The organism is Sinomonas notoginsengisoli (assembly GCF_021554725.1).
GTDB classification, from domain to species: Bacteria; Actinomycetota; Actinomycetes; order Actinomycetales; family Micrococcaceae; genus Sinomonas; species Sinomonas notoginsengisoli.
Genome location: NZ_JAIZDP010000001.1, coordinates 57672 through 519044 on the forward strand (window position 1 = coordinate 57672; position 461373 = coordinate 519044).

Below are 461373 nucleotides of genomic sequence, written 5' to 3' on the forward strand. Positions count from 1 at the left end.
GCCGCGGTGGGGTCAGCAGCCGAAGTAGAGCTCCTTGAGGGTATTTGGCTCGGGAGCGGAGTCGCTGAGACGCAGGGCACCTCCCCGAGACCAAGGGAGACGGCGCGACGCGGAGTAGTCTTCAGACGCCTTCCCTGCTGAGCGCCATTCGGGCTGCGCCTGAGGCTGCCGTTTCCGGGCCGAGTTGGACCACGTCCACCTTGCATCCATCCTGTAGATCGCTGAAGCTGTAGTCCGCCACGGCAGCCTCAAATTCGGCCTGAAACAATTCGTTAGCCGAGGGCCAGTCAACCTCGGAGAAATAGGGTCCAGGGCCTCCTACCAAGATTCTTTCCGGATTCAGGAGATTCACGAGAACGGCTAAGCCTTGCCCGAAATTTCTTCCCGCGCGTCGAAAAGCCGTCTGCGCGACAACAACTCCTCCCTCCACCAGCGATGCGGCTTCTGCCATGGTGGAGACGCCGTGCCTACCTCCCCAATTAATTTCTCGTGCAAGAGTCTCAACCGACAGAAGGGCTTCTAGGCATCCTCTCGACCCGCAACGACATCTAGCTCCGGCTGGTTGTATCGTGACATGTCCGAATTCGCCAGCTCCACCGGACGATCCCCGCACAATCTCGCCACCCGCCACCAAGGCGCTTCCAAGGCCGTGGCCCTCCTCGGCGATGTAAATCACGACGAGGTCGTTGACGCCTGCGAGACCTTCCGTGGTCAGCAGATCGGAGACCATACAGTTCACGTCGTTATCGACATAGTTTGGTAATCCAGTGCGATCTTGGAGCTGCGAGCTCACGTCAACGTTCTTCCAATGCCTCCCGTGGGGTGCCAGGTCCGGTGCATACCTAACGAGGCCCTTCGCATGTTCAACATGGCCCCCCACTGATACGCCGATTGCGGAAGGGCTGTCGTCGAACGAGGAGGTCACGTGGTCCGCGATCATATCGACAATCTGGTCCGGAGTCTGAAGATCGCCGGGAATCTTCAGTCGTTCTTTAGCCTTCAGAAGACCGTCAGGCATGACAGAACTGACGTAAAGGTATTCATGCGTTACGGCATACCCGACGGCGAGGGTGTCACGCTTCAATGTCATCCTTCCCGTCGCTGCTAATTTGTGTGTCTCGTACCGCCATAATCATGCCCTCCACCCAATGCACGACGTGACCAAGGTAATACACGCCAAACTCCGCGCCCCTGTAATCCCATTGCCAAGGCCCTCGAACCGGGTCCATCGTTTCACGGGACCGTTCAAAATGACGGTGAGTCAGGTTGTCGACCATCTCCTGCAAGGCTGTTGTCACTTGAATCTCGACTTCGCTCGTACGTAGTTCAGGGCCGACGTAATCCAGATCGAGCCCCTTGAATTCTTGGGGAACCCTAACGTGCATCGCATAGTAGCCCGTATCCTTAGCCTTGGTTTCCACCTGCACCTGTAGGCCGAGCGATTTAGCGTGCCTTTCAATTCGTTCTACGAGGAACGAAACGCCATCTAGGTAGTTGACGGTGAATCTGGTCCGGATAATGTCCCAGAACTTTTCAAACCATGTGTCGGGGAGGACCCATCCTGAATTTGGGGCATCCGGCCAATTTGCGTTGTTTTTCACGTTTTCACGCCAGGTCTTGTTGAGAAAGGACTTCCAAGGCTTCAGATTGAGCGGTGCCGGGTTGGTGCCCGAGAAGAGTCTGTGATGGTTCTCCTGTGCGTAGTCTTGCTCCCACATGGGCAAGCTGCGTTGGACGCCGAGCCAAAACTCGGACTGCTCGAACTCGGATTTGAGGTCCGCTTGATGATGAAGGAAACGCCCCGGCCTCAACTCCCGCTTGTCGCCATGCCATGTCTGGTCAAGCCAATCATCGTAGTTTTCGAAACTGGGCCGATCTACTCGCTCGACGTCAGCAATGCGAACAACCTTCATTGTTTCCTCGCCCCTCTAGATCGCAGATTTGCCTAATCGAACGGGATTCTCGCGAGATGATCGCGTGATATAGGACCAGAATTTGAGTGCCTGAACATACATGGACTCGCGGTCGTGCCGGCAAGATCTCCCCCGCGGGGCCGAAGTGATTACAGTGTGCAGACTAGGAGCCCGAGAGGAATATGACAAGGCCCGGGTCACGAGGGAACTGCACGACGCGAGCTCGCTCGGGCTCGGCTTACCAGAACGGTGGCGGTCGTAAGTGAGGCCTTTGCACGAGTTCAACGCTTAAGGAATGAGGGTTTGGGCCTAATGAGCGGTCCCGAAGAGATTGGTTCGAACGTCCTTCCGAGGAGGGCCTTGGAGCGTTCCTTCACCGGTCAGGGGTGGTGATACTCCTTCGATCACCCCCCAGGTGTCCTAGGCGTTCACAACGGCGCCTTGACACCACGCGGGGTCCACTGGCAGTTGACCAGCCATATGCCAGTCAATCCGTATGCGCTTCATGACGATCGGTGGTCTGACAGCCCTTCCAGTCAGGGGCGCATCTCGTCTTGAACCGCTCCGACTCGGTGCCCGGGTGCTCGTCGCGTCGCATCGGGGCGTTGCACCCCTCGGCAGCCCGGTGCTTCTCATATTCGGTGATCTCCGGCCGCAAGGGCGTTAGCCAGACAATCAGGCCGCCCTCACCCGTCATCGAGCTCAGGGGTGCTAGAGCACCGCCTTCCGAAGGCCCCTGATCAGTGATCTCTGCCGTCCTGTGATGGATCATTTGGATGGGGTGGATCAGCATACGTGACCCGACACAGAAGAGTCCGCGCGAGCAGCCGTCCAGTCGGTTCTGGCTGCTCGCGCGGACTCTGTGCGGACTGAGGCCGCTACTTCCCTGCAATCCCCCTAGCAGCCGAAGTAGAGCTCGAACTCGTAGGGGTTCGGGCGCAGCGAGAGCGGCATGATCTCCTTCTCACGCTTGTATGCGACCCAGGTGTCAATCAGGTCCTGTGTGAAGACGCCGCCAGCCTGGAGGAACTCGTTGTCCGCCTCGAGGGCCTCAAGGGCTTCCTCGAGCGACCCCGGGGCCTTCGGGATGTCGCGGGCCTCCTCGACGGGGAGCTCGTAGAGGTCCTTGTCGATCGGGGCCGGCGGCTCGATGCGGTTGCGGATGCCGTCGATCCCGGCCATGAGCTGGGCCGCGAACGCGAGGTACGGGTTGGACGAGGGGTCCGGGGCGCGGAACTCGATGCGCTTGGCCTTCGGGTTCGAGCCGGTGATCGGGATACGGATTCCGGCGGAGCGGTTGCCCTGCGAGTACACCATGTTGACAGGGGCCTCGAAGCCCTTGACGAGGCGCTTATAGGAGTTCACGGTCGGGTTCGTGAACGCGAGGACGGCCGAGGCGTGCTTGAGGAGGCCACCGATGTACCAGCGGGCGAGGTCGGAGAGGTTCGCGTAGCCCTTCTCGTCGTAGAAGAGCGGCTCCCCGCCGTTCCACAGCGACTGGTGGCAGTGCATGCCCGAGCCGTTGTCGCCGAAGACCGGCTTCGGCATGAAGGTCACGGCCTTGCCCCACTCGAGCGCCGTGTTCTTGATGATGTACTTGAACTTCTGCAGGTCGTCCGCTGCGCGCACGAGGGTCGAGAATCGGTAGTTGATCTCGGCCTGGCCCGCGGCGCCGACCTCGTGGTGGGAACGCTCGACCTCAAGGCCGGCCGCGTCCAGGGCGAGGCACATTGCGTCGCGGAGGTCGGCCTGGTGGTCGACCGGGGCCACGGGGAAGTAGCCGCTCTTGAACGGGGTCTTGTTGCCGAGGTTCCCGCCCTCCTCCTCGCGGCCCGAGTTCCACGGCGCCTCGATCGAGTCGACCTTGTAGAAGGATCCCTGCGGCGAGGACTCGAACTGGACGTTGTCGAAGACGAAGAACTCGGCCTCGGGGGCGAAGAACGCCGTGTCAGCGATGCCGGTGGAGGCCAGATACGCCTCGGCACGCTCTGCGACGCCGCGGGGATCGCGGTGATACGGCTCGCCGGTGCGCGGGTTCACGATGGAGAAGTTCAGGGCGAGGGTCTTCTCGACGCGGAACGGGTCGAGGAAGGCGGTCGTGACGTCGGGGATGAGCTGCATGTCCGACTCGGCGATGCCCTGGAAGCCGCGGATCGACGAGCCGTCGAAGAGTTGGCCGTTGACGAAGAAGTCTTCGTCAACCGTCTTGGCAGGGATGTTGAAGTGCTGCTGGACGCCAGGCAGGTCAGTGAAGCGGATATCGACGAACTTGACGTCTTCGTCCTTGATGTATTTGAGGACCTCGTCCGCAGACTTGAACATCTGTACTCCTTTACGCAGGGTGGAAAGCAGTCGGGCCAGCGTGGCGCGTGCATGAGGTGCGCGGCGCCGTTCGCCTCGTACGCAACTGGTACCACACTACGAACAGGGGGTTTCCCGTCCATGTCAGTATTGTTTCGGCGAGGTTACACGGCCCGCCCCCGTGTAAACGCTAGCGGCCTGCGAGCTTGAGGGCCAGTGCGGGTCATTGACCGGAACGCGGGCGCGCCGGCTCTCCTAGAATGGATAGGTGATCGACCGCAGAGACCTCGGATCCTGGATTAGCGGCCCCCAGCTCGCGGAGGGCGACTTCCCGGGACGGCGGCTTGGAATGCCCCGCACGGGCCAAGGCTCCGTAGGCCGGCCCGGCCGCAGGGTATTGGGCCTGTGCATCGACTGGGCCGTGTCCTACCTGATCGCCGCGGCGTTCTTGGGCGGCAGCCAGATGGACATCCTGCTGGTCTTCGCGGTCGAGCAGATCCTGCTGGTGGGCTTCGCCGGGTTCGGCCTCGGGCACCGGATCGCGGGGCTCAAGGTGCGCCGCCTCGACGGTGGGCCCGTCGGCATCCCTCGCGCGGCCCTGCGGACCCTCCTGCTGTGCCTGGTGATCCCCGCCGTCATCTTCGATGCGGACCAGCGCGGCCTTCACGACAAGGCCGCCGGAACGGTCGTCACGCGCTTGTGAAACGGCCCAGCAGCGGAGACGGGCCCAGCGGGTGCCCCAAGGGTGCGAACGTACGCGAAGGGGGCCCCGGCAGTGAATGCCAGGGCCCCCTTCGAGTACGTACTCGGCTCGCGCCAAAGGCCGTCAGCGGCCGCGCATCGCACGGCGATCGGGACGGATCCGGGTAGGGTCGATGCCCTTCGGGATCGGGAGGCGCGTACCGAGCGAGCCGATCCGCTTGGACACCGTCGCAACCTCGACCTTGGTCAGCTGAGGCTTGAGCTTGTTCATCTTGCCCGCGACGCTTCGCAGCGGAGTCTGGCTCTCCTCGCGTCCGGTCTCGATCACGTGGATCGGAACGTTGGGAAGGATGCGAGCGAGCCGTTTGCGTTCGCCCTCGATGAGCTGGCGGACCCGGGCGCTCGGGCCCTCGGACACGAGCACGACGCCGGGACGGCCGATCGCGCGGAACACGACGTCCTGAGTGCGCGGGTTCACGGCGACGGGCTGTTCCTCGACGATCCAGCCCCGGCGGAGCGAGTTGAGCGCGGCGCCCGCGGCACCCGGCTGCCCCTCGATCTGCGCATAGGCTGCACGCTCGGCGCGCCGGCTCAGGATGAACACAGCCCCGAGGACGCCTAGGAGGATGCCGATGATCAGGCCGGTGATCCAGTTGTCGAGGAGGAAGCCGATCAGCAGGCTCACTGCGGTGATTCCGAGGAACACCAGCAGCATGAGCCACACGGCGTTGGGATCGGTCTTCCGGGTCATCTGGAAGACTTGGAGGAACTGCTGGAAGCCGTTGGGCTTCTTCGCCTTCTTCGGAGCCTTGTCCGAGGGCGTGGTGTCGGTGCTCTTGGCCATAGTGCCTCAATTCTAAGCCACCCGGCGGGAGGCAGGGCTTCGTCGGAGCACGGGTGGCAGCAGAGGGGAGGCGCTGCCCGTTCCCACAGGCCTCGCCTCCGGTCTGCTACCGGGTCGTCAGCCCTGCCGGGCGGCGATCAGGGATGCGGCCTCCTGCCGCGTGGAGCCGGAGGATTCGATGTGTGCGAGCTGTGGTGGGATCTCCCAGCCCTTCTTGCGCATGGCGGTGGCCCATAGGCGACCGGCCCGATAGGAGGACCGCACGAGGGGGCCGCTCATCACGCCGAGGAAGCCGATCTCCTCGGCCTCCTGGGAGAGCTCGACGAACTCCTCGGGCTTGACCCAGCGCTCCACGGGGTGGTGCCGCTCAGAGGGGCGGAGGTACTGGGTGATCGTGATGAGGTCGCAGCCGGCGTCGTGCAGGTCGCGCAGAGCCTGGGAGACCTCCTCGCGGGTTTCGCCCATGCCGAGGATGAGGTTGGACTTCGTCACCATGCCCTGGCTACGGCCCTGGGTGATGACATCGAGGGAGCGCTCATAGCGGAACGCCGGACGGATGCTCTTGAAAAGGCGGGGGACTGTCTCGACATTGTGCGCGAACACCTCGGGCCTCGCCTCGCAGATCGCCGTGATGTGCTCGGGCTTGCCGGAGAAGTCGGGGATGAGGATCTCGACTCCGGTGCCCGGGTTGAGCTCGTGGATCTTCCGCACGGTCTCGGCGTACAGCCAGACGCCCTCGTCCTCGAGGTCGTCGCGGGCCACGCCGGTGACGGTTGCGTAGCGGAGCGACATGGACTGTACGGAGCGGGCCACCTTGGTCGGCTCGAACCGATCGAGAGGGGAGGGCTTGCCCGTGTCGATCTGGCAGAAGTCGCAGCGCCGGGTGCACTCGGAGCCGCCGATGAGGAAGGTGGCCTCCTTGTCCTCCCAGCACTCGAAGATATTGGGGCAGCCGGCCTCTTCGCAGACGGTGTGGAGGCCTTCCTTCTTCACCTGGTTCTTGAGGTTGACGAATTCGGGGCCCATGTGGACCTTGGCCTTGATCCAGTCCGGCTTGCGCTCAACCGGAACGGCGGAATTGCGCTGTTCGATCCGCAGCATGCGGCGGCCTTCAGGGGCGAGGGTCACGCGAGGACTCCTTCTGTCTGGGCGACGAATTCGCCGGCCCGCAGTGAGAGCTCCTGGGTGATCCGGTCGATGATGTCGAGCGGGCCGACCTTGCGGCCGCACTCCGCGGAGATGGTGGTGGTGCCTGCGTCGGTGATGCCACACGCAATGATCTGACTGTACGGCTCCAAAGCGTTGCTGCAGTTGATGGCGAAGCCGTGGCCCGTGACGCCTTCATGGACGCTGATGCCGATTGCGGCGATCTTCCGGTCCCCGCCGCGCTCATCGGCGCGGACCCAGACGCCGGAACGCCCGTCAACGTGCTCGGCCTTGATCCCGTACTCGGAGATCACCGTGATCATGACGTCCTCGAGGAGCTCCACATAGGCGCGGATCGCGCGAGGCTCGGCGAGCTTGATGATGGGGTAGCCGACGAGTTGGCCCGGACCGTGCCATGTGAGCTTGCCGCCGCGGTCGACGGGCACTACTGGGGTGCCGTCCAAGGGACGCTCGTGGTCCTCGGTACGCTTGCCAGCGGTGTAAACCGGGGCGTGCTCGAGGAGGAGGACAGTGCTGGGGGCGGTTCCCGCCGCCACGTCCTCGTGGAGCTTGCGCTGGGCTGCCAGACCGTCGAGGTAGTCGACGTAGTCGGGCGCGAATCCCAGCCGGGTGAACGCAAGAGTCATGCGGACTAGCTTAGCCCTCGGCCGCGAACCGCTTGGAAGAGTGTGATGAGGGTCGCATCCGACGGGCCCTGTGGATAACTTCTGCGGTGCCTGCGTGATCTGCGGTAGACATGGGGCATGGACGCCCTCAGCCCCCGCCTCACCGGGACAGCGCATGCACTGGACGAGGCGGCTGCCACCGCCTCCGGGGAGGCGCCGCCGGTGCTGACCGGATACGAGAGCGTGCGCCCCCTCGGCGCCGGGAGCGCGGGCACAGTATGGCTCGTGCGAGAAGAGTCGACCGGGCGCCTCTTCGCGGCGAAGTTCCTGCTGCCGGATTCCAGCGCGGGCGCGATGGAGACGCTTGAGCAGGCCCGCCGGGAAGTGCGCGTTGCCCAGACCCGGTCGCACCAGCACGTCCTCGCGGTCCATCAGGCGGTCGCCGCCGAGGGCTCGTCGGCGGGGGCTGTGGCGATCCTGAGCGACTATGCGCCGGGCGGGTCACTCGGCCACCTTGTGCACGTGCGCGGGCACCTCTCCGTAGGCGAGTGCGTCACGGTCGTGGCGCCGATCGCCCAGGCCCTGGCCTCGCTCCACCAGGACGGCACGGCCCACGGCGACGTTTCTCCCGGGAACATCCTCTTCACCGCGGAGGGTATGCCGCTTCTCGGGGATTTCGGCCTCGGGCGGATGGTTGGCGAAGCGGGTACCGTCCCCGGCGGGACTCCGGGCTTCTCTGACCCGGCCGCCGTCGGCTCGCACGTTCCGCTCGCTCCTTCCCGTGCGGAGCCGGGCACGTCTGCGCACGGCGCCGCGGGGCCGGGCTCGCGGCGTCGGCTGGGATCCGGGTCACTCGCTGCTGCGGCGGATGTGTTCGCCCTCGGGGCGGTCGCGTGGTTCATCCTCACGGGGGAGCCCCCAGCGCCCACCCGTCAGCGGCCGCCGCTGTCGCTCCTCGTCGAGGGTGTACCCGCGGAGCTCACCGCAGCGATCGAGGCCGCCCTGCGCGATGATCCCCGACTGCGGCCCTCTGCCGACGAACTCGCCCGGTCTGTCTTCCGCAGCGCCCGCCCTGCCAGTGTCGACCTCGCCCCGGCGGTCGACGCGAGTGTCATCCCGGAGCTTCTCACGCGACGCCGGGAGCCCGCGTCCCGGCCCCGCCTCCTGAGAGGCCGCCGCGCTCCGGGCTCGGGGCGTCGTCGCTCGATTGGCACAGGAAACGGTCGGGCAGGCGGAAGACGGTCCGGGTTGCCTCCGTGGATGCTGTTCACCGCGGCCGGGGTCCTGATGCTGGCAACAGCGGCGGCAGCCGCATGGTGGATCGGAGCGTTGGGCCGACCGGGCCAGGGGCAGGACCCTGCAGTCGGCGCGGCCCAGCAAGGGCAGCATGCACCAGCCATCGGCGCCCGTGCCGGCTTGCCGGAGTCCCTGCGCCGTGGCGCGGACTCGGCAGACCCCGTGCAGGCGGTGCAGGCCCTCTCCGAGATCAGGGCGCGTGCCATCGGCGCCCGGGACCGCGACCTGCTCGAGTCGGTCAGTGCAGTGGGATCGGAGGCGGCTGCTACGGACGCGGCCCTCCTTGACCGCTTGGTCGCGGACGGGCAACGGCTGGAGGGCTTCAGTGCCCGCGTCCTCTCCGCAGACCTTGAACCGGGGGCGACTCCGACGCTCGGTGGGCCGGCGTCGCAGGGAGCGGAGACCGCCGTCGTGCGGGTGCGGATCGTCACGAGCGGGTACGCGGTGAAGGACAACGCGGGTGCCGCGGTGGGGGAGCGCCCGACGGGCCTGGACCAAGAGCTCAGAATCGTGCTCCAGCGGGACGGCGAGCGCTGGAAGGTGGCACGGATTGCCGCAGCCTAGAACCCGGTCACTGCCCCGGCGAAGCGGTATGCGTCACACTTGCCGGAGCGGCGCGTGGAGGCCCATGGACACGGCCCAGCCCTGCCTATGATCAAAGGATGACTGGCTCCAGCTACTTCCGCTATCCCCACGTGCACGGGGACCTCGTGGCGTTCGTCGCCGAGGACGACGTCTGGCTCGCCCCGGTGGCCGGTGGCCGCGCCTGGCGGCTGTCCTCGCTCGGGCTGCCGGCGCGCAATCCGCGCTTCACCCCCGATGGCGGCAAGGTCGTGTGGACAGTGGTCCAGGGGAGTGCGCCCGAGGTCGTCTCAGCGGATGTGGACGGCGGAGGCTTCCGCCAGCTGAGCTGGTTCGGGCACTCCACGACTCGAGTGAAGGGATTCGCGCCGGACGCCCGGGTCATCGTCACGAGCGCACACAACCAGCCTGACGGCCGGCACACGCATGCCTACACGATCCCTCTGGACGGCGGTTGGCTTGAGGAACTGCCATACGGGCCCGTCGATTCCGTGGCGTTCGGCCCGAGCGTGGGCGACGACCGGCCAGTCATCGTGGGAAGTGTTTTGACGCGCGATCCTGCCCATTGGAAGCGCTACCGCGGCGGCGCGGCAGGGAAGTTGTGGCTCGATCCGGACGGCGGGGGCGGGTTCCACCAGCTGGTGCCCGAGCTCGGCGGCAACCTCGCGGATCCGATGTGGGTGGAGGGAAGGATCGCTTTCCTGTCCGACCATGAGGGTGTCGGGAACCTCTATTCGGTCGACCGGTCCGGGGACAACCTGCGGCGACACACCGACTCGGACCGGTTCTACGTCCGACATGCGAGCAGCGACGGTCGGCGGATCGTCTTCGATAGCGCGGGGGAACTGTGGATCCTCGAGGGGCTCGATGACGAGGCGCGCCGGCTCGACGTTGCCCTCGCCTCCGCATCGACTTCCCGCCGAACCGTTCCGCTCGCCGTCGGCCGCCACCTCGGCGAGGTGGTGCCGACGTGGGACGGGCAGGCGAGCGTGGTCGAATCCCACGGCACCGTGCACTGGCTCACGCATCAGGACGGGCCGTCCCGCGTCATCGAAGCCGCGCCCGGAGTGCGGGCCCGTCTGGCACGGCCCCTCGGCTGCGACTCCGTGGCCTTCATTGCCGACCACGACGGCGAGGAGGGCTTGTTCATCCGGCGGCTCGGCGGCGCTGACGCGGCGACTGCCTCGGACCCCGCCAGCGGCCAACCCGGCGTCACAGATGGCGGCGTCCACCGAAGCTCGGCGCTGGGCCTCGCCGACCTTCCGCGCCCCGTCTCCGCTGCGGGAGTGATCGGCTTCGCTCCTGAGGCGACGGACGCGGCGCACAAGGAGGGTGAGGACCGCGCTGGGGGCTCCTCCTCTGCCGGGGACGCTGACGGCATGGCACGTGGGCTGCGCTCCTACGCAGTGCCTGGGCGGACTGCTGTGTCGATGGCCCCGGACGAGGCCGATGCGCTCCCGAGCCTGCGCCGCATCGCGCTCCCTTCGCAGCACCGCGCCGCGGAGCTCCTGCCGAGCCCTGACGCGAGGTTCATCGCTGTCGGGACATCGTTCGGCGACGTGCACCTCGTGGATGTGGAACATGAGACCGCGATGACTCTGAGCACGGTCTCCGAGGGAACGATCGAGCAGCTCGCTTGGAGCCCCGACTCACGGTGGCTCGCGTGGAGCGAGCCGGTGACGGCGTTCGGTGCGCGGTCCAAGGTGCGCCTCGCCGAGCGCGCGACGGGCCGAGTGGCGGACGTCACTGACGGGCGGTTCTGGGATGCCTCGCCGGCATTCACCCCGGACGGAAAGTACCTTGCGTTCCTCTCGGGACGCAGCTTCGATCCCGTCTACGACGGGCACTCGTTTGACCTGTCCTTCCCGAGCCCGATCAAGCCCTACATCGTGCCCCTCGCCGCGACGACCTCGAGTCCGTTCGGTCCGCGGGTGGCTGCGTTCAGCGCAGAGGCAAGGTCTGTGGAAAGTGTCGAGGACGCCGCGGGCGGGGAGGGGGATGCCGCGTCCGACGCCGACTCCGCGGTCGGGGAGTCCACCTCGCCGCACGCTGTGGACGCCCCCGGCGGTGGGGAGGCGCTCGCTGTCGACCTCGAGGGAATCCAGCACCGCATCACCGCCCTTCCCGTGCGCCAGGGCAACTACTCACGGCTCACCGCCGCCCCGGATGCGCTCCTGTGGATGTCCCAGGACCTCACCGGCGCGACCGGGGACGGCAAGGCCAAGCCAGCTGACAAGGACACCGCCCCGACTCTCCACCGGCTTGATCTGGCCACGGGGGTTGAGACTACGATTGTCAGCGCCCTGGACCGGTCCAGGCTCAGCGGCGACGGCACCCGGGTCGTGTACGTGCATGAACGCACCGTCCACAGCGCCCCGAGTGACAAGCCGGCCGAGGAAGGCCACGCCGAGCACGTGAGCGTGGATCTCGAGCGCATTCGAGTCCGGCTCGACCCCGTAGCCGTGTGGGCCCAGGCCTTCGAGGAGGCGTGGCGGCTCCAGCGCGACTTCTTCTGGACGCCGGACATGGCCGGCGCGGACTGGGAGGAGGTCCGCGACCGCTATCGCCCGCTCGTGGCGCGGCTCGGCTCGCATGACGACCTCGTGGACCTCCTGTGGGAGATGCACGGTGAGCTGGGCACCTCCCACGCATACGTCACGCCGACCCTCGTGACCGAACCGGGCGCGGGCGGCCAGGGGCGGCTCGGCGGCGAATTCGACTTCGACGGCGGCTGGGTGGTCCGCCGCGTGCTCGCGAACGAGTCCTCGGATCCGCTGGCTTCCTCGCCGCTAGCCTCGCCCGGCGCGGGCGTCCGGGCGGGGGACCGGCTCCTCGAGGTCGACGGCGTCCAGCTCACCCCGGACTTCGGGCCGGCCATCGCCCTCGCTGGCGCCGCAGGAAAGGTAGTCGAGCTGACGATGCTCAATGGCCCCCAGCACGGCGCTGCAGTGGGGAAGCGCCGCCGGATCGCCGTCGTGCCCATCCGCGACGAGGAGCGCCTTCGCTATCAGGACTGGGTACAGGCCAATCGCCGGCTCGTGCGCGACGCGTCCGAGGGCCGCTTCGGGTACCTGCATGTGCCGGACATGGCTGCACGGGGATGGGCGCAGCTCCACCGCGACCTGGATACCGAGACCGCACTCGACGCGCTCATCGTGGACGTGCGCCGCAACCGTGGCGGTCACACCTCACAGCTCGTGGCCGAGCTCATCGGCCGCAGGGTCATCGGTTGGAGCATGCCGCGGGGCGAGCAGCCGCGGACGTACCCCCGGCATGCGCCTCGTGGGCCGGTGGTGATCCTCGCCGATGAGTTCGCGGGCTCGGACGGGGACATCATCACCCAAGTCAGCAAGCTGCGCGGGATCGGCCCGGTGGTGGGAACGCGCACCTGGGGCGGCGTTGTCGGCATCGACAACCGCTTCAAGCTCGCCGACGGTACGGCAGTGAGCCAGCCTCGGTACGCGACGTGGTTCGAGGGCGGCATCGGCTGGGGCGTCGAGAACTTCGGTGTTGAGCCGGACATCGAGGTGCCCTACCCCCCACACGCCTACGCCGCGGGGATTGATCCACAGCTCGAGCACGGCATCGGTGTGCTCAAGGAGATGCTGGTTGAGATCCCCACCCAGCGGCCGCCGGCGCGCGAGGGGTACCGCTCCGTGCGTCCTGCGCCGCTCCCCCCACGGCCCCAGGACCTGGCGGACGCTGGGGTAGCCCCGGCGTACGAGGGCTGAGCCGCAACCGCTGCGTCCTTCAGACTGAACTGGACCCCGCAAGGGCCCCCTTCCCGCTGATCTTGGGAAGGGGGCCCTTGCTGGCACGGCATGGGGTACTCCACGCCGCGCGTCTTCTTGGTGCTACGCCTCGAGCGTTGCCTCGAGCGTGATGGTGATGCCGGCGAGGGCCTGGCTGACGGGGCACCCGACCTTGGCCTTCTCAGCGATCTGCTGGAATTCGTCCTGGGAGATTCCGGGGACCTTCGCCGTGACGGTGAGCTTGCTGCCCGTCACGCCCTTGCCGGGCTGGAAGCCGACCTCGGACGTCGTCTCGATGCGCTCGGCCTTGTAGCCGGCGCCGTCGAGCTCATTGCTGAACGCCATGGAGAAGCACGCGGAGTGCGCGGCCGCGAGGAGCTCCTCGGGGCTCGTGGTGCCGCGGGCATCCTCGGTCCGGGCCTTCCATGTGATGGGGTACGTGCCGATGCCCGAGTAGTCGAAGGTAGTCTCGCCGGAACCTTCGAAGAGGTTCCCCTGCCAGACGCTGTGCGCGTTGCGGATGGTAGCCATGCGTGCTCCTTGCGTACGTTGTCGGTGTGCCGCGGCGCAGGCGGTTGGATGCGCCGTCCCTCCCCATCCTAGGCACAAAAAGGGCCCCTCCGCCGGGTGCTGTTCCCTGGGCGTGGGGCCCTACCAGCGGCGTGAAGCGGCCTAATGCCAGATCGTCGCGATGGCGATGTTCACGAGTGCGAGCCCGCCGACTCCGTGGGCGAGCCCGGGCGCAACAGGCTCGCCGGCTTTGCGCCGGCGGTTGCCCACGAATGCCAGGGCACCCACGACGACGGCAATGATGAACTTGACCGTGAGCTTGATGTAGAGGTTCGTATCCAGAGGCTGGACTCCGCTGTCCGCCTGCTTCGAGAGGATGGTGATGAGCCCTACGAGGATGACGCCCGTGATGAGCTGAGTCATGGCACCGTCGAACTGGCGCGCACCGACGGTGGGCTTCTTCATGTTGGCGATCCAAGGGCCAACGATCATGGCGGCACCGACGATATGCAGGAAGACGACAATGCTCAGGACGAGAGTCATGGTGCCGAGTCTAATGGTGAGGCAAAGGCCATCCTGACCGATGGGCGGGGCGTGCGAGTCCCAAGTGGATAACAAAACGCACGACGGCGCCCGCCCCCGGCGGGGAGCGGGCGCCGTCGTGCTCTGGCTTGCCAGTGGTAGGCGTTACAGGCCCAGGTCGGCCTCGAACGCGCCTTCCTCGAGACGGGTACGGAGCGTCTGCAGGAAGCGTCCGGCATCTGCACCGTCGACGAGGCGGTGGTCATACGTGAGCGAGAGGTACATCATCGAGCGGACCGAGATCACATCGTCGCCCTCGGCATTCTGCGAGACCCATGGACGCTTGACGATTGCCCCGGTGCCGAGGATCGCCACCTGCGGCTGGTTGATGATCGGCGTGTCGAAGAGAGCGCCGACCGAACCGATGTTCGTGATGCTGAACGTACCGCCCGAGAGCTCGTCGGGACCGATCTTGTTGCTGCGGGTGCGCGCAGCAACGTCTGCGATGCGGCCCGCGAGGCCCGCGAGGTTGAGGTCGCCCGCGTTGTTGATCACCGGGACGAGGAGGCCCTTGTCCGTGTCCACGGCGATCGCGAGGTGCTCCGCGTTGTGATACGTGATCTGCTGGCTTTCCTCGTCGTACTCGGCATTCAGCTTCGGGTGCTGCTTGAGCGCCTCCGCGACGGCCTTCGCGATGAACGGCAGGAACGTGAGCTTCGCGCCATTCTGGGCCTGGAAGTTCGCCTTGGCGCGATCGCGGAGCTTGGCGATCTTCGTCATGTCGACCTCGTGCACCTGCGTGAGCTGTGTCGAGATGTCGAGAGACTCGCGCATCCGACGGGCAATGACCTGACGGATTCGCGGTGCCTTCTCCGTGGTGCCTCGCAGCGAGGACGCAGCTGCTGCCGGGGCTGCGGAGGGCGCAGCTGGTGCAGCGGAGGGGGCGGCAGCGGGTGCGGGCGCCTTCTGCGCTTCGACAGCGGCGAGCACGTCCTGCTTGCGGATCCGGCCGCCGACGCCCGTGCCGGTGAGGGTAGTGACGTCGATGCCGTGCTGGTTGGCCAGCTTTCGCACGAGCGGGGTCACATAGCCCGCCTCCGCACCCTGGCCGGCGGGTGCGGCGGATTCCGCAGCGGGGGCAGCGGGTGCGGGGGATTCCGCAGGTGCCTCGGCAGCGGGTGTGGGGGATTCCGCAGGCGCCTCGGCAGCGGGTGTGGGGGATTCCGCAGGCGCCTCGGCAGCGGGTGCGGGGGATTCCGCAGGCGCCTCGGCAGCCGGTGCGGCGGATTCCGCAGGTGCCTCGGAAGCGGGCGCAGCCTCCTGGGCAGGGGCGCCAGAGCCGATAACGGCGAGCACGGCGCCGACCTCCGCGGTCTCGTCCTCGGAGACACGGATCTCAAGGAGTGTCCCGGCAACTGGAGACGGGACCTCGGTGTCAACCTTGTCGGTGGAGACCTCGAGCAACGGTTCGTCGACTTCGACCGTGTCACCGACGGCCTTGAGCCAGCGCGTGACTGTGCCCTCGGTGACGCTCTCGCCCAAAGCCGGGAGCTTGACCTCATGGCCCTCGCCCGCGGCGTCTCCCGACTGGGAGGGCGCTGCGGCTGGCTCGGGGGCTGCGGCTGGCTCGGAGGCGGCGGCCTTGGGCGTTGCGGCGGGCTCGGCTGCGGCGGGCTCGGCTGCGGCCTCGGCCGCGGGGGCCGCGGGGGCATCGGACTCAGCGGCGCCGTCTCCGATCACCGCCAGCGGGGCCCCGACTTCGGCGGTCTCGTCCTCGGCGACGAGGATCTGCTCGAGGATGCCGGCGACAGGAGAGGGGATCTCGGTGTCCACCTTGTCGGTGGAGACCTCGACGAGGGGATCGTCGATCTCGACGCGGTCCCCGACCTGCTTCAGCCAGCGGGTGACGGTGCCTTCGGTGACGCTTTCACCGAGGGCGGGAAGGTTGACGGATTCAGACATGGGTCCCCGTGCTCCTTGATTCTTCTGCGTGCGAATGGTGTCGGGGCTCAGCCGTGCAGCGGCTTGCCGGCCAGGGCCAGGTGGGCCTCGCCGAGGGCCTCGTTCTGCGTCGGGTGGGCGTGGATGAACTGCGCCACGTCCTCCGGGTAGGCCTCCCAGTTGACGATGAGCTGGGCCTCGCCGACCTGTTCGCCCATGCGGGCGCCGATCATGTGGACGCCGACGACCGGGCCCTCCTTCTGGCGCACGACCTTGATGAGGCCCGTGGTGCCGAGGATCGAGCTCCTGCCGTTGCCGGCAAGGTTGTACTCCTGGGTCTGCACCTGGTCCTCGCCGAACTTTTCCTTGGCCGCCTTCTCCGAGTAGCCGACGGTGGCGATCTCCGGGTCGCAGTACGTGACCTTCGGGATGTTCACATCCTCGACCACCACGGGGTTGAGGCCCGCGATCTCCTCGGCGACGAAGATGCCCTGCTGGAAGCCGCGGTGCGCGAGCTGGACGCCGGGGACGATGTCGCCGACCGCGTAGATGCTCCCGACACCGGTGTGCAGCCGCTCGTTCGTGATAACGAAGCCGCGGTCGATGGTGATGCCCTGCTCCTCGTAGCCGAGGTTGGCGGTCGACGGACCGCGGCCGACGGCGACGAGCAGGAGGTCCGCCTCGAAGGTCTTCCCGTCCACGAGGGTGACCTTGACGCCGTTCTCGTCCTGCTCGACACCCTGGAAGAAGGTCCCGGTGCTGAACTTGATGCCGCGCTTCTTGAAGGCACGCTCGAGCTGCTTGACGATCGCGGCGTCCTCGTTCGGGACGAGTGAGGGGAGGCCTTCCACGATGGTGACGTCGACGCCGAAGGACTTCCAGACCGAGGCGAACTCGACGCCGATTACACCGCCGCCGAGGACGATCACGCTGTTGGGCACGTAGTCGAGCTCGAGTGCCTGATCCGACGTGATGACCCGGCCGCCGATCTCGAGGCCGGGGAGGCTGCGGGAGTACGAGCCCGTGGCGAGGATGATGTTCTTCCCGGTGTACTCCGTGCCGCCCACCGTGACGGTGCTGGGTCCGGTCAGGCGGCCCTCACCCTCGATGACGGTGATGCCCTTGGACTTGATGAGACCGCTGAGGCCCTTGAACTTGCCCGCGATGATGCCGCTCTTGTAAGCGTTGACAGCGTTCATGTCGATGCTGTCGAGAGTGACGTTCACGCCATACTTGGCTGCGTCCCGCGCATGGTCGGCAAGCTCGGCCGAGTGCAGGAGCGCCTTGGTCGGGATGCAGCCGTTGTGCAGGCACGTGCCGCCGAGCTTGGCCTTCTCGACGAGGCCCACCGTGAAGCCGAGCGTCGAGGCTCGCAGCGCCGCGGCGTATCCGCCGCTTCCGCCGCCGAGGATCAAGATGTCGAATTCATGCGCAGTTGCCGTTTCGGCCACGTGTACGCTCCCTCGCCTTGAGGACGGCCTGTTTCGCCGTCGGATATAACAGTTGGCCTGCGGCGGTGGCGCGCAGGCCCGGTATCAGGGAAACCCTATCTCCCCGACCGACTATGCTCCACCTTCCCGGAACGAAAGTCTCAGCCTTGTGTCCAGAGTCACGGGAACCTTATCACTCTCACTCAGCGGATTTTTCATTTCACATCGTGAGAAGACCTATGGCCTCTGGGTGTTTCGCGGGCCGGGTGGAGTCTTCGGTCGGGATCAGGCCCTGCCGAAGCCCTCCAGATAGCTGACGAGCGTGCGGACCGTGGACCCGGTTCCCTGCTTCGGCGTATGTCCGTATGCCGAGCCTGTGTTGAAGGCGGGGCCGGCGATGTCGATATGGGCCCACGGGACGGGACTGCCGTCAGAACGCACGCCCACGAACTCCTTGAGGAAGATCGCCGCTGTGAGCATGCCGCCGGGCCGATCGCCGACGTTGGCGATGTCCGCCGTCGACGAGTCGAGGCCGGCCCGCAGTTCCTCGGGCAGCGGCATCGGCCATGCCGCCTCGCCCGCGTCCGCGGCGGCATCGAGCAGCGGGCGAGTCACCGCGTCGTCGCCCATCACCCCGGCCGTGCGGGTTCCGAGTGCGATGAGGGCGGCGCCGGTGAGGGTTGCGACATCGATGAGCGCGTCGGGGCTCTCCTCGCTCGCAGCGGCGAGGCCGTCCGCCATGACAAGGCGGCCCTCGGCGTCGGTGTTGAGGACTTCAACCGTGCGGCCGCCGCGGAGAGTGATCACGTCAGCTGGGCGCTGGGCGCTGCCGGAGGGCATGTTCTCGGCAATGCACAGCCATGCCGTGACCTTGACCGGAAGGGCCAGGCGCGCGGCGGCGAGCGCGGCATTCAGGACGGTCGCCGCGCCCGCCATGTCGCTCTTCATCTGGTCCATGTTCGCGGCGGGCTTGATGGAGATCCCGCCGGAATCGAAGGTGATGCCCTTGCCGACCAAGTGCACGCTCGGCGCGCCGGGGACCTTAGCGGGGACGTATTCGACCTTGACCAGTCGCGGCGGGCGCGTGGAACCCTGGCCGACGGCGAGGATGCCGCCGAAGCCATCCTTGGCGAGCCGCTTCTCGTCGAACACGGTGACCCTGACAGGCAGGCCCTTGGCCAGATCCCTGGCCGTCTCGGCAAACGTCTCGGGGTAGAGCTGGCTCGGCGGCATGTTCACAAGCGTGCGGGTCGAGTTCACCGCCGTGCCCAGCACTGCGGCGCGGGCGAGCGCCCCGTCAGCCTCCGGTGTGCCCGCCGCAGGAGTGAAGATGAGGGCAGTGGTGACGTTGCGCTTGGCGCCGTCGGACGTCTCTGACTTGTGTTCTGTGTATGCGTAGGCGCCGAGCGCCGCGCCCTCGGCGATGGCGGCGACGGCCGCGGCGGTTGGCGCGGGAAGGGCCAGGACGACCGTCTCGTTCCCTGCGAGTTGACGAATGGCCGAGCCCGCGGCGCGCCGCAGCTGCTCGGCGCTCGGCGCGGCACCGCCGTCGAGCTTCCCGATCCCGACCAGGGCCAGCACGTGCGTGGCGAGTTCGGGCAGGCCGGGGAGCCGGTGCAGCTGGTCTGCGGCGCCAGTGACACCCAGGGCGGACAGCGTCGAACCGACGGCCTCGGCATTGCGCGCGTTGAGGGGATTGTCGAGGAGGACCGGGCCGTCCGGGCCTTGGGCAACGCCGACGACGAGGACGTCGCTAGGCGTCTTGCGCAGGTCCTTGGACACTGCGCGGAGGGCGACTTCGCTGTTGCTGAACACTTGGGCCCCTATTCTGCACGGTTTTCTGCACGGTTGGCCCGCAGCGGGCACATTCGGCGGGTATGCGGGTATGGTGCGGTTGCTTCACGTCCTCCCGATGGTAGCCGTCCACTCTGCGCCGTCGACGAGACCGCTCACACTGGAATGAAGGAGTGGCGCGAAGCGTTGTATGCAAGCAGAGAGACGAGAGGATCTTCTGACGTGATAGACCCCGTGTCCGGGCCCCTGCAGGATCCCGCTGGCCTGTACACAGCGGCCCTCGGACTCAGCCGCGACGAGAGCCTGCACGGACTGCCCCTCATCATGGGCTTCACCGGGTTCGCCGACGCCGGCCATGCTGTGCGCCAGATCGTCGACGAGCTCATCAGCGTGCAGGCCGACGGCGCGCTGGTCGCCTTTGACGTGGACCAGCTCCTGGACTACAGGTCTCGCCGGCCGCGCATCCGGTTCGTGGAGGACCACCTCGAGGACTACGACACGCCCAGGCTCGCCCTTTACCGGCTTCAGGACGGCCTCGGGCGCCCCTACCTGCTCCTCGCCGGCCCCGAACCCGACCTGCAGTGGGAGCGGTTCGCGCGCGCCGTCGTCGGCCTCGTCGAGCAGTTGGCGGTCCGCCACACGCTCTGGGTGCACGCCATCCCGATGCCGGTCCCGCACACGCGGCCGCTCGGCGTCACAGTCCATGGGAATAGGCCGGAGCTCGTCGAGGGCATCTCCCGGTGGAAGCCGGTGGTCGAATTCCCCGGGGCGATCGGACATCTCATCGAGCTCCGGCTGATCGACGCAGGGCATGACGTCACAGGGTTCGTCGTCCACGTTCCCCACTATCTTGCCGAGGCAGAGTATCCGGCCGCGGCCGTGACGGGCCTCGAGCACCTCGGGGCGGCCGCATCCCTCATGCTCCCCAGCGACCGCCTTCGCGAGTCCGCGCGCGAGGTCGAGCGTCAGGTGGCTGAGCAGGTTGCAGCGTCAGCGGACATCCGCGAGGTCGTCGCGGGGCTCGAGGAACGCTTCGACGACCGCACGGCCGAGGTCCCGCGCAGGTCCCTCTTGGCCGGCCCCGCCGACGAGCTCCCCACCGCTGAGGACCTCGGCGCTGCTGTTGAGGCATACCTCGCGTCCCACGGCGATTCGGATTCCGTCCAGGATACGGCGACGGACGACGGCGCGGAGTCGCCCGAGGACGGAATCGCACCATCGCGCCCCGACGACGACAGGGGAGCAGAGGGCGGCATGCCGCCCCACTAGGATCGTGGGGTGAACAGCTGGCGCGCCTGTGCGGTGTGGGGAATCGGTGTCTTCGCCTATCTAGTGGCGGTGCTCCAGCGCACCTCGTTCGGCGTCGTCGGCCTCGAAGCCGCTGACAGGTTCCACGCTGGTGGGGCCGTCCTCTCGGCCTTCACGGTGCTCCAGCTCGTGGTCTATGCTTCCCTCCAAATTCCGGTCGGGATCCTCGTCGATCGGTTCGGAAGCAGGATCATGGTCTCGGCCGGCGCCGTGTTCATGGCGCTGGGGCAGCTCCAGATCGCGGTCGCTGAATCGGTGGTGACCGGCGTCATCGGCCGGATGCTCGTGGGCATGGGCGACGCGATGACGTTCGTCTCAGTGCTGAGGCTCGTCCCGCTGTGGTTCGACGTCCGCAAGGCGCCGCTGATGAGCCAGCTCACGGGTGTCATCGGCCAGCTCGGCCAGCTCGTGAGCGTCATCCCATTCCTTGCGCTGCTTCAGGTGGCAGGCTGGTCGAAGGCCTTCATGAGCCTCGCCGCCCTCTCCGTGCTTGTGATCGTGCTCGTGCTGGCACTCCTGCGGAATGCCCCGCCCGGGATGGCCGTGGAGCACAATGGCGCACCGGAAGGCAGCCGCGAGGTGCTCGCTGCGGCGTGGCGCCAACCGGGGACCCGTCTGGGGATGTGGAGCCACTTCACCGTGCAGTTCAGCGGCAACGTCTTCGCCCTCATGTGGGGCTTCCCGTTCATGGTGGCCGGTCAGGGGTATGACCAGTCGGCAGCAGCCGCCCTCATGTCATTCTTCGTCCTGGTCGCCATCCTCGCGGGGCCACCGATGGGCAGGTTCGTCGCGCGCCACCCTCTTCGCAGGTCCACACTCGTGCTCGCCATCACCGCCCTTACAGCCGCGGTCTGGATCGCGGTATTGCTCGTTCCTGGGCGCGCGCCGCTGTGGCTCATGGCTGTGCTTGTCGCGGTCTTGGCGTTGGGCGGCCCGAGTTCCATGATTGGCTTCGACTTCGCCAGGACGTTCAACCCGTCCCATCGGCTAGGAACCGCGACGGGGATTGTGAACATTGGCGGCTTCGTCGCGGCGCTGATGACGATGTTCCTGGTCGGCTATCTGCTGGATGTCCAGCACGCGCTCGGGCTCTCGCCACAGGGCGTGTACAGCCTCGACGCGTTCCGGGTGGCCCTGGCCGTACAGCTGCTGGTGCTCGGCGGCGGCGCGCTTGCGCTCGTCGGGGTTCGCCGGAAGGTCCGGCGAGACTTGGCGGTCCGAGACGTCCACGTGCCCCCGCTCCGCGAAGCCTGGGCTGAGTACTGGGCCGAACGCCGAAGCCGCTGACTCCTCCTCACCAGTGCCGGTTCCCGCGGCTTGTCCACATAGAGTCCTGATCAGCTATCCAGCCGCAGGTCCGCCGACGAAGACTAGCGGCATGGACGACACCCAGCACCCTTCCCACTCGCGGGCGGACTCGGACCGCACTGATGATCTCGGCCTTCCGCCGCCGGATCCCGAGTCACTGGCCATCCGCACGGCCGAGGACATCCTCGCGTACCTGCCACATGCCCTCGGTGAATGGCCGCATGAGAGTCTGGTGGCAGTGTCGCTCGCCGCAGGGCACCTCGGGCCCACGCTGAGGATCGACCTTCCCGCGCGCCGTGGGCGGTCCTCGCTGGAGCGCTTCGCGGAGACCGTGGCGGACTACATGGCGCACGGCGCGCCGGTCGGAGCGGTGCTCGCCGTCTACACGCACGCGGAATGGCAGGATCCCGGCCGTCCACCTCATCGGGCCGCGGTGGATGCCGTCGTATCCCGGCTTGCTGAGGCTGGCATCCCCGTCCTCGAAGTATGGATTGTTGGCCGGGAGCACTGGCGCACCGCGTCCTGCACGGACCCATCGTGCTGTCCGTGGCCCGGCGCAAGCATCGAGTCCCTCCGGGCCAGCCGCATTGAGGCCGAGATGGTCTATCGGGGAAGCACGTACGGCCACCGGGATCTGGGTGAGGATCATGAGGTGGAGTTGCCGCCTGCGCACGTCGCTGCGGCACTCGAGGCATATGTTCAGCACCCGGAGCGATGGTGGGACCCGTTGGCGTTCTCGGCAGCCTTGGCGGCCTGGGACGAGGTGCTGACAGGTCCCGATTCCGCCGACCCAGGGCGTCTGGGCCTGCTCGCAGCGACGCTCATGCGCCCTGCGCTGAGGGACGCGGTCCTCGTCGCCTCGGCGGCGGATGCCGCGACGGCGTGGCGCGGGAGTGCCGCGACGGCGCAGCTGCGCGACACGCGGCATGACGGTGTTCCTCCCACCTTGCCCGGGGGAGTGCCTCGGGCAGAGGCAGCCGCCGCGCTCGACTTCTGGGGCGAATGCGCTGCGGCGCATACGGGCGGACCGTCCGAGACGAGCTCGGCCCTCGAATTCGGGCTCGTGCTCATGGGATGCACAACCTCACCGCCAGCATGGGGTCGCATCGCAAGGCTCGAGCGCGTGGCGATGAGCCTGGCCCGAATGGAGGAACCCGAGGTGCGGGCCCCCGCACTGTCCATCCTCGGCTGGATACAGTGGGCGCGCGGACGGGGCGGCAGAAGCCTGAAGTACCTTGAGCGAGCACTCTCGGCCGATCCCGAGTATCGCTTGGCGCGTCTGCTCCGACGCCTCGTGGAGCACGGCGAGCTGTCCGAGTGGGCCCGGAACAAGGAGACGGCGTGGAATCGCGAGGCTGAGGCTGCGTAGCGCAGACCGCTGCCGGGCATGCCGGATGTCTCAAGCGGCATCAGTCCGTGAGAGAATGGACGCCAGACCCGGTCGGGTCCGAGCCTCCGGAAATTGTTTTTTGTTCACCGTATGGGGAACCAAATCAGTGGCAGAAGGGTTGTACACCTACAGACCCTTCGGACCGGAGCGGCTGCGTGAGCAGCCATTCGGACTTGACAGGGTCATAGTGGTGTTGCCCACAAGGCAATCACCGGCACTGCGGCAGGAAGGTAATCGTGACGCCCCCCACGGAGAATGAGACCGCCCGAACGGCACTCTCGGAGAGCACTGAGAATGTCTCGGCGCAGAGCGCTCCTGCGCGCCCTGCGGCAAAGCGGTCCACGGCCAAGACGGCCGCGTCGAAGGCGAAGGCGCCGGCACGCAAGACGGGCGCGAAGGCCGCCCCGAAGGGCAAGGCAAGTGCTAAGTCGGCCGATCCGAAGGCGGCCGACACCAAGACGGCCGATACCAAGACGGCCACAGCCGTGACGGATGAGGAGGCCCGCGAGGACGACCTCGAGTCGGTGACCCCCGACGAGGGTGAGATTGCCGCCGAAAGCGAGGCGGCCGAGGCAGACGAGAAGGCCTCCGGCTCGGCGATCGTGATCTCGGACGCCGATGAAGATGACGCCCCCGTACAGCAGGTCACGAGCGCCGGGGCGACAGCCGATCCGGTCAAGGACTACCTCAAGCAGATCGGCAAGGTAGCCCTCCTCAACGCCGAGCAGGAGGTGGATCTCGCGCTGCGCATCGAGGCAGGCCTGTTCGCCAAGCACAAGCTCGACGAGGAGAGCGAGTCCTACGACCCGCAGTTCCGTCATGATCTCGAGCGCATTGTGCACGATGGGGAGCGGGCAAAGAACCACCTCCTCGAGGCGAACCTCCGCCTCGTCGTCTCGCTGGCCAAGCGCTACACCGGCCGCGGAATGCTCTTCCTGGACCTTATCCAGGAGGGCAACCTTGGCCTCATCCGTGCGGTCGAGAAGTTCGACTACACGAAGGGCTTCAAGTTCTCGACCTACGCGACGTGGTGGATTCGTCAGGCCATCACCCGCGCCATGGCGGATCAGGCGCGGACGATCCGCATCCCCGTCCACATGGTCGAGGTCATCAACAAGCTCGCCCGCGTCCAGCGGCAGATGCTGCAGGACTTGGGCCGCGAGCCCACCCCGGAGGAACTCGCCAAGGAACTCGACATGACCCCCGAGAAGGTCGTGGAGGTCCAGAAGTATGGCCGCGAGCCCATCTCCCTCCACACGCCGCTCGGCGAGGATGGGGACTCGGAGTTCGGCGACCTCATCGAGGATTCGGAGGCAGTGGTCCCGGCGGACGCGGTGAGCTTCACCCTTCTCCAGGAGCAGCTCCACTCAGTCCTCGACACGCTCTCCGAGCGCGAGGCCGGCGTCGTTGCGATGAGATTCGGCCTCACGGACGGCCAGCCCAAGACACTCGACGAGATCGGCAAGGTCTACGGCGTCACGCGCGAGCGGATCCGTCAGATCGAGTCCAAGACGATGTCGAAGCTTCGTCACCCGTCGCGCTCCCAGGTGCTGCGCGACTACCTCGACTGAGGCCGCGATGCTCGGGCCGCCCGGTGACGGTCGGCACGTGAGAGGGCCCGGACACCTATCTGCGGGTGTCCGGGCCCTCTTCTCGCGATCGTTCCCGCCGAACTTCATTCCGGCAGGACGGAAATCAGTTATCTGCCAGCGCAGCCTTCTCCGTCAGTCGGCTCGTCTCGTCATGCCACACCGCGGCGAGCGGACGGAGCGTCGGCTCCACCGCGCGGGCGTGGTGCCCACAGAACTGGAGCGCGCCGCCTGACGCCTCTAGGACCACTCGCACGTAGGCCTGGGCGCCACAGCGGTCGCAGCGGTCGACAGCGGTCAGAGTGGGGTCCGCAAGTGCTGCAGTCATCTCAGCCTCCTTAGCATTCACCGGGTGGTCTTGCGCGGTCATTACATCTAACACCGGCAAGGCCCGGAATTCTGCCAAGAAAGCGCAACTTTCGCTCGGGGCGTATTGCAGTTCGGCAACGTCGCCCCCCATCCGACAACGGTTTGGGCCCCAACCGGGCGCCGCGCGCGCCGACAGTGTGAAAGGCGACTAGCCTTGGGCTGTACCTTGCCGTCGGTGCCTTGGCCCCGCGCCTAGGCCGCAGACACCACCCTCAGCAGCATCCGAAGGAGTCCCGCGCGCGTGACACCGAGTTCTGAATACACCGCCCGGCACCTGTCCGTCCTCGAAGGACTCGAGGCCGTCCGCAAGCGACCGGGCATGTACATCGGGTCGACGGACTCGCGCGGACTGATGCATTGTCTGTGGGAGATCATCGACAACTCGGTCGATGAGACGCTGGCCGGGTTCGGGCATGAGATCGCAGTGATCCTCCATGCTGACGGCTCGGTCGAGGTCCACGATGACGGGCGGGGCATTCCCGTGGACGTCGAACCGAAGACTGGGCTGAGCGGCGTCGAGGTCGTCTTCACCAAGCTCCACGCGGGCGGCAAATTCGGGGGTGGCTCGTATACGGCATCGGGCGGTCTCCACGGCGTGGGAGCATCGGTGGTCAACGCGCTCTCGTCCCGCCTCGACGTGCAGGTTGACCGGGGCAGCAAGACCTACCAGATGTCCTTCCGCCGCGGCGAGCCGGGTCGCTTCCGGGACGTGGGGAAGCCGGCCCCCACCTCGCCGTTCGAGCCGTTCGTCGACGACTCCGTGCTCGATGTGGTGGGCAAGGCCAAGCGCGGCGTGACGGGAACGCGCATCCGCTACTGGGCAGACAACCAGATCTTCACTCGGGACGCGAAGTTTTCCTACGACGAGCTCGCGACCCGGGCGCGCCAGACCTCGTTCCTCGTCCCAGGCCTGCGCATCACGGTGCGCGACGACCGCCGCCTTCCCGGCACCCCCGGTGAGGATGGTCCGCATGAGGAGGTCTTCCACCATGACGGCGGGATCGCCGAGTTCGTGGAGTATCTCGCCATCGATGCACCGGTGACCGACGTCTGGCGCCTCCACGGAGCCGGGACGTTCTCAGAGACCGTCCCTGTCCTCGACGCGCACGGGCATTCGCGGATCGCCGAGGTCGAGCGGTCGTGCGAGGTCGACTTAGCACTGCGCTGGGGGGTGGGGTACGACACGACGCTGCGGACCTTCGTCAACATCATCGCCACCCCGAAGGGCGGCACGCACCAGTCCGGCTTTGAAGCCGCGATCCTGAAGGTGTTCCGCAAGGCCGTCGAGGCCAACGCCCGCAAGCTCAAGGTCGGCAACGACAAGTTGGAGAAGGATGATGTCCTCGCTGGCATGACGGCGGTCCTCACCGTGCGGCTCGCCGAGCCGCAGTTCGAGGGCCAGACGAAGGAGATCCTCGGCACGCCCGCCGTGCGCCAGATCGTCTCGCGCGTGGTGGAGAAGGAACTCGGCGCAAAGCTGAGCTCGACCGCCCGTGGCGACAAGAACCAGAGCTCTGTGCTCTTGGAGAAGGTTGCCAACGAGATGAAGTCGCGCATCACGGCGCGCGTCCACAAGGAGACCCAGCGCCGCAAGACCGCGCTCGAGAGCTCGACGCTCCCGGCCAAGCTCATTGACTGCCGCACCGACGACACGACGCGGTCCGAGCTCTTCATCGTCGAGGGCGATTCAGCACTCGGAACGGCCAGGCACGCGCGCTCCTCCGAGTTCCAGGCGCTCCTGCCGATCCGCGGGAAGATCCTCAACGTCCAGAAGGCCTCGGTGGGGGACATGCTCTCCAATGCCGAGTGCGCGGCCCTCATCCAGGTAGTCGGCGCGGGGTCCGGGCGCAGCTTCGACATCGATGCCGCCCGCTATGGTCGGGTGATCCTCATGACCGACGCGGACGTCGACGGCGCGCACATCCGCACACTCCTGCTGACCCTCTTCTTCCGGTACATGCGGCCCATGGTCGAGGCCGGGCGCGTGTTCGCCGCCGTTCCGCCGCTGCACCGGGTCGAGGTCATCAACCCCGGCTCGAAGCCGAACGAGATGGTCTACACCTACTCTGACGCCGAGCTGCACCGCGTGCTCGCGCGTCTCGAGGCCGAGGGCCGCAAGCACAAGGAGCCCCCGCAGCGCTACAAGGGCCTGGGAGAGATGGACGCGGACCAGCTGGCGGAGACCACGATGGATCCACGGCACCGCACGCTTCGTCGCGTGACGATCGAGAGCGCGCAGCGCGCCGAGGAGGTGTTCGAGCTGCTCATGGGCTCGGACGTTGCCCCGCGCAAGGACTTCATCGTGACGGGGAGCGCGCAGCTGGACCGTGAGCAGATCGACGCGTAGCGCCCGGAGCTGGGGCTAGACGAGCCCCGGAGCGATGAGCAGGACAGTCGGAAGCGCGATGAGCAGAACGCTCACGAAGAGGACGAGGCCCGTCGGGCCGCGGCCGAGCGGAGGCTGGGGCGAGAGCAGCCGGCTCAGACGCCCAGCGATGTCGACGCCCTCGGAGTCGAAGCCGGCCGATGGAAGGTCAGCGCCAGACCCAGCGGGTGCGGAGCGGGCCCTCAGCGCCGGCACCGCGGCGTCGTCCGTACTCCTCATCGGATCGGTGGGGTCTCCGACGGCTACAAGGGCGATGGCTCGGACGAGCACCTCATCGCGGGCGTGGCGACGCGCGACGTCGTCTGCGAGCATCTCGACGAGCGAGTTGACGGCCTGACGCGCAAGCCGGCTCGTGGGCAGCCAGGGAAGGGCCGAGCGCCATGCCTCGAAGGCCCACAGCAGCAGGTGGTGGCGTTGGGTGAGGTGAGCCTTCTCGTGGCTCACGACGGCGTCGAGCTCCTCGGGTGCGAGCGTTTCCATGAGCCCGTCCGAGAGCACCGTGACCGAGCGTGACCCACCGGGCAGGCAATAGGCGACGGGGGCCGGGTGGCTGATGACCCATGTGTGCTCAAGGGCCCCGGACGGCGAGCTCAGCAGCGCGAGGAGCTCGCGGTGGCGGCGCCGTTGCCTGACAACGCGCGCATACGTGAGCAGGAGCGTGAACACGAGGTGGGTGCTCAGGAGCGCTGCGGCGCTCAGGGCGAAGAGGTGCCAGAAGCGCAGCTCGCCGGCCGAGGCGTTGCCCAGCACGATGGTGAGCGCCCGGCGTATGGCGCCGACGAGGCTGTCCCCCAGTGGAGAGAGCCCATACACGAGCATCGCGCCGATCATGGACAGCCCGCCCGCGAGGGCGATCGACTGCCACAGGACCATGGCTGTGAACGGGGAGCGGGCTGGCCAGTGGGCGCGGGAGAGCGCCACCGGCACGGGCCACGCGAGCAGCAGTGCCAGCAGCGCGAGGAGGTAGGAGGTTATGAGCACCTGCGCGCTGGGGTGATGCAGGTCAGCTGCGGGCCAAGAGCTTGCGCAGGGTGGCTGCCTCGGCCTCGGTCACGGAGCCGATGAAGCGTGCGAGGACAGCCTCGCGGTCCGGGGCTGTTCCGAGGGCCTCGTGCATGAGGCGCGCGGTGTGGTCCTCGCGGGTGGATACGGCGCGGTAGCGGTGCGGCCTGGTGCCGCGCTCGCGCTCTACGAGGCCCTTCTTCTCGAGCCTCGATAGGACGGTCAGGACCGTGGTCACGGCGAGATCCTTGCTCTCCTGGCCACCCGCCAGACGGTCACGCAGATCGTTCGCGGTGGAGGCCTCGTGGGCTGACCAGAGGAGGTCCATCACAGAACGCTCGAGTTCACCCAGACTTGCCATTGTGTGTCAGTCCTCACGTCCAGATCTAAGCGCCAGCCCCTGACGCTCCCTTACATTCTACGCACGGTAGAACAAAATCGGCCACACGGCGCGCGGGCACGTTCGCTCTGAGCATTACCCGGGGTGCCCAAGCGGGAACGGATGCGGCCAACGTGTTCTACACTATGTAGAAGTCAAGATTTCTACAGAAAGTAGAAGTCGCTGCGCAGAACCGGGAGCATGCGTGGACGTTTTGGAGATAGCACGGTGGCAGTTCGGGGTCACGACTGTCTACCACTTCATGATGGTGCCGCTGACCATCGGGCTCGGCCTCGTCGTGGCCGTGATGCAGACGGTGTGGTACCGCACGGGCAAGGTCGAGTTCCTGCGGATGACCAAGTTCTGGGGCAAGCTCTTCCTGATCAACTTCATCATGGGCGTGGCCACGGGGATCGTCCAGGAGTTCCAGTTCGGCATGGCCTGGAGCGAGTACAGCCGGTTTGTCGGCGACGTCTTCGGCGCCCCGCTGGCCATGGAGGCCCTGCTCGCGTTCTTCGTCGAGTCGACATTCCTCGGCCTGTGGATCTTCGGGTGGAAGCAGCTGCGCCCGGGCCTGCACCTCACCGCTCTGTGGTGCGCGGTGATCGGCTCCGTGGTCTCGGCCTACTTCATCATCGTCGCAAACAGCTGGATGCAGCACCCAGTGGGTGTCACGGTCGTGGACGGCCGCCCCGTCATGACGGACGCGTGGGCCGTGTTCACGAACAACACAGCCCTTGTTGCCGTTCCCCACACGATCATGGGGGCGCTCGGCGTGGCCGGCGCCTTCCTCCTCGGCATCGCCTGGTACCATCTCTGGCGCCGTCGGCACGACGGCATCGACACCGTGGCGATCGCCCAGGTGGGCAAGGCGCGCGGCAAGGAGCGGGTCGTGGTCGGCGAGGCGCCCGGGGTGCCCGGGCGTGACCGCACCGACCACGCCGTGTGGCTCAAGTCCCTGCGGATCGGCGCCGTTGTCGCGATGATCTCCTTTGCAGGAACAGCCATCACCGGGGACTTCCAGGGCAAGCTCATGTTCGAGCAGCAGCCCATGAAAATGGCCGCAGCAGAGGCGGCCTGCCACGACGGCACCGGATTCTCCGTCCTCTCCGTGGGCAACGTCGGTTCGCGGGACTGCAACGACGTCGCCGCCGTCATCGAGGTCCCAGGCCTACTGTCCTTCCTCGCCAAGGGGGACTTCACCACCCAGGTCAAGGGCGTCAACACACTCATTCCCGAGTACGAGCAGGCCTACGGCAGACATCTTCCGGACAACCCGCTGTACGGCGACCGCGCCGGCAAGGAGATCCAGTACGTCCCCGTCATGGAGGTCACCTACTGGGGCTTCCGGGCGATGATCGGCTTCGGTGGCCTCGCCGCACTCGCGGCGCTTATCGCCCTCATCGCCGTCCGCACGGGCACGGTCCCGCAATCGCGCTGGCTCATGCGCTTGGCCGTATTCGGCATCCTCGCCCCGTTCGATGCGAACGCGGCAGGCTGGATCTTCACCGAGATGGGCCGCCAGCCCTTCGTGGTCGCGCCCAACCCGGCCATGGCCGGAAGTTTCGACCAGGTCTTCATGTTCACGGCAGCCGCCGTCTCGCCGGGCGTGAGCGCCGGTGAGATCCTCACCTCGCTCATCGTCCTCACCCTGATCTATGCCGCGCTCATGGTCGTAGAGGTCCGGCTGCTGATCACCTACACCCGCGGCGGCGTTGCCTCCGCAATGCCCGAGCTTGCCTATGCCGCGCGGAATCAGGACGACGACGCCTCGCATGACGAGGAATCGGGCGTCGGCGGCCCTCAGCCCGCCGATGACGTCCTGGCCTTCGCCTACTAGGAGCAGCGCATATGGAAACCGTCCCCGTTCTCCCAACCGTCTGGTTCTGCGCCATCGCCGTCCTCTGGGTCGGCTACCTCTTCCTCGAGGGCTTCGACCTCGGCGTCGGGATGCACATGAAGCTCTTCGCCCGCGGCGAGCGCGAGAGGCGCGTGCTCCTGAACACCATCGGCCCCGTGTGGGATGGCAACGAGGTGTGGCTGCTCACCGCGGGCGGCGCGACGTTCGCCGCGTTCCCGCGCTGGTACGCCTCGCTCTTCTCGGCGCTCTACCTGCCGCTGACCATCGCCCTCGTGGCACTCATCTTCCGTGCCGTCGCCATCGAGTACCGCGGCAAGGTCCACTCGGACCGCTGGCGTGCGTCGTGGGACTGGGCGCTCGCCCTAGGCTCCGGGGTGGCAGCCTTCTGCATCGGAGCCATGCTCTCCCTCACCACCACCGGACTGCCGCTGAACGCGAACGGTGACCGTGTGGGCGGTCCGTTCGTGTGGCTGAACTGGTATGCCGTCCTCGGCGGCGCAGCCGTCGTCGCCTTTGCCCTCGTGCACGCGCTGGCATTCATCGCCCTCAAGACTGACGGCGAGATCCGCACCCGCGCCCACGCGGCGTTCGTCCGGTGGCTGCCGCTGGCGGTCCTGCCGCTGGTCGTCTGGGTCCTCGCGGTCCAGATCCGCGCAGGCGCGTGGTGGAGCTGGACTCTCACGCTCATCGCCGCGGGCGCCGCCCTCACAGCATGGAGACTGGGACGGCGCGGCTCGGAGGGCCGGGCGTTCATCGGCCTCGCCGTGTTCCTCGCAGCCGGCGCAGCTGCCATCTTCTCGGCCGTGTTCCCCGTGGTGCTGCCCTCCACGCTCGGCGCAGCGAACAACCTCACTGTCGTCAACGCGTCGTCCTCCGACTACACGCTCGGACTCATGACCGTTGTCGCGCTCATCGGCCTGCCGCTGGTCCTCGTCTACCAGACGTGGACCTACTCAGTGTTCCGTCGGCGCCTCAGCGTGGACAGCATCCCGACGGCCCATTCCGTGGTGCCGGCCACGGTGATGCGTCTCGTCACGGGCCGTCAGGCGTAGGGCGCCCCGCGGGAGGAACAGCACTCGATGAAACCGGACATCCCCCTGGGCCCGACGACCCGGCGCGCACTCCTTGGCCTCGGCCTCCTCGCCGTGGCCAAGGCAGTGGGCCTGGTGCTCATGGCGCAGGGAGTCGCCTCGGGCCTTGCGGCGCTCGCCAGCATCGGAGGATTCGCCGATGTCCGTGCCGCGACAGTGTGGGCGGCAGGCGGAATCTTCGTCCGGGCGGCAGCACACTGGGGAATGTCCGCCGTGGGTAGGTGGGCTGCCGTCGGGGTCAAGGAGGGGCTCCGCTCCGAGCTGCTGGCGGCCGGCCTCGCCTCACCTGCGGGATCGGATCCGGCGGACGACGGCGCCACCCGCGTCGCGTCGTCGGCCGCCGCGACCGCTGTGCTCGCCGGCAGGGGCCTCGACGGCCTCGACTCCCTCTACACACAGTACCTTCCGGCTGTGGTCCAGACCGCCGCCGTGCCGGTGCTGGTCGGGGCCCGCATCCTGGGCGCCGACTGGGTCAGCGCCCTCATCCTCGTGCTGACGCTCCCGCTCGTGCCACTCTTCATGGTCCTCATCGGGCGCCATACGGTCGGCGCGGTGTCCGAGGCGCAGCAGTCGCTCCTGCGGCTCGGATCGCACCTGGTCGAGTTGGCCCAGGGGCTGCCTGTGCTGGTCGGGCTGGGGCGGGCAGGGGAGCAGCGCGAGGCGCTCGCGGAGCTCTCGCGCGCCTACAAGGCCCGCACGATGGCAACACTCAAGGTCGCCTTCCTGTCCGCGCTCGCGCTCGAGCTCATCACAACGATCTCGGTCGCGGTCGTGGCTGTCTTCATCGGCATCCGCCTCGTGTACGGGGACATGACGCTCGAGGCTGGGATCCTCGCGCTCATCCTCGCCCCAGAGTGCTTCCAGCCCCTCCGCGACCTCGGCACCGCGCACCATGCGAGCGAGGACGGCTCCGAGGCCCTCCGCCGCACCAGGGCGCGCCTCGTCGTGTCCAGGGGCCCAGCCCTCCTTGAGCCGCCCGCGGCGGGCACCGCCGGTGAGCGCTCCTTGCCGTGCCTCCGCGCGGACGCGCTCACGGTGCGATACGGCTCGACCCCATACGACGCCGTCGGGCCGCTGAGCTTCACAGCCAGCGCGGGGAAGATCACCGTGCTCTCAGGTCCGAGCGGATCGGGCAAGACGACGGTCCTCGCCGCCATCGCCGGGCTTGTCCGGGACGGCGTTGGGGCATCCGTCACGGGCACGGTACAGGGGGCCGATCCCGGGCGGATCGCCTGGGTCCCCCAGCACCCTCAGTTCACGGGGCGCAGCGTGGCCGCTGAGCTCGCCCTCTACGCGGGGACGGCGGGGGAGTGCGACGAGGCCCTCGCCCCCTCGTTCCTCGCCCGGCTCGGCCTCGAAGGCCTTGCCGATGCCGATCCGGCCGAACTGAGCCCGGGCCAGCAGCGCCGCCTCGCAGTGGCCCGCGGACTCGCCAGAGTCGCGGACGGCGCCGACCTCGTGCTGCTCGACGAGCCCACGGCACACCTCGACGAGGCCTCTGCGCGCCTTGTCGAGGACGCCATTGAGTCCCTCAAGAACAGGGCGACCGTCCTGCTCGTCTCACACGAGCCCCGCACGGCAGCCCTCGCCGACCACGTGGTCGAGCTGGCGCCGTCGTCCGCGGCGGCCTCGGAGCGGTTCGGCGCCGACGTGGCAGACACCGCCGCGCCCCCGAGCCGGGGTCCAGCGATGGAGCCCGCGGCCCACGGGGGCGCGTGGCTGCGCGCGCTCGCCGCGCTCGTGCGCCCCGACGCCGGCACCTATGTGCGCGCAGCCCTCGCCGGCCTCGGCGCCGCCTCCGCGGCCGTCGCGCTCTCGGCCCTCTCCGGGTGGCTCATCGTGCGGGCCAGCGAGCAGCCGCCCATTCTGTACCTCCTCACGGCCATCACGGGAGTCCGATTCTTCGGGGTGGCCCGGGCAGCGCTCCGGTACCGCGAGCGGCTCCTGGTGCACTCAGCAGTGCTGTCGACCCTGACCGTGCTGCGCGACCGGCTGTGGGGCGCCCTGTCTGCCCGCGGCCTCTCGGCGCGCCGGCTGCTCGTCCCCGGCGCCGCGCTCGAGGCGCTGGTCGGGGATGTCGAGGCCGTCCGCGACCAGCTTCCGCGCGTCCTCCACCCAATCGCCACCGCCATCCTGGTGGGCGCAGGCGCGCTCACGGCGGTGGGGCTCCTCCTGCCGGCGCAGCTGCCCGTGCTCGCCGCCGCGCTCGGGGTGTCCCTCGTGGCCGCTCCCGCGCTCGCCCTGGCTGCCGACAGCCGCTCCGCAATGCGGCTCCAGACGGGGCGGTCGCGGTTCATGGCGCGCATCGGGCAGGCGCTCGCGGCGGCCGGAGACCTCGGCGCCAACGCGCGGACTGGTGCCGTGCTCGCGGCACTCCGGAGCGAGGACTCCGCACTCTCACGGCTGGAACGGCGGGGCGCGGCGGCGGAGGGCCTCGCGCAGGGCGTCGTGATCGCCGCGACCGGAGCCGCTGCCGCATTCACCCTCGTCGCCGCTCAGGGAGCCGGGGTCCAGACCACCACCGCCGCCGCAGTCCTCCTGCTCCAGCTTGCCCTCGCGGAGCCGCTCGCCGCGGCGAGCACTGCCGTGCAGCAGGTCCCGGCACTGCGCTCGGCGCTCATGCGCATCGCGTCGGAGCAGACCCCACGCACGGCGCCGCGATCGTTCCCGTCCGCCGCACCAAGCCCTGGGTCCTCTCGGGAGGGCGGCGTCCACCTGCGAGAGGTGAGCGCAGGCTGGCCCGGGGGGCCAGATGTGGTGTCCGGCCTCACGCTCGGGGCGCACCCTGGGGACTGGGTCGTCGTCGCCGGGCCGTCGGGGAGCGGAAAGTCGACGATGCTAGCCCTCCTCACCGGTTTCCTGCAGCCCCGCACTGGGAGTGCGGACGTGGCAGGCCGCGTGGCCTGGTGTCCCCAGGAGTCGCACCTGTTCGACTCGACCGTGCGGGGAAACCTCGCCATCGCCCGCGACCGCGACCACGCGCCGTCGGACGCGGAGCTCGAGGACGCTCTCGATCGCGTCGGGCTGCTCGAGCACATTCGATCGCTGCCCGGTGGGCTCGATGCCCGTATCGGCAGCCGTGGATCGTTCCTCTCCGGCGGCCAGCGTCAGCGTCTCGCCGTTGCTCGGACGCTGCTCGCCGGCGCGGACGTGGTGCTCCTGGACGAGCCGACCGCGCACCTCGACCCAGAGTCCGGGCTCGAGCTCGTCGAAGCCCTGCACACTGCGCTCGCCCACAGGACTGTGATCATGGTGACCCACCACGCGACCGAGCTCCTGCCCGGGGACGTGCTCGTACGGATGGACGGGAAAGGCACCCCGACGGCGCGCGACGCCGCCCGGCCGGCTCAGGTCGTCGGCTGACACCGGGGCGGCGGGCAACCTCGCCCCGGGCGCCCAGGGGGATCAGCCCGCGACGTCGTGAAGGTGATGCACTGCGTCGTGCAGGAAGTACCGGGCGAGTGTCATCACCGTGAACTCGCTGCCGTTGCTCCGCACCCCTCGGCGGCCGAAGGCCTCCTCGGGCACGGCGGCGAAGGCGTCGCGGGTCCTGGCACCCTCCTTGGCGAGCTCGGCCCGCACGGTCTCGGCGGCTGCGTGCACGTAGTCCTTCTCGACAGCCGTCGCGTCCTGATTCCAGTCCGCGAATCGGGCACCGTCCTGGGCGAGCATGAGCCCCAGACGGTCCCGGAAGAGGGTGAAGACATCCCGGACGTGGCAGGCGTACTCGAGGGGCGACCAGGTTGAGTCGTCGGGACGCGCCTCCACTTCGTGGCGCTGGAGGACCTCGTCCCAGCGGGGCAGCATCGCGTCGAGACGCGCGGCCACCTGGTGCGGCGTGAGGGAATCGGCGTCGAATCCGCACTCCGGGCAGGGGCGGGAGAGGACCCAGGTCCAGTCCTTGGAGTCGGGGATGATGGGCATGGCCGCAGTCTAGTCCCGGGGCCCTGCGAAGCTCGGACCGATCTCGTCCACGGCCTGCGCAAGGGGCACTCCCGAACCGTCGCGGCGGCCGAACTCCGTGGGCAGCGAGCGCGCCACGCCGCTCGCGGACGAGGCCCGAGCAGGCCCCTGTCCCGCCCAGGCCAGGCTGAGCCGGTCCTCGCCCTTCAGGAAACGGTGCGCCCGTACGCCGCCCGTCGCCCGGCCCTTGGCCGGGTACTCGGCGAACGGCGTCACCTTGACCGTCCCGGTGCTCGTCCCGGGCAGTGCATCGCTTGCGCCGGCGATCGTGACCACGACGGCGTCGGCCTCCGCATCGTCTGCGGCGACCACGCCGAAGAAGACCGCCGAATCGTCCTCCGCCAGCTTGATCCCCGCCATGCCGCCCGCGGTGCGGCCCTGGGCGCGGACTGCCGAGCCTTCGAAGCGCAGGAGCTGCGCCTGCGCGGAGACGAAGACGAGCGTGTCGGAGTCCGAGGCGGGAGCCGCCCCGATCACGGCGTCGCCCTCCTTGAGGGCGATCACCTCCCAATCCTCGCGGTTGAGCGGATAGTCGGGGGAGACCCGCTTCACGATGCCCAGAGTCGTGCCCATCGCGACCACGGCATCCAGCGGGACGAGCGCAACGAGCGTCTCGCCCTTCGCTATCGCCATGAAATCCTTCGCGGGCATGCCGCCGGCCATGTTGGGCAGGCCGGAGGATGGCGCGAGGAGTGGCAGGTCGACGACTTGGAGCCGCAGCATGCGCCCGCCCGAGGTCAGCGCGCCAACCTCGCCACGCGCCGTCGTGCGTACCACCGAGCGGAACACGTCGTGGCGCACGCGTGGACCCGACTCGGCCAGCGGCTCGGCATGCGCAGTGCGGGCTACCAGGCCCGAGGCGGAGAGGATGGCCCAGCAGGGCTCGTCGGCGATCTCGAGCGGCAGGGGCACGGGCTTCCCCTTCGCCGCCGCCGGGCCGCCGGACACGGCGCTGGCCGAGGCCTTGCTCCCGAGGGGAGGGGCGTCGTCGTGCTCGAGGAGCACCGTGCGCCGTGGGGTGCCGTAGGTCGCGGCGACCTCGCCGAGCTCCCGGGAGACGAGTTCGCGCAGGAGCGAGTCCGAGCCGAGGATCGCCTCGAGGTCGGCGATCTCGCGGCGGAGCTCGTCCTGCTCCTTCTCGAGCTCGATGCGCGAGTACTTGGTCAGCTGCCGCAGGCGCAGCTCGAGGATGTAGCTCGCCTGAACCTCGGTGAGGTCATAGATCGACATGAGCCGCTCGCGCGCGGCCGAGGCCTCGTCCGAGGTGCGGATGATCTGGATGACCTCGTCGATGTCCATGATGGCCACGAGGAGGCCTTCGACGAGGTGGAGGCGGTCCTTGCGCTTGCCCAGCCGGAACGCGGTCCGCCGCCGCACCACATCGAGCCGGTGGTCAACGTACACGTGCAGGAGCGGCAGGAGCCCCAGGGTCTGAGGCTGTCCATCGACGAGCGTGACGTTGTTGATCCCGAACGAGTCCTCGAGCGGCGTATAGCGGTAGAGCTGCGCCAGGACGGCCTGGGGGTTGAACCCGTTCTTCACCTCGATCACGAGCCGCAGGCCGTGCTTGCGGTCAGTGAGGTCGGTGACATCGCTGATCCCGGCGAGCTTCTTGGAGTTGACCGCGTCCTTGATCTTCTCGATGACCTTCTCGGGGCCCACCACATAGGGCAGCTCGGTGACCACGAGACCCGTTCGGCGGGCCGAGATCTGCTCGATCGCGACCCGTGCGCGCGTCTTGAACGATCCGCGCCCAGTCCGGTAGGCGTCGCGGATGCCATCGAGGCCGACGATCTGGCCGCCCGAGGGCAGATCCGGGCCCGGAACGAGCTCCATGACCTCCTCGAGCGTCGCCTCCGGGTTGCCGACGACCAGCTGCGCCGCCGCGATGACCTCGCCGAGGTTGTGCGGGGCCATGTTGGTGGCCATGCCTACCGCGATGCCGCTGGCACCGTTCACGAGGAGGTTCGGGAAGGCCGCGGGGAGCACCTCGGGCTGGGTCAGCTGGCCGTCGTAGTTCGGGACGAAATCGACGACGTCCTCGTCCAGGTCGCCGGTGAGCGCGAGCGAGGCGGCGGCCATCCGCGCCTCGGTGTAGCGCGGAGCCGCCGGGCCGTCGTCGAGGGAGCCGAAGTTGCCGTGGCCGTCGATGAGCGGAAGCCGCAGCGAAAAGCCTTGGGCCATTCGGACCATCGCGTCGTAGATGGCCGCGTCGCCGTGCGGATGCAGCTTGCCCATGACCTCGCCGACCACACGCGCGCTCTTGACATGAGCGCGGTCCGGGCGCAAGCCCATGTCGCTCATCATGTACAGGATGCGGCGCTGGACGGGCTTGAGGCCGTCTCGGGCGTCCGGGAGGGCGCGCGAGTAGATGACCGAATAGGCGTACTCGAGGAAGGAAGTCTCCATCTCCTCGGCGACGTCGATGTCGGTGATGTTCTCCGCGAAATCGTCCGTCCCGGGGAGAGTGTCCCCGCCGGAGCGGGCTCCTGCGCTGCTGCGCGGATTCTGTCGACGTGCCAAGACTGGGTGGATCCTTCATTTGTGCTGCGGGGGCCTGAACTAGGCTAAGCCTATGGCGGAACCGGTTATGGCCAGCGCATATCCACACCACTGGGAAGCGGACGTCGTACTCCGTGATGGGGGGACGGCCCACCTCAGGCCCATCCGCCCCGAGGATGCCGAGGCGCTGCAGGAGTTCCACGTCCACCAGTCCGAGGGATCGATCTACCTCAGGTTCTTCAGCTACAAGGCGCGCCTGACCGCTGCGGAGCTCAAGCGCTTCACAGAGGTCGACTACCGTGACCGGGTCGCATTTGTCATCACCATCGGGGACGAGATCATTGGCGTGGGCCGGTACGACCGCCTCACCGATCCGACCGAGGCCGAGGTTGCCTTCAACATCGCCGACCGGCACCAGGGCCGCGGCATAGGCTCGATCCTCCTCGAGCACCTCGCCGCTGCCGCGCGGGAGAACCACATCCGCCGCTTCACCGCCGAGGTGCTGCCCGAGAACCGCAAGATGCTCATGGTCTTCGCCGAAGCGGGATACGCGGTCAACCGCCACTTCGACGATGGCGTGGTGAGCGTCGAGTTCGAGATCGATCCGACCGAGAAGTCCCGCGCCGTCATGGAGTCGCGGGAGCATCGAGCCGAGGCGCGAAGCGTGCTGGGCCTTCTCGCGCCCGAGTCGGTCGCCGTGATCGGCGCGAGCCGCACGTGGGGAACCCTCGGCTACCAGCTGCTCGAGCACATCGTCGAAGGCGGCTTTGCGGGCCGCTTGTATGCCATCAACCCGGAGGCCCTCGAGCTGGGCGGGATGATGGCCTACGGGCGCATCGGCGAGGTACCGGAGCCGGTCGACCTCGCGGTCGTCGCTGTGCCCTATGAGGAAGTTGCGGGCGTGGTCGCCGAGTGTGCCGCAGCAGGCGTCAAGGGCGTGGTCATCGCGTCCGGTGGCTTTGCTGAGCGCGGCGAGGATGGCCTCATTCGGCAGCGGGACATTGTCCGGCATGCCCGCGCCCACGGCATGCGCGTCGTCGGGCCCGAGTCCCTCGGCATCGCGAACACCGATCCGGAGGTCAAGCTCAACGCATCGCTCGCGCCCAAGCTCCCACGCCAGGGAAGCCTCGGGGTGTTCAGCCAGTCGGCGTCGATCGGGATTGCGCTCTATGCTGCAGCCGAGCGGCGTTTCCTCGGGTTCTCGTCGATTGTCTCTGCCGGCAACCGCGCGGATGTGTCCGGCAATGACCTCATGCAGTACTGGGAGGATGACGTCGCGACGAACGCCGTGGGCCTCTACCTCGAATCATTCGGAAATCCGCGCAAGTTCTCGCGCATCTCGCGCAGACTCGCGCGCAGCAAACCCGTCATCGTCGCCAAGAGCGAGCTCACCGGCCTCCGCCTTCCGCCGGGCCACTCGGTCCGGACAACCCAGGCACCCCAAGGGGCGCTCGACGCGGTGCTCCGGCAGTCGGGCGTCATCCGCGTCAGTACAGTAGAGCAGCTCATCGACGTTGCCCAGATCGCCGTCGGCACCCTGCCCGCGGGGCCGAACATCGCAGTCTTGAGCAACTCGCTGCCCCTGGCCCGGGTCGTCTCGGACAGTGCCGAGGGGGAGGGGCTCAACGTCATCGCGACGGTGGGGGACCTCGACCTGTCCCAAGGGCAGTCGCTGGCCCCGGTCGAGCTCCGGCGCCGACTCGCCGAACTCGGCTCGCGCGAGGACGTCCATTCGGTCGTCGTCGCGCTGCTGCCCGCCGCCGGGGTGCGCGTCCCTGCGATCGCGCAGGCCCTTGCCGAGGGGGCCGGGGCACTCCGCAAGACGGTCGTCGCGGCGTTCCCCGGCGTGCTGGACCGTCACGTGGACACCGCGGGACTCCTGCCGGTCCCTGATGACGGGCCCGCGGACGATGTTCCCCGGCCCGCGGCGGTGCCGAGCTATTCGAGCGCGGGAGACGCCGTGTCGGCCCTGGCGGCGGTGGCCCGGTACAGCGATTGGCTGGCCCATGATCAGGGGACGCTGTTCGAGGCGGAGTTCGACGACGATGCGGCCGAGGCGATCATCGGTTCCGCGCTCGAGGGGGTCGAGGGCACCGACCTGGTCCGGCTTGACGCGGAGGTCGCCGCGCGGCTCCTGGCTTGCTACGGGATCCCCGTGCTCCCCGCACGTCCGGTGGCCACTGCTCAGGAGGCCGTCGCTGCGGCCGACGAGCTGGGATGGCCGGTAGCCATCAAGTCCGCCGCGGACAATCTCCGCGCACGCCTGGACCTGGGTGCCGTGCGGCTCGACGTGCGCGGTGCAGCGGACCTGCGCGCCGAGTTCGACCAGATGCGGCACTCCCTCGCGCCCTATGGAGGAGCCCACTTCGAGGTGCAGAGCATGGCCCCCTTGGGCCAGGCCTGTGTGATCAGGGCGATCGAGGACCCGCTTCTCGGCCCGGTCCTGTCGTTCGGGCTTGCAGGCGACGCCGTGTCCCTCCTCGACGACTGGGCGCATCGGATCACGCCGCTCACCACAGGGGATGTGACTGAGCTGGTCCGCTCGCCGCGGACTTCCGTGAAGCTCTTCGGCCACGAGGGCCTCCCCGCCCTCGACGTGCCGGCGCTCGAGGACCTCGTGGGCCGGGTGTCGCTTCTGAAGGACAGGCATCCCGAGGTGTCACTCCTCGAGCTCAAGCCCGTCGTCGTGAGCGCGGAGGGCCTCACGGTGCTCGCCGCGGAGGTCTGGGTGGGGAACGCGGCCCAACGCATGGACAGTGCGCGGCGTGCCATGATCGCGCAGTGACGTCGGGTTTTGGGGTGCCCAGCCGCAGTCTGGGACAATGGCGCCCATGAGCCACAACGCGTCCGGGGCATCCACAGGCCAGCAGCGCAGCTCAGGCACAGGGGAGACCCTGACTGCAGCGCTCGAGAGGACGGGCTTCTACCCATTGCTCGTCGGGGATGTCGTCGCCGACGCGCTCGACGGCGACGCCCCGCTCGCGCACCTGACCCACCTCGAGACCCACTTCGAGCGGTCCGAGGTGCGGCGCCATGTGACGGTCCTCGCGCTCACCGAGGACATGCTCGTGGTCACCCATGTCGACGAGGCGCCGCTGGACGAGGCGGGGAGCAGCATGGCGGCCCAAGTGTCCACCGAGTCTGTCCCGGTCGCGCAGATTGCCACCGTGGTGCTCTCCTACGTCTATGCCCAGCCTGCCGACTACCGCCCAGGCGATCCTGTCCGTGAGGTGACTTTGGCCATTGCCTGGAGCGGCGGGCAGCGCCTCGACATCCTGCCTGCCGGATGCGCCGATCCGCACTGCGAGGCCGACCACGGATACACGGGCACCGTGGCTCAGGAGGATCTCGTCCTGAGGATCAGTGCCGAGGCGGACGGACCCCGGGCGGTCGACGACGCCAAGTACTTCGCGCGCCTCCTGCGCTCGGTGAGCATTCGGTCGCATCCGCTTCCCCCCGCCGCGCCCAGGCCGAGGCTCGGAGGCCTCACGTCCCGCACGGTCCGCGGCCACGGCGGGCGCTAGATGGCCGCATCGCACGAGACCGCGCCGGGCACTCCGCCGCTTCCGCCACCTCCGGCGTTCGGCTCGCGGTCCGTGGCGGACATCCTGCCGTCGTGCGCCGCTGCCCTGGGCGCCGAAGGCTTCGCCAACCCTCTCGGGATCCCGGACGCCGTACGCATCTGCCTTGTGATGGTGGACGGCCTCGGCCAGAACCTCCTGGCCAAGAGAACGGCTCACACGCCGTTCCTGCGCCAGAAGGCTGCCGAGGGCCAGAAGTCCATTCCGGCTACCCTCGACGCGGCTTTTCCGAGCACCACGGCGGCGTCTCTCGCGAGCCTTGGCACGGGCGTTCCGCCGGGACAGCACGGCATGGTCGGGTACGACGTCTACGCGCCCCACCTCGACCGCGTGGTCAACCAGCTGAACGGCTGGGACCCGGACGTGGACCCTAGGAAGTGGCAGCCGTGGCCCACTGTCTTCGAACGCATCCACCCCGACATCCACGTGGCCACCATCAGCCTGCCGCAGTTCGAGGGTTCGGCCATGACGCGCGCGGCATTGCGCGGGGGCGAGTTCATTGGCGCGCTCGGCCTCCATGCACGCACGACGGCGGCCTCCGAGGCCATGGCGGCACACCCCCGCATGCTGGCCTACTTCTACCTCAACGAGCTCGACAAGGCAGGTCACCAGTACGGCTGGGCCTCCCGGGAGTGGGAGGACGCGCTCGAGGAAGTCGATTCCTGCCTGCGCCGTCTCGATGCACAGCTTCCCAAGGACACCCTTGTGCTCGTGGTGGGGGACCACGGGATGGTCGACATTGAGGCCTCCCGCCGCCTCGACATCGGCGCCGACCCGTACCTCACGGAAGGCGTCCGGCACACTGCGGGAGAACCTCGCATGGTGCACCTCCACGTCGAGGGAGCACGCGTAGCGACTGACAACGGGCGCGATGCCGTCGTCGCAGGCGTCGCCGCGCGCTGGCGCGAGCGCTTCGGGAACCAGGCCTGGATTCTCACGCGCCGGGAGGCGATCGACCACGGCCTCTTCGGGCCCGTGGTTACCGAGAGCGTGCACGCAAGGATCGGCGACCTTATGGTTGCGGTCCATGGAGATGTGGCGCTCTACGACGGTCGGCGGGCGAGACCGCAGGCGTTCCAGATGGTGGGTCAGCACGGCTCGTGGACCAAGGCCGAACGCCAGGTGCCATTGATCGCCTTCCGCGCCCGGGGCAAGACTCAGGGGAAGCGAGGCAGGCGTGGCTGAACAACTCCTGCCCTTCGGGGACTAGGGCAGTTCTAGGGTGAGGGGTACGTTCGTCGCGCACTCAATCGCCCTTGGTGCCGAACACGATCTCATCCCAACTCGGCACCGAGGAACGCTTGGCCCGCGAGGACCGTGGCCGCGCCTCCGCGTCGCTGTCCGAGCTGCCAGCAGCATCCCGGACCGCACGTCCCGGCTCGCCCGGGCCCGCGGCCGTCTCCGGCGCCGACGCTTGAGTGGACGAGCCCGCCGGAGGTTCATGGTCGCTTGAGGGAGCGCGGTCGTCGCTGTGGTCGGCATTGTCACGGCCTGTATCGCCACGGTGGGCGTCGCCACGGTCGGTATCGCCACGGCGGGGTGCTGGGACCACGGTGATCTCCCGGGTTGCGGTGCTCATGCCGGAATGGAGGCCGAGGGGACCTTCGTCGCCGCCGTGCGTGCGCGCGTTGAGGCGGGAGAGCAGGGACGTGATCCCGCCGCGCTGCAGTGGGCCGGGTGCAGCGTGGTCGCCATCGGGGCCGGAACGGTCCTCGGCCCCGTCGGAACCGTCGGATCGGTCCACGGTGCTGGGCCCCGCCACATCCTCTCTGCGCTGGCCGGCGGGATGGGCCGTCGGCTTGTCGACGGTATCCTCTACGGTCTCAGGCCGGGGATGTGCGGCGGGAATTCCGTGGGTGAGGAGCAGGGCGAGGGCATCGTCAGCCTCCTCGTCGACTCCCAGACGCTGCCCCCGGCGCGCGCGCAGTACATCCAGGAGCTCGGCCTCTCGGTCTATGGGTGCCGCGCCAGGCACGCCGCTGCGGTGAGGGAGTTCTGGGGCCTCCACGTCGAAGGGCCGGTCGGAGACGGCGGCGAGGCGCCTGCGCGGGGATGGCCCGTCCAGCGGCTCGAGTTCGCTGAGCTGCTGGGCCCACCGGTTCGCATTCGCGATGGTCCTATGGACGGGATGATACGTCCACGTCGCTGGCGGCTCTTCGCCGATGGATGATGGCGAGCCCCCCGGTAGGGCGAAGCGCGCCACGACGGTCCACTGCCCGTCCGGGCGCCGCCACGAGTCCCATTCGACGCTGTCTGGGGCCACCCCATGCAGTGAGAGCCTGTACGCGACCATCTCGCCGAGCGTAGTGGGCCGGTCCGCCAGTGGGCCGCGGAGCCCCTCTTGGGTGGGGATCCTGCCCGGGACCTCGACGGCCTGCGCACGGCGGGCCATGTGCTCTCGCTCGGCCAGTACGGGGCCCTCGAAGCGCTGGACGCGGGCCAACGGGGTGCCTGAGCTGGCCGCGACCTCCTCAGCTGTCGCACCGCCCCGGATCTCGGCTTGGATCTGGCGCGGGCTCATGGCCGCCCCATCACTCCCATTCGGCGCAGGGCGCTGGGGTGCCGGGCGGGACACAGCTCGGCGGAGCGCCTCGTCGAGCGGGAGCCGGAAAACATCCCCGTTCGCGGCGCTCACGAGGAGGTGTGCGCCGTCCTCGTGGACGCCCACGAGCCGCAGCTCCTGCGCTTGATTGTGCGCTAGCTCCCGCATTGACGCCTCCAGCTTGCTCTAGGTCTGAGTAGAACTGTGCCATCCATAGGGCACGTTGGTGGGCTAGGCGGACGGTGTGCCGCGAATTTTCGCGCCTCGGCGGCGTTGTGCGTCGAGCGGGAGGGACCCTCTGGGGAGCACGCGCCGGGAATGTTCCGGCGCAAAGTGGCGTTTTCGCCCGGCATCGGGAACAATCTCCCCGTCACTGGGCACAAAATGGGGGCCGAGTGCGTTGGAGTGGACTACGTGGGATGCCACGTGACATGGCTAGCTTTACGGAGCGTGAACGAAGAACTATGGCGACCGACTACGATGCGCCGCGCAAGAACGAGGAAGAGCTCAACGAGGATTCCATCGAGGAGCTGAAGTCCCGCCGCACCGACAAGCAGTCTGCTGCGGTGGACGAAGACGAGGCCGAGGCCGCGGACAGCTATGAGCTGCCCGGCGCCGACCTCTCAGGCGAGGAACTCCTGGTGCGCGTGCTGCCGGCCCAGGCCGATGAATTCACCTGCGCCTCGTGTTTCCTCGTCCGCCACCGTTCGCAGATCGCTCGGGAGAAGAACGGGCTGCTCTACTGCAAGGAGTGCGAGGGCTGAGCGAGGTCGGCCCTGTCAGAGGCGAGACGGCGGCCTGGGCGCAGAAGCGCCTTGGCCGCCGCGCTTTGTCCGGCGGCGGAGCTTCGGCCAAGGCGGCTGCCTCTGATGGCCGTCAGGCGGCTGGGGCTCGTTCATTCAAGGCAGCAACGAGTTTGGCCGGGTGCCGGCTGGAGACCAGCCAATACGGCGTGCGGTCCTCGGGGTCCGTGAGTTCGACCCGGACGACCGACGGGATCCAGCCGCGGATGCAGAGGTAGGCGAGCCCGTTGAGTCGCGGGCCCCGCTCGGCTGTGGCCTCGTCGCCGCTGAACCCCTCGGCGCTGCCGGTGAACTTCAGCGGAACGGTCGCGCGCCCGGCGCGGAGCGAACTCGCAGTGACGACGACAGCCGGGGTGGAGGCGATCAGTGCGCCACCGAGAATGACGAGGAGCACCACGGCGCCTGTGTATCCGGCCGCCATGCTGATTGGCGCGAACACGAGGATGCCCGCGGCCGAGATCCCCGCAACGACTACCCACACCCACCATGCGGGCCACAATTTCTCCGAATACACAACGGGATCGGTGGAGCGCGCCGCTGGGGCGGGCGTCGTTGCGTCAGGCATGACTCCAGCTTTCCACTGGGGGTGCCCCTGCGGCAAAACCCGCCAGCGGTGCAGGGCCCTGACCGCTGCCGCTAGAGTTGACCGGGTGAGCGAGCCGCATACCGTACCCGCCCAGATGTCCGCGTGGGAGCCCACCCTCGATGTCGGGCTGAAGATGCTCGACGGCGGGCTCGAGCCGCCGTCGTACGCGCACCCCGGCGACGCGGGCGCAGACCTGCGGGCCAGGGTTGACGTCACGCTGGGCCCAGGCGAGCGCGCCTTGGTGCCCACGGGTGTGAGCATCGCGCTGCCGTTCGGCTACGTGGCCCTCATCCATCCTCGCTCGGGCCTCGCGACCAGGCATGGGCTCACTGTGGTCAACGCACCCGGCACCGTGGACGCCGGGTACCGGGGAGAGATCGCTGTGACCCTCTTGAACACGGACGTCGCCGAGCCGCTCACCCTCCGGCGCGGCGATAGAATTGCCCAGATGGTCATCCAGCGCGTCGAGTACGCGCGATTCCTCCCCGTTGGGGAACTGTCCGAATCCGCGCGCGGCTCGGGGGGCTTCGGGTCGACCGGCGGGTTCGCTGCCCAGTAGCGCAGCGCCGTCGTGCGGCAGCGCCCGATGGGCCACCGCTGCCGGCCCGGACCGGCGAGACTAAGGAGTTTGTGTGGCACTGTTCGGACGCGGCAAGAACGCGAAGCTGACATCCGAGGATCCCTCGGTGCTGAGTCAGCAGGCCCGGAATCGCCCCGAGCCCGACAAGAGCGGCTATGGGCGTGCCCAGAGGGGACCGTTCGACGCAAGCGAGGCGAGCACCGAGAGCGGCTATGTCGATCTGGGCTCGATCCTCGTGCGCCCCACCGACGGCCTCCAGCTGCGCCTCGAACTCGAGGAGGCCACGCAGCGCGTCGTGGCAGTCACGATGGATCTCGCAGGCTCCAGCCTTCAGCTCCAGGCTTTTGCAGCCCCCCGTTCTGAGGGCCTGTGGGGAGAGATCCGTGCCCAGATCGCCCAGTCGGTCGCCAGCCAGGGCGGAACCGTCGAGGAGACCGAGGGCAGCTTCGGTCCCGAGCTGCTCGCCCGGCTTCCCGCGGACGCCTCGGGCGAACGCCGCAGCTACCGTGCGGCACGCTTCATGGGTGTGGACGGTCCGCGATGGTTCCTGCGCGGGGTCATCGGCGGCCCCGCCGCGGAGAGCAGGGACGCCTCCGCAGAGCTCGAGGACCTCTTCCGACACGTGGTCATTGACCGCGGCGAGTCGCCCCTGCCGCCACGCGAGCTCCTCCCGCTGCGTATCCCAGTCGAGGCAGCACCACACGAGAACGGCCGGAGCCAGACCGGTGAGCAGGCGCCCCACGCGCCGGAGCGAGGACCGGAGATCACTCATCTTGGCTGAACGGACGGGCCCCGTACGGCTCGAGGGCTTCGGAGGCCTGCCGGAGCGCGGCCTCGTGGCCGGCGAGGGCGTGGTCCGTTCGCTCACCTTCGTCCCCAGGGACGAGGCACCGCGGCTGACCGCGGTCGTCGAGGACGACACTGCACTGCCCGGCCGTGGTCCAGCACTATGCCTCGTGTGGCTCGGACGCCGCCGGGTCAGCGGGGTCAACGCCGGCACCCGGCTGCGCTTCTCGGGCATGCTGGCCCATTTCCATGGAGTGCCGACCATCTACAACCCCCGCTACGAGATCTTGGCCCAGGAGGACTGACGTGACGGCATCTGACGGTTCCCAAAAGCCTGCCCGCGGACGCCCCGAGGGTGGGGGAGCGGCCCCCGGAGCCGCGGAGGGCGAACGGAGCCTGAGCGCCGCAGAGCTTGCCGGAGCCTATGCCGCGAGGGCCGGGCTGCACCGCCACGACGACGGCCGCATCGATGCGCTGCGAAGCGCGGGAGGCGTCCGCGGTCTGCTGGAGAGTGTCCTTCCAGGCCTCGTCTTCCTGGTGTGCTTCACCATCTCCCAGAACCTGCTCCTCTCAGGCGTGCTCGCCCTCGCCGTCGCGGCGGTCTTCGTCGTTCTGCGCGTGGTGGGCCGGACTCCGCCGACTCAGGCGTTCGCTGGAATCATCGGCATCGTCATCTCCGCTGCACTGGCGCTCTTCACGGGACGCGCCGAGAACTTTTACCTCTGGGGCTTCGTGACGAATGCCCTCTACATCGTGGCCCTGGCCACCTCGGTCCTGGTGAAGTGGCCGCTCATGGGAGTCATCTTCGGGTTCCTCCGCAACGAAGGCCTGCATTGGCGTCAGGACCCGCTGCGGGCGCGGCAGTACCGACTCGGCACGTGGATCATGGTCGTGGTCCTGGGGCTGCGTCTTGTGGTGCAGGTGCCGCTGTACTTCATGGGCGACGCCGGTCTAGTCGCCCTGGGCGCGACGCGCCTGATCATGGGCGTGCCGCTGTACGCGCTGGGGATTTGGGTCGCGTGGCTGGTGACACGGCCCATGGTGAGTGACGAGGCACCCGCCGGAGACTGACGAGACCCTCGCGGCCGCGGTGCCGGCAGGGGGTCCGAGGCCTACCGCCGACTCTGGGAGTTTCGGCAGCGTAGGCGACCACGCGGCGTCGTGCGCCCCTCCGTCAGCCGTCGAAGGCGTCGTCCTCGTCCTCGGCGCGCGCCAGCAGCTCCCGCTCCGGTGCCTCGGTCTGCGGTGCGAGGAGGGCCCTGAGCTCGTCCTCGCCGGCGATCGTGGAGATGAAGAAAAGCTCGTCCCGGTGGTCGACCACGTCGTCACGGCTCGGGGGAATGGGCTTCTGGTCGCGCACGATCGCCACGAGCGTGCAGTCGGCGGGCCAGTCGACCTGGCCCACCGTCTTGCCCACCATCGGAGAGTCGGCGGGCACCGTGAACTCGACGAGGGATGCGACGCCCGTCTGGAGGGTCATGAGGCGCACCACGTCCCCAATCTCGACAGCCTCCTCGACGAGGGCCGTCATGAGGCGGGGCGTGTTGACCGCGACGTCGACGCCCCACGCGCCGTCGAACATCCAGTCATTCTTGGGGTTGTTGACCCGTCCGACCGTACGGCCGACGCCGAACTCCGTCTTGGCCAGGAGCGAGACGACGAGGTTGACCTTGTCGTCGCCAGTGGCCGACACGACGACGTCGGCATCGTCGACGCGGGCCTCTTTGAGCGTCGAGAGCTCGCACGCATCGCCGATGAGCCACTTGGCGCCGCGCAGCCCGCTGCGCCCGATCACCTCCGGCTTGGGGTCGATGAGGAGGACCTCGTGGCGGTGGGCGAGGAGCTCCCTCGCGATCGAGCTACCGACGCTCCCGGCCCCTGCGATGATGACCTTCACTTACGACTCCTTGACGGGGGGCGCGGACAGGATGCGAGAGACCTCGGCGGCGTCGGAGACATCCATCATGACGTGCACGGTATCGCTCTCCTGGTACGCGGTCGCGGTCGTCGGCAGCATCCCCTCGCCGAACCGCGTGACGTAGGCAACACGCACCCGCGCAGCGCGTTCGATGGCCGTGATCGGGTGCCCGAGCCATGCGGGGTCCAGCGCGACCTCGGTGAGCACCAGTCGGCCTGACGGTTCTCGGTAGTCGCCCGCGACACCCGACTCGGGCAGGAGGCGCCGCAGCACCTGGTCGGCGCTCCACCTCACGGCGGCGACCGTGGGGATGCCAAGCCGCTGGTAGATCTCGGCGCGCCCCGGATCGTAGATGCGCGCCACGACGTGCGGGACGTGGAAGGTCTCTCGTGCCACCCGGGTGGCGAGAATGTTCGAGTTGTCGCCGCTCGAGACCGCCGCGAAGGCATACGCCTCCTCGATCCCGGCCTGCCTCATGGTGTCGCGGTCGAAGCCGATGCCCGTGACTTTGCGGCCCGAGAAGGTCCTGCGCAGGCGGCGGAAGGCGCGGTCATCCTGATCGATGATGGCAACGGAGTGGCCCGAGTCCTCAAGGGTGTGGGCCAAGGTGACGCCGACGCGTCCGCAGCCCATGATCACGTAGTGCGCCATGGCCCCCAATGTACCCCGCCATGACATGTGGGCAGTTGTCGCATAACGTGTCAGGGTGCTGACGATTCTGAATTCGGCCAAGCGCGTGATCGTGGGCCGTGCCCTGCGCAATGACCGGCTCGCGCACACGCTCCTGCCAAAGCGGATCGCGCTGCCGATCTTCGCGTCGGACGCGCTCTCCTCGGTGGCATACGCACCGGACGAGATCTTCCTCACCCTCGCCCTCGCAGGCGTGTCCGCGATCGAGTTCTCGCCCTGGGTCGGGCTCGCCGTCATGCTCGTCCTCGTCACTGTCGTCGCCTCGTACCGGCAGAACGTGCACGCCTATCCGTCAGGAGGGGGAGACTACGAGATCGCCACCGAGAACCTCGGCAGATTCGCCGGCCTCACGGTGGCGAGCGCCCTCCTCGTCGACTACGTCCTCACAGTCGCGGTGTCGATCTCCTCGGCCGCCACCTACCTGACCACGGCGGTCCCGTCGCTGCACGGGACGCAGACCGTGATCGCCGTGGTCGCCGTCGTGGTCCTCGCGCTGGTGAACCTGCGCGGTATCCGCGAGGCGGGCACGGTCTTCGCCGTGCCGACCTACCTCTTCATGCTCTCCATCCTTGGGATGACCGCCGTTGGCGTGGTGCAGTGGCTCACCGGCACGCTGACCCCGTCCCAGAGCGCCGGCCTCACGATCGTCCCCACACCGGAGTTCGACCAGGGCCTCGTGGGCCTGGCCGGCGGGTTCCTCCTCCTACGTGCCTTCTCCTCCGGCGCGGCGGCACTCACCGGCGTCGAGGCCATCAGCAACGGTGTGCCCAACTTCCGCCCGCCCAAGAGCAAGAACGCGGCAACGACGCTGCTCTTGCTCGGCGCGGTCGCTGCGTCGATGCTGGCCGGCATCATCTTCCTCGCGAACGCCACCCGTGTTCACCTCGTCCAGGACCCCGCGACGGAGCTCCTCAAGGACGGCCAGCCCCTCACGGGCGACTACATCCAGACCCCCGTCATCGGCCAGATCGCCGACTCGGTCTTCGGTGGGGGAAGCATCCCCTTCTATATCGTGGTCGCTGCCACGGGTGTGATTCTCGTCTTCGCGTCCAACACCGCCTTCAACGGCTTCCCGGTCCTCGGCTCGATTCTCGCCCAGCACGGCTACCTCCCGCGCCAGCTGCGCACGAGGGGCGACCGACTAGCCTTCAGCAACGGCGTGCTCGCACTCGCTGCCGGAGCGATCGTCCTCATCGTCGCCTTCGATGCCGACGTCACCCGGCTCATCCAGCTGTACATCGTCGGAGTGTTCGTCTCGTTCACCATGAGCCAGCTCGGCATGATCCGGCACTGGACGCGCGAGCTCAGGCGGGTCAAGGACCGCGGAGTCCGCGTGCGGATGAAGCGCTCGCGCGTGATCAACACGATCGGCTTCGCCATGACAGGCACGGTACTGGTCATCGTCCTCATCACGAAGTTCGAGCACGGTGCCTGGATTGCGCTGCTCGCCATGTTCGCGATCTTCCTCATCATGTGGAGCATTCAGGCGCACTACACGAACGTCGCCCGCGAGCTGGCCGTGGGCGACGACCCTTCTGCCCGGGCCCTGCCGAGCCGGGTCCACGCCGTCCTGCTTGTCTCGCACGTGCGTAAGCCAGTGTTGCGCGCGCTCGCCTATGCGCGCGCTTCGCGCCCCTCGAGGCTTGACGCGGTCACCGTGGACATCAGCCCGGAGGAGACGGCCCAGACGGTGGCCGACTGGGAGAAGCTGGAGATCCCCGTTCCTCTGACCGTTCTGGCGAGCCCCTACCGCGAGACCGTCACCCCGCTGATGGAATACATCCGCAGCACGCGACGCGACTCCCCACGCGACCTGATCGTCGTGTACATCCCCGAGTATGTGGTGGGCAAGTGGTGGGAGCAGCTCGTGCACAACCAGACGGCGCTGCGGATCAAGACCCGCCTCCACTTCGAGCCTGGCGTCATGGTGGCATCGGTGCCGTGGCAGCTGAAGTCGAGTGAGGAAGCCAGGAGGCTCCAGGAACTGTGAGCGCATCGCGAGAGACGCCCCTGCCCGAGGACGGTCGCCCGCAGGATCGCGTCGTCGAGCTGCACCTTGGGCCGGTGGCCCACGGCGGGCATGTGGTGGCACGCCACGAGGGCCGCGTCGTGTTCGTCCGCCACGGCATACCGGGCGAGGTGGTACGCGCGGAACTGACCGACGCGGAGCCGGACGCCAAGTTCTGGCGGGCGGACGTCGTCGAGGTCCTCGAGCCCTCCCCGCACCGGCGCGAGCACGTGTGGAATCTCGCCGACTCGTTGCTCGCCCATGCCCACGGGCGGCTGCCCGTGGGGGGCGCCGAGTTCGGCCACATCGCGCTGGCCGAGCAGCGGCACCTCAAAGAGGCGGTGATCCGCGAGCAGCTCCTGAGGCTCGCAGGCCTCGAGCGGGACGTCGAGGTCGAGCCCGTATCTCTCAGCGAGGACGCGGACGACGCCGGCGGGCTGGCGTGGCGGACGCGCTGCAGCTTCGCCGTCACGGGGGACGGGCGGCTCGCGATGCATGCCCACCGTTCGGAGACGCTCATCCCAGTGCAGCGCATGCCTCTCGCAACGCAGGAGATCAACGACCTCCGGCTTTGGGAGCTCGACCTGCGCGGCGTCGAGCGGCTCGAGGTCGCCGCCCCTGCCTCGGGGTCGGCGCCGCTGATCGTGTTCACGCTCGCCGACGGGGTGGCACCCTCGGCGCTCACGGACGTCCTCGCCCGTCTCGACCCCTCCGTCTCCGCCAGCGCGGCCGGAGCCGGCAGTGCCACGTCTCCGCTGACGGTGCGTGGGCGCGGGTCAGTCTCCGAGCACGTGCTCGGCCACCGGTACACGGTGAGAGGGGAGGGATTCTGGCAGATCCACCGCCGCGCGCCCGAGACGCTCGTCACGGCAGCGCTGGAGGCCCTTGACGGCACCCTCACGCCGGGCGCCCAAGTCGCCGACCTCTACGCGGGGGCCGGGCTCTTCACCGCCCCGCTAGCCTCGGCGGTGGGGCCTGGCGGCCATGTGCTCTCGGTCGAGGGAGCTCCGGGGACGAGCCGCGACGCGCGCCGTACGTTCAAGCGTCAGCCCGAGGTCGCCGTCGTCCAGGGGCGCGTGGAACGGGTTCTCCGCCAGCACGGCGGCGAGGGTTCCTTCGACGCTGTCGTCCTGGATCCACCGCGAGCCGGGGCCGGCCGCCAGGTCGTGCACCAGCTCGTCGACGCAGCACCGCGTGCCGTTGCCTACGTCGCGTGCGATCCGGCCTCCTTCGCGCGGGACATGGGTTGGTTCCGCAAGGCTGGCTGGCGCCTCGAGAGCCTGAGGGCCTTCGACCTCTACCCCATGACCCATCATGTCGAGACTGTTGCGCTCCTCCGGCCGCCCGTCTGAGGTCATTCGGGTCTAGGATGGGCGGCGATGAGCACGGCCTCGCAGCCGGGACGCACAGCGGTTAGGCATGCCTAACTAGCACCGTCCAGAGGCCGGGACAAAGATGGCAGTGTTGCGAGAGGAGTCCTGCATTGAGCACTGTGGACAGCTTCGGAGCCAAAGGCGTCCTGAACGTCGGCGGAACCGATTACGAAATTTTCCGGCTGAACTCTGTGGAAGGCGCCAATAGCGTCCCCTTCAGCCTCAAGGTCCTGCTGGAGAACCTGCTCCGCACCGAGGATGGTGCGAACATCACCGCAGACCACATCCGCGCGGTCGCGGACTGGGACCCGAAGGCGCAGCCGAGCACGGAGATCCAGTTCACTCCGGCACGCGTGATCATGCAGGACTTCACCGGTGTCCCCTGCGTAGTCGACCTCGCGACGATGCGCGAGGCCGTCAAGGAGCTTGGCGGCGATCCGACGCGCGTGAACCCGCTCGCCCCGGCGGAGCTCGTGATCGACCACTCCGTGCAGATCGATGTGTTCGGCAACGCCGGCGCCATCGAGCGGAACATGGAGATCGAGTACCAGCGCAATGGGGAGCGGTACCAGTTCCTGCGCTGGGGGCAGACCGCGTTCGAGGACTTCAAGGTCGTTCCCCCGGGAATGGGCATCGTGCACCAGGTCAATATCGAGTACCTGGCCCGCACTGTGATGACGCGTGAGGTTGAGGGCAAGCTCCGCGCCTACCCCGACACCCTCGTCGGCACCGACTCCCACACCACCATGGTGAACGGGCTCGGCGTCCTCGGCTGGGGCGTCGGCGGCATTGAGGCTGAGGCGGCCATGCTCGGCCAGCCCGTCTCGATGCTCATTCCGCGTGTGGTCGGGTTCAAGCTCTCCGGCGAGATCCCCGCTGGCGCCACTGCGACCGACGTCGTGCTCACCATCACGGAGATGCTCCGCAAGCACGGCGTAGTGGGCAAGTTCGTCGAGTTCTACGGCGAGGGCGTTGCGGCCGTGCCGCTCGCTAACCGCGCGACGATCGGCAACATGAGTCCCGAGTTCGGCTCAACCGCGGCGATGTTCCCGATTGACGACGTCACCCTCGACTACCTGCGCCTGACCGGCCGTCCGGCCGAGAACGTCGCCCTCGTGGAGGCGTACGCCAAGGAGCAGGGCCTTTGGCACGATCCGTCCCGGGAACTCCGCTTCTCGGAGTACCTCGAGCTCGACCTCGGAACCGTGGTCCCCTCGATCTCCGGCCCGAAGCGCCCGCAGGACCGCATCGAACTGACTGAGGCCAAGGAGCAGTTCCGCAAGGACCTGCACAACTACGTCCCGGTCGGCAACGGCCGCCCGGAGGCCGGCACGGTCGACGAGACGATCGACGAGTCGTTCCCCGCGTCGGACTCCCCGACGACGACCGAGGCCGACAGCCACGTCCACGAGACGGCCCGTCTGGCCAACCCGGTCGAGTCTGCGGCATCGGGTGCCTTCGGCCGCCCCTCGTCGCCGACGCACGTGACGATGGGCGACGGCCGTGAGTTCGAGCTCGACCACGGCGCTGTCTCGATCGCCTCCATCACCTCGTGCACGAACACGTCCAACCCTTCGGTCATGCTCGCCGCCGCCGTGCTCGCCCGCAACGCCGTGGACAAGGGCCTCACGTCCAAGCCGTGGGTCAAGACCTCGGTCGCCCCGGGTTCCAAGGTCGTGACGGACTACTACGAGAAGTCGGGTCTCGTCCCGTACCTCGAGAAGCTCGGCTTCTTCACGGTGGGCTACGGCTGCACGACCTGCATCGGCAACTCGGGCCCGCTCGAGGCCGAAATCTCCGAGGCGGTCCAGTCGAACGACCTCTCGGTGACTGCGGTCCTCTCCGGCAACCGCAACTTCGAGGGCCGCATCAACCCGGACGTGAAGATGAACTACCTCGCGTCCCCGCCGCTCGTCATTGCCTACGCACTCGCGGGCACCATGGACTTCGACTTCGACGCCGATCCGCTGGGCCAGGACCAGAACGGCAACGACGTCTTCCTCAAGGACATCTGGCCGAACCCGTCCGAGGTCCAGCAGGTCATGGACGCCTCGATCGACAAGGAGATGTTCGTCGACTCGTACGCGACGATCTTCGACGGCGACGAGCGCTGGCAGTCCCTGCCCACCCCGACGGGTAACACGTTCGAGTGGAACGAGAAGTCCACCTACGTGCGCAAGCCCCCGTACTTCGAGGGCATGAAGGCGCAGCCGGACCCCGTCTCGGACATCTCCGGGGCGCGGGTGCTGCTCAAGCTGGGCGACTCGGTCACGACCGACCACATCTCGCCGGCCGGCTCGTTCAAGTCGGACACCCCCGCGGGCCAGTACCTCCTGGCCAACGGCGTCGAGCGCAAGGACTTCAACTCCTACGGCTCCCGCCGCGGCAACCACGAGGTCATGATCCGCGGCACCTTCGCGAACATCCGCATCAAGAACCAGCTCCTGGACGGTGTCGAGGGCGGCTTCACGAAGGACTTCACGCAGGACGGCGCCCCGCAGTCGTACGTCTACGACGCGGCGGTGAACTACGAGAAGGCGGGCACTCCGCTCGTGGTCATCGCCGGCAAGGAGTACGGCTCAGGCTCGTCCCGCGATTGGGCTGCCAAGGGTACCGCCCTCCTGGGCGTCAAGGCCGTCATCGCCGAGAGCTACGAGCGTATCCACCGCTCGAACCTCATCGGCATGGGCGTCCTTCCGCTGCAGTTCGCCGAGGGCGAGTCCGCGGCGACACTTGGTCTCACGGGCACCGAGGTGTACTCCGTGGAGGGCATCACTGCACTCAACGAGGGCACGACCCCGGCCACGGTCAAGGTGACCGCCGCGGGCGAGGACGGCGCCCAGAAGTCGTTCGACGCCGTCGTGCGCATCGACACCCCCGGTGAGGCAGACTACTACCGCAACGGCGGCATCCTGCAGTATGTCCTGCGCCAGATCTCCGCGCACTGACGCAGTAACGTGTTAGCGCCGAAGGGCCCTACCGGAAGGTAGGGCCCTTCGGCGTCTATGCGTCCGGAGGCGTTACAGTGGTTCGTGCACGTTTCGAACAAGGAGTCGCCCTTGGGCATTTTGGAGTCCATCGAGGGTCCGAAGGACCTCGCCAGTCTCAGCGCTGGGGAGCTCGAGGCCTTGGCCGAGGAGATTCGGCAGTTCCTGATCCGCAATGTCGCCCAGACCGGCGGCCATCTCGGCCCGAACCTGGGCGTTGTCGAGCTGACGCTCGCGCTCCACCGCACCTTCGAGTCTCCTCGGGACAGCATCCTGTTCGACACCGGGCACCAGTCGTACGTGCACAAGCTCCTCACCGGCCGCAAGGACTTCTCCACCCTGCGGCAGCAGGGGGGCATGTCCGGCTACCCGTCGCGCGCCGAGAGCGAACACGACATCCTCGAGTCCTCCCACGCCTCCTCGTCCCTCTCCTGGGCGGACGGGATCTCACGTGCCCGCAGGCTCACCGGCCAGGGGGACCGGTACACGGTCGTCGTGGTGGGCGACGGTGCCCTCACCGGCGGCATGGCGTGGGAAGCCCTGAACAACATTGCGTCGGACAAGGACCGCCGCGTGGTGATCGTGGTCAACGACAACGGCCGCTCCTACGCCCCGACGGTGGGCGGCCTCGCGGACTACCTCGCTTCCCTGCGCACAGCGATCGACAAGGTGCGGACCACACCCGCGTACGAGGGCATGCTGGACCTTGCGAAGAAGCGCCTGCAGAACGGCGGACCCTTCGGACAGTTCGTCTACAGGGGACTGCATGCCACCAAGAAGGGCATCAAGGACTGGTGGGCGCCCCAGGGCATGTTCGAGGACCTCGGACTCAAATACGTGGGGCCTGTCGACGGGCACGACCAGCGCGCCCTCGAGGAGGCCCTCGCGACGGCGAAGAACTTCGCCGGGCCGGTGATCGTGCACGCGATCACGGAGAAGGGCCACGGTTACGCGCCGGCGCGCAACCACGAGGCGGACCAGTTCCATGCGGTCGGTGTCATCGACCCGGAGACTGGCCAGCCCGCGGCTGCCGGCGGGGGGACCTCGTGGACGTCGGTGTTCGCGGATGAGATCGCGAAGATCGCCGACGAGCGCGACGACGTCGTGGGCATCACCGGGGCCATGCTCATCCCCGTGGGCCTCAACACGTTCGCCGAGCGTCATCCGGACCGGGTCATCGATGTCGGCATCGCGGAGCAGCACGCGGTCGCAAGCGCCGCAGGCCTCGCGTTCGGCGGGCTCCACCCGGTGGTCGCTGTCTACGCGACGTTCCTCAACCGCGCCTACGACCAGCTCCTCATGGACGTCGCCCTCCACAAGGCCGGCGTGACCCTCGTGCTGGACCGTGCGGGAGTCACCGGGCCGGACGGCGCGAGCCATCACGGCCAGTGGGACATGGCGCTCGTCCAGAACGTGCCGGGGCTGCACCTGGCCGCGCCACGCGACGCGACACGGCTGCGCGAGGAGCTCCGCGAGGCGATTGCGGTCGACGACGCCCCGACGGTCGTGCGGTTCTCGAAGGGGACCGTCGGTCCCGAGACGGAGGCCGTTGAACGCCTCGACGACGGCGTGGACGTGCTCGCGCGCACTGGCCACCCCACGGGTCGGGAGACGCCGGACACGGGCCCGGACGTCCTGCTCGTCGCGGTCGGCGCGATGAGCGATCTCGCGCTCGACGTCGCCCGTCGGCTCGACCACCAGGGCATCAGCTCGACCGTCGTGGATCCGCGCTGGGTCCTGCCTGTCCCGCGGAGCATCATCCGCCTCGCAGCGGAGCACCGGATCGTGGTGTGCCTCGAGGACGGCGTGCGTGCGGGCGGGGTCGGCTCGCGGATCCGCCAGGAGATGCGCGCGGCCGGGGTAGACACGGCCCTGAACGAGGTGGGACTCCCGGTCGAGTTCCTCGACCACGGGACCCGAGCGCAGGTGCTGGCCCGCGTGGGCCTGACGGCGCAGCAGGTGGCCCACGACATCGTGGCCCAGGTGCTCGGCACGAAGGTCCCCTTCGCGCGGCCGCTGCCCGGCCAGGCGACTCCTACCACCGGCACGATCCCGCAGCTCTGACCATGGCCCCCGTGGACATGGGGCAGGGTGGAGCCCAAGGGCAGCCCGCGTGGCCGATCCTGCCCACGGCCGCCGGCGAGACGCCGCGTCCCGGGGAGCTCGTCGTCGCCCGGAACCGCAAATGGGACGGTACCGGGCACTGGGTCGTTCCCGGCTTCCACGTGGGCGAGGACGAGTACGGCTGGTGGGTGTACCAGGGCCGCGGCGAGTTCATCTCGCGGCCCGGCGCGGCCCTGCACACGCGCTCGGACGCCGTCCTGCTGATTCCCCGCGCGGGCGGATTCGCCGCGACCTTCTACGACGAGAGCAACCCGGGGGATTTCCGTGTCTACGTGGACCTCGCGTGGGACCTCTCGTGGCACCGGATTGGCGAACCTGCAGGGCCGGCTCATCCTGGGGTGGTCGAATTCCACATGGTCGACATGGACCTGGACGTGATCCGGTCCGCGCGCCGCGGGGTCTTCGTGGACGACGAGGACGAGTTTGCCGAGCACGCCGCATCGATGGCGTACCCGGGAGAACTCATGGACGCGGTCCGTGCCGAGTGTGGCCGCCTCGAGGCAGCTGTGCTCGCCGGTACGGGCCCATTCAACGGAGTCTCTGACGCCTGGATGGCGCTGGGACGGAAGGAGCACACATGAGCTACGCGCGCCTGTATCGCCGCCACGAGGACGGTACCCTCGAGTTCCGGGAGGCCTGGCACGATGTGGAGGCGGGTCAGTTCGTGGTCAACCACGGCACCGTCGGCCATCAGTCCTCAACCGAGGAGACGGACGACGTCGATGCTTCCACCGCCGAGGGCCTGCTGGCAGCCTTCGAGGAGCAGTGCGCCGAGGACGGGTACGGGCCCATTCCGGAGGCCGAACTCTGGCGTGTTGTGGCACAGTTTGCGCTCAAGACCACGGATGGGACGGACCGTGACCGCTCGCTCGAGCGCCAGGCCGTCCAGGCGCTCTCGGCCCACCTCGCATGGCGGGGGCTTGGAACGGTCGAGCGCAGCTCGATCGGCGGCGGCCGGCTCACCATTTTCATGACATGCGTCGACGCGAACAAGGCCGTGGCGGCCGTGAAGACGTGTCTGCGGGAGGCCACCAGCGACTTCACCAAGCTCTCGATTGCCGTCGCGCCGGCCACCGATCCCGAGGCGTTCAAGCTCAAGCACGCACCCGCCGGTGTGCGCGCATTCTCGCTCTGAAATCCCTAGCCATGGAGCGGGAGGCCGCGGGTTAGGCTGGCACCATGACTGACTACCGCCGTCTCGGCCATTCCGGCCTGACCGTCTCGACCGTCGGCCTCGGCTGCAACAACCTTGGCCGGGCGAACACCCCTACAGAGACGCAGGAGGGGACGGACGCCGTGGTGCGCGCGGCGCTCGATGCGGGGATCACGCTGTTCGATGTCGCCGACACCTACGGCAAGACGCCCGGGCTGAGCGAGGAGATGCTCGGGAAGGCGTTGGCCGGCCGGCGTGACGATGTGGTGATCGCCACCAAATTCGGCATGGACATGCACGGCGCCAACGGCCATGACTTCGGCGCCCGAGGGTCCCGCCGCTACATCCGTAAGGCCATCGAAGCCTCCCTGCGCAGGCTCGGCACGGACTGGGTCGACCTCTACCAATTCCATACCCCGGATCCGCAGACCCCGATCGAGGAGACCCTCTCGGCGCTCGATGACCTCGTCCACGAGGGCAAGGTCCGCTACATCGGCCACTCGAACCGCTCGGGATGGCAGATCGCCGAGGCCGAGTTCGTGGCGCGCATCGGCGGGTACACCCCGTTCATCTCCAGCCAGAACCATTACAACCTGCTCGACAGGCGGGCCGAGCTTGAGGTGACCGAGGCCGCCGAGGCCTATGGGCTCGGCGTCCTGCCGTATTTCCCGCTCGCGAACGGCCTGCTCACGGGCAAGTACTCGCGGGGGACGGCACCGGAAGGCTCGCGCCTCTCCCACACCCGCACCAACCTCGTGTACGACGCCGACTGGGACCAGCTCGATAAGTTCTCCGCGTTCTCCGAGGAGCGCGGCCTCACAGAGCTCGAGGTGGCCTTCTCCTGGCTCGCCGCGCAGCCCTCGGTGGCCAGCGTGATCGCGGGCGCCACCATGCCGGAGCAGATCCGCGAGAATGCCGAGGCGACGTCCTGGGACCCGAGCGAGGAGGACCTCGCCGAGCTCGACGACATCTTCCCCCAAACACCGCGTATCGCACTCTTCTGAACGGCCCACGCGATGCACGACGCCGCCCGTCCAGTGCCGCACGAACCCCATCGCGACCCGGTGGCGATCCTCATGGACTGCGACACCGGGATCGACGACGCTCTCGCGCTGCTCTACCTGTGCAGCCAGCCTCACGTTGAGCTTGTCGCCGTCACGAGCACGCCGGGCAACGTCGATGCGGACCATGTGGCAGCGAACAATCTGGCGCTCCTCCAGCTGTGTGGCCGCGGAGACGTTCCCGTAGCGATCGGGGCGCGGTCGCCGCTCGAGATCCCCCTCGTCACGACGCCCGAGACCCATGGGCCCCAGGGAATCGGCTATGCCGAGCTGCCGCTGGCGCGCCGCGCGCCCGAGCCGTGTGACGCCGTCGAGATCTGGATCGAGGCCGCGCGCGCCCGCCCGGGGGAGCTGACCGCGCTCGTCACGGCCCCGCTGACGAACTTCGCCCTCGCACTGCGGGCGGAGCCCCGCCTGCCCGAGCTGCTCGGCGGCGTCGTGATCATGGGCGGCGCCTACTTCTACCAGGGAAATACGACCCCCACTGCCGAGTGGAACACGCATGTGGATCCGCACGCCGCTGCCGAGGTGTTCGCGGCCTTCGCAGGCCAGCCCGAGGAGCGTCTGCCGACCGTGTGCGCGCTTGAGACCACCGAGCGGATCGAGATGCATCCGGAGCACCTCGCGGCGCTCGCCGAGGTGGCCGGGTGCTCCGAGCCGGAGCTGGTCCTGCCCGAGCAGCCCGAGGGACTGCGCAGTAGGGCCTCGAACCGCCTCGTGCGGCAGGTCAGCGATATGCTGCGGTTCTACTTCGAGTTCCACCGGCACTACGACCAGGGCTACGTGGCCCACGTGCACGACTACTTCGCCGCGAGCGTCGCCGCGGGCACTGCTCGGTACGCTGCCCGGACGGCCACCGTGCACGTCGAGACGCACGCCCCCCGGCTTATGGGCACCACTGTGGCCGACTACCGCGGGCTGTGGGACGAGCCGGCCAACGCGCGGATCGTGAGCGAGAACCATCCGGACGAGGCGTTCGCAGAACTCGTCTCCTCGCTCGGGTCCCTCGCGCACCGGGTGGACTAGACTCTCCTGTGCGCCCGGCGGTCCGGGCATCCGCCGAGGTGACATAGGCGGCACGGCAGATTCTGCCCACCCGAGAAGAACCTGAAAGCACTCGCAAAGGACGTGCCCTGGCCATGTCGCATCCCCTGACAGAAGACTCACCGCGCCGCTCGCCCGCAAGGACAGCGCTCATCCTCCTCGGTGCGGCGGCCATCGTCGCCACGTTCGCCTACCTCGTCATCACGTCCCCGGCGGAGCCGGTCGACGTCCCATCCGCCTCGGCGGCCCTCGTGGCGCTGACGGGTTATGGCCTCGCGACGGTGCTCCTCTTCGCCGGCATCCTCCCGACGCTGCCGACGGCCACGCTCGCCCTCATTCCGGTGGCTCTGGTCCTCAACATCGTCCTCGGCCAGTTTGTCGGCACGACACTTGTGCCGATCTACCTCGACTCGATCGGGACCGTGCTCGTCGCCTTCCTCGCGGGCCCGGCCGCCGGCGCGGCGACCGGCCTGCTGAGCACGATCGTGTGGAGCTTCTTCAATCCGACCCTCATCCCGTTTGCTGCCGGGGCCGCCGTGATCGGCGCTCTCGCGGGCCTCGCCGCCCGCATCGGAGCTGTGCGCCGCTTCTGGTGGGTCCCGGTCGCGGGCCTCGTCACGGGCGCGGTGGCCGCTGTGATCGGATCGACGGTGGCGGTGGCGGTGTTCGGTGGCACATCCACTGGCGCCACCGGCGCCGTGATCGCCGTCTTCCGGGCCACCGGCGATTCCCTCGTCGACTCCGTCGTCAAAGGTGCCATCGTCTCAGACCTCACTGACAAGGTCGTGACTTTCGTGGTCGCGGCCGTCATCGCCTACGCCCTTCCGCGCCGAGCCACCCACCGGTTCGAGTTCGTGCGGCGGCACCGCGTCCTCGCCGTTAAGGACCGGCACGCCGAGGCGGCCCCTGCTGCGTGAGACGCCCGTCCCGATCGGCGCCGCTGCCGCGCGGCGGCTCAACCCCCTGACCGGCCTCGCCCTCGCCGCCTCCGGCGTCGTGGCGTGCCTCGCGTGGGCGCAGTGGACGGTGTGGTTCGCTGCGATCGGGTGCGCCACGGTGGCAGCGGTCCGGGGCGGAACTCTCCGTCGCGTTGCCGCCGCATCAGGGGTCGTCGTGGCGCCGTTTGCGCTGTGGGCCTTCCTGATCCACGGTCTCTTCTTCCCGGAAGGCACCACCGTGCTCGCATCGTGGGGTCCCGCTCGCGTCACCGCGGAGGGACTCGCCTACGCGAGCGGCTTCGTGCTTCGGACGGCCGCTCTCGTCACCGTGATGCTCGCCTTCTCGGTCTGGGCGGACATTGCCGTCCTCCGTGCAGCCCTCCTCCGCCGTGGGGTCCCCGCACCCCTGGGATACGTCATCGCCTCGGCGCTCGGCCTCGCGGCGGTGGTGGGGGAGCGGATGCGGCTTATCCGCCAGGCACAGGAGGCCCGCGGCCTTGTGGTCCGGGCTGGGCCAGGTGGACGTCTGCTCGCAGCGCGTCTCCAAGTCCTTCCGCTGGTCTTCGCCCTTGTCGACGAGGCAGGGGAGCGGGCCGCCGCCCTCGAGGCCAGGGGGCAGCGGCTGCCCGGCACGCGGACCTCGTACGTCGACGAGCCCGATTCGCTCGCCCAGAAGGCCCTGCGCTGGGCGCTCATGGCAGCGTGCGTGGGGATCGTTGGATCTGTCGTCGTGCCCGCCCTCGCCGCACCGTTCTCAGGGGGTGCCGGATGAGCGCGCGCGGGCCCGCGCTCGCGGTCCATGTCCGGCGCTTTGCGTATGAGGCTGGGCCGTCCATACTGCGTGACATCAGCCTCGAGCTCGCGCGCGGGTCGCTCACAGCAGTGCTCGGGGGCTCCGGGAGCGGCACCTCGACCTTCGCGAGGATCCTTGCCGGGTGGGCGCTGGCGGGCGGCCATGCGACCTTCGAAGGGCAGCTCGAGCTCGGCCCTCCGCCCCAGGCTGCGCCCACCGCGGAGGGGCTCCGCACCCAGCTGGTGTTCCGAGGCGAGGTCGATGATCCGCGCCTCAGACTTGGTGCCTGGGGCGAGCACGTCGCCCTGGTCCCGCAGCGGGCGCAGGACCTCTTCACGGGCGCATCGGCCACGGTCGGCGAAGAGCTCGCCTTCACCCTCGAACAGCGCGGCGTCCCTCGCGCTCGCATGCACGCTCTCGTCGCGGAGGCCGCGCGCGCCGTCGGTCTCGGGGACGGGGGCCAGAGTGTCCTGCACCGGCACCCGATGAGCCTGTCCGGAGGCGAGCAGCGGCGCCTCGCCCTCGCATGCGCCATCGTCGCTGGGCCCGCAGTCCTCGTCCTCGACGATCCGACGGCGTCCCTCGATGCGTCGGGGAGGGAAGCCCTGGCACGGTTGGTGGAGACGCAGAGGTCCGCAGGAACCGCGGTTGTCGTGACGGCGCCCTGCGCGGACGCCCTCGCGCGCAGCGCAGGGCACTGGGTCCTCCTGGAGGGCGGAACGGCGGCAGCCACGGGCCGTCCCGAGGACGTCCTCGCGACGCAGGCCTTCGCCCGCTCCGGGGTCCTCCCGCACGACCCTGCCGATGCGGATGGACCAGCCCTTTCGCACCTGCTCGGCGATTCGGACGCCCCCACTCCGGAGGTCTCGGGCACGAGATATCCCATTGGTGCTGCGCTGGCAGCACCCAAGACTCTCGGACTCGGCAGGGAGCTCGCCGCGCTCGAGGCAGTCACCTTTGCATACCGGGGCCGTCGGCGACCGGTGCTGGACCACGCGGACCTCGGACTCCGTGCCGGGGAGGTGCTCGCGATCACCGGGCCCAACGGAGCGGGGAAGTCCACCGCACTGCGGCACCTCGCAGGACTGGCGAGACCTGGCACCGGCCGCGTGCGCGTGGACGGGCGGGACATCGCCGGCCTCGCCGCCGGTGAAGTGGCCCAGACCGTGGGAACCCTGTTCCAGGATCCGAGGGACTCGCTCTTCGAGCGGACAGCTCTGCGCGAGGTGGCCTTCGGGCTCCGCGCTGGTGTGCCACGACGGTCCCGACTGGCCCGCGACGTCGACGCCCGTGCGCGCGAGGCCCTGCGCGCCGTCGGCCTCGCCGAAAAGGCGGACGCCCATCCCTACGATCTATCCGCCTCGGGCCAGCGGCTCCTCGCCCTCGCCGCCGCTCTGGCCCGTCGACCCCGAGTGCTCCTCCTCGACGAGCCGACCGTGGGCCTGGACCGGCACGGCCTGGCCCGGCTCGAGGCGGTGGTGAGGGGGGCAGCCGAGGCGGGGGCCGGCGTCGTGCTCTCCACCCATGCCCTTGCGTGGGCAACGCGCCATGCCCATCGCGTCGTCGCGCTCTCCGACGGGCGCTTCGTCGCCGTTTGAGGGCACTGCGATTCGGAAGTGGAGGTGACCGCTTCCGGTAATGTCTTGCGCTGGGGCTCTTCGACCGGCCTCGTGAGCATGAGGAGGGCCCGTGCAGGCTGCGTGGGAGCGGTGGGAAGGCCCAACTCGCGGACTCCGCCCATCCCGCCACCGCCTATCGGTGCATCGACGAGTCTGCCCCGGACGGTCTGCCCGCCCGGCCGAGATCCGCCGGCGGGCTGCAGAGCCGGTGGACCTCCCCGATGGCCGCACCGTGAGGGCCGAGCGCTTCGAGGTGACTGCCGGTGGACTACGCGTCGCGAGCTACTGGACGCATCGCGGCGCCGTTGTACGCAGTGCCTGGTGCGGCGCGCTGTGCTTCGCGAGCGCCTCGGACGGGGAAGCGCTTGATGGTATCGACGAGCGGGTTGGGGCCTTCCTGTGCGAGGGCTTCCCGCACGACTGACGTGTGCGGCGCCCTGGGCGCGAACAGGGCAGCGACCCCGCAACTCCCTTCGTGGGTTGCGGGGTCGCTGGCGCCGGGTCGTCGGGTCTCAGGCCTCGGGATGGAACTTCTTCCCGTTGATCCTTTCCGAGGCGCCGACACGGTCGAGGTACGGCGTGATCCCGCCCAAGTGCATGGGCCAGCCCGCGCCGAGGATCATGCACAGGTCCACGTCCTCGGGGCCCGCCACAACGCCCTCGGCAAGGAGCAGGCCGATCTCCTCCGCGAGTGCGTTCTGGCATCGGGTGAGGACCTGCTCTGACGTGGACGGCGTGTCACCGAACCGCAGGATGGCCAGCGTTTCGGCAGGGATCTCGTGTCCGCCATCCGACGTCGGAGCCCAGAGCCCCTTGATGCCGGCCTCGACGAGGGCCTGCTGGTTGGTTGAGACGTGGAAGCGATCGCCGAATGCCGTGTGGAGAGACTCCGCGACGTGCTGTGCGACGGGCAGCCCCACCATGGAGGCGAGGGTGAACGGCGTTATGGGAAGGCCCATCGGCGCAAGCGCCGTGTCCGCCACATCAGCAGGGGTGCCCTCGTCGAACGCGGCCGTGACCTCGCCCATGAGGCGCAGCAGAACCCGGTTCACCACGAATGCGGCGGCGTCCTTGACCAGAACCGCGGTCTTCTTGAGAGCCTTGGCGAGGATGAAGGCCGTCGCGAGTACCGCGTCATCGGTGGTGGGCGCGCGCACGATCTCGACGAGCGGCATCACCGCCACGGGATTGAAGAAGTGGAAGCCCACAACGCGCTCGGGATGCGCCAAGTCCTCGGCCATTGCCGTCACGGAGAGCGAAGAGGTGTTGGTGGCGAGGATGCATTCTGGCTTGACCACGGACTCGATCTCGGCGAAGACCTGCTTCTTGACCGAAAGCTCCTCGAACACGGCCTCGATCACGAAGTCCGCGTCTGCGAACTCGGCCTTGGAGACGGAGCCGGTCACGAGGGCTTTGATGCGGTTCGCCGCGTCCGCTGAGAGTCGCCCTTTGGAGAGAAGCTTCTCTACCTCGGCATGGACATGGCCCACGCCCTTGTCGACGCGGGCCTGGTCGATGTCCGTCATGACGACAGGGACCTTGAGCTGGCGCGCGAACACTAGCGCGAGTTGGCCTGCCATGAGGCCGGCGCCCACCACCCCGATCTTCGTGACAGGCCTCGCCAGCTTCGGATCCGGCGCGCCTGCCGGCCGCTTCGCACGCTTCTGGACCAGGTCGAGGAAGGCATAGACCGTGTCCCTGAACTGTGGGGTCTGCATGAGTCCTGTGAGGGCAGCGACTTCCAGCTCGGCCGACTCTGCCTGGCTGGCGGTGGCGCCGGCCTCGAACACGTCGAGTACCTTGCCCGGGGCGGGGGCGGCATTGGATGTCTTCGCGGCGACGAACGCCCTCGCGGCAGCGGCGGCCGCTGCCCAGCGCTTCGTCACTGCTGGATCCTCGCGGGGCTCGACGGCGTGCGGCCGCTCTACCACGATCTCCCCTGCGAGCACCGATGCGGCCCATCCGAGCGAGCGCTCGAGGAAGTCGGCAGGCTCGAACAGTGCATCGGCGATGCCGAGCGCGAAGGCCTCCTTGCCGCCAATTGTTCGGTTGTTGTCCAGCGGGTTCTCGATCATGACCTTCAGCCCAGCCTCCGGGCCCGTGAGGCGAGGGAGACGCCAGACGCCGCCCCAGCCGGGCACGAGGCCTATGAAGGCTTCTGGCAGACCGATGCCCTGCGCGGCGGCCGAAACAGTCCTGTACGTGCAGGCGAGCGCGATCTCAAGGCCTCCGCCGAGCGCCACACCGTTGATGAAGGCGAAGGTTGGCACTCCCAGGCCGCCGGCAAGCAGGTCGTAGGCGGCATGCCCGAGGCGAGCCATCTGCTCGCCCGCGGACGGGTCACGCAGCGTCTTGACCGTCGAGAGATCGGCGCCGGCGACGAGGAAGTAGGGCTTCCCTGTCACGGCGACCGCATCGATCTCCCCGAGGATGGCCCGTTCGCGCAGGTTCTCGAGGGCCCGGCCGAGTTCGATCAGGGTATTGGGTCCGAGCGTGGTGGGCTTCGTGTGGTCGAGGCCGTTGTCTAGCGTGAGGAGGGCGATCTTCGTCGGCCGCGTGGAGCTGCGGCCGGCGGTGCCGGGGAGGACCACGTCCTTGACGAGGGAATGCGTGACGATCTCGTGCGGGACCTGCGCGGCAAGCGGGGCGAAGGCCTCGAAGAGGGAATCGGACGTCATGGCGGCGTTCACTCGCCCTTTCCGTAGTCCGGGTGGTTGGGATTTTCCCAGATGACCGTGCCGCCCATGCCCAGGCCTATGCACATCGTGGTCATCCCGTACCGGACGGTCGAGTCCTCGGCGAACTGGTGCGCGAGCTGCGTCATGAGGCGCACGCCGGACGAGGCGAGCGGGTGTCCGACAGCGATCGCGCCGCCATAGCGGTTCACACGCGGGTCGTCGTCGGCGATCCCGAAGTGGTCCAGGAAGCTCAGGACCTGAACGGCGAATGCCTCGTTGATCTCGAAGAGCCCGATGTCCTCGATGGCCAGACCAGCCTTCGTGAGGGCCTTCTCGGTGGCAGGAACTGGCCCAATGCCCATGATCTCGGGCTCGACGCCGGCGAAGGCGAACGAGACGAGGCGCATCTTGGGGACGAGACCGAGTTCCTCGGCCGTCTCGGCCGAAGCGAGCAGGCACGCGGTCGCGCCGTCGTTCAGACCCGCGGCGTTGCCAGCGCTCACGCGGCCGTGGGGGCGGAACGGCGTGCGCAGGCTCCCGAGGTCTTCCATCGTGGTGCCGCGCCGCGGAGGCTCGTCGACCGTCGCGAGGCCGAAGCCCTCGTCCGGCCGACGGGTCGCGACCGGGACGAGGTCCGGCTGGATCTTGCCGCCTTCATAGGCGGCGGCGAGCTTCGCCTGGGACGCGACGGCGTAGGCGTCGGCACGCTCCTTCGTGATCGCGGGGAAGCGGTCGTGGAGGTTCTCGGCGGTGTTGCCCATGGTGAGGGCCGCGGGGTCGACGAGCCGCTCGGACATGAAGCGCGGGTTGGGGTCGGCGCCCTGGCCCATGGGATGGCTGCCCATGTGCTCGACACCGCCAGCGATCACGACGTCGTACGCACCCACGCCGATGCCGCTCGCCGTCGTCGTCACAGCGGTCATCGCGCCGGCGCACATGCGGTCGATCGCGAACCCGGGGACGCTGCGGGGGATGCCCGCGAGGAGAGCCGCGGTGCGTCCGATCGTGAGCCCCTGGTCGCCGGTCTGGGTCGTCGCGGCGATGGAGACCTCGTCGACGCGCTCCGCAGGCAACGATGGATTGCGGCGTAGCAGCTCGCGGATGGTCTTGACGACGAGGTCATCGGCGCGGGTGCCGTGATAGATCCCCTTCTCGCCGGCCTTGCCGAAAGGGGTGCGGACGCCGTCGACGAAGACGGCGTCCCGGACATGCCTGCTGGACATGGGCAGCTCCTTGGAGGTCTATCGGGCGCTCACCGCCCTACAGCCTCATGTTACTGGCGAGTAACTTGAAGTGCAACGGCTTCCAGGAACACGGTGTTCATTGATCCGCGGAAGCACTCCTGGGCTCCCTGACCTTGGCGGCGCCGGGATGCTGGAAGGCGTCGACAAGAGTGCTGACCACATGGCTGATCTGCCACTCGCGCGCTCCGAGGTCCCTCAGGGCGTCAGTCAAGGAGTCGTTCGTGACTGGCTCGGGCGGCCGCCAGGCAATCCGGCGCAGGTGGTCCGGAGTGAGCAGGTTCTCGGACGGCATGCCGAGCGAATCCGCCAGCGCCGCGATCCGCGGGCGGGCCGTCTTGAGGCGGGCCGCGGCGTCGGGATCGCGGTCGTCCCACACGCGAGGCGGAGGGGGGCCGGAGCTCGGTACATGGAGTGGGGGCAGCTCCTCGAGCCGGCGCGCCTCCGACACGGCTCGCAGCCACCGCGGCGCCTCGCGCTGTGCGGCGCGTCCATGGAATCCCTTGGTGGTGAGCAGCTGGGGGACCGTGCTCGGCATCGCGCGTGCGACGGCGACGAGCGCGGAGTCGGGGATGAGCTTGCCGGGCGCGATGTCCCGCTTCTGGGCGAGGGCGTCCCTCTCGAGCCAGAGTTCCCGCACGGCCGCGAGCTGGCGCCGGTCGCGGATCTGATGGACACCGGACGTACGGCGCCACGGCTCGGGTTTGGGAGCGGGCACCCCCGCTGCAAGGATCGCCGCGAATTCCTCTTCCGCGAAGCCAAGCTTCCCCTGAGTACGGAGAAGGTCGGCCAGCTCGTCCCGGAGCTCGATGAGGACCTCGACGTCGAGCGCCGCATAGCGCAGCCACGGCTCGGGCAATGGCCTTGTCGACCAGTCTGCGGCTGAGTGCTCCTTCGCGAGGCTGAAGCCGAGCAGTTGCTCGACGACGGCGGCCAGGCCCACGCGGGGAAGGCCTGCCAGACGTGCCGCAAGCTCCGTGTCGAAGAGCTTCTCAGGCCACATTCCAAGCTCGGCGAGGCAGGGCAGGTCCTGTGTTGAGGCGTGGATGACCCATTCGACGCCTGCGAGGGCATCGTTGACGACCTTCAGATTCTCGAAGGGCTCTGGGTCAATGAGCCATGTTCCGGAGCCTTCGCGTCGGATCTGGACGAGGAAGGCGCGCTGGCCGTAGCGGAATCCGGAAGCCCTTTCGGCGTCGACTCCAGCGGGTCCGGTGCCAGTGGCCAGCGCGGCGGCTGCCCGTGCGAGCCCCTCCTGAGTTGAGATGACGAGGGGGACCCCGTCGCGCGGCTCAGCGAGCTCGACAACGGTAGGAACTGGACCGAAGCCCTCGACGACGATGCTGTCCGAGGTGGCGGCTGCCGTCGGCTCTGGGTCACCGGGTGGGAGGTCCGGTGTGGCGTCGGGGCCCTCCGTGGGTCCGCTGCCTGGTCCCTGTCCGTTGGCGTCGTGGGGCTCTGCGGTCATGATTTCGCCAGTCTATCGCCGCAGCAGCAGTCAGCCGTTCAGTGGGACTCTGCTCGGCGGCCATGGCGGGGGAGGGCCGAGACCCCATCAGGAAGCGGTGGCACTCCCGCGAAGGTCGAGACCATGTCGCACCAGGCCTCGAGGTGGTCGCGGAGCTCGGGGCCGCTCGGAGTCCACGAGGCACGGAGTTCGATGTCGATCGTGTCGTTGCGGTCCGCGAGCGTCCCATAGCTCTCTGACAGGACGCGCGTGGCCGTTCCGCCCGCCGCAGTGTACGGTGCGTGGTGCTTCTCGAGGGATTCGACGAGCCACGTCCAGGCAACCGAGCCGAGGAGGGCGTCGTTGCCCATGTCCTGTTCGAGCTGTGCCCTGATATAGGTCACGACACGGAAGGTGCCCTGCCACACGGGCGGCGGCTCAGGGTCGTGCAGGAGGATGAAGCGTCCCGTCGCCAACTCTTCGTCCTCTTCTCGGACGTCAGCCTGCAGGGCCACGGCGTAGGGGGCCAGCCGTGCGGGTGCCGGGATCTCTTCGAGGCGTAGGCCCCCGGTTCGTCGCTCACCCGTGGCACTTCGCATCGAGCGGAGGGCTGTCAAGAAGTCCGCAGGCAGGTGTGCTAGTGCGGTCACCTTCCCAGCGTACGCTGGCGCCGTGCGCACGGCCGGAACGGCACGCCGCCGTGGCCTCCTAGCGGCCGAGCTCCTCGCGCAGTGCCGCCGCGAATGCGTCGACGTCATCCTCTGTCGTGTCGAAGGAGCACATCCAGCGCACTTCACGGCGTGCAGGATCCCAGTCGTAGAACCGGAATCGCTGGCGAAGGCGGTCCGCAACGCCCTCAGGCAGGATCGCGAAGACCCCGTTGGATTCGGTGGGCTGAGTCAGCTCGACGCCGTCCAGCCCCTCCACGGCCTCCCTCAGACGGGCAGCCATGGCGTTCGCGTGGGCGGCCGAGCGCAGCCAGAGGCCGTCCTCGAGCAGTGCCAGGAACTGCGCCGAGATGAAGCGCATCTTCGAGGCCAGCTGCATGTCCATTTTCCGCAGGTACCTCAGGGCGCCTGCGGCCTCCTGGTCGAGCGCCACGACCGTCTCCCCGAACATGAGGCCGTTCTTGGTACCGCCGAACGTGAGGATGTCGATCCCCGCGTCCGTGGTGAAGTCGCGCGGTGGGATCCCAAGCCCCGCTGCCGCATTGGCGAGGCGTGCGCCGTCCATGTGGGCCTTCATGCCGAGTGCGTGCGCGTGCTCCGTGATGGCCTTCAGCTCGGCGACCGAGTACCGCGTGCCCAGCTCGGTGGTCTGTGTGATGGAGACGGCGAGCGGCTGTGCGCGGTGCTCGTCGCCCCACCCCCAGGCCTCGCGGTCGATGAGCTCCGGCGTGAGCTTGCCGTCCTCGGTGGGAACCGAGAGGAGCTTGAGGCCGCCGACCCGCTCGGGGGCGCCGTTCTCGTCGACGTTGATGTGGGCCGTGCTGGCGCAGATGACGGCGCCCCAGCGGGGCGCGAGCGACTGGAGGGAAACGACGTTCGCGCCGGTGCCGTTGAAGACGGGGAAGGACTCGGCTGCGTCGCCGAAGAGGGCCTTGATGGCCGAGGCGAGGCGGAGCGTGTACTCGTCCTCTCCGTAGGAGACCTGATGGCCTCCGTTCGCGGCGCTTAGTGCGGCGAGGACCTCCGAATGGACCCCCGAGTAGTTGTCGGACGCGAAGCCGCGCACCGAGCTGTCGTGGAGTGGCCAGCCAGCCGGGATTGCGGCGAAGGCGGCAGAGGGGGATGAAGTCACGGTCACAGTATTGCCTAAGGGGTCGGTCGGGTGGAGTGCGTGAGAGGTCAGGGGTGCCTCAGAGCGTGAGGTCGATGCGGGCGCCGTTGAGCTTGGCGGCGTCGTCGGCGAACAGCGCCACGGCACGCGCCGCGAGGACATCCACGTGCGTGTATCCGGGGAATTTCCGCTCGGGGTTCGCCGTCCGCATCGCGTCGTCGAGCAGGGATTTCACCGCGAGCACGACGGCGGCACTCGTCTGCGGGAGGGGACCCGCCTTGCGCGCGGACTGGCGCAGGGCCAGCCCCTGTGCCATCGATCGCGTCCATGCCTCCGCGGCGGCCTTGGCAGCCTGGTAGTTGGCGTTTGCCGCGCTCGGCTTGGCGAGCGTGGTCGAGGAGACCATGGCGAATCGCCCACGGGGCGAGGTGGCGACGTCCTCGAAGAACGCGCGCGAGGTGTTGCGGAGGGTTGTGATGACGCCGTGGGCGAGGAAGTCCCAGTCCTCGTCGCTCTGGTCACTGAACGTCCCACCACCACGCCATCCGCCGACGAGATGGATGACCCCGTCCACAGTCCCGAACGTCTCGCGCAGCTCGGTTGCGAGCGAGTGGACTGCGGCGAGGTCGGCGAGGTCGCACTCGCGCTGAGGCACGCCGTCGTCCTCTGCCGTGCTTTGCGCTGTGCCGTTCGACGCGGTGGCGGAGAAGGCCGACGCGAGCCGCTCCGCATTGGAGCCCACGGCGATGGCCGTAGCGCCGGAGGCGCGCAGCATGCGGATGGTCGCACGTCCGGAGGCGGAAGTGGCCCCTGCGACGACGACGACGGCGCCCCGCGCGCCTTGGCCGCGGACCGTGTCCGTGCTCACGCCGCGGTATCCGGCCGGTGGTTGAGAGCGGTCTCGCCCGTGATCCCGGCGGTGGACTGGATGACTGCTCGCATCTTCTTCTCCAGGGCCTCGTAGAACATCGACAGCGGGAACTCGTCGTCAAGCACCTGGTCTGTGACCTCGCGGGGAGTGCCGGCCAGGGGCAGGGCGTTGGGGCCCTTGGACCAGGCTGAGGCGGGGTGCGGCGTCACGGTGTTCGAGACGAGCTCATATGCTGCGAGCCAGTGTGCCACCTTGGGACGGTCGATGGAACGCCAGTAGAGTTCGTCGATGGCGTCGCCGAGCGCGCTCACCACGTCGGGCACACGTGTCCAGTTGATCGTCAGCCTCGTGTCCGTCCAGTGCAGGACGTGGTGCTGGTGCATCCACGCGAAGAGGAGCTGGCCTCCCAGCCCGTCATAGTTGCGGACACGGCCGCCGGTGATGGCGAAGCGGAAGATCCGGTCGAAGACGACGGCGTACTGGACGAGTTTCGCGTGCCTGCGGGTCTCGGGGGTTGCCTTCGGGTCGGCCTCGATCTTCACGGACTCGCGGAACGCGGTCAGGTCACAGCGCAGCTCCTCGAGCGCGTAGAGGAAGAACGGCATGCGCTGCTTGATCATGAAGGGGTCGAACGGCAGGTCTCCGCGCATGTGGGTGCGGTCGTGGATGAGGTCCCACATTACGAACGTTTCCTGGGCCAACTTCTGGTCCGCTGCGAGCTCCGCGGCGTCCGCGGGGAGCTCGAGGTTCGTGACCTTCGCTGCGGCGTCGAGCACCCGCCGGAAGCGTGCGGCCTCGCGGTCGGCGAAGATTGCGCCCCACGTGAACGTGGGGATCTCGCGCATCGAGACGGTCTCGGGGAAGAGGACGGCCGAGTTGGTGGCGTACCCGGGGGTGAAGTCGAGGAAGCGGATCGGCACGAACAGCCTGTTGCTGTACTCGCCGGCCTCGAGGTCGGCGACGAACTCGGGCCATACGACCTCGACGAGGACGGCTTCGACGAAGCGGTTGCGGCTGCCGTTCTGGGTGTACATCGGGAAGACAACGAGGTGCTGGAGCCCATCGGAGCGGTCGCGCTGGGGCTGGAAGGCAACGAGGGAGTCCAGGAAGTCCGGGACGCCGAATCCCGTGCCCGCCCATGCGTGGAAGTCGGCTTGGAGGAGGCGGAGGTACTCGGCGTCGTGCGGGAAGCGCGGGGCGAGCTCGGCGATCGCGGAGGTGATCGTCTCGGCCAGTGCTGAGGCGCGCTCCCGGTCCGCTGCCTCGGGCACGGAGCCATCCTGGGCCTGCAGGTCCTGGAGCTCGATCGCAGCCTCCTTGAGGGCGAGCCACGCAGGGTCGCTTGGGGCGGGCAGCTGCGGATCCGATGCGATGGGGGCCGCGACGGCGTTGGCGGACATGTCACTCTCGCTTTCTTCTGGCGTGGGCCGCGCACGGGGGCTCACGGGGCGTCTGCTCCGAGAGTAGCGAGATAGGCAGACCTCTTCGCCTCAAAGGGTCCGAGCATCAGAAAGACTCATGCTCAAGCCGACGCACGAGGGCGGAGCCCGGCCGTGCACTGATCCTCGCCAGTGCGCGGCGCGCCTCCCTGAGAACCTGGGGCCTCAGTCCTCGTCTGGGACGAGCGTGAGGGAGATCGAGTTGATGCAGTAGCGCTGGTCAGTGGGCGTGTCGTAGCCCTCGCCCTCGAACACGTGCCCGAGGTGCGAATCGCAGGCCGCGCAGCGGACCTCGATCCGTTCCATGCCGAGCGCCCGATCCCGCAGGTACACGACCGCGTCGTCCGCGAGCGGCGCCCAGAATGACGGCCACCCACAGTGGGAGTCGAACTTCTCCCGGCTCGTGAAGAGCTCCGCACCGCAGGCACGACACCTGTACGAGCCCTTGGTGTGTGTGTCCCAGTATTCGCCCGTGAAGGCCCGTTCGGTGCTGGCCTCGCGCAGCACCCGGTACTCGTCGGGGCTGAGCTGGTCGCGCCACTCGGCATCGGACCTGCGGACCTTCTCGCGGGCAGAGTCTGGGGTGGGGGTTGGTGTGGTGTCCATACTCAGTCCAACGCTCAGGAGTCCCCGATGAATCCCGTTCCCGCATACAGATGCAGCACCGGGATGCCGAGCTTGCGCTGGGCCTGATTCGCCCAATCAGTGTGGAAGGTGTCCTCGACGGCGTGGGGGAGCGTGACGACCACCGCCTGTTCGGCCCCTATTGAGGCCGCCCTGTCCGCGAGGGCCTGGACGGGATCGCCCTCCACAATGTTCCCGGTGACCTCTGCGCCGAGGCCTTCGAGTGCGGCAATCGAGGTGTTCAGCGCTGTCTGTGCGATCGAACGGGCAGCCTGCGGATCCGGGCCCTTGTCAGAAAGCCCCTCGACGGCTTTGCCGAACTCGAGCATCGAAAGGTGGTCGAGGAAGTCGATGACGAGGCGGCGCTTGCGGCCACTCGGCACGAGCACTTCGAGCTCCGGCCCCCCACCGCTCAACAGGCCCTCGACGGCCTTCCGCTCGCTCGGGCCAAGTGCGACTTCGGTCAGGATGAGGATCGGCGCGCTCATGAACACAGACTAGGCCAGCCCGCGCCCAGCGTGGGAGAGGAGCGTCCGGCGCGGGGCGCGAGCCGCGGGACCGCTGCGACGACGTGTTTGCCACAATGGGTGCATGCCCCACCGAGTGAGCCACGCGCCGTCGTCCGTACCGGTGCAGTCCGATCCGCAGCAGCCGTTGCCCCGCGCGGTCTGGGCCCTCGCCGGTGCCGGCGGAGCTCTCGCGCTGGCCTCGGCCGTCGCCGCCTCGAGCTCTGCCCTCGCGGCCTACTTCGCCCGCCGCATCGTCACGCCCGAGCGCGTGAAGGTCGAGGACCAGGAGGTGCTTGCCGTCCAGGGGGAAGGCAGCACGCGCCGGGTCATTCTCCGCGCCACCGAGGAGACGCGGGTCGACGGCGAATACAGCCTCTTCTTCAACCGCGGCGCGGGGCACGTGAGGCTCGGGCCGCTCGAGGACTATTCGCCCGAGGAAATGACCGTGACCCGGCCGGTCCTCGCCGAGTACTCGGGAGACATGACGACGGCCGTGCGTGCCCGTTGGAGCGGCTTCGTCTACAGCACCCCGGCGGACCTGGGGCTCGGGTTCGAGGACGTCACCCTCGCCCTCGACGTGGGATCAGCGCCGGCCTGGTACGTGCCGGCCGGTGATCCCGGCGGCACATGGGCCATCATGGTCCACGGCCGCGGCGCCACCCGCGGTGAGGGGCTGCGGGCAGTCCCCACCGCACACGCGCTGGGGATGCCCTGCCTCCTCCTCTCGTACCGGAACGACGGCGAGGCACCGGCAACTCCGGACGGTCGGTACGGGCTGGGGACAACCGAATGGCGCGACGTCGAGATCGCCATCCAGTATGCACTCGATTCCGGTGCGCGCGACGTCGTGCTCTTCGGCTGGTCCATGGGCGGCGCCATCAGCCTCAGGACCGCGGATTCCTCGACCTTGCGCGAGCATGTCCGCGCCCTTGTCCTCGATGCGCCCGTGGTGGACTGGGTCGATGTCCTCGCCTATCAGGCCCGTCTCAACCGCATCCCCTCCCGTGTCGGCCGACTGGGCCAGATGCTCCTCGCACATCCCTGGGGGCGGCGCCTCACCGGCCTCGCGGCCCCGCTCGACTTCCGAGCCATGGACTGGGTAACCCGCGCCGTCGAGCTGCGCACCCCAACACTCATCCTGCACAGCGTCGACGACGACTTCGTCCCGGTGGGGCCCTCCCTCGAACTCGCGCGGCGCAACCCCGAGATGGTCACCCTCGAGACGTTCCGGCATGCCCTGCACACCAAGGAGTGGAACGTCGATCCTGAACGGTGGGAGAGGACCGTGCGGTCCTGGCTCGCCGACGAGCTCGCTCCGCGCCGGGTGCCGCCCGGGACGGCCTGAGCAGCGTCAGCCGCGCGGCTCGGGTCGGCGGTTGGACATCCGAAGGCGCGGCTCAGCCCACCGCGCGCAGCGGCGCAACGATGGCGTCCGTGAGCCGCACCAGGTCCTTGGGTGCGAGTTCGATGTCGAAGCCCCGGCGTCCGCCGGAGACAAGCACCGTCTCATGGTCGAGTGCCGAAATGTCGACCGCAGTGGGCGAGGGCAGGCGCTGCCCGAGCGGGGAGATCCCGCCCCTCACGTAACCGCTCCGGCGCTCGGCAGCCGCCAGATCCGCCATGGCCGCCTTCTTCACCCCGAATGCGGCGGCGGCGGCCTTCAGGTCCAGGCTTCCCGCGACAGGCACGACGGCGACGCACAGCTGGCTGCTCGCGCCCGCGGGGATCTCCACCATGAGCGTCTTGAAAACGCGCTCGGGGTCGACGCCGAGGGCCTGCGCTGCCTCCAGCCCATAGCTCGAAGACGAGGGGTCGTGCACGTACGCGCGAGCCGTGTAGGCGACACCGGCGGCGTCGAGGGCCGTGGTCGCTGGAGTACCGGGTCCGTGGGAGCCGACTCGGGCATCCTTGGACTTCTTGGCCACCTCAGGCGCCCAGCGGGCACTCTCCGCGGACCTTGCGCTTGATCCGCCCGAGCATCGCGCTCATGCCCCGCATGCGCAGAGGGCTCACGAGTCGGGTCAGGCCCAGCTCTTCGGGCATGTCATCGGGAACCGCGAGGATCTCGGCGGCTGTCAGCCCGTCAAGGCCCTCGTGGAGCACCGACGCGAAGCCTCGCGTCGTGGGAGCCTCCGGCGGGGCCGAGAAGTACAGCCGCACCACTGGGCCAGCCGATGCCGGAGTTCCTTCGGGCGCCTGCTCCGTCTCGATGGTGATGAACAGCGGCGATTGGCACTCGACCACCTGCTCGAGCATCTCGGGGTGGTCCCGGTAGTGCTCGGGAAGCTCCGGCAGCGCCTGCGAGAACTCGAGCAGGAGCTGGAGCCGCTCGCGCTCTTCAACGGCATGGAAGTCATCGACGATCTCCGCCAAGGCGGCGGGCATGGTGTTCGTGCTCATCCCCTCCAGCGTACGCGCAAGGCCCTGCCCAGCGGCACGTGTTCGCCGTGGGCAGGACCTTGTGTGACTCCCGGTTGCGCTGACGTCAGCTCAGCGGCCACGTGCCGCGGTCTTCCCCCTTCACAATCGGCACCCGCACCGCGTTGCCCCACTCGGTCCATGAGCCGTCGTAGTTGCGGACGGTGTCGAAGCCGAGGAGGTACTTGAGGGCGAACCACGTGTGGCTCGACCGCTCGCCGATGCGGCAGTACGCCACGACGTCATCGCCCTTTTCCAGCCCGGCCTCGCCGAAGTAGAGGTCCTCGAGCTCCTGGCGGGACTTGTACGTGCCATCCTCGGCGGCGGCGCGCGCCCACGGGATCGACGCAGCGGTCGGGATGTGGCCCCCGCGGAGCGCACCTTCCTCGGGGTACGCCGGCATGTGCGTGCGCTTGCCCGAGTACTCCTCGGGGGAGCGGACGTCGATCAGGGGCTTGCCGAGGTGCGCGAGGACATCCTCCTTGAAGGCGCGGAAGGGGGTGTCATCACGCTCGACGACGGGGTACTCGCCCCGCGCAGGGGCCGGAACCTCTGTGGTCAGCTCGCGGCCTTCGGCGATCCACTTGTCGCGGCCACCGTCGAGGAGGCGGACGTCCTCGTGGCCGAACAGTGTGAAGACCCACAGGGCGTACGCGGCCCACCAGTTGGACTTGTCGCCGTAGATCACCACGGTGGTGTCCCGGGAAATCCCCTTGGACGCGACAAGCTCGGCGAACGCGGGTCCCTCGACGTAGTCACGCGTGACCTCGTCGTTCAGGTCCGTGTGCCAGTCGATCTTCACGGCGCCGGGAATGTGGCCGGTCTCGTAGAGAAGCACGTCCTCGTCGGATTCGACGACGGCGAGCTTTCCGCTCGCGAGGGCGCCGCTGGCGAGCTGCTCGGCGAGCCACTCGGTGGAGACGAGGCGCTCGGGGTGTGCATATGCGGCGAACTTCTCGCTGCTGTCGACTGGATAGCTCATGGTGTGCCTTTCGCTCGGCTGAGCCAGGGCGCGCGGTCGCCGGACGGTGGGCGGACACCACGCTCCTGAGTGGTCCCTTCCAGCGTAGCCACGGGCGACGGCCTGTGGTGCGGACACCTCTGCGACGTGTCATGCAGCGCAACATGGCGCGCTTCTCATCCGGGTGTGCCGTTGGGCACAGATCCCTCCCCCACCAGCCGCGCCACGATATGCTGACAGACGGCCCTGCCGACCCCCTGACCCCGGACGGAATCTTTGCCGACTGTCGAACACCTCACCACCCGCACGCCCAGAGTGTCCGTCGAGGAGCTCCTGACCGGCCTACACCCGTCGCCCCGCTTCGGTGCGGTCTCCTTCTCGAGCTACCGCCCGGACCCCGCACAGCCCAGCCAGGCGCACGCCGTCAAAGCCCTTGAGGCGTTCAGCGATGGGATCGGCGCATCCAGTGGCGGCCTTTTCTCCAAGCTCTTCGGGTCCAAGCCGAAATCCCGGGCGGGGGTGTACCTCGACGGCGGCTTCGGCGTCGGCAAGACCCACCTCCTGGCCTCCCTGTGGCATTCGGCCCCTGGCCCGAAGGCATTCGGCACCTTCGTCGAGTACACGAACCTGGTGGGCGCCCTCTCGTTCCGCAAGACGGTCGACGCGCTGAGCTCCTACAAGCTGGTGTGCATTGACGAGTTCGAGCTCGACGACCCTGGGGACACCGTCCTCATGTCCAGGCTCATGCGGGAACTGGCCGATGCAGGCGTGAAGCTGGCCGCCACATCCAACACCCTCCCGGGTTCGCTCGGCGAGGGCCGATTCGCGGCGGTTGACTTCCAGCGGGAAATCCAGGTCCTGGCCGATCAGTTCGATGTCATCCGCATCGACGGCGAAGACTACCGGCACCGCGGCCTGCCCGCAGCTCCGGCCCCACTCACCAACGCAGAGCTCGACGCCCGCATGAATGCCGAGTTCGACGGCGGCCTCGTCGCCATCGACGACTTCGGAGCCCTCCTGAAACACCTCGCCGGGGTGCACCCAAGCCGCTACCGGCAGCTCATCCACGGCATTGACGGGATCGTGTGGAAGGATGTTCGCCCGATCGAGTCCCAGGCAACGGCCCTGCGCTTCGTGGTCCTAGCAGACCGGCTCTACGACAAGGATGTTCCGATTCTGGCCTCCGGCGTGCCGTTCGACTCGCTCTTCACCCCCGAGATGATGGCCGGCGGGTACATGAAGAAGTACTTCCGTGCCGTCTCACGCCTTACAGCCCTGGCCCGCGAGGGCCAGAGCCACGAGCCTTCCTAAGCGCTGGCCTTCCTAAGCGCTGGCCTTCCTGAAGCGCTGGCCTTCCTGAAGCGCTGGCCTTCCTGAAGCGCTGACGAGCTGCCCCTCACGGCACAGGGCTGTACGGCGACGCGGCGAATCCAGCAAACACACGCCGAGTGCCGGTCCCGCCTCGCGGCAGTACCGGCACTCAGTGACGATGCTCGGGTGGCTCAGGCTCCTTCGGCAGCGGCCCCTCTGGTGGAAGCGTTGCTCATGAGTTCCTCAGCCTTGCCCTTCTTGTCGTCTAGAAAAGACACGGCCACCTCCCTTCACATCATCGGGGCCAGAGCGCCCCTTGTGTGGTCGATACTAGCTATGCGCTGACGTCGATTCCAACCGTTTTGGCCGGCAGCGGATTGCGCTCTGAGCGGACGCCGAACGGTCGGCGGGGAATACGCGGGAAATTCTGCGGAGCGACAATGAACGCGGAGGCGACAATGAACAAGGCGCCCCGAGGGGCGCCTCGATGTGGGCGATACTGGGATCGAACCAGTGACCTCTTCCGTGTCAGGGAAGCGCGCTACCGCTGCGCCAATCGCCCGTGTTCAGTTGTTGCGCTGCCTGCGCGCCTCATAGAGGAGGGAGCGGACGACGAGACTCGAACTCGCGACATCCACCTTGGCAAGGTGGTGCTCTACCAACTGAGCTACGTCCGCAGGGGGAGCATGGCTCCTCCGTGGGCGATACTGGGATCGAACCAGTGACCTCTTCCGTGTCAGGGAAGCGCGCTACCGCTGCGCCAATCGCCCTCACTCCCGCCAGGGAGCAGGTGTCCACCGAGGTGGGGACGGGATTCGAACCCGCGTATACGGCTTTGCAGGCCGCTGCCTCGCCTCTCGGCCACCCCACCGTGTTGGCATCCCGAGGATGCTTCGACAGTGTCCTGCGAGCGGACGACGAGACTCGAACTCGCGACATCCACCTTGGCAAGGTGGTGCTCTACCAACTGAGCTACGTCCGCGGGGTGTTCCGCAGCACCCTAGCCGACCGAGCGATCCCATGACGGGTATCGCTTTGCGGCGCCGGGGCGCGCTTCAACGAGTAACGACTTTATAGGACCGGGGGGCAATGCACAAATCCGGGATGCTGCCCGAAGTCGCCCCCTCCCGGGCCACGTTTGCCCCCTTGTGTCCGCGCTAGAACCCGCGCGCACGCGCACGCCCACACACGGGCACAGACACACCCACAGACAGGCCCACAGACACGCCCCAGACAGCCCACAGACTGGCTCGGGCAAGACGTGGAAGGGAGCGGCCACGGCGAGCTGGGGATTTGGCGCTCGGCCGCCCTCTGGGCTAGAGTCGTAGAGCGCTGCGGGCCGGAATATTGCCCGCGCGGCCCAGGGGCGATTGGCGCAGTGGTAGCGCGCTTCGTTCACACCGAAGAGGTCACTGGTTCGAACCCAGTATCGCCCACAGTGAGGGCCCCCGGACTGTTGTCTGGGGGCCCTTGTCTGTTGTCCAACGCCAAAGCCAGACGCACGGGGCGCAGGAGTGTCGGACCGTCGTGAAAGGGTGGGCCCATGACAGCCCCGGAACTCGCAGTAGCATCGCCGGACGGGTTCGGACGCATGTACCGGCGTTCGTTCACCGAGCCGCCTTCCGTGCCGTCGATCACCACGGTCATCGCCCAGCAGCCCGTCGAGCTCGACGGGTGGCGGAGCTATATGGCCGCCAAGCACGTCGCGGACCATCCCGATCTGAGGGACGTGCTCGCAAGCCCCGCACAGATGCGCGAGCTCGTGCGGACGGCTGTGGACGCCTCAGAGACCTATGCACGCTCTGCCGCCGCGCGCGGAGACCGGGTCCACTCGTACGCGGAACACGTTGCCCGACGTGCACTCGGCGCCCCGCACCGACTCGAGGAGGCCCTTGAGTCGTTGAAGGAGAACGGCGAAGAGGCATTCGCCGTCAGTGTGGACCGCTGGTGGGAGACCTTCGGGGTCGAGCCCATCGCTGCCGAGCTCACGGTCTGGAACCACACGCTCGGCTACGCTGGCACCCTCGATCTCGTGGCCCGCATCAACGGTCGTGTCTGTCTCGTCGACTACAAGACCAAGGGAACGGCCCGCGACGGACGAGTCAAGGCGCTCGATAACAAGGTGGCCATGCAGCTCGTCGCCGGCATGAAGGCCGAGGAGAGCCTGATGGATGCCGAGTCGGGCACGTGGGAGCCGTGGGCATACGGCGAGGATCCCCTGCTCATTGCCGTTGCCGTGGGTGAAACTGAATACGCGGCCGTACGGGTCAATCCCGACGTCCGCCGCAACCACTGGCTCACGTTCTGCCAACTGAGGCGGGTCTGGGGCGCCAGGGTGGAGGCCGCTGCTGCAGGCCGCACTTTGCTGCCGTTGCCGCCGCCCCCGGGCCAGCAGGTCACAACGGCCGACCACGCCTAGACTTGAGGGGCACCTCTGAGCCCCGGCGCGGGGTCCCAAACCCCCCGTCCTCCCCGTGAACCAGAGAGAAAGGCACCGAACATGGCCGTCTTGCCCATCAGGATCATCGGCGACCCTGTGTTGCGCACGGTCGCAGAACCGGTGACGGACTTCGGTGCGGGGCTCACGCGCCTCGTGGAAGACATGCTCGAGACGATGGAAGACGTCGATGGCGCCGGACTCGCGGCGCCCCAAGTGGGCGTCGGGCAGCGGGTCTTCACGTACCAGATCGATGGAGAACGGGGCTACGTCGTCAACCCTGTCCTCGAGCTCTCCGAGGACTTCCAGGACGATGCGATCGAGGGCTGCCTCAGCATTCCCGGCGTCGCGTTCCCCGTCCGCCGCCGGGCGCGTGCGCGAGTGACCGGACTCGATGCCGACGGCAACCCGGTCGCGTTCGACGCCGAGGGCCTCCTCGCGCGCATCGCCCAGCATGAGACCGATCATCTGGATGGGATCCTCTTCCCGGATCGCCTGGACGGCGAGGACCGCAGGGCGGCACTGCGGGCGATCCGCGCGATCGACTATCACTCGCGCGTCGATGCCACGCTGAGCAAACGGTCGGCGCACATCGAGTCTGCCTTCGGCGGCGGCCACGCAGCGATAGGAAGCTTCGGGCAGGGCGTCCGCGCATGAAGGTCCTCTTCGCCGGAACCCCGCAGTTGGCAGTACCGTCCCTCGACCGGCTCGTCGAGGCAGGATTCGAGCTCGTGGGGGTACTGACACGCCCGGACGCTCCTGTGGGCCGCAAGCGGGTGTTCGCGCCGTCGCCGGTCGCCGCCCGTGCGGAAGAGCTCGGGCTTCCAATCGTGAAGGCCAGCCGCATTACGGACGAGGTGGTGTCCCAGCTTGCGGACTGGGCTCCCGATGCGGCGGCCATCGTCGCCTACGGTGGCATCGTCCCGCCGAAGGCGCTAGACGTGCCGGTGCACGGCTGGATCAACCTGCACTTCTCGCTGCTGCCCGCGTGGCGCGGGGCGGCACCGCTGCAGTACTCCGTGATCCATGGCGACGACGTCATCGGAGCGTCGACGTTCCGCCTCGAAGAGGGTCTGGACACGGGACCCGTCTATGGCACGCTCACACTCGCTCCCGGGCCGGAAGCGACAAGCGGTGAACTCCTCGATGAGCTCTCCGTGAGCGGGGCGGAACTGCTGGCGCAGACTCTCACGGGCATGGCCGCAGGACGGCTCGAGCCCCGTCCGCAGGCCGGAGAGCCGACGTTCGCGCCGAAGCTCACGCTCGAGGACGGCCGACTCGACTGGTCGCTGCCCGCCGTCGCGCTCCACCGCCGTGCACGCGGTGTCACCCCGGAGCCCGGTGCATGGACCTTGCTCGGAGGGCAGCGACTCAAGCTGGAGCCCCCACGCCTGCGCCCGGACATTGAGGACATCCCAGCCGGGCATCTCGCCTGGGCCGGAAAGGCGGTCATGGTCGGCACGGGTACCCATGCACTCGAGCTCACGCGCGTCCAGCCCGCCGGCAAGAAGATGATGCCCGCTTCAGACTGGGCCAGAGGCGCCGGGAACATCGAAGGGACGGTGCTCGGATGAGCGAGCGTGAGGGGTCCGGCCGCAGCAGCAGTTCCCGAGGCGACGGCGGGCGGCGTCGTGAGCCTCGGCGCGACGCCCAGGGCCGCGAGAGGAACCGCGGTGACCGGGCGTCACGCCACTTCAGCCAGCAGTCTCCGAGCCAGCGGTCGCGTGCCGCGGACCCGGCGCGGCTCGTCGCGTTCGAGGTGCTTCGGGCCGTGTCCCGCGACGACGCGTATGCAAACCTCGTGCTTCCTCAGCGCATTCGGCACCACCGTCTCGACCGGCGGGACGCGGCCTTCGCCACGGAGCTTGCCTACGGCACCCTGAGGTCGCAGGGAACCTATGACGCGGTCCTGGCGCTCAATGTGGACCGCCCGCTGTCCCAGCTCGATCCCGCCATCCTCGACGCGCTGCGGCTCGGCGCGCACCAACTCCTGGCCATGCGGGTGCCGGCCCACGCCGCACTCAATCAGACAGTGGCCCTCACGCGCGCCGTGGTCGGCGCCGGGCCCGCCTCCCTGGTGAACGCTGTACTGCGCCGCGTGAGCGAGAAGGGCATGGACGAGTGGCTTGCGGGACTCGTGGCCGCACAGCCCGACTCCACCGAGCGGGAGGCGCTCCGGTACGCCCATCCTGCATGGATCGTGCGGGCCCTGAGGCAGTCTCTCGTGACCCATGGACGCAGCGCCGACGAGATCAACGACCTGCTCGAGGCGGACAACGCCGCGCCCGTGGTCAACCTCGTCGCGCTGCCCGGTCTGGGGAAGCTGGACGAAGCCTTCGAAGCGGGCGCCCAGGCTGGCGAGCTCGTCGAAGGATCCGCGCTTTCGGGCGGCGGCGACCTCGGTCGCTGGTCCTCGGTGCGCGATGGGACCCTGCGCGTCCAGGACGTCGGCTCCCAGCTCGTGGCCCGGGCCGTCGCCGCGGTGCCACTGGCGCGTGCCGCACAGCCGCCCAGCGGACCCGGAAGGCCGGCTCGTGAGCGCTGGCTCGACCTGTGCGCGGGCCCGGGAGGAAAGGCTGCGCTCCTCGGTGCGCTCGCTGCCGAGCGTGCATCGACCCTGGTGGCCAATGAAGTCGCGCCGCACCGTACCGAGCTCGTGCGCAAGGCGCTCAAGCCCGTTCCCGACCGCATCTGGGAGGTCTGCACCGGGGATGGCCGCGCCATCGGGCGTGAGCATCCGGGCGAGTTCGACCGTGTCATCGCCGACGTCCCCTGCACTGGCCTCGGCGCGCTCCGTAGGCGCCCCGAATCCCGGTGGCGAAGGTCCGCCAACGACCTCGCCGAGCTGGGGCCGCTCCAGCGTGCCCTCCTGGACTCGGCGATCGACGCTACAGCCCCGGGCGGCGTGGTCGGATACATCACGTGCTCCCCGCATCCCGCCGAGACGACTGTGGTGGTCGCGGACGCTCTGCGGCGCCGGGACGACGTTGAGCTCCTCGACGCGGGCGCCGCGCTCGACGCCGTGGCCCTCCGCCCGCTGGCCGCCGGCCACGACGGCACGGCGCAGCTGTGGCCGCACGTCCACTCGACGGACGCGATGTTCCTCGCCCTGTTCCGCAAGCTGCCCGCCGCCACGGCCTCGACGAAGGAGCCCTAAGTGACCTGCCGCATCCATCCGAGCATCCTCTCCGCCGACTTCGTCAACCTCGAAGCCGAGCTAGCGCGGATCGGGAGCGCGGACGCCGTGCACGTCGACGTCATGGACAACCACTTCGTGCCCAATCTCACGCTCGGCCTGCCGGTGGTCGAGCGGATCCAGACGGTCAGCCCCCTTCCCCTGGACGTTCACCTCATGATTGCCGACGCCGACCGCTGGGCGCCGCTGTACGCGGGTGCGGGACTCGCATCAGTCACCTTCCACGCCGAGGCGGCGACTGCGCCGATCAAGCTCGCGCGTGAACTGCGCGCTCGGGGATCGAAGGCAGGCATGGCGCTGCGCCCAGTCACCCCGGTCGAGCCCTACCTCGATATGCTCGGCGAGCTCGACATGCTCCTCCTCATGACCGTGGAGCCGGGGTTCGGGGGACAGGCGTTCCTCGATGTCACGCTGCCGAAGATCCGGCGCGCGCGCGCAGCTGTTGACCGAAGCGGCGCGCGAGTCGCCATTCAGGTGGACGGCGGCATTTCGGCCTCGACGATCGAGCGCGCAGCGGAGGCGGGAGCCGATGTCTTCGTCGCCGGTTCTGCGGTCTACGGGGCTCACGACCCAGAGGCTGCCGTCGAGCGGCTTCGGGCCTTGGCACAGGCGGCAACGCGGGTCTGAGGGGGACCTGTGCAGGGATTGTGACACTGCACCCCGGGAATGGTTGGCGGTGTGGCAGAATGGTCCCAGCGGTTTGGTTGAACCGTCATCAAACGTCTTTCCGGTACGAGAACGGGCGGACTTGACGGGACAGCCAAACGGCTGAATCAATGAACAACGTGCTCCGGGGTCGGTGAAAGTCCGAACCGGCGGTGATAGTCCGCGACCCGGCCGCCCGCTCTACATGAGTGGGGGTGCTGGTTGAGCCGGTGAAATTCCGGCACCGACAGTCAAAGTCTGGATGGGAGAAGCACGTGCAGTCTGCGGTGTGCTGCGTCTGGCAGCGCATTGCATCTGTCGCAACCCCGGAGCCGCTGCGGTGAAGGGAAGGATGGTTGCGATGGACTTCATGCAGTGGCTCTTGACGGCGCAGGTCCCCGTGGCGGGATCGGCGCTCCTTCTCCGCGAGGTGGTAGGCAATGCCTTCGGCCTCGCGAGCGCCCTCGGCGGGATGACCCGCCGCGTGTGGGCATGGCCCGCTGGAATCGCGGGCAATCTCATTCTCCTGACTGTCTTCGCCGGCGCCGCGGTAGGCCTCGCGCCGGAGTCCGGTGTCGGGTCAGTGACCCTGTACGGCCAGGCGGGACGGCAGATCATGTTCTTGGCTGTCTCCGGATATGGCTGGGTCCAGTGGCGGCGGGCTCGCAGTCAAGCGCTTGCGCACGACGCCGGGAGCTCGCCGTCCGCCGAGAGCGGCGCCATCGCGCCGAGGTGGGCTGGGGGACAGGCACGCCTCGGACTCGTCGTAGCCATGGCAGCGGGGACTGCGGCCCTCACACCACTCTTCTCGGTGCTGGGCTCCTACCCGCCCGTGTGGGCCGACGCATGGACCTTCATGGGCTCCCTGCTGGCTACCTATGGCATGGCCCGCGGCTGGACGGAGTTCTGGCTCATCTGGGTCGCTGTTGACCTCGTGGGCGTGCCGCTCCTGTTCAGCGCCGGGTATGTCGCCAGCGCGGTGATGTACGCCTTCTACGGTGCCTTCACTCTTGCGGGCTTCTTCGTGTGGCTGCGTGCCCAACGCAGGGCCGCTGCCGGAATGACCCCCGCCGCGGAGGCCCTGACGAGCGGGGCTGGGACGAGCGGGGCTGTGGCGGGATGACGGCGCAGAACACGAGGTCTGCCGTCTCGGCGTCGGATCTTGCCTTCATGGACGAGGCTTTGTCCCTCGCCCTTCGGGGCGTGCGAGGAGCCAACCCGCTGGTGGGAGCGCTCGCCGTGGGCCGGGACGGAACGGTGCTGGCCAAGGGCTGGCACCGGGGAGCCGGTACGGCGCATGCGGAGGCGGATGCGATAGCCAGCGCGACCCGCGAGGGGATCGACCTGACCGGGGCGACCATGTACGTCACCCTCGAGCCGTGCAACCACACCGGCCGTACCGGCCCCTGTGCCTTGGCGCTCATCGCCGCGGGGGTCTCGCGAGTCGTCTACGCGATCGACGATCCTCACGATGTCGCGAGCGGCGGCGCCACGAGGCTCCGCTCAGCTGGCGTCGCGGTCGAGTCGGGCGTACGAGCGGTGGAGGCAACCGAGCTCAATCGCAGGTGGCTCGCAGCCGTCGCGGACCGCCGCCCCTTCATCACCCTGCACATGGCCCAGACCCTCGACTCCCGGATCGCGGCCGAGGACGGGACAAGCCAGTGGATCACGTGCCCGGAGTCCCTCGAGGACAACCATGCAACCCGCTCGAGAATCGATGCCATCCTCGTCGGGAGCCAGACGGTCGCGATCGACGATCCCAGGCTCACCGCACGGGCTGCGGACGGCTCGCTCCTTGACCACCAGCCCGTGCGTGCCGTCATGGGCCTGCGCGACGTGCCCGAAGGAGCCGCCGTGCGCGGCGGCGACGGGCGCTTCGCGCACCTGCGGACCCAAGACCCGGCAGCGGCACTCGAGGAGCTCTTCGCCCTCGGCGTCCGCCACACCATGGTTGAGGGCGGCGCGCGCATCATCGCCGCGTTCCTCGCCGCCGGACTCGTCGACGAGCTCATCGTCTACCAGGCGCCGACGATTCTGGGATCCGGCAACAGCGCGGTCAGCGACCTCGGCATCCGCACCCTCGCGGATGCGCAGCACTGGGACTGGGACGAGTCGGACGGCGGCGCCGTTCGCAGGCTCGGAGCGGACCTCAGGCTCCATCTTCTTCCATCGTCAGCGGACAGCCGGCCGGCTGCCTCCGCATCTTCCAAGGAGACCGACTGATGTTCACTGGAATCATCGCCGAGCGCGGTACCGTCGAGGAGGTCCGCATGACGGGCGACGCCGCGGTGCTGACCCTGGCGGCTCCAACGCTTGCGCGCGACCTGCCGCTCGGCGGCTCGATCGCAGTGGACGGCTGCTGCCTTACCGCCGTCACGAATGACGGCGTACGGTTCACCGTCGACGTGATGGGCGAGTCCCTCGCGCGGACCACGATCGGCTTGCTCGCAGAGGGCGATCGGGTCAACCTCGAGCGGTGCGTGCCCGCGGGAGGCAGGCTCGACGGGCACGTCGTCCAAGGCCATGTGGACGGCGTGGGAACTCTGCTTGAGCGGGAGCCACTGTCGAACTGGAACCGTCTGTGCTTCTCGGTGCCGGCGGACCTCGCAAGGTACATCGCCGAGAAGGGCTCGATCGCGGTGGACGGCATCTCCCTGACGGTCACGGCCGTGAGCACCGCGGAGGCGTCTGAGCCGTGGTTCGAGGTAGCCCTCATCCCGGCGACGCTGGCGGAGACCGGCCTCGGGGCGAAGCCGGTGGGGGGAGCCGTCAACCTCGAGGTGGACGTGCTTGCGAAGTACACCGCGAGGCTGCTGTCCTTCGGCCCGCAGGCCGCCCTCGCGGGGCAGGAGGCCCAGCGGTGACCAGGACCCTGCATGTCATCCGGCTCGAGCCCGTCCAGGCTGCCGTCGACGCCTTGCGCGGCGGACGCCCCGTCCTCGTGGTCGATGACGAGGACCGCGAGAACGAGGGCGACATCATCTTCGCGGCCCAGCACGCCACACCCGCTCTCATGGGCTGGACGATCCGATACTCTTCGGGGGTCATCTGCGTGCCGATGCCCGGCGAGGTCGCCGATCGTCTGGCTCTGCCGCCGATGGTCGAGGACAACCAGGACGCGAAGGGAACCGCCTACACCGTCTCATGCGACCTCCGCTCCGGCGTGACCACTGGTATCAGCGCGACCGACCGGGCGAAGACTGTCTCAGCTCTCGCCGACGCCTCCTCCGTTCCCGCAGACTTCACGCGCCCCGGGCATATCTTCCCGCTGCGCGCGGTCGAGGGGGGCGTGCGCGCGCGCCAGGGCCACACGGAGGCTGCCGTTGAGCTGTGCCGCCTCGCCGGCCTTGCCCCCGTGGGCGTCATTGCCGAGGTGGTGCATGATGACGGAGAGATGATGCGGCTTCCCGGCCTGCGTGAGTTCGCGGACGAGCACGGGTGCCCGCTCATCTCGATCGAGGACCTCGCAGAGTACCTGGCGGCGCAAGGAGCAGACCGATGAGCAAGAGTCCGTCCCGGGGCAGACCAGCACACACTGACCGGCCCCACGTCGTCTCCAGCGGCCCTGTCGTCAAGCTTCCTACGGCGTTCGGGGACTTCGTCGCACAGGCCTGGATCGACGAGGCGACCGGCGCCGAGCACCTCGCGGTGAGCTCGCCCGAGCCGTTGCCGCCCGACGTACCGCCGCTCGTGCGTCTCCATTCGGAATGCCTCACGGGTGATGTGTTCGGCTCCTACCGATGTGACTGCGGCGAGCAGCTCGCCTATGCGCTAGCACTCATCCGGGCGCAGGGCGGGACGCTGCTGTACCTTCGCGGACAGGAAGGCCGCGGGATCGGACTCGCGAACAAGATCCGGGCCTATTCGCTCCAGGAAGCCGGCTTCGACACGGTCGAGGCGAATGAGCAGCTCGGGCTTCCCGTGGACGCGCGCTCGTACACGGCGGCCGCGCAGATCCTGGCCGAGATGGGGCTGACGCACATCCGGCTGCTCAGCAACAACCCCGACAAGAAGCGCCGGCTCGCGAAGTCCGGCGTGAACGTGGTCGAGATGGTGCCTACGGAGGTCCCGTCGCGTGCGGAGAACCTGCGGTACCTGCGGACCAAGAAGGAGCGCATGGAGCACCTCCTCCGACTCGACGCCCAGGAAGCGGGCCTGCGCATCATCGGCGAGTCCGACTGACTACCGCACCAGACAGCATCCACTGACACACCCCTAGACAAAAGGAATCCCCGCATGAGCGGCCACGGCGCCCCAACCCTGTCCCTTGACAACCCCGAGTTTGCCGGACTGAGACTCGCAATCGTTGCTGCCAGCTGGCACACGCAGATTATGGACGGGCTCCTCGCGGGCGCCCTGCGGGCGGCGTCGGATGCGGGCATCGTCTCGCCAACAGTGGTGCGCGTTCCGGGCAGCTTCGAGCTGCCCGTCGCCGCCGGGAAGCTCGCTGAGACGCATGACGCCGTGGTGGCGCTCGGCGTCGTGATCCGCGGTGGAACTCCGCACTTCGAGTGCGTGTGCGAGGCCGCGACCATGGGCCTTACCGAGGTGACGGTGCGTACCGGTGTACCGGTCGGGTTCGGCGTCCTGACCTGCGACACCGAGGAGCAGGGGATCGACCGAGCTGGCCTCGAGGGCTCGAAGGAGGACAAGGGCCACGAGGCCACCTCCGCCGCACTCCTGACGGCGATGACGCTCCGATCGCTCTAGTAGTCTTGTGGGCGTGAAGGATTTCGAGACACTGTTCGCCGAGCTCAGCGAGAAGGCCGAGAAGCGCCCGGCCGGATCGCGTACCGTCGCCGAACTGGAGTCCGGAGTGCACGGAATCGGCAAGAAGATCGTCGAAGAGGCCGCCGAGGTATGGATGGCCGCCGAGTACGAGACGGACGAGGAAGCGGCTGAGGAGATCTCGCAGCTTCTCTACCATCTGCAGGTGCTCATGCTGGCCAAGGGGATCGCCCTCCAGGACGTCTACCGCCATCTGTAGCCGCGGCATGCTCCACGTCCTCGGACCCCCGGCAGACCGCGGCGTCAGCCGCCCCCACACGTCCCCACGCCAGAAAGCCCACCATGCTCCGTGTAGCCGTCCCCAACAAGGGATCCCTCTCCGAAGCCGCCTCGTCGATGCTGTCCGAGGCCGGATACCGCCAGCGCCGCGAAGGCGGCCGTGAACTCGTCATGGTCGATCCCGACAACGACATCGAGTTCTTCTACCTGCGTCCACGGGACATCGCCGTCTACGTGAGCCGCGGCACCCTCGATGTCGGCATCACAGGTCGCGACCTCCTGCTCGACGCCGAGGTGGAGGCGGAGGAACTCCTCTCACTCGGCTTCGCGTCCTCTACCTTCCGCTTCGCCGGGCCCGTCGGGCAGTTCACCAAGCTCGAGGACCTCGAGGGCAAGCGCATCGCGACGAGCTATGACGGCCTCGTGCGCCGCTACCTCGGCGAGCGCGGCATCACGGCGTCTCGGGTGGTCCGGCTTGACGGCGCCGTGGAGTCCTCGGTGCGGCTCGGGGTAGCCGACGCGATTGCGGACGTGGTCGAGACGGGCAACACGCTCAAGGCCGCGGGCTTGGAGGTGTTCGGCGAGCCGCTGCTCAAGTCCGAGGCCGTCCTGATCGGGCGGACCGGACACAGCCTGGCAGCGATCGATGTCCTCATCCGGCGCCTCCAGGGCGTGCTCGTGGCCCGCCAGTACGTCCTCATGGACTACGACATCCGCAAGGACCTCGTGGAGCGAGCGGCTGCCCTCACCCCGGGACTCGAGTCCCCGACCGTGTCGCCGCTGCGCGATTCGGAGTGGGTCGCTGTGCGCTCGATGGTCCCCAAGCGCGAGACCAATCGGATCATGGACGAGCTGTACGACCTTGGCGCCCGCGCCATCCTGGTCAGCAGCATCCACGCGTGCCGTATCTAGGACAGGAGCCAGCATGTCCGTTGCTGTCCGTGTGATCCCCTGCCTCGACGTCGACGCAGGCCGCGTCGTCAAGGGTGTGAACTTCCTCAATCTGCGCGATGCCGGCGATCCCGTCGAGCTCGCGCACCGCTACGACGCGGCCGGCGCAGACGAGCTGACGTTCCTCGACGTCACCGCCTCCTCGTCGGACCGGCAGACGACCTTCGACGTCGTGCGCCGCACCGCCGAGGAGGTCTTCATCCCGCTCACCGTCGGCGGCGGCGTGAGGGGAGTGGACGACGTCGACCGCCTCCTCCGCGAGGGGGCCGACAAGGCCTCGATCAACACCGCCGCCATCGCCCGCCCAGACGTGATCGACGAGATCACCCGCCACTTCGGATCGCAGGTCCTCGTCCTCTCACTCGATGCGCGGCGAGTGCAGGGCGGCACGACTACGCCGTCTGGCTTCGAGGTGACGACCCATGGCGGCCGCAAGGGCACCGGAATCGATGCCGTCGCATGGGCCAAGGAGGCCGCGGATCGTGGAGTCGGCGAGATCCTGCTCAACTCCATCGACGCAGACGGCACCAAGGAGGGGTTCGACCTTGAGCTCATCCGCCTCATCAGGGCCGCCGTGAAGGTGCCCATCATTGCCTCAGGCGGTGCGGGGGAGCCCAAGCACTTCCCGTCTGCCATAGCGGCCGGCGCGGATGCCGTCCTCGCTGCGTCGATGTTCCACTTCGGCCCGGATGACATGATCGCGCGGGTCAAGGAGTCGATCCGCAAGGCCGGGTTCCCCGTCCGCTGAGGCGCAGGCCTCAGCGCGCGCTGACCTTCGCGGCTTCGGTCCACCCTTGGGCGAGGTAGGGGGGAATTGCGGCCGGATCCCCATCGATGACCGTGACGAGCCATTCGGCGCCCTCGAGGAAGGCCTCCTCGGCCAGTGCCGAGACGACCGCGGCACCGAGGCGACCGTCGGCGTCGTCGGCCGCGAAGCCGAAGCCACCGATCGCCGCCACACCGTCCCCGAAGGCGATGCGCCCCTGTGCCGCCGGCCGCCCCCAGATGGTGAGCTCGACGACGTCGTACTCCTCGAGGGGGGCCTCCGAGATTCCCCCGCCTTCGGGCAGTTTTGGTGGCTGCGGGACATCTCCCGTGGGGATCGCGAGGACCGTCGCATCCGCGGACCCCGGACCCTCGTGCGGAGCGTAGGCGTGGTCCTCGCCGGAGATGGCTGCGAAGAGGGGAGTGATCATGTCCCAGCGGGGTTCGAAGTCAGTCATGGCTCCATCCTGCCACCGCCCAAGGTTGCATGGATGATCTGGCCCCGGGCGCCCCTAGTGTCCAATCTCGGCGCTGTCAAGGAGGGCGATGGCGTCGGGCTGGCCCTCGACGGTGACGAGCGCCTGGGCACGCCGGCCCGAGGCATGCAGGAGGAGCTCGCCCGGGTCACCCGCGATGGCCACGGACACCGGTGCACGCTTGGCGACGTGCCGCGGCCCGGACGTGTTCACTAGGACGATTCCGAGGTCCACCCCGCGGTAGAGGAACGCCGCCCGCTTGACGACCTCGTCCCACAGTGCGTCCGCATATGCAGTGTCGAGGGCGCGGGGGGCCCAGCGGTCCGTCGCGCGCCGGATGTCCTCGGTGTGCACGAAGAACTCCGCCAGGTTCGCTGCCTCGTCCAAGGCGCCGAGGCGCAGGGGCGAGAAGGCCGGCGGGCCGCCGCGGAATGATTCGACGAGCTCCGCATAGCCGTCACGGGACGTGTGCGAGGCGGCGAGGCGCTCCGTTGCCCGGTCGGAGATCTTCGCCCAGGACCTCACGAGCAGGCCGAGCCCCACGCGAGGGCTGTGCTCGCGGAGATAGAGGTGGGCCGCGAGGTGGCGCGTCTCCCACCCCTCGCACAAGGTGGGCGCGCCCGGCCCGGCCGCCAGCAGCGTCTCGGCCAGGACTTCACGCGACGGGTCTACGAAGTGCATCACTGGCGAACCTAGCACGCGCGCGCGCCCTCTGCGCGAGTCATCCGGCCCGCGGCATTCGTCCTTCGCGCACCCCGGGCGGGAGGCCGCCCGGGGCGGACTAGACTTGAGGGGATGTCTGAGCACAACTCCCCACCCGCGCAGCGGCAGGACAGCCCCCTGCCCGCCGACCTCGCCGCACGTCTGAAGAGGGACGACGCCGGCCTGGTCGCCGCCGTCGTGCAGCAGCACGACACGAACGAGGTCCTCATGGTGGGCTGGATGGACGACGAGGCCCTGAAGCGGACCCTCACGAGCGGACGCGTGACGTTCTGGTCCCGCTCGCGGCAGGAGTACTGGCGCAAGGGGGACACCTCGGGCCACGTGCAGTGGGTCAAGTCCGTCGCCCTGGACTGCGACGGCGACGCACTCCTGGTGCGGGTCGACCAGATCGGGGCGGCCTGCCATACAGGCACTCGCACGTGCTTCGACGGGCGGCGCCTGGACGCCGTCGTCGGCCCAGCTGCCTGAGGTCCCGTCCTCACAACCGCTCGTCCAGCAGCCCCCCGAAAAAGCCGCAACCCCGCAGAGTCCGAAAGCGATCCCCCACCCCATGAACGACCTTGGAGTCATCAGCCCCACGCTCGGGGAGTTCCGCGCAGTGGCGGCGCACCGCCGCGTGGTCCCGGTCCACGTGCGTGTGCTCGCCGACGCCGAGACCCCCATCAGCCTCTACCGCAAGCTCGCGGACGCCCGGCCGGGGACGTTCCTGTTCGAGTCCGCCGCGGTGGGCGGGTCGTGGTCGCGCTACTCGTTCATCGGAGCGGCGTCGCGTGCGACGCTCACGAGCAGGGGCGGGGAGGCGCACTGGATCGGGGACCCGCCGGTGGGAGTGCCGACGGCGGGGAATCCGCTCGAAGCCCTTCGCGATACCGTCGCGGCTCTGCGCACCGAGCGGTTCGACGACCTTCCGCCGCTGACGTCCGGCATGGTCGGGTTTGTCGGCTGGGAGGCCGTGCGCCGCTGGGAGAAGCTCCTCACGCCTCCGGAGGACGATCTCGAGCTGCCCGAGCTGGCGATGAACCTCGTGACCGATCTGGCCGTCCACGACAATGTCGACGGCACGGTCACCCTCGTCGCGAACGCGATCAACTTCGACAACAGCGACGAGCGGGTCGACGAGGCCTGGCGGGACGCGGTGGAGCGCCTGCAGCGGATGCTCGCCGCACTCCTGCGGCCCGCGGACTCCGCCGTGGACATTCTGAGCGCCGTGGGCGACTACCAGGACAAGGTTGTCCACCAGTGGACCGAGAAGGGCTACCGCGACGCCATAGCACGCGGCAAGAAGGCCATCTACGACGGGGAAGTCTTCCAAGTGGTCATCTCCCGCCGGTTCGAGCTCGAGTACGACGCGGTGCCGTTGGACGTGTACCGGGTCCTGCGCACGATGAACCCCAGCCCTTACATGTACCTCCTGACGCTCGAAGACGCGGAGGGCCGCGAGTACTCGATCGTCGGCTCGTCGCCCGAGGCGCTCGTGACGGTGACGGGGGAGCAGGTCGTGACGCATCCCATCGCCGGTTCCAGGCCCCGTGGAGCCACCGTCGAGGCCGACAAGGCCCTCGCTGACGAGCTGCTCGCCGATGAGAAGGAACGCGCCGAGCATCTCATGCTCGTCGACCTCGCCCGGAACGACCTCTCCAAGGTGTGCAGGCCGGGCACCGTCGAGGTGAGCGAGTTCATGGAGGTCGAGCGGTTCAGCCACATCATGCACCTCGTCTCCACGGTTGACGGCAAGCTCCGTCCCGACGCGACGGCGTACGACGTGCTGGCCGCGACCTTCCCCGCCGGTACGCTGTCCGGAGCCCCGAAACCCCGCGCGCTGCGCCTCCTCGATGAGGTCGAGCCGGTGCGCCGTGGCACGTACGGCGGGGTGGTGGGCTACTTCGACTTCGCCGGCGACATGGACATGGCGATTGCGATCCGCACGGCGCTCCTGCGCGAAGGCCGGGCATTCGTGCAGTCCGGCGGTGGAATCGTCGCAGACTCCGACCCTGAGGCGGAGGCTCAGGAGTCTGTGAACAAGGCCGCCGCGCCGCTGAGGGCGGTCCACACCGCCTCCGCGCTCCGCCCGGCCGAGACGATCACGGGCCTCGGGCCGGCCGCGGGCATGGAGGCAGGGGTCGTCCATGCCTGAGGGAGGGGCTCGGGAATCGCGCCCGGTGCCCACGTGGGCACGCAAGCCGATCGTCGTGGTCATCGCGATCGTGTTCGCACTGCTCGCCTTCGGCGCGACAACGCAGACGTGGGTTGACGCCGAGGTGCAGGGGTCGGCGGTACGTTCGGCGCACCTGAGCGTCCAGGGCAGCAAGGCCGCCACATCGGTCTCCGCGCTTGCGCTCGTGGGGCTCGCGGGCACTCTCGCCGCGGCAGTCGCGGGGCGGATCGGCCGCGCAGTGGCGGCGGTCGTCGTCGTGCTGGCCGGGGTCGGTGTCACCGCTGCGTGCGCTGCCGTGCTCGCCGACCCGAGGGCGGCCGCCGAAGGCTCCATCGCCCAGGCGACCGGCCTCGCGGGCTCTGACGCCACGACCACGCTCGCGCCCTACCCCCTCCTCGCAGCCGCGGCGGGCGTGCTCCTGGCCGTCTCTGGCGTGCTGCTCTTGGTGGCCTCCCGCTTCTGGCCCACCCGCACCAGGTACGACGCCGCCCAGCGGGCGGGGAAGGCACCGGAACTGTCCACTTCCCGTCCCTTTCGAACACCTCAGCGTCCGCAGGGAGGCCCGGACACCGCCCGAGGTGCCGCCCGCGACGACGCCGGTGCCGTCGACGGAATCGACGGCTGGGACCGGCTTTCGCGCGGCGAAGACCCCACTGACTGAGCCCATCCAGCGTTTCCTTCACATTGCGCCGGAGATGGCAGAATGGCACTAGCAACGCAACGTCAGGAGAAGAGATGAGCAACACGGGCAGTTCGCAGGCCAGCAGCAATGAGGTCCTGCACGGTGAGGACCTGGGCCACGGGAACAGCCCGGCCGCTTGGACGTGCGTCTTCATCATGATGATCGGCGCGATCGTATCCTGCATCGCCTTCGCACTCGCCAACGCGCCCATCTTCTGGGCCGGCCTTGTGGTGATCGCGATCGGTCTAGTCGTCGGCTGGGCCATGCGTCGGGCTGGCTACGGGGTTGGCGGCAGCAAGCTCAAGAACCAGCACTGATGCGGACGGTCCTCGACGACATCATTGCAGGCGTCCGCGAGGACCTCGCCGAGCGGATCCGTCTCGTCCCCGCCTCCGCGGTCAAGGCGGCTTCCGCCGAACGCCCGGCGGCTCTGGACGCGTGGGCAGCCCTCGGTGGTGGAGCGCCTGCGGGCGAGCTGAGAATCATCTCGGAGGTCAAGCGCAAGAGCCCCTCGAAGGGCGACCTCGCCGAGATCACTGACCCTGCGTCCCTCGCTGCACAGTACGAGCGCGGTGGCGCCTCGGCCATCAGCGTGCTGACCGAGCAGCGGCGGTTCAGCGGCAGTCTGGCCGACCTCGACGCGGTGCGTGCCGCCGTCAGCATCCCCGTGCTGCGCAAGGACTTCACCGTCGAGGAGTACCAGGTCCACGAGGCCCGGGCGCACGGCGCTGATCTCGTCCTCCTCATCGTCGCCGCGCTCGACGACGCACGGCTGCGCGGACTGCTGGACCTCACCCATGAGCTCGGCATGAATGCCCTCGTGGAGACGCACACCGAGGAGGAGATCGACAGGGCGGCTGCTGTTGGGGCCAAGGTCGTGGGTGTGAACGTGCGGAACCTCAAGACGCTCGACGTCGACCGCACTGTGTTCGGCCGCCTCGCAGACCGGCTCCCTGCGGGGGCGGTCGCAGTGGCGGAATCGGGCGTCCGTGGGCCTGAGGACATCGCCTACTATGCGAGGCTCGGTGCCGGTGCCGTCCTCGTCGGCGAAGCCCTCGTGACGCACGGTGACCCGCTGACGTGTATCCATGATTTCAAGCGCGCCGGAGCGGCGGCGATCGCCGAACGCCTAGCAGCGCACTAGCGAGGATACGGCGCCGTACCAGGGGTGCGCGCCGCAAGGAAGGTAGGACCCGTGGACGAGACCACGCCAGCAGGCAGCCCGGGCAAACGGGACGAGACGATCCAGGGCGCGGGCGAGGCGGCGGATGCCTTCCTGTCCGGAAGCCTTCGCCACGCGACAGGGCCGTACTTCGGCGCCTACGGCGGCCGGTGGATGCCAGAATCGCTCATCGCAGCCTTGGACGAGGTCGAGGACACCTTCGAGAAGGCCAAGGCCGATCCCGAGTTCCTCGCCCAGATCGCGGAGCTCAACCGCAACTACTCGGGCCGTCCTTCCCTCCTGACGGAGGCCAAGCGGTTCTCCGAGCACGCTGGCGGCGTGCGTGTCTTCCTCAAGCGTGAGGACCTGAACCACACGGGCTCCCACAAAATCAACAATGTGCTCGGTCAGGCACTACTGGCGCGCAGGATGGGCAAGACGAGGCTCATCGCGGAGACGGGCGCCGGCCAGCATGGTGTGGCGAGTGCCACTGCGGCGGCCCTCCTCGGCATGGAATGCGTCGTCTACATGGGGGCCGAGGACTGCCGGCGACAGGCCCTCAACGTGGCGAGGATGCAGCTCCTCGGCGCCGAGGTGGTGCCAGTGACGAACGGTTCGCAGACACTCAAGGACGCGATCAACGATGCGCTGCGTGATTGGGTCGCCAACGTCGATACCACGCACTACCTCCTCGGCACCGCGGCGGGCGCGCACCCGTTCCCCGCGATGGTCCGCTTCTTCCACGAAGTGATCGGAGAGGAGGCGCGAGAGCAGATCCTTGCACAGACCGGCCAGCTCCCTGACGCGGTCTGCGCATGCATCGGTGGCGGCTCCAACGCCATCGGCATCTTCCACGGCTTCCTGGACGACCCTTCCGTCAGGATCTACGGCTTCGAGGCCGGAGGCGAGGGCGTGGAGACGGACCACCACGCCGCGACGATCACCCTCGGGCGGCCCGGTGTGCTCCACGGGGCGCGTTCCTACCTCATGCAGGACGAAGACGGCCAGACCATTGAGTCGCACTCCATCTCGGCTGGACTCGACTACCCGGGCGTGGGGCCCGAGCACTCGTACCTGCACGACATCGGCCGCGTCACGTACGAGCCGATCACCGACGGGGAGGCTATGGACGCCTTCAAACTCCTGTGCCGCACCGAAGGCATCATTCCCGCGATCGAGTCCTCACATGCCTTGGCCGGCGCGATCAAGGTAGGCCAGCGCCTTGCTGCTGAGGGAGGAGACCCGCACGAGCGGATCATCATCGTCAACCTCTCCGGTCGAGGCGATAAGGACGTCGAGACGGCGGCCGAGTGGTTCGGCCTGCTTGACGAGAACGGCCAGGTCAAGGGGACCACCCTGTCGACCCGCCGGCCCAAGGGAACCATTGCGCATGTTGGGGAAGACGCTGTCGGCGACTCCGCCGAGCAGGACGACACGCAGGAGGGCATCGCGTGAGCAAGGTCGCCGACGTCATTGAGAAGTCCAAGTCAGAGGGCCGTGCGGCCCTCGTCGGGTACCTGCCCGCGGGGTACCCGAGCGTCCAGGAGAGCATCGACGCCGCCATCGCGCTCGCGCGCAACGGTGCAGACATCATCGAGATCGGCATTCCGTACTCGGATCCCGTCATGGACGGCAGCGTCATCCAGGCGGCCACGACAGAGGCCCTGGCCAAAGGCTTCCGGGTGGCAAGTGCCTTCAATGTCGTCCGTGCGGTTACGGAGGCCACGGAGGACCTCGGAACGGCGGTTCTCGTCATGACCTACTGGAACCCCGTGATGCGCATGGGCGTCGACGAGTTCTCGCGCCGCCTCGCGGAAGCCGGGGGAGCAGGGCTCATCACCCCCGACCTCATTCCGGACGAGGCATCCGAGTGGTTCGAGGCCTCCGACAAGTACGGCCTCGATCGGGTTTTCCTTGTGGCGCCTTCGACCACCCCGGAGCGTATGGCCATGACCGTCGCGGCGACCCGAGGCTTCACCTATGCCGTCTCGCTCATGGGCGTGACGGGTGCCCGCACCGCGGTCGACGCTGCGGCACGCCACGTGGTCGACTCAGCCCGCGAGGCGGGCGCTCCGCGCGTGTGCGTGGGCCTCGGCGTCTCGAACGCCGAGCAAGTGCGTGAGATTGGGGCTTACGCAGACGGCGTGATCGTCGGCACGGCGCTCGTGAGCGCTCTCCGCGACGGTGGCCCGGAGGCCGTCGGCCGCCTGGCCGCAGAGCTCCGCATGGGCCTGAAGCGCACTACTGTGGCCGAGGCCTGATCGGCATGGGGGTAGTCACGGCGATCCCGAGCCCCGTATGGTCCGGGTTCGACGTCCCACTCTCTTGGGGCTGGCTGCGGATCCACGCCTACGCGCTCTGCATCCTGGCTGGCATTGTCGTCGCGCTGTGGCTGACTGCTCGGCGGTGGAAGTCTCGCGGGGGCAGCACGGACGCGATCTGGGATATCGCTGTCTGGGCCATTCCCGCGGGCATCATCGGCGGCCGGCTCTACCACGTTCTCACCTCACCGGACCGATACTTCGGCCCGGGGTACAACGGAACGGGTGATCTGAGTGCCATCCCCCGGATTTGGGAGGGTGGCCTCGGCATCTGGGGCGCGGTCGTGCTGGGTGCTGTTGGCGCCTGGATCGGATGCAGGCGCGCGGGCGTGCGCCTCACCGCGTTCATGGATGCCGCTGCGCCGGGGCTGCTGCTTGCGCAGGCGATTGGGCGCTGGGGCAACTACTTCAACCAGGAACTCTTCGGAGGTCCTACCTCTCTGCCGTGGGGTCTTGAGGTGGACCGGGTGAGTCCCAACTTCCCCGCCGGATACGCCCCCGGGACACTCTTCCACCCGACGTTCCTCTACGAGTCGGTGTGGAACCTGGTCGGCGTAGTCATCCTGCTTCTGCTCGACCGTCGGTTCCGGTTCCGCGGGGGACGCCTGTTCTGGCTCTATGCCGCGTACTACACCCTTGGGCGTGTGTGGATAGAGGCCCTGCGGATCGACGACGCGCAGATGATTACCCTCGCGGGCATCACTGCGCGTCTGAACGTGTGGACGTCCGTCTTCGTCTTCGTCAGTGCCCTCGTCATCCTAGGTGCCCTCACGCTGGCGCGACGACAGGAGAGCGAGCGCGTGTGGCTGCCTGGACACGAGCCAGCAGCGGCGGCCGCGGATTCCGCCGCCGGCACCGGAACCAAGGAGGCGGAGAAGCGCGACTCGGCTCAGGCGGAGGAGGTGCAGGACCATCACAGGGGCTAGCCTTCCAGGATCCCAGAGGCCAGGGAGGCGTTGCCTCGGCGATCAGGCATGTCCGGCATACGGACGAGCCCATCTCGGCATGCGGGTTCGTGATAATCTGGCGCACAGTCGAGACGGCGCTCACACTCCGCGGCCCGCATCAAAGGCCGCGCCGGAGTCCTGAGCCGCTGACCGACCGGCAGGCAGGGGGAGCCGCGGTCGCTCCGTGCCCGGGCCACCGCCCGGGTGGCTCGTACCCCACAATGATGTGGACCTGAATACCCCTCCCGCACCAGTAGGGGAGGGCGCTAGTGTATTGCCACACAGCCGGCGGGCCGTCCAGCCCTGCACTGACGGGCCATACAATTCCAGTAAACAGCGCCTTGCTGTGCCTTCACGGCACCGGCATTGCGGGGCCAACGGCGTCCCCTGTCGCGAATCGACCAGGAGGAAGGACGTTACGTCATGACTCACCCGACATACGGCGCAGCCGAGCAGGAGTCCGAAAGGGTGCTCTCGCCCTTCGAACGCTACTCCTCCCTCCCTGCTTCCTCGGGGCTGTACAACGCCGACGCTGAGAAGGACGCGTGCGGTCTCGCGATCGTCGCGACTCTGCGCGGCGAAGCCGGCCATGACATCGTCGACGCGGCACTCCACGCACTCCGAGCCCTTGAGCACCGCGGAGCCGTGGGCGCCGACGAGGGGACGGGCGACGGCGCGGGCCTCCTGACGCAGATTCCTGACGCCTTCTTCCGTGCGATTGTCGACTTCGAGCTTCCCGCCCCCGGCCGGTACGCAGTCGGCATCGCGTTCCTGCCGACAGAGGCGCGCGAGGCAGCGGCAGCGCGGACCGGCATCGAATCGCTTGCCGAGGCCGAGGGCCTCACGGTCCTTGGCTGGCGCAATGTCCCTGTAGTCGCCGAGCTCGTCGGAGCCATGGCGAGGGCATGCATGCCGCGCTTCGAGCAGCCCTTCTTGGCTTCGGCCACCGGCGAGGACCTGGACCGCAATGACCTTGACGGTCGGGTCTGGCGGATCCGCAAGAAGGCCCAGAACAAGTACGGCGTGTACTTCCCATCGCTGTCCTCGCGCACCATTGTGTACAAGGGGATGCTCACCACAGCGCAGCTCGAGCCCTTCTACCCGGACCTCTCGGACGACCGCTTCGCGACCAAGCTCGCGATCGTCCACTCGCGCTTCTCCACGAACACGTTCCCGTCATGGCCGCTGGCACAGCCGTTCCGTACCATTGCCCACAACGGCGAGATCAACACGGTCAAGGGCAACCGCAACTGGATGCGTGCGCGCCAGTCCCAGCTGAGCAGCCGGCTCCTGGGAGACGCGCCCGAAGAGCTCTTCCCGATCTGTACCCCGGGCGCCTCCGACTCGGCCTCCTTCGACGAGGTCGCCGAGCTCTTGTGGCTCTCCGGCCGGCCGATCACCCACTCGATCATGATGATGATCCCCGAGGCCTGGGAGAACCACGCCACGATGGATCCGGCGCGCCGCGCCTTCTACGAGTACCACTCACTCCTCATGGAGCCCTGGGATGGCCCTGCGGCCGTCTCATTCACGGACGGCACCGTGGTCGGTGCGACCTTGGACCGCAATGGCCTCCGTCCCTGCCGCTACTGGGTCACTGAGGACGGTCTTGTCGTCTTCGCGTCCGAGGTCGGTGTTGTCGACGTCGAGCCCGCGAATGTGGTCAAGAAGGGCCGTGTCGCGCCCGGCAAGATGTTCGTGGTGGACACCGAGGCGGGCCGGATCATCGACGACCAGGAGGTCAAGGCCGAGATCGCGGGCACGAACCCGTGGGCCGAGTGGCTCTCGGAGAATGTGATCCGCCTCGATGAGCTCCCCGAGCGGGAGCACGTCGTGCACACCCCTCAGTCGGTCAACGTGCGCCAGCGCACCTTTGGCTACACCCAGGAAGAGCTGCGCATCCTGGTCGGGCCGATGGCACGCACCGGGGCCGAGCCGATCGGCGCGATGGGTACCGACACACCCGTTGCGGTCCTCTCCAAGCGCCCCCGACTGCTGTTCGACTACTTCGTGCAGTCGTTCGCGCAGGTGACCAATCCGCCGCTTGACGCGATCCGCGAGGAGCTCGTGACAAGCCTCAACGGCGCGATCGGTCCCAACGGCAACCTGCTGAGCACCAACCGCGTCAAGGAGAGGCAGGTCATCCTGCCATTCCCCGTGATCAACAACGACCAGCTCGCCAAGATCGCCAACATGGAGGCGGAAACTGGGGACAATGCGGGCGAGCGGATCGCCGTCAAGGTCCGCGGCCTGTATCGTCCCGAGGGCGGCGAAGCGGCACTGCGCGCGCGTTTGACCGAGATCTGCGAGCAGGTCTCGGGCGCGATCAATCGCGGTGTGCAGTACGTGGTGCTCTCGGACCGCGATTCGAATGCCCAGTGGGCACCGATCCCCTCGCTCCTGCTGCTCTCGGCCGTGCACCACCACCTCCTGCGGAGCGCGAACCGCACCAAGACCGCCCTTGTCGTCGAGACGGGCGATGTCCGCGAAGTGCATCACGTCGCCGTCCTGCTCGGATACGGGGCCTCCGCGGTCAATCCGTACCTCGCGATGGAGAGCGTCGAGGAGCTCATACGTTCGGGAGAGCTCCAAGGTGTGACGCCCGAGGACGGTGTCTACAACCTGATCAAGGGCCTCGGCAAGGGCGTCCTCAAGATCATGTCCAAGATGGGTATCTCGACCGTGGCCTCGTACTGCGGCGCGCAGACGTTCGAGGCGCTGGGCCTGTCCCAGGACCTCGTGGACGAGTTCTTCGCCGGAACACACAGCCAGCTGGGCGGCGTCGGCCTCGACGTCATCGCGGCAGAGACCGCTGCCCGCCACGCGATGGCCTACCCGTCCTCGGGTATCGAGCAGCCGCACCGTGCGCTCATGAACGGCGGTGAGTACCAATGGCGCCGGGACGGTGAACCGCACCTGTTCAACCCGGAGACCGTGTTCCGTCTCCAGCACTCGACGCGTGAGCGGCGCTACGACGTGTTCAAGGCCTACACGAACGGGATCGACGACCAGTCGGAGAACCTCATGACCCTCCGGGGCCTGCTCAGCTTCAAGGAAGGCCTCCGTCCCGCCGTCCCGATCGAGGAGGTCGAGCCGGTCTCCTCGATCGTCAAGCGCTTCTCGACCGGTGCGATGAGCTACGGGTCAATCTCCAAGGAAGCTCACGAGACGCTCGCGATCGCGATGAACCGCCTCGGTGCGAAGTCCAACACGGGAGAAGGCGGCGAGGATGTGGACCGCCTCCTCGACCCCCAGCGTCGCTCGGCGATCAAGCAGGTCGCTTCGGGACGTTTCGGCGTCACGAGCCTGTACCTGGCGAACGCCGATGACATCCAGATCAAGATGGCCCAGGGCGCCAAGCCGGGCGAGGGCGGCCAGCTCATGGCCCAGAAGGTCTACCCGTGGGTTGCGCGCACGCGCCACTCGACCCCCGGCGTGGCGCTCATCTCGCCTCCACCGCACCATGACATCTACTCGATCGAGGACCTCGCGCAGCTCATCTACGACCTCAAGCGTGCCAACCCCAAGGCCCGCGTGCACGTCAAGCTCGTCTCCGAAGTGGGGATTGGCACAGTTGCCGCCGGCGTGACCAAGGCCAAGGCCGACGTCGTGCTCGTCTCGGGGCACGACGGCGGCACCGGCGCCTCGCCGCTGAATTCCCTCAAGCACGCGGGCGTTCCGTGGGAGCTCGGCCTTGCCGAGACCCAGCAGACACTCATGCTTAACGGCCTGCGCGACCGGGTGGTCGTCCAGGTCGACGGCCAGCTCAAGACGGGGCGCGATGTGGTGATCGCCGCTCTGCTGGGCGCCGAGGAGTACGGGTTCGCGACAACAGCCCTCGTGGTGTCGGGCTGCATCATGATGCGCGTCTGTCATCTGGACACGTGTCCCGTCGGCGTCGCGACCCAGAACCCCGAGCTGCGGGCGCGGTTCTCCGGCAAGCCCGAGTTCGTGGTGAACTTCTTCGAGTTCATCGCAGAGGAGATCCGAGAGCACCTCGCCAAGCTCGGGTTCCGTTCTATCGAAGAGGCCATCGGCCACTCCGAGGTCCTCGAAACGCGCGCCGCGATCGAGCACTGGAAGGCCGAGGGACTCGACCTCACGCCGATCCTCGCCGGCCTCGATTTCGACGAGGACGCTCCCCTGCGGAACACGACGGGCCAGAACCACGAACTGGAGAAGCACTTCGACGTGCAGCTCATCGAGCTCGCCTCGGAGGCGCTCGCCAACCGCTTGCCCGTCAAGATCAGCCTGCCCGTGGTCAACACGGACCGCTCAGTCGGCACCATGCTGGGCTACAACGTCACCAAGACGTTCGGGATCGAGACCCTCGGCACCGATACGATCGACATCACGCTCACCGGTACCGCCGGACAGTCCCTCGGGGCGTTCCTCCCGTCCGGCATCACGTTGCGCCTCTTTGGTGACTCGAACGACTACGTCGGCAAGGGCCTCTCGGGCGGGCGCATCATCGTGCGGCCGGATCGCACCAACGTCTTCCCTGCCGAGCACAACGTGATAGCGGGCAACGTCATCGGGTACGGCGCCACGAGCGGAGAGCTATTCCTCAGGGGACAGGTCGGCGAGCGGTTCCTCGTCCGCAACTCGGGCGCCACCGCCGTCGTCGAGGGCATCGGCGACCACGGGTGCGAGTACATGACCGGTGGACAGGCGCTCATCCTCGGGCGCACGGGCCGCAACTTCGGCGCGGGCATGTCCGGGGGCACCGCCTTCGTGCTCGACCTCAAGCCTGAGCGTGTCAACCGGCAGGCCCTCGACTCGGGCGAGCTGGCGCTCATCGAGCTCGACGACGAGGACCGGGACATTGTGCGCAACCTTCTCGTGAAGCACATCGAAGAAACCGACTCCGCGCTCGCGCAGCGGCTCCTCGACAACTTCGACGACACCGCGGCCAGGATCACCAAGGTCCTCCCGCGCGACTATGCAGCGGTGCTGCAGACCCGTCTGGGTGCCCTCGAAGAGGGCCTCGACCCGGACGGTGAGGAAGTTTGGTCTCGCATCCTGGAGGTGACCGGTGGCTGACCCACGTGGATTCCTGAAAGTCCGGCAGCGTGAGACGCAGCCGCGACGCCCTGTTCCCGTCCGGATCATGGACTGGAAGGAGGTGTATGAGGCGCGCCAGGAGGACACCGTCCTGGCACGTCAGGCATCGCGCTGCATGGACTGCGGCGTGCCCTTCTGCCACCACGGCTGCCCGCTGGGGAACCTCATTCCCGAGTGGAACGATTTGACGCGCCGAGGCAAAGGGCTGGATGCGTCCGAGCGGCTGCATGCGACCAACAACTTCCCCGAGTTCACCGGCCGTCTGTGCCCGGCACCGTGCGAGACCGCGTGCGTTCTCGGTATCAACCAGCCGGCCGTGACGATCAAGCAGATCGAGGTCTCGATCGCGGAGCAGGCCTTCGACGAGGGGTGGGTCGAGCCTCTTCCGCCGGCCCGTCTCACAGGCAAGACGGTTGCCGTCGTCGGCTCGGGTCCGGCTGGCCTCGCCGCCGCCCAGCAGCTGACCCGCATCGGCCATACGGTGGCTGTCTACGAGCGGGACGACCGGATCGGCGGCCTCCTCCGCTACGGCATCCCTGACTTCAAGATGGAGAAGGACGTTATCGACCGGCGTCTGGCCCAGATGCAGGCCGAGGGCACGCGCTTCCGCACGGGCGTGAATGTCGGCAAGGACGTCAGCTGGGACCAGCTGCGGCGGCGCTATGACGCCGTGGTGGTCGCTACCGGCGCGACCGTGCCGCGCGACCTCCCGATTCCCGGGCGGCACCTGGACGGTGTCCACTACGCGATGGATTACCTCGTGCAGTCCAACCACGCTGTGGCCGGGGACACGGTGACGGACCAGATCGATGCGCGCGGAAAGCACGTGGTCATCCTCGGCGGTGGTGACACGGGGGCTGACTGCATCGGCACTGCCCACCGCCAGCAGGCTGCCTCGGTCACGACTCTGGCGATAGGCAAGCAGCCACCCAGGGAGCGTCCCGCGCACCAGCCGTGGCCGATGTTCCCGAACCTGTTCGAGGTGGCGACGGCCCACGAGGAGGGCGGCGAGCGGACCTACCTCGCCTCGACGGTGGAGTTCGTGGGAGAGAACGGCCGGCTGGTCGGGCTCAAGGTCGCGGAGACGGAGTACACCGAAGGCAAGCGCGTCCCCAAAGCCGGGACGGAGCGGATCATCCCCGTTGACCTAGTGTTCCTCGCCCTGGGATTCACCGGCGCCGAGCCAGCCGGCCTCACGGAGCAGGTCAGCGCGGGGTTCGACGACCGCGGCAACGTGGCACGGGACGCCGACTACATGACCGAGGTCCCGGGCATCTTCGTCGCCGGAGACGCTGGCCGTGGTCAGTCGCTTATCGTGTGGGCCATCGCGGAGGGCCGTGCGGCGGCAGCCGCCGTGGACCGGCATCTCATGGGCGCCACGGTGCTGCCCGCCCCAGTCGCGCCGACCGACCGCGCAATCACTGTCCTCTGAAACCGCTCGCCAGATGCGGGCCCCCACGGCCCGCATCTCGCGTGTCTGCACCAGCTGTTCACCTTTCGAAGAAACGCACTCGACCACTTCAGACCTAGGGTAGGAATATGAGACGCGCGAAGATCGTGGCCACGTTCGGTCCGGCTATCTCCAGCTACGAGAACACGCTGGCTATCCTCGAGGCGGGCGTGGACGTAGCTCGCATGAACATGAGCCACGGCGACCACACGGTGCACGACAAGACGTACGAGAACGTGCGCAAGGCGGCGACTGAACTTGGCAAGGCTGTCGGCATCATGGCAGACCTCCAGGGTCCGAAGATCCGTCTGGGCCGTTTTGCGGACGGGCCGCATGCGCTCGCGGTCGGGGATGTCTTCACCATCACCACCGAGGATGTCCCAGGCACGAAGGACATCTGCTCAACGACGCTGAAGAGCCTGACCGAGGACGTCAAAGTGGGGGACTCCCTCCTCATCGACGATGGCAAGGTCGCGCTCCGGGCCACCGCCGTCGACGACGTCAAGGTCGTCACAGAGGTCACAGTCGCCGGCACGGTGTCCAACAACAAGGGCATCAACCTGCCCGGCGTCGCCGTCAACGTCCCCGCACTCAGCGACAAGGACGAGGTGGATCTGCGCTGGGCCCTCAAGCGGGGCGTGGACTTTGTGGCGCTCTCATTTGTGCGGGACGCGCGGGATGTCGAGCGCGTGCACGCCATCATGGACGAGGAGGGCCATCGGGTCCCGGTGATCGCCAAGATCGAGAAGCCCCAGGCCGTGGACCAGCTGCACGAGATCATCGACGCCTTCGATGCGATCATGGTCGCGCGCGGCGATCTCGGAGTCGAGCTGCCGCTCGAGCAGGTCCCGCTCGTGCAGAAGCGCGCGATCGAGCTCGCGCGTCGATGGGCCAAGCCGGTCATCGTTGCCACTCAGGTCCTCGAGTCAATGATCGAGAACCCGAGGCCCACGCGCGCCGAAGCCTCGGACTGCGCGAACGCGGTGCTGGATGGTGCGGATGCGGTCATGCTCTCGGGCGAGACGAGCGTTGGTGCCTACCCCATCGTGACGGTGAAGACGATGGCCAAGATCATCGAGTCCACCGAGGACCATGGCCTCGAACGTGTCCCGCCGCTCGGGTCGCAGCCGAAGACGCGTGGCGGCGCCATCACGCGTGCAGCGGTGGCCATCGCGGACCAGCTCGATGCGCGGTACATCTGCACCTTCACGCAGTCGGGTGACTCGGCCCGGCGCCTGAGCCGCCTCCGCCCCCAGAAGCCCGTCTTTGCGTTCACGCCTTTGATGTCGACCTTGAATATCCTGAGCCTGTGCTGGGGGATCCAGCCGCGGCTGGTCGAGTTCGCCGCGCACACGGACCAGATGATCGCACAGGTCGACGAGTACCTGCTGCGCGCAGGCCTCGCGGCACCCAACGATCTCGTGGTCGTCGCGGCTGGCTCCCCGCCCGGGGTCGCAGGGTCGACCAACATGCTCCGCGTGCACAAGGTCGGCGACCTCGCTGACGCCGGCCAGGTGCTCGAGGGCGCGGCCACTCCGCGGCGGGAGCAGATCGGTCCGTGGCCGCTTCCCACGGAGCCTAGACGCCAGAAGCTCTAGGCGAGGCCTACGGAAGGGCGGCACCCGCGAACGGGTGCGGCCCTTTCAGTATGTGTCGGGCTGTGCCGGCCGGCGGCCCGTTGGGGCCGGTCACTCGGCTAGGTCACCTGGTTGATGATCGTCTCGGCGACCTCGCGCATGCTCAGGCGGCGGTCCATTGACGTCTTCTGGATCCAGCGGAACGCCTCGGGCTCTGTCAGCCCCATCTTGGTGATGAGGAGGCTCTTGGCGCGCTCGACGAGCTTGCGGGTCGCGAACTGTTCCTTGAGATCGGTGACCTCGGATTCGAGCGCCTTGATCTCCTCATGGCGTGAAAGGGCGATCTCGAGCGCAGGGATCAGATCGTTGGGCGTGAAGGGCTTCACGACGTAGGCCATGGCGCCGGCGTCACGGGCACGCTCGACGAGCTCTTTCTGGCTGAAGGCGGTCAGGAGGACCACGGGGGCGATGCGGGCCTTCACGATCTTCTCGGCCGCTGTGATGCCGTCCATGACGGGCATCTTCACGTCCATCAGGACGAGGTCCGGCTTGTGCTCCTCGGCGAGTTCGACGGCGCGCTGCCCATTGTCCGCCTCGGCGATGACGTCGTACCCCTCTCCGCGGAGGATTTCGATGATGTCGAGCCGGATGAGGGTCTCATCCTCGGCCACGACGACGCGCCGCGCCGGAGCCACAGTCTGCGCCTTTTCGTCGGCTTGCGTAGGCCGGGGAGTCTTGTCTGACACGCGGGCTCCTAGAGAGTCAGGCGGATGTTTCTGCCCCCGATCCTACCGGGTACAGTAGTCGCGGTGGCCAGGGCAACGTGGCCCTAGGCCCGAGTGGCGGAATTGGCAGACGCGCCGCACTCAAAATGCGGTATCGAAAGGTGTGTGGGTTCGAGTCCCACCTCGGGCACACTGAAGGCGCCCCGGCATTGCGGGGGCGCCTTCACTGTACTTCGGGCGATCCCCTGTGCGGTCAGGCGTCGTCCAGCCCGGATCCCTCGGCGTCGGACTCTGAGGAGAACTCTTTGCGTTCGGGCTCCTGCTCCGTGTTGGCGGCGTCCATGTCGGCGTCGGCGGACGGCGCGGTCCCCGGAACAGTCTCGTCCTCGGGTGTCGGGCTCCCGTAGCCCCCTTCGCGCGGGGTCTCGTTCTCTGATCGCTTCTCGGCATCCATGCGCCCGACGCTAGCGCCACGACGGGGCAATGTCCACGTCTCCGGTGAAGCTGGGATTGCCTTCGGTGCATGGCTACGCTGGCGTCATGTCTGACTTCGTGTACTTCGTGGGGAGCAGCCTCGATGGCTACATTGCGCAGGACGACGGCGGGCTCGCCTGGCTCGACAAGTTCGACGAGGTCGACGGACTGGGCGACTCGTACAAGGCTTTCGCGGACGGCGTCGGATGCGTGGTGATGGGCGGCGGTACGTACGAGTGGATCCGCAACCATCATCCGGGTGAGTGGCCCTACAAGGTGCCGTGCTGGGTGTTCACGCACCACGAATTCGGTACGGACGACGGCGCGGACGTGGTCCTCGTGCGCGGCGACGTCGGAACGTTTGCCGGCGAGCTGCGCCGCGATGCGGGCGAGAAAGACGTGTACATCGTGGGCGGCGGTTCGCTTGCCGGTCAGTTCGTCGCTGCGGGGCTCATCGACAGGATTGTCCTGACGATCGTACCGGTGGCACTCGGTGGCGGCGTGCCGCTGCTCGGTGGAAGTCCGCTCGCCGTTCCCGCGGACTTCACGTTCGAGGGCCTCACGGAGCGTGCTGGCGCGGTGGAACTGCGGTACCGGAGGGCGGCCTAGGGGCCCGCGCGGAGCGTCTAGTGCCCCACGCCGGCGGGGTTGTCGCGAAGCAGGTTGGTGATGCGCGCTGTCGAGAGCCGGCGTCCGTCCTCGTCGGTGATGACGATCTCGTGGGTGGTGAGCGTCCGTCCCAGATGGACCGCGGTGCACGTGCCGCGCACGAGCCCCCGCACGGCAGGCCGGTGGTGGGTCGCATTGAGGTCGACGCCGACTGCATGCCGCCCCTCACCGGCCTGGAGCGACGCCGCGAATGAGCCGAGCGTCTCGGCGAGCACCGCGTGTGCGCCCCCGTGGAGGATGCCTGCCACCTGGGTGTTGCCGGCGACCGGCATCGTTGCTATCGCGAGCTGGGCCGTAAGCTCCTCGAAGACGATGCTCATCTTGGCCACGAGCGCCCCCACGCCCCGGCTCGCGAGCCAGGGGCGGAGGTGCTCGGGGATTCCTGCTGCCTCAAGCTCGGCCTCGATCGCGTGGGCGTGGAAACCTGCTGCCGATCCGTCGTTCGCCTGCCCCTCGATGGGGCTGAGGCCGGAGCCGGAGCGGGGATGAGGCTCGGTGAAATTGTCGTGCATGGCCACTAGGCTGGCACCCGTGACTGAAACCAGCAAAACGCTCGCCGCGCCCGCCCCTGTCCGATCAGGGGGGACAGTGCCCGAGGGAGCCGAGCCGGAGGGGGCCGCGTCCGGCGGAGCACCTGACGGGCAGCGGCCAAGGCTGCTGGTGCTGGATGGCCACTCGATGGCCTTCCGAGCCTTCTTCGCGCTGCCGGCGGAGAGCTTCGTCAACGCGGCCGGGCAGCACACCAATGCGGTCCACGGTTTCACCTCGATGCTCATCAATTTGGTACGCGACCAGCAGCCGACGCACGTGGCCGTCGCCTTCGACGTGAGCGACGAGACCACGCAGCGCAAGGCCGTCTACAGCGAGTACAAGGGCGGCCGGAATGCCACTCCGCCCGAGTTCGCGGGCCAGATCGACTACATCAAGAAGGTCATGACCGCTCTGGGCATCCGCACCATGGAGGCGCCGGGCCACGAGGCCGACGACATTTTGGCCACGCTCGCCGCCCAGGGCACGGCGGCAGGATTCGAGGTTCTTCTCGTCTCCGGTGACAGGGACACGTTCCAGCTCGTCAACGACAGCGTGTCCGTGCTGTACCCGCGCAAGGGCGTGAGCGACATTCCGCGCATGGACGCGGAGGCAATCGAGGAGAAGTACCTCGTTTCGCCCGCGCGATACCCGGACCTCGCGGCGCTGGTCGGCGAGAGCGCGGACAACCTCCCAGGCGTCCCCGGTGTCGGGCCGAAGACGGCAGCGAAGTGGATTGCGCAGTACGACGGGCTCGAGGGAGTCCTCGCCCATGCCGGTGAGATCAAGGGGAGGGCGGGGGAGAACCTCCGCGACAACCTTGAGGCCGTTGAGCGGAACCGGCGGCTCAACCGACTCCTGACGGACCTCGAACTGCCCCTGGGCCTGGATGACCTCGCGGACCCCCGGCCGGAGCGTGCGGCGGTCGAGGCCCTGTTCGACGAACTGGAGTTCAAGGCGCTGCGCACTCGCGTCTACGAAATCTTCGGAACGGAGGGACCCGAGGGGGCGAAGGACTCCTTCCGTGTCCCGCCGCACACCGTCGTGACGGACGACGGCGCGCTGGCCGCCTCCCTTGCCGGTCTCACCGGAGGCGCCGGGTCAGCGCCGATCGCGGTCGCCGTCCGGACCGACGGTGCCGGGCCCCGTCCGGCGACGGATGCGATAGCCCTCGCGACGTCCGACGCTGCCGTTGTGGTGCCTCTCGAGGGAAGCGTTCCGGCCCCGCTGGTGGCATGGCTCGCGGACGGCTCGGTGTCCAAAGCCACTGCCGAGCTCAAGGAGGCGGCCAAGGCCCTGCGCGGTGTCGGCGCCGAGATCGCCGGAATTGTCGACGATGTCTCGGTCTCGGGCTACTTGGCAGAGCCGGACCGCCGTTCCTATGCCTTGGCGGGTCTCGCCCAGCACCATTTGGGCATCGAACTGGCCGCAGGCGGCGCGACCACGGGACAGCTCGCGTTCGACCTCGGGGGAGCGGAGGCTGCCTCTGCGGCGCTCGCCCGGCAGGCCGCCGTCGTGCACGCCCTGCACGAGGACCTCGCCCCGAAGCTCGAGGAGGTCGGGGCGAGTGGTCTGCTGCAGGACATGGAGCTGCCGCTCTCCCGGGTCCTCCTGGACATGGAGTGGGCTGGCATCGCGGTGGATGTGGCGCAGATCGAGGCCCTCATGAACGAGCTCGGCGCGGCGAGCGAGCAGGCTGCTGCCGCCGCCTACACGGCGATCGGGCATGAGGTGAACCTCGGCTCGCCCAAACAGCTCCAGACGGTCCTGTTCGAGGAGCTCGAGCTGCCCAAGACGAAGAAGATCAAGACCGGCTATACGACCGACGCCGCGTCCCTCAAGGAACTCCTGGACAAGACGGGCCACCCCTTCCTGGCCTCGCTCATGGCGCACCGTGAATCGAGCAAGCTGCGCCAGATGGTCGAGACGCTCAAGAAGTCCGTCACGAAGGACGGCCGGATCCACACGACATACGCCCAGACGATCGCAGCAACCGGCCGGCTCTCCTCCAACAACCCCAATCTCCAGAACATCCCGATCCGCTCCGAGGAGGGGCGTCGGGTGCGCGACGTCTTCGTGGTGGGCGAGGGATACGAGTCCCTTCTCTCCGCTGACTACTCGCAGATCGAGATGCGCATCATGGCCCACCTCTCCGGCGACGAGGGGCTTATCGAGGCCTACCGGGAAGGCGAGGACCTGCACCGGTTCGTCGGCTCGCGGATCTTCCACGTCGAGCCCGCCGAGGTCACGTCCGAGATGCGGTCGAAGGTCAAGGCGATGTCCTACGGCCTGGCGTACGGACTGTCCTCATTCGGCCTGTCGAAGCAGCTCGAGATCTCCGTCGACGAGGCGCGGACCCTGATGAAGGACTACTTCGACCGGTTCGGCGCAGTGCGGGACTATCTCCGGGGCGTGGTCGAGCAGGCCCGGCAAGACGGCTACACACAGACCATCTTCGGCCGGCGCCGTTACCTCCCGGATCTCACGAGCCCGAACCGGGCACACCGCGAGCTCGCGGAGAGAATTGCCCTGAACTCGCCAATCCAGGGCTCGGCGGCGGACATCATCAAACGCGCCATGATCGGCGTCGACGGCCAGCTGCACGGGCGCGGTCTGGGATCGCGGCTCCTTCTCCAGATCCATGACGAGCTTGTGGTCGAGGTAGCGCCAGGTGAGGAGGCGACCGTGCGGGAGATTGTCGAGGCGGAGATGGGTTCCGCGGCCCAGCTGAGTGTTCCGCTCGACGTCCAGATCGGCGTCGGCCGCACATGGAATGAGGCGGGACACTGATGGATGAGCTGACGCCGGCGCGTTATGAGGTCCGCCGGTTCCGCGCCGCGCCTGCCTCGAGCCCGGACTTCGGGCACACCGAGGAGTGGATCCGCGCCGTCAACTACGGCTTCTATGAGGTCTCGGTCGGCGGCGAGCACCTTTCCAAGATCGCGGACGCCTACATCGTGGACGACCGCGAGCTGACCGGCGTCTACGAGGCCAGCGACACGGATGCCCCAGGATTCGGCAGCGCTCGGCCCGTCGCGACCTTCGCGACCCTGCGGAAGTCCCTGAACATCGGCTACGGGCGCCTCGTTCCCGCGCACCTCGTCACCGCGGTCACGGTGCGCACCGACCATCGTCGCCGGGGCCTGCTCCGGCGGCTCATGGCCGAAGACCTCGCCCGCGCAAAGTCCAGCGGCGTGCCCATTGCCGCGCTCACTGCCTCGGAGGCATCGATCTACCGGCGCTTCGGATACGGCACGGCCACCTTCGAGCGGCGTGTCGCGGTCGAGACCGGCCCTCGGTTCAGGCTCGCCGTCCCGCCGAGCGGCAGGGTCGTGGCGGTGGACCCCGCTGCCATGCTCGAGCTCGCGCCGAAGATCTTCGCCCGTGCGCATGCGGCGGTCCCCGGTTCGATCGAGCGGCAGGAGCGCTACCGGCTGCGCGCTGGCGGCCAGTGGGCCGATGACACGGCCGGACCGGACAACGCTGCCCGAGTAGCAGTGCACCTCGATGAGTCGGGGGAGCCGGACGGCTACGCGGCCTACTCGTTCCGCGGCTGGAAGCACGAGCCGCCGACCATGGAGCTGCGGGATCTCGTCGCCGCCACACCAGAGGCATACCTCGGGCTGTGGGAGTTTCTCGGGTCCCTCGACCTCATCGAGAGGATTGTGTGGGATGAGGCTCCTGCCCAGGATCCGCTCGTGTGGGCCCTCGAGGACCAGCGCGCGGTGAAGGCCGAGGGCGCGCAGGACATGCTGTGGCTGCGCATTCTGGATGTTGAGGCGGCGCTCGGCGCCCGGGCCTTCGCGCACGACGGCGAGCTGGTCTTGCGCGTTGACGATCCTTTGGGCTTCACCACGGGCAGGTACCGGCTTGCAGCGTCAGCCGGGGCGGCCCGGATAGAGCGCCTGTCCGACGATGACTCGGTGGCCGACGACCTCACGATGAACATCGCGGAGCTCTCCTCCGTGTACGTCGGCGGCGTGAGCCCGGTGACTCTCGCAGAGGCCGGCAGGATCCGGGCCGGCGAGGGGGCCGCCGGCGCGGCGCTCACGCTCGAGCGGATGCTCGCGGTCGAACGGCCCGCACACTGCTTTACGCACTTCTGAGCAGCCCTCCCGGGGAGCTCCGGACGAGGGCCCACTGGGCCGGACGTTCGTCCCCTGTTTCCCGGACGTTTCCCGACCGCTGTAGGCTCATCTGTGGGCGTGCCGAACTCCCGCCGCAGCCTCCGGCACGTGATGACCAGAACCGCCCGTCCCGGCCAGAACCCGTCCACGCTGTCCCTCCCAGCACCATGTCGAACCGGAGCCCCCTTGCCCACGCGCCGCACTGTCCTCACAGCACTGTCGCTCCTCGCGGTGACCGCATGTGCAGATTCGCGACAGGACACCCCGCCGGCAGAACAAGCGGCCGGTACTGCTGGGGCGGACCTCGCGGTGGCGGCCCCGCCCGCCCCGATGCCAGCCTCGCCGCAGCCGGTGCCTCCGGCCCCCGAGCCCCGGCTGCCCCGCCCCCCGCTGGAGACGATCCAGGCGCGGTTCGGCGGGAGGGCCCCGCACCAGTGGGGGCTCGAGGTGCCGGGCGTCGTGACCCGTTCAAGCTCGGACGCCGTCGCCCTGACGTTCGACGCGTGCGGTGGCCCCGGAGGGAGCGGCGTGGACGCGCGGCTTCTGGCCACCCTGCGCAAGCACGGCGTCCCGGCGACCCTGTTCCTCAATGCCCGGTGGATCGCGGCCAACCCCGGAACGAGCGCCGAACTCGCCGCGGATCCGCTGTTCGAGCTTGCCGACCACGGGACGGCTCACCGTCCCCTCTCGGTCTCCGGCCGCAGTGCGTACGGAATCCCCGGCACGGCCTCGCTCGCGGCGGTCTACGACGAACTGGTGTCCAATCGAGCCCATCTCGAGAATCTCGTGCGCGAGCCTGCCCCGTGGTACCGACCCGGAACCGCATACTTTGACGAGGTCGCCGCGGAGGTGACCCGCGCCGTCGGACTCGTTCCCGTCAACTTCTCTGTCAACGGCGACGGCGGTGCCACGTTCTCTGCCGCCCAGGTCGCCACCGCCCTGGCGGCCGCGGGTCCCGGCGACATCGTGATCAGCCACATGAACCGGCCCGGCTCAGGAACGGCCCTCGGCTACGAAGGCGTCCTGCCCCGCATGCTTGCCCACGGAGTGAAGTTCACCACGCTCTCCAAGGCAGGTCTCTCGGCTGCCTGAGCGCTCGAGGCTCGTGAGCGCGCTTTTGACCGGCGTTAGGCCCGCCAACTAGACTGGACGGGCGCGTACCGCGCGCGTGCGGCGGGTGCCGTGCCGGAGGATTCCGGCCGGGCGCGGCGCAGCAAGAACTGTCAACACTTCAGTCAGACTACCTCTCCGGCTCATGCCGTGCAGGTCTGACTGACCGACCAACTATCCACATCGGAGCCCCTACTACATGACCATCACCTCCACGACGTCCTCTACGCCGCAGGTCGCCATCAACGACATCGGCACGCCCGAGGAATTCCTCGCCGCCGTCGACGCCACCATCAAGTACTTCAACGACGGCGATCTCGTTGAGGGCACCGTTGTCAAGGTTGACCGCGACGAGGTCCTGCTCGACATCGGCTACAAGACGGAGGGTGTCATTCCCTCCCGCGAGCTCTCCATCAAGCACGACGTCGATCCGAGCGACGTCGTCGCCGTCGGCGACCAGGTCGAGGCACTCGTTCTCACCAAGGAGGACAAGGAAGGCCGCCTGATCCTCTCCAAGAAGCGTGCGCAGTACGAGCGCGCCTGGGGCGACATCGAGAAGATCAAGGAGGAGGACGGCGTCGTCACGGGAACCGTCATCGAGGTGGTCAAGGGTGGCCTCATCCTCGACATCGGCCTCCGCGGCTTCCTCCCGGCGTCGCTCGTCGAGATGCGCCGCGTCCGCGATCTCGCGCCGTACATCGGCCAGAAGATCGAGGCCAAGATCATCGAGCTCGACAAGAACCGCAACAACGTGGTCCTGTCCCGCCGCGCTTGGCTCGAGCAGACCCAGTCCGAGGTCCGCTCCTCCTTCCTCAACAAGCTCGAGAAGGGCCAGGTCCGGACCGGCGTCGTCTCCTCGATCGTCAACTTCGGTGCGTTCGTGGACCTCGGCGGCGTCGACGGCCTCGTGCACGTCTCGGAGCTGTCCTGGAAGCACATCGACCACCCCTCCGAGGTTGTCGAGGTCGGCCAGGAGGTCACTGTCGAGGTCCTCGAGGTCGATCTCGACCGCGAGCGCGTCTCCCTCTCGCTCAAGGCGACGCAGGAGGATCCGTGGCAGACCTTCGCCCGCACGCATGCGCTGGGCCAGGTCGTTCCGGGCAAGGTCACCAAGCTCGTCCCGTTCGGTGCGTTCGTCCGCGTCGAGGACGGCATCGAGGGCCTCGTGCACATCTCCGAGCTGGCGGTCCGCCATGTGGACCTCGCCGAGCAGGTTGTGTCCGTGGGCGACGAGCTCTTCGTCAAGGTCATCGATATCGACCTTGAGCGTCGCCGTATCTCCCTGTCGCTCAAGCAGGCCAACGAGGGCGTGGACCCGGACTCGACCGAGTTCGACCCGGCGCTCTACGGCATGGCTGCCGAGTACGACGAGGAGGGGAACTACAAGTATCCCGAGGGGTTCGATCCGGAGTCCAACGAGTGGCTCGAGGGCTACGAGACGCAGCGCGCCGCGTGGGAGCAGCAGTACGCCGACGCCCAGACCCGCTGGGAGGCGCACAAGAAGCAGGTCGCGCAGCACCTCGCCGACGACGCCGCCGCGGTGTCCGGGCACGGCCACGAGTCGGCCCCGACCACCTACTCCTCCGAGGCGCCGGCGCCCGACCACGGCACGCTCGCCTCGGACGAGGCACTCGCCGCTCTGCGCGAGAAGCTGACCGGCAACTGATCCACGCCACGGCCCGTCCGGGCCAACACTGATCTAGCACTGCCGCAAGGGGCGGGTCCTGCATCGCAGGACCCGCCCCTTGCCTGTCCCCGCATGGTGTCTGAGTCCTTCGCCCCTCCACGCCGCAAGCGCGACCTCATAGGCTGGCCTGAGGGGGATCACAGCCACCTCGGCCCCTCTCACCGAGCCCTTGGAGGAAGGTCATGGAAGCAGTTGTGGTCTACGCGTCGCAGTACGGCAACACTCGCCTCATCGCGGAGGCGATCGGGCGCGGCCTCGGACCTGAGGCCCGGGTTGTGGAGGCGGCCGGCTTCTCGCCGGCGCAGCTCGCCCCCGGATCCCTGCTCGTGGTGGGGAGCCCGATCGTGGGATGGAAGCCCCTTGAGGGGCTCGGCGTCTGGCTCGATGCGCTGGGCCCCGGGTCGCTCGCAGGAGTGCGGACGGCGGCGTTCGACACCCGGGTCAAGCTGTTCATCCACGGTGACGCGGCGAAGAAGATCGAGCGTGCACTGGAGACCGCTGGCGCCGAGCGGGCTGCCGAGCCCACGTGGTACTACGTCAAGGGCTCGGAAGGGCCTCTGCTGGACGGGGAAGTCGAGCGGGCAGAAGTCTGGGGCGCTGCGCTGGCTGCGGGCTGAGGCGCCGCGTGATTGACCGTCGCGGCGAACTGCCCGGTGTGCCAATCCGCTCGCCCCGGGGCGCGGGCCGCTACCGGAGGTCGATCCACGAGGTCCCAAGAGGCAGGGCCACGCAGGTCCCGCCCGTGAGTCCGGCGAGCCGCCCAGCAAAGTCGGATGCCCGCGCCGCGGAGTCCTCGATGGCCACCCTGAGGGCTGCACAGCTCATGCCGTAATCCGCGCCGAGGACCACCACGCCGGCGCCGCGCAGGTCATTCTCGAGGCGCGGTGCGACAGCGTGGGGCACCTCGATCCCCAGGACGCGCAGGCGCTGGCGGCGCACCAGCGTCGCAGTGCCCAGGGCTGCCGCGACGGATTCTGAGTATGCGCGGACGAGGCCCCCCGAGCCCAAGAGAATCCCGCCGAAGTACCTCACGACCACGGCGACGATGTCGCTCAGGTCCGCAGGGCCGTCGTGCGTTTCGCACTTGACGAGCGCCTCGAGCATCGGGAGGCCCGCGGTCCCCGAGGGCTCTCCGTCGTCGCTGCTGCGCTGGGTGGTGCGGTCGGGCCCGAGCACGAAGGCGCTGCAGTGGTGGCGCGCGTCGTGGAACTCCCGGCGGAGCGCCGCCACAAGGGCGCGGGCCTCGTCCTCACTGGCGGCCCTCCGCAGGACGGTGATGAACCGGGACCGCTTGACCTCGAGCTCGTGGCGGTGCTCCCCGTCGATGGTCGTATAGGCCGTGGCGCGGCTGATCTCGCTCACCGTCACCAGTCTAGGCGGCTGCTGGACTAGGCTGGGGCCGTGCTGAGAGTAGGGCTGACGGGCGGGATCGCCTCTGGCAAGTCGGCGGTGTCCCGACGTCTGGCTGAGCGCGGCGCGGTGATTGTTGACGCGGACCTGCTCGCCCGTGAGGCCGTCCAGCCCGGGTCCGATGGGCTCGCCGAGGTCGTCGAGGAATTCGGGCATGGCGTTTTGACGCCCGACGGCGCCCTCGACCGGGCGGCCCTCGGCGCCATCGTCTTCGCAGACCCGGCGCGACGCGGGGCGCTCAACAGCATCATCCATCCGCGGGTGCGGGCGCGCGCCGCCCAGATCGTCTCCGACGCCGTGGCCGCGGATCCGCACGCCGTGATCGTCCAGGACATCCCCTTGCTCGTGGAGACTGGGCAGGCGGGAAACTTCGACGTCGTCGTGGTGGTCGACGCCCCGGACGATGTCCGAGTGGCCCGGCTGCTCGCCCGCAACGGAATGGCCCCGGCAGAGGCGCGGTCCCGCATGGCGGCCCAGGCCACTCGCGAGCAGCGCCTTGCCGCAGCACACCACGTCATCGCGAATACCGGGACTCTGGACGACCTCCGGGAGGCTGTGGACAGGCTGTGGGAAGATGTCCTGGTCCCCGCTGCGGAGAACACCACCGCAGACCCCTCCGCTTAGCCCCCAGCGAATGCGGACGTGCCCTGTCCGCACCCCGGCGTAGATTTGGTCCATGAGCCTTGCCCAGGAGATCAATCGCGTCGTCGCGCCGTTCGAGGTGGTCAGCGAGTACCAGCCGGCCGGGGACCAGCCGACCGCGATCGCCGAGATCGCGGAACGCATCCAGAACGGCGAGAAGGATGTCGTACTCCTCGGTGCGACCGGCACCGGCAAGAGCGCCACGACGGCCTGGGTCATCGAGAAGCTCCAGCGGCCCACGCTCGTCATGGTCCAGAACAAGACCCTCGCGGCCCAGCTCGCCAACGAATTCCGTGAGCTCCTGCCCAACAACGCGGTCGAGTACTTCGTCTCCTACTACGACTACTACCAGCCCGAGGCCTACGTTCCCCAGACGGATACCTTCATCGAGAAGGACTCCTCGATCAACGAAGAGGTCGAGCGGCTGCGGCACTCCGCGACCAACTCGCTCCTCACCCGGCGGGACGTCGTGGTGGTGGCGACGGTGTCCTGCATCTACGGCCTCGGCACTCCAGAGGAGTACGTGGCGGGCATGGTGACCCTGCGCCGCGGCATGGAGATGGACCGAGATGCCCTCCTGCGGAAGTTCGTGTCCATGCAGTACGTGCGCAACGACGTCGACTTCCACCGCGGCACGTTCCGCGTCCGGGGCGACACGGTCGAGATCATCCCGATGTACGAGGAACAGGCCCTGAGGATCGAGTTCTTCGGGGACGAGGTCGAGTCGATCCACACGCTCCACCCCCTGACCGGGGAGGTCATCCGGGAGGAGACCGAGATGTACGTCTTCCCCGCGAGCCACTACGTTGCAGGCCCTGAGCGGATGGCACGCGCCATCAGAGGCATCGAGGATGAGCTCGCCGAGCGCCTCAAGCTCCTTGAATCGCAGAACAAGCTCGTCGAGGCGCAGCGGCTGCGCATGCGCACCACCTACGATCTCGAGATGATGCAGCAGATGGGCTTCTGCAACGGGATCGAGAACTACTCCCGGCACATCGACGGCCGGGACGCAGGGACTGCGCCGCACTGCCTCCTCGACTACTTCCCCGAGGACTTCCTCCTCGTCATCGACGAGTCCCACGTGACCGTCCCGCAGATCGGGTCCATGTACGAGGGCGACATGTCCCGCAAGCGCACGCTCGTGGAGCACGGCTTCCGGCTGCCCTCGGCAACGGACAACCGGCCCCTCAAGTGGGACGAGTTCCTCGAGCGCATCGGCCAGACCATCTATCTCTCCGCAACGCCTGGCAAGTACGAGCTCGGAAAGTCCGACGGCGTGGTGCAGCAGATCATCCGGCCCACCGGACTCGTCGATCCCGAGGTGGTCGTCAAGCCGACGAAGGGCCAGATCGACGATCTTCTGGGCGAAATCCGGGACCGGGTCGAGCGGGACGAACGTGTGCTGGTCACGACACTCACCAAGCGCATGGCGGAGGACCTCACGGAGTACCTCTTGGGGCATGGTGTCAAGGTGCAATACCTGCACTCCGACGTCGACACGCTCCGGAGGGTAGAGCTACTGAGGGAGCTGCGGCTGGGCACCTTCGACGTGCTTGTGGGCATCAACCTCCTGCGGGAAGGACTCGACCTACCCGAGGTCTCGCTCGTGAGCATCCTCGACGCGGACAAGGAAGGGTTCCTGCGCTCCGCGACCTCCCTGATCCAGACGATCGGCCGCGCTGCCCGCAACGTCTCAGGCCAAGTCCACATGTACGCGGACAGGATCACCGACTCGATGGCGCAGGCCATCGACGAGACGAATCGGCGCCGAGAGATCCAGACGGCCTTCAACACGGAGCGGGGCATCGATCCCCAGCCCCTGCGCAAGCGCATCGCAGACATCACCGACCAGCTGGCACGTGAGGACCAGGACACCCGTGCGCTCATCGAGAGCAGCCGGGCAGGCAAAGGCGGCAAGCGCACCAAGGGCACCTCGGGCGCCGCGGCCCGTGAGCGTGCGGAGACAGAGCTCCGGCGTGACGGGGTGGCTGCCGCGCCGGCAGAGGACCTTCTGGGGCTCATCGAGCAGCTGACCGAGCAGATGCACGGGGCCGCCGCAGAGCTCCAGTTCGAGCTTGCCGCGCGCCTGAGGGATGAGGTCGCCGACCTCAAGAAGGAGCTGCGACAGATGCAGGCCGCCGGACATGCCTGACCCGGACGACTCCGCCAGGTTTCCTGCTCCGGCCGTGGATGGTGCTGCCCCCGGGGACCCTGCAGGCCCGGCCGGCCTGCTGGCGTCATCCGCGCCCGCTGGGTCCGCCCTGAACGTGCCGAGGGCATTGGCTCACGACGACCCCACTCGCCGTGGGATTCAGAAGCGCACGGTGGGCGTCTTGGCCGGTGCGCAGCTCCTGAGCGGGCTCGGGAACGGCGCGACGCTTGCGATCGGCTCGCTCCTGGCCGTGCAGTACGGCGGGTCCGATGCTTGGGCTGGCTCCGTCACGACCATCCTGACGCTCACCGCGGCCGCGGCCGCGCTTCCCCTGAGCGGCCTGGCTGCCGCCAAGGGCAGACGGACCGCGCTCGTCACGGGGCTCGGCATTGCGATGCTCGGGTCCGTGACCATCGTACTGTCCACCAGCGCCTCGTCGCTGGGGCTGCTGCTGCTGGGCGGGTCACTCCTCGGCGTCGGCACGGCGGTCAATCTGCAGTCTCGCTTCGCGGCTGTGGACCTTGCAGAAGCGGCGCACCGAGGCCGCGACCTCTCGCTCGTCGTCTGGTCCATCACGGTGGGCGCCGTGGCTGGCCCCAATCTGATCAAGCCTGGTGCGGCCCTCGGGACGGCGCTGAACCTGCCCGAGACTGCCGGGCCGTTCGTCATCTCCGTGACGGGGATGGCGCTCGGAGCCGCCATCCTGTGGTTCGGGCTCCGGCCCGACCCACTCCTCGAGGCGCGGAACCGGGCGCCCGGTGCGGAGGTATCGCCCGCGAGTCCGGCCTCGGGCAGATCTGGGCGGCAGCCTTGGAGTGCGGCGTTCAAGGGCGGATTCCACGCCATCTGGACATCTTCCGAAGCGGCCCTCGCCGTCGGCGGAGTCATCGCAGCGCACGCGGTCATGGTCTCGGTCATGGCGATGACCCCGCTGCACCTCCAGCAGGTGACAGTCGGCCCGATGGGCGGCATGGGCTCCGCGAACCACGTGAGCACTGACTCGTTCGCGCTCATCGGCTTCACGATCTCCCTGCACATCGCGGGAATGTATGCGCTCTCGCCCGTCCTGGGCTCACTCGCAGACCGGTTTGGCCGGCGCCGCATGCTGGCTGCGGGGCACGGTGTGCTCATCCTCGCCGTTGCCCTCGCCGCGATCGGGGCGCCGAGTCCCGTGGCGGTCGCTGCAGCCCTTGTGCTGCTTGGACTCGGATGGTCCGCTGCGACGATCGCTGGCTCTGCTCTGCTGGCCGAGAGCATCGAGGAGGCGCGTCGGGTTCAGGCGCAGGGTGTGAGCGACACGGGCATGGGTTTGGCCGGGGCTGCGGGAGGGGCGCTCGCCGGCGTGGCGATGGCGCTCATTGGGTTTCAGGGCCTCGCGCTGACTGCCGGATTGCTCAGTGTCGTGGTGCTCATTGCCGCCGTGGCACCCGGCCTGGCGGGGCGCAGCACCGCGAATCGGGCGTGAGGGCCGCCGCCTCTGGGGTCCAATCGCGCCGCTGAACCGGGGCGCGGGTCCGGAACAGGGGTCTGAGGCCGGGTGGCTGCCAAGCGGTCAGCCAACGCCATGCCGTCGCGCCGAGGCCACCACTCGGCGTCGTGCGCACTCAACTGGGTGCAGGCGCGTCCGGCTCGGCCATGCCGAGGAGCCGGGCGAAGATGCCCTCACCGTCGTCGGAAATCCCATCATGATGGAAGTCCTCGGTCTCCCACACCTCCAGCCGGCGCACGCGGTCCGCGGTCTCGAGCGAGAGAGTCCGGTCTACGAAGATGTCGTCGTGGTAGACGGCCGCGGCCGCCGGCACGTCGTTGAGGGCGAGCCGGCCGGTATCGTACAGCGGCCCCCAATCGGACCTTCGGGCCAAAAGCTCGGCCGTCTGGGCAAGGGGAACGAGCGCGGGATCCTGCTCGAAATACCACGGCATGACCATCTCGCCCAGGAGGAGCGGCTCTGCCCCGTCGGGCCGGAACTCGGGGTGCTGCTCGAGTACGCGCCACGCCGCCCAATCGCTTGCCTCGCCCTGAGCATAGATCGCCTCATGCATCAACGCATAGAGCGGGTTTGGGGCCCGTGATACGAGCGACTGGACTTGGGCGAGGAAGCTGTCCGAGAGGCGTGGGCCGCCCACCGCGGAGGTGAATGCGTCCTCGAGCAGGTAGTGAAGCGTGTCCACCCGAGTGTTGCCACCGAGGAGGTTGCCGACCAGCTGGAAGCGTTCGGGCGTGAACCGCTCGCCCGACGGGAGCCGTTCATCGTGGTCACGCAGATGCTCGACGACGGCACTCACCGTTGGGCGGTCATCCGGATACCACCCGAAATACTGTTCGTTCCGTGCAGCCACCCGCCCGTAGGTGGCCCGGTAGACCCGCTCGGCCGGCCCGTCGAGCGGCGCGAGCCCGCCGGTGATGAGGGCCCTGCGCATGCCCTGCGGCGCGAGCGAGAGGTACGTGAGCGTGCAGAATCCGCCGTAGCTCTGCCCAAAGACGGTCCACGGACCCGAGCCGAGCTCGTGGCGGATCGCCTCGCAGTCCATCACAATTGAATCGGCACGGAAGTGCGTGAGGTAGTCCGACTGCTCGGCGGGAGCACCCCTGAGCGGAAGGGTGCTCCGATCGGCGGGAGTGGACAGACCGGTGCCCCGCTGATCCAGCATGAGGATGCGGAAATCCGCTGCGGCGGCCTTCATCCAGCCCGAGAGGCTCGTCACGCGGTTCCCCCGACCGCCCGGGCCGCCCTGGAGGAAGAGGAGCCACGGGAGCTTCTCACTCGCCTCAGGCGGGTGCGCCGCGGAGACGTACTCCCGCGCGAAGACCTCGATGAGCTCGCCCTCGGGCCGTCCATGGTCGAGCGGCACAGCGAAGACGTGCTCGGCCGTCCGCAGCCCGCGGAACGCGTGCCGGCCCACGATGCGGTGGCCCGCTGCGCGCGCTGCGGACGACGCCGCCCGGCCGGTCCCGCTCGGGCGCCCACCCGCCGTCGTACTCACCCGGCTTCTCCGAGCGCTGCCGCACCGAAGCGCGCGAGCGCGTCTCCTGTGAGCCGGAAGGTGTCCCATTCCTCCAGGGGCACGGCGCCGAGGCTGCGGTAGAAGCCGATGGACGGTTCGTTCCACTTCAGGACCGCCCACTCGACCCGTGCATAGCCGCGCTCCACCGCGATCCGGGCCAGTTCCTCCAGGAGGGCCTTGCCGTAGCCGCGGCCCCGCGCTTCGGGGCGGACGTAGAGGTCCTCGAGGTAGATCCCGTGCGTGCCCTCCCACGTCGAATAGTTGAGGAACCAGAGGGCGAAGCCCATCACACGAGGGCTCCCGTCCGAACCCGCATCCTCGAGCACGTGGGCGAAGATCGCGGGGTGGTCGCCGAACAGCTGCCCGGTGAGGGACTCGACGGTGTTCTTGACAGCATCAGGCTCCCTCTCGTACGCCGCGAGTTCGTGGATGAGTTCGAGGATCGCGGGGACGTCGGAAGGATCGGCGTGCCGGAGCGTGGCGACGGAGGGAGAACTCATGCCTCCCAACCTAGCCACCCAGCCGCCCCACCGACCTCAGGCGGATGACGGCGCTGCCTGTCGCATCGCACTCAGCGAGGTCGACCTCCGCGGAGAACCCCCAGTCGTGGTTGCCCGCCGGGTCGTCGAAGATCTGGCGTACGTGCCACACGCCGGGCTGCTCGTCGATGATCAGGAGCTGCGGACCGCGCGCGTCGGGGCCGGTGCCGATGTCCTCGTGCTCCTCGAAGTAGGCGTCGAGGGCGTCCTCCCATTCTCCGACCGCGAATCCCGCCTCCCCGTCCAAAGCCGCGAGGGCGTCCGAATCCTCGTCCGCGAACAGCTCGACTCGGCGGAACAGCTCATTGCGCACCATCACGCGGAACGCCCGCACGTTCGCAGTGAGCGCCGGCGGGGGAGGGGGTGGGGCGTCGAACGCGTGCAGGTCCTTGCCGCTCGTGAGCTCCTCCCACTCGTCCAGCAGCGACGAGTCGACCTGCCGCACGAGCTCGCCGAGCCAGGCGATGAGGTCCTCGAGGTCTTCCCGCAGCGCGTCCTGCGGGACGGTCTGCCTCAGCGCCTTGAACGCGTCCGTGAGGTAGCGCAGGACAATCCCCTCGCTGCGTGCGAGTCCGTAGAACCGAACGAACTCGCCGAAGTCCATGGCCCGTTCGTACATGTCTCGGACCACGGACTTCGGCGCGAGCTCGAAGTCGCCCACCCATGGAGCATGCCGGCGATACGTCTCGAATGCGGCCTCAAGGAGCTCCTTGAGCGGTTCGGGGTACGTCACGGCGTCCAGCGCGTTCATGCGCTCGGTGTACTCCATGCCCTCGGCCTTCATCGCGGCCAGTGCCTCTGTCTTGGCCCGCTTGAGCTGGGCGGAAAGGATCTGCCGGGGCTTCTCGAGAGTGGCCTCGATGACTGAGACGACATCGAACGCATACGACGGCGAATCCGGATCGAGGAGGTCCAGGGCGGCGAGCGCGAAGGGGGAGAGCGGCTGGTTCAGCGCAAAGTTCTCCTGGAGGTCCACGGTCAGCCTGAGCGTGTGCCCGGTCGCGCGCTGCTCCGCGGTCAGCTCGTCGTCGGGGATGCGCTCGACGACGTCGGCCGCGATGAGCTCGCGGAGGATCCCGAGCGCACGGCGCATCAGGCGCAGCTGGACGGGCCGAGACTCGTGGTTTTCAGTCAGGAGCCGGTGCGCTGCGGCGAACGGGTTTCCGGGCCGGGCCATGAGGTTCAACAGCATCGCGTGGGTGACGGTGAAGCTCGAGGCCAACGGCTCGGGCGTGCCCTCGACGAGCTTCTCGAACGTCGGCCGCCCCCACGAGACGAAGCCCTCCGGCGGCTTCTTCTTCACCACTTGGCGCAGCTTGCGCTGATCGTCGCCGAACTTGGCCCGAGCCTTCTCCATGGCCCGGTTGTTCTCGACGACGTGCTCAGGGGCCTGCACGACGACGGTCCCCGCCGTGTCGTATCCGGCCCGCCCCGCTCGTCCGGCGATCTGGTGGAACTCGCGCGCGTTGAGGTGCCGCGTGCGGGTGCCGTCGAATTTGCTCAGGGCGGTGAGCAGGACGGTGCGGATCGGAACGTTGATGCCCACGCCGAGCGTGTCCGTCCCGCAGATGACCTTGAGCAGTCCGGCCTGGGCGAGCTGCTCGACGAGACGGCGGTACTTGGGCAGCATCCCGGCATGGTGCACACCGATGCCGTGCCGTACGAGCCGGTTGAGCGTCTTGCCGAAGCCTGCGGCAAATCGGAAGCCCCCGATGAGCTCGGCGATGCGGTCCTTCTCCTCACGGGTGCACATATTCACGCTCATGAGCTGCTGCGCCCGCTCGATCGCCTCGAGTTGGCTGAAGTGGACCACGTAGACGGGGACCTGCTTGGTCCCGAGGAGCTCCTCGAGGGTCTCGTGGACCGGCTTCTCCTCGTAGTAGTAGTGCAGCGGAATGGGACGTTCAGCGTGGGCGACCGTCGTCGTCGTGCGCCCCGTGCGCTCGGTGAGCTCTCGCTCGAATCGGCTCACGTCCCCGAGCGTGGCGCTCATGAGCAGGAACTGCGCTTGGGGGAGCTCGAGGAGGGGCACCTGCCAAGCCCATCCGCGCTGTGGGTCCGAGTAGAAATGGAACTCGTCCATGATCACCGGGCCGAGCTCCGCACCGGATCCCTCGCGGAGGGCGTGGTTCGCGAGGATCTCCGCCGTGCAGCAGATGATCGGCGCGTCCGGGTTGACGGACGAGTCGCCCGTGACCATGCCCACGTTCTCTGCCCCGAAGATGTCACAGAGCGCGAAGAACTTCTCCGACACGAGTGCCTTGATGGGGGCCGTGTAGTAGCTGCGCTGCCCGGTCGCGAGGCCGTGGAAGTGCGCGCCGACCGCCACGAGCGACTTTCCAGAGCCGGTCGGAGTCGCGAGGATCACGTTCGAGCCCGACACGAACTCGAGGATGGCCTCGTCCTGCGCCGGGTAGAGCGCCAGGCCCCTGCCCTCGGCCCACCCCACGAACGCGTCATACACGGCATCTGGCAGCGACCAGGCCGGGTCGGGCGGGGAGGTCGGCGTGGGGATCAGGGTATCGAGTCGCATGGCGCCCTCAGACTATCCGGATTAGCGTTGACCCATGAGCTCTCCCACGTGGGATCCAGCCGTCTACACCGCATTCGGCAACTACCGCTCGCGGCCGTTCTACGACCTCACGGGACGGATCGCTGCCGAGGCGCCGCGCCACGTCGTCGACCTCGGGTGCGGTACCGGCGAGCTCACCGCCGCGCTGGCCGACCGCTGGCCAGAGGCGGTCGTCGAGGGGGTGGACAGCTCCCAGACGATGCTCGATGTTGCACGCTCGCGGATTGCGGGCACGGACCGCCTGGCGTTCACGCACGGTGACATCGTGCACTGGGAGCCAGCCGACGACGTCGACGTGGTCGTCTCGAACGCGGCACTCCAATGGGTGCCTGGTCATCAGGGCCTCATGGGCCGTTGGCTCGAGCAGCTCGCCTCGGGGGCCTGGCTCGCTGTCCAAGTGCCGGGCAATTTCGCCGCTCCCTCGCACGCGCTCATGCGCGAGCTCGCCGATTCCCTGCAGTGGGAGCATCGGCTCCGTGGAGTGCTGCGCCATTCGGACACTGTCTCTGATCCCCGGCACTACCTTGAGCTGATGCTCGACGCCGGTTGGGAGGCGGACGTGTGGGAGACCACCTACTGCCACGTGCTCATCGGAGAGGACGCGGTGCTCACGTGGGTGCGCGGGACCGGCCTGCGCCCCGTGCTGGACGCGCTCTCCGTGGAGGAGGCGGCCCAGTTCGAGGAGCAGTACAACCAGCTCCTCTACGATGCCTACCCTGCGGTGGAACGCGACGGCGTCATGACGACTGTGTACCCTTTCCGCCGGATCTTCTGCGTGGGCCGCAAGCCGTAGGCACGGAACCCGTCGTTGTCCTAGAGCCCGAGGAGCCGGGCGCCGTTCTCCCACAGGACCTTCCGCATCCAGGAGTCGCCGAGGCCGAGCCGCGCCAGAGCTTCAAGCTGGTGTGCGTACGGATAGGGGATGTTGGGGAAGTCCGAGCCGAGGACGACGCGGTCCGAGAGCTGGGCGAGCCGCGCTGGGAATCCCTCGGGCAGGGGAGCGAAACGTTCTGTGAAGTCGGTCGCGACCATTGTCGTGTCAAGGTGCACGTTCGGGTACTTCGCCGCGAGGTCGGCGAACTCCCAGTACTCCGGCATGCCGAGGTGGGCGATCACGAGCGCCAGGCGAGGATGCCGGCGCAGGACGGCCTCCACCCGCTGGGGCCCGGTGAACTCGCCGGGCAGCGGCCTCGACCCTGCGTGGATGACGACGGGAACCGCAGCCTCCTCCAGCCGGGCCCACGCCGGCTCGAGCAGTGGATCGTCGGGACCGAAGCGCCCCACTTGGACGTGGACCTTGAACAGCCGCGCACCGGCGTCCAATGCCTCGCCGACGTAGCGCCCTGCCTCCGGCTCGGGGTACATCGTGGCGCAATGGATGGCGTCGGGAACACGGCGGGCGAAGTCCGCGCTCCAGCTGTTGAGCCACTCCGCCATTCCCGGCTTGTGCGGGTAGGACAGCGCCGGGATGGCCGCGAGGCCAAAGCTGCGGGCCAGACGAAGGCGCTCGTCTTCGCCGAAGCGGTAGGCGATGGGCCAGGGCCACCCGTAAGTGGACTCGGCGTTGTCGAAGTAGGTCCAGACCTTCTCCAGCATGGCCGGGGGCAGGAAATGGACGTGGATGTCGGCGAGTCCGCGGAGGCCCAGACGCGCGAGGTACGCCGGGATCTCTTGATCCGCCGTTGGCCCGGGAGTCGTGGTGGTCATGCAGTGGCTACCAGCCGCGGCCTTTCCATTCGGCCAGATGCGGACGCTCTGCCCCGAGAGTCGTCGGCTTCCCGTGGCCGGGATGTACCTCCGCCTCATCCGGGTATACGCCGAAAAGGCGCTCGACGACGTCGCCGTAGAGCAGCGCGAAGCGGTCCGGGTCCTTCTGCGTGTTCCCCACGCCGCCCGGGAACAGCGAGTCCCCGGAGAAGATGACCGGTGGTGCGTCCGGCTCGGACAGCACATAGGCGATGGACCCGGGCGTGTGCCCGCGCAGGTGGACGGCGGCGAGCTCGAAGCCGTCGAATGAGCCCACGTCGTCGCCGTGGTCCAGGACCACATCCACCGGTGTGGGGATGCCTGAGGCGTCCTGCCGTCCGGCGGCGACGGGGGCCCCCGTCTCGGCGACGAGCCCCTCAAGGGCGCGCACGTGGTCCCAGTGCTGGTGGGTGGTCGCGATGAGCTCGAGCTTGGCCGGTCGGGCAGCGTCGGCGGCGCCGTCGGCCAGCAGGTCCCGGATGGCCGGCAGGTCATCGGCGGCATCGATCAGGACCTGCACCCCGGACCCCTTGGCGGTGATCAGGTAGACGTTGTTGTCCATATCGCTCACGGAAATCCGGCGCACTGTGACGCGCTCGAGGTCCTTGACGAGGGTGTTCATGGACGCAACCCTAGGCGGCTTCGCTACGCTGGGCCAATGCCACAGGGAAACTTCCCCGGGCGCTGGCGCCCGAATCCCGAACTTGCTGTACCCCTCTTCGACCAGTTGCGCCGGCGCGTCCTCGCGCTCGTCGAGGAGGGCAGCCTCGCCGCCGGCACGAAGCTGCCCTCAGTCCGCGCGCTCGCAGGGGAGCTCGGCGTGGCTCCCCATACCGTCGCCCGGGCGTACCGTGAGCTCGAGGAGGCCGGGATCCTTTCAACGGCCGGGCGAGCGGGAACCACAGTGGCGCCGCGCGGAAGGCGCGACGAGGAACTCGCGACGGCGGCCGCAGCCTTCGCGGACGCTGCCTGCTCCCGAGGATGTTCGCTCGAGGATGCGATAGCGCTTCTCAGGACTGCGTATGCGAGCCAGGAGAGCTCAGCCTGAGGCCGAACGTGATCGAAGACATTTTCGAATTTCCTGATCGTCCACTAGCATAGACGGGTGCAGAGTCTGTCCACGCTCAATGAATCAACCCCTCTAGAGCACGATGCCCCTATCCCGGTCGCCGCGGCGGCGTCTGCTGCCACCGTCCTCGACAGCGATCTCCGCGCCCACGACCAGTCCCGTCTCGTGGTCAAAGGGGCGCGCGAGCACAACCTGCGAAACGTGGACCTGGACCTCCCCCGTGATGCGATCATCGTCTTCACCGGACTGTCAGGATCCGGCAAGTCCTCACTCGCGTTCGACACCATCTTCGCCGAAGGGCAGCGCCGCTATGTCGAGTCGCTCTCGGCCTATGCCCGCCAGTTCCTGGGGCAGGTCGACAAGCCGGACGTCGACTTCATCGAGGGTCTCTCGCCCGCCGTCTCGATCGACCAGAAGTCCACCAGCAAGAATCCACGCTCCACGGTCGGCACCATCACTGAGATCTATGACTACATGCGCCTCCTCTGGGCGCGCATCGGGCGCCCGCACTGCCCGATCTGCCATGAGCCCGTCACCCGACAGACCCCGCAGCAGATCGTGGACCAGCTCCTCGAGATGCCCGAGGGCACCAGGTTCCAGCTCCTGGCGCCTGTGGTGCGCGGCCGCAAGGGCGAGTTCGTGGACCTCTTCAAGGAGCTCGCCGCGAAGGGCTACTCGCGCGCCCGAGTCGATGGGGAACTCGTCCAGCTCACGGAGCCGCCCAAGCTCGGCAAGCAGTTCAAGCACACCATCGAGGTGGTCGTTGACCGCCTCGTAGTCAAGGAGGGCATGCGCCAGCGCCTCGCCGACTCGGTCGAGACCGCGCTCGGGCTTGCCGAGGGGCGCGTTCTCGCCGATTTCGTCGATCTCGAGCCGGACGACGACGCGCGGATCCGTGCGTTCTCGGAGCACCTTGCGTGCCCCAATGAGCATCCGCTCGCGATCGACGAGATCGAGCCGCGCTCGTTCTCCTTCAACAACCCCTTCGGTGCATGCCCCGTCTGCACGGGCATCGGCACGAGGCTCGAGGTAGATGTGGACCTCGTGGTCCCCGACGCGGCGCTCAGCCTCTCGGAGGGAGCGATCGCGCCATGGTCTCTTGGCACCGCGACACAGGAGTACTGGACCCGCCTGCTGGAGGGCCTCGCGAATGACCTCGGCTTCTCGATGACTACCCCCTGGCACAGCCTCCCCGAGTACGCGCGGGACTCGGTGCTCTACGGCAAGGACCACAAGGTGGTCGTGCAGTACCGCAACCGGTTCGGACGCGAACGCAAGTACAGCACGGGGTTCGAGGGTGCTGTGGCCTACATCCAGCGCAAGCACCTCGAGACCGAATCCGACTCCGCACGCGACCGCTACGAGGAGTACATGCGGGAGATCCCGTGCCCCGAGTGCGGGGGCGCGCGCCTCAACCCTGCCTCGCTCTCGGTCCTCGTAGGCGGACAGTCGATCGCGGAGGTTTCACGCCTCCCGCTGCGCGAGGCCCGCGCGTTCCTCGAGACCCTGGAGCTGACACCGCGCGAGCAGCAGATTGCCGCCCAGGTCCTCAAGGAGATTGACGCACGGCTGCGGTTCCTCCTCGACGTCGGCCTCGAGTACCTCAACCTCGAGCGGGCCGCGGGGACGCTCTCGGGCGGGGAGGCCCAGCGCATTCGGCTCGCGACGCAGATCGGTTCCGGGCTTGTGGGCGTCCTCTATGTCCTCGACGAGCCGAGCATCGGACTCCATCAGCGCGATAACCGGCGCCTCATTGAGACGCTCACACGCCTGCGGGACCTCGGGAACACGCTCATCGTCGTGGAGCACGACGAGGACACGATCCACGAAGCCGACTGGATCGTCGACATCGGGCCGGGTGCCGGCGAGCACGGTGGCGAAGTCGTCCACTCCGGCACCCTCGAGGAGCTCAAGGCGAACACCGCCTCGCTTACCGGCGACTACCTGTCCGGGCGCCGCTCCATCGAGATCCCCGCCAAGCGCCGCAAAGTGGACCGCAAGCGGCAGCTTAAGGTGGTCGGGGCGCGAGAGCACAATCTCCAGGGTGTCGACGTCGTGTTTCCGCTGGGCGTGCTGACGGCGGTCACGGGTGTCAGCGGCTCGGGCAAGTCGACCCTGGTCAACGACATCCTGTACAAGGTGCTGGCGAACCGGCTCAATGGTGCGAAGCAGGTCGCGGGCCGTCACACGCGGATCGAAGGCCTCGAACACCTCGACAAAGTCATCCATGTTGACCAGAGTCCGATCGGCCGGACGCCCCGGTCCAACCCCGCCACCTACACCGGGGTCTTCGACCACATCCGGAAGCTCTTCGCCGAGACCAATGAGGCCAAGGTCCGCGGTTACATGCCGGGCCGGTTCTCATTCAACGTCAAGGGTGGCAGGTGCGAGGCGTGCAGCGGCGACGGCACGATCAAGATCGAGATGAACTTCCTCCCCGACGTGTACGTTCCGTGCGAGGTGTGCCACGGCGCCCGGTACAACCGGGAGACCCTTGAGGTCCACTACAAGGGCAAGACGATCGCCGATGTGCTCAACATGCCCATCGACGAGGCTGCGGAGTTCTTTGCGGCCTTCAGCCCGATCGCCCGCCACCTCAACACGCTCGTCGATGTGGGTCTGGGCTATGTGCGGCTGGGGCAGCCGGCCACGACGCTATCGGGCGGTGAGGCCCAGCGCGTGAAGCTGGCCGCGGAACTGCAGAAGCGTTCCAACGGACGCAGCGCGTACGTCCTCGACGAGCCCACCACCGGGCTCCACTTCGAGGACATCCGGAAGCTGCTCCTCGTGCTCCAGTCGCTCGTGGAGAAAGGCAACACCGTCATCACGATCGAGCACAACCTGGACGTCATCAAGAGCGCGGACTGGATCATCGACCTCGGTCCAAACGGCGGTTCTGGCGGTGGCCAGATCGTCGCCACGGGGACCCCGGAGCAGGTGGCCAAGGTGGAGACGAGCTATACAGGCACGTTCCTTGCCGAGCTCTTCGAGATGAGGTGAGGGTCCGCGCGCCCGAGGTCTCACGCGCCAATATGACCATCGCGGCATGCACAGCGATGTCCATGCCGGGGCGCTCATGCCATGGTTTGGTCTAGTTTCAGCCGCCCCCGTGGGGTGTGGGAGACTGTCCCGGTGACAGACAGCCCTGCGCTCGCGATCTTCGATCTGGATGGCACTCTCATCGACCCCGCGGGGAGCATCACCGGAGGAATCGCGCACGCGCTCAAGGTTCATGGCCTTCCGGTTCCAGACGCGGCCACGCTGTCGAGCATGGTCGGACCGCCCCTGCTCGAGTCGCTCCATCGCGTGGCGGACGTCCCGGGCGAGGTTCTGGACGCCATCGTGCACACCTACCGCAAGCGGTACATCTCCCAAGGCATGGCTGAGGGCCGTCCGTATCCCGGGATCCCCGATCTCCTCGCACGGCTCCGGTCTGCCGGGCTGTGGCTGGCCGTTGCCACTCAGAAGCCACAGGGCCTTGCCGAGAAGCTCCTGCGCGCGCATGGCCTCGACCAATACTTCAACAGCATCCACGGCGCCCCCGACGACGAGACTCGGCCCCCAGCCCCGGATGGCAAGGCCGGAATCGTGCGCGCAGCACTGACAACGAACCATGCGCATCCGGACCGCGCGGTCATGATTGGCGATCGCCGCCATGATGCCGCCGGCGCGGCCGCGTGCGGCATACCGTGCATAGGCGTCGCCTGGGGCTTCGCCCCGGAGGGGGAGTTCGCGGCGCTCGACCTTGCCGCCGTCGTCGTTGACGCCGCTGAGCTTGAGGATGCGATCGCCGTCGTGCTCAAGACCGCTGCCGCTTCGCCCGCTCCACACGCCGCATCCACCGCGACCGCCCGGGAGGGCGCAGCATGCTGATCTACTCGATGACCCGGCAGAGCATCCGTGGACTCATCGGCGGACTCTGCCGGCCCACCGTCACCGGGCTCGAGAATGTGCCTGAGAGTGGGCCCTTCATCGTCGCGTCCAATCACCGCTCCTTCCTCGATTCGGTGATCATCCAGGCCCTCATGCCCCGTAGTGTCGCATTCTTCGCGAAAGCGGAGTACTTCACGGGCAAGGGCGTGAAGGGCAAGCTCATGAAGGCGTTCTTCGAGGGTGTCGGCTCCATCCCCGTCGAACGGGGGGAACAGGCCGCAAGCGTGGCGGCGTTGAAGACCCTTCTCGACATCCTCGACGGCGGCGAGGCGATCGGCATCTACCCGGAGGGCACACGATCACGCGACGGGCTCCTCTACCGTGGCCGCACGGGCGTCGGCTGGCTCGCGCTCACGACCGGCGCCCCTGTGGTCCCGGTGGGCCTCCTCGGCACGGAGAATCTCCAGCCGGCGGATAAGAGCATGATCAGGCCCCAGCACTTTGAAATGCGCGTGGGCCCGCCGCTGCAGTTCGCCAAGACGGGCCCTGACCACTCCCTGCCGCTGCGCCGGGAGGCCACGGACAACATCATGGACGCCATCGCCGCCCTGAGCGGGCAGGAGCGGGCGAGCGGCTACAACAAGCCGCCGGCCCACTAGTGGCACCCGCCTAGACTGGAGCGGTGGCAGATCCAGCGAGCTACCGGCCCAAGACAGGGGAGATCCCGACCGATCCGGGCGTGTACCGGTTCCGGGATCCGCACGGGCGCGTCATCTACGTCGGCAAGGCCAAGAGCCTGCGCCAGCGCCTCACGTCCTACTTCGCGAACCCTGCCACGCTGCTGCCCAAGACCTACGCCATGGTCAACGCGGCCGCGAGCGTCGAGTGGACCGTGGTCGGCAGTGAGCTTGAGGCCCTCCAGCTCGAATACACGTGGATCAAGGAGTTCAAGCCGCGCTACAACCTGGCGTTCCGCGACGATAAGACCTATCCCTACTTGGCCGTGACGATGTCGGAGAAGTACCCCCGCGTCCAGGTGATGAGAGGGGAACGCCGCAAGGGTACTCGGTACTTCGGGCCATATACGGCCGGGGCGATCCGGGAGACCATGGACACGCTCCTGCGCGTGTTCCCCGTCCGCTCGTGCAGCGCTGGTGTGTTCCGCCGGGCCGAGCAGAGCGGCCGTCCCTGCCTGCTCGGCTACATCGACAAGTGCTCAGCCCCGTGCGTCGGGCGGATCTCGGAGGAGGATCACCGGGCCCTTGCCGAGGACTTCTGCGACTTCATGGGCGGGGAGGCCAAGCGCTTTATCGTCCAGCTCGAGCGGAAGATGGCCGACGCCGTCGCCGACCTCGACTACGAGAACGCCGCACGGCTGAGGGACGACATCATCGCGATGCGCAAGGTGTTCGAGCGCAACGCCGTGGTCCTGTCCGAAGACACGGATGCGGACCTCTTCGCGATCGAGGAGGACGAGCTCGAGGCTGCCGTCCAGGTCTTCCATGTCCGCGGTGGCCGCATCCGGGGGCAACGCGGATGGGTGGTGGAAAAGGTTGAAGACACGACCACTCCTGAACTCGTGGGCCACCTCCTGCAACAGGTGTACGGCGACCATGAGGAGACCAATGGCCGGCTCCCGCGCGAGGTGCTCGTGCCCGTCATGCCGGACGACGCCGCCGAGCTCACCACGTGGCTATCGGGGCTTCGCGGCGCGCGAGCGACGTTGAGGGTGCCTCAGCGCGGAGACAAGGCGGCCCTGGCGAAGACCCTCCATGAGAACGCTGTCCAAGCGCTCCGGCTGCACAAGAGTCGCCGTGCGGGCGACATCACGACTCGGTCCCTCGCCCTGCAGGAGCTCCAGGAGGCGCTCGAGCTGCCTGAACCGCCCCTGCGGATCGAGTCCTTCGACATCTCCCACGTGCAGGGCACCAATGTGGTGGCGTCGATGGTGGTCGTCGAGGACGGGCTCACCAAGAAGAGCGAGTACCGGAAGTTCTCCATCACCGGCGACGCCGCGCGCGACGACACGAGCGCCATGCACGACGTGCTGACCCGGCGGTTCCGCAACTATTTGGCCGAACGGGAGCTGCCGGCCGCAGAGCGAGACCGAAACAGCAAGTTCGCCTACCCGCCCAACCTCGTCGTAGTGGACGGAGGGCAGCCGCAGGTCACAGCCGCGGTCCGCGCCCTCGCCGAGCTCGGCATAGCTCAGGAGGTGCGCGTCGTCGGCCTCGCCAAGCGCCTCGAGGAGGTGTGGCTGCCGGAGGGTGACTTCCCGGTGATCCTTCCCCGCGCTTCTCAGGGCCTCTACCTGCTCCAGCGCATCCGGGACGAGGCGCACCGCTTTGCGATCACCTTCCATCGGCAGAAACGGGCGAAGTCCATGACCGCGTCGCTCCTCGATGAGGTGCCTGGGCTCGGTCCGGCCCGCCAGAAGGCGCTCCTCGCTCATTTCGGCTCGCTCAAGAAGCTCAGGGCCGCGAGCGTCACCGAGATCACCGACGTGACCGGCGTTGGCCCCGCCCTCGCTGCGGCAGTGCACGCACGTCTCCACGGGGCCGCCAGCACCGAGGGGACAGGAGCCGAGCATCCCGCCCTTGCGGTGAATTACGCCACCGGCGAAATCCTGGAAGCTTAGCTAGGCTGGAGGCCATGAGCGAGACGAAGGCCCCCGAGGCCGACCACGAGACAGAACTGACGCCCGTCAAGCCCACTGCCTCGGAGCTGCTCATCGTCACCGGCATGTCAGGAGCGGGCCGGAGCACGGCGGCAAACGCCCTCGAGGACCACGGATGGTACGTCGTCGAGAACCTCCCTCCGCAGCTGCTCGGCACGCTCTCCGAGCTCGTGGGGCATGCGTCCGAGCGCATCCCGAAGCTCGCCGTCGTCGTGGATGTGCGCAGCAAGGCCCTCTTCGCGGACATCCGTGAAGCCCTTGCCCAGCTCTCTGCGAGCGGGACCGAGTACCGCGTCCTCTTCCTCGACGCGAGCGACGACGTCCTGATCCGGCGCTTCGAGCAGGGCCGCAGGCCACACCCCCTCCAGGGCGGGGGCCGGATCTCGGACGGCATCGAGGCCGAGCGGGCGATCCTCAGCGAGCTGCGCGACCACGCCACTCTCGTGCTCGACACGTCGGACTTCAACGTCCACGGCCTGGCCACCGCGATCACGGAGCTCTTCTCGGAAAAGGGACCGGTGACCCTGCGGCTGAACGTCATGAGCTTCGGCTTCAAGTACGGCCTCCCCGCGGACGCGAACTACGTTGCCGACGTGCGATTCCTCCCGAATCCGCACTGGGTGCCGCAGCTGCGCCCGCACACCGGGTTGGACCCGGACGTGCGCGACTACGTGCTCGTCGCCAACGGTGCTCAGGAATTCGTGGAACGCTACGTGCACGCCCTCGAGCCGGTGCTGGCCGGGTACCGCAAGGAGAACAAGCACTACGCGACGATCGCCGTGGGCTGCACTGGAGGCAAGCACCGCTCGGTGGCCATCGCCGAGGAGCTGTCCAAGCGCCTCGCCCAACAGCCACGAGTCACTGTGACCACGTCGCACCGAGACCTCGGCCGCGAGTGAGCACACTGTTCACCGGCCAGCTACCGCTCATCCGTCCGGGCGCCGGGACCGAGGGAGGGACGCCCAAGGGGCCTTCCGTCGTGGCCCTCGGGGGCGGTCATGGCCTCGCCGCCTCACTCTCGGCGCTGCGCCTCCTCACGACGGAGCTCACAGCAGTGGTCACGGTGGCCGACGACGGCGGCTCCTCCGGGCGTCTGCGAGAGGACTTCGGCGTCCTCCCGCCTGGGGACCTGCGGATGGCACTCGCCGCGCTCTGCGACGACACCGACTGGGGACGGACATGGCGAGACGTCATGCAGCACAGGTTCCGCTCGCCAGCCGGGACGAGCGGGCTCGAGAACCACGCGATGGGCAATCTCCTGATCGTCACACTCTGGGAACTCCTGGGCGACATCGTGGACGGCCTTCGCTGGGCCGGCGCGCTCCTGGGCGCTCGGGGCCAAGTGCTTCCCATGTCCCGGGTCCCGCTCACCATCGAGGGCGATGTGCTCGTCGCAGGCGGTGGCACGCACGGAGGCGCGGCACGCACGGAGACTATCCGCGGCCAGGCGTCGTGCGCGGTCGCGGGGCGGCTCGAGGAGGTCCGGCTGATCCCGGATGACGCCCCCGCCTGCCCTGAGACGCTGAGCGCGATCGAGCTCGCCGACTGGGTGGTCCTGGGCCCGGGCTCGTGGTACACATCTGTGCTCCCGCACCTGCTCCTGCCCCAGATGCGCCAGGCGCTGACGGACACCCCGGCCCGGCGATGCCTCACCATGAATCTCGCGGTGGACACGAAGGAGACCACCGGGATGACCGCTGCAGACCATCTCCGCGCCATCCGGCGCGTTGCACCCGAGTTCAGCGTGGATGCCGTGATCGCGGATGAGGCGTCGGTGGCAGATCGCGAGGAGTTCGCCGGGGTGGCCGCCGAGCTCGGGGCCCAGGTGCTCTTCGATAGAGTGAGGTCCTCCGGTCATCGGCCGGTGCACGATGTGCTCCGGCTTGCCGGGGCATACCACGAGGTCTTCACCGGAGCCGGCGCCTCCGGTGGTGGCCGATGACAGGCACCCCGGACCGGGCACCGTCGGAGCAGGAAGGACCACCATGGCATTGACCCAGAGCGTCAAGGACGAGCTGTCCAGGCTGACGGTGAAGAAGTCCTCAGAACGCAAGGCCGAAGTCTCCACGATCCTCCGCTTCGCCGGCGGTCTGCACATCATCTCGGGCAGGATCGTCATCGAAGCCGAGGTCGACCTCGCAGCCACCGCGCGCCGCCTGCGTGCGGCGATCGCGGAGGTCTACGGTCATCCCAGTGAAATCATCGTCGTCTCGGGCGGCGGACTGCGGCGCGGGAGCCGCTACGTGGTCCGTGTGGTGCGCGACGGTGAGGCCCTGGCCCGCCAAACCGGCCTGCTCGACAATCGCGGACGTCCCGTGCGCGGCCTGCCCTCGACAGTCGTCAATGGCTCCACGGCCGACGCCGAGGCGGTGTGGCGCGGCGCGTTCCTCGCGCACGGCTCGTTGACGGAGCCGGGCCGCTCCAGCTCCCTCGAGGTCACGTGCCCGGGCCCCGAGGCCGCGTTCGCCCTCGTCGGCGCCGCACGCAGGCTGGGGGTTGCCGCCAAGGCGCGGGAAGTGCGGGGGGTGGACCGCGTCGTCGTGCGGGACGGCGATGCGATTGCCGCGCTTCTGACCCGCATGGGAGCGCACGATGCGCTCATGGCCTGGGAGGAACGCCGCATGCGCAAGGAGGTGCGCGCAACCGCCAACCGTCTCGCCAACTTCGATGACGCGAATCTTCGCCGCTCGGCCCAGGCGGCCGTCGCGGCGGGCGCCCGGGTGGAACGGGCGCTCGAGATCCTGGGCAGCGATGTCCCGGAGCACCTGCGGTACGCGGGGGAGCTCCGCGTGGCGCACAAGCAGGCCAGTCTGGACGAGCTGGGCCGCCTCGCCGATCCGCCGATGACCAAGGATGCGATCGCCGGGCGGATCCGCCGCCTGCTCGCCATGGCGGACAAGAAAGCCGCCGAAACCGGGATTCCGGGGACGGAGGCGAATGTTACCCCCGAGATGCTTGATGGGTAATGCGACCAGGATGGGCACGGGAGTTTCCGTGCACCCTCGCGGCGTCTGCATAGGATGGAGCCGTCACTAGCCCGCCGACCACGGCACGTGGTGCGGGAAGTCAACCGATGGAGGATGTTGTGACCTACGTACTGCCTGAGCTCCCGTACGACTACGCGGCCCTCGAGCCGCACATTTCGGCGCGGATCATGGAACTTCACCACGACAAGCACCACGCGGCCTACGTTACCGGCGCCAACACCGCGCTTGAGAAGATGGCCGAGGCACGGTCCAACGGGGACGGCGCCGCCGCTGCGAAACTGTCGAAGGACCTCCAGTTTAATCTGGGCGGCCACCTGAACCACTCGATCTTCTGGAACAACCTTTCCCCCGAGGGCGGGGACAAGCCCGAGGGTGAGCTCGCTGCTGCGATCGACGAGTACTTCGGTTCGTTCGACGCATTCCGCGGTCAGTTCACGGCCGCCGCAACCACCATCCAGGGCTCCGGCTGGGCGATCCTCGCCTACGAGCCCCTCGGCGGCAACCTGATCATCGAGCAGATGTACGACCAGCAGAATGGTGTTCCGGTTGCCACCACCCCCGTCCTCCAGCTGGACATGTGGGAGCACGCGTTCTACCTCGACTACCAGAACGTCAAGGCCGACTACGTCAAGGCGTTCTGGAGCATCGTCAACTGGGCGGACGTCGCGAAGCGCTTCGAGGCGGCCCGGGCGGGTGCGAAGGGACTCGTCCTTCCCGCCTGAGCATGGCCTTCCGGGAGATTTCCGTCACATTTTGTGACATTCAGTGCGAAAGGGTCCGTCTGTTCCGAGGCGGACCCTTTCGCCGTAGGATGGGGGACGGAAAGGCCCGTACGGCCTTCCAGCCATGGACACTGGAGACTTGGGCTGACGGCCTTTCCCTGTGCAAAATCTCTGCCCAACGACGTGCGGGACCGTCTAACAGGTCGAGCAGTCTTCGCTGATGCTCGACTGAGCATCAAGGAGATTGACCAGAGTGACCACTCGTATTGGCATCAACGGCTTCGGCCGCATTGGCCGCAACTTCTTCCGTGCAGCGCTTGCCCAGGGCGCCGACCTCGAGATCGTGGCGGTCAATGACCTCACGAGCCCCGAAACCCTGGCGCATCTCCTCAAGTACGACTCGATCACCGGGCGCCTTCCCGAGTCTGTCGAGGTCCGCGACGGCATCATCATCGTCGGCGGCAAGGAGATCAAGGTCTTGGCCGAGCGCGACCCGCAGAACCTGCCGTGGGCCGATCTGGGCGTGGACATCGTCATCGAGTCCACGGGGTTCTTCACCAAGGCGGAGGGCGCCAAGAAGCATCTTGCCGCGGGCGCCAAGAAGGTCATCATCTCGGCCCCCGCCACGGATGAAGACGTCACGATCGTCATGGGAGTCAACGACGAGGCGTACGATCCGGAGAACCACCGCATCATCTCCAACGCATCGTGCACCACGAACTGCCTCGCCCCGCTCGCGAAGGCCGTCAACGACGCCTTCGGGATCGAGCGTGGACTCATGACGACGGTCCACGCCTACACTGCGGACCAGAACCTCCAAGACGGTCCGCACCGCGATCTCCGCCGGGCTCGTGCGGCAGCCATCAACATGGTCCCCACGACCACTGGTGCGGCGAAAGCCATCGGCCTTGTCCTCCCTGAGCTCAAGGGCAAGCTCGATGGCTACGCGATCCGGGTCCCGATCCCCACAGGCTCCGCGACCGACCTCACGGTGACCGTCTCGCGGGAGGTGACGAAGGAGGAGGTCAACGCCGCCGTCAAGGCGGCGGCCGAGTCCGGCCCACTTGCCGGCTTCCTCACCTACACCGAGGACCCGATCGTTTCCTCGGACATCGTCGCCGACCCGGCGTCCTCGATCTTCGACTCCGGTCTCACGAAGGTGATCGGCAACCAGGTCAAGGTCGTTTCCTGGTACGACAACGAGTGGGGCTATTCGAACCGTCTCGTGGACCTGACAGAGCTCGTCGCGTCCAAGCTCTGATACCGGACGTCACGGAAGAGGAACTCGGATAGCCTGAGTCCATGACTGCACGCACTCTCGACGACCTGCTCGCCGATGGTGTCCGCGGGCGGCGCGTTCTGGTCCGTAGCGACCTCAACGTGCCGCTCGACGGTTCCACCATCACCGACGATGGCCGCGTCCGCGCCTCCCTGCCCGTGATCCGGAAGCTGGCCGAGGCCGGTGCCCGCGTTCTGGTCATGGCCCATCTGGGCCGCCCCAAGGGCGCGCCGGACCCGAAGTACTCGATCAAGCCCGCGGCGGATCGCCTCGCCGAGCTAGCGAAGCCTGCTGGCATCACCGTCACCCTAGCCGCGGACACCGTCGGGGAGAGTGCGCGCTCCTTGGCGGCCGCCCTCGAGGACGGCCAGGTGCTCGTGCTCGAGAACGTCCGCTTCGACTCCCGCGAGACCAGCAAGGACGACGGCGAGCGGGGGGCGTTCGCGCGCGAGCTCGCGGCACTGACGGAGCCGGACGGCGCCTATGTGGACGACGCGTTCGGCGCGGTCCACCGCAGGCACGCGTCCGTCTATGACATCGCGCGGGTCCTCCCGGCCTACCAAGGGGAGCTTGTCCGGGCCGAGGTCGAGGTGCTCAAGCGCCTGGCCGAGGGCGCCGAGCGTCCCTACGTCGTCGTCCTCGGTGGGTCGAAGGTCTCGGACAAACTCGCCGTCATCGACAATCTGATTGGCAAGGCGGACAAGCTCCTCGTTGGCGGCGGCATGCTGTTCACCTTCCTCGCGGCCCAAGGCCGCACGGTGGGCTCGAGCCTCCTCGAGCAGGATCAGATCGCTACCGTCCAGGACTATCTGGAGTGCGCTTCGGCGGCGGGCACCGAGTTTGTCCTGCCGACTGATGTCGTGGTCGCGGCGAAGTTCGCCGCGGACGCCGAGCACGAGGTCGCCGCGGCTGATGCGATCGAGGAGACTGAGTTCGGCCCGGCCGGCGTCGGCCTCGACATTGGACCCGACACGGCAGCCTCCTTCGCGAAGGAGATCGCGGGCGCGAGGACCGTCTTCTGGAACGGCCCCATGGGCGTCTTCGAGTTCCCGGCGTTTGCTGCGGGCACGAAGGCTGTCGCGCAGGGTCTAGTCGATGCGACCGAGGCGGGCGCCCTGACCGTCGTCGGTGGCGGGGATTCCGCGGCCGCCGTACGGACGCTTGGTTTCGAGGACAGCCAGTTCGGCCACATCTCGACCGGCGGCGGCGCGAGCCTCGAATATCTCGAGGGGAAGGAACTCCCCGGCCTGACGGCCCTCGGCGCCTGAGCCCGGCCCGCTGCGCCGCGGCATCGTGGCGCCGCAGGCCCACGCAGGCCGCGGCACGCACCTGGACACGCAGCGCGTCCAGCAGAACCAGACAAGGAGCCACCGTGACCACTTCCACGAACGGCACGTTCGATCGCACGCCCCTGATTGCGGGCAACTGGAAGATGAACCTGGACCACGTCCAGGCCATCACCCTCACCCAGAAGCTCGCGTGGACCCTCGACGACGCGAAGCACGACTTCGGCCGCGTCGAAGTGGCGGTGTTCCCACCATTCACCGATCTGCGCAGCGTCCAGACCCTTGTGGCAGGGGATGACCTCTCCATCGCCTACGGCGGACAGGACCTCTCGCAGTTTGACTCCGGTGCGTACACGGGCGACATCAGCGGCGAGTTCCTCGCCAAGCTCGGCTGCCGGTACGTCCTCGTGGGCCACTCCGAGCGCCGCACCATCCATGGCGAGCCGGACGAGGTGCTCAACGCGAAGGTGCACGCCGCCTACAAGCACGGTCTGGCGCCCATCCTCTGCGTGGGTGAGGGGCTTGAGATCCGTCAGGCCGGGACCCATGTAGAGCACACGCTCACCCAATTGAGGGCGGACGTCGCGGGCCTCGATCCGGAGCAGGCAGCGCGGCTCATCGTGGCGTACGAGCCGGTCTGGGCGATCGGGACAGGCGAGGTCGCGGGCCCAGAGGATGCCCAGGAGATGTGCGCGGCCATCCGTACCGAGCTTGCGTTGATTTTCGGTCAGGAGGCAGCCGCCAGGGCACGGCTCCTGTACGGGGGATCGGTGAAGGCCGCCAACGCCGCGGCGATCCTCGCGCAGCCCGACGTCGACGGCGTCCTCGTGGGCGGTGCGAGCCTCGACACGGCCGAATTTGCTAGCATTGTCAGGTTCGAGAGCCACGCTGGCGCTTAGCCGCGGGCCCCGCACCCACGCCGCACACCACTGACGGAAGGCCACGAGGCAAACCTGTGGAAGTACTCCAGATCATCCTGCAGATCGTGCTCGGCATCACGAGCCTTCTGCTGACCATGCTCATCCTCATGCACAAGGGGCGCGGCGGCGGGCTCTCGGACATGTTCGGCGGCGGCATGTCCTCGGGCCTCGCGTCCTCCGGCGTGGCCGAGAGGAACCTCAACCGCTTCACCATTGTGCTCGGCATCACGTGGGGCGTGGTGATCATCGCGCTCGGGCTCATCATGCGCTTCTCCAACGTCACGGAGTCGTGAGCCACTCTGACACAACGCCGTCGGAAAGCTTCAGGGCCGGGAACAGCGCACGCTGTTCCCGGCCCTTGGCATATCAGGAGCCTTCCCAGCCTCACGTCGAGGCCGGCTCCTTGTGCACAAGATCCTCAGGCACCTTGGCCGCCGCAGCAGCGTCGATGAGCCATAGTGTGCGCGACCGGCCGCGGGCGCCCGCCGCGGGAACGTGCACGGGCCCCGCGCCGGCGAGAGCGAGGCCGACCGCGCCCGCCTTGTCCTCGCCGGCCACGAGCATCCAGACTTCGTCCGCGGACTTGATCGCGGGCAGTGTGAGCGAGATGCGCGACGGGGGCGGCTTGGGTGCGTTCTGGACGCCCACCACCATGCGCTCCGACTCCCTGATGCCAGCCATCTCTGGGAACAACGACGCCACATGGGCGTCGGGGCCGACGCCCAAAAGTAGCACGTCGAACCGCGGCACCCTGCTCGGTCCCTGACGCCGCGAATCGGCGACGCCTGTTTCCTGCGCGCTGTCCGTTTCCCGCTCCGCGGCCGCCGCCTCGGCGAGCCTGCGCGCATAGTCCGCCGCGGCGTCGTCCGCCGTCGGGAAGTCGTCTGTGCTTCCCGGCCTATGGATACGCTCGGGGTCCAGCGGCAGCCGGTTCAGGAGGGCTTCTTCCGCCTGGCGGGTGTTGCGCTCGGGGGAGTCCGCCTCGACGAACCGCTCGTCACCCCACCACACGTTGACCATGGACCAGTTCACTGCGGGACACGCGGGAGAATCGGCGACGGCCCTGAGCGTTCCGATGCCCATCGTGCCACCGGTGAGGACGATGGTCGCCTCCCCGTACTTGTCCTGGAGGTCCACGAGTTTCGTGATGAGGCGCGCCGCAATAGCGGCGAGGAGCACTGACGAGTCGGGATGGATGCTCACTCGGGGGTCAGCGCTCACTCGGCTGCACGCTCCTCAGGTTGGTGCGCGGCATCCCAGAGGAGAGGACTTCTCCGAAGACCTCATCGGGGTCGAGCCTGCGCAGCTCCTCGGCGAGGCAGTCCTGCAGACTGCGCCGCGGCAGTGCGATGCGCTGGGCGGGCTGGTTCGGCTGGGTGAGCTCCGCGACCGTGAGGCCCGGACGGTACAGCTGCACGTCACCGGCCGCCCGTTGGAGGCGGACGCGGCGGATTCCGGTGCCCACCGGGTCGGCCACGATCGTGACCGGGGCGTCGAGGTCGAGTCCGAGCCACGCAGCCAGCAGAACGGTCGAGGGCGAGTCCGAGGCACCCTCGACCGTGATGGCGGTGATGGGGCTCCAGGCCACCTGGTCAAGCGCGGAAGCGAGCTGGATGCGCCAGTTGGTCAGGCGGGTCCATGCGAGGTCAGTGTCGCCCGGTCGGTACGTCTCCCGGAGGTGGAACAATGCGGCCACCGGGTCCGGCTCATTCCCGGAATCGGTGATGCGGCGGTGCGCGATGCAGCCGACGGAGGTTGCGCTGGCGTTGTCCGGCGCGCCGTGGGGCCACCAGGCGACGATGGGCGCATCGGGGAGGAGCAGGGCCGCGACGAGGGATTCGCTCTCTTCCGCGAGGCGCCCGTAGCCGCGCAGGACGATGACCTCGGAGGCACCGGCGTCGCCACCCACGCGGATCTGCCCATCGATACGGTCCGCGGAGTCTCGGCCGGAGTCCACGAGGACGATGATGCGGCAGGGGTGCTCGCGGCTTGCCTCGTTGGCGGCCTCGATGGCCTCCTCCTCGAATCCGTGCCGGGTGATGACGACGAGAGTCAGCACGCGGCCGAGGGCGACGACGCCGCCGCGGTGGCGGAGGTTGGTGATCTCCTTGGAGATCTTCGAGGTGGTCGTGTTCGGCAGGTCGATGATCATGGTCGCCTCCACATACGTTCGTCGCGGGCCAGCAGCTCATCGGCCGAGGACGGCCCCCAGCTCCCTGGAGCGTAGGGTTCGGGCTGTTTCCCCGTGCTGGCCCAGTAGTCCTCGAAGGGGTCAAGGATCTTCCACGAGAGCTCGACCTCCTCGTGCCTCGGGAACAACGGCGGTTCGCCCAGGAGCACGTCCAGGATGAGCCGCTCGTAGGCCTCGGGGGAGGACTCGGTGAACGAGTGCCCGTAGCCGAAGTCCATGCTCACGTCACGGACTTCCATCTGCGTTCCGGGAACCTTGGACCCGAAGCGGATCGTGGCGCCCTCGTCCGGCTGGACGCGGATCACGACCGCGTTCTGGCCGAACTCATCCTCGGGCTGGTCCAGGAACAGGAGGTTGGGGGCGCGCTTGAACATGACGGCAATCTCTGTCACCCGCCGTCCGAGTCGCTTTCCAGCGCGTAGGTAGAACGGCACTCCGGCCCAGCGGCGGGTGTTGATGTCGACCCGAATTGCTGCGTAGGTCTCAGTCGTCGAATCGGCCGGGATACCGTCCTCCTCGAGATAGCCCTTCACGAGCTCCCCGCCCTGCCAGCCTCCCAGGTACTGCCCGCGTGCGGAGTGGGTCGAAAGGTCCTCGGGCAGCTTGACGGCTGCGAGCACCTTCTCCTTCTCCGCCCGCAGGTGCTCGGCGTTGAAGGAGATGGGCTCCTCCATCGCAGTCAGAGCCAGCAGCTGTAGCAGGTGGTTCTGGATGACGTCACGCGCGGCACCGACGCCGTCGTAGTAGCCTGCACGGCCGCCTGTGCCGATGTCCTCGGCCATAGTGATCTGGACGTGATCAACGTAGTTGGCGTTCCAGAGTGGCTCGAACAGCATGTTCGCGAACCGCAGCGCGAGGATGTTCTGGACGGTTTCCTTGCCCAAGTAGTGGTCAATGCGGAATACCGAGTCCTGGGGGAAGACGGACTCGACAATATCGTTCAGCGCCCGGGCCGAGGCGAGATCATGCCCGAAGGGCTTCTCAATCACCACGCGGCGCCACTTGCCCGGCTCCGGCTGGGCAAGGCCGTGGTCCGAGAGTTGGCGGCACACCTGCTCGAAGGCCTTGGGCGGGATGGAGAGGTAGAAGGCGTGGTTGCCGCGCGTACCACGTTTCTCGTCCAGCTCATCGAGGGTCGTCTTGAGGGTCTCGAAGGCCTCACCCTCGTCGAAGGAGCCCTGCACGAACCGAATGCCCTCGTTCAGCTGGGCCCACACGGCCTCGTCAAAAGGCGTACGGGCGTACTGCTTGACGGAAGCCCTGACCTCCTCCGCAAAGTCCTCGGTCTCCCACTCGCGTCGGGCGAAGCCCACGAGGGCAAAGCTCGGCGGGAGGAGGCCGCGGTTGGCAAGGTCGTAGACCGCTGGCATGAGCTTCTTGCGGGCCAGGTCGCCCGTGACCCCGAAGAGCACGAGCGACGATGGTCCCGCGATACGGTTGAGGCGCCGGTCACGCGGGTCACGCAGCGGGTTGGGCCGCCGTTTCATCCCCGTCGAGCCGTTGTCGTTCTCTGGCATGGTGCCTTTCTAGTCCATCAGTTCCAGTGCGCGCACCGGACTCAGCGGCCGGCTCGGATTGAATGCCGGGCCGGCCGCTTGTGCCCTCAGCGGGCGAGGGCTGACACGAGATCAGTCAGCTGTGCCACTCCCGCCGCGCGGTCGGTGAAGTGCAGGCGGAGGACGGGGCGGCCATGCTCGGCAAGAATCTGGGCATCGCCGGCAGCCTGGGCAGCGATGAGCTGTCCGAACGTGAAGGGCCGCTCTGGGATATCGACGTCGACCCCTGCATCAGCGGTGATCTGGAGGAACACGCCGACGGCTGGGCCGCCCTTGTGGTACTGCCCCGTGGAGTGCAGGAAGCGCGGACCCCAGCCGAACGTCGTCGGACGTCCGGTTGCGGACGCGAACTCGTCGCGCACAGCCTCCAGCTGCCCAAAGGCAAGCCTGTCGAGGTAGGCCTGGACACTCAGGTAGCCCTTCGGTCCGAGCTGGGTGAGGAGCGCCTTGACCGATTCTTCGACGGTCGACGCGCTATCGAGCCAATCGCCGCCCCGCACCTCGATGGCACCCTCGGTGAAGAGCGCTGGGGTGGGCTCGGGCTGGGCGTCGAGCAGGCCCCGCGCCGCGGCCTTCGCGGTTTCCACGTCCGGCTGGTCGAATGGATTGATTCCGAGAAGGCGGCCGGCCACTGCAGTGGCGAACTCCCACATCAGCATCTGGCTGGCGAGGGTACCGCCGACGGCTGCCTCATTCGCCCGGAGGGACGGCTCCGAGTCCGAGGACACGAGACGCACGACCAGCACGTCCCCCGCGCCGCCGGAGACTTCGGGGGAATTGGCGCCCGCGACGACGGGGAGGACGCCGCGGCCGATCTTCCCCGTAGATTCGGCGATGAGCTGCTCGGCCCAGTCGGCGAAGCCCCTGATTCCTGAACCATCCTCGACGATGACGATCTTGTCCCGCAGCGGCGAGGTTCCGCCCAGCGCCGCACCGAGCCGGAGTCCGATGTTCTCCGGCGAGTCGTCGCGCAGGATCTCAGCAGCTTCCTCGGCGTCGTCGAGGAGCGACTGGATGTCCACGCCAGCCAGACCGGAGGGCACAAGGCCGAATGCGGTCAGGGCCGAGTAGCGGCCGCCCACGCTGGGATCGGCAGTGAACACCGCGCGGTAGCCAGCCTGACGGCTTGCCATCTCCAGTGGTGAGCCGGGATCGGTGACCACGACGATGCGGTTCGTTGCATCGATTCCGGCCGCCGTGAAGGCAGCCTCGAAGGCCCGCCGCTGGGAGTCCGTCTCGACCGTCGAGCCGGACTTCGAGGAGACGACGATGGCTGTGTTCTCGAGGCGTTCGGCAAGTGCCGCGGAAACCTGCTCGGGGTCGGTCGAGTCGAGGACCGTCAGGGGCACCCCGGCGGTCGCCGCGATGACCTCGGGGGCCAGAGACGAGCCACCCATGCCGCACAGCACGATCCGGTCGACGGCTTCTGCGCGGAACGCGTCCCGCAGGGCCACGATGTCCTTCACGAGGGGCTGGGAGACGCTGGCGGCCTCGACCCAGCCCAGGCGCTTCGCTGACTCCTCCTCGGCATCCCTGCCCCACAGAGTGTGGTCCTTGGCGAAGATGCGGCTTGCCACGGAGTCGGCCACGAGCTGGTCGACGTGGGCGTCGACTGCCTCGCGGGCCGCGCCGGTGGCGTCGAAGGTCAGCGCGCTCATGCCCGGGCCCCGTGGGCCGTCTCCGCGAGGGTGTTTTCGACGTCGGCGAGGAGGTCGTTCCAGGATGTGACGAACTTGTCCAGGCCCTCGGTTTCGAGGACTGTGACGACGTCGTTGTAGTCGACGCCGAGCTCTGCAAGGGCATCGAGGTGGGCGTTGGATTCGGCGTAGGTGCCGGTGACCGTGTCCCCTGTGACCTCGGCGTGGTCGAATGTCGCGTCAAGGGTCTTCTCGGGCATCGTGTTCACGACGCCAGGGGCGACGAGGCCAGTGACATAGAGCGTGTCGGGCAGGGCGGGGTCCTTGACCCCGGTCGAGGCCCAGAGGGGCCGTTGCGGGAGGGCGCCGGAGTCTGCGAGGAGCTTCCAGCGCTCGGAGGTGAATTCCTCCTCGTAGATCTGGTAGGCGAGGCGGGCGTTGGCCAGGCCAGCCTTGCCCTTAAGCGCCTTGGCCTCATCGGTGCCGATGGCCTCGAGTCGCTTGTCCACCTCGGTGTCGACACGGGAGACGAAGAAGGAGGCGACCGAGTGGATCTCCGAGAGGTCGTGGCCGTTGGCCTTGGCCTTCTCGAGGCCCGTCATGAAGGCGTTGATGACGGCGCGATAGCGCTCGAGGGAGAAGATGAGCGTCACATTGACGCTGATGCCCGCACCGAGGGTCTCGGCGATGGCTTCAAGGCCCTCGACCGTTGCCGGGATCTTGATGTAGACGTTGGGCTCGGCCACCTTGTCGTGGAGATGCTTGGCCTCGGCAATCGTGGCCGCCGTGTCCCAGGCCAGCCGGGGGTCGACCTCGATGGAGACGCGGCCGTCGACGCCGTGGGTTGCCTTGGCGATCGGGGCGAAGAGCCTGCACGCGTCGGCGACGTCGGAGGTGGTGAGCTCGAAGAGGGTCTTCTGGGCGTCAGCGCCGGCGGAGACCAGCTCGCGCAGCATCTGGTCGTAACCGTGGCCCTTGGTTATTGCAACCTGGAAGATCGTCGGGTTCGTGGTCACGCCGACCACGTTCTTCTCCTCGATGAGCTTCGCGAGCGAGCCGTCCACGAGCCGGGTCCGCGAGAGGTCGTCGAGCCAGATGGAGACGCCAGCGTCGGAGAGCGCCTGGGTGGGGGTAGTCATGAGCTATGCTCCTTGCGGTCAGGCCGCGGTGGCGGCGATGGAGTCCTTGGCGGCGGCCGTGACGGCCTCGGTGGTGATGCCGAACTCCCGGAAGAGGGTCTTGTAGTCGGCGGAGGCGCCGAAGTGCTCGAGGCCGATGCTGCGGCCGGCGTCGCCGACGAATCGGCGCCAGCCGAGGGCGAGTCCTGCCTCGACCGAGACGCGGGCCGCGACGGCGCGGGGCAGGACGGACTCGCGGTAGTCGGGGTCCTGCGCGTCGAACCATTCGACGCAGGGCATGGATACGACGCGGGCGGCGATCCCCTCGGAGGCGAGTGCCTGCCGGGCCTCTACGGCGAGCTGGACCTCGGAGCCGGTCGCGATGAGGATGACGTCCGGTGTCACGACAGCCCCGTCGCGGTGGGCCTCGGCGAGGATGTAGCCGCCCTTGGAGACGTTGGACGCGTCCGCGAAGGCGCCGTCGCCACGCTCGTACACTGGCAGGTTCTGGCGTGTCAGGACGATGCCGGCCGGATTCTGGTGGCGCTCGAGGATGGTCTTCCATGCGGCCGCGACCTCGTTCGCGTCGGCCGGCCGCACGACGTCCAGGCCCGGGATCGCCCGCAGGGTGGCGAGCTGCTCGACGGGCTGATGGGTGGGGCCGTCCTCGCCGAGCCCGATCGAGTCGTGCGTCCAGACGTAGGTGGACGGGATGCCCATGAGCGCGGAGAGGCGGATCGCGGGTCGCTGGTAGTCGGAGAAGATGAGGAAGGTGCCGCAGAAGGCACGGGTCTTCCCGCCCAGGGTGATGCCGTTGACGATCGCGGCGGCGGCGTGCTCGCGGATGCCGAAGTGCAGGACCCGTCCGTAGGGGTTGCCCTTCCACGCGCTCGTGGAGCGGCTTTCGGGGATGAAGGAGGGCGAGCCCTCGATCGTGGTGTTGTTCGACTCGGCCAGGTCCGCGGACCCGCCCCACAGCTCCGGCAGGACCGGGCCGATGGCGTTGAGGACCTTGCCCGAGGCAGCGCGAGTGGAGACGTCCTTCCCGGCCGGGAAGACGGGCAGGGATTCCTCCCAGCCCGTGGGCAGCCGGCGGGCCTCGATGCGCTCATGCAGGGCCGCGTTCTCGGGGTTCGCGGCGGCCCAGGCATCGAAGCCCTCCCGCCAGGCGGCCTTGGCGGCCTCGCCGCGCTCGATCGCGCCGCGGGTGTGGGCGAGGACTTCTGGGTCGACCTGGAAGGACTGGGCCGGGTCGAAGCCCAGGATCTCCTTCAGCGCGCCGACCTCCTCGGCGCCCAGGGCGGAGCCGTGGATCTTGCCGGTGTTCTGCTTGGTCGGGGACGGCCAGCCGATGACAGTGCGCAGGGAGATGATCGAGGGTCGGCCCGTCTCGGCCTTGGCAGCCAGCAGCGCGGCATGGAGCTCCGGGACGTCCTCGACGTACTCGCCGGTCTTAGTCCAGTCCACGCGCTGCGTGTGCCAGCCGTAGGCCTCGTAGCGCTTGAGGACGTCCTCGTTGAACGCCACGTTCGTGTCGTCCTCGATGGAGATGTGGTTCTCGTCGTAGATGACCACGAGGTTGCCCAGCTCCTGGAGGCCGGCGAGCGAGGACGCCTCGGAGGTCACGCCCTCCTGCAGGTCGCCATCAGAGGCGATGACCCATACGGTGTGGTCGAACGGGGAGGTGCCCTGCGGGGCCTCGGGGTCGTACAGGCCCCGCTCGCGGCGCCCGGAGTACGCGAAGCCGACCGAAGAGGCCAAACCCTGCCCGAGCGGGCCTGTGGTGATCTCCACGCCCTTGGTGTGCCCGTACTCCGGGTGGCCCGGGGTCAGAGAGCCCCACGTGCGCAGCGACTCCAGATCGGACAGCTCAAGCCCATACCCGGACAGGAACAGCTGGATGTACAGGGTCAGTGACGAGTGCCCGGGGGAGAGGATGAAACGGTCGCGTCCAATCCACGTCGGATCGGCCGGATCGTGCCGCATGAGCTTCTGGAACAGCAGGTACGCTGCCGGGGCCAGGCTCATCGCCGTGCCCGGGTGGCCGTTGCCCACCTTCTGGACGGCGTCCGCGGCCAGGACACGGATCGTGTCCACCGCCTTGCGGTCCAGATCAGTCCAGGTCAGTTCTTGTACATCCACAGCAGGCACGTACACCGGCCCCTCTCCATCAATGACGGCAAGCAGCCTGCGTCGGGGCGCGGGAATGGGCGGCCCTGCATTGCAACCTGCCAGCCGTTCACCATCGAAACGAATTGTCTGTCTGCCCGCTACCCGCGGCGTCGTGTTCCAAGCGTCCTGTGCCCGTACGGCACTCCGGTTCCCGCCCGGCGCACAGCGTCAGGGGCTGGGCATCCAGCTCACATACTAGCCACGCAGGAACAGTCCGTGAGAGGGGTTTCGGAAAGTTTCCACAGTATGAATGGCACTACCACGCGCCTGAGTTCTCCGTGCACCGCCGAGCGGTGGCGTCGGCAAGGGCCCTGGGACCCCGCACGGGTATCATGGAGGCGGTTCCCCCGCACCCTTTAGGGAACCGAAGCCACCGAGTAGAAGAGTCGCGCACCCGTGAGCACAGCAGACGCAACCGCCACAGACCCGTCCAGGCCAGCGAAGCTCGGCCTGCGCCGCAAGATCAAGGCGTACGTAGCCCTCACGAAGCCCCGGATCATCGAGCTGCTGCTCGTGAGCACCCTTCCTACGATGATCTACGCGCAGCGCGGCTTCCCATCGCTTGGCCTGATCTTCGCCACGCTGGTCGGCGGGGCCTTCGCGGCTGGCAGTGCAGGGGCGTTCAACTGCTATATCGACCGTGACATCGACCGCCTCATGCGCCGCACGGAGAAGCGTCCGCTCGTCACCGGGGAGGTGACACCCCGTGAGGCACTCGTCTTCTCATGGGTGCTTGGCCTGGCGTCCCTGGCCATCCTGTGGTTCGGCGCGAATCCACTCTCCGCCGTCCTCGGTGCTGCCGCAATCTTCTTCTACGTGGTCATCTACACGCTGATCCTCAAGCGCCGCACGGCGCAGAACATCGTGTGGGGCGGCGCCGCCGGCTGCTTCCCGGTACTGATCGCCTGGTCCGCGGTGACCAACACCATCGAGTGGCCCGCCGTCATCCTCTTCCTCGTCATCTTCCTGTGGACTCCTCCCCACTACTGGCCGTTGTCCATGCGCTACGGCGAGGACTACCGGAACGCGCACGTTCCGATGCTCGGTGCGGTGGCGGGTGCGAAGATCGTGGCCGTCCAGGTGGTGCTGTACGCGTGGGCCATGGTGATCGCGTCGCTCCTCATGGTCCCCCTGGGCCATGCGGGCTGGGTCTACACCGTCGCGGCAGTCGGGGTCGGCGGCTGGTTCCTCTCCGAGTCCCACGCGTTGTACGGTCGGGCCCAGCGCGAGGAGGTCGAGGACAAGAAGGCCATGAAGGTCTTCCACGGCTCGATCAGCTACCTCACCGTGCTGTTCCTCGCTCTCGCGGTCGACCCGTTCGTGGGCGCGCCTCTGTTCGGCTGAGCCCCACGCCGTAGGCACGGCGAGCCCACGAACCGCCTGCGCATCGCACAGCAGAGGCCCCCGGCACATGCCGGGGGCCTCTGCTGTGCACGGAGGTTCCCACCCCCGCCGGCAGGCTATGCCCGTGGGCTGTACCGCGCGACGTCGGCCGCGTTGACGGCAGCTGCCATGAGCAGCGCCGAGACGAGCATGTGGGCCGCCACGAGCAGCGCGGGGATGCCCGTGTAGTACTGCGTGATGCCGATCGCGGCCTGGAGAACGGTGAGGCCGAGAAGAACCAGCACGCCGTTCCGGAACGGGCCCTGGATCCGGCGTGCAAGTGCGACGACGAGGGCGAAGAGGGCACCGAAGGCGACGAGGTACGCCGGGACGGCGTGGATGTGCGAGAACAGGTCCCAGTCGAGCCCATTCCGGGGGGCGTTGGCATCGCCCGCGTGGGGACCCGCACCGGTGACGACGACGCCCAGCACCACCGCTGCTGCCGCCGCCACGGCGGTGACCATCATGGTCGGCGCCATCGAGCTGGGGAGGGCGGGATAGCTGCGGTCCATCACCCGGCCGGTCCGTCCGTAGGCCCGGTTGACCAGCAGCATCGAGAGCACGACGAGGACCATCGAGACGAGGAAATGGAGGCCGACCACCCACGGGTTGAGCTGGGTGAGCACCGTGATCCCGCCGATGACTGCCTGCGCGGGGACACTCGCGAGCAGGCCCACGGCCAGCCAGAACAGGTCTTTGCGCTCCTTGCGCAGGTTCCACAGCATGACGAGCATGATGAGCGCGACCGCCGTCAGGGCGAACGTGAGGAGCCGGTTGCCGAACTCGATGATCCCGTGAACGCCCATCTCGGGGGTTGTGGCGAGGGAGCCCGAGGTGCACCGTGGCCACGTGGGGCAGCCGAGCCCCGACGCGGTCAGCCGGACCGCGCCACCGGTGAGGATGAGCACGATCTGGCCGATCAGCGAGGCGATCGCCATCGCGCGGATTCGCCCGTCCACCTCTCGGGGGAGTCTGGCGGTGAGTCGGGTCAGGCGAGTGAGCGAGGTATCGGTCATGGGATCAGCTCCATCGGAACCAGCGGGTGGCGGCGGCGCCGGCGAGCACAGTCCACAGGACGAGTACGACGGCGGCAGGGACGTTGAGTGAGCCTTCGAGGAACGCCGAGCGCACGGCGTCCCCAAGGGCCCCAGAGGGGAGGAACCCGACGAGGGGAGCGATGGCTGCAGGAACGCGTTCCACGGGCAGCACGATCCCGCCCATGACCCCTAGGAGGATCCAGACGAGGTTTGTGACGGCGAGGGTCGCCTCCGGGCGGGCGGTTCCCGCGATCAGGAGTCCGAGGGCCGTGAAGGCGGCGGCACCGAGTGCGAGCAGGGGCAATCCGAGGAGCAGCCCGGTGCCGGCGGGCCGCCAGCCGAGGACCACTGCGACGCCGCCGACGACCACGATCTGGACGGCGAGCACGACGAGGACGGCGACGACCTTGCCTGCGATGAGCCCGCCGCGTCCGAGCGGCGTGGTCGAGAGGAAGCGCAGCACTCCGTAGCGTCGGTCGAACCCAGTAGCGATGCCCTGCCCCGTGAATCCGACGCTCATGGTGCACAGCGCGAGGACTCCTGGCGCGGCAACGTCGACGCGGGCCGGTCCGAGTCCGTCGAGAAGGGGCGTGACGGTGAGGCCGACGAGCGCGAGCAGCGGCAGGACGATCATGAGCGTGAGCTGCTCGCCATTGCGGAGCATCGTGAGCGTCTCGTACCGGCCCTGCTGCCATACGCGGCGGGTCAGGGTGGCGGCGCTCATGCGGCCCTCCCGCCCGTGCGCTCGGCCGCCGCCTGGTCTGCGGATTCAGCGGCGATCGCGAGGAATACGTCCTGCAGGTTGGCTCTGCCGAGTTCGAGGTGGGCCGGCATGATGCCCCGCGCGTGCAGCCAGGCTGTGACGCCGGCAAGGTCAGCAGAGGTGATCTCGCCCTCGACCACGTAGTGGCCCGCAGAGGGTTCGGCCACCGCGAGTTCCCCGGCCGTGGCCCTCCCTGCGAAGGCATCGGCGAGGGGCAGTCCGGACTGTGTCCGCAGGGTCAGCCGGAGGTGCGCATCCTCGCGGCCCTCGAGGATCTCGGCCACAGAACCGCTCGTGACGACTCGGCCGCGGTCGAGGATGTGTACGACGTCTGCGAGCCGCTCGGCGTCGTCCAGCAGGTGGGTGGTGAGGATGACGGCAAGCCCCTCGTGGCGCAGGCCGTCGATGAGGTCGACGACGAGCTGTCTCGACTGGGGGTCGAGGCCCGCGCTGGGCTCGTCGAGGAAGACGACCTCAGGACGCCCGATGAGTGCCGCCGCGAGCGCGACACGCTGCTTCTGGCCCCCGGAGAGCCGCCGGATGGTGGTGGTGGCGAAGTCACCGATGCCGAGGCGTTCCGCGAGGTCGTCCACCGGCTGCGGATTGGAATACATGCCTGCGACGTGCTTGAGCAGCGTCAGCGGGTGCGCTGCGGGTGGGAGGCCGCCTTCCTGGAGCATGATCCCGACGCGGGAGCGCAGCTCGGCATCTGCCCGCTCGGGGTCCTGCCCGAGGAGCCGCACGACCCCGCCGGTGCGCTTCTGCAATCCCTGCGCGCATTCGAGGGTGGTGGTCTTCCCCGCTCCGTTCACCCCGAGGATCACGGTGATCTCGCCAGCGTTGGCGGTGAGGTCGACGCCGGCCAGCACCCTTTTCATCCGGCCGTCGAGTGAGGGGACGGGGCCGACGTCCTTCACCAGGCCCTCGATTTCGAGGCAGGGGGTACCGGTCTGTAGCACCCGCCCATTCTACGCAAGGTAGTAGTCTTCACCCACGTTGGCGTTCCAGGGCCCACGGTCCCTTCCGGCTCCGCCCACAGCGTGATAAGTGTCTCCTTACTGGAGACAAGCGGCATATTAGGCAATGATTGTCTTGTGTATTCCGTGAAGTCGCCCAAGGCTGAGCTCAGGCCTGACGTAGAGGACCGCACCCGTGACCGAGTCCTCAGCGCCGTGCTCGAGCATGGCCCCGTCAGTGCCGCCGAACTCGGCGAGATGCTCAATGTCACCCCGGCCGCGGTGCGCCGACACCTCGATGCCCTCACGGACGCCGGCGTCGTTGAGGTCAAGCTGGTGGCGACGTCGGGGACCGGGGCTGGTCGGCCCGCTCGGCGCTACGTGCTGACATCGCGGGGCCAGTCCACGATCGGTGACGACTACCTCGACATCGCCAGAAAGGCGCTCGAGCGCCTTGCGGAGCTCGGCGGACCCGGGGCGGTCGAGGACTTCGCCCACGAGAGGTTCGCGGCCATGGAACGGCGGTACAAGCCGCTTCTCGAAGCGGCGGGCGATGACGTCGCTGCCCGCTCCCGCGCCCTCGCCGAGGCCCTTACCGCTGACGGCTTCGTTGCCTCGACGGCGACGGTGCACGGCAAGGCACCGATTCCAGCCCACCTCAAGAGCGTCCAGCTGTGCCAGGGCCATTGCCCCGTGCAGCAACTGGCGGCGGAGTTCCCCGCGTTCTGCGACAGTGAGACTGCCGCCTTCTCGCGCCTGCTGGGCGTGGACGTCCGGCGGCTCTCGACTCTTGCGCAGGGCGGCCACGTGTGCACGACTCACATTCCTACCGGGCGCGGCCAGCTCAAGGCCGTCGTCTCGGAGACATCCATCGAGCAGCAAGAGAGGCCGTGATGACGGATCAATTAGCGCAGGACCGCGCTGTGACGGCCGTGGACCAGGCTGGCGCCGGGTCCACGGTGATCGCGGAGATCCTGGAGAAGAACCCGGAGCTCCACGGGATCGGCACCTACGAGTACGGCTGGGCCGACAAGAATGACGCCGGCGCGAACGCGCGGCGTGGCCTCAACGAGGACGTGGTCCGGGACATCTCGGCCAAGAAGGGCGAGCCCGAGTGGATGCTCGACCTCCGCCTGAAGGGCCTGAAGTACTTCGACCGCAAGCCGATGCCGCTGTGGGGCGCTGACCTCTCGGGCATCGACTTCGACAACATCAAGTACTTTGTCCGCTCCACGGAGAAGCAGGCGCAGTCCTGGGAGGACCTCCCGGAGGACATCCGCAACACCTACGAGAAGCTCGGCATCCCGGAGGCAGAGCGCAGCCGTCTCGTGGCCGGCGTCGCCGCCCAGTACGAGTCGGAGGTGGTGTACCACCAGATCCGCGAGGACCTCGAGGCCCAGGGCGTGATCTTCCTCGACACGGACACTGCGCTGAAGGAGCACCCCGAGTTCTTCACCGAGTACTTCGGCACAGTCATCCCAGCCGGCGACAACAAGTTCGCCTCGCTCAATACGGCTGTGTGGTCAGGCGGCTCGTTCGTGTACGTCCCGAAGGGCGTCCACGTTGAGATCCCGCTGCAGGCCTACTTCCGCATCAACACGGAGAACATGGGCCAGTTCGAGCGCACGCTCATCATCGCCGACGAGGACTCGTACGTGCACTACATCGAGGGCTGTACGGCCCCGATCTACACGTCGGACTCGCTGCACTCCGCAGTCGTGGAGATCATCGTCAAGAAGGGCGCCCGCGTCCGCTACACGACGATCCAGAACTGGTCGAACAATGTCTACAACCTCGTGACCAAGCGCGCCATGTGCCACGAAGGCGCAACGATGGAGTGGATCGACGGTAACATCGGCTCGAAAGTCACCATGAAGTACCCGGCCGTGTACCTGGTCGGCGAGCACGCCAAGGGCGAGACCCTCTCGATCGCCTTCGCCGGCGAGGGCCAGCACCAGGACACCGGATCCAAGATGGTCCACATCGCGCCGAACACGAAGTCCTCGATCGTCTCCAAGTCCGTGGCCCGCGGCGGCGGCCGCTCGGCCTACCGAGGCCTCGTCCAGGTCCGCGAGGGGGCCACGCACTCGGCCAACACGGTGCGCTGCGACGCCCTCCTCGTCGACACGATCTCGCGCTCCGACACCTACCCGTACATCGACATCCGCGAGGACGATGTGGTGCTCGGACATGAGGCGACGGTCTCCAGGGTGTCCGAGGAGCAGCTCTTCTATCTCATGTCCCGCGGGATGCCCGAGGACGAGGCCATGGCCATGATCGTCCGCGGCTTCATCGAGCCGATTGCACGCGAGCTCCCCATGGAGTACGCCCTCGAGCTGAACCGTTTGATCGAACTGCAGATGGAAGGGTCCGTCGGCTGATGACCGAGATGACAGAAGAGAAGACAGCAGCTGAGAAGGCAGGCGCCGGCAGGCCGTCCATCCCGGGCCTCACCGAGGAGGGCGAAAGCCTCACCCCGCTCGAGCCTGCCGAGCAGTCGCGCTCCACGCTGGGTGGGGACGCCGCCAAGCCGCATTCCCACGGCGGTGGATACGGCATCCCGGACAGCTCCCGCGCCGGCCGCCTCACCTCGTACCGGCTCGAGGACTTCCCGGCCGTCAAGGGCACTGAGGAGGAGTGGCGCTTCACGCCCCTCAAGCGGCTCAGCGGCCTCCACACCACAGCGCTCGACGGCGCCGCCCCGGCTGTCGCAGTCGAGGCGCCTGACGAGGTCCGTGTCGAGACCGTGGGGCGTGACGATGCCCGCATCGGCTCGGCCAGCATCCCCGAGGACCGCGTCTCCGCGAATGCGTGGGCCCACTTCGCCGAGGCCACGGTCATCACCGTGCCTGCCGGGGCCGAGCTCACGGAGCGTGTCCTCGTCACGCTCACGGGTGCGGGCCTTGCGGCAGCAGCCCAGCACGTGGTGATTGTCGCCGAGAAGGGGGCGCGCGGTGTCGTCGTCCTCAACCACATCGGTGAGGCGATCGTGGCCGAGAACGTCGAGATTCTCCTCGAGGACGGCGCGGACCTCACGGTCGTGTCCCTGCAGGAGTGGAGCGACGCCTCGGTGCATGCCTCGAGCCAGCAGGTCAGGATCGGCCGGGATGCGCACCTGAAGCACATCGCCGTGAGCCTCGGCGGCTCGCTTGTGCGTATGACCCCGACGGCCCGCTTTGCGGCGCCCGGCGGCGAGGCCGAACTGTACGGGCTCTACTTCGCCGATGCCGGCCAGCACCTCGAGCACCGTACCTACGTGGACCACGCCCAGCCCAACTGCATCTCGAACGTCCTGTACAAGGGCGCTCTGCAGGGCAAGGACGCACGTACCGTGTGGGTCGGCGACGTGCTGATCCAGAAGCAGGCCGAGGGCACTGACAGCTACGAAAAGAACCAGAACCTGGTCCTCACCGACGGCGGCCGCGCCGACTCGGTCCCCAACCTCGAGATCGAGACAGGCCTCATCAAGGGCGCCGGCCACGCGAGCGCGACCGGCCGCTTCGACGACGAGCACCTCTTCTACCTCATGGCCCGCGGCATCCCCGAGGACGTGGCGCGCCGGCTGGTGGTGCGCGGCTTCCTGAACGAGATCATCCAGAAGATCGGCGTTCCGAGCATCGAAGAGCACCTCACCGAGGCCGTCGAGCGCGAGCTCGACGCCAGCGAAAACTGACCCTCACCTCATGACTTCGCCCGGGGCGACCGGGCACTAGGAGAAACACATGTCGACTCTGGAGATCAAGGACCTGCACGTCTCGATCGAGACCGAGCAGGGCGTCAAGGAGATCCTCAAGGGCGTCACCCTGACCGTGAAGACCGGCGAGACCCACGCCATCATGGGGCCCAACGGCTCCGGCAAGTCCACGCTCGCCTCGACCATCGCGGGCCACCCGCGCTACACCGTCACCCAGGGCTCCATCACGCTCGATGGCGAGGACGTCCTCGCGATGAGTGTCGACCAGCGCGCCCGGGCCGGCCTGTTCCTCGCGATGCAGTACCCGGTGGAGATTCCCGGCGTCACGATGACCAACTTCCTGCGCACCGCGAAGACGGCGATCGATGGCACGGCGCCGGCGATCCGCACGTGGACCAAGGACGTCAAGGCCGCCATGGAGCAGCTGCGCATCGACGCCGACTTCGCCCAGCGCAATGTCAACGAGGGCTTCTCCGGCGGTGAGAAGAAGCGGGTCGAGATCCTCCAGCTCGAGCTGTTCAAGCCGAAGTTCGCGGTTCTCGACGAGACCGATTCCGGCCTCGACGTGGACGCCCTCAAGGTCGTCTCGGAGGGCGTGAACCGCGCTCAGGCCGAGGGCAACATGGGCACCCTGCTCATCACGCACTACACCCGGATCCTGCGCTACATCAAGCCCGAGTTCGTGCACGTGTTCGTTGATGGCCGTGTGGTCGAGCAGGGTGGCCCCGAGCTCGCCGACCGGCTCGAGGACGAGGGCTACGACCGCTACCTTGTCGGCGCTGGCTCGGTCAGCGCCAAGGCCTGACCTCGACGGCCCACGGCCGTCACCATTTCCGAAACAGGGAAGGCAGTGATGACAGAGATCCAGCCGGCACCGACCTCGCTCGAGGAGGTCGAGGAGTGCCTCAAGGACGTGATCGACCCCGAGCTCGGCGTCAACGTCGTGGACCTGGGGCTCGTTTACGGGCTCGAATACGGCGAGGATGGCGCGCTGCTCATCAGCATGACGCTCACCACCGCCGCATGCCCGCTCACGGACATTCTCGAGGAGCAGGTCGGCAAGGTCCTCGATGGCATTGTCGACGAGTGGCGCCTCAACTGGGTGTGGATGCCGCCATGGGGTCCCGAGCGGATCACTGAGGATGGGCGCGACCAGATGCGCGCCCTTGGGTTCAACATCTAGGACCCGCACCGCGAACAGTGCCCAGTGCCACGGCGGCCGGTCACCCTCCCTGCGGAGGGTGACCGGCCGCCGTCGTGCAGGGGGCACATGCCCCGTCCGCGGCCAGACGCTGCTCCGCGGCTACACGCTGCCGACAAGCGTGTTGCACTGGTTGATGTCGCCGCTCGAGAAGCCGCGCATGAACCAGGTCTGGCGCTGTTGGCTCGTGCCGTGCGTGTAGCTCTCGGGGCTCACGCGGCCGGTGGCGGCCTGCTGGATCCGGTCATCGCCCACTGAGGCGGCCGCCGAGAGGGCGTCCTGCACGTCCTTCTGGGTGATGGGCTGCAGGTACGGCTTGCCGGTGGCAGGGTCCGGAGTTGTGCTCGCGTGGTGCGCCCACATGCCGGCGAAGCAGTCGGCCTGCAGCTCGACGCGCACGCTGCCCGACTGCGGGCCCTGGGGGTCCTTCTGGGCATAGCCGAGGGTGCCGATGAGGTCCTGGACGTGGTGGCCGAACTCGTGGGCCACGACGTACTCCTGTGCGAGCGGGCCGCCGGAGGAGCCGAAGCGGTTCACGAGCTCGTCGAAGAACCCGGGATCGAAGTATGCCGTCGTGTCGCTCGGGCAGTAGAACGGTCCGACCGCGGTGGACGCGGGACCGCATGCCGTCTGGGTGCGCCCGCTGAAGATGACGGCCTGGGGCTTGGTGTACTTGACGCCCTGCTGGGGCAGGTAGCCGCTCCAGAACGCGTTGACACTGTTGACCGTGCCGACGATGCGGCAGTCGAGGCGGGCCGATGCATCAGCGCCGGTCCTGCATTCGCTCGTGCCCCCGGCGGTGCCTACGGGCTGCTGCTGGCCCGAATCCTGGCCACCGCCGGTGAGGTCGTTCAGGATGCTGGGGTTCACGCCGAGGAGGCTCAGCACCAGAACGAGGATCGCCCCGCCGAGGCCGCCGCCGATCATCGTCCCGCGGCCGAACCGCCCTCCACCGCCGCCGCGGCGGTCTTCGACCTGGGACGGATCCAGTTGGCTGCCTTCGTTGAAGCTCATGGACCCACGTTAGCCGCCACGTCATGATCGCGGGCGCACCGGCGGCCCGCCGATAGAATCTATGCATGCCTTTTCTGGACCGGCTGTCGCGCTGGGCGGCGGAGAAGCAGCACGAGCCCGCGGTCGTCTGCGGGCGTGAACGGCTTTCATGGTCCGAGCTGCACGGCGCCGCCGCCGCCCTCGCCCGATCGGGAGAGCCCACCGGTGTGCTCCGGGAGCCCAACAGCGTGGGCTTCGCCGTGCGCTGGGCGGCGGGAGTGGCCGGCGAGCGCGAGTGCGCGGTCCTGGACCCCGCGTGGCCGGATGACCTCGCGGACACCGTGGAGCGTCGCCTCGCCGAGCGCTGGGGCGCCCCCGCACACCGGCGTCCGGCGCCTGAGGCCCTCCGCGACGGGGAACCGGCCTCCAGCTTCCTCGTGGGCCTGACCTCGGGGACGACGAGCGTCCCCAAGGCCTTCAGCCGCTCCCGTGCCTCCTGGGTGCGCTCCTTCGAGGCCTCCGCCGCCGCATTCCGCCTCGACCCCGCCGATCGGGTCCTAGCCCCTGGCCCGCTCTCGGCGAGCCTGAACCTCTACACGCTCTCGGAATGCCTCTGGGCGGGAGCCACCTTCCACACCCTTGCGCGGTTCGACGTCGGCGATGCGCATGCCGAGGTCTCGCTTCGCGGCATCACGCGCCTCGTCCTAGTCCCAACGATGCTCCGGGTCCTCGCCGAGCGGGGCATCACCGGAGACGTCGACGCGAGCGGGATTACCGCCGTCGTCTGCTCGGGCCAAAAGCTCGACCGGCGTACCCTCGAGGCAGTGCGGCGCTGGGCGCCACGGGCCGTGGTGTGGGAGTACTACGGCGCCTCCGAGCTGAGCTTCGTCGCCGCGAGCCGCCACGACCCCGGTCCTGCAGCCGCAGCCGCAGAGGTGGGCACCGGTGTCGGCCGTGCCTTCGAGGGCGTCGAGGCGGCCATCCTGGACGATCGGGGCGCTCCCGTGTCCGATGGGCAGACCGGCAACATCTGCGTGCGGAGCCCCCTAGTGTGCGACGGCTACGTGTGGGGAGATGACGGGCAGGCGTTCACGCGCCTGGGAGACTGGTTCACCGTCCGCGACCAGGGCTTCCTCGACGCCGGTGAACTGCATGTGCTCGGCCGGTCGCAGGACATGATCAACACCGGCGGCCACAACGTGTACCCGCACGAGGTCGAGGCAGCCCTCGCGATGCTGCCCGGCGTGGCTGAGGTGGTCGTGGCGGGCGTCCCCGATGACGTGCGGGGCCAGCGCGTCGTGGCCGGGATTGTCCCGGCGCACGCGGGGCTGTGCCAGCTCCAGCTCCGCGCGGGGCTCGAGGGGCGGCTCGCGCCGGCGAAGCGGCCGCTCGAGTACCTGCAGCTCGACGCCCTGCCCGTCACCGAACGCGGCAAGCTCTCCCGCACCGAATTCTCCCGCTGGGCGCTCGAAGGGGACTCGCGTGCGCGGCGGCTCGCCTGAGCCCGGCTACCGCAGGCGGCTCGCGCCCCCGGGAGCGCCCCTCGTGATGGCCGGCCGACGGACCCCTCTTGCGCGTGCTGGCACTCTGCTCGCCGAGGTTCCCGTCCACCGGCTGCTAACTCCTGTGCTGGAAGCGCTGACCGGGACGCCGGGCCTCGACCCCGCGCGGCTTGCCGACGTCGTCGTGGGCAATGCAGCGGGCGGCGGAGGGAACCTCGCGCGGCTCGCGGTCCTGGAGGCGGGCCTGCCGGAGCGCCTTCCCGGCATCACCGTGGACCGACAGTGCGGGTCCGGGCTCGACGCTGTCGTCCTCGCGTGCCGCCTCGCCCAGGCGGGTGCCGGGGACCTGTTCGTCGCCGGCGGCGCCGAGTCGATCAGCACCGCGCCGGTGCGCGGGAGGCGGCGGCCAGGGGGCGGCGTCGACTTCTACCACCGTGCCCAGCACGCCCCGACGGAGGAGGGCGAGGCGGAGCCCGGCGATCCGGAGATGGGCGTCGCGGCCGAGACGGTGGCACGGGAGGCCGGGGTGGTGCGGGAGCGCCAGGACGAGTTCGCGCTGCGGAGCCACCGCCTGGCGCTCACTGCACTCTCGCGAGGGGCGTTCGACGCCGAACTCGTGCCCGTGCGCGGACCACGGGGCTGGGTGCGGGCGGACAACGGTCCGCGGGCCCGCCTCGACGCGCGGCTCCTCGCCCGTTTCCCGCCGGCATTCGTCCCAGAAGGGACGGTCACGGCGGGTAATTCCTGCTTCGACGCCGACGGTGCGGCGGGGGTGCTTGTGGCAGCCCGCGACGCCGCAGCGGACCTCGAGGGGGCTGGGGCGCGGCCCTCACTGGCCTTCGTCGACGCGGTGACGGTGGGGGTCGACCCCCGGCGGCTCGGCCTCGGAGCGGCGATGGCCGCGCAGTCGCTCCTCGCGGACCTCGGACTGGGCATCTCAGACATCGCCGCCATCGAGTTCAACGAGGCCTTTGCCGGACAGGTTCTCGCGTGCACCGACCGTCTTGGGGTCGGACCCGTGCAGCTGGACACTGTTCTCAACACCGGAGGTGGGGCGCTCGCCCTCGGCCATGCCTATGGCGCCTCCGGCGCGGTGTCAGTGGTACGGCTGCTCGCACGGGCGCAACTGCTCCCCGAGGGTGCGCTGTGCCTCGCGCTGATCAGCTCGGCAGGCGGAATCGGGACGGCGGCCCTCTTCGAGACGACGATGCCTCGCCCCTGAGAGCGGCGAAGCCTTCGACGCGCCAGCGTTGTCCTGTCGCTCGCACTGCGATGTGGGATATGCTCGCCGACATGGCACGGCGAAGCTTCCTCGAGTGGCCGGTCGTTCGGCAGGTGAGCACGGGCGACCTGTTCGGCCGCGGACCGTCAGTCACGTCGCCCCGGACCAAGGCGATCGCCCCGCGGACGTCCACCGCTGACCGCGTGGTGCAGAGCGTCTGCCCTTACTGTGCTGTGGGATGTGGACAGCGCGTCTACGTCAAGGACGAGAAGGTCATCCAGATCGAGGGCGATCCCGATTCGCCCATTTCGCGCGGCCGGCTCTGCCCCAAGGGCTCCGCCAGCGAGCAGCTCGTCAACTCGCCGGGCCGGCAGACCCGAGTGCTCTACCGTGCCCCCCGCTCCACCGAATGGGAGCACCTGGATCTGGAGACGGCCATCGACATGGTGGCAAACCGGTTCATCGAGTCACGCCGCAGGACCTGGCAGCAGGAAGACGGAAAAGGCCGGATGCTGCGCCGCACGATGGGCATCGCCTCGCTGGGCGGCGCAACGCTGGACAACGAAGAGAACTACCTGATCAAGAAGCTCTTCACGGCTGCCGGAGCAGTGCAGATCGAGAACCAAGCCCGCATTTGACACTCCGCAACGGTTCCCAGTTTGGGAACCTCGTTTGGACGCGGTGGTGCGACGCAATCACTGCAGGACATGGCCAACGCTGACTGCATCGTCATCCAGGGTTCCAACATGGCTGAGTGCCATCCCGTGGGATACCAGTGGGTAACGGAAGCGAAGGCCCGCGGAGCGAAGATCATCCACGTCGATCCCCGCTTCACGCGTACGTCCGCTGTCGCTGACAGGCACATCCCGATCCGGGCGGGCTCTGACGTTGTCCTGTTGGGCGCGCTCATCAACTATGTGATCGCCAACGACCTCTGGTTCAAGGAGTACGTCAGCGCCTACACCAACGCGGCAACGCTGGTCCACGAGGACTATCGCGATGCCGAGGATCTCGGCGGACTGTTCTCCGGCTTCGATCCGGAGAAGCGGGCGTACGACACGGCGTCATGGTCGTACGCGGAAGAGGCGGGTGGCGGCGTCAAGGAGCCCGGGGCCGGCTCGGAACACGGCGTCCATGCCTCGGCTCGGGCCGCTGGCGACGCTTTCGGCAGCGGGGGACCAGCCTTAGAGCATGCCCAGGTGCAGCGTGATGACACGCTGCAGGACCCGCGGACCGTCTTCCAGATCGTCAAGCGGCATTACGCGCGGTACACCCCCGAGATGGTTCGGGACATGTGCGGCATCGGCATCGCGGACTTCGAGTACCTGGCCCGCACCATCACGGAGAACTCAGGGCGCGACCGGACGACTTGCTTCGCCTACGCCGTCGGCTGGACCCAGCATTCGCTGGGGGCGCAGTTCATCCGGGCTGCTGCGGTCCTGCAGCTTCTGCTCGGAAACGTGGGCCGTCCCGGCGGCGGAATCATGGCCCTGCGCGGCCATGCCAGCATTCAGGGCTCCACGGACATCCCGACGCTCTTCAACCTCCTGCCCGGGTACCTTCCCATGCCCAGCGCAGGCCGCCACGACACCTTTAGCGCCTATCTGGACGCCATCGCCTCGAAGAAGCAGAAGGGTTTCTGGGCCGAGGCCGATGCCTACACCGTCAGCCTGCTGAAGGCCTGGTGGGGCGAAGCAGCGAGCGCGGAGAACGACTGGGCCTACGACTACCTTCCGAGGCTGACCGGAGCGCACGGGACCTACGAGACGGTGATGTCCATGCTCGGGGACGAGGTCGAAGGCTACTTCCTCCTTGGGCAGAATCCTGCCGTGGGCTCTGCCAACGGCCGGATGCAGCGTCTGGGCATGTCCCACTTGAAGTGGCTTGTGGTGCGGGACTTGAACCTCATCGAGTCGGCCACGTGGTGGAAGGACGGCCCGGAGATCGCTTCGGGGGAGCTGCGCACCGAGGACATTGAGACCGAGGTGTTCTTCCTCCCCGCAGCCACACACGTGGAGAAGGCCGGCTCATTCACGCAGACCCAGCGGCTGCTGCAGTGGCGGCATCAGGCGGTCGCACCGCCCGGGGAATGCCAGAGCGAACTTCAGTTCTTCTATGAACTGGGCCAGCGCATCCGGAAGAAACTGGCCGGGTCCGACGACGCGCGCGACCGCCCGCTGCTCGACCTCACCTGGGACTATCCCACGGACGAGCACGGCGATCCCGATCCCGAAGCCGTGCTTGCCGAGATCAACGGCCGTCACCTCGAGGGGCCGGACGCAGGCAGGCCCCTCTCGGCGTATACCGAGCTGCGTGCCGACGGATCGACGGCGGCGGGCTGTTGGATCTACACCGGCGTGTACGCGGGAGGCACCAACCACGCCGCCAACCGCAAGCCGGGCCACGAGCAGGGACCCGCGGCGCCGGAATGGGGATGGGCCTGGCCTGCCAACCGTCGGATCCTGTACAACCGGGCATCCGCCGACCCAGCCGGCAAACCGTGGAGCGAGCGGAAGAAGTACATCTGGTGGGACGAGGAACAGGGGCGATGGGTCGGCGACGACGTCCCCGACTTCCCGCCTGACAGGGCCCCGGGCAGCACGCCCGACCCCGCGCTCGGCGGTCCCGCTGCGCTCAGCGGAGATGATCCCTTCATCATGCAGTCCGACGGCAAGGGCTGGCTGTTCGCGCCCAAGGGCCTCGTGGACGGGCCCCTTCCTACCCATTACGAGGCGCAGGAATCGCCGGTGGCCAACGCGCTGTACCCGCAGCAGCAGAGCCCAGCACGGCTTGTGTTCCCCCGAGCCGACAACCTCAGTGCCCCAAGCGCTGGCACCAGCGGCGCTGACGTCTATCCCTACGTCTTCACCACGTATCGGCTCACAGAGCACCATACGGCTGGGGGGATGAGCCGCTGGCTGCCCTACCTCTCGGAACTGCAGCCCGAGATGTTCTGCGAGGTTTCGCCCGAGCTGGCCGCCGAACGGGGACTTGAGCCCTACGGGTGGGCCACGATCATCTCTCCGCGCTCGGCGATTGAAGCGAAGGTGATTGTCACTGAACGGATGGCACCTCTCGTCGTCGGCGGCCACACCGTGCACCAGATTGGTCTGCCCTACCACTGGGGTGTCGGTGAGAACGCGGTCGTCAGCGGTGATGCGGCCAACGACCTCCTGGGCGTGACGCTGGACCCGAATGTCCAGATCCAGGAATCGAAGGTCGCCTCCTGCGATATCCGGCCGGGCCGACGTCCCCGAGGGGCGGAACTGCTTGCCTTGGTGGCCGAGTATCAGACGCGGTCCGGTGCAACGCCCGACACCGGGAACAGCGCGGTCACCGATCCCGCTGCCGAAGGCATCGATCCTGGCCTCGGCGGGGACAGCCTCCCGGGTACCGATTCGAGGTTGGAGGATTAGATGGGCCAGCTGTCCGGACCGACCGATCCCGCTGCCGATGCGCACTGGGAGGACCACCAGTCGCGCAAGGGGTTCTTCACGGACACCTCTATCTGCATCGGCTGCAAGGCGTGCGAAGTTGCCTGCAAGGAGTGGAACCACAACCCCCAGGACGGGAATCTCGAACTGCTCGAATCCTCGTACGACAACACTGGGGGACTGGGCGCGAGCACATGGCGCCATGTCGCCTTCGTCGAACAGGGCAAGGAACGCATCGTCGAAGCCCGCGAGTCCGGGCGTGAACTCGTCAATCTGGGCATGCCCCGCATCGGTCCTCCCGCCGCTGCCACGGCTACCACGCCGGACTTGGGGGAGGCCGACAGGACGCCGCCGGACACGGCGGACTTCCGGTGGCTGATGTCCTCTGACGTCTGCAAGCACTGCACCCACGCGGGATGCCTCGATGTTTGTCCTACCGGAGCGCTCTTCCGTACCGAGTTCGGCACCGTGGTGGTCCAGGACGACGTATGCAATGGCTGCGGGACCTGTGTGGCTGGGTGCCCCTTCGGCGTGATCGAACGCAGACGTGACGGGACCGTTGCGGTCGCCGCCCAACGGGAGGACCGGCACGCCGAACACCCGGCCGTCCCGAACGTCGGCATAGCCCAGAAGTGCACCCTGTGCTACGACCGACTGTTGGCCGACGAGACGCCGGCCTGCGCCAAAGCCTGCCCGACGACGTCCATCAAGTTCGGCGACCACGACGACATGGTGGAGACCGCGAAGGAGCGAGTCGCCCAGTTGCATGCGCAAGGCCTGACGGAGGCGAGGCTGTATGGCGCCAATGAACTCGACGGCGTCGGCGGAACCGGATCGGTCTTTCTGCTGCTCGACGAGCCGGAGGTCTACGGGCTCCCGCCGGACCCGAAGGTCCCCACGGCGGACCTACCGCAGATGTACAGACGCGCTGGCATTGCTGTGGCCGGAATGGTGGCCGCAGCCGCGTTGGCTTTTGTGAGAGGACGGGCGTGACCCACTCGGACTTCGACACCTTCCGACCGCCCCAGCCCACCCGCCGCCCCCGGAGTGGAGGCAAGCGTGGCATCGGCCGCCGGGACGGCGGTGATGGGTCGCGGGAAATGCCGATGGTCCCCGAGCCGGAATTCACCTCGTATTACGGCCGTCCCGTCGTCAAGCCAGCGCCTTGGGGCGACGACGTCGCCGCCTACCTGTTCCTCGGCGGCGTCGCGGGCGGCTCTGCCCTGCTCGGCCTCGGCGGACAGCTGACACGCCGCCCTACCCTGCGCCGGAACGCGCGGTTGAGCGCCCTGGCGGCCGTAAGTCTCGGTGCCGCCGCTTTGATGAGGGACCTCGGCAGGCCGGAGCGTTTCCTGCACATGCTCCGGACCTTCAAGCTGACCTCGCCGATGAGCGTCGGATCGTGGATCCTCAGCGCCTTTAGCGCCGGCACGGCGGTCTCGGCCGCTGCGGAGATCGATCGCCTAAGCGGCAGCCGGCTGCCCTTGGGCCCCCTGCGTCCGGTGCTGCACGCGGTCGAGGGGGCCGCCGGCCTTGAGGCCGCCCTGTTCGCGGGTCCTTTGGCGGCATACACGGCGGTCCTGCTCGGCGACACCGCAACACCGACGTGGAATGCGGCGCACGAGGACCTGCCCTTCGTCTTCGTCAGCTCAGCGTCCCTCGCGTCCGCCGGGCTCGCCATGATCACCACTCCGGTGCACGAGGCGGGCCCCGCCCGGACGCTGGCCGCGCTCGGCGTGGCAGGCGACCTCGTGGCGACGCGGGTCATGGAGCATCGGATGGACCCGGTGGCAGCTGAGCCCCTGCATCAGGGCAAAGCGGGCGCCATGCTGAAGTGGAGCGAGCGGCTGGCGGTGGCCGGTGGGCTGGGGACACTGCTGGCCGGACGGAGCCGTGCGGTGGCCGCGGCATCGGGCGTGGCGTTGCTGGCAGCCTCCGCCCTCACCCGGTTCGGCGTCTTGGAGGCTGGCCTATCCTCGGCCGGGGATCCGCGCTACACCATCGAACCGCAGAAGCGTCGACTGGCAGCACGCCGCTCCGCCGGCATCACCAACGATTCGATCACTACGGCGCGCTAGGCAACCCGGGTCTAGCGGATCTCGATGCCCTGGTTGGCGACGGTGTGGCCGATCACGGGATGCCCGGGCAGTTCGCCGACGACGAGCAGCCCTCCCGAGGTCTGCGCGTCGGCAAGAAGGAGCAGGTCCTCTTCAGTGACCCCCGGAGCGGCACGCAGGTGCGGTCGCACCCACTCGAGGTTGCGCCGGGTCCCACCCGAGACAAAGCCGGCCTGCAGCGCCTCCCGGGCCCCCTGAATGAGCGGCACAGACGACAGGTCGATCACCGCGCCCACCCCGGACGCACGGCACATCTTGTAGAGGTGCCCGAGGAGGCCGAAACCCGTCACGTCCGTCGCCGCACGTGCACCCGCCGCCACCGCGGCCTCAGCCGCGTCGCGGTTGAGATGCGCCATCGTCGCCACCGCTTCGGGGAACACGTCACCGGTCCGCTTGTGCCGGTTGTTGAGGAGTCCGACGCCGATCGGCTTGGTGAGCGTGATCGGCAACCCCGGCTCCGCGGCATCGTTGCGCAGCAGCCGGTCGGGATGGGCGACGCCGGTCACCGCCATGCCGTACTTCGGCTCGGGATCGTCAATGGAATGCCCCCCGATCACCGGACAGCCGGCCTGCGAGGCGATGCTCAGACCGCCGCGGAGGACCTCGGTCATCAGCTCCGGAGGGAGGACCTCACGGGGCCAGCCCACGAGGTTGACCGCCATGATGGGGCGGCCTCCCATCGCATAGATGTCGGAGAGCGCGTTGGCCGCGGCGATCCGGCCCCAGTCGTAGGCATCGTCGACGACGGGGGTGAAGAAGTCAGCGGTGGAGAGCACGGCTAGATCTTCGCGCACCATGACCGCAGCCGCATCGTCGCCGCTTTCGAGGCCCACCAGCACGTCAGCACCGGGCTGGCCTATGAGCCCCCGAACCGCGTCTTCCAGCTCTCCGGGAGGAATTTTGCAGGCGCAGCCGCCACCGTGGGCGTAACCGGTCAGCCTCGGCGCGCGGACCGCGCCGTCGTCGAGTTGTGGCAATGACGTCGGGGCTTCATTCACCCGGCCAGCCTACCCTCCAGCCGCCTGCTACATTGGGCTCCGGTGGCGTCCGGGTCCTGGTGGGCCCCCCGGTCTTCAAAACCGGTGAGACCGAGCATCTCGGTCTGGCGGGTTCGATTCCCGTCCGCCACCGCCAACCACCGGCAGGCGCTGCCGGGCACTGAGGAGGGGATGTGGACCACGTCGACCCTCGCCGCCTGATTCCTCGCACGAACGACCTGCTGGCCCTGCCAGCTGTGCACGAGGCTCGGAAGCGGCTGAACGAGCGCGTTATCCGCGACATCATCCAGCACGTCCAGGAGCGGGCTCGGCGCGGGGAGCTCGCCCCCGGCCACGTGGAACCGGCGTTGGTGGCCGCTCTGGCTGCACGCAGGGCGACAATTCTGAGGCCGGTGCTGAACGCTACTGGCGTGATCGTCCACACCAACCTCGGCCGCGCACCCCTTTCCCCTCAGGCGCTTGACGCTCTTGTCGCGGCCAGCGGCTACGTCGACGTGGAGCTGGACCTGGCCGACGGCACCCGCTCACGCCGCGGCGCCGGTGCCCGTGATGCCCTGCTTGCCGCCTGTTCCGCCGCTGAGGACGCCCTGGTGGTCAACAACGGCGCTGCGGCGCTGGTACTTGCCACCACAGCGCTCGCGGCCCGCCGGGAAGTTGTGGTCAGCCGCGGGGAACTGGTCGAGATCGGGGCTGGCTTCCGGCTGCCCGACTTGATCGAGTCCACCGGGGCGGTGCTCCACGAGGTGGGGACAACCAACCGGACGCACCTGCGCGACTACGCCGGCGCTGTGGGCCCCGAGACGGGCTGCGTCCTGAAGGTCCATCCGAGCAACTTCCGGGTGGAGGGATTCACCTCAGCAGTCACCCTGCAGGACCTGAGCTCCTTGACGGCCGCGAACGGGGTACCGCTCATCGCGGACCTTGGCAGCGGGCTCCTCGCCCCCGATCCGTGTCTGCCGCACGAACCCGACGCTGCGACCGCTTTGGCTGACGGGGCCGACCTCGTCATTGCCAGTGGCGACAAGCTGCTGGGCGGCCCCCAAGCGGGTCTGCTGCTGGGCCGCAGGGAGATCATCAAGCGGCTGGGCCGCCACCCGCTCGCCCGTGCTGTCCGCGCCGACAAACTCGCCCTCGCCGCCTTGGAGGCGACTGTTGCGGGCGATGCGCCGCCGGTGGTCCGGTCGCTGCATGCCGACGTGGGGGAGCTGCGGCGCCGCACCGAGGCGCTTGCCAGTGCCCTCGGCGTACCTGTCGTGCCGCATGACGGCCGGGTGGGCGGCGGCGGTGCCCCTGGGGTTCCCCTGCCGGGGTGGGCGCTCCGACTCCCCGAGGGGCTCGCGGCTCTGCTGCGCGCCGGCGAGCCGGCCGTGCTGCCGCGCGTCCATGACGGCTCGTGCCTCGTCGATCTCCGCTGTGTGCCGGAGGAGGACGACCCCCGCGTCCTCGAGGCCGTACGCCGGGCGCTGGCAGCCCTCGAGGGCGCGGCGGCAGGCAGGCCGGGCTGAGCGATGCACGTCGTGGCCACCGCCGGGCATGTCGATTCCGGCAAGAGCACCCTGGTGCGCGCCCTCACGGGGATGGAGCCTGACCGTTGGGAGGAGGAACGCCGCCGCGGACTGACCATTGACTTGGGCTACGCCTGGACTACATTGGCGTCCGGGCAGGAGGTTGCCTTCGTCGACGTGCCGGGCCATGAGCGCTTCCTCGGCAACATGCTCGCTGGAATCGGGCCCGCGCCCGTCGTCTGCTTCGTGGTCGCCGCCGACGAGGGATGGCAGGCGCAGTCGGGCGACCACCGCGACGCGGTCGCTGCCTTGGGTATCGAGCACGGCGTCGTGGTCCTCAGCCGCGCGGACCGGGCGTCTGCCAAGCGGATGGGCGAGGTGCTTGCCCAGACCCGCAGGGAGCTGGCCTCGACGGGACTGCACGACGCGCCCGCAGTTGCTGTGTCTGCCACCCAAGGCACAGGTCTGGCGGAATTCCGTGACGCGCTCGAGGGCGTCCTGGCCGGCGTCCCTGCTCCCACCACCACCGGCCGGGTCAGGCTATGGGTAGACCGGTCGTTCACCATCACCGGCTCCGGAACGGTGGCGACCGGAACGCTGGGTGCCGGAACGCTCGTGCAGGGCGACGTCCTCCAGCTGATCGGGCACGGTGACGCCCGGCCCGTGGTGGTCCGCGGCCTGGAAAGCCGCGGGGCCTCGTACCCGTCGGTGAGTCCGGTCAGTCGAGTGGCGCTGAACCTGCGTGATGTTTCCGCCGACGATGTGCGCCGCGGAGACGCGCTCGTCACGCCCAATGCCTGGCCGTCGACGAGCCTGCTCGGCATCCGCCGAACCACCGGCGCCCCATACACGGAGGTTCCGGAGCAGATCGTGGTGCATGTCGGCACCGCATCCGTGCCGGCCCGGCTGCGTCCCTTCGGTGCTGACCATGCCCGCCTCGTCCTAGACCGTCAGCTGCCGCTCGTTCTCGGAGACCGTCTGGTGCTGCGCCACCCGGGAAGCCGCTCGGTCCTCGGCGGGGCCCGCATCCTCGATGCCGACCCGCCGGCCCCGCGACGGCGCGGCGATAGCGCCCGCTGGGCGGAACGCCTTGTGTCCATGGATCCCGCGGGGGACGTGCTGGGTGAAGTGGCGGCCCGTGGGGCCGTCCAGGAGAAGCATCTGCGGCGCCTCGGGCTGTTCAATGACGACGATCCTGGCCCGCCGTCGGCCGTCCGGGTCTTGGGCGAGTGGTGGGTGCACGGTCCCGTCTTCGAGGCGTGGCAGCAGCGGCTGCGCGCCGCCCTCGAGGCCTTGAGGGCCCGGGACCCCTTGGCCCCGGGCCTGTCCATGGGAGCCGCCCGGGACCTTCTCGCGCTCCCGGACGAACGGCTCGTCCCGCACATCGTCCGCGATGCAGGCCTCGAACAGGCGGGCGGCCACATCCGGCTGCCCGGCGGCAACGGAGGCCTCGGCGCCGCCGAGTCCGCGGTCGCTGAGTTGGAGCGACGGCTCACCGCCCATCCATTCCACGCCCCGGAAGCCGACGAGCTGGGAGCCCTGAGCCTGGGGGCCCGGGAGCTGGCCGCCGCCGAACGGTTAGGACGCGTACTGCGGCTCCGTGACGGGGTGGTGCTCCTTCCGAGTGCGCCGGCTCTCGCGATGCGCGTCCTCGCCCGTCTGGACCAGCCGTTCACCACAAGCCAGGCACGTCAGGCGCTCGGCACGACACGGCGGATCGCCGTTCCGCTGCTGGAACACCTCGACTCGCGGGGGTGGACCCGGCGTTTGGACGCCGGCCACCGGACGGTGGTGCACTGAGCCGCATGCCAGCAGGGGCGCCCGGACGCGTCAGTCGTCGCCGAGGCCGCGGGCGGCGAGGGCGTCGCCGGTGCGGCGTGCGTAGGCGACCGCCGAGAGCACCACAGGCACCGTCCTGGCGCGCACGCTCCGCTCGAGCCCGCGGGCACGGGCCGCATCGCCCACGTCGGCGAAGGCACCGGCGAGCACGGGGATGCTCCGCAGCATGATCGCGATCGCGAGCGCGAAACGCTCCGGGTCCGCCCCGAAGCGCTGGAACGGACGCGCGAGGGACGCGACGGCGTCGAGCAGGCGTTCGAGCGGCACCGTCGCTGTGAGGAGCCCGGCCGCGACGAAGCACAGCAGGAGATTGGCGACGATACGCGTCGCCGTCTCGGGCCCCTGTTGCCACCACTGGAACGCGAAGAGGACTGCGGCGATGGGCAGCACGAGCTTCCAGGACGCGATCAGACGGCGCAGCCCGAGCCGCGCCGAGAGCCACGCCGTCACCGCGAGTGCCAGGACGCCCACGGAAACACGCCAGTCCAAAAGCACGAAGCTCGCCGCGCCAGCCGCGGCGACCCCGAGGAATTTCGCCACCAGGGGTGTGCGGTGCAGCCATGATTCGCCGGGCACGTACCCGGCGAGCAGGCCTCCAGCCGATCGGGCGCGCATCAGCTGCCAGCCGCCGTCGTGCGCGGATGGGCGGTTCCGACAGGCGCGGCGCACAGCGTCCGATAGAACCCGACCGCGGCCGCGGGTTCGCCGTCGTACGCGATCCGCCCGCCCTCGACGACGAGAACTCGGTCGGCGTCCAGGGCGAGCTCGAGGTCGTGGGTGGAGAGGATGAGCTGCTGGTCGAGTCCGGCGAGCGTGTGGCGTAGGAGCTCGCGGTTGCGCAGGTCGAGGAGGGTGGACGGCTCGTCGAGGACAAGTACCTCGGGTCCGACCGCCAGCACGGCGGCGAGCGCCATGAGCTGCCGTTCCCCGCCGGAGAGCTCGTACACGCTCTGGTCGGCGAGCGCGTTGAGCCCGAACCTGTCGAGGACGGCCTGCGCTGCTGCGGCCCTCTCCGCCCGGTCGCGGTGCCTCCGGCGCAGGGAGAGCTCAACATCCTCGCGGCCGGTGGGCATGACCAGTTGGGAGAGCGGATCCGTGAAGACGAACCCGACGCGCTGGCGCACCGCGCGCCCCTCGCGGACCGTGTCACGTCCGTCGATCCGCACGGTGCCCGACGTCGGCTCCATGAGTCCGTTGAGCAGCCGCAGGAGAGTGGACTTGCCGGACCCGTTGGCGCCGACGACGGCGATTCGCGGCTCCGTGAGCGTTGCATCGATGTGCTCGAGCAGCACCTTGGAGGCCGGCGCCCCGGGGGCCCCCGAGGGTTCGTCGACGGGGACGGCGACGGACACGCCGTCGATCTCGATGCGCGCCATGGCTACTGCACGGGGCGGACGAGCACGTCCGGGAACGCCCGGTGCGCCGCTGTGGCCACGGTGGCTGGCGTGCTGGGTGCGGTCTTGCTCACGATTCCTCCTGTACGGCCGCCCGAAGCGGTCTCCCTGACAGGTTACGCACGGCAGACGGGCTCCTTTTTGTTGGCGCCCCACGAGGCGGTCCGGCACCCTTTGGTGGCCGCCGACAACACGACGCCACCCCGTCCGGGCGTTTCCCCCGTCAGGGCGACGGGTAGGCGAAGAGACGATGAGTGAGATGCAGCCGCCGCCTGAGGATGAACTCCGCCGGATTGCCGTCGACCGCTTCGGATTCGACGAGTGGCGCGAGGGCCAGTTCGAGGCCGTCCAAGCCGCCACCGCTGGCCGCGACGTCCTCGCGGTGATGCCCGCCGGACATGGCAAGTCGGCGGTGTACCAGGTCCCGGGGGCAGCCCTCGGCGGCGTCACCGTGGTCGTCAGCCCGCTCATCGCGCTCCAGCGCGACCAGATGGAGGCGCTCAACGCGATCTTGGGCGCCGAGCAGGCCGTCGCGCTGAACTCGTCGCTCGGGGTGCGGGCCGAGCGCCGCGTCTGGCAGGCCCTCGAGGGCGGGGAGGCCACCTTTGTGTTCCTCGCACCCCAGCAGCTCGCCCGTGAGGACATCGTCTCCCGGCTGGCCGGACTGTGGCCCTCGCTGTTCGTTGTGGACGAGGCCCACTGCATCTCTGCGTGGGGACACGACTTCCGCCCCGATTACCTCACCCTCGGGGAAGTGGTGGACCGCCTCGGTCATCCGACGACCGTGGCCCTCACCGCGACCGCATCACCGCACGCCCGGGCGGAGATCATCGAGCGGCTCGGCCTGGTGGACCCGCTCGTGCTGGTGCAGAGCTTCGACCGGCCCAGTCTCGCCCTCCGAGTCACCCGGCACTCGAGCGATGCAGAGAAGCGCGCCGCAGCGCTGGACGAGGTCGCCGAGCTCGGCGGCCCCGGGCTCGTGTACACCGCCACCCGCCGTGCGACCGAGGACTACGCGGCTGCCCTGACGGAGCGGGGGCTGCGTGCCGAGGCCTACCACGCGGGCCGCAGAGCGGCCGAGAGGACCTCCGTCCACGCGCGCTTCCTCGCCATCGAGATCGACGTCGTCGTGGCCACGACCGCCTTCGGCATGGGTATCGACAAGCCGGACGTGCGGTTCGTCGTCCATGCCGACATCCCCGACTCCCTCGACAGCTACTACCAGGAGATCGGCCGGGCCGGGCGGGATGGGGACCCGGCGCTCGCCGTGCTCCACTACCGGTCCGAGGACCTCGGCCTCCAGCGCTTCTTCGCGGGGGGATCGGTCCCAGAGAAGCAGCTGGCCGCGGTGTTCGCGGCCGTGAGCACAGCCGGCCCGGTGCGGCCCGCGGCCCTTCGTGGCCAGACGGGACTGAGCGCCCGTACCCAGTCCCGCGCGCTCGCCCTCCTCGAGGCGAGCGGTTCGATCCGGGGCGGCCGGCGGGGCTATCGGTCAGCTGACGGCGTGGGGTGGGCCGACGCCGTCGAGCGCGCCGCGGCGGAGGAGGAGGCACGACGGCGCGTGGACACCTCGCGCGTGGAGATGGCACGCGGGTACGCGGAGACGGGCCAGTGCCGCCGACAGTGGCTCCTGAACTACTTCGGCGAGGAGGCTCCCGCGTGGTGCGGCAACTGCGACCGCTGCGAGGAGGTGGGCAGCCGCGAGCAGGCCCGGGAGCACGAGGAGGCTACGCCGCACGCGTGGTCGATGCAGGACACGGTGCGCCATCGCGACTGGGGACCGGGCCTCATCATGGGGGTGGATCCGGGTCGGATCACCGTGCTGTTCGAATCAGTGGGCTACCGGGAGCTCGCCCTGTCGGTCATCGAGGACAACGACGGTCTGCTGGTGCGGGAAGGCGCCGGTGGACCAGCGGGCGTCCGCCACATCCGATCGTGACCTGGCGCGAGCGCCTCGGCCAGAAGCAGGGCGAGCAGCTTGGTGCGCGTCAGGAGGCGCCAGCCAAGCCCGATACCATGGGATGAGGCCCACCATCGGGCCCCATCCCCCGAAAGGCCCTACCCGAAGTGATCACTGTCTCCAACCTCGAACTCCGCGCCGGCGCGCGCCTGCTCATGGACGAGGTGAGCTTCCGGATCGACAAGGGCGACAAAATCGGGCTTGTGGGGCGCAACGGCGCCGGCAAGACAACGCTCACCCGCGTCCTCGCCGGGGAGGGGATCCCAGCCGCCGGGACGGTCACACGCTCGGGTGAGATCGGCTATCTGCCGCAGGATCCGCGGACGCCGGACATGGAGCAGCTCGCGCGGGACCGCATCCTGTCCGCACGGGGGCTCGACGTCGTCATGCGCAAGCTGCGCATCACCCAAGCCGAGATGGCGAGCGAGGATCCCGAGACCCAGCGCAAGGCGATGGCGCGCTATGACAGGCTCGAGGCAGAGTTCCTTGCGGGCGGTGGGTATGCGGCCGAGGCCGAGGCCGCCGCGATCTCTGCGAACCTGGCGCTGCCGGACCGGATCCTCAACCAGCCGCTGCGAACGCTTTCGGGTGGCCAGCGGCGCCGCGTCGAGTTGGCCCGCATCCTGTACTCGGCCGCGGACACGCTCCTCCTTGACGAGCCGACCAACCATTTGGATGCCGACTCGATCGCCTGGCTTCGGGACTTCCTCAAGGCGCATCAGGGCGGTCTCATCGTCATCTCGCACGATGTGGAGCTGCTCGAGGCGACGGTCACCAAGGTCTTCCACCTCGACGCGAACCGCGCGGTAATCGACATCTACAACATGGGCTGGAAGCGCTACCTCTCCCAGCGCGAGACGGACGAGCGCGCGCGGCGCCGCGAGCGGGCCAACGCCGAGAAAAAGGCCCAGGTGCTCTTCGACCAGGCCAACAAGATGCGTGCGAAGGCGACCAAGGCAGTGGCCGCGCAGAACATGGCCAAGCGCGCCGAGCGGCTCCTCGCCGGTGTGGCGGAGGAGCGTGTGGCCGACCGCGTGGCCGCGCTGCGCTTCCCCGAGCCCGCGCCCTGCGGGAAGACGCCGCTCACCGCGGAGGGCCTCTCGAAGTCCTACGGCTCGCTCGAGATCTTCACGGACGTGGACCTGGCGGTGGACCGCGGCTCCCGGGTGGTGATCCTCGGTCTCAACGGCGCGGGCAAGACCACGCTCCTGCGCATGCTCGCGGGGGTCGACTCCCCGGACACGGGCGAGGTCGTCGCGGGCCACGGCCTCAAGATCGGTTACTACGCCCAGGAGCACGAGACCCTCGATACCGAGCGCACAGTCCTCGAGAATATGCGTAGCGCCGCCCCGGACCGCCTCGGCGACGCCGACGTGCGCGGCATTCTCGGTTCATTCCTGTTCACCGGGGACGACGTCGACAAGCCCGCCGGCGTCCTGTCCGGCGGCGAGAAGACCCGCCTCGCCCTCGCCACGATTGTCGCCTCGAGCGCCAATGTCCTGCTCCTCGACGAGCCGACCAACAACCTCGACCCCGCGAGCCGCCGCGAAATCCTCGGCGCCCTGAAGACCTACAAGGGCGCGGTGGTGATGGTCAGCCACGACGAGGGTGCCGTTGAGGCGCTGAACCCCGAGCGCGTGGTCCTCCTGCCCGACGGTGTCGAGGACCTGTGGAGCAGTGACTACCTGGACCTCATTACCCTCGCATAGGCGCAGCTTCGCTGGAGCGGAACCGGACGCCGACTAGCGCACCCGGTGAGGCTCGGCCCCTGTGACCCGCAGCAGATCGCCGTATGAGATCGAGAGCATCGACCGATGGTCGCCGGCGCCCGCCCAGAGGAGCGGATGGTCGGCGAGGTGGATGTCGATGAGCGTGGGGAGCCGCTCCGGGTGCCCCACCGGTGCGACGCCGCCCACGCGTTGGCCGGTGTGCTCGAGGACGAATTCCGGCGCCGCCCGCCTCACCTTCGTCCCGAGTGCCCGTGAGATGAGCTCGATGTCCACGCGGGCTGCGCCGCTCGCGAGGATGAGGAGGGGCCCGCCGTCGAGTTCGAACACGAGGCTGTTCGCGATCGCGCCCACGTCGCAGCCCAGCACTGCGGCCGCGGCAACGGCCGTGGGGACGTCCTGCTCGAAGGTCCGCACGGTGTCGGGCAGGCCAGCGGCAGTCAGTGCCTTTCGTACACGCTCGACGGCGCCGGGGTCACCAGTGGCGTGCTCGTTCAGCATCCGGGTGCTCCGACCGCGCCCCGGGTCAATGGAACCCCTGGGCGTCGAGGATCGCGTCCTCTTCCTCTTCGGCGGTGGGCCGGCGCTTCCTGCGGGGTGCAAACCGCGCGGCACGCGCTGCGGCCTCGTTCGCTGCCCGGTGGACGTCTTCGCGAGAGGCGGGTGGACCGGCGTCGTCTGTCGCACCCGCAGCCTCCCCGCCCCTGTCGGTCCCGTCCGTCGCGGCGGCGGCGCGCTCGGCCGCCGTGGCGGCTGCGTCGATCGCGTCGTTCTTCGCCTGCTGCCGCGCCGCGTAGCCAAAGCCGATGAACATGAGCACCGCGAAGGCGAGCCACTGCAGGGCATAGGAGAGATGCATGCCCTCGTCCGGCTGTGGCTTGGGCAGCGACGCGGGCGCGGGTTGCGCGGGCGCCGGATTCTCGCTCGCGAGCATCCCATACGCGCCCGTGAGGATCGAGTAGGGGAGCTGCTGCGCGTAGCCCGGCAGGTCGATCGAGGCAAGCTGCCCCTCGGGGGCGCCCCGATCCAGCGCCGGCTCGCTCGGGCGCAGACGCACGACGACGCTCGCCTCCCTCGCGGGAGGGGCGGGTATGGCGTCAGGCCGGCCGGCCTGCTTGTTCCCGATCGGGAGCCAGCCCCGGTCCACGATCACGGTCTGGCCCGAGTCGAGCCGGAACGGCACCACGACCTCGTAGCCCGGCTGGCCCGAGTTGGGGCGGTTGCGGACCACCTTTGTGTGGGTGGTGTCATACGATCCGCGGAGCTCGACCTGCTTCCATTCGCTGTCAGTGGGGAGGGAGGCGAACTCGCCGGTGGCTTGGGTGAACGGGACCGGGGCGGCGTCATAGTTCCGGGTGACGCGGTCGATGTTGGACTTGGCCTCGTCGAGGCGGGCCATCTGCCAGCGGCTCAGGAGCACGCACGTGATCGCGAAGACGATGGCCAGGCTAAGGTAGGTGAGCCAGCGGCGGGACACGAGGAACCGGTACATCAGAGGGCCGCCTCCTCGAAGGGCAGCGTCTCACGCCACAGCATGCGGGTGCGCAGGTAGTCCTCGAGCCATTCGCGGTGCTCACCGCAGGCGAGCCATACCTTCCTCCGCTCCGGCGTGTGGATTCGGGGATTGTTCCAGAGGAGCCGCCATGCGGCGGCCTGTCGGCACCCCTTCCGGGAGCAGACGGGGGCCTCGATGGCCGCGCTCTCGCCGGGCAGCATGCTGAAGATGCTCATGCGGCGCCCGCCTCGGGATCCCGGGGGTGCTCCTTCTCAGAGCCGGTCTGCCGGTCGGCGGCCTTGGGCGGCGCCGTTATATCGTCGTCGATCATCTCGCCCTGGATCGTCTCCCCTGCACGGTCGGTGTCGTCCTCGACGTATCCCGTCCCGAGCTCCCCGTAGGAGACGTGGTCGAGGAGCTCGCTGTCGAACGACTCGCCCGTGGTCTGGGCATTGGCGATCACGACCGCGACCCACGGCAGGAAGACCGCGCCCGCGACGGCGATGAGCTTGAACCAGCCGTCCAGGAAGAAGAGGGCGATGATGCAGACCATGCGGATGCCCATCGCGAGGGAGTAGCGGACCATGCGTTGGTGCATGTCGACGCTGTGCCCGGGGGCAGCAGAGGTGATGCTGTGGACCTCGGACGCGCCCTCGGTGTACTCGCCGTCATTCTCACCCGCCATGTGGCGGTCAGGATCTCTTGTCATCACACTCCCAAGCACCCTCTATTGTCCCACCCCAGCCCGGTGACCCGCCAATCTTGGCTAGGATGCACCCTGACACGCGCCGAGATGCGGCGCGCATTCCCGCACCATCTTTAGGAGCGTCTTTGAGCCCGGAAGCACCATCCCCGCGTAGCGTCCTCGTCACCGGCGGCAATCGCGGCATCGGCCTCGCCATCGCCAAGGCCTTCCTCGCCAACGGTGACAAGGTCGCGGTCACGTACCGCACGGAGACCGAGCTCCCGGAGGGCATCCTCGGGGTACGGGCTGACGTCACGGATGAGGCCTCCATCGATGCGGCCTTCAAGGCCGTCGAGGAGGCCCATGGCCCGGTCGAGGTCCTGGTGGCCAACGCCGGCATCACGAAGGACACCCTCCTGCTGCGCATGAGCGAGGATGACTTCACGTCCGTACTCGACACGAACCTCACCGGCGCCTTCCGCGTGGTCAAGCGCGCCTCGAAGGGCATGATCCGCCTCCGCAAGGGCCGCGTGGTCCTCATCTCCTCCGTCTCCGGCCTCTACGGGGCCCCCGGCCAGATCAACTACTCGGCGTCCAAGGCCGGCCTCGTGGGTCTCGCGCGGTCGCTGACCCGCGAGCTGGGCTCGCGCGGCATCACTGCGAACGTGGTCGCACCGGGGTTCATCACGACGGACATGACCTCGGAGCTGCCTGAGGAGACGCAGAAGGACTACCTCTCGCGTGTCCCCGCTGGACGGTTCGCCGACGCCGAGGAGGTCGCGAACGTGGTGCGCTGGGTGGCCAGCGACGAGGCCGCGTACATCTCCGGTGCCGTCATCCCCGTGGACGGGGGCCTGGGGATGGGCCACTGATCATCGCTGGCATGACGGTTCGACGTCACTGAGGCACGGGCCAGACCACAAACCACACCAGAAAGAGGAGCTCGCATGGGACTTCTGGACAGCAAGACTGCGATCGTCACCGGTTCGTCGCGGGGCATCGGTGCAGCGACGGCGAAGATCCTGGCAGGCGAGGGCGCGGCCGTCGTCGTGAATTACCGTCAGAAGGCGCCGCGCGCCAACAAGGTCGTGGCGGAGATCGAGGCCGCCGGAGGCCGAGCGGTCGCAGTCGGTGCCGACCTGACCAACGAGGCGGACGTCGACGCGCTCGCCCAAGCGGCCGTTGACTCCTTCGGCTCGCTCGACGTCCTCGTGCTCAACGCCTCGGGCGGCATGGAGTCCGGCCTTGGCGAGGACTACGCGCTGCGCCTCAACCGGGACGCCCAGGTCTCGATGCTCAAGGCCGCCGCCTCGCGCATGAAGCCCGGCTCGCGCGTCGTGTTCGTCACGAGCCACCAAGCACACTTCATCGACCAGGTCGAGACGATGGACGCCTATGAGCCGGTCGCCCGCTCCAAGCACGCCGGGGAGACTGCCCTGCGCGAGCTCATCCCGTGGCTGGAGGAGAAGGGCATCACCTTCGTGGTCGTGTCCGGCGATATGATCGAGGGCACCATCACGGCCACCCTGCTCGAGCGCGCGGCCCCGGGCGCCATCGAGTCGCGCCGCGATGCCGCCGGAAAGCTCTACTCCGTCGAGGAGTTCGGCGCGGAGGTCGCGAAGATGGTCACCGCCGACGTTCCCACCGGCCACACCGAGTATGTCGGCGGGGCCGAGCACTTCACGGCCTGACCAAGGACCAACCCGCAAGCGCCAGGGACCCCCATCACGATTCGTGGTGCCGGGGCTCCTGGCGCTACACGCCGGCGAGGTGCCGCACCACGTCGAGGTATGGGAGGTCGATCGCGGCGTCGGCCGCCGCCCGGACCTTTGGCTTCGCATTGAAAGCCACGCCTAGGCCTGCCGCGCCCAGCATGTCAAGGTCGTTCGCGCCGTCGCCCACGGCAATGGCGTGCAAGAGTGGGATGTCGTGCTGCTCCGCCCACTCGCGCAGCATGAGCTCCTTGACCCCGCGGTCCACCACCGTGCCGAGCACGCGGCCGGTCAGCTTCCCGTCCACAGCCTCCAGGTCGTTGGCATGCCAGTGGTCCAGGCCGAGCCTTTCTGCGAGCGGGTCAAGGATCTGGGTGAACCCGCCCGACACCGCACACACCACGTGGCCGGCGGCGTGGAAGGCCGCGATGAGGTCCTCTGCGCCGAGGGAGAGGACGACGGCGTCGCGAACCTTCGCGATGACGTCCTCCGGGAGCCCCGCGAGGGTCGCGACGCGGGCGTGCAGGCTCTGGGCGAAGTCGAGCTCGCCGCGCATCGCCGCCTCGGTAACCGCCGTGACCTCCGCGCGCTTCCCCGCGTAGTCAGCGAGGAGCTCGATGACCTCCTGCTGGATGAGGGTCGAGTCGACATCCATGATGAGCAGCTTGCGCTCGGCCTCCCGCAGTTCGGCGGGAACCAGGGCGGCCGAGACGGCGAGCCCGGCGAGCGATTCCCGCGCCGCGGCAACCCGTGCGGCGTCGAGCTTCACCTCCGCGGTCAGGACCCCGTAGCGCGCGTCGTCATGCGGCGCTGCGGGGCGTTCGAAGGGCCCGACGGCGCCGCCGGCACCCTCGAGCGCGCGGGCCGCCGCTGCAGCGTCGTCGTCGGTGAGCGTCGGGGCATGGAGGACTGCGGCGAAGTGTGCTGGCATAAGCCAAGATTCTACAGAGCTGCCTCCGGCATGGGCACGGTTCGCGGCAGGCGAACTACCTGCACTAATGTCAGGGGCCATGAGCAATGTTCTCCAGCTGTCCGGCGTCAGCGTCGTCCGCGGGACGAAGAAGCTGCTGGACGGTATCGACTGGCAGGTGAAAGAGGGGGAGCGCTGGGTCGTGCTGGGGCCGAATGGTGCCGGCAAGACAACGCTCCTCTCCCTCGCGGCCGCGCGCCTGCACCCGACCAACGGCCGGGTCGACATCCTCGACGAGACGATGGGCAAGGTCGACGTGTTCGAACTGCGCCCACGTATTGGCCTGTCCTCCGCCGCCCTCGCCAACCAGATTCCCGAGGACGAGAAGGTCCTCAACGTGGTGGTGACCGCCGCGTACGGCGTGACAGGCCGGTGGCTCGAGGAATACGAGCGCGACGACGAACGGCGCGCCTTCCGCCTCCTCAACGAGTGGGGGATGGGCCCGCTGCTCGGACGCCTGTTCGCCTCGCTGTCCGAGGGGGAGCGCAAGCGCGTCCAGATCGCCCGTGCGCTCATGACCGATCCCGAGCTGCTCCTGCTCGATGAGCCCGGGGCGGGCCTTGACCTGGCCGGGCGCGAGGAGCTCGTCTACAAGCTCTCCGAACTCGCGGAGGACGACGACGCCCCAGCCCTCGTGCTCGTCACGCACCATCTCGAGGAGGTGCCGCCGGGCTTCACCCATGCACTCCTGCTGCGCGACGGCGGCATCGTCGCCGCCGGGCCCATCGCCTCGACGCTCACGGAGGAGCACCTGAGCAACACGTTCGGCATGTCCCTGGAGGTTCGCGCCCGCGAGGGCCGCTACACGGCGACCGCGAAGAACGGCGCAGCCGCTCTCTCCGCTCAGAGCGCGTGACCGGCTTCTGGAGCGACACGCTCATCTTCCTCGCCGGCCTCTGGGCGGGCACGATCAACACGATCGTCGGGTCGGGCTCGCTCGTGACGTTCCCGGTCCTCGTGGCCCTCGGCTACAACCCGGTCAACTCGATCATCTCGAATGCCATGGGCCTCGTGGCCGGCGGGTTCTCCGGGGCCTACGGCTACCGCCGGGAGGCCGTGAGCGCCAAGCGGACGCTGCTCAAGCTCCTGCCGGTCTCGCTCGTGGGCGGGCTGCTCGGCGCCTTCCTGCTCCTGATCCTGCCCGAGACCGTGTTCGGGTACGTCGCACCTGTGCTCATCGTCGTCGCGATCCTCCTTGTCGTGTTCCAGCCGCGCCTGTCCGCCTGGGCCAAGGCGCGGCAGGCGCTTGAGCACATCACGCCCGAGGAGGCGGACCTCCAGAAGGTCCCGCTTGTGCTGTACATCCTCGTGTTCTTCATCGGCGTGTACGGCGGCTACTTCACCGCCGCGCAGGGGGTGCTGTTCATGGGTGTCCTCGGCGTGTTCTTCCACGGGACCCTCCAGCAGTCAAACGCGATCAAGGTGGTCCTGAGCCTGGTCGTGAACCTCATTGCGGCGGCGGCGTACCTGATCTTCGCGTTCGAGCGGATCGACTGGCTCGTGGTGCTGCTCATTGCGGTGGGCTCAACGCTGGGCGGCTTCCTCGGCGCCGGCATCGGGCGGCGCATGAAGCCGATCGTGCTCCGCATCGTGATCGTGATCCTGGGTGTCCTCGCGCTCGTGAACATGGTCGGCAAGCTCGTCAATGGGTGATGCGGCGAGACAAGGTCCGGGCCAGATCATCCGGCTCACGTCCGCGGACGATCCGCGCGTGGCCGACTACACCCAGCTCACGGACGTGCACCTTAGGAAGATGCGGGAGCCCGCCGAGGGCCTCTACATCGCCGAATCATCCCGCGTTCTGCGCCGCGCCCTCGCTGCCGGGCACCGGCCGCGCTCGTTCTTCCTCGCCGACAAGTGGCTTGGAGGCCTTGCGGACGTGCTCGAGGCCTATCCCGACGTTCCGGTATACATCGGGGCGCCGGAGCTGCTCGAGGAGATCACCGGCTTCCACCTGCACCGCGGCGCCATGGCGGCCATGCGCCGGCCCGAGCCCGTGTCTCTGGTTGAGCTGCTCACCACGCTGCAGGAACGTTCTCGCTCGCGGATCGCCGTCCTCGAAAACCTGACCGATCATACAAACGTAGGAGCGGTCTTCCGCAGCGCCGCAGCGATCGGTGTCGATGCCGTGCTGGTGACGCCGCAGTGCGCGGACCCGCTCTACCGCCGCTCGATCCGCGTGTCCATGGGTACTGTCTTCCAGGTGCCGTGGACGCGGATCGGATCGTGGCCCGAGGACGTCGCACTGCTGAAGGAGGCAGGCTACGTCGTGGCCGGGATGACGCTGGGGGAGGGGGCCATCACGCTGGATGAGCTGGTCGCCGAGGACCATCAGAACCTCGCCCTGGTCTTCGGGACTGAGGGCGAGGGCCTGGCCCCGGAGTCGGACAGGGTGCTCGACCGGCGCGTCACGATCCCGATGATGAACGGCGTCGACTCGCTGAACGTCGCCGCCTCATCGGCGGTCGCCTTCTACGCGACACGATAGTGGCTCGGCACGACCGGCTGACCTGGCTTCGGGACGCTGGCGGAGCGGCTGGAAAAGCTGCCGGATCCGGTCAGACCAGCCAGCGCCACCAGCGTGACTGTCCCGGTTCCGGCGTCGGTTCCGGCTCCGGCTGCTCGCCCAAGGCCAGCGCGGCCTCCACGATGTCGTCCGCGGTGAGCGTCATGACGGCCTCACGATCGAGCGCGTCGAGACTTTGTTCCTCGTCGAGCGACAGCCGCAGCGCCTGGCGGTTGAGCGCCTGCTCGAACAGCGTGCGCGCGAACCGTGCGTTGCCGGAGTCCTCGTCCGCGTGGAGCCCGGTGAGGATGCGGCGCAGCATCTGGTCCGCACCCGGCTCCAGCGTGTACTCGTGCTGGGCCAGCATCTGGTGGAAGATCGTCTGGAGTTCGTCGACGGAGTAGTCGGGGAACGTGATCTCGCGGGCGAACCGGGAGCGCAGTCCGGGGTTCGAGAGCAAGAAGGACTCCATCAGCCGCGGGTAGCCGGCCACGATCACCACCAGCCGGTGGCGGTGGTCCTCCATCCGCTTGAGCAGGACCTCGATCGCCTCGGGGCCGAAGTCCGTCCGGCCGTCCTCGGGGGCCAGCGCGTAGGCCTCGTCGATGAACAGGACGCCGTCCAAGGCACGCCGGATCACCCGGTCCGTCTTGATGGCAGTCGCGCCGACGTACTGCCCCACCAGGCCCGAACGGTCGACCTCGACCAGGTGGCCTTTCTGCAACAGGCCGACCGCACGGTACATCTCGGCTAGGAGTCGCGCCACGGTGGTCTTGCCCGTGCCCGGGTTTCCGAGGAACACCAGATGCTGTGATGTGGCCACCTCCGGCAGGCCGTGCGTTTTACGGCGAGCCTGGACCTGGAGCAGCGCGACAAGGGCCCGCACCTGTTCCTTCACGGTCTCCAGCCCGACCAGTGCGTCGAGCTCCGCCTGCACCTCCGAAAGCGGCCGGGCCGGCCCGGGCCTCGCACCGAGGAGATCGCCGACCAGATCGTCAACGCGCTCCGAACCGGGCAGCTTGAGCTGATCGGCCAGGCGGCCGATGGTTTCGCGCAGGTCGTCGAGCGGATTGCGGCTGGGAGCCATGGACTCACTGTAGTACTCGGTTCCCGAGCGGGGGTGGGGCTTGCGCTGAGCTGGTAGTATTGACTGCTGGCCCTCCAATCGGGAGGGCGTTCACACCTGGCCTCTGGCAAAATCCAGGGGCACAAGCAAAGGGCCCATTGTGAAGTCTGATATTCACCCCAAGTACGGCTACGTCGTCTTCAACGACCTCGCCTCCGGCAAGAAGTTCCTCACGCGCTCCACCGTCTCCTCGGACAAGACCACCGAGTGGGAGGACGGCAACACGTACCCCGTCATCGACGTCGAGGTCTCCTCCGAGTCGCACCCGTTCTACACGGGCAAGCAGCGCATCATGGACTCGGCCGGCCGCGTCGAGCGCTTCAACGCTCGCTTCAAGAACTTCGGCAAGAAGGCCTGACCACAGGCTCTGCCGTGCGCAGGCGCCGTCCCGTTGGGGCGGCGCCTCCGCTATCTCGGGCCGGGTCTAGGCTTGGTGCCGTGGCTGACTATCACGGTGAATTCAAGGTTCCCGGCGGCAAGCTCGTGATCGCGGACCTGATGGCGAACGGCGGGGAGATCACCGCCGCGAGCATCAATGGCGACTTCTTCCTGGAGCCGGACGAAGCCCTCGCGGACATCAACGGGGCCCTCGTGGGCCTGTCCACCGAGGCACCCAACGCGACGATCTCCGAGGCGGTGAGTGACGCCGTGGGGCCCACAACGGTGATGTTCGGCTTCGATCCGGCCGCCGTCGCCGTGGCCGTCCGTCGCGCACTCGGCCACGCCACGACGTGGGCCGACCACGACTGGGAGATCATCCCGCCGACCACCCTGAGCATCACCGAGAACGTTGCCCTCGACGAAATCCTCACCCGGGAGGTCGCCGACGGGCGCCGCAACCCGACGCTGCGCCTATGGGAGTGGGACGAGCGGTCCGTGGTGATCGGCAGTTTCCAGTCCTACCGCAACGAGGTGGACCCCGAGGGTGTTCAGAAGTACGGCGTGACGGTAGTGAGACGGATCTCCGGCGGCGGTGCCATGTTCATGGAGGCCGGCAACTGCATCACGTACTCGCTATACCTGCCCAGCTCCCTTGTGGACGGCCTCTCGTTCGCGGACTCCTACCCGTTCCTGGACGCGTGGGTCATGGAGGCTCTCGCGAAGACCGGCGTGAAGGCCTTCTACAAGCCGCTCAATGACATCGCCACCGAGGCCGGGAAGATTGGCGGCGCCGCGCAGAAGCGGCTCGTCAACGGCGCGCTGCTGCACCACGTGACCATGAGCTACGACATCGACGCGGCCAAGATGACCGAGGTGCTGCGGATCGGCCGGGAGAAGATCTCGGACAAGGGGATCGCGAGCGCGCAGAAGCGCGTCGACCCCCTCAAGCGCCAGACCGGGATGTCCCGCGAGGAGATCTTCGAGACGATGATGGCCACGTTCGAGGGCCGTTACGGCGCGCACCGCGTCGCACTCTCGGCGGAGTCGCTCGCCGACGCCCGCGCGCTCGCCGAGCGCAAGTTTGCCACCCGTCAGTGGCTGCACCGCGTGCCCTAGGCTGCCCCATTTCATTGCTCGCCGGACGCACGACGGCGAGCGGTCGCCGTCGTGCGTCGGGTCGCCTCACGCGGCGCAGCAGGACAACATCGAGACGTCCGCCGTGAAGGCCTGGGCCGCGATCCGCAGCCCCTCCGACATGGTGAGGTACGGCGCCCACCGGTGAGCCAGCTCCGAGACGGTGGTGCCCGTCTCGATGAGGTGGACAGCTGTCGCGGCCAGTTCGCCTGCGTCGCGGGCCACGGCGGTGGCGCCGATGATGCGTCCCGTGCCGCGTTCAGCGACGACCTTGATGAATCCCCTGGTGTCCCGGTCGACGAGGGCGCGCGGGACATACTCCAGAGGGAGAACGCGGCACTCGCACCGGATCCCCGCGGCGTGGGCCTGCGCCTCCGTGAGTCCCGCGACCCCGAGCGCCGGGCTCGTGAACGCGACCCGGGGGAGTGCGCGGGTCGAGAGCGTCTTCTCAGTTCCCGTGAGCGCATTCTCAGCCGCGACCGCACCCTGGGCGGCCGCGACGTACACGAACTCGGGTCCGCCCGTCACGTCGCCGGCCGCCCAGATCCGGGCGTTCGACGTCGCCTGGCGGCCGTCCACGATGACCTCACCGCTCGTGCCGGTTGCCACGCCCACGCGGTCGAGACCCAACCCGTCGGTGACTGGTCGGCGTCCGGTGGCCACCAGCAGCTGCGCCGCGCGGAACTCGCGCCGCTGCCCCCCGACGTCGACGGTCGCGACGACGCATCCGGCGTCCGTGCGGGCAACGGCGACTGGCACCGCCTTGCGGACCGTCACGACGCCCTCGTCGGCCAGAGCGTCCTCGAGGGCCCGGGAGGCCTCGGGCTCCTCGTGAGAGACGAGCCGCGTGCGCGCGAGGATCATCACGGCCGTGCCCAGGCGGGTGAACAGCTGGGCCATCTCGAGCGCCACGTACCCGCCTCCGAGCACCATCATCGACTCGGGGACGGCGTCCAGCTCCATCGCCGTCGTCGACGTCAGGTAGGCCACGTCGTCGAGCCCGGCGAGGTCGGGAGCCCACGGCGAGGACCCCGTGGCGAGAAGATAGTGGCGCCCCCGGATGGCCGTCCGCTTCCCGTCGGCAAGCGTGACGGCGAGGACGGGGTCCCCGGCAGTACCATCGAACGCGGCGTGTCCGGGGTAGAAATCCCAGCCGTAGGCGTCGATGAGGCTCTCGTACTTCGTGGCACGCATCCGGTCTACGAGCGACTGTTTGCCCGCGATAAGGGCGCCCATGTCTATCACGCCTGGCGTTGCCGCAATGCCGGGGTACCTTTCCGCGTCGATGGCGGTGTGGTGGACTCCGGCTGCGGCGAGCAGGGCTTTCGAGGGGATGCACCCGGTATTGGTGCACGTGCCGCCGAGCGCGCCTCCGTCCACGATGGCGACGCTCCCGCCCAGGCGCGACGCCTCGATCGCGGCCGCGAAGCCGCCCCCACCTGAACCGACCACCACGAGGTCATACGATGTGTCCGTCATAGCGGTAGCCTGCACCTTCCCCTCTACGGGAAGGTCAAGTACGGGAAGGTCAAGCGGACCCTGAGCGTTGAGAAGAGTATGCGCATTGCAGAGGCCGCCGCAGCGGCGGGCACCACCGAGAAGGCCTTGCGGTACTACGAGTCAATCGGCCTCTTGCCGGGCGTGGGCAGGACTGCCTCTGGGTACCGGGACTTCGACGTGGAGGACGTGAACCGCGCCGCGTTCATCCGCCGCAGCCGCCAGGCTGGGATGAGCCTGGAGCGGACAGCGAAGATCCTCTCCGCGTTCGACATCGGCGGGGACGCGTGCACCTCGGTCGGCGTGCAGCTCGAGCGCCAGCTCGGCGAGCTCGATCGCCGTATCGCAGAACTCCAAGGGCTGCGCGACGCCGTGGCCGAGCGCTACGACGCCGTCAAGGCCGCGGACCCCGCAGCGTGCGACCACGGACAGGTCTGCAGCTACCTCTGACGCCGTGTCATCGGCGAAGGCACGGCAGCGAGCAGCTCACGCGCGCCGGATCACGGCGTGCGCGGCGCCCTCGCCTGCCACGATTGGATCGCACGCATAGCCCACGGGCGGGACGCCGTCGCCGAACAGCCGCTCGCCCACGCCGAGGAACACCGGGGCGATGGCGATATGCAGTTCGTCCACAAGGCCCTCGGCGAGGAACGCTCGCACGGTCGAGACACCCCCGCCAAGCCGGACGTCGCGCCCGCCAGCGGCCTCGACCGCCATGGCGAGGACCTCACCCGGCGGGCCCTGGACGAAGTGGAACACTGTCTCGCCGTCCATCGGCAGGTCGGGGCGCGGGAAGTGCGTCATGACGTAGACGGGGTGGTGGTACGGTGGCTCCTCGCTCCACCAGCCCCGCCACGACTCGTCGGGCCACGGGCCGCGGACCGGGCCGAACATGTTCCGACCCATGATCGTCGCGCCGATGCCGTCCTCGCCCGCGCGCAGGAAGTGGTCGTCGATGCCCGTGGTGCCGCCCTCCTGTCCGATCATCGCGCGCCCCGTCCGGGTCTTGAACACCCACTCGTGGAGCGCTTCAGCGCCCACTCCGAGGGGAGCCTCGACGCTCTGCTCGAGGCCCGCACCGAACCCGTCCAGCGATACCGCGAAGTTGTGGACCCTGAGTCCTGCCATGCCCGCAGTCCTTTCCCTTATCCCTGCCGCGATCGGCGCTGCACGCGCAGCGCCCTGTACAGGTGGTCCCGCTGCTCAATGATGATCCGCCGCAGCGCCGCAGGCGCCGAGCCGTTCTCGCGCAGCCATTGGTCCGTACGCTCGAGCACGGGGTTCTCCTGGGGCTGCTGGTCCCACGCGAGCGTCGAGTCGCCCGGGAAGAGCCCCCCGACGAGCCGCGTCGCGATCTCCTGCGAGCGCTCGGCCCACACCCGCATGAGCATCGCGAAGTAGCTCTCGATGAACGGGTGGCGCAGCGCCTCCGTACCGAGCATGAAGCCCTCGACGGTGGCCGAGAGCAGCTCATTCGAGAGCGTGTCCCGCTCAACCGCGGCTTCCCACGCAGCGTGCTTCGCCTTCGGATCGGGGCGGGCGGCCAAGGCGACGGCGTGCCCAACCGCGCCCTTCGCCGTCCGGTCCCGCGCGAGCTCGGCGTCGAGCTCGGCCACGGTGGCGCGGCCCTGGGCCGCGAGCGCCTGCCAGAACGCCCACCGCAGCTCCTGGTCCACCGCGAGCCCGGGTACCGCCACGGAGCCGTCCACGAGGCCGCGGACGAGGTCCAGCTGTCCGCCGCCGTACCGGCTCCCCTTGGCGAGCGCCCGCGCCCACGCGAGCTGTTGGTCGGAGCCCGGCTCGGCGGCCGCGAGCTCGCGGGCCACTGCCGCGAGGTACGGCTCGCGGACGTCCGCCCGGCCCTCGCCGTGCGTGTAACGTTCTATCGCCGTGCGGGCGTTGTCCAGCACGGCGAGCTGGACGCCCACCGTCCCTTCTGAAGCCCCGAAACGCTCGACGGCGCTCACGTACCGCGCCGCGGGTGCCTCACCGTCCCGCGTCGCGTGCCACAGGGCAGTCCACGCGAGGGCGCGGGCCAGCGGGTCGGCGATGCTGCCAAGGCTCTCGCGGACGGTCGCCTCCGAGCGGTCGTCGAGGCGGATCTTCGCATAGGTCAGGTCCTCGTCGTTGACGAGCACGAGGTCCGGCACCGGCAGGCCGCCCGGCACCGGGACCTCCGTGATACCGTCCGGTGCGTCCGCGGCAATGTCCACCTCAACGCTGTGAGTGCGCTCGATCGTTCCGGCCTCAGTGCGCGAATAGAGCCCGACGCGCAGCACATGGGGGCGCGGTGCCGGCTTGCCTGTGACCGGGTCCACCGCGGTCTGCCGGACCGCAACCCGGGTGAGCCGCGCGCCATCGTTCGCTGCACTCGGCCCGTGGCCCTGCTCGACGAGCGTGTCGAGGACGGGGAGGCCGGCGGTCTGCAGCCACGCGGCAGCCCAGGGCTTCATCGGCCGGCCAGATGCGCGCTCAAGTGCCTCGAGAAGATCGATGAGCGTTGTGTTCCCGTACGCGTGCTTCGCGAAGTACTCCCGTGCGGCAGCCAGGAAGGCGTCCTCGCCGACGTATGCGACGAGCTGCTTGAGCACGGACGCGCCCTTGGCGTACGTGATGCCGTCGAAGTTCTGTTCGGCCGCCTCGAGGTTCGGGACATCGGCGACGATCGGGTGGGTTGTGGGCAGCTGGTCCTGCACGTACGCCCAGGCCTTGCGGCGGTTGGCGAAGTTCACCCAGGACGCGGTGAAGTCCGTCGCACGGTCCACGGCGAGCGTGCCCATGTACTCCGCGAAGGACTCCTTGAGCCACAAGTCGTCCCACCAGCGCATCGTCACGAGGTCGCCGAACCACATGTGCGCCATCTCATGCATGAGTGTGTTCGCGCGGCGCTCGTACTGCGACTCGGCTGCACGGGAGGCGAACACGTACTGCTCCGTGAACGTCACGAGGCCCGGGTTCTCCATCGCACCGAGGTTGTACTCGGGGACGAACGCCTGCTCGTACTTTCCCGAAGGGAAGGCGGGGGAGAACACAGAGTGGTAGAAGTCCAGCCCGCGGCGGGTCATATCGAAGATGCGATCCGCATCGAAATGCTCCGCGAGCGAGGCGCGGCAGTAGGCCACGAGCGGCAGGGTGAGCCGCGCGCCGTCGCGTGTCGTACCGGTCCACGAGGCCTCGGCGCGGTGGTAGGGGCCGGCGAGCACCGCAGCGAGGTAGGTGGGGATGGGAGGAGTGGGCGCGAACTCCCAGCGCGCAGCGGCGGTGTCGCCGTCGACGGGTTGCGCGGAGGCGGTTGCCTCGCCGTTAGCGCTCACCGCCCACGACGCCGGCGCGAGCACCGTGAACGCGAACGTCGCCTTGAGGTCGGGCTGCTCGAAATTGGCGAAGTACCGGCGCGCGTCCGCCGGCTCGCACTGCGTGTACAGGTAGGTCGCGCCGTCAGCCGGGTCCACGAAGCGGTGCAGGCCCTCCCCGGTCCTCGAGTACCGCGCCAATGCGGTGATCTCGAGCCGATTGTGCGCCGCCAGGCCCGCAAGACGGATCCGCGCGCCGTCGTACACCATCGCCTCATCGAGGAGGCGGCCGTTGAGCACGACGCGCGGCACCGACTCGCCGATGAAGTCGGCGAACGTCAGGGCACCCGGTTCGGCACGGAACTCAATGATGCTGGTGGTCGGAAAGGACGTCGCGGAGGGATCCTGCGCCTCACGCAGGTCCAGGGTGACGTGGTAGGAGTCGACCGTGAGGAGGCGGCTCCGCTCGGCGGCCTCGTTGCGACTCATGTTGTGAGTTGGCACACGCCATTCAATCACGACGACACCACCCTCATGAGGCCCCGAACCGGCCCGTCTGCGCACCCTCTCCATGCCGATATGCGCCGCGGCACGAATGGTGAAAAGCTGTCTCCTATGCCGGATCTCTTTGAGGACTACTCCGTCGCCGCCGAGCGCACCGGTGCGTACGACGAGATGTTCGCCCTGCGCCAGGCAGCGCGGCCCAGCTACCGCCATCTTGCGCAGGCCCTCGCGGAACTCGACCTTGCCGATGTGAGCTCGCGCGCGGAGTCGATGGCGCGCACATTCCTCGACCGCGGCGTCACGTTCGACTACGCGGGGGAGGAGCGCCCCTTCCCGCTGGACATCGTTCCGCGCATCATCTCCGCGGGCGAGTGGGGCGTCCTCGAGCGCGGTGTCGCGCAGCGCGTGAAGGCCCTCGAGGCGTTCCTCAACGACGTGTACTCGAAGATGGCCGTCGTGGCGGACGGGGTGGTCCCCCGGCGTCTCATCACCACGAGCCAGCACTTCCATCGCCAGGTCCACGGATTCGAGCCGGCTGGGGGAGTACGCGTGCACATCTCGGGCATCGACGTGGTGCGCGACTCCGCGGGGACGTTCCGGGTGCTCGAGGACAACGTGCGGGTGCCCTCCGGCGTGAGCTACGTGCTGGAGAACCGGCGCGCCATGGCTAAGGGCCTGCCCGAGGCCTTCAGCCAGCAGCCCATCCGGCCCGTCGAGGAGTATCCCCGCCGCCTGCTCTCCGCGCTTCGCAAGACCGCCCCCGCCGGGGTCGATGAGCCGACAGTCGTGGTGCTCACGCCAGGCGTGTTCAACTCCGCCTATTTCGAGCACACCCTCCTGGCCGGCCTCATGGGCGTGGAACTCGTCGAGGGCCGCGACCTGATCTGCCGCGGCAACCGCGTCTACATGCGCACCACGGCAGGCGAGCAGCGCGTCGACGTCATCTACAAGCGGATCGACGACGACTTCCTCGACCCGCTCCAGTTCCGCTCCGACTCGATGCTCGGCTGCCCCGGCCTCGTCAATGCCGCCCGTGCCGGAGGGGTCACGATCGCGAACGCCGTGGGCAACGGCGTGGCCGATGACAAGCTCGTGTACTCCTACGTGCCGGACCTCATCCGGTACTACCTGGGCGAGGAGCCCATCGTCTCCAACGTCGACACCTACCGCCTCGAGGAGGACGACGCCCGCGAGGAGGTCCTCGACCGGCTCGCCGAGCTCGTGGTCAAGCCCGTGGACGGATCTGGCGGCAAGGGGCTCGTGATCGGGCCCGACGCGAGCCGCGAGGAGCTCGAAACGCTGCGCCAGCGCGTCATCTCGGACCCGCGTGGATGGATCGCCCAGCCCGTCCTGCAGCTCTCCACCGTGCCGACGCTCTCCGGCCACCGCTTCGGCCCGCGGCACGTGGACCTGCGCCCGTTCGCCCTCAACGACGGGGAGGACGTGTGGGTGCTGCCCGGAGGCCTCACGCGCGTGGCGCTCAAGGAAGGGTCGCTCATCGTCAACTCGAGTCAGGGCGGCGGGTCGAAGGACACCTGGGTGCTCGCCCAGTCTTCCGACGTTCCCGTCGAAGCCGAGCCGAGGCACTCGATCAGCATTCGCGAGCGGACCAGCGTGTGGCCCGTCGAGAGCAACTGGCGCGACCGCCAGGCCGAACAGCAGCAGCAGTGAGCGCGCCCTCCGCGGCGAGTGCGCGGCGTCGTGCGTGGGCGCCTCGCTGCCCGTCCGGACCCACCCGCCATCCGAAACAGTCCACCCGAGGAGGCCGACTTGCTCAGCCGCATCGCTGAATCCCTGTTCTGGATCGGCCGCTACGTGGAGCGCGCCGACGGGACCGCCCGCATCCTCGATGTGCACCTCGAGCGGCTTAACCACCTTCCCGCGGCCGAGCAGCGAAGCGTGGCCCAAGAGCTGCTGGGGGTCATGGGCTCCCGTCCGGAGAAGGACGACTTCGGGCTCGCCGACCTCCTTCAGGCCCTCGCCTATGACCGATCCCACGCGACGAGTATTGCCGGATCGCTCGGGGCCGCGCGCGAGAATGCCCGGCGGGCGCGGGAGACCGTCTCGTCGAGCCTGTGGGAGTGCCTCAACGCGACCTACTACGGGCTCAGCCAGCACCGGAAGGACGTCGTGGGGACCTACCGGTTCTGCAACTGGGTCCTCGAGCGCACGGCCATGGTGCGCGGGCTCGCGGACACGACCATGAGCCACGACGAGGGCTGGCTGTTCCTCGTACTGGGCCGTTCCATCGAGCGTGCCGACATGACGGCCCGCATGCTCTCAACCTATGAGGTCCACACAGCAGGCATGTCTTGGGTGAACATGCTCCGGTGCGCGGGCGCCTACGAGTCGTTCCTGCGGACGCGGCGCGCGGGGTTCGACGAGCGCCACGCCGCCGAGTTCCTGCTCATGGACCGCCTGTTCCCGCGCTCGATTGTGTACGCGCTGCGCGACGCTGACGACGCGCTCGCGACGCTCGACCCGTCAGATACCCGGGTCGGATTCATCAATGACGCCCGTCGCATCGTGGGCCAGGCTCGCACGTTCCTCGAGTTCCACCGCACCGACGACCTCATGGCCGAGCTGCCTGAGCACATGGAGCGGGTCCAGCGCGCCGTCGCGCAGACCTCGGACGCTGTCTCGCGCAAGTACTTCAACAAGGCCGATGAACAGGCCTGGGTGGGAGAGGTTTCATGACCCGGCTGAAGATCCTGCACCGCACGGCGTACCGGTACAACAAGCGGGTCACGCTCTCGTACAACGAGGCGCGGATGACGCCGCTGACGGAACCCCAGCAGGTGGTGCTCGAGTCCCAGGTACGAGTGGCGCCGGCACAGGCCTCGGTGAGCACCTACAAGGACTACTGGGGCACCCGCGTCACGGCGTTCGACATGCAGATGCCGCACGATTTCCTCGAGGTGGTCTCCTCCACGACCGTAGAGGTGCACCGCGTCGAGCGCGTCCCGGTGGAGGGAGAGGTCGTCCCGTGGGAGCGGCTGCACAGCCCCGAGGTCGAGGACCAGTTCAGCGACTGGCTCCCGCAGTCGCGGCTCTCCGGGCCGGGGACCGAGGTGTTGGGCATCGTGCCAGGTCTCGTGGAGGGTCTGGACCCGAATCAGGCCGCGCACGCGGTGTTCGACTGGATGAGCGGTGAGATGCGGTACATGCCGGGCTCCACCGGCGTCACCACCGACGCCGAGCAGGCCTGGAACCAGCGCGAGGGCGTGTGCCAGGACCTCGCCCACCTGGCGATCGGTTCACTGCGGAGCCTCGGCATTCCAGCGCGGTACATCTCCGGGTACCTCCATCCGCGCTCTGGTGCTGGCATCGGCGAAGTCGTCGCGGGCCAGTCCCACGCGTGGCTTGAGTGGTGGGACGGCGAGTGGCGCTCGTGGGACCCAACGAACCACAAGCCGGCGGGGGACTTCCATGTGACGGTGGCCCGCGGGCGGGACTATCGGGACGTGCCCCCACTCAAGGGAGTGCTCTCCGGTGGGGAAGGGTCCCATCTGGAGGTCTCGGTGGAGCTCACACGCGTCGCCTGACCCTCGGTTGACCCAGGCCGCGGCGCGCCGGCCTACCAAGGGCTCGGCTTGTAGTCCTTGAGGAAGACCCCATAGAGGTCGGTCCCGGCCTCGCCCATGACGATGGGATCGTACACGCGCGCGGCTCCGTCCACGAGGTCCAACGGCGCGTGGAAGCCCTCGTCCGCGAGACGGACCTTGGTGTAGTGCGGCCGCTCGTCGGTGATCCACCCGGTGTCGACAGCCGTCATGAGGATTCGGTCCGTCTCGAACATCTCTCCGGCCGAGGTCCGCGTCATCATGTTCAGGGAGGCCTTGGCCATATTGGTGTGCGGATGCCCCGGGCCCTTGTACTTCCGCCCGAACTGCCCCTCCATGGCCGAGACGTTGACCACGTACTTGCGCCGCGCCGTGGAACGCCGCAGCGCGCCGCGTAGCCGTGACACCAGCAAGAACGGGGCTGTGACGTTGCACAGCTGGACCTCGAGCATCTCGAGCGGGTCTACCTGCTCGACCACCTGGGTCCACGAATTGATGGTGGCGAGGTCGGGTACGAGCCCGCCGGCGTCGATTGCTGTCCCTGCCTCGATCCGGTCGGGCGAGGCGGAGCCGGTCGAGAGCGCGAGAGCCGTCACGGCGTCCCCGGCCAGCGCGGGGTGCCCGGAGACGGACCCTGCAATCGAGAGTGGGTGCCGATCGTGCGCGTGCCCGAACGTGAGGAGCTCGGGTCCGCCGTTGGATGCCAGCAGGGCTGCGGGCAGCGGCTCGGATTCGGCCTCGACGAGGGGGGCGTACGCGTTTCCCGAGCGCCGCACGGTCTGGGCGGCATTGTTGATGATGATGTCGAGCGGTCCTTCAGCGTCGAGGGCGTCCGCGAGCGAGATGACCTGCGAGGGGTCGCGCAGGTCGATCCCTACGATGGTAAGCCGGTTGAGCCACTCCGCTGAGTCCTCCATGGCGGCGAAGCGCCGTGCGGCGTCCTTGGGGAAGCGGGTCGTGATGGTCGTGTGAGCACCGTCGCGCAGGAGCCGCAGCGCGATATACATGCCGATCTTGGCGCGGCCGCCGGTCAGGAGCGCGCGTCGGCCCGTCAGGTCGGTGCGTGCATCCCGCTTGGCGTGGCTCATCGCGGCGCACTCAGGGCAGAGCTGGTGGTAGAAGGCGTCCACCTGGGCGTAGTGCTGCTTGCAGATGTAGCACGGGCGCGAGCGGAGGAGGTGACCGGCCACCTGTCCCGTCGCGGACGGCGTGAGCTTGTTGCCCTTCGTCTCGTCGTCGATCCGGTCGGGCGCGGCCGTTGCGGTCTGTGCGATGACGGCTCTGTCTGCCTCAGCGACCGCGTCCCGCTTGGCCGTCCGGGTGAACCGTCGGTGCGCCTTGAACATCTTGCCCGTAGCACGGCGGATGGCCACGTAGTCGGGGTGCTCCTCGCCGTACGTGTGGATCGTGCCGAGGACCTTGAGGGCGGCCTGGATCTCCTCAGGGGTCAGTTCGGCGGGCACTTCGGGGGAGCTCATGGCTTCCCATTCTACCGGCGCGGACGGCGGCGCAGGCCGCCCCGCCGTCGTGCATGGCTGGGCGGGGTCAGCGACCGATCTGACTGGCGGCGGACGACGGCGAGGACGCGCCGTCGTGCGCCGGCTCACTGGAGACGGCACGCTCCGCCGCGGCCGCGTGCATCTCCTGGATCTTCTCGGCGACCTCGGGCATCTCGGCAGCGACGTCCTCGAGGATGGCCGGGACCTTGGAGGTCCAAGCGGCGGCGAGTCGGCGCTCGTCCTCTTCCGGCTCGGGAACCTCTTGGCCCTTGGACAGCACCGTGATGCCGGAGGCGGTGACCTCGAAGCCGCGGCGGCGGTCGAGCTTCTCGTCGACGCCGATCGTCGCCCCGGCCGGTACCACGACGTTCTTGTCGAGGATGGCGCGGTGCACAACGGCTCCCGCTTCCACGCGTACCCCATCCATGAGGACGGAGTCGAGCACCCGCGCCGCCGTGTTCACGCGCACGTCGTGCGAGAGGACCGAGCCCTCCACGATGCCGCCGGAGATGACCACACCGCTGGCCACGATCGAGTCCAGCGCCGTGCCCACGGTCCCGCCCGTGCCGCGGACGAACTTCGCCGGCGGCGAGACGGTCTGGCGGGTATAGAAGGGCCACTGCGCGTTGTACAGGTTGAATACCGGCAGGGGGGAGATGAGGTCCATGTGCGCGTCGTAGAACGAGTCGAGCGTGCCCACGTCGCGCCAGTAGGTGCGGTCCCGGCCGGTGGAGCCGGGGATCTCGTTCTTCGTGAAGTCGTAGACGCCTGCCTCTCCGCGCTCCACGAAGAAGGGGATGATGTCTCCGCCCATGTCGTGTTTGGTGTCGAGCCGCTCTGCGTCGCTCCTGAGGGCGTCGACGAGGGCATCGGCATCGAACACATAGTTGCCCATGGACGCGAGGAACTGCTCGGGGTCGTCGGAGAGGCCAGGCGTGGTGGCTGGCTTCTCGACGAACGCGGAGATCATCGATGGGTTGGCGGTATCCGTCTCGATGACGCCGAACTGGTTGGCCATGTCCAGCGGCTGGCGCACTGCGGCCACCGTGGCCTTGGCGCCCGAGGCAACGTGGGAGGCGACCATCTGGGAGAAGTCCATGCGGTACACGTGGTCCGCCCCGACCACGACGACGATGTCGGGCTGGGAGTCATGGATGAGGTTGAGCGACTGGTAGATCGCGTTGGCGCTGCCGAGGAACCAGCTCTTGCCGACCCGCTGCTGCGCGGGGACCGAGGCCACGTAGTTGCCCAGCTGGGGCGAGAGCCGCCACGTCTCCGAGATATGTCGGTCCAGAGAATGCGATTTGTACTGCGTGAGGACGACAATCTGGAGATATCCGGAATTCACAAGATTGGACATCGCGAAATCGATGAGCCGGTAACCCCCGGCGAACGGCACGGCCGGCTTGGCCCGATCCGCCGTCAAGGGCATGAGGCGCTTCCCCTCACCGCCGGCGAGGACGATCGCCAATACCTTCTTCGGTGCCACTGCGCAACCCCCGTCATCTGTCGTTAAGGCCCATGTAACCCGGCCTCCGCCGCTGCGGAGTGCGGTTGTCTTCACACTAGAACACGTTGGTATGACGGACTACGTTGAAACCGTGCGAATCGACATTGTGACCAAGGAATTCCCCCCGGAGATCTACGGCGGCGCCGGGGTGCATGTGGCAGAGCTGAGCAGGGTCCTCGCCCGCGAGGTGGATCTGCACGTCCACGCCTTCGGGGCGCCCCGCGAGCCGAACGTCGAGGGCGCGTCCGTCACCTCGTACCAGGTCCCCGGGTACCTCTCAGGCGCCAACGCCGCCCTGCAGACCCTCGGGATCGACCTCGGGATCGTCCCGGACGTCGAGGGCGCCGACCTGGTCCATTCGCACACGTGGTACGCGAACATGGCCGGACACCTCGCCTCGCTCATGCACGGCATTCCGCACGTACTCTCCGCGCACAGCCTCGAGCCGCTGCGCCCGTGGAAGGCCGAGCAGCTCGGCGGCGGCTACCGCATCTCGTCGTGGACCGAGAAGACGGCCTACGAGGCTGCAGACGCAATCATCGCCGTCTCCCACGGCATGCGCGCGGACATCCTGCGCTGCTACCCCCAGGTGGATCCGGCGAAGGTCCAAGTGGTCCACAACGGCATCGATGTCTCCCTGTGGGGCCGCGACGAGGGCACCGAGCACATCCGGGCCCTGGGCATCGACCCGGCGAAGCCGTCGGTGGTGTTCGTGGGCCGCAACACGCGCCAGAAGGGCGTCCCGTATCTGCTGCGCGCCGCGGCGAAGCTTCCCGCGGACGTCCAGCTGGTGCTGTGCCTCGGCGCCGCGGACACTCCCGATCTGGCCCGGGAGACCGAGGTGCTCATCGACGGGCTCAAGGCCGAGCGCGAGGGCGTGGTCGTGATCGAGCGCATGCTCCCGCGTGCCGAGCTGATCCAGGTCCTGAGCCATGCGACGGCGTTCGCGTGCCCGAGCATCTACGAGCCGCTGGGGATTGTGAACCTCGAGGCGATGGCGTGCGGCGCCGCGGTCGTGGCGACGGCCACGGGCGGGATTCCCGAGGTCGTGGACCACGGCACCACAGGCCTCCTCGTGCCGATCGAGCAGGTGACGGACGGCACCGGGACCCCGTTGGACCCGGAGAAGTTCGTTGCCGACTTCGCCGCGGCCCTCGAGGAGGTCGTCTCCGACCCTGCGCGTGCCCGCACGATGGGCGAGGCCGGCCGTGCCCGTGCCGAGGCGAACTTCTCGTGGGAGAGCATCGGCCAGGCCACCCTCGAGGTCTACCGCAGCGTCCTGTAGCAGGTCGTGAGACATGACGGCGGCGACGCACCCGCGTGGGTGCGTCGCCGCCGTCGTGGGTCAGCTCGTCAGGGTGCGTCGGCCAGGTGCAGCGCGTCAGTCTCGGCTGACGTTGACCTTGGTCGGGCCGGGTCCCGACTCGGGCGCGACGGGTACCCGGACCTCGAGCACGCCGTCGTGGTAGCTGGCCTTGACGTCCTCGCCGCGCGCGCCGCGCGGGAGGTCGAGAGTGCGGGCGAATGAGCCGTAGCGGAACTCGCTGCGGTACCCGCCCTTGCCCCGGTTCTCGGAGCTCTCGCGCCGCTCAGCCTTGATCGTGAGGGTCCCGTCCTGGACAGTCACGTCGACGTCCTTCTCCGGATCGATCCCGGCCAGTTCGGCGCGCACCACGAGCGAATCGCCCTCGCGGAACTGCTCAACGCGCAGCCACGAGGTCTCCCACTCGTCGACGAATCGCTTGAACTGCTCTGGCAGGCCGAACCTGCGCATGCCTTCCGGCATCATGTCCCACGGGCCTCTGCGGCCCCATCCCTCGGCCATGGATTCCTCCTGGTCTGCCCCCAGCCGCCGGTGCGGCCGGGTCCTGCTTTCAGGCTAGTCGCGCCTGCCGGGCGGGGGAAGGGGCCTACCCGCGGGAAAGGCTCTTCTCCCTCACCGGCGCTGCGCCCGAGGCGCGGAGCTCGGCGTAGTAGGCCGCGGCCTCCTCCTGGCGCTGCGCCTCGGCCCCGCTGGCGACGGTCGCGCGGATGTGCTCCCGGGTGTAGCCGAAAGCGTCCACGAGATCGAGGACGTGCGGACGGAGCTTGGCCAGCAGCCGGTTGACGTACTCGCCCACGGTGCGGCCGCGCTGCATCGAGAGGCGCCCGTTCATGAGGTACCACTCGAGGTGCTTCTCGATCAGGGTGAGGCCGAAGAGGTCACGCAGCCACGTGAGGACCTGCTTCGTGCCGGGATCCTCCACCTTGGCCAGAGCGGCGGTGAACGCCTCCCACTGCAGGAGTTCGGCGTGCGCCCGTGCCGCCTCGATGAGCTCGTTCTGGTGCGAGTTAAAGCGGGCGGCAGCCTCCGCCTGCGGGAGCTTTGTGGCGCCCTGCAGGGCCTGCGCGGCCGTGGCGACCATGGTCTGGACCCGCTCGGCGAGGAGGAACTGCTGCATGTCGGGGTCGCGGAGGGCGAGCGCGGAGCGTTCGGCGCGGCCGGAGTCGGCGACGAACTGCGCGACTGCCCCCAGTCCCGTCTTGTAGGCCATCCCGCGGGCCTGGCCGAGCGCGAACTTCGTCAGGGCACCCACGTTCATGGTGCGGAACTCCTTGGCGTAGTCGTTCAGGAGGCGCTTGGCGACGAGTTGGAGGAGCACGTTGTTGTCGCCCTCGAACGTGACATACACGTCAAGGTCCGCGCGCAGGGACGCGAAGCGGTTCTCGATCATGAATCCGGCGCCGCCGCAGGCCTCGCGGCATTCCTGGAGCGTCTCGAGCGCGTGCCACGTGGACAGCGCCTTGAACGCGGCGGCGAGGGTCTCGAGGTCCTGGCGGTCCTCGTCGGTGTCCTGGGCGCCCGAGAAGACGCCGTCGAACTTGGCCAGGAGCTCCTCGTGCGCAAAGCCCATCGCGTACGTCGCGGCCAGGAGCGGGAAGAGGCGGCGCTGGTGGCGCTGGTAGTCGAGGAGGACCTCCTCGGCGGTGTCGGAGGAGGCGTTGAACTGGCGCCGCTCGGCGGCGTACCGGATCGCGGCCGTGAGGCCCACCTTCGAGGCGGCAACGGCCGCGCCGTCGAGGGAGACGCGCCCCTGGACGAGGGTGCCGAGCATGGTGAAGAAGCGGCGGCCGGGGCTCGCGATCGGGGACGTGTAGGTGCCGTCCTCGGACACGTCACCGTAGCGGTTCAGCAGATTGGTGCGGGGGACGCGCACGTGGTCGAAGCACAGCCGCCCGTTGTCAATGCCGTTCAGGCCGCCCTTGACGCCGTCGTCCTCGGTCCTGATGCCGGGCAGCGAGTCCTTGGTCTGCGGGTCGCGGATGGGCACATACAGCGCATGGACGCCGTGGTTGACCCCCTTGACAATGAGCTGAGCGAATACCACCGCGGCGATTCCGTCCTTGGCTGCGTTGCCGAGGTACTCCTTCCACGAGGCACGGAACGGGGTGTTGAGGACGAATTCCCCTGTGCCCTCGTCGTAGGTCGCGGTCGTCGCGATGGACGCAACATCGGAGCCGTGACCGATTTCGGTCATGGCGAACGCACCCGGGACTGTCAGGTCCATGATGTCCGGGAGCCACTTGGCGTGGTGCTCGGCCGTGCCGAGGTGCAGCACGGCGGCGCCGAAGAGGCCCCATTGCACGCCGGACTTGATCTGGAGTGAAGGGTCTGCGGTGACGAGCTCCTCGAAGCCGGCAATGTTCCCGCCGTGGTTCTCCTCACCGCCCAGCTCCTTGGGGAACGCACGCTGGATCGCTCCCTCGTCGACGAGGATCTTGAGCTGGCCGAAGACCCGCTCGCGGTGCTCGGTGTGCGTCAGGCCCTCGAGCTTGTGCAGCTCGGGCTTCGCCGCGAGCTCGCGGGCCTGGCGGCGCACGGACGCCCACGTGCCGAGCAGCAGCTCGCCGAGCGCGGCCACGTCGACCCGCGGCGACTGCTCGGCGTCCGGGACATCGGCCTCAGCGAGCGCGTTGACGTCTACGGGCGTGTTCACGGCCTCGGTGGTCGGGTTCGTCATGAGATCTCCTCGGTGGAAAGGGTGGCAGTGCGTGTTTCGGGGGCCGCCTGCGCGGCGATCCCCGCGAAGAGCCAGTCGGCAATGAGTCCAGACATATCCTCGAGCGAGGGCTTGGAGGGGGAGTCGGGCTCGCGGAGCCAGCGCTCGCCGGCGGCGCGGACGAGGCCGATCGCGGCGGTGGGCCAGTAGGCGAGGGTGGCCGACGCCGCGGGGTCGAGATGGCGACGCATCGGCGCCTCGATCATGGCGCCTACAGCGTGGAAGAAGCTCCCGAACGCCTCGTCGGCGGCGGGCTCCGCAGCGCCGGCCCGGGTCACGAACTCGTACACGTTCCGCGAGCGCGCCGCCATGCCGAGGTAGGCGGAGACCATGGCTATGAGGCCATCTTCCGGCGTCTGTGCTGCGGCGGCGGCCTCGGCAATGCGTTCCTGCATCTGGGCGAGGGCGAGCTCTCCCATGGCCGTCTGGAGCCCGGCCTTGTCGCGGAAGTACCGGTAGAACACGGACTTCGACGTGCTCGCCGCGGCCGCGATCTCCTCCATGGGCACGTCCGGTCCGAGCCGATGGACCGCACGCCGGGCGGCGTGGACCAGTTCTGCGCGGCGCTCCTCGCGGTGGTTCGCCCAGCGGGCGGTGCGGCCGTCGACGCTGCGTGACGGCACGGCGTCGTGCGCGGTGGTGGCGTAGTTCACGATACCGAGCGTATCAGGTACGCTAGGTATCGGTAACTCATCACAGTTCACGACCGGAGGACGCAATGCCGACTGGCATCCGCAAGGCAGTAGTCGTAGGCGGGAACCGCATCCCGTTCGCCCGTGCGAACGGCGCGTACATCCGCACTTCGAACCAGGACATGCTCACCGCCGCACTAGATGGGCTCGTGGCCCGGTTCGGCCTCCAGGACGAGCGGATCGGCGAGGTCGCCGCGGGGGCCGTGCTCAAGCATTCCCGCGACTTCAACCTCACCCGCGAGTCGGTCCTCGGCTCCGCGCTCAGCGCCGAGACCCCTGCCTATGACGTCCAGCAGGCCTGCGCTACCGGCCTCGAGACGGTCCTGCAGCTCACCGACAAAATCAAGCTCGGCCGCATCGACTCGGCAATCGCGGGCGGCGTCGACTCCGCCTCAGACGCACCGATCGCTGTGAGTGAGGGGCTGCGCGAGGTGATCCTCGAACTCAACCGCGCGAAGACCCTCCAGCAGAAGCTCAAGGCCGTCTCCAGACTTCGCCCAAAGGACCTCGCGCCCAACGCGCCGGGAACCGGGGAGCCCCGCACCGGACTCTCCATGGGCGAGCACCAGGCGCTCACCACGAAGCAGTGGGGCATCACCCGCGAGGCCCAGGACGAGCTCTCGCTCGCCTCGCACCGCAACCTCGCCGCCGCCTACGAGCGCGGATTCTTCGACGACCTCGTGACTCCCTACCGCGGGCTCACGAAGGATTCCAACCTGCGCCCGGACACGACCATCGAGAAGATGGGCAAGCTCAAGCCCGTCTTCGGCAAGCACCTCGGCCCGGAGGCGACCATGACGGCGGGGAACTCGACCCCGCTCACCGACGGCGCCTCGACCGTGCTCCTCGCCTCTGAGGACTGGGCTCGCGAGCGTGACCTGCCCATCCTTGCTGACGTCATCGACGGCGAGGCGGGCGCCGTGGACTTCGTGCACGGCAAGGACGGGCTCCTCATGGCGCCGGTGTTCGCTGTGCCTCGACTGCTGGCCCGTCTGGGCCTCACGCTCGAGGACATCGACTACTTCGAAATCCACGAGGCGTTCGCCGGCACCGTGCTTGCCACGCTCGCCGCGTGGGAGGACGCCGACTTCTGCCGCGAGCGCCTCGGCCTCGACGGCGCCTTCGGCAAGGTGGACCGCGCCAAGCTCAACGTCAATGGCTCCTCGCTCGCCGCGGGCCATCCGTTCGCCGCGACCGGCGGCAGGATCGTCGCGACGCTCGCGAAGCAGCTGCATGAACGCACCGCCGCCGAGGACCTGGGCCGACCGGCGCGCGGCCTCATCTCGGTGTGCGCCGCTGGCGGCATGGGCGTTGTCGCCGTCCTCGAGGGCCGCTGAGCCGAGCAGGTTGGGGAAGGGAAACACATGGCAGACAAGTACACCGACCTCGTCTCGCGCGGATGGGGCCGGGACCTCGCCAAGCGCCTCGGGCTCCCACAGCCGGTGATGCTGCGCCGCTACGAGCCCGGCGTGCCCCTCGTGCCCGGGCCCGTGCTGGTCGTCGGCACCGGTACGGCGGCCGACGCGCTCGAGACCGCGCTCAAGGGCTGGGATGTGGAGGTAGTCCGGGACGCCGGGGTCGCGCCCGCCACCGGTGGGAGGCACGACGCCGGTGCGCCGCCGACGTCGTCCGCCTCGCCTTCCGCCCCGGCTGGACCGGGGACAGCGGCGGGCGAAGGCTCGCCGAAGCTCGGCGGAATCGTGCTCGCACTCGATGCCGTTGCGCGGCCAGAGGACCTCTCAGGACCGATCCTCGCGGCCGGACGCGCGCTGCGCTCGCTCGCGCCGAGCGCGCGGGTCGTGACGGTGTCACGGCGATCCTCGACCTCCGACGAACCTGCCCTGGCTGCTGCTCGCTCGGGCGTCGAGGGGGCGCTGCGCTCGCTGGCCAAGGAGCTCCGCAACGGCGGCACGGGCAACGGGATCCTGCTGGGCGAGGGCGTTCAGGCCGATGCACCGAGCGTGCTCGGGGCGCTGCGGTTCCTGCTCTCCGGGCGGTCGGCGTTCGTGGACGGACAGTTCCTCACGGTCGGGACCGCCAAGGGGGAACTGCCGGCCGACCCCGACCACCCGCTGGCGGGCAAGGTCGCCGTGGTGACCGGGGCCGCGCGGGGCATCGGGGCCGCCATCGCCCGGACGCTCGCGCGGGACGGGGCGAAGGTCGTAGTCGTCGACGTTCCCGCAGCCGGGGATTCTCTCGCGAAGGTTGCCAACGAGGTGCGCGGCACCGCCCTCCAGCTCGACATCACGAAGCCGGATGCAGGGGAGCGGATCCTCGAGCACGCCCTGCACCGCCACGGCGCATTCGACGTCCTCGTCCACAACGCCGGCATCACGCGGGACAAGCTCCTGGCCAACATGGACGTGGCCAGGTGGGACTCCGTGATCGCCGTGAACATCGCGGCGCAGCTGCGGATCAACGAGGCGCTGCTCGCGTCCGGGAAGCTCGGCGAGGGGTTCCGGATCGTCTCGGTCGCATCGACATCGGGCATCGCGGGCAACCGCGGGCAGACCAACTACGCGGCGTCGAAGGCCGGAGTAATCGGCATGGTCCGCTCCACCGCGGCGCGCCTCGCCCCGATCGGCGGCACCGCCAACGCCGTGGCGCCGGGGTTCATCGAGACCGAAATGACGGCGAAGGTCCCGCTTGCGATGCGGGAGGTTGGACGCCGGATCAACTCGCTCCAGCAGGGCGGCCAGCCCGTGGACGTGGCGGAGGCAATAGGGTTCTTGGCCTCTGATGCGGCGGGAGGAGTCTCGGGTAACGTCCTGCGCGTGTGTGGTCAATATTGGATGGGCCAATGAGCGCCCCCGCGCGCGGCTCAGCGCGAGGCGGGATCGAGACGGTTGAGCTGCCCGAGGTCCCCTCGCTCTCGAAGCTGTATGTCGCGGCCGCAGCCGAGGCTGCGCGGCTCATGATCTCCCGGGGCAGCGGCGCGCGGCGACTTCCGAGCGCGAAGCACCATGTCGCCGTCGTGCGCCCGGATCTGGCCAAACTCACGGAGTACCAGCACCTGCTCGGGGAGGCCGCGCGTGACGCAATGCCCGCCGGGTACCTGCACGCGCTCGCGTTCCCGGTGGCGATGGGCTTCATGGGCCGCGAGGACTTCCCCCTGCCGCTGCTCGGAATGGTGCACCTGCGCAACCACGTGGAGTACCGAGAGCCGGTGACCTACAACGATCTGCTCGACGTGACGGCGTGGGCCGAGAACCTGTGCGGCCACCGTGCCGGGACGCAGGTTGACGTGGTGGCCGAGGTGCGCCGCGTCGGGGAGGCCGAGCCGGTGTGGAGGGGCGTTTCGACGTACCTCGCCAAAGGCGTGTTCCTTCCCGGGGTCGACAAGCGCGGCGCCTCCGAGGTGCGCGAGGACTTCCGCCCGCCGCTGCCCACGGCGTTGTGGCAGCTGGGGTCCCAGACAGGGCGCGCGTACGCGGCCGTGTCGGGGGACTTCAACCCCATCCACCTCAGTTCCATCTCGGCTCGTGCCCTGGGGATGCGGCGCTCCATTGCCCATGGCATGTACACGGCCTCGCGGGCGCTTGCGGAGGTGGGGACCGTCAAGGGCGACTCGTTCGTGTGGGACGCAAAGTTCGAGGCACCCGTGTTCCTGCCCGCGCGGGTGGCCGTGAACATCACCGACATCCCCGACGACGAGGATGCGTGGGAGCGGTCCGAGTTCGTGGGCTGGAACTCAAAGTCGGGCCGGCGCCACTTCGTGGGGTCGGTCTCCCGGCTCGCCTGAGTTTGCTGCCTGACGCACGACGGCGCCGCTCACCCGTGTGGTGAGTGGCGCCATTCGCGTCGGGTGGCCAAATCTGGCCTGTCGAGCCAGTCGGGCGTCAGTAGTCCTTCTTGGCGAGCTCTTTGATCCACTCGGGCGTAACTTTGCCGAGCTTGGGGTCGGTCGTCACGCGGAGGCGGGCGGCCGCTGCCTGGACACGCAGCTCGGCACGCGGCACGCGAACCATTGTCCGTGACTACGAGGTCCGCGTCGAGTCTGCTCTCGACGGCTTGCATTGGGGCCCGCCACGTCGTTGCTAATAGGGAAACCTCGTCATTGGTCGGGCATACCGTTACGCTCAGCACACCGGTCACCGCTACACCTCCACGGCGCCGCCGTTGCAGGGGAATCGGGAGATCGTAGGCCACCGAGTCGGGTTTCCCGGCGGGCAGTACGTCTTCCACACGGCCGCATCTCTTCACGCACCCGCCGGATCGACGCTGCCGCAGCATGTACGACGGCGCCGCCGCCCACGCGTGGTGAGCGGCGGCGCCGTCGTGCGCCCTCAGAGCATCTGGAGGCTCGCCGGGTGTGGCCTACTCGTACATCGCGATGAACCGGCCGATCACGCCGCCGGCGCGCAGCTTGTCGATTGCCTCGGGGATGTCAGCCTGCGTGATGAGGTTCATCGGCGGGTTCAGCTTGCCCGTCTTCATGAGCTCGTAGATGCCCTCGAGGTCCTCGCGCGTGCCGGACTTGGACCCCTTGACCGTGAGCTGGTTGATGATGATCGGGTACGTGTTGATGGTCGCCTCCAGGCGGCCCATGCCCACCTGCACAAGGGTGCCGAACTCGGCCAGGGTTTCGATGGCCGCTGCCGTCGTCGTGCCGAAGCCGGCGTAGTCGACGATGAGGTCGAGCTTCTTGTCCTTGAAAGCATCGATCGAGTCGGCAACGCCCGCGAGCCCGATCTCGTCGGCGAGCTTCTGCGTCTCCGGGTTGACCTCGGCGCCGTAGACCTCGGCTCCGGACAGTACGGCAACGCGGGCTCCGATGTAGCCGAGGCCGCCGAGGCCGATCACGCCGACCCTCATGCCCGCCTTGGCCGCGCCCGCGGTCATCATCGCGTGGTAGGCGGTCAGGCCCGCGTCGGTGGCCATGGCGCCGAGGTCGAACGGGACCTCGTCGGGCAGCCGGACGAGGTTGTCCGCAGTAGCCACGAGTTTCGGACCGAACCCGCCGTCCCACCGGCCGTAGCCGAGGGCGTCGCCGTCCTTCATGACGGGGGCGAGGCCCACCCGGTCGCCCACCTTCCACTGCTCCATGCCCTCGCCGACCTCGGTGATGACGCCGGCGTTCTCGTGCCCCATGGTGCGGGGAAGGACGGGGAAGAGCGGCATCCAACCCGGGTCGTCGAGCGCGGTGACGTCCGAGTGGCACACACCCGCGGCCTTCACCTCGACGACGACCTGCCCCGGGCCAGCGTGCGGCTCTGGGACCTCGTTGAACGCGAGCGGATTGCTGGTACCGGTGAACTGCCATGCCTTCATGGAAATCTCCTTCGGATCAATTCCCTGTGAGCGCCCGCCCTGCCCCTGGACTACCGGATGCGGGGGACGCCACTAAAAACTCTACGTCTGGTAGAAGCAGTAGGCTCCGGCCATTCTGCCCAATGGAATACCAAGCCGGAGACGACGGGAAGCCCCGGTCCGAAGACCGGGGCTTCCAGTGGTGCGCGGAGGGGGACTTGAACCCCCACGCCCTATTCGGGCACTAGCACCTCAAGCTAGCGCGTCTGCCATTCCGCCACCCGCGCAGGCGACACACCGAAAGGCGAATCGATCACTCGGTTCCCTCCCGGGCAGCGAGAAAGACTCTACACGACCCGGTGGTGGAAGCTGAAATCGGAGCGCGCCCGCGCGGCGGGACTAGGCTGGACCCACCGCCAGCAGCTCAGGAGGACTTGTGACTGACAACGCCGCCGCGAACCCCATCACCGCCGAGGACGAGGTGGTGGACATCTGCCGGGACCTCATCCGCTTCGACACCTCGAACTACGGTGACCGCTCGGGACCGGGGGAGCGCGCCGCGGCCGAGTACACCGCGGCCCTCCTCGCGGACGTCGGCCTCGAGCCAGAACTGTTTGAGTCGGCACCCGGGCGCGCCAACGTCGTCGTGCGCCTCGAGGGCAGCGACCCGAGCGCGTCCGCGCTCGTGGTGCACGGCCACCTCGACGTGGTCCCCGCTCAGAAGGAGGACTGGACCGTCGACCCGTTCTCGGCAGAGCTCAAGGACGGCTTGATCTGGGGCCGCGGCGCCGTGGACATGAAGGACATGGACGCCATGATCCTGGCCGTGGTCCGCCAGCTGCGGCGCACGGGCACCAAGCCGAAGCGTGACCTCGTGATCGCGCTCTTCGCCGACGAGGAAGCGGGCGGGACGTACGGCGCGAGATGGGCAGTTGACAAGCGCCCGGAGCTGTTCGAGGGTGCCACGGAGGCCATCAGCGAGGTGGGCGGCTATTCCGCGTATATCGGTGGGAAGCGCGCCTACATGCTCCAGACGGCGGAGAAGGGCCTCGGCTGGCTGCGCATGACGGCGAGAGGCCGCGCCGGCCATGGCTCGCAGGTCAATGACGACAATGCCGTGACCCGTCTGGCCCGCGCCGTGGCACGGATCGGGGACCACCAGTGGCCCATCGAGCTCACCGACACCACGCGCAGGTTCCTCGACGGCGTCACCGAGCTCACCGGCGTCGAGTTCGACCCTGACGATCCCGACATCCTCCTCAAGGAGCTCGGCACCGTGGCCCGCTTCGTCGGGGCGACGCTGCGCAACACGTCCAACCCGACCGTCCTGAAGGCCGGCTACAAGGAGAACGTCATCCCGGGCTCCGCCGAGGCCCGCATCGACACCCGCACGCTCCCCGGGCAGGACGAGTTCGTCCTGGCCAAGCTCAAGGAATTGGCCGGTGACGGCATCGACTTCGACTACGTCCACCACGACGTCTCCCTTGAGACGCCCTTCGAGGGACCGCTCGTCCAGGCGATGGTCGGCGCCCTCAATGCCGAGGACCCGGGCGCGCCGGTCCTGCCGTACACGCTCTCGGGCGGCACGGACAACAAGTCGCTCTCCCGCCTCGGCATCACCGGCTACGGCTTCGCACCCCTCCAGCTCACGCCTGACCTCGACTTCCCGGCCATGTTCCACGGCGTCGACGAGCGAGTCCCCGCCGATGCGCTCACGTTCGGCGCGCGCGTGCTGCGCCGGCTGCTCACCGCCTACTGAGGAGGACATCATGCCGCTCGACCCCGAGTCCGTGCTGCCCGAGGCGCTCATCGAGGAGATCCGCTCCCGCGCGCCCGGCTACGACGAGCGCAACGAGTTCTTCCAGGAGGACTTCGACGCCCTCGTGGCCGCTGGCTACCTGAAGGCGTTCGTCCCGCAGGCCGCGGGCGGGCTGGGAGCCGGGTTGGCCGACGCCGTCCGCCTTCAGCGCCGGCTCGCGCAGGCCGCACCGGCCACAGCGCTCGCGGTGAACATGCACCTCGTCTGGACCGGCGTGGCCAAGGTGTTCTCCAACCGGGGCGACGACACGCTCGCCTTCGTACTCGAGGAAGCCGCCGCAGGGGAGGTGTTCGCCTTCGGCGTCTCCGAGGCCGGCAACGACTCCGTCCTCTTCGACTCCCTCACCGAGGCGGCCCCCCTCCCTGACGGCGGCTACTCCTTCACGGGAACCAAGGTCTTCACGAGCCTCGCCCCCGCCTGGACGCGCATGGGAACCTTCGGCAAGGACACAACGGGCCCCGAACCCCGCCTTGTATGGGGGTTCATCCGGCGCGACGGGCCGGGCTGGCACCACCTCGACGACTGGAACACCCTGGGCATGCGCGCGAGCCAGTCCCGCACCACAGTTTTGGAGGGTGCAGCGGCCCCAGCTGACCGGATCGTCCGCAGGCTTCCTGTGGGGCCCAACCCCGACCTTCTGGTCTTCGGGATCTTCTCCGTCTTCGAAACGCTCCTCGCGGCGGTCTACACGGGCGTCGCCGAACGGGCCCTGGTCCTTGCGGTCGACGCCGCGCACCGCCGACGCTCGCACCGCACCGGCGGACGGGCCTACTCACAGGATCCGGACATCCGCTGGCAGATCGCGGAGCTGGGCATGGCCGTGGACGCGATCGTTCCGCAGCTCGAGTCCGTCGCTGCGGACATCGACAACCTCGTGGACCGCGGCCCCGCATGGTTCCGCCACTTGAGCGGCCTCAAGCACCGAGCTACCGAAACCGCCAAGAGCGTGGTGGACGGCGCCATGCGCGTGGGAGGCGGAGGCGGCTACTTCCGCGGCAGCGAGCTCGAGCGCCTGTACCGGGATGCGCTCGCAGGGCTCTACCACCCCTCCGATCCCGAGTCGGCGCACGCGACAGTCGCGACGAACCTGCTGGGGCCGATAGAGGAATAGGCCGCTGCGCTAGGAGGTCCGCTCGACGACCATGACCTTGCGCCGCAGCCAGTACTGGCGCCCCCCGCCCATGTAGAGGCGGCTGCGTTCGAGCTCCCACCGGCCATACTCGGAATGCTCCCGGACGCGCTGCCGGGCGTCCGCGATCGATTCGCGCGGGCCCACCGACAGCACCAGATACTCGTACTGCCGCCCCGGACCGGCGGACCGCGGGCCGCCGTCAAGGGACGTGGCAGTGGAGAGGATACGCTCCTTCATGGCCCTCGCTTCCTCGTGCTGCTCCGGCGAGACCCGGACCCACGGCAGGGTCCCTAGGCACGCCCACTGAATTCAGACTACCGTGGCACCCATGAGCATTGACCCGCGGGTGGCCCTTGGTTCGCTGACGGCTGCATTGGAGGAGCACCTCGTCGCCGCCTCATCGAGGCGCGGGGACGAGGATCCGGCGGTCGAGGCAGCCTTCTTCGCGGTCGCCGACGCCTTCGAGGCCTACGCCGACGCGCTCTACGACGCCTACGGCGAGGATCTGCCTCTCGACCTCCTCGATTCCGACGACGAGGACGATGACGACGACGAGGACGACAGCGATGACGAGGACGGCGACGGTGAGGACGAGGAAGCCGACGACGGCGAAGACGCCCTCGCGGGGCGCGACTTCTAGCAACGCGTTCAGGCGCACCGTACTGACGACTCCCAGCCAATCCCCAGATTAGGGTCCGCGGCCACGTAGAGTGGCACGCGTGAATTTCCTCGAAGCAGCGTTCCTCGGGCTCGTCCAAGGACTGACGGAGTTCCTGCCCATCTCCTCGAGCGCCCACCTGCGGATCGTGGGGGAGTTCCTGCCCAACGCCCAGGACCCGGGCGCGACCTTCACGGCGATCACGCAGCTGGGCACCGAGACGGCCGTCATCATCTACTTCTGGCGGGACATCGTGCGGATCGTCCGCGCGTGGTCCGGCTCCCTCAGCGGCCGCGCGCCGCGCAGCGACCCGGACGCGCGCATGGGCTGGTTCGTGATCATCGGCAGCATCCCGATCGTCGTGCTGGGCCTGCTGTTCCAGGACCAGATCGAGACAGTTCTCCGTTCCCTCTGGATCACGGCGACCACGCTCGTGGTGTTCGGCATGATCCTCGCCCTCGCGGACGCCACCGGACGCCACTCACGGACCCTCGACCGCCTCAGCACCCGCCACGGCATCATCTACGGCTTCGCCCAGGCGCTCGCCCTCATTCCGGGGGTATCCCGCTCCGGCGGCACCATCACCGCGGGCCTCTCCATGGGCTACACACGCGAGGCCGCCGCCCGCTACTCGTTCCTCCTGGCCATCCCCGCCGTGTTCGGCTCAGGCCTCTACCAGCTCTTCAAGGGCCTCAAGGGAGGCTTCGACGGCGGCCCCTTCGGACTCGCAGAGACCGCCGTAGCTACGGCCGTCGCCTTCGTGGTCGGCTACATCATCATCGGCTGGTTCCTCAAATATGTCTCCCACAACTCCTACCGGCTCTTCGTCTGGTATCGGATCGCCCTGGGCGCGCTCCTGTATGTCCTGCTCGGGTTCGGGGTCATCTCGGCCGGGCACTAGAGTGGTGTGGTGAAAACCTGGAGGCAGACCCCCGTCCCGCAGCTGCCTGGCACGGCCGGCCCCGTCCGGCTCTTCGACACCCAGCTGCGTGACACCGTCGAGATCCCGACGGGGCCTGAGCAGTCCATGTACGTCTGCGGAATCACCCCGTATGACGCGACGCATCTCGGCCACGCCTCCACCTACCTCGCCTTCGACCTTCTCAACCGCGTCTGGCGCGACGCCGGCAGCATCGTTAAGTACGTGCAGAACACGACCGATGTGGACGATCCCCTCCTCGAGCGCGCCGACGCGACCGGCGTGGACTGGCGAACCCTCGCGCACCGGCAGATCGACCTCTTCCAATCCGACATGGAGGCCCTCCGGGTCCTCGCCCCGGACCACTATGTGGGCGCGGTGGAGTCGATCCCGTGGATCGTGCCCGAGGTCGAGCGGCTCCTCGACGCCGGCCTCGCCTACCAGCTCGCAGGCGCCGAGGGCGAGCCCGACGGCGACGTCTACTACGACGTCACCGAGGCCACCCGGCGCGCCGACGTGCCGGAAGCATGGCGCCTCGGGACGGTCTCACACCTCACGGTCGGCGAGATGATCGAGGTCTTCGGAGAGCGCGGCGGCGACCCCGAGCGCCCCGGCAAGCACAGCCCCCTCGACCCGATCCTGTGGCGCGAGGCACGCCTCGGCGAACCGCGCTGGGACGGGGGGACGCTCGGCCCCGGCCGGCCGGGCTGGCACATCGAGTGCACCGTCATCGCACAGAGGTTCCTACCGGCCCCCTTCACCGTCCAAGGAGGCGGCGCGGACCTCGCGTTCCCGCACCACGAAATGGGTGCAGGCCATGCCTGGAGCATGCACCACGTGCCCCTCGCCAGGCACTTCACGCACACGGGCATGGTCGGGCTCGACGGGGAGAAGATGAGCAAGTCCCGCGGAAACCTCGTGCTCGTGTCAAAGCTGAGGGCAGCCGGCGTTGAGCCAGCCGCCATCCGCCTGGCGGTCTTCGCCCACCACTACCGCTCCGACTGGGAGTGGACCGGCGAGCTGCTCGACGCGTCGTTGCGCCGCCTCGAGACCTGGCGCCGCGCCGTCGTGCGCGCCCTGCCCGGCTCCGCGGAACCGCTCCTGGCCGAGATCCGCGGCGCCCTCACCGAGGATCTGGACGCGCCGCGCGCGCTGGCGGCAGTGGACAAGTGGGCCGACGACTCGCTCGCCGGCACGGAGGCGAGCATGCACGACGGCGCGCTGGCCTCCTCCGCGATTGACGCGCTCCTGGGCATTGAGCTGGGCTAACTCTCCCGTCGCTAGTTCTCCCGTCCGGGGTTCTCCTTGCCCCGACGCTTGAGGTATCGCTCGAACTCCCGGGCGATCGACTCTCCGGTCGCCTCCGGGAGGTCAGCCGTGTCCTTCGCCTCCTCGAGCTGATGGATGTACGCCGCCACCTCGGGATCCTCCGTGGCGAGCTCGTTCACGCCGCGCTCCCACGCCTCAGCGTCCTCAGCGAGGTCGTTCGTGTCCAAGGGGATCTGCAGAAGCTCCTCGATGCGGTGTAGGATCGCCAGCTGCGCCTTCGGCGACGGAGCCTGGGCCACGTAGTGCGGCACGGCGGCCCACAGCGAGAGCGTCGGAGTCCCATGGTGGTCCGCCGCGTCCGCAAACACCCCGACGATGCCCGTGGGGCCCTCGTACTGGGAGGCCTCGAGGTTGAGCCGCTCGCGCAGTTCGTCGTTTTCGCTCGTGGCCGTCACCGGAATGGGCCGGGAGTGCGGCACGTCGGCCAGGAGCGCACCCATGACGACCAGGTAGTCGACCTCGAGATCGTCCACGAACTCGATGAGCTCGTCCGTGAAGGCGCGCCACCGGTAGGACGGCTCCGTGCCCTGGATGAACACGAGATCCACGGGGTGGCCCTCGATGCGCGCTGTGGAGACCTTGGTGGTGGGCCACTTGATCCGACGGCGACCGGAGCCGGTCTGGCGGACGGTGGGCCGGGTGAACTGGAAGTCGTAGAAATCGTCCGCGTCGATGGCTCCCGCGCGCTGCGCACCGAATGCTCGGCGCAGATACCGCAGTGCGTCGGTGGCCGCCTCGCCCGCATCGTTCCAGCCCTCGAACGCCGCGAGCATGACGGTGACCCTCTCACCCGCGGCAGGCGTCGGGAAGAGGCCGGGGTGGGGAGCAGGGGCGTCGGCGTCGAACTCGTTCATCGCTCCAGACTAACGCGCGCGCCCGTACGGGCCGGGCCGCCACCGTAGACTGGTGCATATGCGTCTCCCCACCGATGATCCCTCCGCGGACAGTGCCGCGGACGCCCCTGCACCGCTCCGCGCCGTCCTCTGGGATATGGACGGCACCCTCGTGGACACCGAGCCGTACTGGATCACCGCCGAGCGGGAGCTCGTCGAGCGTTTCGGTGGCCAGTGGGGTCACGAGCAGGCCATGCGCCTCGTGGGCCAGGCGCTCACCACCTCGGCCAGGCTCCTCCAGAATGGCGGCGTGGTCATGGGGGAGCGAGAGATCATCGACACCCTGACCGCACGCGTCATCGAGCAGCTCGGCGAGTCGGTGCCGTGGCGGCCGGGCGCGCGGGAGATGCTCGCGGCGCTCAGGGCCGAAGGCGTCCACTGCGCCCTCGTGACCATGTCCGAGGCGCCAATGGCGCGCCGCATCGTCGACCACCTTCCCGAGGACACCTTCGCCGCCGTGGTCACCGGTGACGCCGTCACTCGCGGCAAGCCTGATCCGGAGCCGTACGCGCGCGGGATCGAACTGCTCGCCGAGGGCCTGTCCGGGCTCGCCGTCTCCGAGTGCCTCGCGGTCGAGGACTCGACTCCGGGCGCCACCTCGGCCACCGCCGCCGGGCTCGCGACCGTCGTCGTTCCCAACGCGCTCGCCGTTCCCGTGGATCTCGGCGTCGAACACTGGCCCACGCTCGCCGGCCGGTCGCCGGGTGATCTCGCCTCCGCTCTGGACAGGGCGCTGGCTGCTGCCTCGGCGGGAGGCACTGCGTGAGCGGCAGTCACGAGGCTGCAAGCCGCCGCGAAGGGATCCCGCTCGGCAGGATCGCCGGGGTGCCCGTCATCCTGGCCTACTCGTGGTTCATCGTCGCCGCGTTCACGGTGATCGTGTACGGGCCAACGCTCCAAAATCGGCAGCCCCAGCTCGGCATTGCCGCCTACCTCATCGCACTTGCCTATGCGGTGCTCCTGCTGCTGTCAGTGCTCGTGCACGAGCTCGCCCATGCGCTCACCGCGCGGGCCTTCGGCTGGCCCAGCCAGAAGATCGTGCTCAATCTCTGGGGCGGCCATACGCAGTTCGAGGCGTTCACGGCCTCCCCCGGCCGCTCCGTCCTCGTCGCCCTGGCCGGCCCCGCGGCGAATTTCGTGCTTGCAGGCGCCGCCTGGTTCGTCGTCACGGGGGTCCACCTGATCGGGGCGGCGGACATCCTCGTGAACATCTTCATGTGGGCGAACTTCCTCATCGCGGTCTTTAACGTGCTCCCGGGACTGCCGCTCGACGGCGGTCGCATCGTCGAGAGCGCCGTGTGGAAGGCCACCGGCTCGCAGGAGAAGGGAACGATTGCTGCAGGCTGGACCGGACGGGCGATCGTGGTGGGCATCGTCCTGTTTGCCGTCGTCCTGCCGTGGGCCCAGGGCCAAGAGACTGACCTGGCCTTCACCATGGTCACGCTGCTCGTGGCCGTGTTCCTGTGGCAGGGCGCCTCGGCATCGATCCGGCACGCGGGCTTCCGGTCGCGCCTGCCAGAAGTCGTCGCCGGGCGTCTCGCTCGTCCGGCGGTTGGGATCGCGAACTACGCCACAGTCGACGAGGCGGTGCGGTCCGGCGCAGAGTCCGGAGTCGCCGTCGTGCTCTGCTCGCCGGACGGTAAGCCGCAGGGCGTTGTCGACCCCACCGCCATTGCGAGGGTTCCCGATGCCGCCCGCGGCACGACCCCGGTCACCGCAGTCGGCTACGCGCTAGCCCCGGGCGCGTATGTTCCAGACACGGCCGCAGGCCAAGAGCTCATCCAGTATCTCGCCCAGCTCCAGGGCACGGAGTACGCGGTCGTCGACTCGACAGGGCGCGTCGTCGGGCTCCTGAACCAGCGCGACGTCGTGGCCGTCATCTCCGGTCGGCCCGTCCGGCCCACACGCTAGCCCCCGATCCATCGCCTCCCCGCTCTGTGCGGGGCCCAGAGAGGACACCATGAGCTCGAGCACCCAGCGCACGACGACGGACGGACCCACGGGGGCAGCATCCCGCCGTGGCCCGTTCCGGGCCGGCGAGCGAGTGCAGCTGACCGACGAGCGCGGGCGCATGAACACGATCACCCTCGCCGAGGGCGGGGCGTTCCACACCCACAAGGGCTTCCTCAACCACTCCGAGATCATCGGGAAGCCGGACGGCTCCGTCGTCACGAACACCGCCGGGCACCAGTACCAGACGCTGCGCCCGCTCCTGTCGGACTTCGTCCTCTCGATGCCTCGCGGCGCCGCGGTAGTCTATCCGAAGGACGCCGGCCAGATCATCACGATGGCTGACATCTTCCCGGGCGCGCGGGTGGTCGAGGCAGGGGTGGGCTCGGGGGCCCTGTCCATCTCGCTCCTGCGTGCGGTGGGCGACAGCGGGTACCTCCACTCGTTCGAGCGGCGCCAGGAGTTCGCGGACATCGCCAGGGGCAACGTCGAGACGATCTTCGGCGGACCGCACCCCGCCTGGCGCATCTCGATCGGCGACTTCCAGGACGAGGTTGTCATAGCCGAGGAGCCAGGCAGCGTTGACCGTGTGGTCCTGGACATGCTCGCTCCGTGGGAGTGCCTCGACGCCGTTGCCACGGTTCTCGCTCCTGGCGGGGTGTGGATCAACTACGTGGCCACCGCAACACAGCTCTCGCGGACGGCGGAGGCGATCCGCGCCGACGAACGCTTCACCGAGCCTGATGCGTGGGAGTCCATGGTCCGGGGCTGGCACCTGGAGGGCCTCGCTGTGCGCCCCGAGCATCGGATGGTGGGCCACACCGGCTTCCTCCTTGTGACCCGCAGGCTCGCCGATGGCGTTGCGCCGCTTGTGCGCAAGAAGCGGAACAAGGCTGAGTTCAGTGAGGAGGACCTCAACGCCTGGACCCCGGAGGCGATGGGGGAGCGGACCGTCTCGGACCGCAAACTCCGCCGTGCCGCCCGCGACGCACGGGCCGGAGGGGACGACTCCTGACTCCTGCAGTCCACCACGCGGAAACCCAGATGTAACTCTTAGGTTTCCAAGCGTGGTCAGTGGGGTACCTCGGGTCCATGCCGCGCTAGTGTCGTTTCATGAGGGGCGTCGGGCCGTCGGGCCCTTCGCCCGGCGGCCCGAAGGGCGGCACGGAACGAAGAGGACGTGGTTGCGATGGTGGAGAACGGACAGTCAGGCAACGGCCCCGAGGCCGTGCCTTCCAACGCCCATACTGAACAGCTGAGCATCGCCGAGCGGCAGATCAACGTGCTTCGGGACAAGCTCCGCGCCGTTGACCGCCAACTCGCGGCCGCAACGGGCAACAACACCCGCATGACCGAGATGCTCAAGACGGCCAAGGCCGAGATCGTCCGGCTCAAGTCGGCCCTCGAGCATGAGGGCCAGCCCCCGTACTCCTTCGGCAGCATTGTGCATCTCAACCGCCGGCGTCCTGCGGGCGGGGCATCGACCGCCGTGACGGACGAGAGCGTTGACGTCGTGACGAGCGGACGGAAGATGCGCGTGGGCCTGAGCCCCCTGGTGAACCTGAGCGAGCTCGCTGTGGGTCAGGAGGTCCTGCTCAACGAGGCCTTCGAGGTCGTGGCCGGCCTCGGCTACGAGCGCTCCGGAGAGCTCGTTACCGTCAAGGAGCTGCTGGGCAACGACCGGATCCTCGTGATTGGCCGCGGCGACGAGGAACGGGTCCTGCGCCTGTCCGGCCCGCTCCAGCTCGTGCACCTCCGGGTCGGCGACGCCGTCTCGGTGGACAACCGGACCGGGTACGCGCTCGAGAAGGTCCCTCGCTCCGAGGTCGAGAACCTCGTCCTCGAGGAAGTGCCGGATATCAGCTACTCGGACATCGGCGGCCTCGCCTCGCAGATCGAGCAGATCCGCGACGCCGTGGAGCTGCCGTTCCTGCACCCGGACCTGTACCGCGAGCACGGTCTCAAGGCGCCCAAGGGCATCCTGCTCTACGGCCCTCCCGGATGCGGCAAGACGCTCATCGCGAAGGCCGTGGCGAACTCGCTCGCGAGCCGCGCCATGGAACGGGCCGGTGGCGCGGACATCAAGAGCTACTTCCTGAACATCAAGGGACCCGAGCTGCTCGACAAGTACGTGGGCGAGACCGAGCGGCACATCCGCCTCATCTTCGCCAGGGCGCGAGAGAAGGCATCGGACGGCAGCCCAGTGGTCGTGTTCTTCGATGAGATGGACTCGCTGTTCCGTACGCGCGGCACCGGCGTCTCCTCCGATGTCGAGACCACGATCGTGCCGCAGCTGCTGAGTGAGATCGACGGCGTCGAGCGGCTGGACAACGTGATCGTCATTGGCGCGTCGAACCGCGAGGACATGATCGATCCCGCGATCCTGCGCCCGGGACGCCTCGATGTGAAGATTAAGATCCACCGCCCGGACGCCGAGGCAGCGGCCGACATCTTCTCGAAGTACCTCACCGATGACCTCCCCATCCATGCCTCCGACCTCGCCGAACACGGAGGTGACACCAAGGCGACGGTTGCGATGATGATCCAGCGCACGGTCGAGGCGATGTATGCGACCGAGAAGTCCACCGAGTACCTCGAGGTCACCTATGCCAACGGCGACTCCGAGATCCTGTACTTCAAGGACTTCAACTCGGGTGCAGTGATCCAGAACGTCGTTGACCGGGCCAAGAAGGCGGCGATCAAGGAACTGCTCACCACCGGCTCGAAGGGCCTGCGCATGGATCACCTCCTGCGTGCGGTGGCAGAGGAGTTCCGCGAGCACGAGGATATGCCGAACACGACGAACCCGGATGACTGGGCTCGCATCTCCGGCAAGAAGGGCGAGCGGATCACCTACATCCGCACGATAGTGCAGGGCAAGGGCGGCGCCGAACCCGGACGCACGATCGAGACGACCCCGAGCACCGGACAGTACCTGTAGGGGGAGCCATGAGCAGCGACGTGAGCCCCGGCCTCGCGGTCGGGGGAGCCCAGCGCGTCATGGGCTCCGAGACGGAGTTCGGAGTCCACGCGCCGAAATCACCGGGCGCCAATGCCACCTACCTGTCGTCGCAGGTCATCGCAGCCTACGCGCGCCTCACCCGGTCAACGCGTCCCGCGGACGCCGGGACAAGCTGGGACTACACGGACGAGACGCCCCTGCGCGACGCGCGCGGCTGGTCTGTGTCCAGAGGGCGTGCGCACCCGGACCAGCTCACCGACGTCGAGCCCGTCCTCACTGCCGAGGCGGTGGCACTCGCCCACGGGCCGGCCGAGATCGAGCTCGACGGAGACCAGGAGCCGGCGCTCATGAACCTCGTGCTCGGGAACGGCGCGCGGCTCTACGTGGATCACGCACATCCTGAGTACTCGAGCCCCGAGGTAACCAATCCCCACGATGCCCTCGTGTGGGACTCGGCGGGCGATGCCGTGGCGTTGGCCACCGTGCGCTTCCTTGCCGAGGACCCCACCAGGGAGCCGATCAACCTCTACAAGAACAATACGGACGGGAAGGGCGCCTCCTACGGCTCCCACGAGAACTATCTCGTGCCCCGTTCCGTGCCGTTCTCGGACCTCGTCTCCGGGCTCACGCCGTTCTTCGTCTCGCGGCAGCTGCTGTGCGGCTCAGGCCGCGTGGGGCTCGGCCAGGACGGCTCGGGCCCCGGTTATCAGATCAGCCAGCGTGCCGACTACTTCGAGGCCGAGGTCGGCCTCGAGACGACCATGCGGCGTCCCATCATCAACACCCGCGACGAGCCGCATGCGGTCGCGGACAAGTACCGCAGGCTCCACGTGATCGTGGGAGACGCCAACGCCAGCCAGGTCCCGAACTACCTCAAATTCGGCACCACGGCCCTTGTCCTCAGCCTCATCGAAGCGGGCAGGGCCCCTGAGGTAGAGGTCCACGAGCCGGTCACGGCAATGCACCGTCTGAGCCACGACACCGACCTGGTGGAGAAGGTCCGGCTGCTCGACGGCAGATATGTGACCGGCCTCGAACTCCAGTGGATGTACTTCGAGGCCGCGGCCAAGCTCGCCGCTGACTCCGGAGTCGCCTCCGCCGAAGGCGGCGACGGGCACACCGCCGAGGTGCTGCAGCGCTGGGAGAAGGCGCTCAACGATCTCGGGAGCGACCGGGACGCAGCCGCCGGGTACGTCGAGTGGCTCGCAAAGCTCCGCGTCCTCGACGGCTATCGCACACGGGACGGCCTCGCGTGGGGCGACGCGCGGCTGGGGCTCGTCGACATCCAGTGGTCCGACGTGCGCCCCGAGCGGGGAATCGCCCTGCGGCTCGCCGCCCGCGGCGCACTCGAGACGCTGGTGGACCGCGGAACGGTGGCCGCCGCCGTCGCGGAACCTCCCGCCGACACCAGGGCATGGTTTCGGGGCACGAGTATCAAGCGCTTCCCCGGGAGCGTGGTGAGCGCGAGCTGGGACTCCGTGGTCTTCGCGCCGCCGGGGAGCTACCGCCTCCAGCGTGTGCCGACCCGGGAGCCACTGCGCGGCACGAAGCCCCTCACACAGGCCCTTTTCGACGAGCACGCGCACATCGAGGATTTCCTTGCAGCCCTCCTCGGAGAGCGGCGGACCTAGCGGTGCCCGCGCACGCCGGAACGTGCTCGTGGCGCTGGGTGACACGGGCCCGAAAGGTGACAGTATAGGGATCAGAGGACCTAGCAGAACCGGCGCCAACCAAGCGCCCGACGCAAGGAGGCGGCCATGGCCGGTCAGGAGCAGAAGAGCACAGACGCCCGGGGCGAGGAAGAGGCGGTCGACGTCCCCACGCCAGCTGCAGCCCCCGGAGGCGCCCAGGACACCGCGAACACCCAAGGCGTGGACGATCTGCTCGACGAGATCGACAACGTCCTGGAAACCAATGCCGAGGAGTTCGTGCGAGGTTTTGTCCAGAAGGGTGGACAGTAGGCCCCATATGAACGACTTCCTCGCCGAGCGCGTCGTCTCCGCCGCCACCTCATCCTTCACTGAGCATCTGGCAGCGACCCGGCCAGACCTCCTTCCCTTCCACGGGAGCCTGCCGGCCGACGCCTCGGCGATAGCCCCCCATGCGACGACCATCGTGGCGCTCTCTTTCGCAGGCGGGGTACTCATGGCTGGGGACCGGCGCGCGACCATGGGCAACATGATCGCGAGCCGGCACATCGAGAAGGTCTTCCCGGCGGACAGGTTCTCCGTCCTTGGAATTGCTGGAACGGCGGGGATCGCGATCGACATCGCCCGGCTCTTCCAGGTCGAGCTCGAACACTACGAGAAGATCGAAGGCACCCTCCTGAGCCTCGAAGGCAAGGCGACGCGGCTCGGCGCCATGGTCCGCGGGAATCTGCCACTGGCACTCCAAGGGCTCGCTGCCGTTCCGCTGTTCGCCGGCTTCGACCTCGAGACGGGGCTGGGGCGGCTCTTCTCCTATGACGTCACCGGCGGCCGGTACGAGGAACTCGAGCACCACTCGGTCGGCTCTGGATCGGTGTTCGCCAGAGGGGCGCTCAAGAAGCTCTGGCGCCCCGGGCTCACCGAGGAAGACGCTGTCCGGGTCGCCGTCGAGGCGCTGTACGACGCGGCGGACGACGACTCCGCGACCGGAGGTCCGGACCCTGTCCGGCAGCTGTGGCCGGTCGTTTACACCGTCTCTCGCCTGGGTGGCCGCAGGGTCGCCGAACGGGAGCTCGCGACGATCGCGGCAGCCATCGTGGCCGAGCGCAGCATCGCCGGACGTGAGGCCTGAGATGACCCAGCAGTTCTACGTCTCGCCCGAGCAGCTCATGAAGGACCGGGCGGATTTCGCCCGGAAGGGAATCGCGCGCGGCCGGTCAGTCGTGGTCCTGAGCTGCCGCGACGGCATCGCGCTCGTGGCCGAGAACCCGTCGCCCTCCCTGCACAAGATCGGCGAGATCTACGACAAGATCGCGTTCGCCGCAGTGGGCAAGTACAACGAGTTCGAGAGCCTGCGCCAAGCTGGCGTGCGCTACGCCGATGTCCGGGGATACTCCTACGACCGCGAGGACGTGACGGGCCGCGGTCTCGCGAGCGTGTACGCGCAGAGCCTCGGCGCTGTTTTCACGGCAGAACAGAAGCCCTTCGAGGTGGAGCTCACGGTCGCCGAGGTGGGGAGCGATGTCGACCACGACCACCTCTTCCGGCTCACCTTCGACGGCTCGATCGCCGACGAGCGGCGGTTCGTGGTCATGGGCGGCGCAGCGGACCGTGTCGCTGAGACCGTGGTCAACGGCTGGACCTCCGAGGCATCCTTCGACGAGGCCATCCGGCTCGCCGCGGGTGCCCTCCACGAGGACCGCACCGAGGCGATCACCCTTGAGGTGGCCGTTCTGGACCGCAATTCGGAGACGACCCGGGGGACACGGCGGGCGTTCCGCAGAATCGCCCCGGACGAGCTCGGGAGTGCTCTCGACGGCCCGGCCGAGCGGGCGGGCTGAGAAGTGGACCGCCGCATCTACGGGGTGGAGACTGAATTCGGGATCGCGTACTCGAGTCCCCAGGGGCGGCCGCTCGCGCCCGAGGAGGTCGCCAGGTACCTCTTCCGCAAGGTCGTGAGCTGGGGCCGGTCCTCAAACGTCTTCCTGGCCAACGGCTCGCGGCTCTATCTGGACGTCGGATCGCACCCCGAGTACGCCACAGCAGAGTGCGACGACGTCTCGCAGCTCATCGCGCACGACCGCGCGGGGGAGCGCATCCTCGTGGACCTCATTGGCGAGGCCGAGCGCCGGCTCGCCGAGGAGGGGTTCGACGGCCACGTGTACCTCTTCAAGAACAACACTGACACGGCGGGCAACTCGTACGGCAGCCACGAGAACTACCTCATTCCGCGGCGCACCGAATTCTCCCGCCTCGCCGAAGTCCTCATCCCTTTCCTCGTCACGCGGCAGATGCTGTGCGGCGCGGGGAAGGTCCTGCGCACCGCGCAAGGCCCTGTCTATGCCTTCTCCCAGCGTGCGGACCATATCTGGGAGGGGCTCTCATCCGCGACGACGCGGTCCCGTCCCATCATCAACACCCGCGACGAGCCGCACGCCGACGCGGAGCACTACCGGCGACTGCACGTGATCGTGGGCGACTCGACCATGTCCGAGACCACCACCATGATGAAGCTCGGGACCGTGGACCTCATCCTGCGCATGATCGAGGCGGGCACGATCATGCGTGACGCCCGCATGGAGAACCCGATCCGGAGCATCCGCGAGATCTCCCACGACCTCACCGGCAAGGCACCGGTGCGGCTCGCCAACGGCCAGCAGTCGAGCGCCCTCGCGCTGCAGCAGATGTATCTCGAGAAGGCCAAGGAGTTCGTGGCCGCGAACGGGGCCCACACGCCCCACGTGGAGCGCGTCCTGGACCTGTGGGAGCGCACCCTCGTGGCCGTCGAGTCCCAGGACACACGCACGATTGACACGGAGGTCGACTGGGCTATCAAGAAGAAGCTCATTGACCGGTACTGCGAGAGCCACGGGGTGGACCTTGATTCTTCCCGTGTCGCACAGCTCGACCTGACCTATCACGACATCAGCCCGGAGCGGGGTCTGTTCTTCCTGCTTCAGCGGCGTGGTGCTGCGGCACGCGTGGTTGACGAGGCGGCGATCGCCAACGCCGTCGTGAACCCACCCCAGAGCACCAGGGCGCGCTTGCGCGGGCGATTCGTCAAGGCAGCCCAGGCCGCGGGGGTGGACTACACCGTCGACTGGGTACACCTCAAGCTCAACGACCGCGCCCACCACACCATCCTGTGCAAGGACCCGTTCGCCAATGAGGACCCGCGGGTGGATGAGCTACTCGACACCCTCAGGCCCTTCACAGGCTGACCCGCTAGGCTTGGGGGCGGCCTTATGGCCTGTTCGCCGCCACGCACCCGTGGCGGGATTCCCCACAGGAAGTTGTCCAGTGCGCCGACTCATCGCCCTGCTGCTGCCGCTTGCCCTGTTCGTGGCGGGCTGCGCAAGCTCCCCTTCGTCGTCCAGTCCAACGCCCTCCAACGCAGGCCAGGTAGCCGCGCTCGACCAGCTCAAGGTCACTCCGGGGGACAAGGCCCCAGCCGTTGACTTCCCGAAGCCGCTCTCGGTCAAGGACGAGACCATCAAGATGGTCGAGCCTGGGTCCGGCGATCAGGTGAAGGCGGGCCAGACGGTCGAGATCGGCTACGTGGCGCTCAACGGCGCGGACGGTTCCGTACTCGAGGACACGTTCAGCAAGGGGACCTCCGAGAAGGTCGAGCTCTCCGATGAGCTCAAGCAGGGGAGCGCCGCCGTCTACAACGGCTTCGTCGGCGCAAAGGTCGGCTCCTACCTCGCCTACGCGACACCGGCGCAGGGGACAGGCAAGAGCTCGGAGGCCGCGGCGTCGACCCTCCTGGTCATCAAGGTCCTCTCGACGAAGGACACTCCGAGCCCTCTGGCCAAGCCCGAGGGTGACGCCGTGACGAATCTCCCGGCGGGCCTGCCCAAGGTCACGGTGGACGACAAGGGGGTCCCCCAGATCGATGTCAAGGGAGCCGACAAGCCCAAGGACGTCGTTGCCCAGGACCTCATCACGGGCCACGGTGACAAGGTCAAGGAGGCCGACACCATTGTCGCCAACTACGTCGGCGTGAACCTTTCCGACGGCACCAAGTTCGACTCGAGCTTCGACCGCGGTCAGCCAGCCACCTTCAGCCTCCAGGGGGTCATCCCCGGTTGGACCAAGGGCCTTGCGGGCAAGACGGTCGGCTCCCGCGTGCTCCTCGTCATTCCTGCCGCGCAGGCCTACGGCGACCAGGGTCAGGGCAAGGCCAAGGGCGATCTCGTGTTCGTCGTCGACATCCTGGGTATCAAGTAGCCGCCGCGCGTCACGCAGCCCGTATCCACCTTCGATCAAGAGGAGGCACCATGTCCTTCGGACAGCGCCAGTACGACCGCCAGAAGCCCGAGATCGACTTCCCCGAAGGCGAGACCCCCACGGAGCTGAAGATCGTCGACCTCATCGAGGGCGACGGCCGCGAGGTCGTCGCGGGCGACACGGTCTCGGCCCACTACGTCGGCGTCGCATGGTCCACGGGTGAGGAGTTCGACGCCTCCTGGAACCGCGGCGCGCCGCTCGACTTCCGTGTCGGCGTCGGTCAGGTCATCGAGGGCTGGGACCAGGGCCTGCTCGGCATGAAGGTCGGCGGCCGCCGCCGGCTCGAGATCCCTTCCGACCTCGCATACGGCTCGCGCGGCGCCGGCGGGGCGATCAAGCCCAACGAAGCGCTCATCTTCGTCGTCGACCTCGTCGGGGTCCGCTGAGGCTGAATCCAGGCGACCACACAGTGGCGGGCGGGCGGCCCAGGGCTGCCCGCTCGCCATCCTTCCCCCACGTGACGGGATAGTCTGCAACTGTGTCCGAAGCCAACACCTCGCGCCTGCTGAACCTGCTCATCGCCCTTCTGCACACTGAGCTGGGGATCTCCCGCGAGCGGATCCTGAGGGACATCTACGGCTTTGAGGACGCGCACGACGGCGCGAGGGCGGCTCAGTCGTCGAGGGAAACCGACAGGGAGCGGGTCCTCAGGAAGTTCGAGCGGGACAAGGCGACGCTCCGCGCGATGGGCGCCGACATCCGGGAGCGCGAGGGCTACGCACGCGAGAGCGACGAGGACACGACATCGCTGTACCGGATCGACCCTCAGGGCTTCAGGCTCCCGCCACAAGCCTTCACAGCGGAGGAGTCCGCCTGGCTGGCCCTCGCCGCGCTCGTCTGCGAGGGTGCTGTGGCCGGCGCGGAGGCCCAGCGTGCCCTGAGGCGGCTCGAGGCGGCCGGGGCGCTCCCGGAGACCCCGCCCTCCCAGGTCCAGCCCCGCCTGCGGCTCGACGAGCCCCACTGGGACGTGCTGACCGAGGCTGCTCACCGCGGTTCAGTTGTCGAGTTCGAGTACTTCGCCGCGAGCACGCGGGAACGCACAAGGCGCCGACTCCAACCGTGGGGCCTCGGACAGCGCTACGGGCAGTGGTACGTCGCGGGGCACGACCTCGACCGGGACGCGACCCGTGTCTTCCGGCTCTCGCGGATCCGCGGGACGGTGGCCGTCGGCGAGCCGGATGCGTTCCCTCCGCCTGAGCCGGGTGCTCTGGGCAGGGCGCTCGCCGGGCTCGACGAGCTGCCGGATCGGAGCGCGCGCCTGCGCATCGCCGAGGACCGCGCGCTTGACCTGCGCCGAGAATGGACGCTCGACGTCCGCGGCCCCGACGGCTGGGACACCGGCACCTACACGTTCCGCGACGTCTCGGTCGCGGCGGAGCGTATCGCAGGCTTTGGAGATGCCGTGATCGTCGAGGAGCCCGCCGACCTCGCGGCCGCGGTAGCCGCACGGTTCACGGGTGCACTCGAAGCCCTCGGCACCCCGGGTGCACCGGAAGCGCCTGGCGCGAAGGCATCGCGGAAGATCACGACTGGCAAGGAGAGGCTCGAACGGCTCACGGATTTGGTCCCGTACCTGCTCCCCGGTCCCGTGGCGATTGAGGAGGTCGCGGACCGGTTCGGGCTCACCGTGCGGCAGGTGCGCAGCGAGCTGGAGCTTCTCCAAGAAGCGGGACCCATCGATTCGGGCGGCTTCCAGAGCTACATCGAGATCATCCTCGATGACGGCATTGTCTCCATTGCGAACGCGGACGAGCTCTCCCGTCCCCGCCGACTCACGCCCGCCGAGGCGGTCACGCTCCAGCTTGGGCTACAGGCACTCGCCCCGCTCGTGCCCGCGCAGCAGCGCCCAGCACTGGGCGAGCTCTCGGCGAAGGTCGCCGCAGCAGCCATCGAGGGGCTCCGCGGTCTGCCCGAGATCGATGTCGCGAACGAGCCGAGCCGGAACGCCGGCCTCGTGCCCCTGCTGGCAGAGGCCGCACGGGAGGGGCGCACCGTCAGGCTCGTCTACCTCAACCCGACCAAGGACGAGCGGACCGAGCGCCACATCAACCCGATCTCCGTCGCAGCGGACGGAAACAGGTGGTACGTCAACAGCTACTGTCACCGAGCCGGCGAGCGGCGCGTCTTCCGCATCGACCGGATCGAATCTGTGGAGCCCGCCCCACCGCTGCCGCTCCCCGAGGGGTTCGACGCCGGCGAGGATGCCCTCTTCATGCACGGGGCCGGCGACCTCGAGGCGACGGTGCGTCTAGCCCCCGAGGCACTCTGGGCCGAGACGAGCTTCGACGCCCATGACGGGCGCGACCTCGCCGACGGCAGCCGCCGGACGATCCTTCGCATCTCCGACCCGGCATGGCTCCCGTCCTTCCTCGCCCAGTTCGGTGGCGGCGTGGCCCTCGAGTCGCCCGCAGCGGCCGTCGAGGCAAGCCGCGCATGGCTCCAGCGGGCCCTCGCACCGTACGCGCCCCGCCCGGCGACCAGATAGGCTGGCCTCCGTGCCGTGGTGGTCATGGATCCTCATCTGGGTGGCGCTTGGCGCGTGCGCCCTTCTCACGCTCGTGCTCGGCGGAATCTACCTATTCCGCAAGGGTCTCACCGCTATGCGTGCGGCGGGGGAGGCCCTCGAACAGGTCGCGGACCGGCGACCGGCGGTTCCTGTTCCCTCAGCACCTGCTGGCCCGGTTCCCGGAAGCGCCGTATTCGCCGATCCGGAGCAGATGCGCCGTGAGTACGACGAAGGCCGTGAGCAGCGCCGTGTGGCGCGGAGGGACCGCCGTGTGGCCCGGCGCAGGGCGAGGGGGCAGATGCAGTCCCTCACCGACCTCGGACTCAACTAGACTCTAAGCAACGAAAGGATTCCTCGTGGGACGACTCTTCGATGGCCCTTGGCCCATCGTCATCATCATCATCGTTGCGCTGCTCCTGTTTGCCGCGCCGAAGCTTCCGGCCATGGCCCGCGCCCTCGGCCAGTCGATGCGCATCCTCAAGTCGGAGGTCAAGGAGATGAAGAACGACGGCAAGGACTCGTCCTCGTCCTCGAAGTCATCCGGCTCGGACGGCGAGCAGCCCGTCGAGGGCAAGGTCATCCCGCCGAAGAGCGCCGGCCAGCCCGACGGAAACGCCGGTCCTTCCTCGCGCGCCTGAGGTGGCCGTCGGCAAGGGGGGGAAGGCCAACCCCGAGGGGCGCATGCCCCTGCTGGAACACCTGCGGGAACTGAAGAACCGGCTCATCAAGGCGGCCATCGGCGTGGCCCTCGGTGCCGTAGGAGGCTGGTTCCTCTATGACCCATTCCTGAAGGAACTCGAGCAGCCCGTCGAGAACATCTCGCACATGACTGGCGGGGCCTCCTCGATCAACTTCTCCACCATTGCCTCGCCCTTCGACTTCAAGCTCCAACTGGCGATCCAGATCGGCCTCGTCATCGCGAGCCCTGTCTGGATCTACCAGATCTGGGCCTTCATCATGCCCGGGCTGACGGCGAAGGAAAGGCGGTACACGCTCGGCTTCATGGTCGCCGCAGTGCCGTTGTTCCTCGCCGGGGTCTGGGTCGGCTGGCTCGTCACCCCACAGGTGGTCAGGGCACTGACCCAGTTCACGCCCTCCGGCTTCTCGAACATCATCGATGGACGCGAGTACGTGGACTTCGTCACGCACATGTTCCTGTTCCTCGGCATCGCCTTCCTCGTCCCGGTGATCCTTGTCGCCGTCAACATGGCAGGCGTGCTGGCGGGGAGGACGATCCTCAAGGCCTGGCGCATCACGGTGTTCCTCGTGTTCGTCCTCGCCGCCATCGCGGCTCCAGGCGCGGACGCAATCTCAATGTTCATGCTCGCCATCCCGCTCCTCGCCCTCTTCTTCGTCGCCATCGGCATCTGCCTGCTCAATGACCGGAGGCGCGCGAGGCGGACGGCGAAATTCGCCGCCGAGACCGACGCCAGCGCCGACACCCCAACCTCGAGAGCCGACCTCGAGGACCTCTGACCTCGAGGCTCAGGGACTAGGCTGGGGGCATGTCCACCCCCGCCGAGAGCATGTCCCCCGCTGAACGCTACGCGGCGGATGCTAAGCGCAGGGCTCTGGCTAAGACGGAGCTGGGAGCATTCTCGGCGACCGTCGACTTCCCGCTGGACGATTTCCAGGTTGCCGCGTGCCGCTCGCTCGAAGCCGGCCGCGGCGTCCTCGTCGCCGCTCCCACGGGCGCGGGCAAGACCATCGTTGGCGAGTTCGCAATCCATCTGGCCTTGAGCAGGGGACTCAAGGCCTTCTACACGACCCCGATCAAGGCGCTCTCCAACCAGAAGTACGCCGAGCTCGGCGCGATCCACGGTACGGACAAGGTCGGGCTTCTCACAGGGGACACGACGATCAACGGTGAGGCGCCGATCGTCGTGATGACCACCGAGGTCCTGCGGAACATGCTCTATGCGGACTCAGACACCCTCACTGGCCTCGGCTACGTGGTCATGGACGAGGTCCACTACCTCGCGGACCGCTTCCGCGGCGCGGTGTGGGAAGAAGTGATCATCCACCTCCCGCAGGAGGTCCGTCTCGTCTCCTTGAGCGCTACCGTATCCAATGCGGAGGAGTTCGGCGCTTGGCTCGACACTGTGCGCGGGGAGACGGACATCATCCTCTCAGAGCACCGGCCGGTCCCATTGTGGCAGCACGTCCTCGTGGGGCGGCAGCTCGTGGACCTGTTCGCCACGAGGCAGTCCTTCGAAGATCTCGCTGACGTCCACGACCACGACGGCAGGCGGCCAGAACAGCGTCAGGAGGACGCGCCGTCGCCCGCTCCGCACGAGTCTCCGCGGGGAGAGGCGAGCGTATCCGAGCTGACGGCCGTCAACCCTGAACTGGTCGAGCTCGCGCGCAGGGAGTCCCAGCAGCTCTACCGGGGCAGGTTCGGGCACGGCGGCCGTGCCCGGCGCCGGGAGGAGCGCCAGCGGGGCGAGAAGCAGTCGCCGCGCGGTGGAAGGCCGGGCGACGCGGCGCCCCTGCCCGGCACGCGCTCGAGCCGCCCCCAGATGGTCGAGGCCCTCGAGCGGCGTGGCCTGCTTCCCGCGATCGACTTCATCTTCTCCCGGGCGGGGTGCGACGCGGCAGTCCAGCAGTGTCTCGACGCGGGACTCGACCTGACCACGCCTGCCGAGAAGGCGGAGATCACAGCCGCCGTCGAGGCTGCGGCCGCCGATATCCCTACTGCGGACCTGCCCGTGCTGGGCTTCTGGGGATGGCGCGAGGGCCTCCAGCGCGGCCTCGCGGCACATCATGCCGGCCTCCTGCCCACCTTCAAGGAGACGATCGAGAAGCTGTTCGCCGCGGGGCTGGTCAAGATCGTCTTCGCCACCGAGACGCTCGCCTTGGGCATCAACATGCCGGCCAAGAGCGTACTCATCGAGAAGCTCGAGAAGTTCAACGGTGAGGCGCACGTGGACATCACCGCGGGGGAGTATACCCAGCTCACGGGGCGAGCCGGCCGGCGGGGGATCGACGTCGAGGGCCATGCCGTGGTCCAGTGGCGGCCCGGCCTCGACCCCGCCGCGCTTGCCGGCCTCGCGTCGCGCCGTACTTACCCGCTCAACTCGAGCTTTCGGCCGACCTACAACATGAGCATCAACCTCGTGGCGCAGTTTGGGCGCGAACGGGCCCGCGGGATCCTCGAGAGCTCGTTCGCCCAGTTCCAAGCCGACCGCTCGGTGGTTGGACTTGCTCGGCAGGTCCGCAGCCGCGAGGAGTCCATGGCTGGCTATGAAAAGGCCATGACGTGCCATCTCGGGGACTTCGCTGAATACTCGAGGATCCGGCAGGAGTTGAATGAGGCCGAGAAGTTCGCCTCGCGTCAGGCCGGCCGTGCCCGCCGGTCCATGACCGTTGACTCGCTCGCGCGCCTCGCGCCGGGCGACGTCGTGGAGATCGGCCAGGGCCGCCTCGCGGGAAGCGCGGTAGTTCTCAATGGGGACACCAACGCAAGGGAACCAAGGCCTCAGGTCCTCACCTTCGACCGGAACCTGCGCCGGATAGGACTCCACGACGTCGATGGCCCCGTCGAGCCGATCGCGCGGATCCGGATCCCGAAGCATTTCGACGCCAAGCGACCCAAGGACCGCCGGGATCTTGCGGCATCGCTGCGCCACGCCGTGGAGCGCGCGCGGCTCGACGGGTCCGAGGATGGGATGCGCTCCCGGCGATCGAAGCGGGACTTCGCCTTTGCGAGCGGCTACCAGGACACGGAGAAGCGCATCACCGAACTGCGGCGGCAGCTCAGGACCCATCCGTGCCACGGCTGCGCAGAACGCGAGGACCACGCGCGCTGGGCCGAGCGCTGGATCAAGCTCCGCAAGGAGACTGACCGGCTCGTCGAGCAGATCCAGGGGCGGACTAATACGATAGCCAAGACGTTCGACCGGGTGTGCGGGGTCCTCGAGTCCTACGGATGCCTCGCCGCCAGCCCGAACGGGCTTGAGGTCACCCCTTCCGGACAGCAGCTGCGCCGCATCTACGGGGATAAGGACATGCTGACGGCCCTCGCGCTGCGTAGGGGGGCGTTCGACGACGTGGATGCGGCCGAGCTCGCGGCGCTCGTGAGCACTCTCGTCTACCAGGCCAAGCGCGAGGAACGGGGACTGATTCCCAAGATGCCGAGCGTCTCGCTCGACGTGGCGGTCGACGTCGTGCTCCGAGAGTGGTCCCAGCTCGAGGATACAGAGGAGCAGCATCGACTGCCGCGAACTTCCGAGCCCGAATTCGGCCTGGTCTGGCCGATCTACAAGTGGGCTCGCGGGCGGGACCTGCAGAACGTCCTGACGGGAACAGAGCTTGCCGCAGGCGACTTTGTGCGGTGGGTACGCCAGGTGATCGACCTGCTGGACCAGCTTGCCGACGTGCCGGGCATCGAGCCGCGGCTGTCCAGGCTATGTCATGAGGCAATCGGCATCGTGCGCCGCGGCGTAGTGGCCTATTCGGCCGTGTCCGACTAGGCCGAGAGAAGAACGAGAGAACGAGGATCCATCCATGTCCGATGAGCGGAAGCTCACCCTCTACCGCAACGGTTCGGTCTACTCCGCGGCCGACCCCCTTGCGTCCGCGATGCTCGTGGACGGCGGCACTGTCGCGTGGATTGGCTCCGAGCAGGCCGCGACGTCAATTGCTGACGACCGTATGCGGATTGTGGACCTCGACGGTGCCCTCGTCGCCCCCGGATTCATCGACTCCCACGTCCACATCACCGACACCGGCCTTGCGCTGACCTCGACCGACCTGACGGAGGTACGTTCGGCCACCGAGCTGCTCGACGCCGTCGCTCGCTCGGGTCACTCGCTCGATGCTGGGTCCGTGGTCCGCGGCTACGGCTGGGACGAGACAACGTGGGACGACCCGGCGTTGCCGACCGCGGAGGAATTGGACCGGGCCTCTGGAGGACGCCGGGCGATCCTCACGCGCGTGGATGCGCATTCGGCGCTCGTCTCGCCCGCCCTCGCGGAGGCCGCCGCGATCGCTCGCAGCGAAGGGCATGAAGATGCGCGCGCCGTGGGTGAGGCGCTTTACGCTGCCCGGGAAGCAGCGCGGCCGCAGGGCGAGGACGAGATCGAGGCCCTCCACACCCGCGCGCTCGAGCACGCCGCAGCGAAAGGCTACGTGGCCCTCGTCGAGCAGGCGGCACCTCAGCTGGCGGGCCTACGGGACCTTCAGCTATTACTGGGCCGCAACGCCAAGTCCGGCGGGCCCGGCTCGGACCCGGAGGTGATCGCATACTGGGGGCAGGCTGTCAGCTCGGCCGAGGAGGCACGCTCGGTCCTCGACGGGCTCGGGGTGCCGGTCCGCGGCCTGGCCGGCGACCTCAACATCGACGGCTCGATCGGCAGCCGCACTGCCCTCATGACCGAGGACTACACGGACGCCACGGGAAGCCGCGGACGAGCCTTCCTCACAGCCGACCAGATCGCCGCCCACCTTGGGGCAACTTCGGAGATCGGAGTGCAGGGCGGCTTCCACGTGATCGGCGACGGCGGCCTGAAGCTAGCCCTCGAAGGTCTGCGCATCGCGTCGTCGAAGGTCGGACTGGCAGCAGTGCGCGCCGCCGCCCACCGGCTCGAGCACGTCGAGATGGCCACCGAAGCCGACGCCGCGGCACTGGCCGACTTCGCAGTGACGGTCAGCGCCCAACCGCTCTTCGACGTAGCCTGGGGCGCCCCCGGCGGCCTGTACGAACGGAGGCTTGGTCCCAGACGGACGGGGATGAACCCCTTCATCCGCTTCTACTCTGCCGGGGTCCCGCTCGCGTTCGGCTCCGACTCGCCCGTGTGCGCACTTTCCCCCTGGGAGAGCGTGCGCGCATGCCTTACGCACTCGGATCCCACCCAGCGCATCTCCGCGAGAGCGGCCTTCATCGGACATACACGCTCTGGCTGGAGGGCCGTCAAGCACGTGAATCCGCTGATGGGCCAGCTCGTGCCCGGAGCACCCGCGAGCTTCGCGGTATGGCGCGCAGAGGAGCTCATGGTGCAGGTCGCCGACGAGCGCGTCCAGGCCTGGAGCACGGATCCGCGGGCCAGGACACCCCTCCTGCCCGCCTTGGACATCGAGACCCTTCCCGAGTGCCTCCAAACCGTCCACGAGGGCCGCGAGCTGTTCCGCAGCGACGCGTTCGACGCCGGTCGTGCCCACCGCTGATCTGGGACAACGTAAGAAACCCCAGATGAACGGACGGTTGACACCTGTGTGTGACCCCGTAGGATCGGGGGCAACGGGCTTAGTCAGCCCGCGGCAGGCCCGGTTCGCCGATCAGTTCGGGGGATCAAGGCGTCAGGGCAGGCCCGTGCGTCCGTAGAAAACAGTCCGGGGGACCGACCAGCTGCCCGTCCCGCGCGATTGGCCCGAAGACGCACGGGCCTGTCAGGGCCTCCCTCCCGCAGGCGAGGTGCCCAACACGGCTGGCTATAATGGGCCTTTGCGCCTTCGTGGCGCGCCTGACCCCCGCCCTGAAAGGCCCTTCGTGCGCATTCTCACGATCATCCCCACGTTCAATGAGCTCGATTCGCTGCCCAAGACCCTCGGCCGCCTGCGTGCCGCTGTTCCGGGATCGGACGTGCTCGTGGCGGATGACAACAGCCCTGACGGCACCGGCGCCCTCGCCGACCGCCTCGCGGCCGAGGATCCTCAAGTGCACGTCATGCACCGCAAGGGCAAGGAGGGCCTCGGCGCCGCCTACATCGCAGGCTTTCGCTGGGCGCTCGAGCGCGACTACGACGTGATCGTGGAGATGGATGCGGACGGGTCCCACCGGCCCGAGCAGCTCCCGTCGTTGCTGGACGCAGTCGAGGACGGCGCGGACCTCGTCATCGGTTCCCGCTGGGTCAAGGGCGGCTCCGTGGTCAACTGGCCTGCCTACCGCCAGCTCATCTCCCGCACGGGGAGCACCTATGCGCGCGTCATGCTTGGCCTGAAGCTCAAGGACATCACGGCTGGCTACCGGGCCTTTCGGCGCACGACTCTTGAGAAGCTGGACTTCGACGCCATTGATTCGAAGGGCTACGGCTTCCAGGTGGACCTCGCGTGGCGGGTGGCCACGATGGGCCTGAAGGTCGTCGAGGTCCCGGTGACCTTCGTCGAGCGGGAACTGGGCAGTTCAAAGATGAGCGGGAACATCGTCGTCGAAGCCATGTTCAACGTCACTCGCTGGGGGCTCGCGGAGCGCTGGGGGCAGCTCACGCGCCGCGGATCGCAGCGCTGACCCACGCCAACGACACAGCCCCAGAGACAGTGAGGGCGGGAACCGACCGGTTCCCGCCCTCACTGTCTGCTGTGGTCCGCCTGGCTCAGCTCGTCCGCTCGCCGCGCTTGCTCCGCAGGAGATCGAGACGGTCGGAGAGGATCTGCTCGAGCTCCGGGATGGACCGACGCTCGAGAAGCATGTCCCAGTGCGTACGCACGGCCTTGGCATTGGCGTCCGTAGGACGCTCCCCATCCACGAGGAACGCCTCCTTGCCGGTCTTGGACGTCCAGACAGGGGGAATCTCAGCCTCGGAGGAGAACGTGACGAACACCTGCTCGCCGTCGTCACACCGGTACTCGACGCGCTGGCGCGGCGCCGGCTCGACGCCCGCCTCCGTCTCCATGGACTGTGCACCCAGACGCATGCCGCGCAGGCTGCGGTCGCTCATCTCTACTCCCTCGCGTTCCGCCGGACGTGGACATGGTCCGACTCATATGCCAACGCGTGCCCCGGGTGCGATGTTCCCGCGCCCCGGCACAGATATGGCGTTGGCCGACCTCCCATTATATCCGAGAGGGCCTCACTCGGCGGGGCGTATCCCGTCATCGCCCGCGGTGTCCTCGGTGCCCCGGCCCAGGCTCCCGATCCCGCGGTGCACACCGTGGCGCAGGATCCCCTCGGCCTCGGCGTCGAGCTCAGAGGGTTTCGCGGCCTGCGCCTCGAACGCTCGGGCGTCCTCCTCGAGGTCCGCCGCCTGTGGTGGAGCGGACGTCACGGGAACCGGTTCGTCCGTCTGGGCGACGTTGCCGAGCACCCCGCCGATGCCCTTGAGCGCCTCGCCGAGTTCGCTCGGGATGATCCAGAGCTTGTTCGAGCCGCCCTCGGCGATCTTGGGCAGCGTCTGGAGGTACTGGTAGGCAAGGAGCTTCTGGTCGGGGTTGCCCTGGTGGATCGCATCGAAGACCTTCTGGATGGCCTGCGCTTCGCCGTCCGCCTTGAGGACCGCAGCCTTCGCCTGGCCCTCGGCCTTGAGGATCTGCGACTGCCGCTCGCCCTCGGCCGTGAGAATCGCCGATTGCTTGGTGCCCTCGGCCGTGAGGATGGCGGCGCGGCGGTCACGCTCGGCGCGCATCTGCTTCTCCATGGAGTCCTGGATCGAGTGCGGTGGGTCGATCGCCTTGAGTTCGACCCGTGAGACACGCAGACCCCAGCGGCCCGTCGCCTCATCGAGCACTCCGCGGAGCTGGCCGTTGATCTGGTCGCGGGACGTCAGGGCCTCTTCGAGGTTGAGTCCACCGACGACGTTGCGCAGCGTGGTGATCGTGAGCTGCTCGACGGCCTGGATGTAGTTGGCGATCTCGTAGGTCGCGGCGCGGGGGTCGGTGACCTGGAAGTAGACGACCGTGTCGATCGAGACCACGAGGTTGTCTGACGTGATGACCGGCTGAGGCGGGAACGAGACGACCTGCTCGCGCAGGTCGAGCAGGGGCAGGAGGCGGTCCACGAACGGGATGAGCAGCGTTAGGCCGGGGTTGAGCGTGCGCTGGTACTTGCCGAGGCGCTCGACGACGCCCGCGCGCGCCTGCGGGACGATCCGCACTGAGCGTCCGAGGACGATAGCGACGAACACGATGACGGCGATGACGACGACGAGCAGAAGGATGCTTCCGGCGTCCATGGGTTTCCCCCTTGTGATGGTGGTGGACCTAGCTTCTGTAGGGCGATGTGGTACCGCTTGGAGCCACGACCGCGGTCGCCCCGTCGATCGCGACGACCTTGACGACGTCCCCGGGCAGGAACTCGCCGCGCTCGGCGCGGGCGGTCCAGACGTCGCCGCCGATCTTCACGAGCCCGCGGCCTGCGTCGACGGGCTCGACGACGGTGGCCGACGCCCCCAGGAGGCGGTCGATGTTGGTCCGGGCGTCCTCGATCGAGGGGCGCATGTGCTTGACGGCGATCGGACGGACAAACGCGATCATCGCCACCGAGACGAGAGCGAAGACGAGGGCCTGCAGCCATGCCGGGCCACCGAGAAGTGCCGTTACGAGCGCGGCGAGGGCGCCGCCGGAGAGCATGACGAAGACGAGGCTCAGGCTTAGCATCTCGATCCCGCCCAGCACGAGCGCCAGCACGAGCCACACCATCCAGGCGTTGTGTTCGAACCAGTCCATCCCGTCCCTCCTGACGCAGCGGACCTCTGCTCCCACATTAGTCCAGTCGCCGCGGGCCGTTCCTCTCGCATCGGTTGCGGTTCGGCAACCGCAACCAGTGCCCGGCGCGCAGCGCCTTCACACGGCGATGAGGGGAGCCACGCTGGGCCCCGCGGAGCCGTCCTGGGCCGCGGCCGCCAGCGCCGCCACGGCCGAGCGCAGTTCGTCGGGCGACGCCGTGAACGGCAGCCGCAGCCGGTGCTCGAAGGCCCCATTGACGCCGAACCGGGGCCCCGCGGTGAGGGCCACGCCGTGCAATCGGGATGCCATGACGAGCCGCGAGGAGGACATCGGCGTGCAATCCGCCCAGACGGCCATCCCGCCGTTGGGCGCGGGAACGGTCCACCCGGGGAAGTACGCCGTGAGGGCCGTGATGAGGGCGCGGAGCCCCTCGCCCAGCCGCGCGCGGCGCTCAGCGACGAGGACGTCTTCGTGCTCGAGGAGCTCGGCGGCGACGAGCTGCTCGAGTACGGGCGTGCCGAGGTCGTGGCTCGTACGCGCCTGCGCGAGGCGGCCCACGGTTGATCGCGGGGCACGGATCCAGCCGACGCGGAGCCCGCCCCACGCGAGCTTGGCCAGACCGCCGAGCGTGACGGCCGAGGGCGAGAATGCGGCGAGCGGAGGGAGCGGACCCCGGCTGATGTCGAGCAGTGCCGTCGTCTCGTCCGCCAGGAGCAGCGTGCCGGATCGGGCCGCCAGCCGCGCGAGCCGCTCCCTCCCCGCGACGTCGAGGCTCCCGCCGGTCGGGTTGTGGAAGTCTGGCATGACGTAGGCCAGGACGGGCGACGAGGCCCGGAACGCGGCCTCGGCGGCGTCGAGGTCCCAGCCGGTGGGGCTCACCGGGAGCGGGACGAGGCGCGCCTTCGCCGCGAGCAGCGCGTCCATGGCGTGCGGATAGGTGGGCTGCTCGACCGCGGCCCGGTCGCCGGAGGAGACGAGCAGGCCGACCACGAGCGCGATCGCGTGCTGGACCCCGTTCGTGATCATGATCTGGTCCGGATCGGTCGGGACACTGCGGCGCGCGAAGTGCTCCGCGACGGCTATCCGAAGCCGGGGAAGCCCCACGATCTCGTACCCGGAGCGGCCGAGCTCTGGGCCGAGCGACGCGACGGCGCGCCCGGCGCACTCAGCGACGATACTGGCCGCAGGCATCGCCGCCTTCGTGAGGTCGAGGATCCCTGCCTCGTCCACCGCCGGCACGCCCGGCGGGGCCGGGAGCACGATGTAGCTTCCCGACCCGCGGACGCTGTCGAGGCAGCCCAGCTCGCGCAGCCGTGCGTACGCGGCGGCGATCGTGGTGCGTGAGAGCCCGAGCGTCCTCGCGAGGTCCCGTTCGGCGGGCAGGCGCGTGCCGTCGGGGAGCCGCCCGTCGAGGGCCAAGAGCCGGAGGCGCTCGGCGAGCTCGGTGTACGCGGGGCCTCGTCCGGCCCACGATCCGAGGAGCGTTGTGAGCCGCTGGGACGTCACGGAGGCCATGAGGCCACTCTATCCATATTGGCTCTGTTCGAAGAGTCCAATTCCTTCGAGGATGGAACCCATGACCCGCTTCCTCACGACCACCCGCCTGCCGATCCGCCTCGGCAGGCTCTTCCTCGGCCTCTTCCTCTACGGGATCGCGATTGCCCTCCTGCTGCGCTCCGGGCTTGGATCCTCCCCGTGGGACGTGCTGGGCCAAGGGATCGCGTGCGTGAGCGGGCTGAGCTTCGGCACTGCCACGGTGGCCATCAGCGTCGTCGTGCTCGCCGGGTGGATTCCGCTGCGGCAGCGGCCGGGCTGGGGAACGCTCTTCAATACCGTGCTCATCGGGCCGTTCGCGGATCTGGGACTCGCGTGGATCCCCGCGGGGCACGACGTCGCGTGGCAGGCCGGCGCGCTCGCCGGCGGTCTCGTTCTGCTCGCCGCGGCCTCCGCCCTGTACATCGGCGCGGGTCTGGGGCCTGGCCCGCGGGACGGGCTCATGACAGGCCTCGTGGGCCGCACCGGCTGGGCCGTGTGGATCGTGCGTTCGGGGATCGAGCTCTCGGTCGTGGCCCTCGGCTGGCTGCTCGGCGGCACCGTGGGGATTGGGACGGCCGTGTTCGCATTCGGCATCGGCCCGCTCATCCAGGCCGCGATGCGGGTGCTGCGCGTGGACCTCCGGCGCCCGGCCGCCGGGACGCGGGTGCGTGAGGAGGCGGTCAGCGCCGCCTCAGCACGCTGAGCTCCACCGCGGCCGTCGCCGCGAGCTCCTCGCCTCCGATCAGGCGCTCGAGCTCCTCGCGGCCCGTGTGGTGCCCGGCGGGTCCCATCTGGGCCAGGTCGGCGCCCGCCTCGGGGGACAGGACCAGGGGGAACGCCAGTTCTGCGCGGGACACCGGCTCCCAGTGGCCCTGGGCCGCGTGCTCGAGCTCCTCGGCCTTGCCCTCTGGCACCGCGAGCAGCGGCAGCCGGGAACGGAGCTCGGCGAGGTGCCCGGGCAGCGGGGTGACCGCCAACAGAAGGCCGCCACGCCGGGTGACACGCGCGAACTCCGGCAGATTCCGGGGGGCGAACACATCCAGCACCGCGTTGATGCTTGCGGCTGCGAGCGGCAACGGCCGCCACACGTCCCACACCACCGCTGCGACGCCGGGGATCTTCGCGGCCCTGCGCAGCGCGTGTGGTGAGAGGTCGAGCGCGACGGCGCGTGCACGGCGTCGTGCGCCGCCGCGCCCCCCAGCATCCAGGACCGCGGCAAGGTAGTAGCCGGTCCCCGCGCCGGCGTCGAGGACCGCTGGGCCATCCGGCAGCCGCGTGCATGCGTCGACGAGCGCGCGGACGATCGGGGTGTAGTGGCCGGCCGCGAGAAAGCGGTCCCGTGCGAGGACCATCTCGGCCGTGTCCGGCGTGAGCCGGCTCCCGCGGCCGGTGAGGAAGTTGATATACCCCTGCCGCGCGGCGTCGTACCGGTGGCCCTCGGCGCACACGAGCATCCGACGGCTGCTCGCGTCCGGATCCCAATCGGCGCCGCAGTGGGGGCAGATCAGCAGGTCTAGGGCGTCGGTGAGCACGGCTCCCATCGTATCGGCGGTTCGACTCGGCGTAGCGGCGGGAACTGGAAGGCGGGCGTGCGTAGTATCCACCTCATGCTGCCCGAACACGTGGACCTCATCCGATCCCTCTCCGCGCCCACCGTTCACCCTGCGGCGGACCGGTGCGCCGTCGCCGTGACCCGGCCTGACTTCCGTGCTGACGCCACCGTCGGCCAGCTCTGGGAGGTCCCGCTCGGTGGAGGGCCGGCCCGCCTCCTCACGCGCGGATTCCGCGACACCGTGCCGCAGTACTCACCCGACGGCAGGATCCTCGCGTTCCTGCGCGCCGAGCCCGAGGGCAAGCCGCAGCTCGCGGTCGTCGATGCCAGAGGGGGCGAGCCGCGGATTCTCACCGGCGCCCCGCTCGGAGTGGCCCAGTTCACGTTCTCGCCAGACGGCTCGCGCATCGCCTATACGGCGCGGGTCCCCGAAGCGGGACGGTACGGCTCCACCGAAGGGGTCGGAGCCGGCTCCGAAGACCCACGCCTCATCCGTGACCTCAACTACCGGATGAACGGGGTGGGCTACACCGGGGACCAGCGCCTGCGCCTGTTCGTCCTCGACGTCCCGCCGCTCGACGCGGAGCCGTTCGTCCCCGCGCGCGGCCGCGCCGCAGCCGACGAGGAGCACGCTTCCGACGGTGCAGGAGAGCCGGACTTGGGCCTGCCGCAGGCCCGCGAGCTCACGGATGGGAGCGTGGACCACGCCGAGCCGCGGTTCAGCGCAGACGGGGCATGGATCTACACGGTGTCCAGGTTCGATCCGGCCGCGCTCGACACGCTGGAGCGGCGGGCGGTTCGCACACCCGTAAGCGGCGGGGAGAGCGAAGCCCTCGACCTCGGCACGCCAGACGCCGCGTCCGTCGAGGCGATCGCCGAGGCACCCGACGGCTCCGGGGTGTACCTCATCGCGTCCTCCCTCGGCGCGTCCGGGACAGACTTCATTGGCCGGGCCGCACACCTCTTCTGGCACACCCCGGCGAACCCCACGACCGTGCGCCTCACCGCCGAGGGCGACGACCTCGGCGAGGCCCCCGACGCCCTCCAGGTGGCAGACGACGGCCGTGCCCTCGTGCTCGACCGCACCCGCGGCATCGTCCGGCTCCTCGCGTTCACCCCCGACGGGCGGCGCGAGGAGCTGACCGGAACACCGTTCGTGGTGACCGGCGTGGATGAGGCTGCGGGCACCGTCGTGCTCGCCGCGGCCGACGCCGACGGGCCGGGTGAGCTCTACCGGCTCACCGAGGGCGGGGCGCTGGACCGCCTCACCGACGCCAACGCGCCCCTGCGGGAGGCCGCCGTGCCCTTGGCGCCGGTCGAGTTCACCGGCAGGAGCGCCGACGGGACGGACGTCCACGGGTGGGTGGTGCTTCCGGACGGCGAGGGACCGCACCCGACGCTCCTGATGATCCACGGCGGCCCGTTCGCCCAGTACACAGGCGCGTGGTTCGACGAGGCGCAGGTCTATGCGGGAGCGGGCTACGCGGTGCTCATGTGCAATCCGCGCGGTGCAGCCGGATACGGCGAGGCGCACGCGCGCGCCATCAGGGGTTGCATGGGCAGCGTCGACCTCGAGGACGTGCTCGGTTTCCTCGACTCGGCGCTCGCAGCCTTCGGCGAGCTGGATGCAGACCGGCTCGGCATCCTCGGGGGCTCCTACGGCGGGTACCTCACCGCGTGGACCATCGCGCACGACCATCGGTTCAAGGCCGCCATTGTGGAGCGTGGCTTCCTCGACCCGCTCAGCTTCATCGGCTCGAGTGACATCGGATGGTTCTTCCCCGGCGAGTACACGGGCTGGGATCCCACGGCAGTGGAAGCCCAGAGCCCCATGGCCTGCGTCGGGGACGTGCGCACGCCGACTCTCGTGGTCCACTCCGAGGAGGACTGGCGGTGCCCGATCGAGCAAGCCCAGAGGTACTACACCGCGCTCAAGCTCGGCGGTGTGGACGCCGAACTGCTCATCTTCCCCGGAGAGAACCACGAGCTGTCCCGGTCCGGGACGCCCCATCACCGCCGCGCGCGATTCGAGCACATCCTGCGGTGGTTCGGAGAGCACGTCTGAGATCTGCGGCGCCCTAGAAGCCAAGCGTCCGGGCGGCCAGCTCGGGGGTGGGGTGCGCCCACCGGGCCGCGTACTCATCGTTGGAGCACAACGAGCGCGACTCGGCCTTGTCCAGGTACAGAGTGCCCGCGAGGTGGTCGGTCTCGTGCTGCACGATGCGTGCCTGCCAGCCCCCGAACTCGGCGGTCCGCGCCTCGCCGTCCGGCCCAGTCCACCGGGCCCCCACCCGCGCCGCCCTTCGGACCACGGCGGTGTAGCCGCGGACCGAGAGACAGCCCTCGAAGAACTCAGCGCGCCCGTCTCCGAGGGGAATGTACGCGGGGTTGAGCATCGCGAGGAAGGGCAGAGGGGTGCGGCCGCGGGCCCGCGCGACGTCCTCATCGGCCGCCCACGTGTCCTCGAGCACCGCCAGCTGCAGCGGGAGGCCGATCTGCGGTGCCGCGAGCCCCACGCCAGGAGCGGCGTGCATGGTGCGGCGCATCACCACGACGAGGGCCGCCAGGAGCTCGGCGTCGAGCTGGCCGTCGAAGGGCACGGCCCGGGTGCGCAGGACGGGATGCCCGGCCTGCACGATCGGCGGGTGGTCCTCGGCGGCCACGATCTCCGCTGCAGCCTCGGCGATGCGTGCGGCAGGCCAGTCGCTCCCGGGTGCGGGCCTGGTGGATGGAGTCATAGCGCAAGCCTAGGGCCGCTGACCCGTCCATCCGCAGGCCGAGCCGACGAAGCCGTACAGCGCCGCGCGTAGTGCGGGTGACGCCTCGGCCTTGACGACACCCGAGGAGTCGCCTGCTTCAAGTCTTAACGGGATGAGGGTGCCGACCTTGTCCTCGGCGACGACATGGGGATCGCAGCGGGCAGGACGGACGGAGAGCTTCACCGTGCTGCCGGGGGCGAGGACGACGCCGCGGGGCCAAGGCTGTGCCGGGTCCTCCGCCAGGAGCGTGGTTCCCTCCACCGAGGTGAGCGTCACGGAGGCCCTCCGTGGGGCGCCGGCGCCCCACGGCCCCCCGGTGGAGAGCCCGGCGGTGGCGGGGGCCGAGGGTGGCCCGGCGCGGAGAGTGAGTACGGTGGTTTCCGCCTCAGCGCTCGGTTCGAGGGTGTCGTCGAGGCGCAGGGCCACCAGTGAGGCCACTGTGGCCTCGAAGCATCCCTGGGTGTGGATGCGGCCGAGTACGGCGTGCGGATCAGTGGCACGCACGAGCCGCTCGGTGCCATCGGCGAGCCGCAGGCGGACGGAGGGCGCGGCGTCTTCAGCGGCGGGGGTGTCGTCCGTTGATGGAGCGGCGCATCGGGGACTGGCCGCAACGGCGGGCAGGCTCGTGGTCTGCCCCGGCTCGAACCGGGTGGACCCGGTCCAGACGGCGCCGTCGGCGAATCGCGGGTCGCTCAGCTCGGCCCGGACCAGGGTGAACCCCGAGACGGACGTGTTCGTGACCTGCAGGACAATGGTTCCGCTCGCGTACCCGTCCCTGAACTGGTCAACGGCGACGGTCATGGGGCCGTTGCTCGCGGACGGGGACGGTGGTTCGGGCGGTGGCGAGCACGCCGTGGCCGTGCTGAGGGCGGCTGCGAGCAGCAGTGCTCCGAAGAGCCCGCGCGGATGCATGTGTCCAGCGTGGCACATCCCTATCCGGCGCGGTTCACGAGGTCGAGGAAGTCCCTCGCACTGCGGGGGAGCGGTGCACCTGCGTCCCACACGGCCCGCAGCACGCGGCCGAGACGCAGCTGCGGCGTCGGCACCTCTACCACACGGCTGGCCCGCAACGCGGCCTGGACCGCGAGCCGGCTCACGACCCCGGGGCCGAGCCCCGCGGCGACGCTCGCCACGAGCGCCGCGTTGCTGCCCACCTCAAAGCGCGCACCAGCGCCGAACGGGGCGAGGGCCAGATCAGCCGTCTGCCGCGTGCCCGAGCGAGGCTCCCGCACCACGAGGCCGGCCGAGGCAACAGCGTCAGGCGAGATCGCGCCGTCGTGCGCCCAGGGATGGTCGGGGCGGACGATGACGACGAGCTCGTCCCGACCCACCTCGAGGTAGCGGAAGCCCGTCTGCACCGTGGGCCCCTCGACGAAGCCGAGATCCGCCGCACCGGAGCGCAGGCGGTCGAAGACCTCGTCCGAGTTGCCCACGTCGAGGGTCGTGGTCACGGACGCGAGCCGCTGCTGCGCCGCAGCCAGCCAACCCGGCATGAGGTGCTCAGCGACCGTGAGGGATGCGCAGAGGTGGAGGCTGCCGCGGCCGCCCTCGAGCGCTCCCACGGAACGCGCCACACTCTCCGCGGCCTCCACCACCTCGGCGGCGAGGCCAGCCACCACGCGGCCGCGGTCGGTCAGGCGTGTTCCACGCGGTGTGCGGCGCGCGAGCGGGAAGCCGGCCGAACGCTCCATCTGCTCAAGGAGGCGCGAGGCATTGGGCTGGGCCATCCCAGTGCTGCGCGCCGCGGCTCCGATGCTCCCCTCGGAAGCGAGCGCGGCGAGGAAGCGGTAGTGCCTCAGATCCCAGTCACGAACGCTCATATCTGAAGCATATGGCCGGCATGCCGAATTGCCGTCTACCGACGATGCCCGGCGGTCGAGACGATAGGAGCATGGCAGCCCCAGGACCCGCGACACCGCGCTCGACCACCGAGGCTGCCCCGCGCTCCACACGCCAGCCTCTCAGCCGCGCCGTGCCGGGGCTGGCTGTCGCGCTCACGGGCGCCGCGGTCGCGGTCGGAGCTGCAGCGCTCGTCCCAGGCCTCAGCCCGCTGCTCGTGGCGATAGTCCTCGGCATCGCCCTCCGCAACCTCGGGCTCCTGTCCGCACGGCTCGCCCTTGGGCTCGCCGTCGCAGCCCGTGTCCCGCTGCGGGCAGGAATCGTCGTCCTCGGCCTCCAGCTGTCCCTCAGGGACCTGGCCGCCCTGGGCTGGGGCATTCCCGCGATCGCGGCGACGGTCGTCGTTACCGGGATCCTCGCGACCGTGCTCCTCGGGCGTCTCCTGCGTGTCCCGGCACGCCAGGCGCTCCTGGTGGCCTGTGGATTCTCGATCTGCGGTGCAGCCGCGGTAGCGGGTGTCGAATCGGTGGTGGACGCCGACGAGGAGGATACCGTCACAGCCGTGGCCCTCGTGGTCCTCTTCGGTACCCTGATGATCCCCGCCGTCCCCCTGCTCGCGGGGATTCTCGGACTCGATACGCGAACAACCGCGCTGTGGGCCGGATCGAGTGTGCACGAGGTCGCCCAGGTCGTCGCCGTGGGAGGCCTGCTCGGGAGTGGCGCGCTCGCGCTTGCCATCACGGTCAAGCTCGCCCGCGTCCTCATGCTCGCGCCCGTCGCAGCCGTGCTCTCATGGCGGCAGCGCCGCACCGGATCCTCAGGCGGAAAGCGGCCGCCCATCGTCCCGCTCTTCGTCCTCGGCTTCGTGGGGCTCGTGGCCGCGCGGACCGCGATGCCTATCCCGTCTGAGGTGCTCTCCATGGCATCGGCCCTGCAGACCTTCCTGCTCACGACGGCGATGCTCGCCCTGGGCACCGGCGTCCAGATCCGCTCGCTCGTGCGGCGCGGAGGCAAGACGCTAGCCCTCGCGGGGGGCTCGACACTCATGGTCGGGGCAGTTGGCCTTGCCGGCGCCCTCATCGTCGCGTGACCCATAGCTGTCCTCGCGACATGGCGGTCATCGCGGCGTAGGCTGGGGCCCCGAACCCGGATCTGCAGGGAGGCGACATGGGAGGCCCACGCCGTGACCACGGCCTGGGTGTCGCCTGCGTCCTCGGGGCCTCGGTCCTGTGGGGCACCACCGGTACGGCCTCGTCCTTCGCCCCAGCAGTGACACCCCTTGCCATCGGGGCGGCCTCAATGGGCTTCGGCGGGCTCCTTCTGGCCGCCACCTCGGGCCGCCAGACCGCCCGCCAGCGGCACGAGCTCGCGCGATCGTGGAGGCCCATCCTGATCGGCGGGGCCGCGGTGCTCGTCTACGCCGTCGCCTTCTACACCTCGATGCGTCTCGCTGGAGTGGCTATCGGCACCGCCGTGTCGATCGGCGGCGCACCCGTTGCCGCTGCCCTGCTCGAGCGCATCGTCGACGGCCGGCAGCTCTCAGGGCGGTGGATCGCCGGCGCGGCGCTCGGCACCGCCGGGGCGGTGGTCCTGTGCCTTGTGCGCGGCATAGGTGATTCCCGTTCCCCGTCCGGCGAGGCGGCCCAGACGGTGGCGGGGGTGGCGCTCGGGGCTCTCGCAGCGGCGTCGTACGCCCTCTACTCGTTCACGAGCCACCCAATAATCCGCGGGGGCGTGGGCTCGCGGGCCGCCGTTGGCGCCACGTTCGGCACCTCGGCGCTCGGCCTGCTCGTCGTCCTGGCGTTCACGGGCGGGGCCTTCCTCGACTCATGGGGGAACATCGCGGTCGGCGCATACCTGGCCGCGGTGCCGATGTTCGCCGGGTACATCCTGTTCGGCTGGGGACTGAGCGGCGTTCCCGCGAGTACTGCCACGACGGTGTCCCTGGCCGAACCGGTCGTCGCGGCCTTCCTTGCGGTCGTGGTGGTGGGGGAGCGGCTTCCGCCGGCCAGTTGGCTCGGCATGGCCCTCATCGTCGCGGGCCTCGCCGTGCTCGCGGTTCCGGTGCCGGCACGGGCGGGCCTGCGCCGTCGTGCGCCGGCGGTTTCAGCCGACGTCAACGCACTGGAGGCGAAGGGGTAGCCGTGGATCCGGTCGGGGCCCTCAGGGAGATCGCGTTCTGGCTTGAGCGCGCACAGGCCGAACGGTACCGTGTTCGAGCCTTCCGGACGGCCGCGGATGTTGTCGCGGCAATGGCGCCCGAGGAGGTCGCTGCCCGTGCACGTGACGGCAGGCTCAAGCGTGCCAAGGGCATCGGGGAGAGGACCTTCGCGATCATCCGCCAGGCGGTCGACGGCGACGTGCCCGACTACCTGAGCGAGCTGCGCGATGAGGCCCAGGCCTTGCCGGCGGCAGGCTCCGGACCCGGCGGGGGAGAGCTGCACTCCAGGCTCCGCGGCGACCTCCACTCGCACAGCGATGCCTCGGACGGCACGGTCCCTTTCGAGCAGATGGCCGAGGCGGGGCGATGGCTCGGCCGCGAGTACCTCGCTCTGACCGACCACTCCCCGAACCTCACGATCGCCAACGGGCTCGATGCCGGGCGGCTCGCGCGGCAGATCGACGCCGTGGCCGAGGTGAACGCGTCATCGCCCGACGGGTTCCGGCTGCTCACGGGGATCGAGGCGGACATCCTCGAGGACGGCAGTCTGGACCAGACGCCCGTGATGCTGGGGAAGCTCGATGTCGTGGTGGCGAGTGTCCATTCGAAGCTGCGCTCGGAGGCCGGTCCCATGACCCGGCGCATGCTCGCCGCGATCGCGGACCCGCATACCGACGTCCTCGGGCACTGCACAGGCCGGCTCGTGCAGGGGGGACGCGGGACGCGCCCCGAGTCCCAGTTCGACGCCGCGCGGGTGTTCGCTGCGTGCGCGGACGCCGGAGTCGCGGTCGAGATCAACTCGCGCCCCGAGCGGCAGGACCCGCCTGACCGCCTCATCCAGACCGCGCTCGACGCCGGCTGCCTCTTCAGCATCGACAGCGACGCCCACGCTCCGGGGCAGCTCGATTTCCTGCGCTATGGGGCGGCGCGCGCCGCGGCCAACGGAGTGCCGGCAGACCGGATCGCCACGACGTGGCCGCTTCCGCGGCTCCTCGAATGGACGCGCCGGCGCGGGTAGACCGGTATGTCACACTCCTGTGGATCGGGTCACATCATGATCACGGATCCATACCGGTCTAGCTATGATGGTCTGGCAGCCTCAGCGAGGAGGCCGCCGGGGCCACGCTCCTGACACGAGAGAAAGCTTTGACGCATGACTTTTGACTCCCACTCCGTGACCCTCAAGATCTGGGACCCCGCGATGGTCGAGCACACGCTCGAAGAGGCCATCTCGCACGTGTCCGCCAACGCCGGCGCCCACCGTGACCACGTCAGGGTGACCCGCAGTGGCCCGGACGTCTTCACCGTCCACGTGGGCGATCTCGCCTGATCGTTCCCACTCTGCTTTACCGCGGCGCCGCCCCAGGTCACTGGGACGGCGCCGCGGCGTTTCTGCGGGTCCAAAGGCACTTCCGCCCGCTGCCCGGCGCAGCGACTGTTGACCCATGGCTGACTCCGGGGAGGGTGCTGGCGCACGACGGCGCAGTGTCCGCTCGCGCGTCCTGCTCGCCGCCATCATCCTTCTCCTGGCGATAGGGACTGCGGCCACAACCTTCATCCTCGTCACGCCCCCGTCCGCGGCACCTCCCGCGGCGCCACCCGCGGCGAGTCCCACCCCAACCACTTCGGCAACACTCCCGGAGCTCCCAGTCGGCGCCATGAACATCCTCCTGATTGGCAGCGACATCAGGGGGAGCGCGCGGGAGGCGGTCGCGAACCAGGACGCCAAGGGAGGGGTGGTGGACCAGCGCGCGGACATGATCATGCTCGTCCACGTCCAGGCCGACCACCGCAGGGTCTTCGGAATCTCGGTCATGCGCGATTCGTGGGTGGCGATACCGGGCCACGCGGAGTCCAAGGTGAACGCAAGCCTCTCGCTCGGCGGACCGCGGCTCGTGGCAGAGACCGTCGGGTCCCTGCTGTCGGTCCGCATCGACCACTACGTCATGCTGGACTTCGACGGCTTCAAAGCCATCACCGACGCGCTCGGCGGGATCGACGTCAACGTCCCAGTCGCCTTCGCGGCCTCGTTCGACACCCACCATGCCTTCACGCAGGGCATGAACCACTTGGATGGCCAGGCCGCGCTCGAATTCGTGCGCGAGCGGTACTCCTTCGCCGACGGAGACTACCAGCGCGTGCGCAACCAGCAGGCATTCGTCCGCGCCGTGATCGGCCAGCTCCTTGCCACGGGGCGGGTGGGCGGACCGGCAGAGGCGATCGCCGTCGTCGCACACGCGGCGCCGTACGCTCTCGCCGATTCCGGCCTTGACGCGACGGGCATGGCTGCACTTGCGTACGGGCTACGGGGGATCGACCCAGCGGCGAGCGTCTTCTTCACGCTGCCGAACGCGGGCACGGGCACCTCGCCGGACGGCCAGTCGATCGTCGTGCCGGACTCTGCGGGAACCGCCGAGGTCGCCGGGGCCTTGGCGCGCGACGATCTGGCAGGCTATGTGGCGGCCCACGGGCTCTGATCTAGTCTGGTCGCATGGACCAGCAGCTGCACCTCGCAGACACCCACGACACGATCCGCGTCGAGGGTGCGAGGGAGAACAACCTCAAGGATGTGAGCCTGTCGCTGCCGAAGCGTCGACTCACCGTCTTCACGGGTGTCTCCGGCTCGGGGAAGAGCTCACTCGTGTTCGCGACGATCGCCGCAGAGTCCCAGCGCATGATCAACGAGACCTACTCGACCTTCGTCCAGAGCTTCATGCAGACCATGGCCAGACCGGACGTCGACGTCCTCGAAGGCCTCACCACGGCGATCATCGTGGACCAGGAGCGCATGGGCGCCAATATCCGCTCGACGGTGGGCACAGTCACCGATGCCAACGCGATGCTGCGCATGCTGTTCAGCCGGCTCGGCAAGCCGCATATCGGCTCGCCGCAGGCCTATTCGTTCAACGTGCCGTCAGTGAGCGGCGCTGGTGCCATCAAGACGGCCACGGGAAAGACGGAGAAGCGTTCATTCAGCATCACCGGCGGTATGTGTCCCCGGTGCGAGGGGACGGGCACGGTCAGCGACTTTGACCTCACCGCGCTGTTTGACCCCAGCAAGTCCCTCGCCGGGGGAGCGATCCTGGTCCCCGGCTACTCCATGGACGGCTGGTACGGCCGCATCTTCTCCGGCACGGGATTCTTCGACATGGACAAGCCGGTGGGGAAGTTCACCACGACGGAGCTGAACGACCTGCTGTACAGGGAGTCCACTAAGGTCAAGGTCGAGGGCATCAACCTGACCTACGACGGGCTCATCCCCAAGATCCAGAAATCGATGCTCTCGAAGGACCGGGAGGCTATGCAGCCGCACGTCCGCGCGTTCGTGGAGCGGGCCATCACGTTCCAGCCGTGCCCCGAGTGCGGTGGCACCCGCCTCGCCGAACCCGCCCGGTCCTCGAAGGTCAAGGGCGTCAGCATCGCAGATGTGTGCGCGATGCAGATCAGCGACCTCGCCGAATGGGTCCGCGCACTTGACGAGCCTTCGGTGGCGCCGCTCGTTGGCGGCCTGCAGCACCTCCTCGACTCCTTTGTGGACATAGGCCTCGGCTACCTGTCCCTCGACCGCGCGTCCGGCACGCTCTCGGGGGGCGAGGCCCAGCGCACCAAGATGATCCGTCATCTCGGCTCATCGCTCACCGACGTCACCTACGTGTTCGACGAGCCGACCATCGGCCTCCATCCCCACGACATCGCGCGCATGAACGAGCTGCTGCTCCAGCTGCGGGACAAAGGCAACACCGTCCTCGTTGTCGAGCACAAACCCGAGGCGATCGCGATCGCGGACCACGTCGTCGATCTCGGCCCCGGCGCCGGGACGGCTGGCGGGGAGGTCTGCTTCGAGGGCACCGTCGAGGAGCTGCGGGGGAGCGGCACTCTCACCGGCAAGCACTTCGACGACAGGGCCACGCTCAAGGACACCGTCCGGAGCTCGAAGGACGCGCTCCGAGTGCGCGGTGCGTCGACGAACAACCTCAGGGACGTCGACATCGACATACCGCTCGGCGTGCTGACCGTCGTGACCGGTGTCGCGGGGTCGGGCAAGAGCTCGCTCATCCACGGATCGGTCGCGGGGCGCGCGGGCGTCGTCGTGATCGACCAAGGTGCGATCAAGGGGTCGCGCCGCAGCAACCCGGCGACCTACACGGGCCTGCTCGAGCCGATCCGCAAGGCGTTCGCCAAGGCCAACAGTGTCAAGCCGGCGCTGTTCAGCGCCAACTCCGAGGGCGCGTGCCCGGTATGCAACGGAGCCGGCGTCATCTACACGGATCTCGGCTTCATGGACACGGTGGCCACCCCCTGCGAGGAGTGCGGAGGCAAGCGCTATCAGGCCGCCGTCCTCGAGTTCAGGCTCAATGGGCGGAATATTGCCGAGGTGCTCGCGATGTCCGTCACGGAGGCGGAGGCATTTTTCTCGAACGGGGACTCGAAGATCCCCGCCGCGCACCGGATCCTGGAGCGGATGGCCGACGTCGGACTCGGCTACCTCTCGCTCGGCCAGCCGCTCACCACCCTCTCCGGGGGCGAGCGGCAGCGGCTCAAGCTCGCGACGCAGATGGGGGAGAAGGGCGGAATCTACGTCCTCGACGAGCCCACGACGGGCCTTCACCTCGCCGACGTGGAGCAGCTCCTGGGCCTCCTCGACCGACTCGTCGACTCGGGCAAGTCCGTCATCGTCATCGAGCACCACCAGGCCGTCATGGCGCATGCTGACTGGATCATCGACCTCGGCCCGGGCGCGGGGCGCGACGGCGGGCTCGTCGTCTTCGAGGGGTCGCCGGCCGAGCTCGTGGCCGGCAGGACGACGCTGACGGGTAAGCACCTCGCGAGGTATGTCGGGGCGTCAGGCGGCGGACGCGCGTTGGCCTGACCGCTCCCGAGCCGTGAGTCACTGCGAGGGCCTGGTCGACTCCAGCGTGTGCCTCAGGCGTTCCATGTTGGCTGGCATCTCCTTGGCTGCCTGACGGCGCACCAGGGGGACGAGCACCCTCCCGATCCCGCGACCCGCGAAGGTCACGGTGATGCCGACGCGGGCTCGCGTCTCGTTCACGGCCTCGACCGAGACGTCGACCAAGGCGCGGATTGGTCCGTCGATGCCCTGCACAGCCCAGCTGTTGGGTGGGCTCATCGTGGTCACCACGGACGTGAAGGGACGGTTGAGGGGGCCCAAGCGTCTGGTTGTCGTCCAGTGCGATCCCACGGCGGATGGTCCGGGCTCGGTCATCTTGGCGTCGACGACACCGTTCTGCCACTCGTGGAACCGGGCGGGGTCCGTGACGTAGTCGAACACCTCGGTGACGGGACGTTGGATCTCGATGGTGGCGGTGGCGGTCATCGTGTCCTCCTCTTGGGTGCGGCGACGTGCCCGGCGGCACCCTCACTGTCAGTAGCCGCTGGCTGCTTGCCGATGTCAAGGCCCCGAGAAGGCCGCGCTGGCCTGTTCCACCTCCGCACTTGGCTAGGGGTCATGGTCGTGTGGTGGGGAGGACAATCATCGCTGGGCTGTCACCACTATCAGTGGCGCTCCCGGTGCGAGCCGTCGGGCCGGTGCGGGCCGCAGCCCAGCCTGGGCCAGTTGTTGGCGCAAGGGCTCGGTCTCTGGCAGCTCCATTCCTTGGCCTTGGGCGCGGAGCAGCAGGTCGAAGTGGCGGCTAAAGGGGTCCGGCATGGCTGCGGTAGTCGTGATGAGCAGAGTGCCATCCTCGGAGAGGAGCTTTCCCAATTCTTGGAATAGGGGAACCCGCTGGGCTAACGGTAAGTAGTAGACGACGTTCGCGAGGAGCACGAGGTCGTAGGGGCCGCCGACTTTGCCTTCGGCTACCAGCGTGGCGACCTCACCGCGGAGCACGCGGGCCCGTCCAGTCAGGCCCCGATGCTCAAGCAGCCTCTCGGCAAGGTCGGACACGGCGTTGTCGATTTCGATGCCGGTGCCCTCGGCCTGCGGTGCGGCGTTCAACATGGCGGCGAGATTCATCCCGGCTCCGCAGCCGACGTCCAGGATCTTGGCGGGGCGCACTCTGTGCACCTCGGTGACGAGCACTTCGTGCAGGAGTGGTTCCATGGATCGGGTGAGCTGCGCGATGGTCTCCCCGCGTTCTGCGATGTCTTGGCGGGGGTGACCGCCGTGTAACTGAAGACCGAGTTCTCGGTAGAGCCCAGTGTGGAAGCCGGAGAAGCCTTCGTAAGCGGCTCGCACCACGTCGTCGTCCAGAAGCCGCCGCCCTTGCCGTGTCAGTAACCAACCCTCGGGCGTGGCGCGGATGAGTCGGTGCGCCTCGAGAACCTTCAGCCACGGCTCGAGCAACCCATCATCGTCAAGGCCAAGCTTCGCGCGCGCGGAGGCCGTGGTCATCACACCGTCCCGTAGGCATTCCAGAACGCCCGTGGAGAGGCCGGCCGCGCCTACTGAGACTCTAATGGCGGCCAGGCCGTCACGCGCTGCCCGAAGCCAGGGCAATCCGCCGCCGCGGAAGAGCTTCGCCATTGCGACGAGGCGCTTTGGACGTCCTCGATCCCATCGAACCCAAGTCCACATCCCGGGGTCTTCCACCTTCAGAACGTCAGATCCCGCCATGGCCGCAGCTTATATAGCTGCGAACGTGGCACGGAAGTACTCGCAGCCCCGTCTACTCCCGTGAACTAAACGCCGATAATCGACATTATGTCAAGTAATGGCAGGAAAGGACTCTCCTGGCCGGCGTGACCGTCACTCCCTGCCCTTCACGGCGGTCTGAGCTTGCAGAGGGCAGTCCGGGCGCCTCTCTGGCGGCCCGCGAAAATCGCGAGAGGCACCTCCGACCTTTTGCGGCCTTGCCGAGCGCCGCCTGCCGAGGAAGGGCCGAGGCGCGACGCGGCCGATTATGTCAACGTATCCAGGATGAGGTCGGCGGGAGTTCCTGTTCGGGATCGGCCTGCTCCGTTCCGTCTTCGATCTCGCGTACCTCGGCCTTGTTCCGCGCACCCGGGTGCGAGGCCGCCCTCCGCCCCGAAACGGTCGTCGCATAAGACAGCCACGGCAGCGAGCGTTCGGCCGATCGTTTCGTCACGGGCTCGAAAAGCCCGAGTCAGCCCTCGCGAAGCTCCCTGAGGCTCTCGAGGAGGTATGCCCGCTCCCCCGCGCCGGGCGCGAGGTGAGCCGCCTCTGCGAGCTCGCGCGCGGCGTCGTCCGCCATCCCGAGCCGCCGAAGCAGGGCCGCACGAACGGCGTGGAATACGTGGTAGCCGGGGAGATCCAGAGCGTCGACGATCTCGAGGGCCGCTGCGGGCCCCTCTGCCTCCGCCACGGCAACCGCCCGGTTGAGTCGGACGATGGGGCTTGGTGCGGCCTCGAGAAGCGCGTCGTAGAGCCGCACAATGCGGCGCCAGTCGGTCGCGACCGACGACGGCGACGTCGCGTGCACCGCCTGGATCGCAGCCTGCAGCTGGTACGGCCCCAGACGCCCACGCGCGAGGCACTCCCGGACAAGGCCGGTGCCCTCGGCAATCAGTGCCACGTCCCACCGTGATCGGTCCTGTTGGGCGAGCGGTACGAGGACTCCCCCGGGGCCGGCCCGCACCTCGCTCCGCGACTCGGACAGCAGCAGGAGCGCGAGCAGGCCTCGGGCCTCCGGCTCATCCGGCATGAGGCGTACGACGACGCGCGCGAGCCGCACTGCCTCGGCGCACAGTCCCGCGCGTTCCGGCGGCTCGCCCAGCCCCGCGGAGTAGCCCTCGTTGTAGATGAGGTAGATCACAGCGAGCACCCCGGCAAGCCGTTCCGGCAGCTCCTGCGCGGGTGGGACGCGATACGGGATGTGTGCGTCGCGGATCTTCGCCTTCGCCCGCGAGATCCGCTGCCCCATCGTTGACTCGGCGACGAGGAACGCGGAGGAGATCTGCGCCGTCGTGAGCCCCCCGATGATCCGCAGTGCGAGCGCGACGCGCGCCGGCATGGCAAGCGCGGGATGGCAGCACGTGAAAAGGAGTTTGAGCCGGTCGTCGCCGAAGGCGTCCGGCTCCGGGGCGTCGCCCCTCTCGACGAGGGCTGCGGCGGCTTCCTTCCCCCTCCGGCCCGCCTCCCGCCGGAAGCGGTCGACGGCGCGCCGCCTCGCCGTGACGATGATCCATGCGCCCGGCTGCTCGGGCACGCCGTGGGACGCCCAGCGCTGCGTCGCCTCGGCGAAGGCCTCCTGGACGGCGTCCTCTGCGAGGCCGAGGTCCCCGGTGGTACGCAGGATGACGGACACGGCCCGGCCGTACTCCTGACGGAAGACGGCCGCGACGGTGTCCTCGGCGCTGTTCAGGGCTCAGCTGCCCGGTGTCGGCGCAGGAATGCCCGCAAACGGCCGCACCTCGATCGGCAGGCCCGTGATCTCTGCGAAACGCCGGCCCCATGCGAGGGCCGCGTCGAGGTCGGGCGCTTCGACGATGTCGAAGCCGCCCATGTGCTCCTTCCCCTCAAGGTAGGGCCCGTCGGTCACGAGGACCTCTCCCCCGCTGGCGGGCAGCACCGTGGCGGCGGACGCGTCCGCGAGCCCGTTCCCGTAGACATAGGCTCCGGCCGCCTTGAGGTCCTCGGTGAGCTCTGCGAGCTTCGCCATGATCGGTGTGAGGACCTCGGGGGCGGCACGGAGCCGTCGGGCTGGTACATGCTGATCAGGTACTGTGTCATGGCTCTCGCCTCCTGTAGGGTGGGGGCCCCTGCGGCCCCTCGCCTACTGGACGAACGGGCCGGACGGATTTCGACAGGCCGGGGCCGGGCCGGTCTCACCCCGCGTCGGCCGCGGCCTCGAGGTCCGCAATGATGATCTTGCGCATTGTCAGCATCGCCTCCATCACCCGCCGAGAACGTCCGGAATCCTGATCCTCGAAAAGTTCGGTGAGACGGCGTGACCTCCGGTCCGCCGTCTCTTCCGCTTCGGTGTCGAACCAGAGGCACGTGGTCATGTGCGGCATGGGAGCGACGCTAGCACCGTAGGGTTGAGTCATGCAGTCCTCGCCAGTCTCCCCCGCGCGCACCGCTGCCCTCGCCGCGGTGGTGGACCTCGCCGTCGTACTCGCCTTCGCGGCGACAGGCCGCGCAACGCACAACCTTGACAGCCCGGTGCTCGGCGTGCTGGCCACGGCGTGGCCGTTCGTCGTCGGCCTCGCCGCGACGTGGGCGGTGCTGCGGCTCTGGCGCCGCCCGCTCAGTGTGTGGCCCGGAGGCGTCCTCGTATGGCTCGGCGCCTATGTCATCGGCATGCTGCTGCGGTGGGCCACCGGCGGCGGAATGGCGACGCCGTTCCTCGTCGTGGCACTGGGCACGCTCGGCGTGTTCCTGATCGGCTGGCGAGCCGTTGCCCTCGGCGTGCGGGCTGGCCGCCGCGCCGCCGCGGCCCGTTAGGCTGGTCCCAGGGATAGCCCCTTGTCGAACGGAGGACCATGATCACGGCATTCGTCTTCATCCAGACGGACTCGAAGAAGATTCCTGAGGTGGCCGAGCAGATCTCCGCCATCCCGGGGATCAGCGAGGTGTATTCGGTCACCGGAGAATGGGACCTCATCGCGATCGCGCGTGTACGCCAGCATGAAGACCTCGCAGACGTGGTCGCAGACCGCCTCTCGAAGGTGGACGGCGTGCTCGAGACCACGACGCACATCGCCTTCCGAGCCTACTCGCGCCACGACCTCGAGGCGGCCTTCTCCCTCGGGCTCACCTGATCGGCATCAACAGGAGAGGCCGGACCGCGCGCGGCGGCTCGGCCTCTTTTCTGTAAGTGCGGCCGGTTCTGCGCGTCACGCTCGGCTGAAGGCCACCCAGGCCTGAAGGGCTCGGGCCGCCGCGCCGGAGTCGATCGACTCCTCCACGCGGGTCTTGGCTGCCGCAAGTCGGTCCAGGAGTGGCCCCTTGGACTCGAGGTCGTAGGCGACGAGGCCGGCAGCTGCGTTGAGGACCACGGCGTCGCGGACGGGGCCAGGTTCACCCGCGAGGGTGCGCCGCACCACCTCGGCATTGTGCGCCGCGTCCCCGCCGCGGAGATCGTCGAGCGTCGCGCGTGGCAGACCTAGTTCTGTGGGATCGAGCACACACTCGGAGACGCCGGCATCGCGGACTTCCCAGACGCGTGAGGTTGTCGTGACAGTGAGCTCGTCCAGGCCGTCATCCCCGCGGAACACGAGACCTCGGCTGCCGCGCTCGGCCAGCACGCCGGCAATGAGCGGGGCCATCCGGGGGTCAGCAGCGCCGACGGCCGACGCCTGGACGTGGGCGGGGTTCGTGAGCGGTCCCAGGATATTGAACGCGGTCGGTATCGCGAGTTCCTTGCGTGGCACGGCCGTGAACCGGAACGAAGGGTGGAACACCTGCGCGAAGCAGAAGGTGATGCCGCACGCCTCCGCTGATTCTGCGACCCGGTCCACGCTCATGTCGAGGCGCACGCCGAGTGCCTCGAGGACGTCGGCAGAGCCCGAGGAGGACGACGCCGCACGGTTGCCGTGCTTGACGACCTTGGCGCCCGCACCGGCCATGACAAGAGCGGCGGTGCTCGAGATATTGACCGTGTTCTGCTGGTCCCCGCCGGTCCCGACGATGTCGAGCTTTTCGCCGCTGATCGTGATGGGAGTCGCCCGGGCGACCATGCCCTTGACGAGGCCCGCGAGCTCGTCCACGGTCTCGCCCTTCGCCTTGAGGCCCACGAGGAAGCCGGCGATCTGGGAATCAGTGGCGTCACCGGCCATGATCGTGTCCATTGCCCACGCTGTCTCGGCCTGACTGAGATCGCGGCCCTCCACAAGGGTTCCGATGAGCGATCGCCAGGTGGGCGTGGTCACGATGGCAGATCCACTGCCTGTTGCCTCGGTAGTCACCCATAGATGCTATCCACCCCGGTGGACTATGACTCAACCCAGCATCCGCCACACACGCTCCCGCCCCCGGGCCGGCGCGGATCCGCATGATTTCGAGGGTTTGTAGAAAAAGTTCCTTGAAGGAGCGGTTCGCGTTGGGCGAACTCGGGGTTTGTAGACATAATGTCCTTGTGACGACAGCGACTCATGCCCCGACAACCCCGGCACATCCCACGCTGAATCGCCCCAACATGGTCTCGGTCGGGACCGTGGTGTGGCTGTCCAGTGAGCTGATGTTCTTTGCCGGTCTCTTCGCCATGTACTTCTCCCTGCGGGCCGCCTCGAGCGACCTGTGGGCGGAGGAGACGGGCAAGCTCAACTTCCCCTTCGCGCTTGTGAACACGATCGTCCTGGTGGCGAGTTCCTTCACGTGCCAGATGGGCGTCTTCGCCGCCGAGCGGCTCCAGCCACGCCGTGCGGGAGGCCTGTCCGCCTTCGTGCGCTGGGGCATGGTCGAGTGGTTCATCCTGACGTTCCTCATGGGCACGTTCTTCGTGGCCGGCCAGTCCACCGAGTACGCGATGCTCGTCTCGGAGCACGTCACCCTCGACGCCAATGCCTACGGTTCGGCCTTCTACATCACCACAGGCTTCCATGGCCTCCACGTGATGGGTGGCCTGGTCGCGTTCCTCTTCATCATCGGACGCGCCTTCGTGGCCAAGCGCTTCGGCCACTACGAAGCCACGGCGGCCATCGTCACCTCGTACTACTGGCACTTCGTCGACGTCGTGTGGATCGGGCTCTTCCTGGTCATCTACGTCCTGAAGTAACAGTCAGCACAGCAGAAGATTTCGGACCGCGCCCCACGGCGGCGGCAGGAAACGGATAGGAACGAATTCGTGAAGGCACTCTCGCAGAAGCGGCGTCACCCGCTGGCAGTCATCGCACTGTTGGTCATGGGGCTGCTGCTGACCGGCGGAATGTACGCAATGTTCAGCACTGCCAACCAGGCCAAAGCAGACACCAGCTTCTCGGCAACGGACGTGAGCGAGGGTCAGAAGCTCTTCGTCGCCAACTGCGCAACGTGCCACGGCATGGGGGCGTCCGGCACTGCGGCGGGCCCCTCCCTCATCGGCGTCGGTGCCGCTGCAGTCGACTTCCAGGTCGGCACCGGCCGCATGCCCATGCAGATGAACGGCCCGCAGGCGTACAAGAAGCCCGTCCAGTTCAGCGAAGAACAGACCAAGCAGCTCGCCGCGTACGTCGCATCCCTCGGCCCGGGTCCGGCACTGCCGGACGAGGCAATGCTTGACGGCAAGGGCGATGCCACCCATGGAGGTGAGCTCTTCCGCGTCAACTGCGCCATGTGCCACAACGCCGCCGCAGCCGGTGGCGCCCTGACCCGAGGCAAGTTCGCGCCGTCGCTCGCTGGCGTCACGGAAAAGCACGTCTACGAGGCGATGGCCACGGGGCCGCAGAACATGCCGGTGTTCTCCGATGCCAACATCTCGCCCGAGGGCAAGCGGGACATCATCACGTTCCTCAAGACCATCGAGACCCAGGGCTCCCCTGGCGGCGCCGATCTCGGATCGCTCGGTCCGGTCTCCGAAGGCCTGTTCGTCTGGGTCGCCGGCCTCGGCGTCATCATCGCGTTCACGATCTGGCTGACGTCTCGCACGTCCTGACATATCAGCGCAACGCACTATGGGCCGCCAACCTGGCGGCGTAGATTTGAACATCGTCCCCGGACCGCCGGGGGCCAGGAAGGATGAGGGGAAATATGGGCAACCATAGTGACGGTTCTCCCCAGGGTGGGGGCGCCGTAGCTACGGCTGGTCAGACAGAGAAGTTCGCGGACCCGGGACTCCCGCCGCACCGTCTCCGTCTGGCCGACACCGACCCCAGGGCCGCGAAACGCGCTGAGCGTCAGGTCACGATTCTGTTCATCATCTCGGTGATCGGCACTGTCGTGTTCCTCGTGTCGTACTTCGCCATCGACTTGGGCCACGACTCGACGATCGCGACCATCCGCCTGCAGAACATCCTGCTCGGCATCGGCACCGCCTTCGCCATGCTCGGGATCGGCACCGGGATCGTCCACTGGGCCAAGGCGCTCATGCCGGACCACGAGGTCTCCGAGGCTCGCCATGCGATCAGCTCCGAGGAAGACCGAGTCGCCGCGGTGAAGATCGTCGACGACATCATTGAGGAGACGGGCATCAAGCGCCGTCCGCTCATCCGCAACACGCTGATCGGTGCCATGGCGCTCGCGCCGCTCCCCGCGCTCGCCGTATTCGGCGATCTCGGCCCCAATGCGAACGACAAGCTCCGCCACACGATGTGGGCCCCCAAGGGCGGCAAGAAGGTCCGGCTCACGCGCGATCCCGACGGCACACCAATCAAAGCCGCGGACATCACGATCGGGTCGGCGTTCCACGTCATTCCCGAGGGGCTCAACGACCTCACCGAGGGCAAGCTCAGTGAGAAGGCCAAGGCGGTTGTCCTTCTCATGCGGCTCAACCCCACAGACCTCCACATCTCCTCTGGGCGCGAGAACTGGAGCTACAACGGCATCGTTGCCTACTCCAAGATCTGCACCCACGTCGGCTGCCCCGTGGCCCTCTATGAGCAGCAGACCCACCACCTGCTCTGCCCGTGCCACCAGTCGACCTTCGACCTCACGCATGAGTGTGCCGTGATCTTCGGCCCTGCGAGCCGCCCCTTGCCGCAGCTGCCGATCGAGGTCGACGCCGAGGGCTACCTCGTAGCTTCCTCGGACTTCCACGAACCTGTTGGACCTAGCTACTGGGAGCGTGAGTACTCGTGAGCGGCACTACCTCCTCCACCTACCAGCCGCCGACCAAGGTCGGCCGGATTGCCGAATTCGTCGACCAGCGCACCGGAGCATCCTCGGTGGTGCGCGAGTTCGGCCGCAAGGTCTTCCCTGACCACTGGTCGTTCATGTTCGGCGAGGTCGCACTCTACAGCTTCATCATCCTGCTGCTGTCGGGAACGTTCCTCACGTTCTTCTTCGACCCCTCGATGGCCGAGACCCATTATGACGGCGCCTACGTACCGCTGCGCGGCATGGAGATGTCCGTGGCCTACCAGTCGTCGCTGCACATCTCGTTCGAGGTCCGCGGCGGCCTGTTCATGCGCCAGGTCCACCACTGGGCGGCTCTGCTCTTCGTTGCCGCGATGAGCGTCCACATGCTTCGCGTCTTCTTCACCGGCGCGTTCCGCAAGCCCCGCGAGGTGAACTGGGTCATCGGCGGCGTCTTGCTCATCCTGGGCATGGCCGCGGGCTTCACCGGCTACTCGCTCCCCGATGACCTGCTCTCCGGCAACGGCCTGCGCATCATCGACGGCGTCATCAAGTCGATCCCGATCATCGGCACCTGGACCTCGTTCTTCCTCTTCGGCGGAGAGTTCCCCGGCACTGCGATCATCGGCCGTCTGTACGTACTGCACATCCTCCTGGTGCCAGCCATGATCCTGCTGTTCGTGGCACTGCACCTGATCTTCGTGGTTGTGCACAAGCACACGCAGTACCCCGGCCCCGGTCGGAATGACGGCAATGTCGTGGGCTACCCTCTCGGGCCCGTGTATGCGGCCAAGGCGGGCGGTTTCTTCTTCATCGTCTTCGGTGTGATCGCTGCCATGGCCGCCTTCTTCACGATCAACCCGATCTGGAACTACGGCCCGTACGATCCGTCGCCCGTCTCCGCGGGCACCCAGCCGGACTGGTACATCGGCTGGGTCGACGGCGCGCTCCGCCTGATGCCCGGTGTCCTCGGCGCCGTGGATGGCTACCGCCAGCACCTGGAGTTCGTGATCTTCGGCCAGACGCTCACCTTCAACGTGCTGCTGCCCGCCCTGGTTCCTGCCGGCATCGTCTTCACCGTGCTGTTCACGTACCCCTGGATCGAGCGCTGGATCACCAAGGACGTGCGGGAGCATCATGTGCTCGACCGCCCCCGCAACGCCCCGACCCGCACGGCGATCGGCATGGCGGGCTTCACGTTCTACTGCGTGATGTGGGCAGCGGCGAGCTCCGACCTCATCGCGACCCACTTCCACGTTTCGCTGAACGACGTGACGTACTGGCTTCGTGCCCTGTTCTTCGTGGGCCCGATCCTCGCGTTCGTTGTCACGAAGCGGATCGCCCTGGCACTCCAGCGGAAGGACCGGGAGATCGCCCTCCACGGCCGAGAGACAGGCCGTATCGTGAGGCTCCCCCACGGCGAGTTCATCGAAGTGCACGCCCCACTTGACGAGTACAAGCGATACCGTCTGGTCGGGTTCGAGTCTCCCGAGATCCTGCCTGCACAGCCGAACGCCAAGGGCGTGGTGAACCGGAAGGAACGCCGTCGTGCCAAACTGTCCAAGTGGTTCTTCGAGGACCGTGTGGCACCAGCTACGCCGGCCGAGCTCGAGGCGGCTCACGGGCATGGCCATCACGAGGCTGTCGAAGCCCATGAAGAGGTCAGGAGCATCGGCCGCTGACCCAGTGCCACCGACCAACTGAAGGCGCAGCTGACAGGGAGGGCCCCGCACCGGAAACGGTGCGGGGCCCTCCCTGTTTCCCCCTTGCTCGGAAGGTTTCGGTCCGCTCTTTCCTAGGCAGCCGAGAGGCTCAGACGCGTCCCGGAGGCCCTTGGAAGCGATTGGACGAGTAACTGCGCGGCGAACGCATTCCAGGCCGCTGGAGGGGTACCCAGAGCTTGTAACGGTCAGCGCGGTAGTAGGACACCGAGTAGTCGACTACCGACTTCGACACGTAAGCGTGCCGCTGGATCTTGAGCAGGGGCGAGCCCATATCAACGTTGAGCAGGCGCGCCGTCGACGGCGAGGCGGCAGTCGCCTCGATCGTGTCCTCCCCCCACTCCATCACGAGGCCGTACTTCTCACTGAGCACTTGATAGAGCGACCCGGGGGGCGGACCGTCGACGAAGCCGGGGACACGGCTGGCCACAATGTAGTTCTCGTCGACGCTCATGGGCTCCCTATCTGCCAACAGGAGCCTCCGGAAGCGAACAACAGGGGTGCCCTCGTCGATCTGAAGCTCCCGCGCGAGGTATGCAGATGCGCCGATCTGCTCGAAGCTCAGGACTCTGGCGTCTGGAACCATGCCACGCCGCTGCATTTCCTCGGAGTATGAGGTCAGCTTCATCTGCAGATCCAGCTTGGGCCTGCTCACGAACGTCCCGAGGCCGACGATGCGGTCCAGCACGCCTTCGGCGACTAGTGCGTCAATGGCCTGCCGCACCGTCATCCGGGCGACACCGAAGCGCAGCGAGAGATCGCGCTCGGAGGGCAGCGGCGCGCCAGGAATGAGCTTCGTGGTGATGTGCGAGCGGAGGATCTCGCGAAGCTGGATGTACATGGCGATCTTCGACGCGCGGTCAAGCTCGCCGTCAATGCCCTGGGCGTTGTGCACAGTCCTCCTCGAGTCGCCCGCGTGGGCTGCGCGGATGCCGATCCTGCAGCTGGTTCCGCATCAATCGTGACACATGGGCGGCTCACTCTGCCCCCGTCGCAGTGGCGGCACCAGAGCGTACAGAGGCCTGTGGCCGGCACCGAAGAGGGATGCCGGCCACAGGCCATGGATCGTCAGGGTCAGTGCGCGTGGTCCCCGCGGCTGTACTCGAAGACCCAACCCACGAGCGCCACGAGCCCGATGCCCGCGCCGATGAAAAGGATCCACCAGCCGACCGCCACGCCGAGGAAGCTGATCGCGGCTGCGGCACCGAGAACAATCGGCCACCAGCTCCACGGGCTGAAGTGCCCCTGCTCACCGGCACCCTCATGGACCTCGGCATCCTCACGGTCCTCCGGGCGCATGCCCACGCGTCGTCCCGTCACGATGAGGTACGAGCTGATCATGATGCCCAGGCCGAAGCACAGGAGCAGGGCAAGAACCCCAACCCACTCAGTGAAGTGGGTCATGAACCCGTACACGATCGCTACCGGGAGGAAGAACAGCCCCACGATGGCGAAGATCATGCTTTCGATTCTCACTTGGCGGTGTCCTTACGGTCGGCGGCGGTGACGGCAGCGGCAGCACTCGCATGCTGGACGGCACCGACGGCCGAGAGCTCCGGGTGGTGTAGGTCGAGAGCCGGGCGCTCCGAACGGATGCGCGGCAGGGAAGTGAAGTTGTGCCGCGGAGGCGGGCACGAGGTGGCCCACTCGAGCGAGGCGCCGAAGCCCCACGGATCGTCTACGAGGACCTTCTTGCCGTGCCGCGCCGTGATGTACACATTCCACAGGAACGGGATCATCGACGCGCCGAGGACCAACGAGGCAATAGTGGAGAACTGGTTCATCCACGTGAAGTTGTCCTGCGGCAGGTAGTCGGCATAGCGGCGCGGCATGCCCATGACGCCCAACCAGTGCTGGATGAGGAACGTGCCGTGGAAGCCGATGAGCAGGAGCCAGAAGTGGATCTTGCCGAGGCGCTCGTTGAGCATCTTGCCCGTCCACTTCGGCCACCAGAAGTAGAAGCCGGCGAACATGGCGAACACGACCGTGCCGAAGACGACGTAGTGGAAGTGCGCCACCACGAAATAGGTGTCCGAGACGTGGAAGTCCAGCGGCGGGGACGCCAGGATGATCCCGGTCAGGCCGCCGAAGAGGAACGTGATGAGGAATCCGATGCTCCACAGCATGGGAGTCTCGAAGGTGAGCGAGCCGCGCCACATCGTGCCGATCCAGTTGAAGAACTTCACACCAGTCGGGACGGCGATGAGCATCGTCATGAAGGAGAAGAACGGCAGGAGCACCGCACCGGTGACGTACATGTGGTGCGCCCACACGCTCACGGACAGGGCTGCGATGGCGATGGTCGCGAACACCAGGCCCTTGTAGCCGAAGATCGGCTTGCGGCTGAAGACCGGGAAGATCTCGGAGACGATGCCGAAGAACGGCAGCGCAATGATGTACACCTCAGGGTGGCCGAAGAACCAGAAGAGGTGCTGCCACAGCACGGCGCCACCATTCTCCGGGTCGAAGATGTGCGCACCGAAGCGACGGTCCGCGCCGAGGCCGAACAAGGCTGCCGCGAGCGGCGGGAACGCCATGAGGACCAGGATGCCCGTGATGAGCGTGTTCCAGGTGAAGATCGGCATGCGCCACATGGTCATGCCCGGGGCACGCATGCAGACGATCGTGGTGATGAAGTTGACCGCACCGAGGATCGTGCCGAAGCCCGAGAGCGCGAGCCCGAAGACCCATAGGTCACCGCCGACGCCCGGTGTGAAGGTCGTGTTCGAGAGCGGCGCGTAGGCGAACCAGCCGAACGAGGCGGCGCCCTGGGGGGTGATGAAGCCGGCGGTGGCAATGGTCGAGCCGAAGAGGAAGAACCAGAAGGCCAGAGCGTTCAGGCGAGGGAATGCGACGTCGGGCGCGCCGATCTGAAGCGGCATGATCACGTTCGCGAAGCCTGCGAAGAGCGGCGTGGCGAACATGAGGAGCATGATCGTGCCGTGCATCGTGAAGAGCTGGTTGTACTGCTCCTTGGTCTGCAGGATCTGCATGCCGGGTTCGAACAGCTCGGCGCGGATCAGCAGTGCCATCACTCCGCCGACGCAGAAGAAGATGAAGGATGTGATCAGGTACATGTACCCGATCGTCTTGTGGTCCGTTGAGGTGATCCAGTTGACGACGATGCGTCCCTTGGACTTCGGCACCACCGGCGCGCTCAGGGCGCTGGCTGAAGGCGACTGTGTGGAGGTAGCCATGGTCCCCTACTTCTGATTCTGGTTCGGGTTGCGGTCGTACTTCGCATCCAGCAGGCCCTTGTCGAGGCCGGCCATATGCGTCTGGAATTCTGCCTCAGAGACGACCTTCACGCGGAACAGCATCTCGGAGTGGTACTCGCCGCAGAGCTCGGCGCACTTACCGTCGTAGGTGCCTTCCTTCTGCGGGGTGAAGTACATGTAGTTCGGCTTGTTCGGGATCACGTCGCGCTTCTGCATGAAGGCGGGTACCCAGAACGAATGGATCACGTCGCGTGCCGTGAGCTCGACCGTGACTGACTTGTTCACCGGGAGATAGAGCGTTGGAAGCGTGTTGAGGTCGATGTCCTGGCCCGTGAGGTGCACCTGAGTGCCGGCTTCGTGGACGTCATCCTTGACGATCCCACCCTGCTTGTAGTTGAAGTCCCAGGACCACTGCTTGCCGACCACGTTGACGGTGACGTCCGGGTTCGTGTTCGGATTGTCGATGGCGCGCTGGTCGCGGTCCGTGAAGTAGAAGAACGTGAAGACCAGGAACAGTGGGATCGCCGTGTAGAAGATCTCGATCGGCAGGTTGTAGCTGATCTGGCGCGGGAAGCCCGTCGTTCCCTTGCGGCGCCGGTAGGCAACGATGCACCACAGCATCAGGCCCCAGGTGATGATGCCGACGATCACGACCGCGATCCATGAGTTCACCCAGAGATCCATGATGATCGGGGTGTTGCTCGTGGTGTTCTTGTCACCGGGTAGCCAGCCTCGCTGGACCTCGGGTGAACATCCAGACAGAGCGAGCGCACCGGCCACGGCCACTGCCGAGACCGTGGTGATGCGCGTGCGCTGGCTGCTGGTTCGGTTCTGCGACCTCACAGACGGCCCTTCCTCTTGGTGCTTCTCTCCGGTGGCAGCACGGCAGGTGAGCCGCTTGCGCGCGGAACCGGGCGACATAGTTTTACTACTCGGTGTAGAGCTTACAGCTAACCCCGGCCAATATCCCACATGTCCCGGATGCGCGCCGGCCGCGCCGCGCACAGGACATCAGGCAGTCCTGCACGGGGCGCGGCCGGGGCCGAGCCGGACGGCTCAGTGGAAGGAATCACCGCACGCGCAGGACCCTTGGGCGTTGGGGTTGTCGATCGTGAAGCCCTGCTTCGAAATGGTGTCCTCGAAGTCGATCGTGGCGCCCGCGAGGTACGGCACGCTCATCTTGTCGACGACAACCTCGACACCGTCGAAGTCGCGCACGGCATCGCCGTCGAGGAGGCGCTCGTCGAAGTACAGCTGGTAGATGAGGCCGGAGCAGCCCCCAGGCTGGACGGAGACGCGCAGCCGCAGGTCCGTGCGGCCCTCCTGCTCCAGGAGGCTGCGGACCTTGCCCGCGGCCACCTCTGTCAGCTGGACCTCGTGCGAGGCGAGTGCCTCGGCAGGCTCGTTGATTGCAGTGCTCATTCCATACCTTCTCTCGTGCTCGGGCGGGACGCCCACCCGGCCTAGTGTGGCCTTCTATCCATGCTACGACTCCCCCGTCAGGGCATGGCAACCTGAAGGCCCGCCAAAAGGAGCGCTTCTGCCACGATGCACTTCTCGAAGTCACCGAGGTGGAGGGACTCGTTCGCCCCGTGCGCGCGCGAATCAGGGTCCTCGACGCCCGTGATGAGGACCTCGGCCTCGGGGAAGACCTCCTTGAGGTCGGCGATGAACGGGATGGACCCGCCCGTCCCCGTGTGCACGGGCGCAGTGCCCCACGACTCCCCCAGCGCCCACAGGACGGTCCGGGCCGCGGCCGAATCCATGTCCGCGCGATAGGCACTGCCCTTCTCTGTGGGCTTATACGTCAGCCGCGCGCCGAACGGCACGTTGGCCTCGAGGTGGCGCCCGAGCGCGTCGAGGGCCGCGTCTGGGTCCTGTCCAGGGGCGAGCCGAAGGCTGAACTTGGCCCGGGCGCGTGCCTGGATCGTGTTGGAAGCCACATCGACCGCGGGCACATCGATCCCGGTGATCGACAGGGCGGGCTTGAGCCACAGCCGCGAGGCGAGGCTGCCGGTCCCCGCGAGCCGCACGCCGTCGAGAACGGACGCGTCCCGGCGGAACTGGCCCTCGGGGTAGTCGACTTTGGCGTCTTCGTGCGATAGGAGCCCCTCTACGGCGACGCTGCCGTCGTCGTCGTGCAGCGTCGCGATAAGCCGGGCGAGGAGTGTCGGTGCATCGAGAACCGGTCCACCGAATACTCCCGAGTGCACCGAGTGTTCCAGCACGGCCACCTCGAACGTGCCGGCAGCGAGTCCGCGGAGGCTCGTGGTCAGCGCCGGCTGCCCGAGTGTCCAATTGCTCGAGTCGGCGACGACGATGACGTCCGCAGCGAGCCGCTCGCGGTGTGCTTCGAGGAATGCTCGGAAGGACGGGGAGCCGAACTCCTCCTCGCCCTCGATGAACAGGGTCACGCCGAGGCCGAACTGCTCCCCGAGCACCTCGGACACCGCACGGAATGCCGCGAGGTGCACGAAGAGCCCCGCCTTGTCATCAGCGCTTCCCCGACCGTAGAGCCGCCCGTCTCGCTGGATCGCCGCGAACGGTTCGGTCTCCCACAGCGACGCCTCCCCGGGCGGCTGGACGTCGTGGTGTGCATAGAGGAGGACGGTGCGCTGCCCCTCCGCGGCGGGACGGCGCGCGACAACGGCAGGACCGCCCGCCGAACCGTCGGGGCGGGGCGCCCTCAGGATCTCCGCGTCCTCGATTCCCGCTGCGCGGACGAGCTGGAGGACGGCCTCGGCGCTGCGTTCGAGCTCCCCGGCGGGGAACGCCGGCCAAGCGATTCCTGGGATCGCGACGAGTTCGGCGAGCTCGGCGACGGTCTGCGGAAAACCCTTGGCAACAGCGGCGCGCATCGCCGCGATCTCGGGATCAGCCACGGGCTGCGCGCCTTGTGAAGACATGCCTTCACAGTACAGGGGTGCAGTTCTCGCATCAACGCCCTGTCAACCTGTGTGATAGAAGGCGCCAAGGATCCCGGGGCGTCCCGCGACCGGTATCCTTGAGGAGTGTTTGGACGTAAGAACGAGCCCGCCGCAGAGAGCCCCGGGCAGCCCGCGGAGCCCGAGGCCCCCACCACAGGCAAAGGCGCCCCCACGCCGAGGCGCAGGGATCAGGAGGCAGTCCGGAGGCGACCCCTCGTGCCCGCCGACCGCAAGGCCTCGAAGGCAGCTGAACGGCAGGCGTCTGTCGAGGAGCGCCAACGGGTCCGCCGCGCGATGGAGACCGGGGATGAACGGCATATGCCCCTTCGGGACCGCGGCCCGCAGAAACGTTACGCCCGCGACTTCGTGGATGCACGCTTCAACCTCGGCGAGTACCTCATGTTCGCGGCCCTGGCGTTCGTGGTCATCTCGTTCATTGTGCCCCAGGCATCGGACGTCCAGGTATTCATCCTCGGGGCCTTCTGGGTGGTCTTCATCCTCGTCTTCGCCGACACCTTCTGGCTATCACGCCAGCTCAAGAAGCGGCTTGTCGCCAAGTTCGGGGAGGTAGAGCGGGGCACCGTGTGGTACGGAAGCATGCGTGCCCTGCAGTTCCGACCGCTCCGGATGCCGAAGGCACTGGTCAAGCGCGGCCGGTCCCCCTCCTGATCGGATCCCGCTCAGCACCTCGCTGGCTCACGACGGCGCGACACCCATCCCGGGTGCCGCGCCGTCGTCGTGCGCAGGCCGTTCTGCATTAGTGGGCTTCCACAGGGGCTGTGGACTGCGCCGCGAGCGCGCGGTTGATGGTTGCGGCCCAGAAGGGCCCCTCATAGAGGAATGCGGTGTATCCCTGCACGAGGGTCGCCCCAGCAGCGAGCCGTTCGCGGGCGTCGTCCGCCGTCTCCACGCCGCCGACGGCGACGAGGGCGATGCGGTCCCCGACGGCAGCCTTGAGTCGGACGAGCACTTCAAGCGAGCGTGACTTAAGGGGGGCGCCCGACAGTCCGCCGGCGCCGAGCGCCTCGACCTTCTCCCTTGGGCTGACGAGCCCCTCGCGCCCGATGGTCGTGTTGGTGGCAATGATCCCCTCGAGGCCCATCTCGAGTGCGAGGCGCGCAACGTCGTCGACATCCTCGTCCGAGAGGTCGGGAGCGATCTTCACGAGGAGAGGCACTCGCCGCCCTGCCGCGGCCGTTGATTCCTCGCGGACAGCGGCCAGGAGTGGGCGGAGGCTCTCGACGCTCTGGAGCAGGCGGAGCCCCGGAGTGTTCGGCGAGCTGACGTTCACCACGAGGTAGTCCGCGACCGGCGCGAGCTCCCGGGCGCTCACCCTGTAGTCCCCGACGGCATTCTCGAGCTCGACCGCCTTGGTCTTGCCGATGTTGACGCCGATGACGGGCCGCCCCGAACCATAGCGGGCCTCGAGCGCAGCGCGCGCTGCGGCGATGCGCGGCGCGACAGCATGTGCGCCGTCGTTGTTGAAGCCCATCCTGTTCAGGACCGCTCGGTCCTCGATCAGGCGGAAGAGCCGCGGCCTGGGGTTCCCCGGCTGGGCCTGCCCAGTGATGGTGCCGACCTCGACGTGCCCGAAGCCGAGCTCCCCGAGGGCCTCGATGCCGCGGCCCTCCTTGTCGAATCCGGCTGCCAGCCCAAAGGGCGAGGGGAAGGTGAGCCCGAACGCCTCGGTCTTCAGTGCCGGCGCGGGCGCCGTGAACCGTGCCAGGATCCGCCCGAGCCCGCAGGCGTGCACCGCCCGGATTCCGGCGAAGCCCATGCGATGGGCCTGTTCGGCATCCATCCATGAGAAGGCAGCACGGAAGAAGAGAGGATAGAAGCGCATGGCACTAGTCTCCCACTGTCGTCGAAACCTACTCTCGAACTGGATACCGCTCAAAGGGAGGATTCATGCAGCTGGCCTGGGCCCCGGACTTCTTGGGGCGAGGGGTGGAGTACGCGTCACTGGGACGCGGGCTGCACGGTGAGCTCGGAACCCTCATCCGGTTTGGCCCCGACGGCACCGCGCACGATGCGGAACCGGACGCCACCCACGGCCAGCCTTCGGGGGCCCTGCTCTACGTTCACGGCTGGAGCGACTACTTCTTCAACCTGGAGCTCGCGCACTTTGCCGTGGCCCGCGGCTTCACCTTCTATGCCCTGGACCTTCCGGAGCACGGCCGCAGTCTCGCTGCCGGGGAGATGCCCGGCTTCGTCGGATCGGCGGACCATTACCTCGAGAGCGTCGGCGCCGCGGTCGATACCGTTCGCCGCGAAGCGGGCCACGCCCCCATCCTCATGGGGCACTCAACCGGCGGCTTGGCCGCTGCCCTGTACGCGCAGCGCTCGGCGTCTGACCTGAGGGCGGTCGTACTGAGCAGCCCGTGGCTCGTGCCGCACGGGGGGCCTACCGCGGGGCGCCTACTCGAGGCGGCGCTCCGTCCGGCCTCGCTGCGCTGGCCGAGGGGACGGCTTCCGCTGCCCTCGCGCGGGTACTTCTGGCGCGCGGTGGCGAAGGAGGCAGGGGGGGAATGGGAGCTGCGGGAGGACCTCCGCCCGCGCAACGCGTTCCCGGTGCGGGTGGGATGGCTGCACGGTGTGCTCGAGGGGCAGCGGATGCTCCGCGCCGGCCCTCGTCTTGAGCTGCCTGTCCTGCTCCTCGCCTCCACGACCTCGGACCTGGGGCTCGTGTGGCGCGAGCACATGCGCGAGCGGGACGCGGTCCTGTCGATTGCTCCTATGCGCCGGGCCGCGGCAGACCTCTGCGTGAACCTGGACGAGGCGCTCGTGGAGAGGGGCCTCCACGATGTCCTCCTCTCCCCCACCCCAGTGCGGAACGAGGCCTACGGCAGGCTGGGACGATGGCTCGACGAACTCGGCGCCGACAGGTCCTAACCGGCGCTTGCCCTGTCCACTGCGCCTCCGTAACGGCGGTCGCGGCGCGCGTAGAGCTCGACAGCCTCCCACAGCGTGCGCCGGTCCACGTCGGGCCAGAGCGTGTCGAGGAACACCATCTCCGCATACGCGGACTGCCAGAGCAGAAAGTTGCTCAGACGCTGTTCCCCGGAGCTGCGCAGGAACAGGTCCACGTCCGGGAGGTCTGGCTCGTCCAAGTAGCGCTGGATCGTCTTCTCAGTCACGCTCCTTGCGCTGAGCCTGCCCGCTTCGACATCTCTGGCGATTGCCGCGACCGCATCCGCGATCTCCGCACGGCCGCCGTAGTTGACGCACATCGTCAGGTGGCACACCCTGTTGTCGCGGGTGTACTCCTCGGCCTCCTCGAGCTCCTTGATGACCGAGCTCCACAGCTTGGGTCGCCGTCCGGCCCAACGGATCCGGACGCCCCAAGAATCGAGGGTGTTGCGCTGGCGTCGGAGGACGTCCTTGTTGAACCCCATGAGGAAGCGGACCTCCTCAGGCGAGCGCTTCCAGTTCTCTGTCGAGAACGCATACACGGACACGTACTCGATCCCGAGCTCGATCGCACCGGCCATGACGTCCAGGAGCGCAGGCTCCCCGGCCTTGTGGCCCTCGATCCTCGGCAGGCCGCGTTGGTTGGCCCACCGGCCGTTCCCGTCCATGACGATCGCGACGTGGCGCGGAACGAACTCGCGTGGAATGGCCGGGGCCAGTGCACCGGAGGGATGTGGGAACGGTGCGACGGGCGCGGGGCGGTCGGGTGTCCGGCGGGGTCGGCGCGAGGGTGTGGGAGTCACGGGGGTGGTCACCGTCCGGGTTGGTCTGGCGTGGTCGGAAAAGGGGGTCGGGTGGTCGGTCGTCATTCCGCGCGTCGCACGACGCCGCGGGGCCGCCTTGTCAGGTGGCGGCCGGCTCCCGCTCGACGAGCTTCAGTGAGCCTACCGCGCGTTCGAGGTGCCACTGGACGTAGGCCGCGACGAGACCTGCGGCCTCGCGGCGATGGGCCGCTTCGGAACTATCCGCCGCAAGCCAGTCCCCGGAGAGGAGCGCCGCGAGCAGGCGGACGGTTTCCGGTGCGGGCGCTGGGGAGCCCGGCGGGCGGCATGCGCTGCACACAATGCCGCCCAGGGCCGCATTGAAGGCCGAGTGCGGGCCGGGCTGGCCGCAGCGGGCACAGTCCGTGAAGCTCGGTGCCCAGCCCGCGGTCGCGAGGGCGCGCAGCAGGTAGGAGTCGAGAATGAGGCCCGGTGCGTGGGCTCCGCGGCTCAGCGCCGCGAGGGCGCCGACGAGGAGCATGTACTGGGCCGGGGCGGAATCTGCCTCGGATGCCGTGAGCCGCTCCGCCGTCTCCGCCATCGCAGCGGCGACCGTGTATCGCGGATAGTCCCCGGCGATCGCCGTCCCGTAGCTGGCCCTTGCCGCGGCCTGCCCGACGATCTCGAGCGACCGCCCGTGGACGAGCTGCACATCCGCGACCATGAACGGCTCGAGACTCGCTCCGAACCGGCTGCGGGTGCGCCGGACTCCGCGGGCAACGGCGCGGACCTGACCGTGGGCGCGCGTGAGCATCACCACGATGCGGTCGGCCTCGCCGAGCTTGTGGGTCCGCAGTACGACTCCGTCGTCCCGATAGCTCCGGGAAGCGAACGTCGATTCAGCCATCAGTCACCGTTGCCGCCACGACTGACATTCTCCCACTCGGGGCGCGACGACGGCGGGAGGTGCCCCGTCGCCGTCGCGCGTCCCACGTTCCGCGGGGCCCGCGGCCCTCAGGCGGGTACCTCGGCGTCGCGCAGCGCGCGGTTCACGGCCGAGATGACTGCCTTGAGCGAGGACATCGAGGTGTTGGCGTCGATCCCGACGCCCCACAGGACCCGCTCCCCTACAGCGCACTCGACGTACGCGGCGGCGCGGGCGTTTCCGCCCTCGGACAGGGCATGCTCGCTGTAGTCGAGCACCCGGATGTCGAGTCCCTCCTGGGCGAAGATGTCCAGCAGCGCCGCGATGGGGCCGTTGCCCGTGCCGGTTCGCTCGACGCGCTCGCCGTCGATGCGCAGGGCGGCGTTGAGTGTCATCGTGCCGTCCTCGGCGGACTCGGTCGTGACCGGGCCGAGGGCGTAGCGGCCCCAGGCCTTGCCGCCGTCCACGGCCGATGCGGGGAGGTACTCGTCGCTGAAGATGTCCCACAGCTCCGTGGCGCTGACCTCGCCGCCCGCCGTGTCCGTGTGGCGCTGGATCACGCTCGAGAACTCGATCTGTGCCCGGCGCGGCAGGTCGAGGCTGTACTCGTTCTTGAGCAGGTAGGCGACGCCGCCCTTGCCGGACTGCGAGTTGACGCGGATCACTGCCTCGTACGTGCGGCCGAGGTCCTTCGGGTCAATCGGGAGGTACGGGACCTGCCAGGTGAACTGGTCCACGGGCTTGCCGACCGCTGCCGCATCCCGCTCGAGTGCCTCGAGGCCCTTCTTGATTGCGTCCTGGTGCGAGCCGGAGAATGCGGTGAACACCAGGTCACCGCCATACGGGACGCGCTCGCCCACCGGCAGCTGGTTGCAGTACTCGACCGTGCGGCGGACCTCGTCGATGTCAGAGAAGTCGATCATCGGGTCGATGCCCTGGACGAACATGTTCAGGCCGAGCGTGACGAGGTCCACGTTGCCGGTGCGCTCGCCGTTGCCGAACAGGCAGCCCTCGATACGGTCTGCGCCGGCCATGTAGCCGAGCTCGGCGGCCGCGACCCCGGTGCCGCGGTCGTTGTGCGGATGCAGCGAGAGGATGATGCCCTCGCGCGGGTGCAGGTTCCGGCTCATCCACTCGATCGAGTCGGCGTAGACGTTCGGGGTCGCCATCTCGACGGTGGCGGGCAGGTTGACGATCACCTGGTTGTCCGCGCTCGCCTCGAAGACCTCCGCGACGGCATTGCACACCCGGGCCGCGTACTCCAGCTCCGTCCCGGTGAAGGACTCTGGCGAGTACTCGTACGTGATGTGGGTATCCGGGATCATCTCCTGGTACTTCTTGCACAGGAGGGCGCCCTGGACGGCGATGTCGAGGATGCCGTCCTCGTCCTGGTTGAACACGACCCGGCGCTGGAGGACTGATGTCGAGTTGTAGAGGTGGACGATGGCCTGCTTTGCACCTGCGAGAGCCTCATAGGTGCGCTCGATGAGATGCTCGCGCGCCTGGGTGAGGACCTGAATCGTGACATCATCCGGGATGTGGTTGCCGTCAATGAGCCCGCGGACGAAGTCGAAATCCGTCTGCGACGCCGACGGGAACCCTACCTCGATCTCCTTGTAGCCCATGTCCACCAGCAGCTTGAACATCTTGAGCTTCCGGGTGGGACTCATGGGGTCGATGAGCGCTTGGTTTCCGTCGCGGAGGTCAACGGCACACCAGCGGGGAGCCTTCTCGATCCGCTTGTCAGGCCACGTCCGGTCGGGCAGCTCAACGGTGATCTGCTCGTGGAAGGGGAGGTACCGGTGGACAGGCATGCCCGAGGGCTTCTGAGCGTTGCGCATAGCTTTACTGTAGGCCTTTCTTAGCTGGACGATCCGCGGTGGCCGGGGCACGGGGAGACTCCGCGGCGGGGATCGGCCTGCGCTGGATCAGCGGCTAGAAGGCCCCGCCACGGCAGCTAAGAAGAAGCAGCGCGGTTGGCACACAGCCACGATAGCATCCGCCTGCCTCCCATGGTTCGCCCGGTGCCTAAGATGAAGCCACCTACCCAGGAGGCACCATGACAAGTCCTACCAGCGCCCCACCGTCCGGCGTCGACCGTCAGTACTTCGATGCGAACGTCCGCGCACAGGATGACCTATACCGCCATGTCAACGGGGGATGGCTGAGCTCTACCGAGATCCCCTCAGACCGGGCGCTGGTCGGAACGATGGTCCAACTGCGGGACGAGTCCGAGGCCAACGTCCGCGCGCTCATCGAGGAGCTGGCTGCGGCGGAGCACGCTGAAGGATCAGACGAGGCGAAGATCGGGGCTTTCTACCGCTCGTTCATGGACGCAGACGCGGTCGAGCGGCTGGGGGCCGCGCCGCTGAAGCCTCTCCTTGACGAGATCGAGGCTGCGGACGACGTCGCGTCATTCGTCAGGACGTCGGCCCGCCTCGGGCGTGGGGGCGTCGAAGGGCTGTTCAGCTTCTACGCAGCCCCCGATGCCGGCGACCCGGAGCGTGTGGTCCTCTACACGAGCCAGGGCGGGCTTGGGCTTCCGGATGAGTCGTACTACCGCGACGAGAAATTCGCGAAGGTGATCGTGGAGTACGAGGCGTACCTGCGAGATGTGTTCGCACTGCTCGGCTCGGGCAGCGCGGCGCGGGACGCCGAGACCGTGCTCGAGCTCGAGAAGCGCATTGCGGCGCTCCACTGGGATCGGGTGGCGCTGCGGGACCCGCAGAAAACCTACAACCTGCGCACCGAGGCACAGGCCACCGAGGCGTTCGACCACTTCCCGGCATGGGCGGAGGCAACCGGAGTTGTGCCGGAGGCCCGCGCCGAGCTCGTGGTGGGCAATCCGGAGTTCCTGGAGGGGATCGGGGGGCTTCTGGACGACGTGCCCCTTCAGACGTGGAAGCTGTGGCTGAGGGCGCACTTGGTCGGAGCTGCGGCGCCCTACCTCTCCTCGGTATTCGTCGACCGGCACTTCGCGTTCTACGGGACGATTCTCTCGGGGACACCGCAGAACAAGGAACGCTGGAAGCGCGGCGTCGGTGCAGTCGAGGCGGGCCTCGGCATGGCAGTGGGGCGGCTGTACGTGGCGCGGCACTTCCCCGAGGGGCACAAGGAGGCAATGCAGGCGCTCGTGGCGAACATCGTCGAGGCCTACCGGCGGAGCATCTCCGTGCTGCCGTGGATGAGCGAGGAGACGCGTGCGCGCGCATTCGAGAAACTCGCAGCCTTCCGGCCCAAGATCGGCTATCCGGACGAATGGATCGACTTCTCGGCAGTGGCCGTGGACGCTGGCGATCTCCTCGGCAACGTGAGGCGAGGCAATGCCGCCGAGCTGGACCGGCTCCTCGACGAGATCGGCAAGCCGGTGGACCGGGTCAAATGGCTCATGACGCCGCAGACGGTCAACGCCTACTACCACCCGCTCATGAACGAGATCGTGTTCCCCGCGGCGATCCTCCAGCCGCCCTTCTTCCACCCAGACGTGGACGCGGCTGTGAACTACGGAGGGATCGCCGCGGTGATCGGCCATGAGATCGGACACGGGTTCGATGACCAGGGCTCGCAGTTCGACGGCACCGGCGCGCTGCGCAACTGGTGGACAGATGAGGACCGCGTGGCCTTCGAAACGCTCACGGCGCGCCTCGTCGGCCAGTTCGAGGCGCTCTCCCCCGCGGAAACGCCGGGCCACACCGTCAACGGCCGACTCACCCTCGGTGAGAACATCGGCGACCTCGGTGGCCTCGGAATCGCCTACAAGGCGTACGAGCTGAGTCTGGACAGCCAGGAGGCCCCGGTGATCGATGGCCTGACCGGGGCGCAGCGTTTCTTCGCGTCATGGGCCACGGTGTGGCGTCAGGTCTGCCGTCCCGAGGAGACGCTTCGCCGGCTGTCCATCGACCCGCATTCCCCCAACGAATTCCGCACGAATGCGATCGTGAAGAACCTCGACGCGTTCCATGAGGCCTTCGGGGTCACGCAGGGCGATGGAATGTGGCTCGCCCCGGAGGAGCGCGTGACCATCTGGTAGACATCGCCCACCGGAAGGGAGCGGGTTCCGCTAGGGATCGCGGGATCCGCTCTCTGTACGCCGCGGCCGCTACTGGCCGAAGGCCGCCTGGCACGTCTGCTGCTCGGCGGTCTGCGACACGATGTTGTCCGGTACCTTCGGGGTGTACTTCTCACCCGAGGCGAAGTCAGCGCCGGCGAGGAGCTGGACGCCGTAGATCGCGCGCGAGGGCTGGATCTGGGCGGCGGGCAGGTTGAACTGCGCGGCGATGTCCTTCGCCACATCCTCGAACCCTGCGCTGTAGTACACCGTGGTGGAGTCGGCCGGGGCGGCGGCGAATGCGGAGGTCTGCGTGAACCCCGCGGACGCGAGGAGCTTCACGAGCTCCTGGGCCCGGCCGGGGGCCGCAGAGCCATTTGCGACCGAGACCGGCTGGGCCGCCTTGGCGTAGGCAGCGGTGGGCGCGGCGACCGGTGCAGGCACCGTGCTCGGGGCGGTGCCTGCAGGCGACGCGCTCGGGGACGCGCTGGCGGAGGGCGGAGCCGTGAGGTCGCGCCCCTCCCGCATCGCTTGGAAGAGACCCTCCGCGTCCGGCTCCTTGAGCTGGATGCGCGCCGGATCCGGAGCGTACTGCGCCCACGGCACCGTCACGAAGGCGACCTTCGGCAGGTCCACATTCTTGAGGCGGTTGCCGATGGTGGTCAGAGACTGCGGGTTGGCGAGACCGGAGTCGACAGTGAGGTTCTTGGTGATCGTATCCGCGATCGAGAGCATCTTGGGGACGTTCGTGAGGGTCCCGTCAGAGCGGACCTTCCGTGCCAGCGAGGCGAGGAACGCCTGTTGTGACTTGATGCGGGAAAGGTCGCTGCCATCACCGACCCCGTGCCGGCTGCGAAGGAATGCCAGGGCCTGCTCGCCCTGGACGGTATTCGTGCCTGCGTTGAGCTTGAGCCCCGCCGCAGGATCGTCGATGGCCGCGTTGACGCACACGTCGACGCCGCCGATCGTGTTGGAGAGCTCCTTCACTGCGTTGAAGTCTGCGAGGAGGAAGTGGTCAATGGTCAGACCGGTGATCTTGTTGATCGCGTCCAAGAGGCAGCCGGGGCCGGCCTCCTCCATGGCTGAATTCAACTGGCCGGGATTCTGGGCGGGGAACGCCTTGTGGGTCTTCGGGTCCGTGCATGCGGGGATGGGGACCATGAGGTCACGCGGGAAGCTCGTCATGGAGATCTGCTTGTTGTCCTCGGAGATGTCCATGAGGATCATGACGTCGGAGTTGCCATAACCGCTGCTGTCCGCCTGCGAGCCGTACTCACTGTTGGCACCGTCCCGGGTGTCGGTGCCCATGATGAGGATCTGAAGACGATCCGTTGCATCGTTCGAGGCATCGGCGGTGGTGTTCCCCGCTGAGAGTGGCGCCTGGCGGAGGTTGGTCCCGAGTCTGATCAACCAGTAGCCGGCAAATGCCAAGACCGCCACGAGCACGAGGGCGACAATACCGCCGGCGATCTTCAGGCCGAAGCGTCGAGCACCCGCCGCGCGCCCATGGCGCACGGGCATCGAACCGTCGGGACGGACATGATGAACGCCGCTTCGGCGCACTGTGTTGCGGTGCACCGCGGGCGCGGCGTCAGCACGTCGAGCCAAGGGGGGCCTTCCTGCGAACGATTCAAGGTCACCCTATCGTAACCGCCCGTGCTGAGAGGTCGCTGTGGGCGGTCCACAGCGAGGTCTAGAAGCCGAGCTTGCCGAGCTGCTTGGGGTCGCGCTGCCAGTCTTTCGCAACCTTGACATGCAGGTCCAGGTAAATCCGGGTCCCTAGCAGCGCCTCAATGCCCCGCCTCGCCGTGGACCCAACCTCACGCAGGCGGGAACCTCCCTTGCCGATGATGATGGCCTTCTGCGAAGGCCGTTCCACGAAGAGATTGACCCGGACGTCCACGAGCGGATTGTCCTCGCTGCGGCCCTCACGTGGCACGATCTCCTCGACCACGACGGCGAGCGAGTGGGGAAGCTCATCCCGCACACCCTCAAGTGCCGCCTCGCGGATGAGTTCGGCCACCATGACCGCCTCAGGCTCATCCGTGAGCTCGCCGTCGGGGTAGAGCGGCGGGGACGGCGGCATGTGGTCGATGAGGACATCCTCGACCGTCGACACCTGGTACCCGTCCTGGGCGGAGACCGGCACCACGTCGGCGAAGCCCTCTCCTCCGAACGCCTCGCGGCCGAGGGCGTCAACCGCCACGAGCTGCTCCGTGAGCTGCGCACGGTTCACGAGGTCCGCCTTAGTCACAAGTGCAACAATCGGCTTGCGTGGAACGCCCGCCAGCTTGTTGGCGATGAATCTGTCCCCTGGCCCGATCCGCTCGTTGGCCGGGATGCAGAAGCCGATCACATCGACTTCGGACAGCGTTTCAGCAACGAGATCGTTGAGGCGCTGGCCCAGAAGGGTGCGCGGGCGGTGCAGCCCAGGCGTGTCGACGAGGATGAGCTGGCCGTCACTACGGTGGACAATCCCCCGGATGGTATGGCGCGTGGTCTGCGGCTTCGCCGATGTGATGGCGACCTTCTGGCCCACGAGGGCATTGGTCAGCGTTGACTTCCCCGCGTTCGGGCGTCCGACGAGTACGGCGAATCCGGCACGGTAATTGGGGGCGGCCAGCCCTTTGTCGGTGTCAGCCATGAGTGCTCCCTGTCTGATCGGTCTTCTCGGGTGCCGTGGGCGCCTCTGCACGCTCGGCCAGGATGTGGGTGATGCGGTTCCTGCGGCCTACGCGCCGCTCCGCCGTGAGCCTGATGCCGTGGACCGCAGCGCTGCTGCCCACGATGGGCACGCGTCCCAGGCCTTTGGCGAGGAGGCCGCCTACCGTCTCGACCTCGTCGTCCTCGAGGTCGACGTCGAACAGTTCGCCGAGATCGTCCAGGCTCATCCGCGCGGTGACCCGGAACCGGCCGTCACCCAGATCGACGGACTCCGCCTCGTCGTCGTCATACTCGTCGACGATCTCCCCCACGAGCTCTTCGATGAGGTCTTCGAGCGTCACGAGGCCGGCGGTTCCACCGTACTCGTCCACCACGATCGCGAGGTGGATGTACTCCCGCTGAAGCTCCTTGAGCAGATCGTCCACGGGCTTGGACTCCGGGACGAATCGTGGCTCGCGGGCGAGCGGGTCGACGGCCTCTTCGCCGGCCGCGGCGTCCTCGTGGATCCTCGCAGCGACGTCCTTGAGGTACAGGATGCCCGTGACGTCGTCGAGGCTCTCCCGGAACACTGGCACCCGCGAGCAGCCTGAGCGCAGGAATAGGGACATCGCCTGCCTGAGCGTCGAACCGGATTCGATCGCGATGATATCCGTCCGCGGGACCATGACAGCACGCACGAGTGTCTCGCCGAGCTCGAACACCGACTGCAGGAGCTCGGCCTGCTCATCCTCGAGGTCCTCGGTGTCGCTTGAACGTTCGACGAATTCGCGCAGCTCGGTCGACGTGTACGTGGCTTCCTCGTGCTCGGGGTCAGTTCCCGTCGCGGCACTGCCGAGCCGGACGAGCCAACCGGGCACCGGGCCGAGGATTGCGCGGAGGCCCTCGACGAGAGGCGCGGCAGCCGCCGCGATCGGGAGCGCGTGTTGCCTGCCCAGCTGGCGCGGGGACACGCCGACAAGGAGGAAGCCTATGAGAGCCATGACGAAGGTCGCCGCGAGGCCGGCGAGCCAGACACTGTCGAGCCAGCTGTGGACGAGGACCGCCACCGCGACGGCGGCAGCCGTCTCGAACCAGATGCGCCAGAAACGCGTGGCATGGATGTGCGGAACTGGGTCCGCGAGGATCTTGGCGAGGGAAGGGGCCCGGCCTGTTTCGACCCGTTCTTCGGCATCGTGCCGAGGCAGGAAGGCAAAAGCCGCCTCGGCCGCCGAGAGGAACCCGGCCAGCGCGACGAAGATGAGGGCGAGGATGAGCAGGAGTGCTGTGGTCACGCCACCGTCTCGCTCGGTGCCGGGCGTCCGAGGAACTCGGTGAGCAGCTCGCGCTGCAGTGTGAACATCTCCTCGCGCTCTTCGGGTTCGGTGTGGTCGAAGCCCAGAAGGTGGAGGAGCCCGTGCGTGGCGAGGAGCAGTACTTCGTCATCGGCCGAGTGCCCGCCGCGCTGGGCCTGCTGGGCCGCGACCTGCGGGCAGATAGCGATGTCCCCGAGCATCCCCTGGGGAGTCGGCCTGCCAGGGGCTCCGGGAGTGAGCTCGTCCATCGGCACCGAGAGGACGTCGGTGGGCCCGGGCTCATCCATGAGCTCGAGGTGAAGGCGCTCCATCGCTTCCTCGTCGACCAGCAGGATCGACAGCTCAGTCTGGGGATGCAGCCACAGGCGCTCGAACACGAACCGGCCGAGGCGGACGAGGGCTTCGGCGTCGACGCCCAGACCCGATTCGTTGTTGACTTCGATGCTCACGATCCCAGCTTAGACTCGGGCCCTGCTGCGGACGCGGTGCCGGCCTCGTGCTGACGCGCGGCACGCTCGCGGCGCCGCTCCTGCTTGGCGCGCTCGGTGACATCCCACCGTCCGTAAGCATCGACGATGTCGCTTACAAGCCGGTGGCGCACCACATCTGAGGCATCCAGGACACAGAAGCTCACGTCCTCGACGCCCTGCAGTATCTGCTGCACGATCCGCAGGCCGGAGGCTGTTCCTGAGGGCAGGTCGACCTGGGTGATGTCCCCTGTGACGACCATCTTCGAGCCGAATCCCAAGCGCGTGAGGAACATCTTCATCTGCTCAGGCGTGGTGTTCTGAGCCTCGTCGAGGATGATGAACGCATCATTGAGCGTGCGGCCGCGCATATACGCGAGCGGTGCTACTTCGATCGTGCCGGCCGCCATGAGGCGCGGGATCGACTCGGGGTCCATCATGTCGTGCAGGGCGTCGTACAACGGACGCAGGTACGGATCGATCTTGTCGCTGAGGGTGCCAGGGAGGAAGCCGAGGCGCTCCCCCGCCTCGACAGCCGGGCGCGTGAGGATGATGCGGCTCACGTCCTTGTGCTGCAAGGCCTGCACGGCCTTGGCCATGGCCAGGTACGTCTTGCCCGTTCCAGCAGGGCCAATGCCGAAGATAACCGTGTTGGCGTCGATCGCGTCGACGTATTCCTTCTGGTTGGCCGTCTTCGGTCGGATCGTGCGGCCACGGCTCGAGAGGATGTTGTGGGTCAGCACGTCGGAGGGGTTCGCAACGGTCTGCGTGCGCAGCATCGCCACGAGCTGCTCGAGCGAGGCAGTCGTGACAGTGGCGCCGCTGGCAGCTATCGCAGCGACTTCCTCGAAGAGGCGGCGGATGTGCGGCGCTTCGGCGGGCGGCCCAACGATCGTGAGCTCGTTGCCCCGCACGTGGATGGAGACCGAGGGGAACTGCTCCTCGATGTACCGAAGCGCCTCGTCATGGGGCCCCAGTATCCGGACCATTTCCTCGCTCGAACCGAAGTGCAGGACTTCAGTGCGCGCTGCCGGGGTGGTGTGCGGGAACTCCGCTGTCACGGGCAGATCTCTCCTTGTCGGTGGCTCGCCGTGGATGGGCTGGAGTGGCACGGCTACCGGCTCCATCCTACTGCCCGGCGTCCGATCCACTCGCTGAGGGTTCGCCGCGGAATGTCGTTGAAAATATCAATCGTGCATCACTTGGGAAACAGTTCGCCCAGCGCCGCCCGCACACTGTGACACTGTGCCAAGCTGGACGATGGCCCGGGCAGGACGCCGGGCAACCAAGCCGCGCGCTGATGAGAAAAAGGAGCTATGCGACATCGAGCAAGGCAGGCATGGCCGAGGACCCGGCAACGGTCTTCAGCCGCTTCAGCCTTGTTCGTCGGCGCCCTGCTCCTCGCCGCAGGCCCGGGGCTCGCTGCCTGCACCGCGACGGGTACGCCCCAGCCGAGCATCGCGGCTGGATCCACGGCCGGCCCCTCGAACGGAAGTACCCAGACTTCGGCGCCGCTCGAGACGTCCCAGAGCTCGGCCAAGGCACCGGTGTACTGGCTCGGCAAGGCTCGGGACGGCGTATACCTGTACCGCGAGTTCCGAGACACCGACAACAACAGGGACAACCCCATCGCCACCGCGCTGCGGATCATGATGTCGCAGAAGCCCTTGGACCCCCACTACTTCACCCCGTGGCAGCCGCCCAAGAAGCTCGCCGCATCCGTTTCCGGCCGCAACTACATCACGGTCGACGTCTCCGCGGACGCGTTCAACACCGGAGTCGATGAGCCTACGGCTCAGCTCGCCGTCCAGCAGCTCGTCTATACCGCGACGGCTGCCGCGGCGAGTTCCGGCCTCGTCGATGCCGGCCAGCCCACTTCGGTCATGCTCCTCGTCGATGGACGGACATCACAGCTGGCGTTCCAGCGTGTCCAGCTCGGCCAGCTCATGCAACGGGACCCCACGATGGTTGCTCCCGTGTGGATCATCGACCCGCAGGAGGCCAGCGAGGTCACCGGGGCCCTCAAGGTGTTCGGACGGGCCACGGCGCCGGACAGGCCTTTCGCGTGGCAGATCCTGCGCCGCGAGGGGCAGGGGACCAAGTCCAGCTACGTCAGCGGCTCGGTGAGCTCCGGCAGCGCCCCGGGCCATGTCGGCGAGTTCACGTTCTCAGTGAACCTTCCGCCGGGCGACTATGAGCTGAGGATCCTGCCCTCCGACGATCCCTCGGCACCAGTCACGTCGAGCACGAGCGCGTGGGACTCCAGGATCTTCACCGTCAAGGGGTAAGAGTTCCGTCCCGGCCTCGCCATCGCCCCAACCGGTCTCCGGCGAGGGCGAGGGCGGCCGGTCCAGCAGTCGACGACCGCAGCACGTGCGGTCCCAGCAATGCGACTCGGGCACCGGCAGACCTGAAGCGCTCCAACTCCGCAGGGCTGATGCCGCCCTCGGGACCGACGATGAACAGGATCTCGCCCGTCGCCGGTGTCGGTTCGGCAGCGGGAGCAGACTGAGCGGTGATGGCATCGAGCACCGCCGAGAGCGGCTCCGTCGCCTCCTCGTGGAGCACGACGGCGAGGCGCGCCGCCTCAATCCTACGAACCAGCCGGGCGCCGTCGTGGGGTGCCTCCACTGGGGGGACGGTCGCGCGGCGCGCCTGCTTCGCCGCGGCGAGCACCACCGAGCGCCACTTGGCGAGGCCCTTGTCGGCGCGTTCGGCCTTCCACCTCACGATGGAACGCTCCGCCTGCCATGGGACGACGGCATCCACACCGAGCTCGGTGGCCGTCTCTACCGCGAGCTCGTCCCGGTCCCCCTTGGCGAGCGCCTGGACGAGGACCAAGCGGAACGGCGGGGCCTTCTCCCGACACACGTTCTCGACCAGGACGCCGAGCAGGGAGCCCTCGGCGCGGGACACGATCCCGACAGCGCGCACTCCGGCGCCGTCGGCCAGATCGACCCCCTCCCCCACAGTGAGCCGTCTGACCGTGACAGCGTGGCGGCCCTCCGCGCCCTCGACCGTCACGACGGCGCCGGGGACAGCGCCGTCAAGCGAGCCGGCGGGCACATAGAAGAGGGGCCGGGACATGTCAGAGGTTGCCGAGCCTGTCGCGCAGCTTCGCGAACACGCCCCCGCTGCCCACCAGCTTGCCCTCCCCGACCTGCTCACCCCGGAGCTTGGCGAGCTGGCGCAGGAGTTCTTCCTGCTCGGCGTCGAGCTTCGTCGGCGTCTCGACCTTGACATGGACCAGCAGGTCCCCGCGGCCCATGCCGCGCAGCCGGGTGACGCCGAGGCCTTGGAGGGTCACGACGTCGCCAGACTGGCTTCCGGGGCGCAGCGTGACCTGCTGCTCGCCGTCGAACGTCTCGAGGGTCAAGTCCGCACCGAGTGCGGCCGCGGTCATCGGCACGCTCAGAGTCGCGTGCAGGTCGTCTCCCTCACGGCTGAACATCGAGTGGGACGCGACACGGATCTCGACATAAAGGTCGCCGGACGGGCCACCAGCCGTCCCGGCCTCGCCCTGGCCCGCGAGTTGGATGCGCGTGCCGGTCGAGACGCCCGCGGGGATCTTCACTGTGAGGGAGCGCCGGCTGCGCACGCGGCCCTCGCCGCCGCACTCGTTGCACGGGCTGGGAATCTCAGTGCCGAATCCTTGGCAGCTGGGGCATGTGGCCATGGTCATGACCTGGCCGAGGATCGAGCGCACGGGACGCTGGATATGGCCTGCGCCGCCGCACACGCTGCACCGCACCGGCTCGGTGCCCGGCTCACAGCACGAGCCCCCACAGCGCTCGCACATGACCGCCGTATCGACCTCGAGCTTCTTGTTGACGCCGAACACCGCGTCCTTGAGCTCGATCCGCACCGCGATCAGGGCATCCTGTCCGCGCCGCACGCGCGAGGCGGGCCCGGACTGCGCCGCCCCGCCGCCGAAGAACGTCTCAAAGATGTCCTGGAACGCGAACCCTGCACCGTTGTAGGCGCCGGGGTAGCCGTTGTCGGTGCCGTTCTCGTTGCCCGTCGTGTCGTACACCCGGCGCTTGGCGGGATCCGAGAGGACCTCATACGCATGCGTCACGGTCTTGAACTGCTCAGCCGCGTCCTCCCCGGGATTGATGTCCGGGTGCAGCTTGCGGGCGAGCTTCTTGTAGGCCTTCTTGATCTCCTCTGGGGTCGCGTCGCTCGGGACACCAAGGGTTTCGTAGTGACTGCTCACGATTCTCTTTCTGTTGCTCAGCTGCCGGCGATGATCTTGGACAGGTAGCGGGCCACCGCCCTGACCGCCGCCATGGTCGCCGGATAGTCCATTCGAGTCGGGCCCAGGACGCCCACCTTCGCACCGTCATCCTGCCCGTACCCCGTCGCGACGACAGACGTCTCGGTGAGGCTCACGTATGGATTCTCCCGGCCGATCGTCACGGTGACACCACGGGGATCGCTGGCCATCTCCGACAGGAGGCGGAGCAGGACGACCTGCTCTTCGAGCGCTTCGAGGACGGGCGAGATGCTCTGCAAAAAGTCACTGTTGGAGCGGGCCAGATAGGCGGTGCCTGCCATGACCATGCGGTCCTCGCGGCTCGACTCGGCGAGTATGCCGAGGCCTTGCGCGAGCTCTGCGCCGAGGCGCTGGTCCTGCGGGGGAAGGGCGGCCACGACCTCCGCCGCGGCGACCGGGACACGCGCCACAGAGGTTCCGTTGAGCCCCTCGAGGAAGCGCTGGCGCAAGTAGGCGAGCCTGTCGCGGTCCACGTCCTCGCCCACCGTGTGGACGCGCTGCTCGACCGTGCCCGTGTCTGCGATCAGGACTAGGAGAATCTGCCGGGGGGCCAGGGACACCGCTTCGACATGACGCACGCGCGCTCGGCCCAGCTGGGGGTACTGCACGACGGCGACCTGGTTCGTCAGCTGGGAAAGCAGCCGTACGGTACGCTCCAGGACGTCGTCGAGATCCTCGGCGCCGTCCAGCAGGGTCTGGATCGCCTGCTTCTCCGCCGAGGACAGCGGCCGGACCGCGGCCAGATGGTCGACGAAGACGCGGTAGCCCTTGTCCGTGGGCACTCGTCCCGCACTCGTATGCGGGGCGGTGATGAGCCCATCGTCCTCAAGGGCCGCCATGTCGTTGCGGATCGTGGCGCTCGAGACACCGAGCTGGTGGCGCTCGACGAGCGCCTTGGACCCGACGGGCTCACGGAAATGGACATAGTCCTCCACAATGGCCCGCAGCACATCGAGTTTGCGGGGCTCGTTCATCACACCTCCTGTTGGCAAGGCCACAACACCGCACGCGTGTTAGCACTCACCCGGACCAAGTGCCAAGTCTATTATGCCTTCGCCTCGAGTGGGCGGACTCGTCCTGTGCCTTCCGACACGGCGCGGCACTCCAAGGGAGCCGGCCGCGCCGCGTAGCATGCCACGGGTGGACCGACTCTCCTATGACGCGTGGGGACCAGCCGAGCTCGCTGCCCCGGCCAGAACCGAGCTCCCGGTGGTCCCCGTCGAGAGGGGGCTCGTCCTCGAGGATGCTGAGACCGGCTGGGTAGGGGCCGTAACCCGCGTCGAGAAGTCCGGCGGCATGCATGTGATGAGCCTCGAGGACCGCAATGGACGCTCCCGCTCATTCCCGCTCGGGTTCGGATTCCTCATCGACGGCCGCCCGGTCCGGGTCGGCCCTCCCGCTGTCCGGAAGGCGCCTGCAGTTCCGATCCGCACGGCGTCCGGCTCTGTTCGGGTTGAGGGCATGCGCGCGCAGGTGGCCAAGGCAAGCCGCATCTGGGTCGAGGGCAAGCACGACGCCGAACTCGTCGAGAAGGTGTGGGGAGACGACCTGCGCGTGGAGGGCATCGTCGTGGAGCCTCTCCATGGCATCGATGGCCTCGCATCCGCGGTCTCCGACTTCGGCCCGAGCCCCCAGCGGAAGCTCGGGATCCTCGTGGACCACCTTGTCAAGGGCTCCAAGGAGTCACGCATCGTCGCGGAGGCGGTGGCGACCCCGGGCGCCGCAGGGAACGTGCTCATCGTGGGGCACCCGTATGTGGACGTGTGGCAGGCGATCAAGCCCTCCACGCTCGGCATCCCCGCTTGGCCTTCGGTACCGCGCGGAATGGATTGGAAGACCGGAGTCCTGAAGGCCCTGGGCTGGCCTCGCTCGGGCGCCGAGGACATCGGCCTGGGCTGGCAGAAGCTCCTGGGTGCGGTGCGCACCTACGCTGACCTCGAACCCTCCCTCTTGGGGCGCGTTGAGGAGGTCATTGACTTCCTGACCGCGTGAACTGCAATCCTTGGATATTCTGGGAGGGCTTCTCATTCACGCCCGATCGAAACCAGAGGCAAGGACTTCCCAGTGGCCGACTATCCGCAGTACCGACGTGACCGCGATCCCTCTGATCGCGGCGACACCGGCCAAGCGCCGCTTACCGCGTCAGAGGACCGCCAGTGGGCTACCCTCGCGCACTTCGGGGGAATTCTAGGCTTCGTCCCCTCGCTGCTGATCTATCTGGTCTTCAAGGACCGCGGCCCGTTCACCGCGCAGGAGTCCAAGGAGGCACTCAACTTCACGCTCCCGCCCACAGTCGGGGCGATCCTGCTCAATTTCTTGGGGTTCGTTCCCTTCGTGGGGAGCGTCTTCTCGGTCCTCGCCACGCTCATCTGGCTCGCGATCACCGTGTACTCCGTGATTGCCGGCATCCAGGTCAATCGCGGTCAGCCGTACCGCTACCCCTACAACCTCCGCTTGATCGCGTAGGGTTCCGCCTCAGGGCAGAAGGCGCCGAACCACTGCATCAGCCAGGAGCCGCCCCCGCAGCGTGAGCACGAGGCGCCCCCGGAGCGCGGCCAGCCCCTCGACGAGCCCGTCCGCAATGAGTCCGGCGACGGCCGCGCGCCCGGCCGGATCGAGATCCGCCGTGGCCAGTCCGGTGGCAAGGCGAATCGTCAGAAGGACGCGCTCCACGTGACGCGTTGCGCCGTCGAGCGTCTCGCGTCCCGCGGCCGGCGACGCGCCCAATCCGATCCTGCCTGCATAGGCAGTCGGGTGCTTGACGTTCCACCAGCGCACTCCACCGACATGGGAATGAGCTCCGGGGCCGACACCCCACCAGTCGCCGCCGTTCCAGTACGCGAGATTGTGGGCGCATTCGAATCGCGCGCCCTCCCGGCCGGTGGACGCTCCCCGAGCCCAGTTGCTCACCTCGTACCAGTGGAATCCCGCCTCGGTGAGCACGGCGTCCGCGAGCTCGTACTTCTCGGCGTGGTCATCGTCGTCGACGTCGGGGACCTCGCCCCGGCGGATCTGGGCCGAGAGCTTGGTGCCTTCCTCAACAATCAGCGCGTAGGCGCTCACGTGGTCGGGCTCGCACGCCAAGGCCGCGTCGAGCGACGTTCGCCAGTCCGCGAGGCTCTCCCCCGGGGTGCCGTAGATGAGATCAAGGCTCACGTCGAGGCCCGCCTCGCGGGCCCAGTGGACGGCCTCCGGCACCCGGCTCGGCGTGTGAGTCCTGTCGAGGACCCTGAGCACATGCGGGACGGCCGACTGCATGCCGAAGGACACCCGGGTGAATCCGGCGTCCGCGAGGGTCCGCAGCGACTGGGGCGTCACCGAGTCCGGGTTCGCCTCGGTGGTCACCTCGGCGCCGGGCTCAAGGCCCCATTCCGCCACTGCCGCAGCGAGGATCGAGGCGAGGTCTCCGGCGGGCAGCAGTGTGGGCGTCCCACCGCCGAAGAAGACCGTGGACAGACGACGGCGAGGCACGCCGGACGCCTCCAGTACACCGGCCGCGAAGCCCACCTCAGATGCCGCCGTGGCCGCGTAGTTTGCCTGCGAGGCGCCGCCGCCGAGTTCGGTCGCGGTGTACGTGTTGAAGTCGCAGTATCCGCACCGGACCGAGCAGAAGGGGATGTGCGCGTACAGCGAGAAGCTCCTGCCCGCGGCGCCTTCGGCAGCCTGGGGCGGCAGGACGCCGTCGGCCGGCGCCGGATCCCCGAGAGGGAGTGCGCTCGGCATGGCTACTTCTTCGCTCGGTCCTTCGAGTCTTTCGACTCGTCTGTGGTGAGCGCGGCGATGAAGGCCTCCTGCGGCACCTCGACGCGGCCCACCATCTTCATGCGCTTCTTGCCTTCCTTCTGCTTCGCGAGCAGCTTGCGCTTGCGCGTGATGTCACCGCCATAGCACTTGGCGAGCACGTCCTTGCGGATGGCGCGGATGCTCTCCCGGGCAATGATCCGGGACCCGATCGCCGCCTGGATCGGTACCTCGAACTGTTGCCTCGGAATGAGTTCCCTCAATTTGCCCGTCATCATCACACCGTAGGCGTAGGCCTTGTCCCGATGGGTGATGGCGGAGAAGGCATCGACCTGCTCGCCCTGGAGCATGATGTCCACCTTGACAAGGTCGGCGGTCTGCTCGCCGTCGGACTTCCAGTCGAGCGACCCGTACCCGCGCGTCTTGGACTTGAGGATGTCGAAGAAGTCAAAGACGATTTCAGCCAGCGGCAGGCGGTAATGAATTTCCACCCTGTCCTCGGAAAGGTAGTCCATGCCTCCCATGACGCCGCGTCGGCTCTGGCACAGCTCCATGATGGCGCCGACAAACTCGTTCGGCGCAAGGATGGTGGCGGAGACCATCGGCTCGCGGACCTGAGTGATCTTCCCGGCCGGGAACTCACTGGGATTGGTGACGTGGACAATCGACTTGTCCTCGAGCGTTACCTCGTATTCGACGTTGGGTGCGGTGGAGATCAGGTCCAGCTTGTACTCGCGCTCGAGCCGCTCGCGGGTGATTTCCATATGCAGCAGGCCCAGGAAGCCCACCCTGAAGCCGAAGCCCAGCGCCGCCGACGTTTCCGGCACGTAGACGAGGGCCGCATCATTGAGCATGAGCTTCTCCAACGCGTCCCGGAGCACCGGGTAGTCGGTGCCGTCCAACGGATACAGGCCGGAGAACACCATGGGCTTGGCGTCGGCATAGCCGGGGAGAGATTCGGTGGCGGGCTTGGCGAGGTTGGTGACGGTATCGCCGACCTTGGAGAGGCGGACGTCCTTCACCCCGGTGATGAGGTAGCCCACCTCACCGACTCCGAGGCCCCTCGAGGGGGTCGGCTCCGGGGAGCTCACGCCGATCTCCAGGAGCTCGTGGCTGGCTTTCGTGGACATCATCTGGATGCGTTCGCGTGGATTGAGCGAACCGTCGACCACGCGCACATAGGTCACCACACCGCGATACGTGTCGTAGACCGAGTCGAAGATCATCGCGCGCGCCGGCGCGTTAGCGTCGCCCACGGGAGCCGGGATGTCCGCGACGATCCGGTCGAGCAGGCCCTCAACGCCCATGCCCGTCTTGCCGGAGACGCGCAGCACGTCATCTGGATCACCCCCGATCAGGCTGGCGAGTTCGGCCGCGTACTTCTCAGGCTGAGCCGCCGGGAGGTCGATCTTGTTCAGTACGGGGATGATCGTGAGGTCGTTCTCCATCGCGAGGTACAGGTTCGCGAGGGTCTGGGCCTCGATGCCCTGTGCGGCGTCGACGAGCAGGATAGCTCCCTCGCAGGCGGCAAGCGAACGCGACACCTCGTAGGTGAAGTCGACGTGGCCGGGTGTGTCGATCATGTTCAGCGCGTAGGCCGTGCCGCCGACCTCCCACGGCATGCGCACTGCCTGGGACTTGATGGTGATGCCGCGTTCGCGCTCGATGTCCATGCGGTCGAGGTACTGCGCCTTCATGTCGCGCGGCTGAACGATCCCGGTGAACTGCAGCATCCTGTCCGCGAGCGTCGACTTGCCGTGGTCGATGTGCGCAATGATGCAGAAGTTGCGGATGATCGACGGATCCGTCGCGGCAGGCACCGGCGCGGTGCGGGCCATGGGAGACACGGTGGAAGGTCCTCACTGTCCTTGCGGGGAATGCTGACTTCCTAGTCTCCCATAGGCTGTCCTCATGCTGCGCAGTCTCGCCTCCCGGTTCGTCTCCGCCGTTCGCTCCGCCCTGGGCACCGAGCCGCGCCTCAAGGGGCGGGCAACGCCGCTTCCGGCGCACGACGGCGAGCGGTTGCCTGGGCGCTATGCGGGCGACTTCACGGGCAAGGCCACAGTCGAGTACCGCCCGGACCCGGATGGGGAGGCTGATCCGGGCGAGATTGTATGGACCTGGGTGCCCTATGAGGAGGACCACTCACAGGGCAAAGACCGTCCGGTGCTCATCGTGGGCCGGCATGCTTCAGCCCTCCTGGCCCTGATGCTCACGAGCAGGGACCACGATGGGCGGGCACGGCAGGCCGACTACATTGACATCGGCACGGGCGACTGGGATCCGCAACGACGGCCCAGCGAGGTGAGGATAGACCGTGTGCTCCAGATTGACCCACGTGCGGTTCGCCGTGAGGGTGCTGTCCTCGCGCGGGCGCGGTTCGATCTCGTGGCGTCCGGGCTGCGGACTCGCCGAGGATGGCAATGATGACCCTCCGCGTCACGCCAGTCTGCTACCATTGACAGCTGTGTGTCCGTGCAGGTCGGCGGGCACTGACGACCGGCTGCCATAGGCATCCCCACGCCGCTCAGTCGATGGTCGGTCCGATGCCCTCTAGACCCTGTTGGCTTTAACAAGAGAGTTCCATACGTGGCAAACATCAAGTCCCAGAAGAAGCGCATTCTCACCAATGAGAAGGCTCGTCAGCGCAACATGGCGGTGAAGTCCGAGCTGAAGACGGCCATCCGGGCCGTCAACGCCGCCGTCGTCTCCACCGACAAGGACGCCGCTGTGTCCGCTCTGGCCCACGCGAGCAAGAAGCTCGACAAGGCCGTGAGCAAGGGCGTCATCCACAAGAACCAGGCCGCGAACCGCAAGGCCGGCATCGCGAAGAAGGTCGGCAAGCTCGCCTGACCCACGGTTTCCCGCGGCCGGGGCCGGCATCCGATTTCCGGGTGCCGGCCCCGGCCTTTTTCGTCCCTCTTTCGACTTTCAGCGGGCGCGGGCCGCGGAACTCACGATCCCGAGGGCTCGCTCGACCGCGTACGCCGGATCCCGCGAAAGCCCCTTGACCTCGGCGTCAGCCTCGGCGACCGCCCGGATGGCTTTGGCAAGGCTCTGGGCGGTCCAGCCGCGGATGTCCCGCTGCGCCTGTTCGACGAGCCATGGCTGCATGCCGAGATCCCGGGCAATGCTCTGCGCGGAGCCTCGAGCGCCGGCGACCTTCGCGAGCGTCCTGAGCTTGGAGGCGATGGCCGCGACCATCGGAACGGGGTCGACGCCGGTCTCAAGAGCATGGCGGAAGGCGGAAAGGGCCTTTGCCTTCTGGCCGCCCAATGCCGCATCCGCCACCTTGAAGGCCGTGGCCTCGACCCGGCCTCCGTAGTACTTCTCGACCGTCGCAGCATCCACGGTCGAGGAGGCGTCGAGCCGCAGCTGCGCGCAGGCTGCCGCGAGCTCGGCCAGGCTGCTCCCGACCGCCGCAACCAGCGCGTCGACCGCATCCCTCTCGATCCGGCGTCCGCTCCCCCGGAACTCTGCGGCCACGAAGGCCGCCTTGTCCGCATCCCTCTTCAGAGGCTGGCAGTCGATGACGGGCGCACCCGAGGCCCGCACGGCATCGAGGAGCTTCTTTCCCCTCGCCCCTCCTGAATGGCGCAGCACGAGGACGACGTCCCGTTCCGGGCTGGCGGTGTAGGCGAGGGCATCGCGGAGGAAGTCCTCGCTCATCGACTCGAGCCCGTGGACCTCGATGAGCTTGTTCTCCCCGAAGAGGGAGGGTGACGCCGCCATGAGGAGCTCGCCGCCGGAGTATCCCCCGGCATCGAGGCGCATGACCTCCAGATCGGGGCTCGTCGCACGCGCCTTGGCCCGGATCGTATCCATGGCGCGTGCCGAGATGTAGTCCTCTAGTCCGACGACGAGGACCACGGGCGCAGGCGCCGCGTCCCGCCAGTCCACCGTCCCAGAGCCCGTCGCGGCTGATCCTCGCGCCCCGCCGGAGCGGGATGTCCGTGCGGCGGGCGTCATGGCCGGCCGCCTGCTGTCGCCTGACTCGTCACCCGTCCACTCTCCCACGGGAACGTGCGCGGCCCAATCTGCGGACCGGGACGAGTGCCGAACGAAGCCTGTGCACGGGCAGGAGGCAGGCCGTGAGGACCGCGAGCCGGACGGAGGGAAGCAGGATGGCGCACAGAAAGCCTGCGTTCAGTGCCGATACTCCCATCATGGCGGCGGCTCCTCCCACTCCCTCGGGCCACGGCAGGGTAGCACCGGGCAGCGATGCCAGGATCCTTGCGACGTCAGCAACCGCCTGCGCGGCGGTCCCCCCGACAGCGGTGGCGAGAAACGCTGCCGGCGGGCACCACGAACAGGTGGCGAGCGCGAGCGTTCCGGCAACGGTAGCGAACGGCACGAACGGTGCGACCGCGAGATTCGCGGCGAGGGAGAGCGTCAGGAACGAAGGCTGGATGAGCACGATGAGCGGCCCGCACGTGAGCTGGGCAGACAGCGGCACGGCGAGCACCATGGCGCACCATCCGGGGAGCCGCGTCGCGAGGACCTGGGTGAGTGCAGGACCGATGAGGGAGATCCCGAGGGTCGCTGCGACCGAGAGGAGGAAGCCCATGCTCAGCGCGAGCGGAGGGTCGAGCAGCACGAGGACGAGGACAGCCGCGGACACCGCCGAGCAGCTGCGCCCCGCGCGCCCGCTCAGGAGGGCGATGAGCCCGACGGCGCCCATCGCGGCAGCGCGGACGACGCTCGGCTCAGGTCCCACAATGATCGTGAACGCCAGCAGGGCCGCGGCGCACCCGAGCGCCGCAGCCAAGCGCGATGCACGCATGGCCCTGAGCCCCAAGAGCACCGCACCCAACAACAGCGTGAAGTTTGCCCCGCTCACGGCCGTAAGGTGCCCGAGTCCGACGTCGCGCATGGCGTCCTCCAGGTCAGCCGGCAAGGCGCTCGTGTCACCCACAGTGATGCCGGGGAGGAGACCTGCCGCGTCCGTCCACATCCATTGGGCCGACTCGCGCAGCGACGCGCGGAGATCACCAATCAGCTCCCGTGCGCGATCGGAATCGACGACGCGGGGATGACCCGTCACCTTCAGCAGCGCCGCGCTGCCCGGATGTGCGGCAGGGACAATGCGTCCTGCCACCATGACAGTCGTGCCGGTCCGAAGGCGTTCCACCTCAGCGCCGCCTATGAGCCGAAGCGTGACCGATGCCGTGAATGCCTGGCCCGCACTGGTCGCATGCACAAGCCGGACGGGTGCGGCGAAATGCGGCCCTGAGCTGAAGGTGCCTCCCGGTCTCTGAGCGCTGGGCTCGCCTGTGATCTGGACGGTCGCGGTGGTCGGTCCCCCATCGACGAGCAGACTGCCTACCGGGCCCGCGTGCGCCGCCGCCCCGTGCCCGGCACCGGCAGTCAGCCCGGCAAGGAAGGACAGCGAGGCGCACACCACGAGGGTGGAAGCCACAGGCCAACGCGGGTTGCGGCCGGCAGTGTCCCGCACCCCGCCCGATCGCATGTCGCGTACATGGAGGGCGACGCCGGTGGCTGCCGCGAGGGCGGCGACACAGGCGGTCGCGGCGACGGCCAATGCGAGGGCGGCGTACCCGGCGACGGGCGGGGTGAGGAGCGGGGCCAACGCAGCCCCGATCCACGCCGCCGCACCGAGTGGGACAAGCCGCAGGTCTCTCCACCGACCGCTCGCGGCCCGACGAGCGGCTGGGTCGGCGGCAAACCAGCGGGAGGCCCCGAGCCTGAGCAGCGGGGAGGTGTTCGCGGGCCGCTCACCATCGGGCAGAGGCATCGCACCGCCCACGGCGGCGTCGCGGTAGCGATTCCAGGCGAGCCGTCGTCCGTCGACTGCAGAAGTCCGGGCGGAGTCGGGATCGCGGCGGGTCATCGGGCCGTCACCAACGGAAGGAGGGACTCGAGCATCTTCGGCCCGACCCCGCTGACGGCGTCGAGGTCTTCCGGTGCCGCGAAACGCCCGTGGGCGTTGCGGTAGTCGACAATTCGCTGCGCCAGCACAGGACCGACCCGGGGCAGGCTGCCGAGTTCCTCAGCGGTGGCGGTGTTGATGTTGACCCTGCCGGCCGATGCGCCGCCTGCTGGCATCTTGCCCCCGGCCGCTGACGTGCTCGAGGGCAGTGGCCCCTGGCTTCCGGTCTCTGGGCTCTCAGGCTCGCCGGACATCGGGACTCTGATTCGGATACCGTCTTCGACAGGCGCTGCGAGGTTGAGGCGGTCGACCTGAGCCTCCGCCGTGGCGCCGCCAGCCGCGGCCACTGCCTCGTGCACACGCGCACCCGGCGCGAGGTGGTACACGCCGGGCGCCGCGACCGCGCCCACCACGTGGACGGTGAGGCCGGTTCCGGCGGCCCCGGTGGGGGTACTGGACCGTTCCGTCGGCGTCTCGGACGCCCTGCCTCTCGCTTCAGGGACGGCGGACACCGCGTGGACGGCCGGTTGGGTCGTGTCAGCGATCCACCACCACACTGCGCACGCGGCCGCCAACAGGACGGCGATGACCATCGCAAGCCTCAGGGACACTGCGAGTCTCGGCGTACGTTCTCTGCGGGCAGCCTCGGGCCCAGGACGCTCGGCCCCCGGTTCTGTCGCCGAGTCCATCTCTTCCGGTCCGGCAGTCGTCGAGTGCGGGGCCGGTTCCGCCCTCGGGAGGTCAAGCAGCCCCTCATCACTGCCGGGCGACGCGGAGAAAAGGGTGTCCCAACGATGGCGGGCCTCCTGCCGCCGGCTGAGGGCTTCGCGCCTGGACCACACCATGGGCCAACGCTCGCATGTGAGAGCCGCTGCGTGCGATCAATGGACGCGCTATGTGGAGGACACATCGACGTGCGAGGCCTGTGGAGGGGATGTCACCTCACTGCGTCCGCAGGTTCTGGGCCGGTTCCAGGCTGGACGCGATGACCACGGCAAGGACGCCCAGCCCGGTGTGCGCGGCGAGGACCGCAGGCAGGGGCGAGAGGACGACGTCCTGGACGGCCAGCCCGAGATCCCCCGCGACGTCGGCAGCGAACCGTTCCGCTTCGGGCCGGTTGCCGAAATAGTGGACCGCGACCGCGGGTGCGCGAAGGGACGCCGCTCGGCCCACCGCGAGCTCCCTCAGCCGAGGGAGGGCCTTGGCCGCAGTCCGGATCCGCTCCAGCGGCACGATCAGGCCGTCCTTCAGCGTCAGGATCGGCTTGATGGCCAGCATCGCGCCCACGAGCGATGCCGCCGCGCCGATGCGCCCTCCTCGCCGGAGCTGCTCGAGGCTCGGCACATAGAACAGGACCTCGGCCCCGGCGAGGCGGTCGTCCGCGGCCCTTCGCACATCCGCCGTGGGTGCCCCTTGCGCGGCGGTGAGCACGGCGGCCCGCACTGCGAAGCCCAGTGCCATACCGGCAGTGTGCGAATCCACGACATCGACCGGGATGTCCACCCGCTCCGCGGCAACCCTTGCGGCGTCGGCTGTTCCCGAGAGCCTCCCGGAGAGATGCAGTGAGACGATACCTTCGAAGCCTGCCCGCTCGAAGCCTCGGAAAACGCGTTCGAACTGACCCGGTGCTGGCCTGGACGTACGCACCTGCCGCCCCGAGGCGAGGGCAAGGCTGAGCGGAGTGTCCACGTCCTGGCCGTCCGTGAAGATCTCGTCCCCCGCCATCACGGGCAGGACGACGCTCGCGAAACAGCCGGCATGCTCGAACTCCTCCGCCCATTCCTCGGGAAGGCCCGCGGCCGAATCGGTCACGACGGCCACCCTTGGACGCGGCGGGGTCGACGCCGCTGGGACATGCCCTGGGCGGAGCATGCCCCAGCGGCGACGAAGCCATGCGAGGGCCGGCAGTTCGCTGTCCTCAGCCATCGATCGCCGCCCGCATCACGCCGGGACGATATTGACCAGCTTCGGCGTCCGCACGATCACGGTCCGTACGCCACGGCCGTCGAGGATCCGCTGGACATTCCCTGACGCGAGCGCAAGCTCCCGCAGGTTCTCCTCCGTGATGTCGGGGGTGACCTCGAGGCGGTCGCGCACCTTGCCGGCAACCTGCACCACAGCAGTCACGGTCTCCTCGACGGTGAGCGACGGATCGTGCTGCGGCCATTGGGCGTTCGCCACCGAAGCCTCACGGCCAAGAGCGGCCCACATGTCCTCCGCCGTGTAGGGCGCGAACAGGCTCAGGATGATTGCCACGGTCTCTGCTGCCTCGCGCACGGCGGGGTCCCCGCCTCCCGGGCCGCTGTCGATCGCCTTGCGCGTCGCATTGACCAATTCCATGGCCTTGGCCACAACGACATTGAACTTGTGGGCGTCTAGCAGCTCTTCCGACTCGGCGATGGCCCTGTGGGTGGTGGCCCGCAGGGCCCGGTCCCCGGACGCAGGGTCACTCCCGGGAGCGCTCTTGACGTCCTGCGCCACACGCCACGCCCGGGCGAGGAACTTGGCCGAGCCCGAGGGCGAAACGTCTGCCCAGTCGACGTCGTCCTCCGGAGGGGAGGCGAACACCATGGTCAGGCGCACGGCGTCTACGCCGAAGGTGTCCAACTGCTCACCAAGGTCCACGCCGTTGCCCAGGGACTTGCTCATGGCCTTGCCACCGTTGAGCACTTGGCCCTGGTTCATGAGCGCGGCGAACGGCTCGTCTGCCTCGATGAGGCCCATGTCCTTGATGACCTTGGTGAAGAACCGGCTGTAGAGAAGGTGCAGGATCGCGTGCTCGACGCCGCCCACGTACTGCGCGACCGGCATCCAGTTCTTGGCTGCATCCGGATCAAACGGGCCCTCGGTGTAGTTGGGGGAAAGATAACGGAGGTAGTACCACGAGGAGTCGACGAAGGTGTCCATCGTGTCGGTGTCCCGCTTGGCGGGACGTCCGCAGCGGGGGCAGGTGACGTTGACCCAGTGCTCGGCCGCCGCCAGCGGGGAGGTGCCCTTCGGCGCCAACTGCTCGCCGCGCAGGTCATCCGGGAGTCGCACCGGGAGCTGGTCGTCGGGCACGGGCACTTCCCCGTCCACATCGCAGTGGATGATGGGGATGGGCGCACCCCAGAACCGCTGTCGGGACAGGAGCCAATCGCGCAGGCGGTAGTTGACGGTGCCCTCGCCGGTCCCGGCGGCCTCGACGATCTCGATCGCCTTGCTGATGCCCTCCGCCTTGCTCAAGCCGTCCAAGGGGCCCGAGTTCACGATGGTCCCCTCGCCGCTTGTCGCGATTCCGGACACCGCCGGGTCGTCCTCGCCGGTGTCAAGGACGGCGCGCACGGGAAGCCCGAACGCCCGGGCGAAGTCGAGGTCACGTTGATCGTGGGCCGGCACCGCCATGATCGCGCCTGTGCCGTAATCGGCCAGCACGTAGTCGGCCGCCCAGACGGGGAGCTTCTCCCCGCTGAGCGGATTGACCGCGTAGCGGCCCAGGAACACGCCGGTCTTCTCCCGGTCAGTGTTCTGGCGCTCGACCTCGCTCAGCGCCTTCACCCTGTCCTGGTAGTCCGCCAACGCCTGCGCCTGCTCTGGCGCGACAAGGTCGGCGGCAAGGTCGGAATCGGCCGCCACCACGAAGAAGGTTGCGCCGTAGAGGGTGTCCGGGCGGGTGGTGAAAACGGTGACTTCGTGCTGGGGCTTGGCGTCGGTGCCCTCGACCACGAACTGCACGTGCGCTCCCTCGGAACGGCCAATCCAATTGCGCTGCATGGCCAGCACGCGCTCTGGCCAGTGGCCCTCGAGCTCAGTCATGTCGTTCAGGAGCCGCTCAGCGTAATCCGTGATCCTGAAGTACCACTGGTTCAGTGCCTTCTTCGTCACCGGCGTCCCGCAGCGCTCGCACGCCCCGTTGACGACCTGCTCGTTCGCCAACACGGTCTGGTCCTTGGGACACCAGTTGACGGGGTGGTTCTTGCGATAGGCGAGGCCACGCTCATAGAACCGCAGGAACAGCCACTGCGTCCACCGGTAGTACTCGGGGTCGGAGGTCTGAAGCCGGCGGGACCAGTCCAGGCTCAGGGCATACCGCTTGAATGAGGCTGCCTGGGTCTCGATGTTCGCATACGTCCACTCAGCCGGGTGCGCGTTGCGCTTGATCGCGGCGTTCTCGGCGGGAAGGCCGAAGGAGTCCCATCCGATGGGGTGGAGCACATCGAATCCGCGGAGGCGCCAGTAGCGTGCCACGACGTCGCCCATCGCGAAGGCCTCGGCATGGCCCATATGGAGGTCGCCGGAGGGGTACGGGAACATGTCGAGCACGTAGCGGCGCTCGCGGCTGCCATCGTCCTTGGGGGCGAAGACGCCCAGCTCATCCCACACCGCAGGCCATTTGGCCTCCATCGCGGCAAAGCTGTACGCCGCCCCAGTCGACTGTTCAGCGACCTGCTCTTCGCTCACCGTGCTTCTCTCCACTTGTCTCTTCGTCCAGGCGTCCGCCTGCTTCCCTGCCCCTGACACACAAAAGCCCCTCGACATGGAGGGGCCGCCGCTTGCTGCTTGGGACCCGATTGGACCCATGCTGCAAGCGGCTATCGAAGCAGGAGGATGCCGCGCATAGCAGTCATCCTACCGCAGGAGCGGCGCACGACGGCGGTGTTCCCGCCGTTCGCGCGCCGCTCCCCCGGCGCCTGCCTGCTACTTCACATCGGCGTCAACCCAGTCCATCGACTTGCTTACGGCCTTCTTCCAGAGGCGCATCTGCCGCTCACGCTCGGCCTCGTCCATGCTCGGGCTCCAGCGCTTGTCTTCGCCCCAGTTCGCGGAGCACTCGCCGAGGTCCTTCCAGAACCCGACCGCGAGGCCCGCGGCGTATGCCGCCCCGAGCGCCGTGGTCTCAATCACCTTGGGCCGTACCACGTCGACGCCGAGGATGTCCGCCTGGAACTGCATCAGGGCGTCATTGGCGACCATGCCGCCGTCGACCTTCAGCTCGGCGAGAGGTACGCCCGAGTCGGCGTTGACTGCGTCGAGCACCTCGCGCGTCTGGAAGGCCGTCGCCTCGAGCGCTGCGCGGGCGATGTGCCCCTTGTTCACATACCGCGTGAGCCCGACGATCGCCCCGCGGGCGTCGGCGCGCCAATACGGCGCGAAGAGGCCGGAGAAGGCCGGGACGATGTAGACGCCTCCGTTGTCCTCGACGCTCTTCGCGAGCGTCTCGACCTCGGGCGCGCTGGAAATCATCCCGAGGTTGTCCCGCAGCCACTGGATGAGCGAGCCGGTGACGGCGATCGAGCCTTCGAGCGCGTAGTGCGGCTTCGCGTCGCCCAGCCTGTACCCGACAGTGGTCAGCAGGCCGTTCTTGGAGTGGACGATCTCCTCGCCGGTGTTGAAGATGAGGAAGCTGCCGGTGCCGTACGTGCTCTTGGCTTCGCCCGTTTCGAACGCCGCCTGGCCGAAGGTCGCCGCCTGCTGGTCGCCGAGGATGCCCGCGACGGGGACCTCCCGCAGGAGCTGGGAGGTATGGACGGCACCGTACGTCTCCGACGAGGATCGGATCTCGGGCATCATTGAGGCCGGAACGCCGAAGGCGTCGAGAATCTCGTGGTCCCAGGAGAGCGTCTCGAGGTCCATGAACATGGTGCGGGAGGCGTTGGTCACGTCCGTCGCGTGAACGCCTCCATTCGGACCGCCGGTGAGGTTCCACAGGACCCAGGCATCGGTGTTCCCGAAGAGGAGGTCCCCAGCCTCGGCCTTTGCCCGTGCACCCTCGACGTTGTCGAGGATCCACTTGATCTTCGTCCCGGAGAAGTAGGTGGCGAGTGGGAGCCCGACCTTCTCCTTGAAGCGTTCGACGCCGCCCTCCGCCGCGAGCTCGTCCACGATGGACTGAGTTCGGGTGTCCTGCCAGACGATCGCGTTGTACACGGGCTCTCCCGTGTTCTTGTCCCACACGACCGCTGTCTCGCGCTGGTTGGTGATCCCGACAGCGACGATGTCGTGCCGGGTCAGGTTCGCCTTTGAGAGGGCCTGCCCGACCACCTCTCGGGTGTTGTCCCAGATCTCCTGGGGATTGTGCTCGACCCATCCCGCCTGCGGAAAGATCTGCTCGTGCTCGAGCTGGCCCGTGGAGACGATGGCTCCCGAATGGTCGAAAACGATGGCCCGGGTACTCGTTGTGCCCTGGTCGATGGCGATGACGTACTGCTCTGGCATTCTCATGGCTCCTTTGGCTGAGTGCTGGAAGGGATGTACGGGTGCAACTGCGGGCGGTCCAGGCCCTGCTAATGGACCACCGACGCGAAGATCTGAGGCGTCCATCGGGCCAGGAGGCCGGCAATGGCGCCGCCCGCGAGCGGTCCGACGACCGGGATCCACGCGTAGCTCCAGTCGCTTGACCCGTTGCCCTTGATGGGCAGGAGGGCATGCGCGATGCGCGGGCCGAGATCGCGGGCGGGGTTGATCGCGTAGCCGGTCGGGCCTCCGATCGATACGCCGATGCCGACGACGAGGAGGGCAACGGCGAGCGGACCGAGGCCGGACGGGGTTCCACCGAACGAGAGGATGACGAACACGAGCACGAACGTGCCGATGACCTCAGTGACGACGTTCCAGCCGTTGCTGCGGATCGCAGGGCCGGTGGAGAAGGTCCCGAGCTTGTTGGCCGGATCGTCCTCGTGGTCGAAGTGCTGCTTGCATGCGAGCCAGCACAGCACCGCGCCGATGAACGCTCCGAGCAGCTCCCCTCCGAAGTACGTCAGCGTTGAGGCGACGTCCACCGTGACGCCCGGCGCGTATTCTGCGTTGCCGTGGATGAGGAGGCCGAGCGTGACGGCCGGATTGAGGTGGGCACCGGACTTCGCGGCGATGAAGACGCCTGAGAAGACCGCGATCCCCCAGCCCCATGTCACCATGAGGAACCCGCCCGCGTAGCCCTTGGTTCCCTTGAGCGCGACGTTGGCGACGACGCCGCAGCCGAGCAAGGTGAGCATTCCGGTGCCGAGCACTTCGGATAGGAAGACCAGTCCTAGGGACATCATGTGGCTCCTTGTGTTGTTCGGGTGCCGCCCGGGACCACGCTGGCCCCGGGGTGTGGTGCGATGCGCTTCAGGCGACCAGATGGTCGGTCACCACGCGGTGGCGGTCGGCCAGCGTGGCGAGCGCGTGCTGGACCTCCCGCCGGGTCTGCTGTCCGTCCCAGCCGAGGGGCCCAGCGAGATGCCGTGACACCTCGTTGACGAGCTCAGCCGTCACAAGCCCCCGGAAGGCCAGGGAGGTGCGACGGATGAGGATGTCGATGGCGTGCCCCAGGTGCTCGTGCTCCGCCATCCACGCCAGCTCTCGGACACTTACCTCCTTGGTGCTCCGCAGCAGACAGTCGTCTCCTTCGTTCAGGAAGTCAATGACTTCCGAAGCCCTTGTTCCATACCGGGCGAGGAGGATCTCGGCGCGTGCGGCGTCGATCCCGCCCCGGGTGTGCGACGCGATCCAGGCCCGTGCCTGGCTTGGCGTGGCGGGGTAGTCCCGCCCGCCCCCGATGGGGAGTTCGCGGGTGCTCACGGTGCGCGGACGGCCGACGAGGGCGAGGACCTCGTCGGCGAGGTGTTCGGACAGTGCGCGGAAGGTGGTCCACTTACCGCCCACGAGGCTCAGGACCGTCGGCCCGCGGCCGCCGCCGAGCACGGCACGCTCGATCCGGTAGTCGCGCGAGACGAATCCCGGAGCGGTGTCATCGTGCCGCGGAAGCGGCCTGACGCCGGAGAACGTATAGACGATGCTGCGGCGGTCGACGGAAACCGAGGGGAAGACATGGCGGATGAGGTCGAAGAAGTACTCGATCTCTTCGTCGGTGCACGTGGGATTCAGGTTGTTGCCTGCGTCCACATCAGTGGTGCCGACCAGGACGCGATCGCCCATCGGGTAGATCAGCACGATCCGGCCGTCGCGGTGCTCGAAGAAGATCTCCCGACCCGCGCAGGCGGCGAGCAGGTCCGGATTGTCCACGACGATGTGTGAGCCCTTCGTCCCGCCCATGAAGCGGCTGGCGGTTCCGATGGCGCCGTTGGTCTCGTCGACCCACGCCCCCGTCGTGTTGACCACGACGTCCGCCGTGAAGTCGAACTCCTCTCCGGTGAGCTCGTCGCGGAGGCGCACTGCCGCGCCCCCGTGCGCTCCCTCGCCTGTGCCGGACGCGAGGCCGATGGCGGAGAGGTAGTTGGCGGCGCGGGCGTGCGGACCGGCGGCTAGGCCGTCGTGTAGGACATCGAGGGTGAGCCGCTCGGGGTTGTGCACGGACGCGTCGAAATAGGTGGCCGTGTACTTCAGGTCCGGCCGCAGGCGCGGCAGCTCCGCCAGGGCTTTCTTCCGGCCGAGGAAGCGGTGGCGCGGAACGGCGCGGCCCTCGCGCGAGAACGCGTCGTAGAGGCTCAGGCCGATCTTGATCAGCACTGCGCCTCGCTCGCGGGGCTTCCCTGATCGGTGCGTCAGGAAGCGCAGGGGCGCATTCAGGATGCCGGAGAAGGTCGAAAAGATGGGGATGGTGGTCTGCAGGGGCTTGACGTAGTGCGGTGCGACGCGGAGGAGTCGGTTGCGTTCCACCACTGATTCCTGGACGAGCCGGAATTCGCCGTTCTCGAGGTATCGGATGCCGCCGTGGATCATGTGCGACGACGCTCCGGAGGCGCCCTCGCAGTAGTCACCGCGTTCTACGAGGACCACATCGACGCCCTGGAGGGCGAGATCGCGGAAGGTCCCGACGCCATTGATTCCACCGCCGATGACGAGCACCTGCGCTTGGGGGCGCTGCCTCAGTCCGGCGACGGCTGGACGCCGTGCTGCGGATGGCGTTGCAGCAGAGTGGGCGGGGTTCGTGGTCACTGGATCTCCTTGTCACGGGCATTTTTCGGCGCCTGCAGCTATTCTTCGAAGATCTGCACATGAAGTTCAAGAACGCTGCACGAATGTGCAAGGAGGACCCGGGATGCCACCTCTGGATCAGGACGGAAATCGCCCGGGGCTGAGAGAAAGCTCACAGAACGCGGTCTCCCGCAAGCATCAGGACGCACTTTTGGCCGCCCGGCTGTACTACCTGCAGGACCTGACGATGGACCGAATCGCGCGCCAGCTGCGCACATCCCGCTCCACCGTCTCCCGGCTCCTCTCCTTCGCGCGGGAGGAAGGGCTCGTGCAAATCCAGATCAACAGCCCCATCGATTCGGCTGTCGAGCTCGAAGCCGCGATCGCCGAGCGGTTCGGCATCATGGACCGCGCCGTCCACGTTGTACCCCAGGTCGAGAATCTCAACGAGGCTGAGACGCAGGACCGGGTCGCGATGTACGCGGCCCGCTCCCTCACGCCACTCGTCGCCTCCCAGACCGTCATCGGCATCGCGTGGGGATCGACCCTGAGCGCCATGAGCCGGTACCTCAGTCGCAAGCCCACCCACGGCACGACCGTTGTGCAGCTCAATGGCGCGGCGAACACCCAGACCATGGGACTCGGCTACGCGAGCGAGATCATGCGCCGGTTCGGCCGGGCGTTCGACGCCGACGTCGAGGAGTTCCCTGTCCCCGCCTTCTTCGACCGCTCGGACACCAAGCAGTGGATGTGGGCGGAGCGCAGCGTCCGTCGTGTCCTCGACGTCCAGGCGCGAATGTCCCTCGCGCTGTTCGGTGTCGGCTCGGTCGGTGCGGACGTCCCGAGCCATGTGTACTCGGGCGGCTATCTCGACAACGCCGACCTCGACTCCCTCGCGGCCGAGGGCGTCGTGGGGGACGTGGCAACGGTCTTCTTCCGCGCGGATGGGTCCTCCGACGGAATCAGCCTCAACGCGCGCGGCACCGGCCCGGACTTTGACGCCCTGAGGAGGGTGCCGCGCAGGCTGTGCGTTGTCTCAGGCGCAGCCAAGGCGGCTGCGCTCCGCGGCGCCCTCCACGCCGAACTCGTCACCGACCTGATAGTGGACGAGGCGACGGGACGGGCGTTGCTCGCCGAGCAGGCCTAGGAACGCTTGGGGCCAACGGGGCACCGGTAGGGTGGAGACCATGAGCGCCTCACCTACGGTCCGGCTGGCGAGCGGGGCCGAGATGCCCCAGCTCGGCTTCGGACTGTACAAGGTTCCGGCCGAGGACGCGGAGCGTCTGGCCGCCGCTGCTCTCGGGGCAGGCTATAGAAGCCTGGACACAGCCGCCATGTATGGGAACGAGGAGGGGGTCGGGCGTGCCGTGCACAGCGCAACGCACGACGGCGCGCTCTCCCAGCGCCTGCAACGCGCCGACATCTTCGTCACCACCAAGGTGTGGAACACCGACCAGGGGTACGACGCCACGCTGGAGGCCTTCGACCGCAGCCAGACAGCCCTCGGCCTCGATGTGGTGGACCTCTACCTCATCCATTGGCCCTGCCCGCGGCTCGGTCTGTATGTCGAGACTTACCGCGCGCTCGGCAGGCTCCTGTCTGAGGGGCGCGTCCGGGCGATTGGCGTGAGCAACTTCCAGCCCGAGCATCTTCTGCGCCTCACCGACGAAATCGGCGTGGCGCCCATGGTGAATCAGATCGAGCTGCACCCGTGGCTCCAGCAGCGCGAGCTGCGCGGCCTCCACGCTGAGCTCGGCATCGCCACGGAGGCCTGGTCCCCGCTCGCACGCGGTCAGGTCCTGCAGGATCCGGTGCTCGCCGAGATCGCCTCCGCCCATGGCGTCAGCGTGGCACAGGCGGTGATCCGGTGGCATGTGCAGGAGGGAAACATCGTGATCCCGAAGGCGAGCAGCGCGCAGCGGATAGCCGAGAACGCGGACGTCTTCGGATTCGAGCTCACCGATGCGGAGTGCGAGCGGATCGCTGGGCTGGACCGCGGCCTCCGTGTGGGCTCCCACCCGGACAACGTCAACTAGCGCCACCACGGAGATGTCCATGACCCTGAGCGTCCCTTTTCTCTCCGGCCGTCTGCGCGATCGCGAGCACCGCAGGATGGTCGAGGTGAGCGGCTCCTCCACGGCCGTCTTCACCTACGAGCCCGTCGGCTCGGCCGACTCAGCCGCTGCACCGACGATCCTGGCCGTGCACGGCTTCCGCGGCACCCACCATGGCCTGCTCCGCATCGTCGACGCGCTGCCCGCCGTGCGCGTGGTCATGCCGGATCTGCCGGGCTTCGGCGCCTCCTCGCCACTGGCCGGCGAGCACGGCATCACGGGCTACGGGGACTGGCTGGCGGCTCTGGCGGATGCGCTGGGGCTCGGGCCGGACACCGTACTGCTCGGACACTCCTTCGGCTCGATCGTGGTCGCGCACTTCCTGGCTGCCCACCCCGGACGCTTCGGACGGCTCGTGCTCGTCAACCCCATCTCCGCTCCCGCGCTCGAGGGCCCGCAGGCGGCGGCGAGCAGACTGGCGGAGCTCTACTACTGGGGTGCGGCGAAGCTCCCGGCGCGGCTCGGCACAGGCCTGCTGCGAAGCCGCGCCGTCGTGCGCCTCATGAGTGAGGTCATGGCGAAGACGCGGGACTCGCAGCTGCGTGCCTTCGTCCACGCGCAGCACCGCGAGCACTTCAGTGAGTTCGCCACCCGTGCCTCCCTCCTCGAGTCCTTTCGCGCATCCATCTCGCACCACGCGGCAGAAGTGGCCGAGGCCTTGACCCTGCCGGTGCTCCTCATCGCCGGAGAGCGGGACGAGGTGGCGGCCTTGCCGGAGGTGCGGCGCCTGAATGCACGCCTGCAGGATTCACGGCTCACCGTGATCCCCGGGGTGGGCCATCTCATCCACTACGAGACGCCCGAGCCCGCCGCAGCGGCCATCGCAGCCTTCCTCGAGGAGACCGCCGCATGAGGATTCTGATCGACGCCCGCTTCACCCGCACGGACCAGCACGACGGCATCAGCCGGTTCGGCGCGAGCCTCATCCAGGCTGTCGCACAGCGCGCCGAGGTCGCCATGCTCATCAGCGACGAGCGGCAGCTCGCACTGCTCCCAGACGTCCCCCACGTCAAGGCCACCAGCCCGCTGTCCCCCGCCGAGCTGTTCATCGCAGCGCAGGTCAATCGCCTCAAGCCCGATGTCGTGTTCTGCCCCATGCAGACCATGGGCTCCTGGGGCCGCCAGTATCCCCTCATCCTGACCCTGCACGATCTCATCTACTACGAGCACCCGAAGCCGCCGGGCTTCCTGCCCGCTCCCGTGCGCCTCCTGTGGAGGCTGTACCACAAGGCGTACTGGCCGCAACGCCTCCTGCTGAACCGCGCCGACGTGGTCGCGACGGTAAGCCATACGACCCGCTGGCTCATGTCGGAGAAGCGGCTGACCCGGCGTCCCGTGCGCATCGTGGGCAACGCCCCTCAGGGCGGCCGCGAGCCGCGCTCGCTGACTGCCGGGGCGGACAAGACCCTCCTCTACATGGGCTCCTTCATGCCGTACAAGAACGTGGAGACCGTCCTTGCGGGAATGGGACGCCTCCCGGACTACGAGCTACACCTCCTCTCCCGCATTTCGCCCACGCGGCGCGACGAGCTCGAGGCACAGATTCCGGCGGGGGCGCGCGTCGTCTTCCATGACGGCGTGTCCGACGCGGAGTACGAGGCCCTCCTGCACCGCACAACCGCACTCGTGAGCCTTTCGCGCTCGGAGGGCTACGGCTTGCCGCTCGTCGAGGCCATGAGCCTCGGCACTCCCGTGATCGCCAGTGACATCCCGATCTTTCGCGAGGTCGGCGGAGTGGGCGCCACCTTCGTCGACCCGGACTCCCCCGCTGACTTTGCCGCGGCCGTCCGTGGGCTCGAGGCCCCGGGTGCCTGGGAGGCTGCCTCCGCCGCCGCCAGGACCCAGGCAGCCGCATTCAGCTGGGACGCCTCGGCGGACGCGCTGCTGGCAGCCGCGGAAGAGGCCATCGACGCCTTCAGGCGGCGCAGGGACTGAACCGGCCGTTCAGATCACGTCCGGGGCGTCCACCCGGAGCGTGACAGGCCCGGCGGACCGGCGCGCGGCCAACGAGGTGCGCACTGCGCGCAGCCCGCGCGTCACGGCAGGACCCATGGTGATGGGGAAGAACACGAGCGCCTGTGCAGGGTCGCCATCGACAGGTCCCGCAACCCGTATGCCGGGCAGGGACACCGTTTCGCCCGCCTCGGCGAGGAGTGCTTCGACGTCGCCGAGCGCCCCGGTCACGGCGGCGATCCGAACCGCTGGCGGCAGGCCAAGCTCCCGGCGCAGCGCGAGTTCACGGCCGGCAAATCCTGCAGGATCCCAGCGGACGAGCGCCGCAAGGGCCTCGCTCTCCCCCGCAGTGATGATCACGCGGCCGCCCTTGGACGCGGGCCGCACGAGGGCTGCGGCGTTGAGCCAACGGCGCAGCGCTTCCTCGGGTGCCCTGAGGCTCTCGCGGCGCAGGAGCGTCTCACCGTCGAGCAGGAGTGCGGCGGCATAGCCCTCGGGTGCCACAGGCTCGGCTCCTACGGTCGATACCACGAGGGCCGGTGATCCAGCGACCTCTGACTTGACGGAATCACCGGAAGACGTGACAACGATCGCACCGGGGAACGCGCGCCCGAGCTCCTCGGCCGTCCTGAGGGCCCCGATGGCGGCGCGGCGCAGGGAATGGCTGCCGCAGACGCGGCATGAAAAGGCAAGCTCGGGTGTGCCGCACCAGCGGCACGCGATGAGTCGTTCCCGCCCGGAAGCCTGCTCGGACAGGGGACCCGCACAGTGCCTGCAACGAGCAGGCTCGCGGCAGCGCGAGCACGCGAGCGAGGGGGCGTACCCGCCGCGGGCCACCTGGACGAGTACTGGGCCCTCTCCGAGTGCCTCCCGCGCTGCCTGCCACGCCGCATGCGGAAGGCGCGCGATGCGGGCAAGAGGATCGCGGGCGGACTCCACGCTGTCCGCCGTGCTCGTGACCCTCGGCAGGGCCTCACGCAGCACGGACCGCTCGGCGGCGATCCGCTGGAGCCACCCGGACTCGACGAGCCGCTCGGCCTCGACCGAGACGGTGTGTCCGGCGAGGAGCAGGGCGCAGCCGGTCTGCTCGGCGCGCAGGAGGAGGACTTCTCGGGCGTGGAAGTAGGGCGCTCTGGGCTCGAGGTGGAGGTCGTCGCCGTCGTCCCAGCAGACCACGAGTCCAAGGTCCTTCACGGGGGCGAACACCGCGGACCGGGTGCCGACCGCCACCGACGATGCACCGGTCAACAGCTCGAGGAACGCCCGGGACCGGGTGCTCGGACCGTCCTCGGCGGACAGCCGGACCACGGGCTCGCCGGGCAGCGCCGCCTCGACGGCGGCCTGGACACGCAGCAGGTCGCGGCGGTCGGGCACGACCACGAGTGCCCCCCTTCCGGAGGACCGGGCGGCGGCGACTGCCGCGGCGATCGTCTGGGGCCACGCGTCCTCGCCGTAGCCCTTCACCGCTTGGAGGACGGCGCGGGGGCGCCCACCGGCCGCCAGGTGGCGCAGGAACGCTACGCCGTTGCGCAGGCGCCCCCACGCCCGCGCGTCCCGGACCCCGACGGGAGTCGGGGCAGCTGCGGGAGGCGCGGCGGCGTCGTCGTGCGTCTGTTCCCCCTCGGGCGCGGTGCTGGCCTCGGTGGAGGCGCGCGCCGCGAACTCCGCCTCGACCCGAGCTGCCCTGGGCGGGACGGCGAGCCTTAGGACGTCGCCCAGCGCGCCGGACCAACGCTCGGCCACAGCGCCGGCGAGGTCCGTGATCTCCTGGGTGAGGACCGGGAGAGGCGAGAGGACCGCCCCCAGCGGGGCGAGGCTCACTCCGGCGTCCGAGGTCTCGCGGCGTTCGAGCAGGAAGCCGACATGCTGGCGTCCCGCGACCCGGACCCTCACACGCACGCCAGGCACGGCCGCGGCATCCAAGTCCTCGGTCACGAGATAGTCAAACGGACGGTCCAGCTGGGGCAGCGGTGACTCGACGCACACGCGCGCGACCGGCAGGCTCGCGGCGGGCCTCGGCCCCGCGGGCGCGGGCTCTGTGAGGGGGAAGCCGCTCAGGAGGGACGGCTGCACGGGTTGATCGGCTGACTCCGTATGCGGCTGGCTGGCAGTCATTGCGGCGCCTCACGCGCCTTAAGCGCCGAAGAAGTCCTTGAGCTCCTGGACACGGTCGAGTCGCTCCCAGGTGAAGTCTGGCTCTTCGCGGCCGAAGTGGCCGTGGGCGGCAGTCTTCGCGTAGATCGGGCGCTTGAGGTCCAGCGCCTCGATGATCGCCTTGGGACGCAGGTCGAAGACCTCGTTGATCGCGGCACTGATGCGCAGGGGATCGACGCTCTCCGTGCCGAAGGTCTCGACGTAGATGCCCACGGGACGCGCCTGTCCGATCGCATACGCGACCTGGATCTCGGCACGGCGTGCGAGGCCCGCTGCGACCACATTCTTCGCGACCCATCGCATTGCATACGCGGCCGAGCGGTCGACCTTCGAGGGGTCCTTGCCAGAGAAGGCGCCGCCACCGTGGCGCGCGAACCCGCCGTACGTGTCCACGATGATCTTGCGGCCGGTCAGGCCGGCGTCGCCCACGGGGCCGCCGATGATGAACGCGCCCGCGGGGTTGAGAATGCTGCGCACGTGGTCGGATTCGAGCTCGGCCATCGCCAGGACAGGCTTGACCACGTGTTCCGCGATGTCGGCACGGAGGGTTGCAAGGTCGGTGCCCTCGGCGTGCTGGCTTGAGATGACCACCGTCTCGACGCTCACGGGGGTATCGCCGTCGTACCCGACCGTGGCCTGCGTCTTGCCATCCGGCCGGAGATATCCGAGCTCGCCGCTCTTGCGCACCTCGGTGAGACGCTCGGAGAGCCTATGGGCGAGCCAGATCGGCGTGGGCATGTAGGAGGCGGTCTCGTCGGAGGCATAGCCGAACATGATGCCCTGGTCGCCGGCGCCCTGGAGGTCGTATTCGTCCACCATCATGCCCTCGCGGGCCTCGAGGGAGTTGAACACGCCCTCGAAGATGTCCGAGGACTGCTGGCCGATCGACACGGACACCCCGCAGCGAGCGCCGTCGAAGCCGTTCGCGGACGAGTCGTAGCCGATGCCCAGGATGGTGTTGCGCACGATCTGCGGGATCTCGACGTACGCGTCGGTGGTGACCTCGCCCGCGACGTGCACGAGTCCCGTTGTCGCCATCGTCTCGACGGCCACCTTCGAGTCCGGATCCGCAGCCAGGAGCGCGTCGAGGATCGCGTCGCTGATCTGGTCGCAGATCTTGTCAGGATGCCCCTCGGTCACGGATTCGGAGGTGAAGAGGCGCAGCGCCGACAGACGAGAAGGAGCCAGGCCGGAAGGGGTCATGCCGAAGTCGGGAGCGTGGGTCACTGGTCCACTCTACTGGCTTGTCCCGCCGTGCTGTGCGGCCCCAGTGCGCTGCGCGACTTCCCGCGCAATGCGGCGCACGACGGCGCGCGCGACCTCGTCCTTGCTGCCCGCCACGCGCTCTGAGCCGCCACCGTCGCGGGAGAGGATCAGCACGGAATTGCGCTCCTGCCCGAAGACTCTCTCCTGCCCGGCATCGTCTGCTCCGACCTCGTTGAGCACGAGGAGCTCGCACCCCTTGCGGGTGAGCTTCGCCATGCCGTACTCGAGGACACTCCCTCCGGCGTCGCCGGTCTCGGCCGCGAAGCCCACGATGAGCTGGCGCGGCTCGTCGTTGTCCCTGCGCCGAACCAGGTCAACCAGGATGTCCGGGTTGCGCACGAGGGCGATGACCGGGTCCGCGGCATCGTCGCGCTTCTTGATCTTGCTGGACAGCCGCTCGGACGGACGGAAGTCGGCCACCGCGGCGGCCATGACAATCACGTCCGCTCCGGGCGCGTGGGCGAGCATCGCCTCGCGCAGCTCGAGGGCGGAGTCCACGCGCACCACGTCAACGCCCACCGGCGGAGGGACGTCGATGTGGGCGGCGACGAACGTCACATTCGCCCCCGCGGCGACAGCCGCCCGCGCAACTGCCGCGCCTTGTTTGCCGGAGGAACGATTTCCGAGGAACCGCACCGGGTCAAGCGGCTCACGGGTCCCGCCTGCGGACACGATGACGCGCCTGCCCACAAGGTCCGAGCCGGCCAGGCCCTCGAGGGCGCGGTCCGCGCTCAGGCGGTCTGCGGCGTCGTGCGCGGCTTCTTCCGACGACGCGCCTTCCTGCGGGATGACGAGTGCGAGGGCCGCGGCGAAGATCTCCTCAGGCTCGGGCAGCCGGCCCGGCCCAGTGTCGGGTCCAGTGAGCCTGCCGACCGCAGGCTCGAGGATGTGGACGCCACGTTCGCGCAGGAGCGCCACGTTGGCCTGGGTCGCCGGGTTCCGCCACATCTCCGTGTGCATGGCGGGCGCGAGCAGCACCGGGCAGTGCGCCATGAGGAGCGTATTGGTCAGAAGGTCGTCGGCGTGCCCGCCGGCCGCCCTCGCGATGAGGTCCGCCGTCGCTGGGGCCACGACGACGAGTTCGGCCTCGTGGCCGAGACGGACGTGGTTCACGGTCTCGACGGCTTCGAAGACGTCCGTGCGCACGGGCTTGCCCGAGAGCGCCTCCCACGTCGCCTTGCCGACGAACTTGAGCGCTGCCTCCGTGGGCACCGCGGTGACGCTGTGCCCGGCCTCCGTGAACAGCCTCAGCAGCAGGGCTGCCTTGTAGGCGGCGATGCCGCCGCCTACCCCCAGGACAATGCGCACGCGCCCGGCCTCCTGCCTACTGGTCCTCGGACTCCGCCGCTGAGTCCTCCTCGGCCGCGGGGTTCGCGACGAGGAGGCCATCGTTGATCTCGCGCAGGGCGATCGAGAGCGGCTTCTCGTTAAGCTTCGTGTCCACGAGCGGACCGACGTACTCGAAGAGGCCCTCATGGAGCTGGGCATAGTAGGCGTTGATCTGGCGGGCGCGCTTGGCGCCGAAGATCACGAGGCCGTACTTCGAGTCAGACTTCGTCAGAAGGTCGTCGATCGGCGGGTTGATGATGCCTTCGGGGTTCGAGGACACGGTAGATCTCCAATGCTCTTCGTAGTGGGAATGCCAGCGCGCTAATGCGACGCCTGACGGGCGTGCGGCGTCAGCCCCATGAGTGACACAAGCTCGTCTGCCGCGCGCTTCACGTCGTCGTTGACGATCGTGACATCGAATTCGGGCTCGGCAGCGAGTTCTATTTTAGCCGTTTCGAGACGGCGCTGCTGTTCTTGGTCGCTTTCGGTGCCGCGGCCGCGGAGCCGGCGGACCATCTCGTCCCAGCTTGGGGGCGCCAGGAACACGAAGCGGGCGTCCGGCATGGCGGACTTGACTTGGCGCGCACCCTGCAGATCGATCTCGAGCAGGACGTGCCGGCCGGCCGCGATCGCCTCCTCGACCGTGCGACGCAGCGTCCCATAGCGGTTCTGGCCGTGGACCACGGCCCACTCGAGGAACGCCCCCTCGGCGACGAGCCGGTCGAACTCCTCCGGAGCGATGAAGAAGTAGTGGACGCCGTCCGTTTCTCCTTCCCGGGGCGGACGGGTCGTCGCGGAGACGGACAGCCAGACCTCCGGATACGTGTCGCGGATGTAGGTCGACACGGTCCCCTTGCCAACTGCCGTGGGTCCCGCGAGCACGGTCAGCCCGCTGTTCCAGCCGTCGCGTGCTTGGCCGCGCTGTTTTTGGTCCACGCTGTCCCTTCGTCGTGGCCCGCTGCGCCGACGGCGCCGCGGTTCTGTCTCAACCTTCTAGGAAATCTACCAGCGCACGCCGCTGATGGACGCCGAGCCCTCTCAACCGGCGGCTGGGGGCGATGCCGAGGGAGTCTAGGATCGCGAGGGCCCGCACGGGCCCGACGCCGTGGAGGCACTCGAGCATCTCGGTGACTTTCAGGCGGGCGAGAGCCTCATCCCGGGGCGCCCGAGCGAGAAGCTCTTCGACCGTCAGTTCCCCCGAGCGCAGGGCTGCCTTGGCCCGCGACCGGGCGCCGCGGGCCTCCATCGCCTTGCCTAGTGCGGCACGTCTGGCCTCCGGCGTGAGGGGTTCCAGGGCCATAGCGCCACCTCCGTGCTCACCTCGGTGCCCAATGAGGGCCCGCGCCGACGCGTGGCGAAGGGCGGGCATACTCGAACGTAGACCCGCCCGCGCGCGCTTGGCAATGCGCGGGTTCAGGCAGAAAGCCCCTCGAGGGTCAGCTCAGCCCGAGTGCGCACACCTGCGGCGCCCGGACCTCCGGCCAGGATGTCCCTGCTCGAGGTGCCGAGGACCCGTCCGTAGGCCGCGCCGAATGTCTCCCGGAGCACCGCCGGCGTCGCCCCTTGTGCACCGAGCCCCGGCGCGAGGATGGGACCCCCCACCCTGGCGAGGTCAAGGCCGAGCCGGGTGACCGCCTCGCCCACGGTGGCGCCCACCACGAGTCCCACCGACCCGTGCCCGCCCGAGGCCCCGGGGTATCGGCGGTTCTCGGCGGCCGCCGCCTCGACGATACGTCGCGCCACCGAGTCCGCGCCGCCGACGTGCTGCACCGACGCACCCTCCGGATTGGATGTGAGTGCGAGCACGAACACACCGCGGCCGGTCTCGGCCGCGAGGTCCAGCGCCGGGCGCAGCGATTCAAAGCCGAGGTAGGGGCTCAGCGTCACGGCGTCCGCGGCGAGGGGCGAGCCCTCCCCCAGCCAGGCCTCTGCGTACGCGGCCATGGTCGAGCCGATGTCACCGCGCTTGGCATCGGCGATGGTCAGCAGCTCCGCGTCGCCCGCTGCCGCGAGGAGTTCCTCGAGTGCGGCGATCCCGGCGGACCCGTGGCGCTCGTACAGCGCCACCTGCGGCTTGAGCGCCGCGGCCACGTCGGCGACTGCCTCGAGGACCGTCGCCGAGAAGCTCCGCAGGCCGTCGGCGTCGTCCGTGAGGCCCCACGCCGCGAGGAGCGACGGATGCGGATCGACGCCAACGCACAGCGGCCCGCGCCGCTGGACGGCAACGGCAAGCCGCTCGCCGAATGGCGAGCGGCTCGCACTGGCGTGGGAAGGCTCAGGCATGTGCCGGCTCCGCAGCAGCGATGTCCGCCCTCGCCGCGGCTGCGTTGGCCCGCAGGGTGGCCTCGTGCTCCTGCAGGCTTGTCACGCTCCACTCGAAGCTGCGCATGGCCTCGATCGCCAGGACCGCGAAATTGAACTCCGCGACGGTGGTGATGCACGGCTTGCCGTTTGACGTCGCGGCCGCCCGGATCTCATAACCGTCCCCGCGAGCGGTGCCCCCCGACGGGGTGTTGAACACCATGTCCACCGTGCCGTCGTTGATGAGGTCCACAATCGTCCCCTCGACGGCAGCGGTGCCCGCGGACGTGCCGGAGCCGTCGGTGACCTTGCGCACCACCGTCGCGGCGATCCCGTTGCGGTTCAGCACCGCGGCCGTGCCGCCCGTCGAGAGGATGTCGAAGCCCAGGTCTGAGAGCTTCTTGACGGCCATGATGATCGAGCGCTTGTCCCGGTTCGCGACCGAGACGAAGACCCGGCCCGAGGTCGGCAGGGCGCTGTTCGCAGCGGCCTGGCTCTTTGCGAAGGCGGTGTCGAAGTGCTTGTCAATGCCCATAACCTCGCCGGTGGAACGCATCTCCGGGCCGAGCAGGCTGTCCACGACCGTACCCTCGGGCGTGCGGAAGCGGCTGAACGGGAGGACGGCCTCCTTGACGGCGACCGGGGCGTTCGCAGGCAGAGCCCCACCGTCGCCCGTCTCCGGAAGCATGTGGTACGCGCTCCGGAGCTGCTTGATGGTCACCCCCGTACCGATGAGGGCGGCTGCCTTCGCGAGCTGGACTCCCGTCGCCTTCGAGACGAACGGAACCGTGCGGGATGCGCGGGGGTTGGCCTCAAGCACGTACAGGACATCCGAGGCAAGGGCGAACTGGATGTTGATGAGGCCTCGCACGCCCACTCCCTGCGCGATCGCCTCGGTCGCCGTACGGACGCGCTCGGCAACATCGGTGCCCAAGGTCACCGGCGGGAGCACGCACGCCGAGTCTCCCGAGTGGATCCCAGCCTCCTCGATGTGCTCCATGATGCCGCCCAGGTACAGGTCGGTGCCGTCGTAGAGTGCGTCAACGTCGATCTCGATCGCGTCCTCGAGGAACCGGTCGATCAGGACCGGGTGATCCGGGGTGATCTCGGTGGCGTTGTCGATGTAACGGTGGAGGTTGTCCTCGTCGTAGACGATCTCCATGCCCCGGCCGCCGAGGACGTAGGAGGGGCGGACCAGCACCGGATAGCCGATCTCGTCGGCAACCCTCTTGGCCTCGTCGAAGGAAACAGCGGTGCCGTTCTTCGGGGACACGAGCCCAGCGTCGTCGAGCACCTTCGCGAAGGCCCCCCGGTGCTCGGCGAGGTCGATCGCCTCGGGAGAGGTTCCGAGGATCGGCACGCCCGCGTCCGCGAGCTGCTGCGCGAGCTTGAGCGGGGTCTGGCCTCCGAGCTGCACGAACACGCCGATGACGCCGCCGGTGCGCTCCTCCGCCGCAATCACCTCGAGGACGTCCTCGAGCGTGAGTGGCTCGAAGTAGAGCCGGGTCGAGATGTCGTAGTCGGTCGAGACGGTCTCGGGGTTGCAGTTGATCATGACCGTCTCGTAGCCGGCCTTGCGCAGGGCCATCGTGGCGTGGACGCACGAGTAGTCGAACTCGATGCCCTGGCCGATCCGGTTCGGACCCGAGCCGAGAATGATGATCGACGGCTTCTTGTGGAGCTCGACCTCGTCCTCCTCGTCATAGGACGAGTAGTGGTAGGGCGTGTAGGCCGCGAACTCGGCCGCGCACGTGTCCACCGTCTTGTAGACGGGCCGGATGCCGAGGGCTTGCCGGACGCCGCGGACCACGGCCTCGGAGGAGTGTGTGAGGGTGCCGATCTGCTCGTCGGAGAAGCCATGGCGCTTGGCGAGGCGCAGTACATCCTCGGTGAGGGACGGGGCAGCCCTGATCTCAGCCGCGACTTCGTTGAGCAGCACCAGCTGGTCCAGGAACCAGGGATCGATCGTGGTCGCCTCGTACAGGTCCTCGACGCTCGCTCCGCCCAGCAGCGCGCGCTGGACCTGTGCGAGCCGGTCCGTGCTGGGCCGCTTGGCCTTCTCGACGAGTTCGGCGACTTCATAGTCCGGCACCGGCGAGAAGTCGAGCTGCGCGCCCCTTTGCTCGAGCGAGCGAAGGGCCTTCTGGAGCGCCTCGGTGAAGTTGCGGCCGAGGGCCATCGCCTCGCCGACGCTCTTCATCGTGGTCGTGAGCGTCGGGTCCGCCGCCGGGAACTTCTCGAACGCGAAGCGCGGAACCTTGACGACGACGTAGTCCAGGGTCGGCTCGAAGCTCGCCGGAGTCTTCTGGGTGATGTCGTTCGGGATCTCGTCGAGCGTGTACCCGAGCGAGAGCTTAGTGGCGATCTTCGCGATGGCGAAGCCAGTGGCCTTCGACGCGAGCGCCGAGGAGCGGGACACGCGCGGGTTCATCTCGATGACCACGACGCGGCCCGTCGCGGGCTCGACAGCGAACTGGATGTTGCAGCCGCCGGTGTCGACGCCCACTTCGCGGATGACGGCGATCGCGACGTCGCGCAGCTTCTGGTACTCGCGGTCGGTGAGGGTCAGGGCCGGGGCAACCGTGATCGAGTCACCCGTGTGGACGCCGACCGGGTCGAAGTTCTCGATCGAGCACACCACCACGACGTTGTCGTTCTTGTCGCGCATCATCTCGAGCTCGTACTCCTTCCAGCCGAGGATGCTCTCCTCGAGGAGTACCTCGGTGGTCGGGCTGTACTGGAGGCCCGCACCGGCGATCCGGTGCAGGTCCTCCTCGTTGTACGCCATGCCCGACCCGAGGCCGCCCATGGTGAAGGACGGGCGGACGACGAGCGGGTAGCCGAGATCCTCGGCCGCGACGAGCGCCTCGGACATAGAGTGCACGATGTGGCTGCGGGCACTCTCTGCGCCGCAGCGTTGGACGACACCCTTGAACTTCTCGCGGTCCTCACCGAGCTCGATCGCCTCGATGTTGGCGCCGATGAGCTCGACCTCGTATTTGGCGAGGACGCCCGCCTTGTCCAGGGCGATCGCCGTGTTCAGGGCCGTCTGCCCGCCGAGGGTGGGAAGGATCGCATCAGGACGCTCCTTAGCGATGATCTTCTCGACGACATCCGGGGTGATCGGCTCCACGTAGGTCGCATCCGCGAACTCCGGATCGGTCATGATCGTGGCCGGGTTCGAGTTGACGAGGATGACGCGAAGGCCCTCCTCCTTCAGCACCCGCAGGGCCTGTGTGCCCGAATAGTCAAACTCCGCGGCCTGCCCGATCACGATCGGGCCCGAGCCGATGACCAGGACGCTGTTCAGGTCTGTGCGTTTCGGCATTACTTCGCTTCCTCGGTCTCGGAGGGGGTGGATTCTGCGGCGGCCGCAGTGGTTTCCATCATGTCGATGAATCGGTCGAACAGGTAAGCGGCGTCGTGCGGACCCGCGGCGGCCTCGGGGTGGTACTGCACGGAGAATGCCGGAATGTCGAGGCACGCGAGGCCCTCGACGACCTGGTCGTTGAGGCTGATGTGGCTCACCTCAACGCGCCCGTACCGCTCCTCGGGCGCGACCGTCGTGCCCTCGAGCGGCGCGTCGACCGCGAACCCGTGGTTCTGGCTCGTGATCTCGACCTTGCCAGTGCGGCGGTCCATGACGGGCTGGTTGATCCCGCGGTGGCCGTAGCGCAGCTTGTAGGTGCCGAAGCCGAGGGCGCGGCCCAGGATCTGGTTGCCGAAGCAGATCCCGAAGTAGGGAAGCCTCTCGTCCAGGACAGCCCGGAGGAGCCGTACCTGGGCGTCCGCCGTCGCAGGGTCGCCTGGGCCGTTGGACATGAAGAATCCGTCGGGGTCAACGGCCTTGACGTCGTCCGCCGTGGCCGTGGCAGGGAGCACGTGCACACGGACTCCCCGCTGTGCTAGGCGGTGCGGGGTCATGGCCTTGATGCCAAGGTCGATGGCCGCGATGGTGAACCGGGGCTCCCCCTCCCAACCGTGCTCTGACGGCTCGACGGTGTATGCCTCGTCGACGCTCACTTCTTCCGCGAGGCGCGAACCCTCCATCGGCGCGCTTGCGAGCACGTCGTCGAGCAGTTCCCTGTCCGTGCGCAGGGCGGCGTCTCCGGAGAAGATCGCGGCGCGCATCGTCCTGTGCTCGCGAAGGTGACGTGTGATTGCTCGAGTGTCCACGCCTTGGATTCCCACGATTCCCTGCTGCATCAGCTCCTCGTCGAGGCTTCGCTCGCTGCGCCAGTTGGAGGGGCGGCGCGCCGGGTCACGGACCACGTAGCCCGCAACCCAGACGCGGCGCGACTCGGCATCCTCGCGGTTCACACCCGTGTTGCCAATGTGCGGTGCGGTCTGCACCACGATCTGGCGCGCGTAGGAAGGATCGGTGATCGTCTCCTGGTACCCGGTCATGCCGGTCGCGAAGACAGCCTCGCCGAGCGTGGTGCCCACGAGGCCATAGCTGTGCCCACGGAACATCTTCCCGTCCTCGAGGACGAGGACCGCCGGCTCCTTCGGGGCCATCTGCCGAGTTGTGGCCGTTTCAGTCACTGCACACTCTTTCCCTGGTCCGCGTCGTGCGCGGGATCCATCAAATCTTCGATTGTTGCCACAAGGGCATTCTTCTCTTCTGCGTAACGGGGGCGGAACCCCGTGTCAACGGCGGCGTCCCCCAGTTGCCAGCCGACGACCACCAGTCCGTCCTTCTCGACGAACTTGCCGGCCATCCCGGACTCGAGCCGCACGTCTGCGAGGTCTGCGCGCGGGACGAAGACCGACGGGGCGCCGGACCGTTCGAAGACCAGCCCGGCATCCGTCACGACCGCGTCGGCTCCCGTGCGCAGACCGAGCCCGTGGACGGCGACACGGTCCAGCCAGTCACCTGCCGTCGTCGTGACCACGTACTGCCCGGCACACCGGTAGCGCTCCCGGCCGGGTGCGGACGGCACAGCAAGCGGTGCGGCTATCCCTGATTGGCGTCGGAGGCGTCGTCGCCAGCCCACCCACATCAACGCCATGAGCGCGAGCGCGAGGGCCAGCATGGCCAGTCCCGGTCCGAGCCGCTCCATCAGTGCTCCTCCCCATGCTCAGGGGCCCACGCCGGGCGCGGCTCATTGAGTGCGCCGTCGAGCACCGTGGGATGGCCTGCGTAGAACGTTGCCATGACCCGTCCGGGCAGCTCGCGGCCGGCAAACGGCGAGTTCCGGCCCTTGGTGGCCTGCACAGAGGGGTCGACCGTCCAGCGGGCGGCCGGGTCGACGAGTGTGAGGTGGGCAGGCTCGCCCTCGGCCAGGGCCCGGCCCTGGTCCGCTACACGCCCGATCCGCGCGGGGAGCTCGGACATCGCTCTGGCCACATCCCGCCAGCCCATGAGCCCGGTGTCGACCATCGTGTGCTGGACCACCGAGAGGGCAGTTTCCAGGCCCGTCATCCCCATAGCCGCCCGGACCCACTCGCACTCCTTGTGCTCGCTCGGATGGGGCGCGTGGTCGGTGCCCACGACGTCGATCGTGCCGTCGGCGAGGGCACCTCGGAGGGTCTCGACGTCGTCGTGCGTCCGCAGCGGGGGGTTGACCTTGTAGACAGGGTCGTAGGTGCGGACAAGCTCGTCCGTGAGCCACAGGTGGTGGGGCGTCACCTCGGCGGTGACGTCGATGCCGCGGCCCTTCGCCCAGCGGATGATGTCCACCGAACCGGCCGTGGAGACGTGGCACACATGCAGGCGCGAGCCGACGTGCTGCGCTAGGAGGACGTCCCGGGCGATGATGCTCTCCTCCGCGACGGCGGGCCAGCCGGGCAGGCCGAGGACGGCCGAGACCAAGCCCTCGTTCATCTGCGCTCCGGCTGTGAGGCGCGCCTCCTGCGCATGCTGGGCCACCACGCCGTCGAACGCCTTGACGTACTCGAGCGCGCGCCGCATCAGCACGGGATCGTGGACGCACAGGCCGTCGTCGGAGAACATCCGCACGGCCGCTGCCGATTCGGCCATCGCGCCGAGCTCAGCAAGCCGCTCCCCGGCGAGGCCAACGGTGACGGCACCGACCGGGCGCACGTCGGCCCAGCCAGCCCGGCGCCCGAGGTGGGCGACCTGCTCGACGACGCCTGCAGTGTCTGCGACAGGGTTCGAGTTTGCCATTGCGTGGACCGCTGTGTACCCCCCGAGCGCTGCTGCGCGCGTTCCCGTCTCGACCGTTTCTGCGTCCTCTCGGCCGGGCTCGCGGAGATGGGTGTGGGTGTCGACTAGCCCGGGCAGGGCCACGAGGCCCCGAGCGTCGACGACCCTCGCGCCCGCCGCCTCGAGGCCCGAGCCGACGCCGGCGATCACACCGTCGGCGATGAGGAGGTCCGCCTCCGTCTGGCCGTAGAGCGAGGCACCGCGGACGAGGTACCGGGGCGAAGGCGTCATGATGAGCTCTCCTTCAGCTGGGGTGCGGACGGGGACGGTGACACGGGGGCGCCTGACATGAGCAGGTACAGCACGGCCATCCGCACGGACACACCGTTCGCGACCTGCTTGAGGACCTGTGAACGTGCCGAGTCCGCCGCGGCCGAGGAGATCTCGAGCCCGCGGACCATGGGGCCCGGGTGCATGATGATCGTGTCCTTGAGTCCCAACTCGTCAAGACGGGCAAAACGCTCGTCGCCTAGGCCCCAGCGTCGCGAGTACTCCCCCGTCGAGGGGAAGTAGGAGGCGTTCATGCGCTCGGCCTGGACGCGGAGCATCATGATCGCGTCCGGCTTCGATTCGAGGGCCTCGTCGAGGTCGAACGAGACGTCGCAGGGCCAGTGCTCGACGCCGATCGGCAAGAGCGTGGGCGGCGCGACGAGGGTCACGTGCGCGCCCAGGGTCGTGAGCAGCCACACATTGGACCTCGCGACACGGGAGTGCAGGATATCGCCCACGATGACGACCCTCGCACCAGCAAGATCAGCTCCACTCGAGGCCCTGCCGGCAAGCCTGGACCAGTGGCGCCGCAGGGTGAAGGCGTCGAGGAGCGCCTGCGTCGGGTGCTCGTGCGTGCCATCGCCGGCGTTGACCACGGCAGCGCTGATCCAGTCGGTCGTCGCGAGGCGGTGCGGTGCTCCGGAGGCGTAGTGGCGGATGACGACGGCATCGGCGCCTATTGCTTCAAGGGTCTGGGCGGTGTCCTTGAGCGATTCGCCCTTCGAGACGGACGAGCCCTTCGCGGCAAAGTTGATCACGTCCGCCGAGAGACGCTTCGCGGCCGCTTCGAACGAGATGCGGGTGCGCGTGGAGTCTTCGAAGAACAGATTGACCACGGTGCGTCCGCGCAGCGCCGGAAGCTTCTTCACCTCCCGGGAGCTGACGGCACTCATCTCCTCGGCGGTGTCGAGGATGCGGATGGCATCGGCTGCGGAGAGGTCCCGCGTTGAGAGGAGATGCTTCACTTGTCAGCACCATCCTCGCCCGGAGCCTCGATGGCCACCAAGTCCGCCTCGATGCCCGGGTCCACCTCGGTGAGCCGGACCCGCACCTTTTCGGCGCGTGAGGTGGGTAGGTTCTTCCCGACGTGGTCAGCGCGGATTGGCAGCTCACGGTGGCCGCGGTCCACGAGGACGGCTAGGCGAACCGAGCGCGGACGTCCGAGATCCACGAGTGCATCCAGGGCGGCCCGGATCGTCCGGCCCGAATACAGGACGTCGTCCACGAGCACCACGACCTTGTCATCAATCCCCCCAGCAGGAAGCGTCGTGGGTGCTGGCGAGCGCGTGGGCTGGCGGGCGAGGTCATCGCGGAACATCGTGATGTCGAGTTGGCCGACGATGGCGGCTGGGTCCACCGCGGGGTCGGCGACGGCGAGCTTGGCCGCGAGGCGGACTGCCAGCGGATAGCCTCGGCGCGGGATGCCGAGGAGGACGAGTCCCTCGGGGCCGCGATTGGCCTCGAGGATCTCATGGGCGATCCGGGTCAGTGCCCGATCGATGTCGCCCGCGCTGAGGACGACACGGCCGGTGCCGCCGCCATTCTCGTCCGCGCGCCGATTTTCTGCAGAGGCAGGTGCCACAGCAGACCCCTTTCCCCGCCTCACAGGACGGAATTAAATGAGGGAAAACTGTCGATCCACGCTATCACAGGGCCAACATCTCTTCGTGGCCCTGTGGCCGTCGTCACCCGCAGCCGCCCACGGCTAACCTTGTCGCATGACGAGCAACGAGCCGCCATGGGAGCGGCCCGAGCCCGGTAGCCACGGGATCCGGGCCGCCCTTCTCATGCTCACGATTGGCGGGTTCGCCGTCCTGCTGGCAGGCCTCGCCATCGTCGTGCCCTTCCTCCTGCGCGCGACCGGCACGTCGGGCTTCCTCGTCGGCTTCCTGCTCTCCTTGTTTCCTCTCGCCGTCGTGCTCGCGGCGGTCCACCTTGTGGACCGCTGGGAGCCTGAGCCGCGGCATCTCCTGGCCTCCGCGCTGGTGTGGGGCGCGATCATGTCGGTGGCGGCGGCCACGCTCATCCAGCCGATGTTCCTCGCGTTGTTCGGCCCTCGTTCGGCGACGACGGCACAGGCCACGGAGTTCCTCGCGACCGTCGAGGCCCCGATCGTCGAAGAGGCTGCGAAAGGGCTGGGCCTCCTGATCCTCATGCTCGCGGCGCGCAAGTACGTCGACGGCCCGGTGGACGGCATCGTCTATGGGATGACCATCGCCGCCGGCTTCGCATTCACCGAGAACGTCCTCTACTTCGGGCGCCTCTTCAGCCAGACCTCAGGCTCTGCCGCTTCACTCGCCGTGGTCTTCACCATGCGCGGCGTCCTCTCACCGTTCGCCCACGCCATGTTCACGGGCGCGCTAGGGCTCATCATGGGGTTGGCGGCACGCCGCTGGAGTCCAGGCCTCGTCGTCGCCACCTTCGTGGCGGGCCTCGTGCCGGCGATGCTGCTGCACACCATCTGGAACGGAGCCGGCGAGGACTTCTTCCTGCTCTACGTCCTCGTGCAGATCCCGCTGTTCTGCGCGGCGGTCCTCGGCGTCTACTTCCTGCGCAGGTCCGAGGCCCGGCTCACCCATGCGCGGCTCGTCGAGTATGCACGTGCTGGGTGGTTCACGCCTCTCGAGGTAGAGATGCTCGCGACGCCGCGCGGCCGCACCGCGGGGCTCCGGTGGGCCGCCTCCGTGGGCCGGCGGGAGGCCATGCGCGCGTTCATCCGCACAGCCACGGATCTCGCCGCCGCCCGCCAGCGTGTGATCAGCGGGCGCGATGTCCGAGGCTACGCGGACGCACAGCTCGAACTGCTCGAGAGGGTCGGCCGGAACCGCGCCGCCGTTCTCGGCGTCCCATACGGCGCTCCTCAGCTGTGACGCCAGCGCACGAGAGGGACCGTGCCGTGAGGCAGGGTCCCTCCCGGACAGGATCGGCTCAGGCGAGCAGCGTGGGCTTGAGCTCTTGGAGGCGTCCGAGCAGGCCGTTGACAAACGCCGGCGACTCATCCGTGGACATCGTGCGTGCCAGTGCCACTGCCTCGCTGACTGCTACCCCGTCCGGCACATCGTCGTTGAAGAGCAGCTCCCACGCGCCGATCCGCAGGATGATGCGATCGACGGCAGGCATGCGCTCGAGCGTCCAGCCCTGGGCATAAGTGCGGAGGATCTCATCGATCTGCACCTGCTTCGCCGTGACGCCATCCACGATCGTCACCGTGTAGGGATTGATGATCTGTTCGGTGCGCTCACGCCGCCCTTGAATGGCCACCGAGGGCGAAACGGAGCGCTGCTCCGCCTCGAAGAGGATGTCGAGGGCCCGCGCACGGGCCTTGCCGCGGGCGCTCACTAGTCGTTGACACGTCCCAAGTAGCTGCCGTCACGCGTGTCGACCTTGACCCTGGTGCCCGTCTCCAGGAAGAGCGGGACCTGGATCTCATAGCCCGTCTCGACGGTCGCGGGCTTGGTGCCGGCCGAGGAACGATCACCCTGGAGCCCGGGCTCGGTGTAGGTGATCTCGAGGACCACACTCGGCGGAAGCTCCACGTACAGTGGGTTGCCGTCGTGGAGGGCGATGAGGATGGTCTGGTTCTCGAGCATGAAGTTGGCGGCATCGCCCACCGTCTCACCGGCGACGGTGATCTGGTCATAGGTGTCGGTATCCATGAAGACGAAGTCGGCGCCGTCCTTATAGAGGTACTGGAAGTCCCGACGGTCAACGGTTGCGGTGTCGATCTTCGTGCCGGCGTTGAACGTCTTGTCGACCACCTTGCCCGAGAGGACGTTGCGCAGTTTCGTGCGGACGAACGCCCCGCCCTTGCCCGGCTTCACGTGCTGGAACTCGATGACGTTCCAGAGCTGACCGTCCAGGTTCAGCACGGTGCCGTTCTTGATGTCGTTGGTGGTTGCCACGAATGCGCCTCTCGTATTCTTCGTCTCAGAAATCCGCAGACCATTCTAACCGGACGGGCAGGGCCCAGCGTCACTGCTCGTCGCCGAGCAGCTCCCGCGCGCGGCCGAGTGCCACGGTTGCCATGTAGATGAGGCTAGCGTCGGCAGCGGAGGCAACCCGCAGATCGAGGGCTTCGGAGAACGCCTTCACCGCCGCAGCGTACTTGCCGCGAGAGAACTGGATCTTGCCGAGGTAATGGAGCACGGCCGCCTCGTTGGGGGTGCCCTTCTCCTCGGAGAGGAGCTGTTGGGCGCGCTCGACCGCACGGTCGTTCCGGTTTCCGGCGCGCAGGACATCGAGTTCGAGGATCTTGAGGCGGAAGGACTCCGGGTCGGCATAACGCGCTTCCATGAGGATCTCGGCGGCGGCGTTGACGTGCCCGCGGGCGAGCTCGACCAGGGCCCGGTCGCGGGGGTCGCTGCTCGTGTCGAGGGCCTCTTGGCAGCGTTCCTCGTCGATGACCTCGGTGTTGAGCGTCTTCGGGTTGATCGCGACGCCGGGGAACCCGGCGGCAGGCCATTCTCGGCTGTCGCCGGTCATGCGGCAGCTCCCTCCGAGATCTCCTGGTACGCCGCGAAGAGCAGTGACGTGTCCGGCACTTCGAGGATGCTGGGTTTGGCGACGTCGTCGAGAACGACGAACCGCAGGAGGTCTCCCCGCGACTTCTTGTCGCGGCGCATACCGTCAAGGAGCGCCTGCCAACGGTCGCCGCGGTACGAGGTGGGCAGACCGAGGGACTCAAGGATGCTGCGGTGACGGTCCGCAACATGGTCTTGGAGTCGGCCCACGCTGCGTGCGAGCTCCGCCGCGAACATCATCCCGACGCTCACAGCGGCGCCGTGGCGCCACGAGTAGCGCTCGGCGAGCTCGATCGCGTGGCCGAGGGTGTGCCCGTAGTTGAGTACCTCCCGGAGCCCGGCCTCCTTGAGGTCTGCCGATACTACTTTCGCCTTGACGGCGATCGAGCGCTCGATGAGCTCGCGAACCTCTGGGGATGCCGGATCGGCCACGGCCTCCGGGTCCCGCTCGATGATGTCGAGGATCACGGGGTCTGCGATGAATCCGCACTTGACCACCTCGGCCATTCCGGAGAGAAGTTCGTTGCGGGGCAGCGTGGCGAGGGCGTCCAGGTCCGCGAGGACTGCAGCCGGAGGGTGGAAGGCGCCGACGAGGTTCTTCCCCTCGGCCGTATTGATCCCGGTCTTGCCGCCCACCGCGGCATCGACCATCCCTAGCAGACTGGTCGGCAGATGGACTACGCGTACGCCGCGCAGCCACGTCGCCGCGACGAATCCCGCGAGGTCGGTGACGGCGCCCCCGCCTACCGACACAATTGCATCCGAGCGGGTGAAGTCGTTCTGGCCCAGGACCTGCCAGCAGAACGCGGCCACCTGGACGTGCTTGGCCTCCTCCGCATCGGGGATCTCGGCCGTGAGCGCGGTGAACCCCTCGGCTTCGAGGGACTCGCGTACCATGTCCCCGGTTGCCCGGAGGGCTCGGGGATGGATCACGAGCACCCTGCGGACCCGCTCGCCGAGGATCGGGGCGAGCCGGTCGAGTAGGCCGTGCCCCACCACCACGTCGTAGTTCTCGCCGGGGGTGGTGCTCCCTGTGACGTTGATGACGGCAGCGTCGCTGCTCATGCAATGGCTCCCTCGTCGACGCGGCAGGCGCCTGCCGCAATCGTGCTCGCAATCAGTGCGGCCACCTCGGCCGCGCTGCTATGGCCCGTATCCACGCTCAGCGTCGAGAGCGACTCGAAGACGGGGCGGCGTGTGTCCATCAGCGACTTCCAGCTGTTCTCGGCGTCCCCTGCCAAGAGCGGCCGGTCGGCGCTGCCCGCAAGCCGGGGCGCTACCTCGTCCCAGGAGGCCCTGAGGTAGATGCGGTGGACGTTCCCCAACCGGGCCCTCGTCTCCTCGCGCAGCACCGACCCCCCGCCGAGTGCCAGTACGAGCCCTCCGGGGTGGCCCCTCGAGAGCACGCGCGCAATCACCTCGGCCTCGGCCTGCCTGAACGCTTCCTCACCCCGTGCTGCAAAGATCTCTGGGATCGGCCCGTGCTCCGCGACGACAAGCGCGTCGGTGTCCAGGAACTCGGCGCCGACAATGCCCGCGAGGGCCACGCCCACCGAGCTCTTCCCCGATGCCATGGGGCCGAAGAGTACGACCGGCCGGTCGAGCCGGCAGGCTGCCGCCGTCATCCGATCACCGAATCGAGAGCAGAGGGAATCGCGGTGAGGAACGACTCCATGTTCCTGCGCGTCTCCTCGACCGAGTCCCCGCCGAACTTCTCGAGCACGGCCTGCGCCAGGACGAGGGCCACCATCGCCTCGGCGACGACACCCGACGCGGGAACCGCGCACACGTCAGAACGCTGGTGATGGGCCTTCGCGGGCTCTCCCGTGGCAACATCGACGGTGCGCAGGGCGCGCGGCACGGTCGCGATCGGCTTCATCGCGGCGCGCACACGCAGGACGTCGCCGATGCTCATGCCCCCTTCGATGCCGCCCGCGCGGTTGGTGGACCGGACGATCTTGCCGTGCTCGTCGCGGACCATCTCGTCGTGCGCCGCTGAACCGCGGCGCGCCGCGGTACGGAACCCGTCGCCGACCTCGACGCCCTTGATGGCCTGGATCCCCATGAGGGCCGCGGCAAGGCGGGCGTCCAGCCGACGGTCCCAGTGGACATAGCTCCCCAGGCCGGGGGGAAGCCCATACGCAAGGACCTCGACGACGCCGCCAAGCGTCTCCCCCTCCTTATGGGCGGCGTCGACCTCGGCCACCATGGCACGGGAGGTCTCGGCGTGGAAGCAGCGCAGCGGATCGGCGTCCAGCGCCTCCACATCGGAAGGCGCGGGGCGCGGCGCATCCTCCGGGACCGCTACCCCGGCGATCTGGGTTGTGTGGCTCACGAGCGCAATCCCGAGTTGCGCGAGGTACGCGGCGGCAGCAGTCCCGAGCGCAACGCGAGTCGCAGTCTCCCGTGCCGATGCCCGCTCGAGGACAGGCCGTGCCTCGTCGAAGCCGTACTTCTGCATGCCCGTGAAGTCAGCGTGCCCGGGGCGCGGCCGAGTGAGCGGCGCGTTGCGGGCCTGGCCCTCGAGCTCCTCCGGCTCGACCGGATCGGACGCCATGACCTGCTCCCACTTGGGCCACTCGGTGTTTCCCACCTCGATGGCCACGGGGCCGCCCTGGGTCCTTCCGTGCCGGACGCCGCCGAGGATCCTGACCTCATCCTGCTCGAACTTCATGCGGGCGCCGCGGCCGTATCCTAGACGGCGCCTCGCAAGGGCCCGACGGATGTCCTCGCTCGTGAGCTCCACACCAGCGGGAAGCCCCTCGAGGATGCCAACGAGTGCCGGGCCGTGCGATTCACCGGCAGTCAACCAACGCAACATGACATCCATCCTGCCACGCGCCAGGGCTAGCCGACGCGCGGGGGTACACCCACTGAGTCGCACATCACATCTATGACTTCGCGCGAGCGGGCGTCCTCGCGGCCCGTGAACAGGACAATCTGCTCGACGGCCTGGTACACGAGCATCTCGAGACCGTGCAGCACGAGGCCGCCCCTCTCCTCCCATGCCCCAGCCAGCCGGCTCGGCCACGGATCATAGGCGACGTCCAACAGGACCCGCCGCGCGCCGTCGTCCGCCGGGGCGAGCTGACCGAGCTGATCGGCAAGGCCATCTGCGGCACGCGGGGGGAGCGTGCTCACGACGGCGTCTGCCGCACACACGCGGACCGCTCCGGCATGGAGGGCGGAAACCCGGACGGCAAGTCCGAGCCGTTCCGCCAGGGCAACGGCCTCGCCGGAGCGCGCAGCGTCCCGGACGAGGAATTCGACCTGGGTGGCGCCGAGCTGGGCGAGCGCGGCCACGGCGGCGAGTGCGGTGTTCCCGGCCCCGACCACCACAGGATCCTCGACCCGGTTCAGGCCAGCGCGGCGGAAAGATTCGGTGATGCCAGCCACGTCGGTGTTGTGCCCGACCATCACCGGCACCCCGCCGCCGTCCTCGATCACTACCGTGTTGAGGACGCCGAGCTCGACGGCGGTCCCCTCAACGCGATCGACGAGCGGGACGAAGGCGGCCTTGAGCGGCATGGTGACCGACAGGCCGCGCCAGCCCGGCTCGGTGCGCACGCGCTCAGCGAACGCAGGCAGCTGCTCGGCGGTGAGGTCGAACGATCGGTAGTCGATGTCCACCCCGAGCATCCCGTATGCGGCGCGGTGGAGCACGGGGGACTTCGAGTGGCCGATCGGGTGGCCGAGCACGGCTGCGCGCTGAAGCGTCACCGGCACTTCCCCGCGTTGGCCTGGCACCACTGCTCGTACTGCTGCGCGTACCCCTGGTGCTCGGCGTACGTCTTGGAGAACTTGGTCTCGCCTGTGTCGAGGTTCACCGTCACCCAGTAGAGGTAATCGTTCGAGGTCGGCTTCGAGGCGGCGTCGATGGCGGTCGCACCGGGCGAGCCGATTGGACCCGCGGGCAGGCCGGAATTGGCGTAGGTGTTGTAGGGGTTCCCCTTGTCCGCCTTCTCCTGATCGGTGATGTGGTAGCTCTTCTTGCCCAGGCCGTAGGTCACGGTGGCGTCTGACTGGATGTACCCATTGGTCTCGGCGTTCGACTTGAGCCGGTTGTAGATGGCCCCGGCTACATTGCCGTAGTCGGCGCGGCCGCCCTCGGCCTGCACGATGCTGGCGACAGTGAGGACGTCGTACTGCTTGGAGGGGTCGGTGACGCCGTCCGCCTTGAGCTTGTCGAGAGTCACGCTGACGAGATGGCCGAGGATGTCCTTAGCAGCAGTCCCCACCGGGAACCGGTACTCCCCCGGTGCGAGGTAGCCCTCGAGGTTCTTCGCCTTCGCCGGCAGGCCGAAGTCGCCGGGTTTGCTGTTGAGGGCGTCCAGGTCCTTGCGGTCAGCAGCCGCTGCCTTGGCGATGGCATCCAGTGACTCGCCAACGCGCATGCCCGCACTCAGCGCGAAGTAGATGACCTTCTCATTCCCCGTACCCGCCAGAATGGCGGCAGCATCGGAGGACTTCATCTGCTTCTTGAAGGTGTAGTCACCCGGATGGAGGCTGCCGCCCGCTCCCGCGAACGCCTTGAGGAACGTGCCCGCGTCCGCGACAACATCCTGCTTCTCCAGGGTGCTGGCCACGGCGGCGGCGCCCGAACCTGCCTGGACGGTCACGACCACCGAGCCACTGCCGGGCCCGGAGTAATCCTTCACGTGATCGATTCCGAGGATCGGCTTGAGGAATTCGACGCCGATGAGAGCCGCGCCCACGAACAGCGCGAGCGCCACCGTGAGACCGATCAGCACTCGGAACCGCCGCGCCCGGCGCGACGGCACCTTCGCGGCGACGGGCTCGCCGAACACGCCGTGGGCGGTCTCGAAGGCATGGGCGTCGGTGCCATGGCCGTGGAGTAAGGCGCCGTGGTCGCCGGGGAGGGCCTCGTGATAGGCCGCATCGAGTGGGTGGACGCCGTCGTCCGTCGGGAAGGCCTCCGCCTGCACCGGGTGTCGGTCCCAGTCGTGCTCGAGCTCGTGCACCGGCTCGGCTGTGAGCGCTGAACTGCGGGCGAAGGCCTGAGCCGCAGCTGGGAAGACGTTGCGGCGGATGGGCGCGTCCTGGGGCGCTGCCACGCGGGCCACGGGGCGCGTCGCCAGCGGCGCTTGGGCTACGGCTGGGAAGTACGCCGTCGCCGCCGGCTCAGCCGGGCGGCCCGGCGTTTCGTTTGGGGCGGACGACGGCGCGGCGACTGCGCGCGCCTCGAGGTCGCCCGCCACCGGGGGGATCCCATCGAACGGGCTGCGCGCCGCAGGGACCGGCGCGGGAAGAACAGCTGGTGCGCCCGGATCGCCTGCGGTGACCGCTGGCGGCGGGGCGAAGGTCGAGCCCGAGGAAGGTGGGTAGGAACCCCAGCCCATTGCCGCAGAGGTGGGCGCATGAGGGCCCGTCTCTGCCGCCTCGAAAGTCCGCGCACGCCGCCGCCCGTGCACGCCGTGCGAGCCGGTATGGGGAGTCCCCGGGTCAGACGGAGCCGTGCGGGGTCCGTCGACACCGTCAGTGTGGAGGTTCGACGGGGCGGGCTTCGGCTCAGAGGAGGCCTGCGGAGGCCGGACCTGCGACGGCACGGAGGCCCAGGCCTGCGCGTCGGTGCGATCTGCTCCGCTGCTCCGCTGATCGGCCTTGGACGTACCGGAGGCCGTGCCCGGGCGCGGTGAGGCCGAGCCGGGCGCAGGGTAGGCCCGCCGCTGCGGCGCGAGCATCCGCTGCTGCGCCTCCTGCTGGGCGCGCTCCCGTTCGCGGAGCTCGCGTCGGGTCAAGGGCCGGTCAGGCACGGCGGTGGTCGTGTTCTCCTGGGGGTCCATCCTCGCTAGCCTCTCACATCTGAGTCGTCGCTACGGATTTCCCCACTCCGCAGATCCGGGGCGCCAACTGGTTCGCCTGCTTCGCCGCGACCGCGGATCAGGTCCAGGGCATGCCGGAGGATGCCGACGGCTGCCATCTGGTCCACCACTCTACGGTGCTCGCGGGAATCCATGCCAGCGGCGCGCAGGTTCCGGTGGGCCTCCACCGTGGTGAAGCGCTCGTCGACAAGACGCACGGCGCAGCCGAGGTCAGCATCGGCCAGCGCGGCGGCGAGGTGTTCGGCGAACGCCCGCGCCATGGTGGCGGACTGCGCCTCGCGGCCGGCGAGGGTCATCGGCAGGCCTACGTACACCTCCACGGCCCCGAGGGCGTGCGCCTCCTTGACGAGGACCTTGACGTCGCTGTTCCGTTTGGGGTCGCGGTTGAGGGTCTTGAGCGGAACGGGCAGGATGCCGTCGGCATCGCAGACCGCGACGCCGACGCGCACAGAGCCCACATCCACGGCGAGGCGGACGCCGCGGGGGACGCCGTGTTCTGACAGATCGGGGGAAGTCATAGGCAGCTCCGGTCAGCGTTGTGCGACAGCCGTCGCAACCGCCCCCAGCGCTTCGACGATCTTCGCAGGATCCGTTCCGCCGCCCTGGGCGACGTCGTCCTTCCCGCCTCCGCCGCCGCCGAGGATGCCGGCCGCCGTCCGGACCAGAGCGCCGGCCTTCACACCTGCTGCCCGGGCCTGCTCGTTGGTCGCGACGAGGACCGCCGGGCGGCCCTTGGCGACTCCCGCGACGACAACCGCCGCCGCCCCTTCGCCAAGCCGTCCGCGAAGGTCGAGGGCAAGCGCCCGGAGCTCGTCGCCGGAACCCAACTCGCCGGCGTCGTGCGTGATGAGGCGGATCCCCCCGACATCCTTGGCCGTCCCCACGAGAGCCGCGGCAGACGCCGAGAGCTTCTCCCTGCGGAGCCGCTCGAGCTGCTTCTCGGCAGTCTTGAGCTTCTCGAGGGTCGCCGAGATCCGCTCTGTGAGCTGGCCCGAGGGGACCTTGAACATCTCGCTCAGCTCAGAGACGAGCGCGCGCTCGGCCGCCTGGTGCCGGAAGGCGTCGAGCCCGACGTATGCCTCGACCCGGCGGTTGCCCGAGCCGACCGACTGCTCACCGAGCAGCGTGAGGCTGCCGATGAGCGCCGTCGTGTCCACATGCGTGCCGCCGCAGAGCTCCATGGACCAGGGCCCATTGATCTCGACGACGCGGACACGTGACCCGTAGTTCTCGCCGAAGAGGGCCATCGCGCCCGCGGCCTTGGCCTCGGCGAGTGGCATCTCGGCGGTGTTCACCATGAAGTTGTCGCGGATCGCGAGGTTCGCGACCTCCTCGATCTCGTTCCTCGCAGCACCCGAGAGCTGTTCCCCCCACGCGAAGTCGAAGCGCAGGTAGCCGGCCTTGTTGAACGAACCGCGCTGGACGGCCTCGGGGCCAAGGATCTGCCGGAGCGCCGCGTGCACGAGATGGGTGGCCGTATGGGCCTGCTCGGCGCCGTGGCGCCGCTCGTGGTCGACCGTGGTCCGCACCACGGCTTCGGTGTTCAGCTCGCCCTCCCGCACGATCGCCTTGTGCACGGAGAGGCCCTTGATGGGCCGCTGGACATCGAGCACCTCGACGAGGAAGCCGTCACCGCTGATGAGGCCACGGTCCGCCGCCTGGCCGCCGGCCTCGGCGTAGAACGGCGTCTCTTCGAGGACGATCTCCACTTCCTGGCCCGACACGGCCCGGTCCACACGGGATCCGGCGGAAACGAGGCCGCGGATGCGGGACTCGCCGTCGAGTTCGGTGTAGCCCGTGAATACGGTGTCTCCGGCAGCGTGGAGCTCCTGGAACAGGGTGAGGTCCGCATGGCCGGACTTCTTCTCCTTGGCGTCCTTCCGGGCCCGCTGGCGCTGGTCTTCCATGAGGGTGCGGAATCCGGCCTCGTCGACTGTGACGCCCGCCTCCTCAGCCATCTCGAGCGTCAGGTCGATGGGGAAGCCGTACGTGTCGTGGAGCGTGAAGGCCTCCTCGCCCGTGAGCGGCGTGCCCTCGGCCTTCGAATGCCTGACCGCGTCGTCGAGACGGGCGGTGCCCGCGGCAATCGTGCGGAGGAACGCCTTCTCCTCGCCGTAGGCAATGCGGCTGATGCGGTCGAAGTCCTTCGCGACCTCGGGATAGACGCCCTTCATCGCGTCGCGAGAGGCAGGCAGGAGCTCCGGGAGCACGGGCTTCTCGACGCCGAGGAGCCGCATGGCGCGGACGGCGCGGCGGATGAGGCGACGCAGCACGTAGCCCCGGCCCTCGTTGGACGGGGTGACGCCGTCGGTGATGAGCATGAGCGCGCTGCGGACGTGGTCCGCGACGACGCGCATACGGACGTCATCGGTGTGGTGGGGGTCGTCGGCGCTCTCCGCGGAGGTGTACTCCTTGCCCGAGAGCTCGGCCGCCTTGTCGATCACGGGCCGGACCTGATCGGTCTCGTACATATTCTCGACACCCTGGAGGATCATCGCGAGGCGCTCCATGCCGAGGCCCGTGTCGATGTTCTTCTTCGGGAGCTCGCCGACGATGTCGAAATCGACCTTCGAGCGCACGTTCTCGATCTGGTACTGCATGAACACCAGATTCCAGATCTCGATGTAGCGGGTGTCGTCCACGGCCGGGCCGCCCTCGGGGCCATACGCCGGGCCGCGGTCGTAGTAGATCTCGGAACAGGGCCCGGCGGGACCCGGCTGTCCGGTCGACCAGTAGTTGTCGCTCTTGCCCATGCGCTGGACGCGCTCAGCGGGGATCGACGTGTGCTTGAGCCAGAGGTTGGCTGCATCGTCGTCGTCCTCGTAGACACTCACCCAGAGCTTCTCGGCGGGCAGGCCATAGCCGCCGTAGTCGACGCCCTTGGTCAACAGCTCGAACGCGAACTTGATCGCGTCTTCCTTGAAGTAGTCCCCGAAGGAGAAGTTGCCGCACATCTGGAAGAACGTGCCGTGACGGGCGGTCTTGCCGACCTCCTCGATGTCCGCGGTGCGGATGCATTTCTGCACGCTCGTGGCGCGCGGAAACGGCGGCTCCTCGCGTGCGGTGAGGTAGGGGATGAACGGCACCATGCCGGCGATCGTGAACAGGATCGACGGATCCGGCGAGACGAGCGACGCCGAGGGCACGGCCGTGTGCCCCTTGCTGACGAAGTAGTCGATCCAGCGCCGGGTGATCTCGTGCGACTTCATGTGCGTGTGCTTCAACCTTCTCTACGTGTGGACGCGGCGCCGAACGCCCGCGGCCCGCCACCCGGGCAGGGGGCCCGGATGCCTCCATCAATTCTAGGCGCCGGGGCTAGCCTTCGAGGCCAAGGCCTCTTCGGAGCTCTCCCTCGCGCTCGGCCATGCCGACACGGACCTGATCGGCGAACTGAGCCACGCTGTCGGCGAGCGACGCGACGGCCCGGTTCACGCCGCCGGGAGAGGCCAGAGAGCGGGCCTGAGTGATCTTCTGGTAAGCGATCACACCGATGGCCACGCCCACGCCGAGCCAAACAATGCGCTTCACGGCTGCTTCCCTTCTTGGCACTTTTCTGTGGACGGCGCGCGGCCTCAGCGGCTGCGCCGGCCAGAACGACAACGGGCCTTCTGCTGCTGGGTGAGGGCGGACCGGACGCCGTAGGAGAACGCGGCGACATTCACGAGGGGTGAGCCCACGGTCGCGGCGATCAGAGAGGAGAGTGCGGACACGTTGGCTGTCGCGTCCGAGACGTTGGACGCGATGCCGTCCACCTTCTTGAGCTGCTCATGGGTTGTCGAGACTGTCATGGCCACCTCGTCCATGACCGGCGTCGCGCCGTCCGCGAGGGTCCGAATCGAGGATCGCAGCTCGTCCAGAACCCCTCCGAGCTTGAGGATGGGCACCGCGAGCAGCGCCACCAGCACCGCAAAGACTCCCGCCGCGATGAGCCCTGCAATGTCGCCTCCGGACACGGTTCCTCCTCCTGGCGTGCGCGGCCTGCCCGCGCCCCCTCGTTACCTTACACACGCGAAGAGCCCGCGGCATGCGCCACGGGCTCCTCGGGCCTGATCACGAACGACCGCCCCTGCGGGCAGGACGGATCAGCGAGCGTAGTACTCGACGACGAGCTGCTCTTCGCAGGTCACGGGGATCTCGGAGCGCTTCGGGCGACGCACGAGGCGGGCCCGGAGCGACTCGAGCTTGACATCGAGGTAGCCGGGAACGGTCGGGAGCACGTCGCGGTGGGCGCCGGCGGCAGCGACCTGGAACGGCGTCATGGTCTCGGAGCGCTCATGGACGGCGATGAGCTGGCCCTCGGAGACGCGGAAGGAGGGGCGGTCCACGCGCTTGCCGTCAACGGTGATGTGGCGGTGCACAACAAGCTGACGGGCCTGGGCGATCGTGCGGGCGAACCCGGCACGGAGCACGAGGGCGTCGAGGCGCATCTCGAGGAGCTCGATGAGGTTCTCGCCGGTCAGGCCCTTGGTGCGCTTGGCCTCCTCGAACGCGCGGGTCATCTGCGCCTCGCGGATGCCGTACTGGGCACGCAGGCGCTGCTTCTCACGAAGGCGGACGGCGTAGTCCGAGTCCTGCTTCTTGCGGGCGCGGCCGTGCTCACCGGGGCCGTAGGGGCGGCGCTCCATGTACTTGGCGGCCTTGGGGGTGAGGGCGAGGCCGAGAGAGCGCGAGAGGCGCGTCTGACGGCGGGCACGAGTGCTCGACACGTGTGTCCTTTCATACTGTCGCGGCGGGAGGAATCCTGGCCTCCGGAGATGGAGAGCGTTGGCCCGCGACTGCCTTCTGCTACCGAGGACACACACCGCTGACGCAGCACATGCCCGGACGTGCCAGACGGTCATCCAGCCTATCACGGCGTGGGAGGCTCAAGTGCCGCGAACGATTCCGCGGAGCCGCTCGACCCGTGTCTGGAGGTCGCGCTCGGCCCCGTTCGCGGTCGGCTCGTAGTAGTCCTTGCCTACCAGGTCGTCCGGGGGGTACTGCTGGCGTGCCACCGAGTGGGGGGCGTCATGCGCGTACATGTAGCCCTTGCCGTGGCCCAACCGCTCCGCGCCCGCGTAGTGGGCATCGCGTAGAGGGGCCGGGATCGATGTGCCGAGGCCTGCGCGCACATCCGCGATGGCCGCGTTGATGCCCTTGTATGCAGCGTTGGACTTCGGGGCCGTCGCGAGGTGCACCACGGCTTCGGCGAGGACAATCCGCCCCTCCGGCATGCCAATGAGCTGCACGGCCTGCGCCGCCGCGACTGCCGTCTGAAGCGCCGTCGGATCCGCCATGCCGATGTCCTCGGCAGCAGAGATGATGATCCGGCGAGCGATGAAGCGTGGGTCCTCCCCCGCCTCGACCATGCGGGCGAGGTAGTGCAGCGCTGCATCGACGTCGGACCCGCGGATCGACTTGATGAACGCGCTCACCACGTCATAGTGCATGTCCCCCGCACGGTCGTAGCGGACCGCGTGGGCGTCGACTGCCTTTTCGGTGTGCGCGAGCGTCACGACCACCGGCGCTTCTTCGCCCGCCCCACCCTGTCCGAGCGCGACTGCCGCTGCGGCCTCGAGGGCCGTCAGGGCGCGCCGCGCGTCCCCGCCGGCGAGCCGCACGAGGTGGTCGGCGGCGTCGTCCGCAAGCACGACGGCGCTCCCCAAGCCCCGCGGATCGGTCACCGCGCGCTCGAGGAGGCGCTCGATGTCAGTGTCGGTGAGCGGCTTGAGCGTGAGCAGGAGGGAGCGCGAGAGGAGCGGCGAGACGACGCTGAACGAGGGATTCTCGGTGGTCGCGGCGACCAGCACCACCCAACGGTTCTCGACGCCCGGAAGGAGCGCGTCCTGCTGCGCCTTCGTGAAGCGGTGGATCTCGTCGAGGAACAGGACAGTAGTGGTCCGATGGAGGTCTCGAGCGGTGAGGGCCTCGTCCATGACGCGACGAACATCCTTGACGCCTGCGGTGACTGCCGAGAGTTCCATGAACTTGCGGCCGGGCCCTCGCGCGATCACGTGGGCGAGCGTTGTCTTGCCGGTCCCGGGCGGCCCCCAGAGGATCACCGAACTCGGCCCGGTGGGGCCGCCAGAGGTGGCGCCGGCCGCGAGCTGGCGCAGGGGGGAGCCCTCACCCAGCAGGTGCTGCTGGCCGAGGATCTCGTCAAGGGTGCGCGGGCGCATGCGCACGGCGAGGGGGCTCCGCTGGGCATCGCGGGCGGCCTTCGCGCCACGTTCGCCCGGTGTTGACGACGGCGTGCTCCCGCTGCCTTCAGTGTCATCCTCGGCCCCGAGCCCGAACAGGTCTTCCATTGCGTCTACGCTACCCCGACCTACCGTCGCTCTGTGGCGCGAGGACACGGGGGGGGCGGCATCCACGGGCGCCGCCCCCTCGATCCCGCATATGGTCGAGTGCGGGAGGCTACGCCTCGGACTTCTTCGACTCCGGCTTCGCGTCGACCCCGGCCTCCTTGCGCTGCTCCGGGGTGATCGGCGCCGGAGCAGCGGTGAGCGGATCGTATCCGCCGCCGGTCTTCGGGAAGGCGATGACCTCACGGATCGAGTCAACGCCGGCGAGGAGGGCGACGACCCGGTCCCAGCCGAAGGCGATCCCGCCGTGCGGCGGGGCGCCGTACTTGAAGCCTTCGAGGAGGAAGCCGAACTTCTCCTGAGCCTCCTCGGGACCGATGCCCATGACCTTGAACACTCGCTCCTGCACGTCGCGGCGATGGATACGGATCGAGCCGCCGCCGATCTCGTTGCCGTTGCACACGATGTCGTACGCGTACGCGAGGGCCTCCCCGGGATTCACGTCGAAGCTGTCGAGGAACTCGGGCTTCGGGGAGGTGAAGGCATGGTGCACCGCCGTCCACGCCGAGTACCCGAGCGCGACGTCGCCGGACGCCTTGGCATCCGCGGACGGCTCGAAGAGAGGCGCGTCGACGACCCACACGAAGGCCCAGTCCTGGGGGTCGATGAGGCCCGTCCGGTGCCCGATCTCCACGCGGGCCGCGCCGAGGAGCGCCCGCGAGGGGCCCTGCTCTCCGGCGGCGAAGAAGATGCAGTCGCCGGGCTTGGCGTCAACGGCCTCCGCGAGGCCAGCCCGCTCGGCGTCGGTCAGGTTCTTCGCCACCGGGCCCGAGAGCTCGCCGTCCTCCTTGTAGAGGACGTACGCGAGGCCCTTGGCGCCCCGCTGTTTGGCCCACTCCTGCCATGCGTCGAGCGTGCGGCGGGGCTGGGAAGCGCCGCCGGGCATGACGACTGCGCCGATGTATCCCGCGGCGTAGCCAGCCTTGAACACGCCGAAGGTCGTGTCCTTGAAGTACTCGGTGAGGTCGGTGAGCTCAAGCCCGAAGCGCAGGTCCGGCTTGTCGGTGCCGTACCTGGCCATCGCCTCCGCGTAGGTCATGCGACGGATCGGGGTCGGGATCTCGACGTTGATCAGCTTCCAGAGCGCGACGACGATCCGTTCGCCCATTGCGATGATGTCATCCTGCTCGACGAAGCTCGCCTCGATGTCCAGCTGGGTGAACTCGGGCTGGCGGTCGGCGCGGAAGTCCTCGTCGCGATAGCAGCGGGCGATCTGGAAGTACTTCTCGATCCCGCCGACCTGGAGGAGCTGCTTGAACAGCTGCGGGGACTGGGGCAGGGCGTACCAGGACCCGGGCGCGAGGCGCGCGGGGACGAGGAAGTCGCGGGCGCCCTCGGGGGTGGACCGCGTGAGGGTCGGCGTCTCGACCTCGACGAAGTCCTCGCCGTGGAGCAGTTCGCGGGCCACACGGTTGGCTTCGGAGCGGAGCCGCATCGCGCGCGCCGGGCCCGGACGGCGGAGGTCGAGGTAGCGATGCTTCAGGCGCGCTTCCTCGCCCACCTCCACGTGCTCGTCGACCTGGAACGGGAGCGGGTCCGCGGTGTTGAGGACCATCACCTTCTCGGCCATGACCTCGATCTCGCCGGTTCCGAGCTGTGGGTTCTCGTTCCCCTCGGGCCGGCGCTCCACGGTGCCGACGACCTGCAGGACGTACTCGTTGCGCAGCCCGTGGAAGACCTCTTCCTCGCGGACCACGATCTGGGCCACGCCCGTGGAGTCGCGCAGGTCCACGAAGGCCACCCCGCCGTGGTCGCGGCGGCGGGCAACCCAGCCCGCGAGGGTGACAGTCTGTCCGATGTGCTCGGGACGCAGCGCCCCGAGGCCGTGTGTGCGCAGCACAGCTCTTCCTTAAGTTGGATCGTGAAGTGGTTCGGATCGAGTTTACCCGCCGCGCGCCCTCCGCCACCGTGCCGGAGGCACGACGGCGCCGGGCCGGTTCCCTCTCAGTCGGCGGCGGACGCGGCAGTGACCTGCGGGACGAGATCCTGCGCGGGCGGCATCCACATCGCGGGGTCCGCCTCAATCTGCTCGCCGGAGCGGATGTCCTTGACCTCGTGGCGGCCGTCGGCGTGGCTGAACCAGACGAACGGGATGCCGCGGCGGTCAGCGTACTTGATCTGCTTGCCGAACTTCTCTGCCTTCGCCGCGACCTCCACTGGGATCCCGCGCCCGCGCAGCTGGGAAGCGACCGACTGGGCGGCGACCCACGAGTCGTCGTCGACGAGGGAAACGAGCACCGCGGTGGGGACAGAGCGGCTCGCACTCGCGAGCTCCTGGCTGAGGATGCGGGACACGAGCCGAGTGACCCCGATCGAGAGGCCGACGCCCGGGAACTTGCGGTTTCCCTTGGTGGCAAGGGCGTCGTAGCGGCCGCCGGAGCAGATCGAGCCGAGCTGCTCGTGGCCCACGAGGACCGTCTCGTAGACGGTGCCCGTGTAGTAGTCCAGGCCACGGGCGATGCTGAGGTCTGCGACCACCTTGCCTGGCGCGGCCGCGGAGGCGGCCGAGATGACCTGCTCAAGCTCGGCGACGCCCTCGTCGAGGAGCTCGTCCTGCACGCCGAGGGCGCGGACCTGGTCCACAAAGGTTGTGTCCTCGGTGCGGATCGAGGCGAGCTCGAGAGCTGCCTTGGCCTGCTCAGGGGTCGCTCCGAGCTCCTCCTGCAGGAGCTCGGCGACCTTCTCCGGCCCGATCTTGTCGAGCTTGTCGATGCTGCGCAAGACCCCAGCTGTGTCGGTGAGGCCGATTCCGCGGTAGAAGCCCTCAGCGAGTTTGCGGTTGTTGACGCGGAGGCGGAACGGCGGGATCGGGAGCGCGGAGAGGGCCTGGGCAATGACGAGGGCAAGCTCGACGTCGTAGCGGAATGGCAGCTCGCCGTCGCCCACCACGTCGATGTCCGCCTGGGTGAACTCGCGGGCGCGCCCCTCCTGGGGGCGCTCGCCGCGCCACACCTTCTGAATCTGGTACCGACGGAACGGAAACGCGAGGTAGCCCGCGTTCTCGACTACGTAGCGCGCGAACGGCACGGTCAGGTCGAAGTGCAGTGCGAGGGCGTGTGCATCGTCCTTGCTCGCCGAGTCCTCGTCGTCCTGGAGCCGGGAGAGGCCGTACACCTCCTTGTCGATCTCCCCCTTGCGCAGGAGCTGGCCGACCGTCTCAACGGCGCGGGTCTCGATGGACGCAAAGCCGTGCAGCTCGAAGGTGCGCCGGAGAGTATCGAGCACATGGAGCTCCACGAGCCGCTCCTGCGGAAGCCACTCGGGGAATCCGGACAGCGAGGCGGTACGTGCCATAAGGGACAAACTCCTTGTGCGTAGACTGACTGCTGCACAAGTTTATGCGCCTAACCAGGCACCCGTTGGATGCAAGAACATGGGAGGAGCCATCGGTGGCCAAGCGGAACGCGCGTGAGGACCGCCGTCGCACCCAGCTCATGGAGGCGAAGGCGCGGCTGCGCAAGGGCAAGGAGAAGCGGCGCCGCCGCGACAACACAATCGGCGCCGCGGCCGCCGCTGGTGCAGTCATTGTGGCGGCAGTCCTCCAGGGGACAGTCTTCGCGTCCAACCCCACGGCTTCCGAGTACGCGGCCGCGCAGGCCGGCCTCCAGTCACCGACTGCATCGCCGAGCGCCACACCGGGCAATGGGCCGGACATCCCCAAACCTGAGAGCGCTGCCGGAAAGACATTCACCGGGGACCTCATGCTCAACGGCAAACCGGTAGGGGTCGAGCTCGACGGCACGAAGGCGCCGCAAGCGGCGGCAGTCTTCGCGTCCCTCGCCCGGGCGGGAACCCTGAACGGGCGGCAATGCGGCCGCCTCACCACGAGCGAAGCATTCGCCGTCCTCCAGTGCGGCCAGAAGGCCGACGGCAGTTCTGAGGCCTCCTACACCTGGGGACCGCTCGAGAATGCGCCGGCGGACGGCAAGTACCCGGCCGGGACCATCGCCGCGGCCCGGACCGGCAACAACCCCTACGGGAACGGCCAAGAGTTCTTCATCGTGTACAGGGACACCACGATCCCCGCGGACGGCGCCGGTGGCTACACCGTCGTCGGCAGGGTGACCTCCGGACTCGACGTGGTCGAGGGCATCGCCGCGCATGGCGTCAAGTCCGGAAACGACGGGCCGCCCGTGACATCAGTCACGATAGACTCGTTCACGGTGAAGTGACGTGGTCTGCCCACATCGGGCAGACCACCTGAAGGACAACCACAAGCGAAAGAGTTCTAGCGGTGACCGAAAGTCAGAAACCCGACGACACCGCGGCCCCTGAGGCCGCTGTTCCCTCCCCCTCCCCCTCTGTGCCCTCCCCTGTGCCCTCCCCCTCCCGGATTCCCTCGCCCGCTGCCTTCGCAGCCAAGCCGAAGCCGGCGGTGACCGACCCAGCCGCGCCGGCGCCGTCGGCCACCCCTGCGCCTCCCGTGCCCACTGTGTCCCTCGCCGAGGCGTCGAAATGGGGACGGGTGGAAGGTGACGGACATGTCTTCCTCACGATTGACGGCGAGGAACACCCGGTGGGCCAGTATCCCGGGGTGTCGGCCGACGAGGCCCTTGCCTACTTCGCCCGCAAGTTCGAGGACGTACTGGCGCAGGTCGCCCTCCTTGAGCAGCGGGTAAGCTCCCACGCCGCCGTAGCAGACGTCCGCAAGGCTGCCTCGCACCTGCGTGCGCAGCTTGCCGAGCGCGCGATGGTCGGCGACCTGCGCTCAGCCGAAGCCCGTCTCGACGCGCTCGAGGGCTCCCTCACGGAGGCCGAGGCCGCTGAGAAGGCCCAGCACGAGGCCGCGCGCGCGCAGGAACTCGAGCGACGCGAGGCCATCGTCGCGGAGGCCGAGCAAATCAGCGGACAAGACCCGGAGCGCACGCAGTGGAAGTCGAGCGGAGCGCGCATGAACGAGCTGTTCGAGGAGTGGAAGACATCGCAGAAGTCCGGTCTCCGGCTCGGCCGTGGCGCCGAGGACGCGCTCTGGAAGAGGTTCCGGGCGGCGCGCACCCAGTTCGACCGGCACCGCCGCGCCTACTTCTCCCAACTGGACAGCATCAACGCGCAGGCCAAGGCCGCCAAGGAGAAGCTCATCGCGGAGGCTGAGACGCTCCAGTCGTCTACCGAGTGGGGCTGGGCCGCCGGGGAGTACCGCCGCCTCATGGATGAGTGGAAGGCCGCCCCGCGGGCGAGCCGCAAGGAGGACGACGCGCTCTGGGTGCGCTTCCGCGCCGCCCAGAACGCGTTCTTCGAAGCACGTCAGGCCGCCAACGATGCGGTGGACCGCGAGTATTCGGCCAACTTGAAGGTCAAGGAGGGCCTGCTCGAGGAGGCCCAGCGGATCCTCCCGGTCAGGGACCTCGCCGTCGCCAAGAAGGCGCTCCAGTCCATCCGCGAGCGGTGGGAGGAAGCCGGACGCGTGCCCCGTGCAGACATGGGCCGCATCGAGGCGGGCCTCCGCAAGGTCGAAGACGCCGTCGCCCAGGCTGAGCACGAGAACTGGCGGCGGACGGATCCCGAGACGAAGGCCCGCACCGATTCCGCTCTCACACAGCTCGAGGCCTCCATCGCGGGTCTCGAAGACGACCTCGCCCGGGCCGAGGCCAAGGGGCACGCACGGGACGCCACCAAGGCTCGGGAAGCTCTCGAGGCGCGCCGAGCGTGGCTCGAGACCCTCCAAAAGGCAGCGCACGAGCTCGGCTGACCTCCTCTGCCGCTCTCCGGGGCCCGGTACCGCACCGACGGTACCGGGCCCCGTTCGCACTTATCCACAGGCGGGCCCGGAAGGGCCCGCCGCGCACCGATTCTGGGCATGATGTCCCTATGCCCGGTTCACCGCTTCTCCCCACTGCTCCTCGAGACATACCCGTGCTCGTCGCCGGACGTCCCTTTACCGCCGTCGAACTTCAGGCGATGACGTCGGACGGCGTCCTGAGTCGCCTCATCGGGCGAGCCTACGTGCCCGCCGGGGCGCGGGCCACGGCCGAGCTGCGGGCGAGGGCACTGTCCGCGACCCTGACGCCGCGCGTGCGGCAGCGGGCCGTGGCAGGGCGGATGACGGCGGCCTGGATCTTCGGCTGCGCTCCCCCGCCGGAACTTCCCGTGATGCTTGTCGAGAGCACGCGGCGGCTCGCCAGACTTGGGACAGGGGATCGTCTGCTGGTCCACGAGGCCAGCTTCGGGAACGCCGACACCTTCGAGATCGCTGGACTGAGGGTGACGAGCGGGCTGCGCACGGCCGTTGACCTCGCCCTCCATTCCGAGGAGGACATCGCACTCCCCGTGCTCCGCCGCATGCTCGCGCAGCCCGCTCTCAGGCTCACGGTCGGCATGGTGGCCCGAGGAGTAGAGGCCCTCCCGAGGCAGCCGCACAAGCAGCGCGCGCGGCGAATCCTTACCCGCCTAGACGCCGGCTAACGCTCCGGCGCGTTCGGGTCAGGTCCTGCGCCGATTCCCAGTGGTGCGGTAGACGTCGAACACGCCGTCGATCCGCCGCACCGCGCCGAGCACATGGCTGAGGTACTTCGGATCGCCCATTTCGAACGAGAAGCGTGAGACCGCGAGCCGATCGCTCGACGTGTGCACGTGGGCGGAGAGGATGTTGACGTGGTTCTCCGAGAGCACGCGGGTCACATCGGAGAGCAGGCTCTTGCGGTCCAAGGCCTCGACCTGGATCTCCACGAGGAACACGCTCGACTGCGTCGGAGCCCACTGGACATCGACCATGCGATCCGGCTCCGAGCGGAGGGTCGCGATGTTGGTGCAGTCGGTGCGGTGGACGGATACGCCGGAACCACGTGTGATGAAGCCGATGATGGGGTCCGGCGGCACGGGCGTGCAGCAGCGCGCGAGCTTGACCCAGACGTCCTCGACGCCCTTCACGATCACACCCGAGTTGGAGTACTTCGGCGGCACACTCCCCTTGGTGGGGGCAATCGTCTCAGCGATGTCCTCCGCTGCCCCCGCTGCACCGCCGAGACTGTCGACGAGCTTCTCCACGACAGACTGGGCGGACACGTGGCCGTCGCCGATCCCGGCATACAGTCCCGCGATGTCCTGGTACCGGAGCTCCTGGGCCACCCCGAGCAGAGTGTCGTGGCTCAGCAGGCGCTGCAGGGGAAGGTTCTGCTTGCGCATCGCGCGCGTAAGCAGCTCCTTGCCCTTCTCGATGGCCTCTTCGCGCCGTTCCTTCGAGAACCATTGGCGGATCTTGTTGCGCGCGCGGGCACTCTTGACGAAGTGCTGCCAGTCCTGACTCGGGCCCGCGCCCTCCGCCTTGGAGGTGAAGATCTCCACCCAGTCGCCATGGTTGAGCTCGCTGTTGAGCGGCACGAGCTTGCCGTTCACTCGAGCGCCGATGGTCCGGTGCCCCACCTCGGTGTGAACGGCGTACGCGAAGTCGACCGGCGTAGAGCCGGCGGGAAGGGCCATAACCTCGCCCTTGGGGGTGAAGACAAAGACTTCCCTGGCGTTGATCTCGAACCGGAGCGAGTCGAGGAACTCGCCCGGATCGGACGTCTCCTGCTGCCAGTCGACGAGGGACCGGAGCCAGCCCATCTCGGAGGCCTTGCCGCTGGGCGTGTGGCTCTGGGCGCCGGGCTGGTCCTTGTACTTCCAGTGCGCCGCCACGCCGTACTCAGCGCGCCGGTGCATGTCATGTGTGCGAATCTGGATCTCCACCGGCCTGCCGCTCGGGCCGATCACCGTCGTATGGAGCGACTGGTACATGTTGAACTTGGGCATTGCGATGTAGTCCTTGAACCGGCCCGGCAGCGGGTTCCACCGCGCATGGAGGGTTCCGAGGACCGCATAGCAGTCACGCACCGTATCGACGAGCACACGCACGCCCATCAGATCGTTGATGTCGTCGAATTCCTTCTGGCGGACAATCATCTTCTGATAGATCGAGTAGTAGTGCTTGGGCCTGCCGGTAATCTCCGCTTTGATCTTGGCCGCATGCAGGTCGTCCGCGATTTGCGCACGAATCACCGAGAGCTGCTTCTCACGCTCCGGGGTGCGTGCGCCCACCATGCGGACGATCTCCTCGTACACCTTGGGATAGAGCGCAGCGAAGGACAGGTCCTCCAGCTCCCATTTGATGGTGTTCATGCCGAGCCGGTGGGCCAACGGGGCGAAGATCTCGAGCGTCTCCCTCGCCTTGCGCGCGGAGGACTCCGGCGAGACGAAACGCCAGGTGCGGGCGTTGTGGAGCCGGTCGGCAAGCTTGATCACGAGGACTCGGATGTCCTTCGCCATCGCTACAACCATCTTCCGCACGGTCTCCGACTGCGCAGCCTCGCCGAACTGGACCTTGTCGAGCTTCGTGACCCCGTCGACGAGCATCGCGACCTCGGGCCCGAAGTCCTTCTTCAACTGATCAAGTGTGTAGGCCGTGTCCTCGACCGTGTCGTGCAAGAGTGCCGCGGCCAAGGTCGTGCCCGTCATCCCGAGCTCGGCCAGGATGGTGGCAACCGCCACAGGGTGCGTGATATACGGGTCGCCGCTCTTGCGTTTCTGGCCCTGGTGGCTCCGTTCTGCGACCTCGTACGCCCGTTGGATCAGATCGAGGTCTTCGCGCGGATTGTTGGCACGCACGGTCCGCAGAAGAGGCTCGAGGATCGGCGAATGCGCGCTCGGCCCGCGGCCGGTGAGCCTGGCCAAACGAGCGAAGGACCAGTCGCGTCGGCCCAAGGTCGGCCGCTCGAGGAGGCTGTCGGTGCCGGGCCCGGATACGTTCGCGTTCGCGGGGGGCCGGCCCGGAGCGGGTGCGACCATGCGCGCCGGCGACGTCCTACCCCCGGTGCCGCTTCCCGTGGCGCCGGACGCGCCGGACTGGGCCGGTGACGACGTCGGACGCTCGACCACCGAAGGCACACCTCCACTCCTAGACGGGATTCCCTCAGTGTATGCCCGAGCGCAGGGCTTAGACGCCCGCGTTCGCTGTGGACCGACGAGCGTGCACCCTCTCGGCCTGCTTCACAAGTTCTGGCTCACGCTCCCGCAGCCACGCGTACATCGGGGCCGCGATGAAGAGCGTCGCAGCGGTACCGATGAGGATCCCGACGAACAGCGCGAGGGACAGGTCCCTCAGAGTTCCCGCGCCAAGCAGGCCCGCCCCGATGAAGAGGATCGCTGCGACGGGAAGGACGGCGACCATCATGGTGTTGATCGACCGCACGAGCGTCTGGTTGACCGCGAGATTGACCTCCTCCGCGAACGTCCGCCGGGTGGAAGCTGTGATGTTTGCCGTGTTCTCCCGGATCTTGTCGAACACCACCACTGTGTCGTACAGCGAATAGCTCAGGATCGTCAGGAAGCCGATGATTGCCGACGGGGTGATTTCGAAACCGCTCGCCGCGTAGACGCCCCCGGTGACGATCATCGTCACGAACATTCCCGTGAGCGCAGAGAGGGACATCTTCCAGGTGCGGAAGTACAAGGCCATCAGGACGGCCGCAAGGCCAACGAACACGATGAAGCCGAGAAGTGCCTGCTGTGACACGTCCGCGCCCCACGTCGGGCCGACGAATGACGAGGTCACATGGTCAGCTCCCACGCCATACTCCCCTGCGAGCTTGTCCTTGACCTCGAGCGTCTGGTTGTCGGTCAGCCTCTCGGTCTGGACGCGCATGGTCCCCGGCGCGATGTTGCTCACGCGCGGCTGGTTGCCAGCGGCCACCTGGTTGACGGCCTGTTCGCCGCGGTGGACGTCGGTCGAGGCCGTGTCGGACACGCGGAACTCACTGCCACCGCGGAACTCGATCCCAAGGTTGAAGCCACCTGTGAGGAGCGGAATGAGGATCGACACGAGCGTCAGCAGCGCAGCAATGCCGAGCCAGATCTTCTTTCGCTCCACGAAGGGGTACGAACGCTTGCCCGTATAGAGCTCATTGCCGAAGCGTGCGAAGAAGTTGGACATCAGTTCTCCTTCCCCGTCTCGGACGCGCGGTGGGACCGGCCCGATGCAGAGGACATCTCAGACTGCTTCTGGGCCTCGGCCGCACGGCGCTCAGCGATGGTCATGCGGCGCCCGGCTTCTCTCACCGCCGCTGAATTCTTGGGCTTGATCGTGGCCCTGGCGGCGTCGGACGCCTCACGCAGCCGGCCGGCACCGCGGTAGAGCGGAACGGCGCCCAGCCTCTCGGGGTCGAGGCCCGAGAAGCGGTGTCCTTCACCGAAGAACCGCGTCCGGGCCAGCGTCTGCAGCATCGGATGGGTAAAGATGAACACCACAATGAGGTCGGCAATCGCAGTGAGGCCGAGAGTGAAGGCGAAGCCCCTCACGTTGCCGACGGCGACAAAGTAGAGCACCACGGCGGCGAGCAGGTTGACGGCCTTGGAAGCGAGGACAGTGCGTTTGGCGCGCTTCCACCCGTTCTCGACCGCGGAGACCAGCCCGCGCCCCTCGCGCAGCTCGTCCCGGATGCGCTCGAAGTACACGATGAAGGAGTCGGCGGTCTGGCCGATCGCCACGATGAGGCCCGCGACGCCGGCGAGCGAGAGGCGGTAGTTCTCGGTCCATCCGAGGATCGCGATGGCCAGATACGTCAGGGCGCCCGCCACGACGAGCGAGGCGATAGTGACGAAGCCCAGAGCGCGGTACTGGAACAGCGAGTAGACCACGACGAGGAGCAGGCCGATTCCGCCGGCCAGAAGGCCCATCTCGAGCTGCTGGGTGCCGAGGGTCGCCGAAATCTGCTCCTCGCTCTGGATGTCGAAGCTGATCGGCAGTGCGCCGTAGCGGAGTTGGTCGGACAGCGTCTGGGCGCTCTGCTGGGTGAAGTTGCCCGTGATCTGCGGCCTGCCATCCGTGATGACGGCCAGGGTACGCGGGGCGGAGAGAACCTTGTCGTCCAGGACAATCGCGAACTGGGCCTTGGGGTCGTTCTGGTTCGCGGCGTAGTAGCCGTTGAGCCGCTCGGTGACGGCCTTGAACTTCTGGGTTCCTGCGTCGTTGAACTGGATGTTGACGGCCCACTCATTGGTGACCGCGCCCTGGCGGCCCTGCTGGAGCTGGAAGGTGGAGCCGGCGATGTCCGTGCCCACCACTTCGACCGGACCGAGGATGTACTTGATGGCCGGCTGCGTCCCGTTGGCCGGCTGGCAGGTCACGAGCGGCTCGGCAGGGTCAGAGCGCTCGGTCTTCTCGGGCTGGGGCTGCGTGCAGTCGAGAGCCTCGTACTGCTTGTAGACGTCCGCAGTGATCCAGTTGATGTCGCTCGCGTTGGCGGGCGCAGCGGTGGGCTTGGGGAGCTTGTCGTCCGCCAGCCGCTGGTCCTGGGGCACCGCGGCTGCATCGCCTGCGGCCAGCACGGGCCTGAAGTTCATGTCGGCCGACGCCTGGATGAGCTGCCGCGTCTCCCCCGACAGCGTGCCCGGAAGACTCACCACGACGTTGCGTCCGGACTGGGTACTGATCTCAGCCTCGGACACCCCGGAGCCGTCCACACGCTGCCGAATGATCTCGACGGCCTGATTGAGCTGGTCCTGGTTGACCTGGGTGCCGCCCGAGACCTTCGGGGCCAGAATCATCTGCGTGCCGCCCTCGAGGTCAAGCGCGAGCTTCGGCGCCCATGACGCCTTCCCGGCGAGGACGCCGCCCGCGAGGATGGCCGCAAGGGCGATGAGGATGATGCCGAGTGCGATCAGTGCCTTGAGTCCCGGCCGCGTGCGGGATCGTGCCATGGTGGTCCTTCGATGGGGGACGACGCCCTGTGGGCGCGGAACCGCCCGGCCTCAGCCGGGCGGGAGGTCGGAGCTTACTTGCCGTTCTTGCCCTCGTCGTTGAGGCGCTTCAGGGACTCCTCGGGCGTTTCATTGCGGTGGTTCTCCGGCTGGACCGGAGCGGACTCGGCCTTGCCGAGCGTGACACCGGACGACGGCGCGCTGCCAGCGCCGGTAATTCCCTCACCGGGGGCGAACCCTGCGTCAGCGGGCGTGTCGGCGGCCGGTGCTGTCGGCTCGACCACCTTCGTGACGGCCTGGCGATGCACGGTCGCCTGGTTGCCGGGGCTCAGTTCGAGGACCACCTTGTTCTCGGCGTCGTTGATCGCAACGATCCGCCCGTAGAGTCCGAAGCTCGTCATGACCTCTACGCCTGGGGCAAATTTGGACTGCATCTCGGTCTGCTGCTGCTGTGTCTTCCTGTTCCGCCTAAACATCGTGAAGATGAAGAAGGCGAAGACCGCCAGCAGGAGGATGGTCATCAGGTCCATGCGAGGTCCAATCTGTTGGGTGTGCGCGACGCCGCACCATGGCGCCGCCGGGCACGGCGTGAGGGTCCCGCTGAGCGGGAAGCATGTCCTTCAGTGTAGTGGCTCACGCGGGGCGCGGCGCTCACTCCAACGAATCAGGCTACTCATCTGATCCCGGGCCGAACAAGGTTGCGCTCTGGGCGAACGGGGCGTCCGGGGGAACAGGAAGGCCCAGATGGGAGTAGGCAAGCGGCGTCGCGATGCGCCCCCGGGGTGTGCGGCCCATCAAGCCCTCCCTCACGAGATACGGCTCGGCGACCGTCTCGACAGTCTCCGGCTCCTCTCCCACGGCGATGGCCAATGTAGACAGTCCCACCGGGCCGCCGCCGAACTTGGTCGCTAGGGCGGACAGGACGGAGCGGTCTAGGCGGTCGAGGCCCCGCGCGTCGACTTCGTACATGTCGAGCGCAGCCCCGGCCACGGCAGCGTCGATCTGCTCGATTCCGTGGACGAGCGCCCAGTCACGGACACGCCTCAGGAGCCGGTTCGCGATACGCGGCGTGCCACGAGACCGACCCGCCACTTCGGTGAATCCGGCGGAGGTGACCCTCAGGTCGAGAAGTCCCGCCGATCGACGGAGAACAAGTTCAAGCTCCTCGACCGAGTAGAACTCGAGGTGCCCGGTGAACCCGAAGCGGTCCCGCAGCGGCCCAGGGAGGAGGCCCGCCCGCGTCGTCGCACCGACGAGCGTGAAGGGCGGGAGCTCGAGCGGGATGGCGGTGGCGCCGGCACCCTTCCCCACAACGATGTCGACACGGAAGTCCTCCATGGCCATGTACAGCATCTCCTCGGCGGGACGCGACATGCGGTGGATCTCATCGAGGAAGAGGACCTCGCCCTCGGAGAGGGACGAGAGGATGGCGGCGAGGTCTCCGGCATGCTGGATCGCCGGTCCGGAGGAGATGCGCAGCGGGGCATTCATTTCCCCGGCGATGATCATCGCCAAAGTGGTCTTGCCAAGTCCCGGTGGGCCGGAGAGCAGGACATGGTCCGCGGTGCGCCCCCGCAGGCGGCTGGCCTCGAGGACCAGCGAGAGCTGCCGGCGAACGCGCGCCTGCCCGACGAATTCGTCGAGGAACTTGGGACGCAGCGCAGCCTCGAGCGCCCGCTCCTCGGGCTCTTCCTGGCTCGCGACGAGCGACGCCTCAGCCACGCGCGCCGGCCTTGGCCCCGCGTGCGCCCTGGCCGAGCCAGCGGAGTGTCGCGCGCAGGATCTCCGGAACGGTTCCCGAGGCCGTGAGCTCCGGCGAGTCGGCCATGGCGGCCTCGATACTCGCGGCCGCGTCCTTCTCGCTCCATCCGAGCGAGGACATCGCAGCAACAACCTGGGCCTTCCACGGAGCCTCCGTGGCGGCGGATGACTGGGCAGCGACGCCCTCGGTCCCGAGCGGCACGAGCTTGCCCTTCAGCTCGAGCACGAGCCGGGCGGCCACCTTGGGACCAATGCCCGGGACCTTCGTGAAGGCCTTCGCGTCCTCGGTATGCGCCGCGACGCGCACGGCCTCCGGACTGTGGACCGCGAGGACAGCCAGCGCGAGACGGGGTCCCACGCCGGAGACGCCGAGCAGCACCTCGAAGACCTCGCGCTCCTGAGGGTCGGCAAAGCCGAACAGCGTGAGCGAGTCCTCCCTCACCACGAGCGAAGTGTGCACCGTCGCGTCCTCGCCGACCCTCAGCCCCGCGAGCGTCTGCGGAGTCGCCCAGAACGCCAGGCCCGCACCATTGACGTCGACCACGCCGGTGGACAGCCCCACATGGGCCACCGGGCCGCGGAGGAAGCTGATCACAGAGACTCCTTGCCGTGCGCCATGGATCCGGATCCCAGGGATCCGAACATACTTACGAGTACTCTATCGTCCGACGGCGACGGGGAGCCTCATCTGCCGCGGCGCGCCTTGGCCTCGGCTTCTTGCCACAGCCTCTGCGCCGACGTCAGTGCAGTCGCCGTCATCGCCGTCGTCCGCCCCGCCGCGGACGGGGAGCCGGGGGCACTCCCCCGCCACGCGTGGGCGAGGGCAAGCGCGAGCGCATCTGCGGCATCGGCCGGCCTCGGTGCCGTCTCAAGCTGCAGGATCTTCGCGACCATCCGGGTCACGGCCGCTTTGTCCGCTCGGCCGCTGCCGGTCACGGCGGCCTTCACCTCGCTGGGCGTGTGCAGCGCGACGGGTATTCCGCGCCGCGCCGCCGCCGCGATGACGATGCCGGATGCCTGGGCCACGCCCATGACCGTGCTCACGTTCATCTGGGAGAAGACGCGCTCGACGGCCACGACGTCAGGCTCGTGCCGCTCGAGCCACTCGTCGATCGCCCGCGCGATCGTCAGGAGCCGGGCGTCGAGAGGTTCATCCGCGGTCGTGCCCACCACGGTCACGCCGACGAGCGTCGCTTTGCGGTCCCGAGTGACGTCGACCACGCCGATGCCACAGCGCGTCAGGCCCGGGTCAACTCCCAGCACTCGCAGGGCAGACCCGGGCCTCAGAGTGCCGGCATCGGCAGAACCAGACACGGTTCAGTCGTTCTCGAGCTCCGCCATGACCTCTTCGCTCATGTCGGCATTCGAGTACACGTTCTGCACGTCGTCGAGGTCCTCGAGGGCGTCGACGAGGCGGACGAACTTCCGCGCGGCGTCGGCGTCGAGCTCCACCTCCATTGACGGCACGAACTCGGCCTCGTCGGTCTCGTATTCGATCCGAGCCGCGTTGAGCGCATCGCGGATGGCCTGGAGGTCGCCCGGCTCGGAATAGACGATCCAGTTCTCGCCCCCGTCCTTGACCTCCTCGGCGCCGGCATCAAGAACAGCCATGAGCAGGTCGTCCTCGGACAGGCCGTTCTTGGGGAGGCTCACCACCCCCCTGCGGGTGAACAGGTAGTTCACAGACCCCTGATCCGCCATGGAACCGCCGTTGCGGGTCACGGCGAGGCGTACGTCGGCGGCCGCCCGGTTGCGGTTCTCGGTGAGGCACTCGATGAGGAGCGCCGAGCCCTGGGGACCGCGCGCCTCATACGTGATCTCGGTGTACTCGATCGCCTCACCCGTCAGGCCGGCGCCGCGCTTGATGGCGCGGTCGATGTTGTCGTTGGGCACCGAGTTCTTCTTGGCCTTGCCCACCGCGAGGTCCAGGGCAGGATTGCCCGACAGGTCGGGGCCGCCCATCCGGGCCGCAACCTCGATGGTCTTGATGTACTTGGCGAACGCCTTGGCACGCTTGGCGTCAATGACCGCCTTCTTGTGCTTGGTGGTCGCCCATTTGGAGTGGCCGGACATGCCTACGCTTCTCCTCTGATCATGCGGATGAAAAGTTCATGGATCCGTGTCTCGCCCGTCACCTCTGGGTGGAACGATGTGGCAAGCAGGCGTCCAGAACGCACTGCGACAATTCTAGACCTGCCCTCAAGCGCCGCCGTGTGCGACGCGTGGGCCGGATCGACCTCCGCCAAGACCTCGACGTCAGAGCCCACGCGCTCAACCCATGGGCCGCGGATGAACACGGCGTGAACCGGGCCGCCGGCCTGGTCGACCTCCTTGAAATCAAGGTCTGTCTCGAAGGACTCGCGCTGGCGCCCAAACGCGTTGCGCCGCACAGTAATGTCCAGACCGCCGAAGGACTCCTGAGGCCTGCCCGAGAGGACCTCGGTCGGGTCCGCGATCTCGTCGGCCAGCATGATCATCCCCGCGCACGAGCCGTAGACAGGGAAACCCTCACGGATCTTGCCCCGAAGCGGCTCGGTGATGCCGAACGCGCGTGCAAGCTTGTCGATCGTCGTCGACTCCCCGCCCGGGATCACGAGCCCGTCGAGGCCCTCGAGTTCCTCGGGCCGCCGCACCTTCACGGAACGGGAGCCGAGGTGGGCCAGCACCGCAAAATGCTCGCGCACATCACCCTGGAGGGCCAGCACGCCGACAACCGGCGCGCCGGTACCCAGAGCGGACGGGGAATCGGGTGCGTTCAAAGTCACCATGACAGTCTAGTCAGCCCCGGGGCGAAGCCGCCCGCCGAGCGTCGCCGCCGGTAGCATGGAGCGCAGACCCCGCAGGACAACAGATGAGGACAGCACTATGTGCGGAATCGCCGGCTACTTCGGCGCCGGGCTCGACGAGACGCTGCTCAAGGAGATGAACACCTGCATCGTGCACCGCGGGCCCGACGGCGAGGGCTACTTCACGTCAGGGAACGTGGGTCTTGCGCATCGGCGGCTCGCGATCGTCGACGTCGCCCACGGACAGGAGCCGATGGTCAGCGCCGACGGCGAAACCGTCCTCGTGTACAACGGCGAGGTCTACAACTACCGTGAACTCCGCGCGGAGCTCGAGGCCCTCGGCCGTAGCTTCCGCACCGAGTCCGATACAGAAGTTTTGCTCCAAGCCTATGAGGAGTGGGGCACAGAGGCCTTCGACCGTTTCAACGGCATGTTTGGCCTCGCCATCCACGATGCCCACCGCGACCAGCTCGTCCTGGCCCGCGACCACTTCGGCATCAAGCCGCTCTACTGGGCCAACGCGGGAACCGAGCACGAGCCGCAACTCCTCTTCGCCTCCGAGATCAAGCCCATCCTCGCGACCGGCCTCATTGAGGCGAAGCCGAACGAGCGCATCCTCTACCGCTACCTCCAGTACCGGATCCATGATGACACCGAGGAGACCTTCTTCGACGGTGTCCGCAAGCTGCTACCGGGCGAGCTGATGACGATCGATCTGGGGAGCGGCCGCTTCCGCATCTCTGCCTACACCCGGCTGAGGGACGAACTGGCTGAGCTCGCGAAGGTTAACACCCCGTACACGCCCGAGGTCGTCGACGAGTACCGCCGGCGCTTCACCGAGGCCATTCGGATCCGGCTCAACTCCGAGGTGCCTGTCGGGAGCGCGCTCTCGGGCGGCCTCGACTCCTCCGCCGTGGTCGTGACGATCAATCGGCTCATGCAGGAGAACGCCGAGGGCCTCGAGGCTGTCGGCGCGAAGCAGAACACCTTCAGCGCCGTCTTCCCGAACGCCATCAATGACGAGGAGGCGTACGCGGACGCCGCCATCGCCGCCTGCGGGGGCACCATCGAGGCCCACAAGATCAAGCCGACGCCCGAGGGCTTCGACGCCGACCTTGTCGACTTCGTACGGACTATGGAGGAGCCGATCATCTCCTCCGGCCCCTACGCGCAGTACTGCGTGATGAAGGAGGCGTCCAAGCACGTCACGGTGCTCCTCGACGGCCAGGGCGCCGACGAGATGATGGCCGGGTACATCCCCTATTACTTCGCCTACCTGCGCCAGCTCAAGGCTGCAGGCGACTACACGAGACTCGCGAAGGAGACATCGAGCAGCCTCGACATCTTCTACCGGCTCGGCCGGTTCCGTCTCAAGGGCATCGCGAGCGGCAGGAAAACGGTGGCGATGACGACGCTGCTGAAGAAGTCGTGGACGGGGAAGTTCTCCGGCGAGTCCTTCGGCAACATCCCGGCCAACCTCAGGGCCCGCCTCATCGACGACCTGTTCGCCAAATCGCTCCCGTCGCTGCTGCGGTACGAGGACAAGAACACCATGCGCTTCTCCCTCGAGGGCAGGGTGCCATTCCTGGACAAGGAAGTGGTCAAGTACCTCTTCAGCCTCTCTGATGAGGCGATTATCAAGGAGGGCTGGAACAAACGCGTGCTCCGCGACGCGACGCGCGGCCTGCTTCCCGAGATGATCAGCAACCGGCGCAACAAGATCGGCTTCACGACGCCGGAGGCCGAGTGGTTCACGCTCATGAAGGAGCGGATCTACAAGGTCTTCATGTCCAACTCGTTCTACTCGCGCCCCTACTGGGACCGCGAGCAGGTCCTCACGGCCTTCGAGGAGTACCTCAACGGAAAGAACGACGCGGACACGATGATCTTCTGGCGCCTGCTCAACGTGGAGCTGTGGCTACGGGAATTCATCGACAAGGACGAGGCCCCAGCCGACGTCAAGGCGAACAAGAGCGACTACGAGGCCAACCCGGGCAAGGAGCTCGACATCGCCTCGGGCTCGGGCGTCTACCGGCGCTACCCCCTGCAGACGGACGTGTTCGCGAAGGACACCGAGCTGGCGCCGGCGGTCACCTCCTATGTCCGGCGGTTCTTCGACGGCCTGCCCGGCGCCCCCGAGGAGGCGCGTGCCGCCGTCGTTGGCAAGGCGTGGTACCTGCTTGTGAGCGAGAAGATCGTTGCGATCACCCAGGGCCGGTCCTTCCCCGTGTGGGAGATCGAGGTGACGCCGGCGGCACGGATCCTGTCGAAGTTCGTCACCCGCACCCCGGCAGGCATCGGTCTGGGGAGCCCCTGGTCAATGCAGATCGCCATCAACGAGGTCGGACTTCCGCTCATCGTCAAGGCGGCGGCCGCCTCCGTGGTCGGGAAGGTCCAGGGCAAGAGCGGAGTCTTCTACGACATCGTGGGCCACAACATCAACGCGATCGACGGCGCAACACCGTACAGCCTGGGTGCGGCGAGCAACTCGGTGAAGCTCGCGCCCAAGGACCCGGACGGCGTCGCCCGTGCCCTCAGCGCAGCGCTGCGCGGCGCCCTTCCAGCCGAGGTCGCGGCGTCGTTCGGTGGAACCGCCGTCATGGACGCGAATGACCTCGGCGTCGTCGTGATGGGCCACGACACCGACCTGCCCAAGGAGACCATCGCGGGGATGTTCAAGGACAACCCGCAGGGCCAGGGCTCCCAGGCGACCCCGATGTCGCTCGTGTTCACGCAGGTCTGATCGGCCGGTCGGGGCTCCGGGCGCTTGCCCGGGGCCCCTGCTCATGAAAGCCTCGCTTCATGGCCAATCCGCTCCTCGAGCCCAGCACCCAGCCCTACGGACTTCCGGCGTTCGCCCTCCTGCTCGAGCAGCACTATGCGGAGGCGATCCGCGTTGGCCTCGCCGAGCACCTGCGGGAGATCCAGGCGATCACGGAATCGGACGAGAAACCGGACTTCGAGAACACGGCTGCGGCGATCGAGCGTTCCGGAACGCTCCTCGCCCGTGCCTCGGCGGCGTTCACGAACATGATCTCCGCCCACGGCACGGACGGAATCCGCGCCCTCGAAACCGAGCTTATGCCAGAGCTGTCGGCGCACGAGGACGCCGTCTACCTCAACCGTGCCCTCTACGAACGCTTCGCCGCGATCCGTCCCGAGGGGCTCGACGACGAGTCGGCTCGCCTCGTCTCCGAATGGCTCGCCGCTTTCCGCCGCGCGGGCGTCGCGCTCGACGATGCGGACCAGGCGCGCCTGCGCGAGATCAACGCCGAGCTCTCGCGCCTCGGCACTGAGTACGGGCAGCGAGTCGCCAAGGGCATCAACGAGGCCGCGGTCCTGGTCACGGACGAGTCCGAGCTCGCCGGCATGCCAGCAGACGATCGGCGTGCAGCGGCGCAGGCCGCACGTGCTGCAGGTCACGAGGACGGCTGGCTCCTCACGTTCATCCAGCCCACAGGCCAGCCCCATCTCGCCGTGCTCGAGGACCGCGGGGTGCGGCGCCGGATCTTCGAGGCGTCCGTTGCACGCGGCAGCTCGGGCGGCCCCACGGACGTTCTCGATCTGGCCATAGGCATGGCACGACTGCGGTCCGAGAAGGCAGCGCTGCTCGGATTCGCGGACTTCGCCGAACTCGGAGTCGATGACCAGACAGCACCCTCAGTCTCGGCGGTCTTGGACATGCTCGGCCAGCTGGCGCCGCCCGCTGTGCGGAATGCGGCGGGTGAGGCCGCGGTCATGGCAGAGACCGCGGGCTTCGAGCTCGAACCCTGGGACTGGGCGTTCTACTCTGCCAAGGTGCGCCGCGACACATACTCCGTGGACGAGCAGGCGCTTCGCCCCTACCTCGAACTCGACCGCGTCCTGGCCGACGGTGTGTTCTACGCCGCGGGACAGCTGTATGGGCTGGCCTTCCGGGAGAGGACTGACCTCGTCGGATACCACGACGACGTGCGAGTGTGGGAGGTCCTCGGGTCCGACGGTTCAGGTCTTGGCCTGTTCCTCGGGGACTACTTCACTCGTCCCACCAAGCGCGGCGGTGCTTGGATGAACTCCCTCGTCGAGCAGTCACGGCTCCTCGGCACCTCCCCCGTGGTTGTCAACAACCTCAACATCCCCAGACCTGCCCCTGGCGAGCCGGTGTTGCTCACCCTGGACGAGCTCCGAACCGTGTTCCACGAGTTCGGCCACGCCCTCCACGGCCTGCTCTCCGACGTGGCATACCCCCGCTTCTCGGGCACCAACGTGTCCCGCGACTTCGTCGAGTACCCGTCCCAGGTCAACGAGATGTGGATATTCGAGCCCGAGGTCGTGGTCAACTATGCCCGACACCACTCCACCGGGGAGCCGCTGCCCCCCGAGGCGCTCGAGCGGCTCGAAGCGGCCAGGCTCTGGGGCGAGGGCTTCGACACCACGGAGTACCTCGGTGCGGCCCTCCTCGATCTGGCCTGGCACCGCCTGCGCCAAGGCAGTGTGCCTGACGACGCGCTCGCGTTTGAGGCCAAGGCCCTCACCGACGCCGGCATCTCGGTCCCGCTCGTCCCTCCGCGGTACCGCACCGGCTACTTCCAGCACATCTTCGCCGGTGGCTGGTACGCGGCAGGCTACTGGTCCTACATCTGGAGTGAAGTCCTGGACGCCGACACAGTCGAGTGGTTCAAGGAGAACGGTGGCCTCACCCATGCCAACGGCGAAACCTTCCGCCGCGAGCTCCTCTCACGCGGCAACTCCCGCGACCTGCTGGCCTCCTTCCGGGCCTTCCGGGGACGCGACGCGGATGTCACCCCGCTCATCGTGCGCCGCGGCCTCGCCTGACTCCGCCACCGCCCACGAGGCACACGGTCCTTCGTCCCTCCCCTGATGCATCCTCATGCGCGAGAGTGGAACTACGCGAGGAGGAGCACCATGCACGTGTTCAAGGACAGGTCCGAGGCCGGCCGGGATCTGGCGCGCGGGCTCGCACGGTTCCGGCACCCGGATACGGTAGTGCTCGGCCTGCCACGGGGCGGTGTCCCCGTCGCCTTCGAGGTGGCCGTGGCGCTCGACGCACCTCTGGATGTGATCGTGGTGCGCAAGCTCGGGGTGCCCTTCCAGCCCGAGCTCGCGATGGGCGCGATCGGTGAAGACGGCGTGCGCGTACTCGACAGTCGGGTGATCGGCCTCTCCGGTGTCACCGACCGCGAGCTCGACCTCGTCGAGCGACGCGAACGTGAGGTCCTCCAGGAGCGCGTCGCCCGGATCAGGGCAGAACGCGGCCCCGAGGATCTGCGCGGCAAGACCGCAATCGTGGTCGACGACGGGATAGCGACCGGCTCCACGGCGAAGGCGGCCTGCATGGTCGCGCGGGCGCTCGGCGCCGCCCGGGTTGTCCTGGCTGTGCCCGTGGGCCCGAAGGACGTGGTCGGGGACTTCCCCGAGGCCGATGAAGTCGTGTGCCTCACGACCCCTTCGCCCTTCCGGGCGGTGGGGCGCTTCTACCGTGATTTCTCGCCGACCACGGATGACGACGTCCAACGACTACTCGAGGCCGCCTCACATCGTCCCGGGGCGCCTCAGGAGCAGGTGCACCGCGCCACGGTCAACGAGGAGGTGGCCATTCCCGTCGACGGCACCACCGTCCACGGGTCACTCCACCTCCCTGCTTCCGGCGGAATCGTGGTGTTCGCGCATGGCAGCGGCAGCAGCAGGCACAGCCCGCGGAACCGGGCGGTCGCGCGGACGCTCGGCGAGGCGGGCCTCGGGACCCTGCTCATGGATCTGCTGTCAACGGACGAGGAGCTCGAGCGGCAGGCCGTGTTCGACATCGGGCTCCTCGCGTCACGGCTGTCAGCAGCGACGGAGTGGCTGAGGACGATCGGCGCCGGCACACGGCCTATCGGATATTTCGGTGCGAGCACTGGGGCGGCGGCCGCCCTCTGGGCCGCCGCGGACGAGGGCGCCGACGTCCGCGCCGTCGTCTCACGCGGCGGTCGCCCCGACCTCGCCGGACCGCGGCTTGCCTCCGTTGCAGCCCCGACGCTGCTCATCGTCGGCGGCGCCGACCACCACGTCCTCGAGCTCAACCGCGAGGCTGCGGCACGGCTGACCTGCGAGCACCGCCTCGAGGTCGTCCCCGGCGCCACGCACCTCTTCGAGGAGCCTGGGGCGCTCGACGCCGTCGCTCATCTGGCGCGCGACTGGTTCCTCACGCATCTCCCCTGACCCGTTGTGGGGTCTCCGCGGGAGACCCCACAACGAAGCGAGGCGAGGCACGGCGAGGCGGACGGACTCCTACCTCGCCGTTCGCGCTGTTACCAGCCGCGCTCGGCGAGGCGGTGGGGCTGGGGGATCTCGTCGACGTTGATCCCGACCATGGCCTCACCCAGACCGCGGGAGACCTTGGCAATCATGTCCGGGTCGTCGAAGAACGTGGTGGCCTTGACCACGGCCGCCGCGCGCTCGGCCGGGTTGCCGGACTTGAAGATGCCGGAGCCGACGAACACGCCGTCAGCGCCGAGCTGCATCATCATCGCCGCGTCGGCGGGGGTGGCAATGCCGCCGGCCGTGAACAGCACGACTGGGAGCTTGCCAGTCTCGGCGATCTCCTTGACGAGCTCGAACGGGGCCTGGAGTTCCTTCGCGGCGACGTACAGCTCATCCTCGGCCATCGTGGTCAGGCGCTTGATCTCGCCGCGGATCTTGCGCATGTGGGTCGTCGCGTTGGAGACATCGCCAGTGCCGGCCTCGCCCTTGGAGCGGATCATCGCAGCGCCCTCGTTGATGCGCCGCAGGGCCTCCCCGAGGTTTGTCGCACCGCACACGAACGGCACGGTGAACTTCCACTTGTCGATGTGGTTCTCGTAGTCGGCCGGGGTGAGGACCTCGGACTCGTCGATGTAGTCCACACCGAGGGACTGCAGGACCTGCGCCTCGACGAAGTGGCCGATGCGGGCCTTGGCCATCACTGGGATCGAGACGGCGTTGATGATCGAGTCGATCATGTCCGGATCGGACATGCGCGAGACGCCGCCCTGGGCGCGGATGTCTGCAGGGACGCGCTCGAGCGCCATGACGGCGACCGCGCCGGCGTCCTCGGCGATCTTCGCCTGCTCGACGTTGACGACGTCCATGATGACGCCACCCTTGAGCATCTCGGCCATGCCACGCTTGACTCGGTTGCTGCCGGTCGTGGGAGCCGAGGCGTTTGCTTCAGTAGACACGTACTCGTCTTTCTTGTCGCGCGAACAGCTTGAAAAAGCTTGAAATGTCTGTGGGGACACCCCAGTCTATCCCTGCCTCCCGGAAGGGTGGGACTGGCATGAATCCAACGGCCAATCGCCCCTGCTGGCCCCCTGCACAAGGTGCGGACGCGGCGGTGTCAGCTCGCGTTGCCGGAGGCCGCTTGGGCGCGCACCGTGAGGACGCGCTGGATGACGGTCACCGCGCTCGCCAGCGCCAGCAGGGCCAGCGTCCATGTCAGGAACTGCACGGGGAGCCCGAGGCCCACCAGGCCCGTGACCACGAGAGTGGACACCAGCCGTTCCGCCCTTTCGGCGATGCCGACGTTCGCCGAGTACCCGAGCGACTCGGCCTTGGCCCGTGCGTAGGAGACGATGTTCCCCAGTGCGAGGCACACCACCGCGAGGACGCCGGTGGCGAAGTCGTGGCCGGCTCCGAGGTACCAGAAGGCGATGCCGGCGAAGACGGCCCCATCCTGCACACGGTCGAGGGTGGAGTCGAGAAAGCTCCCCCAGCTGCCCGCCCGGTTCGCGAGCCGGGCCATGATGCCGTCGATGACGTCGGAGAACACAAAGACCGTGATCACGACGACACCCCAGAACAGCTGGCCGAGGGGGAAGAGGACGATCGCGCCGAGCGACACTCCCAGCGTGCCCGCGAGCGTGACGGCATCCGGTGAGATGCCGAGGCGCAGCAGGAACGCTGCAAGGGGCGTGAAGAACCGTGTGAACGCGTCGCGGGCGTGCCTATTGAGCACCCGCGGCCGTCCCGTCGTCGGCGGGCCAGGCCTCGGCGAGGAGTCGTCTCGTGTCTTCCAAGGTCTGGGTGATCTGCTTCGTCTGGGCGATGATCGGCAGGAAGTTCCCGTCCCCGCCCCACCGGGGAACAATGTGCTGGTGGAGGTGCGCGGCAATGCCCGCGCCGCCCGCATCGCCTTGATTGATGCCGAGATTGAAGCCATGGGGGCCGGCCACCTTGCGAATCACGCGCATCGCCGTCTGGGCGATGGCAGCCATCTCGGCGGTCTCGTCGCCGGTGATGTCGGTGTAGTCCGGAACGTGGCGGTAGGGGCACACGAGCAGGTGTCCCGGGTTGTACGGGAAGAGGTTCAGGACTGCGTAGGACGTGCGGCCCCTGTACACGATGAGGGAGTCCTCGTCGCTGCGGGACGGGGCGGCGCAGAACGGGCAGTCCTCCTTGTCGCGGAACTGCCCCTGCCCGCCCTTGACATAGGCCATGCGGTGCGGAGTCCACAGGCGCCCGAAGGCGTCCGGTGCACCGGGCAGCTCGAAGCTGTCCGTCACCTCCGCGTCGGTCTCGGCAACAGAGCGTGCCGCACTCTTGGACTCCGCCACGTCAGCGCACCCTCGTGCGCACGGCCTCGACGATCCGCGCCACTGCCGTCTCGACCGGTACGCCGTTGTCCTGACTGCCGTCCCGGAACCGGAACGAGACCGCGCCGGCCTCGGCGTCCTCGCCGCCGGCGATGAGGACGAACGGGATCTTCTCCTTGCTCGCGGTGCGGATCTTCTTCGGGAAGCGGTCGCTCGACGCATCCACCTCCGCGCGGATCCCCTCCTTCTTGAGGCGATCCACGACGTCATACATGTAGTCGTTGAATGCCTCTGCGACGGGAATGGCGACGACCTGGACCGGGGCGAGCCACGCCGGGAATGCTCCCGCGTAGTGCTCGGTCAGCACCCCCATGAAACGCTCGATCGAGCCGAACTTGGCCGCATGGATCATGACCGGCTCCTGACGCGTGCCATCAGCAGCTTGGTATTCGAGTCCGAACCGGGCCGGCTGGTTGAAGTCGTACTGCACCGTGGACATCTGCCATGTGCGCCCGATCGCATCGCGGGCCTGGACAGAGATCTTTGGGCCGTAGTAGGCCGCGCCACCCGGGTCCGGCACGAGCTCCAGTCCGGTCTCGAGGCCTACGCGCTCAAGGACGGCCGTGGCCTCCTCCCACTGTTCGTCGCTGCCGATGAACTTGTCCGACTCGGGGTCCCGCGTCGACAGCTCAAGGTAGAAGTCCTCGAGGCCGAAGTCGCGCAGGAGGGACAGGACGAAGTCCAGGAGGTGCTTGACCTCCGCGGGCGCCTGCTCCTTGGTGACGTACGAGTGCGAGTCGTCCTGGGCAAATCCGCGCACGCGGGTGAGCCCGTGCACCACGCCGGACTTCTCGTATCTGTACACGTGGCCGAACTCGAACAGCCGCATCGGGAGTTCGCGGTAGGAACGTCCGCGAGACCGGTAGATGAGGTTGTGCATCGGGCAGTTCATCGCCTTGAGGCGGTAGTCCTGCCCGGGCTTGGTGATGTTCCCCTCCTCGTCGCGCTCCTCGTCGACGTGGAGGGGCGGGAACATGGTGTCCGCGTAGTACGGGAGGTGGCCCGAGGTGTGGAAGAGCCCGTCTTTCGAGATATGGGGCGTGCCGACGTACTGGAAGCCCTCCTCGATGTGCCGGCGCCGCACGTAGTCTTCCATCTCGCGCTTGATGATCCCGCCCTTGGGGTGGAACACGGGCAGGCCGGAACCGAGCTCGTCGGGGAAGGAGAACAGGTCGAGCTCGGCGCCGAGCTTGCGGTGGTCGCGGCGCTCGGCCTCGGCGATGCGGTCCTGGTACTCCTTGAGCGCTTCCTTGGTGGGCCACGCCGTCCCGTAGATACGCTGCAGCTGCTTGTTCTTCTCGCTGCCGAGCCAGTAGGCCGCAGCGGAACGGGTGAGGGCGAAGGCGTTGGAGATGAGCTTGGTGTTGGGCAGATGCGGTCCACGGCACAGGTCGCACCAGACGACGTCGCCGCTCTTGCGATCAACGTTGTCGTAGATCGTGATCTCGCCTGCACCGACCTCGACGTTTGCGCCCTCCTTGGCCGCCCCTTCGGACTGGTTGTCCTTCGCGCCGAGGATGATGAGCTTGTACGGCTCGTTCGCCATCGCCGCGCCCGCTTCCACCTCGCTCACGACGCGCCGGCGGAAGATCTGGTTCTGGTTGACGATCTTGAGCATCATCTTCTCGAGCGCGCGGAGGTCCTCCGGCGTGAAGGGCTCGTCGACGTCGAAGTCGAAGTAGAAGCCGTCCTTGATGTACGGCCCGATGCCGAGCTTCGCCCCGGGGCGCAGCTGCTGGACGGCCTGGGCCATGACATGGGCGGTGGAGTGGCGCAGGACGTTGAGGCCGTCCTCGCTTGCGATGTCGACGCCCTCTACCACGGCACCGGCGGGCACGGGCTGGTTGAGGTCCTTCAGCACGCCGTCCACGCGCACGACGACGATCTCGCGCCGCCCGTCGAAGAGTTCCGCTCCCGTGGTGCCCGCCGCGACGGTGCGTGGTTCGCCGTCGACGGTGATGCTGGCCTGCTGGGCAACTGACACGGGTGTCTCCTCTTCATCTGACGGCTTCATAGCTTGTGGCATACGGGGACCACAGCCAGCCATCGACAAGCCTATAGGAAAACATGGGACTGGCACGGCGCCAGCGGCGCACGGCAGTCACCTCGAAAGGGGCAACACCGGCGAGCATGCGCCGGCGTGTGAGGGGCTGGGCGCTGCGTCTGACTGGACGACTCCGAGGTCAAGGGCCAGCTGGCCTGCGATGGGGCCGGCGCCCCTGGCCGACGGGACTTCGGCCAGCTCAGCGAGGTGCGCGACAAGGTGTGCCTGGGTTCCCCCGTCCGCGCAACGGTGGAGCGAGTCGAAAGCGCCGATCTCCGCGAGTCGCCGGAGGCTGCGCGGTTTGACTTCGGCGCGGGTGCGCGCGTCGTCGAGCGAGGCGAACGGCTGGCCGTCGATGATCCGGTCGAGTTCGCTGCGCGAGAGCCCACAGGCGCCCTTGAGCGGGCGGCGGATCCCGAGCCGGCCCGCGGCGGGGCCGCCCTCGATCCGTTCGACGCGGTGCGTGTCGCTGCTCAGATTGATGTCCACCGGGAGGACCGGAATGCCCCTGCGCCCTGCCTCGGCGACAGGAGCCGCCCGGAGGGGCCGCCTGAGTTGTGCTCAAGGCTCCCTGCAAGGTAGGCCTCGGGGTGCCGGGCCTTGAGCCAGGCCGACTGGTGGGCCACGAAGGCCGCCGCTGGGTCGCAGCCGGACGGCCCCCCGTCCACACCGGCGCCGACTTGCTCGGGTACTGGCCCCCGGTCCAGTGGCAGCGAGTCGAGGTCAACGCCAGTGCCGTCGATCCTCGCCACCTCCCGGACGGCGAACGCCATCACGCTCTGCAGCGGCACTCCGACAACGTCGATCGTGAGCAGGCCCAGCGAGCCCAGATCGTCTCTGCCGAACTGGCTCCCGGGGAGGCCCATGCTGCTCGGCTCCACGGGTGTCCTGTCGAGCAGGCGCGCATCCCCGAGAACCAAGCCGCCGGGGCGGACGACGCCGTCAGGCTCGTCGTCCTCCAACGGGAGCGCGAGGCCGAGGGCGCTTTCGGCACCGTGGGAAGGTGCGCCGTCCGTCGTCCGCGCGAGCGCGACGCGCCCGGCGCCAAAGCGTTCAGAGATCCGGCGATAGACGCCGCTGCAGTGGGCGCTCTCGACATCGAGCCCGAAGACCGGGAGCCCTGAAGCTGCGAGGAAGTCCTCGAACGGGAGCCGGAGGTGCAAGGGGTCGATGTGGCTGATGCCGAGCAGGTAGTTGACAAGGCTCGACGCCCCCCGCCCCCGCACGGCAGACCGCACGCCCAATCCACGGATCACCTCGGTCGCTTCGGCAACCGTGAGGAAGCACCCGGCGAGGCCGCGTGCGTCGATGACGGAGATCTCTTGATCCAGTCTGGCCTCGACCTCTCGGGCAGTCTGGCCCGCGAGCGCGGGGAAACGGCGAGGGATGCCCGCACGGGCCCGCTCCGCGAGCTCGCGCTGGGACGGGCCGGCGATGCCGAGGACCGACGCCTCAGGGAACACGGGCTTCATCCAGCCGAGGTCGCCGGCGGTATCAAGCCGGCAACGGTCTGCGATCCGCTCGGTGTTGGCCAAGAGGTTCGCCAGATCCGTGCCGCTCAGGCCGGCACCACAGATGATCTCCCGGGCGAGGCGCTGCATGAGCGGCGAGGGCTTGAGCCAGCCGTGGGCGGCCGCTCCGGCGCCCTGCTCTGTGACAGAGTGCACGGCATTCGTCAGCACCGCAGGTACTCCGTGCTCGGTCGCGAGGCGAAGCATACGGACGGCATGGCCCGTGCTCATCGGCTCGCCCTGCGGGGCGAGATGTGTGGCGAGCTCAATGGCGAGCACCCCTGCGGGCATGGCGTCCACCCACTCCCGGAACAGGGTGCGAGGTCGGAGGAACCGCCGCCCGCCCAACGCCCGGCCCACATCCGAGTACGGCCCGAGGAGCACGGTGAGCACGGGCCGGCCGGTCTCTGGATCGAGGCAGCGCGCGGCGAGCTCCGAGCGGAGTACGCCAACGGGCACGGAGCTGTCCGACCCTCGGCCCGTGCGGGCGTGGGCGTGGGCATCGGAGACGAGTCGGCACAGCGCGCCCCACCCGGCCCCGCGGTTGCTGCCATGGGCGAGTACGACGACGCGTCCCGCCACCCCCGCAGATCCTCGCCAGAGCCTCTGCGCACCGTGGTGGGCCGTGGCGCCGTCGTGCGCGGCAGTTCCGCCCAGGTCCGGGGCGAGGATTCCGTCCAGCTCCGCGAGGACCGTGAGGTCGACTCCGATGATCGGGTCGAGACCCTGGGTGCGGCAGGCCCGAACGTGATGGACGGCGCCATACAGGCCATCGCGGTCGGTGCATGCGAAGGCGGTCGCTCGGTCTGCAAGCGCAGCCGCGGCGATCTCGTCCGGCCACGAAACGCCGTACTGGGGGCTGAACGCGCTCGCGACGTGGAGGTGGGTGAAGGGCAAACGGCACTCCGGCAATGGTCGAAGGTGTGTTCGAACCATGTCAGTGTATCCCCGGAAGGGATAATGGCCCCATGTGCGGCAGATACGTCATGGCAAGACCCGTAGGGGACCTGGTCGCGGAGTTCGATGTGGACGAGAGCTACGTCGACGAGGTTGCGCCTTCGTACAACGTCGCCCCCACGGACCCGGTGCCGATCGTGCTTGACCGGCGCGACAGGGCGAATGGCGGGATCTCCCGGAAGCTCGTCACGGCGCGGTGGGGCCTCGTGCCCCCGTGGTCGAAGGATGCCAAGGGGGCTGCGCGGCTCATCAACGCCCGCCGGGAGACGGTCACTGAGAAGGCATCCTTCCGAAAGGCCGCGTCTGCCAAGCGCGCGCTCGTGCCCGCAGACGGGTACTACGAGTGGGAGAAGAGGGAACTGCCGGGCGCGGCCGGGAAGGCGGCGAAGGTCGAGAAGGTGCCCACCTACCTGCACGCGGACGACAACGGAGTCCTCGCCTTCGCCGCGCTCTTCGAGAACTGGCCGGACCCGACGATGCCCCCGGACCACCCTGATCGCTGGCTGCGGACGTGCACCATCCTCACTGGCCCGGCCTCGGACGCTCTCGGGTACATCCACGACCGCACGCCGGTGATCGTGCCGCGCGGCATGTGGGCCGACTGGCTCGATCCGGAAACCACCGAAGAGGCGGACGTCAGGGCGCTCATCGACTCGATGCCCGAGCCGCACCTCGCCCCGCGAATCGTCGGTAGCCTCGTCAACAGTGTGCGCAACAACGGCCCCGAGCTCATCGAGGCGGCCGGCTGAGGCGCCCCTGCGGAATACGGGGCACTATCGCCCCGTTGTACACGCTGAATCCTCTACCCTCAGGAGCACACCTATGGACAACTTCACCCCGGCCGACGGCAGCATCACGATGTTCTCCACGACGTGGTGCGGCTACTGCAATCGGCTGAAGAAGCAGCTCGACGCGCAGGGGATCGGCTATACCGAGGTGAACATCGAGGAGGTCGAGGGCACCGCTGAACTCGTCGAGAAGCTCAACGGCGGCAATCGGACCGTGCCCACCGTGATCTTCCCGGACGGTACGGCCGCGACCAACCCGTCCGCGGCGCAGGTGAAGGCCAAGCTCGGCTCCTGAGCTCCGCAGATCTCAAGGGGACGAAGCGAGGGCATGCCTCTCGCGGTACATCGCCAGCAGCGCAGCCTCGACGGAATCGACCGAGAGGCCCGGCACGAGATCGTCTGCGGCCCCGGCCGTGGCGGGGTCGAACGGCAGGCCGAGGGCCCCGTACACGTCCGTGAGCACGGCCCGCACAGGCGCCGAGTCGCTCACGACGAACACTGACGAGAACAGCCACCCCCCGGCGACCACGCGCTGCGCAGTGCCGACAAGCTTGAGGCGGCCACCCGCCGTCGTGCCTCCTCCGCCGGGTAGCGCGTCCGCGGGTACCGCTTCTGCTCGCACCCCGTGCACACTGAACTCGCCGGGGCAGTACTCGCCCGAGATCTCCCCCACATGGGCGTCGACGCCGACTGTGCTCAGCACGTGGGCGTAGAGCTCGCCGAAGACCTCGAACCGGTGCCGGTGGCCCACCATCGCCTCGCCGGCGGGCTCGATGTGGTCCACGATGAGCGTGCCCTCGTGGTACGCCGCCGCGCGGCCGCCGGCCTTGCGCACCACGGGCTCGAATCCGTGGGCGAGGGACACAGCGCGCGCAGCCTCGAATCCGGCCAAGCGCGTGTCCCTCTGCCCGAAGGCGAGCGTGGGCCGCGGCCGGTAGAGGCGCAGCGTCCCGCCGCGCACGCCGCGTTTGACCTCGTCGAGGAGTTCAGCGGCTCGGGCCAGTTCCGCGGCGGCCCGTCCAGCACCGCCTGGACTCGGAGCACCGGCTTCAGCGAGCCCGCTCCCGCGCACGAGTGCGAGCGGCACGTGTGCGCCGCCGTTCCATTCCGCCACTGCTCAGCTCTGACGGAGGGTGAGGATCTGCTCGGCGCGGCCGAAGGGGCCGTCCGCGTCATGCAGCACGGACGAGGTCAGGCCGATCCCGTCGGCGCCGAAGGAGACATGGTTGTCGATGCCTAGCCATTCGCCGCGCGGTTCGCGGTACATGTGGACCTGCAGGTCCACGTTCGGGAACGCCCAGCTGCCGGAACCCGGGGGAACCCGGGCGGCGATGCCATTGGCCGTGTCCACGAGGCCCATGAGCCGCACCCAGTCGGGGCTCGGCACACCGCCGACGAGTGGATGGTCGGTATGGATCCAGACCTTGCCGCTGCCGGCGCGGTGCTCCGGCGCCTGGTACATCTCGAGCGAGCGGATGTAGCCCCCCGGCCACTCAGTCGACCCATCCCAGCGCTCGCACTCCCCCACCGGCGGGATGCGGCCGTCCTCCACTGCCGCGATGGAGGAGCTGTCCGAGGTGACGAGGCGCCAGGCCGTCGCCCGGATTGCGACGCGTCCCCGCGCCGTGAGCTCGGCCTCGAGGAGCTCGATCGTCCGGCCAGGGCGGACCGTCCTCGCCCTGACCTCGAACTCGCCCGCATGGATGAGGCCGAGGATCTCGTAGCTGACCCTCGCAATGCGCATGTCCGGACGCGGCTCGTGCTGGGCCAGCACGTGGGCGAGGATGCCGGAGGCCGGGGCCATGTGCTGCTCATGGGCGTTCCAGGCACCTTGCGCGTGGATGGTGGAGCGGTAGCGCCCGTCGCCGAGATCCTCGTAGTAGAAGTCGCCCTCAGCCAGTTCGGGCAACGCCTCCGCCCCACCGATCCTCGCCCTAGCCTGCTGCGTCACGTGCCGCTCCTCTCCTCGCCTTCCCCGCGCTGGGAGGCCCCATCCAGACTAGCCGCCAACGCGGCGTCGTGCGCCATCGAGCGCCCCCGCAGGCGCGCGACATTTTCCGGGCAGGGTCGGGACGCGGGCCCGTGCTGATCGCGCTCATGCTCACCACCGGCCTCGTCGCCATCGATGCGACGATCGTCGCGACCGCCGTTCCGTCGATTGTTCACGACGTCGGCGGGTTCTCCTCGTTCCCGTGGCTCTTCTCCGCCTACATGCTCGCCCAGGCCGTCTCCGTCCCGGTGTATGCGAAGCTCGCCGACATGCTCGGGCGCAAACCGCTCATCCTCGTGGGCATCGGGCTGTTCCTGCTCGGATCCGTGCTGTGCGGCCTCGCCGGGACCATGGCAGCGCTCATCGCCTTCCGCGTGATCCAGGGCCTCGGCGCGGGCGCGGTGCAGCCGATGGCCATCATGATCGCCGGAGACATCTAGACGGTGGCTGAGCGCGCGAGGGTCCAAGGGTATCTGGCCAGCGTGTGGGCGATCTCCTCCGTCGTCGGGCCCACTCTTGGCGGCGTCTTCGCCCAGCTGGGGATCTGGCGCGGGATCTTCCTCATCAACATCCCGCTCTGCGTCCTCGCCGGGTGGATGCTCGTCCGCACCTTCCACGAGACCGTCGAGCGGTCCCGGCACCGCATCGACTACGTCGGCTCGGCGCTGCTGACGGCATCGATGACCCTGCTGATCCTCGGCGCCCTCGAGGGCAGGCAGGCGTGGGCCTGGGACTCCCCGGTTGCATCGCAACCATCGGGCTCGGCGCCGCACTGTTCGCCGCATTCCTCCTCGCCGAGAGGCGTGCGGCGGAGCCCGTCCTGCCGCCGTGGGTGGTCTCGCGCCGGCTCCTGCTGTCCACCACACTCGTCTCCTTCGGCGTTGGTGCCATCATCCTCGGCCTCACCTCCTATGTCCCGACGTTCCTCGAGGGCGCGGACTCGGCGCCACCGGTCGTGGCCGGGCTCGCACTCGCCGCGCTGACCATCGGATGGCCCATCAGCGCCTCCCAGTCGGGACGCCTCTACTTGAGGATCGGCTTCCGCCGGACGGCCCTGATCGGCATCGTCATAGCCGTGGGCGGGACGTCCGCGCTCGTCGCCGCGGCACACACGCACAGCGTGCTGCTCGTGGCCGCAAGCTGCTTCACAATCGGGCTCGGCATGGGCCTCACCGCATCGCCTACGCTCATTGCGGCCCAGTCGAGCGTGGAGTGGAACGAGCGCGGAGTGGTCACCGGCACCAACCTCTTCGCACGCTCCATCGGCAGTGCCCTCGGCGTTGCGGTCTTCGGTGCGATCGCCAATGCGGTCTATGCCACCCATCCCACCGCCGCCCGTGCCGAGGCAATTGTGGACGCCTCCGCTGCGGTGTTCGTCTCAGTGCTGATCGGGCCGCGCTCACGGTCGTGGCGGTCCTCTCGATGCCGGCCGACCGCCTCAGCACCACGCGCCGTGCGGCGCTGGCGCCAGAGGGCTCGGCGCCGACCGACTAGTCCGGACGAACGGTCTCCGCGCCGTCCCCATTCAGACGGGCGCGGATGATCCGGGCGATCCTGGACAACGCCAGCACGATCCCTGCCGTGGCAGTCACAGACATCTCCCGCGCGGCCATCTGGTGGTAGGAGCCGTTGAGTGCGTCGATGGACTCCTGCACCTGGTCGAGCGGCACGGCCGGCGACTCCGTGCCATCCCAGCGGCGGAGGGCCTCCGCCATCGACGTCAGCGCGTTCGCCAGCTCCGGGGTGAGTTCCGCCGGCACGGTGGTCCCGGCGCGCTCTTCCCAGATCACACTCGCGAGGATGTCCGTGATGTCCTGCACCTGGAAGGTTGCACGCTCGAGTGCACGCAGATCAGCCAGGTCCACGGCGAGGTCGCGGCGATGTCGCAGCCTCCGGGGGTTCGCGCGGGCGCTCAATTCGGCCTGTTCGACAGAGCGCCGGAGGCTCGCCGCTGTCTCGGCGAGGTGTCCCTCCCGTGTGGACCATTCTTGGTGGTCCGGCGGCCACTCCTCGGTGACTGCGATGGCCATGTCCTCGAGCTGGTCCGCGAGCACATTGCGCAGGCGTGCGAATGCCGGCGTGATCGCGCCTGTTCGCAGCGGCGGGAAGACCAGCCAGTTTACCGCGAATCCAATGCACACTCCGAGGCCCATCTGCACCAGGTAGGCGAGGGAGAAATCGTCGCGGCTGTCCGGACCCGCCACGAGGACGAACAGCGCGGCGAGGGGCACCCATTCGCGTGCGGTGCCCATCCGCGGGAATCCACCCACGAGCACCCCTACGCCAACCACGACAGCCACGCCCAGCGCCGTCGTTCCCGTGAAGCCACCGACGAACAGGGCGACTCCAATGCCGATGGCGAGTCCGAGCAGGCTCTGGAGACCGTTGCGGAGAGAGTCCGCAACGGTCGGGTACATGCTCACGAGAGCACCGAGGGGCGCGTAGTACGGGTACTGTGCAACGGGCCCCGGCAGCAGGTGCGCGGCTGCCCAGGCGACGCCGGCAGCGAGCGCGGTCTTCACCGCAAGCACGAGCCGATCGGAGGCCAGAGCTTCGCCCATACCGGATCTGGTAGTCGACCAGCCTCGGTCGACGAAGGCACGGATGGTGCTAGCAGGCATCAACCAAGCGTGGCATCTTTCCCCGAGCGCGTCGAACCGGAGAGGTCCGGGCCAGGAGTCCGTCTGCCGCGGCTCGTGTCAGGACAGCCGATCGAGGCGCTCACGGGCACTGCCGACGGCGCGCCGCTCCTGCTCGACGAGTCGCTCAGCAAGGCGGCGCGCACGCCCGGCATGGGACTCTTCCCTCTTCGCGGCCTCGAGGTCTTGCTCGAGTTTGTCTGCCCTCCTGCGGAGTTCCGCCAGCTCGTCGGCGACGTTGCTGGCGCGGGCCGCGGCAGCCCGCGCCTGGGCGTCGGCGTCGGCGAGCTCGGCCTCGGCCTCGCTCTGGCTGCGTTCTGCGTCCCTCAGCTCTGCTTCGGCGCTTTCCCGCTCGCGGCGTCGGGCCGCCTCCTCGCTCTTCTTGCGTGCCCGGTCCGCTGCAGCGGAGCGGGTTGCGGCGGTTGCAGTGGCCTCCTCCGGGCGGGGCGTGCCTCGCTTCACCACCGGTGCCAGTTCAGGTACGGCTCCCGGTACCGCGAGAGCGCCTTCAAGGTCGACGGGCTCGAGCCCGTTGCTGACGAGGGGGCGGACCAACAGGCCGCTGCGGAGGGCCTCTGCCGCGCGAGGATCGGCCGTAGCCGCCCGAAGGGTCTGGTCGAGTTCGGAGGCGGCCGCATCGCTGACCTTGACGTCGAGTCCGGCGGACGCCGCGCGTGCTTCCTGTACGACCTTGGATAAGAGGGCATTGCGTCGCTGCCCCAGCTCGCGCATCCTCTGGGGATCCAGGTCTTCCTGTGCCTCTCGCAGTGCCGCTCCCACGTCCAGCACCTCGGCGAGCTGGTCTGGCCGCTGCCGTGCCAGGACATTGACAGCCCACGCGGCAGCTGATGGCTTCGGGAGCTTGGCGATCTGCTTGGACAACAGCGGCTGCCCGTCGGCCAAGACCTGCTTCGCCTGCGCGTTCCGGGACGCGGTGAACTTCGCGGGCGCAAGCGCATACAGCTCGGCAGCGATGGCGGCGAGATCCATGGCACGCATCATAGGTGGCTTGTCCGCGTGCCGCAGTCCTGCGCCGCCGCGATCACTTCACGACGGTGAGCAGGATCACGCTGTCCTCGGCCGCATGGACGCTGTGCCGCGAGGGCGGCACTGCAATGAGATCGCCCGTGCGCCCCTCCCAGGCCTCGCCGTTCGAGTCCAGGCTAATCCGCCCGCGCAGCACGATGACGGTAGCCTCTCCGGGGCTCTCGTGCTCGGCGAGTGTGGTCCCGGCGGTCAGTGCCACGAGGGTCTGACGGAGCCTCTGCTCGTGACCGCCGTAGACGGTGCTCGCGCTCCGTCCGCTCGATCCACTCGCGGCGGCGTCGAGGTGTTCCCGGGCCAGTGCATCCAATGAGAACTTGCGCATGCGTCATCGTACTGTGGCCCAGCACTCTTCGGCTGCACGAAGGGTCCACGTACGCACTCGGCCCACCTGCGGAATGCGCAGGTGGGCCGAGTGCGTACGTGGCAGCTCACGCCTAGAAGTCCCAGTCCTCGTCTTCCGTGTTCACGGCCTTGCCGATCACGTAACTGGAGCCGGAACCGGAGAAGAAGTCATGGTTCTCGTCCGCGTTCGGCGACAGCGCCGAGAGGATGGCCGGGTTCACGTCCGTCACCGAGGACGGGAACATGGCCTCGTAGCCGAGGTTCATGAGCGCCTTGTTGGCGTTGTAGTGGAGGAACTTCTTGACGTCCTCGGACAGGCCCACCGGGTCGTAGAGGTCGTGCGTGTACTGGACCTCGTTCTCGTACAGCTCGAAGAGCAGCTCGAAGGTGTAGTCCTTGATCTCCTGGCGCTTCTCCTCGGAAACCTGCTCGAGGCCCTTCTGGAACTTGTAGCCGATGTAGTAGCCGTGCACCGCCTCATCGCGGATGATCAGGCGGATGAGGTCTGCCGTGTTCGTGAGCTTGGCGCGCGAGGACCAGTACATGGGCAGGTAGAAGCCCGAGTAGAACAGGAAGCTCTCGAGCAGGGTTGAGGCAACCTTCCGCTTGAGCGGTTCATCGCCCCGGTAGTACTCCATCACGATGTGGGCCTTGCGCTGGAGGTTCTCGTTCTCGAGGCTCCATCGGAAGGCGTCGTCGATCTCCTTCGTGGAGCACAGCGTCGAGAAGATCGACGAGTAGCTCTTTGCGTGGACCGACTCCATGAACGCGATGTTCGTGTAGACGGCTTCCTCGTGCGGGGTGATCGCGTCCGGGATGAGTGAGACGGCGCCCACGGTGCCCTGGATCGTGTCGAGGAGCGTGAGTCCAGTGAAGACGCGCATGGTGAGCTGCTGCTCCTGAGGCGTCAGCGTGGCCCAGGACTGGACGTCGTTGGAGAGCGGCACCTTCTCGGGCAGCCAGAAGTTGTTCACGAGGCGGTTCCACACCTCGACGTCCTTCTCATCCTGGATCCGATTCCAGTTGATCGCCTGGACGTGGTCGAGGAGCTTGAGCTTCTCGGGTGTCATCGCTGGTCCTTTCCCGCGGACTGAGAGTAAGCAATCACTAGAGCATGCAGCTGACGCAACCCTCCACCTCCGTGCCCTCGAGCGCAAGCTGGCGGAGGCGGATGTAGTAGAGCGTCTTGATGCCCTTGCGCCACGCGTAGATCTGGGCCTTGTTGATGTCCCGCGTCGTCGCCGTGTCCTTGAAGAACAGCGTGAGCGAGAGGCCCTGGTCCACGTGCTGGGTCGCAGCGGCGTAGGTGTCGATGATCTTCTCGTAGCCGATCTCGTACGCATCCTGGTAGTAGTCCAGGTTGTCATTCGTCAGGTAGGGAGCCGGGTAGTAGACACGGCCGATCTTGCCTTCCTTGCGGATCTCAATCTTCGACGCGACCGGGTGGATCGAGGACGTCGAGTTGTTGATGTAGCTGATCGAGCCGGTCGGGGGGACGGCTTGGAGGTTCTGGTTGTAGATTCCGTGCTCCATGACCTCGGCCTTGAGCGCGCGCCAGTCCTCCTGCGTCGGGACCTGCACCGTGGCGAACAGCTCCTTGACCTTCTCGGTCTGCGGGACCCACTCCTGCTCGGTGTACTTGTCGAAGAACTCACCGGTGGCGTACTTGGAGCTCTCGAAGCCGCCGAACGCCTGCCCGTGCTCCTTGGCGAGCAGGTTGGAGGCGCGTAGGGCGTGGAAGAGCACCGTGTAGAAGTAGATGTTCGTAAAGTCGAGCCCCTCCTCGGAGCCGTAATGGACATGCTCCCGGGCGAGGTAGCCGTGGAGGTTCATCTGGCCGAGGCCAATCGCATGGGACGTCGCGTTGCCCTCCGCGATGGAGGGGACGGACTCGATGTAGCTCATGTCCGACACCGCGGAGAGCGCACGGATCGCCGTCTCGATCGAGAGCCCGAAGTCACCCGAGTCCATGGTCTTCGCAATGTTCATCGAGCCGAGGTTGCAGGAGATGTCCTGGCCGACGCTCGCGTAGGAGAGGTCCTCGTTGTACCGCGAGGGCGTGGACACCTGGAGGATCTCCGAGCACAGGTTGCTCATGGTCACCTTGCCGGCGATCGGGTTGGCCCGATTCACCGTGTCCTCGAACATGATGTACGGATAGCCCGACTCGAACTGGATCTCGGCGAGGGTCTGGAAGAACTCCCGCGCATTGATCTTGGTCTTCTTGATCCGCGCGTCGTCGACCATCTCGTAGTACTTCTCGGTCACGGAGATGTCGGAGAACGGCTTGCCGTAGACACGCTCGACGTCATACGGCGAGAAGAGGTACATGTCCTCGTTCTTCTTCGCGAGCTCGAACGTGATGTCCGGGATCACGACGCCGAGGGAAAGCGTCTTGATGCGGATCTTCTCGTCCGCGTTCTCGCGCTTGGTGTCGAGGAAGCGGTAGATGTCCGGGTGATGCGCGTGCAGGTAGACGGCGCCGGCGCCCTGCCGCGCCCCGAGCTGGTTCGCGTAGGAGAAGGAGTCCTCGAGGAGCTTCATGACCGGGATGACGCCCGAGGACTGGCTCTCGATCTGCTTGATCGGGGCGCCGTGCTCGCGGATGTTCGTCAGCGAGAGGGCGACGCCGCCACCGCGCTTGGAGAGCTGGAGCGCGGAGTTGATGCCGCGGGCAATCGACTCCATGTTGTCCTCGATACGCAGGAGGAAGCACGAGACGAGCTCTCCGCGCTGCTTCTTGCCGGCGTTGAGGAAGGTGGGCGTGGCGGGCTGGAAGCGGCCCGCAATGATCTCGTCCACGAGCTGCGTCGCGAGCTGCTCGTCGCCGCGCGCGAGGTGCAGGGCCACCATGCAAATGCGGTCCTCATAGCGCTCGAGGTAGCGCTTCCCGTCGAACGTCTTGAGGGTGTAAGAGGTGTAGAACTTGAACGCGCCCAGGAACGTCTCGAAGCGGAACTTCTTCTTGTACGCGCGGCTGAAGAGCTCGCGGATGAAGTTCATCGTGTACTGGTCGAGCGTTTCGCGCTCGTAGTAGTCCTTCTTGACGAGGTAGTCGAGCTTCTCATCCAGGTCGTGGAAGAACACCGTGTTCGTGTTGACGTGGTCCAGGAAGTACTGCCGGGCCGCGTAGCGGTCGGCATCGAACTGGATCTTCCCGTCCTCGCCGTACAGGTTCAGCATCGCGTTGAGCTCGTGGTAGCCGAGGCCCTTGTACTTCGCGGGAAGCTCCTTGGGGTCTGCCGTCCCCACTACTGCGGGCTCTGTGAGAGTCGTGTCCAAAATGCATCCAATCCTTCGGTGACTCGGGCGACGTCGTCGGCCGTGCCCATGAGCTCGAATCGGTAGAGGTGGGGAACGTGGCACTTGACCGCGACGATGTCGCCGGCGGCACAGTAGTTTTCCCCGAAGTTCGTGTTCCCCGCGCTGATGACGCCTCGGATGAGGCCTCGGTTCTGCGGGTCGTTGAGGAATCTGATGACCTGCTTGGGAACCGATCCCGCTCCCCCGGTGCCGCCGTAGGTCGGCACGACGAGCACGAACGGTGCCGTCGCGCGGAGCGGGACATCATTCAGGTGGAGCGGAATCCTCTCCGCCTCGAGGCCCAGCTTGATGACAAAGCGGTGGGTGTTGCCGGAGACGGAGGAGAAATAGATGAGTCGCGCCGAGGTGAAGCGGGCTACGGAATCCGAACCCGCACCCACATCAGCCGCGGCCATGACCTGGGAGGCCATCAGGACGCACCCCCTTGGTGGGACGGCGAAGTGGCGAAACAGCGGCGCCGGCTCAGGCCACCGACGCGGCCGAACTCCCCGCGGCGATCGCCGCGATCTTGTCGGGCCGGAAGCCCGACCAGTTGTCGGTGTCAGTGACAACGACGGGAGCCTGCAAGTAGCCCAGGGCCTTGAGGCGTTCAAGTGCCTGCGGGTCCTGGGTGACATCGACACTCTTGTAGGCGATGCCCTTCTTGTCGAGGGCACGGTAGGTCGCGTTGCACTGCACACACGCGGGCTTCGTGTAGACCGTGACGTTCATGATTCCCAACCCCATCCTTCAAAAGCTTCCTCGGCCGAGGCGTCCGCCGCTGCCGCACCGACAGCCGCCCCTCGGGTCTCGAGCGCCTCGGTGCCCTCGATACTACATGTAGTGGATCGCCCCGCCGCGGACCCCAAGATGTTGTCTTACAAGTATGTCATTCATCGGCCTCATAGTCCACATTCTCTGCACAGTTAATGCACCGCCGCGACCCCAGTATTCCCGCCGATCCGACCCGGTTGTCCACAGCCTGTGGAACTCTCTGCACACAGCAGCAGGATGTGTGCGTGTCGTTCATCCCACGGCGTGTCGCGGCATGTCGTAGGCTGGGCGAGCCGCAATCAAGAAGGAGCGCACGTGGTCAACCCGGTCCACCTGACAAGCCTCATCGAGGTGGTCCGCCTCGGCTCGTTCGCCGCGGCCGCAGCAAACCTCGGCTACACGCCGTCGGCCGTGTCCCAGCAGATGGCCGCGCTCGAACGGGAGACCGGCGTCAAGCTCTTCCACCGGACGGCGCGCAGCATCGAAGCGACCGAGGCGGCGCTCGTCATGACCCGCCACGCGGCGAAGGTCCTGACCGACATCGATGCGCTCAAGGCGGCGACCACGCGCGCGGCCGAGACCGCGGGGCGCGAGCTCAGGCTCGGCATCTTCCCGAGCCTCGCGACCTACGTCCTCCCCCAAGTCCTCAGGGGCGAGCGATGGGGACGCCTCGGGCTGGACCTGCACGCCTCAGTTGCCGAGCCCGGCGAGACGGTGCGCCGCCTTGCCGCCGGTGGGGATCTCGACGTCGTGCTCGTGTACCAGGTGGGCCAGAGCGGACTCGCATGGCCGCACACCGCGGAGCGCCTGTGGGTCGGTGACGATCCATTCCACGTAGTACTCCCCGAGTCGTGGGGCATCGCAGACGGCGCGCGGGTCACCGCGGACCAGCTCGGCGGAATGCCGTGGATCGTGCACCACCCGGGAACCAGTGACACCGGGGGTGATCGACCGGCTGTTCGCCGCGTGCGGCCTCGCCCCCCGGGTCGTTGCGTACAGCGACGACTTCAACGCGAGCCTCGGCCTCGCCTCGGCGGGCCTGGGTGCGGCCCTGGTCCCGGGGCTCGCGCTTCAGTCGAGGCCCGAGGGCGTGGTGGTCGTCGACGTTCCTGAGATCCGGCTCGCGCGGAACATCTTCGCCCTGCGGCCGCGGGGCGCTACCGATACGCACACGAGACTGTTCCTGGACCTCCTAGCCGAGGCGCTCGAGGGGCTGCCCGGCGTCGGCCCGGGCGCGGCGGCGCGCCGGACGCCAGGAGCGAGCGGCTAGCCTTGCCGCTATGGCCCGTGCGTTCATCGGCGTCTCCGGCTGGCGCTATCGCAGCTGGCGAGGTGACTTCTATCCACCGGGACTTCGGCAGGCTGACGAGCTCGCGTACCTCGCGCACCGCATGACCTCCGCCGAGCTCAACGGTTCCTTCTACTCGCTCCAGCGGCCCTCCTCGTACAAGGCCTGGCGCGCCGCAGTGCCGGAAGGGTTCGTCTTCGCCGTCAAGGGGAGCCGGTTCATCACCCATATGAAGCAGCTGCTCGGTGTCGAGACGGCCCTCGCCAACTTCTTCGCCTCAGGTCCCCTCGCGCTCGGCGATGCACTTGGGCCCTTCCTCTGGCAGCTTCCGGCGAGCATGGCGTTCGATGCCGAGCGGCTGAGCGGGTTCCTCGGCCTCCTCCCGCGCTCCACCACCGCCGCAGCGGAACTCGCTGCGGGGCATGACTCGAAGGTCCGCGACGGCCAGGCACTCACGACCGCGGTCTCCGACCGGCCGCTGCTCCACGTCCTCGAGCCCCGGCACGCGAGCTTCGACACGAGTGAGGCCCGGGAGCTGTTGGCCGGGGAAGGCGTCGCGATGGCGTTGGCGGACAGTGCGGGGACGTGGCCAGCGCTCGACGCCGACACTGCCGGGTTCCGCTACGTCCGTCTCCACGGCGAGACGGGGCTATACCGTGGTGGCTACTCGCCGCGCTCCTTGGACCGATGGGCGGAGCGCATCGGAAGGTGGATCATGGACGGCCGCGACGTGTACGTCTACTTCGACAATGACGCGGACGGGCGCGCGCCGCACGACGCCGTCGCCCTCCTCGAGCGGCTGCAGTGAGGCCAGAGGGCGCCTGCTGGCCTGCCGCGTGGGCGGGGGCTATCGTTCTGTCATGGAGACGGCAGTCAGCCAGCATTTCGGCGAGATCGCCCTGGCACCCTCAGGAAGCCGCGCGGTAGCGGGCAAGTTCACCTTGGGCGGAGCCCCCATCGAACTCGACCTGAACATCACAGACCAGGACCGCCTCGACGAAGCCTCGCTGCACAAGGTCGACTACCGGCTCCGATTCCTCCCTGAGCTGATCGAGTCGGTGCGCGAGCTCATCGGCCAGGAGCTCGAGGACGAGGAGAGCGCCGCGGACCAGTACCGACGGTTCCACTGCCAGAACGTGGCCCCCGACAAGCTGAAGAGCGTCTTCGGGGTCGAGCGGCCCGAGGGCATTACCCCAGGTGTCTTCCTCCGGGCGCTCCGGCTCGCGCACGTTGGCATCTTCCCGGGCCAGCCCGAGCGGTACTTCGTACTCGACTTCACGCTCGGCGAGGGGTTCACCGACGAGGTGCTTGTTGCCGCGGCCGACTCCGACGGAGTCGTGGACGACGAGGTCCTCTGGGAGTGACGGCCCTGCGCTGCAGCAGACAGGAAGGCCGCCCTCCGATGTCCATCCGAGGGCAGCCTTCCGTGCCAGTGGACGTCAGACTGTCACGAGCGCGGCGCGTGCCGCCTTCGTGGCCCCGACGAGGTTCCGCAGCGAGGCTTCCGTCTCCGCATAGCCGCGGGTCTTGAGCCCGCAGTCCGGGTTGACCCACAGCTGGCGGGCGGGGACGTGCTCGATCGCGGTGGCGAGCATTTGGACGATCTCCGCCTGGGCCGGCACGCGCGGCGAGTGGATGTCATAGACGCCCGGGCCGACCCCGCGGACGAATCCGTGGGCCTCGAGGTCGGTGACCACCTCCATGCGGGAGCGTGCAGCCTCGATCGAGGTCACGTCGGCGTCGAGGCCATCGATGGCGTCGATGATCGCGCCGAACTCGGAGTAGCACAGATGCGTGTGGATCTGCGTCGCGTCCCCCGCTCCAGCCGTGGCAAGACGGAAGGACTTCACCGACCAGTCCAGGTAGGCCGGCTGGTCGGCGCGGCGCAGCGGCAGCAGCTCGCGGAGCGCCGGCTCGTCCACTTGGATGATCTTGGTCCCGGCCCTTTCGAGGTCGGCGATCTCGTCGCGCAGGGCGAGCGCCACCTGATTGGCGGTCTCGGCGAGGGGCTGGTCGTCGCGGACAAACGACCAGGCGAGGATCGTGACCGGGCCTGTGAGCATTCCCTTGACCGGCTTGTCCGTGAGCGACTGGGCATACGCAGTCCACGGTACGGTGATCGGAGCTCCGCTGTTTGCGTCACCCCACAGGATGGACGGGCCTGCGGCCCGGGACACGTCGCCCCACAGGATCGACGGACGGGTGCAGCGCGAGCCGTAGGACTGGACCCAGCCGTGCACGGTGACCTCGAACCCGTCCAGGTTCTCGGCGAAGTACTGCACCATGTCGTTCCGCTCGGGCTCCCCGTGGACGAGCACGTCGAAGCCGAGCTCCTCCTGGAGGTCGATGACGCGCTTGATCTCGTCCTTCATGAGCCGGTCGTACTCGGCAGTGTCGATCGTGCCCTTGATCAGCCGGGCGCGGGCGCCGCGGACCTCACTGGTCTGGGGGAACGAGCCGATGGTCGTGGTCGGCAGCGGCGGGAGGTCGAGGACGGCCGCCTGAACCTCCGCGCGGACCCCGTAGTCGGAGCGTGAGAAGTCGGCGGCCGTCAGCGCCCGGGTCCGCTCGCGCACCTCGGGGCGGCGGACCCCCGGGGCCTGCGCCCGGGTCGCGATGATGCGCGTGGCCTCCCGAATCGCTGCCGCTGCCGACACGGGATCGGCGAGGTGGGCGGCGAGCGTGGCGACCTCGCGGACCTTCTGGTCGGCGAACGCCAGCCAGCTGCGCAGCTGGGCATCGAGCTGTGTCTCCTCCTCGGCGTCATGCGGGACGTGGAATGTCGAGGTGGACGTCGAGACGGCCACGGCGAAACCGTGCCGTGCACCGGCCTCGCGGAGGGCATCGAGGGTGGCCGCAGACGCGGCCAAGTCGTTCCGCCAGATGTTGTGCCCGTCAACGACGCCGGCCACTATCGTCTTGCCCGCGAACTGTGCCAGCAGCCCGTCGGGAAGGAGCGATCCCTTGAAAAGGTCGAGGGCCACCGCCTCGACGTCGGTGGCGGCGACGGCTGCCGCGTGCTCGCCGAGCCCGCCGTACGGTGCAGCCAGGAGGATGGCCGGGCGGCGCTCGCCGCGGGCGGGCGCGGTCAGGGCCGCGTAGGCACGGGCGACGGCGCCACTCACCTCGCGCGCGGGCACCTCGAGGTCCGCGACGAGGGCTGGCTCATCGAGCTGGACCCACTCCGCGCCGGCCGCCGCGAGCTTGGCGAGCAGCTCCTGGTAGACGGGGAGCACGTCCTCGAGGCGGGACAGCGGCGCGAAGCCGGCCGGGGCGTCGTCGGACGCCTTGGCGAGCAGCAGGAAGGTGACAGGACCCACAAGGTAGGGGCGGGTCACGCTGCCGTTCGCCTTCGCTGTGGCGAACTCCTCGACCACGCGCTCCGACGAGAGCGAGAACGCCGTCTCGGGGCCGATCTCGGGAACGAGGTAGTGGTAGTTCGAGTCGAACCACTTGGTCATCTCGAGCGGCTGCTGCTCGGCGTTTCCGCGGGCGAGGGTGAAGTAGGCATCGAGGCCGAGTTGGCCGTCTGCGCTGTGCAGAGAGCCGAAGCGGGCAGGGACGGCGCCTAGCGCCACGGTGGTGTCGAGGACCTGATCGTAGAACGAGAAGGTCCCGGGTATCGCAGAAGGCTCCGTGAGGCCGAGCTCGGCGAGTCGGCTGGCGGTGGCGAGCTGGATCTGCTCGGCGGCGGTCTGGAGTTCTGCCTGGCCGATCCGCCCGGCCCAGTAGGCCTCGACGGCCTTCTTCAACTCGCGCCGACGGCCGATGCGCGGGTAGCCGAGCACGGTCGACGACGGGAAGGGGGCCGGAGCGTTGGCGGGAATCTGGGCAGAGTTGTGCTGGGTGGTCATGGTGTAAGTCCTTGGCGTTGTGTGCGTGAAGTCAGACGGCAGCGCGGTGCCGTGCTGCGAGGAGCGGCCGGCTGGGCCGCGGGAGATCGAGCCGGGCCAGGATGTCCAGCGCCGCGGCGTGCTCGTTGAAGGTGTAGAGGTGAAGTCCTGGCGCGCCGGCTTCGAGGGCGGCCCGGGCGAGGCGGACGGCCGCGCGGGTGCCGACCCTGCGCACCGCCGCCTCATCCCCGGCCGCCGCGCGGAGCCGGTCAACGAGCACCGGGTCGGGTGCCACGCCTGAGAGGGCGGACAGCTTCTCCACGCGACGCAAGCTCGTGAAGGGCATGACACCGGGAACGATCGGGATCGTCACCCCGGCGCGCCGCGCGCGGTGCACGAGCAAGCCATACTGCTCGGCGTGAAAGAACACCTGCGTGATGGCGAAGTCTGCCCCCGAGCGCTGCTTCGCGAGGAGGACCTCGACATCGTGCCCCTCGCTGGGAGACTCCGGATGCTTCGTGGGGTATGCCGCGACACCGATCGCGACCTTGCCAGCCGCGAACTGGGCAGATCGCCGGGCCTCGGCCCCGCGGATGAGCTCGACGAGGTCTTGGGCGTAGCGCAGGCTGCCCGATGGCCGGGACCCGTTGCGCGGGGCATCGCCCCGGAGCGCGAGGATCCCCCGCACGCCACGGTCGAGGAGTTCATTCACCACGCCGGTCAACTCCTCGGCGGTCCCGCCGACGCACGTGAGGTGTGCGAGCGGGCGCAGTGTGGTATCGAGCTGGAGCCTGTCCACAAGGTCCAGCGCGGTGTCATGGTTTGACCCGCTTGCCCCATACGTCACCGAGACGTAATCGGGGTCGGTGGCCTCGAGCTCGCGGATCGTTACCCAGAGTGTCCTGCACGCTGCCTCGCTTCGGGGCGGGAACAGCTCGTAGGAGAGAGCCACGGGTGCTGGGACAGCCCTGGGGGGTGCGTCAATGAAGGTCGGTGGTGACATTTGCGTCCTTGGTGGTCCAGCCCGCCCTCACGACGCCGGAAGACGGCGGGGAAGGGCAGGGTTCTTCAGGGATCGCAGGGATCGCTACCCGGTGGCGCCGCCGCGGCTGGCACTTCTCTGGGCAGGGCAGTCTCCTGCGGCAAATGTCAGGCCCTCACGGGGGCACCCACATCCCCGCTGTCGGGGATCGCTGACACGTTGCATTGGCAACTTGGTGATGAGCCTAGGAAGCAGCCGACCGCTGCTTCAAGCCCTCGAGCCAATGTTTCCTGCCGTGACGGAGCATGACGCTGCGGGACACAACCTCATTGGCCAGACTGAGGACAGCCGCGCCGATTCACCTCGGCCGGTCAACGGGCCGGGGCTCGGTCGCCTCGACGCTACCCGCCGAGCAGAAGGCGTTCAGCGCGGGGTGCGAGCGCACGCTCGAGCACCAGGCACGCCGCTCCGACGGCGCCGACGTCCTCGCCGAGGCCGGTGCTCGTGAGCTGGACCCGGTAGATGCCCCGGGTTGCCAGGAGGTCGTTGACCATGTCCGGCATGACGGAGAGGCAGAACTCCGCAACGGGCCCCCAGAACGGCCCCCCGAAGACCATCCGTTCGACATCGAGCATGTTGCCCACGACCGCGGCCGCCCACGCCATCTTCCGTGCTGCGGCACTGAGAATCTCGACGGCGCGCCCGTCGCCTTCCCGGACCCGTCGATTCAGCCCGGCGAAGGCCTCCTGGAAGTCGGCGGCAGTTGGGTCGTCGGGGAGCGGGGGCAGGACTCCCCTTTCAATAGCCTCGCCCACGATGCGCACGGGTTCGAGGACCGTGGCAATGGTGCCGCGCATGCCGCAGCCGTCGAAGCACTCGGGGCCGTCGGGATCGACGATGATGTGCCCGATCTCTCCGGCATTTCCAGAACTGCCCCGGTACACCTCCCCGTTGAGCACGAGCCCGCATCCCAGACCGGTGCCAAGGTAGAAGAAGGCGAAGGTGTCTGTACCGCCCGGGGCGCCCGTCCAGGTCTCGGCGACGGCGGCACCGGTGACGTCCTTGTCCATCGTCGTCTCGAGCCCCGTTGCCTCCTGGACCATCGCCTGGAGCGGGACGTCGACCCATCCCCGCAACAGCGGCGGGCCGACCACAGCTCCGCGGTCAAGGTCGATCGGACCGGGCGCGGCAACGCCTATGCCGGCGACGAGTTCCCGCGAAATCTCGGACGCAGTGAGGAGCTGCTCGACGCAGTGGGCGATCGCGGCGACGACTTCCTCCGGGTCGTGGCTGCGGGGCGTCAGGAACATGTCCTTGGCGACAATCGCCCCGACGAGGTCGAGGAGTACCACGGTGACGATGCTGGGGTCGAGGTGTACGCCCACCGCATACATGCCACTCGGATTGAGGCGGAGGATGGTGCGCGGCTTCCCGGGACCGGAGCCTTCCTTCCCGGCCTCCACGATGAGCCGCTGGTCCAGTAGTCGGCGCGAGATGTTCGAGATGGTCTGGGGTGACAGGCCGACGATCTGCGCGAGCTCGACCCGGCTCAGCCCGGCCTCGGAGCGGCGGATCGCATCGAGGATCACCGTGAGGTTGAAATCGCCCATCCGGGGCAGGTTTGTACCTCGACGGGCGGGCGACTGGCGTGTCTCCGTCACTGGGTCCTCTCACATGCTCACCGGTGAATGCTACTTGAAAGTACGTTACCGTGTGCTTCAATTCTTGCACTGGTCAGGTGCGGCGCGGAGGGCGCCGCACGGACCGTGTCACGGTGAACTTCCGGTTGCGGCCAGCCACCTCGGTGCGGCCCACTTCCCGCTGCAGAGCGGACCGGTAGTCGAGGTGGCTGTTCGCGATGCACCACAGCTCGCCGCCCGGCCGAAGGATCCGCCCTGCCGCGGCGATGAGCTTGAGCCCCGCTCCAGCGTGGACGCTCGACCCGAGGTGGAACGGTGGGTTGAGGAGCACGACGTCGGCCGTGGCCTCAGGCAGCTGGCCCCCCGCATCATCGTGCTCGACCGCGACGCGCTGTCCGAGCCCATTGGCCTCCATGGTGGCGCGCGCGGAACGGACTGCCGCTGCTGAGCGGTCGGTGGCCACGACACGCGCGGCCGGGTGGCGCAGCGCGTACGCGGCTGCGAGCGCACCGGTGCCACAGCCGAGGTCCACGGCCGTGCCGGGCGGGACGCGGTCGAGGAAGCCGAGGAGGTACCGCGTGCCGACGTCAAGACGCGGCCCAGCGAACGCCCCACCATACGCGCACAGGGTGAGCCCGGCGTCGTCGTGCGCCGAGCACAGCGGGAACGGCGGCCGGTCCGGTACCGGGAGCGGCTGGGAGGCGGTGAGGAGGCGAGACTTCTGGACCGCGAATCCAGCGACGACGTCGGCGAACCGTGTCCTGAGAACGTCGTTCATGGCGAGGGTCATGTGCTTGACGCGCCCTCCCGCTACGACGACGACGTCAGGTGCGGCCCAGCGCGCCACGGAGTCCGCGATCTCCTCGAGTTCGGCGAGCCCGCGCGGAAGCTGGGCGAGGACGAGCCGGACCCCGACGAGCAGTGCGCGGTCGAGCTCGTGGGACTCGAAGGTGCCTGACAGGCCGAGGGCCTCGGCATTGGCCGCGAGCGCCAACCGCCCCGTCACGAGGTCCTGATGGACGCGCAGGCCCCTGAGACCGGTCGATGCGAGCTGCAGCGTGATCGCGCCGTAGGCATCCCCGATGACCGCAATCTTGTGCCCGGCCAGCCCCCCCGAGGCCGCCAGGCCAGCACCGCGGGCGCTGAGGAGCCGATCCGTGGCATCGAACGCCTGGAGGTTCTCCGCCTCCACATCAGGGAACCGCCGGAGCGTCTCGAAGGGGAATCCCGGACTCGTCGAGGCGGCCGCGGAAGGCGCGGCGCTGCGGGAATCGTCGCGGTGCACCCGACTACCCTACCGACGTGCGAGCCACGCGAGAGCCCTGCTGGCTGCCCGGTATCCGGACATGCCGTGTGTTCCGGCCCCCGGTGGGGTTGCGGCCGAGCAGAGGTAGACGCCCGGTACCCCCGTCGAGTACGGGTCCAGGGCCGCGCGGGGGCGGACCAGCAGCCGAAGCCCCGTGTTCGCCCCGGTGGCGATGTCGCCGCCCACATAGTTCGCGTTGTGCGCCTCCAGGGCGGCGGGATCCCTCACCGCCGTAGCGCGGATCCGTGCCGAGAATCCAGGGGCGAAGCGCTCGATCTGGGAGACCACGGCCTCGGTGGCGTCCCCCGAGTACGCATGGGGGACGTGCGCGTAGGTCCATACAGGGTTGATGCCGCCCTCGGACCGGGTTGGGTCTGCGAGGTACTGCTGGCCGACCAGGACGAAGGGCCGGGCGGGCATGCGTCCCCGCAGCACCTCGGCCTCTGCGCCTGCGATCTCCTCGAGCGTGCCGCCCACGTGCACCGTGCCTGCCTGGCGTGCGTACTGTCCCGTCCATGGGATGTCGCCCTCGATGGCGAAGTCCACCTTGTAGGCAGCCGGTCCGTGCCGGTAGCGGCTGTAGGCCTTGGCAGTGCTGGGCGCGAGCCGGTCTCCAAGGATCCGGGCGGCCGCCCGCGGAGCCAGGTCGAGCAGCGCCACGTCGGCGTCGTCGAACGCACTGGCGGAGGTGACCCGGACGCCGGTCTCGATCACTCCCCCGAGATCCGCGAGCTTGCCCGCGAGCGCGCGCGCCAAGGCTCCCGAGCCGCCCTCCGCGACGGGCCATCCGACGGCGTGTGCGGACGCCGCGAGGAGGAGGCCCACCGAGGTGGTCAGGGGCGCGTCGAGCCGGGCGAAGGCGTGCGCCGCGATCCCGGCGAACAGTGCGCGCGCCTCGTCCCCGCGCCAGCGGCGGGCCGTGAGCGTGGCCGGGAGGACCGCGTCGAGCCCGAACCGGGCGAGGACGAGGGGGTGACGCGGCACGTGTAGCACAGGGCCGAGCAGGTCACCGACCAGCGGGCGGAACGCGCGCGCGGTGCGGCCCACGAGCGCGTCCCATACCCGGCCGTCGGCGCCGAGGCGCGCCACGGTGCGGCCGAGGTCCTGCCACAGCACCGCCTCACGACCGCCGTCGAGGGGGTGGGCCAGCTGCACAGCGGGCCAGCGCCAGCGGAGCCCGTGCTCCTCGAGGCCGAGGCCGGCGAGGAACGGGGAGGCTACGGCGAACGGGTGGAAGGCAGAGCAGTCGTCCGCAAGCACGCCCGGCATCGCGGGCTCCGACGAGCGGGAGCCGCCGCCGATCGAGTCCTCGGCTTCGAGGACCCGCACCCGGATGCCGTGCGCGGCAAGGTGCACGGCGGCCGCGAGACCATTGGGCCCGCTCCCCACAACCACGGCAGTGCTCACGTTCCCATCCTGCCACCGCCACTTGGGGACAGGGTCCTCTCCGCCGCAGACACGACGGCGGCGGCGAGCTGCCTGCTCGCAGCTCGCCGCCGAAGTGGTCCCTCCGGGCTAACGCCTCAACGTTGCGTACACGGCGTCCGTCGGGTTCGTCGTGGTCCCGCTGTTCGCCTGGATCGAGAGTGAGGCGAAGGACGACCCCACGGCCGCAAGGCCCGCGTAGTCGCCCACGAAGAACCCGCCCGCGTTTGGAGCGGTCATCATGTCCCACGGTCCGTGTACGTGCCTCTCATTGCCGAACGACCCCGCCGCATCGACTGACGAGGTGAACCAGTAGTCGGTCGGGAGGGTGCTCGTGTTGCCGGCCGTGAGATTCCGGAAGTCGTAGTAGGCGACGCCGACTGTGCCATTCGCGACGCGGACGCTCGGTGTGAACGCCGGGACGCCATGAGGAGTGTTGACCCGGGCCGGGTCGCTCCACGTCGCGCCGCCGTCGGACGACGTCGAAATCGCGACCTCGTCGTAGTGCCCGCCGTTGAAGCGCGCATCCTGCCAGACAACGTACAGCTGTCCGGTGGCCGGATCGATGGCCGGCTCCGGGATGATGTCCCCGGTGCGGATGGGGGCGCCGGTGTTCGGGTCGGTGACACCGACCGACCCGAGGTTCGCGAGGACCTGCGGGGCGCTCCATGACGCGCCGCCGTCCGTTGACTTCACGAATGCCACGTTGTCCCCGTGCAGAGTGGGCTGCCCGTTCGGGCCAGTGTTGAGAATGAAGTTGAAGAAGTCGTAGAGCGTGCCCGTCCTCGGATCCACCACTATCTGGTTGCCGATCGTCTGCTCCCTGTTCGCGGTCGGGACGATGGCCGTCGCGGGGCTCCAGGTGGCCCCGCCGTCCGTCGTCTTGGCGAACCATGCAGGGCCTGAGTAGGCGGAGGTGTGGGCGTTGGCCCTGGGGTTGCCGTTCGGCGAGACGAGCCTGTCCCATACGGCGTACGCGGTCCCGGACACCGTCGGATCTGCGGTCACAGACTCCTTGTCGTTGAAGAACTGGGTGGTGCCGAGATCTTCCTTGAGCGCCGCAGGTGCCGTCCAGGTCGCGCCCCCATCCGTCGAGGTCGAGGCGAGTACTGCGTTGTCGGGGCCAACGCCCTGGAAGGAGATTGACACCGAGTAGGCGGTGCCGTCCGGGCCTATGGAGACCCACGGGTCGGATGCGCGGTCGTAGCGCGAGGGTCCACCGGGAGCGCAGGCGCTGAACGGCTGCGGCGTCTCCCCCCACGTCTTCTCGCCGTTGGTGGTGTATCCGACCACCAAGCCGTGGGCGCCGCCGTCGGACCAGCGGTCCTGCTGCCAGGCACCGATGATATTGCTGGAGTTCGTAGGGTTGACCGCCACCCAGGGCTCGACCTCGGCGTTGAGGTAGTTCACCGCGCCGGGCGCGGAACCCAAAGTGCAGGAAGCGAAGGGACTGGACCCGCTCACGGCTTCCGCCGGGCTAAGGGGCGCGGCGGAAGCGCCGCCCATGTTGAGCATGAGCGCGGCCGGCAGCATGGTGAGCAAGCCTGCCCGACGCAGAGTAGTTTTGAACACGGTGATCTCCTGTTGAGGTCGGTTGCCCCGAGTGCGCACGAGGAACCTTCCCCAGGGCCGGACAGCGCATCGCGTCAACACCGTTGCTCAGGCTCACATGGTGATTCCCAGCACATTATGCACATTCCGGTCAGCCTTGGCGATGGTCACCGATGAACTCGGCAGTTGCCGGGGCAAGGGATGCCCCGACCTCGTATGGCGGCCGTTTCAGGCCGTTGACAGCGAACGAGTGGTCGCCCCCTTCCTGCCACGTGAGGGTCGCTGTCGGCAGCCCGGCCACGACACCCTCGAGAAGCTCGCCCGTGGCGAGCGTGTCCCGTGTGCCAGACAGGAAAAGCATGGGCAGCGTGAGCCCGTAGAGGTGCTCGTCCCGCAGCTTCTCGGGCCTGCCCGCCGGGTGGAGCGGGTAGCCGAGGAAGATGAGGCCAACCGGGTCCATGGCGCCCTCCGCCACAGCCATGGAGGCCATACGGCCGCCGAACGACTTCCCCGCTGCCCACAGCGGCTCGCCCGCTGAGCGGCGTCGTGCCTCCGCCAGTGCCGCCGCCCACACCGGAATGGCCTTCGGTGGGCGATCAGGAACGCGCTTCCCCGCCTCCATGTAGGCGAAGTTGAACCGAAGGGTCGCGAGGCCGACGCGGTTGAGCGCCTCGCAGTACCCCACCAGGAACGGGTGGTCCATGCCTGCCCCGGCGCCGTGCGCCACGACGACGGTCGCTTCGGCGCCGTCCGGCCTGACGTAGACGCCGGAGACCTCCCCGGCGCCTTCGGAGGGCGGAGGGATAGTGATGCGCTCGGCGCGCGGGGCCATGGGACTATCCTGCACTGCATGGATCTCGACGTCAGGCCGATCCCGAAGTCCCAGAGGCACCACGCAGTGTTCGCGGCGTTCGCCGACCTCGCCGTGGGCGAGTCATTCGAGCTCGTCGTCAACCACGACCCGATGCCGCTGCGCGCGGAGTTCGACAACGACCAGTACGGCGCCTCAGGATGGGAGTACCTCCAGCGCGGCCCAGAGTGGAGGATCCGCATCACGCGGACCGCCGCCACTCCCCTGCCGCGCGTGCTCGCGGACACCCACGCCCTCGCAGACGCGCACGACGCCGACGCGTCAGGTGCCGTGTTCCGGCTCACCATGGGCAACCGGGACCTCGATTCGAATGTCATCGCCCTCCCGCCGGACGGCACGATCGGCGAGCACGCCGGGCCCGATCTGGACGTGCTCCTGCACGTCATCGCGGGGGGCGGCACGCTCACCACGGAGGGTGAGCAGCTCGACCTGGTCCCAGGCGCCCTCGTCTGGCTGCCGCGGCACTCCCGGCGGCAGTTCACCGCCGGGCCCGAAGGCCTGCGCTACCTGTCAGTGCACCAGCGCAAGCCCGGGCTCGGGCTGAGCCAGCACCCCTGAGCAGCGAAGATCCCTTCGGGCCCCTCAGCCGGAGAGGTTGACTATCATCGCCTCGAGCGTGCGGACGGTGCGCTCGTACTCGCCGTCCTCGAGCCCGCGGATGGCAACGTCCCGCAGGCCCTGCACCGTCTCGCGGGCGCCCCGCAGCTCCTCGCGGCCCATATCGGTGAGGCGGAAGACGCCCGACTTCTCGGCCACGAGCCCGCCGCCGAGCAGCGGCTCGAGGTGACGCTCGGACGTCTCCTGGACATCAGCGTCGAGGAACGGCGCAATGACCGCATCGAGTTGGGCGACAGTGCCCTCGGTGTCCGCCAGCACGTTGAGGAGCTGCCACTGCCGGCGGCTGAGGCGATGGCGCTCGAGGGCCTCATCGAAACGGTCCTCGAGCAGCCTGTCGAGGGTCTTGAGCAGGAATCCGATGGGCTGCTGAATGCCTTGCATGGCGTCACTCCCGTCGTTGAGCAGGTCGGTCGACACCACTTTCCTCGCTGCGGCGGCCGCCGGGCTAGGGTCCTCAGTCCGCCTTCTGGGCCTGCGAGCGGATCTCCCTTCCGCCGGACTTGACCATCTGGGTCAGGCTTGCTCCGGCCATGCCCTCCAGGTCCAGCACAGCGGAGGTCGGGTCTTTCACACCGCCCGGGACATTTGTTAACGGTTTGATATTCAATGCTAAACATTGGACAGGACGCATGAACCAAACTCCGAACCGCACCCTGCACCAACTCGTCTTTGCCCTCGACCGGGGCGCGGACGCGCTCCTGCGGCGCGAGTTCGGGATCACCTACAGCCGGGCGCTGGCCCTGGATGCGCTTCTGGGGAGGGACGGCATGACCCAGCACGCGCTCGCATCAGCAGTGGGACGCACCGATCCTGCCGTCAGCGTGATGCTGACCGAGCTGACAGCCGCCGGGTACACCTCGATCGAGGTCGACCCGGGGCACAAGCGCAAGAACGTCGTGCGCCTCACCTCGATGGGCAACGAACTCGCTCGCCAGATCAGCGCGCTGCTCAGTGAGAAGTTCCACGAACTGGTGACGCGCGCGGACGTCGACATCGCGACGTACACGCAGATGACCGATCCCTTGTGTCAGGCGTTGGACCGCGGCGCCAAGAAGGGAGGGATATAGCAATGGTCAGCCCGATCACCGGCATGTTCATGCGCCCGCTGGAGCAGCGGCGCAATGCGAAGAAGCTCGCGATCACAACCTCGAACGGGATCCGCGAAGAGCGGGTCGTCACCCTGGGCGGGATCGAGCAATGGGTGACCATCCGCGGCCAGGATCGAGCCAATCCCGTCATCGTGATCCTGCACGGCGGGCCAGGCTCGCCCTACACGCCATTCAACTCCTGGCTCGGGTCCTGGGAGCAGCACTTCACGGTGGTGCAATGGGACCAGCCCGGCGCCGGGAAGACGTTCCAGCGTCACGGCGAAGCCGAAACCGGGTCCCTGTCCTTTGAGCGGCTCGCCGCCAACGGCATCGAACTGGTCGACTACGTGCAGGCTCGCCTGGGCGTCGAGACGGTCATCCTGCTCGGCAGCTCGGTCGGCAGCTTCATCGCGCTGCACATGATTCGGAAACGTCCGGACCTCTTCACCGCCTACGTCGGAGCCGAGCAGAACGCACCGGGCGGCTTCCGCGCCTCCTACGAACAGACGCTCGCAGTGGCAGAGCGCGCAGGAAAGCGCAACGCGGTTGCGGCACTTCATGCCATGAGACCCGACCCGGCATCGTGGACGTACCGCCAGCTGCTGGCCATGAACAAGCTGTCGATCAACCTCAGTCGCAACGCCCCGCACATGGTGAACGACCTCATGCTGCCCGCGCTGCTCTTCGCACCCGACTACACCATGAACGACATCAAAGCCGTCCAAAAAGGCATGGAGTACTCGGCGGTCCAGCTCTTCGACGCCATGGTCAACTTCGACTTCGACTCCGTCGGCTACAGGTTCGAGATGCCGTTCATCGTCATCCAGGGCGAACACGACATCATCACTCCCGCGACAACGGCCGAGGCCTTCGTCGAACGCATCACGGCACCGCGCAAGCAGTTCCACACGCTCCCCCGCGCCACACACCTCGTCGAGTTCTGCGACCCCGACGCGTTCCTCAAAATCCTCTGGGGACTGGGCGAATAACGGTGAGAACGGCGTGGCCTGACCGAGAGGAAGGCCTAATGACCGGCACCGTCGAGAGATAGCGACGCCCGCAGACAACTCAGCGGACCCCGAAGGATCCGCAGAAATCGCCGACATCGGCTCTCGCCATGTCAGGGGTTCGACTAAGAACCCTTTGGTGGAGGTAAGGGGATTCGAACCCCTGACCTTCTGCATGCCATGCAGACGCGCTACCAACTGCGCCATACCCCCGTGGAGCTGAGGGGACTCGAACCCCTGACCCCCTGCATGCCATGCAGGTGCGCTACCAGCTGCGCCACAGCCCCGAAAGTCACGGTCCGGAACATGTGATTCGGCTCGTGGAGCGACTCACCCCCGTCCGGAGCAACTCGACCATCTTAGACTGCCCGCGCCCCAGCGCACAAATCACGGAAGGCTCCAGAGCGCCGTCGTGAGTCAGCCCTCCTCAAGCGTTATCGGCACGGGGAGCGTGCCCGCGTTGTGCTCGCCGAGCCGCCAGCGCGGCGTCCCATCGGAGTCTGGCCTGCGTTCCTCGAGGATCGACCACGAACAGTTCGAAAGCCCGGCGAGAGCACCCCACAGCCCGTGCGGGAGGCCGAGCAGATGCGCGAGTCCCACGCGGATCGCACCGCCGTGGCTCACCACGACGAGCGTCCCGTCCCCCGGCACTGTTCTCAGGGCGTGGTCGACCGCCCGGTGAACGCGCCCCGCAACATCAAGGCGTGTCTCCGCCCCGCCGGCCATAGTGTGGACGTCGCCCTCCTCCCACAGGTGCAGCGTCTCCGGGTCCATTTCACGGATCGCATCGAACGTGTGGCCCTGCCAGGCCCCCGCGTTCGTCTCGCGCAGCCCGGAATCGACCCGCACGGGCAGGCCCGTGAGCGAGGCGAGTGCGCCCGCGGTCGCACGCGTCCTCTCGAGATCCGACGAGACGATCGCGCTCGGCGCGAGCGAGGCGAGCCGACGTGCCGCGTCCGCGGCCTGCCGGTGCCCCTCGTCGTTCAGCGGGACGTCAGTCTGGCCCTGGAACCGGCCTGCAGCATTCCAGTCGGTGCGGCCGTGGCGCCAGAAGACGATGCGTCTCCCCCGACCGGTTCCGTACCGCACTCGGTCAGCCCGCGGCGGAGGCGGACGCCCCCGAGCCGTCGAGCCGGAGGTCCACCATCGGGCAGTCCTTCCAGAGGCGCTCGAGCGCATAGAATGACCGGTCCTCGCTGTGCATGACATGGACCACCACGTCACCGAAGTCCAGCAGGACCCAGCGCCCCTCGGAGCGGCCCTCGCGACGCACCGGCCGTCGGTCCAGCTGGACGATGAGCTCGTCCTCGATATTGTCCACGACGGCATTGACCTGGCGCTCCGTGTCTGCGGACGCGATGACGAAGATGTCGGTGATGGCCAGACGGTCACTCACGTCCACGGCCACGATGTTCTCCGCCAGCTTGTCCGCGGCGGCCTTTGCCGCTGTACGGGCCAGCTCGATGGCGGTTTCTGTTGCGCTCACTCTTCTCCTAGGAGGCTCGCTGCTATGGGGCTGGATCGGACTACCTGCCGCCCAGCACGATCATGATGATTGCCACGATGAGGGCTATGAGGCCCACGGCTCCGATGCCGAGTAGGATCAGGCGCTCCTTCTCGGCGCGGCCCATGCCCGTCTGAGCCGAATTGAGCGGCTCGAGCCCATGCGCGCGGCGCGCGGACACGGGCACAGCCTCGGGCATCTCCGGCCGCCGCTGCCGCGTGGGCGTCGCCTGCTTCACTGTCTTGCCCGTGATCACCGGCACATGCGTGGTGGTCGGAGGCTTCATGACGGGGTGCGGGACGCCCGGCAGGCGGACGAATTCGAGGGGGGTGACCATCGCCAGGTTGTCCGTGGCCGCGGGCGCCGGGGCCTTTCGGGCCGGCGCCGTAGCCTCCCGGCGCGACTCCTCGGCAAGGCGCTGCTTGGCCTGCGCCCGGCGATTCAGGATGGCAGCACGCTCTGCCATCGCCACCTGCTCCGCGAGGACCGCCGGGTCCACCTCAGTGCCGCTCGCATCACGCTGGGCATCGATCATCGCGGTCTGGTTCTTAGCCTGTTCCTTCAGCAGTTCGCGCGCCGCTGCAATCTGGTCGTGGCTGAGCTTGCGGAACGAGCCTGTCTCGGGCCCCAGCGCCGGGGTCACGGTGAGACCCAGCGGCACGATTCCCTGCATGGCGGTGGGCGGAGCCGGATCCACGCCCGGGATGGGGGCACGCCCGGAGGACGCGGCACCCTGCGGGGACGGAACGACTGGAAGCTGTCCGGCGGCCGGTCCCGCAGATGACTCGTGCGGCTGGGGCTTCGGCGCCGCCGACGGGGCCTCCACAGAGGGGATCCTGCCGGTCTCCCGCTCACGGATGGAACGCCGGGTCGGGAAGGCCTGCTGGGCGCTCTGGGCTGCTTGCTCCTTCTCGGCGAGCTCGCGGAGGACCCTCTGCGCAGCCCGGTCCCGAGCGCGGGCCTGAGAGCTCCGTTCCGAGTGATGCATGTCGTCGGGCTGCTGGGCCGGTTCGGGCTCGTGGCCGGAGGCCGGCGGGGGCGCCGCGGCCAGCTGGTGTGCGCGACGCGGTCGGAGGTGGTCGGTGCGGCCGGCTCCTGAGTCCGCGGCGTCCTGCGGCGATGCCTCGCCGCGCGCTGCCGCTGCGGTCGCGCTCTGGGCCGACGAAAGCGCCCGGGGCGCCTCCCTCTCCGCCTCCGCGCGTCCGCGCGCTTCGGCCTCTGCTTGAGCCGGCGTCAGCTGCGCCTGCTGCCCGGCGGCGAGTGCCGCCTGCGCGAGCCGACGCTCGCGCCGGCTCGTGATCGGCTTCTCCTCGTTGCTCATGCTTGGCTCTCACCGCACAGCGGCTGCTGTGCTCCCTGCCTCTCCGTGATTGTCCTGTGTGCCGCCCTCGGCCGACTCCGCTCCGCTCGCCTCGCTGCGGTAGAGGTCGTACTTCGCGATGTACTGCACTACGCCGTCGGGCACGAGGTACCACACGGGCTCGGACACGGCCACCCGTGCGCGACAGTCGGTCGAGGAGATGGCCATGGCCGGGACCTCGAGCAGGCTCACGTCCTTGCGTCCCAGGTCGTGCAGCTCATGGCCCGGGCGCGTCACGCCCACAAAGTGGGCGAGCTCCCAGAGCTCCTCGACGTCCTTCCAAGACAGGATCTGGGCCATCGCGTCGGCGCCGGTGATGAAGTACAAGTCGGCCTCCGGCCGCATTCGCCGCAGGTCACGCAGCGTGTCGATCGTGTACGTCGGCCCCGGACGGTCGATGTCCACCCGACTCACAGTGAAGCGCGGATTCGATGCCGTCGCAATCACCGTCATGAGGTACCGGTGTTCCGGCGGGCTGACCTTCCGCTTGGACTTCTGCCATGGCTCCCCGGTGGGCACGAACACGACCTCGTCGAGGTCAAACTTCGAGGCGACTTCGCTCGCGGCGACGAGGTGCCCATGGTGGATCGGATCGAACGTTCCGCCCATGACGCCGAGGCGGACGCGTCGTCCGCTCTCGGGCTGCTGTGCCGGGGCCAATGATTGACGGTTCAGTGTGCCTGACCGCGGTCGTGCTTGTTCGGGTGCTGGCGGTGTGGATCCGCATGCTCGTCCACCGGCTCGTGACGACGCCCGAGGTTGGTGTACGAGACCGTGACGAACATCAAGAGGAGGAACACGGCGAAGATAGTCCCGCCGATGACGAATGGCGGCGCAATCAGCGGTGCCTTCTCCTCGTGACCAGCGGCCTCGCCGGCGATGTTGACTGCGGTGCTGATCAGCGTTGCCAGCATGGTCTCCCCTTCAGGTTGAAGTGCTCAGGTGGTCAGCTGCGGGTGCAGCTTCGTGGGCTGGGTTTCATCCTACCCCGGTGGTTCATGCCCGGGTCTGTCCCTCGCCCTGCACGATCCACTTCGTGGTCGTGAGTTCGGCCAGGCCCATCGGCCCCCGGGCGTGGAGCTTCTGGGTCGAGATGCCGACCTCGGCGCCGAGGCCCAGTTCACCACCGTCGGTGAAGCGGGTCGAGGCGTTGACCATGACGGCGGCTGAGTCGATCTCGGCGATGAAGCGCTCGGCGTTCGCAAGGTCGTTTGTGATGATCGCCTCCGTGTGGCCGGTGGTCCACCTGCGAATGTGCGCGATAGCCTCGTCGAGTCCGTCCACGGTCGCGACAGCAAGCTCGAGGTCCATGTACTCCGTCGCCCAGTCGTGGTCTGTGGCGGCCTCCGCGCCCACGCCCTCAGGGAGGGCCGCCATAGTGCGACCATCGACATGGAGGCGCACGCCCCTCTCGGCGAGTGCGCGCGCTACGTCGGGAAGCACCGTGGAGTCCTTGTGGACGAGCACGGTCTCGACTGTGTTGCACACGCTCGGGCGCTGCGTCTTGGCGTTGAGGAGGATGTCGACTGCCATATTCGGATCGGCGCTCGCGTCGACGAAGACGTGGACGTTGCCCTCTCCCGTCTCTATGACGGGCACGGTGGAGTTGAGCACGACGTTCTGGATGAGCTCCCGGCCGCCGCGCGGGATGAGGACGTCGACGCGGCCGCGGGCCTTCATCAGCACAGCGGCACCCTCGCGGCCATAGGCGTCAACGCTCTGGACGGCGTCGGCAGGCAGCCCGACCGAGTCGAGGGTGTCGCGCAGGATCTCGAGCAGCGCGGCGTTGGTGTGCGCGGCGGCGCTTCCCCCCCGCAGGATCGCCGCATTGCCGCTTTTTAGGGCGAGGCCCGCGATGTCAACGGTGACATTGGGACGTGCCTCGTAGATCGCGGCAACAACGCCCATGGGCACGTTGATTTGACGAACGCGAAGGCCGTTGGGCAGGGTCTGGCCGCGGACCACGTTGCCGACGGGGTCGGGCAGGCCCGCGAGGGTCTCGAGCGCGTCCACGAGCCCATCGATGCGGGCAGGCGTCAGCGCGAGGCGGTCAAGCAGCGCCTTGGATGTTCCGTTGGACCGGCCGGCCTCGATGTCCTCGGCATTGGCCGCGAGGATCTGGGCTTCCTTCTCCTTCAGGGCCGCCCCGATGGCGCGGAGCGCCCTGTCCTTCCACGCCCGATTGGCGCGGGCCACGACCCGCGACGCCACGCGGGCGCGGTCACCGATCGCATGGACCGCTGCTTCGACCTCCGCTGGGGCGAGTGCGGACTGCCCGCCGGCCGACGGGACCGGTGCGCCAACAGTGCTGGACTCGGCGATAGCGGTGTCAGGCGCATTCACATGCACGGTGTCAGTCATGGACCAAGTCTACCGACGTCGCCTTCCCCAGCGCTGGCCGCGGGCAACCGGTCACATGAGCACGAGGTCGTCGACATGGACGACGACGCGCTCGTACTCCGAGCCGAGCTCACGCCCGAGCTCCCTCGTGGAGCGGCCGAGCATGGTCGGCAGCTCGTCCGCGGAGAAGTTCACAAGGCCGCGTGCGATCACGTGGCCGGACTGGTCCGCGATCTCGACCGGGTCCCCCGCCTCGAAGTCGCCGGACACCGCCGTGATGCCGGCGGGCAGCAGTGAGCGGTGACGGTGTGCGACCGCCCGGACCGCGCCGTCGTCGAGCGTCAGGGTGCCGCGCACGGCGGCGAGGTGCTCAAGCCACAGCAGCCGCACCGGCTTCCGGCGTCCGCTCACGCTGAACCACGTCCCGACGTCCTCGCCGGCCAGTGCCCGCGACGCGGCGGACGTCGAGGTCACCAAGGCGGGTATTCCCGAGCTCGCAGCGATGCTTGCGGCCTCGACCTTGCTGGCCATCCCGCCGGTGCCGACGCCCGCCTTGCCCGTACTGCCGATCCGTACCCCGTTCAGGTCCGCCGAGTCCCGGACGTGCTCAATCCGAACGCCGCCCTCGGCTGGCGGCCCCGTGTAGACGGAGTCGACGTCGGAGAGGAGCACAAGCGCATCCGCGTGCACAAGGTGGGCGACAAGGGCAGCAAGGCGGTCGTTGTCGCCGAAGCGGATCTCATGCGTTGCCACGGTGTCGTTCTCGTTGACCACAGGGACCACGCCCAGATGGAGGAGCTTCTCGAGAGCCCTATGGGCATTCTTGTACTGCGTGCGGCGCACGAGGTCGTCGGCTGTGAGGAGCACCTGGCTCACGGTCACCCCGTGGGCACCGAACGCCTGCGTGTACCGGGCCATGAGAAGTCCTTGGCCGACGCTTGCTGCCGCCTGCTGGGTCGCGAGGTCCTTGGGGCGCCGCGCGAGGCCGAGCGGGGCGAGCCCGGCGGCGATGGCACCCGAGGAGACGAGCACGATCTCGGTGCCCGTCGTGGCGCGGTCGGCCAGCGTGTCGACGAGTGCCGCGAGCGACCGCTCCGAAATGCCCCCGCGTAGGGTCGTCAGCGACGAGGAACCGACCTTGACCACAATGCGCCGCGCCTCAGGCAGCCACTCGCGCCCGCGCACACGCGCCTCAGAGGTCGTCGTCATCGGCCCACTCCCCCTCGGCCTCCTCCTCGCGGGCCACCGCATCGCGGGTCGGGGCTTTGTCGGCCGCGTGGGGGCCGCGGCGGCGCGTGGACTCGGTCCAGATCCCGGCCCGCCGCTCGGCCTCGAGCTCCTCGCGGGCCGCCGCACGGGCCGACTTGCGGTCCTCGTACTCCTCGCGCTTCTCCGCGCGCGTGGGGCGCTCCCAGTCTGCAAGCCGGAGGTCGGTTCCGCGGGGGCCGGTGAGCAGCTCGGCGCCGGTCATCATGGTCGGCTCCCAGTCGAACACGACGCCGTCGTCCTCACCGATGACGACAGTGTCCCCCGGCTTCGCACCGACCTTGAACAGCTGGTCCTCGACGCCGAGGCGGTTGAGGCGGTCGGCGAGGTAGCCGATGGCCTCCTCGTTGGTGAAGTCAGTCTGCACGACCCACTTCTCCGGCTTCTCCCCGAGCACCCGGAAGAGCGGCTCGAGATTGCGCTCTTCGCGGCGGATCGTGAACTCGGTACGGTTCACGGCCCGGGGGCGCAGGACCGTCGGAGAGACCTTCGGCGGAGCGGTCTCGACCGCGTCGCGCGCAGCCTGGACGATCTCGGCCATCGCGAAGCCGAGGGGCCGCAGTCCCGCGTGGCTCGTGGCGGACACCTCGAAGACGCGGTAACCCCGGCGCTCGAGCTCGGGGCGGACCATCTCGGCCATCTCCCGGCCGTCGGGCAGATCGGTCTTGTTCAGCGCGACAAGCTTGGGCCGCTCGTTGAGGGGCGCGGCCTCCCCGTCGGCACCGGCGTAGCTCATGTCCACGGCGTACTTCTCGAGCTCGTGCTCGATGATGTCGAGGTCGTCGAGGGGGTTGCGGTCCGCCTCGAGGGTGCCGCAGTCGAGGACGTGCACGATCGCTGCACACCGTTCGACGTGCCGCAGGAAATCGTGGCCGAGGCCGCGGCCCTCGCTCGCGCCTTCGATGAGGCCCGGCACGTCCGCGATGGTGAACCGGACGTCGCCGGCTTGGACCACGCCGAGGTTCGGCACGAGGGTGGTGAAGGGGTAGTCGGCGATCTTGGGGCGTGCGGCGGACATCGCGGCGATGAGGCTCGACTTCCCGGCGGAGGGGAAGCCGACGAGCGCGATGTCCGCGATGGACTTGAGCTCGAGGATGATGTCCCGCTGGTCCCCCGGGATGCCCAGGAGCGCGAAGCCGGGCGCCTTGCGCTTGGCCGAGGAGAGCGCGGCGTTGCCGAGGCCGCCCTGCCCGCCGGCGGCCGCGACGAACTCGGTGCCCTCACCGACGAGGTCGGCGAGGACCTCGCCGTCGCGGGACTTCACGACCGTGCCATCCGGGACAGGCAGCACGAGTGTCTCGCCAGTGTGTCCGGCGCGCCAGTCGCCCATGCCCGGGCCACCGTTGTCGGCGTTGCGGTGCGGTGAGTGGTGGTAGTCGAGGAGCGTGGTGGTCTGATGGGAGACGCGCAGGACGACGTCGCCGCCGTTGCCGCCATTCCCCCCGTCCGGACCGCCGAGGGGCTTGAACTTCTCCCGTTTGACCGAGACGCAGCCGTGGCCGCCGTTCCCGCCCGAGACGTGGAGGACGACACGGTCGACGAAGCTCGCCACTTGCAACTCCTAAAGTCTTCGGGCCTGGACCCGATTCTAGTGCTGGCCCCCGTATTGTGCGGGGAACAGCAAAGGGTGGAGCGGACCACTGGCCCGCTCCACCCTGATGCTGGCTGCCCCCTCAAGGGGCGCGCATCGCTGCTGCGCTGCTACCTGATTCGGCGCGACGACGCTACGCGGCGACGATGTCCACGACGCGGCGACCGCGACGGGTGCCGAACTGTACGGCGCCGGCGGCCAGGGCGAACAGGGTGTCGTCCTTGCCGCGGCCAACGCCGTTGCCCGGGTGGAAGTGCGTGCCGCGCTGGCGGACGATGATCTCGCCGGCATTGACGGTCTGGCCGCCGAAGCGCTTGACGCCGAGGCGCTGCGCGTTCGAGTCGCGGCCGTTGCGGGTGGAGCTTGCGCCCTTCTTATGTGCCATGAGCTATGCCTCCCTGAGGAATTCTGAGACTGACGGTAACCGGAGCGACTCAGGCGTCGATGCCGGTGATCTTGACCTTGGTCAGCTCCTGGCGGTGGCCCTGGCGCTTCTTGTACCCGGTCTTGTTCTTGTACTTCTGGATGACGATCTTCGGACCACGCAGGTCCTCGAGGACCTCGGCCGTGACCGTCACCTTGGCCAGCTCGGCAGCGGCGGAGGTGACCTTGTCACCGTCGACAAGCAGGAGGGCGGGCAGCTCGATGGTGCTGCCAGCCTCACCGGCCAGACGGTTGAGGGTCACGAAGTCTCCGACGGAAACCTTCTCCTGACGGCCGCCGGCGCGGACAATCGCGTACACCACTGGGGAACTCACTTCTCTCGACGATATTTCTAAAGCTCTTGCGCGCGGCGCCCGGCGTCCGTGCTCCAGCACGGCGCGTCAGGCGCCCAACCGTGCTTTATGCCGTGAGTCCGCGAGGGGAATCCCTGGGAGTAACACCCAAGTGACGGCGCAAGCACCGAGGATCAAGGATACGCTAGTCCTCTGTCCGGCCGCAAATGAGCCGGGCCGATCTGTGGAGACCGGCAAGCGCGCTGGTCCAGTCTATCCCAGCGCGCCTCAGGCGCGTGTCATGCGTAGCGGCGTGGCGCGTCGAAGAACTCGCGTTCGTAGACTGCCGACGCCGTGAAGGCCTCCCGCATTGCCGCGCGCTCTTGGGCCGATGCCCGCCGGCCGGCCGTGTCGGTGTACGCAATGGCCCGGCGAGTCGCCTCGGCGAAGGACTCGTCCGCGTAGGTGCCGATCCACTCGGCATAAGGGTGTGCGCCGGCGTCCGCTCGGGAGGCGTGCCGGGCATGGAGGGCCGACCCGACCTCGGCGTAGATCCAGTAGCACGGCAGGGCCGCGGCGGCGAGCACGGCGTAGCTGCCTGAGGCGGACGCCGCGAGAAGGTGGTCCACATAGGCTTTTGTCACCGGGCCCCGGACTGCGGAGCCAGCAGCCGCGCCGGGTGCACCCACCGCCGTCGGCGAGGACGCGGCGTCGTGCGCCGTGATCGGGTGGCGGGAGAGCCAGGTGCGGTGCAGCTCTGCCTCGACCTCGAGGCATACCCGGGCCCCCTGGGCCCAGAAGGCCTGCTCCTCTTCGCTCGGTGCGAGTGCGCTGGCCCGAGCCAGGACGCGTGAGTAGCCGTTGAGGTACTGGGCATCCTGAGTGAGGTAATAGGCGAAATGGGCCTCGGGGAGCGTGCCGTCGTCGAGCTGGCTGATGAACGGCAGCGCGTCGATCTCGGCCCGGACCTTCGCGGTGCCCTCCCAGAGCGAGTCGGTGAACTCGCCCTCAGCCAAAGGCACCGAGGCCACGGCGTGGTGGAAATGGTGCACTGGCCCGTGCCCAGTCCCGACCTCGAGCTCGCCCGAGGCCGCAAGGGCTCCCCGCAGCCACTCCTTGACCACCGTCAGGGAGCGTGCCCAGTCGCCCGTGCGGACCTGCACGGTGGCGAGGGCAGAGGAAAGGGAGCAGCCGGTCCCGTGCGTATTCTGAGTGGCGATCCGCTCGCCGCCGATCTCGACGACGACAGGTCCTGCGGGGTGACCGGGGTCGACGAGGGCATCGGGGCAGTCCTCCCCCTCCAGATGCCCGCCTTTGACGAGCACCGCTCCCCCAATCCGCTCTGCGAGCCGGCGGCCCTGGTCAAGCGCCTCATTCCATGTCGATGCGACCGGCTCGCCGAGGAGCACGGCGAGCTCGGGCAGGTTCGGGGTCACGAGGTGCGCGCGACTCAGGAGCCCGCGGAGCGCCTCCTCGGCGTCGGCCGCGAGCAGGCGGTCCCCGCTCGTGGCCACCATGACGGGATCGAGCACGACGACGGCCGGCCGGGTCTCGTCGAGCCAGCTGCCGACGGTGCGGATCACCTCCGTGTCAGCAAGCATGCCGATCTTGACGGCATCGATCTCGATGTCACTGCCCACGGCCTGCAGCTGCGCCTCGAGGAACGCCGCCGGAGGAGTGTGGACCGCCGTGACACCACGTGTGTTCTGGGCGGTGAGCGCCGTGATGGCACACATGCCGTAGCCGCCCATAGCCGCGATGCTCTTGAGGTCCGCCTGGATGCCGGCTCCGCCCGAGGGGTCCGAGCCGGCAATGCTGAGAACCCGGGGAACCCGAGGTGTACCGGCCATTCCTACAGCTCCGACGCCGGGACGCCAACGCCCAGGATCATCGGGCCGGCCTCATCCGGCGGCGAGTCCTTCATGCCCGCGGGCGCTGGTGCGACAGCGGAGCGCGTCTGGCTCCCCACAGCGCCTGCAGACGCATCGACACGGGTCACCTCGGCCGACCCCTGGCCGCTGTGTGCGCCACGCGAGCGGCGCTTGCGCCCCTGGCGTGGCTCGGCCTCGCCGGGGGTGTGGCGTTCGCCGGTGAGCTGGTCGAAGGCCTGGCTGAGGGCATCGAGGCTCAGGACAGGTGCCGCCTCTGGCGGCTCTGGGACAGCTTCCCCGTGCGGGAGCGCGACCCGTTCCCCGCCTATGGTGAGCACCGGCTGGTTCTCGTCCCCGCTCGTTGCTGCCGGGAGGAGCTCGGAGTCCGCGGCGCGCGCAGCCTCGGCGTTGCGTGCTGGCGCGGAGCCAGCAGCGGCCAGGGCAACAGCGGCGGCCTGGGCGTGTGCCTCCGAGGCTGCGGCGGGGGCATGGTCAGGCTCGGCAGGCGCCGGGGCCGCGGGCGCTGGACCCGCTGGAGGGGCCTGACCGCCCTCCGTCGTCGCGGCCGCGAGGATCGCGGCCGACTCGTCGTCATGGATGTGCGCGGCGTGAGCTGCGGCCGCCACGGCGGCGAGTGCTGCCCGGGTAGCCTGCGCGCGGGCCTGCCGTTCGGCCTCGTCCGCTGGAGCAGCCTGGGCCGGGGCCGGCGCCGGGGCCGGGGCAGCCTCGGTCTGCTGACCGCCCCCGCGGCGGCGCCGCTTGCGCCCGCTGGTAGACACGGCGGCCTCGTTGCGGGGCGCGGCCTGGTGCTCTGCAGCTGGAGTGGACGGGCGGCTGCTGCCGCCGCGCTCGACCGGCTCATCGTAGGTGATGACGCCGCGGCCACCGCACACCTCGCACGTCTCGCTGAAGACCTCCAGGAGCCCGGTGCCCATGCGCTTGCGCGTCATCTGGACGAGGCCGAGGGACGTGACTTCGGCGACCTGGTGCTTTGTGCGGTCGCGGCCGAGGCACTCCACGAGGCGGCGCAGCACGAGGTCCCGGTTCGACTCGAGCACCATGTCGATGAAGTCGATGACGATGATTCCGCCGATGTCGCGCAGCCTGAGCTGCCGGACGATCTCCTCCGCAGCTTCGAGGTTGTTCTTGGTGACGGTCTCCTCGAGGTTGCCGCCCGAGCCGGTGAACTTGCCGGTGTTGACATCGATGACCGTCATGGCCTCGGTCCGATCGATCACCAGGGAGCCGCCCGAGGGCAGGAACACCTTCCGGTCGAGGGCCTTGTGGATCTGCTCGTCGATGCGCCACTGGGCGAAGATGTCATCGTCACCCTGGTACTTCTCGAGCCGGCCGAGGAGGTCCGGGGCCACATACGTCACGTACGCCTCGATCGTGTCCCACGCCTCGTCTCCGGAGATGATGAGTTTGGAAAAGTCCTCGTTGAAAACGTCGCGGACCACCTTGATGGTGAGGTCCGGCTCGCCGTAGAGGAGCTCGGGAGCGAGGACCTTGGTTGAAGAGGCCTGCTCCTTGATGGACTCCCACTGCGCACGCAGCCGGTTGATGTCGTGGGTGAGCTCTTCCTCGCTCGCGCCCTCGGCGGCAGTGCGGACGATCACGCCGGCGTCCTCAGGGAGGCGGTCCTTGAGGATCTTCTTCAGGCGTGTGCGCTCCACGTCGGGCAGCTTGCGCGAGATGCCAGTCATCGAACCGCCCGGGACGTACACGAGGTAGCGGCCCGGCAGAGAGATCTGGCTCGTGAGGCGCGCGCCCTTGTGGCCCACCGGGTCCTTCGTGACCTGCACGAGCACCGAGTCGCCGGACTTCAGCGCGTTCTCGATACGCCGTGGCGCACCCTCGAGCCCCGCCGCATCCCAATTGACCTCGCCGGCATACAGCACGGCGTTGCGGCCACGGCCGATGTCGACGAACGCCGCCTCCATCGACGGGAGCACGTTCTGCACCCGGCCGAGGTACACGTTGCCGATGAGCGAGTCCTGCTGGGTCTTGGAGACGAAATGCTCAGCCAGCACGCCGTCCTCGAGGACCGCGATCTGGATGCGGTCCTCCTTCTGGCGCACCACCATTTGCCGGTCCACCGACTCGCGGCGGGCGAGGAACTCAGCCTCCGTGATCACGTGCCGCCGACGGCCCGACTCGCGGGACTCGCGGCGGCGCTGCTTCTTCGCCTCGAGGCGCGTCGAGCCCTTCACGCTCGCCACGCGGGTGCTCGTGGGCTCGGACGCGGCCCGGGGTGCGCGCACGCGGGTCACGGTTCCGGGCGGATCGTCATCGAGGCCGCCCTCGAGCTCGAGGTCCGCCTCGCCACGACGGCGGCGGCGACGGCGGCGCGAGGTCACCTCCTCGCTCTCCTGCGGGGGCTCGCCCTCGTCTGGGTTCTGCTCCCCGCTGGCCTCGGCCGCGTGGGTGGCTCGGCTCCGGCGGCCACGGCTGCGGCGCCGGCGGCGGCCGGCGAGCTCTGTGTCCTCGTCCTCGTCCTCGTGCTCGTCCTCGTGCTCTTCCTCCTGGACGGGCTCCGGGGTCAGGACCGGGCGGAGAATCGTGCTCAGGTCGGGAGCCTGGAAGATCATGGAGGTCGGCGAGAGGGCCTCGCCGAACAGGGCCACGAATCCGTCCCGCGGCTTCTCCCGCAGTTCTGCGCCCCGCTCCGGCCCAGATTCGGCGCTCACGACGGCGACCTGCCCCGCAGGTGCCTCGGTCCCGCCGCGCACTCCTTCGGACGCTGCATGGTGCGCCCGAGTCCGCTCCTTGCCCTCCGACCCCTGATCTGGGACGGATTCTCGCGGGCTAGGGGAGTCCGCTGTCTGGCCCCCTGGACGGGCTTCCGCCTCCACTGTGGCTTCCCGCGCCTCGCCGACCTTCAACGCCGCGCGCCGGCGTCCGCGCACGGAACTCTTGGCGCGCGATGCCGCCGTGCCCTGCTCGTGATCGGCGGGAGCCTCAGCAAGGCCCTCCGAGGACTGCGCCTCGGGCAGGCGGGTCTCGGCCTTCACGGCCGCCGCTCTCGCGGACGTCCGCCGACGGGACCGCGTCTTGGGTTGCTCGGCGTCGGCCACAGGCCCCCCAGCCGGCTCTCCGGGGGCAGTCTTCTGGGCTTCGACGCCGTGCGCCGAAGCCTGGGCTTTTGGTTCCACAGCCGGGGATTCCTCGGCAGTGGGCTGTGCAGGGGATTCCGCAGCAGCGTCACGGCCAGTCGCGCCCGGCTCGTCACCGGCCGCATCGGCTGCTGCCGCGCCCTTCCTACGACTGCGCGTCGCCCGCTTCGGCTTGACCGTTGCCTGGGCATCGTCCGCGCCCTCGTCCCCCGCCGGGGGGGTCCCGGCCGGGTCGGCAACGGGAGCGCCGCTGCCCGCTCCGGCCGCATCAACGGCCTTCCCCTGATCCGGCGCTTGCGGCGCGGCCGGGGCCCCGGCGGGCGAGGACGCGCTGCGGCGGCGGGAGGTGCGGCGGGGCTTCTCCTGCTCGCTGGCCGGTGCTGCGTCTGCTGCAGTATCGGATGCCGTACCCGGCACCTGCTGTTCGTTATCCATCTGTGCGTGCTCCAAGCCGCCCCGTCTGCCCCCACATCTGGCAGCCGCGGCGACACCACGAGCCGGCACCCGCGGGCGCCGACGAAAGTCAGTCCTGTGCCTCCACGGGCGCGCCGTGCAGGCCGGTGCCGCGTGCGACCCGCCACCGGTCAGGGCCGGGCAGGTGCCGCTCTGGCCCGAGTCGCCCGGCGGGATCGGTGGATCCGGACGGGGTGGGGGCCGGCGGTCTTCTCGCTGTGCACCGGACCGGGCACTGCATGTGGATCAGCGTCCGGCCACTTGCATTGTCTCACACGGCCTTCGGGGCGGGGGTACGGCGCGCTCCCCGTCCAGAACGGTTTGGGCTCGCCCCGCGCCAGCGGCCGACCAAGCGCGGCGCCTAGAATCGAAGTCAATACGGCCAGGAAGGACCTCCATGACTCCCCAGACCAGCGCCAGCCGGCCCGCCGCGACTTCCGCTGCCTCCGGTTCCCGCGTCACCGCAACGCCCATGGCGGACGCAGGCGCCGATGCGGCAGGCCACTCAGTCCACACCATGGGCCGGGCGAGGCCCTTTGGCTGGCTGCTCCTCGTCACGAGTGTGGTCGGCTGGCTGGCGTCCGGCCAGCTGGTCCTCGAGAAGCTCGAGAAGCTGGTCAATCCGGCCCACACCACGATCTGCGACGTCAATCCGTGGATCTCCTGCGGTGAAGTCATGAGCACATGGCAGAGCTCCGTCTTCGGCTTCCCGAACATGTTCATCGGCATCGTGGCCTTCGCCGTGACCACCACGGTGGCGATGGCGCTGCTTGCCGGCGCCCAGTTCTCGCGCTGGTTCTGGACCGGACTCCAGGTGGGCGTCACGGCGGGCTTCGTGTTCGTCGTGTGGCTCTGGAGCCAGGCACTCTACGCGATCGGGATCCTGTGCCCGCTCTGCATGGTGGTCTGGGCCATGATGATCCCGATGTTCGTCTGGACGACCATCCGCAACGTCCAGCATGGCGTCATCCCGGCGCCCGCTGCCCTTGCGCGCGGCCTGGCTGACTGGGGCTGGGTCATCGTCGCGATTCTCTACGTGGGCGTTGTCGCCTCGATCTTCTTCCGCTTCCTGCACATGTTCATCCCCTCGACCATGTGACCCAGGCGTCTCGGGTACAGAACAGCATGAGAGCTGTCCGTCAGGCCGGGAACCAGATCGCGATCTCGCGCTCTGCCGACTCAGGCGAGTCCGAGCCGTGGACGAGGTTCTGCTGAACCTTGAGGCCCCAGTCACGGCCAAAATCACCGCGGATGGTACCCGGCGCCGCCGTCGTCGGGTCGGTCGCGCCGGCCAGGGATCGGAAGCCCTCGATCACGCGCTCGCCCTCGAAGATCGCGGCGACTACGGGGCCGCTCGCCATGAACTCGAGCAGGGGCTCGTAGAAGGGCTTGCCCGCATGCTCGGCGTAGTGCTCTGCCAGGACATCGCGGCTCGGCGTGAGCGACTCGAGGGCCGCGAGCCGATAGCCCTTAGCCTCGATCCGGGCGAGGATCGCACCGGTGAGGCCCCGGGAGACACCGTCGGGCTTGACGAGGACAAGGGTGCGTTCAGTGGTCACAGGTTCTCCTGGTCGAATCGGTAAGAGGGGTCGGGTTTCCCGCCCAGTCTACTGATCAGCGAGCCAGCGTTTGGGTGGTGGACGATCAGGGCCGCCCGCCGACGGTGCCCGTCCCCCCATCGCCCGATTCCCCGGAATGCTCCCGCTCCCACGCGGCCTGGTCGCGGTCGCGCTGGGCGTTCTCGTGGTCGAGCCGCACCCCCGCCCGGATCGCGAAGAACCACGTCACGAGTAGCGCTGCGCCAACCACGAACATCATCGGTTCGAGGAACCCGAGCGCCACGAGGGCCAGCTGGAGCACCCACCCGACCCACATGCCCCACGATCGGGAGACGATGGCGCAGGCCAGGACGAATACGGCCACGAGGCCGAGTCCGCCGCCCAGAACGGTCCCCACTCCGAGGTCCCGACCGCGCAGGCCGAACAGCACGAGGGTCGCGAAGAACACCACGAAGGCTTCCGTCAGCAGGAGCACCGAGGCGAACATGACCTTGATGGAACGCCGCTTCCTCGGCATGCCTGGGCGCCACTCGCGCTGCGCCCTCGTCAGCCGCGCCATCACGCGGCGTCCTTGCCGAGCAGCACACGAGCCTCGCCGACCACAGTGATCGAGCCCGTGATGAGCACGCCCCCTCCGAAGTCGCCGGCCGCGTCAGCTCGCTCGACCGCGTAGTCGATCGCCTCGTCGAGCTTCTCGGCCACGTGGACGCTGTCTTCGTCGAAGCCCACATCGAGCGCCCGCTCGGCGAGCTCGTCTGCGGCGATGGCCCGCGGCGAGGCGGACTGCGTGAAGCAGTACTCGACCGGCGTATCAGCGAACTCCTCCCTGAGCGTGCGCAGGATCTCGTCGGCGTCCTTCTCGCGGAGCACCCCGAGGACCACGACGAGCCGCGAGAAGTCGAAGGCCTCCGTGAGAGCCCGGGCGCTGACCCGTATTCCATCGGGATTGTGGGCCGCGTCGAGGATGATCGTCGGGGAGGTCCGGACCACCTCTAGGCGTCCGGGCGATGACACCTCGGCGAATCCCTCCCGGAGCAGCTCCACGCTCAGCTCACGCTCTCCCCCGCCGAGGAACGCCTCGAGGGCGGCAACTGCGACCGCGGCGTTCTCCGCCTGGTGCGCACCGTGGAGCGGAACCGCGAGGTCCTGGTACCTGCCAGCGATGCCCTGGACCGTCACGATCTGGCCGCCGACGGCGAGCGCACGCGACTCCACGCCGAACTCGATGCCTTCGAACCGGTAGGGGACGCCGACTTCCCGAGCCTGCTCCAAGAGCACCTGGGCAGCGGCGACGGGCTGCGCCGCGCTGATGAGGAACCCCCCGGGCTTGATGATCCCGGCCTTCTCCCGCGCGATCTCCTCGACGGTATCGCCCAGGAGATCGGTGTGGTCGAGGGAGATGGGGGTGATGACGGAGACGGCCCCGTCCCCCACGTTCGTCGCGTCGGTGATGCCGCCGAGGCCCACCTCGATGACCGCGACGTCCACCGGCTCGTCCGCGAACACGGCGAACCCGAGGATAGTGACGCACTCGAAGTACGTCAGCCGCGGCTCGCCCGCGGCTTCGAGTTCGGCATCGACGATCCCGAGGTACGGGGTGATCTCATTCCAGATCCGCACGAACGTCGAGTCCGGCACCGGGACACCGTCGATGCTGATGCGCTCCGTGACGCGGCTCAGGTGCGGGCTCGTGTAGCGGCCGGTACGCAGTCCATGGGCGCGCAGGCCCGCCTCGACCATGCGCGCTGTGGAGGTCTTCCCATTCGTGCCCGTGATGTGGATGATCGGGAAGGCCCTGTTCGGCTCGCCGAGCACGTCCATCGCCCGGAACAGGGGTGCGAGCCGGGGTTCCATCTTGTTCTCGGGCGCGCGGCCGAGGAGGACCGCGTAGACCTCCTCGACCGTGCTCGGCTCCATCCGGGGGTCGGCGTGCTCGGTCACTGCGCGCCCTCCCCTACTGGCGCGTGTGCGTCCCCGAGGCGACGCGGTTCCAGGCTCGCTGGATCCAGGCGCTCCACGAGCGCGGTCGGCTCGATGTCCGCGACGAGCAGCTCGAGCTCGAGCGTGAGGGTCTCGCCCTTGAGGAGGTCGGCGTGCACCTCGGCTGCCGCAATCACGTGCTTGCGAGCGGTGATGCTCGCCCGGATCCGGTCGCTCACATCGAGGCCGGCCTCCTTCCGGGCCTGCTGGACGGTACGGACGAGGTCACGCGCAAGGCCCTCTGCCTCGAGCTCGGGCGTCACCTCGGTGTCCAGGACAACGAATCCTCCGCCTGGAAGCATCGCGACGGCGGCGTGCTCACCGGCCTTCGCCGGGTCCACGACCGTCTCGAGTGTGTACTCGCCTTCCTCGAGCGCAAGTCCGCCGGCAGTCACCGTGCCGTCCTCGGCCACCGACCAGTCGCCGGACTTGGAGCCCTTGATGGCCTGCTGGACGCCCTTGCCCAGGCGTGGACCAGCAGACCTCGCATTGACAACGAGTTTCCGCTCGATCCCGAACTCCTCCTCGCTGGCCTCAGAGGCGTCGAGCAGCCGGACGGTCTTGAGGTTGAGCTCGTCCGCGATGACCGCCTCGGAGCCAGCCAGAGCCGCCGCCTCGGGCACGACGACGGTGAGCGCCTTGAGCGGTAGGCGCACCCTCAGCTTCGCGGCCTTGCGCAGGGAGGACCCCGTGGAGCAGACGGCCTGGGTGCGGTCCATCTGGGTGACGAGCGCGGCGTCGTCTGCAAAGGCGGAGGCGTGCGGCCAGTCGGTGAGGTGCACGGAACGGCCTCCCGTGAGACCGCGCCAGATCTCCTCTGAGACCATCGGCAGGAGCGGTGCCGCGACCCTGCAGACAGCCTCGAGGGCAGTGTAGAGAGCATCGAACGCGTCCGCTTCCTCGTCGAAGAAGCGCTGGCGGGAGCGGCGCACGTACCAGTTGGTCAGCATGTCGAGGTACTCGCGAAGCTCGTCGCAGGCGGTCGAGATGTCGTACGCGTCGAGGTGCTCCTGCATGCCGCGCACGAGCCGTCCCGTCTCCGCCATGAGGTACCTGTCGAGGGGGTCGGTGTAGCCGTCGTAGCGGAGCCGTGCCTCGTAGCCCGCCCCTGCGGAGCGCTGTGACGCATTGGCGTACAGGGTGAAGAAGCTGTACACGTTCCACAGCGGCAGGATGACCTGGCGGACACCATCGCGGATGCCCTGCTCGGTGACGATCAGGTTGCCGCCGCGCAGGATCGGGCTGGCCATGAGGAACCAGCGCATCGCGTCGGAGCCGTCACGGTCCAGCACCTCGGAGACATCCGGGTAGTTGCGCAGGCTCTTGGACATCTTCTGCCCGTCGGAGCCGAGCACAATCCCGTGGCTGATCACGTTGCGGAAGCCCGGCCGGTCGAAGAGTGCCGTCGCGAGAATGTGCAGGGTGTAGAACCAGCCGCGGGTCTGGCCAATGTACTCGACGATGAAGTCGCCCGGATTGTGGGTTTCGAACCACTGCTGGTTCTCCATCGGATAGTGCACTTGCGCGTAGGGCATCGAGCCGGAGTCGAACCACACGTCGAGGACGTCCGGTACGCGGCGCATCGTCGACTGGCCTGTCGGATCATCCGGGTTGGGGCGCGTGAGATCGTCGATGAACGGCCGGTGGAGGTCGGGCTTGCCCTCGTGGTTGAGCGGGAGCCTGCCGAAGTCGGCCTCGAGTTCGGCGAGGGAGCCGTAGACGTCCGTCCGCGGGTACTCGGGGTTGTCCGAGACCCACACGGGGATCGGCGAGCCCCAGTAGCGGTTGCGGCTGATCGACCAGTCCCGCGCGTTCTCGAGCCACCTGCCGAACTGGCCGTGCTTGACGTTGCCCGGGATCCAGTTGATCTGCTCGTTGAGCTCGAGCATGCGGTCCTTGATCTTCGTGACCTCGACGAACCAGCTCGACACCGCCCGGTAGATCAGGGGGTTGCGGCAGCGCCAGCAGTGCGGGTAGCTGTGCACATAGCTGGCCTGCTTCGCCAGCCGGCCCTGATCGCGGAGCACGCGGGTGATCGGCTTGTTGGCCTCGAAGACCTGCAGGCCCACGATCTCCTTCAGGGGCGCGTCCGCTCCCGAGCCGAACAGCGGGAGGAACTTCGCGCCGTCGTCCACGGAGAGGATCACGGGGATGCCCGCGGCCTCGCAGACCTTCTGGTCGTCCTCGCCGTAGGCGGGCGCCTGATGGACGATCCCGGTGCCGTCGGTGGTCGTGACGTAGTCCGCGACAAGGATCTGCCAGCCCTTGCCCGTGCCGTAGACCTCGGCGTCGGTAAAGTAGTCCCAGAGCGGCTCGTACCGGATGCCCTCGAGCTCAGAGCCGAGGTAGGTGCGCTCGACCGCACCGGCGGCGGCAGCAGCGTCGTCGTACCCGAGGTCTTTCGCGTACGAGCCCAGGAGATCCTCGGCGAGAAGGAACCGTGCGCCGGAGGGGATCTCGGAGGCCTTCACGCCCTCGGGTCCGCTGGGCACGACCGCATAGCGCACCTCGGGCCCGACGGCGAGCGCCTCGTTGGTCGGCAGCGTCCAGGGCGTGGTGGTCCAGGCGAGGGCGAGGGCCCCCGCGAGCTCTTGGGACGCCTCCGATTCGCCTGCGAGCAGCGGGAACGTGACGGTGACGGCCTGGTCCTGACGGTCCTTGTAGACGTCGTCGTCCATGCGCAGCTCATGGTTGGAGAGCGGAGTCTCGTCGTTCCAGCAGTAGGGCAGCACCCGGTAGCCGCTGTACGTGAGGCCCTTCTCGTGGAGCGTCTTGAACGCCCAGATGACGGACTCCATGTACTCGACGTTGAGTGTCTTGTAGTCGTTCTCGAAGTCAACCCAGCGTGCCTGTCGCTTGACGTACGCCTCCCACTCGTGGGTGTACTTGAGGACCGAGGCACGGCAGGCGTCGTTGAACTTGTCGATGCCCATCTCGTCGATCTCGGACTTCTGGGCCATACCGAGCTGCTTCATCGCCTCGAGCTCGGCGGGCAGGCCGTGGGTGTCCCAGCCGAATCGTCGCTCGACGCGCTTGCCGCGCTGCGTCTGGTAACGCGCTACCAGGTCCTTCGCGTATCCCGTGAGCAGGTGGCCGTAGTGCGGTAGGCCGTTGGCGAACGGGGGGCCGTCATAGAAGACGAACTCGTTCGCGCCGTCGCGGCCGGCGTCACGATTGTCGATCGACGCTTGGAAGGTGCCGTCTTCGTCCCAGTACTTGAGGACACGCTCCTCGAGCTCTGGGAAGCGCACGGCGCCCGCAGGGGGGCTGCCCGCCGTCGCGTCTGGTGCGGGTTCTGCAGTGGCCTTCGGGTACACGCTCACTCGGATCCTGGCTCGCTCTGTGCTGCTGGATGCGAGGACGGCGAGCGCCCGGATCTGCCGGACGGCACCGCGGTACCACCTCACTTGCCTGCGCAGGGCAAACCCGCGCCGGCCTCTCGTGACGGCTGTGACGGGCCTGCCCGTCCGGTTCTACTGAGCTCGGCTTCGCAGCCGCGCTGTTCTTCCGGAAGCTCACCGGTGATAACCGGGTCAATGCTTGTGACCCCAAGTCTAAGCACGCGAGCCGATACCTGTCGAAGACGGGTATGTCCAACGACTGGAATAACCGCACAAAAAGCTTCATACTGGTCTCGCCAGAGCGTATCGCAGACGGAAGGAGCGACGATGTGCGTCACCACAATCCTGGCGGTGCCGGCCTGGGGCTCCTCCCCAGAGCGGATCGCCGTCGCGTCCCGTGCAGAACTGCTCCTCGAGGTGGCGCACACTGGCCAGAGGCTCCGCCTCAGCCGTGCAGCCAGTCTCGCCGCGAAATCAATTCTGGCCATGGCCCTCGAGAACGCGGCGCAGCACGCTGACTCCACGCGGCCGGTGACACTCTCGTTGCTGTGGCAGCCTGCTGGGCTGACGATCCACGTGCTCAATGTCCCGGGCGAGACGGCAATCGGCCAACTCCTTCGCCCCGGACGCGGCATTGCCTCGATGATGGCCCGGGCCCAGCATGCCGGAGGATGGCTGCGGTCGGGACTCTGCACCGAGGGATTCGAGGTAGAGGCCTTCCTTCCGGCGCCAGCCAGGGCGTCCGTGCTCCCTCACCGCATCACGGCCGGAGCCCGGGCAATCCTCGCCTCGCACAGGCGATCAGAAGTCCTCGCCCACCGGATCCGCGCCGCCAGCTGAGGGCTCGCAGCCCAGTCCGGTCAGCGGCCCCTGCGGATGAGCTTGTGCGTTGCGGCCTGGGCCACCGGGCGGACCACGATCTCGTCGAGGTTGATGTGATGCGGCACAGTCACGGCGTACCGCACCACGTCCGCGATGTCCTCGGCGGTGAGCGGCTCCTCGACTCCTGCATAGACCTTCTCGGCCGCCTCGGCGTCCCCGCCCAAGCGCTTGAGCGTGAATTCCTCCGTCTTCACGAGCCCGGGCAGGACCTCGATGACGCGGACATTGTGCTCTGCCTCCTCGAGGCGCAGCGCACGGGTCATGCCCCGCTCGGCGAACTTGGCCGCGTTGTAGCCACCCCCACCCTCGTAAGAGACGAGCGCAGCCACCGAGGTGAGGTTGAGCACGGTCCCGTGGCCGGTCGCCCGGAGCATCGGCAGGAACGCCCGAGTGAGCTTCATGGTGCCGATCACGTTGGCCCGGAGCATCCACTCCCAGTCCTCGGTCTTCGCATCGGCGATCCAGTCGGTGCCGCGCGCGCCCCCGGCGACATTGACGAGGGTGTCTATCCCTCCGCCTGACGTGACCTCGGCGACGAGGCGCGCGACGTCGTCATCCTCGGCGATGTCCGCTTGCACGGCCACGGCGCCCGTCTCCGACGCGAGCGCCTCAAGCCGCTCTGCCCGGCGCGCTACCGCATAGACGCGCCAACCCTCGGCCGCAAGGGCACGTACGGTGGCTTCGCCGATCCCGGTGCTCGCACCGGTCACGACGGCGGATCGCTGCTGGTCTTCGGTGGTCTGGGGCACAGTCGTCATAAGCACAACCTACCGCGCCCCGACGAGGAGGAGCAGGCGCCCTCACCCGGCGTCGAGCATCTGCGCGAGCACGACCGCCTGGTTGTGCTCGGTGTCGTGCGCCGAGTAGACAAGCTCCGGCTTCCCGTGCTCGGCCACAGCGCGTTCCAGCTCGCCGTACGCCTCGGAGCCCTCCAGCTCGGCCCGGTACTTCCCCGCGAACTCCTCGAACCGCGCAGGATCGTGTCCGAACCACTTCCTCAGCTCCGTGGACGGCCCGACCTCCTTGAGCCAGAGGTCCACGGCGGCAGCCTCTTTGCTCAGCCCGCGAGGCCAGATGCGGTCGACGAGGATCCGGAATGCGCCCTGCGGGGAGGGCTCGTACACTCGGCGAATCGTCACGCTGCCCATGCCCGCCATGCTAGGCCCCCTGTGGGGGACGGGCCATGGTTGGGACTGACCCAAGGCATCACGCAGAAAGCATGGAAGAATCTATGGCATGCCTGAAGCAGCCATCACGGGTACAGACACGCCCGGTCGCACCCCACAGACTCCCACCACAGTCCCCGACAAGCCGGCCCTCGAAGGCCTCGAGGCCAAGCTCACCGAGCGCTGGCTCGAGACGGGAACCTACCGGTTCAACCCCGATACGACGCGCGGCGAGGTCTACTCGATCGACACTCCCCCGCCCACCGCCTCGGGCTCCCTGCACGTCGGCCACATGTTCTCCTTCACGCAGGCCGACCTCCTCGCGCGCTACCAGCGCATGACCGGGAAGAACGTCTTCTACCCCATGGGCTGGGACGACAACGGCCTGCCGACCGAGCGCCGCGTCCAGAACTACTATGGAGTGCGCTGCGATCCGGCGATTCCCTACGATGCCGACTACCGTCCGCCCGCCCAGCCGGCCAAGAACCAGCGCGATTTCGACGTCGTCTCGCGCCGCAACTTCATTCAGCTGTGCGAGGAGCTCGCCGTCGAGGACGAGAAGGTCTTCGAGCACCTGTTCAAGACCCTCGGCCTGTCCGTCGACTGGGACATGACGTACCGGACCATCGACGACGTCTCGCGGGCCGTCTCGCAGCGGGCGTTCCTGAAGAACTTCGCTGCAGGAGACGCCTACCTCGCCGAGGCGCCCACGTTGTGGGACGTGACGTTCCGCACCGCAGTTGCCCAGGCCGAGCTCGAGGACCGCGAGGTGCCCGGCGCGTACTACCGCTACGCCTTCAACACGGCCGACGGCGCGCCGGTCCACATCGAGACGACCCGTCCTGAGCTTCTGGCCGCCTGCGCGGCGCTCGTGGCGCATCCCGACGACGAACGGTACCAACACCTCTTCGGCACCACGGTGACCTCGCCCCTCTTCGGTGTCGAGGTCGAGGTGAAGGCCCACCCTCTGGCCAAGCCGGACAAGGGTTCGGGCATCGCGATGGTCTGCACGTTCGGAGACCTCACGGACGTCACCTGGTGGCGCGAACTCCAGCTGCCGACGCGCGCGATCATCGGACGCGACGGAAGGCTCGCCGGCGAGACTCCCGAGTGGATCACGAGCGAGGAGGGCAAGGCCGCCTATGTCCGGATCGCGGGCAAGACGGCGTTCTCGGCCAAGGAAGCGGTCGTCGAGATGCTCTCCGAGCGCGGGCTCCTCGACGGTGAGCCGAAGAAGATCCTGCACCCCGTCAACTTCTACGAGAAGGGCGACAAGCCCCTCGAGGTCGTCACGAGCCGCCAGTGGTACATCCGCAACGGTGGACGGGACGAGGACCGCCGGGCCACCTTCATCGCCCGCGGCCGGGAGCTCGAATGGCACCCCGCGTTCATGCGCTCCCGCTACGAGAACTGGGTCGAGGGGCTCAACGGCGACTGGCTCGTCTCCCGCCAGCGCTTCTTCGGCGTGCCCATCCCCATCTGGTACCGGCTCGACGCCGAGGGCAACCCCGACTACGGCAATCCGATCATGCCGGACGACGCCACGCTCCCCGTCGATCCGGTCGCCGAACCGGCACCGGGCTTCGACGAGTCGCAGCGCGGTGTGCCCGGCGGCTTCACGGGCGACCCGGACGTGCTCGACACGTGGGCGACCTCCTCCCTCACCCCACAGATTGTGGGCCGGTGGAGCCGCGACGATGCCTTCTTCGGCAACGTCTTCCCCTTCGACCTGCGCCCCCAGGCGCACGAGATCATCCGCACTTGGCTCTTTTCCACTGTGGTGCGGGGCGAGGAGCTCCACCGAACCCTCCCCTGGAAGCACGCGGCGATCTCGGGCTGGGTCCTGGACCCGGACCGCAAGAAGATGTCCAAGTCCAAAGGCAACGTGGTGGTGCCGACCGACATCCTCGAGGAGTATGGGGCGGATGCCGTCCGGTACTGGGCCGCATCCGCCAAGCTCGGTACGGACACGGCGTTCGAGGTCGCCCAGATGAAGATCGGGCGGCGGCTCGCCATCAAGATCCTCAATGCCTCGAAGTTCGTCCTCGGACTCGGCGCCACCGAGGCGAATGTGCTGGCCGACGGCGCGGACCCTGTGCTCGTCAACCCGCTGGACCGCGCGCTCCTCGCCCAGCTCGCGGAGGTCGTCGAGCAGGCGGGGGCCGCGTTCGCTGCCTACGATCCTGCCCGTGCACTGCAGCTGACGGAGTCGTTCTTCTGGCAGTTCACGGACGACTATGTCGAGCTCATCAAGGACCGCGCGTACGGTGCGCAGGGCGAGGAGCAGAAGGCCTCCGTGCTCGCGGCCCTCGCGACCACACTTGACGCCATCCTGCGCCTGTTCGCACCGATCCTCCCGTTTGCCACCGATGAGGTGTGGAGCTGGTGGCGTGCCGGCTCGGTGCACCGCGCTGCCTGGCCCGCACCGCTCCCCGTCGACGGCGATCTCGGCATGCTCCCAGCCGTGGGGCAGGCGCTCTCGGGCATCCGCAAGGCCAAGTCCGAGGCCAAGGTGAAGCAGCGCACCGAAGTGCTGACTGCGGTCGTCTCCGCCCCGGCCGAACTCCGTGGGCGCCTCGAAGCGGGCATCGGAGACCTTCGCGCCGCAGCGAACGCGCGGTCGATCGAGCTGCGCGACGGCGCGAGCGAACTCACCGTGACCGACGTCGAGCTCGCCCCCGCTGAGGGCTAGAATCCGAGCGCGCGTGGCAAAGGGGAAGCCCCATCAGCGTTTCCGCGTTGGTGGGGCTTCGACTTTCGGCTGCTCGGTGACGTTCTTGCAGTCTGGTGGACTCCTCAGCATTCAGGTCTTGCCGTCTCGTCACTGACGGCCAGTCGTCGGCTTTGCCTGAGGCTGCGCCGATTCTCAACTGTCACTGGACCTTCGGTTTCCACGTCCTCGTCCTCGCGGATGAGGTACTCCAATTGTGGCCTCGGACACACCGCCATTCAAGGGGGTTGCCCGAACTACAGGATCGTAGTTCGGCCCGTGCCGTCAGTCTGCGGAGGGACGCTCCGTCCGCGTCCGCTTGAGCTCGAAGAAGTGCGGGAACGAGGCCAGTCGCACGGCGGCATCCCACAGCTTTCCAGCCTCCTCACCGCGCGGGACCCGCGTGATGACCGGTCCGAAGAAGGCTGTCCCGTTGAACGCGACGATGGGCGTGCCGACGTCCTGGCCCACCTGCTCGATCCCCGCCTTGTGGCTCGCGCGGAGCTGGGGATCGTACTCGTCCGAGTCCTCGTACGTGGCGAGGTCCGCCGGGAGACCAACCTCGTCGAGCGCCCGGCGGATCACCTCAGACCGGTCTTTCACCTTCTCGACGTGGATGAGCGTGCCCATCGCGTCGTAGAGCGGTTTGATGTGCTCCGGCCCGTGGATCTCGCTTGCGGCGATGATCACCCGCACAGGACCCCAGTTCTCGTCCATGGCCCGCTGGTAGTCATGCTCGAGCTCACGCCCCTCATTGAGGACGGAGAGGCTCATGACGTGCCAGACGGTCTCGATGTCGCGGACCTGCTCGACCTCGCCGATCCACCGTGAGGTGGCCCAGGCGAAGGGGCACGCGGGGTCGAACCAGAAGTCGGCTTTCTCCTTCTGCATGTCTCACTTCCTCGGAGTCGGTCAGGCCGATTTGTTGCGGCGCTTCGCCACAACACTGTGCGGGATGAGTGCTGGCTCCTCAACGCCCAGGACTGCACCACGGTTGATGATTACGCTCGCGATGTCATCCCGGCTCGGCAGGTCGAACATCACCGGGAGCAGGACCTCTTCCATGATCGCCCGAAGGCCCCGGGCCCCGGTCCCCCGCTCGAGCGCGAGGTCCGCGATGGCTTCAAGAGCGCCGTCGTCGAAGTGCAGCTCGACGCCGTCGAGCTGGAACATCTTCTCGTACTGCCGCACGAGCGCGTTCTTCGGCACAGTCAGGATCTGCATGAGCGCCGCCCGGTCGAGGTTCTCGACTGTGGTGATGACAGGAAGACGCCCGATGAACTCCGGAATGAGACCGAACTTGAGCAGGTCTTCCGGCATGACGTCGGCGTACGTGCTCTCCTTGCGCGTCAGCGAGCTCAGGGGAGCACCGAAGCCGATCCCCTTCTTCCCTGCGCGCTGCCCGATGATGTCCTCTAGCCCGGCGAACGCGCCGGCCACGATGAACAGCACGTTAGTCGTGTCGATCTGGATGAACTCCTGGTGCGGGTGCTTCCGTCCGCCCTGGGGCGGCACCGAGGCAACCGTGCCCTCGAGGATCTTCAGGAGTGCCTGCTGCACACCCTCGCCCGAGACGTCGCGGGTAATCGACGGGTTCTCGCTCTTCCGCGAGATCTTGTCGATCTCATCGATGTATATGATTCCCTGCTCGGCCTTTTTCACGTCATAGTCTGCGGCCTGGATGAGCTTCAGGAGGATGTTCTCGACGTCCTCGCCGACATAGCCCGCTTCCGTCAAGGCCGTCGCGTCGGCGACCGCGAACGGGACGTTGAGCCGGCGGGCCAGAGTCTGCGCGAGGTAGGTCTTGCCGCACCCCGTCGGGCCGATCAGAAGGATGTTGGACTTCGCGATCTCGACGTCGTCGTGCGCCTCAGCGAGGGACCCGCCCTTGGTGGCGTGGCCGGACTGGATGCGCTTGTAGTGGTTGTACACCGCCACCGCGAGGGCACGCTTGGCCGGTTCCTGCCCGATCACGTACTCCTGGAGGAAGTCGAAGATCTCGCGGGGTTTCGGAAGCTCGAACGAACCAAGGTCCGAGACCTCGGCAAGCTCCTCTTCGATGATCTCGTTGCACAGCTCGATGCACTCGTCGCAGATGTACACGCCCGGGCCCGCAATGAGTTTCCGGACCTGCTTCTGGCTCTTTCCACAGAAGGAGCACTTCAGCAGGTCTGCGCTCTCGCCAATGCGCGCCATTCGTCGTTTCCCTTCGTCGAGGAAGCCTTTGACCATCCCACTGTAGGCCACTGGGCCGACAGTTACCTCGGACGCGACACGCTCACATGGCCCGCGGACCCCAGCGCCGGTGCCCGGAACCCCGGGCCCCGGCGCTCATCTGCCGCGGGTCGTGGCGCCTCGGCGTCAGCGAGCGATGGCGCTCGGCCGGATCTTCCGCGATTCGAGGACCTCGTCGACCAGGCCGTACTCCTTGGCCTCGGACGCCGTCAGGAAGAGATCGCGCTCAATGTCGGCACTGATCTGCTCGGGGGTCTTGTTCGTGTGCTTGGCCCACGTGCGCTCTAGCCATTCACGCATCCGAAGGACCTCACGTGCCTGGATCTCGAGGTCCGTGGCCTGGCCGCCGGACCCGCCGGACAGGGACGGCTGGTGGATCATAACGGTCGAGTTGGGCAGAGCCAGACGCTTGCCCGGGGTGCCCGCCGCGAGGATCACCGCCGCAGCGGAAGCGGCCATGCCGAGGCACACCGTCTGGATCTCCGGGCGGATGAACTGCATCGTGTCGTAGATGGCCGTCATGGCCGTGAATGAGCCGCCGGGAGAGTTGATGTACATCGTGATGTCGCGGTCCGGGTCGTTCGCCTCGAGGACGAGCAGCTGCGCCATGACGTCATCGGCCGACGCGTCATCGACCTGAACGCCCATGAAGATGATGCGGTCCTCGAAGAGCTTGGTGTACGGGTCCTGCCGCTTGAAGCCGTATGGTGTGCGCTCCTCGAACTGTGGGAGGACGTAGCGGCTCGACGGGAGGTCTGCGGGGTTGACGCCCATGCTGACGTTCATTGTTGCTCCTAAGGTGTTCCGGGCGTCTCTTACTTGTCTGTCCCGCCGCCGCCGGCGACGTGGCCAGCCCGCTCGGCGATCTTGTCGAAGAAGCCGTATTCAAGGGCTTCCTGCGCCGTGAACCACTTGTCACGGTCGTTGTCCTTGAGGATCTGTTCGATCGTCTGACCCGTCTGATCGGCGGTCAACTCAGCCATGACCCGCTTCATGTGCAGGATGAGCTCTGCCTGGATCTTGATGTCGGAGGCCGTCCCACCGATCCCGCCCGAGGGCTGGTGCATGAGGATGCGCGCGTGCGGGGTCGCGTACCGCTTGCCCTTGGTCCCCGAGGAGAGCAAGAACTGCCCCATCGAGGCGGCGAGGCCCGTCGCGACCGTGACGACGTCGTTCGGGATGAACTGCATCGTGTCGTAGATCGCCATTCCGGCGGTGACCGATCCTCCGGGCGAGTTGATGTAGAGGTAAATGTCCTTCTCAGGATCCTCGGCGGAGAGGAGGAGGAGCTGGGAGCAGATGGTGTTCGCGTTGTCGTCGCGGACTTCCGAGCCGAGCCAGATGATGCGCTCCTTGAGGAGCCGCTGGTAGATGAAGTCGTGGCCGTTCCCCTCGGGCGGCGCGGCCATACTCGGCGTCTTCTCCTGCTGCTGGTGCATGGTGCGATTACCTCTCGTTCTGATGCGCTGAGGCTGGTTGCTTCTACAGGGACACTAGCCGCTTTCCGCCGCGCTTTGTTCCGCCCCAGCGCACTGTTCGCTTCAAGCGCATGACGCCGCGGCCGCAGGAGAGCGCGAAGGCCGCCGTCCGCGCCCTGGAGGGCATGGACGGCGGCCTCTGCAGACCCGGATCGGGGCCGGTCAGAACTTCGCGGCGGCTGGGTCGTCGCTCGGGACGACATCGGCCGACTCAGTGCTCTCGGCATCGCCGGCCTCGTCCTCGAGGGGACGGACGAACTCGCTGAGGTCAACGCCATTGCCCTCGGAGTCCTTGACCTCGGCCTTGCCGAGCACGACGGCGAGTGCCTTGCGGCGGCGGACCTCGCCCACCATCATCGGCACCTGGCCCGACTGGTCCATGATCTGCGCGAACTGGTTCGGGTCCATGCCGTACTGGCTCGCGGTGGTCACCAAGTACTCGATGAGCTCCGACTGGGAGACGCCAATCTCCTCCTTGTCGGCGATGGCATCGAGGATGACCTCGTTCTTGAAGGCACGCTCGGTGTTGGCCTTGACCTCGGCGCGGTGCTCCTCGGTGTCGTGGTCGTCCTCCGCCGCGTGGCCGCCGTTTGCCGGGTTGAAGTGCGCCTCGACCTGCTCGGTGACAACGCCCTCCGGGACAGGCACGTCGATGAGCTCGACGAGCTTGTCGAGGACCTTGTCGCGGGCCTCGACGCCCTGGGCGACGACCTTCGACTGCGCAGCCTGCTTGGCGAGGTCCTCGCGGAGCTCGTCGATCGTGTCGAACTCGGAGGCGAGCTGCGCGAAGTCGTCGTCCGCCTCGGGGAGCTCCCGCTCCTTCACGGCCGTGACCTTGACCGTCACCGTAGCGTCCTCGCCCGCGTGCTCACCGCCGGCGAGCTTTGTGGTGAAGACCGTCTCCTCGCCCGCGGAGAGCCCGGTCACGGCTTCGTCGAGGCCCTCGAGCATCGTGCCTGACCCCACCTGGTAGGACAGCCCGGACGCCGAGTCGACCTCCTCGTCGTCAACCTTCGCGGTGAGGTCGATCGTGAGGAAGTCATCCGCCGCGGCGGGGCGGTCAACCGGCTTGAGTGTGCCGAAGCGACCGCGGAGCTCATCGAGCGCGGCCTGCACGTCGTCGTCCCCGGCCTCGGCCGCGGCGACGTCAACGGTGAGGCCCTCGTAGTCGGGCAGCTCAATCTCGGGACGGACATCGACCTCGACGGAGAACTTGAGCTCGCCCTCGGTTGCGGCAGGGTCAGGGACCTCGGAGATCTCGACCTCGGGGCGCGAGAGCGGACTGATCCCGGTCTCGGCGACGGCCTGCTGGTACCAGTCGTTCAGGCCCTCGTTGATCGCGGTCTCGAGCACGTAGCCACGGCCCACGCGCTGGTCGATGAGACGGGACGGAACCTTGCCCTTCCGGAAGCCCGGGACTTGGATCTGCTCGGCAACCGACTTGTAGGCGGCGTCGATGTTCGGCTTCAGCTCGTCAAGGGTCACCTCGACGTTGAGCTTGACCCGCGTGGGGCTGAGGTTCTCGGCAGCGCTCTTCACAGCGTGGCTCTCCTGGATGGTCGGATAATGGGTGCCGCTCTGGGCGAATGCCTCAGGAGGCGACTGTCGGGGTGACAGGATTTGAACCTGCGACTTCCTGCTCCCAAAGCAGGCGCTCTAGCCAAGCTGAGCTACACCCCGGTCTAGTGCACAGACCACGATACCGTGCGGCGACAAGCCAATGCACATCGCCCCTGCGCAGAAGTGGGCCCCTCCGCCGGCGGAGGGGCCCACGTCGGTGAGGGGGCGACGGGAATCGAACCCGCGTATCCAGTTTGGAAGACTGGCGCTCTACCATTGAGCTACGCCCCCGGGGCCTTCCAACTAAAGCGAACCGGAGCCGGGGTGTCAAATTCTACCTACCGGTTGTCACTTCGCTGGCACTCCGGGCACCAGTACAGCTTCCTGCCTGCTTCGTCTGCGACCCTGACGGCGGTGCCGCATATGCGGCAGTCCATTCCCTGACGCCGGTACACGTAGTGCGCTCCCTCGGGCCCAGGCAGCTGGTACGGACCGCCCGGCCACAGCGCCGGCTCGGTGGTCACTATCCGGCCGTCACGATCGCCCTGCGACATCGCAGCGACCGCGTCCGCCCACAGTCGGCGGGCACGGCCTGAACCCAGGGCACAACCCGGCGTTGCGGGGTCGATCCGCGCACGGAACAGCAGCTCGGCCCGGTAGACGTTGCCGATCCCCGCCACCACCTCCTGCTCCATGACCAGCCGTGCCACAGGCGTCCGGCGGCGCGCGATCCGCCGCGCGAACTCCTCTCCGTCCGCTTCGGCCTGTTCGGCATACCCATGGCGGGCCAGCGGGTCCGGCCCAAGCCGTGAGCGGACGCTACGCGCCTCGGCCTCGGTTTCGACAGTGCAGGTGCTCGCGCCGCGCAGGTCGGCCCAGCCGTGGGCGGACACGAGCCTCGCCCGGACCGCCCCGATCGGCGGCGGAGGGCTGGCGGGTACACCTCCCCTGCTGAGGTGTTCCGCGGCGTCGTACGCGAGTTCCCGCTCCCCCACCCGGCGGGGAGCGCCGATGCTCGAGGCGCCGCGGAAGGTCTCATCCCCACCGAAATCCCAGGCGCCGTACAGGCCGAGGTGGACACGCAGGACCAGCCCGCCTTCGAAGTCCAGGAAGAGCTGCTTGCCATGAGCCGATGCCGCGGCGAGGATGCGACCGTCAAGGAGAGCCGCGCCGTCCGCGAAACGGCCCTGCGGGCTCGAGACGGCGAGGCGCTCCCCTGCAAAGACGTCGGAGAACTGGCGGGCGAGCCGGTGAATGGAGTGGCCCTCGGGCATGTTGGGCCCGCGCTACTCGACGACTTCGCCGGTCGTCTCGTAGGTGGAGATCTTGCCGATCCGGCGCACGTGGCGCTCATCGTGGCTGAATGGCTCCGCAAGGAACGCATCGATGAGCCGTGTGGCCTCGTCCACGCTGTGCTGGCGGCCGCCGACGGCAACGACGTTGGCATCATTGTGCTCGCGGGCCAGACGCGCCGTGTCCAGATTCCACGCGAGTGCCGCGCGCACGCCGCGGACCTTGTTCGCTGCAATCTGCTCGCCGTTGCCCGATCCGCCCAGGACGATGCCGAGCGCGAGCGTGCCTGCCTCCTGGTCGGCAACGACGGCGCGAGCGGCCTTGATGCAGAAGGAGGGATAGTCGTCCAGCGGGTCGTACTCGGCGGGGCCGTGGTCCACGACCTCGAATCCCTGGCCGCGGAGGTGTGTCACGAGATGGGCGGACAGCTCCATGCCGGCGTGGTCTGTGGCAATGTGGACGCGCGGCTTCGGCACGGCGTTCCTCTCTCTCGTACCCCGCACTCGTAGCGGGAAGCGTGGGCTCCCAGCCTACGCGCCGGAGGCCGCGCGGAGCACGGCGACGACCCGCCGCCCGGTGTCGCCGTCCCGACCGGAGAACGTTGCCTGGCGCCCGTCGTCGAGAATCACGTCGACCGCCTCGCCGCTCGCGACGAGGACCGAGACGGTACGGTCCTTCCTGCGGTATCCCCACCCGCCGAAATTGCGGGCCGCGACGATCTCGAATTCGGCGCGGAGCACGTGGGCGGGTTCGAACCTCAGCACCGGGAGAATACCGGCGAGGAAGACGCCCACCGCCTCGGGGCTTACGCTCACGCGTGCCACCAGGGAGCCGGCCGCCACTACGGCCGCAAGCGTGAGCACGAGCGAGATCCACGGTGAGACGACCAGGAGAAGCAGCGAGACCGATATCCCGATGATGCCCAGCATCACGAACACTGACGAGCGGGCGTGTGCCCAATAGGTGAAGGTCGCGGCGGCGCGCTCCGGATCGAGCACGTCGAGGAGTGCTTCCTGGTCGCGCGGACTCCACTGCTCGTCCGGCTTGAACGCGAAGAGCATCACGACCGCGAACGCCACGGTTGCCCCGGACCCCATGGCCAGGACAATCGGATCCGGGTGGGAGTCCCTCGCGTCCGCCACCCCGTCCTGTCCGACGAGCCCGGAGGCAAGCACAGTGGTCAGGAACATCGACATGCCGACACCGCCGGCCATGAAGATCTTCCGCGAGATCGGGGGGCGCTTGAGCAGGGCCGCCTGGAGGCACAGGAGCGCACCGACCACCGCCACGAGCGCTGCGCCGATGAGAATGTAGCCTGCATAAGGGACGAAGGCACGCCCGCCGTCGGCATTCCACATCCATGCCATCGGACGGGGAACCCGTTCACGGAAGGTCAGCGACGCCAGCCCGAACCCGACGGCCAGCAGCAGAGGGTAGCCGATGGCGAACCGGAGCGCCTTCCTGTCCCAGGTCTTCTCGGTAGCGCCCGCCATGAGTTCAACGCTACTGCACAGTGATGTCACAGTTCCCCGACGCGGGACGATGGCTTGAAACACGGCCACCATGAAACAATAATTTCAAAAGTGATCCGCGCCACGCGGACTGCATCGCGGCGCACAAGTTTGGAGGGCATATGCCAGGGACGAATCTCACCCGCTCGGAAGCCACCGAGAGGGCCGAGGCTATCCGACGCGTCGAGAGCTACCATGTCCAGCTCGACCTCACCCGGGGCGAGCGCGTCTTCGGCTCCCGGACCACGGTGAGGTTCACTGCAGTGGAGGGCGCGTCGTCGTTCATCGACGCCATCACCGACACCGTCCGCTCCGTGACACTCAACGGAGTCGCCCTCGACACGGCGCGGGCCAGCGACGGCGTGCGCATCCAGCTGCCCGACCTCGCCGTCGACAACGAGCTCGTCGTCGATGCGGACGCGCTCTACATGAACACGGGTGAGGGCCTCCATCGGTTCGTCGACCCGGTCGACGGGGAGGTGTACCTCTACACGCAGTTCGAGGTGCCCGACGCGCGCCGCGTGTTCGCCGTCTTCGAGCAGCCCGACCTCAAGGCATCGTTCCGCTTCACGGTCATCGCGCCATCACACTGGGATGTGGTCTCGAACTCTCCCACGCCGCAGCCGGCTCCGTTCGAGGGCGAGGCCGGGCGGTCTGTGTGGGAATTCGCGCCCACGCCGCGGATTTCGAGCTATATCACTGCCCTCGTCGCGGGCCCGTACCAGAGCGTTTCGGACTCCCTCGTGAATGCTGCCGGACGCACGGTCCCACTCGGGATCTTCGCGCGCAAGTCCCTCGTCCAGTACCTCGATGCGGAGAAGATCTTCTCGCTCACCAAGGCTGGGTTCGCCTTCTATGAGCGCGAATTCGGCTGCGAGTACCCATTCGAGAAGTACGACCAGCTCTTCGTCCCGGAGTTCAATGCGGGCGCCATGGAGAACGCAGGCGCAGTGACGATCCTTGAAAGCTACGTGTTCCGTTCCAAGCCCACACAGGCGACTGTGGAGCGCCGGGCCATCACCGTCCTGCACGAGCTCGCGCACATGTGGTTCGGAGACCTCGTGACCATGCGCTGGTGGGATGACCTGTGGCTCAATGAATCGTTCGCCGAGTTCATGTCCCACCTCGCAGCTGCGGAGGGCACGGACTTCCGCCACGCCTGGACCACCTTCGCCTCGGTCGAGAAGTCCTGGGCCTATCGTCAGGACCAGCTGCCCACGACGCACCCGATCTTCGCGGACATCACTGACCTCGCCGACGTGGAGGTCAATTTCGACGGCATCACCTACGCGAAAGGCGCCTCAGTGCTCAAGCAGCTTGTGGCCTGGGTGGGCCAGGAGCACTTCATGGAGGGTGTTCGGCAGTACTTCGCCAAGCACGCATGGGGCAATACGGTGCTCGCCGACCTCATGAAGGAGCTCGAGGCGGCAAGCGGCCGCGACCTCGCCCCCTGGGGCAACTCGTGGCTCGAGACCGCAGGTGTCAATACCCTCGCGCCAGAGATCGAGACGGACGACGCCGGCCGGATCCTCCGCTTCGCCGTGCGCCAGAGCGCCGTCCCCGACTACCCCACACTCCGCCCGCACCGCCTCGCGATCGGCTTCTACGATCGGGATGCCTCCGGCTCGCTTGTGCGGACACATCGCACCGAGCTCGACGTGGACGGGGAGCGCACCGACGTTCCCGCGCTCGCCGGAATCGTCCGCCCTGCGCTCGTGCTCCTCAACGACGACGATCTCGCGTACGCCAAGGTCCGGCTCGACCCGGCCTCCCTCGAGACCGCCACCGCGGGGCTCAAGGACATCGCAGAGAGCCTCCCCCGTGCCCTCGTCTGGGGCTCCGCGTGGGAGGGCGCACGCGATGGAGAGACTCCGGCCCGCGCCTACGTTGACCTCGTCCTGTCCAACATCGCGGCGGAGTCGGATGCCTCAGTGGTCCAGACTCTCCTGCGCCAGCTCGCGACCACACTCGACTTCTACGTGTCCCCGGGCGCTCAGGCCGAGGCGAAGCGCGCGGCGGCAGAAAGGCTGTGGAAGCTGGCCTGCGCGGCCGCGCCGGGGTCTGACTCACAGCTCCAGTTCGTCAGATCGTTCTCCGCGCTCGCGGCCACCGGCGCCCACCTCGACTCCATCGCCGGTCTGCTCGAGGGTTCGCTGAGCGTGCCGGGACTCGACGTGGACCAGGACCTGCGGTGGGAGCTTGTGGCTTCTCTGGCCGCGGGCGGCCGGATCGGCACCGTTCGCATCGATGAGGAGCTCTTGGAGGACAACACCTCGACCGGGCAGTGTGCTGCCGCGCTTTCAACGGCCGCCTTGCCCACCCCGGAAGCCAAGGCCACGGCCTGGGAGTCCATCGTGGAGCGGGGGAACCTCTCGAACGCCATCCAGCAGGCCGCAGTCAACGGATTCGTACGGGTGCATGACCCCGCACTTCTCGTCCCTTACTCTGAGAAGTACTTCGAGGCCGTCCCCGGCATCGTGGCGGCGCGTACCCACGCGCTGGCCCAGCAGATCGTCGTCGGGCTCTACCCCGCTCGGCAGACAACGCAGGAGACCCTCGAGCGGACGGACGCGTTCCTCGCCGCCCTCGGCGACGACCAGGCCGCCCTCCGCCGCATGATGCTCGAGAACCGCGATGGAGTGGCGAGGGCCCTTCGCGCACAGGCGGCGGACAGATAGGGTCCGGGCATGGCAATCGGTGAGCACCACTACAGCGTGAGCGTCATCTGGACGGGCAACCGCGGCACGGGGACTTCCGGCGTGCGCGACTTCGGGAGAGAGCATGAGGTCGCGCTGCCGGGACTCCCAGTGCTGCCCGGCACCGCCGACCCCTCGTTCCGGGGAACTCCTGACCGGTACAACCCCGAGCAGCTCCTCCTGGCCGCCCTGGCGCAGTGCCACATGCTCTCCTACCTTTTCGAAGCGGCCCGGCATGGAGTGGTCGTCACCGCATACACCGACGCGGCAACCGGGACGATGCGCACCCACGGGACGAGCGGCGAGTTCACCGAGGTGATCCTCCACCCCCGGGTGGAGCTCGCCGACGAGACCCAGCGCGAGCTCGCTGACCGGCTGCACGACAACGCCCATGAGGCATGCTTCATTGCGCGCTCGGTGAACTTCCCGGTTCTTCACACTCCAGAGCAGCCCTGAGCCATCTCCGCTCGTCACGTGACGTTAGGGTTGAAGGGCCACCGTCCCCCAGACAAGGAGGCCTCTGACAGTGCCCTTCGCCCTGTCCCCGCACGCACCGGTCGCAAGCGCGACCCCGTCGCCTTCGCCGACACCCTCGACCGATACCCCGGTCCCGGTCCGGATCACGTCCGCGCAGCTTGATGCCGCGGTGAGCACGTTCAACGGTCGGTTTCTCCAGATCGCCATCGCGGTCGGGGTTGGACTCATTGTGTGGCTCGTCGCCACGTTCCTGATCCGGCAGGTCGTCCGGAGGATCCTCAGAGGTACCGGCCTCGCCGAGAACCGGATCTTCAAGTGGGCCGCGCCAGCGCTGCGCGCGCTGGACTCCGAGCGGAGGGCCCAACGAGCCCGAACCATAGGTTCGCTCCTGAATTCAGTGGTCGCGGTCGTGATCACCACCCTCGTTGGCCTGTACGTGCTCAAGGCCCTCGGCGTGGACCTCGCGCCGATCCTCACCAGCGTTGGGATCCTCGGCGTTGCCATTGGCTTCGGCGCCCAGCAGCTCATCCGAGACTTCCTGGCCGGGATCTTCATCACGCTCGAGGACCAGTACGGAATCGGCGACTTCATCGAGACCGGTGCCGGAGAGGTCTCGGGAATCGTGGAATCCGTGGGTCTGCGGACCACAAGGGTCCGGGCGGAGGACGGAACGATCTGGTACCTCCGCAATGGGGAGATCCTCCGCGTGGGGAACCGGTCACAGGGCACGTACGTCCCGGCGGCGTCCCCGGCTGAGGGTGGCCCGGCTGAGGGTGCCCCGGAGGACAATGGTGCGGGCAGCACGGCCCAGGACAGCAACGGAGGTCAGCATTCCCGTGAGTGACGCAACGGCACAGCCCCAGAAGACGGAGAGCTTCTACGACCTCGTGGGCGGCCACGAGACGTTCGTGAAGCTTGTCGACATCTTCTACGAGGGGGTGGCCGAGGACCCAGTCCTCCGGCCGATGTACCCGGAGGAGGACCTCGGCCCCGCGCGCCGTCGGCTCACAATGTTCCTCGAGCAGTACTGGGGAGGACCGGGAACGTACAGCGTTGAGCGGGGTCACCCCCGCCTGCGGATGCGGCACGTGCCGTTCAAGGTGAATCCCGAGGCCCGTGACCGGTGGCTGCACCACATGCGCGCTGGCGTCGACGCCTTGAGCCTTCCTCCGGTGTACGAAGCCACGCTGTGGGACTACCTCGACAGGGCCGCGCACTCCCTCGTGAACAGCTTCGAGGACTGAGGACGGCGCGACCCTGGGGCAGCTAGTGTCGGGTGAGGACCGCTGGCCGCCGGCACAGTACATGCCCTCGGCTGGACGAGAGCCGCAGCCACGGGCCACATGCGAAGCGGTACAGGAACTCCCCGGGCACAGCAAATCCGAGGACCTGGGCCGCGAAGGCGGCGCCTCTCGGAAGCCCCGGGCTCGACTGCATATCGGTGCTCCAGACCGCGGCACGCACACTCTGGACCATTGCCGCGCCCGGCTGCTCAGGTATGGCCGCAGCGACCTCGGCGATGCCAGCCGCCGCAGCAGAAACGACGGCGTCGCCCGCGACCTCGCCATCGGGCTCCCACGGCCCGCGTGGGGGGCTCACCGCGGCCCAGGATTGGCGCATCTGCGTCGGCGGAACTTCGAGTGCCGTCCCCGTCTCACCGAGGCGGGCGAGGCGATCGAAGACGGAAGACATGGAAACAGTCGTATCCACCGTGGCCGGACGGGCGAGGGACATGGTGCGAAGGCCCAGGACTGTTGGAGTCGCCTCACCGATGACGCGGGCCCCCAGGACGCACACATAGGCAGCAAGCACGGACCCCACCCCTTGTAGGCGCACCGCGCCGTCGTCAACGGCGCGTGCCCGGGAGAGGAACAAGCGCAGATCGGCGACTGCCCGCGGATCCCCGAGGTCGAGCACGGTGTCCGCTCCGGGCGCTCTCATGGATGCACGCTCCCTGCAGGGAGCGGCGGCCGGCGCCTAAACGGGATGTCGGGACCGGCGAACTCGGCGAACTCGGCGCGCATTGCGTCCGGAAGCCGAACGGGGCGGCCGGTCTCCCGGCTCACGAGAACCATAGAGGTCGAGCAGTTGGCACAGACGAGACCCTCGAGTGGGTCAGTCACGACGTAGCCCAAGTCAAAGCTCGACCCGCCGACCCGTGTGACCCACAGGTCCACGGTGACCGGATCCCGTCGGTATGGCAGCGGCGCGAGGTACTCGATCTCGTGTCTGCCCACCAGGGTGAAGTTCGCCGGCGTCACCAGTTCGGCAAGAGTGCCGGGGCCCGTCCTGAGGGGCTCACGGAACCAGTGCACACGCGCATCCTCAAGGAACTGAAGGAACCGGACGTTGTTGACATGGCCGTACGAGTCAACGTCGCCGAAGCGCAGCTGGAGGCGAAATCGGTAGGCTGAGGGCATACGTCCATCCTCCCACCCTCGTGCGCCCGTCACCTCGCGGGTCATGCTGGCCGGGGCGGAATCGGGCGCCTAGTGTCAGTGCCATGACTTCACCCGTCCGCCCCCCGGGGCCCACCGGAACCCTCCTGACGCTCCTCGACCTCGACGATCTCGGCGGCGCCCGCACCGACAAGGACGTCTTTGTCGGTCCCAGCGAGCGCCAGCCACGGCACCGGGTCTTCGGCGGTCAGGTGCTCGCCCAGAGTCTCATCGCGGCATCCCGCACGGTTGCCGAGGGCCGTCCGGTCCACTCGATCCACGCGTACTTCCTCCGACCGGGGGACGCCGACAAGTCGATAACCTTCGGCGTCGAACGCCTACGGGACGGGCGGTCCTTCTCGGCGCGTCAGGTCCACGCCTACCAGGACGGCACCCCGATCCTGTCGATGATCGCGTCCTTCCAGGTCGATGCGGAGGGGATCGAGCACCAGTCGACCATGCCCGAGGGAATCCCGGACCCTGAGTCACTCCCCAGCACCGCGGACCTCCTCGGCTCGATCGACCATCCCGTTGCCCAGTATTGGGCCTATGACCGTCCTTTCGACGTCCGCCATGTCGACCCGGCCATCTACGTGTCCCCGGCGGGCCCGCAGGTTGCGCGCAACGCAGTCTGGATGAAGACGTTCGGTCCGATGCCCGACGACGACACCCTCCACCGGGCTGCCCTCGCCTTCGCGAGCGACTACACGCTGCTCGAGCCGGTGCTGCGACGCCACGGGCTCTCGTGGATCACGCCGGGCATGAGCGTAGCGAGCCTCGACCATGCGATGTGGTGGCACCGGCCCGCTCGGGTGGACGAGTGGCTTCTGTACGTCCAGGAGTCCCCCAGCGCGCAGGGGGCGCGGGGACTGGGTGCGGGGAAAATCTTCAACCGCCACGGAGCGCACGTCGCCAGTGTGGCCCAGGAGGGCATGATCCGCATTCCGTACCTGGAGGGCCCTGCCTGAGCGGCGCCGACTGAGACGTAAGGCCGGCCCCGAGATGGGACCGGCCTTACGTCTCCTCCGCAGGAGCATGCGCCGCTCTCGGCGGTCAGTCGCGCCTGAGCTTGCGGTGCGTCACGCGGTGGGGCTTCGCCGCGTCGGCGCCGAGGCGCTCGACCTTGTTCTCCTCGTAGGATTCGAAGTTGCCCTCGAACCAGTACCAGTTGGCCTCGTCCTCATCGGTGCCCTCGTAGGCGAGGATGTGGGTCGCGACCCGGTCCAGGAACCACCGGTCGTGGGAGACGACGACAGCACAGCCCGGGAACTCGAGCAGCGCGTTCTCGAGGCTTGAGAGCGTCTCGACATCCAGGTCGTTGGTCGGCTCGTCGAGGAGCAGGAGGTTGCCGCCCTGCTTGAGCGTCAGGGCGAGGTTGAGGCGGTTGCGCTCGCCGCCCGAGAGGACGCCGGCCTTCTTCTGCTGGTCCGGGCCTTTGAAGCCGAACGCCGAGACGTAGGCGCGCGAGGGCATTTCGACCTGGCCGACCTGGATGTGGTCGAGCCCGTCCGAGACGACCTCCCAGAGAGTCTTGTTGGGGTCGATGCCGCCGCGGGACTGGTCCACGTAGGAGATCCTGACCGAGTCACCGATCCTGAGGTCGCCGCCATCGAGCGGTTCGAGGCCCACGAGGGTCTTGAACAGAGTCGTCTTGCCGACGCCGTTCGGGCCGATCACGCCGACAATGCCGTTGCGCGGGAGCGAGAAGGAGAGCCCGTCGATCAAGACGCGGTCGCCGAAGCCCTTCTTAAGACCCTTGGCCTCGATGACGAGCTGGCCGAGGCGGGGGCCCGGCGGGATTTGGATCTCCTCGAAGTCGAGCTTGCGCGTGCGCTCGGCCTCGGCCGCCATCTCCTCGTAGCGGGCGAGGCGGGCCTTGGACTTGGTCTGGCGGCCCTTGGCGTTCGAGCGGACCCAGTCGAGCTCCTCGGAGAGGCGCTTGGCCATCTTGGCGTCCTTCTTGCCCTGGACTTCGAGGCGCGCACGCTTCTTCTCGAGATACGTCGAGTAGTTGCCCTCGTACGGGTACAGACGCCCGCGGTCCACTTCACAGATCCACTCGGCGACGTGGTCGAGGAAATAGCGATCGTGGGTCACAGCCAGCACCGCGCCGGGGTACGCGGAGAGGTGCTGCTCGAGCCAGAGGACGCTCTCTGCATCGAGATGGTTGGTCGGCTCGTCAAGGAGCAGGAGATCAGGCTTCTGGAGGAGGAGCTTGCACAGTGCAACGCGGCGCCGCTCGCCACCAGAGAGGACCTTGACGTCTGCATCCGGCGGCGGGCACCGCAGGGCGTCCATGGCCTGCTCGAGCTGCGAGTCGAGATCCCACGCGTCCGCGGCGTCTATGGCTTCCTGGAGCTTGCCCATCTCCTCGAGCAGCGAGTCATAGTCGGCGTCGGGGTTCGCCATCTCCTCCGAGATCTGGTTGAACCTCTGGATCTTGGCATAGATCTCGCCGACACCCTCCTGGACGTTACCGAGGACGGTCTTCTCCTCATTGAGCGGGGGCTCCTGCTGGAGGATGCCGACCGAGTAGCCCGGCGAAAGCCGCGCCTCGCCATTCGACGGGGTGTCGAGCCCTGCCATGATCTTGAGGATGGTCGACTTGCCAGCACCGTTCGGACCTACGACACCGATCTTGGCGCCGGGGAAGAACGACATGCTCACATCGTCGAGGATGACCTTGTCGCCTACCGCTTTGCGGGCCTTGGTCATGGTGTAGATGAATTCCGCCATGGCGTTAAATCTAGTGGGTAGCCGGGACGATCTCACATTTGCCCCGCTGGCCGCGGGGAGGACCACACCCGCCAAGCGGGCACGTGGCCTCCCCACGCCTGGCGACGCTCACGCGGAGAGGAGCCGGTCTTCTCCAGTGAGCCCATCCCGGCTCCGGCCGTCCCCGGCGGCCTCGCTGTCAGGCCCTTCCGTCGGATCTGCGGGCCGGAAGTAGTCGCAGGCCTCGTCGAACTCGGACAGCTCAGCTCCGAGGGGATCCACGGGACCCGTGTCGTCCCGCACCTCGCCCGTTGCGGGATCCACCTCGCCGATACCCTCTACGTTGGCTGGACGAGCGGGGAGCGGGGTCACGGTCTGCTCATCCTTGCGTCGGTTCCAGATCCCCATCCCCATGGCAAGGTCCTGGCCCACCGACGAGGCGACAATCTCCGCGTCAGTGCCGAAAGTCCCGTCGGCCTTCTGGTAGGTGCGGATTTGGAGGCGGCCCATGACAATCGTCCGTTGGCCCTTGCGGATGCTCGCGGCCACGTTTTCGGCCATCTCGCCATAGCAGGAGACGGTGTACCAGCTCGTCAGGCCGTTCACCCAGGTCTGCCGGTCCCGATCGAAGTATCCGTCCGTCACCGACATCCGGAACCGCGAGTAGCTCCTGTTGTTCTTCGTGACTCCCTTGGTCGGCTCAGTTCCTACCCACCCGCGCAGTGTGATCGTGTCCCTCATGGCTGCTGTCCTCCGGCTGATGGTCGCCGCTCCTGGACGACCTGGGACCAGCCTCCCGGAGCGCTCGCACGCGCAGAAGGCCGGCCCGTCCGTATGTGGACGACGTGCCAAAACCAGCTGATGTGGAGGACAAGTCGGCAATCAGCAAGGAGCCGTCCCCGCCGAAGGTGCGGCGGTGCGACTTTGGCCCCAAGCGCGGGATAGACTTTCAGGGTCCTGCCCCAGTAGCTCAGAGGATAGAGCAGGAGCCTTCTAATCTCTTGGTCGGGGGTTCGATTCCCTCCTGGGGCGCTTTGCGCGAGGAGTTCCACATCCGTGCATGCCTGCGCCCGGGTCCGCCCCCGGAGCATGCCGCTCGGCATCGTGACCGGCCCTCACCCAGCCTCGGCCCGCAGGGCCAGCGAGAGCCGGAAGCGCCGGGCATCGAGCCGGTACCGGGGAAGCTCGACAGGCCCGCAGGCGCCTGTGCCCAACCCATGGTGCTCGTAGTCGAGATTGACCCACAGCCACTGCGGATCCGGCACTAGGTCCGTCGGGTGCGCCGCCGCGTCCAAGGCCTCGCTCGTCCACGGACGGACGGTGAGGATGAACCGCTCCCCGCTCACGGTGAACCGCGCGCCAGCCCCCGCGAGCTCAGCCCGCCGCACGGAACGCCGTGCGCCGTTCTCCTGCGGCCGCAGGTAGGGAGTCTGCAGCCCCTCAACAGTCGAGGCGAAGCTTCCCTCGCGCGCCCCCAACCCAGCGTCCGGATACGCCTCGCCCGGGCCGGCCCCGATCCACTCGACTGTCCTGAGCGAGGACGGAACGGCCATGCGGACACCGAGCCGCGGCACAGGGACGGTCCACGTGCCCAATGGCGAGCCAACGACGTCCAGCCTCAGCTCGCCGTCGTGCGCGTGCCACCGGTACTCAACCTCATATCCCACGTCCACCGCCGCCGGCATGGCATGGGCGACAACGCTCAGGGCGTTCTCCTCTGCAACGACAGAGACGGTGCGGTGGCGAAGCCGGTCCAGGCCGAGTGCCCTCCAGGCCTCGGCAGGAGGAGCATCCTCCGCGCGTTCGTCGTTGTCCGTGGGAGCGCGCCACAGATCGAGCCGGGGCCCGAGCAGGGGCAGGCCCCCGATCCCACGCAGGGAGCCCGCGGCGTCGAAGTGCGCCGGTCCCAGATCCCATCCCCCACCGGGGCGCGCTACCGCGGGCACATCCCCGGCGGGCCGGGACGGACCACGACGGTGTCCGCCACCGTCCTCGACGCACACCTGTCCCCAAGCGACTTCGTGACCGCCCGGCGCCCACGGCGCATCGGCCGCAAGAAGCGCACTCACCGTGAGCCAGCGCTCGGTGCCCGCGGCCCGTGGGCCCTGGGCTATCTGCGCGATCACGTCCCTGGGGAGCTCAACATGGACGGCTTCCCCAGGTGCCAGCTCGGGCGTGGCCAGGTCGCCCTCGGCCACCAGCGCGCCGTCGTCCTCGATCCGCCACCGGAATCGCAGATGGCCCGTGGTCCGATGCCCGTAGCGGGAGGCGATCCCCACGCCCTCGGCGGAAGGCTCGATCCGCACCGGCTCATACGCCTTGGCGAGTTCGGCGAGCCCGGGCGACGGCGTCCTGTCCGGGAAGACCAGGCCGTCAGCCACAAAGTTCCCGTCGTGCAGCTCCTCGCCGAAGTCGCCCCCGTAGGCGAAGAACGGCGTGCCGGGATGGGGCCCTGACTGCGCGTGCTGGAGGATGCCGTGGTCGATCCACTCCCACACGAAGCCCCCGGCGATCCGAGGGTAGGCCTCGAACAGCTCCACGTATTCAGCGAGGCCGCCCGGTCCAGCCCCCATCGCATGCGCGTATTCGCACAGGACGAAGGGCAGGGCACGGCGTCGGCGGTCCTGTGCCCGCACCTCGGCGGGTGGCTCCTCGCCCCGGCCGATGAGCTCCGTCTCAGCGTGATCCGCGTACATGCGCGAGTAGACCTCGGCGTAGCTGCTGCTCCTCGCCCCTTCATAGTGGATGAACCGCTCCGGGTCGCGTGCGCGCGTCCACTCGGCCATGGCCTCGAGGTTCGCGCCCACGCCGGACTCGTTGCCGAGGGACCACCCGACGATGCAGGGGTGGTTCTTGTCCCGCTCCACTGTGCGGTTCATGCGGTCCAGGAGGGCCCCGCGCCAGGCCGGCTCGTCGCTCGGATTTCCACGCCACCCCACCTTCTCGAAGCCGTGGGTCTCCAGATCGCACTCGTCAAGGACCCACAGCCCGTACTCGTCGCACAGCTCGAGGAAGCGGTGGTCCGGCGGGTAGTGGCTCGTGCGGACGGCATTGATGTTGTGGCGCTTCATGAGCTCGACGTCGGCGCGCATCACGGCCTCGTCGAGGCTCCTGCCGGTGCGCGGATGCCACTCGTGACGGTTCACGCCACGCAGCCGCAGTGGAACTCCGTTGGCCATGAGCGTCGCATCCTCGATCGCGATCGTGCGGAAGCCGACCGCGATGCGCACTGTCTCCGACTCCGTGGACACAGTTCCCCGGTACAGCCGGGGCACCTCTGCGCTCCACGGCACGACTCCCGCCGCACTCAGTGGTGTGTTCGTGGTCGCGTCGATCCCGAGCTCGGGGATGCGCACGACGGCGCGCGATGGCCCATCGACGACAAGCCGTCCGGTGCCGGTCGCCGCATCGAAGCTGGCGTGCACGAACAGGTCGTCGATTCCGCCATCGGGACGGTGGGCGAGGGTCACTGAGCGGAAGATCCCCGAGAGCCACCACATGTCCTGGTCCTCGAGGTAGGAACCCGCGGACCACTGGTGGACCCGCACCGCGATCACATTGCCGTGGGGCACCGCGTAGTCCGTCACGTCGAACTCGTGGGTGAGCCTGGAACCCATCGCATCCCCCACGCGGTGGCCGTTGATGTAGACCTCGAATGCCGAATCGACGCCCTCGAAACGCAGCAGCCAACGGCCTTCCCCGGGGGCCGGAGGAAGGTCCACGCGGGTCCGGTACTCGCCAGTGGGGTTCTCGTCCGGCACCTCGGGCGGGTCAACCGGGAACGGGTAGGCGATGTTGGTGTACGCCGGTGGCGAGTACAGGGGCGTACCGGGCAGGCCCTCGAGCTGCCAGCAGTGTGGGACCTCCACGCGGTCCCAGACTGAATCGTCGAAGCCCGGTGATTCGAAGCCGTTTCCGCCGCCAGCTGGGACGCCGGGGAGGAACCGGAAGGACCACGCGCCGTCGAGCGTCACACTGCTCGCATCCGTGTCGAGGTGGGCCCGCGGCGGGAGCGATCCGTGGTGGGGTGCCACGTCCGCGAACCACGCGCGGGCCAGGGTCATGCCTTGCCTCGAGAGGGCATGAGGGGTGCGAACAGGACCCGTGTCTTCCAATCCCACAGCACTATGTACGCGACGAACGCGGCACTGAGGGCGATCGCGATCAGGCGGATGGCCAGCAGTGGGATCCATTCGAACACGTCAAGCTGATCGGTGATGGCAATGACCGTGAAGAAGATCGTCACGACGTAGTAGGTCAGCAGTGGCCACCCCTGCTTGATGCCCACAAGCGCGAACAGCGCCATGAGCCAGGTGATGTACCACGGCTGGATCATCGACGCGGTCATCACCACCACTGAGAAGGCGAGCGCCATCCGCAGGAATATGTCCTCGGTGAACGGACGCGTGCTTCGACCCCTCACTATGAACCACACTGCAAAGGAGGCACCCACGACGGTTCCGACCCGCTTGACGATGCTGGCGACGAGGTCAGGATTGCCGCCCGCGAGCTGGGTGATTCCCGCCGCGATCACGGAGAGCAGGCCGAACGGGGCATACCAGATCCAGAGGCTGCCCGGGGTGGCCATGGCGGGGACCCAGCCGAACCAGAACCCGGAGAGTGCACCCGCAACCGTGAGGAGCGCGAGAGAGATCGCCGCGGTGCCGACCCAGCATGCGACGCGCCGTCCCCATCCAGCATTCTTGCCAGCCCAGATGAGCCCGATGAAGGGCAGCGCGAGCAGGGTGATCGGCTTGATGCCGATGGACGCGGTCACGAGGACAACGGCGAGCACCGGCTTTCCCCGGACTGCCGTGAGGAGTCCTACAAGCAGCAGGCCGAGCATGAGCGCGTCATTGTGGATGCTCGCGATGAAGCTGATGACGAAGAGGGGATTGGCGACCGTGAGCCACAGGGTCTTGGACGCGTCCACGCCGAAGTGCCTGGACAGTCCGATGACGGCGAAGGCGCATACAGCGACCCCAGCCGCCGCGACGATACGGAACATGGCGATGGAGGCCTCGAGGCTTCCGCCGCTGAGCCCCACGACTGCCTGCTCGATCCAGAGGAACAGCGGCCCGTATGGCGTGGGCGCCTCAGTCCACATCGAGTCCGGCCCGAGGTTGTGGTAGTTGTTCAGGGCTGAGATGCCATTGACGTATGGATCGATGCCTGCCGCCATCAGGCGCCCTTGGCCGATGTAGGCGTAGACATCGCGGCTCAGGAGGGGAAACGTGACCATGAACGGGGCGGACCAGAGGGCCGCGACGCGCACAGTCACCGCCGGACGCACGAAGGACCAGTCACCGACCCGTTGGCCGAGCCTCAGCCAGGCCCTGACAAGGAGCAGGCCACCGCACGCGACGAGCACAGTGCTCAGGACAACAAGGACCGGGTTGTCCCTGAGGACGATGAAGAACGGCACCCGGATAAGTGACGATCCGCTGGCGAGCCAGCCGACGCCCAGTCCCCCGATCGCCATGGAAAGCGCCGCGGCGGCTCCCTGCCAGACGGCCACGCTCCCAGCGCCCGGAAGCTCGGCGATAGTCCGCACGGGCCGCGGAACACTCAGGCTGCCGCCTGCCGTCGGCTGAGGCATCAAGTCCCTACTCTTGCGAAGATCGCCAGACGGTGCCTGCCTCGACTGGGCATCCCCCCGTCGGCTTGACGAACGTTTCGATGCTATCAGGAGGACCAGTCGCGACCGGGGTGCGGTGGCACGCGCTGGTAGAATGGCGGGCGGTCGCGAGCCCGCTGCGGCCCGCCGACCCAGCCGAGGAGAAGAACCATTTCCATCCAGCGCGCCCGCTCCGCGGACAACAGCCAGACCGATCAGCCTCACCGCATCGGCGCTTGGCTCATGACGCCCCGCGGCCTCCTCACCGGTTACCTCGCGGTGCACCTCGGCTACCTCGCCTACCTCTCGATCTTCGTCTTCCAAGGGCAGGCCTTCAGCGACACGACCATCTACCGGGACTGGGCCGCCGCCGGATTCCCCCAGGACGCGCAGCCTTCCCCCTGGGTGTACCCGATCGCAGGTCTGGCGCCGATCTGGATCTCCGGCCTCGCCGGCCCGGGCCCCTTCCTGATCCTCTGGGTGCTGCTCACCTCCGTGCTGAACGGCGTAGCACTCGGCGTCCTCAGCCGCTGGGGCAAGAAGCGCGAAGGTGTGCTTGCGGCCTGGTGGTGGCTCGTCTTCATCGCCATCATGGGCCTCCTCGGCTTTGCAAGGGTCGACGGTGTCACCGCGCCGATCGTCCTCATGGGCCTGAGCCTCGGGGTGGCAAGCCCGCTGGCAGCCTCGGCAATCCTGGCGATTGCGACCTGGATGAAGGTCTGGCCCGCGGCGGCGCTGCTGCCACTCTTCGCCGTAGTGCGTGACCGCTGGAAGGTGATCGCGGGATCCGCGCTGGTGACGGCGGCCGTCGCCGGGGTCGCTGCCGCGCTCGGCGTCTTCCCCCATCTGCTCGACTTCCTCACAACCCAGGGTTCGCGGGGTATGCAGCTCGAGGCGACTTTCACCACGCCATGGCTCTGGATGTCCGTGCTCGGCATTGGCGATGCGCGGATGTACATGAACAACGAGATCAACTCGATGCAGGTGGACGGCCCCGGCTCCGCGGTTGCTTCGGCGCTCATGCAGCCGCTCTTCGTCCTCGTGGCCCTTGCGATCGCGGGCACCATCTTCTGGGCCCTCCACGAGGGCAAGAAGCGGGGCCACGAAGACCGCTCGGAGCTCCTCCTCGCGGGCGCGCTCGCGATGGTGTCCGCCTTCATCGTCTTCAACAAGGTGGGCTCGCCACAGTTCATGCTCTGGCTGGGCCCCGTCGTCGCGCTCGGGCTCGCCCAAGACCGCGCGGCCTGGCGTGTGCCGGCTCGGCTCCTGCTGGGCATCGCTGTCGCGACCTACTTCATCTACCCGCTGTTCTACGACGCCCTGAGCCACAACAACCCCCTCATGGCTCTCGTCCTGACGGTGCGGAATGTGCTGGTCGTAGTGTTGTTCGTCTGGTCCGCGATCCGGCTCACGCGGCTGGGCCGCAAGGGCGTGCCGGCAGCCGCGGAAGGCTGAACACCGCGCGGCCAGCGGGCTAGTGGCCCGCTGCCTCCACGCCGTGACGCCGCTGTCGAGAACGCTCGAACACGATGCGACGCGTCTTGGGGTCGAGCAGCACAAGGTACGCCACGAATGCGAACGCAACGAGGCCCGCGAGCGCATCCGGCGGGAGCGGGATGGTGACGAATCCGAAGACGTGCAGCTGGTCCTGTGCGCCGAAGACCACGAAGAACACCACGGTGAGGTACCAGAGCTTGACCTCCCAGTTGTCCCTGATACCCGTCGCCGCGAGGAACGGGAAGAACCACAGGACGTACCAGGGCTGGATGATCGGGCCCAGCACGACGATGGCCATGAAGGCGAGCCCGAGCCTGCGCACCACCGCGCGGTCGTCGCCACGCAGGATCAGGAGCACGGCAAGGCCAATTCCAATCCATTTCAGCACGCCCCTGAACACCTCGGCGATATACCCGCCGTCGAGGCCCACTGAGCTCAGGCCAGCCGCGACGATATTGCTCGTGAACCCAGAGGGTGTGTACGCGATGAACCCCGGAGTCGGGTCGACGATCGCATTGACCCAGCCGAATCCGAGCCCGTAGACCACCGCGCTGGCCGCGAACAGCCCGAGGCTGACCAGCGCCGTCCCCGTCCAGCACAGGATCTTCCTCAGCCATGGAGACCCCGGCCCGGCCCAGAGGAGCCCGATGAAGGGCAGGACCACGGCGGTGATCGGCTTGATCCCGATCGAGAGCGTCGTGAGGACGATCCCCGCGAGCCAGCTTCCACGGGCGGCGTAGTACACGCCCGCGACTGCGAAACCGATCATCAGCGCCTCATTGTGTGCACTTGCGATGCACGAGATGAGGAAGAGCGGATTGGCCGCCGTGAGCCAGACGGTGCGTGCGCCGTCGACTCCGTGAAGCTCGGCGAGGCGGTAGCCGTAGTAGGCGCAGAGGGCGACGCCCGCGAGGGCAAGGACGCGGAACAGCAGCACCGAGGTGTCTGGCTGCCCGCCCGCGATCTGCACGACCCAGCGCTCGAGCCACAGGAAGTATGGCCCATAGGGGGTCCGGGTGGAGGCCCATGACGGGTCGGAGCCGAGCTCGAGCCAGTTGTTCAGGCTCGAGATGCCGTTCGTATACGGATTGAGGCCAGCAGCCATCAGGCGTCCCTGCCCGACGTAGGCGTAGACGTCCCGCGAATAGATGGGAAACGTGGCCATGAGGGGAAGGCCCCACAGGAGCACTGCCGCGACCGCCGGCCGCACAGTTCCCGGCCCCCAGTGGCGCAGCCGCTGCCCCAGGCGGAGCCAGGAGCGGGTCAGGAGCATCGCGCCGGCCACGAGGGAGATGATGCAGGTAGTCACACCCCACGTTTCAGTCCGCAGCATGATGAAGAACGGATTGCGCGTGAACCCCGAGGCGTCGGCGAGCCAGCCGACTCCGAACGAACCGAAGACGATCAGGAGGGACCCCACGAATCCCTGTACGAGTGCCCAGTGCGGAGGCTGGTTGATCCCGACCGGCGGTAAGGATGTCCACAGTGAGCTCAGCCGCTCGAGAAGCCTCCCGGGCAGGCCAAGGCGCAGTGAGGACATACGTCACCCTTCGTTCCGTGCGGGAGAGCCCCATCAGTGCGGGAGAGCCTCATTTTAGCACCGGCGCCACCATGGACGGGGGCCCGGCGCCCGGGTGCCGGCACGTGAGCGGTAGTCTTGGCGAGTGCCCATCAGCAACGAACACATCGTCTGGATCGACTGCGAAATGACCGGCCTCGACCCGGTTTCGGACGCCCTGATCGAGGTCGCGGTCCTCGTGACGGATTCAGAGCTCAATATCCTCGGCGACGGCGTGGACGTCGTCATCAGGCCCAGTGACGAGGCGCTGGCCGGCATGAGTGACTTTGTGCGCGCGATGCACACCGAGTCCAAGCTCATCGATGAGCTCCCCCAGGGGGTGACCCTCGAGGCCGCCCAAACCGAGGTCATGCAGTACATCCGCACGTGGGTGAGGGAGCCCAACAAAGCCCAGCTCGGGGGGAACTCGGTCGGCACAGACCGGCTGTTCCTGGCCCGGGACATGCCCGACGTCATCGAGCACCTCCACTACCGAGTGGTCGATGTCTCGACGATCAAGGAGCTGGCCCGGCGCTGGTACCCGCGCGCCTACTTTCAGGCCCCGGCGAAGACCGGGAACCACAGGGCCCTAGGGGATATCCGCGATTCGATCGACGAGCTGCGCTACTACCGCGAGACGGTCTTCGTCCCGGCCCCCGGTCCCGAGTCCGCGGCGGCCCGCGAGGTAGCCGAACGCATCGCGTCCGCCGTGTCTGGGACCGTTGCCGCTGCGCCAACCGACGAGGAAAAAAGTTAGGTTCTGGCAGCTGTTTTGGTCACGAGCACGCTTGGCGAGCAGGTAGACTACTTCTCGTTGCTTTCACGGAGGAAGAACGGTGAGGCCGTTTCGGTCCAGCCTTCCCGTGAGCGCACGCGGTGGGTATAGCTCAGTTGGCAGAGCGTCTGGTTGTGGTCCAGAAGGTCGCGGGTTCGAGCCCCGTTACTCACCCTAGAGGCCGGTCCGCCGGCCAGAACGAGGCCGCCAGGGAATCCCCCGGTGGCCTTGTGCCGTTCTGGCAGGTACTCGGAGCAGAGCAGGAGTCGCGTCGTGACCGTCCATCCCATCACCATCTGGGGCGAGCCCGTCCTGCACCGTCGGGCGGCTGAGGTGACCCGGTTCGACGACGGGTTGCGCACCCTCATCGCAGACATGCACGAGACCAACGACGCCGCGCACGGCGTGGGTCTCGCGGCACCTCAGATCGGAGTCGGACTCCGTGTGTTCGTGTACAAATTCCGCAACGACGACGGCGTGCCGCCTCGCGGTGCCGTCGTGAACCCGCGCCTGACCCTGTCCAAAGTGTCGGGTTCCGCGCCCGACCCCGAGGAGGATGAGGAGGGCTGCCTCTCGTTCCCCGGGGAGGGCTATCCGCTCCAGCGGGCCGAATGGGTCAAGGTCGAGGGGTTCGACGGCGAGGGCGGCCCGCTCGAGTTCGTGGCGACCGGATGGTTCGGGCGTGTCATGCAGCACGAGTACGACCATCTGGACGGGAAGCTCTATGTCGACCGCCTGATCGACCGGTACGCGAAGAAGGCCCGGCGGGCCGCGCGCAAACATGGATGGGGCGTTCCGGGACTCAGCTGGATGCCGGGGGTCGACCCGGATCCCTTCGGGCACGGCGACCACGACGACGTGCACGAGCATGCGAGCCACGAACACCCAGACCATGAGCAGGGCGTGCACGAGGAGTCCGGCCTCTGAGGCGGACGAGTCCCGCACCCAGCGAAGGGCGCCGCACCTCTGGTGCGGCGCCCTTCGGCGTCTGGGCTACTGCTCGTGGGTCACGCGCAGGAGGTCCTCGTCGGCGGCCCGCTTGAGTTCCTCCAGCTGGGCGACCCGCTCGGGAGTCACGTCTCCCCTCGCGAGGGCTGCCTTGGCGTGGTCCACCAAGAGTTTCGCCTGCTTGGCGTTGGCCTTGGCGAGATCGAGCGCGTGCTCGAGGGTGCTCTCATGCTCAGTTGCTTCCATAGGTGCATCTTGCTCCTGTGGGCGCCCAAGAATCCAGCGTGCCGCGCAAGTTGTGACCGTCTTGCCGCCCAGTCACGCCGTAGCCGCTACTACCGGGCGGCTGCCAGACTGGGCTCATCTGCGGCGGTCTGGACGGGGTATGACGGCGCGTGGTCGCCCGCGAGATCCTCGAGCACCCGGACCACCTGTGTGGAGTAGCCGAACTCGTTGTCGTACCAGACGTACAGCACGAGGTTCTTGCCCGAGGAGATCGTGGCCAGGCCATCGACAATTCCCGCGCGACGCGAGCCGACGAAGTCGGTGGAGACAACCTCCGGAGAGTCGATGTAGTCGATCTGCTTGCGCAGCTCGGAATGCAGCGACATCTCGCGCAGGTAGGCGTTGACCTCGTCCTTTGTCGTCTCCTTCTCCAGGCTGAGGTTGAGCACCGCCATCGAGACATCCGGGGTGGGGACGCGGATCGCGTTGCCGGTGAGCTTGCCCGCGAGCTCGGGAAGCGCCTTGGCAACGGCCTTCGCGGCGCCCGTCTCGGTGAGGACCATGTTGAGCCCGGCGGCGCGGCCGCGGCGGTTGCCCTTGTGGAAGTTGTCGATCAGGTTCTGGTCGTTGGTGAACGAGTGCACCGTCTCGACGTGCCCGTGGACCACGCCGTACTTGTCATTGATGGCCTTGAGGACCGGGGTGATCGCGTTGGTCGTGCAGGAGGCAGCCGTGACGATCTTGTCGTCGGCGTTGATCGAGCGGTGGTTGATGCCGTGGACGATGTTGGGCAGATTGCCCTTGCCCGGCGCCGTGAGGAGCACCCGCGCAACGCCCTTGCTCTGCAGGTGCTGGGACAGGCCTTCCTCGTCGCGCCACCTGCCGGTGTTGTCGACGACGATCGCATCGTTGATGCCGTACTGCGTGTAGTCCACCGAGGCCGGGTTGTCCGAGTAGATGACCTGGATCAGGGTGCCGTTGGCGAGGATGGTGTTGTTCTCCTCATCGACCGTGATGGTGCCCTCGAAGGCGCCGTGCACCGAGTCGCGGCGGAGCAGGCTCGCGCGCTTGACCAGATCCTTGTCGGAGCCCTTGCGGACCACGATGGCACGGAGGCGAAGGCCGTCACCGCCGCCCGCGTGCTCGATGAGGATGCGGGCCACGAGACGGCCGATGCGGCCGAAGCCGTACAGGACCACATCGGTGCTCCTGCGGGGATCGGCGCCATGCTTGCCCACGATGTCCGCGAGCTCCGTGCGGAGGAAGTCCTCGAGGCCCAGGGTCTGCCCCTCGGCGCGGAACGCCTCGTTCAGGCGGGCGATGTCCACCGATGCCGCTCCGAGCTCGAGGGTGTCGAGAGCCCTCAGGATCGGGAGGGTCTCCTCGAGCGCCAGCTCCTCGCTGTCAATCTGGCGCGCCCAGCGGTGTGCCTTGAGCAGGCCGACCACGGACTGGTTGATGAGGCTGCGGCCGTGGACCGAGGTGACCACGTTGTTCTGGCGGTAGAGGCGCCCGATGATCGGGATCATCTCCTCCGCGGCGGCCTCGCGTCCGATCCACGTACCGAGTGCGGATTCCGTCGTTGTGCTCACACAGGTGCCTTTCTCTGCGTCTCGCGCGCACGCCATCGTGCGCATGCCCGCCGTTGATGCCCAGGGTTGGTCAAGGGGCATGAAGAGAGCCGGTCCTGCGATCGCAGAGCCCGGCCCAAGGAGAACTTCTACGTTCCCTTCAATTGTACGTGGGGGCGGCAGAAAGCCGGAGCCACGTTTCTGTGAAGTCACTCACACGCTATCAGTTCGGCGGAGGGCGAGGACAGGCCGGCCTGTGAGCCGGGTTCTGTCTCCGCGTCGGGTTGCCCCGACGCGGGAGGCGACCATCCATCTAGGACCGCCGTTGCCGGCGGCCTCGAGCGGCCTACCCGGGCGCTCGGGCGGGCAGCCCTCGAACGCGCCCTGTCTGGCCTTGCTCCGGGTGGGGTTTACCGAGCCTCCCCGGTCACCCGGGGAGCTGGTGGTCTCTTACACCGCCGTTTCACCCTTACCGCTTTGATGCTGCGCCGAAGGCGCCTCACCAGCGGCGGTCTGTTCTCTGTGGCACTGGCCTGCGGGTTACCCCGAGTGGGCGTTACCCACCACCCTGCCCTGCGGAGCCCGGACTTTCCTCGCGACGCCCTGGATGCAGTGGATGCATCAAGGCGCCCCGCGGCCGCCCGGCCGACCTGTCCTCGACCTCCAAGTGTACGTCCCCGCCACGCTGGGCCCCTCCGGGTAGGATTCCGTGGTGCTCATCCTGCTGCCGCCCTCGGAGGGCAAGACTCCTGCACCGGCTGGCTCCGCCGTCAACCTGGCCTCGCTGAGCTTCCCGGAGCTCGCGGTGGCACGCAAGGAAGTCATGCGCGCCCTCTCCGAGGTGAGCGGACGCGAGGATGCCCTCGAGGCGCTCGGCGTCGGGGCCTCGCTGGCGCACGACGTCGAGCGGAACCGGCGGCTCCACGCCGAACCGGCGGCGCCCGCCCACCGCGTGTATTCGGGCGTGCTCTACGAGGCCTTGGGATACTCGACGCTCACGCCTGCGCAGAAGCGCCGGGCCGAGGACTGGATCGTCGTGGTCTCCGCCTTGTGGGGCGCGGTCGGCTTCGGGGATGCCGTGCCCTCGTACCGGCTGTCGATGTCGACAGCCCTGCCGGGTCTGGGCCGGCTCGCCTCGTACTGGAGGCCGCTGCTGGCCGAGGCCCTCGCCGACCGCGCAGGCGACGGGATCGTCGTCGACTGCCGTTCGAGCACGTACGCGGCTGCCTACGTGCCGCCTGCGGCCAGGACCGTGAGGGTGGACGTCTTCCGCGATCGAGGAGGCAGGCGCAGCGTCGTGAGCCACTTCGCGAAGCACCACCGGGGCGAATTCGTCCGTCACCTGCTCGCACACCGCGGCAAGGCGCCGTCCACGCCCGAGGCGCTGCTCGGCGTCGCGCGCGGGAAATGGGAGGCCGAGCTGCGCGAGGGGACCGCCAAACGGGCCCACTCGCTCGCGCTCATCCTGCGGGACTGACCGCACCTGAGGCTGACGGGTCCTGGGAGCCCGGGCTTCAGCTCCACTCTGGCGAGCGGACGAGAATGCAGCCCGAATCGGGGCAGAACACCACCTCGTCCTCCGCCGCGGCCCGGATCGCAGCCAGGTCTCCCGGGCTCAGTGCCATGCCCGAACCCTCGGAAGTGCCGTGGAAGAGCCGCGCCGCGCCCACTCCGCGCTTGGAAAGGGTCTTCTCATAGAGGCTGAGAAGGCCCGCATCGATGGTGGCCGCATACTCTTCGCGCTCCGCGGCCACCGTCGCCCGTTCCTGCGCCACCTCAGCGATCTGAGCGTCCAGCTCAGCACGGAGAGCATCGCTCCCGGACTGTGCCGCGGCGAGTGCGCGCGCTGCCGAGGCTTGGGCTTCGCGGAGACCATCGAGCCGCTCCAGAATCTCGAGTTCGGCGTCCTCGAGGTCGCTCTTGCGCGCGGTGAGGGCCCCGATGTCCTTCTGGAGCGCCTCGAGATCCTTCGAGAGACCACCCGCATAGAGTCGTTCCTCGTCCTTGCCGATCCTCGCAGACACCTCCGCGACCTTGGCCTCCGAGGCGACCAGCTCGCCGTCCGCGAGGGCCACGGCGTCATCGGCTGCCCGCGCGGCGAGGCTCGTGGCCTCGAGCTCCGCCATGGCCGGTGCGATCCTCGGGTCCTTGTCCAGTGCCCGGCGCGCCACATCGAGCGCGCGCAGTTTGGCATCGAGAGCCTGGAGGCCGAGCAGCTTGAGCTGTTCGGCGGCCGGGGCCTTGGGCATCGGTTCCTCCTGCAGTGGGCGCCACGCTGGCGCAGCGGTGTCGGGACGGTCTGCGGACTCTACCCCTCGCCGGGGGTGAGGATGAAGTCCCACGGGTCGGTGTTGATGGTCGAGACCCGGATGTCGAGGCTGTGCCCCTGGTCCTTCAGGACGTTGTCCAGGGCCGCCGCAGCGGCGGGCAGCCACAGCCACTCGCTCGCAAAGTGGCTCACGTCGATGAGATAGGGGCGCCCATCCGAGGAGGACGCGCGGGCCTCGGACGCCGGATGGTGGCGGAGGTCCGCGGTGACGTACACGTCCGCCTCCGCGGCGCGGACGGCGTCGAAGAGGCTGTCCCCCGCTCCCCCGCACAGGGCGACGCGGCGCACGAGTCCGTCGCGGTCGCCGGACACCCGGACGCCGCCCGCCACGGCCGGCAGGATTCCGAAGAGGCGCCCGGCGAGGTCCCCGAGGCTCGTGATCTCGGGCAGGTCTCCCACGCGCCCGATCCCCTCCTCGGGAAGCCCGTTCGCGGCCTTGGTGAGCGGACCCACTGCATCGAGCCCGATCGCGTCGGCCAGGACGTCGGAGACTCCCCCGACGGCCGAGTCGCCATTGGTGTGGACGCTCACGAGGGCGATTCCGGACTCGATCAGGCGGTGCACGGCACGGCCCTTGGGAGTGTTCGCGGCAACGCTCGTGACACCGCGCAGCAGTAGGGGGTGGTGCGCCACAATGAGGTCGGCCTCCCATGCCGCCGCCTCATCAATGACCTCGAGGACGGGATCGACGCAGAAGAGGATCCTCCTCACGGGCTGGGAGGGCCGTCCCGTCACGAGCCCGACGGCGTCCCACTCCTCGGCTAGCGACTCGGGCCACAGCTCCTCGACAGCCAGCAGCACATCGGCGAGTGTGACGCCGCCGGAGGCCGCGCCGTCGTGCGTTCCCTCCGCCTCCGGAATGCTCTCGCCCGCCGCCTCGGCGCGCTGGTCTGGGGACTTCTCGTTCTCTGCTGGGGCGGGGCCGGTCTGCTCTGACACCAGGGGCGGTCCTCTCTCGGGAATCTTCCGCGGGCTGCGGACATTGTAGGCAGCATGAAGACTTTCATTCTGGGCGGCGGCTGCTTCTGGTGCCTGGACGCGGTGTACCAGAAGACCAAGGGCGTCACTTCCGTGGTGTCCGGCTACATTGGCGGGCACTTCCCCGATCCCGACTACTACAGCGTGTGCAGCGGGATGACGGGCCACGCCGAGGTCGTGGCCGTGACGTTCGACGAGGACGTCATTCCCGAGGAGACCGTCTTGGACATGTTCTTCGCGATGCATGATCCCACCACGCTGAACCGGCAGGGCTACGACGTCGGGACACAGTACCGGTCCTCGATGTTCTACCTGACGGACGATGAGAAAGCCCTGTTCGAAGACGCGATCGTGCGCAATCAGGCGCTCTGGGGCGCGCCCATCGTCACCGAGGTGACGCGGGCCGCGACGTTCTACCCCGCCGAGGAGTTCCATCAGGACTACTACGGGAAGAACCCGGACGCCGGCTACTGCCACGTGATCATCAATCCCAAGCTGGCCAAGGCCCGCAAATATTACTCAGAGTGGCTCACCGCCTAGCCGCCCTTCGGCCCGCTGACTAGGCTGAAGCCGCAGCTGGCGCGCCGATTACACCGTCACGCCCAATTCCAGAAAGCTAAGGACTTATGGCACGCATCTACGACGACGTCACGCAGCTGGTCGGCAACACCCCGTTGGTCCGCCTCAACCGGCTCACCGAGGGCCTCGAGGCCGAGGTCGCCGTGAAGCTCGAGTTCTACAACCCGGCCAACAGCGTGAAGGACCGCATCGGCGTAGCGATCGTCGACGCTGCCGAGCAGGCGGGTGCGCTCAAGCCGGGCGGGACGATCGTCGAGGGGACGTCGGGCAATACGGGCATCGCACTCGCGCTCGTGGGCGCGGCGCGGGGCTACAAGGTCATCCTGACGATGCCTGAGACGATGTCCACCGAGCGCCGCGTCCTGCTCCGGGCGTTCGGTGCCGAGATCGTCCTGACCCCGGGCTCGGACGGCATGCGCGGGGCCGTTGAGAAGGCGCAGGAGATCGTGGCCAACACCGAGAACTCGATCTGGGCGCAGCAGTTCGCCAACCGCGCGAATCCTGAGATCCACCGCACCACGACGGGCGAGGAGGTCTGGAACGACACGGACGGCGGGGTAGACGTCCTCGTCGCCGGCATCGGAACAGGCGGGACGATCACCGGCGCGGGGCAGCTGCTCAAGGAGCGCAAGCCGGACGTCCAGGTCATTGCGGTGGAGCCCAAGGACTCGCCCATCCTGAACGGCGGCGCCCCGGGTCCGCACAAGATCCAGGGTCTCGGCGCCAACTTCGTGCCGGAGGTCCTGGACACGAATGTGTACGATGAGGTGCTTGACGCAAGCCTCGAGGATTCTGTGGCGACGTCCCGCGCCCTCGCCACCAAGGAGGGGATCCTCGGCGGCATCTCGGCGGGTGCGGCTGTATGGGCCGCGCTCGAGCTCGCCAAGCGACCCGACAACAAGGGCAAGCTCATCGTCGCGGTGGTGCCCGACTTCGGAGAGCGCTACATCTCCACGGTCCTGTACGACGACATCCGCGGCTAGCCCGAGCCCACCTCTGGCCACAGCAGAAGGAAGCCTGTGTCTCTGATCAAACGCACTGTGGCCCGTCTGCGCGAGGACCTCGAGGCCGCAACCGCCCACGACCCGGCGGCCCGCGGAAACGTGGAGAACTTCCTTGCGTACTCGGGGCTGCACGCCATCTGGATTCACCGCCTTACCCACGCCATGTGGCAGCGGGAGGAACTGCGTTTCCCCGCACGGCTCATCTCCCAGGCAGGCCGCTTCCTTACGGGCATCGAGATCCACCCCGGCGCGACGATCGGCCGCAGGTTCTTCATCGACCACGGGATGGGCGTGGTGATCGGCGAAACCGCCGAGATCGGCGACGACGTGTTCCTCTACCACGGAGTGACACTCGGCGGCCGCTCCCTGGCCAAGGTCAAGCGGCACCCGACCATCGGCGATGGCGTGACGATCGGCGCGGGAGCCAAGGTGCTCGGCCCGATCACCATCGGCGCCGGCAGCGCTATCGGCGCCAACGCGGTGGTGGTGAAGGATGCGCCGCCCAACTCGATCGTGACGGGCGTCCCGGCCACATGGAGGCACCGGGACGCCGCCAGGGAGACCAAACCGGCCGTCGATCCCGCGGAGTACTACTACATCTGAGGCGCCGTCGACGGGCCCTTGGAGCACGACGGCGCCGCTCGCCGCAGGCGGTGAGCGGCGCCGTCGTGCGTTGTCCTGTCCGGGTCGCGGTCAGTGCGTGTCGACCGCGGAGATCTCCGAGCGGTCCTCGCCCCACAGGGTGTGGAAGGTGCCCTCGGCGTCGACGCGGTGGTACGTGTGAGCGCCGAACAGATCCCGCTGGCCCTGGATCAGCGCCGCCGGCAGGCGCCCTGCGCGCAGGGCGTCGTAGTAGGCCAGCGAGGAGGAGAACACCGGCACCGGAATTCCCAGCTGCACGGCCGTGGCGACCACGCGGC

Annotated in this window: 403 protein-coding genes, 15 tRNA genes, 1 other RNA gene, 2 pseudogenes and 1 riboswitch (1 of these 422 cut by a window edge); of the genes and pseudogenes, 196 read left to right on the top strand and 225 right to left on the bottom strand. The window is 68.4% G+C overall.

The window, feature by feature from the left end:
• Nucleotides 1-121 precede the first annotated feature (121 nt).
• The 3 genes from LF262_RS00250 to glnA form a co-directional block, all read right to left on the bottom strand.
• On the bottom strand, nt 122-1084 hold the full coding sequence (locus tag LF262_RS00250; RefSeq protein ID WP_235778298.1) for an ROK family protein: 963 nt from the start codon (nt 1082-1084) through the stop codon (nt 122-124).
• Nucleotides 1074-1913: a hypothetical protein gene (locus LF262_RS00255; RefSeq protein ID WP_235778299.1), complete on the bottom strand. Its 840-nt coding sequence runs from the start codon at nt 1911-1913 to the stop codon at nt 1074-1076. Before LF262_RS00255 ends, LF262_RS00250 begins: the two co-directional genes overlap by 11 nt.
• An 897-nt stretch (nt 1914-2810) precedes the next feature.
• The gene (glnA, locus tag LF262_RS00260) at nt 2811-4235 is read right to left on the bottom strand and encodes a type I glutamate--ammonia ligase (protein ID WP_235778300.1); all 1425 of its coding nucleotides are present in this window, start codon (nt 4233-4235) and stop codon (nt 2811-2813) included.
• Between the two features lie 247 nt (nt 4236-4482).
• Between glnA and LF262_RS00265 the strand changes: the two genes are divergently transcribed.
• Entirely contained in the window at nt 4483-4917 is a 435-nt protein-coding gene (locus LF262_RS00265; protein WP_235778301.1) for an RDD family protein, read from the top strand.
• Nucleotides 4918-5040: 123 nt separating this feature from the next.
• Here the strand turns inward: LF262_RS00265 and LF262_RS00270 are convergent, their stop codons facing one another.
• The 3 genes from LF262_RS00270 to lipB all read right to left on the bottom strand — a co-directional run bounded on the left by LF262_RS00270 (nt 5041) and on the right by lipB (nt 7553).
• The gene (locus LF262_RS00270; protein ID WP_235778302.1) at nt 5041-5760 is read right to left on the bottom strand and encodes a DUF4191 domain-containing protein; all 720 of its coding nucleotides are present in this window, start codon (nt 5758-5760) and stop codon (nt 5041-5043) included.
• A gap of 117 nt (nt 5761-5877) precedes the next feature.
• Nucleotides 5878-6888, bottom strand: a complete 1011-nt coding sequence (gene lipA / locus LF262_RS00275) for a lipoyl synthase (protein ID WP_235778303.1) — start codon at nt 6886-6888, stop codon at nt 5878-5880.
• Nucleotides 6885-7553, bottom strand: coding sequence for a lipoyl(octanoyl) transferase LipB (gene lipB, locus LF262_RS00280; RefSeq protein WP_235778304.1), 669 nt, complete (start codon nt 7551-7553; stop codon nt 6885-6887). The genes lipA and lipB overlap by 4 nt, the downstream gene beginning before the upstream one ends.
• 117 nt (nt 7554-7670) lie before the next feature.
• Between lipB and LF262_RS00285 the strand changes: the two genes are divergently transcribed.
• Nucleotides 7671-9392 (top strand): serine/threonine-protein kinase, encoded by a 1722-nt coding sequence (locus LF262_RS00285; RefSeq protein WP_235778305.1) that lies wholly within the window; start codon nt 7671-7673, stop codon nt 9390-9392.
• Between the two features lie 98 nt (nt 9393-9490).
• Nucleotides 9491-13141, top strand: a complete 3651-nt coding sequence (locus LF262_RS00290) for a S41 family peptidase (RefSeq protein WP_235778306.1) — start codon at nt 9491-9493, stop codon at nt 13139-13141.
• Between the two features lie 123 nt (nt 13142-13264).
• On the opposite strand, the gene LF262_RS00295 is transcribed toward LF262_RS00290, so the two are convergent.
• The 5 genes from LF262_RS00295 to LF262_RS00315 form a co-directional block, all read right to left on the bottom strand.
• Entirely contained in the window at nt 13265-13693 is a 429-nt protein-coding gene (locus LF262_RS00295; protein WP_235778307.1) for an OsmC family peroxiredoxin, read from the bottom strand.
• 141 nt (nt 13694-13834) lie between these two features.
• Nucleotides 13835-14215 carry a hypothetical protein gene (locus LF262_RS00300; protein WP_235778308.1) on the bottom strand — a complete coding sequence of 127 codons (381 nt, stop codon included), beginning with the start codon at nt 14213-14215 and terminating at the stop codon, nt 13835-13837.
• Between the two features lie 144 nt (nt 14216-14359).
• Nucleotides 14360-16156, bottom strand: a complete 1797-nt coding sequence (gene sucB, locus LF262_RS00305) for a 2-oxoglutarate dehydrogenase, E2 component, dihydrolipoamide succinyltransferase (RefSeq protein ID WP_235778309.1) — start codon at nt 16154-16156, stop codon at nt 14360-14362.
• 47 nt (nt 16157-16203) lie between these two features.
• Complete coding sequence (lpdA, locus tag LF262_RS00310) at nt 16204-17586, bottom strand: dihydrolipoyl dehydrogenase (RefSeq protein WP_235778310.1); 1383 nt, start codon at nt 17584-17586, stop codon at nt 16204-16206.
• Between the two features lie 264 nt (nt 17587-17850).
• Nucleotides 17851-19380, bottom strand: a complete 1530-nt coding sequence (locus tag LF262_RS00315) for a leucyl aminopeptidase (RefSeq protein WP_235778311.1) — start codon at nt 19378-19380, stop codon at nt 17851-17853.
• A 201-nt stretch (nt 19381-19581) separates the two neighbouring features.
• Between LF262_RS00315 and LF262_RS00320 the strand changes: the two genes are divergently transcribed.
• The 4 genes from LF262_RS00320 to LF262_RS00335 all read left to right on the top strand — a co-directional run bounded on the left by LF262_RS00320 (nt 19582) and on the right by LF262_RS00335 (nt 24936).
• Nucleotides 19582-20628: a proteasome assembly chaperone family protein gene (locus LF262_RS00320; protein WP_235778312.1), complete on the top strand. Its 1047-nt coding sequence runs from the start codon at nt 19582-19584 to the stop codon at nt 20626-20628.
• A 9-nt stretch (nt 20629-20637) separates the two neighbouring features.
• Entirely contained in the window at nt 20638-21954 is a 1317-nt protein-coding gene (locus tag LF262_RS00325) for an MFS transporter (RefSeq protein WP_235778313.1), read from the top strand.
• Between the two features lie 91 nt (nt 21955-22045).
• Complete coding sequence (locus LF262_RS00330) at nt 22046-23344, top strand: DUF4192 domain-containing protein (RefSeq protein ID WP_235778314.1); 1299 nt, start codon at nt 22046-22048, stop codon at nt 23342-23344.
• A gap of 257 nt (nt 23345-23601) precedes the next feature.
• On the top strand, nt 23602-24936 hold the full coding sequence (locus LF262_RS00335) for an RNA polymerase sigma factor (RefSeq protein ID WP_235778315.1): 1335 nt from the start codon (nt 23602-23604) through the stop codon (nt 24934-24936).
• A gap of 124 nt (nt 24937-25060) precedes the next feature.
• Here LF262_RS00335 and LF262_RS00340 read toward each other — a convergent pair whose 3' ends face one another.
• Nucleotides 25061-25282 (bottom strand): DUF7455 domain-containing protein, encoded by a 222-nt coding sequence (locus LF262_RS00340; RefSeq protein WP_235778316.1) that lies wholly within the window; start codon nt 25280-25282, stop codon nt 25061-25063.
• A gap of 282 nt (nt 25283-25564) precedes the next feature.
• Here LF262_RS00340 and LF262_RS00345 point away from each other — a divergent pair, with 282 nt between their 5' ends.
• On the top strand, nt 25565-27670 hold the full coding sequence (locus LF262_RS00345) for a DNA gyrase/topoisomerase IV subunit B (protein WP_235778317.1): 2106 nt from the start codon (nt 25565-25567) through the stop codon (nt 27668-27670).
• Nucleotides 27671-27685: 15 nt separating this feature from the next.
• On the opposite strand, the gene LF262_RS00350 is transcribed toward LF262_RS00345, so the two are convergent.
• Complete coding sequence (locus LF262_RS00350; protein WP_235778318.1) at nt 27686-28690, bottom strand: M56 family metallopeptidase; 1005 nt, start codon at nt 28688-28690, stop codon at nt 27686-27688.
• A gap of 22 nt (nt 28691-28712) precedes the next feature.
• Nucleotides 28713-29072 carry a BlaI/MecI/CopY family transcriptional regulator gene (locus LF262_RS00355; RefSeq protein ID WP_235778319.1) on the bottom strand — a complete coding sequence of 120 codons (360 nt, stop codon included), beginning with the start codon at nt 29070-29072 and terminating at the stop codon, nt 28713-28715.
• Between the two features lie 223 nt (nt 29073-29295).
• Here LF262_RS00355 and LF262_RS00360 point away from each other — a divergent pair, with 223 nt between their 5' ends.
• From LF262_RS00360 to cydD, 3 genes are read left to right on the top strand one after another with little or no spacing between them, the layout of a single operon-like run.
• The gene (locus LF262_RS00360) at nt 29296-30930 is read left to right on the top strand and encodes a cytochrome ubiquinol oxidase subunit I (RefSeq protein WP_235778320.1); all 1635 of its coding nucleotides are present in this window, start codon (nt 29296-29298) and stop codon (nt 30928-30930) included.
• A gap of 11 nt (nt 30931-30941) precedes the next feature.
• A complete protein-coding gene (gene cydB / locus LF262_RS00365) occupies nt 30942-32003 on the top strand; it encodes a cytochrome d ubiquinol oxidase subunit II (protein WP_235778321.1) in 1062 nt (353 codons plus the stop codon).
• 27 nt (nt 32004-32030) lie between these two features.
• Complete coding sequence (gene cydD, locus LF262_RS00370; RefSeq protein ID WP_235778322.1) at nt 32031-35405, top strand: thiol reductant ABC exporter subunit CydD; 3375 nt, start codon at nt 32031-32033, stop codon at nt 35403-35405.
• A 42-nt stretch (nt 35406-35447) separates the two neighbouring features.
• Here cydD and LF262_RS00375 read toward each other — a convergent pair whose 3' ends face one another.
• Nucleotides 35448-35966, bottom strand: a complete 519-nt coding sequence (locus LF262_RS00375; RefSeq protein ID WP_235778323.1) for a DinB family protein — start codon at nt 35964-35966, stop codon at nt 35448-35450.
• Nucleotides 35967-35975: 9 nt separating this feature from the next.
• Complete coding sequence (locus tag LF262_RS00380) at nt 35976-38528, bottom strand: DNA gyrase/topoisomerase IV subunit A (protein ID WP_268933464.1); 2553 nt, start codon at nt 38526-38528, stop codon at nt 35976-35978.
• A 52-nt stretch (nt 38529-38580) separates the two neighbouring features.
• Here LF262_RS00380 and LF262_RS00385 point away from each other — a divergent pair, with 52 nt between their 5' ends.
• Genes LF262_RS00385 through LF262_RS00395 form a run of 3 tightly spaced genes read left to right on the top strand, consistent with a single transcriptional unit; the run spans nt 38581 to nt 43273 of the window.
• The gene (locus LF262_RS00385; protein WP_235778324.1) at nt 38581-41292 is read left to right on the top strand and encodes a bifunctional acetate--CoA ligase family protein/GNAT family N-acetyltransferase; all 2712 of its coding nucleotides are present in this window, start codon (nt 38581-38583) and stop codon (nt 41290-41292) included.
• A gap of 37 nt (nt 41293-41329) precedes the next feature.
• The gene (locus LF262_RS00390) at nt 41330-42031 is read left to right on the top strand and encodes a DUF5998 family protein (protein WP_372462690.1); all 702 of its coding nucleotides are present in this window, start codon (nt 41330-41332) and stop codon (nt 42029-42031) included.
• A complete protein-coding gene (locus tag LF262_RS00395) occupies nt 42032-43273 on the top strand; it encodes an alkaline phosphatase family protein (protein ID WP_235778326.1) in 1242 nt (413 codons plus the stop codon).
• A gap of 61 nt (nt 43274-43334) precedes the next feature.
• On the opposite strand, the gene sepH is transcribed toward LF262_RS00395, so the two are convergent.
• The gene (gene sepH / locus LF262_RS00400; RefSeq protein ID WP_235778327.1) at nt 43335-44798 is read right to left on the bottom strand and encodes a septation protein SepH; all 1464 of its coding nucleotides are present in this window, start codon (nt 44796-44798) and stop codon (nt 43335-43337) included.
• Between the two features lie 296 nt (nt 44799-45094).
• On the opposite strand from sepH, the gene LF262_RS00405 reads away from it, so the two are divergent.
• Nucleotides 45095-45394 carry a DUF4193 domain-containing protein gene (locus tag LF262_RS00405; RefSeq protein ID WP_066497506.1) on the top strand — a complete coding sequence of 100 codons (300 nt, stop codon included), beginning with the start codon at nt 45095-45097 and terminating at the stop codon, nt 45392-45394.
• Nucleotides 45395-45506: 112 nt separating this feature from the next.
• Here the strand turns inward: LF262_RS00405 and LF262_RS00410 are convergent, their stop codons facing one another.
• The gene (locus LF262_RS00410; RefSeq protein ID WP_235778328.1) at nt 45507-45998 is read right to left on the bottom strand and encodes a DUF3093 domain-containing protein; all 492 of its coding nucleotides are present in this window, start codon (nt 45996-45998) and stop codon (nt 45507-45509) included.
• A 115-nt stretch (nt 45999-46113) separates the two neighbouring features.
• Between LF262_RS00410 and dut the strand changes: the two genes are divergently transcribed.
• The 4 genes from dut to LF262_RS00430 all read left to right on the top strand — a co-directional run bounded on the left by dut (nt 46114) and on the right by LF262_RS00430 (nt 48456).
• On the top strand, nt 46114-46578 hold the full coding sequence (dut, locus tag LF262_RS00415) for a dUTP diphosphatase (RefSeq protein ID WP_235779235.1): 465 nt from the start codon (nt 46114-46116) through the stop codon (nt 46576-46578).
• Between the two features lie 73 nt (nt 46579-46651).
• Nucleotides 46652-47380: a DUF3710 domain-containing protein gene (locus LF262_RS00420; protein WP_235778329.1), complete on the top strand. Its 729-nt coding sequence runs from the start codon at nt 46652-46654 to the stop codon at nt 47378-47380.
• Complete coding sequence (locus tag LF262_RS00425) at nt 47373-47690, top strand: OB-fold nucleic acid binding domain-containing protein (protein WP_235778330.1); 318 nt, start codon at nt 47373-47375, stop codon at nt 47688-47690. The genes LF262_RS00420 and LF262_RS00425 overlap by 8 nt, the downstream gene beginning before the upstream one ends.
• Before the next feature lies 1 nt (nt 47691).
• A complete protein-coding gene (locus LF262_RS00430) occupies nt 47692-48456 on the top strand; it encodes a DUF3159 domain-containing protein (protein ID WP_372462691.1) in 765 nt (254 codons plus the stop codon).
• A gap of 103 nt (nt 48457-48559) precedes the next feature.
• Here the strand turns inward: LF262_RS00430 and LF262_RS00435 are convergent, their stop codons facing one another.
• Nucleotides 48560-49282 carry a potassium channel family protein gene (locus LF262_RS00435; protein ID WP_235778331.1) on the bottom strand — a complete coding sequence of 241 codons (723 nt, stop codon included), beginning with the start codon at nt 49280-49282 and terminating at the stop codon, nt 48560-48562.
• A complete protein-coding gene (locus tag LF262_RS00440; protein ID WP_235778332.1) occupies nt 49283-49954 on the bottom strand; it encodes a potassium channel family protein in 672 nt (223 codons plus the stop codon).
• 55 nt (nt 49955-50009) lie between these two features.
• On the opposite strand from LF262_RS00440, the gene LF262_RS00445 reads away from it, so the two are divergent.
• The 12 genes from LF262_RS00445 to LF262_RS00500 all read left to right on the top strand — a co-directional run bounded on the left by LF262_RS00445 (nt 50010) and on the right by LF262_RS00500 (nt 65517).
• Nucleotides 50010-51983 (top strand): APC family permease, encoded by a 1974-nt coding sequence (locus tag LF262_RS00445; protein ID WP_235778333.1) that lies wholly within the window; start codon nt 50010-50012, stop codon nt 51981-51983.
• A 20-nt stretch (nt 51984-52003) separates the two neighbouring features.
• Nucleotides 52004-53353, top strand: coding sequence for a class I SAM-dependent RNA methyltransferase (locus LF262_RS00450; protein WP_268933519.1), 1350 nt, complete (start codon nt 52004-52006; stop codon nt 53351-53353).
• Nucleotides 53354-53484: 131 nt separating this feature from the next.
• Nucleotides 53485-56322: an aconitate hydratase gene (locus tag LF262_RS00455; protein WP_235778335.1), complete on the top strand. Its 2838-nt coding sequence runs from the start codon at nt 53485-53487 to the stop codon at nt 56320-56322.
• Nucleotides 56323-56433: 111 nt separating this feature from the next.
• Nucleotides 56434-58425: a 1-deoxy-D-xylulose-5-phosphate synthase gene (gene dxs, locus LF262_RS00460; RefSeq protein ID WP_235778336.1), complete on the top strand. Its 1992-nt coding sequence runs from the start codon at nt 56434-56436 to the stop codon at nt 58423-58425.
• 17 nt (nt 58426-58442) lie between these two features.
• On the top strand, nt 58443-59066 hold the full coding sequence (locus LF262_RS00465) for a DUF402 domain-containing protein (RefSeq protein ID WP_235779237.1): 624 nt from the start codon (nt 58443-58445) through the stop codon (nt 59064-59066).
• On the top strand, nt 59063-59620 hold the full coding sequence (locus LF262_RS00470; protein ID WP_235778337.1) for a hypothetical protein: 558 nt from the start codon (nt 59063-59065) through the stop codon (nt 59618-59620). Before LF262_RS00465 ends, LF262_RS00470 begins: the two co-directional genes overlap by 4 nt.
• Before the next feature lie 44 nt (nt 59621-59664).
• Nucleotides 59665-60642 (top strand): aldo/keto reductase, encoded by a 978-nt coding sequence (locus LF262_RS00475; protein ID WP_235778338.1) that lies wholly within the window; start codon nt 59665-59667, stop codon nt 60640-60642.
• 12 nt (nt 60643-60654) lie between these two features.
• On the top strand, nt 60655-61725 hold the full coding sequence (locus tag LF262_RS00480; protein WP_235778339.1) for a nucleoside hydrolase: 1071 nt from the start codon (nt 60655-60657) through the stop codon (nt 61723-61725).
• Between the two features lie 113 nt (nt 61726-61838).
• Nucleotides 61839-62660 carry an ECF transporter S component gene (locus tag LF262_RS00485; RefSeq protein WP_235778340.1) on the top strand — a complete coding sequence of 274 codons (822 nt, stop codon included), beginning with the start codon at nt 61839-61841 and terminating at the stop codon, nt 62658-62660.
• A gap of 13 nt (nt 62661-62673) precedes the next feature.
• Complete coding sequence (locus LF262_RS00490) at nt 62674-63453, top strand: energy-coupling factor transporter transmembrane component T family protein (protein WP_308190492.1); 780 nt, start codon at nt 62674-62676, stop codon at nt 63451-63453.
• Nucleotides 63450-65072 (top strand): ABC transporter ATP-binding protein, encoded by a 1623-nt coding sequence (locus LF262_RS00495; protein WP_235778342.1) that lies wholly within the window; start codon nt 63450-63452, stop codon nt 65070-65072. Before LF262_RS00490 ends, LF262_RS00495 begins: the two co-directional genes overlap by 4 nt.
• A 229-nt stretch (nt 65073-65301) precedes the next feature.
• Complete coding sequence (locus LF262_RS00500; RefSeq protein ID WP_235778343.1) at nt 65302-65517, top strand: hypothetical protein; 216 nt, start codon at nt 65302-65304, stop codon at nt 65515-65517.
• 88 nt (nt 65518-65605) lie between these two features.
• Here LF262_RS00500 and LF262_RS00505 read toward each other — a convergent pair whose 3' ends face one another.
• The 9 genes from LF262_RS00505 to LF262_RS00545 all read right to left on the bottom strand — a co-directional run bounded on the left by LF262_RS00505 (nt 65606) and on the right by LF262_RS00545 (nt 75660).
• Nucleotides 65606-67771 carry a 3-hydroxyacyl-CoA dehydrogenase NAD-binding domain-containing protein gene (locus LF262_RS00505; protein WP_235778344.1) on the bottom strand — a complete coding sequence of 722 codons (2166 nt, stop codon included), beginning with the start codon at nt 67769-67771 and terminating at the stop codon, nt 65606-65608.
• Nucleotides 67772-67779: 8 nt separating this feature from the next.
• Entirely contained in the window at nt 67780-68994 is a 1215-nt protein-coding gene (locus LF262_RS00510; RefSeq protein WP_235778345.1) for a thiolase family protein, read from the bottom strand.
• Nucleotides 68995-69091: 97 nt separating this feature from the next.
• Nucleotides 69092-70480, bottom strand: a complete 1389-nt coding sequence (locus LF262_RS00515; protein WP_235778346.1) for an HRDC domain-containing protein — start codon at nt 70478-70480, stop codon at nt 69092-69094.
• 38 nt (nt 70481-70518) lie between these two features.
• The gene (locus LF262_RS00520) at nt 70519-71058 is read right to left on the bottom strand and encodes a DUF3000 domain-containing protein (RefSeq protein WP_372462727.1); all 540 of its coding nucleotides are present in this window, start codon (nt 71056-71058) and stop codon (nt 70519-70521) included.
• 109 nt (nt 71059-71167) lie between these two features.
• Entirely contained in the window at nt 71168-72259 is a 1092-nt protein-coding gene (locus LF262_RS00525; RefSeq protein WP_235778348.1) for a threonine aldolase family protein, read from the bottom strand.
• 58 nt (nt 72260-72317) lie between these two features.
• Entirely contained in the window at nt 72318-73106 is a 789-nt protein-coding gene (locus LF262_RS00530) for an SDR family NAD(P)-dependent oxidoreductase (RefSeq protein WP_235778349.1), read from the bottom strand.
• Complete coding sequence (locus LF262_RS00535; protein ID WP_235778350.1) at nt 73103-74509, bottom strand: DUF6421 family protein; 1407 nt, start codon at nt 74507-74509, stop codon at nt 73103-73105. Before LF262_RS00535 ends, LF262_RS00530 begins: the two co-directional genes overlap by 4 nt.
• A 204-nt stretch (nt 74510-74713) precedes the next feature.
• Complete coding sequence (msrB, locus tag LF262_RS00540; RefSeq protein WP_235778351.1) at nt 74714-75154, bottom strand: peptide-methionine (R)-S-oxide reductase MsrB; 441 nt, start codon at nt 75152-75154, stop codon at nt 74714-74716.
• Between the two features lie 14 nt (nt 75155-75168).
• Nucleotides 75169-75660, bottom strand: coding sequence for a hypothetical protein (locus tag LF262_RS00545; RefSeq protein ID WP_235778352.1), 492 nt, complete (start codon nt 75658-75660; stop codon nt 75169-75171).
• Nucleotides 75661-75763: 103 nt separating this feature from the next.
• Here LF262_RS00545 and LF262_RS00550 point away from each other — a divergent pair, with 103 nt between their 5' ends.
• Nucleotides 75764-77026, top strand: a complete 1263-nt coding sequence (locus tag LF262_RS00550) for an alpha/beta hydrolase family protein (protein WP_235778353.1) — start codon at nt 75764-75766, stop codon at nt 77024-77026.
• A gap of 52 nt (nt 77027-77078) precedes the next feature.
• On the opposite strand, the gene ybaK is transcribed toward LF262_RS00550, so the two are convergent.
• From ybaK to LF262_RS00565, 3 genes are all read right to left on the bottom strand, one after another.
• Nucleotides 77079-77606, bottom strand: a complete 528-nt coding sequence (gene ybaK, locus LF262_RS00555) for a Cys-tRNA(Pro) deacylase (protein ID WP_235778354.1) — start codon at nt 77604-77606, stop codon at nt 77079-77081.
• A 1-nt stretch (nt 77607) separates the two neighbouring features.
• On the bottom strand, nt 77608-78081 hold the full coding sequence (locus LF262_RS00560) for a SufE family protein (RefSeq protein WP_235778355.1): 474 nt from the start codon (nt 78079-78081) through the stop codon (nt 77608-77610).
• A gap of 85 nt (nt 78082-78166) precedes the next feature.
• Entirely contained in the window at nt 78167-79081 is a 915-nt protein-coding gene (locus tag LF262_RS00565; protein ID WP_235778356.1) for a sulfurtransferase, read from the bottom strand.
• 255 nt (nt 79082-79336) lie between these two features.
• Here LF262_RS00565 and zapE point away from each other — a divergent pair, with 255 nt between their 5' ends.
• Nucleotides 79337-80371, top strand: a complete 1035-nt coding sequence (zapE, locus tag LF262_RS00570; protein WP_235778357.1) for a cell division protein ZapE — start codon at nt 79337-79339, stop codon at nt 80369-80371.
• A gap of 490 nt (nt 80372-80861) precedes the next feature.
• Here zapE and LF262_RS00575 read toward each other — a convergent pair.
• From LF262_RS00575 to LF262_RS00595, 5 genes are all read right to left on the bottom strand, one after another.
• A tRNA-Val gene (locus tag LF262_RS00575) sits at nt 80862-80933 on the bottom strand.
• A 42-nt stretch (nt 80934-80975) separates the two neighbouring features.
• Nucleotides 80976-81048, bottom strand: a tRNA-Gly gene (locus tag LF262_RS00580).
• A gap of 21 nt (nt 81049-81069) precedes the next feature.
• Nucleotides 81070-81141, bottom strand: a tRNA-Val gene (locus tag LF262_RS00585).
• A gap of 30 nt (nt 81142-81171) precedes the next feature.
• A tRNA-Cys gene (locus LF262_RS00590) sits at nt 81172-81242 on the bottom strand.
• A gap of 38 nt (nt 81243-81280) precedes the next feature.
• Nucleotides 81281-81353: transfer RNA gene (locus LF262_RS00595), tRNA-Gly, on the bottom strand.
• A gap of 382 nt (nt 81354-81735) precedes the next feature.
• Here LF262_RS00595 and LF262_RS00600 point away from each other — a divergent pair.
• From LF262_RS00600 to hisF, 15 genes are all read left to right on the top strand, one after another.
• Nucleotides 81736-81807 (top strand) — tRNA-Val (locus LF262_RS00600).
• Between the two features lie 107 nt (nt 81808-81914).
• Nucleotides 81915-82790, top strand: a complete 876-nt coding sequence (locus LF262_RS00605) for a PD-(D/E)XK nuclease family protein (RefSeq protein ID WP_235778358.1) — start codon at nt 81915-81917, stop codon at nt 82788-82790.
• Between the two features lie 81 nt (nt 82791-82871).
• Entirely contained in the window at nt 82872-83465 is a 594-nt protein-coding gene (gene def, locus LF262_RS00610) for a peptide deformylase (RefSeq protein WP_235778359.1), read from the top strand.
• A complete protein-coding gene (gene fmt, locus LF262_RS00615) occupies nt 83462-84382 on the top strand; it encodes a methionyl-tRNA formyltransferase (protein WP_235778360.1) in 921 nt (306 codons plus the stop codon). The genes def (LF262_RS00610) and fmt overlap by 4 nt, the downstream gene beginning before the upstream one ends.
• The gene (locus LF262_RS00620; RefSeq protein WP_235778361.1) at nt 84379-85965 is read left to right on the top strand and encodes an RsmB/NOP family class I SAM-dependent RNA methyltransferase; all 1587 of its coding nucleotides are present in this window, start codon (nt 84379-84381) and stop codon (nt 85963-85965) included. Before fmt ends, LF262_RS00620 begins: the two co-directional genes overlap by 4 nt.
• On the top strand, nt 85966-86631 hold the full coding sequence (gene rpe, locus LF262_RS00625; RefSeq protein ID WP_235778362.1) for a ribulose-phosphate 3-epimerase: 666 nt from the start codon (nt 85966-85968) through the stop codon (nt 86629-86631).
• A gap of 155 nt (nt 86632-86786) precedes the next feature.
• Nucleotides 86787-86927: riboswitch (FMN riboswitch) on the top strand.
• 83 nt (nt 86928-87010) lie between these two features.
• Nucleotides 87011-87772, top strand: coding sequence for a nicotinamide riboside transporter PnuC (gene pnuC, locus LF262_RS00630; RefSeq protein WP_235778363.1), 762 nt, complete (start codon nt 87011-87013; stop codon nt 87770-87772).
• A gap of 47 nt (nt 87773-87819) precedes the next feature.
• Nucleotides 87820-88872, top strand: a complete 1053-nt coding sequence (ribD, locus tag LF262_RS00635) for a bifunctional diaminohydroxyphosphoribosylaminopyrimidine deaminase/5-amino-6-(5-phosphoribosylamino)uracil reductase RibD (RefSeq protein WP_372462695.1) — start codon at nt 87820-87822, stop codon at nt 88870-88872.
• On the top strand, nt 88872-89513 hold the full coding sequence (locus tag LF262_RS00640; RefSeq protein ID WP_235778365.1) for a riboflavin synthase: 642 nt from the start codon (nt 88872-88874) through the stop codon (nt 89511-89513). The genes ribD and LF262_RS00640 overlap by 1 nt, the downstream gene beginning before the upstream one ends.
• Nucleotides 89510-90151, top strand: a complete 642-nt coding sequence (ribB, locus tag LF262_RS00645; RefSeq protein ID WP_235778366.1) for a 3,4-dihydroxy-2-butanone-4-phosphate synthase — start codon at nt 89510-89512, stop codon at nt 90149-90151. The genes LF262_RS00640 and ribB overlap by 4 nt, the downstream gene beginning before the upstream one ends.
• On the top strand, nt 90148-90831 hold the full coding sequence (ribA, locus tag LF262_RS00650) for a GTP cyclohydrolase II (RefSeq protein WP_235778367.1): 684 nt from the start codon (nt 90148-90150) through the stop codon (nt 90829-90831). The genes ribB and ribA overlap by 4 nt, the downstream gene beginning before the upstream one ends.
• A 54-nt stretch (nt 90832-90885) precedes the next feature.
• Nucleotides 90886-91359, top strand: a complete 474-nt coding sequence (gene ribH, locus LF262_RS00655) for a 6,7-dimethyl-8-ribityllumazine synthase (protein ID WP_235778368.1) — start codon at nt 90886-90888, stop codon at nt 91357-91359.
• Nucleotides 91360-91372: 13 nt separating this feature from the next.
• A complete protein-coding gene (locus tag LF262_RS00660) occupies nt 91373-91636 on the top strand; it encodes a phosphoribosyl-ATP diphosphatase (protein WP_235778369.1) in 264 nt (87 codons plus the stop codon).
• An 83-nt stretch (nt 91637-91719) separates the two neighbouring features.
• Entirely contained in the window at nt 91720-92568 is an 849-nt protein-coding gene (gene hisG / locus LF262_RS00665) for an ATP phosphoribosyltransferase (protein ID WP_235778370.1), read from the top strand.
• A 13-nt stretch (nt 92569-92581) separates the two neighbouring features.
• Nucleotides 92582-93355 (top strand): imidazole glycerol phosphate synthase subunit HisF, encoded by a 774-nt coding sequence (gene hisF, locus LF262_RS00670; RefSeq protein WP_235778371.1) that lies wholly within the window; start codon nt 92582-92584, stop codon nt 93353-93355.
• Nucleotides 93356-93365: 10 nt separating this feature from the next.
• On the opposite strand, the gene LF262_RS00675 is transcribed toward hisF, so the two are convergent.
• Together LF262_RS00675 and LF262_RS00680 are read right to left on the bottom strand one after the other, a co-directional pair.
• Nucleotides 93366-93830, bottom strand: coding sequence for a hypothetical protein (locus LF262_RS00675; protein WP_235778372.1), 465 nt, complete (start codon nt 93828-93830; stop codon nt 93366-93368).
• Nucleotides 93831-93884: 54 nt separating this feature from the next.
• The gene (locus LF262_RS00680; protein ID WP_235778373.1) at nt 93885-94529 is read right to left on the bottom strand and encodes a TIGR03085 family metal-binding protein; all 645 of its coding nucleotides are present in this window, start codon (nt 94527-94529) and stop codon (nt 93885-93887) included.
• Between the two features lie 114 nt (nt 94530-94643).
• Here LF262_RS00680 and hisI point away from each other — a divergent pair, with 114 nt between their 5' ends.
• The 11 genes from hisI (at nt 94644) to pyk (ending at nt 109950) form a co-directional block, all read left to right on the top strand.
• A complete protein-coding gene (gene hisI / locus LF262_RS00685) occupies nt 94644-95039 on the top strand; it encodes a phosphoribosyl-AMP cyclohydrolase (RefSeq protein ID WP_235778374.1) in 396 nt (131 codons plus the stop codon).
• 82 nt (nt 95040-95121) lie between these two features.
• Nucleotides 95122-96705, top strand: a complete 1584-nt coding sequence (locus tag LF262_RS00690; protein ID WP_235778375.1) for an anthranilate synthase component I — start codon at nt 95122-95124, stop codon at nt 96703-96705.
• On the top strand, nt 96698-97387 hold the full coding sequence (locus LF262_RS00695; protein ID WP_235778376.1) for a Trp biosynthesis-associated membrane protein: 690 nt from the start codon (nt 96698-96700) through the stop codon (nt 97385-97387). Before LF262_RS00690 ends, LF262_RS00695 begins: the two co-directional genes overlap by 8 nt.
• A gap of 74 nt (nt 97388-97461) precedes the next feature.
• The gene (locus tag LF262_RS00700; protein ID WP_235778377.1) at nt 97462-97725 is read left to right on the top strand and encodes an HGxxPAAW family protein; all 264 of its coding nucleotides are present in this window, start codon (nt 97462-97464) and stop codon (nt 97723-97725) included.
• A complete protein-coding gene (gene trpC, locus LF262_RS00705) occupies nt 97725-98552 on the top strand; it encodes an indole-3-glycerol phosphate synthase TrpC (protein WP_235778378.1) in 828 nt (275 codons plus the stop codon). Before LF262_RS00700 ends, trpC begins: the two co-directional genes overlap by 1 nt.
• A gap of 99 nt (nt 98553-98651) precedes the next feature.
• On the top strand, nt 98652-100025 hold the full coding sequence (gene trpB, locus LF262_RS00710) for a tryptophan synthase subunit beta (RefSeq protein WP_235779238.1): 1374 nt from the start codon (nt 98652-98654) through the stop codon (nt 100023-100025).
• A complete protein-coding gene (trpA, locus tag LF262_RS00715; RefSeq protein ID WP_235778379.1) occupies nt 100022-100831 on the top strand; it encodes a tryptophan synthase subunit alpha in 810 nt (269 codons plus the stop codon). The genes trpB and trpA overlap by 4 nt, the downstream gene beginning before the upstream one ends.
• Before the next feature lie 5 nt (nt 100832-100836).
• Nucleotides 100837-101817 (top strand): prolipoprotein diacylglyceryl transferase, encoded by a 981-nt coding sequence (gene lgt, locus LF262_RS00720; RefSeq protein WP_235778380.1) that lies wholly within the window; start codon nt 100837-100839, stop codon nt 101815-101817.
• Between the two features lie 444 nt (nt 101818-102261).
• Entirely contained in the window at nt 102262-106881 is a 4620-nt protein-coding gene (gene gltB, locus LF262_RS00725; RefSeq protein WP_235778381.1) for a glutamate synthase large subunit, read from the top strand.
• Nucleotides 106874-108334 carry a glutamate synthase subunit beta gene (locus LF262_RS00730; protein ID WP_235778382.1) on the top strand — a complete coding sequence of 487 codons (1461 nt, stop codon included), beginning with the start codon at nt 106874-106876 and terminating at the stop codon, nt 108332-108334. Before gltB ends, LF262_RS00730 begins: the two co-directional genes overlap by 8 nt.
• Before the next feature lie 107 nt (nt 108335-108441).
• Nucleotides 108442-109950 (top strand): pyruvate kinase, encoded by a 1509-nt coding sequence (gene pyk, locus LF262_RS00735; RefSeq protein WP_235778383.1) that lies wholly within the window; start codon nt 108442-108444, stop codon nt 109948-109950.
• A 98-nt stretch (nt 109951-110048) separates the two neighbouring features.
• On the opposite strand, the gene LF262_RS00740 is transcribed toward pyk, so the two are convergent.
• Complete coding sequence (locus LF262_RS00740; RefSeq protein ID WP_372462696.1) at nt 110049-110675, bottom strand: ANTAR domain-containing response regulator; 627 nt, start codon at nt 110673-110675, stop codon at nt 110049-110051.
• A gap of 87 nt (nt 110676-110762) precedes the next feature.
• Here LF262_RS00740 and LF262_RS00745 point away from each other — a divergent pair.
• Nucleotides 110763-110844: transfer RNA gene (locus LF262_RS00745), tRNA-Leu, on the top strand.
• Nucleotides 110845-110907: 63 nt separating this feature from the next.
• Here the strand turns inward: LF262_RS00745 and LF262_RS00750 are convergent.
• Entirely contained in the window at nt 110908-111108 is a 201-nt protein-coding gene (locus LF262_RS00750; RefSeq protein ID WP_235778384.1) for a hypothetical protein, read from the bottom strand.
• An 86-nt stretch (nt 111109-111194) separates the two neighbouring features.
• Here LF262_RS00750 and LF262_RS00755 point away from each other — a divergent pair, with 86 nt between their 5' ends.
• On the top strand, nt 111195-111737 hold the full coding sequence (locus LF262_RS00755; RefSeq protein ID WP_235778385.1) for a dihydrofolate reductase family protein: 543 nt from the start codon (nt 111195-111197) through the stop codon (nt 111735-111737).
• Nucleotides 111738-111754: 17 nt separating this feature from the next.
• Here LF262_RS00755 and LF262_RS00760 read toward each other — a convergent pair whose 3' ends face one another.
• Nucleotides 111755-112309, bottom strand: coding sequence for a hotdog fold thioesterase (locus LF262_RS00760; protein ID WP_235778386.1), 555 nt, complete (start codon nt 112307-112309; stop codon nt 111755-111757).
• Between LF262_RS00760 and polA the strand changes: the two genes are divergently transcribed.
• The 5 genes from polA (at nt 112308) to LF262_RS00785 (ending at nt 119866) form a co-directional block, all read left to right on the top strand.
• A complete protein-coding gene (gene polA / locus LF262_RS00765) occupies nt 112308-115115 on the top strand; it encodes a DNA polymerase I (protein ID WP_443729154.1) in 2808 nt (935 codons plus the stop codon). The genes LF262_RS00760 and polA overlap by 2 nt on opposite strands.
• The gene (locus LF262_RS00770; RefSeq protein ID WP_235778387.1) at nt 115115-116431 is read left to right on the top strand and encodes a GNAT family N-acetyltransferase; all 1317 of its coding nucleotides are present in this window, start codon (nt 115115-115117) and stop codon (nt 116429-116431) included. Before polA ends, LF262_RS00770 begins: the two co-directional genes overlap by 1 nt.
• Nucleotides 116432-116782: 351 nt before the next feature.
• Nucleotides 116783-117544 carry a polysaccharide deacetylase family protein gene (locus LF262_RS00775; RefSeq protein WP_235778388.1) on the top strand — a complete coding sequence of 254 codons (762 nt, stop codon included), beginning with the start codon at nt 116783-116785 and terminating at the stop codon, nt 117542-117544.
• Between the two features lie 217 nt (nt 117545-117761).
• Nucleotides 117762-119228: a 30S ribosomal protein S1 gene (gene rpsA / locus LF262_RS00780; protein WP_235778389.1), complete on the top strand. Its 1467-nt coding sequence runs from the start codon at nt 117762-117764 to the stop codon at nt 119226-119228.
• A 203-nt stretch (nt 119229-119431) separates the two neighbouring features.
• Nucleotides 119432-119866, top strand: a complete 435-nt coding sequence (locus LF262_RS00785; protein WP_235778390.1) for a flavodoxin family protein — start codon at nt 119432-119434, stop codon at nt 119864-119866.
• A gap of 70 nt (nt 119867-119936) precedes the next feature.
• Here the strand turns inward: LF262_RS00785 and LF262_RS00790 are convergent, their stop codons facing one another.
• On the bottom strand, nt 119937-120617 hold the full coding sequence (locus tag LF262_RS00790; protein WP_235778391.1) for an IMPACT family protein: 681 nt from the start codon (nt 120615-120617) through the stop codon (nt 119937-119939).
• Nucleotides 120618-120650: 33 nt separating this feature from the next.
• Here LF262_RS00790 and coaE point away from each other — a divergent pair, with 33 nt between their 5' ends.
• The 3 genes from coaE to LF262_RS00805 all read left to right on the top strand — a co-directional run bounded on the left by coaE (nt 120651) and on the right by LF262_RS00805 (nt 124918).
• Nucleotides 120651-121283 carry a dephospho-CoA kinase gene (gene coaE, locus LF262_RS00795; protein WP_235778392.1) on the top strand — a complete coding sequence of 211 codons (633 nt, stop codon included), beginning with the start codon at nt 120651-120653 and terminating at the stop codon, nt 121281-121283.
• A 52-nt stretch (nt 121284-121335) separates the two neighbouring features.
• Complete coding sequence (gene uvrB / locus LF262_RS00800) at nt 121336-123453, top strand: excinuclease ABC subunit UvrB (RefSeq protein WP_235778393.1); 2118 nt, start codon at nt 121336-121338, stop codon at nt 123451-123453.
• Between the two features lie 172 nt (nt 123454-123625).
• On the top strand, nt 123626-124918 hold the full coding sequence (locus LF262_RS00805; protein WP_235778394.1) for an MFS transporter: 1293 nt from the start codon (nt 123626-123628) through the stop codon (nt 124916-124918).
• A gap of 139 nt (nt 124919-125057) precedes the next feature.
• Here the strand turns inward: LF262_RS00805 and LF262_RS00810 are convergent, their stop codons facing one another.
• The 3 genes from LF262_RS00810 to LF262_RS00820 form a co-directional block, all read right to left on the bottom strand.
• A complete protein-coding gene (locus LF262_RS00810; protein ID WP_235779241.1) occupies nt 125058-126359 on the bottom strand; it encodes an alpha/beta fold hydrolase in 1302 nt (433 codons plus the stop codon).
• Nucleotides 126360-126433: 74 nt separating this feature from the next.
• On the bottom strand, nt 126434-126958 hold the full coding sequence (locus LF262_RS00815; RefSeq protein ID WP_235778395.1) for a GNAT family N-acetyltransferase: 525 nt from the start codon (nt 126956-126958) through the stop codon (nt 126434-126436).
• A gap of 10 nt (nt 126959-126968) precedes the next feature.
• Nucleotides 126969-129530 carry a DEAD/DEAH box helicase gene (locus LF262_RS00820; protein ID WP_235778396.1) on the bottom strand — a complete coding sequence of 854 codons (2562 nt, stop codon included), beginning with the start codon at nt 129528-129530 and terminating at the stop codon, nt 126969-126971.
• 34 nt (nt 129531-129564) lie between these two features.
• Between LF262_RS00820 and LF262_RS00825 the strand changes: the two genes are divergently transcribed.
• Nucleotides 129565-130362, top strand: coding sequence for a trans-aconitate 2-methyltransferase (locus LF262_RS00825; protein ID WP_235778397.1), 798 nt, complete (start codon nt 129565-129567; stop codon nt 130360-130362).
• A gap of 20 nt (nt 130363-130382) precedes the next feature.
• On the opposite strand, the gene LF262_RS00830 is transcribed toward LF262_RS00825, so the two are convergent.
• Both LF262_RS00830 and LF262_RS00835 read right to left on the bottom strand, forming a co-directional pair.
• On the bottom strand, nt 130383-131276 hold the full coding sequence (locus tag LF262_RS00830) for an amidohydrolase family protein (protein ID WP_235778398.1): 894 nt from the start codon (nt 131274-131276) through the stop codon (nt 130383-130385).
• A gap of 7 nt (nt 131277-131283) precedes the next feature.
• Complete coding sequence (locus LF262_RS00835; RefSeq protein ID WP_235778399.1) at nt 131284-131937, bottom strand: MBL fold metallo-hydrolase; 654 nt, start codon at nt 131935-131937, stop codon at nt 131284-131286.
• A 36-nt stretch (nt 131938-131973) separates the two neighbouring features.
• Here LF262_RS00835 and LF262_RS00840 point away from each other — a divergent pair, with 36 nt between their 5' ends.
• From LF262_RS00840 to secG, 13 genes are all read left to right on the top strand, one after another.
• A complete protein-coding gene (locus LF262_RS00840; RefSeq protein ID WP_235778400.1) occupies nt 131974-132363 on the top strand; it encodes a GntR family transcriptional regulator in 390 nt (129 codons plus the stop codon).
• 111 nt (nt 132364-132474) lie between these two features.
• Nucleotides 132475-135384: an excinuclease ABC subunit UvrA gene (gene uvrA, locus LF262_RS00845; RefSeq protein ID WP_372462728.1), complete on the top strand. Its 2910-nt coding sequence runs from the start codon at nt 132475-132477 to the stop codon at nt 135382-135384.
• 132 nt (nt 135385-135516) lie between these two features.
• Nucleotides 135517-136257 (top strand): HAD hydrolase-like protein, encoded by a 741-nt coding sequence (locus tag LF262_RS00850; RefSeq protein WP_235778401.1) that lies wholly within the window; start codon nt 135517-135519, stop codon nt 136255-136257.
• Nucleotides 136251-136916 (top strand): lysophospholipid acyltransferase family protein, encoded by a 666-nt coding sequence (locus LF262_RS00855; protein ID WP_235778402.1) that lies wholly within the window; start codon nt 136251-136253, stop codon nt 136914-136916. The genes LF262_RS00850 and LF262_RS00855 overlap by 7 nt, the downstream gene beginning before the upstream one ends.
• Nucleotides 136917-136939: 23 nt before the next feature.
• Nucleotides 136940-138895 carry an excinuclease ABC subunit UvrC gene (uvrC, locus tag LF262_RS00860; protein WP_235778403.1) on the top strand — a complete coding sequence of 652 codons (1956 nt, stop codon included), beginning with the start codon at nt 136940-136942 and terminating at the stop codon, nt 138893-138895.
• A gap of 14 nt (nt 138896-138909) precedes the next feature.
• Entirely contained in the window at nt 138910-139833 is a 924-nt protein-coding gene (gene rapZ, locus LF262_RS00865) for an RNase adapter RapZ (RefSeq protein ID WP_235778404.1), read from the top strand.
• Nucleotides 139830-140876: a gluconeogenesis factor YvcK family protein gene (locus tag LF262_RS00870; protein ID WP_372462698.1), complete on the top strand. Its 1047-nt coding sequence runs from the start codon at nt 139830-139832 to the stop codon at nt 140874-140876. Before rapZ ends, LF262_RS00870 begins: the two co-directional genes overlap by 4 nt.
• Before the next feature lie 43 nt (nt 140877-140919).
• Nucleotides 140920-141900: a DNA-binding protein WhiA gene (whiA, locus tag LF262_RS00875; RefSeq protein ID WP_235778405.1), complete on the top strand. Its 981-nt coding sequence runs from the start codon at nt 140920-140922 to the stop codon at nt 141898-141900.
• A 107-nt stretch (nt 141901-142007) separates the two neighbouring features.
• On the top strand, nt 142008-142643 hold the full coding sequence (locus LF262_RS00880; RefSeq protein ID WP_268933465.1) for a superoxide dismutase: 636 nt from the start codon (nt 142008-142010) through the stop codon (nt 142641-142643).
• 253 nt (nt 142644-142896) lie between these two features.
• Nucleotides 142897-143904: a type I glyceraldehyde-3-phosphate dehydrogenase gene (gap, locus tag LF262_RS00885; protein ID WP_235778407.1), complete on the top strand. Its 1008-nt coding sequence runs from the start codon at nt 142897-142899 to the stop codon at nt 143902-143904.
• A gap of 41 nt (nt 143905-143945) precedes the next feature.
• Entirely contained in the window at nt 143946-145190 is a 1245-nt protein-coding gene (locus tag LF262_RS00890; RefSeq protein ID WP_235778408.1) for a phosphoglycerate kinase, read from the top strand.
• Between the two features lie 104 nt (nt 145191-145294).
• Nucleotides 145295-146107 (top strand): triose-phosphate isomerase, encoded by an 813-nt coding sequence (gene tpiA / locus LF262_RS00895; protein WP_235778409.1) that lies wholly within the window; start codon nt 145295-145297, stop codon nt 146105-146107.
• Between the two features lie 56 nt (nt 146108-146163).
• Entirely contained in the window at nt 146164-146421 is a 258-nt protein-coding gene (secG, locus tag LF262_RS00900; RefSeq protein ID WP_235778410.1) for a preprotein translocase subunit SecG, read from the top strand.
• Nucleotides 146422-146512: 91 nt separating this feature from the next.
• Here the strand turns inward: secG and pgl are convergent, their stop codons facing one another.
• The 6 genes from pgl to tkt form a co-directional block, all read right to left on the bottom strand.
• Nucleotides 146513-147349, bottom strand: a complete 837-nt coding sequence (pgl, locus tag LF262_RS00905; RefSeq protein WP_235778411.1) for a 6-phosphogluconolactonase — start codon at nt 147347-147349, stop codon at nt 146513-146515.
• Nucleotides 147339-148280, bottom strand: a complete 942-nt coding sequence (locus LF262_RS00910) for a glucose-6-phosphate dehydrogenase assembly protein OpcA (RefSeq protein WP_235778412.1) — start codon at nt 148278-148280, stop codon at nt 147339-147341. Before LF262_RS00910 ends, pgl begins: the two co-directional genes overlap by 11 nt.
• A complete protein-coding gene (gene zwf / locus LF262_RS00915; RefSeq protein WP_235778413.1) occupies nt 148277-149836 on the bottom strand; it encodes a glucose-6-phosphate dehydrogenase in 1560 nt (519 codons plus the stop codon). The genes LF262_RS00910 and zwf overlap by 4 nt, the downstream gene beginning before the upstream one ends.
• An 86-nt stretch (nt 149837-149922) precedes the next feature.
• Nucleotides 149923-151533 (bottom strand): phosphoglucose isomerase-related protein, encoded by a 1611-nt coding sequence (locus LF262_RS00920; RefSeq protein ID WP_235778414.1) that lies wholly within the window; start codon nt 151531-151533, stop codon nt 149923-149925.
• Nucleotides 151530-152651 carry a transaldolase gene (tal, locus tag LF262_RS00925; protein ID WP_235778415.1) on the bottom strand — a complete coding sequence of 374 codons (1122 nt, stop codon included), beginning with the start codon at nt 152649-152651 and terminating at the stop codon, nt 151530-151532. Before tal ends, LF262_RS00920 begins: the two co-directional genes overlap by 4 nt.
• 18 nt (nt 152652-152669) lie before the next feature.
• Nucleotides 152670-154772, bottom strand: coding sequence for a transketolase (gene tkt / locus LF262_RS00930; RefSeq protein WP_235779244.1), 2103 nt, complete (start codon nt 154770-154772; stop codon nt 152670-152672).
• A gap of 426 nt (nt 154773-155198) precedes the next feature.
• Here tkt and LF262_RS00935 point away from each other — a divergent pair, with 426 nt between their 5' ends.
• Nucleotides 155199-156146: a heme o synthase gene (locus LF262_RS00935; RefSeq protein WP_235778416.1), complete on the top strand. Its 948-nt coding sequence runs from the start codon at nt 155199-155201 to the stop codon at nt 156144-156146.
• A 116-nt stretch (nt 156147-156262) separates the two neighbouring features.
• Here LF262_RS00935 and LF262_RS00940 read toward each other — a convergent pair whose 3' ends face one another.
• Genes LF262_RS00940 through LF262_RS00950 form a run of 3 tightly spaced genes read right to left on the bottom strand, consistent with a single transcriptional unit; the run spans nt 156263 to nt 158944 of the window.
• Nucleotides 156263-157201 (bottom strand): COX15/CtaA family protein, encoded by a 939-nt coding sequence (locus LF262_RS00940; protein WP_235778417.1) that lies wholly within the window; start codon nt 157199-157201, stop codon nt 156263-156265.
• A 4-nt stretch (nt 157202-157205) separates the two neighbouring features.
• A complete protein-coding gene (locus tag LF262_RS00945) occupies nt 157206-157946 on the bottom strand; it encodes an ABC transporter permease (RefSeq protein WP_235778418.1) in 741 nt (246 codons plus the stop codon).
• Nucleotides 157943-158944 (bottom strand): ABC transporter ATP-binding protein, encoded by a 1002-nt coding sequence (locus LF262_RS00950; RefSeq protein ID WP_235778419.1) that lies wholly within the window; start codon nt 158942-158944, stop codon nt 157943-157945. The genes LF262_RS00945 and LF262_RS00950 overlap by 4 nt, the downstream gene beginning before the upstream one ends.
• A 135-nt stretch (nt 158945-159079) precedes the next feature.
• Between LF262_RS00950 and LF262_RS00955 the strand changes: the two genes are divergently transcribed.
• The 5 genes from LF262_RS00955 to LF262_RS00975 are packed head-to-tail and all read left to right on the top strand — an operon-like array spanning nt 159080 to nt 163818.
• Nucleotides 159080-159835, top strand: coding sequence for a helix-turn-helix transcriptional regulator (locus LF262_RS00955; protein WP_235778420.1), 756 nt, complete (start codon nt 159080-159082; stop codon nt 159833-159835).
• A complete protein-coding gene (sufB, locus tag LF262_RS00960; RefSeq protein WP_235778421.1) occupies nt 159835-161322 on the top strand; it encodes a Fe-S cluster assembly protein SufB in 1488 nt (495 codons plus the stop codon). Before LF262_RS00955 ends, sufB begins: the two co-directional genes overlap by 1 nt.
• Nucleotides 161322-162614, top strand: a complete 1293-nt coding sequence (gene sufD, locus LF262_RS00965) for a Fe-S cluster assembly protein SufD (RefSeq protein ID WP_235778422.1) — start codon at nt 161322-161324, stop codon at nt 162612-162614. The genes sufB and sufD overlap by 1 nt, the downstream gene beginning before the upstream one ends.
• A gap of 49 nt (nt 162615-162663) precedes the next feature.
• The gene (gene sufC / locus LF262_RS00970; RefSeq protein WP_235778423.1) at nt 162664-163440 is read left to right on the top strand and encodes a Fe-S cluster assembly ATPase SufC; all 777 of its coding nucleotides are present in this window, start codon (nt 162664-162666) and stop codon (nt 163438-163440) included.
• Nucleotides 163441-163488: 48 nt separating this feature from the next.
• Nucleotides 163489-163818, top strand: coding sequence for a metal-sulfur cluster assembly factor (locus LF262_RS00975; protein ID WP_235778424.1), 330 nt, complete (start codon nt 163489-163491; stop codon nt 163816-163818).
• 120 nt (nt 163819-163938) lie between these two features.
• On the opposite strand, the gene ypfJ is transcribed toward LF262_RS00975, so the two are convergent.
• Entirely contained in the window at nt 163939-164850 is a 912-nt protein-coding gene (ypfJ, locus tag LF262_RS00980) for a KPN_02809 family neutral zinc metallopeptidase (RefSeq protein ID WP_235778425.1), read from the bottom strand.
• A gap of 65 nt (nt 164851-164915) precedes the next feature.
• Between ypfJ and LF262_RS00985 the strand changes: the two genes are divergently transcribed.
• The 5 genes from LF262_RS00985 (at nt 164916) to nrfD (ending at nt 173065) form a co-directional block, all read left to right on the top strand.
• Complete coding sequence (locus tag LF262_RS00985) at nt 164916-166331, top strand: class I adenylate-forming enzyme family protein (RefSeq protein WP_235778426.1); 1416 nt, start codon at nt 164916-164918, stop codon at nt 166329-166331.
• A 46-nt stretch (nt 166332-166377) separates the two neighbouring features.
• Complete coding sequence (locus tag LF262_RS00990) at nt 166378-167553, top strand: thiolase family protein (protein ID WP_268933537.1); 1176 nt, start codon at nt 166378-166380, stop codon at nt 167551-167553.
• Nucleotides 167554-167624: 71 nt separating this feature from the next.
• Nucleotides 167625-170969 (top strand): formate dehydrogenase, encoded by a 3345-nt coding sequence (gene fdh / locus LF262_RS00995; RefSeq protein ID WP_235778428.1) that lies wholly within the window; start codon nt 167625-167627, stop codon nt 170967-170969.
• A complete protein-coding gene (locus tag LF262_RS01000) occupies nt 170970-171980 on the top strand; it encodes a 4Fe-4S dicluster domain-containing protein (protein WP_235778429.1) in 1011 nt (336 codons plus the stop codon). It begins immediately after the preceding gene.
• Nucleotides 171977-173065, top strand: a complete 1089-nt coding sequence (gene nrfD, locus LF262_RS01005; RefSeq protein ID WP_235778430.1) for an NrfD/PsrC family molybdoenzyme membrane anchor subunit — start codon at nt 171977-171979, stop codon at nt 173063-173065. The genes LF262_RS01000 and nrfD overlap by 4 nt, the downstream gene beginning before the upstream one ends.
• 11 nt (nt 173066-173076) lie before the next feature.
• Here the strand turns inward: nrfD and selD are convergent, their stop codons facing one another.
• Nucleotides 173077-174081 carry a selenide, water dikinase SelD gene (gene selD, locus LF262_RS01010; protein ID WP_268933538.1) on the bottom strand — a complete coding sequence of 335 codons (1005 nt, stop codon included), beginning with the start codon at nt 174079-174081 and terminating at the stop codon, nt 173077-173079.
• A gap of 62 nt (nt 174082-174143) precedes the next feature.
• Here selD and LF262_RS01015 point away from each other — a divergent pair.
• From LF262_RS01015 to selB, 3 genes are all read left to right on the top strand, one after another.
• Nucleotides 174144-174238, top strand: a tRNA-Sec gene (locus LF262_RS01015).
• Between the two features lie 37 nt (nt 174239-174275).
• Nucleotides 174276-175607, top strand: coding sequence for an L-seryl-tRNA(Sec) selenium transferase (gene selA, locus LF262_RS01020; RefSeq protein ID WP_235778432.1), 1332 nt, complete (start codon nt 174276-174278; stop codon nt 175605-175607).
• Nucleotides 175608-175610: 3 nt separating this feature from the next.
• On the top strand, nt 175611-177407 hold the full coding sequence (gene selB / locus LF262_RS01025; protein WP_235778433.1) for a selenocysteine-specific translation elongation factor: 1797 nt from the start codon (nt 175611-175613) through the stop codon (nt 177405-177407).
• A 30-nt stretch (nt 177408-177437) separates the two neighbouring features.
• Here the strand turns inward: selB and LF262_RS01030 are convergent, their stop codons facing one another.
• Nucleotides 177438-178061: an energy-coupling factor transporter transmembrane component T family protein gene (locus LF262_RS01030; RefSeq protein ID WP_235778434.1), complete on the bottom strand. Its 624-nt coding sequence runs from the start codon at nt 178059-178061 to the stop codon at nt 177438-177440.
• Entirely contained in the window at nt 178061-178822 is a 762-nt protein-coding gene (locus tag LF262_RS01035; RefSeq protein WP_235778435.1) for an energy-coupling factor ABC transporter ATP-binding protein, read from the bottom strand. The genes LF262_RS01030 and LF262_RS01035 overlap by 1 nt, the downstream gene beginning before the upstream one ends.
• Nucleotides 178823-179090: 268 nt before the next feature.
• Between LF262_RS01035 and LF262_RS01040 the strand changes: the two genes are divergently transcribed.
• Together LF262_RS01040 and LF262_RS01045 are read left to right on the top strand one after the other, a co-directional pair.
• Nucleotides 179091-180779 (top strand): RecQ family ATP-dependent DNA helicase, encoded by a 1689-nt coding sequence (locus LF262_RS01040; protein ID WP_235778436.1) that lies wholly within the window; start codon nt 179091-179093, stop codon nt 180777-180779.
• Nucleotides 180780-180907: 128 nt separating this feature from the next.
• Nucleotides 180908-182509 carry an ABC-F family ATP-binding cassette domain-containing protein gene (locus LF262_RS01045; RefSeq protein WP_235778437.1) on the top strand — a complete coding sequence of 534 codons (1602 nt, stop codon included), beginning with the start codon at nt 180908-180910 and terminating at the stop codon, nt 182507-182509.
• Between the two features lie 33 nt (nt 182510-182542).
• Here LF262_RS01045 and LF262_RS01050 read toward each other — a convergent pair whose 3' ends face one another.
• The 4 genes from LF262_RS01050 to LF262_RS01065 are packed head-to-tail and all read right to left on the bottom strand — an operon-like array spanning nt 182543 to nt 184731.
• Nucleotides 182543-183028, bottom strand: coding sequence for a YbaK/EbsC family protein (locus LF262_RS01050; protein ID WP_235778438.1), 486 nt, complete (start codon nt 183026-183028; stop codon nt 182543-182545).
• Between the two features lie 25 nt (nt 183029-183053).
• Entirely contained in the window at nt 183054-184019 is a 966-nt protein-coding gene (locus tag LF262_RS01055; protein ID WP_235778439.1) for an SURF1 family cytochrome oxidase biogenesis protein, read from the bottom strand.
• Nucleotides 184019-184258 carry a hypothetical protein gene (locus LF262_RS01060; protein ID WP_235778440.1) on the bottom strand — a complete coding sequence of 80 codons (240 nt, stop codon included), beginning with the start codon at nt 184256-184258 and terminating at the stop codon, nt 184019-184021. The genes LF262_RS01055 and LF262_RS01060 overlap by 1 nt, the downstream gene beginning before the upstream one ends.
• Nucleotides 184255-184731 (bottom strand): DUF3099 domain-containing protein, encoded by a 477-nt coding sequence (locus LF262_RS01065; RefSeq protein WP_235778441.1) that lies wholly within the window; start codon nt 184729-184731, stop codon nt 184255-184257. The genes LF262_RS01060 and LF262_RS01065 overlap by 4 nt, the downstream gene beginning before the upstream one ends.
• Before the next feature lie 122 nt (nt 184732-184853).
• Here LF262_RS01065 and LF262_RS01070 point away from each other — a divergent pair, with 122 nt between their 5' ends.
• Both LF262_RS01070 and LF262_RS01075 read left to right on the top strand, forming a co-directional pair.
• Complete coding sequence (locus LF262_RS01070; protein WP_235778442.1) at nt 184854-185579, top strand: beta-ketoacyl-ACP reductase; 726 nt, start codon at nt 184854-184856, stop codon at nt 185577-185579.
• A gap of 75 nt (nt 185580-185654) precedes the next feature.
• Nucleotides 185655-186398: an SDR family oxidoreductase gene (locus LF262_RS01075; RefSeq protein WP_235778443.1), complete on the top strand. Its 744-nt coding sequence runs from the start codon at nt 185655-185657 to the stop codon at nt 186396-186398.
• 64 nt (nt 186399-186462) lie between these two features.
• On the opposite strand, the gene serB is transcribed toward LF262_RS01075, so the two are convergent.
• The gene (gene serB / locus LF262_RS01080) at nt 186463-187350 is read right to left on the bottom strand and encodes a phosphoserine phosphatase SerB (RefSeq protein ID WP_235778444.1); all 888 of its coding nucleotides are present in this window, start codon (nt 187348-187350) and stop codon (nt 186463-186465) included.
• 79 nt (nt 187351-187429) lie between these two features.
• Between serB and LF262_RS01085 the strand changes: the two genes are divergently transcribed.
• From LF262_RS01085 to LF262_RS01095, 3 genes are read left to right on the top strand one after another with little or no spacing between them, the layout of a single operon-like run.
• The gene (locus LF262_RS01085) at nt 187430-188245 is read left to right on the top strand and encodes an ABC transporter ATP-binding protein (protein WP_235778445.1); all 816 of its coding nucleotides are present in this window, start codon (nt 187430-187432) and stop codon (nt 188243-188245) included.
• A complete protein-coding gene (locus tag LF262_RS01090; protein WP_235778446.1) occupies nt 188242-189042 on the top strand; it encodes a sulfite exporter TauE/SafE family protein in 801 nt (266 codons plus the stop codon). The genes LF262_RS01085 and LF262_RS01090 overlap by 4 nt, the downstream gene beginning before the upstream one ends.
• Entirely contained in the window at nt 189035-189877 is an 843-nt protein-coding gene (locus tag LF262_RS01095; RefSeq protein ID WP_235778447.1) for a TrmH family RNA methyltransferase, read from the top strand. Before LF262_RS01090 ends, LF262_RS01095 begins: the two co-directional genes overlap by 8 nt.
• Before the next feature lie 70 nt (nt 189878-189947).
• On the opposite strand, the gene LF262_RS01100 is transcribed toward LF262_RS01095, so the two are convergent.
• Nucleotides 189948-190982 (bottom strand): AAA family ATPase, encoded by a 1035-nt coding sequence (locus tag LF262_RS01100; RefSeq protein WP_235778448.1) that lies wholly within the window; start codon nt 190980-190982, stop codon nt 189948-189950.
• 139 nt (nt 190983-191121) lie between these two features.
• On the opposite strand from LF262_RS01100, the gene LF262_RS01105 reads away from it, so the two are divergent.
• Together LF262_RS01105 and lplAB are read left to right on the top strand one after the other, a co-directional pair.
• Nucleotides 191122-191379: a type B 50S ribosomal protein L31 gene (locus LF262_RS01105; RefSeq protein ID WP_235778449.1), complete on the top strand. Its 258-nt coding sequence runs from the start codon at nt 191122-191124 to the stop codon at nt 191377-191379.
• A gap of 80 nt (nt 191380-191459) precedes the next feature.
• Nucleotides 191460-192518, top strand: coding sequence for a lipoate-protein ligase LplAB (lplAB, locus tag LF262_RS01110; RefSeq protein ID WP_235778450.1), 1059 nt, complete (start codon nt 191460-191462; stop codon nt 192516-192518).
• A gap of 66 nt (nt 192519-192584) precedes the next feature.
• On the opposite strand, the gene merA is transcribed toward lplAB, so the two are convergent.
• Complete coding sequence (gene merA, locus LF262_RS01115) at nt 192585-194015, bottom strand: mercury(II) reductase (protein ID WP_235778451.1); 1431 nt, start codon at nt 194013-194015, stop codon at nt 192585-192587.
• 78 nt (nt 194016-194093) lie between these two features.
• Here merA and LF262_RS01120 point away from each other — a divergent pair, with 78 nt between their 5' ends.
• Complete coding sequence (locus LF262_RS01120; RefSeq protein WP_235778452.1) at nt 194094-194483, top strand: MerR family transcriptional regulator; 390 nt, start codon at nt 194094-194096, stop codon at nt 194481-194483.
• A gap of 36 nt (nt 194484-194519) precedes the next feature.
• Here the strand turns inward: LF262_RS01120 and LF262_RS01125 are convergent, their stop codons facing one another.
• On the bottom strand, nt 194520-195161 hold the full coding sequence (locus tag LF262_RS01125; RefSeq protein WP_235778453.1) for a dihydrofolate reductase family protein: 642 nt from the start codon (nt 195159-195161) through the stop codon (nt 194520-194522).
• A 17-nt stretch (nt 195162-195178) separates the two neighbouring features.
• Nucleotides 195179-197815 (bottom strand): aminopeptidase N, encoded by a 2637-nt coding sequence (pepN, locus tag LF262_RS01130; protein ID WP_235778454.1) that lies wholly within the window; start codon nt 197813-197815, stop codon nt 195179-195181.
• A 126-nt stretch (nt 197816-197941) separates the two neighbouring features.
• Here pepN (LF262_RS01130) and LF262_RS01135 point away from each other — a divergent pair, with 126 nt between their 5' ends.
• The 3 genes from LF262_RS01135 (at nt 197942) to LF262_RS01145 (ending at nt 201375) form a co-directional block, all read left to right on the top strand.
• Nucleotides 197942-199501, top strand: coding sequence for a circularly permuted type 2 ATP-grasp protein (locus LF262_RS01135; protein WP_235778455.1), 1560 nt, complete (start codon nt 197942-197944; stop codon nt 199499-199501).
• A 99-nt stretch (nt 199502-199600) separates the two neighbouring features.
• Nucleotides 199601-200527: an alpha-E domain-containing protein gene (locus LF262_RS01140; RefSeq protein ID WP_235778456.1), complete on the top strand. Its 927-nt coding sequence runs from the start codon at nt 199601-199603 to the stop codon at nt 200525-200527.
• Entirely contained in the window at nt 200524-201375 is an 852-nt protein-coding gene (locus LF262_RS01145; RefSeq protein WP_235778457.1) for a transglutaminase family protein, read from the top strand. The genes LF262_RS01140 and LF262_RS01145 overlap by 4 nt, the downstream gene beginning before the upstream one ends.
• A gap of 32 nt (nt 201376-201407) precedes the next feature.
• On the opposite strand, the gene LF262_RS01150 is transcribed toward LF262_RS01145, so the two are convergent.
• A complete protein-coding gene (locus tag LF262_RS01150; RefSeq protein WP_235778458.1) occupies nt 201408-202871 on the bottom strand; it encodes an SDR family NAD(P)-dependent oxidoreductase in 1464 nt (487 codons plus the stop codon).
• 67 nt (nt 202872-202938) lie between these two features.
• Nucleotides 202939-204324: a glucose-1-phosphate adenylyltransferase gene (locus LF262_RS01155; RefSeq protein WP_235779245.1), complete on the bottom strand. Its 1386-nt coding sequence runs from the start codon at nt 204322-204324 to the stop codon at nt 202939-202941.
• Between the two features lie 169 nt (nt 204325-204493).
• Between LF262_RS01155 and glgA the strand changes: the two genes are divergently transcribed.
• Nucleotides 204494-205687: a glycogen synthase gene (glgA, locus tag LF262_RS01160; RefSeq protein WP_235778459.1), complete on the top strand. Its 1194-nt coding sequence runs from the start codon at nt 204494-204496 to the stop codon at nt 205685-205687.
• 96 nt (nt 205688-205783) lie between these two features.
• On the opposite strand, the gene LF262_RS01165 is transcribed toward glgA, so the two are convergent.
• The 3 genes from LF262_RS01165 to LF262_RS01175 all read right to left on the bottom strand — a co-directional run bounded on the left by LF262_RS01165 (nt 205784) and on the right by LF262_RS01175 (nt 209095).
• Nucleotides 205784-206227 carry an Hsp20/alpha crystallin family protein gene (locus LF262_RS01165; protein ID WP_235778460.1) on the bottom strand — a complete coding sequence of 148 codons (444 nt, stop codon included), beginning with the start codon at nt 206225-206227 and terminating at the stop codon, nt 205784-205786.
• Between the two features lie 85 nt (nt 206228-206312).
• Nucleotides 206313-208403: an acyl-CoA dehydrogenase family protein gene (locus LF262_RS01170; protein WP_235778461.1), complete on the bottom strand. Its 2091-nt coding sequence runs from the start codon at nt 208401-208403 to the stop codon at nt 206313-206315.
• Nucleotides 208400-209095, bottom strand: coding sequence for a TetR/AcrR family transcriptional regulator (locus LF262_RS01175; RefSeq protein ID WP_235778462.1), 696 nt, complete (start codon nt 209093-209095; stop codon nt 208400-208402). The genes LF262_RS01170 and LF262_RS01175 overlap by 4 nt, the downstream gene beginning before the upstream one ends.
• A 65-nt stretch (nt 209096-209160) precedes the next feature.
• Between LF262_RS01175 and LF262_RS01180 the strand changes: the two genes are divergently transcribed.
• Genes LF262_RS01180 through LF262_RS01190 form a run of 3 tightly spaced genes read left to right on the top strand, consistent with a single transcriptional unit; the run spans nt 209161 to nt 212876 of the window.
• Nucleotides 209161-210471 carry an acetyl-CoA C-acetyltransferase gene (locus LF262_RS01180; RefSeq protein ID WP_235778463.1) on the top strand — a complete coding sequence of 437 codons (1311 nt, stop codon included), beginning with the start codon at nt 209161-209163 and terminating at the stop codon, nt 210469-210471.
• 27 nt (nt 210472-210498) lie between these two features.
• Entirely contained in the window at nt 210499-211938 is a 1440-nt protein-coding gene (locus LF262_RS01185; protein WP_235778464.1) for a 3-oxoacyl-ACP reductase, read from the top strand.
• The gene (locus LF262_RS01190; protein WP_235778465.1) at nt 211935-212876 is read left to right on the top strand and encodes a MaoC/PaaZ C-terminal domain-containing protein; all 942 of its coding nucleotides are present in this window, start codon (nt 211935-211937) and stop codon (nt 212874-212876) included. Before LF262_RS01185 ends, LF262_RS01190 begins: the two co-directional genes overlap by 4 nt.
• 575 nt (nt 212877-213451) lie before the next feature.
• Here LF262_RS01190 and LF262_RS01195 read toward each other — a convergent pair.
• Both LF262_RS01195 and LF262_RS01200 read right to left on the bottom strand, forming a co-directional pair.
• On the bottom strand, nt 213452-214405 hold the full coding sequence (locus LF262_RS01195) for a zinc-binding dehydrogenase (protein ID WP_235778466.1): 954 nt from the start codon (nt 214403-214405) through the stop codon (nt 213452-213454).
• 179 nt (nt 214406-214584) lie between these two features.
• Nucleotides 214585-214671, bottom strand: a tRNA-Leu gene (locus LF262_RS01200).
• Between the two features lie 149 nt (nt 214672-214820).
• Between LF262_RS01200 and LF262_RS01205 the strand changes: the two genes are divergently transcribed.
• Together LF262_RS01205 and LF262_RS01210 are read left to right on the top strand one after the other, a co-directional pair.
• On the top strand, nt 214821-216143 hold the full coding sequence (locus LF262_RS01205; protein WP_235778467.1) for a M20/M25/M40 family metallo-hydrolase: 1323 nt from the start codon (nt 214821-214823) through the stop codon (nt 216141-216143).
• Between the two features lie 10 nt (nt 216144-216153).
• Nucleotides 216154-217314 (top strand): acyl-CoA dehydrogenase family protein, encoded by a 1161-nt coding sequence (locus tag LF262_RS01210; protein WP_235778468.1) that lies wholly within the window; start codon nt 216154-216156, stop codon nt 217312-217314.
• A gap of 9 nt (nt 217315-217323) precedes the next feature.
• Here the strand turns inward: LF262_RS01210 and LF262_RS01215 are convergent, their stop codons facing one another.
• Complete coding sequence (locus LF262_RS01215; protein ID WP_235778469.1) at nt 217324-217572, bottom strand: DUF5703 family protein; 249 nt, start codon at nt 217570-217572, stop codon at nt 217324-217326.
• Between the two features lie 91 nt (nt 217573-217663).
• Between LF262_RS01215 and LF262_RS01220 the strand changes: the two genes are divergently transcribed.
• The 3 genes from LF262_RS01220 (at nt 217664) to mshC (ending at nt 220181) form a co-directional block, all read left to right on the top strand.
• Complete coding sequence (locus LF262_RS01220) at nt 217664-217975, top strand: hypothetical protein (RefSeq protein ID WP_235778470.1); 312 nt, start codon at nt 217664-217666, stop codon at nt 217973-217975.
• A gap of 79 nt (nt 217976-218054) precedes the next feature.
• Entirely contained in the window at nt 218055-218894 is an 840-nt protein-coding gene (locus LF262_RS01225; protein ID WP_235778471.1) for an undecaprenyl-diphosphate phosphatase, read from the top strand.
• A 9-nt stretch (nt 218895-218903) separates the two neighbouring features.
• Nucleotides 218904-220181, top strand: a complete 1278-nt coding sequence (mshC, locus tag LF262_RS01230) for a cysteine--1-D-myo-inosityl 2-amino-2-deoxy-alpha-D-glucopyranoside ligase (protein ID WP_235778472.1) — start codon at nt 218904-218906, stop codon at nt 220179-220181.
• Nucleotides 220182-220192: 11 nt separating this feature from the next.
• Here mshC and LF262_RS01235 read toward each other — a convergent pair whose 3' ends face one another.
• Nucleotides 220193-221095: a PAC2 family protein gene (locus tag LF262_RS01235; RefSeq protein WP_235778473.1), complete on the bottom strand. Its 903-nt coding sequence runs from the start codon at nt 221093-221095 to the stop codon at nt 220193-220195.
• Between the two features lie 58 nt (nt 221096-221153).
• Between LF262_RS01235 and LF262_RS01240 the strand changes: the two genes are divergently transcribed.
• The 18 genes from LF262_RS01240 (at nt 221154) to LF262_RS01325 (ending at nt 241713) form a co-directional block, all read left to right on the top strand.
• Nucleotides 221154-221900, top strand: a complete 747-nt coding sequence (locus LF262_RS01240) for an HAD family hydrolase (RefSeq protein WP_235778474.1) — start codon at nt 221154-221156, stop codon at nt 221898-221900.
• Nucleotides 221897-223045: a site-2 protease family protein gene (locus LF262_RS01245; protein ID WP_235778475.1), complete on the top strand. Its 1149-nt coding sequence runs from the start codon at nt 221897-221899 to the stop codon at nt 223043-223045. The genes LF262_RS01240 and LF262_RS01245 overlap by 4 nt, the downstream gene beginning before the upstream one ends.
• A gap of 49 nt (nt 223046-223094) precedes the next feature.
• Nucleotides 223095-224099, top strand: a complete 1005-nt coding sequence (locus tag LF262_RS01250) for a tRNA (adenine-N1)-methyltransferase (protein WP_235778476.1) — start codon at nt 223095-223097, stop codon at nt 224097-224099.
• A 174-nt stretch (nt 224100-224273) separates the two neighbouring features.
• On the top strand, nt 224274-226025 hold the full coding sequence (gene arc, locus LF262_RS01255) for a proteasome ATPase (RefSeq protein ID WP_235778477.1): 1752 nt from the start codon (nt 224274-224276) through the stop codon (nt 226023-226025).
• Between the two features lie 8 nt (nt 226026-226033).
• Entirely contained in the window at nt 226034-227677 is a 1644-nt protein-coding gene (dop, locus tag LF262_RS01260) for a depupylase/deamidase Dop (RefSeq protein ID WP_235778478.1), read from the top strand.
• Between the two features lie 126 nt (nt 227678-227803).
• Nucleotides 227804-228007 (top strand): ubiquitin-like protein Pup, encoded by a 204-nt coding sequence (locus LF262_RS01265; RefSeq protein WP_235778479.1) that lies wholly within the window; start codon nt 227804-227806, stop codon nt 228005-228007.
• Between the two features lie 7 nt (nt 228008-228014).
• Complete coding sequence (gene prcB / locus LF262_RS01270; RefSeq protein WP_235778480.1) at nt 228015-228824, top strand: proteasome subunit beta; 810 nt, start codon at nt 228015-228017, stop codon at nt 228822-228824.
• 1 nt (nt 228825) lies between these two features.
• Nucleotides 228826-229533, top strand: coding sequence for a proteasome subunit alpha (gene prcA / locus LF262_RS01275; RefSeq protein WP_235778481.1), 708 nt, complete (start codon nt 228826-228828; stop codon nt 229531-229533).
• Between the two features lie 3 nt (nt 229534-229536).
• Nucleotides 229537-230913, top strand: coding sequence for a Pup--protein ligase (pafA, locus tag LF262_RS01280; protein ID WP_235778482.1), 1377 nt, complete (start codon nt 229537-229539; stop codon nt 230911-230913).
• A 79-nt stretch (nt 230914-230992) separates the two neighbouring features.
• Complete coding sequence (locus LF262_RS01285; RefSeq protein ID WP_235778483.1) at nt 230993-231922, top strand: FKBP-type peptidyl-prolyl cis-trans isomerase; 930 nt, start codon at nt 230993-230995, stop codon at nt 231920-231922.
• 50 nt (nt 231923-231972) lie between these two features.
• Nucleotides 231973-232368, top strand: a complete 396-nt coding sequence (locus LF262_RS01290) for an FKBP-type peptidyl-prolyl cis-trans isomerase (RefSeq protein ID WP_235778484.1) — start codon at nt 231973-231975, stop codon at nt 232366-232368.
• 92 nt (nt 232369-232460) lie between these two features.
• Nucleotides 232461-234467, top strand: a complete 2007-nt coding sequence (locus tag LF262_RS01295; RefSeq protein ID WP_235778485.1) for a helix-turn-helix transcriptional regulator — start codon at nt 232461-232463, stop codon at nt 234465-234467.
• Nucleotides 234468-234477: 10 nt separating this feature from the next.
• On the top strand, nt 234478-234819 hold the full coding sequence (locus LF262_RS01300) for a hypothetical protein (protein ID WP_235778486.1): 342 nt from the start codon (nt 234478-234480) through the stop codon (nt 234817-234819).
• A gap of 25 nt (nt 234820-234844) precedes the next feature.
• Nucleotides 234845-235126, top strand: a complete 282-nt coding sequence (gene tatA, locus LF262_RS01305; protein ID WP_235778487.1) for a Sec-independent protein translocase subunit TatA — start codon at nt 234845-234847, stop codon at nt 235124-235126.
• Nucleotides 235127-235169: 43 nt separating this feature from the next.
• Nucleotides 235170-235964 (top strand): twin-arginine translocase subunit TatC, encoded by a 795-nt coding sequence (tatC, locus tag LF262_RS01310; protein ID WP_235778488.1) that lies wholly within the window; start codon nt 235170-235172, stop codon nt 235962-235964.
• 29 nt (nt 235965-235993) lie between these two features.
• Nucleotides 235994-238960: a DEAD/DEAH box helicase gene (locus tag LF262_RS01315; protein ID WP_235778489.1), complete on the top strand. Its 2967-nt coding sequence runs from the start codon at nt 235994-235996 to the stop codon at nt 238958-238960.
• A gap of 34 nt (nt 238961-238994) precedes the next feature.
• Entirely contained in the window at nt 238995-240653 is a 1659-nt protein-coding gene (locus tag LF262_RS01320) for an amidohydrolase (protein ID WP_235778490.1), read from the top strand.
• A 322-nt stretch (nt 240654-240975) separates the two neighbouring features.
• Nucleotides 240976-241713, top strand: a complete 738-nt coding sequence (locus tag LF262_RS01325; protein WP_235778491.1) for a polyprenol monophosphomannose synthase — start codon at nt 240976-240978, stop codon at nt 241711-241713.
• 85 nt (nt 241714-241798) lie between these two features.
• On the opposite strand, the gene LF262_RS01330 is transcribed toward LF262_RS01325, so the two are convergent.
• From LF262_RS01330 to yczR, 4 genes are all read right to left on the bottom strand, one after another.
• Nucleotides 241799-242143 (bottom strand): RNA polymerase-binding protein RbpA, encoded by a 345-nt coding sequence (locus LF262_RS01330; protein ID WP_235778492.1) that lies wholly within the window; start codon nt 242141-242143, stop codon nt 241799-241801.
• 132 nt (nt 242144-242275) lie between these two features.
• A complete protein-coding gene (locus LF262_RS01335; RefSeq protein ID WP_235778493.1) occupies nt 242276-243373 on the bottom strand; it encodes an SPFH domain-containing protein in 1098 nt (365 codons plus the stop codon).
• Between the two features lie 28 nt (nt 243374-243401).
• Nucleotides 243402-243866, bottom strand: coding sequence for an NfeD family protein (locus tag LF262_RS01340; protein ID WP_235778494.1), 465 nt, complete (start codon nt 243864-243866; stop codon nt 243402-243404).
• Nucleotides 243867-243983: 117 nt separating this feature from the next.
• A complete protein-coding gene (gene yczR / locus LF262_RS01345; RefSeq protein ID WP_235778495.1) occupies nt 243984-245381 on the bottom strand; it encodes a MocR-like transcription factor YczR in 1398 nt (465 codons plus the stop codon).
• Between the two features lie 61 nt (nt 245382-245442).
• Between yczR and yczE the strand changes: the two genes are divergently transcribed.
• The gene (gene yczE / locus LF262_RS01350) at nt 245443-246105 is read left to right on the top strand and encodes a membrane protein YczE (protein ID WP_235778496.1); all 663 of its coding nucleotides are present in this window, start codon (nt 245443-245445) and stop codon (nt 246103-246105) included.
• On the opposite strand, the gene LF262_RS01355 is transcribed toward yczE, so the two are convergent.
• Nucleotides 246083-246934, bottom strand: coding sequence for a putative RNA methyltransferase (locus LF262_RS01355; protein WP_235778497.1), 852 nt, complete (start codon nt 246932-246934; stop codon nt 246083-246085). The two genes, yczE and LF262_RS01355, sit on opposite strands and share 23 nt — an antisense overlap.
• 75 nt (nt 246935-247009) lie before the next feature.
• Here LF262_RS01355 and LF262_RS01360 point away from each other — a divergent pair, with 75 nt between their 5' ends.
• The gene (locus LF262_RS01360) at nt 247010-249019 is read left to right on the top strand and encodes a S9 family peptidase (protein ID WP_235778498.1); all 2010 of its coding nucleotides are present in this window, start codon (nt 247010-247012) and stop codon (nt 249017-249019) included.
• 13 nt (nt 249020-249032) lie between these two features.
• On the opposite strand, the gene LF262_RS01365 is transcribed toward LF262_RS01360, so the two are convergent.
• Genes LF262_RS01365 through LF262_RS01375 form a run of 3 tightly spaced genes read right to left on the bottom strand, consistent with a single transcriptional unit; the run spans nt 249033 to nt 251533 of the window.
• On the bottom strand, nt 249033-249692 hold the full coding sequence (locus LF262_RS01365) for a peptide deformylase (RefSeq protein WP_235778499.1): 660 nt from the start codon (nt 249690-249692) through the stop codon (nt 249033-249035).
• 9 nt (nt 249693-249701) lie between these two features.
• Entirely contained in the window at nt 249702-250625 is a 924-nt protein-coding gene (locus tag LF262_RS01370; RefSeq protein ID WP_235778500.1) for a hypothetical protein, read from the bottom strand.
• A gap of 20 nt (nt 250626-250645) precedes the next feature.
• The gene (locus tag LF262_RS01375; RefSeq protein WP_235778501.1) at nt 250646-251533 is read right to left on the bottom strand and encodes a LysR family transcriptional regulator; all 888 of its coding nucleotides are present in this window, start codon (nt 251531-251533) and stop codon (nt 250646-250648) included.
• A 71-nt stretch (nt 251534-251604) separates the two neighbouring features.
• Between LF262_RS01375 and LF262_RS01380 the strand changes: the two genes are divergently transcribed.
• The 6 genes from LF262_RS01380 (at nt 251605) to LF262_RS01405 (ending at nt 258583) form a co-directional block, all read left to right on the top strand.
• Entirely contained in the window at nt 251605-252642 is a 1038-nt protein-coding gene (locus tag LF262_RS01380) for a YeiH family protein (protein ID WP_235778502.1), read from the top strand.
• 77 nt (nt 252643-252719) lie between these two features.
• Nucleotides 252720-253694, top strand: a complete 975-nt coding sequence (locus tag LF262_RS01385; RefSeq protein ID WP_235778503.1) for a DMT family transporter — start codon at nt 252720-252722, stop codon at nt 253692-253694.
• Between the two features lie 2 nt (nt 253695-253696).
• Nucleotides 253697-254731: a PHP domain-containing protein gene (locus tag LF262_RS01390; protein WP_235778504.1), complete on the top strand. Its 1035-nt coding sequence runs from the start codon at nt 253697-253699 to the stop codon at nt 254729-254731.
• Nucleotides 254732-254866: 135 nt separating this feature from the next.
• Nucleotides 254867-255043, top strand: a complete 177-nt coding sequence (locus tag LF262_RS01395) for a hypothetical protein (RefSeq protein ID WP_235778505.1) — start codon at nt 254867-254869, stop codon at nt 255041-255043.
• A gap of 115 nt (nt 255044-255158) precedes the next feature.
• Entirely contained in the window at nt 255159-256190 is a 1032-nt protein-coding gene (locus LF262_RS01400) for an LCP family protein (protein WP_235778506.1), read from the top strand.
• 14 nt (nt 256191-256204) lie between these two features.
• Nucleotides 256205-258583 carry an ATP-binding cassette domain-containing protein gene (locus tag LF262_RS01405; RefSeq protein WP_235778507.1) on the top strand — a complete coding sequence of 793 codons (2379 nt, stop codon included), beginning with the start codon at nt 256205-256207 and terminating at the stop codon, nt 258581-258583.
• Between the two features lie 18 nt (nt 258584-258601).
• Here the strand turns inward: LF262_RS01405 and LF262_RS01410 are convergent, their stop codons facing one another.
• From LF262_RS01410 to LF262_RS01430, 5 genes are all read right to left on the bottom strand, one after another.
• A complete protein-coding gene (locus LF262_RS01410; RefSeq protein WP_235778508.1) occupies nt 258602-259048 on the bottom strand; it encodes an SRPBCC family protein in 447 nt (148 codons plus the stop codon).
• Between the two features lie 156 nt (nt 259049-259204).
• Nucleotides 259205-260197, bottom strand: coding sequence for a class I SAM-dependent methyltransferase (locus LF262_RS01415; protein ID WP_235778509.1), 993 nt, complete (start codon nt 260195-260197; stop codon nt 259205-259207).
• Nucleotides 260198-260777: 580 nt separating this feature from the next.
• Nucleotides 260778-261938 carry an RNA polymerase sigma factor gene (locus LF262_RS01420; protein WP_235778510.1) on the bottom strand — a complete coding sequence of 387 codons (1161 nt, stop codon included), beginning with the start codon at nt 261936-261938 and terminating at the stop codon, nt 260778-260780.
• A gap of 60 nt (nt 261939-261998) precedes the next feature.
• Nucleotides 261999-262292, bottom strand: coding sequence for a YciI family protein (locus LF262_RS01425; RefSeq protein ID WP_235778511.1), 294 nt, complete (start codon nt 262290-262292; stop codon nt 261999-262001).
• Nucleotides 262293-262458: 166 nt separating this feature from the next.
• Complete coding sequence (locus LF262_RS01430; protein ID WP_235778512.1) at nt 262459-262647, bottom strand: VOC family protein; 189 nt, start codon at nt 262645-262647, stop codon at nt 262459-262461.
• Nucleotides 262648-262678: 31 nt separating this feature from the next.
• Between LF262_RS01430 and LF262_RS01435 the strand changes: the two genes are divergently transcribed.
• Nucleotides 262679-263077: a DUF3054 domain-containing protein gene (locus LF262_RS01435; RefSeq protein ID WP_235778513.1), complete on the top strand. Its 399-nt coding sequence runs from the start codon at nt 262679-262681 to the stop codon at nt 263075-263077.
• Nucleotides 263078-263115: 38 nt separating this feature from the next.
• Nucleotides 263116-263394, top strand: coding sequence for an Lrp/AsnC family transcriptional regulator (locus tag LF262_RS01440; RefSeq protein ID WP_235778514.1), 279 nt, complete (start codon nt 263116-263118; stop codon nt 263392-263394).
• 75 nt (nt 263395-263469) lie between these two features.
• Here the strand turns inward: LF262_RS01440 and trpD are convergent, their stop codons facing one another.
• The gene (trpD, locus tag LF262_RS01445) at nt 263470-264540 is read right to left on the bottom strand and encodes an anthranilate phosphoribosyltransferase (protein ID WP_235778515.1); all 1071 of its coding nucleotides are present in this window, start codon (nt 264538-264540) and stop codon (nt 263470-263472) included.
• 170 nt (nt 264541-264710) lie between these two features.
• On the opposite strand from trpD, the gene ctaE reads away from it, so the two are divergent.
• The 4 genes from ctaE to qcrB all read left to right on the top strand — a co-directional run bounded on the left by ctaE (nt 264711) and on the right by qcrB (nt 269025).
• Nucleotides 264711-265349, top strand: a complete 639-nt coding sequence (gene ctaE / locus LF262_RS01450) for an aa3-type cytochrome oxidase subunit III (protein WP_235778516.1) — start codon at nt 264711-264713, stop codon at nt 265347-265349.
• A gap of 69 nt (nt 265350-265418) precedes the next feature.
• Entirely contained in the window at nt 265419-266204 is a 786-nt protein-coding gene (gene qcrC, locus LF262_RS01455) for a cytochrome bc1 complex diheme cytochrome c subunit (RefSeq protein WP_235778517.1), read from the top strand.
• A 95-nt stretch (nt 266205-266299) separates the two neighbouring features.
• On the top strand, nt 266300-267346 hold the full coding sequence (gene qcrA, locus LF262_RS01460) for a cytochrome bc1 complex Rieske iron-sulfur subunit (RefSeq protein ID WP_235778518.1): 1047 nt from the start codon (nt 266300-266302) through the stop codon (nt 267344-267346).
• On the top strand, nt 267343-269025 hold the full coding sequence (gene qcrB / locus LF262_RS01465; RefSeq protein WP_235778519.1) for a cytochrome bc1 complex cytochrome b subunit: 1683 nt from the start codon (nt 267343-267345) through the stop codon (nt 269023-269025). Before qcrA ends, qcrB begins: the two co-directional genes overlap by 4 nt.
• A gap of 130 nt (nt 269026-269155) precedes the next feature.
• Here the strand turns inward: qcrB and LF262_RS01470 are convergent, their stop codons facing one another.
• The 6 genes from LF262_RS01470 to LF262_RS01495 form a co-directional block, all read right to left on the bottom strand.
• Nucleotides 269156-269905 carry a GntR family transcriptional regulator gene (locus LF262_RS01470; RefSeq protein WP_235779246.1) on the bottom strand — a complete coding sequence of 250 codons (750 nt, stop codon included), beginning with the start codon at nt 269903-269905 and terminating at the stop codon, nt 269156-269158.
• A gap of 233 nt (nt 269906-270138) precedes the next feature.
• A complete protein-coding gene (locus LF262_RS01475) occupies nt 270139-270540 on the bottom strand; it encodes a cytochrome c oxidase subunit 4 (RefSeq protein WP_235778520.1) in 402 nt (133 codons plus the stop codon).
• A complete protein-coding gene (gene ctaD, locus LF262_RS01480) occupies nt 270537-272261 on the bottom strand; it encodes an aa3-type cytochrome oxidase subunit I (RefSeq protein ID WP_235778521.1) in 1725 nt (574 codons plus the stop codon). Before ctaD ends, LF262_RS01475 begins: the two co-directional genes overlap by 4 nt.
• 6 nt (nt 272262-272267) lie before the next feature.
• The gene (gene ctaC, locus LF262_RS01485) at nt 272268-273125 is read right to left on the bottom strand and encodes an aa3-type cytochrome oxidase subunit II (protein ID WP_235778522.1); all 858 of its coding nucleotides are present in this window, start codon (nt 273123-273125) and stop codon (nt 272268-272270) included.
• Between the two features lie 213 nt (nt 273126-273338).
• Complete coding sequence (erpA, locus tag LF262_RS01490; protein ID WP_235778523.1) at nt 273339-273704, bottom strand: iron-sulfur cluster insertion protein ErpA; 366 nt, start codon at nt 273702-273704, stop codon at nt 273339-273341.
• A gap of 77 nt (nt 273705-273781) precedes the next feature.
• Nucleotides 273782-275188 carry a dipeptidase gene (locus tag LF262_RS01495; protein ID WP_235778524.1) on the bottom strand — a complete coding sequence of 469 codons (1407 nt, stop codon included), beginning with the start codon at nt 275186-275188 and terminating at the stop codon, nt 273782-273784.
• A 105-nt stretch (nt 275189-275293) separates the two neighbouring features.
• On the opposite strand from LF262_RS01495, the gene LF262_RS01500 reads away from it, so the two are divergent.
• Entirely contained in the window at nt 275294-275878 is a 585-nt protein-coding gene (locus LF262_RS01500; RefSeq protein ID WP_235778525.1) for a DUF3043 domain-containing protein, read from the top strand.
• 88 nt (nt 275879-275966) lie between these two features.
• Here LF262_RS01500 and LF262_RS01505 read toward each other — a convergent pair whose 3' ends face one another.
• Nucleotides 275967-277052 (bottom strand): quinone-dependent dihydroorotate dehydrogenase, encoded by a 1086-nt coding sequence (locus LF262_RS01505; protein WP_235778526.1) that lies wholly within the window; start codon nt 277050-277052, stop codon nt 275967-275969.
• A gap of 65 nt (nt 277053-277117) precedes the next feature.
• On the opposite strand from LF262_RS01505, the gene LF262_RS01510 reads away from it, so the two are divergent.
• The gene (locus LF262_RS01510; protein ID WP_235778527.1) at nt 277118-278101 is read left to right on the top strand and encodes an alpha/beta fold hydrolase; all 984 of its coding nucleotides are present in this window, start codon (nt 277118-277120) and stop codon (nt 278099-278101) included.
• Here the strand turns inward: LF262_RS01510 and LF262_RS01515 are convergent.
• The 3 genes from LF262_RS01515 to leuA all read right to left on the bottom strand — a co-directional run bounded on the left by LF262_RS01515 (nt 278098) and on the right by leuA (nt 281646).
• Nucleotides 278098-278922: an isoprenyl transferase gene (locus LF262_RS01515; protein WP_235778528.1), complete on the bottom strand. Its 825-nt coding sequence runs from the start codon at nt 278920-278922 to the stop codon at nt 278098-278100. The genes LF262_RS01510 and LF262_RS01515 overlap by 4 nt on opposite strands.
• 100 nt (nt 278923-279022) lie before the next feature.
• Nucleotides 279023-279787 (bottom strand): DNA repair protein RecO, encoded by a 765-nt coding sequence (gene recO, locus LF262_RS01520; protein WP_235778529.1) that lies wholly within the window; start codon nt 279785-279787, stop codon nt 279023-279025.
• A 107-nt stretch (nt 279788-279894) separates the two neighbouring features.
• The gene (gene leuA / locus LF262_RS01525; RefSeq protein ID WP_235778530.1) at nt 279895-281646 is read right to left on the bottom strand and encodes a 2-isopropylmalate synthase; all 1752 of its coding nucleotides are present in this window, start codon (nt 281644-281646) and stop codon (nt 279895-279897) included.
• Nucleotides 281647-281864: 218 nt separating this feature from the next.
• On the opposite strand from leuA, the gene LF262_RS01530 reads away from it, so the two are divergent.
• Nucleotides 281865-283835, top strand: a complete 1971-nt coding sequence (locus tag LF262_RS01530; RefSeq protein WP_235778531.1) for a M13 family metallopeptidase — start codon at nt 281865-281867, stop codon at nt 283833-283835.
• 69 nt (nt 283836-283904) lie between these two features.
• Here LF262_RS01530 and LF262_RS01535 read toward each other — a convergent pair whose 3' ends face one another.
• The 5 genes from LF262_RS01535 to LF262_RS01555 all read right to left on the bottom strand — a co-directional run bounded on the left by LF262_RS01535 (nt 283905) and on the right by LF262_RS01555 (nt 289403).
• Entirely contained in the window at nt 283905-285461 is a 1557-nt protein-coding gene (locus LF262_RS01535) for an LCP family protein (protein WP_235778532.1), read from the bottom strand.
• 85 nt (nt 285462-285546) lie between these two features.
• Nucleotides 285547-286497, bottom strand: coding sequence for a GTPase Era (era, locus tag LF262_RS01540; protein ID WP_235778533.1), 951 nt, complete (start codon nt 286495-286497; stop codon nt 285547-285549).
• Nucleotides 286490-287788 carry a hemolysin family protein gene (locus tag LF262_RS01545; protein WP_235778534.1) on the bottom strand — a complete coding sequence of 433 codons (1299 nt, stop codon included), beginning with the start codon at nt 287786-287788 and terminating at the stop codon, nt 286490-286492. The genes era and LF262_RS01545 overlap by 8 nt, the downstream gene beginning before the upstream one ends.
• Nucleotides 287785-288258, bottom strand: coding sequence for an rRNA maturation RNase YbeY (gene ybeY, locus LF262_RS01550; RefSeq protein WP_235778535.1), 474 nt, complete (start codon nt 288256-288258; stop codon nt 287785-287787). The genes LF262_RS01545 and ybeY overlap by 4 nt, the downstream gene beginning before the upstream one ends.
• Nucleotides 288255-289403: a PhoH family protein gene (locus LF262_RS01555; RefSeq protein WP_372462729.1), complete on the bottom strand. Its 1149-nt coding sequence runs from the start codon at nt 289401-289403 to the stop codon at nt 288255-288257. The genes ybeY and LF262_RS01555 overlap by 4 nt, the downstream gene beginning before the upstream one ends.
• 252 nt (nt 289404-289655) lie before the next feature.
• Here LF262_RS01555 and LF262_RS01560 point away from each other — a divergent pair, with 252 nt between their 5' ends.
• The gene (locus tag LF262_RS01560) at nt 289656-290564 is read left to right on the top strand and encodes a GerMN domain-containing protein (protein WP_235778537.1); all 909 of its coding nucleotides are present in this window, start codon (nt 289656-289658) and stop codon (nt 290562-290564) included.
• On the opposite strand, the gene LF262_RS01565 is transcribed toward LF262_RS01560, so the two are convergent.
• From LF262_RS01565 to hrcA, 3 genes are read right to left on the bottom strand one after another with little or no spacing between them, the layout of a single operon-like run.
• Nucleotides 290554-291363, bottom strand: a complete 810-nt coding sequence (locus LF262_RS01565; protein WP_235778538.1) for a 16S rRNA (uracil(1498)-N(3))-methyltransferase — start codon at nt 291361-291363, stop codon at nt 290554-290556. The two genes, LF262_RS01560 and LF262_RS01565, sit on opposite strands and share 11 nt — an antisense overlap.
• A gap of 1 nt (nt 291364) precedes the next feature.
• A complete protein-coding gene (gene dnaJ, locus LF262_RS01570) occupies nt 291365-292492 on the bottom strand; it encodes a molecular chaperone DnaJ (RefSeq protein WP_235778539.1) in 1128 nt (375 codons plus the stop codon).
• Nucleotides 292493-292509: 17 nt separating this feature from the next.
• Nucleotides 292510-293526 carry a heat-inducible transcriptional repressor HrcA gene (gene hrcA, locus LF262_RS01575; protein WP_235778540.1) on the bottom strand — a complete coding sequence of 339 codons (1017 nt, stop codon included), beginning with the start codon at nt 293524-293526 and terminating at the stop codon, nt 292510-292512.
• Nucleotides 293527-293692: 166 nt separating this feature from the next.
• On the opposite strand from hrcA, the gene LF262_RS01580 reads away from it, so the two are divergent.
• Both LF262_RS01580 and LF262_RS01585 read left to right on the top strand, forming a co-directional pair.
• Complete coding sequence (locus LF262_RS01580) at nt 293693-294544, top strand: DUF3097 domain-containing protein (RefSeq protein ID WP_235778541.1); 852 nt, start codon at nt 293693-293695, stop codon at nt 294542-294544.
• A gap of 45 nt (nt 294545-294589) precedes the next feature.
• A complete protein-coding gene (locus LF262_RS01585; protein WP_372462730.1) occupies nt 294590-295018 on the top strand; it encodes a DUF4870 domain-containing protein in 429 nt (142 codons plus the stop codon).
• 9 nt (nt 295019-295027) lie between these two features.
• Here the strand turns inward: LF262_RS01585 and hemW are convergent, their stop codons facing one another.
• Both hemW and lepA read right to left on the bottom strand, forming a co-directional pair.
• The gene (gene hemW, locus LF262_RS01590) at nt 295028-296275 is read right to left on the bottom strand and encodes a radical SAM family heme chaperone HemW (RefSeq protein ID WP_235778543.1); all 1248 of its coding nucleotides are present in this window, start codon (nt 296273-296275) and stop codon (nt 295028-295030) included.
• 2 nt (nt 296276-296277) lie between these two features.
• Nucleotides 296278-298140 (bottom strand): translation elongation factor 4, encoded by a 1863-nt coding sequence (gene lepA / locus LF262_RS01595; protein WP_235778544.1) that lies wholly within the window; start codon nt 298138-298140, stop codon nt 296278-296280.
• Nucleotides 298141-298204: 64 nt separating this feature from the next.
• Between lepA and LF262_RS01600 the strand changes: the two genes are divergently transcribed.
• Both LF262_RS01600 and rpsT read left to right on the top strand, forming a co-directional pair.
• On the top strand, nt 298205-298720 hold the full coding sequence (locus LF262_RS01600) for a type II toxin-antitoxin system PemK/MazF family toxin (protein ID WP_235778545.1): 516 nt from the start codon (nt 298205-298207) through the stop codon (nt 298718-298720).
• Nucleotides 298721-298882: 162 nt separating this feature from the next.
• Nucleotides 298883-299146, top strand: a complete 264-nt coding sequence (gene rpsT, locus LF262_RS01605) for a 30S ribosomal protein S20 (protein ID WP_235778546.1) — start codon at nt 298883-298885, stop codon at nt 299144-299146.
• A 78-nt stretch (nt 299147-299224) separates the two neighbouring features.
• Here the strand turns inward: rpsT and holA are convergent, their stop codons facing one another.
• The 8 genes from holA to LF262_RS01645 form a co-directional block, all read right to left on the bottom strand.
• Nucleotides 299225-300262 (bottom strand): DNA polymerase III subunit delta, encoded by a 1038-nt coding sequence (gene holA, locus LF262_RS01610; RefSeq protein WP_235778547.1) that lies wholly within the window; start codon nt 300260-300262, stop codon nt 299225-299227.
• A gap of 28 nt (nt 300263-300290) precedes the next feature.
• Entirely contained in the window at nt 300291-302144 is a 1854-nt protein-coding gene (locus LF262_RS01615; protein WP_235778548.1) for a ComEC/Rec2 family competence protein, read from the bottom strand.
• Entirely contained in the window at nt 302141-302794 is a 654-nt protein-coding gene (locus LF262_RS01620; protein WP_235778549.1) for a ComEA family DNA-binding protein, read from the bottom strand. Before LF262_RS01620 ends, LF262_RS01615 begins: the two co-directional genes overlap by 4 nt.
• A 331-nt stretch (nt 302795-303125) precedes the next feature.
• A complete protein-coding gene (locus tag LF262_RS01625; protein ID WP_235778550.1) occupies nt 303126-303995 on the bottom strand; it encodes a DegV family protein in 870 nt (289 codons plus the stop codon).
• 129 nt (nt 303996-304124) lie between these two features.
• The gene (gene leuS / locus LF262_RS01630) at nt 304125-306701 is read right to left on the bottom strand and encodes a leucine--tRNA ligase (RefSeq protein WP_372462731.1); all 2577 of its coding nucleotides are present in this window, start codon (nt 306699-306701) and stop codon (nt 304125-304127) included.
• 159 nt (nt 306702-306860) lie between these two features.
• Nucleotides 306861-308378: a glycerol kinase GlpK gene (gene glpK, locus LF262_RS01635; protein WP_235778551.1), complete on the bottom strand. Its 1518-nt coding sequence runs from the start codon at nt 308376-308378 to the stop codon at nt 306861-306863.
• 68 nt (nt 308379-308446) lie between these two features.
• A complete protein-coding gene (locus LF262_RS01640) occupies nt 308447-309199 on the bottom strand; it encodes an MIP/aquaporin family protein (protein WP_235778552.1) in 753 nt (250 codons plus the stop codon).
• A 70-nt stretch (nt 309200-309269) separates the two neighbouring features.
• Complete coding sequence (locus LF262_RS01645) at nt 309270-311039, bottom strand: glycerol-3-phosphate dehydrogenase/oxidase (RefSeq protein WP_235778553.1); 1770 nt, start codon at nt 311037-311039, stop codon at nt 309270-309272.
• Between the two features lie 103 nt (nt 311040-311142).
• Between LF262_RS01645 and LF262_RS01650 the strand changes: the two genes are divergently transcribed.
• Genes LF262_RS01650 through LF262_RS01665 form a run of 4 tightly spaced genes read left to right on the top strand, consistent with a single transcriptional unit; the run spans nt 311143 to nt 315067 of the window.
• Nucleotides 311143-312165: a sugar-binding transcriptional regulator gene (locus LF262_RS01650; protein ID WP_372462705.1), complete on the top strand. Its 1023-nt coding sequence runs from the start codon at nt 311143-311145 to the stop codon at nt 312163-312165.
• A gap of 40 nt (nt 312166-312205) precedes the next feature.
• Nucleotides 312206-313054 carry an aldo/keto reductase gene (locus LF262_RS01655; RefSeq protein WP_235778554.1) on the top strand — a complete coding sequence of 283 codons (849 nt, stop codon included), beginning with the start codon at nt 312206-312208 and terminating at the stop codon, nt 313052-313054.
• 19 nt (nt 313055-313073) lie between these two features.
• Nucleotides 313074-313985, top strand: coding sequence for an alpha/beta fold hydrolase (locus LF262_RS01660; RefSeq protein WP_235778555.1), 912 nt, complete (start codon nt 313074-313076; stop codon nt 313983-313985).
• Nucleotides 313982-315067, top strand: coding sequence for a glycosyltransferase family 4 protein (locus LF262_RS01665; protein WP_235778556.1), 1086 nt, complete (start codon nt 313982-313984; stop codon nt 315065-315067). Before LF262_RS01660 ends, LF262_RS01665 begins: the two co-directional genes overlap by 4 nt.
• A 9-nt stretch (nt 315068-315076) precedes the next feature.
• Here the strand turns inward: LF262_RS01665 and LF262_RS01670 are convergent, their stop codons facing one another.
• The 13 genes from LF262_RS01670 to pyrR form a co-directional block, all read right to left on the bottom strand.
• Complete coding sequence (locus LF262_RS01670) at nt 315077-317200, bottom strand: primosomal protein N' family DNA-binding protein (protein WP_235778557.1); 2124 nt, start codon at nt 317198-317200, stop codon at nt 315077-315079.
• 18 nt (nt 317201-317218) lie between these two features.
• The gene (gene metK / locus LF262_RS01675; RefSeq protein ID WP_235779249.1) at nt 317219-318442 is read right to left on the bottom strand and encodes a methionine adenosyltransferase; all 1224 of its coding nucleotides are present in this window, start codon (nt 318440-318442) and stop codon (nt 317219-317221) included.
• A gap of 33 nt (nt 318443-318475) precedes the next feature.
• On the bottom strand, nt 318476-319813 hold the full coding sequence (locus LF262_RS01680; RefSeq protein ID WP_235778558.1) for a bifunctional phosphopantothenoylcysteine decarboxylase/phosphopantothenate synthase: 1338 nt from the start codon (nt 319811-319813) through the stop codon (nt 318476-318478).
• Between the two features lie 16 nt (nt 319814-319829).
• Nucleotides 319830-320114 (bottom strand): DNA-directed RNA polymerase subunit omega, encoded by a 285-nt coding sequence (rpoZ, locus tag LF262_RS01685; protein ID WP_308190475.1) that lies wholly within the window; start codon nt 320112-320114, stop codon nt 319830-319832.
• 41 nt (nt 320115-320155) lie between these two features.
• Nucleotides 320156-320770: a guanylate kinase gene (gene gmk, locus LF262_RS01690; protein WP_235778559.1), complete on the bottom strand. Its 615-nt coding sequence runs from the start codon at nt 320768-320770 to the stop codon at nt 320156-320158.
• A gap of 49 nt (nt 320771-320819) precedes the next feature.
• Nucleotides 320820-321134, bottom strand: a complete 315-nt coding sequence (mihF, locus tag LF262_RS01695) for an integration host factor, actinobacterial type (RefSeq protein WP_235778560.1) — start codon at nt 321132-321134, stop codon at nt 320820-320822.
• Nucleotides 321135-321247: 113 nt separating this feature from the next.
• Nucleotides 321248-322117, bottom strand: coding sequence for an orotidine-5'-phosphate decarboxylase (gene pyrF / locus LF262_RS01700; protein ID WP_235778561.1), 870 nt, complete (start codon nt 322115-322117; stop codon nt 321248-321250).
• On the bottom strand, nt 322110-325463 hold the full coding sequence (gene carB, locus LF262_RS01705) for a carbamoyl-phosphate synthase large subunit (protein ID WP_235778562.1): 3354 nt from the start codon (nt 325461-325463) through the stop codon (nt 322110-322112). Before carB ends, pyrF begins: the two co-directional genes overlap by 8 nt.
• Entirely contained in the window at nt 325463-326653 is a 1191-nt protein-coding gene (gene carA / locus LF262_RS01710) for a glutamine-hydrolyzing carbamoyl-phosphate synthase small subunit (protein ID WP_235779251.1), read from the bottom strand. The genes carB and carA overlap by 1 nt, the downstream gene beginning before the upstream one ends.
• 23 nt (nt 326654-326676) lie before the next feature.
• The gene (locus LF262_RS01715; protein ID WP_235778563.1) at nt 326677-327198 is read right to left on the bottom strand and encodes a PH-like domain-containing protein; all 522 of its coding nucleotides are present in this window, start codon (nt 327196-327198) and stop codon (nt 326677-326679) included.
• Nucleotides 327198-328535 (bottom strand): dihydroorotase, encoded by a 1338-nt coding sequence (locus tag LF262_RS01720; RefSeq protein ID WP_235778564.1) that lies wholly within the window; start codon nt 328533-328535, stop codon nt 327198-327200. Before LF262_RS01720 ends, LF262_RS01715 begins: the two co-directional genes overlap by 1 nt.
• The gene (locus LF262_RS01725) at nt 328532-329539 is read right to left on the bottom strand and encodes an aspartate carbamoyltransferase catalytic subunit (protein ID WP_235778565.1); all 1008 of its coding nucleotides are present in this window, start codon (nt 329537-329539) and stop codon (nt 328532-328534) included. Before LF262_RS01725 ends, LF262_RS01720 begins: the two co-directional genes overlap by 4 nt.
• Nucleotides 329536-330156, bottom strand: coding sequence for a bifunctional pyr operon transcriptional regulator/uracil phosphoribosyltransferase PyrR (pyrR, locus tag LF262_RS01730; RefSeq protein ID WP_308190476.1), 621 nt, complete (start codon nt 330154-330156; stop codon nt 329536-329538). The genes LF262_RS01725 and pyrR overlap by 4 nt, the downstream gene beginning before the upstream one ends.
• 136 nt (nt 330157-330292) lie before the next feature.
• On the opposite strand from pyrR, the gene LF262_RS01735 reads away from it, so the two are divergent.
• Complete coding sequence (locus LF262_RS01735; protein ID WP_235778566.1) at nt 330293-331444, top strand: PrsW family intramembrane metalloprotease; 1152 nt, start codon at nt 330293-330295, stop codon at nt 331442-331444.
• 58 nt (nt 331445-331502) lie between these two features.
• Here the strand turns inward: LF262_RS01735 and nusB are convergent, their stop codons facing one another.
• The 16 genes from nusB to hisS form a co-directional block, all read right to left on the bottom strand.
• Nucleotides 331503-331913 (bottom strand): transcription antitermination factor NusB, encoded by a 411-nt coding sequence (gene nusB, locus LF262_RS01740; protein WP_235778567.1) that lies wholly within the window; start codon nt 331911-331913, stop codon nt 331503-331505.
• Nucleotides 331913-332476 (bottom strand): elongation factor P, encoded by a 564-nt coding sequence (gene efp / locus LF262_RS01745; protein WP_235778568.1) that lies wholly within the window; start codon nt 332474-332476, stop codon nt 331913-331915. The genes nusB and efp overlap by 1 nt, the downstream gene beginning before the upstream one ends.
• A gap of 70 nt (nt 332477-332546) precedes the next feature.
• Complete coding sequence (locus LF262_RS01750) at nt 332547-333056, bottom strand: tetratricopeptide repeat protein (protein ID WP_235778569.1); 510 nt, start codon at nt 333054-333056, stop codon at nt 332547-332549.
• Entirely contained in the window at nt 333053-334159 is a 1107-nt protein-coding gene (aroB, locus tag LF262_RS01755) for a 3-dehydroquinate synthase (protein ID WP_235778570.1), read from the bottom strand. Before aroB ends, LF262_RS01750 begins: the two co-directional genes overlap by 4 nt.
• A complete protein-coding gene (locus tag LF262_RS01760; protein ID WP_235778571.1) occupies nt 334156-334668 on the bottom strand; it encodes a shikimate kinase in 513 nt (170 codons plus the stop codon). The genes aroB and LF262_RS01760 overlap by 4 nt, the downstream gene beginning before the upstream one ends.
• 47 nt (nt 334669-334715) lie before the next feature.
• A complete protein-coding gene (aroC, locus tag LF262_RS01765) occupies nt 334716-335915 on the bottom strand; it encodes a chorismate synthase (protein WP_235778572.1) in 1200 nt (399 codons plus the stop codon).
• A gap of 26 nt (nt 335916-335941) precedes the next feature.
• Nucleotides 335942-336814 (bottom strand): shikimate dehydrogenase, encoded by an 873-nt coding sequence (locus LF262_RS01770; RefSeq protein ID WP_235778573.1) that lies wholly within the window; start codon nt 336812-336814, stop codon nt 335942-335944.
• Complete coding sequence (gene mltG / locus LF262_RS01775) at nt 336811-338898, bottom strand: endolytic transglycosylase MltG (RefSeq protein WP_235778574.1); 2088 nt, start codon at nt 338896-338898, stop codon at nt 336811-336813. Before mltG ends, LF262_RS01770 begins: the two co-directional genes overlap by 4 nt.
• Before the next feature lie 5 nt (nt 338899-338903).
• Complete coding sequence (ruvX, locus tag LF262_RS01780) at nt 338904-339455, bottom strand: Holliday junction resolvase RuvX (RefSeq protein WP_235778575.1); 552 nt, start codon at nt 339453-339455, stop codon at nt 338904-338906.
• Between the two features lie 12 nt (nt 339456-339467).
• Nucleotides 339468-342146: an alanine--tRNA ligase gene (gene alaS / locus LF262_RS01785; protein WP_235778576.1), complete on the bottom strand. Its 2679-nt coding sequence runs from the start codon at nt 342144-342146 to the stop codon at nt 339468-339470.
• Between the two features lie 106 nt (nt 342147-342252).
• On the bottom strand, nt 342253-342465 hold the full coding sequence (locus LF262_RS01790) for a hypothetical protein (RefSeq protein WP_235778577.1): 213 nt from the start codon (nt 342463-342465) through the stop codon (nt 342253-342255).
• A 44-nt stretch (nt 342466-342509) separates the two neighbouring features.
• Nucleotides 342510-342890, bottom strand: a complete 381-nt coding sequence (locus LF262_RS01795; RefSeq protein WP_235778578.1) for a DUF948 domain-containing protein — start codon at nt 342888-342890, stop codon at nt 342510-342512.
• 129 nt (nt 342891-343019) lie between these two features.
• Nucleotides 343020-343643: a 30S ribosomal protein S4 gene (gene rpsD / locus LF262_RS01800; protein WP_235778579.1), complete on the bottom strand. Its 624-nt coding sequence runs from the start codon at nt 343641-343643 to the stop codon at nt 343020-343022.
• A gap of 159 nt (nt 343644-343802) precedes the next feature.
• Nucleotides 343803-345224, bottom strand: a complete 1422-nt coding sequence (locus LF262_RS01805) for a replication-associated recombination protein A (protein WP_235778580.1) — start codon at nt 345222-345224, stop codon at nt 343803-343805.
• A gap of 109 nt (nt 345225-345333) precedes the next feature.
• Nucleotides 345334-347121: an aspartate--tRNA ligase gene (gene aspS, locus LF262_RS01810; protein ID WP_235778581.1), complete on the bottom strand. Its 1788-nt coding sequence runs from the start codon at nt 347119-347121 to the stop codon at nt 345334-345336.
• A 104-nt stretch (nt 347122-347225) separates the two neighbouring features.
• The gene (gene hisS / locus LF262_RS01815) at nt 347226-348575 is read right to left on the bottom strand and encodes a histidine--tRNA ligase (RefSeq protein WP_235778582.1); all 1350 of its coding nucleotides are present in this window, start codon (nt 348573-348575) and stop codon (nt 347226-347228) included.
• Between the two features lie 44 nt (nt 348576-348619).
• On the opposite strand from hisS, the gene LF262_RS01820 reads away from it, so the two are divergent.
• The 3 genes from LF262_RS01820 (at nt 348620) to LF262_RS01830 (ending at nt 351683) form a co-directional block, all read left to right on the top strand.
• Nucleotides 348620-349453 carry a peptidylprolyl isomerase gene (locus tag LF262_RS01820; RefSeq protein ID WP_235778583.1) on the top strand — a complete coding sequence of 278 codons (834 nt, stop codon included), beginning with the start codon at nt 348620-348622 and terminating at the stop codon, nt 349451-349453.
• A 62-nt stretch (nt 349454-349515) separates the two neighbouring features.
• Nucleotides 349516-350970, top strand: coding sequence for a DUF349 domain-containing protein (locus LF262_RS01825; protein WP_235778584.1), 1455 nt, complete (start codon nt 349516-349518; stop codon nt 350968-350970).
• Nucleotides 350971-351089: 119 nt separating this feature from the next.
• A complete protein-coding gene (locus LF262_RS01830; protein ID WP_235778585.1) occupies nt 351090-351683 on the top strand; it encodes a type IV toxin-antitoxin system AbiEi family antitoxin in 594 nt (197 codons plus the stop codon).
• An 18-nt stretch (nt 351684-351701) separates the two neighbouring features.
• Here the strand turns inward: LF262_RS01830 and LF262_RS01835 are convergent, their stop codons facing one another.
• The 9 genes from LF262_RS01835 to pdxT form a co-directional block, all read right to left on the bottom strand.
• Complete coding sequence (locus LF262_RS01835) at nt 351702-354041, bottom strand: RelA/SpoT family protein (RefSeq protein ID WP_235779253.1); 2340 nt, start codon at nt 354039-354041, stop codon at nt 351702-351704.
• Nucleotides 354042-354189: 148 nt separating this feature from the next.
• A complete protein-coding gene (secF, locus tag LF262_RS01840; protein ID WP_235778586.1) occupies nt 354190-355185 on the bottom strand; it encodes a protein translocase subunit SecF in 996 nt (331 codons plus the stop codon).
• Nucleotides 355185-356951: a protein translocase subunit SecD gene (secD, locus tag LF262_RS01845; protein WP_235778587.1), complete on the bottom strand. Its 1767-nt coding sequence runs from the start codon at nt 356949-356951 to the stop codon at nt 355185-355187. The genes secF and secD overlap by 1 nt, the downstream gene beginning before the upstream one ends.
• Before the next feature lie 74 nt (nt 356952-357025).
• Nucleotides 357026-357472 carry a preprotein translocase subunit YajC gene (yajC, locus tag LF262_RS01850; protein WP_235778588.1) on the bottom strand — a complete coding sequence of 149 codons (447 nt, stop codon included), beginning with the start codon at nt 357470-357472 and terminating at the stop codon, nt 357026-357028.
• A gap of 148 nt (nt 357473-357620) precedes the next feature.
• Entirely contained in the window at nt 357621-358673 is a 1053-nt protein-coding gene (ruvB, locus tag LF262_RS01855) for a Holliday junction branch migration DNA helicase RuvB (RefSeq protein ID WP_235778589.1), read from the bottom strand.
• A complete protein-coding gene (gene ruvA, locus LF262_RS01860; protein WP_235778590.1) occupies nt 358666-359307 on the bottom strand; it encodes a Holliday junction branch migration protein RuvA in 642 nt (213 codons plus the stop codon). Before ruvA ends, ruvB begins: the two co-directional genes overlap by 8 nt.
• An 89-nt stretch (nt 359308-359396) precedes the next feature.
• Complete coding sequence (ruvC, locus tag LF262_RS01865) at nt 359397-359981, bottom strand: crossover junction endodeoxyribonuclease RuvC (RefSeq protein ID WP_235779254.1); 585 nt, start codon at nt 359979-359981, stop codon at nt 359397-359399.
• Between the two features lie 48 nt (nt 359982-360029).
• On the bottom strand, nt 360030-360785 hold the full coding sequence (locus tag LF262_RS01870) for a YebC/PmpR family DNA-binding transcriptional regulator (RefSeq protein WP_235778591.1): 756 nt from the start codon (nt 360783-360785) through the stop codon (nt 360030-360032).
• A gap of 2 nt (nt 360786-360787) precedes the next feature.
• The gene (pdxT, locus tag LF262_RS01875) at nt 360788-361480 is read right to left on the bottom strand and encodes a pyridoxal 5'-phosphate synthase glutaminase subunit PdxT (RefSeq protein ID WP_372462706.1); all 693 of its coding nucleotides are present in this window, start codon (nt 361478-361480) and stop codon (nt 360788-360790) included.
• Nucleotides 361481-361577: 97 nt separating this feature from the next.
• On the opposite strand from pdxT, the gene asnB reads away from it, so the two are divergent.
• From asnB to LF262_RS01890, 3 genes are all read left to right on the top strand, one after another.
• Nucleotides 361578-364241, top strand: a complete 2664-nt coding sequence (gene asnB / locus LF262_RS01880) for an asparagine synthase (glutamine-hydrolyzing) (RefSeq protein ID WP_235778592.1) — start codon at nt 361578-361580, stop codon at nt 364239-364241.
• A gap of 59 nt (nt 364242-364300) precedes the next feature.
• Nucleotides 364301-366313 carry a M3 family metallopeptidase gene (locus LF262_RS01885; RefSeq protein ID WP_235778593.1) on the top strand — a complete coding sequence of 671 codons (2013 nt, stop codon included), beginning with the start codon at nt 364301-364303 and terminating at the stop codon, nt 366311-366313.
• A gap of 90 nt (nt 366314-366403) precedes the next feature.
• Nucleotides 366404-367699 carry a phosphoribosyltransferase family protein gene (locus LF262_RS01890; RefSeq protein ID WP_235778594.1) on the top strand — a complete coding sequence of 432 codons (1296 nt, stop codon included), beginning with the start codon at nt 366404-366406 and terminating at the stop codon, nt 367697-367699.
• Between the two features lie 89 nt (nt 367700-367788).
• Here LF262_RS01890 and pdxS read toward each other — a convergent pair whose 3' ends face one another.
• From pdxS to LF262_RS01920, 6 genes are all read right to left on the bottom strand, one after another.
• Nucleotides 367789-368697 (bottom strand): pyridoxal 5'-phosphate synthase lyase subunit PdxS, encoded by a 909-nt coding sequence (pdxS, locus tag LF262_RS01895; RefSeq protein WP_308190477.1) that lies wholly within the window; start codon nt 368695-368697, stop codon nt 367789-367791.
• Nucleotides 368698-368855: 158 nt separating this feature from the next.
• Nucleotides 368856-369473 carry a phosphatidylinositol phosphate synthase gene (gene pgsA / locus LF262_RS01900; protein ID WP_235778595.1) on the bottom strand — a complete coding sequence of 206 codons (618 nt, stop codon included), beginning with the start codon at nt 369471-369473 and terminating at the stop codon, nt 368856-368858.
• Nucleotides 369463-370071 carry an HIT family protein gene (locus LF262_RS01905; protein ID WP_235778596.1) on the bottom strand — a complete coding sequence of 203 codons (609 nt, stop codon included), beginning with the start codon at nt 370069-370071 and terminating at the stop codon, nt 369463-369465. The genes pgsA and LF262_RS01905 overlap by 11 nt, the downstream gene beginning before the upstream one ends.
• 1 nt (nt 370072) lies before the next feature.
• Nucleotides 370073-372094 carry a threonine--tRNA ligase gene (thrS, locus tag LF262_RS01910; protein WP_235778597.1) on the bottom strand — a complete coding sequence of 674 codons (2022 nt, stop codon included), beginning with the start codon at nt 372092-372094 and terminating at the stop codon, nt 370073-370075.
• Nucleotides 372095-372211: 117 nt separating this feature from the next.
• Nucleotides 372212-372643 (bottom strand): helix-hairpin-helix domain-containing protein, encoded by a 432-nt coding sequence (locus LF262_RS01915; RefSeq protein WP_235778598.1) that lies wholly within the window; start codon nt 372641-372643, stop codon nt 372212-372214.
• Nucleotides 372628-374562, bottom strand: a complete 1935-nt coding sequence (locus tag LF262_RS01920; protein WP_235778599.1) for a PHP domain-containing protein — start codon at nt 374560-374562, stop codon at nt 372628-372630. Before LF262_RS01920 ends, LF262_RS01915 begins: the two co-directional genes overlap by 16 nt.
• 71 nt (nt 374563-374633) lie before the next feature.
• Between LF262_RS01920 and LF262_RS01925 the strand changes: the two genes are divergently transcribed.
• Together LF262_RS01925 and LF262_RS01930 are read left to right on the top strand one after the other, a co-directional pair.
• On the top strand, nt 374634-375371 hold the full coding sequence (locus LF262_RS01925) for an SOS response-associated peptidase (protein ID WP_235778600.1): 738 nt from the start codon (nt 374634-374636) through the stop codon (nt 375369-375371).
• 73 nt (nt 375372-375444) lie between these two features.
• A complete protein-coding gene (locus LF262_RS01930) occupies nt 375445-375705 on the top strand; it encodes a mycoredoxin (RefSeq protein ID WP_235778601.1) in 261 nt (86 codons plus the stop codon).
• A 12-nt stretch (nt 375706-375717) separates the two neighbouring features.
• On the opposite strand, the gene LF262_RS01935 is transcribed toward LF262_RS01930, so the two are convergent.
• Together LF262_RS01935 and LF262_RS01940 are read right to left on the bottom strand one after the other, a co-directional pair.
• Nucleotides 375718-376482, bottom strand: a complete 765-nt coding sequence (locus tag LF262_RS01935; protein ID WP_372462732.1) for a lipoate--protein ligase family protein — start codon at nt 376480-376482, stop codon at nt 375718-375720.
• 45 nt (nt 376483-376527) lie between these two features.
• On the bottom strand, nt 376528-377361 hold the full coding sequence (locus LF262_RS01940) for a thioesterase family protein (RefSeq protein WP_235778602.1): 834 nt from the start codon (nt 377359-377361) through the stop codon (nt 376528-376530).
• A 146-nt stretch (nt 377362-377507) separates the two neighbouring features.
• Between LF262_RS01940 and LF262_RS01945 the strand changes: the two are divergent.
• Nucleotides 377508-378894 (top strand): annotated as a pseudogene (locus LF262_RS01945) (MFS transporter).
• On the opposite strand, the gene LF262_RS01950 reads toward LF262_RS01945, so the two are convergent.
• From LF262_RS01950 to nrdH, 7 genes are all read right to left on the bottom strand, one after another.
• Nucleotides 378891-380021, bottom strand: coding sequence for an FUSC family protein (locus tag LF262_RS01950; RefSeq protein ID WP_235778603.1), 1131 nt, complete (start codon nt 380019-380021; stop codon nt 378891-378893). The pseudogene LF262_RS01945 and the gene LF262_RS01950 overlap by 4 nt on opposite strands.
• A gap of 78 nt (nt 380022-380099) precedes the next feature.
• Nucleotides 380100-381029: a hypothetical protein gene (locus tag LF262_RS01955; protein ID WP_235778604.1), complete on the bottom strand. Its 930-nt coding sequence runs from the start codon at nt 381027-381029 to the stop codon at nt 380100-380102.
• A 52-nt stretch (nt 381030-381081) separates the two neighbouring features.
• Nucleotides 381082-381408 carry a cupin domain-containing protein gene (locus tag LF262_RS01960; protein WP_235778605.1) on the bottom strand — a complete coding sequence of 109 codons (327 nt, stop codon included), beginning with the start codon at nt 381406-381408 and terminating at the stop codon, nt 381082-381084.
• Between the two features lie 112 nt (nt 381409-381520).
• Nucleotides 381521-382498, bottom strand: coding sequence for a class 1b ribonucleoside-diphosphate reductase subunit beta (nrdF, locus tag LF262_RS01965; protein WP_235778606.1), 978 nt, complete (start codon nt 382496-382498; stop codon nt 381521-381523).
• A 37-nt stretch (nt 382499-382535) separates the two neighbouring features.
• Nucleotides 382536-384710: a class 1b ribonucleoside-diphosphate reductase subunit alpha gene (gene nrdE, locus LF262_RS01970; RefSeq protein WP_268933474.1), complete on the bottom strand. Its 2175-nt coding sequence runs from the start codon at nt 384708-384710 to the stop codon at nt 382536-382538.
• Entirely contained in the window at nt 384680-385147 is a 468-nt protein-coding gene (gene nrdI / locus LF262_RS01975; protein ID WP_235779259.1) for a class Ib ribonucleoside-diphosphate reductase assembly flavoprotein NrdI, read from the bottom strand. Before nrdI ends, nrdE begins: the two co-directional genes overlap by 31 nt.
• Nucleotides 385148-385214: 67 nt before the next feature.
• Nucleotides 385215-385463, bottom strand: coding sequence for a glutaredoxin-like protein NrdH (nrdH, locus tag LF262_RS01980; RefSeq protein ID WP_235778607.1), 249 nt, complete (start codon nt 385461-385463; stop codon nt 385215-385217).
• 357 nt (nt 385464-385820) lie between these two features.
• Between nrdH and LF262_RS01985 the strand changes: the two are divergent.
• The 3 genes and pseudogenes from LF262_RS01985 to LF262_RS01995 all read left to right on the top strand — a co-directional run bounded on the left by LF262_RS01985 (nt 385821) and on the right by LF262_RS01995 (nt 388157).
• Nucleotides 385821-386775, top strand: a pseudogene (locus LF262_RS01985) (LysR family transcriptional regulator).
• A 10-nt stretch (nt 386776-386785) separates the two neighbouring features.
• The gene (locus tag LF262_RS01990) at nt 386786-387601 is read left to right on the top strand and encodes a DUF72 domain-containing protein (RefSeq protein WP_235778608.1); all 816 of its coding nucleotides are present in this window, start codon (nt 386786-386788) and stop codon (nt 387599-387601) included.
• 52 nt (nt 387602-387653) lie between these two features.
• Nucleotides 387654-388157, top strand: a complete 504-nt coding sequence (locus LF262_RS01995) for a DUF2004 domain-containing protein (RefSeq protein WP_235778609.1) — start codon at nt 387654-387656, stop codon at nt 388155-388157.
• Nucleotides 388158-388232: 75 nt separating this feature from the next.
• Here LF262_RS01995 and metE read toward each other — a convergent pair whose 3' ends face one another.
• The 7 genes from metE to LF262_RS02030 form a co-directional block, all read right to left on the bottom strand.
• On the bottom strand, nt 388233-390647 hold the full coding sequence (metE, locus tag LF262_RS02000) for a 5-methyltetrahydropteroyltriglutamate--homocysteine S-methyltransferase (RefSeq protein WP_235778610.1): 2415 nt from the start codon (nt 390645-390647) through the stop codon (nt 388233-388235).
• Between the two features lie 31 nt (nt 390648-390678).
• Nucleotides 390679-391629: a methylenetetrahydrofolate reductase gene (locus LF262_RS02005; protein ID WP_235778611.1), complete on the bottom strand. Its 951-nt coding sequence runs from the start codon at nt 391627-391629 to the stop codon at nt 390679-390681.
• Between the two features lie 380 nt (nt 391630-392009).
• Complete coding sequence (locus tag LF262_RS02010; protein WP_235778612.1) at nt 392010-393218, bottom strand: ROK family protein; 1209 nt, start codon at nt 393216-393218, stop codon at nt 392010-392012.
• A 124-nt stretch (nt 393219-393342) separates the two neighbouring features.
• Nucleotides 393343-394533 (bottom strand): class I SAM-dependent methyltransferase, encoded by a 1191-nt coding sequence (locus LF262_RS02015; protein ID WP_235778613.1) that lies wholly within the window; start codon nt 394531-394533, stop codon nt 393343-393345.
• Between the two features lie 9 nt (nt 394534-394542).
• Nucleotides 394543-395961: a phytoene desaturase family protein gene (locus tag LF262_RS02020; RefSeq protein WP_235778614.1), complete on the bottom strand. Its 1419-nt coding sequence runs from the start codon at nt 395959-395961 to the stop codon at nt 394543-394545.
• A 108-nt stretch (nt 395962-396069) separates the two neighbouring features.
• Nucleotides 396070-397551 (bottom strand): sialidase family protein, encoded by a 1482-nt coding sequence (locus LF262_RS02025; RefSeq protein WP_235778615.1) that lies wholly within the window; start codon nt 397549-397551, stop codon nt 396070-396072.
• Between the two features lie 130 nt (nt 397552-397681).
• The gene (locus LF262_RS02030) at nt 397682-398362 is read right to left on the bottom strand and encodes an alpha/beta hydrolase family protein (protein ID WP_235778616.1); all 681 of its coding nucleotides are present in this window, start codon (nt 398360-398362) and stop codon (nt 397682-397684) included.
• 18 nt (nt 398363-398380) lie between these two features.
• Between LF262_RS02030 and LF262_RS02035 the strand changes: the two genes are divergently transcribed.
• On the top strand, nt 398381-398959 hold the full coding sequence (locus tag LF262_RS02035) for a DUF2249 domain-containing protein (RefSeq protein WP_235778617.1): 579 nt from the start codon (nt 398381-398383) through the stop codon (nt 398957-398959).
• A gap of 24 nt (nt 398960-398983) precedes the next feature.
• Here LF262_RS02035 and LF262_RS02040 read toward each other — a convergent pair whose 3' ends face one another.
• Nucleotides 398984-399436 carry a MarR family winged helix-turn-helix transcriptional regulator gene (locus tag LF262_RS02040; RefSeq protein WP_235778618.1) on the bottom strand — a complete coding sequence of 151 codons (453 nt, stop codon included), beginning with the start codon at nt 399434-399436 and terminating at the stop codon, nt 398984-398986.
• Nucleotides 399437-399648: 212 nt separating this feature from the next.
• On the opposite strand from LF262_RS02040, the gene LF262_RS02045 reads away from it, so the two are divergent.
• Together LF262_RS02045 and LF262_RS02050 are read left to right on the top strand one after the other, a co-directional pair.
• On the top strand, nt 399649-400086 hold the full coding sequence (locus LF262_RS02045; protein ID WP_235778619.1) for a MarR family winged helix-turn-helix transcriptional regulator: 438 nt from the start codon (nt 399649-399651) through the stop codon (nt 400084-400086).
• Nucleotides 400087-400088: 2 nt separating this feature from the next.
• On the top strand, nt 400089-401096 hold the full coding sequence (locus LF262_RS02050; RefSeq protein WP_235778620.1) for an alpha/beta fold hydrolase: 1008 nt from the start codon (nt 400089-400091) through the stop codon (nt 401094-401096).
• A gap of 155 nt (nt 401097-401251) precedes the next feature.
• Here the strand turns inward: LF262_RS02050 and LF262_RS02055 are convergent.
• The 14 genes from LF262_RS02055 to LF262_RS02120 all read right to left on the bottom strand — a co-directional run bounded on the left by LF262_RS02055 (nt 401252) and on the right by LF262_RS02120 (nt 415313).
• A tRNA-Ala gene (locus LF262_RS02055) sits at nt 401252-401327 on the bottom strand.
• Nucleotide 401328: 1 nt separating this feature from the next.
• Nucleotides 401329-401401, bottom strand: a tRNA-Ala gene (locus tag LF262_RS02060).
• A gap of 130 nt (nt 401402-401531) precedes the next feature.
• Entirely contained in the window at nt 401532-402203 is a 672-nt protein-coding gene (locus LF262_RS02065; protein ID WP_235778621.1) for a histidine phosphatase family protein, read from the bottom strand.
• A gap of 4 nt (nt 402204-402207) precedes the next feature.
• On the bottom strand, nt 402208-402600 hold the full coding sequence (rsfS, locus tag LF262_RS02070) for a ribosome silencing factor (RefSeq protein ID WP_235778622.1): 393 nt from the start codon (nt 402598-402600) through the stop codon (nt 402208-402210).
• Nucleotides 402601-402640: 40 nt separating this feature from the next.
• Nucleotides 402641-403939, bottom strand: a complete 1299-nt coding sequence (locus tag LF262_RS02075) for a hypothetical protein (protein WP_235778623.1) — start codon at nt 403937-403939, stop codon at nt 402641-402643.
• A gap of 9 nt (nt 403940-403948) precedes the next feature.
• Nucleotides 403949-404587 carry a nicotinate-nucleotide adenylyltransferase gene (gene nadD / locus LF262_RS02080; RefSeq protein ID WP_235779260.1) on the bottom strand — a complete coding sequence of 213 codons (639 nt, stop codon included), beginning with the start codon at nt 404585-404587 and terminating at the stop codon, nt 403949-403951.
• 62 nt (nt 404588-404649) lie between these two features.
• Nucleotides 404650-404892, bottom strand: coding sequence for a hypothetical protein (locus LF262_RS02085; RefSeq protein WP_235778624.1), 243 nt, complete (start codon nt 404890-404892; stop codon nt 404650-404652).
• A gap of 82 nt (nt 404893-404974) precedes the next feature.
• The gene (locus LF262_RS02090) at nt 404975-406339 is read right to left on the bottom strand and encodes a glutamate-5-semialdehyde dehydrogenase (RefSeq protein ID WP_235778625.1); all 1365 of its coding nucleotides are present in this window, start codon (nt 406337-406339) and stop codon (nt 404975-404977) included.
• Nucleotides 406340-406390: 51 nt separating this feature from the next.
• Nucleotides 406391-407527 (bottom strand): glutamate 5-kinase, encoded by a 1137-nt coding sequence (proB, locus tag LF262_RS02095; protein WP_235778626.1) that lies wholly within the window; start codon nt 407525-407527, stop codon nt 406391-406393.
• The gene (gene obgE, locus LF262_RS02100; RefSeq protein WP_235778627.1) at nt 407511-409136 is read right to left on the bottom strand and encodes a GTPase ObgE; all 1626 of its coding nucleotides are present in this window, start codon (nt 409134-409136) and stop codon (nt 407511-407513) included. The genes proB and obgE overlap by 17 nt, the downstream gene beginning before the upstream one ends.
• Nucleotides 409137-409308: 172 nt before the next feature.
• Nucleotides 409309-409560 (bottom strand): 50S ribosomal protein L27, encoded by a 252-nt coding sequence (rpmA, locus tag LF262_RS02105; protein WP_235778628.1) that lies wholly within the window; start codon nt 409558-409560, stop codon nt 409309-409311.
• Between the two features lie 49 nt (nt 409561-409609).
• Entirely contained in the window at nt 409610-409921 is a 312-nt protein-coding gene (rplU, locus tag LF262_RS02110) for a 50S ribosomal protein L21 (protein ID WP_235779261.1), read from the bottom strand.
• 269 nt (nt 409922-410190) lie between these two features.
• Nucleotides 410191-411741, bottom strand: a complete 1551-nt coding sequence (locus LF262_RS02115; protein ID WP_235778629.1) for a bifunctional hydroxymethylpyrimidine kinase/phosphomethylpyrimidine kinase — start codon at nt 411739-411741, stop codon at nt 410191-410193.
• Nucleotides 411742-411743: 2 nt separating this feature from the next.
• The gene (locus tag LF262_RS02120) at nt 411744-415313 is read right to left on the bottom strand and encodes an Rne/Rng family ribonuclease (RefSeq protein WP_235778630.1); all 3570 of its coding nucleotides are present in this window, start codon (nt 415311-415313) and stop codon (nt 411744-411746) included.
• A 490-nt stretch (nt 415314-415803) separates the two neighbouring features.
• Here LF262_RS02120 and LF262_RS02125 point away from each other — a divergent pair, with 490 nt between their 5' ends.
• Nucleotides 415804-416430: a vitamin K epoxide reductase family protein gene (locus tag LF262_RS02125; protein ID WP_235779262.1), complete on the top strand. Its 627-nt coding sequence runs from the start codon at nt 415804-415806 to the stop codon at nt 416428-416430.
• A 40-nt stretch (nt 416431-416470) separates the two neighbouring features.
• Here LF262_RS02125 and ndk read toward each other — a convergent pair whose 3' ends face one another.
• The 4 genes from ndk to ileS form a co-directional block, all read right to left on the bottom strand.
• The gene (ndk, locus tag LF262_RS02130; protein ID WP_235778631.1) at nt 416471-416890 is read right to left on the bottom strand and encodes a nucleoside-diphosphate kinase; all 420 of its coding nucleotides are present in this window, start codon (nt 416888-416890) and stop codon (nt 416471-416473) included.
• An 85-nt stretch (nt 416891-416975) separates the two neighbouring features.
• Nucleotides 416976-417449 (bottom strand): DUF4233 domain-containing protein, encoded by a 474-nt coding sequence (locus LF262_RS02135; protein ID WP_235778632.1) that lies wholly within the window; start codon nt 417447-417449, stop codon nt 416976-416978.
• Nucleotides 417449-418807 (bottom strand): bifunctional folylpolyglutamate synthase/dihydrofolate synthase, encoded by a 1359-nt coding sequence (locus LF262_RS02140; RefSeq protein ID WP_235779263.1) that lies wholly within the window; start codon nt 418805-418807, stop codon nt 417449-417451. Before LF262_RS02140 ends, LF262_RS02135 begins: the two co-directional genes overlap by 1 nt.
• 20 nt (nt 418808-418827) lie before the next feature.
• The gene (ileS, locus tag LF262_RS02145) at nt 418828-422193 is read right to left on the bottom strand and encodes an isoleucine--tRNA ligase (RefSeq protein WP_235778633.1); all 3366 of its coding nucleotides are present in this window, start codon (nt 422191-422193) and stop codon (nt 418828-418830) included.
• 345 nt (nt 422194-422538) lie between these two features.
• Here ileS and LF262_RS02150 point away from each other — a divergent pair, with 345 nt between their 5' ends.
• Entirely contained in the window at nt 422539-423051 is a 513-nt protein-coding gene (locus LF262_RS02150; RefSeq protein WP_235778634.1) for a sensor histidine kinase, read from the top strand.
• A 20-nt stretch (nt 423052-423071) separates the two neighbouring features.
• Here LF262_RS02150 and LF262_RS02155 read toward each other — a convergent pair whose 3' ends face one another.
• Entirely contained in the window at nt 423072-423851 is a 780-nt protein-coding gene (locus tag LF262_RS02155; RefSeq protein ID WP_235778635.1) for an SDR family oxidoreductase, read from the bottom strand.
• 42 nt (nt 423852-423893) lie between these two features.
• Nucleotides 423894-424241 (bottom strand): DUF488 domain-containing protein, encoded by a 348-nt coding sequence (locus LF262_RS02160; RefSeq protein WP_235778636.1) that lies wholly within the window; start codon nt 424239-424241, stop codon nt 423894-423896.
• An 88-nt stretch (nt 424242-424329) separates the two neighbouring features.
• On the opposite strand from LF262_RS02160, the gene valS reads away from it, so the two are divergent.
• Nucleotides 424330-426951 carry a valine--tRNA ligase gene (gene valS, locus LF262_RS02165; RefSeq protein ID WP_235778637.1) on the top strand — a complete coding sequence of 874 codons (2622 nt, stop codon included), beginning with the start codon at nt 424330-424332 and terminating at the stop codon, nt 426949-426951.
• A gap of 303 nt (nt 426952-427254) precedes the next feature.
• Here the strand turns inward: valS and LF262_RS02170 are convergent, their stop codons facing one another.
• From LF262_RS02170 to LF262_RS02215, 10 genes are all read right to left on the bottom strand, one after another.
• On the bottom strand, nt 427255-427860 hold the full coding sequence (locus tag LF262_RS02170) for a mycothiol-dependent nitroreductase Rv2466c family protein (RefSeq protein WP_235778638.1): 606 nt from the start codon (nt 427858-427860) through the stop codon (nt 427255-427257).
• A gap of 21 nt (nt 427861-427881) precedes the next feature.
• Nucleotides 427882-429165, bottom strand: coding sequence for an ATP-dependent Clp protease ATP-binding subunit ClpX (gene clpX, locus LF262_RS02175; protein ID WP_235778639.1), 1284 nt, complete (start codon nt 429163-429165; stop codon nt 427882-427884).
• Between the two features lie 165 nt (nt 429166-429330).
• Nucleotides 429331-429990, bottom strand: coding sequence for an ATP-dependent Clp protease proteolytic subunit (locus tag LF262_RS02180; protein WP_235778640.1), 660 nt, complete (start codon nt 429988-429990; stop codon nt 429331-429333).
• A gap of 29 nt (nt 429991-430019) precedes the next feature.
• A complete protein-coding gene (locus LF262_RS02185; protein WP_372462707.1) occupies nt 430020-430643 on the bottom strand; it encodes an ATP-dependent Clp protease proteolytic subunit in 624 nt (207 codons plus the stop codon).
• A 201-nt stretch (nt 430644-430844) separates the two neighbouring features.
• Nucleotides 430845-432221: a trigger factor gene (gene tig / locus LF262_RS02190; protein WP_235778641.1), complete on the bottom strand. Its 1377-nt coding sequence runs from the start codon at nt 432219-432221 to the stop codon at nt 430845-430847.
• A 66-nt stretch (nt 432222-432287) separates the two neighbouring features.
• Nucleotides 432288-432362: transfer RNA gene (locus tag LF262_RS02195), tRNA-Pro, on the bottom strand.
• Between the two features lie 100 nt (nt 432363-432462).
• Nucleotides 432463-432533: transfer RNA gene (locus LF262_RS02200), tRNA-Gly, on the bottom strand.
• Nucleotides 432534-432580: 47 nt separating this feature from the next.
• Nucleotides 432581-433516, bottom strand: a complete 936-nt coding sequence (locus tag LF262_RS02205) for an Fpg/Nei family DNA glycosylase (RefSeq protein ID WP_235778642.1) — start codon at nt 433514-433516, stop codon at nt 432581-432583.
• Nucleotides 433517-433528: 12 nt separating this feature from the next.
• Entirely contained in the window at nt 433529-434011 is a 483-nt protein-coding gene (locus tag LF262_RS02210; RefSeq protein WP_308190478.1) for a ribose-5-phosphate isomerase, read from the bottom strand.
• A 54-nt stretch (nt 434012-434065) separates the two neighbouring features.
• Nucleotides 434066-435028 carry a hypothetical protein gene (locus LF262_RS02215; protein WP_235778643.1) on the bottom strand — a complete coding sequence of 321 codons (963 nt, stop codon included), beginning with the start codon at nt 435026-435028 and terminating at the stop codon, nt 434066-434068.
• 140 nt (nt 435029-435168) lie between these two features.
• On the opposite strand from LF262_RS02215, the gene pepN (LF262_RS02220) reads away from it, so the two are divergent.
• The 4 genes from pepN (LF262_RS02220) to LF262_RS02235 all read left to right on the top strand — a co-directional run bounded on the left by pepN (LF262_RS02220) (nt 435169) and on the right by LF262_RS02235 (nt 439463).
• Nucleotides 435169-437724 (top strand): aminopeptidase N, encoded by a 2556-nt coding sequence (pepN, locus tag LF262_RS02220; protein WP_235778644.1) that lies wholly within the window; start codon nt 435169-435171, stop codon nt 437722-437724.
• Between the two features lie 9 nt (nt 437725-437733).
• Nucleotides 437734-438198, top strand: coding sequence for an OsmC family protein (locus LF262_RS02225; protein WP_235778645.1), 465 nt, complete (start codon nt 437734-437736; stop codon nt 438196-438198).
• Nucleotides 438199-438388: 190 nt separating this feature from the next.
• Nucleotides 438389-439063, top strand: coding sequence for a mechanosensitive ion channel family protein (locus LF262_RS02230; protein WP_235779266.1), 675 nt, complete (start codon nt 438389-438391; stop codon nt 439061-439063).
• Entirely contained in the window at nt 439056-439463 is a 408-nt protein-coding gene (locus tag LF262_RS02235; protein WP_235778646.1) for a globin, read from the top strand. Before LF262_RS02230 ends, LF262_RS02235 begins: the two co-directional genes overlap by 8 nt.
• A gap of 22 nt (nt 439464-439485) precedes the next feature.
• On the opposite strand, the gene LF262_RS02240 is transcribed toward LF262_RS02235, so the two are convergent.
• Together LF262_RS02240 and LF262_RS02245 are read right to left on the bottom strand one after the other, a co-directional pair.
• Complete coding sequence (locus LF262_RS02240; protein ID WP_235778647.1) at nt 439486-440160, bottom strand: DUF8185 domain-containing protein; 675 nt, start codon at nt 440158-440160, stop codon at nt 439486-439488.
• A complete protein-coding gene (locus LF262_RS02245; RefSeq protein ID WP_235778648.1) occupies nt 440157-440639 on the bottom strand; it encodes an acyl-CoA thioesterase in 483 nt (160 codons plus the stop codon). The genes LF262_RS02240 and LF262_RS02245 overlap by 4 nt, the downstream gene beginning before the upstream one ends.
• Nucleotides 440640-440722: 83 nt before the next feature.
• Here LF262_RS02245 and LF262_RS02250 point away from each other — a divergent pair, with 83 nt between their 5' ends.
• Nucleotides 440723-441625 (top strand): acyl-CoA thioesterase, encoded by a 903-nt coding sequence (locus LF262_RS02250; RefSeq protein ID WP_235778649.1) that lies wholly within the window; start codon nt 440723-440725, stop codon nt 441623-441625.
• A gap of 85 nt (nt 441626-441710) precedes the next feature.
• Here the strand turns inward: LF262_RS02250 and ettA are convergent, their stop codons facing one another.
• Nucleotides 441711-443393: an energy-dependent translational throttle protein EttA gene (gene ettA / locus LF262_RS02255; protein WP_235778650.1), complete on the bottom strand. Its 1683-nt coding sequence runs from the start codon at nt 443391-443393 to the stop codon at nt 441711-441713.
• A gap of 108 nt (nt 443394-443501) precedes the next feature.
• Nucleotides 443502-444113 (bottom strand): single-stranded DNA-binding protein, encoded by a 612-nt coding sequence (locus LF262_RS02260; RefSeq protein ID WP_235778651.1) that lies wholly within the window; start codon nt 444111-444113, stop codon nt 443502-443504.
• A 218-nt stretch (nt 444114-444331) separates the two neighbouring features.
• On the opposite strand from LF262_RS02260, the gene LF262_RS02265 reads away from it, so the two are divergent.
• A tRNA-Arg gene (locus tag LF262_RS02265) sits at nt 444332-444404 on the top strand.
• An 83-nt stretch (nt 444405-444487) separates the two neighbouring features.
• Here LF262_RS02265 and LF262_RS02270 read toward each other — a convergent pair.
• Both LF262_RS02270 and mptB (LF262_RS02275) read right to left on the bottom strand, forming a co-directional pair.
• Nucleotides 444488-447436 (bottom strand): glycoside hydrolase family 2 TIM barrel-domain containing protein, encoded by a 2949-nt coding sequence (locus LF262_RS02270; protein ID WP_235778652.1) that lies wholly within the window; start codon nt 447434-447436, stop codon nt 444488-444490.
• Entirely contained in the window at nt 447433-448971 is a 1539-nt protein-coding gene (mptB, locus tag LF262_RS02275) for a polyprenol phosphomannose-dependent alpha 1,6 mannosyltransferase MptB (protein WP_235778653.1), read from the bottom strand. Before mptB (LF262_RS02275) ends, LF262_RS02270 begins: the two co-directional genes overlap by 4 nt.
• A gap of 261 nt (nt 448972-449232) precedes the next feature.
• Here mptB (LF262_RS02275) and LF262_RS02280 point away from each other — a divergent pair, with 261 nt between their 5' ends.
• The gene (locus LF262_RS02280; protein WP_235778654.1) at nt 449233-450444 is read left to right on the top strand and encodes a glycosyltransferase 87 family protein; all 1212 of its coding nucleotides are present in this window, start codon (nt 449233-449235) and stop codon (nt 450442-450444) included.
• Nucleotides 450445-450463: 19 nt separating this feature from the next.
• Here the strand turns inward: LF262_RS02280 and mptB (LF262_RS02285) are convergent, their stop codons facing one another.
• Entirely contained in the window at nt 450464-452026 is a 1563-nt protein-coding gene (mptB, locus tag LF262_RS02285) for a polyprenol phosphomannose-dependent alpha 1,6 mannosyltransferase MptB (protein WP_235778655.1), read from the bottom strand.
• A gap of 124 nt (nt 452027-452150) precedes the next feature.
• On the opposite strand from mptB (LF262_RS02285), the gene orn reads away from it, so the two are divergent.
• From orn to def (LF262_RS02300), 3 genes are all read left to right on the top strand, one after another.
• The gene (gene orn / locus LF262_RS02290; protein WP_308190479.1) at nt 452151-452801 is read left to right on the top strand and encodes an oligoribonuclease; all 651 of its coding nucleotides are present in this window, start codon (nt 452151-452153) and stop codon (nt 452799-452801) included.
• Between the two features lie 119 nt (nt 452802-452920).
• Nucleotides 452921-452993 (top strand) — tRNA-His (locus LF262_RS02295).
• Nucleotides 452994-453092: 99 nt separating this feature from the next.
• The gene (def, locus tag LF262_RS02300; protein ID WP_235778656.1) at nt 453093-453746 is read left to right on the top strand and encodes a peptide deformylase; all 654 of its coding nucleotides are present in this window, start codon (nt 453093-453095) and stop codon (nt 453744-453746) included.
• Between the two features lie 66 nt (nt 453747-453812).
• Here def (LF262_RS02300) and LF262_RS02305 read toward each other — a convergent pair whose 3' ends face one another.
• The 3 genes from LF262_RS02305 to rnpB all read right to left on the bottom strand — a co-directional run bounded on the left by LF262_RS02305 (nt 453813) and on the right by rnpB (nt 456216).
• Complete coding sequence (locus LF262_RS02305; RefSeq protein WP_235778657.1) at nt 453813-454013, bottom strand: hypothetical protein; 201 nt, start codon at nt 454011-454013, stop codon at nt 453813-453815.
• Between the two features lie 89 nt (nt 454014-454102).
• Entirely contained in the window at nt 454103-455584 is a 1482-nt protein-coding gene (locus LF262_RS02310; RefSeq protein ID WP_235778658.1) for a glyceraldehyde-3-phosphate dehydrogenase, read from the bottom strand.
• Nucleotides 455585-455804: 220 nt separating this feature from the next.
• Nucleotides 455805-456216, bottom strand: an RNA gene (gene rnpB, locus LF262_RS02315) — RNase P RNA component class A.
• Nucleotides 456217-456275: 59 nt separating this feature from the next.
• Between rnpB and LF262_RS02320 the strand changes: the two genes are divergently transcribed.
• The gene (locus tag LF262_RS02320; protein ID WP_235778659.1) at nt 456276-457040 is read left to right on the top strand and encodes a YaaA family protein; all 765 of its coding nucleotides are present in this window, start codon (nt 456276-456278) and stop codon (nt 457038-457040) included.
• Between the two features lie 37 nt (nt 457041-457077).
• Here LF262_RS02320 and LF262_RS02325 read toward each other — a convergent pair whose 3' ends face one another.
• Both LF262_RS02325 and LF262_RS02330 read right to left on the bottom strand, forming a co-directional pair.
• Entirely contained in the window at nt 457078-457812 is a 735-nt protein-coding gene (locus LF262_RS02325) for a zinc ribbon domain-containing protein (protein WP_235778660.1), read from the bottom strand.
• 59 nt (nt 457813-457871) lie between these two features.
• Nucleotides 457872-458834, bottom strand: coding sequence for a Nif3-like dinuclear metal center hexameric protein (locus tag LF262_RS02330; RefSeq protein WP_372462733.1), 963 nt, complete (start codon nt 458832-458834; stop codon nt 457872-457874).
• Nucleotides 458835-458885: 51 nt separating this feature from the next.
• Between LF262_RS02330 and msrA the strand changes: the two genes are divergently transcribed.
• The 3 genes from msrA to epsC all read left to right on the top strand — a co-directional run bounded on the left by msrA (nt 458886) and on the right by epsC (nt 461056).
• Nucleotides 458886-459410, top strand: a complete 525-nt coding sequence (gene msrA, locus LF262_RS02335; RefSeq protein ID WP_235778661.1) for a peptide-methionine (S)-S-oxide reductase MsrA — start codon at nt 458886-458888, stop codon at nt 459408-459410.
• An 86-nt stretch (nt 459411-459496) separates the two neighbouring features.
• On the top strand, nt 459497-460432 hold the full coding sequence (gene cysK / locus LF262_RS02340; RefSeq protein ID WP_235778662.1) for a cysteine synthase A: 936 nt from the start codon (nt 459497-459499) through the stop codon (nt 460430-460432).
• 45 nt (nt 460433-460477) lie between these two features.
• Nucleotides 460478-461056, top strand: coding sequence for a serine O-acetyltransferase EpsC (gene epsC / locus LF262_RS02345; RefSeq protein ID WP_235779269.1), 579 nt, complete (start codon nt 460478-460480; stop codon nt 461054-461056).
• Nucleotides 461057-461146: 90 nt separating this feature from the next.
• Here epsC and gnd read toward each other — a convergent pair whose 3' ends face one another.
• A protein-coding gene (gene gnd, locus LF262_RS02350) for an NADP-dependent phosphogluconate dehydrogenase (RefSeq protein ID WP_235778663.1) crosses the window boundary here: on the bottom strand, nt 461147-461373 show its 3' portion. It continues 1213 nt past the right edge of the window; only the last 227 of its 1440 coding nucleotides appear in the window; its start codon lies beyond the right edge, outside the window; the stop codon is at nt 461147-461149.

Excerpts from the sequence above, each read along its gene's own strand:
- LF262_RS00255 (WP_235778299.1), bottom strand. The coding sequence starts at position 1,913 with ATGAAGGTTGTTCGCATTGCTGACGTCGAGCGAGTAGATCGGCCCAGT.
- glnA (WP_235778300.1), bottom strand. The coding sequence starts at position 4,235 with ATGTTCAAGTCTGCGGACGAGGTCCTCAAATACATCAAGGACGAAGAC.
- LF262_RS00270 (WP_235778302.1), bottom strand. The coding sequence starts at position 5,760 with ATGGCCAAGAGCACCGACACCACGCCCTCGGACAAGGCTCCGAAGAAG.
- lipB (WP_235778304.1), bottom strand. The coding sequence starts at position 7,553 with ATGACTCTTGCGTTCACCCGGCTGGGATTCGCGCCCGACTACGTCGAC.
- LF262_RS00285 (WP_235778305.1), top strand. The coding sequence starts at position 7,671 with ATGGACGCCCTCAGCCCCCGCCTCACCGGGACAGCGCATGCACTGGAC.
- LF262_RS00290 (WP_235778306.1), top strand. The coding sequence starts at position 9,491 with ATGACTGGCTCCAGCTACTTCCGCTATCCCCACGTGCACGGGGACCTC.
- LF262_RS00295 (WP_235778307.1), bottom strand. The coding sequence starts at position 13,693 with ATGGCTACCATCCGCAACGCGCACAGCGTCTGGCAGGGGAACCTCTTC.
- LF262_RS00300 (WP_235778308.1), bottom strand. The coding sequence starts at position 14,215 with ATGACTCTCGTCCTGAGCATTGTCGTCTTCCTGCATATCGTCGGTGCC.
- sucB (WP_235778309.1), bottom strand. The coding sequence starts at position 16,156 with ATGTCTGAATCCGTCAACCTTCCCGCCCTCGGTGAAAGCGTCACCGAA.
- LF262_RS00330 (WP_235778314.1), top strand. The coding sequence starts at position 22,046 with ATGGACGACACCCAGCACCCTTCCCACTCGCGGGCGGACTCGGACCGC.
- LF262_RS00340 (WP_235778316.1), bottom strand. The coding sequence starts at position 25,282 with ATGACTGCAGCACTTGCGGACCCCACTCTGACCGCTGTCGACCGCTGC.
- LF262_RS00355 (WP_235778319.1), bottom strand. The coding sequence starts at position 29,072 with ATGGCAAGTCTGGGTGAACTCGAGCGTTCTGTGATGGACCTCCTCTGG.
- cydB (WP_235778321.1), top strand. The coding sequence starts at position 30,942 with ATGGAAACCGTCCCCGTTCTCCCAACCGTCTGGTTCTGCGCCATCGCC.
- cydD (WP_235778322.1), top strand. The coding sequence starts at position 32,031 with ATGAAACCGGACATCCCCCTGGGCCCGACGACCCGGCGCGCACTCCTT.
- LF262_RS00375 (WP_235778323.1), bottom strand. The coding sequence starts at position 35,966 with ATGCCCATCATCCCCGACTCCAAGGACTGGACCTGGGTCCTCTCCCGC.
- LF262_RS00385 (WP_235778324.1), top strand. The coding sequence starts at position 38,581 with ATGGCGGAACCGGTTATGGCCAGCGCATATCCACACCACTGGGAAGCG.
- LF262_RS00390 (WP_372462690.1), top strand. The coding sequence starts at position 41,330 with ATGGCGCCCATGAGCCACAACGCGTCCGGGGCATCCACAGGCCAGCAG.
- LF262_RS00395 (WP_235778326.1), top strand. The coding sequence starts at position 42,032 with ATGGCCGCATCGCACGAGACCGCGCCGGGCACTCCGCCGCTTCCGCCA.
- sepH (WP_235778327.1), bottom strand. The coding sequence starts at position 44,798 with ATGCGGGAGCTAGCGCACAATCAAGCGCAGGAGCTGCGGCTCGTGGGC.
- LF262_RS00405 (WP_066497506.1), top strand. The coding sequence starts at position 45,095 with ATGGCGACCGACTACGATGCGCCGCGCAAGAACGAGGAAGAGCTCAAC.
- LF262_RS00410 (WP_235778328.1), bottom strand. The coding sequence starts at position 45,998 with ATGCCTGACGCAACGACGCCCGCCCCAGCGGCGCGCTCCACCGATCCC.
- dut (WP_235779235.1), top strand. The coding sequence starts at position 46,114 with ATGTCCGCGTGGGAGCCCACCCTCGATGTCGGGCTGAAGATGCTCGAC.
- LF262_RS00440 (WP_235778332.1), bottom strand. The coding sequence starts at position 49,954 with ATGGCGCACTACGTGATCATGGGCTGCGGACGCGTCGGCGTCACCTTG.
- LF262_RS00465 (WP_235779237.1), top strand. The coding sequence starts at position 58,443 with ATGGGGCAGGGTGGAGCCCAAGGGCAGCCCGCGTGGCCGATCCTGCCC.
- LF262_RS00470 (WP_235778337.1), top strand. The coding sequence starts at position 59,063 with ATGAGCTACGCGCGCCTGTATCGCCGCCACGAGGACGGTACCCTCGAG.
- LF262_RS00475 (WP_235778338.1), top strand. The coding sequence starts at position 59,665 with ATGACTGACTACCGCCGTCTCGGCCATTCCGGCCTGACCGTCTCGACC.
- LF262_RS00480 (WP_235778339.1), top strand. The coding sequence starts at position 60,655 with ATGCACGACGCCGCCCGTCCAGTGCCGCACGAACCCCATCGCGACCCG.
- LF262_RS00485 (WP_235778340.1), top strand. The coding sequence starts at position 61,839 with ATGTCGCATCCCCTGACAGAAGACTCACCGCGCCGCTCGCCCGCAAGG.
- LF262_RS00495 (WP_235778342.1), top strand. The coding sequence starts at position 63,450 with ATGAGCGCGCGCGGGCCCGCGCTCGCGGTCCATGTCCGGCGCTTTGCG.
- LF262_RS00505 (WP_235778344.1), bottom strand. The coding sequence starts at position 67,771 with ATGACGTCCGATTCCCTCTTCGAGGCCTTCGCCCCGCTTGCCGCGCAG.
- LF262_RS00510 (WP_235778345.1), bottom strand. The coding sequence starts at position 68,994 with ATGTCCAGCAGGCATGTCCGGGACGCCGTCTTCGTCGACGGCGTCCGC.
- LF262_RS00515 (WP_235778346.1), bottom strand. The coding sequence starts at position 70,480 with ATGACCGCAGAGCCCCACGACGCCAACGGACAGGGACCAGGCAGCGGA.
- LF262_RS00520 (WP_372462727.1), bottom strand. The coding sequence starts at position 71,058 with ATGCGAAGTGCCACGGGTGAGCGACGAACCGGGGGCCTACGCCTCGAA.
- LF262_RS00535 (WP_235778350.1), bottom strand. The coding sequence starts at position 74,509 with ATGTCCGCCAACGCCGTCGCGGCCCCCATCGCATCGGATCCGCAGCTG.
- msrB (WP_235778351.1), bottom strand. The coding sequence starts at position 75,154 with ATGGACACCACACCAACCCCCACCCCAGACTCTGCCCGCGAGAAGGTC.
- LF262_RS00545 (WP_235778352.1), bottom strand. The coding sequence starts at position 75,660 with ATGAGCGCGCCGATCCTCATCCTGACCGAAGTCGCACTTGGCCCGAGC.
- LF262_RS00550 (WP_235778353.1), top strand. The coding sequence starts at position 75,764 with ATGCCCCACCGAGTGAGCCACGCGCCGTCGTCCGTACCGGTGCAGTCC.
- LF262_RS00560 (WP_235778355.1), bottom strand. The coding sequence starts at position 78,081 with ATGAGCACGAACACCATGCCCGCCGCCTTGGCGGAGATCGTCGATGAC.
- LF262_RS00565 (WP_235778356.1), bottom strand. The coding sequence starts at position 79,081 with ATGAGCTATCCAGTCGACAGCAGCGAGAAGTTCGCCGCATATGCACAC.
- LF262_RS00605 (WP_235778358.1), top strand. The coding sequence starts at position 81,915 with ATGACAGCCCCGGAACTCGCAGTAGCATCGCCGGACGGGTTCGGACGC.
- def (WP_235778359.1), top strand. The coding sequence starts at position 82,872 with ATGGCCGTCTTGCCCATCAGGATCATCGGCGACCCTGTGTTGCGCACG.
- fmt (WP_235778360.1), top strand. The coding sequence starts at position 83,462 with ATGAAGGTCCTCTTCGCCGGAACCCCGCAGTTGGCAGTACCGTCCCTC.
- LF262_RS00620 (WP_235778361.1), top strand. The coding sequence starts at position 84,379 with ATGAGCGAGCGTGAGGGGTCCGGCCGCAGCAGCAGTTCCCGAGGCGAC.
- pnuC (WP_235778363.1), top strand. The coding sequence starts at position 87,011 with ATGGACTTCATGCAGTGGCTCTTGACGGCGCAGGTCCCCGTGGCGGGA.
- ribD (WP_372462695.1), top strand. The coding sequence starts at position 87,820 with ATGGACGAGGCTTTGTCCCTCGCCCTTCGGGGCGTGCGAGGAGCCAAC.
- LF262_RS00640 (WP_235778365.1), top strand. The coding sequence starts at position 88,872 with ATGTTCACTGGAATCATCGCCGAGCGCGGTACCGTCGAGGAGGTCCGC.
- ribA (WP_235778367.1), top strand. The coding sequence starts at position 90,148 with ATGAGCAAGAGTCCGTCCCGGGGCAGACCAGCACACACTGACCGGCCC.
- ribH (WP_235778368.1), top strand. The coding sequence starts at position 90,886 with ATGAGCGGCCACGGCGCCCCAACCCTGTCCCTTGACAACCCCGAGTTT.
- hisG (WP_235778370.1), top strand. The coding sequence starts at position 91,720 with ATGCTCCGTGTAGCCGTCCCCAACAAGGGATCCCTCTCCGAAGCCGCC.
- hisF (WP_235778371.1), top strand. The coding sequence starts at position 92,582 with ATGTCCGTTGCTGTCCGTGTGATCCCCTGCCTCGACGTCGACGCAGGC.
- LF262_RS00675 (WP_235778372.1), bottom strand. The coding sequence starts at position 93,830 with ATGACTGACTTCGAACCCCGCTGGGACATGATCACTCCCCTCTTCGCA.
- LF262_RS00680 (WP_235778373.1), bottom strand. The coding sequence starts at position 94,529 with ATGCACTTCGTAGACCCGTCGCGTGAAGTCCTGGCCGAGACGCTGCTG.
- hisI (WP_235778374.1), top strand. The coding sequence starts at position 94,644 with ATGTCTGAGCACAACTCCCCACCCGCGCAGCGGCAGGACAGCCCCCTG.
- LF262_RS00690 (WP_235778375.1), top strand. The coding sequence starts at position 95,122 with ATGAACGACCTTGGAGTCATCAGCCCCACGCTCGGGGAGTTCCGCGCA.
- LF262_RS00695 (WP_235778376.1), top strand. The coding sequence starts at position 96,698 with ATGCCTGAGGGAGGGGCTCGGGAATCGCGCCCGGTGCCCACGTGGGCA.
- LF262_RS00700 (WP_235778377.1), top strand. The coding sequence starts at position 97,462 with ATGAGCAACACGGGCAGTTCGCAGGCCAGCAGCAATGAGGTCCTGCAC.
- trpC (WP_235778378.1), top strand. The coding sequence starts at position 97,725 with ATGCGGACGGTCCTCGACGACATCATTGCAGGCGTCCGCGAGGACCTC.
- lgt (WP_235778380.1), top strand. The coding sequence starts at position 100,837 with ATGGGGGTAGTCACGGCGATCCCGAGCCCCGTATGGTCCGGGTTCGAC.
- gltB (WP_235778381.1), top strand. The coding sequence starts at position 102,262 with ATGACTCACCCGACATACGGCGCAGCCGAGCAGGAGTCCGAAAGGGTG.
- pyk (WP_235778383.1), top strand. The coding sequence starts at position 108,442 with ATGAGACGCGCGAAGATCGTGGCCACGTTCGGTCCGGCTATCTCCAGC.
- LF262_RS00750 (WP_235778384.1), bottom strand. The coding sequence starts at position 111,108 with ATGGATGCCGAGAAGCGATCAGAGAACGAGACCCCGCGCGAAGGGGGC.
- LF262_RS00755 (WP_235778385.1), top strand. The coding sequence starts at position 111,195 with ATGTCTGACTTCGTGTACTTCGTGGGGAGCAGCCTCGATGGCTACATT.
- polA (WP_443729154.1), top strand. The coding sequence starts at position 112,308 with ATGGCCACTAGGCTGGCACCCGTGACTGAAACCAGCAAAACGCTCGCC.
- LF262_RS00760 (WP_235778386.1), bottom strand. The coding sequence starts at position 112,309 with ATGCACGACAATTTCACCGAGCCTCATCCCCGCTCCGGCTCCGGCCTC.
- LF262_RS00770 (WP_235778387.1), top strand. The coding sequence starts at position 115,115 with ATGGATGAGCTGACGCCGGCGCGTTATGAGGTCCGCCGGTTCCGCGCC.
- LF262_RS00775 (WP_235778388.1), top strand. The coding sequence starts at position 116,783 with ATGCCAGCCTCGCCGCAGCCGGTGCCTCCGGCCCCCGAGCCCCGGCTG.
- rpsA (WP_235778389.1), top strand. The coding sequence starts at position 117,762 with ATGACCATCACCTCCACGACGTCCTCTACGCCGCAGGTCGCCATCAAC.
- LF262_RS00785 (WP_235778390.1), top strand. The coding sequence starts at position 119,432 with ATGGAAGCAGTTGTGGTCTACGCGTCGCAGTACGGCAACACTCGCCTC.
- uvrB (WP_235778393.1), top strand. The coding sequence starts at position 121,336 with ATGAGCCTTGCCCAGGAGATCAATCGCGTCGTCGCGCCGTTCGAGGTG.
- LF262_RS00815 (WP_235778395.1), bottom strand. The coding sequence starts at position 126,958 with ATGAGTTCTCCCTCCGTCGCCACGCTCCGGCACGCCGATCCTTCCGAC.
- LF262_RS00820 (WP_235778396.1), bottom strand. The coding sequence starts at position 129,530 with ATGCGACTCGATACCCTGATCCCCACGCCGACCTCCCCGCCCGACCCG.
- LF262_RS00825 (WP_235778397.1), top strand. The coding sequence starts at position 129,565 with ATGAGCTCTCCCACGTGGGATCCAGCCGTCTACACCGCATTCGGCAAC.
- LF262_RS00830 (WP_235778398.1), bottom strand. The coding sequence starts at position 131,276 with ATGACCACCACGACTCCCGGGCCAACGGCGGATCAAGAGATCCCGGCG.
- LF262_RS00835 (WP_235778399.1), bottom strand. The coding sequence starts at position 131,937 with ATGAACACCCTCGTCAAGGACCTCGAGCGCGTCACAGTGCGCCGGATT.
- LF262_RS00840 (WP_235778400.1), top strand. The coding sequence starts at position 131,974 with ATGCCACAGGGAAACTTCCCCGGGCGCTGGCGCCCGAATCCCGAACTT.
- LF262_RS00855 (WP_235778402.1), top strand. The coding sequence starts at position 136,251 with ATGCTGATCTACTCGATGACCCGGCAGAGCATCCGTGGACTCATCGGC.
- rapZ (WP_235778404.1), top strand. The coding sequence starts at position 138,910 with ATGAGCGAGACGAAGGCCCCCGAGGCCGACCACGAGACAGAACTGACG.
- whiA (WP_235778405.1), top strand. The coding sequence starts at position 140,920 with ATGGCATTGACCCAGAGCGTCAAGGACGAGCTGTCCAGGCTGACGGTG.
- LF262_RS00880 (WP_268933465.1), top strand. The coding sequence starts at position 142,008 with ATGGAGGATGTTGTGACCTACGTACTGCCTGAGCTCCCGTACGACTAC.
- LF262_RS00890 (WP_235778408.1), top strand. The coding sequence starts at position 143,946 with ATGACTGCACGCACTCTCGACGACCTGCTCGCCGATGGTGTCCGCGGG.
- LF262_RS00910 (WP_235778412.1), bottom strand. The coding sequence starts at position 148,280 with ATGATCATCGACCTGCCGAACACGACCACCTCGAAGATCTCCAAGGAG.
- zwf (WP_235778413.1), bottom strand. The coding sequence starts at position 149,836 with ATGCCAGAGAACGACAACGGCTCGACGGGGATGAAACGGCGGCCCAAC.
- LF262_RS00920 (WP_235778414.1), bottom strand. The coding sequence starts at position 151,533 with ATGAGCGCGCTGACCTTCGACGCCACCGGCGCGGCCCGCGAGGCAGTC.
- tal (WP_235778415.1), bottom strand. The coding sequence starts at position 152,651 with ATGACTACCCCCACCCAGGCGCTCTCCGACGCTGGCGTCTCCATCTGG.
- LF262_RS00940 (WP_235778417.1), bottom strand. The coding sequence starts at position 157,201 with ATGACCGATACCTCGCTCACTCGCCTGACCCGACTCACCGCCAGACTC.
- LF262_RS00945 (WP_235778418.1), bottom strand. The coding sequence starts at position 157,946 with ATGAGCGCCGCCACCCTGACCCGCCGCGTATGGCAGCAGGGCCGGTAC.
- sufB (WP_235778421.1), top strand. The coding sequence starts at position 159,835 with ATGACGGATCAATTAGCGCAGGACCGCGCTGTGACGGCCGTGGACCAG.
- sufD (WP_235778422.1), top strand. The coding sequence starts at position 161,322 with ATGACCGAGATGACAGAAGAGAAGACAGCAGCTGAGAAGGCAGGCGCC.
- sufC (WP_235778423.1), top strand. The coding sequence starts at position 162,664 with ATGTCGACTCTGGAGATCAAGGACCTGCACGTCTCGATCGAGACCGAG.
- LF262_RS00975 (WP_235778424.1), top strand. The coding sequence starts at position 163,489 with ATGACAGAGATCCAGCCGGCACCGACCTCGCTCGAGGAGGTCGAGGAG.
- ypfJ (WP_235778425.1), bottom strand. The coding sequence starts at position 164,850 with ATGAGCTTCAACGAAGGCAGCCAACTGGATCCGTCCCAGGTCGAAGAC.
- LF262_RS00985 (WP_235778426.1), top strand. The coding sequence starts at position 164,916 with ATGCCTTTTCTGGACCGGCTGTCGCGCTGGGCGGCGGAGAAGCAGCAC.
- LF262_RS00990 (WP_268933537.1), top strand. The coding sequence starts at position 166,378 with ATGGCCGGCCGACGGACCCCTCTTGCGCGTGCTGGCACTCTGCTCGCC.
- LF262_RS01000 (WP_235778429.1), top strand. The coding sequence starts at position 170,970 with ATGGGCCAGCTGTCCGGACCGACCGATCCCGCTGCCGATGCGCACTGG.
- selB (WP_235778433.1), top strand. The coding sequence starts at position 175,611 with ATGCACGTCGTGGCCACCGCCGGGCATGTCGATTCCGGCAAGAGCACC.
- LF262_RS01030 (WP_235778434.1), bottom strand. The coding sequence starts at position 178,061 with ATGCGCGCCCGATCGGCTGGAGGCCTGCTCGCCGGGTACGTGCCCGGC.
- LF262_RS01035 (WP_235778435.1), bottom strand. The coding sequence starts at position 178,822 with ATGGCGCGCATCGAGATCGACGGCGTGTCCGTCGCCGTCCCCGTCGAC.
- LF262_RS01040 (WP_235778436.1), top strand. The coding sequence starts at position 179,091 with ATGAGTGAGATGCAGCCGCCGCCTGAGGATGAACTCCGCCGGATTGCC.
- LF262_RS01050 (WP_235778438.1), bottom strand. The coding sequence starts at position 183,028 with ATGCTGAACGAGCACGCCACTGGTGACCCCGGCGCCGTCGAGCGTGTA.
- LF262_RS01055 (WP_235778439.1), bottom strand. The coding sequence starts at position 184,019 with ATGTACCGGTTCCTCGTGTCCCGCCGCTGGCTCACCTACCTTAGCCTG.
- LF262_RS01060 (WP_235778440.1), bottom strand. The coding sequence starts at position 184,258 with ATGAGCATCTTCAGCATGCTGCCCGGCGAGAGCGCGGCCATCGAGGCC.
- LF262_RS01065 (WP_235778441.1), bottom strand. The coding sequence starts at position 184,731 with ATGACAAGAGATCCTGACCGCCACATGGCGGGTGAGAATGACGGCGAG.
- LF262_RS01075 (WP_235778443.1), top strand. The coding sequence starts at position 185,655 with ATGGGACTTCTGGACAGCAAGACTGCGATCGTCACCGGTTCGTCGCGG.
- serB (WP_235778444.1), bottom strand. The coding sequence starts at position 187,350 with ATGCCAGCACACTTCGCCGCAGTCCTCCATGCCCCGACGCTCACCGAC.
- LF262_RS01085 (WP_235778445.1), top strand. The coding sequence starts at position 187,430 with ATGAGCAATGTTCTCCAGCTGTCCGGCGTCAGCGTCGTCCGCGGGACG.
- LF262_RS01095 (WP_235778447.1), top strand. The coding sequence starts at position 189,035 with ATGGGTGATGCGGCGAGACAAGGTCCGGGCCAGATCATCCGGCTCACG.
- LF262_RS01100 (WP_235778448.1), bottom strand. The coding sequence starts at position 190,982 with ATGGCTCCCAGCCGCAATCCGCTCGACGACCTGCGCGAAACCATCGGC.
- merA (WP_235778451.1), bottom strand. The coding sequence starts at position 194,015 with ATGACGGACACATCGTATGACCTCGTGGTGGTCGGTTCAGGTGGGGGC.
- LF262_RS01120 (WP_235778452.1), top strand. The coding sequence starts at position 194,094 with ATGCGCATTGCAGAGGCCGCCGCAGCGGCGGGCACCACCGAGAAGGCC.
- LF262_RS01125 (WP_235778453.1), bottom strand. The coding sequence starts at position 195,161 with ATGGCAGGACTCAGGGTCCACAACTTCGCGGTATCGCTGGACGGGTTC.
- pepN (WP_235778454.1), bottom strand. The coding sequence starts at position 197,815 with ATGAGTCGCAACGAGGCCGCCGAGCGGAGCCGCCTCCTCACGGTCGAC.
- LF262_RS01135 (WP_235778455.1), top strand. The coding sequence starts at position 197,942 with ATGCCGGATCTCTTTGAGGACTACTCCGTCGCCGCCGAGCGCACCGGT.
- LF262_RS01145 (WP_235778457.1), top strand. The coding sequence starts at position 200,524 with ATGACCCGGCTGAAGATCCTGCACCGCACGGCGTACCGGTACAACAAG.
- LF262_RS01150 (WP_235778458.1), bottom strand. The coding sequence starts at position 202,871 with ATGAGCTCCCCCGAAGTGCCCGCCGAACTGACCCCTGAGGAGATCCAG.
- LF262_RS01155 (WP_235779245.1), bottom strand. The coding sequence starts at position 204,324 with ATGCCCTTGACGGCGGATCGGGCCAAGCCGGCCGTGCCGTTCGCCGGG.
- LF262_RS01165 (WP_235778460.1), bottom strand. The coding sequence starts at position 206,227 with ATGGCCGAGGGATGGGGCCGCAGAGGCCCGTGGGACATGATGCCGGAA.
- LF262_RS01170 (WP_235778461.1), bottom strand. The coding sequence starts at position 208,403 with ATGACGAACCCGACCACCGAGGCCGTGAACACGCCCGTAGACGTCAAC.
- LF262_RS01180 (WP_235778463.1), top strand. The coding sequence starts at position 209,161 with ATGCCGACTGGCATCCGCAAGGCAGTAGTCGTAGGCGGGAACCGCATC.
- LF262_RS01185 (WP_235778464.1), top strand. The coding sequence starts at position 210,499 with ATGGCAGACAAGTACACCGACCTCGTCTCGCGCGGATGGGGCCGGGAC.
- LF262_RS01190 (WP_235778465.1), top strand. The coding sequence starts at position 211,935 with ATGAGCGCCCCCGCGCGCGGCTCAGCGCGAGGCGGGATCGAGACGGTT.
- LF262_RS01195 (WP_235778466.1), bottom strand. The coding sequence starts at position 214,405 with ATGAAGGCATGGCAGTTCACCGGTACCAGCAATCCGCTCGCGTTCAAC.
- LF262_RS01210 (WP_235778468.1), top strand. The coding sequence starts at position 216,154 with ATGCCGCTCGACCCCGAGTCCGTGCTGCCCGAGGCGCTCATCGAGGAG.
- LF262_RS01215 (WP_235778469.1), bottom strand. The coding sequence starts at position 217,572 with ATGAAGGAGCGTATCCTCTCCACTGCCACGTCCCTTGACGGCGGCCCG.
- LF262_RS01220 (WP_235778470.1), top strand. The coding sequence starts at position 217,664 with ATGAGCATTGACCCGCGGGTGGCCCTTGGTTCGCTGACGGCTGCATTG.
- LF262_RS01235 (WP_235778473.1), bottom strand. The coding sequence starts at position 221,095 with ATGAACGAGTTCGACGCCGACGCCCCTGCTCCCCACCCCGGCCTCTTC.
- LF262_RS01240 (WP_235778474.1), top strand. The coding sequence starts at position 221,154 with ATGCGTCTCCCCACCGATGATCCCTCCGCGGACAGTGCCGCGGACGCC.
- LF262_RS01250 (WP_235778476.1), top strand. The coding sequence starts at position 223,095 with ATGAGCTCGAGCACCCAGCGCACGACGACGGACGGACCCACGGGGGCA.
- arc (WP_235778477.1), top strand. The coding sequence starts at position 224,274 with ATGGTGGAGAACGGACAGTCAGGCAACGGCCCCGAGGCCGTGCCTTCC.
- dop (WP_235778478.1), top strand. The coding sequence starts at position 226,034 with ATGAGCAGCGACGTGAGCCCCGGCCTCGCGGTCGGGGGAGCCCAGCGC.
- LF262_RS01265 (WP_235778479.1), top strand. The coding sequence starts at position 227,804 with ATGGCCGGTCAGGAGCAGAAGAGCACAGACGCCCGGGGCGAGGAAGAG.
- prcB (WP_235778480.1), top strand. The coding sequence starts at position 228,015 with ATGAACGACTTCCTCGCCGAGCGCGTCGTCTCCGCCGCCACCTCATCC.
- prcA (WP_235778481.1), top strand. The coding sequence starts at position 228,826 with ATGACCCAGCAGTTCTACGTCTCGCCCGAGCAGCTCATGAAGGACCGG.
- LF262_RS01290 (WP_235778484.1), top strand. The coding sequence starts at position 231,973 with ATGTCCTTCGGACAGCGCCAGTACGACCGCCAGAAGCCCGAGATCGAC.
- tatC (WP_235778488.1), top strand. The coding sequence starts at position 235,170 with ATGCCCCTGCTGGAACACCTGCGGGAACTGAAGAACCGGCTCATCAAG.
- LF262_RS01315 (WP_235778489.1), top strand. The coding sequence starts at position 235,994 with ATGTCCACCCCCGCCGAGAGCATGTCCCCCGCTGAACGCTACGCGGCG.
- LF262_RS01320 (WP_235778490.1), top strand. The coding sequence starts at position 238,995 with ATGTCCGATGAGCGGAAGCTCACCCTCTACCGCAACGGTTCGGTCTAC.
- LF262_RS01330 (WP_235778492.1), bottom strand. The coding sequence starts at position 242,143 with ATGAGCGACCGCAGCCTGCGCGGCATGCGTCTGGGTGCACAGTCCATG.
- LF262_RS01335 (WP_235778493.1), bottom strand. The coding sequence starts at position 243,373 with ATGGACGCCGGAAGCATCCTTCTGCTCGTCGTCGTCATCGCCGTCATC.
- LF262_RS01340 (WP_235778494.1), bottom strand. The coding sequence starts at position 243,866 with ATGGACTGGTTCGAACACAACGCCTGGATGGTGTGGCTCGTGCTGGCG.
- yczR (WP_235778495.1), bottom strand. The coding sequence starts at position 245,381 with ATGGCCTCCGTGACGTCCCAGCGGCTCACAACGCTCCTCGGATCGTGG.
- yczE (WP_235778496.1), top strand. The coding sequence starts at position 245,443 with ATGACCCGCTTCCTCACGACCACCCGCCTGCCGATCCGCCTCGGCAGG.
- LF262_RS01360 (WP_235778498.1), top strand. The coding sequence starts at position 247,010 with ATGCTGCCCGAACACGTGGACCTCATCCGATCCCTCTCCGCGCCCACC.
- LF262_RS01365 (WP_235778499.1), bottom strand. The coding sequence starts at position 249,692 with ATGACTCCATCCACCAGGCCCGCACCCGGGAGCGACTGGCCTGCCGCA.
- LF262_RS01370 (WP_235778500.1), bottom strand. The coding sequence starts at position 250,625 with ATGCATCCGCGCGGGCTCTTCGGAGCACTGCTGCTCGCAGCCGCCCTC.
- LF262_RS01375 (WP_235778501.1), bottom strand. The coding sequence starts at position 251,533 with ATGAGCGTTCGTGACTGGGATCTGAGGCACTACCGCTTCCTCGCCGCG.
- LF262_RS01380 (WP_235778502.1), top strand. The coding sequence starts at position 251,605 with ATGGCAGCCCCAGGACCCGCGACACCGCGCTCGACCACCGAGGCTGCC.
- LF262_RS01385 (WP_235778503.1), top strand. The coding sequence starts at position 252,720 with ATGGGAGGCCCACGCCGTGACCACGGCCTGGGTGTCGCCTGCGTCCTC.
- LF262_RS01395 (WP_235778505.1), top strand. The coding sequence starts at position 254,867 with ATGACTTTTGACTCCCACTCCGTGACCCTCAAGATCTGGGACCCCGCG.
- LF262_RS01400 (WP_235778506.1), top strand. The coding sequence starts at position 255,159 with ATGGCTGACTCCGGGGAGGGTGCTGGCGCACGACGGCGCAGTGTCCGC.
- LF262_RS01405 (WP_235778507.1), top strand. The coding sequence starts at position 256,205 with ATGGACCAGCAGCTGCACCTCGCAGACACCCACGACACGATCCGCGTC.
- LF262_RS01410 (WP_235778508.1), bottom strand. The coding sequence starts at position 259,048 with ATGACCGCCACCGCCACCATCGAGATCCAACGTCCCGTCACCGAGGTG.
- LF262_RS01415 (WP_235778509.1), bottom strand. The coding sequence starts at position 260,197 with ATGGCGAAGCTCTTCCGCGGCGGCGGATTGCCCTGGCTTCGGGCAGCG.
- LF262_RS01425 (WP_235778511.1), bottom strand. The coding sequence starts at position 262,292 with ATGGCGAAGCTCGCAGAGCTCACCGAGGACCTCAAGGCGGCCGGAGCC.
- LF262_RS01430 (WP_235778512.1), bottom strand. The coding sequence starts at position 262,647 with ATGCCGCACATGACCACGTGCCTCTGGTTCGACACCGAAGCGGAAGAG.
- LF262_RS01435 (WP_235778513.1), top strand. The coding sequence starts at position 262,679 with ATGCAGTCCTCGCCAGTCTCCCCCGCGCGCACCGCTGCCCTCGCCGCG.
- LF262_RS01440 (WP_235778514.1), top strand. The coding sequence starts at position 263,116 with ATGATCACGGCATTCGTCTTCATCCAGACGGACTCGAAGAAGATTCCT.
- qcrA (WP_235778518.1), top strand. The coding sequence starts at position 266,300 with ATGGGCAACCATAGTGACGGTTCTCCCCAGGGTGGGGGCGCCGTAGCT.
- LF262_RS01470 (WP_235779246.1), bottom strand. The coding sequence starts at position 269,905 with ATGTACATCCAGCTTCGCGAGATCCTCCGCTCGCACATCACCACGAAG.
- ctaD (WP_235778521.1), bottom strand. The coding sequence starts at position 272,261 with ATGGCTACCTCCACACAGTCGCCTTCAGCCAGCGCCCTGAGCGCGCCG.
- erpA (WP_235778523.1), bottom strand. The coding sequence starts at position 273,704 with ATGAGCACTGCAATCAACGAGCCTGCCGAGGCACTCGCCTCGCACGAG.
- LF262_RS01495 (WP_235778524.1), bottom strand. The coding sequence starts at position 275,188 with ATGTCTTCACAAGGCGCGCAGCCCGTGGCTGATCCCGAGATCGCGGCG.
- LF262_RS01505 (WP_235778526.1), bottom strand. The coding sequence starts at position 277,052 with ATGCGCTTCTATCCTCTCTTCTTCCGTGCTGCCTTCTCATGGATGGAT.
- LF262_RS01510 (WP_235778527.1), top strand. The coding sequence starts at position 277,118 with ATGCAGCTGGCCTGGGCCCCGGACTTCTTGGGGCGAGGGGTGGAGTAC.
- recO (WP_235778529.1), bottom strand. The coding sequence starts at position 279,787 with ATGGCTGAATCGACGTTCGCTTCCCGGAGCTATCGGGACGACGGAGTC.
- leuA (WP_235778530.1), bottom strand. The coding sequence starts at position 281,646 with ATGCGCAACGCTCAGAAGCCCTCGGGCATGCCTGTCCACCGGTACCTC.
- LF262_RS01530 (WP_235778531.1), top strand. The coding sequence starts at position 281,865 with ATGACAAGTCCTACCAGCGCCCCACCGTCCGGCGTCGACCGTCAGTAC.
- era (WP_235778533.1), bottom strand. The coding sequence starts at position 286,497 with ATGGCTGACACCGACAAAGGGCTGGCCGCCCCCAATTACCGTGCCGGA.
- LF262_RS01555 (WP_372462729.1), bottom strand. The coding sequence starts at position 289,403 with ATGGAGCCGGTAGCCGTGCCACTCCAGCCCATCCACGGCGAGCCACCG.
- LF262_RS01565 (WP_235778538.1), bottom strand. The coding sequence starts at position 291,363 with ATGTCCCGGCCCCTCTTCTATGTGCCCGCCGGCTCGCTTGACGGCGCT.
- hrcA (WP_235778540.1), bottom strand. The coding sequence starts at position 293,526 with ATGAACGAGCCCCGCAAACTCGATGTGCTGCGGGCCATTGTGGAGGAC.
- hemW (WP_235778543.1), bottom strand. The coding sequence starts at position 296,275 with ATGCCGAGCGCACTCCCTCTCGGGGATCCGGCGCCGGCCGACGGCGTC.
- LF262_RS01600 (WP_235778545.1), top strand. The coding sequence starts at position 298,205 with ATGCTGCGCAGTCTCGCCTCCCGGTTCGTCTCCGCCGTTCGCTCCGCC.
- holA (WP_235778547.1), bottom strand. The coding sequence starts at position 300,262 with ATGACGCCCGCCGCACGGACATCCCGCTCCGGCGGGGCGCGAGGATCA.
- LF262_RS01615 (WP_235778548.1), bottom strand. The coding sequence starts at position 302,144 with ATGACCCGCCGCGATCCCGACTCCGCCCGGACTTCTGCAGTCGACGGA.
- leuS (WP_372462731.1), bottom strand. The coding sequence starts at position 306,701 with ATGTCGAGGGGCTTTTGTGTGTCAGGGGCAGGGAAGCAGGCGGACGCC.
- glpK (WP_235778551.1), bottom strand. The coding sequence starts at position 308,378 with ATGCCAGAGCAGTACGTCATCGCCATCGACCAGGGCACAACGAGTACC.
- LF262_RS01640 (WP_235778552.1), bottom strand. The coding sequence starts at position 309,199 with ATGTCCCTAGGACTGGTCTTCCTATCCGAAGTGCTCGGCACCGGAATG.
- LF262_RS01650 (WP_372462705.1), top strand. The coding sequence starts at position 311,143 with ATGCCACCTCTGGATCAGGACGGAAATCGCCCGGGGCTGAGAGAAAGC.
- LF262_RS01655 (WP_235778554.1), top strand. The coding sequence starts at position 312,206 with ATGAGCGCCTCACCTACGGTCCGGCTGGCGAGCGGGGCCGAGATGCCC.
- LF262_RS01660 (WP_235778555.1), top strand. The coding sequence starts at position 313,074 with ATGACCCTGAGCGTCCCTTTTCTCTCCGGCCGTCTGCGCGATCGCGAG.
- LF262_RS01665 (WP_235778556.1), top strand. The coding sequence starts at position 313,982 with ATGAGGATTCTGATCGACGCCCGCTTCACCCGCACGGACCAGCACGAC.
- LF262_RS01670 (WP_235778557.1), bottom strand. The coding sequence starts at position 317,200 with ATGACTGCCAGCCAGCCGCATACGGAGTCAGCCGATCAACCCGTGCAG.
- metK (WP_235779249.1), bottom strand. The coding sequence starts at position 318,442 with ATGACCCCTTCCGGCCTGGCTCCTTCTCGTCTGTCGGCGCTGCGCCTC.
- mihF (WP_235778560.1), bottom strand. The coding sequence starts at position 321,134 with ATGGCCCTGGAACCCCTCACGCCGGAGGCCAGACGTGCCGCACTAGGC.
- pyrF (WP_235778561.1), bottom strand. The coding sequence starts at position 322,117 with ATGCCTGAGCCTTCCCACGCCAGTGCGAGCCGCTCGCCATTCGGCGAG.
- carB (WP_235778562.1), bottom strand. The coding sequence starts at position 325,463 with ATGCCGAAACGCACAGACCTGAACAGCGTCCTGGTCATCGGCTCGGGC.
- carA (WP_235779251.1), bottom strand. The coding sequence starts at position 326,653 with ATGGCCCCGAAGGAGCCGGCGGTCCTCGTCCTCGAGGACGGGAAGATG.
- LF262_RS01715 (WP_235778563.1), bottom strand. The coding sequence starts at position 327,198 with ATGGAGCGGCTCGGACCGGGACTGGCCATGCTGGCCCTCGCGCTCGCG.
- LF262_RS01720 (WP_235778564.1), bottom strand. The coding sequence starts at position 328,535 with ATGACGCCTTCGCCCCGGTACCTCGTCCGCGGTGCCTCGCTCTACGGC.
- LF262_RS01735 (WP_235778566.1), top strand. The coding sequence starts at position 330,293 with ATGACGAGCAACGAGCCGCCATGGGAGCGGCCCGAGCCCGGTAGCCAC.
- LF262_RS01750 (WP_235778569.1), bottom strand. The coding sequence starts at position 333,056 with ATGACCGGCGACAGCCGAGAATGGCCTGCCGCCGGGTTCCCCGGCGTC.
- aroB (WP_235778570.1), bottom strand. The coding sequence starts at position 334,159 with ATGAGCAGCGACGCTGCCGTCATCAACGTCACAGGGAGCACCACCCCC.
- LF262_RS01760 (WP_235778571.1), bottom strand. The coding sequence starts at position 334,668 with ATGGCATCGGGGAAGAGCTCGGTGGGCGTGGCCCTCGCGGGCATTGTC.
- aroC (WP_235778572.1), bottom strand. The coding sequence starts at position 335,915 with ATGTTGCGTTGGTTGACTGCCGGTGAATCGCACGGCCCGGCACTCGTT.
- mltG (WP_235778574.1), bottom strand. The coding sequence starts at position 338,898 with ATGGACCCCCAGGAGAACACGACCACCGCCGTGCCTGACCGGCCCTTG.
- ruvX (WP_235778575.1), bottom strand. The coding sequence starts at position 339,455 with ATGACTTCCCCCGATCTGTCAGAACACGGCGTCCCCCGCGGCGTCCGC.
- alaS (WP_235778576.1), bottom strand. The coding sequence starts at position 342,146 with ATGAAGTCGCACGAGATCACCCGGCGCTGGATCGACTACTTCGTCAGC.
- LF262_RS01805 (WP_235778580.1), bottom strand. The coding sequence starts at position 345,224 with ATGGAAGACCTGTTCGGGCTCGGGGCCGAGGATGACACTGAAGGCAGC.
- hisS (WP_235778582.1), bottom strand. The coding sequence starts at position 348,575 with ATGGCACGTACCGCCTCGCTGTCCGGATTCCCCGAGTGGCTTCCGCAG.
- LF262_RS01820 (WP_235778583.1), top strand. The coding sequence starts at position 348,620 with ATGCGCCTAACCAGGCACCCGTTGGATGCAAGAACATGGGAGGAGCCA.
- LF262_RS01830 (WP_235778585.1), top strand. The coding sequence starts at position 351,090 with ATGCCCGGTTCACCGCTTCTCCCCACTGCTCCTCGAGACATACCCGTG.
- LF262_RS01835 (WP_235779253.1), bottom strand. The coding sequence starts at position 354,041 with ATGGTCGCACCCGCTCCGGGCCGGCCCCCCGCGAACGCGAACGTATCC.
- secF (WP_235778586.1), bottom strand. The coding sequence starts at position 355,185 with ATGTCCAACTTCTTCGCACGCTTCGGCAATGAGCTCTATACGGGCAAG.
- secD (WP_235778587.1), bottom strand. The coding sequence starts at position 356,951 with ATGGCACGATCCCGCACGCGGCCGGGACTCAAGGCACTGATCGCACTC.
- yajC (WP_235778588.1), bottom strand. The coding sequence starts at position 357,472 with ATGACCATCCTCCTGCTGGCGGTCTTCGCCTTCTTCATCTTCACGATG.
- LF262_RS01870 (WP_235778591.1), bottom strand. The coding sequence starts at position 360,785 with ATGTCCGGCCACTCCAAATGGGCGACCACCAAGCACAAGAAGGCGGTC.
- pdxT (WP_372462706.1), bottom strand. The coding sequence starts at position 361,480 with ATGGTGACTTTGAACGCACCCGATTCCCCGTCCGCTCTGGGTACCGGC.
- asnB (WP_235778592.1), top strand. The coding sequence starts at position 361,578 with ATGTGCGGAATCGCCGGCTACTTCGGCGCCGGGCTCGACGAGACGCTG.
- LF262_RS01885 (WP_235778593.1), top strand. The coding sequence starts at position 364,301 with ATGGCCAATCCGCTCCTCGAGCCCAGCACCCAGCCCTACGGACTTCCG.
- LF262_RS01890 (WP_235778594.1), top strand. The coding sequence starts at position 366,404 with ATGCACGTGTTCAAGGACAGGTCCGAGGCCGGCCGGGATCTGGCGCGC.
- LF262_RS01925 (WP_235778600.1), top strand. The coding sequence starts at position 374,634 with ATGTGCGGCAGATACGTCATGGCAAGACCCGTAGGGGACCTGGTCGCG.
- LF262_RS01930 (WP_235778601.1), top strand. The coding sequence starts at position 375,445 with ATGGACAACTTCACCCCGGCCGACGGCAGCATCACGATGTTCTCCACG.
- LF262_RS01950 (WP_235778603.1), bottom strand. The coding sequence starts at position 380,021 with ATGCCTGCTAGCACCATCCGTGCCTTCGTCGACCGAGGCTGGTCGACT.
- LF262_RS01955 (WP_235778604.1), bottom strand. The coding sequence starts at position 381,029 with ATGGATCTCGCCGCCATCGCTGCCGAGCTGTATGCGCTTGCGCCCGCG.
- LF262_RS01960 (WP_235778605.1), bottom strand. The coding sequence starts at position 381,408 with ATGCGCAAGTTCTCATTGGATGCACTGGCCCGGGAACACCTCGACGCC.
- nrdF (WP_235778606.1), bottom strand. The coding sequence starts at position 382,498 with ATGACACCCGAGAAGCTCAAGCTCCTCGACCACGTCCAGGCGATCAAC.
- nrdI (WP_235779259.1), bottom strand. The coding sequence starts at position 385,147 with ATGGCCGCGGCTGATGTGGGTGCGGGTTCGGATTCCGTAGCCCGCTTC.
- nrdH (WP_235778607.1), bottom strand. The coding sequence starts at position 385,463 with ATGAACGTCACGGTCTACACGAAGCCCGCGTGTGTGCAGTGCAACGCG.
- LF262_RS01990 (WP_235778608.1), top strand. The coding sequence starts at position 386,786 with ATGGCCCGTGCGTTCATCGGCGTCTCCGGCTGGCGCTATCGCAGCTGG.
- LF262_RS01995 (WP_235778609.1), top strand. The coding sequence starts at position 387,654 with ATGGAGACGGCAGTCAGCCAGCATTTCGGCGAGATCGCCCTGGCACCC.
- metE (WP_235778610.1), bottom strand. The coding sequence starts at position 390,647 with ATGACCACCCAGCACAACTCTGCCCAGATTCCCGCCAACGCTCCGGCC.
- LF262_RS02005 (WP_235778611.1), bottom strand. The coding sequence starts at position 391,629 with ATGTCACCACCGACCTTCATTGACGCACCCCCCAGGGCTGTCCCAGCA.
- LF262_RS02010 (WP_235778612.1), bottom strand. The coding sequence starts at position 393,218 with ATGGGCGATTTCAACCTCACGGTGATCCTCGATGCGATCCGCCGCTCC.
- LF262_RS02030 (WP_235778616.1), bottom strand. The coding sequence starts at position 398,362 with ATGGCCCCGCGCGCCGAGCGCATCACTATCCCTCCGCCCTCCGAAGGC.
- LF262_RS02035 (WP_235778617.1), top strand. The coding sequence starts at position 398,381 with ATGGATCTCGACGTCAGGCCGATCCCGAAGTCCCAGAGGCACCACGCA.
- LF262_RS02045 (WP_235778619.1), top strand. The coding sequence starts at position 399,649 with ATGAACCAAACTCCGAACCGCACCCTGCACCAACTCGTCTTTGCCCTC.
- LF262_RS02050 (WP_235778620.1), top strand. The coding sequence starts at position 400,089 with ATGGTCAGCCCGATCACCGGCATGTTCATGCGCCCGCTGGAGCAGCGG.
- LF262_RS02075 (WP_235778623.1), bottom strand. The coding sequence starts at position 403,939 with ATGAGCAACGAGGAGAAGCCGATCACGAGCCGGCGCGAGCGTCGGCTC.
- nadD (WP_235779260.1), bottom strand. The coding sequence starts at position 404,587 with ATGGGCGGAACGTTCGATCCGATCCACCATGGGCACCTCGTCGCCGCG.
- LF262_RS02085 (WP_235778624.1), bottom strand. The coding sequence starts at position 404,892 with ATGCTGGCAACGCTGATCAGCACCGCAGTCAACATCGCCGGCGAGGCC.
- LF262_RS02090 (WP_235778625.1), bottom strand. The coding sequence starts at position 406,339 with ATGACTGACACCGTGCATGTGAATGCGCCTGACACCGCTATCGCCGAG.
- proB (WP_235778626.1), bottom strand. The coding sequence starts at position 407,527 with ATGACGACGACCTCTGAGGCGCGTGTGCGCGGGCGCGAGTGGCTGCCT.
- rpmA (WP_235778628.1), bottom strand. The coding sequence starts at position 409,560 with ATGGCACATAAGAAGGGCGCAAGCTCCACCCGCAACGGCCGCGACTCG.
- LF262_RS02115 (WP_235778629.1), bottom strand. The coding sequence starts at position 411,741 with ATGGCCGGTACACCTCGGGTTCCCCGGGTTCTCAGCATTGCCGGCTCG.
- LF262_RS02120 (WP_235778630.1), bottom strand. The coding sequence starts at position 415,313 with ATGGATAACGAACAGCAGGTGCCGGGTACGGCATCCGATACTGCAGCA.
- LF262_RS02125 (WP_235779262.1), top strand. The coding sequence starts at position 415,804 with ATGGCGGACGCAGGCGCCGATGCGGCAGGCCACTCAGTCCACACCATG.
- LF262_RS02135 (WP_235778632.1), bottom strand. The coding sequence starts at position 417,449 with ATGGCGCGGCTGACGAGGGCGCAGCGCGAGTGGCGCCCAGGCATGCCG.
- LF262_RS02140 (WP_235779263.1), bottom strand. The coding sequence starts at position 418,807 with ATGGAGCCGAGCACGGTCGAGGAGGTCTACGCGGTCCTCCTCGGCCGC.
- LF262_RS02150 (WP_235778634.1), top strand. The coding sequence starts at position 422,539 with ATGTGCGTCACCACAATCCTGGCGGTGCCGGCCTGGGGCTCCTCCCCA.
- LF262_RS02155 (WP_235778635.1), bottom strand. The coding sequence starts at position 423,851 with ATGACGACTGTGCCCCAGACCACCGAAGACCAGCAGCGATCCGCCGTC.
- LF262_RS02160 (WP_235778636.1), bottom strand. The coding sequence starts at position 424,241 with ATGGGCAGCGTGACGATTCGCCGAGTGTACGAGCCCTCCCCGCAGGGC.
- valS (WP_235778637.1), top strand. The coding sequence starts at position 424,330 with ATGCCTGAAGCAGCCATCACGGGTACAGACACGCCCGGTCGCACCCCA.
- LF262_RS02170 (WP_235778638.1), bottom strand. The coding sequence starts at position 427,860 with ATGCAGAAGGAGAAAGCCGACTTCTGGTTCGACCCCGCGTGCCCCTTC.
- clpX (WP_235778639.1), bottom strand. The coding sequence starts at position 429,165 with ATGGCGCGCATTGGCGAGAGCGCAGACCTGCTGAAGTGCTCCTTCTGT.
- LF262_RS02180 (WP_235778640.1), bottom strand. The coding sequence starts at position 429,990 with ATGAACGTCAGCATGGGCGTCAACCCCGCAGACCTCCCGTCGAGCCGC.
- LF262_RS02185 (WP_372462707.1), bottom strand. The coding sequence starts at position 430,643 with ATGCACCAGCAGCAGGAGAAGACGCCGAGTATGGCCGCGCCGCCCGAG.
- LF262_RS02205 (WP_235778642.1), bottom strand. The coding sequence starts at position 433,516 with ATGCCCGAGGGCCACTCCATTCACCGGCTCGCCCGCCAGTTCTCCGAC.
- LF262_RS02215 (WP_235778643.1), bottom strand. The coding sequence starts at position 435,028 with ATGGCGGGCGCTACCGAGAAGACCTGGGACAGGAAGGCGCTCCGGTTC.
- pepN (WP_235778644.1), top strand. The coding sequence starts at position 435,169 with ATGCCAGGGACGAATCTCACCCGCTCGGAAGCCACCGAGAGGGCCGAG.
- LF262_RS02225 (WP_235778645.1), top strand. The coding sequence starts at position 437,734 with ATGGCAATCGGTGAGCACCACTACAGCGTGAGCGTCATCTGGACGGGC.
- LF262_RS02240 (WP_235778647.1), bottom strand. The coding sequence starts at position 440,160 with ATGAGAGCGCCCGGAGCGGACACCGTGCTCGACCTCGGGGATCCGCGG.
- LF262_RS02245 (WP_235778648.1), bottom strand. The coding sequence starts at position 440,639 with ATGCCCTCAGCCTACCGATTTCGCCTCCAGCTGCGCTTCGGCGACGTT.
- LF262_RS02250 (WP_235778649.1), top strand. The coding sequence starts at position 440,723 with ATGACTTCACCCGTCCGCCCCCCGGGGCCCACCGGAACCCTCCTGACG.
- ettA (WP_235778650.1), bottom strand. The coding sequence starts at position 443,393 with ATGGCGGAATTCATCTACACCATGACCAAGGCCCGCAAAGCGGTAGGC.
- LF262_RS02260 (WP_235778651.1), bottom strand. The coding sequence starts at position 444,113 with ATGAGGGACACGATCACACTGCGCGGGTGGGTAGGAACTGAGCCGACC.
- LF262_RS02270 (WP_235778652.1), bottom strand. The coding sequence starts at position 447,436 with ATGACCCTGGCCCGCGCGTGGTTCGCGGACGTGGCACCCCACCACGGA.
- mptB (WP_235778653.1), bottom strand. The coding sequence starts at position 448,971 with ATGCCTCAGCCGACGGCAGGCGGCAGCCTGAGTGTTCCGCGGCCCGTG.
- LF262_RS02280 (WP_235778654.1), top strand. The coding sequence starts at position 449,233 with ATGACGCCCCGCGGCCTCCTCACCGGTTACCTCGCGGTGCACCTCGGC.
- mptB (WP_235778655.1), bottom strand. The coding sequence starts at position 452,026 with ATGTCCTCACTGCGCCTTGGCCTGCCCGGGAGGCTTCTCGAGCGGCTG.
- LF262_RS02305 (WP_235778657.1), bottom strand. The coding sequence starts at position 454,013 with ATGGAAGCAACTGAGCATGAGAGCACCCTCGAGCACGCGCTCGATCTC.
- LF262_RS02325 (WP_235778660.1), bottom strand. The coding sequence starts at position 457,812 with ATGCCCAAGGCCCCGGCCGCCGAACAGCTCAAGCTGCTCGGCCTCCAG.
- msrA (WP_235778661.1), top strand. The coding sequence starts at position 458,886 with ATGAAGACTTTCATTCTGGGCGGCGGCTGCTTCTGGTGCCTGGACGCG.
- cysK (WP_235778662.1), top strand. The coding sequence starts at position 459,497 with ATGGCACGCATCTACGACGACGTCACGCAGCTGGTCGGCAACACCCCG.